The organism is Streptomyces platensis (assembly GCF_008704855.1).
Classification (GTDB): Bacteria; Actinomycetota; Actinomycetes; order Streptomycetales; family Streptomycetaceae; genus Streptomyces; species Streptomyces platensis.
In genome coordinates this window covers 5,602,195-6,061,178 of sequence record NZ_CP023691.1, presented here as the reverse complement: position 1 = coordinate 6,061,178, position 458,984 = coordinate 5,602,195, and the positions used below count along the sequence as shown (strand labels likewise).

The following is a 458,984-nucleotide window of genomic DNA, read 5'->3' as shown; positions in this document are numbered from 1 at the left end:
GGCCCTGGTGCTGCTGAGCAGCGTCTACCACCTGGTCAGCCCGTCCTGGACGGTGCTGGAGCGAAAGCGCTACACGGCGCTCCGTCTCGGCGCCGACCGCTCCCGGGTGGAGTCCGAGCTGCCGTTCTTCGCCCTGGACGCCCCGCCGGACGGCACCCCGCCACCCCCGCACGACTGGACCTGCCTCTACTACAGCGTCCACCCCCGCTCCGACTCCGCCTACCAGCTCTGCTTCACCGACGACGAGCGGCTGGTCAAGAAGAGCGTGGTGCACCGGCGGGACCGCTAGGCCCTGTCGTCAAACTCCCGTCGTCTGCCCGAAGGGCAGGTCCCGCGGCGTCTGGTGCGTGCGCTCGCAAGGCGGAGGGTCGTCCTCGTAGTGGGTCTACGTGGACGATCCGACAACGCAGCGAGCGTGCGTGCCAGGCGTCGCGGGGCAGGCGGGAGTTTGACGACAGGGCCTAGGGCGGGTCGCGACCGGCGCCATGCCGTACGCCACCGGACCGACCCCGTCAACTCACCTCCACCACAGGCGACTTCCCCTCCCGGCTCCACCCCGGCGCCCCTCTCGCCCCCTACCGCCCCGTCCGCCGATATGGCTGATTCCACCCCCTCATGCGCTCTTGTACGGACTCCCTCCTGGAGAGAGGCTGCGGTGTGGCGCCGAGGGGCCCCGGCGCGGCACCGGACATCCGCACACCGCAACTCCGCTGTGATCAGACCGAGTTGAGGAGGCGAACGCCGACCGTGTCAGCGCAGCGCCGCAGTCGCCCGCGCGGGGGCGGGAAAGTGCCCGCCGGGTCATGGCGGGCGCGTGGTGAGCGACCGGTGCGGCCCGGCCCGCCGGACGTCCCGGTCGTCACCCGGGGCAGGGTCCCCCGGGCCCACCCGGCACCCGCTTGGCCCACCCGCACCGGATCCATCGGGGGAACCACCGGCCGGGGCCGGGAAAGCACCGATCCGCCCCGCCGTGCCATCCGCCAGCCGAGTGAAAGCGGACAGGAGCGCCCATGCCCGCACCCCGTCCGCCTGCCGTGGAGCGGATACAAAGGACAAAACCCCGCAAAGCATCACAAGCCCAGGTGAGCCCAATGATCGGTCGCATTCCTGTTCTGGACATCCGCCCGCAGATCGATTGCGGCCGCCGCCCGGCGAAGGCCGTGGTGGGTGAGACCTTCGAGGTCTCGGCCACCGTCTTCCGCGAAGGGCATGACGCCGTCGCGGCGAATGTGGTGCTGCGCAATCCGGCCGGGCGCTGCGGCCCCTGGACGCCGATGCAGGAGCGGGCACCCGGCTCCGACCGGTGGAGCGCCGAGGTCACCCCCGGCATCGAGGGCCGCTGGACGTTCACCGTCGAGGCCTGGTCCGATCCGGTCACCACCTGGCGGCGGCATGCCGCCATCAAGATCCCGGCGGGGATCGACACCGAGCTGATGCTCGCCGAGGGCGCCGAGCTCCATGAGCGGGCGGCCGCGGAGGTCCCCAAGAGCGACGGCCGTGAGGCGGTGCTCGCCGCCGTGGACGCGCTGCGCGACGCCGGGCGGCCCGCCGCGGCCCGGCTGGCCGCGGCGCTCGCCCCGCAGGTCACCGAGGCGCTGGCCCGCCATCCGCTGCGCGAACTGCTCACCGTCTCGCGTCCGATGCCGCTGGTCGTCGAGCGCCGGCGGGCCCTGTACGGCTCGTGGTACGAGCTCTTCCCGCGCTCCGAGGGCGCCGCCGTCACCCCGGACGGCACGGCCGTCAGCGGCACCCTGCGCACCGCCGCCGACCGGCTGCCGGCCGTCGCCGCCATGGGCTTCGACGTGGTCTATCTCCCGCCCGTCCACCCCATCGGCACCGCCTTCCGCAAGGGCCCCAACAACGCGCTCACCGCCGGCCCGGACGATGTCGGCTCCCCCTGGGCCATCGGCTCACCGGCCGGCGGCCATGACGCCCTCCACCCGGACCTGGGCACCTTCGACGACTTCGCACACTTCGTCCGCACCGCCCGTGACCTGCGGATGGAGGTCGCCCTGGACTTCGCGCTCCAGTGCTCCCCGGACCACCCCTGGGTCACCCTGCACCCCCAGTGGTTCCACCACCGCGCGGACGGCTCGATCGCCTACGCCGAGAACCCGCCGAAGAAGTACCAGGACATCTACCCCCTGGCCTTCGACACCGACTTCCGGGGGCTGGTCCGCGAGACCGAACGCGTACTGCGCTTCTGGATGGCCAAGGGCGTCCGGATCTTCCGGGTGGACAATCCCCACACCAAGCCGGTGGCCTTCTGGGAGAAGGTGATCGGCGACATCAACCGCACCGATCCGGACGTGCTCTTCCTCGCCGAGGCGTTCACCCGCCCGGCCATGCTGCACACCCTCGCGCAGATCGGCTTCCACCAGTCGTACACCTACTTCACCTGGCGTAACACCAAGCAGGAGCTGACCGACTACCTCACCGAACTGACCGGCGAGAGCGCCTGCTACCTGCGGCCCAATTTCTTTGTGAACACCCCCGACATCCTGCACGCCTACCTCCAGGAGGGCGGCCGCCCCGCCTTCGAGGTACGCGCCGTACTGGCCGCCACCCTGTCCCCCACCTGGGGTGTCTACGCCGGATATGAGCTCTGCGAGTCGACGCCGGTACGCCGCGGCAGCGAGGAGTACCTGGACTCGGAGAAGTACCAACTCAGGCCGCGCGACTGGGATGCGGCGGCCCGGGAGGGACGCACCATCGCCCCCCTGATCACCACGCTCAACCGCATCCGCCGCCGGCACCCTGCCCTTCAGCAGCTGCGCCAGCTGCATTTCCACCACGTCGACAACGAGGCCGTCCTCGCCTACTCCAAGCGCGAGGGGAACGGCGACCGCGCCGACACGGTGCTCACGGTGGTCAACCTCGACCCGCACCACACCCACGAGGCGACGGTGTCGTTGGACATGCCGGAACTCGGCCTCGGCCGGCACGAGTCCTTTCCGGTGCGCGACGAGCTCACCGGCGACACCTACCACTGGGGCAGGGACAACTATGTGCGCCTGGAGCCGGGCCGCTCACTCGCGCCCGCCCATGTGCTGTCGCTGCGACCGTCCTCACCGATCGGAGGGTCACCCAATTGATCGTCAATGAGCCTGTCCCCGACACATTCGAGGACACCCCGGCGAAGGACCGCGATCCCGACTGGTTCAAACGGGCCGTTTTCTACGAAGTCCTGGTGCGCTCTTTCCAGGACAGCAATGGCGACGGCATCGGCGACCTCAAGGGCATCACGGCCAAGCTCGACTATCTGCAATGGCTGGGGGTGGACTGCCTCTGGCTGCCGCCGTTCTTCAAATCCCCGCTGCGGGACGGCGGTTACGATGTCGCCGACTACACCGCGGTGCTCCCCGAATTCGGTGACCTGGCCGATTTCGTGGAATTCGTGGACGCCGCACACCACCGCGGTATGCGGGTCATCATCGACATGGTGATGAACCACACCAGCGACCAGCACCCGTGGTTCCAGGAATCGCGCACGGACCCCGAGGGGCCGTACGGCGACTATTACGTCTGGGCCGACGACGACAAGCAGTACGCCGACGCCCGCATCATCTTCGTCGACACCGAGGCCTCCAACTGGACCTTTGACCCGGTCCGCAAGCAGTACTACTGGCACCGCTTCTTCTCCCACCAGCCGGATCTCAACTACGAGAACCCGGCGGTCCAGGAAGAGATGATCTCCGCCCTGCGTTTCTGGCTCGATCTGGGGATCGACGGTTTCCGGCTGGACGCGGTGCCGTACCTCTACGCCGAGGAGGGCACCAACTGCGAGAATCTCCCCGCCTCGCACGCCTTCCTCAAGCGGGTCCGGGCGGAAATCGACGCGCATTACCCGGACACCGTGCTGCTGGCCGAGGCCAATCAGTGGCCGGAGGATGTCGTCGACTACTTCGGTGATTACGGCGTCGGCGGCGACGAATGCCATATGGCCTTCCACTTCCCGGTCATGCCGCGCATCTTCATGGCGGTACGCCGCGAATCGCGCTATCCGGTCTCGGAAATCCTCGCCAAGACCCCGGCGATTCCGTCCGGCTGCCAGTGGGGCATCTTCCTGCGCAACCACGACGAGCTGACCCTCGAAATGGTCACGGACGAAGAGCGCGACTACATGTACGCGGAGTACGCCAAGGATCCGCGGATGCGGGCCAATATCGGCATTCGCCGGCGGCTGGCCACGCTGCTCGACAACGACCGCAATCAGATCGAGCTCTTCACGGCCCTGCTGCTGTCCCTGCCGGGTTCGCCGATCCTCTATTACGGCGACGAGATCGGCATGGGTGACAACATCTGGCTCGGCGACCGGGACGCGGTGCGCACCCCGATGCAGTGGACGCCGGACCGCAACGCCGGCTTCTCCTCCTGCGACCCGGGCCGGCTCTTCCTGCCGACCATCATGGATCCCGTCTACGGCTACCAGGTCACCAATGTCGAGGCCGCGATGAGTTCGCCCTCCTCGCTGCTGCACTGGACCCGGCGGATGATCGAGATCCGTAAGCAGAATCCGGCGTTCGGGCTCGGCAGCTACACCGAGCTGTCCTCCACGAACCCGGCGGTGCTGGCCTTCCTGCGGGCGGCGCCGGGCACCGGCGGCGCGGATGACGACCTGGTGCTGTGCGTGCACAACTTCTCGCGCTTCGCCCAGCCCACGGAGCTGGACCTGCGGTCGTTCAGCGGCCGCCATCCGGTGGAACTCATCGGCGGCGTCCGCTTCCCCGCCATCGGGGAGCTGCCGTATCTGCTGACCCTCGCCGGCCACGGCTTCTATTGGTTCCGGCTGCGCAGAAATTCCGGTTAGCGCCGGTGCCCTGACCGGGCACGGGCGCCGGAAAGACGCCCGTACGCGGCCACCCGGCACGTACGGGCGTTTTTTGACCTTTCGTTCGGGCAGTCTCCCTTTTACCGCACGGGCCGGGTGAGCCACCGCCGGTCCCCCGGCTCGGGAGGGGCCCGCCGCGCAGCGGAACAGCGCACGCCGGAAGACCGCTGCCACACGGACGCTCCCGCCCGCTCGGGCGTGTCCGCAAGGTCCCGTCATCCGCGCGAGCCGGACGGGACCTTGCGGACACGGCCGAGCCCCGGGACTCCGTCTGGGGGTACCCCCACCGCGCCGCCGCACAGTCAAGGCCGCATTCCGGGACACTTCGTCCTATATGTCGTGTGCCCGGGGAAAGGACGCGACGCCATGTCGGACACCGCCTCGACCCGTGCCACCCGCAACACCCCTGATCGCCGCCCGCTCGTCTCCGCCCCCGATCTGCTGTCCTCGCTGGTCCCTCTGCTCGCCGACTGGGTGCCCCGCCAGCGCTGGTTCGCCGGCAAGGGGCGGCTGGTCACCGGCTTCACCCTGCTCTCGGCGACCGAGCTGCTGCCGTGCACCGGCGACGGCACCGCACCGGGCCTGCTGCAACTGCTCGTCCGCGCCCAGCAGAGCGCACCACCGAGCCGGACACCGGCCGGCGGCGACCGCTACCAGCTTCTGCTGGGGGTGCACCCGGCGCCGCCGCCCCAGCTGGCGCCCGCCGTGATCGGGCGCCCCGGCGGCGGACCACTGCGCGGCCGCACCGTCTATGACGCACTGCTCGACAGCCGGCTGTGCGGGCTGCTGCTGGAGCGGCTGCGGGTCCCGGGCCGGCTCGGCGCGCTGCGCTTCTGCCGGGAGCCCGATGCCGACATCCCCACCGGGCTGCCGGGCCGGCCGATCGCCGTCGAGCAGTCCAACTCCTCGATCGTCTACGGCGATTCGTTCATCCTGAAGGTCTTCCGGCGGGTCGAACCGGGCATCAACCCGGACCTGGAGCTGCCGCGCGCGCTCGCGGACGCCAAGTGCGCTCGGGTGCCCGCGCCCGCGGCTTGGTTCGAGTCGGCGGCCCCCGACGAGGGCGGCGAGCCGACCACGCTGGGTGTGCTCCAGCCCTTCCTGCCGGGTTCGGCGGACGGCTGGCAGCTGGCGCTGAACGCGCTGGCCGTACGCGCCGACTTCACCGGCTCGGCGCGGGCGCTCGGCCATGCCACCGCCGAGGTGCACACCGCGCTCGCCCAGACGCTGCCGACCACCGAGCTGCGCCGCCCGCAGCTGGAGGTGATCGCCGCCCAGATGACCGAGCGGCTGACGGCCACCGCCCGCGCCGTGCCCGTGCTCCAGCCCTACCGGGCCCGGCTGCGTACCGCCTTCGACGCGCTGGCCGCGATCGGCCACGACGGCCGCAGCTGGGCCGCCCAGCGCATCCACGGCGATCTGCACCTGGGCCAGGCGCTGCGCTCCGCCGACGAGGGCCGCTGGTCGCTGATCGACTTCGAGGGCGAACCGGCCCGCCCGCTCGCCGAGCGGCGCCGGCCGCAGCCCGCGGTGCGCGATGTCGCGGCGATGCTGCGCTCCTTCGACTACGCCGCGCGCAGCGGGCCGGCGGGCGGCGACCCCTGGTCGCTGGAGTGGGCGCGGCGCACCCGGGACGCCTACTGCCTCGGCTATGCGGAGGCCGGCGGGCTCGATCCGCGCTCCGCGCCCGAACTGATGCGCGCCTATGAGACCGACAAAGCCGTCTACGAAGTGCTCTACGAGGCCCGGCACCGGCCCGACTGGCTGGCCGTCCCGATGGCCGCCATCCGGCGCCTGGCGGCGGGCGGGGAGCGGGCCGCGGGCATGGACGGGACCGGCCCGTCCCGCGCCGCCGGACCCGACGGCCGGGGGTGAGGGGGCCGCAGCCGAACCGCCGCACCGCCGCCCGTCCGCCCCCGAGACCCGACCGCTGCCCCGCCCCGAGGAGGCCCTCTCGTGACCGCCCGCCCCACGCCCGCCCATTCCGCCGGACCCCCCGCCGGCCCTCCGTCACCCGCCACCGATGCGGCCGGAATGGCTGCCTCACCCACCTCGGGATCTCCGGCGTCCCGCCCCACCCCTCCCGGCACTCCTCCCGGCACCGCGCCCGCCCCGGGTACGGCCTACGGCAGCGCGGCGGGACGGCCCGGCCACACGGCCGCGCCCCGGACGGCGGCCGGCGGCGCCGCGACGAGCGGTGGGAACACCGCCGGTCCCACCTTCGCCGCCCGGCCGGCCGGCCTCCGGGACCCGGCCGCGGCGCCCGGCCGGACCGGCGGGCCCGCGGGCCCGCCCAGGACGGAGCAGCCGAAGGGCAGCCACGGGGTGCGGGCCGCCGCACCGCTGTCCGACGAGGACCGCGGCCGGCTGCTGGGCGGTGCCCATCACGATCCGCACGGGCTGCTCGGCGCCCATCCCGTACGCGGCGGGCTGCTCCTGCGGGTCCTGCGGCCGTATGCGAAGGGCGTCACCGTCCTGGCGAAGGGGCTGCGGGCCGATCTGCCGGCCGAGGGGGACGGGCTGTTCGCCGGGGTACTGCCGCTGCGCACCGTCCCGGACTACGAGCTGCTGGTCGACTACGGCGACCACACCGTGACCGTGCAGGACCCGTATCGCTTTCTGCCCGCCCTCGGCGAGCTGGATCTGCATCTGTTCGGTGAGGGCCGGCACGAGCAGCTGTGGCAGGCGCTCGGCGCGCGGATCATGGAGCACCAGGGCGTGACCGGCACCCGATTCACGGTCTGGGCCCCGAACGCCCAGGGCGTCCGGGTCGTCGGCGACTTCAACTACTGGGACGGCACCGGCTTCCCGATGCGCTCGCTCGGCTCGTCCGGGGTCTGGGAGCTCTTCCTCCCGGGCCTCGGCGAGGGCGAGCTGTACAAGTTCGAGATCACCCGGCCGGACGGCTCCCGGACGGTGCGTGCCGACCCGATGGCCCGGCGGACCGAGTGTCCGCCGGCCACCGCCTCGATCGTGGAGGCGTCGCACTACCACTGGAACGACGCCGACTGGATGGCCCGGCGCGGCGCGCGGCCCGTGCACGAGGCCCCGTTCTCCGTCTACGAGGTGCATCTCCCCTCCTGGCGCCCCGGCCTGACCTACCGCCGGCTGGCCGCGCAGCTCCCCGGTTACGTCAAGGACCTGGGCTTCACCCACGTCGAGTTCATGCCGGTCTCCGAGCATCCCTTCGGTGGCTCCTGGGGCTATCAGGTGACCGGGTTCTACGCGCCCACCGCGCGGATGGGCACCCCGGACGACTTCCGGTTCCTGATCGACGCGCTGCACCGGGCCGGCATCGGGGTGCTGATGGACTGGGTGCCGGCGCACTTCCCGCGCGATGACTGGGCGCTGGCGGAGTTCGACGGGCGCCCGCTCTACGAGCCGCAGGATCCGGCACGGGCCGCGCACCCGGACTGGGGGACCCTGGAGTTCGACTACGGCCGTACCGAGGTCCGTAACTTCCTGGTCGCCAACGCCGTCTACTGGTGCGAGGAGTTCCATATCGACGGTCTCCGGGTGGACGCCGTCGCCTCGATGCTCTATCTCGACTACTCCCGCGAGGACGGCGGCTGGACACCGAATGAGCACGGTGGCCGGGAGAACCTCGATGCGGTCGCCTTCCTCCAGGAGATGAACGCGACGGTCTACCGCCGCTGCCCCGGCGTCGTCACCATCGCCGAGGAGTCCACGGCCTGGGACGGCGTCACCCGCGCCACGCACCATGCCGGGCCCGGCGGCTTCGGCGGTCTGGGCTTCGGCCTGAAGTGGAACATGGGCTGGATGCACGACTCCCTCGGCTATGTCTCCAAGGATCCGGTGCACCGGAAGTACCACCACGGCGAGATGACCTTCTCCATGATCTACGCCTACTCCGAGAACTATGTGCTGCCGATCTCCCATGACGAGGTGGTGCACGGCAAGCGCGCCCTGGTGTCGAAGATGCCCGGTGACTGGTGGCAGCAGCGCGCCGGCCACCGGGCCTACCTCGGCTTCATGTGGGCCCACCCCGGTAAGCAACTCCTCTTCATGGGGCAGGAGTTCGCCCAGGGCGCGGAGTGGGCGGAGAGTCATGGACCGGACTGGTGGCTGCTCGACTCCTCGTACGAGGCGGAGCCGGACCACCGGGGCGTACGCGATCTCGTGCGCGAGCTGAACCGTCATTACGCCGCCACGCCCGCGCTGTGGGAGCGCGACACCGACCCGGCCGGTTTCTCCTGGATCGACGGCGAGGCGAGCGAGGACAATGTCTTCCCCTTCCTGCGCTTCGCCGCCGACGATTCCCCGCTGATCTCGGTCACCAACTTCTCCCCCGTCGTCCGCCGGGCCTACCGGCTCGGTGTCCCCGACCGTCTCCCCGCCTGGCGCGAGGTTCTCAACACCGATGACCCGCGCTACGGCGGCAGCGGCGTCGGCAACCCCGGCATCCTGAAGGCCGAACCCACTCCCTGGAACGGCCGCTCCGCCTCCCTCGCCCTGGTGCTTCCCCCCTTGGCCACCCTCTGGCTACGACCGTCCTGATCCCTCACGGCTGATGGTTGTCGGACCCTGCTGCCACTGCTGCGACTCCCCCGCCGTACAGATCCGTCCCCCACGTCGCTATGGCCCGTTCCTCCTTGTTCGTACCCCCGCGCGGCCGGCGCCGGCCGACCGCGTTCTCCCTGTCATCTGCATGGTGCCAGGGGGCACTGACAATCCCTCCGCGGCCAGGAAACGCGCAGGTCGGAGCGGTAGTTGAGGGCGATGGCGGCGGGGTGCGCCGAAGGGGCGGGTGCCGTGTCCGGCACCCGCCCCTTCTCCCCTCCTGAGGCCCGGGGTCAGACCTTGGCGGACTCCTTCTCCGCGCCGCCGTCCCGCGGCGTGACGACCGGCGCGGCGGCCGGCTGCGGGTGCGCGTCGACGGCCGGCGTCTTCTCGTCGAACGGCACCTGTCCGGCGAGCACTTCGGCCACCCGGCTCTTGTCGATCTCCTTGGTCCAGGTACCGATGAGCACGGTGGCCACCGCGTTGCCGGCGAAGTTGGTCAGGGCGCGCGCCTCGCTCATGAAGCGGTCGATACCGACGATCAGGCCGACACCGTCGACCAGTTCGGGGCGGTGCGACTGGAGACCGCCGGCCAGCGTCGCCAGGCCCGCGCCGGTGACGCCGGCCGCCCCCTTCGACGCGATGACCATGAACACCAGCAGCGAGATCTGCTGCCCGAGCGGGAGTGGCTTGCCCATCGCCTCGGCCACGAACAGCGAGGACATCGTCAGGTAGATGGCGGTGCCGTCGAGGTTGAAGCTGTAGCCGGTGGGGACGGTGATGCCGACCACCGGCTTGCTGACGCCCAGGTGCTCCATCTTCGCGATCAGCCGGGGCAGCGCCGACTCCGAGGAGGAGGTGGACAGGATCAGCAGGAATTCCCGGCCGAGGTACTTCAGCAGCAGGAAGATGTTGACGCCCGCGACCAGCCGGAGCAGCGCGCCGAGCACCACGATCACGAACAGCAGACAGGTGACGTAGAAGCCGACCATGATGACGGCGAGGGACTTCAGCGCGTCCAGGCCGGTCTCGCCGACCACCGCCGCGATGGCGCCGAAGGCACCCACCGGCGCCGCCCACATGATCATGGCCAGGACCCGGAAGACCAGCTTCTGGAGGTGCCCGACACCGCGCAGCACCGGCTCGCCCGCCGAGCCCAGCGCCTGGAGACCGAAGCCGACGAGCAGCGCCACCAGCAGCGTCTGGAGCACCTCGCCCTGGGTGAAGGCGGAGACCAGCGTCTTGGGGATCATGCCGAGCAGGAAATCGGGCAGCGACTCGCCGCCGCCCTCGGTCTGGGCGTGTCCGGCGTGCTTGACGGTCTCGGTCAGGTGGAGGCCGGAGCCGGGGTCCAGCAGGTTGCCGACGACCAGGCCGATGGCGAGCGCGACGGTGGACATCACCATGAAGTAGCCGAGGGCCAGTCCGCCGACCGCACCGACCTTGGCGGCCTTCCGCACCGAGCCGACCCCCAGCACGATGGTGCAGAAGATGACCGGCGAGATCATCATCTTGATCAGGTTCACGAACCCGGTGCCGAGCGGCTTGAGCTGGACGGCGACACCGGGCGCGGCGAAGCCCACGACGATGCCGAGCAGCACCGCCCCGATCACGGCGATGTAGAGGAAATGGGTCCGGTCCCGCTTCACGGGCGCGGTCTCCTCGGTGGTGCCCCCACGCGGCGGGGTCTGTGCAGCCACGGCTGCCTCCTCGGTCTACGGCTGTGCGCTGATCTGCGGCGCTGTCACACCACAAGTTCCGGTGACTATGCACGCCACTGTGGCGCCCGTCACCCTTGCGTACATTTCGTTCACGTAAAAGTGACCGTGCAGACGGTTTCCCGGTCACCGTGCAGACTGTTCTGCATGCGACTCCCCCGACCCCGCCCGTCCCGCCGGCTGCGCGGCCCCCGCAGCCTGGCCGGGCAGCTGTTCGCCATGCAGGTGGTGCTGGTGGCGGTGGTCGTCATGGGCTGCGCGCTCTTCGCGTACGTCAGCGCCGGCCGGCAGGCGGAGGAGACCGCGCGGCGGCAGGCGACCGCGGCGGCCACCGCCGTGGCCGACTCCCCGGCGGTGGTGGCGGCGGCCCGCACCAAGGACCCGACGGCCGCGCTCCAGCCGTACAGCGAACGGCTGCGGCACGACGCCGGGGTCGACTTCGTGGTGATCATGTCGCCGAAGGGCATCCGCTGGACGCACCCCGAGCCGTCCGCGATCGGCAAGAAGTACTTCGGGCACATCGGCCCGGCGCTGCGCGGCGAGATCTTCCCGGAGACGCATCTGGGGGTGCTCGGGCCGTCCGTACGGGTCGTCGCGCCGGTGCACGACCCCGGGCGCGGCGGCCGGATCACGGCGCTGGTCAGCTCCGGGATCACCATCGAGACGATCAGTGAGCAGCTGCGTGACCAGGTGCTGGCGCTGGTGGGCGTGGCCGCCGCGGCGCTGGCGCTCGGCGGCCTGGGGACGTATGTGATCAACGCCCGGCTGCGGCGGCACACCCACGGGATGAACGCCGGGGAACTCAGCCGGATGCACGACTACCACCAGGCCGCGCTGCACGCCGTACGCGAGGGGCTGCTGATGATCGACGGGCAGCGCAGGGTCGCCCTGATCAACGACGGCGGGCGGGAGCTGCTGGGGCTGTCCGACGACGCGGTGGGCCGCCGCGTCACCGAGCTGGGACTGCCGGAGCCGCTGACCGAGGCGCTGCTGGAGCCCGGCCCGCGGGTCGACGAGCTTCAGCTGACCGGTGAGCGGGTCCTGGTCGTCAACTCCTCGCCGGTCTCCGGCGGTGAGCGGCGGGGCAGTGTCGTGACCCTGCGTGATCACACCGAACTCCAGGCACTCTCCGGGGAGTTGGACTCGGTGCGCGGCTTCACCGAGGCGCTGCGTTCGCAGGCCCACGAGGCCGCCAACCGGCTGCACACCGTGGTCTCGCTGATCGAACTGGGGCGGGCCGAGGAGGCCGTGGAGTTCGCCACCGCGGAACTGGAACTGGCACAGGCGCTGACCGACCAGGTGGTCGGCGCGGTCGCCGAGCCGGTGCTGGCGGCGCTGCTGCTCGGCAAGGCGGCGCAGGCCAACGAGCGCGGTGTGGAACTGACGCTGACGCCCGACAGCCGGATCGACGACGGGCTGCTGCCGCCCGGTCTGCCGGCCCGCGATCTGGTCACCGTGCTGGGCAATCTGCTGGACAACGCCATCGACGCCGCCGCGCCCACCCAGGAGCACGGCGCCACCGAACCGCCCCGGGTGCGGGTCACCGCACGGGCGGCCGGGGGCGAGCTGCTGCTGCGGGTGGCGGACACCGGGCCGGGGGTGGCCGCGGAGGCCGCCGAGGAGATCTTCCGCCGGGGCTGGAGCACCAAGCCGGGCACGGCGACGCCCGCCCGGGGCCGCGGGCTGGGCCTGGCCCTGGTCCAGCAGGCGGTCCGCCGCAACGGCGGCACCGTCGCGCTGGACCGGGCGGCGGGGGGCGGCGCGCGGTTCACCGTACGGCTGCCGCTGCGGGCGGGGGCCGCGAGATGAGCTGCCGGCCGCCCTGCGCGGACCGCCCGGCGGCGAGAGGATGGCTGCGGTGACCCCCTCCGACATCCGGGTCCTCGTCGTCGAGGACGATCCGGTCGCGGCCGATGCCCACGCCCTGTACGTGGCGCGGGTGCCCGGCTTCACCGTCTCCGGCACCGTGCACTCCGGCGCCGACGCCCGCCGCCACCTCGATCAGCACACCGTCGATCTGCTGCTGCTCGACCTCTACCTGCCCGACGGCCACGGGCTCCAGCTGGTGCGTACGCTGCGCGCGGCCGGGCACACCGCCGACATCATCGCGGTCACCTCCGCCCGGGATCTGACGATGGTGCGCGAGGGCGTCTCGCTGGGCGTGGTGCAGTACGTCCTCAAGCCGTTCACCTTCGCCACCCTGCGCGACCGGCTCACCCGCTATGCGGAGTTCCGGGCCGCCACCGGCGAGGCCAGCGGGCAGGACGAGGTGGACCGGGCGATCGCCGCGCTGCGGGCACCGCGTCCGGCCGCGCTGCCCAAGGGGCTGACCGCCGCCACCCTCCAGGCGGTGACCACGGTGCTGCGGGCCGCCGGAAGCGGGCTGACGGCGACCGAGGCCGCCGCCGACGTGGGCATCTCCCGGATCACCGCCCGCCGTTATCTCGAATATCTCGTGGAGAGCGGCCGGGCCGCCCGCGCCCCGCAGTACGGCCAGGTGGGCCGTCCGGAATTGCGCTATCGCTGGTCGGGCCATTGACCCACTGTGACCGGTGACTTACTTTCAGCGGGCAGGACACCGTGGTTAGTTGGAGGTCGTGCCGTGCGCCCCACCGCCCCGCTGATGCTTCTCGCCGCCACCGTCGTGGCCGCCGGCACGCTCACCGCCTGCGGCAGCGGGTCCGGGAGCGACACCGGCACCGTCAAGGTCGCCTTCATCAAGGACACCAACGGCAAGGTCACCGTCCGGGACGACTATGTCCGGCTGGTGGCGCGGCAGTTCGAGAAGGAACACCCCGGCAAGAAGGTCCGGCTCATCCCGATCCAGGCGTCCGAGAACGACTACTACACCAAGATCCAGCAGATGATGCGCTCCCCGCGGACCGCGCCGGATGTGGTCTACGAGGACACCTTCCTGGTCAACTCCGATATCACCGCGGGGCTGTTGCGGCCGCTGGATCTCTATCTGCGCACCTGGGACGACTGGCGGCAGTTCCAGCCGGCCGCGAAGGCGGCGGCCAAGGGGCAGGACGGCCGGACGTACGGCGTCCCGGACGGTACGGACACCCGCGGACTGTGGTTCAACAAGAAGATCTTCAAGAAGGCCGGACTGCCCGCCGACTGGCGGCCCCGGACCTGGGACGAGGTGCTGGACGCGGCCCGCACGGTCCAGCGCAAGGTCCCCGGCGTCATCCCGCTGAACGTCTTCACCGGCAAGGGCGCCGGCGAGGCCGCCGTGATGCAGGGCTTCGAGATGCTGCTCTACGGCACCGGCGAGCACCAGCTCTACGACCCGGGTGCGAAGAAATGGGTCACCGGCACCCGGGGCTTCCGGGACAGCCTGACGTTCCTCGACACGGTCTACAAGGAGCGGCTCGGGCCCGATGTCTCCGATGCGCTCAGCCCCAACATCCAGACCAATGTGGCCGCCGAGCTGCTGCCCGAGGAGAAGCTCGCGATCGACCTCGACGGCTCCTGGCTGGGCCAGCAGTGGCAGAAGACGGGCGGCGGCAACCCCTGGCCCGAGTGGTCGGCCACGCTCGGGCAGGCCCCGTTCCCCACTCAGCACGGCGCCCCGCCCGGCAAGGTCAGCCTGGCCGGCGGCTGGACGTGGTCGGTGCCGCGGAAGGCCCAGCAGCCCGATCTGGCCTGGAAGTTGATCGAGACCTTCCAGTCGAAGCCGAACGCCCTGGAATGGTGCGTACGCGGCGCCCAGATCGCGGTGCGCAAGGACGTGGCGGCCGACCCCCGCTACCGGACGTCGGTGCCCGGCATCGGCTTCTTCACCGGTCTGGTCGGGGTCAGCCGGTACCGGCCCGCGCTGCCCGAGTACCCCCGGGTGGCCGCGGCGATCGGCGAGGCGATGGAGGCGGTCACCGCCGATGACGCCTCGCCGGACAAGGCGGCCGCTGACTATGACACGACGCTGAAGTCCCTGGTCGGCGGCCGCACGGTCGCCAAGCCGTGACCAGCGCCGTCGCCCGGGCCGCGGCCCGCGCCCGGCGGCCCGGGGCCCGGCACGCCGGCGGCCCGCGGACCCTGCTGCTGCGCTGGTCCCCGCTCGTCCCGGCCACCGTCCTGCTGCTGCTCTTCCTCGTCGGCCCGATCGGCTACTGCGTCCTCATCGCCTTCACCGACACCCAGCTGACCGGCCAGGAGTCGGCGTCCTTCGTCGGGCTGGCCAACTTCCGCCACGCCTTCGGCGATCCGGCCTTCCGCAACGCCGTGGTGCTCACCCTGGTGTTCACCGTGCTCTCCTCGCTCGTCGGGCAGAACACCCTGGGGCTGGCACTGGCCGGGCTGATGCGCCGCGCGTCACGGCCGGTACGGGCGCTGACCGGCGCGATGGTGATCACCGCCTGGGTGCTGCCGGAGATCGTGGCGGGCTTCTTGCTCTACACCTTCTTCGAGCGCCGCGGCACCCTCAACGCCCTGCTCGACCAGCTCCATCTGCCCGCCCAGAACTGGCTGTTCACACTGCCCATCGTGGCCGTGTCGTTCGCCAACGTCTGGCGCGGTACGGCCTTCTCGATGCTGATCTACTCCGCGGCGCTGGCCGGGATCCCCCAGGAGGTCACCGAGTCCGCCGAGGTCGACGGGGCGGGCGGGCTGCGGCGGCTGTGGCACATCACGCTCCCGATGATCCGCCGCTCCATCGGCACCAATCTGATGCTCAACACCCTTCAGACGCTCTCCGTCTTCGGGCTGATCTGGGTGATGACCCGGGGCGGCCCGGGCAACCGCAGCCAGACGCTGCCGGTGTTCATGTACGACCAGGCGTTCCTGAAGTCCCTGATCGGCTACGGCACCGCGGTGGCCCTGCTGTTGCTGCTGGTGGGGGCGCTGTTCTCGGTCGTTTATCTGCGCCTGCTGCGCGAGGAGGTCTGACCGTGCGGCTCCCCCGCCACCGGCACCGGCTGGCCGCCGACGCCGGGCTGCTGGTCGTCGCGGTGGCGTTCGCGGTGCCGCTGGTCTGGCTGGTGCTGGCGTCGCTGGACACGGAGGCGACACTGCGGGTGCGGCTGCCCACGTCCCCGACGCTGCACAACTTCTCGGCGGTGCTGACCGACGAGATCACCTTCACCCCGATGCTCAACAGCCTGCTGATCTGCGGCGGCGCGACCCTGCTGACGGTGGTCTGCGCGGCGCTCGCCGCCTATCCGCTCTCCCGCTTCCGCTCCCGGCTGACCCGTCCGTACCTGCTCACCGTCCTGTTCTCCACCTGTCTGCCGGTCACCGCGGTGATGGTCCCGGTCTACGGGCTCTTCGTGCAGGTCGATCTGATCGACACCCGGTACGGCACCGCGCTGTTCCTGGCCGCCGCCCAACTCCCGTTCGCCATCTGGCTGATGAAGAACTTCATGGACGGGGTGCCGAAGGTCCTGGAGGAGGCGGCGTGGACGGACGGCGCCTCCTGGCCGCAGACCCTGCTGCGGGTGATCCTGCCGCTGATGGGCCCCGGCGTCGCCGTCGTCGCGATCTACACCTTCATCATGATGTGGGGGAATTTCTTCGTCCCCTTCATGCTGCTGCTCTCCCCCGAGCAACTGCCCGCCTCGGTCAGCATTTTCACGTTCTTCGGCAATTACGGCGCCATTGCCTTCGGCGAACTGGCGGCCTTCTCGATCCTGTACTCGACACCGGTCGTCGTGCTGTACATCCTTATCTCCGGACGGCTCGGCGGCGGCTTCGCACTCGGCGGTGCCGTGAAGGGCTGAAAAGCCTGTCCACCGGAAAGCGCCGAGGCCGGAACGGGAAACCGGCCGGTTAGGAGCTTCCTACGACTTTCCGGCTTGGGTATCCGCACGATAGGTGCCGCCGGACTCCGTCACTTACCGTGTGCCGGTGAACACGCCCGCCGGGGAGCCCCGCCGTCCCCCTTTCGACGCCGCGGCCGCCCGCCGCCTCCGTGAGGCCCTCGGCATGACGCCCGCCCATGTCGCCTACGGCATAGCGGCCGCCTTCGGCCTACGGATCACTCCCGAAACGGTGGCGTCCTGGGAACGGGCGGAGAGCTCCCCCACGGAGGCCGAACTGACCGCGCTGGCCGGTGCCCTGTGGTGCGCACCGGGCGAGCTGCTCGGCGCACCGGGCACCCTGCGCGAATACCGGCTGGCGCTCGGCCTCGCCCCGGCGGACCTCGCGCTGCGTATCGGCATGGAGGCGGGCGCTTACGAGCGGCTGGAGGCCGGCGGGACCTGGCACGGCAACGACCGGCAGGCCGCGGCGCTCGCCGAGGTGCTGCGGCTGCCGCTGCCCGCACTGCTCCGCTTCACCGGCCGGGACGGGAAGCTGGCCGAGCTGCTGACCAGCGCCGCCACCACCCGCTGGCAGGCCTATGTCCGGCCGGTCGGCAAGCTCGTACCGCTGCCGAAACCGCAGCTCCAGGACGTACTACAGGCCCTGCACGCCGAATATCAGACGACCATGGCCGCTACGCTCCACTGGGGCGACGGGGGCAGCGCCGAGGAATCCGGCCGGGCGGGGCGCGCCTTTCTCGCTGACATCGTGGCGGAATTCTGGGCCCGGGCGGGCGGCCGGGAATCCTGAGCGCGGCCGGGCGACCCTGACGCTTCCCGTCGGCCGCTGGGTGGACGGGCGTCCATCCAGAGAATGACGCCGGAACCCGTGATGGCACTTTCGACCGGTCCGGTTTTCGGTCCCTCCGGGTGAGGACTGCGCTGACCTGCACTCGAAGAATAGGAACGTCGAAATCTTCCGTTCTTCTCCAGGAGTCCCCGTGTCCCACGCGGCTGCTTTTCCGGGCTTTACCGGTTCCCCCACCTCCACCCGCGCCGCCGTCGCCGCCCGCGCCACGGACCTGAGCAAGGTCTACGGCCAGGGGGATACCCGCGTGGTCGCGCTGGACTCCGTCTCGGTCGAGTTCGGCAAGGGCCAATTCACCGCGATCATGGGCCCCTCCGGCTCCGGCAAGTCGACGCTGATGCACTGCATGGCCGGTCTGGACGCGATCTCGTCGGGCTCGGCCCGGATCGGCGATGTGGAGCTGGCGTCGCTGAACGACAAGCAGCTGACACGGCTGCGCCGGGACAAGATCGGCTTCATCTTCCAGGCGTTCAACCTGCTGCCGACGCTGACCGCGCTGGAGAACATCACGCTGCCCATGGACATCGCGGGCCGTAAGCCGGACCGGGAGTGGGTCAGCCGCGTGGTCGAGACCGTCGGCCTGTCCGGACGTCTGGCGCACCGGCCGGCCCAGCTCTCCGGCGGCCAGCAGCAGCGGGTCGCGGTCGCCCGGGCGCTGGCCGCCCAGCCGGAGATCATCTTCGCCGACGAGCCGACCGGCAACCTCGACTCCCGCTCCGGCGCCGAAGTGCTGGGCTTCCTGCGGGAGTCGGTACAGGCCATGAACCAGACGGTGGTGATGGTCACCCATGACCCGGTCGCCGCCGGCTACGCGGACCGGGTGGTCTTCCTCGCGGACGGCCGGATCGTCGAGGAGCTCCACGAGCCGACCGCGGACACGGTCCTGGACCGGATGCGGCTCTTCGACGCCAAGGGCCGTACGAGCTGACGCCGGACGCCCGGCACCTCACCCTCCCTCTCCCGCACCGGACCAGGACTGACACCACCACCATGCTGCGAACCGCCCTGCGCAACGTCCTTGCGCACAAAGCCCGATTGATGATGACCGCGCTCGCGGTCCTGCTCGGCGTCGCCTTCGTCGCCGGCACCCTCATCTTCAGCGACACCGTCGGCGAGGCCGTCAAGAAGGCCTCCGCCAAGAACCTGTCGGGGGTGGCCGTCTCCGTCAAGGCCCTCGACGACGAGAACGCCCCCGTCACCGGCAGGGGCGGCAAGCGCACCACCGCCCTCGACGACAAGCTGGCGGACACCGTCCGCGCACTGCCCGGTGTGCAGTCCGTCCGCCGCAATGTCACCGGCACGGCCACCCTCGCCGGGCCGGACGGCATACCGATCGGCAACGGCTGGCAGAACATCGCCGCCAACTTCCAGCCGGACAAGGACGGCCACGACGCCCGCTACCCGCTGATGACGGGCCGCGGACCGACCTCCGCCGGCGAGATCGCGCTGGACGAGGCGACCGCGAAGGCGGCCGGCCACAAGGTGGGCGACACCGTGCGGTTCGCCACCGACGGCCCGGCGCTGACGAAGAAGCTGGTCGGCATCGTCACCACCGACGACCCGCAGGTGACCGCGGGCGGCAGCCTGGCGCTCTTCGACACCGCCACCGCGCAGAAGATGTATCTGCACCCCGGTCAGTACGACGAGCTGGTGGTGGCCGCCGCGCCCGGCGCCGATCAGCAGGCGCTGACCGCCAAGGTCCGCGAGGTGCTGCCCAAGAAGCGCGCCGAGGCGACCAGCGGCACCGAGCTGGCCGCCGAGCAGTCCCGGATGATCGCCGGCAAGAACGAGGCCCTGAGCCAGACCCTGCTGGTCTTCGCCGGTATCGCCCTGTTCGTCGGCGTCTTCATCATCGCCAACACCTTCACCATGCTGATCTCCCAGCGCAGCCGGGAAATCGCCCTGCTGCGCGCGATCGGCGCGTCCCGCCGGCAGGTGGTCCGCTCGGTCCTCGCCGAGGCGGCGCTGCTGGGCCTGGTCTCGTCGGCCATCGGCTTCGCGCTGGGCGCCGGTCTCGCGGTGGGCCTGCGGGCGGTGCTCAACGCGAACGGCGCGGGCTTCCCGAACGGACCGGTCATCATCAGCCCGACCGCGGTGCTCTCCGCGCTGGGCATCGGCGTCGTGGTGACCGTCCTGGCCGCCTGGCTGCCTTCCCGTAAGGCGGCGAAGATCGCCCCGGTGGAGGCGCTCAACACCGTCGAGGCGCCGCCGGCGATGCGCAGCCTGGTGATCCGCAACGCCCTGGGCGCGGTCATCACCGGCGCCGGTGTCGCGATCATGTTCTACGTCCGCACCCTGAAGGACGCCGACGGCCTGCCGGTCGCGATGGCGGGCGGGATGGTGACGCTGACCGGTGTCATCATCCTGGCGCCGCTGCTGTCGCGGCCCCTGGTCTCGCTGGCGGGCCTCGTCACCACCCGGCTCTTCGGCATCGGCGGCAAGCTGGCCAAGGAGAACGCGCTGCGCAACCCCCGCCGTACCGCGGCGACCGCCTCGGCGCTGATGATCGGCCTCACCCTGATCACCGGTATGACGGTCGTCGGGAACTCGGCGCAGCGGGCCATGGACGAGATGACGACCCGCGGGCTGAAGGCCGACTTCAAGGTCGGGACCTCGACGTACATCGGTCTGGACCCCGCGCTGACGCGGAAGGTGGCGGCCGTCCCGGGCGTCGAGGCGGCAGTTCCCATGAGCCGTGAGGCCTTCCAGGCCTCCGACACCCTCCTGGGCGTCAACGGCACCGACCTCGCCACGGTCGGCGAGGTCGCCCGGCTCGACTTCATCAGCGGTTCGCTGGCGCACGCCGGGGCCAACGACATCGCGGTCTCCCGGACGTCGGCCAAGGAGAACGGCTTGCACACCGGGGACACCCTGGACGGCACCTTCATCGAGGGCAAGAAGGCGAAGCTGAAGATCGTGGGGGTGTACGAGGACAACGAGGTGATCGGCAACACGATCGGCGCCGCCTCGCTGATGGAGTCGCACCTGACCTCGCCGAAGGTCGACGAGCTGCTGATCAAGACCGAGGGCGGCCGGACGGGTGACGCGCTGGAGAAGCCGATCCGGCACGCGCTCGGCGACAGCCCGCTGCTGAAGGTCCAGGACCACGCCGACCTGCGCAAGGAGAACGCCGGCGACATCGAGACCGTGATCTACATCTCCTACGGGCTGCTGGGCATGGCCGTCCTCATCGCGGTGGTGGGCGTCGTCAACACCCTGGCCATGTCGGTCTTCGAGCGGACCCGGGAGCTCGGGATGCTGCGGGCGATCGGGCTGGCCCGCGGCGGCATCAAGCAGATGGTCCGGCTGGAGTCGGTGGTCATCGCGCTGTTCGGCGCGTGCCTGGGGATCGGCGTGGGTGTCTTCCTCTCCTGGGCCGCCGGCAACCTGGTCAACGAGGGCCTGCCCACGTACGAGCTGCTGCTGCCCTGGGGCCGGCTCGCGCTCTTCGTGCTGATCGCGCTGGTCGTGGGGGTGCTGGCCGCGCTGTGGCCGGCCCGCCGGGCGGCCCGGCTGAACATGCTGGAGGCCATCGGCGCGCAGTGAGTGCGCAGACGAACGGCGGCGCGCCGTCCCTCGTCCGAGGGGAGGCGCGCCGCCGTCGTGTGTGCGTGAACCGCGGGGCTCAGAAGACCGACTCGGCCTCGTCCATCCGCCAGGCGGGCACCGTCTTGAGCTCGGTGACGGCCTCGGCCAGCGGCACCATCGTGATGTCGGTGCCGCGCAGGGCGGTCATCTTGCCGAAGTCGCCGCGGTGGGCGGCCTCGACGGCGTGCCAGCCGAAGCGGGTGGCGAGCACCCGGTCGTACGCGGTGGGGGTACCGCCGCGCTGCACATGGCCGAGAATGACCGGCCGGGCCTCCTTGCCGAGGCGCTTCTCCAGCTCGACGGCGAGGTGGTTGCCGATACCGGAGAACCGCTCGTGACCGAACTGGTCGATGGCGCCCTTCTTGTAGTCCATGGTCTCCTCGGCGGGGTGGGCCCCCTCCGCGACACAGACGACCGCGAACTTCTTGCCCCGGGCGAACCGCTCCTCGACCATCGTGACCAGGTCGTCGACGTCGAAGGGGCGCTCGGGCAGACAGATGCCGTGGGCGCCGCCGGCCATGCCGGACTCCAGCGCGATCCAGCCCGCGTGCCGTCCCATCACCTCGACGACCATGACCCGCTGGTGCGACTCCGCGGTGGTCTTGAGGCGGTCGATGGCCTCCGTCGCGACGCCGACGGCGGTGTCGAAGCCGAAGGTGCGGTCGGTGGAGGAGATGTCGTTGTCGATGGTCTTGGGGACGCCGACGACCGGCATCCCGGCGTCCGCCAGCATCCGCGCGGCCGTGAGGGTGCCCTCGCCGCCGATCGGGATCAGGACATCGATGCCGTAGTCCTTGGACATGTCCTTGGACTTCTCACAGGCCTCACGGAGCCGGTTGCGCTCCAGCCGGGACGAGCCGAGGATGGTGCCACCGCGGGCGAGGATGCCGCTGACCGCGTCGAGGTCGAGCTTGCGGAAGCGCCCCTCGAGCAGGCCCTTGAAGCCGTCCTCGAAACCTATGACCTCGTCGCCGTGCCCGGTGAGGGCACGGTGGACAACAGACCGGATCACAGCATTGAGGCCGGGACAGTCGCCGCCTGCGGTGAGGACTCCGATACGCATCGTGCTGTGTCTCCTGTGCTCGCTGTTGGTTCGTGTGAGCCGGTCCGATTGTTTCACGGGCGGCCCGGCCCTCCCCGCACACAGACCTCCCCCCTACTGTCCCCGCACCGGCTCCACAAGGGAAACTGGGAGAGCGGCTTATCCACCGCCGCAGGTATTGTCAAGAGGGGCAAGCCCACAATAACGGCTGATTTTGACCTTGCGAGCAACGGAATGGATCGGAGAGCACGCGTGACGCGCAGCGTGTACGTGACCGGTATCGACCGCGGCGACGGCCGCCAGGTCATCGAGCTGGGAGTCATGGAGCTCCTCACCCGCCATGTCGACCGGGTCGGAGTCTTCCGCCCCCTGATGCACAACGACGGACCCGACCGGCTCTTCGACCTGCTGCGGGCCCGCTACCGGCTCACCCAGGCCGCCGACACGGTATACGGCCTCAGCTACGACGAGGCCGCCACCCTCCAGGCCGAACGCGGCACCGACGAGCTGGTTTCCCGGCTCGTCGACCGCTTTCACGCCGTGGCCAGGGACTACGAGTACGTCCTGGTCCTCGGCTCGGACTACGCGGACACCAGCCTGCCGGCCGAGCTGGCCCTCAACGCCCGGCTCGCCAATGAATTCGGCGCCGCGGTGCTGGCCGTCGTCGGCGGCCAGGGCCAGGAGGCCGAGTCCGTCCGCGCCGAGGCCCGCAACGCCTATCAGGCCTACCACTCGCTGGGCTGCGACGTCGTCGCCATGGTCGTCAACCGGGTGGACCCCGCGCACCGCGAGGCCATCGTCGACCGGCTCTCCGCCCGGCTCCCGGTGCCCTGCTACGCGCTCCCGGAGGACGGCTCGCTCTCCGCGCCGACCGTCGGGCAGATCGTGCACACCCTGGGCGCCGAGGTGCTGCTCGGCGACGACTCCGGGCTCGCCCGGGACGCCCGGGACTTCGTCTTCGGCGGCGCCATGCTGCCGACCTTCCTCCAGGCGCTCACCCCCGGCTGTCTCGTGGTGACCCCCGGGGACCGGGCCGACCTGGTCATCGGCTCGCTCGCCGCGCACAGCGCCGGTGCCCCGCCGATCGCGGGGCTGCTGCTCACCCTCGACGAGCGGCCCGGCCCGGACATCATGGCGCTGGCCGGCCGGCTCGCGCCGGGCACCCCGGTCGTCTCCGTACCGGGCGGCTCCTTCCCGACCGCGGGCGAGCTGTTCGCGATCGAGGGCAAGCTCAACGCCGCCTCCCCGCGCAAGGCGGAGACCGCGCTCGGCCTCTTCGAGCGGCATGTGGACACCGTGGAGCTGACGAACCGGATCTCCGTCGCCCGCTCCGGCCGGGTCACCCCGATGATGTTCGAGCACGAGCTGATCGAGCGCTCCCGCGCCGGCCGCCGCCGGGTCGTCCTCCCCGAGGGCGGCGAGGAGCGGGTGCTGCGCGCCGCCGATGTGCTGCTGCGCCGCGATGTCTGCGATCTGACGCTGCTGGGCGAGGAGGAGGCGATCCGCAAGCGCGCCGCCGACCTGGCCATCGACCTGGCCGGCGCCCAGATCATCGACCCGCAGACCTCCGAGCTGCGCGAGCGGTTCGCCGAGCGCTACGCCCAGCTGCGCGCCCACAAGGGCGTCAGCGTCGAGCTGGCCTTCGACGTGGTCGCGGACGTCTCCTACTTCGGCACGCTGATGGTCCAGGAAGGGCTGGCCGACGGCATGGTCTCCGGCGCGGTGCACTCCACCGCGGCCACCATCCGCCCCGCCTTCGAGATCATCAAGACCCGGCCGAACGCCCAGATCGTCTCGTCGGTCTTCTTCATGTGCCTGGCCGACCGGGTACTGGTCTACGGCGACTGCGCGGTCAACCCGGACCCGAACGCCGAGCAGCTGGCGGACATCGCCATCCAGTCGGCCACCACCGCCGCCCAGTTCGGCGTCGAGCCGCGGATCGCGATGCTGTCGTACTCCACCGGCACCTCCGGCTCCGGCGCGGACGTCGACAAGGTCCGCAAGGCCACCGAGATCGTCCGCGAGCTGCGGCCCGATCTGCTGGTCGAGGGCCCGATCCAGTACGACGCGGCGGTGGACGCGGCAGTCGCGCAGACCAAGCTCCCGGAGTCCGACGTCGCGGGCAAGGCCACCGTGCTGATCTTCCCGGACCTGAACACCGGCAACAACACCTACAAGGCCGTGCAGCGCTCGGCCGGTGCGGTCGCCGTCGGCCCGGTCCTCCAGGGGCTGCGCAAGCCGGTCAACGACCTCTCGCGCGGCGCCCTGGTGCAGGACATCGTCAACACCGTGGCCATCACCGCCATCCAGGCCCAGGGCGCCCAGCCCGGTGCCGCCCACACGGGCTGACCCCGGCCCCGTCCGTCTCCCACCCCACCCCGGAAAGCACTACATGACTGCCACCGCCACCCGCGTCCTCGTCCTCAACTCCGGCTCCTCGTCGGTGAAGTACCAGCTGCTCGACATGAACCCGGACTCCGGCGGCGGCCCCGCCGCGGGCACCCGCCTCGCCGTCGGACTGGTCGAGCGGATCGGGGAAGAGACCTCGCTCCTGGCCCACACCCCGCTGGCGACCGGGGGCGCCAAGCGGGAGACCGAGGGCCCGATAGCCGACCACGAGGCCGCGCTGAAGGCCGTCGCCGCGGAGCTGTCCGCCGACGGTCTCGGCCTCGACTCCCCGCAGCTGGCCGCGATCGGGCACCGGGTGGTGCACGGCGGGCTGAAGTTCACCGCCCCGACCGTGATCGACGATGCGGTGCTCGCGGAGATCGAGCGGCTGGTGCCGGTCGCCCCGCTGCACAACCCGGCGAACATCACCGGCATCCGGACCGCGCAGGCGCTGCGCCCGGACCTGCCGCAGGTGGCGGTCTTCGACACCGCGTTCCACACCACGATGCCGGAGTACGCGGCCCGCTACGCCATCGACGTGGCGACCGCCGACGCCCACCGCATCCGCCGCTACGGCTTCCACGGCACCTCGCACGCCTATGTCTCCCGCAAGACCGCCGAGCTGCTGGGCAAGGACCCCTCCGAGGTCAATGTCATCGTGCTGCACCTGGGCAACGGCGCCTCCGCCTCGGCGGTGGCCGGCGGCCGCTGTGTGGACACCTCGATGGGCCTCACCCCGCTGGAGGGCCTGGTCATGGGCACCCGCTCCGGTGACATCGACCCCGCGGTGACCTTCCACCTCAAGCGGGTCGCGGGGATGTCGGAGGACGACGTCGATGTGCTGCTCAACAAGAAGAGCGGGCTGGTCGGGCTGTGCGGGGACAACGACATGCGGGAGATCCGGCGGCGGATCGACGAGGGTGACGAGCGCGCCGAGCTGGCCTTCGACATCTACATCCACCGGCTGAAGAAGTACATCGGGGCCTACACCGCGGTGCTCGGCCGGGTCGACGCGGTGGCGTTCACCGCGGGCGTCGGGGAGAACGCCGCCCCGGTGCGTGCTGCCGCGCTCGCCGGCCTGGAGGAGATGGGCCTGGCCGTGGACGCCGATCTCAACGCCGTACGGTCCGGCGAGCCCCGGCTGATCTCCCCCGAGTACGCCCGGGTCGCGGCCGCCGTCGTCCCGACCGACGAGGAACTGGAGATCGCCCAGCAGACATATGCCCTGGTCAGCGCCTAGGACTCGGTGTTTCCACCTACCGAAATATTCCGCCGCTAAACAAACCGATAGGATTCTGCCCATGCGCCGTTCCAAAATCGTCTGCACCCTGGGCCCCGCCGTCGACTCCTACGACCAGCTGAAGACGCTGATCGAGGCAGGCATGAATGTGGCCCGTTTCAATATGAGCCATGGGACCCAGCCGGAGCACGAGGAGCGGTACCACCGCCTTCGCAAGGCCTCCGAGGAGACCGGCCGCGCCGTGGGCGTGCTCGCCGACCTCCAGGGTCCCAAGATCCGCCTGGAAACCTTCGCCGACGGCCCCGTGGAGCTGGTGCGGGGCGACGAGTTCGTCATCACCACCGAGGACGTCCCCGGTGACAAGACCATCTGCGGGACGACGTACAAGGGCCTGCCCGGCGACGTCTCCAAGGGCGACCCGATCCTGATCAACGACGGCAATGTCGCGCTCCAGGTCGTCGAGGTCGACGGCCCGCGGGTGCGGACCATCGTCATCGAGGGCGGGGTCATCTCCGACCACAAGGGCATCAACCTGCCCGGCGCCGCGGTGAACGTCCCCGCGCTGTCCGGGAAGGACATCGAGGACCTCAAGTTCGCCCTGCGGATGGGCTGCGACATGGTCGCGCTGTCCTTCGTGCGGGACGCCAAGGACGTCCAGGACGTGCACCGCGTCATGGACGAGGTGGGCCGCCGGGTCCCGGTCATCGCCAAGGTGGAGAAGCCGCAGGCGGTCGCCAACATGCAGGAGGTCGTGATGGCCTTCGACGCCGTCATGGTCGCCCGTGGTGACCTGGCGGTGGAGTACCCGCTGGAGAAGGTCCCGATGGTGCAGAAGCGCCTGGTGGAGCTGTGCCGCAGGAACGCCAAGCCGGTGATCGTCGCGACCCAGATGATGGAGTCGATGATCACCAACTCCCGCCCGACCCGCGCCGAGGCGTCCGACGTCGCCAACGCCATCCTCGACGGCGCCGACGCGGTCATGCTCTCCGCCGAGTCCTCGGTGGGCCAGTACCCGATCGAGACCGTCAAGACGATGTCGAAGATCGTCGAGGCGGCCGAGGAGGAGCTGCTCTCCAAGGGCCTCCAGCCGCTGGTGCCCGGCAAGAAGCCGCGTACGCAGGGTGGTTCGGTGGCCCGCGCGGCCTGCGAGATGGCGGACTTCCTGGACGGCAAGGCGCTGATCGCCTTCACCAAGTCCGGTGACACCGCCCGCCGGCTCTCCCGCTACCGCGCGGCCCAGCCGATCCTGGCCTTCACCACCGAGGCGTCCACCCGCAACCAGCTCACGCTGAGCTGGGGCGTCGATGCCTTCGTCGTGCCGCACGTCGACAACACCGACGCCATGGTCGACCTGGTGGACGCCGAGCTGCTCAAGCTCAAGCGCTACAGCAAGGGCGACACCATGCTGATCACCGCCGGTTCGCCCCCCGGCGTCCCCGGCACCACCAACATGGTCCGGGTGCACCACCTCGGCGGCGAGCAGGCCTGACGCACCGGCGCACGAAAAGGCGGTGGGCCGCCCCTGTGGGGGTGGCCCACCGCCTTTTCTGCGGCTCCCGAACGGGTCGTGGTGCCCGGCTCGCTACGGGGGTGCTCAGTCCGTGATCGACTGATGCAGACCGGGGATGTGGAGATTGCCGCCGAACTGGCCCGCCTGCTCGATCTTCACCTTGGTGAAGTAGGCGAACGGGACATTGAGCGGCGGCGGGTGCTCGGGGTCGAAGACGATCGGGATCAGACCGAAGAGATTGCCCTGGAGCCGCTCGGTGTACATCGTCACCTTGCCGCCGCGGATCGTGGACGTGGAGCCGTCCGCGCCCTGGACGTGGTACTTCTTCCCGGACGCCTTGTCGTCGACGATCTGGTGCAGATCACCGATGTCGACGCTGTCCGCGGTGAACTTCAGGGCCTGCTTGGTGTGGCCGTTCTGGGTGGTGACATTGACGACGCCCTCGTAGTTCAGACCGCGCAGGGTGAGCGCGCTGGACTCCAGGCGCCAGGGGTCGTCGGGCAGGGTGACGGGCGTCTGCTCGTCCTCGCCCTTCTGCTTGTTCTCGACGACGCAGGGGAACGCCTTCTTGCCGTCGGCGTCCTTGCCGTCGACACCGCCGCCGGGCAGGGCGTTGTCCGCCGCACCCACGGCGCCGTGGACGGTGTCGTTGACCGTCTTCGACCCGTTCTTGACGGTGTCACCGGCCTTGTCGGCGCCGTCCTTGAGGCCGTCGACGGTGTCCGTGACCGGCTTGGTGACCTTGTCCGCGGCCGATCCGGCGTCCTTCGACGCGGACGGCGAGGGGCTCGGGGAGGCCTTGTCGGACGCGGAGGGGCTCGGCGAGGCGGCCGGCTCCTCGTCCTTGTCGTCCCCGCCGAGGAGACCGCCGAGCGCATCACCGATGCCGCCCAGCAGACCGCCGTCGTCCTTCTTCTCCTCCTCGGAGGCCGACGGCGACGGGGTCGCGGAGCCCGAGGGCTTGTCGGTCTTCGCGGAGCCGGACGGTTCGGGCGCGGGCGTCTTGTCCGTGTCCTTGCCGGCCGAGGGGGAGGGCGAGGCGGAGGGCTCCGCGGACGGCTTGGTGTCGTCCTTGGTGACCTTCGCGCCGTCCTTGGACGTGCCGTCCTTCTGCTCCACCTTGTCCGGAGCAGTGACGCACGGGCCGTCCTTGAAGGGGCTCTTGGGGGGAGCGGGCTTGGCTATCGCCATCTGGGGCGTCAGCCCCATCCCCATGAGCACGGCGGACGGCATGGCGGCAATGGCTATCGCCTTGCCCGCGGGCACATGGAGCCGAGTCAGCAGCGGCTTCCTCGGCGCCGCGTGCCTCGGCCCCGTTCTCGCCCCGGTAGCTGCGCTCTCCTGCGGCAGCTCGTCACCCGGCACGGTGCCTCCCGTTCTCTCCGTTGGTCGGGCTCGTTCCTGACAGGTCGTCCAGTCCCTTGCCCAACCCGGGACCGCCGGCCGGCGCCGGATGCGTGGCGACCACCGGTCCGGCGACCGTGGTGCGGCCCGGCTCCTGGGAGTCGTCCCCGCCCTGAGTGGCCTTGCCCGGAGCCCAGGAGACACCGAGCGCACCGCCGATCAGCCCCAGAAGGAAGCCGATCAGGAAGGCGCCGAAGTTCGAGACGACCAGGGAGACCAGGGACAGCAGAATCGCCGCCACACCTGCGAAGACACGCGAGGCGGGCTGGAACCACATGGTCAGACCGAGCACGACCAGCAGTACGCCGATGATCAGCGAGCCGGCGCCGGCGGTGGTCGCCATGCGGACGGTCAGGGAACCGATCGTGAGATTCGCGTAAGGGATGTACATGATCGGGATGCCGGCCAGCAGAGTCAGCATGCCGCCCCAGAACGGGCGGTGTCCGCGCCACTCCCGGAACGAAATCCGCTTCCGGCCGATGGACTCGATCAGCCGTGGTCGCGTTTCGGCGCTCATGTCGTACAGCTCCTCGGGACTGGCAAATCGGTGGTTCTGTGCTGAGTGTCCTACTGAGCGCTACCCGCGTACGGGCACGGGGAACGGCGTCTGCCGCACAGCTCGCCCCGCGCCCGCACGCTCAGTGCGTCAGTAGCACTCGCTCTTGCCCTTGGCGACGCTCATCTTGAGGCCGCTGAGCTTGAACGTGCCGGCCGTCGTGGCCCATGCCTGCTGCCTGACGTGGGTCAGCGTGGCCGAGTCGGCCTGCTGGGCGAACGAGCCCGGGTCGGCCTTGTCGCCCTTGTGCATGCCGGGGCCCTTGGTCGTCGAGCCCGCAGCAACACCGATGTCGATGTTGTTGAAGGTCGCGTCCGCGGACAGCTGATCCAGGTCGATGTAGAGGTTCTTCGCCTCGACAGGCGTGTCACCGCCACCGGCCGACAGCTTCATCGACACATCGCCGAAGACCGGGACCGGAACGACCACCGACTGGCACAGGTTCTTGATCTTGGCGTTCGAGAACCCCGAGACCGCCACCGGGACCTGCTTGCCGCCCTTCTGGGCGTCAATGGCTCCGTACTGAACAAATCCGGTGCCGTCCAGCCGGTCGGTAGCGACCTTGAACTGCTGGCCGGACACGCTGAACGACGCCGCGAGCGCACCCTGCGAAAGGGCTACACCGATCGCGGCCGTAGCCGCGACGCTCGGCACCATGACGACGGCGAACCGCTTCCATCTGGTCCCGCCACGAGCCAGGGACTCCATGACTTTCCTCCTTCTCGGACGTACATCTCCGGTACCGGCCGCCCGAGTTGGGACAGCGGTACCTGGGATGGGAGAAGTGCTACGTCCTCGGGAAGAAGAGCGCCTGTCCTCGGAGGCACATCGTGTTCCGAATACCGGCGATCACCCCCGAGCGACAACCACTGGCCACGCTCTCGCGCAACCTCCTGGACAGGCCCTGCCGGGTGGGGCAGAGACCCCCCTGTCCACGGCCGGCGCCACCTGCCGCCGACCACTCGGTGGGGACCCAAGTGCCCCGCGGCACCGGCCGGATGCCGGGCTGCGGGAATGGACCGAGCGTGGCCGATCGTGGTCCATTCACGGCCGCCGCACAAGGGGCTCGTTACTTGCGGGTAACGGCACGATAAACACGCCTGCACGGGGCGAGATCAACTGGACACACGCTGTCGCTGCTAACAGCAAGAGGACATGAGGCAATTGCGGACACACTGCCGCAAGCGGGTCGCTCAGACTTACTTGAAGTAACAGCGGCCACGTTTACCAAGTTTTGGTAAAACGTGGCCGCTGCTCCGTTTGTTCGGTCAACTCGCGGAGGCCGTACTGGTCAGAAGAGGGCGACTCCGCAGACAGCGGGTCAGAACAGCACCCGCGCCAGCGCCGTACGGGCCGCCGTCACCCGCGGATCGTCCGCGCCGATGACCTCGAAGAGCTCCAGCAACCGCACCCGCGCGGCCTCCCGGTCGGCGCCCGCGGTCCGCTTCACCGCGTCGATCAGCCGCCCGAAGGCGTCCTCGACATGCCCGCCGACCAGGTCGAGGTCCGCGGCACGGATCTGCGCCGGCACATCGGCCGGGTTCTCCGCGGCCTCCTTGCGCACCGCCTGGGGGTCCAGGTCCTGCACCCGGTGCAGAAGTTCGGCCTGCGCCAGACCGAGCTTGGCCTCCGGGTTGGCCGGGTCGTCGGAGAGCACGTTCTTGTAAGCCTGGATGGCACCGCCCAGGTCGCCGGAGTCCAGCGCCTGGTTCGCGGCCTCCAGCAGGGCGTCATAGGGACCGGCCGGCACCGGGGCCTCGGCCTCCGGCTGCTCACCCGCGGCCTGCGGGTCGACCGGCGCGCCCACGATGCCGAACTGCTGCTCGGCGGCCTGCACCAGCTGGTCGAGCACCTCACGGATCTGCGACTCGGGGGCCGCGCCCTGGAACAGCGGGATCGGCTGGCCCGCCACCACCGCGAAGACCGCCGGGATGCCCTGCACCCCGAACTGCTGGAACAGCATCTGGTTGGCATCGACGTCGATCTTGGCCAGCACGAACTTGCCGGCGTACTCCCCCGCGAGGCGCTCCAGCAGCGGACCGAGCTGCTTGCACGGCTCGCACCACTCGGCCCAGAAGTCGATGACGACCGGAACCTCGGTGGAGCGTTGCAGGACGTCCTGCTGGAACCCTGCCTCGTCGACGTCAAACACCAGACGGGCACCGCTCGTGGGCGCCCGGCCCGTACGGGCGGCCTCGGCGCGTGCCTGCTCCGCCTTCTGCTTCGCTTCCCCGGCCGCCTTCACCGCTGCGAGGTCGACGACTCCACTCATGGACATATTGCGTGGCTGCATGGGTCCATCCTCCCCCCTGGGCGGCCCGTTCCGAAAAGCGATCCGGAAAGCGGTGCGGTCGGCGATCTGGTCGGTACTGCGGTCGGTGGTGCGGAGGGCGGCTCCGGCGGTGGGGCCGGGCCGTTTCGCCGGGCACCGCGGCCCGTGCGCACACCCCGCCGGAATGCCGGTGTACGTCCGGGAGCACTGCCCGTCCGGTCCCGAGGAGGACCGTTCTGCGGTCCCGAGGAGGACCGTCGTGCGCGGCCATGGGTCCCCACCCACGGCCAGTGGCTATCGCTCTTACGCTACGACCCGTAGCGTAACTCCTCGCCACCCCTGCGCAACCACCACATCCGGCCCCGCGCCGAGTGATCTCCCTCACGGGAGCCGCGGTCCGGCCCCGGACCGGCCGGTATGGTCGCCCGCATGCACGACTCCGCCAGCCCCCGGAAGGGCCGCACGGGCCGCCCCCGCAGCGCCGAGACCGACCAGGCGATCCTCTGCGCGACCCGGGCCGCGCTCGTGGACCTGGGCTGGGGACGGCTCACCATGAGCGATGTGGCGGCCCGCGCCGGCGTGGCCAAGACGACGCTCTACCGCCGCTGGGCCAACAAGAACGAGCTCGTCGTGGACGCCGTGGCGGTCCTTTTCGACGAGCTCGAACTCCCCGACCGGGGCTCGCTGCGCTCCGACATCGAGGGCGTGGTGCTCCAGTTCGGCGCGCTGCTGGCCCGGCCGGAGACCAAGACCGCGCTGATGGCCGTGGTCGCCGAGTCCACCACCGACGAAGCGCTGCGCGAGCGGATCCGCTCGGCGATCGTCGACCGCCAGAAGCGGCTGGTCCTGCTCGGCCGCTCGCGCGCCCAGACCCGTGGCGAGCTGGCCCCGGACACCGCGGGCGAGGAGGGCGAACGGGCGGCCACCCGCAACATGGACCTGATCTTCGATGTGATCGCCGGGGCGATCGTGCACCGCACCCTGGTCAGCGGCGAGCCGGTGGACGCCGCGTGGGGGCGGGACTTCACGGCCCTCTTCCTCACCGGTCTGGCCGGGCTGGGCACACAGGACTGAGGCCGGGCGCCCGCCGCGGTGCTGCGGCGGACACCCGGCCCCGGTTTCCGGTCAGACCTGGTAGCGGTCCGCCGCGAAGAGGTGCAGGTGCTCCGCCACCCACTCCGACGTCCACTTCAGGCCCTGCTCCAGCGACACCTCCGGCCGCCACGAAGCCCACTCGCGCGCCCGGGAGTTGTCCGACAGCAGCCGCTCGACCTCGCTGCCGGCCGGCCGCAGCCGCTCGGCGTCCACCACCACCTCGGCCTCCCGGCCGGACGCCGCTATCAGCGCCTCGGCGAGCGCGCCGATGGCGATCTCCCGGCCGGTGCCGAGATTGACGACCTCGCCCAGCGCCCGGTCGCAGTCGGCCAGCGCCATGAACCCGGCCGCGGTGTCCGTGACATAGGTGAAGTCGCGGGTCGGGGTGAGCGAGCCGAGCTTGATCTGCCGGGCGCCGGCGTGGAGCTGGGCCAGGATCGTGGGGATGACGGCGCGCGCCGACTGCCGCGGCCCGTAGGTGTTGAACGGCCGCACCACGGTCACCGGCAGCTCGAAGGCGTGCCGGTGCGACAGCGCCATCATGTCCGCGCCGATCTTCGAGGCGGAGTACGGCGACTGCGGCTGGAGCGGGTGGTCCTCGCTGATCGGCGCGGTCAGCGCCGTCCCGTAGACCTCGCTGGTGGAGGTGTGCACCAGCCGGCGCACCGCATGGCGACGGCAGGCCTCCGCCACGTTCTCCGTACCCACCACATTCGTCTGCACATAGGCACCCGGCGAGTCATAGCTGTACGGGATGCCGATCAGCGCGGCCAGATGGAAGACCGTGTCGCAGCCCTCGACCGCGTCCATCACCCGGCCCGCGTCCCGGACATCACCGGAGATCATCTCGACCGGGCCGCCCGGCACGAGATAGCGCGCCAGATTTCCCTTTTCGGCGTACGGCTTGTAATGGACGAACGCGCGCACCTCGGCGCCGGCCTCCACCAGCAGGTCGACCAGGGTCGAGCCGATGAACCCCTCGGCCCCGGTGACCAGGACCCTGCGGCCCGTCCACTGCTGCGTGTTGCTGCTCATGCTGACTCCTTCATCGTGGGGTGTGCGGTGTACGGGTGTCCGGCCAGCGCCAGCACCTTGGCGGCCAGCAGTTCGGCGGCGCGGGCATGGGTACCGGGGTCGGCGGCCGCGCCCATCGCGGCGAGCCGGCCGGGATCGTCGAGCAGCGGGGTGACCAGTGCGTCCAGCCGCTCGGCGGAGGTCTCCGCGTCGGGCAGCAGAAGCCCCGCCCCGGCGTCGGAGAGCACCCGCGCGTTATGGGTCTGGTGGTCGCCCGGTGCGTACGGATACGGGACGAGGACGGCCGGCATCCCGATCGTGGCCAGCTCCGCCACGGTCGCCGAACCGGCCCGGCACACCACGAGATCGGCGGCCGCATAGGCCAGATCCATCCGGTCGAGGTACGGCACGGCCGCGGCGACCGCCGCCCCGCCGTTGGCCGCCAGTTGCGCCCGGGTCTCCTCCAGGGCCGCGGGCCCGGTCTTGATCAGCAGCCGGAGATCCGTCCGCGTCCGGTAGCGGCCGGCCAGCCCCACCGCCGCCTCGGTGAGCCGGGCCGCGCCCAGGCTGCCGCCGTTGACCAGCAGCAGCCGCGCGTCGTCCGGGATGCCGAACTCCCGGCGGGCGGCGGGCCGCAGCCGCTCGCGGTCCAGGTCGGCCAGCGGGCCGACCAGCGGCATCCCCACCGTCTCGGCCCGCTCGCCGCCGGCCAGATGCTCCCGGCTGCGGTCGAAGGCGAGGGCGAGATGCGGGGTGAGCCGGGCCGCGAACTTGTTGGCCCGGCCGGGCACCGCGTTGGACTCATGGATCACGCTCGGCAGCCCGGCCAGCCGCGCCCCGACGATCACCGGCGCGCTCGGATAGCCGCCCATACCGACCGCGACCTGGGCGTTCTGTTCCTTGAGGATGCTCCGGCACTGGCCGCCCGAGCGCAGCAGCGCGGCCGGCAGCAGATAGCGTCGGGCGCCGAGTGCGGGATCGAAGGGGATCATGTCAACGGTGTGCAGCCGGTATCCGGCCTGCGGGATCAGCCGCGTCTCCAGTCCGCGTTCGGTCCCGACGAAGGAGATCACCGCCTCGGGCACGGCCCGGCGGAGTGCGTCGGCGAGCGCGAGTCCGGGATAGATATGGCCGCCGGTGCCGCCCGCACCGATCACGACAGAGAGTGGTGTGCGCATGGCCGCCACGCTCGCGACGTGCCCTAAGAAGCTTCTAAGAGAGGTGTTTGGCAGCCTGTGTCCATGCCGCCCACGCCCGGGAACACCCCCGCCCCCAAGATCCTCGTCGTCGACGACGAACCCGAGGTGCGTGCCGCCGTCGAGGACGGCCTCGCCGTGGAGGGCTATGCGGTACGCGGCGCCCCCGACGGCCTGGCCGCCCTCTCCGAGGTCGCCGCCTGGCAGCCGGACGCCCTCGTCCTGGACGTGCTGATGCCCGTCCTGGACGGCCTGGCCGTCTGCCGCCGGCTGCGCGCGCTGGACGACCGCACCCCGATCCTGGTCCTGACCGCGCTGGACTCGGTCAGCGAACGGGTCGACGGGCTGGACGCCGGCGCCGACGACTATCTCGTCAAACCGTTCGCGCTGGACGAGCTGGTGGCCCGTATCCGGGCCCTGCTGCGCCGGGCCTCCACCACGGCGGTGGAGGACACCCAGCTCTCCTTCGGCGATCTGGTCGTCGACCCGGTGACCCGCTCCGGCCACCGGGCGGGCCGCCCCCTGGAGTTCAGCCGCACCGAATGGGCGCTGCTGGAACTGCTGCTGCTGCACCCCGGGCAGGTGCTGCCGCGCGAGATGATCCTGGAGCGCGTCTGGGGCCGCGACTTCGGCCCGGACTCCAACTCACTGGCCGTGTACATCGGTTATCTGCGCCGCAAGCTGGAGGCGGGCGGCGAGCCGCGGCTCGTCCACACCGTGCACGGCATCGGCTACCGCCTGGGCCCCGCGGAGGGCGCGTGACCGGCACCCGCGGGCTGGGGGCCCGCTGGCGGCGGCGCCGTCCGCTGCGCGCCCGGCTGGCCCTGGCGGCCTCCGCCGCAGTGGCGCTGGTGGCGATCGGTGTCTGCGCCGCGGCGTTCACCGTCATCGACTACCAGATGACCCGTCAGCTGAAGCTGACCCTGACCCAGACGGCCACCCAGATGATCCGGGACCGCCACGACTGGGGCCCGACGCCCAGTGACACCCTCTGCCAGTACCCGGCCTCGTCCTGCGTCCAGATCGTGCCGTCCGACCCCGCCAAGGACCCGCGCAAGCCGTATGTGCTGCCCGTCTCCGACGCCACCCGGCAGGTCGCCGACGGCCGGAGCCCCGCGTTCTACGAGCGGCAGAAGGTGGCCGGCCGGCCGGTCCTGATGCTCACCACCCGCCTCGGGGACAAGGACGAGGCGCTCCAGGTCGCCCAGCGCTCCGACACCGTCGACCGGGGCGTGGAACAGGCCGCCTGGGCGCTGGCCGCGGTCGGCGGCGCCGGCGTCCTGCTGGCCGCCGCGCTGGGCTACTGGGTGTCCCGTACGGGCCTGGCCCCGGTCGCCCGGCTCACCGCCACCGCGGAGCGCATCGCCGCCACCCGCGACGCCCGCCATCGCATCGAACTCCCCGCGGGACCGGCCGCCCGGGAGGACGAGATCACCCGGCTCGCCACCAGCTTCAACACCATGCTCGCCGAACTGGAGCAGTCCGTCACCGCCCAGCGCCGGCTGGTCGCCGACGCCTCCCACGAGCTGCGCACCCCGCTCACCGCGCTTCGCACCAACGCCGAACTCCTGGCCCGCGCCGACCGGCTGACCGACGCCCAGCGCGACCGCGCCTCGGCCGCCCTGGGCCGCCAGCTGCGCGAGGTCACCACACTCGTCAACGACCTGATCGAACTCGCCCGTGACGAGGAACCCCAGCCGCTGGTCGAACAGGTACGCCCGGCCGCCCTCCTGGAGCACGCCGTGGGCGCGGCCCGCGAGCACTGGCCGGAGCTCACCTTCACCGCCGCCATCGACCCGGCCGCGGCGGACACCACGGTCCCCGGAGTGCCGCCCCGCCTGGCCCGGCTGCTGTCCAACCTGCTGGACAACGCCGCGAAGTTCTCCCCGCCGGGCGGCCCGGTCGAGACCGCGCTCTGCGGCGTACCGGGCGCGCTGGAGCTGACCGTGCGCGACCACGGCCCCGGCATCGAGGCCGGCGATCTGCCCCATGTCTTCGACCGCTTCTACCGTGCGAAGGCGGCCCGCGCCCTGCCCGGCTCCGGGCTGGGCCTGGCGATGGCCCGCCAGATCGCCCGCGCCCACGGGGCCGACCTCACCGCCGAGCGGGCGCCGGGGGGCGGGGCGCTCTTCCGGCTGCGGATTCCGCGGCCGGCGGCCTAGGACACGCCCCAGGGCCACGTCAGAAATCCCCCCGTTCCCACGCACGCACCCACGACGCGATGATCGGGTGGACACCGCCTAGGGTGAGACCTCGGAAAATCCGGGTGTGGTGGATGGGGAGCTTGATGGAGCCGTTGGAAGCTGCGGACCCACGGGCCGCCGGACCGTATCAGCTGCTGGGACGTCTGGGCTCGGGCGGGATGGGCCGGGTGTTCGTCGGAGAATCCGTGACGGGACGGCGGGTCGCCGTGAAGGTCGTACGGGAGGATCTGGCGGCCACGCCCGGTTTTCGCGACAGGTTCCGGCGCGAGGCCAAGCTCGCGATGCGGGCGGGCGGCTTCTGGACCGCGCCGGTCGTCGACGCGGACCCGGACGCCACCATGCCGTGGATCGCAAGCCAGTACGTCGAAGGCCCCTCGCTCGACGAGCACGTCATCCAGCAGGGCCCGTTGGACGAGTCCGAGGTGCGCAGGCTCGGCACGGGACTGGCCGAGGCCATCGCCTCGTTCCACCGAGGCGGCCTGGTCCACCGCGACCTCAAGCCCTCCAATGTCCTGCTCGTCGACGACGGTCCGAGGGTCATCGACTTCGGCATCTCCAAGGCCCTGGAGACCAGCGACGGTACCGATCTGACCAAGGCCGGGACCGTCATGGGCACACCTGGCTTCATGTCGCCGGAGCAGGCACTGGGGCAGCCGGTGGGCCCGCCCTCGGATGTCTTCTCGCTCGGCTCCCTGCTCGCCTACGCGGTCACCGGCGCAGGGCCCTTCGGTGACGGGGCCTCCCACGCGCTGTTGTTCCGGGTGGTGTACGAGGCACCCGATCTCAGCGCCGTGCCGGACGGACTGCGGGGGCTGGTGCAGGACTGTCTGCACAAGTCTCCGGAGGGCCGTCCCACCGCCGACGCGCTCCTCGCACGCCTCGCGGGCGCAGCGCGCGCGACGGTCCCCGACCCGCGCATCGCGCCGAGGCCCGTGGCGGAGACCGTTTCCGACGCGGATGCCCTGGCGGCCACCGGACCGCAGCCTGCGAGCCCGACAGCCACAGCCGAGCCGCCCGTGGCGGCACCGCTCGGGCATCGGCCGGTTGCCCAACCACCGGCCGCCCTCCCCCCGTTCACCGTGGAGAAATGGGGCCGCGCGGCGGTCTGGCGCCGCCTGAAATGGCCGGCTGTTTCGGCGTTGACGATCGCCGGCTTCCTGGACTTGGTCGGAGAGATGGCCCAGGCGCCGGCGCCCGCGTTCGTGTTGACGCTCTTCGTCATGCTGCTGCATCTGCTCTACGGGGTGATGGTTTCGTTGCCACTCCTCGGCCCCAGGGCACTGCGGGTCGGAGCGGACGGGCTCTTTGTGCGGCACGGCCCGCACATGGTCACGGTGCCCTGGCGGGACATCTCCTCCGTCACGCTCACCGGAAAGCGGAACAGGCGCAGCATCGCCCTGACGGCGGCCCTCGCAGAGGGAACGGCCACCCGGGTCCCCTCCCCGCTCCACGCCGGGACGGGTGTGCTGAAGTGCACGCTCGTCTCCCCCGCGAAGAACGAGACGAGCGCCCGCCTGGACGGCCTCGATACCGCACTGCGGCGTTTCGCGGGCAGCCGCTACCAGTCGCTTCCCGCCGCGGGCTGACGGCGCCGTACCGCCACCGGTGAGTCGGGCGGCGCTCCGTGGCCCGGCAGCCGTACGGGGCAGCAGGCCCATGCCTGCCGCCCCGCGCCCCGGGGGGAGGGGACGTCCCTCCTGGCCTCCTGGCCTGGCCTCAGAATCCGGCCGGCTCCGTATACACGCCCCACTCGTCCCGCAGCACACCGCAGATCTCGCCGAGCGTCGCCTCGGCCCGTACGGCCTCCAGCATCGGCTCGATCATGTTGCCGCCGGTCCGGGCGGCTTCCAGCATCGCCTTCAGCGAGGCCTGGACCCGGGCGTCGTCCCGCGCCGCCTTACGGTCCGCGAGCACCCGCACCTGCTCCCGCTCGACCTCGTGGCTGACCCGCAGGATCTCCAGATCACCGGTGACCGAGCCGTGGTGGCAGTTGACGCCGACGACCTTCTTGTCGCCCTTCTCCAGCGCCTGCTGGTACTGGAAGGCGGACTCGGCGATCTCGCCGGTGAACCAGCCGTCCTCGATGCCGCGCAGGATGCCGGAGGTCATCGGGCCGATCGGGTGCTCACCGTTCGGCACCGCGCGCCGGCCGCGCTCCTTGATCTGGTCGAAGATCTTCTCGGCGTCCGCCTCGATCCGGTCGGTGAGCGACTCGATGAACCACGAACCGCCCAGCGGGTCCGCGACATTGGCGACGCCGGTCTCCTCCATCAGCACCTGCTGGGTGCGCAGCGCGATCTCCGCGGCCTGCTCACTGGGCAGCGCCAGGGTCTCGTCCAGGGCGTTGGTGTGCAGCGAGTTCGTGCCGCCGAGCACGGCCGCCAGGGCCTCGACGGCGGTACGGACGACGTTGTTGTACGGCTGCTGGGCGGTCAGCGAGACCCCGGCGGTCTGGGTGTGGAAGCGCAGCCACTGCGCCTTCTCGCTCGTGGCGCCGTATACATCGCGCATCCAGCGGGCCCAGATACGGCGCGCGGCGCGGAACTTGGCGATCTCCTCGAAGAAGTCCAGATGCGCGTCGAAGAAGAAGGACAGGCCGGGGGCGAAGGTGTTGACGTCCAGCCCGCGGGAGAGTCCCAGCTCCACATAGCCGAAGCCGTCGGCCAGCGTGTACGCCAGCTCCTGCGCGGCCGTCGCGCCCGCCTCGCGGATGTGGTAGCCGGAGACCGAGAGCGGCTTGTACGCGGGGATGCCGCGGGCGCAGTGCTCCATCAGGTCGCCGATCAGCCGCAGATGAGGCTCCGGCTGGAAGAGCCACTCCTTCTGCGCGATGTACTCCTTGAAGATGTCCGTCTGGAGCGTGCCGTTCAGGACACCCGGGTCGATGCCCTGCCGCTCGGCGGCCACCAGATACATGCAGAAGACCGGTACGGCGGGACCGCTGATCGTCATGGAGGTCGTGACATCACCGAGCGGGATGTCCTGGAACAGCACCTCCATGTCGGCGGCCGAGTCGATGGCGACACCGCAGTGCCCGACCTCGCCCAGCGAGCGCGGGTCGTCGGAGTCGCGGCCCATGAGGGTCGGCATGTCGAAGGCGACGGAGAGGCCGCCGCCGCCCGCCTTGAGGATCATCTTGTAGCGCTCGTTGGTCTGCTCGGCGTTGCCGAAGCCCGCGAACTGGCGGATCGTCCACGTCCGCCCCCGGTAGCCGGTGGGATACAGCCCTCGCGTGAAGGGGAACTCGCCCGGCCACCCGATCCGCTCGAACCCCTCGACCGAGTCCCCGGGCCGGGGCCCGTACGCCGGCTCCACAGGGTCACCCGAAAGCGTGCTGAAGTCCGCATCCCGCTTACGGGCGGAGTCGTACCGGGCCTGCCAGCGGCGGCGGCCCTCATCGATCGCGTCAGCGTCCATACCTTGAATTTACTAGGACGTCCTAGTAGTTGTCGACGGGAGAGGCCCCTGAGTCGCCCTATGCGTGGTGATAGTCACTGTCCGTAAGGGTGCGGGGAGCGCAAAAGCGCCCGCCCCTCAGAGGGACAGGCGCGTTCCGCAGGGTTTCCCGGGCGGCCCTCAGGCCTTCACCGGCTCCGGAGCGTCACCGGCGATCAGCGGCTCGACCTCCCGCACCACCTGGCGCTCCACGAAGAACGCCGCGGTCGGGATGGTGCCCGAGATCAGCACCCACAGCAGCTTGCCGAACTTCCACTTGGCCTTGGAGCCCAGGTCGAAGGCGAAGACCAGATAGATGATGTAGAGCACGCCGTGGATCTGGGAGACGACGAGGGTCAGGTCCTTGCCCATCCCGAAGCCGTACTTGAAAACCATGCAGGTACAGAGCACCAGCAGCATCACCGCGGTGATGTAGGCCATCGCCCGGTAGCGGGTCAGGACGCTTCGCTTCATGCCCCGAGGGTAACCAGCCGTTCCGGGGCGATCTTCGCCGCCCCCCTCCGGACGCCGCCCTATTCGTCCTTGAAGTCCGCCGCCGCCACCCGCAGCGGCCGCAGCAGCGCGAAGATCTCCGCGCACTCCTCGGCGTCATAGGCCCCGAGCCCGAAGTCCATCGCCATCAGGTCGCGGGTGGCCGCGTCACACACCTCGCGGCCCTTGTCCGTGATGGTGGCGAGCGTGCCCCGCCCGTCGTTCGGATTCGGCCGCTTGGCGACGAGCCCGGACCTCACCAGCCGGTCGACGGTGTTGGTCACCGAGGTGGGGTGCACCATCAGCCGCTCGCCGATCTTCGACATCGGCAGCTCGCCCGCCTTGGAGAAGGTCAGCAGCACCAGCGCCTCATAACGGGCGAAGGTCAGCCCGTACGGTTTGACCACCGCGTCCACTTCGGCCAGCAGGATCTGATGGGCGCGCATGATCGAGGTGATCGCGGCCATCGAGGGCACAGCGCCCCATCGCTGCTGCCACAGTTCATCGGCGCGCGCGATGGGATCGAAAGCAAGGCTGAGCGGCTTCGGCACGCGTCCGACCCTACCGGGCGGCCATATGGTGGTCAGCCGCGTCTCATTTTTCGGTCCGGGCCGCCGGTCCGGCCGGTCCGCGCACCGGCCCGGGGGACGTCCGGTCCGGCCCGGGGAAGGTTCGATCCGGCCCCGGCTCCGTACGCCGCACCTCGAAGATCACCGCCACTACACAGACCGCCCCCAGCACCCCCGCCGCGGGCATCACGAGCCGCAGCGGCGCGTACTCCGCGGCGACCCCGGCCAGCGCCATCGCCAGGCCCATCACCGTCATCCGCCCCGCCTGCATCACCGTCATCGCCCGGCCCAGCAGGGCGTCGGGGACCGCGGCGACGAACCAGCGGTCGACGCCGAAGTTGTACGAGATCCCGGTGCCGGTCAGGGCGAGCAGCAGCACCGCCCAGCCGAGCGAGGGCTGTGCGGCGAAGCCGAGCGAGGGCAGCACCGCGAAGACGCCCATGGGGAAGGTCAGCCGGGTGCGGGCCCGCGGCCCGAGGAACGTGCCCACCAGGCTCTCGGCGAGCACCGCACCGATGGGCATGCTGCACATCAGCAGCCCCATACCGGCCGGCCCGGTGCCGAGCAGGCCGGCATAGGGGACCAGCAGCGCCTCGGGGATCACGACGAACGCCGGCGGCAGCCACGTGAGCAGCAGCAGCGCCCGCACCCGGCGGTCGGCCAGCAGCAGCCGGGCCCCGCCCAGCGAGGCCGCCAGCAGCGCCCCGCGCGCCGCGCCCGGAGCAGCGTCCCGCGCCGGACGCGCAAGGGTCCCCAGCCGCAGCAGCAGCGCCGACGCGAGGAACGCACCGCCGGTGAGCGCGAGCACCGCCGCCGGGGACACCACGGTGAGCAGCAGGCCCCCCGCGGCGAACCCGGCGAGCTGCGCGCTCTGGTTCACGATGCGGATCACCGAGCGCCCCAGGACGAACAGCTCCCCCTCGCCGAGGATCTCCCCCAGGGTCGCGGCCCGGGTCCCGGCGAAGACCGGCGCGATGGCCGCGAGCACACAGCGCAGCACCAGCAGCACCACGACCGGGGTGCCCGGCGCCACCATCCCCGCCGCCGCCAGCGCGCACAGCAGATCGCAGCCGACCAGCACCCCCCGGGCCGGATACCGGTCGGCGACCGCCGACAGCAGCGTCCCGCCGACCACGTACGGCAGCAGCCCCAGCGCGAAGGTCAGGGCGCTGAGCAGCGGCGACGCGGTGAGCCCGAAGACGAGGACGGACAGCGCGATCTCGCAGACGACCACGCCGAGCGAGGACAGCAGATGCGCGGCGAAGACGTGCCGGAACTCGGGGACGGCGAAGACGGCGCGATAGCCGTCCGGGCGGGCCGCACCGGTGTACGGCCCGGCGTCGGCGGCGCCCTCATCAGGGCAGGCGGGAAGGCGGCCCGACGGCGCGGGCCCGGAGGGCGAGGGCATGTCCGCAGCCTGCCGGAGCCCGGCGCCGCCCCGTATTCTTTCGGCTCCAGCCGAATCCTGGCCTCCGGGGGGAGCGTGCGGCCGTGCCGGTGAACCTGCATTTCGGCGCCGATGACCTGCTCCGCATCCGCTTCGCGGTCTCCCCGCTGTGCGAGACCCATGAGGCCGTACGGACCCTGCGCCGCGCCGACCGGCACGGCTATCACGCGCCGTGGCTGCGCCGGATGCGCCAGACGCTGGCCGGGCTGGACCTGACGCCGCTGTGGCTCTTCATGCCGTCGGTCCCCCCGGGTTACACACCTGACTTCCTGGGCCGCCCGCCGGACACCCCGATGGCCGGCTTCGACGAGGAGCTGGCGCGGCTGCGCGCGACCGACCCGGCGCTGGCCCGCGCCGAGATGGCCAAGTCGCTGGCGAGCAGGCCGGAGGCGGCGGAGTCGGCGCGCGGCCGGGCGGCGCTGGCCGATCCGGCCCGGGCCGTCCAGGAGCTGGCCGATGTCACCGAACGGGCCTGGCGGGCGCTGCTCGCACCGGACTGGCCACGGCTGCGGGCCCTGCTGGAGGCCGAGATCGCCTACCGGTCGCGGCAGTTGGCGGGCGGCGGCCTCCAGCGGCTGTTCGCCGATCTGCATCCGCGGCTGTCCTGGTCGGGCGACACCCTGACGGTCCGCACCCGTACCGACTTCGCCCAGATGCAGGATCTGGACGGCCGCGGGGTGCTGCTGCTGCCCAGCGTCTTCGTGTGGCCGGACGTGGTCAGCGGGTTCGATCCGCCGTGGCAGCCCACCGTGATCTACCCGGCGCGCGGGATCGGCGGGCTGTGGACCGAGCCGGAGACCGGCCCGGCGCTGGCCCGGCTGCTGGGGGCGAACCGCGCGGCCGTACTGGCCGCGCTCGACGCCCCGTCGACCACGACGGCCCTGGCCCACCGCCTCGGCCTGGCGCCGTCCTCCGTCTCGGAGCATCTGTCCGTGCTGCGCGACGCCGGTCTGCTGGTCTCGCGCCGGCACGGGCATCAGGTGCGGTACGAGCGCACCCCGCTGGGGATCGCCCTGGCGGCGGGTGGCTGACGCCCGGCGGGCGCCCGGGGACGGTCAGCCCCGGGGCGTGCCGTCCTCGCCGAGATACCGCTCCACGGTCTCGACCTTCGAGGTCAGTCCGTCGGTGACGCCGTGCCGGATGTCGGCCTTCAGCACCAGCGAGACCCGCCCGGAGCGGGCCTCGACGGCCGCGACCGCGCGCTTGACGACGTCCATGACCTCGTCCCATTCACCTTCGATGGAGGTGAACATGGCGTCCGTACGGTTCGGCAGCCCGGACTCGCGGACGACCCGGACCGCGTCGGCGACATACTCACCGACGTCCTCGCCGACGCCCAGCGGGCTGACGGAGAAGGCGACGATCATACGTTCACGACCCCTTCCTTGCGGGCGCGGGCCGCGATCACTCCGGCCTCCTCCTCGCGCTTGAGGATCCGGTCCCCGAAGAGGCCGCCGAACGGCAGGATCGCCAGCACGAAGAAGAAGGCGACGCGCTTGACCGGCCACTTGGTGCGGTTCCACACGTCCAGCAGCAGCACCACGTAGGTGATGAAGAGCAGGCCGTGGATCAGGCCGAGCGGCATCACCAGCGAGTCGTAGTCGAAGGCCAGACGGAAGCCGGTGCCGAAGATCAGCAGCGCCGGGAAGGAGATGGCCTCGGGAATGGAGGCCAGGCGCAGTCGGTGCAGGGCGGCGGCGGTCTTGATGTCCACGGGAACCTCGTTCGGGTGGCAGATGGGCGGTCGGCGCGCAGCGCCGTCTTCTGGGGGTGGAGGTCGGGCGACGGGTGGGCTTGTGCAAGAGTTCACAAACTTCGCCCCATTGTTACAGCCGCCTCGGCGATCGCTGCGCCGGGGGGAGGCAAGGGCCGACAGACCGGCGCGCGGCACGAGATTCAGGGCGATATCAGGGACAAAGGACCTGCCCCGCGCGGCTCCGGCCGACTACGGTCTGATCCGTGGCTCAGTTTCGGCTCCAGGGGAGCAAGGTGCTCGCCGTCGACATGACCGGCGACGCCGTCAAGGCGAAAAACGGTGCGATGGTCGCGTACGACGGCCAGATGGCGTTCAAGAAGATGTCCGGCGGCGGCGAGGGCCTGCGCGGCATGGTCACCCGGCGGCTCACGGGTGAGCAGATGGCCGTGATGGAGGTGAAGGGCCACGGCACCTGCTACTTCGCCGATCGCGCGAGCGAGATCAACCTGGTGCAGTTGCAGGGCGAGAAGCTGTTCGTGGAGGCCAGCAATCTGCTGTGCACGGACGCCGCGCTCCGTACGGGCACGAGCTTCACCGGCCTGCGCGGCGCCTCCCAGGGCAACGGCCTGTTCACCACCACCGTCGAGGGCAGCGGCCAGGCGGCGATCACCTCCGACGGCCCCGCGGTGGTGCTGCGGGTGACCAAGCAGTACCCCCTTCAGGTCGACCCGGGCGCCTATGTCGCCCACACCGGCGACCTCAAGCAGCACTTTCAGTCCGGGGTGAACTTCCGCACCTTCATCGGCGAGGGCTCCGGCGAGGCCTTCCAGATCCGCTTCGAGGGCGAGGGCCTGGTGTACGTCCAGCCCAGCGAGCGCAACACCGTGGGCGGTGAGGTCTGATGCCGTTCACGACACTCAACTCCCGCATGGTGGAGGCCAGGATCGGCCCGGGCCAGCGGCTGTTCAGCCAGCGCGGCGCGATGCTCGCCTACCGCGGCGAGGTCTCCTTCACCCCGAACCTCCAGGGCGGCCAGGGCGGTATCGGCTCGATGATCGGCCGCCGGATCGCCGGTGAGGCCACGCCCCTGATGACCGTCGAGGGCACCGGGACGGTCATGTTCGGCCACGGCGGCCATCATGTGCACGTCGTCGACCTGACCGGCGAGACGCTCTACGTCGAGGCCGACCGGCTGCTGGCCTTCGACGGCGGGCTCCAGCAGGGCACGATGTTCATGGGCTCGCAGGGCGGCGTGATGGGCATGGTGCGCGGCCAGGTCACCGGCCAGGGCCTGTTCACCACGACCCTCAAGGGCGTCGGCTCGGCCGCGGTGATGGCGCACGGCGGGGTGATCGAACTCCCGATCACGCCCCAGCGCCCGGTCCATGTCGACCCGCAGGCCTATGTCGCCCACCGCGGCGACGTCCGCAACAAATTGTCCACGGCGCTCGGCTGGCGCGACATGGTCGGCCGCGGCTCGGGCGAGGCCTTCCAGCTGGAGCTGTCGGGCCAGGGCACCGTCTACGTACAGGCGTCGGAGGAAAAGCTGTGACCGGTCCCGTCGTCCACGACGTCCATTCGCTCCCCGCCGACGACAACGTCCACGCGTATGCCTTCAGCGTCGAGCTGGACGGCCAGTGGTTCCTCCAGAAGGGGAAGATGATCGCCTACTACGGGCAGATCGACTTCCATGGCATCGGGCACGGCCGCCTGGACCGCCTGATCGCCGGGAGTTTCCATTCGCCACTGCACGCCGCGGACTGGGTCGTCGCCGAGGGCCGGGGAAAGATGCTGCTCGCGGACCGTGCCTTCGATGTGAACTCCTTCGACCTGGAGGACGGCAACCTGACGATTCGCTCGGGCAACTTGCTCGCATTTCAGCCATCTCTGTCGCTGAAGCAGTCGATCATCCCGGGCTTTCTCACCCTCATCGGCACGGGCAAGTTCGTGGCCGCGTCCAACGGCCCGGTGGTGTTCATGGAGCCGCCGATCCGGGTGGACCCGCAGGCGCTCGTCGGCTGGGCGGACTGCCCCTCCCCGTGCCACCACTACGACCACCAGTACCTGCAAGGATTCCTGGGCGGGCTGCGGGCGCACACCGGTATCGGCGGGGCGTCCGGAGAGGAGCACCAATTCGAGTTCGTCGGGGCCGGCACGGTCCTGCTCCAGTCGACGGAGCAGCTGATGCCGGAGCTGGCGACCGGCGCGGTGCCCACCGAAGCGGGCGTTCCGGGCGGGGGCGGACACGTCCCGCAAAGTGGCTCACAACTGCCCCAGCTCCCCGGCAACCTCGGGAGCCTCCAGCGCCACTTCGGGCTGTGAGCGGTACTCTGCGGACGGTGACCTCGAACGTCTGACCAACAACCGGCTCCCGGCCGGGCGAGGCGCCACCCCCGGCATGATTAATTCGATATTCAACTTTTACGGGTAGAATTCACTCCATGACGACCGACAGCGACACCCCCTGGCTGACCGACCAGGAGCAGTGTGCCTGGCGCACCCACCTCGATGTCAGCAGGCTGCTGATGCACCAACTCGAGCGGGATCTGCAACCGTTCGGCCTGACGAACAACGACTACGAGATCCTGGTCAACCTCTCCGAGGCCGAGGACCGACGCCTCCGGATGAGCGACCTGGCAGCCAGCACCCTCCAGTCCAAGAGCCGTCTCTCCCACCAGATCACCCGGATGGAGAACGCCGGGCTGGTGCGCCGGGAGAGTTGCGAGTCGGACCGCCGTGGCCTCTACGCCGTCCTCACCGACGAAGGCTGGGACACCATGCGCCGGGTCGCCCCGCACCATGTCGCCTCGGTCCGCAAGCACTTCATCGACCTCTTCACGTCCGAGGACCTCCAGGCGCTGCGCAGCTCGCTCACTCCGGTGGCCGAGCACCTCCGCAAGGAGCGCGGCGGCCTCTGACCGGCCGGCCTCGGCCCCCTGACCGGGCCGGGGCCGCGCCGCCGGGGCCGCGCCGGGCATCAGGCCACCGGCAGCCGCAGCTCGAACACCGAGCCCGTGCGCACCGCCAGCGAACCCCCGTGCCGCACCGCGACATCCCGCGCGATGGCCAGCCCCAGCCCGGCCCCGCCGTCGTCCCGGGCCCGGGCGTCATCGAGCCGGACGAACCGCTCGAAGATCCGCTCCCGCTCGCTCTCCGGCACCCCGGGCCCGTCGTCCTCGACCCGCAGCACCGCCCACTCCCCCTCGCGCACCACGGCCACCCGCACGGATGCGACGGCATGCCGCTGCGCGTTGTCCAGCAGATTCCCCAGCACCCGGCCCAACTGGCCGCGGGATCCCGCCACTTCCGCGCTCGCCAGCTCCCCGGTCCGCACCGGCACCCGGTCCGCGACCCGCTGCGAACTCTCCTCGCGCACCATCGCCGCCAGATCCACCCGGGTCCCGCCCGGCCGCTCCCCCGCGTCCAGCCGGGCCAGCAGCAGCAGATCGGCCGCCAGCCGCTGGAGCCGTACGGTGTCCTCCACCGCGCCCGGCACATCCAGCAACTCCGGGTGGGCCACCCCCACTTCCAGCTGCGTCCGCAGGCTCGCGATCGGACTGCGCAGCTCGTGCGAGGCGTCCGCGACGAACCGCCGCTGGCGCTCCACGGCCGACTCCAGCGCCGCCAGCGTCTCGTTGGTCGTCCGGGCCAGCCGGCCGATCTCGTCCTTCGACGACGGCACCGGCACCCGCCGGCTCAGATCCGTACTCGCCGTGATCGCGGCCATCTCCCCGCGGATCCCCTCCACCGGCCGCAGCGCCCGCCGGGTCACCAGCCAGGTCACCCCCGCGACCACCACGAGCAGCAGCGGCAGCCCCAGCAGCATGGCGTCCCGCACCGATCCGACGGCGTCCTGTTCCGGCGCCAGCGCCGCCCCCGCGCGCACCGTCGCCTGCTCACCGCGGGTGTCCTTGGCCTCGATCACCGCGAACCGGTAGTCGGCCACCGTCCCGTCGACATCCGCGGTCCCGTCCCGGTACCGGACGTCGTCATCGACCTCACCCGGCTTCAGCGCACGGTCGTCGTCCTCGTCGTCCTCGTCCTCCGCCGCCGGCGGCGCGACGCTCCCCGCCCCCTGGGCGGCGCCCACCCGCTTCCCGTCGACGGCCCGCACGTCCTCACCGACCGCCCGCACCCGCCCGTCCTCGGCGGCGACCACCACCGGATGCTCCTCGCCGTCCGGCAGATCCAGCTTGTCGTACGGCGTTCCCGTCGCGATCTGCACGGCCACCTCACGCGCCGCGACCTCCGCCTCCAGCCCCGCCTGGTTCTGGAGATTGCCGCGCAGCACCAGCAGCACCGCCGTACCCGCCGCGATCAGTGCCAGGGCCACCACCACGGTCGCCCCGGCCGCCGCCCTGGCCCGTACCGAGCCCAGCACGCTACCCACCGGCCACCAGCCGGTATCCCGCGCCGCGCACCGTCACGATGTGGCCCGCGCCGAGCTTGCGCCGCAGGGCGCTCACGTACACCTCGATGATGTTGACATCGCCCTCATAGGCGAAGTCCCAGACGTGCTCCAGGATCTCCGCCTTGGAAACCACCTCGCCCGCCCGCACCGCCAGCTGCTCCAGCACGGCGAACTCCTTCGTCGTCAGCGTCACCTCGGCGCCGTCCCGCTCGACCCGCCGGGCCCCCTGGTCGATGGCCAGCGCCCCCACCCGCAGCACCGGGGGCGCGGTCCGGCCGCGCCTGCGCAACAGCGCCTTCACCCGCGCCACCAGCACCACATACGAGAACGGCTTGGTCAGATAGTCATCGGCGCCGGTGTCCAGCCCCTCGGCCTCGTCGTACTCGCCGTCCTTCGCGGTCAGCATCAGAATCGGCACCTCATCACCGGCCGCACGCAGCGCCCCGCAGACGCGGTAGCCGTTCATCCCCGGCAGCATGATGTCCAGCACGACCAGGTCGTAGCTCTCCGCACTCGCCTGGTGGAGCCCCGCCAGACCGTCGTGCACCACATCGACCGCATAGCCCTCGGCCATCAGCCCCTTGGCCAGTGACAGGGCCAGCCGCTTCTCGTCCTCCACGATCAGGAGCCGGTACGGACGGTGTGCGGCGGGGCCGGGCGGGCGGAACTGCGTGACGTGCGGGTGCATGCGCTCACCATGCCATCCCCTTCCTGAAGCCCCCTTCAGGAGCCTTCAGGTCCCCTTCAGCTTGGTTCCGCCAGTGTGTTGGCACAGCCGATCGCAAGGGGAGAACACACATGAAGCGCCATCTGATCATCGCCACCGCCGCCGCGGCCGCCCTCGTCGCCGGCGGCACGGTCACCGCCGTCGCGGTCAGCGCCGACGGCTCCGGCAGCGCCCGGTCCGGCGCCCCGGTCTCGGCCCGGTCTGCCGCCCACGACACGGCGGCCGCCGACTCCGGCACCGCCCACGTGCAGGACGGCCGCTCCAGCATCCGTATGCAGGACGACGACGCCAACGGCCAGGAGGACCGCCGCGAGGCCCGCGCCGCCAAGGTCAGCGCGCCGGACGCCGCGGCCGCCGCCCTGAAGGCCGTCCCCGGCACCGTCTCCGGCCTCGACCTGGACGCGGACCGGGCCGGCCTGGTCTGGGAGGCGGACGTGCTGGGCAAGGACGGCAAGTGGCACGAGGTCACCCTCGACGCCGGCAACGCGCGGGTGCTCAACCAGCACGTCGACACCGACGATGACGACGACGCCCAGGAGCGCGCCGCGCTCCAGAACGCCCGCACCGACGCCGCCTCGGCCGCCCGTACCGCCGCCTCGCACGGCACCGTCACCTCCGTCGACCTGGACGACGACGACCGCGGCAAGGCGGTCTGGGAGGTCGAGACGATCACCAAGGACGGCAAGGAGCACAAGCTGCTGGTCGACCCGCAGACCGCCAAGCTGAGCGCCGTTCCGGCGCAGTCCGACGACAACGACGGCGCGGACGACTGACCACCCACCGCACCAGGCCCCGCCCACCTTGCTGTGGGCGGGGCCTTCGGCTGTGGCGTTGCCGGTGGCTGGGGGTGGGTGCGGGTTGCCGGCGGCTTGGGCCGGTTCGCCTACGACGTGTGGGTGGTGGGGTCGGAGGGGACGCCCGGTAACCCGTCCTCGGCGCGGGCGACGCGGGTCCCAGAGGTTCTAAGCCCCGTTGTCCGCTCCGGGTCCTGCGGGCGGCTCACCGGACATCCCCTCCGACCACTGTCCTTGCGCGGCTCTCCCGCCGTACCGATGACCGTTACGGCAAGGCAGCGGCACCCCTTGACAGGAATCTGGTCCCCACAGGCCGGGCGCGGGCCATCGTGGGGTCTGTGACGGACGGTGCCACCGCCCGGCAGTCGGCAACGCCGGACGGTCGGAGGGGATGTACCGGGGCCCGCCCGCAGGACCGGAGCAAACACCGGGGCAATCAAACGCACGTAGCCGCGTCGCCCGCGCCGAGGACGGGTCCCGGTGCGTCCCCTCCGGCCCCCGCGGCAACCACAGACCCCGCAAGGCGCCAGCCCAGACACACCCGCACCGAAAGCACGTGCCGGATCGGCCGCGCCACCGAAGGGGCGCGGGGAACTGCGCGCCCAGCCACAACGAACCCGCAGACAAAGACCACGCACCCGCCGATTGGCGGATCCTCAACCCCCGTTAGTCAGCCCATCAACCAACTCATCGGCCGCCCGATAAGGATCCGTCTCCCCGGCAACGATGCGCTCGGCCAACGCATCGAGCCGCTGATCCCCCCGCAGATCACCGATCCGCTCCCGCAGCGCCGTGACCGCGATCGTCTCGACCTCATGCGCCGCCCGGGACCGCCGCCGCTGCGCCAGAACGCCGCGCTCCTCCATCCAGGCCCGGTGCTTCTCCAGCGCCTCGACGACCTCGTCGATGCCCTCGGCCCGCGCCGCGACCGTCTTGACGATGGGCGGCCGCCAGTCACCCGGCGTACGGGATTCGCCGAGCCCCAGCATGTGGTTGAGCTCGCGGGCGGTCGCATCGGCCCCGTCGCGGTCCGCCTTGTTGACGACGTAGACGTCGCCGATCTCCAGGATTCCGGCCTTGGCCGCCTGGATGCCGTCGCCCATGCCGGGTGCGAGCAGCACCACGCTCGTATCGGCCTGGGAGGCGATCTCCACCTCGGACTGGCCGACGCCGACCGTCTCGACGAGGACCACGTCGCAGCCCGCCGCGTCCAGGACGCGGATGGCCTGGGGCGCGGCCCAGGCCAGGCCGCCCAGATGGCCGCGGGTGGCCATGGAGCGGATGTAGACCCCGGGATCGGAGGCGTGTTCGCTCATCCGGACCCGGTCACCGAGCAGCGCACCGCCGGAGAACGGCGAGGACGGGTCGACGGCGAGCACGCCGACCCGTTTGCCCGTCTTGCGATAGGCCGTCACCAGCGCGGAGGTGGTGGTGGACTTGCCCACACCGGGCGAGCCGGTCAGCCCGACCACATACGCGTTGCCGGTGAGGGGGGCCAGCGCCGCCATCACCTCGCGCAGCTCCGGTGACGCCCCCTCCACGAGGGAGATCAGCCGTGCCACGGCCCTCGGCCGGCCCTGCCGCGCCTGTTCCACCAGCTGGGGGACGTCCACCATCGCCGCTCGGCTCCTTCGGCTCGCTCGTGACGCGAATCGGCGAGCCCGTACGCACCGGCGTACGGGCTCTTGCTTACTTACCCGGTACGCGGATGATCAGCGCGTCGCCCTGGCCGCCGCCACCACACAGCGCGGCGGCACCCACGCCACCGCCCCGCCGGCGCAGCTCCAGCGCGAGATGCAGCACGATCCGGGCGCCGGACATCCCGATCGGGTGACCCAGCGCAATGGCGCCGCCATTGACATTCACCTTTTCCGGGGACACTCCGAGGTCCTTCATGGACTGCACGGCGACGGCCGCGAACGCCTCGTTGATCTCGATCAGGTCAAGATCGTCGACGGCCAGGCCGTCCTTCTTCAGGGCGTGGTTGATGGCGTTGGAGGGCTGGGACTGGAGCGAGTTGTCCGGGCCCGCGACATTGCCGTGCGCGCCGATCTCCGCGATCCACTCCAGGCCGAGCTCCTGGGCCTTGGCCTTGCTCATGACGACGACCGCGGCGGCGCCGTCGGAGATCTGCGAGGAGGTGCCGGCGGTGATCGTGCCGTCCTTGGCGAAGGCCGGGCGGAGCTTGCCGAGCGACTCCGTGGTGGTCTCGCCGCGGATGCCCTCGTCCTGGCTGAAGAGGACCGGCTCGCCCTTGCGCTGCGGGATCTCCACGGGGGTGATCTCGGCCTCGAAGAGCCCGTTCTTCTGGGCGGCGGCGGCCCGCTGGTGGGAGCGCGCGGCGATCTCGTCCTGCTCCGGTCGGGCGATACCCAAACGGGTGTTGTGCTTCTCGGTCGACTCGCCCATGGCGATGCCTTCGTAGGCGTCCGTGAGGCCGTCGTGCGCCATCGCGTCAAGCATCTCGACCGCGCCGTACTTGAATCCCTCACGGGACTTCGGGAGCAGGTGCGGGGCGTTGGTCATGGACTCCTGGCCACCGGCGACGATCACGTCGAACTCGCCGGCGCGGATGAGCTGGTCGGCCAGCGCGATGGCGTCGAGACCGGAGAGGCAGACCTTGTTGACGGTCAGCGCGGGGACGTTCAGGGGGATTCCGGCCTTGACGGCGGCCTGGCGTGCCGGGATCTGCCCTGCCCCGGCCTGGAGCACCTGGCCCATGATCACGTACTGCACCTGGTCGCCGCCGATGCCCGCCCGGTCGAGTGCCGCCTTGATGGCGACGGCGCCCAGGTCGGCGCCGGAGAAGGTCCGCAGCGATCCCAGGAGCCGGCCCATGGGGGTGCGCGCTCCCGCCACGATCACTGAGGTGCTGCCGTTCGTGCCGTTCGTTGCAGACATGCGGTGCGGCCTTCCTTTGCACGGAAGTTAACGAGGGTTCCCGTCAATGTACTGAGCGGTACGCGCCGGGTCACCGGCAAGCGGGTGTGATCGCGCGCACGTTGCGTAACCAGCCGTGCGGGCGGTGCACTGGAGCCATGCTGACGCGAATCGACCACATCGGGATCGCCTGTTTCGACCTCGACAAGACTGTCGAGTTCTACCGTGCCACGTATGGCTTCGAGGTGTTCCACACCGAGGTCAACGAGGAGCAGGGAGTCCGGGAAGCCATGCTCAAGATCAATGAGACCTCCGACGGCGGAGCCTCGTATTTGCAGCTCCTGGAGCCCACCCGCGAGGACTCCGCGGTGGGCAAGTGGCTTGCCAAGAACGGCGAGGGGGTGCACCACATCGCCTTCGGCACCGCGGACGTCGACGGCGACTCCGAGGCCATCCGGGGCAAGGGTGTCCGGGTGCTCTACGACGAGCCCAGGACCGGCTCGATGGGCTCCCGGATCACCTTCCTGCACCCCAAGGATTGTCATGGAGTGCTCACCGAACTCGTCACCGCGGCGCCGACCACCCCGACGGACCACTGACCTTCACCTTCCCCGGCCGGTAGAGTGCTGCTTCGGCCGGGGTAAGGGAGTGGGGCTCGGTCCATACCCTGCCGATGATCTGACACCATTTCTTCGGAAGGGTCAGCTCCGATGGGCGCGAGTCCGGTACGACGTGACGTGTACGGGACGAGCACCGCAGGACCGGAGAAGGCCGCCACCATGACCAGGGGACGGATGGGACCGCGCAGTGCGGGGCAACGACCGCTACGAGGCTGACGACCACCTCTCGCAGTTCGAGGCCGAGATGGAGCGGCTGAAGACGGAGCGGGACAAGGCCGTTCAGCACGCCGACGACCTCGGCTATCAGGTCGAGGTGCTGCGCGCCAAGCTCCATGAGGCGCGCCGCAACCTCGCGACCCGCCCTGCCTACGACAACGTCAGTCATCAGGCCGAACAGCTGCTGCGCAACGCGCAGATCCAGGCGGACCAGCTGCGTACCGATGCCGAGCGTGAGCTGCGCGAGGCACGGGCACAGACCCAGCGGCTGCTCCAGGAGCAGGCCGAACGGCAGTCCCGGCTGGAGGCCGAGCTGCACGCCGAGGCGGTCACCCGCCGGCAGCGGCTCGACGAGGAGCTCAACGAGCGCCGGCAGACCGTCGAATCGCATGTCAACGAGAACGTCGCCTGGGCCGAACAACTGCGGGCCCGTACGGAGTCGCAGGCCCGCCGGCTCATGGAGGAGTCCCGCAGGGAGGCCGAGCAGGCGCTGGCCGCCGCGCGGGCCGAGGCCCAGCGGCTGGCCGAACAGGCCCGGGAGCGGCTCGGCACCGAGGCCGCGGAGGCCCGTACCGAAGCGGAAAGCATCCTGCGCCGGGCGCGTACGGACGCCGAGCGGCTGCTGAACGCCGCCTCCACCCAGGCTCAGGAGGCCACCGACCAGGCCGAGCAGCTGCGCACCAGCGTCGGCACCGAGTCGGAGGAGGCCCGCCGGCAGGCCGCGGAGCTGACCCGTACCGCCGAGGCCCGCATCCAGGAGGCGGACAAGGCGCTGCGCGAGGCGCGCGCCGAGGCGGAGAAGCTGGTCGACGAGGCGCAGCAGAGCGCCACCAAGCGGCTGACGGCGGCCGAGTCGGACAACGAGCAGCGCACCCGTACGGCCAAGGCGGAGATCGCCCGGCTGGTCGGTGAGGCCACCAAGGAGGCCGAGGCGCTCAAGGCCGAGGCCGAGCAACTGCGGTCCGACGCCCGCACGGAGGCCGAGCGGCTGCTCGCCGAGGCGCAGGAGACCGCCCGGTCCCAGGTGGCGGAGGACTCCGCGGCCCAGCTGGCGAAGGCCGCGCGCAGCGCCGAGGAGGTGCTGACCAAGGCGTCGGAGGACGCCAAGGCCACCACCAAGGCCGCCGCCGAGGAGGCCGAACGGCTGCGCAAGGAGGCCGAGTCCGAGGCGGACCGGCTGCGCGAAGAGGCCCACGACACCGTGGCGCAGCTCAAGGGCGCGGCCAAGGACGACACCAAGGAGTACCGCGCCAAGACCGTCGAACTCCAGGAGGAGGCACGGCGGCTGCGCGGCGAGGCCGAGCAGCTGCGCGCGGACGCGGTCGCCGAGGGCGAGCGGATCCGCGGCGAGGCCCGCCGGGAGGCGGTCCAGCAGATCGAGGAGGCGGCCGGGACCGCCGAGGAGCTGCTGGCGAAGGCCAAGTCCGACGCCGAGGAGACCCGTTCGGGCGCCGTCGCGGAGAGCGAGCGGGTGCGGACGGAGGCCATCGAGCGGGCCTCGGCGCTGCGCCGGCAGGCCGAGGAGGCGCTGGAGCGCGCCCGTTCGGAGGCCGAGGAGCTGCTCACCGAGGGCGCCCAGGCCGCGGAGATGGTGACCACCGAGGCGGAGGCGTCCGCCGCCCGGCTGCGCGAGGAGGCCGAACAGGCCGCCGAGGAGCGGCGCGCCGAGGCGCAGGACGAACTGGACCGGCTGCACCGCGAGGCGGAGGAGAAGGTCACCGCCGCCGAGCGGTCGCTGCGCGACGCCCGCGCCGAGGCGGAGCGACTGCGCCGGGAGACGCAGGAGGACGCGGCCCGGCTCAAGGCCGAGTCGGCGGAGCGGCGCCGGACGCTTCAGCAGCAGGCCGAGGAGGAGGCCGAGCGGCTGCGGGCCGAGGCCGCGTCGGACGCGTCGACGGCGCGGGCCGAGGCCGAGTCGGTGGCCGAGCGGCTGCGCACCGAGGCGTCGGCGGAGGCCGAGCGGCTCAAGACGGAGGCCCAGGAGACCGCGGACCGGGTCCGTGCCGAGGCGGCGACGGCCGCCGAGCGTACGGGCGCGGAGGCGGCGCAGGCGCTCGCCGCGGCCCAGGAGGAGGCCGCGCGGCGGCGCCGGGAGGCCGAGCAACTGCTGGGCGAGGCCCGCGAGGAGGCCCACCAGGAGCGCACCGCGGCGCGCGAGCAGAGCGAGGAGCTGCTGGCGTCGGCCCGTACGCGGGTGAGCGAGGCCCAGGAGGAGGCCCAGCGGCTGGTCGAGGAGGCGGACCGGCGCGCGGGCGAGCTGGTGGCGGCGGCCGAGCAGACCGCGCAGCAGGTGCGGGACTCGGTCGCGGGGCTGCACGAGCAGGCCGGTGAGGAGATCGCCGGGCTGCGTTCGGCGGCCGAGCACGCCGCGGAGCGCACCAGGACCGAGGCACAGGACGAGGCGGACCGGATCCGCAAGGACGCCTACGAGGAGCGGGAGCGCGCCTCGGAGGACGCGGCGCGGGCCCGTGCGGAGGCGCAGGAGGCGACGGAGGCCGCGAAGGCCCTCGCGGAGCGGGCGGTTTCCGAGGCCATCGAGGAGGCCGACGGGCTGCGCGCCGAGGCGGCCGGGGCGCTGGACGAGGCACGCCGGGACGCCAACACGGCGCGGACCGAGGCCGCCGAGCAGGCCGACCAGCTGGTGTCGGCGGCGACCGCCCAGGCCGAGAAGCTGGTGGCGGACGCCACGGCGAAGGCGCAGCAGCTGCGTACCGACGCCTCGGACGCACTGGCGGCCGGCGAGCAGGACGCGGCGCGGGCCCGTGCCGAGGCGCGGGACGACGCGAACCGGATGCGTTCGGACGCCGCGGAGCAGGCGGACCGGCTGATCACCGAGGCGCGCACCGAGGCCGAACGGATTGTCACCGAGGCCACCGAGCTGACGTCTTCGGCGCAGGACGACGCGGACCGTACGGTCCAGGAGGCCCAGCAGGCCGCCGATCAGCTGCGGGCCGAGGGCGAGCAGCAGGCGCACCGCCTGGTGACGGAGGCGACCGAGAAGGCGGAGCGGCTGCGGGCCGAGGCGGCCGAGGTGCTGGAGGAGGCCCGCCGGAACGCGGACCACACCGGCGACGAGGCGCGCAAGGCGGCCAACAAGACGCGTTCGGACGCCGCGGAGCAGGCCGACGAGCTGATGTCGGAGGCCGCGACCGAGGCCGAGCGGCTGCGCACGGAGGCGGCGGAGACCACCGCGGACGCCGAGCGGGACGCGGACCGTACCCGGGCCGACGCCCGGGAGCAGGCGGACCGGATGCTCGCGACGGCCACCGCGGAGGCGGACCGGCTGCGGGCGGAGGCGGCCGAGACGGTCACCGCCGCGCAGGAGCACGCCAACCGCACCCGTAACGAGTCCGCGAAGCTCAAGGAGGACGCCGAGGCGGCCGCCGAGCAGACCCGGACGGAGGCCCAGCAGGAGGCGGACCGGCTGCTCGACGAGGCGCGCAAGGACGCCGCCAAGCGCCGCGCGGACGCGGCCGAGCAGGCGGACCAGCTCGTCACCAAGGCCCAGGAGGAGGCGCTCAACGCGGCCACCGCCGCCGAGGAACAGGCCGACACCATGGTCGGGGCGGCCCGCAAGGAAGCCGAGCGGCTGGTCTCGGAGGCGACGGCCGACGGCAATGCGCGGGTGGAGAAGGCCCGTACGGACGCGAACACGCTGCTGGAAGAGGCCCGCCGCGACGCCACCGGCATCCGGGACCGCGCCGAGGAGCTGCGCCAGCGGATCGAGTCCGAGGTCGAGGAACTGCACGAGCGGGCCCGCCGGGAGTCGGCGGAGACGATGAAGAACGCCGGCGAGCGGGTCGACAAGCTCATCGCGCAGGCCACCGCCCAGCAGGTCGAGGCCGAGGAGAAGGCCGACCGGATGGTGGCGGACGCGAACAGCGAGGCGAGCAAGGTCCGGATCTCGGCGGTGAAGAAGGCCGAGAGCCTGATCAAGGAGGCCGAGAACAAGAAGGCGGCGGCGGTGCGCGACGCGGAGCGGATGCGCAGCGAGGCCGAGGCGGAGGCCGAACGGATCGTGGACGAGGGCAAGCGGGAGCTGGAGGTGCTGGTGCGCCGCCGGGAGGACATCAACGCCGAAATCTCCCGCGTCCAGGACGTTCTGGAAGCGCTGGAATCGTTCGAGGCACCCGGCGGGGGCGGGGAAGGAAAGGGCGGCGGTGTGAAGGCAGCCGCGGGAGCGGGGGCAACTCGTTCGAGTGGCAAGCAGTCTGAGGGGTAGCCACTCAAATGAGGGGTCATTCTCCAGATCAAACCGGCAATGACTCGATGACACGCCGTTGTGACCCCTAGGATTCTCCTTATCACCTCACCGGTCTCTTCGACAGGAACCCCATGAGCGACACTTCCTCCCCCTTCGGCTTCGAGCTCGTGCGGCGTGGGTACGACCGCGGTCAGGTGGATGACCGCATTACGAAGCTCGTCGCCGACCGCGACAGCGCGCTGGCCCGCATCACGTCGCTGGAAAAGCGGATCGAGGAGCTGCACCTCGAAACGCAGAACGCCCAGGCGCAGGTCAATGACGCCGAACCGTCCTACGCGGGCCTCGGCGCGCGCGTCGAGAAGATCCTCCGGCTCGCCGAAGAGGAGGCGAAGGATCTGCGCGAGGAGGCCCGCCGGGCCGCCGAGCAGCACCGTGAGCTGGCCGAGTCGGCCGCCCAGCAGGTCCGTAACGACGCCGAGTCGTTCGCCTCCGAGCGCAAGGCGAAGGCCGAGGACGAGGGCGCCCGGATCGTCGAGAAGGCCAAGGGTGAGGCGGCCACCCTGCGCGCCGAGGCGCAGAAGGACGCGCAGTCCAAGCGGGAGGAGGCTGACTCCCTCTTCGAGGAGACCCGTGCCAAGGCCGCACAGGCCGCCGCGGACTTCGAGACCAACCTCGCCAAGCGCCGTGAGCAGTCCGAGCGCGACCTGGCCTCGCGTCAGGCCAAGGCCGAGAAGCGGCTCGCGGAGATCGAGCACCGCGCCGAGCAGCTCCGCCTGGAGGCCGAGAAGCTGCGTACGGACGCCGAGCGCCGGGCCCGCCAGACGGTGGAGACCGCGCAGCGCCAGGCCGAGGACATCGTGGCGGACGCCAACGCCAAGGCCGACCGGATCCGCAGCGAATCCGAGCGCGAGCTGGCGGCGCTGACGAACCGCCGCGACTCCATCAACGCGCAGCTGACCAACGTCCGCGAGATGCTGGCGACGCTGACCGGTGCCGCCGTGGCCGCGGCCGGCGCCCCCGGCGAGGACGAGACCGTCACCCGCGGCGTCCCCGCCCAGCAGAGCCGCTGACCTCCCCCAGCTAGCGCTGGGAGGTGCCCCCACCCCCGGCCGGTTCCGCTTCCGTTCTGTCGCGCCCCCGTACCGCCTCTGTGGTGGTGCGGGGGCGCGGTGCGTACGGGGGGTCAGCCGGGCGGCCCCGCCCCGGTGGCAGCGGCCCCCGGGGACGCCTAGCGTGCGGTACATGATCGAGCTCGAGGGGCTGACCAAGCATTACGGCGACAAGGTCGCCGTGGACCACCTCACGTTCACGGTGCGGCCCGGGATGGTGACCGGCTTCCTCGGCCCGAACGGCGCCGGCAAGTCGACGACCATGCGGATGATGCTCGACCTGGACAACCCGACATCGGGGACGGTCCGGATCGACGGCAGGCACTACCGGCAGCTGAAGGACCCGCTCACCTCCATCGGGGCGCTGCTGGAGGCGAAGGCGGTGCACGGCGGCCGCAGCGCCGCCAACCATCTGCTGTGCCTGGCGCAGAGCAACGGCATCCCCCGCGGCCGGGTCGCCGAGGTGCTGGACACCGTCGGGCTGAGCACGGTCGCCAAGAAGCGCTCGAAGGGCTTCTCGCTCGGGATGAGCCAGCGGCTCGGTATCGCCGCGGCGCTGCTCGGCGACCCCCAGGTGCTGCTCTTCGACGAGCCGGTCAACGGGCTCGACCCCGAAGGCATCCACTGGATCCGCAATCTGATGAAGAACCTCGCCGCCCAGGGCCGCACCGTCTTCGTCTCCTCGCATCTGATGAGCGAAATGGCGCTGACCGCCGAGCATCTGATCGTGATCGGGCAGGGCCGGCTGATGGCGGACACCTCGATGAAGGACTTCATTCACCAGAACTCCCGGTCGTACGTCCGGATGCGGTCCCCGCAGCAGGAGAAGCTGCTGGATCTGCTGCACGACGAGGGCATCGACGCGGTGGCCGTCGGCAACGGGTCGCTGGAGATCGACGGAGTGCCCGCCGACCGGCTGGGCGAGCTGGCCGCCCGGCATCAGCTGGTGCTGCACGAGCTCAGTCCGCAGCAGGCCTCCCTGGAGGAGGCGTTCATGCGGCTGACGGCGGAGTCGGTGGAGTATCACGCGCACGACGGCGACCCGGTACCGGCGCAGGCCGGGGCCCGGCCGCCGGGAGAACCGCAGCCGGCCGGGGCCCGGCCGGGTGAGCCGCAGCCGACCGGCTGGGGTGCAGACTGGCAGAAGAAGAGGAGCTGACGGATGGCGGCGCTCGGGCAGGTCATTCGGTCGGAATGGACCAAGATCAGGTCGGTGCGGTCCACGGTGTGGACACTGGGCATCGCCGTGGTCGTCACCATCGGCCTGGGCGTGCTGCTCTGCACCCTGGCCAACAACGACTTCAGCTCGATGCCGGCCCGGGACCGGCTGACGTTCGACGCCACCAACATCAGCTTCGCCGGGATGGGGCTGGGCCAGCTGGCGATGATCGTCTTCGGGGTGCTGGTGGTCTCGAACGAGTACAGCACCGGCATGATCCGCGCCTCGCTGGCCGCCGTACCGCAGCGCGGCACCTTCCTGTTCTGCAAGCTGCTGGTGGCCACCGCGCTGGTCTTCGTCGTCGGCCTCGCCACCAGCTTCGTGACGTTCTTCGCGGGGCAGGCGGTGCTCGGTGACCTCCGGGCGCACCTCGGCGACCCGGGCGTACTGCGCGCGGTGATCGGCGGCGGCCTCTACATGACGCTGATCGCGCTGTTCTCGATGGCGGTGGCCACGATGCTGCGCAGCCCGATGCTCTCGCTGGGCATCCTGATGCCGTTCTTCTTCCTGATCTCGAACATTCTCGGAAACGTCTCGGCCACCCGGAAGGTCGGCCGCTATCTGCCGGACCAGGCCGGCTCGAAAATCATGCAGGTGGTCCCGCGGGCCAACGACCAGGTGCCGTACGGCCCGTGGGGCGGGCTCGGCATCATGATCGCCTGGACGGTGGTCGCGCTGATCTGCGGGTTCGTGTTGCTGAAGCGGCGCGATGCGTGACGCTGCGCTGGGCTTGGTCGTACGTTGCCGGGTGCGGCGCCGTTTCGCCTGCGGCGGGCCGGTGTCCGCTGCGCGGGGTTGTCGGGGTGCGGTGACGGGCCTCCGGGGCAGGGGTGTGGGACTGCTTCGCTTTACGTCCCACACCCCTACCCCTCCGGCCCGTCCCCTCCCGTTGTGGTGGGTGGGGATGGGGCCGGTGGGGGTGGTCGTAGTTCGTGGTGTGGCCGGGGGTTTGGGTCGTCGGGGGCTGTGGGTGGGCTGGGTGGCGGGGGCTTTGCCTGTGGCGATTGACGGGAACCGTCAATGGCCGGATAGCCTCCTAATCCTCACGGGGGTACGAGAGCGCCTCTGCCCCGACCATCTCGCGAGGGGCGGAGAATGATCGAGGCAGTCGGCCTGACGAAGCGCTACGGCGCCAAGACGGCCGTGTACAACCTGTCGTTCCAGGTGCGGCCGGGTACGGTGACCGGCTTCCTGGGGCCCAACGGCTCCGGCAAGTCCACGACGATGCGCATGATTCTGGGTCTGGACGCACCGACCTCGGGGCGGGCCACCATCGCCGGCCGTCCCTTCCGCAGCCTCCCCAACGCGCCCCGCCAGGTGGGCGCACTGCTCGATGCCAAGGCCGTGCACGGCGGGCGCAGTGCGCGTCAGCATCTGCTGTCGCTCGCCCAGGTGTCCGGTATCCCGGCCCGCCGGGTCGACGAGGTGCTCGGGGTGGTCGGTCTCCAGGATGTCGCCGGGCGGCGCTCCAAGGGCTTCTCGCTCGGTATGGGCCAGCGGCTGGGCATCGCCGCGGCGCTGCTCGGCGACCCCCAGGTGCTGCTCTTCGACGAGCCGGTCAACGGGCTCGACCCCGAAGGCATCCTGTGGGTGCGCAATCTGATGAAGCAGCTGGCGAGCGAGGGCCGTACGGTCTTTGTCTCCTCGCATCTGATGAGCGAAATGGCGCTGACCGCCGAGCACTTGATCGTGATCGGCCGGGGGCAGCTGATGGCGGATATGTCCGTGAAGGACTTCATCTCGGCCAACTCCGCCGATTTCGCCCGGGTCCGTACCCCGGACACCGAGCCGGAGCAGCGCGAGAAGCTGACCGCCGCGATCGGTGAGGCGGGCGGGCAGACCGCGCCCGAGCCGGACGGTGCGCTGCGGGTGACCGGGCTGCCGCTCCCCCGCATCAGCGAGCTGGCGCATCAGGCCGATGTCCGGCTGTGGGAGCTGTCGCCGCACCAGGCGTCCCTGGAAGAGGCGTATATGCAGCTGACGCAGGGCGTCGTGGACTACCGCTCGACGGCGGACGCACGGGCCGGCCTCCAGGAGGCCCCCGCCGGGTACGCCCCGCAGGGGTACGCGGGCGGCCCGGGGTTCCCGCCCGGTCAGCCGGGTGTTCCCGGCCAGGTTCCGGCCGGTGTTCCCGGTCAGGGGCAGCCGAATCCGTATGCCCAGCAGGCGCCCGCTCCCGGGCCGGGCTATCCGCCGCCCGCTCAGGGTCACCCGTACGGGGGGCCCGAGCAATACGGTGCGCCTCACCCGTACGGGCAACAGCCCGCCGCGCCGATGCCGCCCGCGGCTCCCGCCGCCCCCGCCGACCTGCCCACGCCCCACCACGAGGACGCCCGATGACCAGCCCTCAGCAGCCGCAGCCCCAGCCGCAGCCTGAGCGCGGACCCCACGACACCGGCGCACACGAGCAGCCGGTGCCGGCCGCGCCGCCGATGCCGCCCGCGGCACCGCCGGCCGCACCGCACCAGCCGCAGGGCGTGGCTCCGCTGACGCCGCCCGCCCAGCAGCAGCCCGGTCAGCAGCCGCCCGCCCAGCAGCCGGCACCGGAGCCGCCCGCCAAAGAGGCCGGCACGATGATGCTCCAGGCCCAGTCCGCACCCGAGCAGCCCGCGCCCGCCAAGGAAGCGGGCACGATGATGCTCCAGGCCCAGGGCCAGGGCCCGGCAGCGGCTCAGGGCCAGGCGCCCGCCCAGGGCCCGGCACCCACCCAGGCCCAGACGGCCCAGGCCCAGCCCCAGCACGGGCAGGCGCCCGTCCAGGGCCAGGCCCCCGCGCAGCCCGCTCCGGCCGGGGAGGCCGGGACGATGATGCTCCAGGCCCAGCAGTACCCCGTGCCGCAGCCGCTCGCGGCGCACGGACCGGGCAAGGACGCGGGCACGATGATGCTCCAGGCCCCGGTCCAGGCACCCGTGCCCGCCCAGGCTCCCGCACCGCCCCAGGCCCACGCCCAGCCCCAGGCCCCGCAGCCGCCGGTGCAGCAGCAGCCGGTCCAGCCGCACCCCCAGCAGGCCTACGCGGGCGCGGGCGGCTATGTCTCGCCCATCCCCGTGCGCCCCACCCACCTCGGCCATGCGCTGCTCTCCGAGTGGACGAAGATCCGCTCGGTGCGCTCGACGATCTGGACGCTGGGCGTGATGGTCCTGCTCAGCGTCGGCATCGGCCTGCTGGCCGCCCTCGCGGCGGGCTCGGACCGCGAGCTGGACCCGGTGCTCGGCCTCGGCTTCGTCGGCGTCCTGCTCGGCAGCCTGTGCGTGATCACCCTGGGCGTGCTGTCGATCTCGTCCGAGTACGGCACCGGCATGGTCCGTACGACGCTGACCGCCTGCCCCAGCCGGGTCCGGATGCTGACCGCGAAGGCGATCGTCTTCTTCACGCTCGCGCTGGTGATCACGACGGTCGCGACCGGTCTGGTCGCCCTGCTCGACAGCGCGATGCTCAACGGCCCCGCGCCCACCGCCGACCAGTGGCTGCGCGCCACCGTCGGCGCCGGTCTCTACGTCGCCCTGCTCGGTCTGCTGGCGCTGTCCGTCGGCACGCTGCTGCGGCACTCGGCGGGCGCCATCAGCACGATGATGGGCGTGGTGCTGCTGCCGATGCTGCTGGCGCTGTTCCTCCAGGGCGAGAGCCTCAAGGACGTCCAGCAGGCGCTGATCGAGTACTCGGTGCCCAGCGCGCTCGCGACGCTGTACGACATCCCGTTCCTCAGCACCGGCCCGACCGGCTGGACTCCCGTGTGGATCCTCGCCGGTGTGACCGCGGTGACGCTGGGCGGCGCCTACGCCGCCGTCCTTCAGCGCGACGTCTGACGCCGCCCGCCCTCAGTAGCGGGGCGCATTCCGGGACCGCTGGAGCCGCGCGCTCCGGCGGTCCCGTGCGTTCCAGCACGCCTTGTGCCAGTGCCGGCGGTCGTCGACATCGCCGTGCTGCGGCCAGGCGACGACATGCGGCACCCCGGGCGGGATCTCCTGGTCGCAGCCGGGGCAGCGGTAGTGCTTGGCCGCCCCGCCGCCCCCGACCAGCCGGACGACCCAGTCCTCGCCGCGCCATTCCTCGGTACGTTCCAGGCCGTAGCGGTCACCGCCCATGCGGTCGACGGGCTTCGCGCCGCCGTGCTGGCGGTTTCGACGCGGGGACACAGAGCACCTCGGAGAGTCACGGGGTCACGGGATGTCACCAGCGTACGCGGAGCGGTCACGGGCGAACCCCCCTCGGCAGGATTCTGCGATCATCAGGAAATTTGCCGTCAGGCCGTGCCCTTGGCACGTGTCACACGTTGTTGCCTGTAAGGGGGAGTCGCGTCGGCTGCGAGGAGGCAGAGAGCGATGCGCGTTGGGGCTTTCATCCTGGCCGCTCAATTCCCCGGTCAGGGACAGGGGGAAGCACTGCACCGCGCGGTGCGCTCCGCGGAGATCGCGGAGCAAGCCGGACTCGACGATGTCTGGCTCGCGGAACACCACTTCGTACCGTACGGCGTCTGCCCGAATGCAGTGACGCTGGCCGCGCTGCTGCTGGGGCGGACCCGCCGGATCGGTGTCGGGACGGCGGTGAGCGTGCTGCCGACCCAGCATCCGGTGGCGCTCGGTGAGCAGGCGGCGCTGCTGCATCTCACCTCCGACGGGCGGTTCACGCTCGGCGTCGGCCGGGGCGGGCCCTGGGTCGATCTGGAGGTGTTCGGCTCCGGCCTCGCCGCGTACGACCACGGCTTCCCGGAGTCACTCGATCTGCTGATGCGCTGGCTGCGGGAGCCGCGGGTGGGCGCGCAGGGCGAGCGCTATGCGTTCCGGGAGGTGGCGGTGGTGCCCCGGCCGGCCGAGGCACTGACCGATCCGGACGAGCCCGGCCCCCCGGGGCCACCAGTGGTGGTGGCCTGCACCTCCGCCTCGTCGGTCCGGACGGCCGCGGAGCGCGGGCTGCCGATGCTGCTGGGCATGCACTGCGGCGACGAGGAGAAGGCGGAGATGGTCGCGCTGTGGCGGTCGGCCGCCCTGGAGGCCGGCCGGGACGGCGACGAGGTCGCCGCGGCCGCGCATGTCTCGGCGGGCGTGGTGCAGATCGCCGATACCCGCAGGGCGGCGACGGAAACCCTCACGAAGGCGATGCCCGGCTGGCTCCAGCAGGGCCTGGGCGCGCATGTGACGGTCGACGGCCGCTATCGCGCCATGCGTGATCCGCTGGCTTATACGGAGCTGCTGTGCGAGCTGCATCCGGTCGGCCCGCCGCAGCTGTGTGCCGACCGGCTGGCGGCGACCTCGGAGCGTACGGGCATCACTCGGTTCGCGCTGCTCGTCGAGGGCTCCGGCGACCTCGCGGCGACGGAGGAGAACGTGCGCCGGCTGGGCGCGGAGGTGCTGCCCCAGCTGGGGTGACCGGCCGGGTGCGGCGGCCGGCATGCGGGTGACCGTGTCGTGCGGTGGCGCCGTACTCGGAGGCCGGCGTGCTGTGGGTGGTGCTGCCGCTGGCGCACGGCACGGTGCGTGTCACAACCGTGTGCGCAGCGGCAGCAACTCCGTTCAGCAGTCGCGGAGTTCGGGCGACTGGTTCAGCAGCTGACCGCGGATGGACGTGAAGCGGGTCAGACGGTCGTCCACCGCCGGGTCGAGCGGGAAGACCGCGACCCGGTGGCAGTTCTGAAAAGCGAGCCGCACACCGAAGTGCCGCTCCAGCGAACCACGGATGGCGTCACTCGCCAGTGCGCGCAGCAGCTGGCCGCGCGCCTGCTCGTCCGGCGGGGGCGTCTGATTGTCGGCGAACTCTCCGCCGTCCACCTTCAGCTGTGCCACCAGAGAGCTGATCATCCCCCATGCGAAGGGCAGGGAGGTCCGGACGCAGTCGACAAATGCGGCTTCGTCGACCTCGCCTCGCTCGGCCTGTTCGAGGAGGGCCGGTGAGACGTCGAGCGACATGAGGTTCTCCTCTCGCGGCCCCGCCGGGACGGACGGGGCCTAGGGACGGGACAAGGGGCTTTGCGACGGAGCGTGTTCGCCTCACAACCCCCCGCTTCAACGGTATGCCGCGCAAGGGGCCCGCACCAGGAGATTGCACATACAACCGGCCATTGGCCCGCGCCGGGGGTGCGGGGATTTCCCCCGTAAAGACACCGTGATCCAGGGCGAATCGCGTAGGTGGCCCCTGGTCGAGTAGCGTGACGCCCCATGCGTCTCGTCATCGCCCGCTGCTCCGTGGACTACGCGGGCCGGCTCACCGCCCATCTTCCTTCCGCCCCTCGCCTCATCCTGGTGAAGGCGGACGGCTCCGTCTCCATTCACGCGGACGACCGGGCCTACAAACCCCTCAACTGGATGTCGCCGCCCTGCACTCTCAAGGAGGGCGACGGTGAGGTGTGGACGGTGGAGAACAAGGGCGGCGAGAAGCTCATCATCACCCTTGAGGAGGTCATGCACGACTCCTCGCACGAGCTCGGTGTCGACCCGGGGCTGATCAAGGACGGTGTGGAGGCCCACCTCCAGGAGCTCCTCGCGGACCGGATCGAAACCCTTGGTGAGGGCTACTCCCTGATTCGGCGTGAATACCCCACTGCCATTGGCCCGGTGGATATCTTGTGCCGGGACGCCGACAACCAGACGGTCGCCGTCGAGATCAAGCGGCGTGGTGAGATCGACGGTGTCGAGCAGCTCACCCGCTATCTCGAACTCCTCAACCGCGACCCGCACTTGGCGCCGGTGAAGGGCATCTTCGCAGCTCAGGAGATCAAGCCGCAGGCGCGGGTGCTGGCCACCGACCGCGGTATCGGCTGCGTGGTGCTGGACTACGACGCCCTGCGCGGCATCGAGGACGACAAGCTCCGCCTGTTCTGACCCCGCCCGCCCTCCAGAGGGCGGCACAGCGCAACGGCCCGGCAGGTGACCGGGCCGTTGCGCTGTTCTGTGCCGATTCCTGCGGGGCGTCAGGCCGCCGGGGCGCTCGCCGTGCCGGAGGAGGTGGCCGTGCCGTCCGACGGGGTGCCGCCGGAGGGGGCGGTGCCGGAGGTGCCGCTCGCGGAGGGGCCGGACGCGGACTGCGAGGGGCTCTCGGAGGTCGGCTTGCCCGTCGGCTCGGTGGGCGTCGTGCCCGACGGCGAGGGCTCGGTCGGCTCGTCCGAAGGCGTCGGGTCGCTCGGCTCGTCCGTCGGCGGGTGCGTGGGGCGGGTCGGCCGGCCGGTGGGCGTGCTGGGCCGCTCGGTCGGCCGCGTCGGGTCGGCCGTCGGGTCCGGTGATCCGGTGGCGGGGTCGCTGGGCGAGCCGCTGGCGGAGGGGCTGGTGGCCGAGGGGGACGGGTGGTCCGGCTGGCCGGCGGTGCCGGGCCGGGACGTGCCGGGTCCGGTGGGCGGCCGGCCGGTATCCGTGGCGGGCTGCTCGGCCGGCACGTCGCTGCTCTCGCCGTCGTCCGTGGTCTGTTCCGTGCTGACCTTGTCGTTGTGCGGGTCGTCGCCGCCCGTTGCCCCGATGGTGACGACGGTGCCGAGGACGGCCGCCAGCAGGGCGCCGGCGCCCGCGGCGACGGCATTGCGCCGCGCCCCGCCGAAGACCCGCCGGACGCCCTTGGCGGCGCCGTCGCCGCTGCTGGTCACGGCCGGGCCGCCGGTGGTCCCGGCGGTCGTCGCGGCATTCCGGGCCACGAGCGTCGCCGCCGCGGCCCGCTCGGCACGCGGCTTGTGCAGCTTCGCGGCCGAACCGGTCGAGGCCGTCGAGGCGGTGTCGAACGGCGTGGCGGGGGCCTTCGAGGTCCCCCGCGGTGCGGCGGCCGTCGGCAGGGCCGTGGTGGCCGCCGCCGCGGAGTCGGCCCGCGTCCGGTCGGTGACCAGCGCCAGTGCACGCCGGCCGGCCACCGCGCCATTGCGGTCGGAGAGCACGCCGCGCAGCCCGATGGATGCCTCCAGTTCGGCGCGCGCCCGGTCGAGGCTGCCGGTGCACAGGGCCAGCACGCCCAGCTCGTGGTGGAAGTACGCCTCCTCGGCGACCTCACCGGCGAGCCGCGCGGCCTCCTGGCCGTGCCGCAGGGTGCGTTCCCACGCGCTCCAGTGCAGTGCCGCGGCGAACGCCGGTGCGGCCGTACGGGCCAGCAGCACGGCCGCGCTGGCGTGTCCGCTCTCCCGGCTGCCGGTCAGGACGCCCATCGCGGCCAGCGCCACATCGGACTCGGCGGCGGCCCGTTCGGGGCTCACCGAGGGGTGCCCGGCCCACCAGGCGTAGTGCTGGGCGACGGTGTGCGCCCGGGCGGCGGCGCCGTCCGCGTAGCCGGCCGCCGTCAGCTGGTCCTGGACGGTGGCGGCGAGCCGGTAGTGGCCGCCGGCCGGGGTGAGCAGACCGCAGGCCAGCAGCTCGCCGAGGGCGGCGTCGGCGTGGGTGTCCTGGGTGAGGGCCGGCAGATGCGCCTGGTGCGGCAGCTCGCCGCCGAGCGCGACGGCGAAGCGCAGGGTCTCCCGGGCGGCTTCGGTCAGCCGCGAGGCGAGCAGTGGGGCGGGCGCGGCGGCCTCGCCGAGCGACGGCAGTGCCGCCTCCGGGCTCTCCGCGGGCTCGCCGGCCGGCTCGTCGGTGCCGGCCCCGGGGAAGAGGCCGTAGCCGTCGTCGAGGGCGCCCGGTCCGGCCTGCGCCCGGTCGTGCTGCCGCAGCAGGGCGGCGGCCTGGACGAACCGCAGCGGCAGGCCCTCGGACTCGAACCAGAGGTCGGCGGCCCAGGCCTCCTCGTCGTCGGTGAGCGGCCGGTCCACGGCGCGCTCCAGCAGCCGGCCGCAGCCGCCGCGGCCGATGCCGCCGAGGAAGACCTCTTCGAGGTGCGAGCCGGCGCTGGGGGCCGCGACGTCGGGCGTGGCGGCGATCAGGAAGGCGCATTCGGGGGTCGCGTCGAGCAGCTCATCGAGCGCGGCGCCGCCGAATTCCAGGTCGTCCAGGACGACGATCGCGCCGATCTCGGCGACCATGCGCAGCATCTCGGGCCGGTCGGGGCGGTGCTGCGGGGCCCGGTAGACGGCGGCGAACAGCGCGTACAGCAGGTCGGCGGAGGTGCGGTGGTAGCCGGAGAGCCGGATGACGCCGTCGGGGGCGAGGTCGGCGCAGGCGGCGGCGACGGCGTCCAGCAGCCGGGTGCGGCCGGAGCCGGAGGGTCCTGTGACGCGGACGGAGCGGCCGCGGGAGAGCAGGCGGACCAGGCGTTCGGTGTCCTCGGTGCGCTCTTCGAGTGCGGTCTCGGGCCGGGCGATTCCCGGCGGCAGCGGGGGCGCGGCGGCGAGGGCGGCCGCGGCGCGTTCCTCCGGGTCGAGCCGGCCGGGGGCCGCGGGGCGCTCACCGGGCGGGCAGGGCTCTATCTCGCTGCCGTCGACGGGGTTGACGGTGACGAGGTAGGGGCCCGAGACGAGCCGGACGACGCGGGCGCGTTCCGCGGAGCCGCTCTGCGCGCCGCCGAACGCGGGGACCGGCGGCACGGCAGGGCTGCCCGGCTCGCCGTACTCCTCAGGTCCCCGGTGAGTGTTCGGGTCCATGCTGCAAGCTCCCAGATGCTTCGTTCCGCTCCGCCTCCGCCTCCGCCCGGCGTCCTCGGTCACAGGAGGCGGAGCGGTGTGCCGACTGCGCTTCCGGCCGTCCGCACTCCCCCGGCGCCGGCAGCTCGTCCTCAGGCGTCGCGGCCGGTCCGGTGCCCGCCGCGGATGATGACATACGGGCGGGAACCGAACCATAGACCTGGAGGGCGGCCCGGTGCACCGCCGGGGGCGGGTCCTGACCGGAACTTCCGGGATTGCGCGGTATCGCGCTGTTTACGACATTTCCGTCGCACAGTTCTGCATTCTTCGGACTCTTTACCTACGAGCCCGATCACTCCCCGGGCGTCCGTGAGGCCGTCGGGCGGCGCACCGCCCTTGCCTCACACCCGGGGAACCGATTCCGCTTCGATGCCGCCCTCGATCGCGAGGATGCGGTGCAGCCTGGTGGCGACCAGCAGGCGCTGCATCTGGGGCGGCACTCCGCGCAGCACCAGCCTGCGGTTGAACCGGCCGGCGCGACGGTGCGCGCCCATGATCACGCCGAGGCCGGTGGCGTCCCAGGAATCCAGTTCGGTCAGGTCCAGCACGAGATCGCCCCGACCGGAGTCGACGGCGGCGTGCAGGGCCGTACGGGCGTCCGCCGCGCTGCGGACGTCAAGGCGGCCCCCGACGACCAGCTCGGCGTGGTCGCCCCTGATGTGCATATGCGCTCCCCGATGTCATGGGTGATGAAGCCTGGACGTCTACAGATCTGACTGCCTCTCGTGCGGCGAAGTTGCCGCCTGTAAGCGAACCGATACCGAATTCACCCCACGGGGTGACGCCATCAGGCCGATGGGCCTGACGCGGCATCAGTGCTCGTAGAAGCCCTGCCCACTCTTGCGTCCGATATCGCCCGCATCGACCATCCGACGCATGATCTCCGGCGGGGCGAACTTCTCGTCCTGGGACTCGGTGTAGATGTTGTCGGTGGCGTGCAGCAGGATGTCGATGCCCGTCAGGTCGGCGGTGGCCAGCGGTCCCATCGCATGGCCGAAGCCCAACTTGCAGGCGGTGTCGATGTCCTCGGCGCTGGCCACGCCGGCTTCGTAGAGCTTGGCGGCCTCGACGACCAGCGCCGAGATCAGGCGGGTGGTGACGAAGCCGGCCACGTCGCGGTTGACGACGACACAGGTCTTGCCGACCGACTCGGCGAACTGCCGGGCGGTGGCGAGGGTTTCGTCGCTGGTCTTGTAACCGCGGACCAGCTCGCACAGCTGCATCATCGGCACCGGCGAGAAGAAGTGCGCACCGACGACCCGCTCGGGGCGGGAGGTGGCCGCGGCGATCTTGGTGATCGGGATGGCGGAGGTGTTGGAGGCCAGCACCGCCTCGTCCTTGACCAGCTTGTCCAGCGCCTGGAAGATCTCCCGCTTGATCTCGATCCGCTCGAAGACGGCCTCGACGACGATGTCCGCGTCGGCGGCGGCTTCCAGGTCGGTCGAGGTGGTGATGCGGGCCAGCGCCTGCTCGGCGTCGGACGCCGCCAGCTTGCCCTTGGCGACGAACTTCTCGTACGAGGCCTCGATGCCACCCTTGCCCCGGGCCAGCGCCTCGTCCGTCACATCGCGGAGAACCACGTCCCAGCCCGCCTGGGCGGAGACCTGCGCGATACCGGATCCCATGAGTCCGGCGCCGATGACGGCGAGCTTCTTTGCCACTGCTGTCCCCTCACACCCTGTGCATTTGACGGTCCTGGGTGACGTTAGCGGTCGTGAGCGATCCTTTGGAGGGTAAGAGATGCGCGTCACGTCTCAGATGACGGACATCACACCGTCGGGGCGCTTCCGCGGGGCACGAACCGGACAGTCCGCCGTCAGCCGGCCGTCCGTACGGCGTAGTTGAGGACCTTTTCGCCCAGAAGCTCTTCCATCTCGTCGAGCAGGACCAGGGCCTCCCGGGAGACCTCGGCGGGCTTGCGGCCGGCGAGCATCTCCTGCGCGATCCACCCCATCAGACTCTGGTGCACCCAGCCGATCTGGCCCGCCATCAGGCCGGGCAGCGGATCGCCGGCCGGGGCTCCGGTCTCCTCCCGGAGGGTTTCCGCCAGGTTGGTGTGGATCTCCTGCTGGAGGAACCAGAGCCGCGCCTTGAGGGTGGGCGCCCCGTCCACCACCCGCATGAACTGGTCGTACCCCTCGATCAGCCCGACCCGCGGCGAGACCGCCGCGACCTCTTCGCGCAGTTCGCGCAGCACGGCGGCGGCCGCGGACTCCCCCGCCGTCCGGCCCCGTACGAAGCGGCAGAGCCGGTCCACCATGCCCTTGCTCCGGTCGAGGAAGAGGTCCTCCTTGGCCGGGAAGTAGTTGTAGACGGTGTTGACGGAGACCTCGGCGGCCTCGGCGATCTCCGCGATGGTCACCGCGTCGAAGCCGCGCGCCAGGAAGAGGCCGGTGGCCACGTCCGAGATGTACTGGCGGGTCTGCCGCTTCTTCCGCTCCCTGAGCCCCTCTGCCATGCCCTCACCCTACCCTTCGCTGGATGGATTGCATTTTTGGGGGCATTGCAATTTTTCAGCCCCTCTGTTTTTCTGAGGGCATGCCAGTCCTCAGCACGTCCGGACTCGCCCGGACCTTCACCACCAAGAGCGGCCCCGTAGAGGCCGTGCGCGGTATCGACCTCACCGCCGAACGCGGCGAGATCCTCGGCTTCCTCGGCCCCAACGGCGCCGGCAAGACCACCACCCTGCGGATGCTCACGACCCTGCTCGCGCCGACCGGCGGCACCGCGACCGTGGCCGGCTGCGACCTCGTCCGCGATCCGGCGGGCGTCCGCCGCGCCGCCGGCTACGTCGCCCAGTCCGGCGGCGTCGACCCGAACGTCTCGGTACGGGAGGAGCTGGTCACCCAGGCCCGCCTCTACCGCCTCGGCAAGGCCGACGCCCTGGCCCGTGCCGCGGAGTTGGCCGCCGACCTGGGCCTGGAGGGGTTGCTCGACCGCAGGACCGCGACGCTCTCCGGCGGTCAGCGGCGCCGGCTGGACATCGCGATGGGCCTCACCCACCGTCCCCAGGTGCTGTTCCTCGACGAGCCCACCACCGGGCTCGATCCGGGCAGCCGCGCCGATCTGTGGGAGCTGGTCCGCCGGATCCGCGCCGAGCACGGCACCACCGTCTTCCTGACCACGCACTACCTCGACGAGGCCGACGCTCTCGCCGACCGGCTGGTGATCGTCGACAAGGGGGTGGTGGTCGCGGAGGGCACCCCGCAGGCCCTCAAACGCGCCCACGCCGGCTCCCCCGACGCCTCCCTCCAGGACACCTTCCTCGCCATCACCGGCGCCGCCCCCGCACCCCGGGACCAGGCCCCCGTCGCCCTCTAGGAGCTCTCCTTGTCCGCCCTGCTTTCCGACACCGCACTGATCTTCGGTCGGTACGCCCGCCAGACGCTGCGCTCCAGACTCCAGATGCTCTTCGGTGTGCTGATGCCGCTGCTGTATCTGCTCTTCTTCGGGCCGCTGCTCACCGGGCTGCCGCTGTCCTCGTCCGGCAGCTCCTGGCAGGTGCTGGTGCCCGGACTCCTGCTCCAACTCGCCCTGTTCGGCGCCTCGTTCTGTGGTTTCGGCATCATTGTCGAGAAGCAGTACGGGGTCGTGGAGCGGATGCGGGTGACCCCGGTGAGCCGGCTGGCGCTGCTGCTGGGGCGGGTGCTGCGCGATGCCCTGCTGTTCGTCTTCCAGGCGGTGCTGCTGGTGCTGGCCGCGCTGGCCATGGGGCTGCGCGCACCGCTGCCCGGCATCCTCATCGGCTTCGCGTTCGTCGCCGTGCTGACCGTGGCGCTGGCCTCGCTGTCGTACGCGCTGGCGCTGAAGGTCCAGACTCCGCAGGAGTTCGGGCCGGTCATCAACTCCGTCACCATGCCCTCGATGCTGCTGTCCGGGCTGATGCTGCCGATGGCCCTGGGGCCCACGTGGCTCGATGTGCTCTCGCACTTCATGCCGTTCCGCTATCTCGTGGACGCGGTCCGGGCGGCCTTCGTCGGCTCCTACGCCTCCCCGGCCCTGCTCTACGGCGTGCTGGTGGCGGTCGCCTTCGCCGCGCTGTCCGTGACCCATGGCACCCGGGCCTTCCGCAGGTCCGCGGCGTAGGCTCGCCCATATGGTGAATCTGACGCGCATCTACACCCGCACCGGCGACAAGGGCACCACCGCCCTCGGCGACATGAGCCGTACCGCCAAGACCGATTCGCGGATCGCGGCGTACGCGGACGCCAACGAGGCCAACGCGGCGATCGGCGTGGCCCTGGCGCTCGGCTCGCTCCCCGAGGACGTCGCCGCGGTGCTGCTGCGGGTGCAGAACGACCTGTTCGATGTCGGCGCGGACCTGTCGACGCCGGTGGTGGAGAACCCGGAATTCCCGCCGCTGCGCGTCGAGCAGAGCTATATCGACAAGCTGGAGGCCGACTGCGACCGCTTCCTGGCGGAGCTGGAGAAGCTGCGCAGCTTCATCCTCCCCGGTGGCACGGCCGGCGCCGCGCTGCTGCACCAGGCGTGCACGGTCGTCCGCCGCGCCGAACGCGCCACCTGGGCGGCTTTCGAGGAGCACGGCGAGACGATGAACCCGCTTACCGCCACCTACCTCAACCGCCTCTCCGACCTCCTGTTCATCCTGGCCCGTACGGCCAACAAGGAGGTCGGGGACGTGCTGTGGGTACCGGGCGGGGAGCGCTGACCGGGGCTCGCCCCCTAGCGCAGCGTCTTCTGCGGCGGCCGGGCCGCTTCCTCGTCGGCCGTGGGCCGGCCCGGGTCCTTCTTCTGCCAGATGAGGTAGGTCAGCGCGATCACACCGTGGACGGCGACGATCCGCAGAGTGGTGAGCTGCCATTCGTGCAGTGACCGGGTGTCGCCGCCGTCGCCGACGTACCAGGTCGCGAGCTGGAGCAGCGCCGCGGCGACCGCGGCCATCACCACCGTGCGCACCCACAGCTTTCCCTCGTGCTTGGCGCGGGCGAGTCCATAACGCTTGACCGGCCGCGGCCCGCCCGCGAAGCGGTGCGCGAAGTGTCCGTCGACCCACTTGATCGTGTAGTGGCCGTAGGCGACCGTGAAGCCGATATAGACGGCGGCCAGGCCGTGTTTCCAGTCCGCGGGCGCCCCGTTCCTCAGGTCGATCGCCGTGACGATCAGCAGGACCAGCTCCAGCAGCGGCTCCATCAGCAGCACCACCGCTCCGGTGCGCGGCATCCGTGCCAGGTAGCGCAGCGCCAGACCGAGCGCCAGCAGTACCCAGAAGCCGACCTCGCAGGCCACGATCAGCACGACGATCACGGCTGTCTCCTTTCCGAACCCTCCATCGAACGTCTCCAGCCTCCCAACGGCCCCCGGCCGCCACCTCGTCGCACACGATGATCCGGGGCTGCAACTTTCGATGTAGCGCGCTCCGTACGGGGATGACCCGGACGTGGCGGCGGCGGGCCGCGGCGCCGTGTTGGATGGTGGGTGACCGCCCCCTCGGCGACCCGGGAGAACCGCATGCAAGGTCTGGCCGAAAGAAGCCGTCCGAGCGGGCTCATGGGGGCGGCTCGGTCCGACCTGGGGGAGGAAATACGACGATGACAGGCGCCGCCACACCGCCGATCCGGGTTCTCGTCGCCGAGGACCAGTCCTCCGTACGGGCCGGACTGGTCCTCATCCTGCGTTCCGCCCCCGACATCGAGGTCGTCGGCGAGGCGGAGGACGGCGTCGAGGCGGTACGGCTCGCCCGCGAGCTGCGCCCCGCCCTCGTCCTCATGGACATCCAGATGCCCCGCCTCGACGGGGTCTCCGCCACCCGGCAGGTGGTCTCCGAGCGGCTGGCGGACGTGCTCGTACTGACCACCTTCGACCTGGACGAATATGTCTTCGGCGCGCTGCGGGCGGGGGCCGCGGGCTTTCTGCTCAAGGACAGCGACGCGGCCGCGCTGCTCACCGCGGTGCGCACCGTGGCGTCCGGCGAGGGGCTGATCGCCCCTGCGGTGACCCGGCGGCTGATCGCGGAGTTCGCGAACCCGCGGACGGCGGGGCGGCCCCCGCGCGAGGGCGCCGCGCCGGACCGGGCGGTCCTGGACGCACTGACCCCGCGTGAGCTGGAGGTGCTGGGCTGTCTGGGCCGGGGGCTGTCGAACGCCGATATCGCGCTACGGCTGGCGATGGCGGAGGCCACCGTGAAGACCCATGTCAGCCGGCTGCTGGCGAAGCTGGATCTGCGCAGCCGGGTGCAAGCGGCCGTACTGGCACAGGAGTTGGGAGTGGACGGGCCGTAGGCGTGGGGGGCGTCCCGTAGGAGCGGGCCGCACGTAAGGGCCGGTCGAACACATCCCGTAGGGGGTGCGGGCCCCCCTTGCGGGGCCACAACGCGGCAAGGGCGGACGCGATTCCCGTGGCCCCGCAGCGACGGCCGTTTCAGGCCGACATCAGGCAGCCACGTGCCGGTTTCAGGCCACGTTCACCCTCCCCCAGACTTCGTCCGGGGGGACCCCCATCCAACGAGACCGCCCAGCTCAGGCCACGTTGACTCGTTGGCCGGGCGGTGCCGCCTCCAGCCAGGCGAGGAAGCCGGTGAGCGCGTCCTCGCTCATCGCCAGTTCCAGACGGGTGCCACGGTGCCGGCAGGCCAGTACGAGGGAGTCGGAGAGCAGCGCCAGCTCCTCCTCGCCCTGGGGAGTGCGGCGCTCCAGGACCTCGATGGCGGAGCGCTCCAGGAGGTGGCGGGGCCGGGGCGCGTACGAGAAGACCCGGAACCACTCCACCCGGTCGCCGTTGTAGCGCGCCACACCGTAGATCCAGCCCTTGCCGCCGGTCTCGTGCTCCGGGACGTTCCAGCGCAGGCTGCAGTCGAAGGTGCCACCGGAGCGCTGGATGAGCCGTCGCCGCAGTCCGAAGACGAACAGCCCCAGCAGCACCAGCACCACGACGATGCCGCTCACAAGCAGAGCGAGGAACATCTCGACCGACCTCCTCGCCTCGAAGGGTGTCCCCCCGCGCCGTGAGGGCGCGAGGGAGGGAAACGCACCTGCATTGCCTCAGCCGCGGGCCGCTCCGGAGGTTTCCGGGCAGCCCGCGGCTGAGGATCGATCTCTTCGGTGGCGGGGCTCAGTGAACGCCCGTCACCGAACGCAGCCGGACATCGGCGCGACGCTCGGCGGCCGCGTCAGCGTCCGACTTCGCTCGCTCCAGGGCCCGCTCCGCGCGCTGGACATCGATCTCATCCGACAGTTCCGCGATCTCCGCGAGCAGAGACAGCTTGTTGTCGGCGAACGAAATGAAGCCGCCGTGCACCGCGGCGACGACGGTGCCGTCCCCGCTCTCGCCGGTCGTACGAATCGTCACCGGGCCCGACTGCAGCACGCCGAGCAGCGGCTGGTGTCCGGGCATGACGCCGATGTCGCCCGACGAGGTGCGCGCGACGACCAGGCTGGCCTCGCCGGACCAGACCTGACGGTCCGCGGCGACCAACTCGACGTGCAGCTCAGCCACGATGGCTCCTCGGGTCTCCACCTGCCTGGCTCGGCAGATGTTGGGTCAAATACTAGTGGTCGTACGGGCCGGGGGCGGCCAGGGCCGCCCCCGGGACCGGTGCCGGGGTCAGGAGACGCCCAGCTCCTTGGCATTGGCCTTCAGGTCCTCGATGCCACCGCACATGAAGAACGCCTGCTCGGGGAAGTGGTCGTAGTCGCCGTCCGCGATCGCGTTGAACGCGGTGATCGACTCGTCCAGCGAGACGTCCGAGCCGTCGACACCGGTGAACTGCTTCGCCACGTGGGTGTTCTGCGACAGGAACCGCTCGATACGACGGGCGCGGTGGACGGTGAGCTTGTCCTCCTCGCCGAGCTCGTCGATACCCAGAATCGCGATGATGTCCTGGAGATCCTTGTACTTCTGGAGGATCGTCTTGACCCGCGACGCGCAGTCGTAGTGCTCCTGCGTGATGTAGCGGGGGTCCAGGATCCGGGACGTCGAGTCCAGCGGGTCGACCGCCGGGTAGATGCCCTTCTCCGAGATCGGGCGCGACAGAACGGTCGTCGCGTCCAGGTGGGCGAAGGTGGTGGCCGGCGCCGGGTCGGTCAGGTCGTCCGCGGGGACGTAGATCGCCTGCATCGAGGTGATCGAGTGACCACGGGTCGAGGTGATGCGCTCCTGGAGGAGACCCATCTCGTCGGCCAGGTTCGGCTGGTAACCCACCGCGGAGGGCATCCGGCCGAGCAGGGTCGACACCTCGGAACCCGCCTGGGTGTACCGGAAGATGTTGTCGATGAAGAACAGCACGTCCTGCTTCTGCACATCGCGGAAGTACTCCGCCATGGTCAGACCGGCCAGGGCGACGCGGAGACGGGTGCCCGGGGGCTCGTCCATCTGACCGAAGACCAGCGCGGTCTTGTCGATGACGCCGGAGTCCGTCATTTCCTCGATGAGGTCGTTGCCCTCACGGGTGCGCTCGCCGACACCGGCGAACACCGACACACCGTCGTGGTTGTTGGCCACGCGGTAGATCATTTCCTGGATCAGCACGGTCTTGCCGACACCGGCACCACCGAACAGACCGATCTTTCCACCCTTGACGTACGGGGTGAGCAGGTCGATGACCTTGACGCCGGTCTCGAACATCTCGGTCTTGGACTCGAGCTGGTCGAAGGACGGAGCCTTGCGGTGGATGGGCCAGCGCTCGGTGACCTCGACCGTGGACGGGTCCACGTTCAGGATCTCGCCGAGGGTGTTGAACACCTTGCCCTTGGTGACATCGCCGACCGGGACGGTGATCCCGGCGCCGGTGTCGGTCACCGCGGCCTGGCGGACCAGACCGTCGGTGGGCTGCATCGAGATCGCACGGACCAGGCCCTCGCCCAGGTGCTGGGCAACCTCGAGGGTCAGGACCTTCTTGGCCCCGGCCTCGGCCGGGTCCGCGATCTCGACAGTCAGCGCGTTGTAGATCTCCGGCATCGCGTCGACGGGGAACTCCACGTCGACGACCGGGCCGATGACCCGCGCGACGCGGCCCGAAGCCGTGGCCGTTTCAACAGTGGTGGTCATAGTGGTCAGTCACTCCCCGCGGTCGCGTCGGCCAGAGCACTGGCGCCACCGACGATCTCGCTGATTTCCTGGGTGATTTCGGCCTGTCGGGCCGCGTTGGCAAGCCGCGAGAGCGACTTGATGAGCTCTTCTGCGTTGTCGGTCGCCGACTTCATCGCACGACGCGTGGCGGCGTGCTTGGAGGCGGCGGCCTGGAGAAGGGCGTTGTAGATCCGCGACTCGACATACCGCGGAAGCAGGGCGTCGAGGACGTCCTCGGCCGACGGCTCGAAGTCGAACAGCGGAAGGATCTCGCCGGCCTGCGCCGACTCGTCCGACTCCGCCGCCTTGTCGAGGCTCAGCGGCAGCAGACGGTCATCGAGCGCCGTCTGCGTCATCATCGAGATGAACTCGGTGAAGACGATGTGGAGTTCGTCCACGCCGCCCTCGGCCGTGTCCCGCTGAACGGCCTCGATCAGCGGCGCAGCGATCGTCTTGGCGTCCGCGTACGTCGGGCTGTCGGTGAAACCGGTCCACGACTCCACGACCTTGCGCTCGCGGAAGCTGTAGTACGACACACCCTTGCGCCCGACGATGTAGGCGTCGACCTCCTTGCCCTCGGCCTTGAGCCGCTCGGTGAGCTGCTCGCCGGCCTTGAGGACGTTGGAGGAGTAGCCGCCGGCCAGACCGCGGTCGCTCGTGATGAGCAGCAGCGCGGCCCGCGAGGGCTGCTCCGCCTCCGTCGTCAGCGGGTGCTGGGTGTTCGAGCCCGTGGCAACCGCTGTCACCGCGCGGGTCAGTTCACTCGCGTACGGCGTCGACGCCGCCACCTGGCGCTGCGCCTTGACGACGCGCGAGGCGGCGATCATCTCCATCGCCTTGGTGATCTTCTTGGTCGCGGTGACGGAGCGGATGCGACGCTTGTAGACCCGGAGCTTGGCTCCCATGGATCAGGTCCCTTCCGTCGTCACTTGCTGGTGCCGGCCGGGGCGTCCTCGCCGAGCAGCTTGCCGTCCGAGGTCTCGAACTGCCGCTTGAAGCCCTCGACGGCCTCGGCGATCGCGCCGATGGTGTCGTCGGACATCTTGGCGCCCTCGCGGATGCTGGTCAGCAGGTCCTTCTTCTCCCGGTGCAGGTGGTCCAGGAGCTCCCGCTCGAAGCGGCGGATGTCCGCCACCGGCACGTCGTCCATCTTGCCGTTGGTGCCGGCCCAGATGGAGACGACCTGGTCCTCGGTCGCGTACGGGGAGTACTGCGCCTGCTTGAGCAGCTCGGTCATCCGCTTACCGCGCTCCAGCTGCTGCTTGGAGGCCGCGTCCAGGTCGGAACCGAAGGCGGCGAACGCCTCCAGCTCGCGGTACTGGGCGAGGTCCACGCGGAGCCGGCCGGACACCTGGCGCATGGCCTTGTGCTGGGCGGAGCCACCGACTCGGGAGACGGAGATACCCACGTTCAGCGCCGGACGCTGGTTGGCGTTGAAGAGGTCCGACTCCAGGAAGCACTGGCCGTCGGTGATGGAAATGACGTTGGTCGGAATGAACGCCGACACGTCGTTCGCCTTGGTCTCGACGATCGGGAGGCCGGTCATCGAGCCGGCGCCCATCTCGTCGGAGAGCTTGGCGCAGCGCTCCAGCAGACGCGAGTGCAGGTAGAAGACGTCGCCCGGGTAGGCCTCACGGCCCGGCGGACGGCGCAGCAGCAGGGACACGGCGCGGTAGGCGTCGGCCTGCTTCGAAAGGTCATCGAAGATGATCAGGACGTGCTTGCCCTGGTACATCCAGTGCTGGCCGATGGCCGAGCCGGTGTAGGGCGCGAGGTACTTGAAGCCCGCCGGGTCGGACGCCGGGGCGGCGACGATGGTGGTGTACTCCAGGGCGCCGGCCTCCTCCAGCGCACCGCGCACGGACGCGATGGTGGAGCCCTTCTGGCCGATGGCGACGTAGATGCAGCGGACCTGCTTCTTCGGGTCGCCCGAGCGCCAGTTGTCGCGCTGGTTGATGATCGTGTCGACGGCCAGGGCGGTCTTGCCGGTCTGGCGGTCACCAATGATCAGCTGACGCTGGCCACGGCCGATCGGCACCATCGAGTCGACGGCCTTGTAGCCGGTCTCCATGGGCTCGTGGACCGACTTACGGACCATGACGCCCGGGGCCTGAAGCTCCAGGGCGCGGCGGCCCTCGGACTCGATCTCGCCGAGGCCGTCGATCGGGTTGCCCAGCGGGTCGACGACGCGGCCGAGGTAGCCCTCGCCCACGGCGACCGAGAGCACCTCACCGGTGCGCTGCACCGGCTGGCCCTCCTCGATGCCGCTGAACTCACCGAGGACCACCGCACCGATCTCGCGCTCTTCCAGGTTCAGCGCAAGACCGAGCGTGCCGTCCTCGAACTTCAGCAGCTCGTTCGCCATCGCCGAGGGAAGGCCCTCGACCTTCGCGATGCCGTCTCCGGCCTCGCTTACCGTGCCGACCTCCTCGCGCGAGGCCGCGTCCGGCTTGTACGCCTGGACGAAGTTCTCCAGCGCGTCCCGGATCTCCTCCGGCCGGATCGTGAGCTCCGCCATCTGGGTTCCCTGCTCTCCTTGTTGGGCCCGAAGTTACTTGCGGGTGTCCGGGGGTCTGTCCCCCGGGGGGTTTCCGCTTACGGCCCAACTCGGGCCGCCGTCATGCTTGTGCTGGTCCCCGGGGCTTCTTCCGGACCGCAGCCGGACCTCGTGGTCCGGCCGGCTGGTCCGGCGTCTGACCGCCGGTTGTGCAGCTCTTGAGTTGGTGGCTGGGTCAGCCGGCCATCCGCCGGCCCGCCTCGTCGAGGCGCTCCGCGATGGTCCCGTTGATGACCTCGTCGCCGATCCGGACCTGGACTCCGCCGAGGACCTCGGGGTCCACGTCGAGGTTCAGGTGGACCTGCCGTCCGTACAGCTGCGCCAGGGAAGCGCCCAGGCGCTGCCGCTGCCCTTCACTGAGGGGCACCGCGGAGGTGACCACCGCGACCATGCGGTCCCGGCGGCTCGCCGCCAGCTTGGAGAGGGCGTCGAGCCCCGCTTCCAGGCTACGGCCCCGCGGCTGTACGACAAGACGGATCACGATGCGCTCGGTGACCGGGTTGGCCCGGCCGCCCAGCAGCGCATTCAGCAGCTCCGTCTTGGCCGCGACCGTCGCGTTCCGGTCGGTCAGCGCACCGCGCAGCTCACTGTTGGAGCTGACGATCCGGCCGAACCGGAAGAGCTCGTCCTCGACGTCGTCGAGCTGGCCGGCCCGCTGCGCGGCGACCAGGTCGGCGCTGTAGGCCAGCTCCTCGAGCGCGTCGGTCAGGTCACGCGAACCCGACCAGCGGGCACGGACCATGCCGGACACCAGGTCGGCGGTCGGACCGCCCACCTTGCCGCCCAGCAGTCGTCCGGCCAGTTCGGCGCGCGCCTCGGCGGCCTGCGCCGGGTCGGTCAGGACCCGACGCAGCGACACCTCGCGGTCGAGCAGAGCGGTGACGGCAGCCAGCTCCTCGGCGAGCTTCGCGGCGTCGACGGACGTGGTGTCCGCCAGCGCGTTGAACTGCTCACGTGCGGAGGCGAGTGCCTCGCGGCTCGCTCCGTTCATCGTCCGGCCTCAGCCTTCGTCGCGTCCGACGCCGCCTTGGCCTCGACGTCGTCGAGGAAGCGGTCGATGGTCCGGCTCTGCCGGGCGTGGTCCTCGAGGGACTCCCCGACGAGCTTGCCGGCCAGGTCGACGGCGAGCTTGCCCACGTCCTGGCGCAGCGCCTGCGCGGCCTGCTTCCGGTCCGCCTCGATCTGGGCGTGACCGGCAGCGATGATCTCCTCACGCTGCCGCTGGCCCTCGGCGCGCATCTCAGCGATGAGCGTCGCGCCCTGCTCCTGCGCCTCCTGGCGCAGACGCGCGGCCTCGTGGCGGGCGTCGGCGAGCTGTGCCCGGTAGTCCGCGAGCACCTGCTGAGCCTCGGCCTGAGTCGCCTCGGCTTCCTCCATGCGGCCTTCGATAAGCGTCCGGCGCTCTTCCAGAACCTTGTTGATGTTCGGGAGGAGCTTCTTGGCCAGGAAGCCGAAGACGATGAAGAAGGCGATCAGGCCGATGACCAGCTCTGGAATCGGCGGGACCAGGGGGTTCTCGGGAACCTCCGCCGCCATGTTCACCAGGGCGTTCACATCAGTGCCTTCCGTCTAAATGGGATAGTCGAAGGGTTCGTTTACTGGTAAACGAAGCCCATGACGATGCCGATCAGGGCGAGCGCCTCACAGAAGGCGAAACCCATGATCTGGTTGGTGCGGATCAGGCCGGCCGCCTCGGGCTGACGGGCCAGGGCCTGGGTGCCGTTACCGAAGATGATGCCGACGCCGACGCCGGGGCCGATCGCGGCCAGGCCGTAACCGATGGAGGCGACGTTGCCGACGACGTTGGTCTTGGCGGAGCCGGCGGCGAGGTTGACCATTTCGAGAGCAGCGGACATGCCGTTACTTCCTTCTCATTTCACGGACCGATGGGGGTTGGCCACCGGACAGCTGTTGGGCTGGGAGCGAGGGCGCTCAGTGGTGCTCGGCGAGCGCGCCCTGGACGTAGTTGCAGGCCAGGAGGACGAAGACATACGCCTGGACGGCCTGGATGAAGAGCTCGAAGGCGGTCATCACGATGGTCATCACGAAGGATGCGCTCGCGTAGACGATGCCGATGCCGTTCAGCAGGTACCAGCTGGCAATGGTGAACAGCAGGATCAGCAGGTGACCCGCGAACATGTTCGCGAACAGTCGGACCGCGTGGGTGAAGGGGCGGATGATCAGGTGCTGAAGCAGTTCGAGCACCATGATCAGCGGCAGCACCCAGCCGAGCGACTTGTCGTAGCCGGTGATGTTCTTCAGGCCGCCGACGAAACCCTGCTTCTTGAACGTCAGGGTCAGCCAGAGGACATAGACCACCAGGGCCAGGCCCATCGGGAAGGCAATGACCGACGTCACCGGGAACGCCATGACCGGGATGATGGACCAGATGTTCATGACCCATACGAAGAAGAACAGCGAGACCATGAAGGGGACGTACTTGTCGCCCTCCTTCTTCCCCAGCGCGTCATAGACGAGCCCGCGGCGCACGAAGTCGTAGCCCGCTTCGCCGATCATCTGGAGCTTTCCGGGCACCACCTTCGCCCGGCCGAAAGCGGCCCAGAAGAACCACACCACGACCACCGTGCTGAGGAACGCCAGCAGCATCGGCTTGTTGAACTCGTAGCCACCGATGGTGAAGAGGGGTTCGAAGACGAACGAATGAAGGCCCGGGGCCTCGAAGCCACAGCCGGAAAAGATGTGGCAGTCGGTCTCGAAGGCGAGCATCGTTTCAGCACTCACCGCGAGCTCCTTCAGCGTGGCGCATGGGTACGGCAACCTCGTTGTGTCGGCGCGGCGTTGAGCCACGGAGCGGCACTGGACTGGTCTTACGGATTAGGGGGCGGCTGGCGGGCGCTGGGCCCGGCCACATCACAGGCATTGGCCGCGAGAACTGCCCGTTCCATCGAGTGGAACCCGGGAGCTCAGCCGCCTGCGCCAACTGTGCCGCAGTTGGAACCGGACGATAGCAGGCCCGCAAGAGGGCATTTATCTCGGCCCTACGTGTCACGTCGGCGACCCCGCCGTCTCCGCCTTCTTCGTCCCGGCGGAGTCGGGTTCCACGTACAGAATCTTCGCCTTCATATGACCGCGGGTCTGTGCCGCGATCCACACGAGGGTGGCGCCGAGCAAGGTGAACGCAAAAGCCTTGGTATCGAAGAACGTGGTGTCCTTGAACGCGATCAGGAAGACCGCCACGAACAGGATCTGCACGGTGTACAGCAGCAGGCCCATCATCTGGAACAGCTGCGGGTGGTTCTTCGCGGTCTTTTGCAGGACGACGAGACCGGCCCCCATCACGAGCAGCACCAGCACGGTGCCGATGACGGCGCCGAGCGCTCCCGGCACACCTGCGACCGCGCCGCTCACGGCAACGGCGACAGCGCCGATGGCGAGGGTGGGCACAACGGCGTGAAGGAGTAGTCGGGCGTCATTCGACTGCATGGCGGCGCTCCGGCAAAAGATGTGGGGTGTGTCGTCATGGACGAGCGTAGACCCGGCCTGAGGCGGAACCTGCGGCCCAAGGGCAGTCGCACTACGGCCCTTCGGCTCTATCGCCGGGTTTCGTGAACGGTATCACAAACTATTTGATGAGGTCTTTACCTGGTTCGTGTGGACCCTGTCACACCTGAGCGTGAACGTGCGCGTTGGTGCACTGACGGGCCGCCTTATGTCTGGTATGGAGTCAACCGTCCCGATTCTTGAGGCACGTTCGGGCGATCGAACCTCTGGATCAGCGGTGACTGTCCGCCTTCCGGCGACCCACGAAGCGTGAGCGGTCCCCGATCGCGGTGGCCCCGTGGAGGCCCGCCGGAACCGGCTCCCGCTCCTCCTCCGGCCCGGCGGCGCTCTCGTCGTCCAGTGCCACGCCGGTCGCGTCCGTCGTCGCGGCCGGCGCCGTCGCGGGGGCGATCCGGCGGTAGCGCGGCGGCACCATCCACTCCGCCCAGAGGGGCGCCCGCGGCGTGAAGCGCGGCAGCAGAAGCAGCACCAGACCCACCGCGCTCAGCAGCACGATGCCCAGCACGATCCACATGCTCGCGTTGTTCGCGGAGTAGGCGACCGCGCCGAAGGCGATCAGCGCCGACCAGAAGTACATGATCAGCACGGCCCGGCTGTGCGAGTGCCCGATCTCCAGCAGCCGGTGGTGCAGATGGCCGCGGTCGGCGGCGAACGGCGACTGGCCCTGCCACGTACGCCGCACGATCGCCAGGATCAGGTCGGCGACCGGCACCGCGATGATCGTCAGCGGCAGCAGCAGCGGGATGTAGACCGGCACCATCGCGTGGGTCGCCTCACGCAGACCGCCCGCCTTGACGTTGAGCAGGTCCGGGTCGACCTGGCCGGTCACCGAGACCGCGCCCGCGGCCATGACCAGGCCGATCAGCATCGATCCCGAGTCGCCCATGAAGATCCGCGCCGGGTGCATGTTGTGCGGCAGGAAGCCGAGGCACATGCCCATGAGAACGACCGAGAACAGCGTTGCGGGCGCGGCCGCCTCGATGCCGTAGCCGAACCACATCCGGTACGCGTACATGAAGAACGCCGCGGCGGCGATGCACACCATGCCGGAGGCGAGACCGTCCAGGCCGTCCACGAAGTTCACCGCGTTGATGGTGATCACGACGAGGGCGACGGTCAGCAGGGTGCCCTGCATCGGGGTGAGGGAGACCGTGCCGACACCGGGGATCGGGATCCAGAGGATCGTCAGGCCCTGGAGGACCATCACGCCCGCGGCGATCATCTGGCCGCCGAGCTTGACCAGCGCGTCCACGCCCCACTTGTCGTCCAGGACGCCGAGGATCCAGATCAGCGCGGCGCCGGAGAGCAGCGCCCGGGGCTCGTTGGAGTTCTCGAAGACGGTCTTGAGGTTGGTCAGATGCGAGGCGACCAGCAGGCCGGCGCAGAGCCCGCCGAACATCGCGATGCCGCCGAGTCGTGGCGTCGGCTCGCGGTGCACATCACGCGCGCGGATCTCCGGCATCGCCCCGGCCGCGATGGCGAATTTCCGCACCGGGCCGGTCAGCAGGTAGGTCACCGCGGCCGTGACGCACAGCGTCAGCAGGTATTCACGCACGGGCTGCCCCATTGGTATAGCTGGCCATCACAGCCCCACACCCTATGCGTGTCCGCCCCCTGGCCGTGAATACAGGAAAAGACGCCGGGCGTCAGCGGATGGTTCCCGCCGTCATCCGTGATCGGGATATGGCGGGAAACCGTGGACCAAAGCGACGGTACGGGAGCGGACCGCACCGTCCTCCTCCAGCGCCGCCACGATCAGCTCGGCGACCGCCTTCATCTCGGTCTCGCCCATGCCCTGGGTCGTCACCGCGGCGGTGCCCATCCGGATGCCGGTCCGGCCCGCCGCGAGAACGCCGGGGGGCTCGGCGCACGGCAGCGCGCAGGTGTCCAGCACGATACCGGCGGCGGCCAGCCGGCCCCGGGCGGTGCGCGCGTCCAGGCCCAGCGGAGCGGTATCTGCGGTGATCAGATGGGTGTCGGTGCCGCCGGTGTTGATGGTCAGACCGTGTCCGGCGAGCGCCTCGGCGAGCGCGCGGGCATTGGCCGTGACCTGATGGGCATACGCGCCGAAGGCGGGCGTGGCGGCCTCCGCGAAGGCCACGGCCTTGGCGGCGACGGAGTTCATCTGGGCGCCCCCTTGGGTGAAGGGGAACACCGCGCGGTCGATCCGCTCGGCCAGCTTCGTGCCGCACAGGATCAGCCCGCCGCGCGGCCCGCGCAGCACCTTGTGTGTGGTTCCGCACACCACATCGGCGTACGGGACGGGGCTGGGCGCCGCTCCCCCGGCGATCAGCCCCAGGGGGTGCGCGACATCCGCGATCAGGTAGGCGCCGGTCTCGTCGGCGATGTCACGGAAGGCGGCGTAGTCGAGGTGCCGGGGATAGGAGATCGAGCCGCAGACGATGGCCTTGGGCCGGCGGGCGCGGGCCAGCTCGCGGATCGCGTCGTAGTCGAGCAGGCCGGTCTCCTCGTCGACGCCGTAGCCGGCGAAGTCGAACCAGCGGCCGGAGAAGTTGGCCGGTGATCCATGGGTGAGGTGTCCGCCGTGCGGGAGGGACATGGCCAGAACGGTGTCTCCGGGGCGCAGCAGGGCGGCGTAGGCGGCCAGCACGGCCGAAGACCCGGAGTGGGCCTGGACGTTGGCGTGTTCGGCGCCGAAGAGGGCCTTGGCGCGCTCCACCGCGATCCGCTCGGCGAGGTCGACGATCTCGCAGCCGCCGTGGTGCCGTGCCCCCGGATAGCCCTCGGCGTATTTGTTGCCCAAGGGAGACCCGAGGGCGGCGAGGACGGCCGGCGAGGTGAAGTTCTCCGCGGCGATCAGCTGGAGTCCGTCGCTCTGCCGGGCGCTCTCCCCGAGCAGTACGCCGGCGATCTCCGGGTCCTGGCGCAGCAGGGCGGCGAAGTCCGGGGAGCCGGCCGGCCGGGTCCCGGCCTCACGGGCGGCCCGCGCCCGGTCTTCGACGGTCTCGTCCGGACCGGCGCCGGCAGCGGGCGCGGGGGCCGGGGAAAGGGTGTCCGGGGTCTCGCTACGGGGTGACGCGGTGGTGGCAGGCATCGCTTGCTCCGGGCCTCGTACGGGGACGTAGTCCCAATGTAGGCGCGGCAGGGCGATCAAGCGCGGTGTGCGGGCCGCTCGGGGGCCCGCAGGCCACCCCGGGACCCGGACCGCTCGGCACGGGCTCCGGGGGCCTGTCCGGCGGGACAGCGCGCCTGGGCCCGCGCCGGGGCGTCTAGGCGCGCGCCGGGAGTCCCGTGAGGGCGGTGACGACCGGGTCGAGCGCCTGGTTGATCTCGTCGCCGATGGAGCGGAAGAAGGTGATGGGGGCGCCGTAGGGGTCGTAGACCTCGTCGGACTGCGGGTTGGGCGCCAGCAGCCAGCCGCGCAGCGCCGCGGCGGCGCCGACCAGCGCACGGGCGCGCTCGACCAGCCCGCCGTCCGGCAGGTCCGGATCGGGCTCGGGCAGCGTGGCCGGGTCTATGGCCCGCACCAGCCGGTTGAACTCCTTCAGCGTGAAGGTGCGCAGCCCCGCCGAATGGCCCATCGAGATGACCTGGGCGCGGTGGTCGCGGGTGGCGGTGAGCACCAGGTCGGCCCGGATGACGTGCTCGTCGAGCAGCTCACGGCCGAGGAAGCCGGCCGGGTCGGCACCGTAGTCGGTGAGCACCGTGGCGGCGTGCGTCTCCATCGGGGCGCCCTCGTGGCCCCAGGTTCCGGCGCTCTCCACGAGCAGCCCGCCACTGCGCGCCGCACCGAGCCGCAGTTCCAGGGCATGGCGGTGCAGCCGCTCGGTGATCGGCGAGCGGCAGACGTTGCCGGTGCTGACGTGGAGAATCCGAAAAGGGGAGGGAGGGGGTACAGGAGTGTCGCCACCTGGTCCCGCTATGCCACGCCCCGGGGGCGCCATCAATTGGCCACCTCGAGCTCGGGTACCACCTTGCGCAGCTCTTCCGCGCTGATCGCGCCCTCGCGCAGCAGCACCGGCGTCTTGCCGGTGACATCGACGATCGAGGACGGTACGGCGGCGGGCGTGGGACCGCCGTCCAGATAGACGGAGACCGAGTCGCCCAGCATTTCCTGTGCGGCGTCGCAGTCCTGCGGGGACGGGTGGCCGGTGAGGTTGGCACTGGAGACGGCCATCGGACCGAACTCGGTGAGCAGCTCGATCGCGACGGGGTGCAGCGGCATCCGTACGGCGACCGTGCCCCGGGTCTCGCCCAGGTCCCAGGTCAGCGACGGCTGGTGCTTGGCGACGAGGGTGAGCGCACCGGGCCAGAAGGCGTCGACCAGCTCCCAGGCCTGCTCGGAGAAGTCGGTGACCAGGCCGTGCAGGGTGTTGGGGGACCCGACGAGGACCGGCGAGGGCATACCGCGGCCGCGGCCCTTGGCCTCCAGCAGGTCGCCGACGGCCTCGGCGCTGAAGGCGTCCGCGCCGATGCCGTAGACGGTGTCGGTCGGCAGCACGACCAGCTCACCGCGGCGGACGGCCGAGGCGGCCTCGCGCAGACCGGTGGTGCGGTCGGTCGCGTCGCTGCAGTCGTATCGCCGTGCCATTACGGGACCTCCTCGTGCGAAACGAATACTTCGGATGCATCGGCTGCATCAGGCGCCGAAGCGAAACGCGTCATGGCGTCGCCCGGCGCGCGGTGGCGAAACGGGGCCTGTTGTTGAGGTCCGGGTGATCGGCCGCATCGGCCCAGCCCCGCTCCTCGGTGAAGATCCACGGCACCTGCCCGCCCTGGGTGTCGGCATGCTCGATGACGACCACGCCGCCGGGGCGCAGCAGACGGTGTGCGGTCCGCTCGATGCCCCGGATGGTGTCCAGGCCGTCCTGGCCCGAGAACAGCGCGAGCTCGGGGTCGTGGTCGCGGGCCTCGGGTGCGACGTACTCCCACTCGGTCAGCGGGATGTACGGCGGGTTGGAGACGACCAGGTCGACCTGCCCGTCCAGTTCGGGAAGCGCGGTCAGCGCGTCGCCCTGATGGAGAACGACGCGGGACCCCTCGACGTTCTTGCGGGCGTAGTCCAGGGCCTCGTCGGACAGCTCCACGGCGTGCACCCGCGAGCGGGGGACCTCCTGGGCCAGGGCGAGGGCGATCGCCCCCGAGCCGGTGCACAGGTCGACGATCAGCGGTTCGACGACGTCCATGGCCCGGACGGCGTCTATCGCCCAGCCGACCACCGATTCGGTCTCCGGGCGGGGTACGAACACCCCCGGCCCGACGGCGAGTTCGAGGTAGCGGAAGAACGCCCGTCCGGTGATGTGCTGGAGCGGCTCACGGGCCTCGCGGCGGGCGACGGCCTCCCAGTAGCGGGCGTCGAAGTCCGCGTCCTTGACGTGGTGCAGCTCCCCCCGTTTGACGCCGTGCACGAACGCGGCGAGTTCCTCGGCGTCGAAGCGCGGCGAGGGCACACCGGCGTCGGCCAGCCGCTGGGTGGCCTGGGCCACCTCGGCGAGCAGAAGGTTCACGGGGCCTTCCTCCTAGTGCGCTGCGTCTTCATGGTGCGGGTTCGCCGTCGACCGGCCGGGGCGTACCGGGTCGTGCGGGCTTACTGGGCGGCGGCGAGCTTCGCTGCCGAGTCGGCGTCGACACACGCCTGGATGACCGGATCGAGCTCGCCGTCGAGCACCTGGTCCAAGTTGTACGCCTTGAAGCCGACCCGGTGGTCCGAGATGCGGTTTTCCGGGAAGTTGTACGTCCGGATGCGCTCGGAGCGGTCGACCGTGCGGACCTGGCTGCGCCGGGCGTCCGACGCCTCCCGCTCGGCCTCTTCCTGGGCGGCGGCCAGCAGCCGGGAGCGCAGGATGCGCAGCGCCTGCTCCTTGTTCTGGAGCTGGCTCTTCTCGTTCTGGCAGGAGACCACGATGCCGGTGGGCAGGTGCGTGATGCGCACCGCGGAGTCGGTGGTGTTGACCGACTGGCCGCCGGGGCCGGAGGAGCGGTAGACATCGATCCGCAGGTCGTTGGGGCCGATCTCGACCTCGACCTCCTCGGCCTCCGGCGTGACCAGCACACCGGCCGCGGAGGTGTGGATGCGGCCCTGCGACTCGGTGGCGGGCACCCGCTGGACGCGGTGCACCCCGCCCTCGTACTTCAGCCGCGCCCAGACGCCCTGTCCGGGCTCGGTGGCGCCGCCCCCGCCCTTGGTCTTCACGGCGACCTGGACGTCCTTGTAGCCGCCGAGGTCGGACTCGTTGGCCTCCAGGATCTCGGTCTTCCAGCCGGCCCGCTCGGCGTAGCGCAGATACATCCGCAGCAGGTCGCCGGCGAACAGCGCGGACTCCTCGCCGCCCTCACCGGCCTTGACCTCGAGGATGACGTCCTTGTCGTCGCTGGGGTCGCGCGGGACGAGCAGCAGCCGCAGCTTCTCGGTCAGCTCGCCGCGCCGGGCGTCGAGCTCCTTGACCTCGTCGGCGAAGTCCGGGTCGTCCGCGGCGAGTTCGCGCGCGGTCTCCATGTCCTCGCCGGTCTGCTTCCAGTCGCGGTACGTCGCGGTGATCGGGGTCAGCTCGGCATAACGCTTGTTGAGCCGCATGGCCTCGCGCTGGTCGGCGTGGACCGCGGGGTCGGCCAGCCGCTTCTCGAGATCGGCGTGCTCGCCGATCAGTTCTTCGACCGCCTCGAACATCGTGGAGTTCCTCTACTGGCTGCTGTGATGACCGGAGTACCGGGGCGCCGGCCCGTGGGGGGTGCTGCGCCGCGGGCCCCGGGACGCCCGTACGGGAGCCAAGGGCCAGGACGACAAAACGCCGGTCCGGTCACCCCTGAGCAGGGGCGACCGGAGACCGGCGCCTTGAGGGTCGCTACTTCTTGGCAGCGGCGCCCTTGCCGAAGCGGGCCTCGAAGCGGGCCACGCGGCCGCCCGTGTCCATGATCTTCTGCTTGCCGGTGTAGAACGGGTGGCACTCGGAGCAGATGTCGGCGCGGACCGTGCCGCTGGCGACCGTGCTACGGGTGGTGAAGGACGCGCCACAGGTGCAGCTGACCTGGGTCTCGACGTACTCCGGGTGAATGTCGCGCTTCAAGGGATTCTCCTAGGTTCGGGAGTGCACCGGGTCGTGTCGCGGGTTGCGTCACGTGAACCGGGGCCGACGGTCCAGTCTGCCAGGACTAGCCGCATCTCCCAAAACCGGGGTGCGGACGCAACTATTCCCCCGGCCGGTTCCGGGGCCGCCGGACCCCGGAACCGCTGGACAGCGGCTACTTCACGTAGTTGTCCGTGCCGCCCTTGTCACCGGCCGACCCCTTGATCGCGGACTTGGGGATCTCCTTGTCCTGCCGGAGCGCGTCCCAGACCTGGCGGCTCTGCTTGGTCAGCGGCAGCACCCGGTCGGGGTCCTGGGGGTCGTAGGCCACCGGCAGCGTCATCATGTCGATGTTCTCCGCACCGATGCTGCCCAGGCTCTTGGCCAGGCCGGTCAGTTCACTGACCGAGTTGAGGTCGGTGTCGGTGGTGACGGCCTTGGTGGCCGTGTCGGCGATGTCGTAGAGCTTGGCGGGGTTGGTGAGCACCCCGACGTTCTTGACCTGCTTCAGCAGGGCCTTGATGAAGGTCTGCTGGAGCTGGATGCGGCCGAGGTCGCTGCCGTCGCCGCCGGGGACACCGTGCCGGGTCCGGACGAGGCCGAGGGCGTGCTCACCGTCCAGCGTGTGGGTGCCGGGCTTCAGATGCAGATGGCTGCTGTTGTCGTCGATCGCCTTGCTGGTGGTGATCTCCACCCCGCCCAGCGCGTCGATGAGCTTCTTGAAGCCGGTGAAGTCGACCTCGACGAAGTGGTCCATCCGGATGCCGCTGATCGTTTCGACGGTCTTCACGGCGCAGGCCGGGCCGCCGACCTCGAACGCGGTGTTGAACATCGCCCGGTTCGCCCCGGGGACGTCCTTGCCGTCCTTGGAGCAGTCGGGGCGCTTGATCATGGTGTCCCGGGGGACGCTGACCACGCTGGCCTTCTTACGGCCCTTGTAGACGTGCATGATCATCGCCGTGTCGGAACGCGCGGCGCCCTCGTCCCGGCCGTACTCGTTGTTCTTGCCGGCGCGGGAGTCGGAGCCCATCACCAGGATGTCCATCGACCCGTCGTCGACATTCTTCGGCCGGTCGTGTCCGAGGGCGGCGTTGATGTCGACGCCCTTCAGATTGCCGTTGAGCTTGAAGTAGACGTAGCCGAGTCCGGCACCACCGAGCAGCACCACACTGACCAGCCCGCATACAGTGATGGTCGCTATTCGGCGGCGTCGGGTCGGCCCCTTGCGCCGGCGTCCCTTGGGACGTAGGGCGCGGCCACGGGTTTCGGCCGTCTTCGCGCTCCCGCTGCTGTCCGCCATCTGCTCCTCAGTCCTCGTTCGCTCGGCTGCCCCTCGCCGCCGCCGTGCGGAGTGCTGCCACGGCCCGTTGCTCCTTGTCAGACGGGAGGTCGACGGGAAGGGTTGCACAGCGAGTCATGAGCGATTTCTTAGAAATCCGCGGCGGCCGGGTGGACAGCCCCGGGACCTTCGCCTGCATCACCTGGGCTTTCGTCCCTTTTTCCGCCATGGCTGGAACCGTGCGGGTTCCCGCGGATCTGTGCGGAAGGTCTCAGGCGCGCCCGTGAGGGGGCCTTCGGGGCGCGGCCCAGGTCACAGATCACCGCCCGCGGCCCGTCCCGTACGGGCCGCCCAGCACAAAGCCCCCCTCACCCGTGAGGGCGAGGAGGGCTCGGTGTACGGCGCCAGGACGCGCCCGGCGGGCGTCAGTCGTTGCCGTTGCCCGCGGTCGGGGTCGTCTTCTGGATCTGGAGCAGGAACTCCGCGTTGGACTTCGTCTGCTTCATCTTGTCCAGCAGCAGCTCGATGGCCTGCTGCTGGTCCAGGGCGTGCAGCACCCGGCGCAGCTTCCACACGATGGCGAGCTCGTCGCTGCCCATGAGGATCTCTTCCTTACGGGTGCTGGACGCGTCCACGTCCACCGCCGGGAAGATGCGCTTGTCCGAGAGCTTGCGGTCGAGCTTGAGCTCCAGGTTGCCGGTGCCCTTGAACTCCTCGAAGATCACCTCGTCCATCCGCGAGCCGGTCTCGACCAGCGCGGTGGCCAGGATGGTCAGCGAACCGCCGTCCTCGATGTTGCGCGCCGCACCGAAGAAGCGCTTCGGCGGGTAGAGCGCGGTCGAGTCGACACCACCGGACAGGATGCGGCCCGAGGCCGGGGCGGCGAGGTTGTACGCACGGCCCAGACGGGTGATCGAGTCCAGCAGGACGACCACGTCGTGACCCAGCTCGACGAGGCGCTTGGCGCGCTCGATGGCCAGCTCGGCGACGGTGGTGTGGTCCTCGGCCGGGCGGTCGAAGGTCGAGGAGATGACCTCGCCCTTCACCGACCGCTGCATGTCGGTGACCTCTTCCGGACGCTCGTCGACAAGGACGACCATCAGGTGGCACTCGGGGTTGTTGCGGGTGATCGAGTTGGCGATCGCCTGCATGATCATGGTCTTGCCGGTCTTCGGCGGGGCCACGATCAGCCCTCGCTGGCCCTTGCCGATCGGCGTGACCAGGTCGATGATCCGGGTCGTCAGACCGCCCGACTCACCCTCCAGGCGCAGTCGATCCTGCGGGTAAAGGGGCGTCAGCTTCCCGAACTCCGGCCGTCCGCGGCCCTGTTCGGGCGCCACGCTGTTGACCGTGTCGAGCCGGACCAGCGCGTTGAACTTCTCGCGCCGCTCGCCGTCCTTGGGCTGGCGGACCGCGCCGGTGACGTGGTCACCCTTGCGCAGACCGTTCTTGCGGACCTGGGCGAGCGAGACGTAGACGTCGTTCGGGCCGGGCAGGTAGCCGGAGGTCCGGATGAACGCGTAGTTGTCGAGGATGTCGAGGATGCCCGCGACCGGGATCAGGACGTCGTCCTCGGACACCTGCGGCTCGTTGCCGAAGTCCTCACGGCCGCCGCGACGGCCCCGGCGGTCGCGGTAGCGGCCACGACGGCCCCGGCGGCCACCCTCGAAGTCGTCGTCGTCCTCGGTACGGCGGTCGCCGCGGTCCCGCTGGCGCTGGCCGCCCTGTCCGCCGCCGTCACCGGCGTCGCCCTTGCGGCGGTCACGCTGGCGCTGGCCGCGGTCACCGCGGTCGCCACGGTCACCCTTCTGGCCGCGGTCACCGCGGTCGCCGCGGTCCTGGCGCTCGCCGCCCTTGCCGGGCCGGCCCTCGCCGGTCTCCTGCGGGGACACCGCGGTGTCGGTCTTGGCGTCCGCCTTGACCTCGGTCTTCGCCTCGACCTTGGTGTCGGTCTTGAGGTCGCCCGAGGCGGCCTCGGGGCTGCCCGCGGCGGAGGTGGCGCGACGCCGGCGGCGCTCGCCGGCCGGCTGCTCGTCGCTCACCGGCTGGCCGGGGATGTCGATCTGCTGCTGGGCCTGGTCCGCGGCCTTGTCGCCCTTGGCGGACTTGGCGGACTTGCCGCCGGCCTGCTCCGCGCCGTCGTCGCCGGTGCGGGCCTTGGAGGTCGTCCGGCGCTTGGGCTTGGTCTCGGTGTCGGCAGGCGCGTCGGCCTTGGCGGCGGAGCCTGAGCCTCCGGCCTGCTTCTCCTTGATGACCTCGATCAGCTGGCTCTTGCGCATCCGCGCGGTGCCCTTGATACCGAGGCCTGAGGCGACCTGCTGAAGCTCCGCCAGGACCATGCCGTCAAGGCCGGTGCCGGAACGGCGGCGCCGCGTGGTAGCAGGCGCGGCGGCAGCGTCCGTGGCGGGCGCGGTGGCACTGCCATCGGTGCGCGCGCCCATCAGATCGGTGGTGTCGCTCACGAAGGGTCCTTCCCTGGAGCGGGCGTCGGCCTGTCTGGCTCGGCGACCGGTTGTGCTGTCCGGCTGGGTCCTTGGTCTTGTGGACCGGTGCCGGGGCGGTGGTCCCGCCGGAAGTGGCGGAGAGATCAGTTCATGGCGCCGGCGTGAAGAGATGCAGAGTGGCCCATGTCGTCACGCCGATTCCGGAGCGTGCTCACACCTGCTCAGGCCATTGCTCCGAGCAGTTTGGGAGGCTCCCGGAAGAAAGTGGTCCCTATGGGGGACACGAAGCACCGCGCCACTCAGGCGTCGAGTACTGACTTGAGGTTAACACTACCGGGTCCAACAAACATTCCCCCTCTCAATGACCGGCAATCGTCGATCACCCGCGTGATCACCCGGCGAGCGGCAGTACGCAGGTGCCCGCCGCATCGAGGGTCAGCCGGTTGGCCGCCCACCCCTCTCCCGCCAGTGCCGCGACCTTGTCGGCCGCCGCGTCCTCGACCAGTGCGAGGACCGTGGGGCCCGCACCGGACACAACTGCGGGGACGCCGTCCGCACGCAGTCGGTTCACCAGGGCCACGCTCTCCGGCATCGCGGGGGCGCGGTACTCCTGGTGGAGTCGGTCCTCGGTCGCGGCGAGCAACAGCTCGGGGCGCCTGGTCAGGGCCTCGACGAGCAGTGCGGCGCGGCCGGCGTTGGCCGCGGCGTCCACATGCGGGACGGTGCGCGGCAGCAGTCCACGGGCGGTCTCGGTCAGCACCGGCTTCCCGGGGACGAAGACCACCGGAACGATGGAATCGGCGGGATCCATCCGGATCGCGTGGGCGGTTCCGGTGTCCATCCAGGCGAGCGTGAATCCGCCCAGCAGACAGGCGGCGACATTGTCGGGGTGGCCCTCGATCTCGGTGGCCAGCTCCAGCAGCCCGGCGTCGTCGAGCTTCTGTTCACCGCCTATCGTCACGGCGCGGGCGGCGACGATGCCCGCGCAGATGGCGGCCGAGGAAGACCCCAGGCCACGGCCGTGCGGGATGCGGTTGGCGCAGACGATTTCCAGGCCGCGCGGCTGCCCGCCGAGCAGCTCGAAGGCGGCGCGCATCGACCGTACGAGCAGATGACTCTCGTCGCGGGGGAGCGTGCCGGCGCCCTCACCTGCGATGTCGATGTGCAGTCCGGAGTCGGCGACGCGCACCACGACATCGTCGTACAGGCCCAGGGAAAGACCCAGGGCATCGAAGCCGGGACCGAGATTGGCGCTGGTAGCGGGGGTGCGCACCCGGACGGCGGCGGCGCGGAACGCGGGACCGGCCATCGCTCGATGACTCTCCTTGATTGATGCTGCGGTACTGCCCCGGAGCGCCGCGGCACCGAAGTGCCCGGCCGACTTCCTGGGGTCTGTTCTGACCTGCCCTGAACACCACTGCGTTATGCCGTGGGGAGGGGAGTTGGCTGCCAGCCTATCGAAGGAAGGTTCTGTCGCGACATAGGGCGCACAGGAGGCGCACGATGCGTGTCGCGCGCCTTCCTGTGCCCCGACGCCGCCTTCGATGATCTTTGCAGCCTTTGCGCAATTTGCTGCGCGGGGGATGACGGGGCGCGGGCCGCCCCGTCATCGTGTGCCGTACGCGGCGAATCCGCCCGTACGGCCGCCGGGTCCTAGGCGAGGCCCAGGCGCTCGGCCGCGGCGTCCGCGTCGATCGGGACCGTGACCGGCTGCGGCGCTCCGGCCACCGCCCAGTCCGGGTCCTTGAGGCCGTTACCGGTCACCGTGCAGACGATGCGCTGGCCGGGGTCGACCTTGCCCTCTTCTGCGGCCTTGAGCAGACCGGCCACCGAGGCGGCCGAGGCGGGCTCCACGAAGACGCCCTCCCGCGCCGCCAACAGGCGGTAGGCGGCCAGGATTTGACGGTCGGTCACGTCGTCGATGAAGCCGCCCGACTCGTCCCGCGCCTGCTGGGCGTACGACCACGAGGCCGGGTTGCCGATACGGATCGCGGTGGCGATGGTGGTCGGGTCCTTGACGACCTCACCGCGCACGATCGGCGCGCTGCCGGAGGCCTGGAAGCCCCACATCCGCGGGGTGTGCGAGGCGATCCCGTCGGCCGCGTACTCGCGGTAGCCCTTCCAGTACGCCGTGATGTTGCCGGCGTTGCCGACGGGCAGCACATGGATGTCGGGGGCGTCGCCGAGCATGTCGACGATTTCGAAGGCCGCGGTCTTCTGGCCCTCGATGCGCACCGGGTTCACGGAGTTCACAAGTGCGACGGGGTAGTTGTCGGAGAGGCTCCGGGCCAGCGTCAGACAGTCGTCGAAATTTCCGTCGACCTGGAGGATCTTCGCGCCGTGGACCAGCGCCTGGCCCATCTTGCCGAGCGCGATCTTGCCCTGCGGGACGAGGACGGCGCAGACCATGCCGGCGCGGACCGCGTAGGCCGCGGCCGAGGCGGAGGTGTTGCCGGTGGAGGCGCAGATGACCGCCTTGGCGCCCTCCTCCTTGGCGCGCGTGATGGCCATCGTCATGCCGCGGTCCTTGAAGGAACCGGTGGGGTTGGCACCCTCGACCTTGAGGTGCACCTCGCAGCCGGTGCGCTCGGAGAGCAGCTGCGCCGGGACGAGGGGGGTGCCGCCCTCCCGGAGGGTGACGACCTCGGTCGTGTCGCTGACCGGCAGCCGGTCACGGTATTCCTCGATGATTCCGCGCCACTGACGGCTCGCGGTGGAATTGGCAGACATGGGTTCCTTTACTCCCCTTCGACCCGCATGATGCTGGCGACACCGCGCACGGTGTCCAGCTCGCGCAGTGCCCCGACGGTCGACGACAGGGCCGCGTCCGCCGCTCGGTGGGTGACGATGACGAGGGATGCCTCGCCGTCCTTGCCCTGCTGACGGACCGTATCGATCGATACGCCGTGATCGGCGAAGATGTTCGCGACCTGCGCGAGCACGCCGGGCTTGTCGGCCACATCAAGGCTGATGTGGTAGCGCGTGGTGACCGCGCCCATGGGGCTGACGGGCAGCCGGGTGTAGGCGGACTCGCCCGGTCCGGTGGCCCCGGCGAGCTTATTGCGGCAGACCGCGACCAGGTCGCCGAGGACCGCGGAGGCGGTCGGCGCACCGCCCGCGCCCGGCCCGTAGAACATCAGCTGGCCGGCCGCCTCGGCCTCGACGAAGACCGCGTTGTACGCCTCACGGACGGAGGCCAGCGGATGCGTCAGCGGAATCATCGCGGGGTGCACCCGCGCGGTCACCGACGCACCGTCCGCGGCCCGCTCGCAGATGGCCAGCAGCTTGACCGTGCAGCCCATCCGCTTGGCGGAGGCGATATCGGCCGCGGTGACCTCCGTGAGGCCCTCGCGGTGCACATCGTCGATGGTCACCCGGGTGTGGAAGGCGATACCGGCCAGGATCGCGGCCTTGGCGGCGGCGTCGAAGCCCTCGACATCGGCGGTCGGGTCGGCCTCGGCGTAGCCCAGCGCGGTCGCCTCGTCGAGCGCCTCGCTGTAACCGGCCCCCGTCGAGTCCATCTTGTCGAGGATGAAGTTGGTGGTGCCGTTGACGATGCCGAGCACCCGGTTGACCTTGTCGCCGGCCAGCGACTCGCGCAGCGGCCGCACCAGCGGGATCGCGCCGGCGACGGCGGCCTCGTAGTACAGGTCCGCGCCATTGGCCTCGGCCGCCGCGTGCAGCGCCGCCCCGTCCGCCGCGACCAGCGCCTTGTTGGCGGAGACCACGCTCGCACCGTGCTCGAAGGCGGTGGTGATGAGCGTGCGGGCCGGCTCGATACCGCCGATGACCTCGATCACGACATCAATGTCGCCGCGTTTGACGAGCGCGGTCGCGTCGGTGGTGACCAGCTCGGCCGGGACGCCCTCGCGCACCTTGTCGGGGCGGCGGACGGCGATCCCGGCGAGCTCCACGGGCGCACCGATACGGGCGGCGAGGTCGTCGGCGTGCGTCGTCATGATGCGCGTCACCTCTGAGCCGACCACACCACAGCCCAGGAGCGCCACTTTCAGCGGACGCGTACGCATCATTCGACCTCTGCTTCTCATCGATCAGCGAATTCCAGCTTGCTCATGCACAAGTCTCACGCACCGAACGGCAGTTTCCGCCCGTCGTCCAGATGCCGAGACATTTATTTCACCCGGGGTCGGGATCCGGCGATCCGGCCCTACCCGACATCCAACCGCAGGAGATCTTCCTCCGTCTCCCGCCGGACGATCACCCTGGCCGCACCGTCCTTCACCGCTACGACCGGCGGCCGGAGTGAGTGGTTGTAGTTGCTCGCCATGGAACGGCAGTACGCACCGGTCGCCGGCACCGCGAGGAGATCCCCCGGCGCCACATCCGCCGGCAGGAAGGCATCGCGTACGACGATGTCGCCACTCTCACAGTGCTTGCCGACCACGCGCGAGAGCATCGGCTCGGCATCGGAGGTACGCGAGACCAGCGCCACGCTGTACTCCGCGTCGTAGAGCGCCGTCCGGATGTTGTCCGACATCCCGCCGTCCACGGACACATACGTCCGCAGCCCTTCCAGCTCCTTGACCGTCCCGACCTCATACAGCGTAAAGGCGGTCGGGCCCACGATCGCGCGCCCCGGCTCGACCGACAGCCGCGGCATCCGCAGCCCCGCCGACTCGCACTCCCGGCGCACGATCTCGCCCAGCGCGGTGGCGATCTCGTGCGGCTCGCGCGGATCGTCGTCCGAGGTGTACGCGATGCCGAGGCCGCCGCCCAGGTCGATCTCGGGCAGCTCGATGCCGTGCTCGTCCCGTACCTCGGTCAGCAGCTGCACCACCCGGCGGGCCGAGACCTCGAATCCCGCCATATCGAAAATCTGCGACCCGATATGGCTGTGAATTCCGATGAGCTCCAGGCCGTCCAGCTTGAGCGCCCGGCGCACGGCCTCCGCCGCCTGCCCGCCCGCCAGCGCGATACCGAACTTCTGGTCCTCGTGCGCGGTCGCGATGAATTCATGCGTATGCGCCTCGACACCGACCGTGACCCGGATCTGCACCCGCTGCCGCTTGCCCAGCCGCTCCGCGACATGGGCGACCCGCACCATTTCCTGGAAGGAATCGAGCACGATCCGCCCGACGCCCACCTCGACGGCCCGGGTGATCTCCTCGGTGCTCTTGTTGTTCCCGTGCAGCGCGATCTGCTCGGGAGGCATTCCGGCCGCCAGCGCCGTCGCCAGCTCGCCCCCGGAACAGACGTCGAGGTTCAGGCCCTCTTCGTGCAGCCACCGCACGATGGCCCGGGACAGGAACGCCTTCCCGGCGTAGAAGACATCGGCTCCCGGCCCGAAGGCGTCCTTCCAGGCCCGGCAGCGCGCCCGGAAGTCGTCCTCGTCCAGGAAATACGCCGGAGTGCCGAATTCCGCGGCGAGCGCGGCGACATCCAGCCCGCCGACGGTGACCACACCGTCGGCGTCGCGCTGGACCGTACGGGACCAGACCCGCGGGTCGAGGGTGTTCAGATCGGCGGGCGGCCCGGCGTAGTGCCCCTCGGGCAGCACATCGGCGTGCCGGGGTCCTGCGGGGTGCGCGGAACGGCTCATGACAGTGGAGATCCCCTCAAAATCGTTCAGAGGTGTTCGGGAGCGGAGATGCCGAGCAGTCGCAGGCCGTTGGCGAGCACCGTCCGGCCGGCCTCGGCAAGGGCCAGCCGGGAGCGATGCACGGCCAAGGGTTTCTGCTCCCCGACGGGCAGCGGCGGATAGACGTCATGCCACCGGAAGAACGCGTCCGCCGTGGCCTCCAGATGCCGCACCACCCGGTCCGGCGCCCGCAGCCGCGCGGCGCTCTCGACGGCGGAGGGGTAGGTGGCGAGAAGGGTGTGAAAGCTCTTCAGGGCCTGCGCGGCGGACCCGGCCCCGTCCGACGAGCCGTCGTCCGCGGCCTGCCCCCGAACCGGAGCACCCACGTCCCCCGGCTCACTCCCGAACCCCAGCTCCCGTGCGTGACGCCCGAGCGCCCGCGCCCGCGCATACGCGTACTGCACCCGGAACCGCGGATTGCTCTCCCGCTGCACCGGCCGCTCGGGCACCCGCACCGGATCCTGCGCGGCCGGCCGCAACAACACCCAGCGCGCTTCGTCGGCGCCGAGGCGGGCGACGAGAGTGGCGAGGTCGTACGGAGTGGGCGTGAGAACGGGCTGTTCACCGGCGACACGGCGACCACCGAGCCCGGCCGCCGTGTCGATCCGCGCGAGCGCCTCGGCGACGACGACGGCGCGGGCGTCACCTGCCGGGGCAGTCGTGGGGCCGGCCGCAGGGGCAGTCGCCGGGTCGGTCGCAGTGTGGGCAGCCGAGGCGGTCGCGGAGCTGGTCGCCGGGGCAGCCGTCACCCGGCTCTGCCCCGCAGCCGGTCCCCCGTAGCTCTCCCCCCGCGCCAGTACCTCCCGTACCAACGCGACCTGCGCCCCGTCCCCCAACGTGAAGTTCAAGAACCCCGGCCCGGCGATCTCGACCCGGGCGATCCCGGCGCTTCCGCTCAGCCGCTTCCGCAGAATCTCGGCGACCTCGTGAGCCGGCCGCCCCGCCTGCTGGGCAAGCTGGAGCGCGACATTGGAGGCGTAGTCCCCACACCCGGGCCGCGGCGGCGGCTGCACCACGATCCGCGCCGGCACGGCCACGGAGAGCTCCTGCTCCTCCACCGCACCACGCACGGAGCGCAGGACGGTACGGGCGAGCTCAGCGGGGGTCACAGGACAAGCGTATGGGAGACCCGGGGTACCCATGCGACCCGGTTTCGCCCTGTGGACACTCCCCGTCACGCTCCAGGGCGCCCGGTCACCACGTCCGGCTACTCCCCGCCCGTATCCACCATGCCGACCCCACCGGACGCCGCGACCCCACCGGACGGGGCAGCACGCCCCGCCGCTCCCCCGCCCCCGTCGCTTTCCCCGTCCTCTTCCCCGGCCCCACCCTCGGGCCCACGCTCGCGTTGCCGCTGCCGCCCCTCCCGCACCAGCATCCCCACGATCCGCACCAGCTCGGCCGGCTCGAAAGGCTTCGCGAGAAACGCGTCCACGCCCACCGATTCGCCGTTGTCCACCTCACCCTGGGTGCACGCACTGACGATGGCGATCGGGATGTCCCACGTCCGCGGATCGGAGCGCAATCGCGCCGCGGTGTGCAGACCGTTGAGCCGCGGCATCACGACATCAAGGGTCACGACATCAGGTCTCACGTGGTGCACGACATCCAGACATTCGGCACCATCAGCCGCGGTCACGACCTCGAAGCCCTCCAGCTCGAGATTGACCCTGATCAACTGGCGGATCACCTTGTTGTCGTCGACAACAAGGATCCGACCGGACAAGCCAGGCACACCATGAGACTAGGACCCCACCTGCGACTGCGTCCCGGTTTTCCCCACTTCCGCCCCCGTGCGAGGGACCTTTCCCCGAGCGTCCCGCACCACGGCCCGCACATGCGCTACGGCCCGGTCAGCCGGCCGCACCCCCCGTACCCGCCACCGACGAAACCTGTTCATGAACACCCCATCAGAGCTGGTAGGGTTCTACCCGTCGCCGCAACACACAGCGACAACGCCCCCGTAGCTCAGGGGATAGAGCAACGGCCTCCGGAGCCGTGTGCGCAGGTTCGAATCCTGCCGGGGGCACCTTGAATGAGGTGCCTGAAGACCCCGCCAGCGCAGAGATGCTGGGCGGGGTCTTTTCATGTCTGCGTGCCGTCGATGGTGAAGCGCGAGTACCGGCGGTGAGGGCAGCGGATACGCACCGTGTCCGGCCCGCTCGGGGGCGAGAGGGGCGACGGCCGGTGGATCCAGCGAATCGCGCGTACCGGACCACGTTTCCGTCGCATTCGAGGCCATGCCCCGGGAGTTCCTGAGCCGGCGGCCGGAACCGCTGTGCGCTTTGCCCCAGTTGACGGTGAGCCATATGTGGGCGGAACGACGACTGGACACGGTCCGGGCACCGCAAAACCGGGCACCAGGCGCCTCGGCCGAGTGCCCGGTCAGTGCGGGGCGCAGGGGTGGGGTGGGGTCAGTTGTTGAGATGGACCGGGAGCGATTCGAGTCCGTAGACGATGGAGAGTTTGCGGAATTCGAGGTCCTCGGGGTTGGCGGCGAGGCGCATGTTCGGGAAGCGGCGTACCAGTGCCGGGTAGGCGGCGCGGAGTTCCATGCGGGCCAGTTCCGCGCCTACGCAGCGGTGAATTCCGTAGCCGAAGGCGAGATGGGAGGGAACGTTGCGGGTGGGGTCGAACTGTTCCATTTCCGGGCCCAGTTTGCCGTCCCGGTCCGCACCGCTCAGTGAGCACAGCACCACATCTCCGGAGGCGATCTGGACGCCGCCGATTTCCAGGTCCTCGCGGGCGAAGCGCGGGAAGGCGACCTGCACGACGGTCAAGTAACGGAGGAGTTCCTCGACATAGCTTTCGACGACGTCGTCGCCGTCATGGAGGGCCGCGAAATGCTTCGGGTCCTGGAGGAGGACGAGGGCGCCGAGGGCCAGCATGCTGGCGGTGGTTTCGAAGCCGCCGGTGAGGACGCCGTCGGCCAGGCCTGCGAGTTCTTCGTCGCTGACCGTGTCGCCGTGTTCCTTCACGATCATGCCGAGCAGGCCGTCACCCGGGTTTTCGCGCTGCTTCTTGACGATGTCCCGGAAATACGAAAGGGATTCAGATATGGCGCCGAAGGAGGCGTTCGCTCCGCTGAAAAGGTCGAAGCGGGCGGCGCTGAGGCGTTCGAAGTCGGCGCGGTCTTCGTAAGGGACGCCGAGGAGCTCGCAAATCACGAGGGAGGGAATGGGGAGGGCAAATGAGTGGACGATGTCGACCAGTTCGCCGTCCTTTCCTGCCTTTTCCATCGCGTCGAGGCGTTCCTCGACGATCTCATGGATACGGGGTGTGAGCCGCCCGAGGCGCCGCATGGTGAATTCAGGCGTCAGGAGCCGACGGAGACGGGTGTGCACGGGCGGGTCGGCGAATCCGAGTCCGCCGGGGTTCTGTTCGGCGCCGGCGCCGGCCTTGCCGACGAGGTTGGTGAAGTCGGAGCTGAAGGCATTGGCCTTTCCGAGCACCGCCTTGACCTCGTCGTAGCCGGTGACCAGCCAGACGTTGGCGGCTATCGGCACGGGAAGCTTGCTGACGGGCTCCCGCTCCCGGACGGCTGCCAAATCGCCCACCGGGTTGAGGCCGTCGCGCCGCAATGGCATCAGGACGGACTCGGGCAAGAAAGACATTCGAGACAGGTCGAAGCCTTTCTTCTGTGTTCTCGCCAGATACATGCGGCCGGCCCAGGCGATGATCCGGGAACGGAGAGTCGTCATGACGCTAATACTGCCTTTCGTCGAGGGGGACGGTCACCCGCGCTCGGCGGCCCAAGACGGCCGGGACAGCACGGAACCCCCACTCGGCGTCTACGGGTGTGACGTACGCCATAGCCCCTCGCTTGCGGTGGTCATGGCACAGGTCCATGCCATCGACCGGAGTCTTCGGTCGTCCGCATCAGCGTGACGAGCTCGGCCTCGGCCTTCTTCTTCTATTCGGTCTGGACGAGTTTACAAAGTGCCATTGGCGGCGTTCGCGGAACAACCCGGGATACCCCTGGGAGACCCCTGGTTCGACCCTGACTCTTCCCTGACTCCCGTATGACTCCCTCATGGCTCCTTCCTTAGACGTGCGCCCGGCGCTACGAGTTGCCCGCCGCTCTCGCGCACTTCCTGTGGGCCGCCTCGCCTTCGGCCGCCCGGCGCCGCCGCTCAGCGCCGATCACAGAGCGTGATGAGTTGCGGACTCTCCGCGCCCTCCTTAGCGTGAGAGGAGAGCGAGGCAGGCGGCACGGCGCGGTGCGGGAGGGCGGCGCGTGACGGAGGAGCCGCACTCGTAACCGGGGAAGGGTGCGACAGGCACCGCACCGGCGGGGCGTCCGCCCCGGCCCGTCCGTTGAGTGACGCCCGGCAACTCTGCTCGATTCACCCCACAGGGATTCCCCTGGGACTCTCCCTTCGCAGGAGGAAGCGCATGTTTCCGAAGTCGAAGTCCGGCACGTTCGGCACGTTCGCTCTTTGCTTTCTGTCCGGTGCGCTGGCCGGGGTCCTCGCAGCCGGTCCTGCCCTGGCGGCCAATGACCCGGAGGGTGACGAGCTCACGGAGTACGAGGGGCGGGTCGTCGCCAAGGAGGGGCTGGTGCTGCGTACCGGGCCGAGTACCGAGTTCCGTGCGATCGGCCTGAAGGAGTACGGGTCCGTCGTCGGGATCTCCTGCCGGCTCAACGGGCAGCTCATCGAGGACAACCCGGTCTGGTACAAGCTCAGCGATGCCTCGTACGTCTGGTCCTCGACGCGGCACATCGTGAACGACGGGGAGGATCCGCGGTGGTGTTGAGGGCGGCGTGGGCCGAGGCGGCACGCCCGCCCCGGGGATGCGCCCGGCCCGGCGGTGCGCCCGTCCCAGTGGTGCGCCCCGGCGCCCCCTGAGGGCACCCCTTGCCACCCCTGGAACGACCTCTACTTCCCCCTGATCCTCCCCTGCCCTACCCCTGCATTCCCCACTGCCTCACCCCTACCTTCCGGGTGGCGTGCGCGTACGCCCCGAACGTCGCATCGGACATAACGGAAATAGCGGCCGCTGCTTGCTACGTTGCCAGGCATGACGGCAATGGCGAGGGCGGCGGCCGCGCGCCCGGCGGACACCCCTCCCCCGTTGCCGCTGCTGCCCAAGCGGCGGGGCATTGAACTGGCCCTCCTTGTAGGCGCGGTCCTGATCAGCGTCTGCGGATATCTCGTCGTGGGGCTGGCCCGCGGGCATGCGCTGCCGGGCGGTGCGGTCCGGTACGGGGCGGGGCTCGCCGGGCTCGCGCTGCTCGCGCATCTCGCCGTCCGCTTCCGCGCCCCGTATGCCGATCCGCTGCTGTTGCCCACCGCCGTACTGCTCAACGGGCTCGGGCTGGTGCTGATCTTCCGGCTCGATCTGGACACCCCGGCCGACCATGCCGCGCCCACCCAGCTGATGTGGTCGACGGTCGGCGTCGGGCTCTTCATCGCGGTGGTGGTGCTGTTGCGCGACCACCGTGTGCTCCAGCGGTACGCCTATGTCTGTGCGGCGCTCGCGCTGCTGCTCATGGCTGCGCCGATTCTCTTTCCCGCGATCAACGGGGCGAAGATCTGGATCCGTATCGCCGGATTTTCCATTCAGCCGGGCGAGTTCGCCAAGGTGTTGATCACCGTCTTCTTCGCGGCCTATCTGGCCGCCAACCGCAGCGCGCTGGCCCACACGGGACGCCGGATGGGGCGGCTGCGGCTCCCCACCGGCCGGGTGCTCGGACCGATCGTCGCGATCTGGCTGATCAGCGTCGCGGTGCTGGTGCTGGAGCGGGATCTGGGCACCTCGCTCCTGTTCTTCGGGATCTTTGTCGTTCTGTTGTACGTGGCCACCGGGCGGACCGGATGGATCGCGGTCGGGCTGATCCTGGCCGGCGTCGGGGCGGCCGCCGTCGGCACGCTGGAGCCGCATGTGCACAGCCGGGTCGAGGACTGGCAGCATCCGTTCGCCGGTATCGCGGCGGGCCGGGGGCCCGGTCAGCTCGCCCAGTCGCTGTTCGCGTTCGCGGCGGGCGGGATGCTCGGCACCGGCCTCGGCCAGGGCCACTCGTATCTGATCGGCTTCGCCATGAAGTCCGACTTCATCCTGGCGACCTACGGCGAGGAACTCGGGCTGGCCGGGCTGACCGCGCTGTTCCTGCTGTACGCGCTGCTGGTGGCCCGCGGCTACCGGGCCGCGCTCGGACTGCGGGATCCGTTCGGCAGCCTGCTGGCCGTGGGGCTGGCGGCGCTGCCCGCCCTTCAGGTCTTCGTCATCGCGGGCGGGGTGACGGGGCTGATTCCGCTGACGGGGATGGCGATGCCGTTTCTGGCGCAGGGCGGGTCGTCCGTCGTCACGAACTGGATCATCATCGCGCTGCTGTTGCGGATCAGTGATCGGGCGCGGACACCACGGCCGGAGGGGGGAGGCGCCGGGAACGGTTCGGGGAGCGGATTGGGGGGTGCGACGGGGAGTCCCGCGGGGAGTGGTGCTGCGGGGAACGGGGCGGGGAGTCGTAGCGGAGTGGTTTCGGGGAGCCGTAGTGGGGCGGGGGCGGCCGCCTCGTCAGGGAGTCCGGAGAGGAGCCTTGTGGCGCAGGACGGGGGAAGTGACGTGGGGTTCGGGGCGCGGAGCTGGGTGGTGGGCTTTCTGAAGCCGATGCGGTCCCAGGCCCGGACTCAGCCCCCATCCCGGCACCACCCCCCGACCGCCCCGCCCCCCGCCTCCGCCGATGACGCCGCGTCACCGGAGGCGGGCCGTTGATCCGCTGTATTCGGCACACCGCCGCGTTCTCCTTTCTGCTCCTTGTCGCACTCCTGGTCAACGCGGCGCGGGTGCAGGTCTTCGAGACGGAGCGCTACGGCGCCAATACGGCCAACCGCCGGGGAGTGATCGCCCGTTACGAGCAGCCGCGCGGGGCCGTGCTCGTCGCGGGACGGCCGGTCACCGGCTCCCGGGACAGCGGCGGGCGGCTGCGCTACGAGCGCACCTACACCGACGGACCGTTGTACGCACCGGTCACCGGCTACTCCTCGCAGACCTACGGGACCTCGCTGCTGGAGAGCGCCGAGGACGGCGTCCTCTCCGGCTTCGACGACCGGCTCGCCACCTTCCCCTGGTGGGACCAGCTGACCCGCACCCACCGGCCGGGCGGCAGCGTGCACACCACCATCGACCCCCGGATGCAGCGCGCCGCGTTCGACGGGCTGGGCGGAAAGAAGGGAGCGGTGGCCGCGATCGAGCCGCGTACGGGGAAGGTCCTGGCGCTGGTGAGCACGCCCTCGTACGACCCCGGTGAGCTGTCCGGCAACGACGGCGCGGTCGGCGCGGCCTGGCACCGGCTGAACGCCGCCGGGCCGCGGCCGATGCTCAACCGGGCGCTTCAGGAGACCTATCCGCCCGGCTCCACCTTCAAGGTCGTCACCGCGGCGGCCGCGCTGGAGAGCGGCGAGGTCACCGATATCGACGCCCGGACGGACTCGCCCGATCCCTACCCGCTGCCCGGCACCGCCACCCTGCTCGGCAATGCCGCGGAGGGCTGCGAGGACGCCCCGCTGAAGGACGCCTTCCGGGCCTCCTGCAACACCGTCTTCGCGCGGCTCGGCGCCGAGATCGGGCTGCGGGACATGGTCGGCATGGCCCGGCGGTTCGGCTTCAACGACCCCGGGCTGCGTATCCCGTCGCCGGTCGCGCCGAGCAACTTCGATACCCGGATGGATGCCTCGCAGGTCGCGCTGTCCGCCATCGGGCAGTACGACACCGCTGCCACGCCGCTCCAGATGGCGATGGTCTCGGCAACGGTCGCCAACGGGGGCCGGCTGGCGCCGCCGACGCTCGTCGACAAGGTGACCGATGCCAGGGGGGTCATGATCGCGGCCGGTCCGCACCGGCCCACCCGCCAGGTGATCGGCCCGGTCACCGCCCAGCAGATCCAGGACATGATGATCGACGTGGTCGCGCACGGCAGCGGCAAACGGGCCGCCATCAAGGGCGTCACGGTCGGCGGAAAGACCGGTACCGCGCAGCACGGGGTGCGCAACGAGGGGACGCCGTACGCCTGGTTCATCTCCTGGGCGCGGGCGAAGGACAGCTACGAGCCGGCCGTGGCGGTGGCCGTGGTGGTCGAGGACGCGGCCGCCGACCGCGCGGACATCAGCGGCGGGGGCAGCGCGGCGCCGATCGCACGGGCGGTGATGGCGGCGGCGGTGCGCTGAGACGCCTTGGCCGCCTGGCCTTGGTCGCCGGGGCCTTCCTCGATGGCCCGTTCGCCCCGGCCGCCCACGCCTCACCTGCCCCTCCGCGTCACAATGGCCTTATGGCTGACGCGATCCCACCCATGGAACCCGCCCTGCCCCCGCTGCTGTCCCTGGCCGAAGTGGAGGCGCTGGCCCGGCGCGTGCACTCGGGGCAGACGGACAAGGCGGGCCGCCCGTATGCCGAGCATCTCGCCGCGGTCGCGACGGGCGTACGCGAACGGGGCGGCAGTGACGAGCAGATCGCCGCCGCCTGGCTGCATGACGCGGTCGAGGACGGCGCGCTGAGCGAGGAGTGGCTGGCCGGTGCGGCGCTGAGCGAGGCGGTCAAGGCGATGATCCTGGCCGTCACCAAGCGGGCGGGCGAACCGGTCGAGGAGTACACCGCACGCATTCTGGCCACGCCGGGGGCGCTGCTGGTCAAGGAGGCCGATCTGGCGCACAACGCCGATCCGGACCGGCTGGCCGTACTGGACGCGCCGACGCGCGAGCGGCTGACGGCGAAGTACGCCCGGGTGCGGGCGCTGTTGGGGCTGCCGTCCGTGCCGTAGCCACCCCGGTGCGTACCGTACGGACGCCACCTCGGCAACGGACGCTGTCGGGGCTCCCCGAGCCGTAACGGCCCGGGGCCTCGACGCCCTCCTGCTGCCGCTCTCCGCCGGGGTCCGCACCTCGGACACCCGCACAGAAAGGTGCCGTGCACAGCTAATCTGCCGCGATGAGCCCCACGCAGCCTTCGCAGCCCCGGAACCCCGCAACGGCCACGCCGCAGCCGGCCCCCGAGTCCGCCCGGGTGATCGCCGCCCTGGAGGGAGTCGGCGTCCGCCGCTACTCCAGCGGGCAGGTCATCCTCGATGCCGTCGACTGGACCGTACGGTCCGGTGAGCACTGGGCGCTGCTCGGTGCGAACGGTGCCGGGAAGACCACCCTTCTGCGGCTCGTCGGCGCGCTGATGTTCCCGACCGTCGGCACCGTCGAGGTGCTCGGCCACCGCCTCGGCTCGGTGGACGTCCGTGAACTGCGTGCCGTCATCGGTCTGGTCTCCGGCGCGCAGAAGGTTCCGCAGGACGCGACCGGCCACACGGTCGTGCTGACCGGCGCGACCGGCACCGTGCAGCCGCTGTGGCGCAAGTACGACGCGGCCACCCGGGAGCGCGCCCATGAGCTGCTCACCGAACTGGACTGCAAGGAGCTGGCGGACCGCCCGTTCGGGGTGTGTTCGGGCGGCCAGCGGGCCAGGATCCTGATCGCCCGCGCGCTGATGGCCGAGCCCCGGCTGCTGCTGCTCGACGAGCCGTTCAACGCGCTCGATCTGCCGTCCCGCGAGGATCTGATCGATGCGCTGCACCGACTGGCCGTGGGGCGCCCGGAGTTGGCGACCGTGACGGTCACCCACCACCTGGAGGAGCTGTCCCCGGCCATCGGCCACGCCCTGCTGCTGCGCGACGGCCGGGTGCAGGCCGCCGGCCCGGTGGACGAGGTGCTGACCGGTGAGCGGATGACGGCCTGCTTCGGCCGTCCGATCGAGGTGTCCCGGCACGAGGGGCGCTGGCTGGCGCGGTCGGGCAAGCGATGAGCATGCGCGGGGCGGGGCGATAGGCGCCGTCCTGCTTCTGCGGCCGCGCCGTGGCCGGTCGCGCGGTTCCCCGCGCCCCTTCAGGGGCCCTGCGCACCCTCCTCCGTCACCGCCTCCCCCACCCCGCTCAGGAACCGCCGGATCGCCGCCTGTTCACCGGCGTCGAAGGTGGCGAGCAGGGCGATGGTGCGGTCGATCAGCGGGCCGAAGAAGGACCGGCCCAGGGCGAGGGCCCGGTCGTCGACCTCCAGCAGGACGCGGCGCCGGTCGCGGGTGTCACGGACCCGGCGGAGCAGACCCAGCCGTTCCAGGCGGTCGATGAGTGCCGTGGTGCCGGCGGAGTTCAGGCCCAGCCGGTCGCCGAGCCGGCCGGGGGTGGCCTCCTCGCCGGCCCGTGCCGCGTCCAGCAGGCTGATCAGGGCCCGGAGGTCGGTGGGGTGCAGGCCGTTGCGGCCGGCGAACCGCGCTCCGGCGAGGTCGAGTCGCACGGTCACCTCCCGCAGCAGATGAACCAGGTCCATCCCCGCCGGTTCGTCCGCCGCTTGCTGCTTCGCCATGCACCGCCGCCTTTCTTTCCGGACTTCCGCATTATTACCTCGCTCAGCGAGATACTTGCCGAGCGAGGCAGTAGTGACGGCCTCGTGCGTCTCTTCTCCTCGTCCCGGAGGTGCACCATGACAGCAGACACTCCTGCACCCACCCCCACCGCGGCCTTTCGTGCGGCCTACGAGCAGGCCATGGCGCTGTGGCCGGTCCCGGTGGAACGGCTCGATCTGGCGTCGGAGTTCGGCAGTACCCGGGTCACCGTGTGCGGGCCGGCCGGCGGTCCGCCGCTGGTGCTGCTGCACGGCGGCGGCACCACCTCGGCCGTCTGGTACGCCCTCGCCGCCTCGCTCGCCCGTACGCACCGGGTGTACGCCGTGGACCAGATGGGCGGGCCGGGGCTCAGTGTGCCCACCGGGCGGGCGCTGCGGCGGCCGGCGGATCTGCTCGACTGGCTCGACGGGGTGTTCCGCGGGCTGGGGCTGACCTCGGCCGCGCTGCTCGGGCACTCGTACGGCGGGTGGCTCGCGCTGAGCTATGCCGGGCACGCGGCGCCGGGGCGGGTGAACCGGCTGGTGCTGCTCGATCCGACCCAGTGCTTCGCGGGTTTCCGGCCGTCGTATCTGCTGCGGGCGCTGCCGCTGTTCCTACGGCCCGGGGAGCGGAGCACCCGGCGGTTCCTGGAGTGGGAGACCGGGGGTGCGCCGCCGGCGCCCGAACTGGTGCGGCTGATGGGCCTGGGCGCCGTCGAGTTCCGCACCACGAAGGTCGTCACGGGGCCGCGGCCGGACGTCACCCGGGCCGTGCCGACGCTGTTGCTGCTGGCCGGGCGGAGCCGGACGCACGATCCGCGCCGGGTCGCGGCCCGGGCCGAACGAACCCTGGCGGGCGTACGGATCGCGACCCTGGCGGGGGTCACGCACCACTCCCTGCCGTACGCCGACCCCGAGGCGCTCGGCCGCCAGGTGCTCGGCTTTCTGCCCGCCGGGCTTCCTGGCGGGACCCCCTGACAGCGGCGCGGAGGTCCGGCCGCCCGGCGGTCAGTCCTCCGCGCCCTGCTCGATGGCCGCTGCGACCTCGGCCGTACGGGCCTCCTCCTCGGCCACGAAGCGCTCGGCGTCCAGCTTCTCCGCGAGTTCCTCGTCCTGGGCCATGAGGAGGTCGAGGTTGGAATCGCCCATCTCGAAGACGCCCATGTCGACATAGGCGCGCTGGAGGCGTTCGCCCCACAGGCCGATGTCCTTCACGCAGGGCACGATGCGGCTGAAGAGCAGCTTGCGGAAGAGGTGCAGGAATTCGGAGTTCTCAGTGAATTCGGCGGCTTCGTCGTGCGGAATGCCGAAGTTCTCCAGGACTTCCAGACCGCGCAGCCGGTCGCGCATCAAATAGCAGCCCTCGATGACGAATTCCTCGCGTTCGCGCAGTTCGGCATCGGTGAGCTGCTTGTAGTAGTCGCGCAGCGCCATGCGCCCGAAGGCGACATGGCGCGCCTCGTCCTGCATGACGTACGCGAGGATCTGCTGGGGCAGCGGTTTGGTGGTGGTGTCGCGGATCATGCCGAAGGCGGCCAGCGCCAGGCCCTCGATCAGCACCTGCATGCCGAGGTACGGCATGTCCCAGCGTGAATCCTTGAGGGTGTCGGAAAGCAGCGCCTGGAGGTTGTCGTTGACCGGGTAGAGCATCCCGATCTTTTCCTGGAGGAAACGGCTGTATATCTCGGCGTGCCGCGCCTCGTCCATGGTCTGGGTGGCGGAGTAGAACTTCGCGTCGAGGTCCGGAACGGATTCGACGATCCGCGCCGCGCACACCATCGCGCCCTGCTCGCCGTGCAGAAACTGGCTGAACTGCCAGGAGGTGTAGTGCCGGCGCAGATCACCTCGGTCCTTCTCGGTCATTTTGTCCCAGTACTTGGTGCCGTACAGGGACATGGACTCATCCGGGGTGCCGAGCGGGTCCTGGGGGTCCACCTCCAGCCCCCAGTCGATCCGCAGATTGGCGTCCCACTGCTTGTCCTTGCCCTTCTGGTAGAGCGCGAGCAGCCGTTCGCGTCCGTCGTCGTAGTCCCAGCTGAAGCGGGCCGCACCGGAGGCGGGCACCTTCCAGACGGGGTCGCCTGGGTCCTGCACATAGAGATCTCGGGTCGGCACGGACGCCTCCTGGGGTCGCCAAACGCCTTGTCATGGGCGGTCGTTGGCAGGCTCACACGTTCCTTACCGACGGGTCAATAAGTCGTGCACGGGGGATTGACGAGCTTACTGACACGCAGTCTCATAAGAGATGACCACGGGGAGGACAGCCCCCGACCCCCAGAGCGAGGTAGCCACAGCCATGACGAGCGCGCCCACCGCGATGACCGAGACGGACACCGAAGTGCTGCGGGACGCCCTCGGTCTGCTCAAGGACCGGGAACAGGTCGCCGAGCGACTGCTCGACTCCTCCGCCAAGCACTCCTTCGACCCCGACACCGAACTCGACTGGGACGCGCCCCTGGAGGACGGCAAGTGGTTCTGGCCGCCGGAGCTGGTCTCGCTCTACGACACCCCGCTCTGGCGGAAGATGTCCCTGGAGCAGCAGCAGGACCTGTCCCGGCACGAGGCCGCCTCGCTCGCCTCGCTGGGCATCTGGTTCGAGATCATCCTGATGCAGCTGCTCGTCCGGCACATCTACGACAAGCCGGTGACCAGCGCCCATGTCCGCTACGCGCTCACCGAGATCGCCGATGAGTGCCGGCACTCCAAGATGTTCGCGCGCATGATCCAGAAGGGCGGCGCACCGGCGTATCCGGTCTCCCGGCTCAACCACAACCTCGCCCGTGTGCTCAAGACGGTATCCACCACCCCGGGGTCGTTCGCCTGCACACTGCTCGGCGAGGAGATCCTGGACTGGATGCAGCGGCTGACCTTCCCGGACGAGCGGGTGCAGACGATCGTGCGCGGGGTGACCCGTATCCATGTCGTCGAGGAGGCCCGGCATGTGCGCTACGCCCGCGAGGAGCTGCGCCGCCAGATGGTCACCGCGCCGCGCTGGGAGCGGGAGTTGACCCGGATCAGCTCCGGCGAGGCGGCCCGGGTGTTCTCCCTCGCCTTCGTCAATCCGGACGTGTACACCCACGTCGGGCTGGACAGGCGGGAGGCCGTAGCCCAGGTCAAGGCCAGTGGCCACCGCCGCGAGGTGATGCAGTCCGGCGCCCGGCGGCTGACCGACTTCCTCGACGAGATCGGCGTACTGCGCGGTATGGGCCGCAGGTTGTGGCGCAGCTCGGGTCTGCTGGCCTGAAGCGGACGGCATGGACCCGGTACACCCCGAGCACCTGTACGAGCCGACATCCGGGCCGGTTACGCTGCTGTTCATGAACGGCCCCGGCACCGCCCCAGCTGTACCCCGACCCGCTTATCGCAGGCTGAGCGTGGAGCAGCGTCGCAGCCAATTGCTCACCGCCGCGCTGGACCTGTTCGCCCAGCGCGCGCCCGAGGACGTCTCCCTGGACGATGTCGCCCTGGCCGCCGGGGTCTCCCGGCCGCTCGTCTACCGCTACTTCCCCGGCGGCAAGCAGCAGTTGTACGAGGCCGCGCTGCGCAGCGCGGCCGACATCCTGGAGCGCTGCTTCGCCGAGCCGGACACCGGACCGCTCACCCAGCGGCTGTCCCGTGCGCTGGACCGCTACTTGGCGTTCGTCGACGAGCACGACGCCGGGTTCAGCGCGCTCCTCCAGGGCGGCAGCGTCGTGGAGACCACCCGTACGACCGCGATCGTCGACGAGGTACGGCGGGCCGCGGCCGATCAGATCCTGCGGCACCTGGGCGAACCGGAGCCGGGCCTGCGGCTGCGGATGACCGTCCGGATGTGGATCACCGCGGTCGAGGCCGCCTCGCTGATCTGGCTCGACGAGGACAAGCAGCCGGGCCTCGACGAGCTGCGGAACTGGCTGGTCGACCACTTCATCGCGCTGCTGACCGCGACCGCGGCCGGGGACCCCCAGACCGCCCGGGTGACCCGCGCGGCACTGAAGCTGGAGACCTCCGACGGTCCGGCCGGCGATCTGGCCCGCCGCGCCCTGCCCGTCGTGAGCGACGCCGCGCATCTGCTGTGAGCCGCCACCGGGCCGGGCCGGTGTGACACTGAGGACGTGAGAAGCGAGAACACCCTCTTCGTCGGCGGCCCGCTGGACGGCCGGGTCCTGCCCGTACTGGTCGGCATGACAGGCCAGCCGCCCAAGACGTACGAGGTGCCCGAACCCCACGACGACGGCCGCCCCCCGACCGTCCACTTCTACCGGCGCGTCCCGGCCCGGGTGGGCCGCCTCGGCCTGCCCAGCGGCTGGAAGTACGAGTACGACCCGGCCGGAACACCCTCCACTGGACCCAAGTGGCCTTGGCGCAGGCACCACTGAAGCCCACGCCCACCCCCACCACGGGCAGCCGCGGCACCCACGTGAGGTGGCGGGCCGGAGGGGGTGGTGTGCGGGACGTAAAGCGAAGCAGTCCCGCACACCACCCCCGGAGGCCCGCCACCGCCACCACAACGAAACCCGCGCCGCAGCAGCCCGAAACAACACCCCTCCCCGCCGAAGGCGGGGAGAACCGGCACGGCGGTGCCACCCGACCACGTGGGGCGGACAGCACCGCCGTGGGCGGACGTCAGCCCGTCAGCGAAGCGAGATACGCATTCGTCTTCTCCGGGTCGTAGAAGAAGTTCTCGAAGTCCGACGGGTCGTTGAAGCCGTTGGCGAACCGGTCGGCTACGGGCTGAAGCTGCCCGGCCGCGCCGATGAGGTTCAGGATGTGCTCCGGCGGCGGCGCCAGCATCGCGTTCGTCCACTTGGTGACGTGCTGGGCGGTGGTCCAGTACCGCTCGAAGGCGGTCCGCATCCAGTCCCCGTCGAAGGGCTGGTCCCCGCGCTCCACGATGGAGGCGAGGTAGGAGGCGGCGCACTTGGAGGCCGAGTTGGAGCCCTGGCCGGTGATCGGGTCGTTGGCGACCACGACATCCGCGACGCCGAGCACCAGACCGCCGGAGGGCAGCCGGCCGACGGGGTTGCGCACGGTGGGAGCGTAGCGGCCGGCCAGCGTGCCGTTGGCGTCGGTCAGTTCGACCTTGGTGGCGCGGGCGTACTCCCAGGGCAGGAACTTCTCCATCAGTTCCAGCGTGACGGCGAGGTGCTCCTCGGGGTCCTTGACGCCCTGGAAGGCGTCCAGCGGGCCGCCGGGTATGCCCTCCCAGAAGAGGATGTCGGCGCGGCCGGAGGTGGTGTACGTCGGCATCACGAACAGCTCGCCGACGCCGGGCACCAGGTTGCAGCGCACCGCGTCGTAGTCGGGGTGCTCGGGGCGCGGGCCCAGACCGTGCACGTAGGCGACGGCCAGCGCGCGCTGCGGGGCGTCGTACGGGGAGCGCCCGGCGTCGCGGCCGAACATGGACACCAGCTCGCCCTTGCCGGCCGACACCATCGTCAGGTCGTAGCGGCTGGCGAAGAAGTCGAGGTCGGAGACGGCCGCGCCATGGATGACGAGCTGGCCGCCGCGCTGCGCGAAGGTCTCCATCCAGCCGGCCATCTTCACCCGCTGGTCGACGGACTGGGCGTAGCCGTCCAGCTTGCCCACCCAGTCGATGGCCCGCTGCGAGCCCTCCGGCGCCTCATGGCTGCCGGGCGCGGCGACCGAGACGCCGAGGCCCTCGATGCGCGGGGCCTGGCTCTCCCAGAAGTTGATCTGGAGGTCGCGCTCGTGCTGGAGCGCGGTGTCGAACATGCACTGCGTCGACATGACCCGCCCGGCACGGATCTCGTCGGCGGTGCGGTTGGACATGAGGGTGACCTCATAGCCCTGCGACTGGAGGCCCAGGGCAAGCTGGAGACCGGACTGGCCGGCTCCGACGATGAGTATTTTCCGCATGGCGGGGCTCTTCTCTATTACTGCTGGTGGTTCGGGGAGTGGGGGGAGGGGCGAGACCTTACCCACCGGTTACTCCGGTGTGGTCTCCAGTGCGTGGCCGACCAGCGCGAGCAGCGACTTGATCACCGTGGGCCGCTCCCGGGCGTCCATGATCACGACCGGTACCTGCGGCGGCACGGTCAGCGCGTCGCGGACATGCTCGACGGCGTACGCCTCGGTCCCTTCGAAGTGGTTGACCGCGACGACATACGGCAGTCCGCAGCTCTCGAAGTAGTCGAGCGCCGGGAAACAGTCCTCCAGACGCCGGGTGTCAGCCATCACGATCGCGCCGATCGCACCACGCACCAGGTCGTCCCACATGAACCAGAAGCGCTGCTGGCCGGGCGTGCCGAACAGGTACAGCACCAGTTCCTGGTCGAGGGTGATCCGCCCGAAGTCCATCGCGACCGTGGTCGTGGTCTTCTCCGGGGTGGCGGTCAGATCGTCCGTGTCGGCGCTGGCCTGCGTCATCACCGCTTCGGTCTGGAGCGGGGTGATCTCCGAGACCGATCCGACGAACGTGGTCTTGCCGACGCCGAAGCCGCCCGCCACCACGATCTTGGTGGCGATCGGCGCCCGCGAACGGTCCGTCTGCCAGCTCTGTAGCCCCGCGTCGGCGGCCGTGGCCGACGGGTCGGCCCGACCCACGGAACCGGTGGTCGCCGTCGGCCCGGCCGATATCGTGTCAGAGCCTGTGAAGTCCACTCAGCACCCTTTCGAGCAGCGCGCGGTCGGGCCGGCCGGAGCCGTGCCCGGTGCCGTAGACGCGAATCTTTCCCTGGTCGGCGAGGTCACTGAGCAGTACCCGGACCACGCCCAGCGGCATCTTGAGGAGCGCGGAGATCTCCGCGACCGAGCGCATCCGGCGGCACAGTTCGACGATCGCCCGCATCTCCGGCATCACCCGGTCACCCCAGCCGCCGGAGGTGAGCTCGCGGCGCTCCTCGGGCGCCTCCAGCGCCGCCACGAACGTCTCGACCAGCAGCACATGGCCGAAGCGCGTCCGGCCGCCGGTGAGCGAGTACGGCCGCACCCGCGCGGGTTTCCGGTCCCCACGTACGGGGAGTTTGGGACTAGTCACTGGACGTTCTCCATCGACTGGCGCAATTCGCTGCGGAGTTCGGGGGTGAGGACATGGCCGGCCCGGCCGACGAACAGCGCCATGTGGTAGGCGATGACGTTCATGTCGCAGTCCGGGGTGGCGTGCACGCCGAGCAGCGAACCGTCGCTGATCGACATGACGAACACGCTGCCTTCGTCCATCGTGATCATCGTCTGCTTGACCGGCCCGCCGTCCATGAGCTTCGCGGCGCCGTTGGTGAGGCTGCCGAGTCCGGACACGATGGTGGCCAGGTCCGCGCTGGACCCCCGGGGACCGTCACCCCCGTCCGGCCGTGCCGCTGCCTCGTCCGCCTGGTCCGGGTCGGACGACAGCAGCAGCAGACCGTCGGAGGAGACCACCGCGACCGAGCGGATGCCCGGCACCTCGTCCACCAGGTTGGTCAGCAGCCAGTGCAGGTTCTGTGCCTGGCTGCTCAGGCCTTGTCCATAAGCAGTGGGCGCTTGCGCTTTCAATCGCGTGCCTCCTCGACAACGTGGCTCTCTCCCGGGGCCCCCGCTCCGTCGGTGTCCGTCTGTGGGATGGTCTGCTCCGTTGTACGTTCCGCGATCTCGGCCTCGACGTCACGTCGGCCGACTCGCGCCCCCGCCTGAAATCCGCCGAGCCGGCGCCGCAGCGCCTCGGCGTTGGCCGCTCCGCTCTTGCGCGGGGCGGCGGGCGCCTGTTGCTGCGCCACGACCTTGGGCGTGCGCTTGGGCAGCCCCATGGTCGTCCGCTGCTTCCCCGCGGACGGGGCGGCAGCGGTCTGTGGGTCGGCCGGTGTACCGGCCGGGGACGCGTCGGCGGGTGCCACCGCGTCCGTGGGTGCCGCGTCCGTCCCGGCATGCGTGTGCTGGTCCGGACCGATGGCGTACGGGTCGGCCGCGGGCGCGTCGGACGCGGTGGGCCCGGCGGCCGGGGCGGCGTGCCGGCCGGTGCCCTTGGGCGCCGGGTCGGCGGCCGGGCGCGGCTCCTCCTCAGGCCGTACGTGCTCGCCGCTGCCGCTGGTGGTGGCACCGTACGGGCCGGGCGACTCGGGGCCGTACGGGCTCGCTTGGGACGCGGCGTGGGTGGTGGGGCCGGACGGCTGCTGCACGGCGGGCGCCGGGGCGGGTTCGTCCGGGGCGCCGAGTCCGGCGGCGTCGATAGCGCGTTCCGCTGCGGCGACGAACGGGTCGGCGACGGGCGCCGGGTCCGCGCCCGGGGTGCCCTGCTGGCCGGTGGCCGGTGCGGCGTCGGGCCCGTCGGTGCCCGGCGCGCCCTGGGCCGGGGGCGCGGTGGGGGCCGCAGCGCCCTCCTCCGCCGCCGGTTCGGGCCGCGCGGCCCGGGTCGGCAGCGCGTTGGAGTTCGCCTCGGCGACCGAGCCGGGCAGGCTCGGGGTGTGTGCCACGTCCCGGGACGCGGTGGCCGGGGCGGCCGACGGGGCCGGGCGGGTGGGCAGGATCGAGCCGGGCAGCACGACGACGGCGGTGACGCCGCCCTGCTTGGCGTCCCGCAGCTGGACCCGGACGCCGTGCCGGGCGGCCAGCCGCACCACGACGTACAGCCCGAGGCCCAGCGCCTCGTCGATGGTCTCCGAGGACGAGGCGGCGTCGACGTCCGCCAGCCGCTCGTTGAGCTCGGCCATCCGCTCCGAGGTCATCCCTATGCCCTCGTCCTGGACCGAGAGCATGACCTCACCGCTCTCCAGCAGCCAGCCGGACAGCTCCACATGGGCGTTCGGCGGCGAGAACCCGGTGGCGTTCTCCAGGAGTTCGGCGACCAGGTGGCTGAGGTCGTCCGCAGCGAACCCGGCGACCTGCGAGTGCGGCGGCAGCGACTGGATGCGCACCCGGTCGTAGCGCTCGATCTCGCTGATCGCGGCGCGCAGCACGTCCAGCAGCGGCACCGGGCCCTGGTGGTTGGTGCTGTGCTGTTCCGCGCCCGCGAGGACGAGGAGATTCTCGCTGTTACGGCGCATCCGCGCGGCGAAGTGGTCCAGCTTGAAGAGGGTTTCCAGCCGCTCCGGGTCCTGCTCGCTCTCCTCCAGCGACTCGATGACGCCGAGCTGGCGCTCCACGAGCCCGAGAGTGCGCAGCGAGAGGTTGACGAACCGGCCGTGCACCCCGCTGTGCAGGGCCGCCAGCCGCTCGGTGAGATCGGCGATCTCCTCCTTGAGCGTCTCGCCCTGCTCCTGGAGCACCTCGCGCTCGGCGACCAGCCGCTGCCGGCCGCCGACCAGCCGCTTGCGCTCGCCCTCCAGCTCGGAGGTGCGCCGCGCCAGCTCGCCGACCTGGGCGTGCAGCGCGTTGACGGACCGTACGGCGGCGGCGAATTCGTCGTTGCGGCCCTTGTAGGTGATGGGCTCCTCGTGCGCGGGGTCCTCGGCCACCCGCTTGGCGCCGATCCGCAGCGCCGCGAGCGGCTGGGTCAGCGAGCGGGCGGCCCACACCCCGGCACCGACGGCCAGCAGCAGGCACAGCGCTTCCAGACCGATGCGGATCTCCAGCTCCGTCACCTCGTCGTCGCGCAGCGCACCGAGCCGCTGGATGTCGGCGGTGGCCATGGCGGATTCGACGCCCCGCATCAGACCGAGGCGGGTGGTGAGGGTCTGCTGGACCCGCCGGTGGTTGAGCCGCAGATCGAGGGCGTCCAGCCGGGGCTGGTCGGTCAGCCGGGTCAGATAGCGCTCGGCGGTGTTGACGTCCGCGCCGGTGACGGTGCGGTCGTAGCGGTCCCGGGCGGCCTGGCTCGCGGTCTGCTGGAAGTCGCCCAGCGCGCCCTGTTCGCGGAGGTGGGCGACCTGGGCCAGGGCGGTCAGCCGGGGCTGGCTGCCGCCCGCGCCGAGCCCGGCGAGCAGCAGCGCGCGGGTGCCCGCGGCCTGTTCGGTGGCGCGGCCGAGGACGGGCAGCGCGCGGGTGTCGGCATCGGCGGAGTCCGCGCGGGCCGGCAGTTGGCGGGCGATGTCGTCGCTGATCGCACCGAGTGCCTGGAGTGCCTCGGTATAGGCGCCGTAGATCTGCTCGGCCGATGTGGGCCCGGACAGCGCCTTTTGACGGGTTTGCGGCAGGGCGGCCAGCGCCTTGGCGGCGGCCCGGTACACGGCGGTGTCGCCCGTGGCGTCCTGGGCCTCGGAGCGCAGCTCGTCGATCTGCCGGTCCACACGGGTGCGCTGGGCCCGGGAGGCCGCGGCCGCGTCGGCCCCGGCGGCGCCCGCCCTCGGGGCGGTCCGGCCGCCCCGCCCGGTGGCGGCATACGCGGTCATACCGTCGCGTTCATCGGCGAGGGAGTGCGCGAGCGCGATGGCTCGGGCGTTCAGTTCGGCCAGATCGACCAGCTGCTGGCCGGTGTTGGCCTCGTCGGCGGTCGCCGTCAGACCGGGGACGCCGGAGCCGATGACAGCGGCGGCCACGACGGCCACCGCCCCGACGAGCCGATTGCGCACCCGCGCGGGACGCCGTCCCGTGGGGCTCTCGCCACGGCCCGTCGCGTCCGGACCGCCCTTCGCGTCGGGACCCTTACCAGGAGCCGATCCCGGTCCCGGGATCGAACCGGCCGGTGAACCCGGCTTCCCTGCGCCGCCTCGAAGCCGCATCTTCCGCACCGCTGCTCGCATTCCTGTCTCGCCTGCTCACGCCCAAATGGCGTCGCGGACCCGGCTCGCTCTCCGCTCGCGGAGCGGACCTGCGCGAAGACCGCAGCAGCGCACACTTCCGCGAAGGGAAACAGCCCGGCTCTGCGCGTCGCGACGATGTCCCGACCTCACCCCATGATTCGGGCAACGACCATTCCACCGGCGCCGCGCAGTGGCTCGGCAACACATGCCCGGCCACCTGAACGAGTGAACATCACTCGGAGTTTGACCATCAACTTCCGTGCGCCGGTGTTTTCGGCCGCGAGCCCGCGCAACCCCCGAACGGGTTTGGAGATGCGTCCCGGTCCTGGAAAGATGCCCGCCCGCACGCCGCCGGCCCGGGGGCTCCTACCGTCGGTAAGCCCCCACCCCGCCCGGCCTCCGACGCCGCCGCGGGCGCCCGCCGGCCGGGCCGTGACCCCCGCCTCCGGCAGACTTCCGGGTATGCACATCGCACTCGCCACCGAGCCGGGCGACCCCCAACACCCAAACGAGGACTACGCATCGGTAGCCCTGCCGGCTTCCGGCCGGGGCGGAGCTCTGGTCCTGCTGGACGGCGTGACGCCACCGGAGGAGGACTACGGCTGCGTCCACGGGGTGCCGTGGTTCACCGCGCGGCTCGGCGGCGCAATGCTCGAACTGTCGGTTTCACACCGGGATATGACGCTGGCTGAGGCTCTCGCCGCGGCCATCTCCCGGACGGCCGACGACCACCGGGACTCCTGTGACCTTTCTCACGTCCGCACTCCGCAGGCAACCGTGATCGCCGCGCGATGGTCCGGGGTCACCGTCGAGCACCTCGTCCTGTCCGATTCGGTGCTGCTGCTGGAACGGGCCGACGGCTCGGTGGATCCGGTGCTCGACCCGCGGCTGGACGAACTGCCGCCCGCGGTCCGGGAGCTGCGGGCCGCCGTACGGGCGCTGCCCCGCGGCTCGGCGGAACGGGCCGCGGCGGGCCGGGAGTACGGCCGGGCGGTCGAGGCGCTGCGCAACGCGGAGGGCGGCTTCTTCACCGCGGCCGCCGATCCGGCGGTGGCCGCCCGCGCGGTGACCGGCAGTACCCCGCGCGCCGATGTCCGCTCCCTGACCGCGCTCAGCGACGGTGCGAGCCGCTGGGTGGAGGTCTTCCGGGAAGGGTCCTGGGCGGACTGTGTGGCCCTGGTGTCCGGACAGGGCCCGCAGGCGCTGATCGACCGGGTGCGGGCCGCGGAGGCGGCGGACCCGGCGTGCGCGGCGTTTCCGCGCGGCAAGGCGCGGGACGATGCGGCGGTGATTTTTGTGGCGCCGTGACAACCACGGACGGGCCGGGCATGTTTTCCCGCCAGGTGGGAACGGCCTCGCGGCGGTGCGGGTCCGGCGGCGGCCATCACGGCTGTGGCCAGGACGGATGCGGTGAGGTGCCGGTGTCCGCGCGAGCCGGACGGGACTCTGCGGACGCGCCCTACACCTCGTCGCCCTCCTGCTCCGCGTTCAGCCGGTGCAGCAGACGGGCGAGTTCGGCGACCTCGCCGCGGTCCCAGGAGGCCAGGCGGCGGGCGTACCGGGCGCGGCGGCCGGTGCGGACGCGGGTGAAGCGTTCGCGGCCCTCCCCGGTGAGGCGCACCAGGACCGCGCGGCCGTCCGCCGGGTCCGGTTCGCGGGCGACGAGGCCGAGCTTCTCCAGGGCGTGCAGCTGGCGGCTCATCGTGGCCTTGCCGACCCCGAAGTAGCCGGCGAGGTCGGTGGCGCGCTGGGCGCCGGCGTCCGCCAGCCGTACGAGGAGGCCGTACGCGGCGGGTTCCAGGTCGGGATGCACCTCTCGTGCCAGTTCGCCGGAAGAGGCCCGGGCACGGCGGAGAAATACCGCCAATTCCCGTTCCAGGGCGAGAAATACGTGGTCCACACCAGTCGGCTCACCGTCCGCCGTCGTGTCATCGGCTCCGGTGTTGTGCACGTCAGCGCCCATTCCCGCGTTTCCTCACCTGAAAGTTTCTGCCGGCGGCGGTCGAAGCCGCAGCTCGGCCAGTATTTCGCAGGATTAGACCAACGGCAGCCCACGGACCCTCTTTTGTCACCTCGGTCTACGCGCGTATCGTCATTTCTGGCATGGCCATACCAAGCGGCCCGGGTATCCCGCCGCGGCGTCATGCACCTCGCACATCCGTGTCAGCACGCCTGCGCCATGCCGTCAGCACCTCCCCCCTCAGGTCATCCACCGAGATCTTCGGAGGCACGTATGTCCGTGCTCAGATCCGGCTCCCCCCACCGCCCCGCACGCTCCCTCGCGACCGTGGCCGGGATCCTGCTCACCCTCGTCTCCCTCCTCCTCGCCCTGCCCGGCACCGCCGGCGCCGCGGCCGCGAAGCGCGCACCGGAACCCAGCCACCCCGGACAGGACTGGGCCGGTTCCCAGATCGCCCGGCACGAGGGCACGGCGGCCGGCGGCGCACCGCCGGCCGCCCCGCTCGCCTCCGTCGAAGGGGTGGACGTCAGCAGCCACAACGGCAACGTCGCCTGGTCGACCCTCTGGAACAGCGGTGTCCGCTTCGCCTATGTCAAGGCGACGGAGTCCACCAGCTACACCAACCCGTACTTCGCGCAGCAGTACAACGGCTCCTACGGCACCGGGATGATCCGCGGCGCCTACCACTTCGCCACCCCCGACACCTCCAGCGGCGCCGCCCAGGCCAAGTACTTCGCCGACCACGGCGGCGGCTGGTCCAAGGACGGCAGGACGCTGCCCGGCGCGCTCGACATGGAGTACAACCCCTACGGGGCGACCTGTTACGGGCTGAGCGCGGCCGGGCTGGTCAACTGGATGAAGGACTGGTTCGCCACGTACAAGGCGCGCACCGGCCGGGACGCCGTCCTCTACACCTCCACCAACTGGTGGAAACAGTGCACCGGCAACTCCGCCGCCTTCGGCGCCGTCAACCCCCTGTGGATTCCGCGCTACGGCTCCTCGGCCGGTGAACTCCCGGCCGGCTGGGGCTTCCACACCATCTGGCAGTACACCTCGTCCGGCCCGACGGTCGGTGACCACAACCGCTTCAACGGCGCGCTGGACCGTCTCCGCGCGCTGGCGAACGGCTGAGCGGGTTCCCGCAGCGAGCGGCCGGTGTTCCCCTACGGGAGCACCGGCCGCTGTGCGGGGTTCAGGCGCTGAGGGGGGCCACCTCCGGCACGGCCCCGTTCGACGCCGGTGTCAGTGCCAGCTCCAGCACCTGGCGGACATCGGCGACCGGGTGGACCTCCAGGGCGTCGAGGATCTCGGCCGGCACGTCGTCCAGGTCCGGTTCGTTGCGCTTCGGGATGATGACGGTGCCGATGCCGGCCCGGTGCGCCGCCAGCAGCTTCTGCTTGACGCCGCCGATCGGCAGCACCCGCCCGGTCAGCGAGACCTCACCGGTCATCGCCACATCCGGCCGGACCTGCCGGCCCGACAGCAGCGAGGCCAGCGCCGTCGTCATCGTCACGCCCGCGCTCGGCCCGTCCTTGGGAACGGCGCCCGCCGGTACGTGCAGATGCACTCCGCGCTCCTTCAGGTCGGCGACCGGGAGCTCCAGTTCCGCGCCGTGGGAGCGCAGGAACGACAGCGCGATATGCGCGGACTCCTTCATCACCTCGCCGAGCTGGCCGGTCAGCTGGAGCCCGGACGCGCCGGTCTCCGGATCGGCGAGCGAGGCCTCCACGTAGAGCACATCGCCGCCGGCGCCGGTGACCGCGAGGCCGGTGACCACGCCGGGCACCGCGGTGCGCCGCTCGGCCGGGTCCTGGGCCGACTCGGGGGTGTGGTGCGGCCGCCCGATCAGCGGGCGCAGCTGGTCCGTGCCGACCGTGAACGGCAGCTCCCGCTCCCCCAGTTCGTGCTGTGCGGCGACCTTGCGCAGCAGCCTGGCGACCGCGCGCTCCAGGTTCCGTACGCCCGCCTCGCGGGTGTATTCGCCGGCCAGCTTGCGCAGCGCCCCGTCCTCCAGGGTCACCTCGCCGGGCTCCAGACCGGCCCGCTCCAGCTGGCGGGGCAGCAGATGGTCCCGGGCGATGACGACCTTCTCGTCCTCCGTGTAGCCGTCCAGCCGGACCAGCTCCATACGGTCGAGCAGCGGCTCGGGGATGGCTTCGAGGACATTGGCGGTGGCCAGGAAGACCACATCGCTGAGGTCGAGTTCGACCTCCAGGTAGTGGTCGCGGAAGGTGTGGTTCTGCGCCGGGTCCAGGACTTCCAGGAGGGCGGCGGCCGGGTCGCCCCGGAAGTCGGAGCCCACCTTGTCGATCTCGTCGAGGAGGACGACCGGGTTCATCGACCCGGCTTCCTTGATGGCCCGGACGATCCGGCCGGGCAGCGCGCCGACATACGTACGGCGGTGGCCACGGATCTCCGCCTCGTCCCGGACGCCGCCGAGCGCGACCCGGACGAACTTCCGGCCCATGGCCCGGGCGACGGATGTGCCGAGCGACGTCTTTCCGACCCCCGGCGGCCCGACGAGCGCCAACACGGCGCCACCGCGACGGCCACCCACGAGCCCGAGTCCCCGCTCGGTCCGGCGCTTGCGGACGGCCAGGTATTCGGTGATCCGCTCCTTGACGTCCTCCAGACCGGAGTGGTCGGCGTCCAGGATCTCCTTGGCGCCGGCGATGTCGTAGGCGTCCTCGGTCCGTTCGTTCCACGGGAGTTCGAGGACGGTGTCCAGCCAGGTGCGGATCCAGGAGCCCTCGGGGCTCTGGTCGCTGGACCGCTCCAGCTTGTCGACCTCCTTGAGGGCGGCCTTGCGGACGTCCTCGGGCAGATCGGCGGCCTCGACGCGGGCGCGGTAGTCGTCGCCCTCGTCCTCCGGATCGCCGTTGAGCTCTGCCAGCTCCTTGCGGACCGCCTCCAGCTGGCGCCGCAGCAGGAACTCCCGCTGCTGCTTGTCGACGCCTTCCTGGACGTCCTTGGCGATGGACTCGGCGACGTCCTGCTCGGCGAGGTGCTCGCGCAGCGTCTCGGTCGCGTACTTCAGGCGGGCGACCGGATCGGTGGTCTCCAGCAGCCGGATCTTCTGTTCGGTGGTCAGGAACGGCGAGTAGCCGGAGTTGTCGGCGAGCGTCGGCACATCCTCGATCTGCTGGACGCGGTCGACGACCTGCCAGGCGCCGCGCTTGCGCAGCCAGCTGGTGGCCAGCGCCTTGTATTCCGTGGCGAGTTCGGCCACCGCACCGGGCAGGGGCTCGGGGACCGTCTCCTCGACGGTGGTGCCCTCCACCCAGAGGGCGGCCCCGGGGCCGGTGGTGCCGGAACCGATCCGCACCCGGCCCAGGCCGCGGATCAGCGCGCCGGGATCGCCGTCGGACAGCCGCCCGACCTGCTCGATCCGTCCGAGCGTGCCGATCGCCGCGTACTTCCCGTCGATGCGGGGCACAAGCAGCACCCGCGGTTTGTTACCCGAGGAGGCGGCGGCCTGGGCGGCCTCCACCGCTGCCCGTACGTCCGCGTCGGACAGGTCCAGCGGCACCACCATGCCGGGGAGCACGACCTCGTCATCGAGAGGCAGCACAGGCAGAGTGAGCGGTGTGGACGTCGAAGCCATGATCTCCCCTTCGGCAAGCAAGTTGAGCTTTACTCACTCAATGCGAAGGGGCCTGGAGATGTTCCCCCGGATGCGTTCGCTGTGAGCGATCAGGGGAGTTGCCGTTTCGGCGGGCCGGGCCGGGCCCGCGGCGGGTGGGCAGGGGCGGGCCCGTGGCGGGCGGGCCGGGCTCCTGTTGATCAACGGCGGGTTCGGCTGGCGTGCGGCCGGTCGGGCCGCGGGGCCGGTCGGGCCGCGCGGCCGCGCTACCAGTGGGCGGGGCGGCTCAGGCTCTGCGGCAGCTCGGTCGCGGCATCGCCCTTGGCCGCGTTCAGCTGCGACTGGGTGAGGAAGAGCGCGCCGGTGAGATCGGCTCCGGCGAGGTCGGCGGCGCGCAGATCGGCGCCGATCAGGTCCGCCGTGCGCAGGTCGGCGCCCCTGAGGTCGGCGGCGATCAGGTAGGCCCCACGGAGGTTGGCGCCCCGGAGGTTGGCGCCCTTGAGGCGGGCCCCCATGAGGTCGGCGCCCCGCCGCTCCTTCTTACGGCCCGGGACCTCGGCCCGTACGAGTTCGCTGGTACGCAGCAGCAGGGCGTTGACCTCGCCTCGGTGGGCCGGCACATCCAGCTCCATGAGCTCCTCGGCGCTGCCGCGGGTGAGGCGCTCGGTCTTCTCCAGGGCGGCGCGCAGATCGGCGTGCACCGGGCGGGCCGCCGGGCGGGTGAGCGCCTCGGCGAGGTACCAGAGGAGTTCGTGCAGCTGCCGCATGACGGGGAAGACGTCGAACATCTGCCGGGCGGTCCCCGGGGCCCGCCGCCAGTCCTGTCCGTCGAAGGTGACCTGGGAGACCTTCTGCCCGGCGCCGAAGCAGTCGAAGACGGTGCAGCCGGTGAAGCCGCGCGGGCGCAGGTCGCGGTGGATGCCGCAGCGGAAGTCCTGCTGAAGGTTCGGGCAGGGCCGGCCGGCGTCCTTGTCGATCGCGAAGTCCGCCGAGGCCGCGAACGGCAGCGCGACACAGCACAGCCCGAAGCAACTGCCGCAGTCGGACGTCAGGCCGAGGTCGGTGACGCCCGGAATCGAGGGCTCGCGTTCTGAGGACAAGGCGGGGGTACTCCTGCGTCGGCGGGCACCGCACGAGGCCGTGCCGGGAAGGGACCGCCATTCTCCCAGGCGCCGGAGGAGGCCGCCGCGCCCGGCCGGATCCGCCCGCCGCGGGCCGGGCACCGTCCCACCGCGCACCGGCCGTTGTCAGTGGTCGGCCCTAACGTCGGGTCCATGAGCATGATCGGAGAGTACGCACGTGTCACCCCTGCCGAACTCGACCGCGGCCTGAGCGATCCCGAGTGGGCGCTGAAGCTGGTCCAGGGGCGGATGGAAGCGGAGGCCGCCGGTTGCCCGGAGCCCGCTGCGGCGCGCTGCCTGGACATCGACAAGGCCTGGGCCGCCGTCGGATTCCTGCTGCGCCGCGCGGCCTTCCCGGTGGACATCGTCCACGGCGAGCAGGACATCCCGGATGCCGACGACTGGGGCTACGGCCCGCCCCGCTACCTCACCCCCGCGCAGGTGCGGACCGCCGCCGAGGCGCTCGCGGAGATACCCGCCGAGCGTCTGACGGACGGCGTCGGCCCGGCGGACCTGGCCGCGGCGCAGATCTATCCGACGATCGTCTGGGAGCGGGGCGAGCCGCTGGACTATGTCTGCGAGCACTACGAGCAGTTGCGGCCGTTCTTCCGCGCGGCGGCGGACGAGGGGGACGGCATGCTCCTCTGGCTGGGCTAGGACCAGTCGTTCGGAATCACCGGGCGGACCAGAGGAAGCCTCGTAGCTACGGGCAGTACAACCAGGACCGCTCGCCAGGCGGCGACACGCTCTGAAGCGTCATATGCGAGCGGGGCAAACAGGGGTGACCCACCCACCGGTCGCCCCCGGCGGGTGCGTTCACCGGGCCGTCCGACATACTCGTGCCGCATGAACGAGACATGGGAAACAGTCCTTATCGTCGGCCTTTTCCTTTTTATCGCCGCTTTCTTCGGATTGTTCATCTGGGTCTCGCGGTATGTGAATAAAAGGGACAACCGCAGCCCCCAACAGCTGGAAGAACTGCTCCAGTTGGTGGAGAGCCGGGGGTGGAGCCACACCGCTTGGGCCCCCGGCCAGGGAGACCGCTACTGCGGGGGAGAGCCACTCCCGGGAACGGGGACCAATATCCCCATTTCGGACCAGATCGTCGGCGAATTCCGGGGTCGCGCCATCTGCTGCTTCGAGTACAACTCGCGGGGAATGGACGTGGACGGCCCGAACACGGTGCAGCGCTCCACGGTGTTCGCCGTGACGTCGGCGACGTCCGTACCTCGTATGGTCGTCAAACGGCCGCAGGCACTGGACAAGGTGAACGCGCGCCTGAACGCCCTGTTCGGAGGCGGCAAGGTGATAGAGCTGGGCGATCCCGAATTCGACGAGGAATTTCGCGTGATCGCCAACGACGAAGAGGTCGCGCGTGCGGTTCTGACCGGCCCCTTGGCTCGGTTCCTCATGACCGACACCCGCGCCAAGGACCATCCTCTCCGGTTCCAGGGAAACGATCTGCTCACCTGGCATCGGGGGCGGCTCCGGGCGGAACAGATCGACCAGAAGCTGAACTATCTGTGCGACGTCCTGGACCACCAGCCGGCGCAGGTGTAACACACGTCCTGAAGGACAGGTGCTCACGCGTGAGTCCCCCGCGAATATGGACCACGGGGTACTCACCCATGAGCGCCGAGATGCATAAGACTTACGCGGCGTCAGGACCCGCCGGACGAATGGATCGGACGAACTCCTCGAAGTCGTCGGCGACCTGATCCAGCTGGGACTGCTTAGCGGTCAATGCCAGCTCGATCACCGCGTGTTTGGACGGATCATGCGCATCATTCATGAGCAGGTAGACCTGGCTCTGGACCAATTCCACGGGCAGCCCGCGCAAGGTGGTGGAGATACGCAGCGTTTGGGTCAGCGCAGGCACTTCCGGGGTGCCCCCCTGGGCCTGCGTGGCGACGCTCACCGTTGCCCCCTCACGCAGCCGATGGACCGACTCCTGTGCGAGTGTGAGCAGGTCGGCTTCGTCCCGGACTTTACCCGCGATCGTGATATTCGCGGTGAACTTGTCCTGCGACTCGGAGTGAAGTGCGATGAAAGCCACTCCGGGAGCGCCCACCTCATCGGGGGGCGCCGGCTGCCAGCCCTCGGGCAGCGAAAATTCAATCTTTACCGGCAGCGTGGTCGCCATCGTGGATCAACTCCCTAGTGTGCGAAATGCGAGGCCAGTGTCATCCGAAGGGATTGATGGACTCCAGCCCGTCACCCATTGCGTCGAGGCCGTCACCCACCTTGTCCCCTATGTCACTGAACGAGTCCGCGACCTTTTGCGGGTCGATCTCAGCCTGGAAACCGACCTTGCCCCCGAGTCCGAGTCCTACGCCCACATCGGCGCCGATGACGAACTTTCCATCTTTCATGCCGGCATCCGCATGGGCCGCAGCTCCGGCTCCGGCCCACCCTTCAGCAGTGGCACCGGCCCCGATGCCGGCCACGTCCGCGTGGGCACTCGCCGTCGCCTTGGCGCCCGCGAAAGCCTCGGCGCCCGCGTGCACTCCATCCTTGCCCACGGATGTATTCACTTGCGCCTCGGCACCGGCAAAGGCCGTGGCATCCGCCTTGGCAGCGGCCATGCCGTACTCGACGCCGCCCTCCGCGGATGCCTGTGCCAGGTACGCCTTACCGCCGGCTCCGACCTGTAGCTTGCCGTCGGTCACGGAAGCAGCCGCCGTACCCTCCGCCCCGAGAAGTTTGAGGCCGGCTTTCCCGGAGACCTTGCCGTCGTCTCCGAACTGCGACTCGCCTTCAGCCTCCGCCTCCCAGACACTCACCTCGGCCTTCCGCTCCCACAGCTTGACCTCGGAGGCTCGGGGTTTTTTGGCATTGGGATCCTCGGGGCCCGCCGCACCGAAGTACTTCTTCTTGCTGTTCGGCCTGTCCGTCAGTGGACTGGATTCGTGGAGCTCCCTGATGCTGACGCTGATCTTTCCCGATTCCTTTTGCTGTTCGGCGGTCTTGCCTGCTCTTTGCAGCCAGGACGGCGCGTCGGAAGCGCCACCGGCCGCGTCCTTCAACTTTCCCGCCGCCGAATCAGCATGGTCCCGCAAGTTCTGTCGGGCAGTCCTCAGAATCAGCTGGGCCTGGCTTTCATCGCCTTCGTCCCACAGCTCGATCGCTTCCCGCGCCTTCCCCTGTGCCGCGCTCAACGCCTCGGCATACCCACTGATCGCCGCAGCCGCATCGGACAGCGCATCGGAAGCGTAGAGCCAGTTCTTCTTCTCACCGGAAAGCTTTTCCCAGAACCGGTCACCGGCTGCACCGTTCCAGCCAGATATCCGTACGGCGCCCAGCCCTTTTGCGACGCTCTCGAATTTTCCGGATTGTTTCTTCAGCGTCCGAGCGACACCCTCGACATCCCCTACATTTCCGGGAATGAGCCCCTTGGGGTCTTTCGTTTCGCCCAACTCGTCCGTCACGCCCGCCCCCGCTTTTAGAGCCCCGTACCATTCTTATGCTGATCTATATACTTCATGTACTCGTCGGTATGGGCTTCGTTTTGCTCGTAGGTGTCGGCCTGGCTTTTTAGCTTGTCCGACATGTCGCTGGCGCGGTCACCGAGAACGAGATAGGCCACCTCCCACGTATCGCAGAAAGCTTCGAATTTATCGGCGAGAACCTTTTCGCCCTGATCGGAATCATCGAAGCTTTCGTTCAGCGCTCCGAAATCGACCCCCTTGGCCGGGTCAAGGCATTTCAGCACATCCGAAGCCCCACCCCTGAGTTCATCCGGATCAGCTTCAAAGCCGTCATGGCTAGTGGGCACCCTAGAACCATCCCTCGTGAACACGCGCTAATGGCAGGTAAGTTGGCACTGCCGTCCGGCGAAGCTATCACTATATGGCGACCCATCAGAAAAGCAGGGGCGGTTCGAACCATCCGTCTACAACTAGCCCAATAATGCCGCACGTTACGCGGATCGAGCTATCAGCAGAATGTCCGTTCCGCTCCCTGCCGTGAACGAATGAGGCGATCAGGCTCAAGCAGGCTAATTTGGCGGGCAGTTCGAAAATTCCCATACCCCAGATCGGGCAGGCAAGGGTTTTCATCGACCCAATGCCCCCGCCCGTCGGTCAGCCTTTGCCGAAGAATTCGTCCACCGGGCAGCGGTCGGCGGCGTTGGCCGCCCAGAATCTCCGGGCGCTCGCCGGGGCCCGGCACGCGGCTCCGAAGAAACGCACCAGGCGTGTCCGGTCCGGCGGACCTCGGCAGCACGCCCCTCGCCTCCGGCCTCACACCCCGTCAAGACTGCTACCTTCACGGCATGTTGCAGCGGATGTCCGGTGTCTTCATCGGTGCACTCTTCGGGACGATCTTCGTGGTCGCCAACGCGCACGACCCGCTGAATCCGGCGGTCGGTATCGCCCTCCGGGTGCTCGCGGTGCTCACCTTCGCCGGGCTGCTCACGCTCGCGCTGCGGGCAGGGCGCCGGGGGCTGCCCGCGGCGGACGGCCCCGAGGCCCCTCAGGCGGACTGGTTCCGGGGGAAGTTCGCGTTCGTCGTGGGGGCCGAGGCGGTGCTGCTGATCGGCGGCAATCTCGCGCTGCGGGCGGCGGGTGCCCCCGAGCAGACCGCGGTGGCGTGGATCGCGCTGATCGTCGGCCTGCACTTCATCGCGCTGATGGCGGTCTGGAAGCGGCGCAGCATCGCCGTCCCCGGTGCCGCACTGACCGCGCTCGGCGCGATCGGCCTGGGCATGGCGGCCACCTCCGCCGTGGCGTGGGTGCCGTTCGTCAGCGGTGTGCTCTCCGGTGTGGCGCTCCTGGGCGGCTGCGCCTACGCCATCACCCACACCTACCGGTCGACGGCGCGGCCGTAGGGCCTGTCCCCCGGGCCGGCCGGGCCGCGGGGAACGCTCAGTACATCCGCGCGCCCCGCAGGGCGGGATGGCCCAGGTCGCCGAGGAGCGGTGCGGGTGCGGCGCGACGGGTGCGCCAGCGGCGCAGCAGCGGCCAGCTCGCCACCCCCAGGGCGAGCGAGAGCAGATGCCCCCAGTCGGACAGCGGGTCCACGTAGGCGAACAGATCCGTCAGCGCCAGATAGCCGACGCCGGCCAGCAGCAGCCGGCCCGGCCAGGCCGGCAGCAGCCCGGCCAGGGCTCCCACGCAGGTCATCACGCCGAAGCTGATGCCGTAGTCGAGGCGGTGCAGCGAGCTCTCCGGCAGCCCGCCGGCGGCGACCGAGAAAGCGACGGGCACTTCGGTGGCGAGGGTGGCGAGCACATGGCCGCCGAAGAAGACCGCGACCGCGGCCCGCGCGCCGATCCGCCGCTCCAGCGCCGTCAGCACGAAGAGGAAGGCGAGGGCGTACCCGGAGGTCATCCCGCCGGCGATCCACAAGGCGCTGGCGATCAGCACCACCAGCGGGGCCTGGGCGAGATGGACGACATCGGTGCTGGATCCGCGCAGCAGGTCGGAGACCAGCCCCGGGTCGGCGTACTCGGCGAACAGCGAGGTGGCCACGAGGAGGATGGCGTAGCCGAAGGTGAACGGGGTGCCGACGGGGGTGGGCAGCAGCCGCCAGAGCCGCCAACGCACCGCCACGGCAGGGGCGCTCGGCCCCGCTTCGGCGGCGGCGCGGGCCCCGGTCTCCCCGCCCCCGCGCTGCCGGGGGATGCCGGGCAGCAGGCCCGGCGTACCGGCCGGGCCGGTGTCCGGCCCCGCGTCGGCGACCGTCCCGCGACCGGTCCATATCCTCTCGGCGGTTCCCAGCCAGCTCACAGTCCGAGGCCCCTTCCGTCCTGGCGCATCCGGTGAGCCACGCCCGTGTCCCTCGGCCGTGAATCCCTGCCCTGTCCTACGTCCCGGACCACCCTGCACGCTCAATCCATGAAGAACCTGTGAGAGTGAGATCCGTCACACGAGACAACCCCTGGAAGGTGCTTCACGTCCGGGCGGACAACCGGGGGAACGGGTCCCCAAAGCGTTGGACCGGCGCGCCCCGCATTGGCCACCATGGCGCCATGGCTTCCGTGACACCGACGCAGGCAAGGACCGGCGCCCCCGAGGCCCCGCGCACGCTCGACCGCCGCGAGGGCCCGTTCGGTGAGGTGGTGCTGCGGCAGCGGGGCGGGCCCCCTGCGGCACCCGGGGCCGACGGCGGCGGCACCCCCGCGGCACCGGTGATCTACGAGATCATCGCCAACGGCTGCTTCCTGATGGACACCTCCGACGGCCGGTCCGAACGGCTGCTGATCGATGCCGCGCTGGACGCGCTGCCGGCCGGCCGCGCCCACCCCTCCGTCCTGATCGGCGGCCTCGGCGTCGGCTTCTCCCTGGCCCGCGCGGCCCGGCAGCCGCGCTGGGGCCGGATCGTCGTCGTCGAGCGCGAGGAGGCGGTGATCGACTGGCACCGCACCGGCCCGCTGTCGGCCGTCTCGGCGGCCGCGCTGGCCGATCCGCGCAGCGAGATCCGGCACACCGACCTCGTCGCCCACCTGCGCACGGAAGCGGGGCAGGACACCTACGACGCGCTGTGCCTGGACATCGACAACGGCCCCGACTGGACCGTCACCGAGGACAACGACAGCCTCTACTCCCCCGACGGGCTCGCCGCCTGCCGCGACCGGCTGACCCCCGGCGGAGTGCTCGCCGTCTGGTCCGCGCAGCCCTCGCCGGCCTTCGAGGAAGCGCTGCGAAATGCCGGTTTCAGCGGGGTACATACGGAAGAGATCCCCGTTGTCCGAGGCGTCCCGGACGTGGTCCATCTCGCGCGGAAGGGCGCGTAGCCGACAGTCACACCATGCCCGTACGCTGCTGCCCAGCAAGACGCGACCACGCAGGGACATGCAGGGGCGGGCGATGGACCAGACTCAGACAACGCAGGGCGGCGCCGCCGCGGCCACGCCGGGTGCGCAGCGCCGGGTGCTGGTCGTGGAGGACGACCCCACGATCGTCGAGGCCATCGCGGCCCGGCTGCGCGCCGAGGGCTTCCAGGTGCAGACGGCCACCGACGGCCCGGCCGCCGTGGACACCGCCGAGGCCTGGCAGCCCGATCTGCTGGTCCTCGATGTGATGCTGCCGGGCTTCGACGGCCTGGAGGTGTGCCGCCGGGTCCAGGCCCAGCGTCCGGTGCCGGTGATGATGCTCACCGCCCGGGACGACGAGACCGACATGCTGGTGGGCCTCGGCGTCGGCGCCGACGACTACATGACCAAGCCGTTCTCGATGCGTGAGCTGGCGGCGCGGGTGCATGTCCTGCTGCGCCGGGTCGAGCGCGCCGCACTGGCCGCGCACACCCCGCGCAGCGGCATCCTGCGCCTGGGCGAGCTGGAGATCGACCACGCCCAGCGCCGGGTGCGGGTGCGCGGTGCGGACGTCCATCTGACGCCCACCGAGTTCGATCTGTTGGTGTGCCTGGCGAACACCCCGCGTGCGGTGCTCTCCCGTGAGCAGCTGCTGGCCGAGGTGTGGGACTGGGCCGACGCCTCCGGGACCCGGACGGTCGACAGCCACATCAAGGCACTGCGCCGGAAGATCGGCGCCGAGCGGATCCGTACCGTCCACGGCGTCGGCTACGCCCTGGAGACCCCGGCCGCATGACGCGGTCGCCACGCACTCGCCTGGCCGAGCTGTGGCAGCGGATCTGGGAGGGCCTGCGCCCGCTGGACCCGTACCGCTCCGTCAAGGCTGCCCTCGGGGCGCTGGTCAGCGTCTCGGTGATCATCACGACCCTGCTGGTGTTCGTCGCGATGCACTCGGCGACCGAGCTGCGGGTGATCACGATCTTCTCGATCATCGCCTCGCTGCTGATCACCCAGTTCGTGGCCAACAGCCTGACCGCGCCGCTCGACGAGATGACGGATGTCACCCGGTCGATGGCGCACGGTAACTACAGCCGCCGGGTCCGCTCGGAGCGCCGCGACGAGTTCGGCGACCTGGCGAACGCCTTCAACCGGATGGCGGCCGACCTGGAAGCGGTGGACACCCACCGCAAGGAGCTGGTCGCCAATGTCTCGCACGAGCTGCGCACCCCCATCGCCGCGCTCCGGGCCGTCCTGGAGAACGTCGTCGACGGCGTCTGCGAGCCGGACCCGGAGACGATGCGTACGGCGCTGAAGCAGACCGAGCGGCTGGGCCGGCTGGTCGAGCACCTGCTGGACCTGTCCCGGCTGGACAACGGGGTGGTGCCGCTGCACTCCCGCCGCTTCGAGGTCTGGCCCTATCTGTCCGGGGTGCTCAAGGAAGCCAACATGAGCCGGGGCGCCGCCACCCTCGCCGGAGTGGCCGGCTCCGGCACCCACACCCGTACGGACGTCCATCTGCACCTGGATGTCTCGCCGCCGGAGCTGACCGCGCACGCGGACGCCGAGCGGCTGCACCAGGTCGTGGCCAATCTCATCGACAACGCGATCAAGCACAGCCCCCGGCACGGCCGGGTCACGGTGCACGCCCGGCGGGGCGAGGGGCCGCAGAGCCTGGTGCTGGAGGTGCAGGACGAGGGCCCCGGCATCCCCGAGGCGGAGCGCTACCGGGTCTTCGAGCGGTTCAACCGCGGCGGCCCGGCCCCCTCCGGCCCCGGCAGCGACGGCGGTACGGGCCTGGGCCTGGCGATCGCCCGCTGGGCGGTGGATCTGCACGGCGGACGCATCGGCGTCGCGGAATCGTCCCGCGGTTGCCGGATCCGGGTCACTCTTCCGGGGCTGGAGTCAGCTCGAAGCTGACGGCCGCTGACGTAGGGTCGGTGGTGGAAGCACTCCCCCGCGGGTGTGGTGGTGATCACTCCTACCCGCACAGAGGCAAACTTCGTGTGTTTCCCGCCAAGTCATGCCCCGAAACCCGGCCGGGAATGTGACGTACACGACGAGTGCCCCTCCCGGCCTGCACCAAGGGTCACAACAGGCGTAGCCTTTATTCCCGCTGTCCACCACCTTAGGAAGCGGAAGAGGGCGGTTGCCGCCGTGTCGCTACAGTCCCCCAACAGCTCGAGCATCTCGACCGACCAGGAGGGGCAGGGTAAGAACCCTGCTGCTGCGTTCGGTCCCAATGAGTGGCTCGTCGACGAGATCTACCAGCAGTACCTCCAGGACCCGAACTCGGTAGACCGAGCCTGGTGGGACTTCTTCGCTGACTACAAGCCGGGCGGTGCCACCGCACCGAGCCAGCCGGCGGAGGGCTCTGCCCCCGCTCCGGCCGCCCCGGCGCAGTCGGCCGCGCCCGCAGCCGAGCCGCAGTCGGCCTCCGCCGCGCCGGCCACCCCGGCGAAGCCCGCCGCGAGCGCTCCGGCACCGGCGAAGGCCGCTCCGGCGAAGGCCGAGCCCGCGAAGGCGGCTCCGGCCAAGCCCGCCGCGAAGCCGGCCGCCGAGGAGGGCTCGGCTCCGGCCGGTCCCGAGTTCATCACCCTGCGCGGCCCCTCGGCCGCCGTTGCGAAGAACATGAACGCCTCCCTGGAGCTGCCGACGGCCACGTCCGTCCGCGCGGTCCCGGTGAAGCTGCTCTTCGACAACCGCATCGTGATCAACAACCACCTCAAGCGCGCCCGCGGTGGGAAGGTCTCCTTCACCCACCTCATCGGGTACGCGATGGTGCAGGCCCTCAAGGCCATGCCGTCGATGAACTACTCCTTCGCGGAGAAGGACGGCAAGCCGACGCTGGTCAAGCCCGAGCACATCAACCTCGGTCTCGCCATCGACCTGGTGAAGCCGAACGGTGACCGCCAGCTCGTCGTCGCCGCCATCAAGAAGGCCGAGACGCTGACCTTCTTCGAGTTCTGGCAGGCCTACGAGGACATCGTCCGCCGGGCCCGCGACAACAAGCTGACGATGGACGACTTCACCGGAGTCACCGCGTCGCTGACGAACCCGGGCGGCATCGGCACCGTGCACTCCGTGCCCCGCCTGATGCCCGGCCAGTCCATGATCATGGGCGTCGGCGCGATGGACTACCCCGCGGAGTTCCAGGGCACCTCCCAGGACGCCCTGAACAAGCTGGGTGTCGCCAAGGTCATGACGCTGACCAGCACCTATGACCACCGGGTGATCCAGGGCGCCGCCTCCGGCGAGTTCCTGCGCATCATGAGCCAGCTGCTGCTCGGCGACAACGAGTTCTTCGACGACATCTTCAAGTCGCTGCGGATTCCGTACGAGCCCGTCCGCTGGCTGCGGGACATCGACGCCTCCCACGACGACGACGTCACCAAGGCCGCCCGGGTCTTCGAGCTGATCCACTCCTACCGGGTCCGCGGCCACGTCATGGCCGACACCGACCCGCTGGAGTACCACCAGCGCAAGCACCCCGACCTCGACATCACCGAGCACGGGCTCACCTTGTGGGACCTGGAGCGCGAGTTCGCGGTCGGCGGCTTCTCCGGCAAGTCCATGATGAAGCTGCGCGACATCCTGGGCGTGCTGCGTGACTCGTACTGCCGCACCACCGGCATCGAGTTCATGCACATCCAGGACCCCAAGCAGCGCAAGTGGATCCAGGACCGGGTCGAGCGCTCGCACAAGTCGCCCGAGCGCGAGGAGCAGCTGCGCATCCTGCGCCGGCTGAACTCCGCCGAGGCCTTCGAGACCTTCCTCCAGACGAAGTACGTCGGCCAGAAGCGCTTCTCGCTGGAGGGCGGCGAGTCCGTCATCCCGCTGCTGGACGCGGTCATCGACTCCGCGGCCGAGTCGCGCCTCGACGAGGTCGTCATCGGCATGGCCCACCGCGGCCGCCTCAACGTCCTGGCGAACATCGTCGGCAAGTCGTACGCGCAGATCTTCCGCGAGTTCGAGGGCAACCTCGACCCGAAGTCGATGCACGGCTCCGGCGACGTGAAGTACCACCTGGGCCAGGAGGGTGTCTTCACCGGCCTGGACGGCGAGCAGATCAAGGTCTCGCTGGCCGCGAACCCCTCCCACCTGGAGGCCGTCGACCCGATCGTCGAGGGCATCGCGCGCGCCAAGCAGGACCTCATCAACAAGGGCGGCACGGACTTCACGGTCCTGCCGATCCAGCTGCACGGTGACGCGGCGTTCGCCGGCCAGGGCGTGGTCGCGGAGACGCTGAACATGTCCCAGCTGCGCGGCTACCGCACCGGCGGCACGGTGCACGTGGTCATCAACAACCAGGTCGGCTTCACCGCCGCCCCGGAGTCGTCGCGTTCGTCCATGTACGCCACCGACGTGGCCCGCATGATCGAGGCGCCGATCTTCCACGTGAACGGCGACGACCCCGAGGCCGTCGTCCGCGTTGCCCGTCTGGCCTTCGAGTTCCGCCAGGCGTTCAACAAGGACGTCGTCATCGACCTGATCTGCTACCGCCGCCGTGGCCACAACGAGTCGGACAACCCGGCCTTCACCCAGCCACTGATGTACGACCTGATCGACAAGAAGCGCTCGGTGCGCAAGCTCTACACCGAGTCCCTCATCGGTCGCGGCGACATCACGCTGGAAGAGGCCGAGCAGGCGCTCCAGGACTTCCAGGGCCAGCTGGAGAAGGTCTTCACCGAGGTCCGCGACGCCACGACGGCCCCGGCCGCCCCCGAGGTGCCGCAGCCCAAGGCCGAGTTCCCGGTCTACGTCGACACCGCGATCTCCCAGGAGGTCGTCAAGCGGATCGCCGAGTCGCAGGTCAACATCCCCGAGCGGGTCACCGTCCACCCGCGTCTGCTGCCCCAGCTGCAGCGCCGCGCGGCCCAGGTCGAGGACAACACCATCGACTGGGGCATGGGCGAGACCCTGGCCATCGGCTCGCTGCTGATGGAGGGCACCCCGGTCCGGCTCGCCGGCCAGGACTCCCGCCGTGGCACCTTCGGCCAGCGGCACGCGGTGCTCATCGACCGGGAGACCGGCGACGACTACACGCCGCTGCTCTACCTCTCCGAGGACCAGGCCCGCTTCAACGTCTACGACTCGCTGCTCAGCGAGTACGCGGCGATGGGCTTCGAGTACGGCTACTCCCTGGCCCGTCCGGAGGCGCTGGTCATGTGGGAGGCGCAGTTCGGTGACTTCGTCAACGGCGCCCAGACGGTCGTCGACGAGTTCATCTCCTCGGCGGAGCAGAAGTGGGGCCAGACGTCCGGCGTCACCCTGCTGCTGCCGCACGGCTACGAGGGCCAGGGCCCGGACCACTCCTCGGCCCGTATCGAGCGGTTCCTCCAGCTGTGCGCGCAGAACAACATGACGGTCGCCATGCCGACCCTGCCGTCGAACTACTTCCACCTGCTGCGCTGGCAGGTCCACAACCCGCACCACAAGCCGCTGGTCGTCTTCACCCCGAAGTCGATGCTGCGTCTGAAGGCGGCGGCGTCGCGGACGGATGAGTTCACGACGGGCGGCTTCCGTCCCGTCATCGGCGACTCCACGGTCAAGCCCGAGGATGTCCGCAAGGTCATCTTCTGCTCCGGCAAGGTCTACTACGACCTGGAGGCCGAGCGGGAGAAGCGCGGCGCGCACGACACCGCGATCATCCGTATCGAGCGGCTCTACCCGCTTCCCGGCAAGGAGCTCCAGGCGGAGATCTCCAAGTTCCCGAACGCCGAGAAGTACCTGTGGACCCAGGAAGAACCGGCGAACCAGGGTGCCTGGCCGTTCCTCGGCCTCAACCTGATCGACCACCTCGACCTGGCCGTCGGCGCCGATGTCCCGCACGGCGAGCGCCTGCGCCGCATCTCGCGGCCGCACTCCTCGTCGCCGGCCGTCGGCTCCGCCAAGCGTCACCAGGCTGAGCAGGCACAGCTGGTCGCGGAGGCCTTCGACGCATAAGCGTCCGGGCCGCCGGAGAACCGGCAGGCACCAGCGGAAGGGCCCGTCCCCGGTGGGGGCGGGCCCTTCCGCATGCGTGGGACGAACCCCTGGTCAGGTCTAGACGGGCTGCGGTTCGAAGTCCCAGTACGGGCGGCGGCGGCGCCGGGCGGACAGGGTGTGCGGATGCTCGGCGCCCAGGTTCTCGGAGAGCTGCTGGATCGCCTCCTGTTCGAGCTTCGCCGCCTCCTGGCCGCGGCGGAGCGCCCGCAGGTCCTCGGACAGCGCCGTCTTCGCGGAGAGGGTCAGCGGATGGGTGTCGCCCAGCCTCGCCTTGGCCCGCTCCAGGGTGTCGCGGCCCAGCTCCACCGCGCCCTCCTCGTCGTCCACCCGGTTGCGGGCCGCGGCGGCGTTCAGCGCACAGCCCAGCGTCCAGGGGTGGCCGGGGCCCATGGCCTCGGTCATCCCGCTCAGCGCACGTTCGGCGAGGTCCAGCGCGTCCGCCGGGTCCCCGAACTCCCCGCGGACCAGCCCGACGTTCCCCAGGGTGCCGACGGTGTACGGATGGCGCTCGCCGGCCAGGGCGCGGTAGCGCTCGGCGACCTCCTCCGCGAGGTCGCGGGCGTGCCCGAGATCTCCGTGCTCCCGCAGGAAGGTGGCGTGGTCCGCGCGCACCATCAGCGTCTCGGGGTGGCGGGGCCCGAGCACCCGGCGGGAGCGCTCGACGAGGTCGGCCAGCAGGGTGGCGGCCCGGGTGACCTCGCCGGAGCGGCGCAGACACAGCGCGAGATTGTGCTCGGCGCGCAAAGTCTGCGGGGTGTGCGGACCCATCACCTGGAGGTGCAGCCGGGCGTTGAGCTCCTGGCTGGAGGTGGCGTCGCGGTAGCGGCCGAGCAGGCGCAGGGTGCGGGCGTAGGCGGTGCCCGCGTTGAGCGTGAGGTGGTGGCGGGCGCGCAGCTCGCGCTCCCGGAAGGACAGCACCTCGCGATGGGTGACCAGCGCTTCCTCGTACCGGCCGAGCAGTGCGAGGACACTGCCGAGGTTGTGCCGCGAGGAGAGGGTGCGGGGTGCCTCCGGGCCGAGCAGCTCGGTGTAGGCGCGCCAGACGGCGTCGAAGAGCTCGTAGGCCTGCTCGTAGGAGCCCAGCGCGATCAGCGTGCCGGCCAGCCCGTCCTGGGCCCGCAGCAGATCGGCGTCGGAGGGGGCCCGCTCGGCGGCGAGCTGGTCGACGACGGCGCTGCCGACGGCCTCGGCCTCGCGGTAGCGGCCGAGCCGGCGCAGCATGTTGGCGTGCTGGTGGGTGAGGACGAGCATGGTGCGCTGGGTGGCCGCGAGGCGGGTGCGCCAGCGGGACATGAACTGTTCGCACAGCCGCAGGCCCATCCGGTACTCGCCGCGGACCCGCAGGTATTCCACGCAGTTCAGCAGCAGCTGCTGGACCGCGGGCTCGGGGCTGTCGAGGACCCCGGCCGGTTCCAGATGCGGGATGAGTTCGGCGTAGCGCTCCCAGTAGCGGGTGTCGGCGGGGTTCTGCGGGTCGGCGGTGACCAGCACCCGGCAGGCGCACGCCGACATCAGATCGCGCTCGTCCTCGGTCATGTCACTGCGCAGGAACCGGTGGTAGAGCCGGTGCATCAGCGCGGTCTCCACGGCCGGGTCGGCGTCCTGGGAGACCTGGTAGTCGAGGCGTACGGCGGTGGACTCGGTCAGCCGGCGCAGCGCGGTGTTCCAGCTGATCGGTTCGGCGGCCAGGTCGGCGAGGTGCTCGGGCAGGTCACCGCGGCGGGCCCGGGAGAGCATCGGCACGGGGATGGTGTCCGGGGCGAAGAACGCGAACAGCTTGAGGAGTTCGACCGCGGCCGGGCTGCGTTCGCGCAGCGTGTTGAGAGTTATGGCCCAGCTCGTCTGGAAGGCCATGGGGTAGTCGGAGGAGATCCGGATGCCGACGAGGCTGGGCTCGCCGCGGCGGATCAGCTCGATGTACTCCTTGGGGGACATCGGGTTGGCGTCGAGCCAGGCGGCGGTCTGCGCGAGCAGCAGCGGCAGGTCCTGGACCGCCTCGGAGAGCAGATCGGCCTCCATCGGCGTCAGCCGTGGGGCGCGCCGCCGTGCGTAGGCGACGCTCTCGACGCGCTCGAAGGGCGGCACCTCGATCTCCTGGGCGCTGCCGGAGCCCGACCAGTCGCGGGTGAGGGTGGTGATCAGGACATGGCCGCGGCCGTCCGGGACCAGGTCCTCGATCTGCTCCATGTCGTCGGCGCTGTCGAAGATCAGCAGCCAGCGGCGGTAGGGGCGGCCGATGCGGAGCGCTTCATGGACGGCGCGGATGCGGTCGCCCAGCTCCCGGCCCACGGGCAGGCCGAGCCGGGTGGCGAGTTCGGCGAGCTGTTCGCGGGCGGCGCCGCGGTTGGTGGCGCTGATCCACCACACCACGTCGTAGTCGTTGCCGAAGCGGTGGGCGTATTCGGCGGCGATCTGGCTCTTGCCGACGCCGGAGGTGCCATACAGCGCGATCCGGGTCTCCAGCGGCGGGCCCGCGCCCGCACCGGAGCCGGCCAGCTTGCCGTGCAGCGCTTCGAGGACATGGTCGCGGCCGGTGAAGCGGTTGTTGCGGCGCGGGATGTTCCACACCTCGGGCGGGTTGTTCGGGAAGCGGGGCGCGCCGGGCGCGTCCTCGTCCACGGCCCGGCCCGGCACCGCGATACCGAGCCGTTGCAGTACCCGGCGGTTGGCCTCGTGGGCATCCAGGTCACGCAGGTCGGCGGGGCGCAGCAGGGAGGCCGTGGCGGGCAGGCTCTGGGTGGCCACGCTCACCGCGGCGAACCGGTCAGCGTGCGCGGAGACCACCTCGCGCAGTGCGGTCGTCCACTCGTCCTGCGTCTTGGGGCCCAGCCGGAAATACCAGTCGTCCAGCACCATCAGCAGCCGGCCCTCGGCCTCCAGCAGTCCCGACAGCTCCGCCACCAGCGCGGTGTCCACCTGGGGGTCCCAGCGCAGCATGGTCGTGCCGTGGCCCTGCTGCTCCAGCTGATGGGAGATCCAGGCGGCCCAGGGCCGGGCGAAGCCCGCGTAGCTGATGGTGATGTGTTCGTTGGAGCCGGTGGGACCGGAAAAATGGGCCTGATCGACCATGCGACCGTCTCCCTGGGATGCGATGGTGCGCGCGCGGAGAGGCTGTCTCATCAGGCACGCCCTGGCTTTTTGGCACGATAGCCCAAGTGTCCCTCCATATGACGACAGTGCGTCAGGTCATCTCGGACGCAGGTCAGTTGAGCGCGACCGTGGCGTTCAGGCGGGCCGCGATGTGCCGGATCAGGCGCTCCAGGTCGGCGCAGTAGACGGACGGGTTGGTGAAGCCGCCGGTGTCCGCGCGATAGCGGTGGGCGTAGTTGCCGCCGCCGCACACCTCCACCAGGGCGCAGCCGCGGCACTGTGCGCCGAGGCCGTCCCGGCCGCTCCGGCGGGCGGCCATGCCGGGGTGTGCCAGGGCGTCGTCGAAGGTGTGGTGGAAGACGTCGAGGCCGGTGGCGGCGGCGCCCTCGTAGGTCGATTTGAGCGAGTCGACCTGTTCGATGGCGCCGTCGGTGTCGACGACCAGGGCGACGACCGGGGAGAGCCCGACCGCCTCGCTGGAGCTGGGGCGGCCCAGGAGGAGGCCGAGGATTTCGGTGAAGACCCGTACGCGGGGGCCGGGGCCGCCGTCCCACCACAGGTCGAAGGCGGTGCACAGCCAGTCGCCGTACGGGGTGCGGCCGGCCGGACCGAGGGGGGCGGGCGGCGGGCTGGTCCAGTTGGCGTGCGGGAGGAGGAAGTCGACCATCGGGGGGTCCAGGGCGCGCAGCGAGTCGTAGACCTCGCCGGGGGCGGCGGTGATGTCGATGGTGCACAGGATGCCGGCGAAGACCTCGGGCCGGTCGTGGAGCAGGCGTACGGCGCGGGAGACCGCGGGCCAGGAGGGCCGCCCGGCGTGGTCGATACGGCGGCGGTTGAGGCCGGGGGTGCCGCCGTCGAGGCTGAGGCCGAGCCGGAACCCGGCGGCGGCGAGGGTGTCGATCATGTCCCGGGTGAGCAGCGTCCCGTTGGTCTGTACCCCGAATGCGGCGGTGCAGCCGGCGGGCAGCGCGGCGCGGACCGCGGCTGCCTGGGCCAGCAGCGGTCCGGGGCCGGTGAGCAGCGGCTCGCCGCCGTGCAGATCGATCCGGACCTCGCGCAGCCGGTGGGTGCGGGCGTGTTCGGCGATCCGCAGGGCGGTCTGCCGCATGGTGGCGGCCGGGACGGTCGGCGGGCGCGCGCGCCAGCTGCGGTCCGGGCCGGCGTAGATGTAGCAGTAGGTGCAGGCGAGGTTGCAGCGGCTGTGGACCTTGAGTACGAACTGCCGGAAGGGCACGACAGCGGTCGGGCCGGTCTTCTCCCCCGCCACGGGTCGCCCCCTGCTCTCGTCTGCCTGCGTCGAGGTACGGGCTCGCCAATTCCGGCCCGCTGCCTGGTACATGGCTCCGCCCTCGGGCGAAGAACCAGATTCCCCCAGCAACTGGCCGGTTTCCTTGCACGTTTGCCCAAAAACAACCGTTCTCGACTGTCAGTGCAAGACCTTCTCCGGACCGTCCTCGTAATAGGCGACGGCGTCCTCCGCCGACGGCCAGTTGCGCAGCAGCAGCGCCGCCACCTCGCCCAGCACCGCATGGCCGGTCCGTGCCGCCAGAACGCCCACGTCAACCCCGGCAAAGTCCGGCAGCCGCTCGGCCGACGGCCCCGGCGGGGCGGCCACAGCCGGTTCGGTGCGGGGGGTAGTCGCCACGCTGCTCTCCTCAGGCCGGCTGGACGGGTGTGTTCCCGAACTGCCGTCCACAGAAACACGTTCCGGTGCGGACGGCCAGGCAGCCGGACGGGGTGCTCGGGGCGGTCAGGCGGTGGATTCGAGGGCGCGCATACGGGCGCGGGTGCGCTGGGCCTCGGCGCCGGTGTCCTCGCCGGCCCGCTGCCACTGCTCCCAGCTCTCGCGGTAGGCGTGCAGCGCGGACCGGGGTCCGGCGGTGACCTCCAGGACCTCGCCGCGGCGGTGGTGGGCGCGGGCGGCCGGCAGCGCGCTGTCGGCCCGCCGGGCGGCCGCGGCGGCCCGGCGGTAGCAGGCGGCGGCCCGGTCATGGCGCTCACGTGAGTCGAAGCGGCGGTCCAGCAGCAGCTGCACATCGCCCACTTCGAGCCAGGCCTCGGCCGCCACCGCGTCCGGTACGTCCGCGCCGCGGGCGGCCAGCTCCAGGATCCAGTCGGCCTCGTGCAGATCGGCGAGCGAGGGCTGGCGCTCGTAGCGCAGCCGCAGGGCGCGGCCGAACAGCAGCCGGTGACTGCCCAGGTCGGGGTCCTGCGGCCGGACCCGGCCCAGCGCCTCGCGCAGGACGTGCACCGCCTCGTTGGCCAGCCGCTTGCCCGGTTCCCCGGCCGGTTCCAGCCGGGCGCGCAGCAGCAGTGCCGCGCCCCGCTCGGCGAGCAGCGCGCTGTGCTCGGGCGAATCGGGGGTGGTGAGCCGGAGGGCGGCGGCGAGCGCGGCGATGGCGGCGTCCAGCGCGGTCAGGTCGCCGGTACGGGTGTGCACGGCGCGCTGGGCGGCGGCCGTACGGCGCAGACTGTCCGCTTCCAGGGCCCGGTCGTCCAGTTCATGGGCCAGCGCACGGGCGTGTTCGAGGGTGGGCAGCACGGACGGCAGGCCAGCGCCGCCGTTGAGCTGGCGGGCCGCCGCGAGGTCGAGCAGGGTCTCGCAGACCAGCCGGTCGGCCGCGCCACCACGGCGGCGCAGCAGGACCGCGGCGGTGTCGAGGTCGTCGGCGGCGCGGACGGCGAGCGCCTCGGCGGGGCGCGGCCCGTCGGTGTCGCCGCGGGCGGCCCGCCGCGCCTGGTCGAGCAGCACACCGCCGCGCGCGGCGTAGACCTCGCCCGGCACCTGCTCTCCGCTGGGCCACTGGTCGAGGAGGGTGGTGAGGGAGCGTTCCGCCTCGTCGAGCGGGTCGGGGTCGGTCGCTCCGTCGGTGCTCGGTACGGGCGGCAGGGCGGCCAGGCGGCGCAGGACCTCGGTGCGTAACACCATGCTCTCCAGGACGCGGGGGTCCAGCAGGCTCATCAGCCCGCAGGCGGCGTGCAGATGGCGGGCGGCGTCGGCGAGCGCGGTGCGCTCCTCGGCGGGGGTGCCGGCCGCGCGGCGTTCCCGGGCGCGGGCGTGGCCGACCCGGCCGAGCACGATCAGCGCCCGGGTGCGCTCGGCCTCCCGGCCCGCCGCGGCGCCTTCCGGGTCATCGGCGGGCTCGCCCGCGGTGGCCCGTTCGGCGGCGCGGGCCGCGCGCTCCGCCTCCTCCAGTGCGTCCGGCTGGCGCCAGGTCGCCCAGGCGTGCAGCAGCGCGCGGGCGAGGTCGGTGCCGGCCACCGGCAGGCGTTCGGTGGCGGCGCGCAGCAGCCGGACCGCCTCGATCAGGTCCCGGCCGGCGCGGTCCTGTTCGTAGCGCTCCAGGAGGGCCGCGCCTTCCGCGGCGGGCCCGTCGGTCGCGTACGGCCGCCGGGCGGGCGGGCGCAGCGCGGGTTCGAAGCGGCGCAGCACCCGTTCCGAGACCCGGGCGAAGGGTTCGGGGACGGCCCGCTGGCCGGTCTCGGGCTCGCGGCCGCTGCCGGAGAGCATGGCGACCGCGACGGCCGGGAAGTTGCGGGCGCTGCGGCCGAAGGTGCGCTCGACGTAGAGCGAGCAGTGTTTGAGCACCAGGGCCGCCTCCCCCGCACTGAGCCGGGCGAGGAGTTCATCGCGTACACCGGGCACGAAGTCGTACCAGGGGCCGTTCACCCCGGCCTGCTCCCCCGACGGGCGCTCGTCCGGCGGGAGTTGCGTGACCAGGCCGCTGAGCAGCACCTCCGCCAGCTCGGCCGGGCCGGTCTGCGGCAGCATCGCGCGCTGGACGAGCTGGATGACGGGCAGCGAGAGCGGCACGGCCGACAGATGCACGGCGAGCAGCCGGGCGGCCGGTGAGGCCTGCTGGTCGAACTCGCGGACCATACGGGCCGGCGCGGCGGTCCCGGACGCGGGCGGCGGTCCGGCCGGATGCTCGGTGCCGTGGTCGGCCCGGACGACGGAGGCCGCGCCGCGCAGCGAGAGACCGGCGTCGGCGGCGGCCAGCCGGGCCCAGGAGCCGAGGGCGGAGGGGGTGGCGGACAGCACCGGAATGGCGCGCTCGCGGGGCGCTTCGGCGGCGCCCGGAGGCCCGGCGGGACGGCGGCGGCGCCGGGCCGGGCGGAAGTCGAGGGCCTGGTAGGGGCCCTGGCGGCGGACGAGGGTGCCGGCGACGGCGGGCAGCAGCGTGCGCGCCCACATCCGCTGCGGCAGCGGCTGGACGACGGCGAGCGGGGCCTCGGCCGCCCAGCGGTAGAGCAGCCGCTGCATCCGGCCGTCCCGCCAGAGGGGGCCCGCGCAGTCGCTGACGACGAGGGTGAGGTGATGGCCCGTCGGGTCGTGCAGCTGGTCGGCGGGGCGCAGCGGGCGGCCGGGGCCGGGGGCCGCCGCGACGCCCACGTCCGGGCCGTGCGGATGGAGGTAGTGCACCGTGACATCGCGGAAGGCGCCCACCCGCTCACAGACCTGGCGCAGGTCGTGCAGCATCTGTTCCCAGACGGCCATCGAGGACGAGCCGTCCATCAGGAGCCGCAGACCGGCCGCCCGGCGGTGCACCCCGCGCAGCACCGGGATGATCATTTCGGCGTGGGCGGAGAGCTCGGCGGTGGCGGGCTCGTCCAGCCTCCGGGGGACCGGGGCGACCGGCGGGCGGTAGCGCTGGATGGGCCGCAGCGCGCGCTGGAGCGGCAGCAGTCCGGGGAACGCGGAGGCGATCGGGACCGCGACCTCGCCCAGGCGCTGCCGGTCCGGGTCGGGGAAGCGCGCGGGCGTCTCCCCCGGGTCACGGGTGGGCAGCAGCTCCGCGACCCGGCGCCGGGCGCCCTCCTGGAGCACGGACGGCGCGGGGTCACCGTCCGCCGTTTCGGTCCCGCTGCCGGTCAGTGCCGCCCCATCCGTCCCCTCGGCCTCAGCGGATGCGGACGGTCCCACCCGGAATGTGGCTGAATCCGTACGGTCCGGAGGCTCCCCGTGGGTGGGGCCGGCGTCCGCGGCGCCCTCGGCCCGCGAGGGGCCCGGGGTGATCCACTGGGCGAGCCAGAGGGCATCGGCCATCCCGCGGGCGTCGGCCGGCAGCCCCGCCGCGGTCAGCCGGGCGACGAGTTCGTCGAGGGGGCCCGGGCCGGGCTCCCCAGGGGGCACCGGGCTCACCTCGTCCGGTCAAGAGGCCGCATCAGCTCCGCCGTCAGACGCCGCCGCGTCTCCTCCTCGTCCTCGTCCGTCCAGCCCGCTCTCTGGGTCAGGTGGATGGCGTTGAAGAGCTGGTCGACGGCGCGGACATCGCCGGGCTCGCGGTCCAGGAAGCGGTCGATCACCGCTTCGTAGCGCTCCGCCGCCCCCTCGCCGAAGTGCGCCCGCACCATGGCGGCGAGCCGCTCCTTGTCGGGCACCGGGATGTGGAGGTGGATGCAGCGGCGCAACAGCGGCGCCGGGAAGTCCCGTTCACCGTTGCTGGTGAGGACGATGAAGGGGAAGGCGCGGCAGCGCACCCGGCCGTCGCGCACCGTCACCCGGGTGCCGTCGTCGCTGAGCACCTCCACCTCGGGGGCGGATCCGGCCAGCCGCTCCAGCTCCGGAATCCTGAACTCCCCCTCCTCCAGCACATTGAGGAGGTCATTGGGCAGATCGATATCGCTCTTGTCGAGCTCGTCGACGAGCAGCACCCGGGGCCGGGCGGCCGGCAGCAGGGCCGTGCCCAGCGGGCCGAGGCGGATATAGCGGCCGATACCGCCGCCGGGTTCGTCGGTGGGGTCCGGGCCGGGCGCCGCCGCGTCGTCCGCGGTAGCCGGGGCGGCGCGGGCGATCTGGAGGTCCTGGAGGCGGCCGATGGCGTCGTAGTCGTACAGACCGTCACGGAGCGTGCTGCGGCTGACGACCGGCCAGCCGAGCACCCGGCCGAGGCCGAGCTCGTAGGCCACCGAATGGGCCAGGGTGCTCTTGCCGCTGCCCGGTGCGCCGGTCACCAGCAGCGGGCGGCGCAGATAGAGGGCGGCGTTGACCAGCTCGCGCTCGGTCTCGCCGGGGCGGTGGTGGCTGGCCTCGCGGTGCTGCACGCCGAGCCTGCGCTCGGAGGAGGGGTCGAGGGCGGCCGGCGGCGCCACGAGGGGACCGCCGTCGAAATCGCGCCAGGGGGGCGGCGGCGGAAGATGCTCAATTCCGTCGTGCGGTGCCCCCGCGCCACGGTAGATGAGCCAGTCGCTCACGTCGGAACTCCTCGTCGCCGGCCAGGCCTCGGTCAGGAGTGAGGGTCATGGCGGACCGCCGGAGATCTCGGCATCCGCTCGGCCTCCCCCCGCGTCCGCCACCCACCATCACGCAGTCGCGTCCTCACGAACAAGTCTTCCACGACGCTATGACAGTACCCACCCGGACGGAAGCACACGGGGCGGTTTCCGGTCTCCCGCGCGGGCATCGCGGGCGCTCAAGTGCCAGGTACGGGGCGTGACTTGCCGCAGGAGGGGCGGATGCCGCCCGGCCGGCCACCGGGCGCGTGCGAGGCGTACGGGGCGTACACGGCGCCCGGAGCGCCAGGGGGCGGCGCCCCGTACTCCTCATCGCGGCGACATCTGGGGGCGGTCCGTGAAGAGCGGCGGAATCGGGTCCTCCGGGTCGTCGTAGAGGAGCACCAGATCGCGCGCCCAGTGCGTGCCCTCCTCCGCGGCCTCCGCGGCCTTGGCCCGTAGCTGCCGGACCAGTTCGGGGAGCCGGGCCACCCCGCCCGACCCCTGGAGCAGCTCCCGCACCCCGCGGTGGAACTCCTCGCAGCCGGCGTCGCAGTCCCGCTCCTCGCCGTGCCCGTGGGCGGGCCACAGCCCGGCCGGGAAGCCGGTGTCCAGGGCGACGCCGACCGCGTCCCGGCCGAACCCGTCGGCGACGGTGTGGCACAGCGCCGGCAGCGCGCCCTCACCCGCCGTCTCCAGCAGCTGCCAGATCGCCTCGGCGGAACCGGACCGGGCGTCGGCGCCCGGCCGCGGCGGGATGCGCAGGGCCTGGAGCTCCCGGGCGGCGGCCAGGCCCTGCCAGCGGCGCAGCCAGGCCGGGTCGACCTGCTCGCGCCGCCCCTGGTCCCGCAGGATCACCGCGCGGCCGGGGCCCACCGGCCGCAGCCGGGCGGTGCGCCGGGTCGAGGCCGCCACCTCCCACTGGCCGGCGGCGGTGTCCCAGCGCCCTTCGGGGACGGCGACCTCCAGGCGTACCCGGGCATTCGGCCCGGCGTCGCCGTCGGCCCGCAGCAGCCGCCCGCCGAGCCGCCGCAGCACCTGCTCCCGCGCCTGCTCGAACGGCACCCCGCCGGCCGACTCCTGGACGTCCACCCGCAGCCACTGGCCCTGGCCGTAGCCCTCGCTGACCGACCAGTTGAACAGCTCCTGCCCGCCCTCGTCGTAGAAGAGCGGCTCGAACTCGACGAGCACGGAGCGCGGCCGGCGGCGTACGGGTCCTATCCTCCGGCGGTCCTGCGGCTGGAGCACCACCGCTTTGGCCTGCACGAACTCCGCGAGCCTGGCGGCCTGTTCGCGGACCGCGGCGGCCTCGTCGCCCGGGGCGTCGCGCACCTCGTCGGCGGTCAGCTGCGCCACGATCCGCAGATAGTGCACAAAGGCGCGCAGCTCGGTATACGGGTCGCTGCCCTGGTAGAGGGCGCCGTGCCCGTCCCGCCAGGTACGCAGCAGCCAGGCCCCGGGCCGGTCGCCGCGCTCCAGCACCTCGCCGACCGCGGCCTCCACGACCAGCGGATCGCGCGGTGCGGGCAGCCGGGCGAGCAGATCCAGGGCCTGGAGCCGCTCCTGGACGCCCCACAGGCGGCCGCGACCCGCCATGATCATGTGCTGGGCGTCGAACCAGGTGAGCCCGTCGGTCCGGCCGAGGTCCTGACCGGCCCAGTGCCAGCGGTCGTGCAGGCTCATCAGCGCGTGGTACGGGTCGGGCCCCAGGCCCTCGGCGCCCGCGACCAGGTGTTCAGGGCCCAGCCCGCGCAGCGCCGTGACCGGCACCGCCAGTCCCACATGGTCCTGCTGGTGGCGGCCCTTGACGATGCCGACCACCTCACCGCGGTCGCAGTCGAGCAGCGGTCCGCCGGAGGCCCCCGGTGAGACCCGGACATCGCTGCCGAACTGGAGGCCCCGGGCATCGCGGGCGCCGAAGCGGACCGCGATGAAGTGGTCGACGGGGGGTGCGGGGGCACGCGGACCGGCGGGCGCCGTGTGCTCGGCGCGCCCCCGGGCGCCGCGTCCGCCGCCCGGCTCGGGCTCGCAGCCCCCCTCCTGCGGGTCGCCCACGGCACCGGCCTCAGGTACGACGCGTTCCCCCCGGCGGCCCGTGTCCGCGCCGTCGTCCCCTTCGGTCACCGCGCCCGACGCGTCGTGCCCGCGGAAGATGTACGCGTCCTCCAGGAGCGTGGCCGGCTGATCGCTGAGCCAGGCGCAGGGATGGTCGGTCTCCGGGTCGAGCAGCTGGACCAGGGCGAGGTCGGCGCGGGCGGCGGCGGGCCCGGCGGCCGGATCGGGCCGGCTCAGGTCGTAGGCGAGCCGGGCGGGCACCACCCGGCCGTCGAAGGTGACACCGAAGACCCCGTCCGGGCCCGTGTCGCGGCGCCGCCCGTCGCTCGCCGCGAGTACATGGGCGCAGGTCAGCACCCATCCCGGGGCGATCAGCACACCGCTGCCCCACGGGCGGGCGGCGGCCCCGCCCGGTGCGGCGCGCAGGGCGACGGTGGTGCGTCCGGCGTGGTCGAGGAGCTGTGTGTAGCGGGTGCGGTCACCGCGGCCGGCGGCCCGGCCCTCGGAGGTCGACATCAGCGGCTCGAATCGTCCGGCTCCCGGCGGTCGGCGGGATGCGGCCCGTGTGGCGCGTCCCCGGCCGGCGCCCGGTCCTCGCGCCGCCAGGTGAGGGTGACGGAGAGGTTGCTCTTCGCCTCGCCGTCCGCGAGCAGGGCGACGGCCTTGCCCGGCTTGGCCGACAGCTCCACGCCGAAGGTCACACTGGTCTCGTGCGGCGCGACCCGTGCGGTGGCCTGCCGGACGCTGGCGGCGACCCCGCCGATCACCTCGCGGAGCCCCTCGACCCGGGCCCCGAGCGCGTCCCAGGCGCCGACGTCCTCGAATTCCCCGTCCGTGTCGTCCGTCCCGTCCGGTGCCGGGGTGTCCAGCCGGGAGACCCGGGCCCAGACTTCCGTACCGTCGGGTAGTTCGATGCGCTGTGCGCGATCTTGCATCACGGCCTCCTGCGCCCCGTGGGCGGCAATTTCCCAATTGCCGCAGGACCGTTGACAGGTGATCAGGCTAGCCGCCGGACGTCTGTGGCGCGAGAGGTCCGTGAGCCTGCCTATCCTGGCCGGGAATGACCCATGACCCCTGGTGGAGAGCGCGTGTATTTCACTGACCGTGGCATCGAGGAGCTGGAGAACCGGCGCGGCGAGGAGGAGGTCACCCTGGCGTGGGTGGCTGACCAGCTGCGTACCTTCGTCGATCTCAATCCGGATTTCGAGGTACCGGTGGAGCGGCTGGCCACCTGGCTGGCCCGCCTGGACGACGAGGACGAGGACGAGTAGGCCGGCGGGGCGCGGGCCCGGCGCATGCTGCCCGGCCCCCTCCGGCGGAGGTGTCCGCACGCAGGCGGTCCGCCCCTCGGGAGAGCGGCGGACCGTGGCGAAGAATGCGGAGGTCAGGAGCGCTTGATCGCGTCGTGCAGCTTGCGCTGAGCGTCGTACTCGTTGTACAGGGCCCTCTTGCCTGCCCCCCGGTCGTGCTCGACGTACGCCTTCCTGTTGAGGTGCTCGGCGTCCTCGATGAGCGTGGCGGCGTCGCGGACGATCCGCCGGAGCACCCTCGCGTCGTGCGCAGACTTGCACTCGTTGAGGGCGTTGACGAGCTTCCCCCGGGCCGAGTGGTTGTACTTCTCGGCCTTCTTGTAGCTGCGGGCCTCGCTGGCCGAAATGGCCTTGTTGTTCCGCGAGTTGCCCTTCACGATCAGCCCGTGGCAGGCCGAGGCCGTTGAGACGGAAGCGGCGGCAGGCGCGGCCTGGGCAGCGGTGGCCGGCACGCTCAGGGCGGCGCCGAGCACCAGCACCGAGATCAGCCCCGTGGATTTACGCACAGTCAACTCCTCCATGACATAAGCCATCACATCGGTGGTCACCGGCTAGGACTCCCGGCCCGCGGCGCGCGGTTGCATCCGGTGGCGGCGATCACCCCTCGGTACCGGCGCTTGACTTCGCCGATCCGCGATATATCGTGTCCCCAAGAGACGCGATATGTTGCGTTGTGTGGCTATCCAGGGGAGGCCAGGAATGTCAGCCCGGAGCGAGTGGTCGCGACCGATACAGGTGGCCGAGCCACGCACGCTGGAGATCTCCGACCCCCTCGACGCCCTGAACGTGCGCGTGGTCGGCGGCACCGTCAACGTCGTCGGCACCTCGGGCGGCAGTCCGGCCCGCGTGGAGATCAGCGAGCTGCACGGCCCGCCGCTGACCGTCTCGTGCGACCAGGGCACCCTCTCGGTCGCCTACGACGACCTCCCCTGGCAGGGCTTCCTGAAGTTCCTGGAACGCAAGGGCTGGAACCGCAGCGCGGTGATCTCGGTGACGGTGCCGGCCGGCACCCGCGTCGAGGTCGGCGTGGTCGGGGCCGCTGCGGTGGTCTCGGGCATCTCGGGGCGTACGGACGTCCGCGGGGTCTCGGGGGACGCCACGCTCGTCGGGCTCACCGGCAGGGTGCAGGCCGACACCGTCTCCGGCAATGTCGAGGTGCAGTCGGTCACCGGCGATCTGCGGTTCCACTCCGTCTCGGGGGATCTGACGGTCATCGACGGGGCGGGCGGGACGGTGCGGGCGGACTCCGTCAGCGGCGACATGGTCATGGACCTGGACCCCGCCCAGGGCGCGGACATCGCCCTGACCACGGTCTCCGGGGAGGTCGCCATCCGGCTGCCCGACCCGGCCGACGCCACGGTGGAGGCCAACACCGCGAGCGGCACGGTCTCCAACGCCTTCGACGCGCTGCGGGTCAGCGGCCGGTGGGGCGCCAAGAAGATCACCGGCGCGCTCGGCGCGGGCACCGGCACCCTCAAGGTCACCACCGTCTCCGGCGGTCTGGCCCTGCTCCGCCGCCCCGCCTTCGAGGACGAGGACCGGCCGGACGGCCCCGGCGGCGGCCCGGCCGGCAACGGCCCGGCCCCCGGCCCGCAGGGGAACTCCCCCACCGACCCGCCCGCCGAGAAGAAGGTGCTCTGAGCATGCCCCCCGTCTTCGCCCATGGCCGCCTCCGCCTCTACCTCCTCAAGCTGCTGGACGAGGCCCCGCGGCACGGCTACGAGATCATCCGCCTCCTGGAGGAGCGCTTCCAGGGCCTCTACGCCCCTTCCGCCGGCACGGTCTACCCCCGGCTGGCCAAGATGGCGGCCGAGGGCCTGGTGACCCACACGACCGAGGGCGGCCGCAAGGTCTACTCGCTCACCGACGCCGGACGGGCCGAACTCGCCGACCGCGGCGGCGAGTTGGCCGACCTCGAACTGGAGATCCGGGAGTCGGTCGCCGCGCTCGCCTCCGACATCCGGGAGGACGTCAGCGGTTCGGCGCGGGATCTGCGCCGCGAGATCCGGGAAGCCGCCCAGCAGGCCCGCAGGGACGCCCGGGACTCCGGAAAGGCCGGGCGGACCGGTGAGGGCACCGCGGACGCCGGGGACGGCGCCGGCGGGCGGCCGTTCCCGGACGCCGCCGACTACCTCGACGGCGCGTTCGGCGACAAGGAGTCCTGGCAGCAGGCGAAGGAGGAGTTCCGCCGCGCCAAGGAGGAATGGAAGGAGCAGGCCCGGCGGGCCAAGGAGGAGAGCCGGCGCGCCAAGCAGGACGCCCAGCGGGCCCGTAAGCAGGCGAGGGACGCCCAGGTGTTCGCGCGCGAGGAGGTCCAGCGGGTCCTCAAGCGCGTCCAGGAGCAGGCCCAGGGGGCGGTGCGGTCGGGTGACTGGTCGGGCGCGGTGCGCGAGGCGCTGTCCGAGGTGTCCCGCGAGGTCGGCCGCTTCACCGGGGGTCCGTCCGACGCCCGGCGGAGCGACGGCGAGCCGGGCGCGGCCGGGCGGACCGGCCGGGACAACGGGACGAAGGTGACGGTCGAGCGCGTCGATCAGGCCGGGGAAGGCCCCGGTCAGGACGCGGCGGCCGAGGCCCCGCCGGCCCCGGAGTGGGCGAAGGAACCGGCCGGCGACGACCCCGCCCGCGACTTCGACCGCCTGCTGGACCGCTTCCGTGACGATCTGCGGGACGCGGCCCGCGATCACGGGGTCACGGCCGCACAGCTCAGGGAGTCCCGCCGCCGGCTGTCGACGGCCGCCGCCCATATCGGCGCCCTGCTGCGCCACCCGGAGCAGTACGCGTCCCGCACCGACCCGGACGACTGAGCCGCCGGGCCCGCCGGGCCGGGACGACGGCTCGTTACACCCCGCGGCGGGGCGGGCGCCTCAGGGTGCGCCCGCCCCGCCGCGGCCGTCCGGTCAGCTCCCGGCCACGGGCTCCGGCGCCCCGACGCAGGTCCGCACCGCGCCGATGAGCCGGTCGACGCGCGGGTCGGCACCGGCGCCCATCAGGTTGGCGGTATAGGCGAAGCCGACGCCGAACTCGTCGTCACCGAAGGCGAATTGGCCGCCCGCCCCGCTGTTGCCGAAGGAGCGCGTGCCGAGCAGCCGGCGGAACGGCGAGTCGACGAGGAAGCCGCTGCCCCAGCGGGCACCGAGGTCCGGGAACCCCGACCAGGACGCACCGCCCGACACCTGCCGGACCGCGTCGGTCACGGTGTCGGCGCCGAGCAGCCGCGGCGCGCCGTCCACACCGGTCGCGACCGCCGCGTACAGGGCCGCCAGCCCGCGCGCGGACGAGACCGCGCCCGCGGCGGGGAATTCGGCGGTCAGCAGGGCGGGCGAGTTGTAGCCGTGCGGATCGTCGAGACCGGGGAAGGGCAGCACGCCGTTCATCGTCAGGGCCCGCATCGGCAGCAGGTCGGCGCTCGGCAACGGCGCCCGCCCCGCGGCCTCGGCGAGCCGGGCCAGCCGCGGCACCTCCGTCTGCGGCATCCCGATCCAGGTCCGCAGCGCCAGCGCGTCGCCGATGGCCTCGCGGAAGTACCTGCCGGGCGTACGGCCGGTCAGCCGCCGGATCAGCTCGCCGATGAGGAAGCCGAAGGCGTGCGCGTGGTACTCGAACGCGGTGCCGGGCTCATACAGCGTCGGCTGCTCCTCCAGGGCACGGATCACCGGCGTCCACCGGGTCAGCTCCTCGAAGGTCAACTGCTTCTCGACGAGCGGGATTCCGGCGGTATTGGCGAGCACCATCCGGGTGGTGATCGCCTCCTTGCCCCGCTGGGCGAACTCCGGCCAGTGGTCGGCCACCGGGGCGTCCAGGTCCAACGCCCCCTGCTGGGCGAGCAGATGGGCACAGACACTGATCAGGCCCTTGGCGACGGACATGACGGGCAGGACGGTGTCCTCGTCCCAGGCCCGCCCGGTCCGGTCGTCGGCGGTCCCGCCCCACAGGTCGACGACCTTGCGCCCGCCGGCGAACACGGCCACGGCGGAGCCGAGTTCCCGGCCCTCGGCGAAATTCCGGGCGAAGGCGTCCGCGACCGCCCCGAATCCCTCGTCGGCCCATCCGTGCTGTGACATCTGCCGCTCACTTCCTCGCGTCGTACGGCCCGGCCCCCGTGGACCGCGACCGGGTCACCGTACGGGCGCGGCCGTCCGGGTTCGACCGAATTTCCGTTGTACGAGGGGGTGGTGAGCCACCGGACCCGCGGCGGCCGGAACCGGAATTCCCCAACCGGGCTTCTGTTACCCACAGTTGCCATCTGCGGTCTGGATTCACGCGGCGTAATCGGGGAAGTCACTACTTCGCACGGCTTTTCGTCCGGCACCGGGTTCCAGGGAGCCCCAGCTGCCCGGTTCCGCGGGGCCGACGGCCGTGTTCCGGACCACGGTCCACGTCTCCCGTCTGCGCACGCATCGTGAAGGCCATGAGGGAAAGCGATGTCGGAATACCTTGCGGTCGCCCGCCGGATGTGGCACCTGCTGGAGCCACTGCACGCCACCCTGTACTTCGCCCCCGAGGCACGCCAGGTCGCCGCCGGCCTCGGCCATGAGGTCGCCTCCCGCTGGCCCAGCTACTTCGCCTGGCGGACGGCTCCGCTCGGGGCCGCCGGGCCCGAGCTGGTCGCCGCGACGTACTACACCTTTAGTCCGCGGATGATCACCCGGTATCTCCCCCGGATCTGGACCGTCGCGGAACCGGCCAAGGTGCTGGACGCCCGGCTGGTGGCGATGGACCGGGCGCTGACCGCCCTCGTCGACGGCCGGCTGACCACCGCCCAGCTCACCGAGGCGGCCGGACTCGCCCGCCAGGCCGCCGAGAACGCCGGTACCGCCGCCCGCCCGCTGGCCGCCGCCAACCGCGATCTGCCCTGGCCGGACGCGCCCCATCTGGTGCTCTGGCAGGCCGCGACCGTGCTGCGCGAGCACCGCGGCGACGGCCATCTGGCGGCCCTGCTGACCTGCGAACTCGATCCGTGCGAGGCCCTGGTGTCGTTCGCCGCGATCGGTGCCGCGCCGGCCGCCGACTTCGTGGGGCGCGGCTGGAGCGCACAGGAGTGGAGCGATGCCCGGCACCGCCTCGCCGCCCGCGGCTGGATCGCCCCCGACGGCACCGCCACCGACCGCGCCCACAAGGAGCGCGAGGCGATCGAGCGGACCACCGACCGGCTGGCGGCCGGACCGTGGCGGGCGCTGGGCCACTCCCGCGCCGAACGGCTGGCGCAGCTGCTCACCCCGCTCCTCTGCGCGGTCTTCGAGGCGGGCTATCTCCCCCGGCACAGCACCCTGGGCATCGGGAGGGTGAAGGTCGGCCACCTGTAGGGGCGGGCCCGCAGGGGTGCCGTAGCGGCCTGCCGGACGATGTGCGAGGCGGCCCCTTCCACCACAGGGCCGCCCGCCCGGCTCAACTCGCGCGCCGGCCCCGCGTCTCGTCCAGCAGCCGCACCACCGCGTCATGCGTCACCCCGTGGTCGGCGAGCACCGCCCCGGCCGGTCCGGGCCCGGCGGTCAGCGCGAGCAGCAGATGCTCATCGCCGAGCGACCGCTCGCCCCGGCCGACCGCGATCCGCAGGGCGCGCTCCAGTACGGCCCTGGCCTCCGCGGTGAACGGCCGGCGCACCCGCTTCCGGCGCCCGGCCGTCCCGTCGGCGGCCAGCGCGCCCACCCCGTGGGCCTCCTCCACCCGCGTCACGATCGCGTCGATATCGATCCCCATCCCGGCCAGCGCCGCCGCGTCGGCCGTCGACACCCCGCCGCGCCGGCGCACCTGCGCGAGGGCGTCCGCCACCGACTCCCGCCGCTCGTGGACACCGAGCGCGGCGAGCACCCCGGCGGCCGGGGAATCCGCCCGCTCCAGCAGTGCGAGCAGCAGCTCCGGTTCGCCGATCGCGCCGCTCCCCGTACGGTCCGCCTGCTCCACCGCGCCACGCACCACCGCACGCGCCCCGGCCGTGAACTTCTCGAACATCAGCGCCTCCCGTGCTTCTTGTGCACTGCCTGCCTGCTGACACCCAGCTCCGCCGCGATCTCCTGCCACGACCAGCCCTTCGCGCGGGCGATGCGCACCTGCACGGCTTCGAGCTGCTCCAGGAGTCGGCGGAGCGCGGCCACGGCGCGGAGCCCCACCCGGGGGTCCCGGTCACCGGCCCGCTCGGCGAGATCCGTTGCTTCGGTCATGGATGTCAATGTACGTTGACACCTCGGGGGCGTCAACCATCATTGACGCACCGGGCGCAACTCGGCCCGGAGCAAGCACACTTGAGGGATATCGGGCGGAAGGCGCAGCCTCGGTACCGGCGGGCTCAGCCCTCGGGACGGGCCGGGTCGGCGGCGGACAGGGCGATCAGCGCCGCGGTGCCGTCCGTCCGCATCTCGACGGGCGCCGCGTCCGGTCCCGTCAGCAGCGCCGCGTCGAACCGCGCCAGCCGCACCTCGGGTTCGCCGGCCGTCCGGAGCCGGGTGTCCCCCTCGACGGCCACGATCAGTACGGCCTCCGGGCCCTCGGCGGCGCCCTCGGCGGGCCGCCGGACCGGCGCCACCACGCGGCGCCCCCGCACCCGCTCCACCGTCGCGGCCGCCCGCCCCTCCCGCAGCATCACATTGAGGTTGACGACGGGGCCGTCCAGCAGCCGGGAGCCGGTCTCCGCGCCGCCGGGGAAGGCGAACGGGTGGCAGCGGTCCGTCAGGCGCCGGGTGGTGCCGTCCACCGTCAGCTCCAGCCCGGCCCCGTCGGCGACGGTGAGGATCCGGCGGACGCCGGGCAGCGGTGAGTACGGACCGTCCCGGGTGACGTCCGCCAGGCTGACCCGCCAGGCGAAGGCGTCCCAGCCGGCGCCCGGCGGGTGGACGGCGACCTCCCGGGTCACCCCGCCGCCGTTGCTCCACGGCATGGCGGGGCGCCCCGCCGCCCGCAGGATCCGCACGTCGCGCAGCCTTCCGGTGAAGTGGTGGTGGGCCCGTCAGGCCGTCAGACGGTCAGCACGATCTTGCCGAACAGCTCACCCTCGGCCATCTTGGTGAACCCCTCGCGCGCCCGGTCCAGCGGCAGCGTCGAGTCGATCACCGGCCGGATGCCCTTGGCCGCGCAGAAGCTGAGCAGCGAGGCCAGCTCCTCCTTGCTGCCCATCGTGGAGCCGACGATCTTCAGCTCCAGGAAGAAGATCCGGTTGAGCTCGCCGCTCTTCGGGGTGAAGCCGCTGGTGGCGCCCGAGATGACCAGGGTGCCGCCGGGGCGCAGCGACTTGACGGAGTGCGACCAGGTGGCGGCGCCGACCGTCTCGATCACCGCGTCCACCCGCTGCGGCAGCCGCTCACCGCTCGCGAACACCGCCTCGGCGCCCAGCTCCAGCGCGCGCTTGCGCTTGGCCTCGTCCCGGCTGGTGGCGAAGACCCGCAGCCCGGCCGCGGCACCCAGCACGATGGCGGCGGTCGCCACCCCGCCGCCCGCGCCCTGCACCAGGACGCTGTCCCCGGGCCGTACGCCCCCGTTGGTGAACAGCATCCGGTACGCGGTCAGCCAGGCGGTCGGCAGACAGGCGGCCTCCGCGAAGGACAGCTCCTTCGGCTTGGGCAGCACGTTCCAGGAGGGGACGGTGACCTGCTCCGCGAACGTGCCCTGGTAGCGCTCGGTGAGGATGGAGGGCTTCTCCCTGGGGCCGACGCCGTGGCCGGTCTGCCCGATGACGGAGTGCAGGACGACCTCGTTGCCGTCCTCGTCGATACCGGCGGCGTCGCAGCCGAGGATCATCGGCAGCGCCTCGTCGGTGATGCCCACCCCGCGCAGCGACCACAGGTCGTGGTGGTTGAGGGAGGCGGCCTTGACGTTGACGGTCGTCCAGCCGGGGCGTACGTCGGGGGCCGGGCGCTCCCCCAATTCGAGGCCGTTCAGCGGCTGGTCACGGTCGATGCGGGCGGCATAGGCAGCAAACATGATCCCAACGTAGGCCGCGGCCGGGCGCTGCGGTACCGCGTACGGGTGTGACACGCACCGCGTCGGCCCGGCCGCACACCGCCACCACGACGGAGCCGGGCCCGCACCCCTGAGAGGTGCGGGCCCGGCCCGTCGTCGTGCGCCCCGCGCGGGGGGGGCGGTCAGCGGCGTGCCACGCCCTCGGCGCGGGCGGCGGCCGCGACGGCGGCGGTGACGGCCGGGGCGACCCGCTCGTCGAACGGCGAGGGGATGACCCGGTCGGCGCTGAGCTCATCGGCGACCACGGCGGCCAGCGCCTCGGCGGCGGCGAGCTTCATGCCCTCGGTGATCCGCGACGCCCGCACCTGCATGGCTCCGGCGAAGATGCCCGGGAAGGCCAGCACGTTGTTGATCTGGTTCGGGTAGTCGCTGCGCCCGGTGGCGACCACGGCCGCGTACTTGTGCGCGATGTCCGGGTGGATCTCCGGGGTCGGGTTGGCCATCGCGAAGATCAGCGAGTCCTTCGCCATCTTCGCCACCGCCTCCTCCGGCACCGTGCCGCCGGAGACCCCGATGAAGACATCGGCGCCGTCCAGCGCGTCCTCCAGCGAACCGGTCAGCCCGCCCTTGTTCGTGAAGCCGGCCACCTCGCGCTTGACGTCCGTGAGGTCGGCGCGGTCGGTGGAGACGATGCCCTTGCGGTCGCACACCGCGACGTCTCCGATGCCCGCCTCGATGAGGATCTTGGCGATGGCGACACCGGCCGCACCGGCGCCCGAGATGACCGCCCGCAGCGCACCGAGCGAACGGTCCGTGAGCTTCGCGGCGTTGCGCAGGGCGGCCAGGGTGACCACGGCGGTGCCGTGCTGGTCGTCGTGGAAGACCGGGATGTCCAGCGCCTCCTGGAGGCGGCGCTCGATCTCGAAGCACCGGGGCGCCGAGATGTCCTCCAGGTTGACACCGCCGAAGGACGGCGCCATCCGGACGACGGTCTCGATGATCTCGTCGGTGTCGGTGGTGCCGAGCGCGATCGGCACCGCGTCGACGCCGCCGAACTGCTTGAAGAGGATGGCCTTGCCCTCCATCACGGGGAGGGAGGCCTCCGGGCCGATGTCGCCCAGGCCCAGCACCGCGGTGCCGTCCGTGACGACGGCGACGACCTGGGACTTCCAGGTGTAGTCGTGCACCAGCTCGGGCTGCTCGGCGATGGCGCTGCACACCTTGGCGACGCCCGGTGTGTAGGCGAGGGACAGGTCGTCCTTGTCCCGGACCGGCACGGTCGCCTGAATGGCCATCTTGCCGCCGCGATGCAGCGCGAACGCCGGATCGAAGGCGTCGTCGGGCGCACCGTCCGCGTCCGTACCGCTCTTGCTGTCGCTGCGAGGATTGACGATCTCCGCTGCCACTTGTCTTACCCCTTTTATTCGTAAATCTGCTGAGGGTGGCCACTCCCTGGTTGAGGGGTGGGCGGGCACCGCGTCCGCGCCCTGCTCGGCAGATACCTGCCGCGCGGGGGGAGGTACGGACGCCGGGCGCGCCGCACACGCGCCCTGAGCCCCGGATGAGGGGTGTAACGCACCTTTCTACCTGACGGGCGCGGGCCCCGACGAGTCAGATTCATTACCCTCGGGTTCAGAGCTCCGACAATAACGGCGAAATACGCAAAAAACTCAGAAGAGTGCGCTCTCCACCGTCCCGGATTCCGAGATGCCCGGAGCGGACCCGCCCGTCCCGGGCCGTTCACCGCTGGGAAAGCTCCCGTGTGGCATCCGGCCGCCACCTCGGCGTCCCCGTCCGTTATCCGATTTTGACCTGAACGACAGTCCGAATACCGGAGTCCGGATGGCAGGATTCCGTCACCAACCGAGGTCGCGACGCCCGAAGGTGTGCCCCGGCCCTTTTGTCACGTCGGCTTCTCCATCCGCAGGAGGCTCAGCATGACCGCAAGCACCACACGTCGCACGGCCGCCGGCAGGTCTCGCACAGCCGTGGCCGCAGCGACCGCGGTCGCCGCCTCGCTGCTGTTGCTCAGCGCCTGCGGCGACCAGACGAATGAGGCCATCGCCAAGCGTGAGGCGAAGAAGAGCCGCAACGTCAATGCCCCGCTGTTCAAGACGCTGCCCAAGGACGTCCAGGAAAAGGGCTTCCTCCAGGTCGGCTCGGACATCACCTACAAGCCGGTGGAGTTCCGCTCCAACGGCAGGATCGAGGGCATCGACCCGGATCTCGCGGCGGCGATGAGCAAGGAGCTGGGCATCAAGCTCAACTTCAACAACGCCACCTTCGACACCCTCATGGGCGGTCTGAAGTCCAAGCGCTACGACATCGCGATGTCGGCGATGACGGACACCAAGGAGCGCCAGGAGGGCATCGACAGCAACACCGGCAAGAAGATCGGCAAGGGCGTCGACTTCATCGACTACCTCAACGTCGGTGTCTCGCTCTACACCCGCAAGGGCAAGACCAACGGCGTCGACGGCTGGGAAACGCTGTGCGGCAAGAAGATCGCGGTGCAGCGCGGCACGGTCTCGCACGACCTGGCCAAGGACAAGTCGAAGGCCTGTGAGTCCAACGACTCGGAGCCGATCGCCATCGAGGCGTTCGACAACGACTCCGAGGCCCAGACCCGGCTGCGTACCGGCGGCGTGGACGCCGTCTCCAGCGACTACCCGGTCGCGGCGTACGCGGTGAAGGTCTCCGGCCACGGCAAGGACTTCCAGATGGTCGGCGGCGCGCCGCTGAAGGCGGCCCCGTACGGCATCGCGATCCCCAAGGGCCAGGAAAAGCTGCGGGACGCGCTGAAGGCCGCCGTGGAAGGCGCGATCAAGAACGGCTCGTACGCCAAGGTCCTGGACAAGTGGGACGTCAAGGACGCCGCGGTCAAGAAGGTGCAGCTCAATGGCGGCTGAGCCGCCGAACGCCGCCCCATCCGCTCCGCGCACCTCCCGCCGAATGCTGAAAGGCAACACCCGTGTCAGTTGACGTCGACAAGTCGGCCCAGCCGCCGGCAGATGCTCCGCCGCCCCAGTCCCTCAAAGCCATCCCCGTACGCCATTACGGACGCTGGGTGGCGGCGATCGTCGTCATCGGGCTGATCGCTCTGCTCGGCAGGGCCTTCGCCACCGCGGACGTCAACTGGGACGCCATTCCCCAGTACATGTTCAACGCGGACATCCTCAAGGGTCTGCGGAACACCCTGCTGATCACCGTGCTCTCGATGATCATCGGCATCGTGGGCGGCGTCATCCTGGCCGTGATGCGCCAGTCCAAGAACCCGGTCACCTCGACCGTCGCCTGGTTCTACGTCTGGTTCTTCCGCGGCACCCCGGTCTACGTCCAGCTGTTCCTCTGGTTCAACCTGGGCCTCGTCTTCCAGTACATCGACATCATGCCGATCTACAAGGACGAGTGGTCGGACTTCATGACCCCGTTCCTGTGCGCGCTGCTGGGCCTCGGCCTCAACGAGGCGGCGTACATGGCGGAGATCTGCCGGGCCGGCCTCAACGCCGTCGACGAGGGCCAGACCGAGGCGGCGCACGCGCTGGGCATGAGCCACGCCAAGACGCTGCGCCGGATCATCGTGCCGCAGGCGATGCGGGTGATCGTGCCGCCGACCGGCAACGAGGTCATCAACATGCTGAAGACCTCCTCGCTGGTCATCGCGGTCCAGTACTACGACCTGCTCCAGGCCGCCCAGAACGTCGGCCGGGACTCCGGCGTCGTGGTGGAGATGCTGATCCTCGCCGCCGCCTGGTACCTGATCGCGACGACGGTGCTGAGCATCGGCCAGTACTACCTGGAGCGCTACTACGCCCGCGGCTCCAGCCGGCAGCTCCCGCTCACTCCGCTCCAGCGCGCCAAGGCGAAGCTGTCCGGCGGCTTCAACCGCTCCGCCGGAGGTGCGGCATGACCAGCAAGATGACGACGACCAAGGCCGCGGGCACCAGCGGCGGCCCGATGGTCAAGGCCGAGGGCGTCCACAAGTCCTTCGGCGCGGCCCACATCCTCAAGGGCATCGATCTGGAGGTGGCGCCGCGGGAGGTCTTCTGCCTGATCGGCCCGTCCGGCTCCGGCAAGTCGACGTTCCTGCGCTGCATCAACCACCTGGAGAAGGTCAACGCCGGGCGACTGTCCGTCGACGGTGAACTGGTCGGCTACCGCGAGCACAACGGCAAGCTCTACGAGCTGCGCGACAAGGAGGTCGCCGCCCGCCGCCGGGACATCGGCATGGTCTTCCAGCGCTTCAACCTCTTCCCGCACATGACCGCGGTGGAGAACATCATGGAGGCGCCGATCCAGGTCAAGGGCGAGTCGAAGTCCGCCGCCCGGGAACGGGCGGTCAAGCTCCTGGACCGCGTCGGCCTGTCCGACAAGGCGGGGAACTACCCCTCGCAGCTCTCCGGCGGCCAGCAGCAGCGCGTCGCCATCGCCCGTGCGCTGGCGATGGAGCCGAAGCTGATGCTCTTCGACGAGCCGACCTCGGCCCTCGACCCGGAGCTGGTCGGTGACGTCCTGGACGTCATGAAGGACCTGGCCGCGGACGGTATGACGATGATCGTCGTGACCCATGAGATGGGCTTCGCCCGGGAGGTCGGCGACTCGCTGGTCTTCATGGACGACGGTGTGGTGGTCGAATCCGGCCACCCGCGCGAGGTCCTCGGCAACCCGCAGCACGAGCGGACGAAGTCGTTCCTGTCGAAGGTGCTGTAGCAACAACGGAGCGCGCCGTCGCGGTGGAGAGGTTCCACCGCGGCGGCGCGCTCCGTTGTTGCCGGGGCGGTCTACTTCAGGCCCAGCACCAGGGCGTCGGTGGGCGAGGCCCATACCGGCCGGGCCTCCGCGAAGCCCGCGTCGCGCAGCACGGCGGCGTGCCACGCGGCCGACGGGGTGTCGCCGTCCGCGTGCTCGCCGTAGATCTCGAAGCGCTCGGCGGTCGGCGCGGCCAGCCGCGGATCGGCGGCCGCCAGCTGCCACCACTCGGCCCAGCCGACGGCGCCGGCCGCCTGCGCCGCGTCCATCCGCGCATGCCGGAAGACCCGCTCGGCGGCGTTGATCCGCGGGGTGCCCTCGTCGGGCATGTGGTCGGCGTTCATGAAAACGCCGCCGTCCCGCACCAGCGTGCCGAGCTGCCCGTAGAGCGCGCGCAGATCCTCGGTGTGCAGCCAGTGCAGCGCGGTGGCGGTGAGCACCGCGTCGTAGGTGTCGTGCGGCAGCTTCTCGGTCCACCGGGGGTCCTTGAGATCGGCCCGCACGAAGCGGACCCGGGGCTCGCCTTCGAAGTACCCTTCCGCGATGGCCAGCAGCGCGGGATCCAGATCGACGCCCACACTCCGGGCCTCGGGGAAACGCTTCAGCAGCCGGTCGGAGATACTGCCCGTGCCGCATGCCAGATCCAGTACCCGGGGCGCGGGGCCCACCAGGGCCTCGACCATGTCCAGCATCACCCGGAACCGCTCCTCGCGGTCGGGGAGGTACCACTCCTGCTGGCGGTCCCAACTGTTCTGCCAGGCTTGCCAATCGGCGCCGACGACGGTCTCGGTCATCGCTTCCCCTCCAGGCCGTAATACCCTCGTAGTGAGGACGCCCCTTACTACGAGCATGCATCCGTACCTTAGCCTTCGCCCGTAAGGACTACAAGTGGAACTGGCCTATTACTCGGACTATGCCGTGCGACTGGTCAACACCGAACAGCCCGAGCGCGGCACCGACACCCTCACCTCGGTCGAGGTCGTCCGGGAGCTCTTCGGCCCGGCCCAGCAGGCCGCCCGGCGCGCGACCGAAAGCGACGTCACCAGGCTGCGCACGGTCCGCGCCCGGCTGCGCGCCGTCTTCGAGGCCGCCGACGCCGGTGACGAGGTGCTGGCCGTGGACCTCCTCAACGCCCTGATGATGGAGTTCCCCGTCAGCCCGCAGATCTCCGGCCATGAGTTCCGGAACGACAACGGCCGCCCCGACTGGCACATGCACATCGCCGACCACGCCGCCAACGCGACCGCCGGCTTCACCGCGACCGCCTGTATGGGGCTGGCCTTCCACCTCACCGAGCTCGGTGTGGACCGGCTGGGCATCTGTGAGGCGCGGCCGTGCCGCAACGTCTACCTGGACACCTCGACCAACCGCTCCCGGCGCTACTGCTCCGACCGCTGCGCCACCCGCGCCAATGTCGCCGCCTACCGCGCCCGCAAGCGCCTGGAGAGCGAGCGCGCGGCCCGTACCGGCCGGACCGCCGAGACGACCCAGGACAGCACCCCGGCCACCGACCGCTGAATGCCCCGCGGCGGCCGCACCCGGACCCAGGCGCGGGCGATGACCAGTTCGTCCGGGACCACCCCGAATTCGCGGCTGTCGTTCTCGACGAACGGATTGTCCCCCTGGACCCACCAGCCGCCGTCGCGCCGCTGCACGGCCCGCTTGACGATCAGCAGATCCTGCCGGAACGGATGCCGCAGCACGACCACGTCACCGGTCCGCACCGCCGCCCCGTACCGGACCACCAGCTGGTCCCCGGGCCGGAGCGTCGGCACCATCGACGGGTTGTACACCTCGGCCAGCCCGAAGGCACGAAGGAGGCCGCCCCGCTCCTGCCCCGCGTCCGCGTCCCGCTCGGGCTCGCGCTCGTGTACCCGCTCCGCCATCCCGTACCTCCCGGTCCGACCCTCCCCCGGACTCCGTCCGGGGGCACCCCCATCTCGCTTCGCTCACCGGCCCATCCTCCAACAGTCCCGGCGTGACACCGGACTTTTGCCCTAAGACCCCCGGCCCGCCCGAGAAAAGCCTTCCCGCACCGAGTAATCTCGCACCTGAGAAGACGATCACGAGGAAGGACTGAACATGCTTTCGCGCCTGTTCGCCCCCAAGGTGAAGGTCAGCGCCCACTGCGACCTGCCCTGCGGCGTCTACGACCCGGCCCAGGCCCGCATCGAGGCCGAGTCGGTCAAGGCCGTCCAGGAGAAGTACCAGGCCAACGAGGACGCGGACTTCCGCACCCGCGCCGTCCTGATCAAGGAACAGCGCGCCGAGCTGGCCAAGCACCACGTCTCGGTGCTGTGGAGCGACTACTTCAAGCCCCCGCACTTCGAGAAGTACCCGGAGCTGCACCAGCTGGTCAACGACACCCTGAAGGCGCTCAGCGCCGCCAAGGGTTCCAACGACCCGGCGACCGGCCAGAAGGCTCTGGACTACATCGCCCAGATCGACAAGATCTTCTGGGAGACCAAGAAGGCCTGACCCGGCACAGGCGGACCCGCGGCTTCGCGGGTCCGGCCCAGCCGATCTGTCCGCACCCGGTCCGCATACCGCCGAGCACGGCGGCCGTGACGGAGCGGGTGCGGTCTTCTTCTACGGCAGCAGAAGTGTTCCCTCGGGGAACGCCCGGCTCGTTCCCTGAGGAAACGATGCCTTCCGTTCAGTTTCTGAATGGCGAACGTGATGCCCTCGCTGCCCGTGGCAGCGAGGGCATCAATCGTCAGACGCACGGGCCGCGGGTGACTGCGAGACCCACGTCGTGACCTCTGTCAGGTGCTCGGCCTGCAGCCCGAGGTGTGGGTCGGGCTGAACGAGGAGAGTCGCCGTTCCTTTGACGGTGCGCTCCGCCGCCCAGGTGTGGTCGAGGCTGGTGAAGTCGTCGTCGATCCAGACAGCGGGGGCGTTGCCCAGCCATGCGTCGACGTGGTCGCGTTTCCACAGGTAGCCCTTGGGGTGGCTGGTGGTGATCTGCGGACGCGGCAGGTCGATGTGCGGCAGAGGCGGGAGGCCCAGTAGGGGCCCGATGAGGGTGGCGGCGTCCTGCCGCCAGCTGGTGCACCAGACCGGGGTGACCAGGCCGGTACGGATCACGTCCATGAGCATGGGGCTGTGGGCGGGGTCGAGCCAGACGGTGACCGGGTTGTCGGCACTCCGGCCAGTAGGAACGACCTCGTGGCGGGAGTGGGTGGACGGGATCGAGCCGTCTGCGCCGGGGAAGGGAATGAGAACGCCGTCGATGTCGAGGAGCAGGTAGGGCGGACGCATCAGTTTCCTCCAGGGGACGCCGGGGCGAACGGCTGTCAGAGCTTGCGGGCGCGGATCAGCAAGGTGGTGGGCCAGTGGCCCATGCGGGGGTCGTGGAACTCCTGGGACGCGGTGAGCCAGAAGCCCGCGCGGCTGAGGTGCTTCTCCCAGCAGTCGGTGGCGAACTCCCAGCGAGCGATGGGGAGCCGGGTCCGGTCGGGGAGGGTGACGTGGTCGCGGCGCGGTCGGTCGTCGGCAGCGGGGCGTCGGCCGCCGCGCTGCGGGTGGGGGACGGAGAAAGCGAGCACCCGGCCGGGCGTGAGGCGCTGGGCGATGGCCGGGAGAAGGAGTTCGGGGGCGACGAGCCCGACGGCGCCGAAGACGGAGTAGATCGCGTCGAACTCCTCGTCGGAGGCGTGCAAGTAGTACAGGGCGTGTCCGGCGACGAAGGTGAGGTTGTTCAGCCGTCCGTAGTGGGAGCGGGCGCGGCGGACCTGGAGGCCGACCAGATCGACGCCGGTGACGTGGGCGCCGATTAGGGTCCCCCCTGCTCGAGCGGAGCCGAGAGCTCGGGGAAGGGTGGCGAGGTGGGCAGCGTTGTGACCGGGGCCGCAGCCGAGTTCCAGGAGACGCTTGCCGCGCAGGTCGGGGCCGAGGATCTCGGCGCCGGGCCCTTGCCCGGGTCTCGTGGTCCACTCCATCCGGGCGGGTACGGCCAGAGGTTCGGCAAGTCCGGCGGCGGTGCGCTGAAGGGCGTGGGCGTGCCATGGGGAAGGTCACCGGTCCCGGCCTGCTCGACCTCGCCAGCTGGCACGGCACCATCGAGCCCCCGCACCCCGTGCGCCTGCGCGTGTTCCTGGAGCAGTACGTCAGCGCCGGCGGCACCCCCGACGCCCTCGCCCCGCGCGGCGGGCTCACCGCCGAGAACTGGGCCCTGGGCTGGCACCGCATGTGGGCCATGTGGGACCTCCCCGTCGGCAAGAGCGAACCGGGCGAGCCCATCACCGAAACAGCGGTCCGCGAGCTCTACGAGGAGACCGGCCTCACGGTGAAACCCGAGTCCCTCAAGGTCGCCCACATCATCCACGGCGCCTGGGGCGTCGAAGCCCCCAACGGCTTCCTCACCGTCGTCTTCGTCACGCACGAGTGGGCAGGGGAGCCGGAGAACCGCGAACCTCGCAAGCACAGCCAGGTCCGTTGGATCGACGCCAACGCCGTCCCCGGGAACTTCGTAGACACCACCTCCAGCGCACTCCACCAGTACCTGGCCGGAGGCCCCGAAGTCTCCCTCGACGGCTGGAAGTAGAGAGGTTTCGAGTCCTCCGGGGGCTGAAGCTACGGATGTTGACGTTCCTAGTTAGTTTCTTGCGCCTGTGTCAGCCCCAGCAACTGTGGCGCCCCTAGGCGTTTCTGACCGGATTTCGCCCTGCCATCGCCAGCTAACCACCGCGCTCCGCGGCCCGAGCCGGATACGGGCATTCGTTCGAGCGCCCTGGCCTGCCCCCCGTACGCCCCTTGAACGCGCTGGCGCCGCCCCGTTATGTCCGACAACCTCCCTTCCTGTGCGCTCTGACGCCGTGAGGCTTCGGCGCGGGGCCTCACCCATCAGCTTCGCGCGAAAGGGAATTCGTGCCTCATTTATCGCGAACCGGCAGACGCTCTCTGGCCCTCGCGGCCGCCACCCTCCTGTCCCTCGGCCTGGGCACGGCAACGGCCACCGAGGTGAGTGCGGCTCCGGCGGCCGACGTCGAAATCATCGACGGCTACACCCGGACGGTGCGGGAATCGGCCGGCATCGCCGTCGAGTGCCCTGCGTATCAGGTCCTGATCGGCCGGAGTCACTCCGGCGACGAGAACGGCAGCACGACGTACTACTGCGGCTTCATCCTCATCTACGGCGAGCTCGTCCACGTCAGCCCGCCCACCTGGAGCAGTGCCCAGCGGGAGAGCAACTCGTTCTTCGCGGCCGCACCCCACAAGGCGCTGGTCGGCCGGGTCCACTCCGGCGATGAGAACGGCTCCACGAGGTACGCGACCGCCTCGATGACCTGGCAGGGGCGACCGGTGACCCTGACCTCGTACCGCTGGACCCCGGGCCAGCGGGAGAGCTCCAGCCATTCGCGAGCCGGCGCGGGAGAGGTCATGACCGGGCGTCAGCACAACGGGGACGAGAACGGCCAGACGTTCTACCAGTACGCCAGGGTCTCCCTGGGCTGAGCCGGGTACTGAGGCCGCTGCCTGCGGCCACCGCAGGCAGCGGCCTCGGCGTGCGAGCCGGACACCGTACCGGCACTCCCTCCGGGCCGCGCGCCGACCGCCGGTCCGGCCGCCGCTTCAGCAATGCCGCGCCACCGCTCGAAAGCAACAGAAATGACGATCCGCCCAGAAATACTTCCGGACGAGGAGAAGTCATGCGCGCCACGAGCTCCGGCCACTCCCGGCATTCCGGCCCCGGATTCCGCATCCGCCGCCGGACGATGACGGCGGCTTCGGTCACCGCAATCCTGTCAACCGTCCTGGCGGTATCGCCGACCCATTCTTCGGCAGCACCGAAAGGGCCGGGTGGCCGCACGGCAAAGCCCACGGCAGTCATTTCACTCGGCGACAGCTTCATATCGGGCGAGGGCGGCAGATGGCAAGGGAACGTCGACTTACCGTACAGCGCGACGGACAGCATGTTCGGCACGGACCGGGCCACGGTGTGCGGACCCTCCGGATGCCACAAAGATCCGAACCGGGTCTATGTGAATTCTTCCTATCTCGATCCGACCACGGGGAAAGAAAACGGCTGCCACACATCGGACGTCGCGGAAATCATCGAGTCACACATCCCGGTGGATCGAAAATTCAACCTCGCCTGCTCGGGTGCGGTCACGGACAACCTGCTGCCCGCGGCGGCGGGCGGCAGGCCCTTCAAGGGGAAGCCACCGCAGGCGGATCAGCTGAGGACCCTCGCGAACACCCATGACATCAAGCTGATCCAGGTCTCCATCAGCGGCAATGACCTGGGGTTCGGAAGAATCATCGAGAGCTGCATCCGGGGATTCATCTACGGTCCCGTCGGGCAATACTGCTGGAAGCAATTCGACTGGGAGGTCAAGGAGAAGCTGCGACGAGAAGTTCCGGACAAGGTGAAAAATGTGATCGACCAGATCCGCAGGGTCATGCGGGAAACGGGTCACCCGGACTCCTCCTACGTACTGGCACTCCAGTCGTATCCGTCGCCGGTTCCGCTGTCGGCCGCATATCGCTACTCACAGGGCGTCAGTGTTTCTTCCCAGCGCTACAGTCCGGGCGGCTGCCCCTTCTACGACCAGGACACCAACTGGGCGCGGCTGGATCTGGTGACGGGAATCGCCGACATGCTGGAAGGAGTCGCGGCGGAGAAGAACATTCACTACCTGGACCTCCAGTGGAGTTTCGACGGCCACGAGGTCTGCGCCAAAGGGGTCCGCCAGGCCAGGAGCGGTGACACCCTGAGCTCTCCCGTTCCCGCCCGCGACGCGGAGTGGATGCGCTACCTGTCCCACGGAGCGGCCCACTCGCAAGGGCAGGTCGAGGAGTCCTTCCACCCCAACTCCTACGGCCAGAAGGTGCTGGGAAAGTGCCTGCGGGATTTCTACGACCTGACGAGGTCCTCAGGGCGACGCGAATACACCTGCCTGACGCGCTCGGGCCGGGGCGCCGAAGGGGTGCGGCTGAAGCCGCTCAGCCGGTGATGGTCATGTGCACCCTCATGACGCGGACGGACCGCCCGCGCGGCGCCCGTGGTGGAGACCGCCCGCCGCCATGCCCCTGACGGGCAGGTCCTGGGCCGGGAGATCCTCGGCCCTGGCGCCGTAGCGGTTCGCCAGTGGGGCGGAGGTGAGGCCGTGGGCGAGGACGCTGAGGAGGACGGTGCAGGCGATCACCGGGAGGACCGGCCGAGCCCCTTCGGGGGTGAGCTCCTCGACCGCGAGCAGGCCGAAGATGATCGAGGCCAGTCCGCGGGGGCCGAACCAGCCGATGAACCCCACCGTCCGGGCGTCCAGTCCGCTGCCGGCCAGACACAGCGCCACCGGCACCATACGGATCACCGTCAGGCTCAGGACGGCGTAGACCACGGCCTGCCAGGTCATGTGGGCGAACACGTCGGGAAGCAGCACGGCGCCGAAGACCAGCCAGACCAGCACGGACAGCAGCGCCCCGGACTGCTCGACGTACAGCAGCACCCGCGGCGGCGCACCGTGCGTCGTACCGAACGCCAGGCCCGCGACGAAGGCGGCGACGAAGCCGTTGCCGCCGATCGCGAGGGCGGACGTGTAGCCGAGGAGGGAGAGGGCCAGCACGCCGGCGCCGGCGAAGTCCTCGGCGGCCCAGCCGCTGCGGAGCGTGGTGCGCAGCAGCCATCCGGCGGCCAGCCCGAGCACCGCGCCGTACGCCGCGCCGACCGCCAGTTCCACCACCGCATGGCCGGCGGCGTCCGGCCCGGCGTGGTGTTCGGCCGCGGCCACCCCGGCCAGGGCGAGCACCACCAGCGGGGTGGCGATGCCGTCGTTGAGGCCGCTCTCCACGTTGATGATCCGGCGGATCTTCGCGGGCACCACGGGGTTGACCATCATCGTGGCGCCGAGCGCGGCATCCGTGGGGGCGAGCGCGGCACCGATGTAGAGGGCGGACCAGCCGGAGACGCCGGGCAGCAGAACGGCCGCCACCAGCGCGCCGAGGCCCACGCACAGCGGCAGCCCGATGCCCAACAGCCGTACGTAGAGCCCTAGTTCCGGTCGCAGGGCGCGGAAGGAGAGCCGTGCGGCATCGGTGAACAGCACCCAGACCAGCGTGATCTCCGCGAGCGTCTTGACCGTCTCGTGCGGGAGGGCGAGGTCGAGGACCCCGGCGCCCTCGCCCAGCAGCAGGCCCAGCAGGACGAAGGCGGCCGGCGCGGTGAGTTCGAAGCGTTCCATCCGCCGCGAGCACAGGCACCACAGGAACAGCAGAAGCAGAACCAGGGAAAGGGTGCCGTCCACAGAGTCTCCAGGCTTGGCCGCGCCGCCGCTCGGACCTCCCACTCTCGGCCATCCCCGCGCCGCCCGGCCGTTCCGGGAAGGCCGGGCCCGCGCCTTTCACACGGTTGGCGGCAGGGCGCCGGGGGCCCGGGGTGTGCGGCCCGCCCTACGACCCCACCGGCAGCGGCCCGTCGTGCCGTACCAGCCACGCCCGGTAGGCGTCGCTCGCCCAGGCGATCTCCATGTACGCGGCGGTCAGGTCGGCGAACAGGTCATCCGCCGAGGCCGCGGGGGTGTCGTCCTGGCGACAGGCCATGAACAGGCGGACGGCCAGCGGATCGCCGTACAGCGGGCGGATCGCCATGCCGTGGCGGGAGCGGGCGGTCGGCTGGCAGGGGGTGACCACCTCGCCGGCCGTGACGAGATCCACCGTGGTGAGGTAGTCGCCGTGCACGACCCGGGGGTTGATTCCGGCCGCGGCCCAGATGCGGCGCAGTCCGGCCCATTCGCCGTCCACGGTCGGGTCGACCATCCACTGGTCGCCGGCGAGATCCGCCACCCGGATGACCTCCTGGGCGGCCGCCGGGTGGGTGTCCGCCAGGGCGATGAACTGCGGTTCCCGGGCGATGAGTTCATGTTCGGCCAGACCGTCGGGGACCCGCAGGGGCGCGCCCTCGACCTCGTGGACGAAGGCGGCGTCGAGCTGTCCGGTCGCGACCATGTGCAGCAGGGCGTTGGCGGACACATCGGTTCTTATCGTGGTGTCCGTCTGCGGCAGCCGTACCCGCAGCCGGCGCAGCCAGCCGGCGACGGCGGGGCTGTTGGTGCTGCCGATGTGCAGCCGGGTGCCCTGTTCGCGCTGCGAGGTGGAGGCAACCTCGTCAATAAGTGCCCGCATTTCGGCCACTATCGGCCGGGCCCGGCACAGCACCGAATGCCCCAGCGGCGTGGGCCGGCTGCCGCTCGGCTCCCGGAAGAAGAGCTGGCCACCGAGGGCTTTCTCGATGCGGTGGAGCTGGGTGGTCAGGGAAGGCTGGGTCATGCCGAGCTGCCGGGCAGCCTTGCGTACGCTGCCGGTGTCGGCGATGGCGCACAATGCGCGAAGATGCCTTACCTCAAGCTCCACGTCCGGAGCATAACGACGTCGGCATACGTCACACCAGACTCTCAAACCTGTCCGAACTCCGTTTTTTGCGCAGGGTATTGGCTGGTGCTATCGCCACCTAACATCTCCGCCTTGCGGGTGAACTCCGTCCAGACTCAACGGCACCAAGAAATCCGCAGGGCCCCGGTCGCCGCCCCACACGGCGACCGTACGGCCCTCGGAAATTAAGGAGCCCCCACATGAGATCTCCCAAGACGGCGCTGTCGGCGGCGCTCGGACTGGGCCTTGTCGCCGCGCTCGCAGCCGCGGCGCCGGTTTCGGCAGCTTCCCCCTCCCCCACCAACTCCCCCCGCAGCAGCGCCGCTTCGATCGCGGCGTACAACGGCTCGGCCGCCGAGAAGGCGGACACCAAGGCGTTCTTCGAGGCCGTGATCAAGTCGGCCAAGGCGAAGATGAAGGCGCACCCGCACGCCGCCTCGGTCACCGTCACCTACGACGCCGGCAAGGCCCCGAAGTTCAAGGACCAGATAGCGCAGAGCGCGTCGATCTGGAACGGCGCGGTGCAGAACGTGAAGCTCCAGGAAGGCAGCGGCGGCGACTTCGAGTACCGCGAGGGCAACGACCCGCGCGGCTCGTACGCCAGCACCGACGGGCACGGGAAGGGCTTCGTCTTCCTGGACTACCAGCAGAACCAGGAGTACAACTCCACCCGCGTGACCGCGCACGAGACCGGCCATGTGCTGGGCCTGCCGGACCACTACGAGGGCCCGTGCAGCGAGCTGATGTCCGGCGGCGGCCCCGGCACGTCGTGCCAGAACGCCAACCCGGACGCGAACGAGCGCGCCAAGGTGGACCAGCTCTGGGCCAACGGCCTGACGGGCATCCGCTTCGGCAAGGTCTCCTGACGTCCCCACGGAGCCGCTGACGTAACGAAGTCCGGCGGCGGCCCGCGGGCCCGACCGAGCTGACGTGGCCGGGTCCGCGAACGCTTGGGGGCTGTCGAGTGCCGGAACCTGGCGGCCGGCCCTCGTACCCCACCAGCCCCCGCAGCGTGCGCCGCCCCCGCGGTGGGGCTCCCCCCGGAGCCCCACCGCTTTCGTCTGCCGCCAGACCGCCGGGTCAGCCCCACAGCGCCCGGGCGGCGGCCACCCCGGCGAACGCGGCCGCGAGCCCGGCCGCCACACTCGCCACGGCATTGGCGGCGGCGTAGCCCCGCGCCCCGTCGGCCGCCAGCCGGAGCGTCTCGTACGAGAAGGTCGAGTAGGTCGTCAGCCCGCCGCACAGGCCGGTGCCGAGCAGCAGCTGGGCGTGCGAGGAAGCGGCACCGGCGGTGACCGCGCCGGTCAGCAGGCCGAGGATCAGCGAGCCGGCGACATTGACGGTGAACGTCCCCCAGGGGAAGACCGTGTCGTGCCGGGACTGCACATAGCGGTCGGTGAGGTAGCGCAGCGGCGCCCCGACCGCCGCACCGGCCACCACCAGCAGCCAGTTCACCCGCGACCGCCCTCCGCCGGAGCAGGATCGTCCGTGCGCGGGTAGCTGATCCGCTCGCACGGGTCGAGGGTGACCAGGCCGCCGCCCGCGAGCAGTTCGTCCAGCTGCGGCAGGAACGCGCGGATCCGCTCCTCTGCGTCGACGACCACGACCGCGACCGGCAGCTCCTCGCTCAGCGACAACAGCCGCTGGGTGTGGATGAGCGAGGTGGCACCGAAGCCCTCGATACCGCGGAAGACGCTGGCCCCCGCCAGACCGGCTTCGCGGGCGCGGTGCACGATCTCCGCGTACAGCGGCTTGTGGTGCCAGCAGTCCTGCTCGCCGACGAGGACGGTGAGCCGGAGCGCCGGGGTGCCGCCGGGGAGTGCCGTGCCGTGTGTCATACCGTCCGCCGCCTCAGTTGGAGAAGTGCACGGGTACCGGTCACCGCGCCCCATACGGCCGCGAGCGCGGCGAGCAGGGTGCCCGCAAGATAGGCCATGGCCTGGGCGGGGTGCCGGGCGTCGATCAGCCGCTGGATGTCCACGGCGTAGGTGGAGAAGGTGGTGAAGCCGCCAAGGACGCCGGTACCGAAAAAGGGACGCAGCAGCCGGTGCGCCGGCCAGACCTCGGTGACCATCACCATCAGCACACCCATCAGCGCACACCCGACGACATTGACCGCCAGGATCGTCCAGGGGAACGAGCCCTCGCCGGTGGGCCAGACAAGAGCGGCCCCGTAGCGCGCCGCGGCACCGATCCCGCCGCCCACGGCCACCACACCGATCACCGGCCACTGCCCCCGCCAGGGGGCCGCCCGGCGGCGTCGCTCACTCATGTGTCTCCCGAGATCATCGGCGCCCTCAGGCTACCGCCGCTCGGGCGCGGGTGGCGTGGCGGGCGGTGGGGGTGTGGGGGGCGGGGCGGTGGGTGTGACGCGCCGCCGCCCCGCCGCCCCGCTCACGCCGGGACCACCTGGCGTACGGGGTGATGCCGGCTGATGTTGCGGGCCAGCAGTTCGGTGGCTTCCTTGACCCCGACCTCGCCGCCGGTCTCTCCGGTGGCCGGCAGCCGCCCGTCCGCGTACTTCAGCTCGGCCATCGCGGTCTCCATCGCCCGGTGCGCGGCGAACAGGCACGGGGTGCTGTAGATGGCCACATCGACACCCAGCTCGGTCAGCTCGGTCAGCGAGAGCCGCGGGGACTTCCCGCCCGCGATCTGGTTGAACAGCAGTGGCTTGTCGCCGACGACCTGCCGGATCCGGCGGATCCGGTCGACGCTGCGCACCCCGTCGACCAGCACCACGTCCGCGTCCGTCTCGGCCAGCGCGGCCGCCCGCCGCAGGATGTCGTCCTCCTCGGTGGCGTCCGTACGGGCCACGACGAGCAGATCGGTACGGCTGGCGAGCACCAGGTCGAGCTTCGCCAGGTACTCCTCCAGCGGCAGCACCAGCTTGCCGTCCGCGTGCCCGCAGCGGCGCGGCCGCTTCTGGTCCTCCAGGATCACCCCGGATGCCCCGGCCCGCTCCAGGCGCTGCACCACATGGCAGGCCACCTCGGGGTCGACATAGCCGTCGTCGATGTCCACCAGCAGATGGTGGCGGGGGAAGGCGCCGCGCAGCCGCTCCACGAAGGCGGCCATGTCGGGCCAGGCGATGAAGCCGATGTCGGGCAGTCCGTAGTACGACGCGGCGAAGCCGAAGCCGGAGACGAAGAGGCCGTTGTAGTGGCCGGCGGCGATCGAGGCCGCATACATGTCGTGGACGCCGATCAGTGGCGTCGTCCCCTCGGCCGCGATCTCGTCACGCAGTGCCTGTCCGTACCGCAATGTGCTGCTCCTGTCAGAACCGGCGGGGATCGCGGTCCGGCCTCCGGGGCGTGCTCGGGAGCGCGCCGGGAGTCCCGGCGCCGCGACAACCCGTCCACCGGGGAAACGGTCAGGGGCATCGTTATCCGGCATCCCGCCGAAATCCCCTCAACACGCCATGATGTGCCGCGACTTTCTCGACAGGGTCAGGGGTGGCGGCACCGGCCGACACCCCCTAGAGCCAGCCGTTCCGCTTGAAGCCTCGGTGGATCACCCAGCAGAGGGCCACGGTCACGGTCATCACCAGCGGATAGCCGAAGGTCCAGTGCTTTTCCGGCATATGGTCGAAATTCATGCCGTACACACCGCAGACCATGGTCGGTACGGCGAGGATCGCGACCCAGGCACTGATCCGGCGCATGTCCTCGTTCTGCGCGACGGTGACCTGGGCGAGGTGGGCCTGGAGTATGGAGTTGAGCAGTTCGTCGAAGGACGTGATCTGCTCGGTGACCCGGTCGAGGTGGTCGGCGACGTCCCGGAAGTACGTCTTGATCCGGGGGTCGACCTCGGACATCGACTGGGTCGCCAGCTCCTGCATCGGCCGGTCCAGGGGGGCCACCGCCCGCTTGAGTTCCAGCAGCTCGCGCTTGAGCTGGTAGATCCGGCCGGCGCCGCCGCTGCCACGGATGGAGAAGACCTCGCTCTCGACTTCGTCGATGTCGTCCTGGACTGCGGAGGCCACATCGAGGTAGTCGTCCACGACGAGGTCGGCGACGGCATGCAGCACAGCCGACGGGCCGAGCGCCAACTGCTCGGGTACACACTCCAGTTGCTCGCGCAGCGGACCCAGCGAACCGTGTCCGCCGTGCCGCACCGTGATCACGAAGTCGGTGCCGGTGAAGACCATGATCTCGCCGGTCTCCACGACCTCGCTGGTGTCGGTGAGCCGGTCGTGCTCGACATAGCGGACGGTCTTGAAGACCGTGAACAGCGAGTCGTCGTAGTGCTCCAGCTTGGGCCGCTGATGGGCGTAGACCGCGTCCTCGACGGCGAGCGGGTGGAGCCCGAACAGCTCGACAATTCCGGCGAATTCCTTCTCGGACGGCTCATGCAGCCCGATCCAGACAAATCCCCGGCCGGTCTTCCGGACCCGGTGGATGGCCACATCGGCCGGGTGGTCGCCCTCCTGCCGCACGCCGTCCACGTACACCGCGCAGTTCACCACGGCGGTACCGAGCGGCGACCGCGCAGGGTGGCTGAGGTCGACTCCCCGGCGTCGCGGCTGCGGCAGCCGGACGGCCTTGCGGAGGTTGCTGATCATCGACACCCGGCCAGTATGGCAAGCCGGAGGCCGCGAGCGGTACGGCAAAGCGGCCGTTTTTACGCAGCGGGGCGGGGCGGGGCCCCTGGGTCACACGGCGCACTCCGGGGTCCCCGGCGGCGTGCGCCCTAAGCGTGCGGCCCCACGCTCACCGTCCCGATCGTCAACTCCGCGGTGCCCTGGAGGATTTCGCCGACGCGCTGCACCCGGTCGTCCAGGGCGCGCCGCTGCCGGGCGGTCAGCGGGGTCAGCGGCTCGACCGTGAGCTGAATCATCCGGCGGCCGGAGCGGCGCTGGTGCCAGACACCGGCGACCGTTCCGTCGATCAGCAGCACGGGGAAGTTCCCGGCCTGCCGCCCGGCCAGCGCCCGCTGCGCCGCCCGGCCGGGGAAGAGCAGATCGCGGGGCCGGCAGGCGATGCCATAGGCGTCGAAATAGGGCAGCAGCCGGACACCGGAGGGTTCCGCGGCGGGCGCCTCCGTGTCGCCGGCCAGGATCCAGGCGGGCGAGCCCGCGAAATCGACCTGCTCCAGTTCGCCGGCCAGGGAGGCGAAGAGCCGGGCCGTCCAGCCGGACGGGGCGCCGATCCAGGTTGCGAAGTCCTGCGGGGTGGCCGGGCCGTACGCGTACAGATAGCGCCGTACGAGGGCGGTGAGGGCGGCCGGGCCGTCCGCCGGGCGGAAACCGGGCAGCGCGCGCCGCGGACTGGTGTAGGTGACCTTGCGGCCCCGGTTGGGGCCGAAGCAGAGGGCGCCGTACTGGCCGGCCCGGTGCATCACCTGCCGCCAGCGCGGCCACTTCCCCTGGAAGGCGGGCATCACCAGGTCACCGGCCCAGGACCCGGTGGCGGCCACCACGGCCTCGCTCAGTTCGTCGACGGTCAGCTCGGCGTCGGCCAGCGCGTCCTCGATCGCCGCCAGCACCTGCTCGGTCTGTCCGGGCGTGAGCTGGACGTCCGGGGCGAACGGGCTGCTGCCCACCGGTACGGCCGCCAGCGCACCGGTCCACATCGGCAGCTCGGCGGCGGGCAGCAGATGCACCGTGCCGCGCGGACCGTACGTCTTGACCAGGCTGCGGTCGGTCCACAGGGCATCCTGCACGGCGGTACGGGTGCCGTGGTCCGTCCGCAGCATGAGCGAGAGCTCCGCCGCGGACAGCACCTGGGCATGGGCCCCGCACAGTGCGGCGGCGATCTCCGCGGGGTCCTGCGCCAGGGGCTTCCCGGCGAGCCCGGAGCGCTCCAGGCGGCGGGCGCTGACCTCGTTCCAGGTGAAGGTTCTGCTCGGCACGGCTGGGTCTCCTCGGCTCGATGGTGCGTCGGGTCCGGGCGGGGTGCGGGGCGGCCGGCAGACGTGTGGGGCCGTTCCACTGTGGGGCCACCGGCCCCGGTGCGGGGGCGGTTCGGTCAGGACACCAGGGCGGGCCGGTGCTCCTCCGCCTGCGCGGCCTCCCGGTCCGTCCGCTCCGGTGCGTCCTGGTCACCGGGCACCGCAGGCACCGCGGCCGCCGCGGGCGCCCGGCGCGGCAGCAGGAACAGCAGGCCGAAGATGAGGACCAGGCCGCCGGAGATCCACCACAGGGCGTGGGTCGTCGCGTCGACGAAGGAGGGGGCGAGGGCCGCTGCCGCCGCGCCGTGCGCCTCCCCCGTACCGCCGACGACGCCGAAGAAGGCCACCGACGACAGGCCGAGACCGAGCGCCATGCCCAACTGGCCGGTGGTGTTGAAGATGCCGGAGGCGGAGCCGGAGTGCTCGGCCGGGACCTCGGAGATCGCCGCGTCGGTGATCGGGGCGACGATCAGGCCCATCCCGGCCCCCATCAGCAGCATCGCCGGTGCCATCTGCCAGGACTCCAGGGCGGTGCCGTAGTGCCCGGCCTCCCAGAGGTAGAGCAGCGCACCGCAGAGCATGGTCAGCGCGCCGGCCTGGAGCACCGCGCGGCCGAACCGCGGCACCAGCTTCTGTACGGACATCCCGGCCGCCGCGGAGCAGGCGAGCGAGAACGGCACCCCGGTCAGCCCGGCGTGCAACGGGCCCCAGCCCAGCCCCAGTTGCATATGGAGCGTCCATACCAGGAAGAACAGACCGCTGACGACGCCGAAGGTCAGCTGGACGCCCGCGCCCGCCGCGAAGGTCCGCACCCGGAAGAGCGAGAGCTCGACGAGCGGTGAGCCGTCCCTGCGGGCCTTGATCCGCTCGTAGCGGACGAAGAACGCCAGGACGAGCGGGCTCGCGGCCATCGACACAAAGCCCCACCACGGCCAGCCGGACTCGCGTCCCTGGGTGAGCGGATAGAGCAGCATCAGCAGGCCCACGGTGGCCAGCGCGGTGCCGACGAGGTCGACGCGCAGGGCGCGCGGGGCCCGGGACTCGGTCAGGAAGCGGCGGCCGAGGAGGATGCCGGCGATCCCGACCGGCAGATTGATCAGGAAGATCGGGCGCCACTCCAGTCCAAGCAGATCACCCTCGGTGAGCAGGGCGCCGATCAGCGGGCCGCAGACCGCGCCGAGTCCGACCACCGCGCCGAACATCCCGAAGACCTTGCCGCGTTCGCCCGCCGGGAAGCTGACGTGGATGATCGCCAGCACCTGCGGCACCATCAGCGCGGCCATCGCGCCCTGGAGCACCCGGGCGCCGATCAGCATCCCGGGGCCCGCCGCGACGCCGCACAGCGCGGAGGCGAGGGTGAAGCCGCCCATACCGAGCAGGAACAGCTTCTTGCGGCCGTAGATGTCGCCGAGCCGGCCGCCGGTGATCAGGCCGAGGGCGAAGGCGAGGGCGTACCCGGCGGTGACCCACTGGACGGCGCTGAAGCCCGCGCCGAGGTCCCGCTGGATGCTCGGGACGGCGATATTGACGATGGTCGCGTCGACCAGGTCCATGAAGCTCGCGGTCAGCAGGACGGCGAGCGCTATCCAGCGTCTGCGGGCGGCCGGCGCGGGGGCCGGGACGGCCGCATCGGGGGCCGCGGGCACGGTCGTGGGCATGGGCGTTCTCCAGGGGGAGCGGTGCGGAAGGAAGAGAAGGCGACGCACGTGCCGCCGGGCGGTGGCCGGCCGGGGCGTCGAGGTCCGTCTTTGACACTAGGCGCGATATAGGACAGTCCCGGTCCTACTGGGAGCGCCATCATCGGTCGCATGAGTGAGACATCGGCGCGACTGCTGAATCTGCTGTCCCTGTTGCAGACCCCGCGCGAATGGCCCGGCAGTGAGCTGGCCGGGCGGCTGCGGGTCACCACCCGGACGATCCGCCGCGATATCGACCGGCTGCGCGAGCTGGGCTATCCCGTACACGCCACGATGGGCGCGGAGGGCGGCTACCGACTCGCGGCGGGCGCCGCGATGCCGCCGCTGCTGCTGGACGACGACGAGGCGGTGGCCATCGCGGTCGGACTGCGCTCGGCCGCCGGGCACACCATCGAGGGCATCGAGGAGGCGTCCGTACGGGCGCTCGCCAAACTGGAGCAGGTGCTGCCGGCCCGGCTGCGGCGGCGGGTGGGCACGCTCGGCACGGCCACCGTGGCGCTGCCGTCCGGTGACCACCCGACCGTCGACCCGGAGCATCTGACGGTGCTCGCCGCGGCGATCACCAACCATGAGCGGCTGCGCTTCCGCTACCGGGCCGGGGCCGGCACCCGCAGCAAGCGCCTGGTGGAGCCGCACCGCCTGGTCGCGGCGGGGCGCCGCTGGTACCTCGTGGCGTACGACAACGACCGCGAGGACTGGCGGATCTTCCGGGTGGACCGGCTGAGCGAGCCGTTCCCCACCGGCGTCCGGACCCCGCCGCGCACCCTGCCGGCCGCCGACGCGGCCACCTATGTACGGGAGCGGATGCAGGGGGCGGCCACGACCTACCGGGCGGTGGCGACCGTGTACGCACCGGCCGCGGAGGTGGCCGCCCGGCTGGGCGGCCCGGCGCTGGGCGCGCTCGAACCGGTCGACGAGGCGTCCTGCCGCTGGCACAGCAACCCCGAGGCGCTGGAGTGGCTGGCGGTCCGGCTGGCCCTGCTGGGACACGAGTTCACCGTGCACGAACCGCCGGAGCTGGTCGCGTATCTGCGGGCGATGGGCGGCCGGGCGCAGCGGGCGGCGGGCGAGGACGAGGGCGCGACGCCGTGACGCCGTCGCGCCGTGACAACGTAACCCCGCTCGGGAATACCCTAGGGGGGTATATGGTTGACCTCGGAGACAGGCACTGGCAGCAGACCGAGGAGCAGGTATGACCACCGCGATCGGAGCCCACGGCGTCGAGTTGGAGATCGGCGGGATGACCTGCGCCTCGTGCGCCGCCCGCATCGAGAAGAAGCTCAACCGCATGGAAGGGGTCACCGCCACCGTCAACTACGCCACCGAGAAGGCGCAGGTGACGGTCGCGGAGGGCAGCACCGTCGCGGCCGCCGACCTGATCGCCACCGTGGAGCGGACCGGCTACACCGCAACGGTCCCGGAGCCGCCGGCCGCCGAACCCTCCGGCAGCGACGCCGGGGACGCGGCCGACGACCGGGACGGCGCGGCGCTCGCCGCGCTGCGCCGGCGGCTGCTGATCTCCCTCGTCCTGACCGTCCCGGTGGTGCTGATGGCGATGGTGCCGCCCCTTCAGTTCACCAACTGGCAGTGGCTCTCGCTGACCCTGGCCGCCCCGGTGGTCGCGTACGGCGCCTGGCCGTTCCACCGAGCCGCCTGGACGAACCTGCGGCACGGCGCCGCCACGATGGACACCCTCATCTCGATGGGCACCCTCGCGGCCCTGGGCTGGTCGCTGTGGGCGCTGTTCTTCGGCACGGCGGGCATGCCGGGTATGACGCACCCCTTCGAGCTGACCCTCGCCCGTACCGACGGCAGCGGCGCGATCTATCTGGAGGCCGCGGCCGGAGTCACCACCTTCATCCTGGCCGGCCGCTCCTTCGAGGCGCGCGCGAAGCGCAAGGCGGGCGCTGCGCTGCGGGCGCTGCTGGAGCTGGGCGCCAAGGACGTCGCCGTGCTGCGCGACGGCCGGGAAGTCCGCGTCCCCGTCGGCGCGTTGCACGTCGGCGACCGCTTCGTCGTACGGCCCGGCGAGAAGATCGCCACCGACGGGACGGTCGTGGAGGGCGCCTCCGCCGTCGACGCCTCGATGCTCACCGGCGAGTCCGTCCCCGTCGAGGTCTCCCCCGGCGACGGCGTCACCGGCGCCACCGTCAACGCGGGCGGCCGGCTGGTCGTCGAGGCCACCCGGGTCGGCGCCGACACCCAGCTCGCCCGTATGGCACGGCTGGTCGAGGACGCCCAGAACGGGAAGGCCGCGGCGCAGCGGCTGGCCGACCGGATCTCCGCGGTCTTCGTCCCGCTCGTGATCGCGCTCGCCCTGGGCACCCTCGGCTACTGGCTCGCCACCGGCCACGGCGCGGTGGCCGCCTTCACCGCGGCCGTCGCCGTCCTGATCATCGCCTGCCCGTGCGCCCTGGGGCTGGCCACGCCGACCGCGCTGATGGTCGGCACCGGACGCGGCGCCCAGCTCGGCATCCTGCTCAAGGGCCCGGAGGTGCTGGAGTCGACCCGTCGGGTGGACACCGTCGTCCTGGACAAGACCGGCACGGTCACCACCGGAGTGATGACGCTGACCGGGGTCCATCTCGCCGAGGGCGAGACGGAGCCGGAGGTGCTGCGGCTGGCCGGCGCACTGGAACACGCCTCCGAGCACCCCATCGCCCGCGCCGTCGCCACCGGGGCCGAGGCCCGGGGCGCCACCCTGCCCGCCCCGGAGGACTTCGTGAACGTCCCGGGCCTGGGCGTCCAGGGCGTGGTCGACGGCCATGCCGTCCTGGTGGGCCGCGAGCAGCTGCTGCACCGGTGGAGCCAGTTCCTCCCGCCGGAGCTGACGGCCGCCAAGGCCGCGGCCGAGGCGGCGGGCCGGACCGCGGTCACCGTCGGCTGGGACGGCGCGGCGCGCGCGGTGCTGGTCGTGTCCGACGCGGTCAAGCCCACCAGCGCCGAAGCGGTGCGCCGGCTGCGCGCCCTGGGACTGACCCCGGTCCTGCTCACCGGCGACCACGAGGCCGTCGCCAAATCGGTGGCCGCCGAGGTCGGGATCGACGAAGTGATCGCCGAGGTGCTCCCCGAGGACAAGGTCGCGGTCGTCGCCCGGCTCCAGTCCGAGGGCCGCTCGGTCGCCATGGTCGGCGACGGCGTCAACGACGCGGCCGCACTGGCCCGCGCCGACCTGGGACTGGCGATGGGCACCGGCACGGACGCCGCGATCGAGGCCGGTGACCTCACCCTCGTACGGGGCGATCTGCGCGCCGCCGCGGACGCCATCCGGCTGGCCCGGGCGACACTCGGCACCATCCGCACCAACCTCTTCTGGGCCTTCGGCTACAACGTCGCGGCGCTGCCGCTGGCCGCGGCCGGCCTGCTCAACCCGATGATCGCCGGCGCCGCCATGGCCTTCTCCTCGGTCTTCGTCGTCGGCAACAGCCTGCGACTGCGGCGCTTCCGGGCGCTGTCGTGAGGGGGGCCGGGTGAAGCCGTGACGGGGCCGGGGCCGGGCGGCGTCGTGGCGGGGGCTCCGCCCCGGTTCTGACAACTGTCTCCAGTTCTGGCTACGGAACATTGGCAGTTCACGCAGCCGCCGGGCGGCACCGAGGGGTGAGACTGGTGGGCGAACCGACCACCCACGTACAGGGGAACTCATGACCGGGTCACGCGTCCTGGCCCTCGGCCATTACCAGCCCTCCGGCGTGCTCACCAACGACGACCTCGCCAAGATCGTCGACACCGACGACGCCTGGATCCGCAGCCGGGTCGGTATCCGTACCCGCCATGTCGCCGCCCCGGACGAGACCGTGGACTCGATGGCGGCCGCCGCCGCGGCCAAGGCCCTGGCCGCCAGTGGCCTGGCTCCGCAGGACATCGACCTGGTGCTGGTCGCCACCTGCACGGCCCACGACCGCAGCCCGAACGCCGCGGCCCGGGTCGCCGCCCGGCTCGGCCTGACCGCCCCCGCCACCATGGACCTGAACGTCGTCTGCTCCGGCTTCACCCATGCGCTGGCCACCGCCGACCACGCCATCCGGGCCGGTTCGGCGACCCATGCCCTGGTCATCGGGGCCGAGAAGTTCACCGACGTGGTCGACTGGACGGACCGCTCGACCTGCGTCCTGGTCGGCGACGGCGCGGGCGCCGCGGTCGTCAGCGCCTCGCCGGAGCCGGGGATCGGCCCGGTGCTGTGGGGCTCGGTGCCGGAGATGGGCGCCGCGGTCCGTATCGAGGGCGAGCCGGCCCGGTTCGCCCAGGAGGGCCAGACCGTCTACCGCTGGGCCACGACCCAGCTGCCGGCCATCGCCCGCAAGGTCTGCGAACGCTCCGGGATCACCCCCGCCGATCTCGCCGGTGTGGTGCTGCACCAGGCCAACCTGCGGATCATCGAGCCGGTCGCGGCGCGGATCGGCGCGGTCAACGCGGTGGTCGCCAAGGACGTCGTCGACTCCGGCAACACCTCCGCGGCCTCCGTCCCGCTCGCCCTGTCCAAGCTGGTCGAACGGCGCGAGATCCCCTCCGGCGCCCCGGTCCTGCTGTTCGCCTTCGGCGGCAACCTCTCGTACGCGGGCCAGGTCATCCACTGCCCGTGAGCCGGAACGGCCCCGCGCCTGTCCATGAGGGGCCGGCTCCGCGTCCATCCGTGTGGCGGGCCGCCCCCGCGTCCGATTCGTTCAAGACGCGCCCCGGCGGCCTGCCTACGCTCGCCGTATGACCACTTCACCTTCCGCATCCCCGTCCCCCGCCACCCCCTCCGCCCCGCGGTTCGCGGCCATCGGCATGGTCGTCGCCGACATGCCCGCCGCCCTGGCCTTCTACCGCCGCCTCGGCCTGGACATCCCCGCCGACGCGGACACCGCCCCGCACGCCGAAGCGCCGCTCCCCGGAGGGCTGCGGCTGATGTGGGACTCCCACGAGACCGCACGCGCCATCAACCCGGACTGGACCCCGCCCCAGGGCGGCACCCCCACCGGGCTGGCCTTCGAGTGCACCGGCCCCGCCGAGGTGGACAAGCTCTACGCGGAACTCACCGACGCCGGCTACACAGGCGAGATGCCGCCATGGGACGCCTTCTGGGGGCACCGCTACGCCGTCGTACAGGACCCGGACGGCCACGGGGTCGATCTGTTCGCCCCGCTGCCCTAAGGGGCAGGTGCGCCTAGCCGATGTCCCCGGGGTGCTCGCGCAGGTACATCGCGCCGCAGCTGTGGCAGAACGGCTCCCCCTGGGGCGTACCCCAGACCTCGGCCGTCTGGGTGGCGGCTGCCGGGGCCAGTTCCCGTCCGCACATCGCCGTGGTGCCGTCCAGCCGCACCATGTGCCAGATCTTCACCGGCGTGTCCGCATGCGGCAGAACGCCTTCCTCGTACTCAGCGCGCATCTCGTGCTCCATGGCGGTGCACCTCCTACGCCCACGATGCGCCAGCGGTTCGGAGGCCACAACGGCAGCCGGGCCGCGGGGGCGGGCCCTCGCGATCCGGGTCAGCACGCGAACCCGCAGGTCAGAAAACGGACCACCCGGTCAGCGTCGTGAAGTGATCCAGCGCCGCCGCGCCCGCCACGGAGTTGCCGCGGGCGTCGAGTCCCGGGCTCCAGACGCAGAGCGTGCAGCGGCCGGGGATGACCGCGATGATGCCGCCGCCGACCCCGCTCTTCGCGGGCAGCCCGACGCGGTAGGCGAACTCCCCGGCCGCGTCATACGTCCCGCAGGTCAGCATCACCGCGTTGATCCGCTTGGCCTCGCGGGCCTCCAGCAGCCGGCTGCCGTCGGCGCGCAGCCCGTGCCGGGCGAGGAAGCCGCCCGCCACGGCCAGATCCCGGCAGCTCATCTCGATCGAGCACTGCCAGAAGTAGTGCTCGATGACGCTGGGGACGGGGTTCTCCAGGTTGCCGAAGGACGCCATGAAGTGCGCCAGGGCGGCATTGCGGTCACCGTGTTCGGCCTCGGAGTCGGCCACCGACTGGTCGAAGGCGAGGTCCGGGTTGCCGCTCTCCTCCCGCAGGAAGTGCAGCATCGAGGTGCTGGCGTCGCCGGTGAGGGTCTGGAGCCGGTCGGTGACCACCAGGGCGCCCGCGTTGATGAACGGATTGCGCGGAATGCCGTTCTCCGCCTCCAGCTGGACCAGCGAATTGAACGGCGTGCCGGACGGCTCACGGCCCACCCGCCGCCAGATGCCGTCATCGTGCCCGCCGTGGCTCTGCGCCATCACCAGCGCCAGCGAAAAGGCCTTGGAGATGGACTGGACGGAGAACGGGACCTCCCAGTCGCCCACCCCGTACACCTCGCCGTGGATGTCGGCCACCGCGATCCCGAAACGGTCCGCGGACACCCGCTCGAGCGCCGGTATGTAGTCGGCGACCCGCCCCTGTCGCACGTACGGCCGGGCATGGGCCGCTACCTCCTCGAGAACGGCCTGGTAGTCCATGACGGACACGCTAACCCGGGGCGAGCAGCACCCCCATCGGGGCCCCCGCCAGCGACTTCACCTCACGCGCGAGGTGCGCCTGGTCCGCGTATCCGGCGCGCGCGGCAACCTGTGCGTAGGGCATCCCGGAGCGCGCCAGGTCGAGCGCGCGCACGAGCCGGAGCACCCGGGTGAGGGTCTTGGGGCCGTAGCCGAACGCGTCCAGGCTGAGCCGGTGCAGCTGGCGTTCGCTGAGCGCGACGGCGCGGGCGACCTCGGCGACGGGGCGGCCGCGGGCGAGCTCCGCGGCGACGGCGGCGGTCCGGCCGTCGTCCCCGGCGCCTTCCCGGAGGCGGGCCGCGGCGGCCTTCTCCAACAGGCGGCCGATACCGGCCGTACCGCCCGGCTCCCCCGCGGCCGCCAGCCGCTCGGTCAGCTCCCGTACCTTCCCGGCGGGCCACAGGTCCGCCAACGGCACCCGCCGGTCGCGCAGTTCCCGGGCCGGTACACCGAAGACGGCGGGCCCCTGGCCGGGCGCGAAGCGCAGCCCGACGAAGCGCGTACCGGGCGACACCCCGCCCACGGACTGCGGCCCGGTGTCCGGACCCGCCACCAGCAGCCGGCCCGCGCTCCAGATCAGATCCGTACACCCGTCGGGCAGCACCGGCCGGGCGGACGGCTGCACGGCGCGGCTCCACAGCACCGCACCGGCCACCCGGGAGGCGCGCTCCTGGTAGCCGCCGGATACACCGGATGGCCCCTTCATGTCGCGCGTTTCGCCCACATGCCCCAGCCTGGCACGGGAACCCCACGGCCGTCCGCGCCGTTGATCCCTTACGACACGGACTGCACGGAGGTGGCACATGTCAGGGTTTCTCGACCGCGCCAAGGAGCAGGCCCAAAAGGGGCTTGCACAGGGCAAGCAGAAGGTCGACGAGGTACAGCAGAACCGCGCCGGCACCGAACTCCTGAGAAAGCTGGGCGCCGCGTACTTCGCCGAACGGCGGGGCAGCGGTTCCCCCGAGGCGACCCAGGACGCCCTCAACACCCTGGAGGCCCACGTCAACGCCCACGGCGACGCCTTCCTGCACGACTAGGGGCGCCTGCCGGGGCGGACCGGTTCGCGGCGCACTCCGAGGAGCTGTGGGGCCGCGCCCTACCCGGGGGCCGGCCCCCGGCACCGGGGACAATGGACCGCGTGACCAGCACCGACCCCGGCCCGATGCCGGACCCGCGCGCCCTGCGCCCGCGCCTGCCCTCCCCCGTCCAGGAGATCGAGGACGCACCGTTCGCCCGCCGCGGGGTGCGGCTGCTGCTCAAGCGGGACGATCTGATCCACCCGGAACTTCCCAGGAGTAAGCCGACTGGTGTTAGCGGGCCTGGCCTGGTCACTTAACCCGTGGACAGCCCGTGACACCTTCAAGGAAGGTGAACTCATGGGCAAGGCAATGGACCCTGCCAAGCTGTGCGATCTGTTCCTCCGGCGCAGCACCTTGCAGGACGACAAGACGACCCTCAAGGCCCACGAAAGTGACCTTCGGCAGCGCGCCGAGCGCGAGGGGCTGACCGTTCGCAAGGTCTGGAAAGAGGAACTGTCAGCATTCAAAGCGGGGGTAATCCGAGAGGAATTCGACGCGGCGATTTCCGCCGTGCTCGCTGGAGAAGTACGTCACCTACTCGTCTGGAAACTCGATCGCCTGAGCCGAAAAGGCATGGGTCAGGTCGGGCAGGTACTCGACCAGTTCGAGGTGAAGGGCGCCCGGCTGCTCGCCCATATGGATGGGCTCGACAGCAGCATTCCGCAGCATCGGGGGCTTTTCGCCTGGCTGGCCGAGCAAGCACGCTCCGAGTCTTACAACACCTCAATGCGCACGCGTCGTACGAAGGCAGCGAAGAAGATCACGGGCGAGTGGCCGGGCGGGCAACCGCCCTTCGGCTTGCGGGTGCGGAAAGGAAAGAAGGCAACGGAAGAGCATCCGAAGGAGTACGGGACAGCGCGTCGAATCGCTGATGCACTCCTCGGAAATCAGGCAGCGGGTGTCATCGCTGGAACCCTCAATGCGGACGGCGTGAGGACTCGACGGGGTAGCAAATGGCGGTCGTCCACGATCACGCAACTCGCACACTCTCCGGCGTGGGCCGGGCTGATGCCTGTACATGAGCGCTACACGGACGCTGCCGGTCGCGAGCGCTGGCGGGCGACGGATGAGCCCATGATCGGGGCGAATGGTGAGCCCGTCTGCGTGGGCAAGGGCGTCATCACTGTGGGCGAGCGGGTGCGCATTCTGGCCGCCCTGCGGTCGCGCACGTCCGAATCGCTGGCAGCGGGACGACGCGGCAAGCCTGCGGCGCAGTCACTCCTCTCCGGTCTGCTGAAATGCGGCCGGTGCGGCGGCAACATGACGAAAGGCGGTCCGCAATACCGGTGCTATCGGCGCGTGAACATGGGAAAGGCGGCATGCCAAGGAATGAGCGTGCTCGTCAAGGATGCCGACGCCGTGTTGAGTGCGGCATTCATTTCGCGCGTCTCGCATCTCCCGGATGACCACGAAGCCTTCCGATCCCTCGCTCCCCGGTGGCTGGAGTACGACAAGCCCGAGGAAAGCGCACGACGCGCTGAATTGGCGCTGACGGTCGAGGAGGCCCAAGCGCGGCTGGACTCTCTGGATGATGCCTACTACGTGCAAGGTCGGTTCAAGGGGGTCAAGGGGAAGAACCGGTATGAGCAGCTTCGAGCCGCCATTGAGGACCAGCTAGAGCCAATGAGCGCTGAGCTAGCGGAAATCGCCGCATCGTTGGACCCTGAAGTTCTTCGCGATCCTGACGTACTGCATAAGGCATGGATTGCGGCTGACCTGGTGCGCGCCAGGATGCTTCTCCGCGTTGTGCTCCACTCCGTGACGCTGCTTCCCCCGCCGGGCCAAGGAAGGCGCAGCAGCATCTGGGCGCTTTACGCGCGCTGCTGCTTCCACTGGGTCGGCTCGAAGCCAGAGCCTCTGAAGGTGGACAACGGGCGGCTCCACAACACCGTCTGGTTTGATCCACAGCCTGCCGCGTGGCAGTCGGCGGCTTGACGCGCGGTGCCCGGTGGCGCGCTGTGAGCACGCGGCCGGCGCTGCGAGGCTTTGGGCGGTAGCTGCCATGGGGCGAGAGAACAGGGGGCCATACGCTCGTGCGGCGAATCGGGCAGGCACCTGCCCTGCCCGCGTTGGTGCCCGATTGGCCCCCTGTTCTTGGAGGCTCGCCCCATGGGAGCTGCCTAAAGCCTCGCAGTGCCGTCCGCCCCAGCCACGGGGCCTCGGCCACGAAGGCGCGCTAGCTGGAAGAGCGAAGACGACTCGGCCGATTCGAGCGGTGCTCTTCGCACGCGTGGCCGCCCAGCGCGTAGGGCGGCTGCCGCCCGGACGGGACCGGCCGAAGGCCGCACGCCCGGCCGGTGCGGCAGCGTGCCGCCCGGCGCGCCGCAGGCGCGCCCTTGAACAAGTGAAGAAGAGTTACACCGATCGGCCTCGGGCCGTCTCACCTTCGCCTCGACCCACGGGCGCGCCCCGCCCCGGCCAATCGCTCTGTGGCCTGGGCACGAGGTGCACGCGAGGCGTCGAAGGCGACCGGCCGGGCGAGGCGTCAGAGTCAACCGTGCACGGTCATTGGTGGCGGCCTGCCGCGCAGATCGCGTTCGCTGCCTGCTCGACCTGGTCAGCACGGAGCATGCCCAGATCGACGTACGCCTTTCCGGAGTGGGTGACCACAGGCCGAACACCTCTGCCGAAGGCTTCTGAAAGGCCGAGTGCGGAGAAAGCCTCCCGGATCGCTGCGACGGCGTCATCGGCGCTCTTGCGGCCCTCTCGCCAGGTCTTCATGTCCATCACTCCCGCCTCCTGGGCTTTCGCTGCTTGGTGTGGGCAGCCAGCTCAACGTTGCAGTCGGATACGGCGGAGCGGTCTCCTCTCGCCTGAGCTTCCCTGCGTTGCCTGACCAGGGCGTCGCAGACATCACACCCTTCGGCGGGTTCGGGAGGGCTCTCAGGCACCATCACGTATACGGGCCCTTGCATCGCTGTCTGGCGTTTCATGTGCCCGATGGTGGATCGCCCTTGCGGACGTATCCGCCCCGTATCAGAGACAGTTGGGCGGTTCCGTGCGTACCGTCGAAACGGCCCAAACGTCTTAGGGGGAAGTCTTGAACGCAGCCTTACGATCAGCTATGGCGGATGCTGGCCTCTCGCCCCGGAAGCTAGCGGCCCGGGTAGGGGTGACCAGCAAGACCGTAGAGCGGTGGTTGGCTGACGCCGGACTGGTGCCGCACGCAACCAATCGTGAGGACGCCTGCCGAGCGTTGGGAGTTGATGAAGAGATGTTGTGGCCCCGAGCAGTGAAGGACCGCATCAAGACCGGCAACGACCGTGAGCTGGTCCACTCGTATCCGTACCGGTCCGCCTGCCCCTCCACCGTGTGGTCTGAGCTTGTCGAGAACAGCAACGAGGAACTGTTCCTCGCCGGATACACGAACTACTTCTTCTGGAGCCAGGTGCCTCGGTTCGCCGAGACCATACGCCGGAAGGCTGAGTCCGGCTGTCGGGTCAGGATTCTTCTCGGTGATCCTGCCGGAGAGGTCACCACGCAGCGAGAAGCGATCGAAGATGTCGCCCTCAGCGTGTCCACCCGGATTCGGATCACTCTCGAACACTTGGGCCGACTGGGCGACCTTCCCGGGCTGGAGACGCGATACAGCAGCGCTGAGGACGCGGTGAACCACGTCTCACTGTCGGTGTTCCGGTTCGACAGCGACGCGCTGGTGACCCCGCACCTGGCACGGCTCGTGGGCCACGATTCACCACTACTGCATCTGCGCCGCCAGGGGGGCGGGGGCATGTTCGACCGGTTCGCGGAGCACTCCGAGGAGCTGTGGAGCCGTGCGGTACCGGTGGGCTGAGCCAGGGAGCTTCGCGGGAACAGCGGCCACAATGGACGGGTGAAGCACCCCGTAGACCTCGCCACTGCCCTCCGGCCCCGTCCTCCCTCCCCCCTCCAGGAGATCGAGGATGAGCGGTTCGCCCGCCGGGGCGTGCGCCTGCTGCTGAAGCGGGATGACCTCATTCACACCACGTTGCCTTGGGATACGGCTGCGCTTGGACCAGTGGAGCTGTACCCTCCGGGCAACAAGTGGCGCAAGCTGGCGCCGAATCTGCGGGCCGCGGCCGCGGCGGGTGAGCGGGCGCTGCTGACCTTCGGCGGTGCGTACTCCAACCATCTGCGGGCCACCGCAGCGGCCGGCCGGCTGCTCGGGTTCGCCACCATCGGCGTGGTCCGCGGCGACGAGCTGGCCGACGCACCGCGCAATCCGTCGCTGGCCCGCTGCGCCGCCGACGGGATGCGGCTGCACTTCATCGACCGGGCCCGCTACCGCCGGAGAGCCGATCCGGAGGTGCTCGCCGAGCTGCACGAACGCTTCGGCGCGTTCCGGCTCATACCGGAGGGCGGCAGCAACGCCCTTGCCGCACAGGGCTGTACGGAGCTCGGCCGCGAACTGCGCGGGACCGCGGACACGGTCGCGGTGGCCTGCGGCACGGGCGGCACCCTCGCCGGACTCGCCGCGGGCCTGGGGCCGGGGCAGCGCGCCCTGGGCTTCCCCGTGTTGAAGGGCGGCCGGCCGCACTTCCTCCAGGAGACGGTCGAGGAACTCCAGCGCGCGGCGTTCGGCGGACCGCGCGGCGACTGGCGGCTGGAGGAGCGCTTCCACTGCGGCGGATACGCCCGCCGCACCCCGGAACTCGACGCCTTCGCGACGGCCTTCGAGGACCGGCACGGCCTGCCGGTGGAGCGGATCTACGTCGCCAAGCTGCTCTACGGGCTGACGACCCTGGCCGAGGAGGGCGCCTTCGCCCCCGGCAGCACCGTGGCCGCCGTGATCACCGGCACCCCCTGAACCGGCCCCGGCCCGATCCCTCGACGACCCACCCTAGGAAGCCCCCTCCCGGTACGCCGTGGCCTCCTCCAGGTCCAGTCTGCGCAGCAGCGTCCGCAGCATCTCGTCGTCGATCCGTCCGTCGTCCCGCAGCCGGACGAACACCCGGCGTTCGGCCTCGATCATGTCCCGGGCCAGCCGCCGGTAGGTCTCGTCGGCGGACTCCCCGGTGACCTCGTTGGCCGCGCCGAGCCGCTCCCACACGGAGTTGCGGCGGCGCTCCAGGACATTGCGCAGCCGGTCGGCGAGGGGCCCCGGCAGGGCGTTGCGCGGGTCCTGAAGGCGCTCCTCCAGGCACTCCTCGGCGGCCCGCGAGGCCTCGTTCTGGGCCTGTGCCTCGGCGAGCGTCTCGGCCTGGGCGTCCGGGCCGGGCAGTTTCAGCGCACGGATCAGCGGCGGCAGCGTCAGCCCCTGGATGACGAGGGTGGCGATGACGGTGGTGAAGGTCAGGAAGAGCACGAGGTTGCGCGCCGGGAAGGCCGCCCCGCCGGGCACGGCGGCCGGGATGGAGAACGCGATGGCCAGCGACACCACCCCGCGCATCCCGGCCCAGCCGACGATGACCGGCGCGGTCCAGTTCGTGTCCGGCTCGCGGGCACGGATCCGGGCGGACAGGAGGCGCGGCAGATACGTCCCGGGAAAGACCCACACGAACCGCGACAGGACCACGACGGCGAACAGCACGGCCGCGTAGCCGAGGGCCTGCGCCCCGCTGAACTCCCCCAGTCCGCGCACCACGACCGGCAGCTGGAGCCCGATCAGCGCGAAGACCGCGGACTCCAGGATGAAGGAGACCATCTTCCAGACGGCGTCCTCCTGGAGCCGGGTCTCGAAGTCGACCTGCCAGGAGCGGTGCCCCAGATAGAGGCCGACCACGACGACGGCGAGCACCCCGGAGGCATGCAGCTGCTCGGCGGCCGCGTAGGCGACGAACGGGATGAGCAGCGAGAGGGTGTTCTCCAGCAGCGCCGACTCCCGCAGCCGGACGCGCAGCCAGTGCAGCGGCACCATCAGGAGGAGGCCGACGCCGATGCCGCCCACGGAGGCGATGGCGAACTGTTTGATTCCGTCGCCCCAGGAGGCGCCCGCCCCGAGGGCCACGGCCACCAGGACCTTGTACGCGGTGATCGCCGTGGCGTCGTTGAACAGCGATTCGCCCTGAAGGATCGTGGTGATCCGGTGCGGCAGCCCGAGCTTGCGGGCGATGGCGGTGGCCGCGACGGCGTCCGGCGGGGCGACGACGGCCCCCAGGACGAGCGCCGCGGTCAGCGGCAGCCCCGGGATGACGAGATAGGCCGCATAGCCGACCACGAACGTCGCGAACAGCACATAGCCCACCGACAGCAGCGCCACCGGCCGCAGATTGGCCCGCAACCCCAGATACGAGCTGTCCAGCGCCGCGGTGTGCAGCAGCGGGGGCAGCAGCAGCGGCAGCACGATGTGCGGATCGAGGGTGTAGTCGGGGATGCCGGGGATGTAGGAGGCCGCGAGCCCCGCGGCGACCAGGAGCAGCGGCGCGGGGACCGGCGTACGGCGCGCCAGCCCGGCCACCGCCGCGCTCCCCGCGACCAGCAAAAACAGCGGCATGACAGCCATCGGCCCGTCCCGTCCCCGTACGCTTCACCGAGCATCCCGGCGATCTAACCTGGCCATCATGAGCGAGTGCACCCACGTTGCCGAATTGCCGCGCCCCGAACCGGCACCGCAGAGCGCCACCTGCCTGGAGTGCCTGGCCGTCGGCAGCCACCCCGTACAACTGCGGCTGTGCCTGGCCTGCGGCCATGTCGGCTGCTGCGACTCCTCGCCGTTCCGGCACGCGACCAGGCACTTCGAGGAGACCGGCCATCCGGTGATGCGGACGTTCGAACCGGGTGACTCCTGGCGCTGGTGCTTCACCGACCAGAAACTGGTGTGAAGCGATCACCGGCGTCCGTTTAACCTTCACACATGATCCGCGAAGCGACACCCGGCGATGTCCCCGTCATCCTGGCCATGATCGGCGAGCTGGCCGCGTATGAGCGCGCCCCCGAGGCCGCGCAGGCCACCGAGGCACAGCTGAAGGAGGCCCTCTTCGGCCCGCAGCCGGCCGCCTTCGCACTGATCGCGGAGGACGGCGACGCCCCGGTGGGCTTTGCCCTGTGGTTCCGGAACTTCTCGACGTGGACGGGCACGCACGGTGTCTATCTGGAGGACCTGTACGTCCGCCCCGAAGCGCGCGGCGGCGGACACGGCAAGGCCCTCCTTGCGGCCCTCGCGGAGATCTGTGTGGCCCGCGGCTATGAGCGTTTCGAGTGGTCAGTCCTGGATTGGAATGAACCGTCCATCGGTTTTTACCGGTCGATCGGTGCACAGCCCATGGACGAATGGACGGTCTTCCGGCTCACTGGAAAGGCACTGCACCACCTTGCGGACGCTTCACGCGCCAACGGAGCGTAATCGGTATCGATTTGACGGTGCACACCTCTAGCCACTGTCCGTACCCGTGGCTTTACAATCAGTGACAGTAGGAGTGCCGGGCGACCCGGGGCCGGATCACCGGACGGCAGTGGTGCTCCTTCCGGGCGACACCGGCCCACAGATCGCGATAGCGTCACAGCCGAACCATGTGTCGCGCCGAATCGTTCTCCTTTCGTCCGAGGGGAGAAAAGTCCGGCGCGAATATCCCGAACAACGCGAATATCGCGCATTCCAGCTCAACCAGCTTGTGCCACCTTGGAGGTGAGGGTGTCCCAGATCGCAGGCGAGCCCGGGACTCAGGACTTCGTGGAAGTCCGTCTGCCCGCTGCGGGTGCCTACCTGTCCGTGCTGCGTACGGCCACGGCCGGCCTCGCAGCCCGCTTGGACTTCACCCTCGACGAGATCGAGGATCTGCGTATCGCGGTCGACGAGGCCTGCGCGATCCTCCTGCAACAGGCCGTCCCCGGCAGTGTGCTGAGCTGCGTCTTCCGCCTCATCGATGACGCACTTCAGGTCACCGTGTCGGCCCCGACGACCGACGGCCGCGCCCCGGAGCGCGACACCTTCGCCTGGACGGTGCTCTCCGCACTCGCCGGCAAGGTCGATTCCACCGTCTCCGAGGACCAAACGGTCACCATCAGTCTGTACAAGGAGCGCGGCGCCGGTCCCGGACCGTCATGACCGAACAGGGGGCCCCGTGAAAGATCTCGAACGCGGCGGGAGGATGGCGACCGGTGCGACCATCCCCGAGCAGCAGGCCCGGCCGCATCCGGTGGGCGTAGACGACCACGGCGGCCGGTTGGACGCGGCGGAGCAGGCAGAGCGGGCGGACCACATGGAGCAGAGCGAGCAGCCGGGGCAGCAGGCGCAGCAGCACGATGCGCCGGCCCCCGACGACAAGCAGCAGGAGCAGCAGCATTCCCAGGAGCCGCAGGACCGCAGCGGCGCCCGGGCGATGTTCTATGAGCTGCGCAAGCTGCCCGACGGCTCCCCGGAGCGTGCGGAGCTGCGCAACACCCTCGTTCGTATGCACCTCCCGCTCGTCGAGCATCTGGCCCGGCGGTTCCGTAACCGCGGCGAGCCGCTGGACGATCTGACCCAGGTCGCCACCATCGGTCTGATCAAGTCCGTCGACCGCTTCGACCCGGAGCGCGGCGTGGAGTTCTCCACGTACGCCACCCCCACCGTCGTCGGCGAGATCAAGCGGCACTTCCGCGACAAGGGCTGGGCGGTCCGCGTCCCGCGTCGCCTCCAGGAGCTGCGGCTGTCGCTGACCACCGCGACCGCCGAGCTGTCCCAGCGGCACGGCCGGGCGCCCACGGTCCATGAGCTGGCCGAGCATCTGGCGATCTCCGAGGAGGAGGTCCTGGAGGGCCTGGAGTCCGCCAACGCCTACAGCACTCTCTCCCTGGACGTCCCGGACACGGACGACGAGTCCCCGGCGGTCGCCGACACCCTCGGTGCCGAGGACGAGGCGCTGGAGGGCGTGGAGTATCGCGAGTCCCTCAAACCGCTGCTGGAAGATCTCCCGCCGCGGGAGAAGAAGATCCTGCTGCTGCGCTTCTTCGGCAACATGACCCAGTCGCAGATCGCCCAGGAGGTCGGCATCTCCCAGATGCACGTCTCCCGCCTCCTGGCCCGCACCCTGGCCCAGCTCCGCGACAAGCTCCTCGTCGAGGAGTGAACGGCGCACACATGCGGTGGGCGGGGCCTTCGAAGGCCCCGCCCACCGTGCGTTCCAGGGGTCTGCCGGGCCTGAGCCCGGAGCGAGCGCCCCGCACTCCCCTCAGGGCGTCTCGCGCGGCCCGATACCCAGCGCCTCGGTGGCCGTCGGGTTGACCAGCAGCACGAGCACGACCAGCGCGGCCACGGCCAGTCCGATGCCGGCCGCGATGAGCGCACCGCCGCCGTTGACCAGCGTCCAGGCCACCGGCAGCGCCACGATCTGGGTGATCAGCGAGGGGCCCCGGCTCCAGCGGCGGCGCAGCCACAGCCCCCGGGCGGCCACCAGCGGCAGCACGGCGAGCGCCAGGACGGTGAGCCCGCCCATCTCCGCCTGCTGCGCACTGTCCGGCGAACCGGCGAGCCCCATGATCAGCATGTAACCGCCGAGCGCGGCCAGGGCGAGCCCCTCGACCGCGGTGAGCGCCGCCGCGGCGCTCAGCCGGGCAGGTCGCGGGCCGGTCGGCGCGGTGGACGCGGCCGCGGCGGGGGCGGAGGCGGCTCGGGACGCGGACTGCTTCTGCTGACTGCTCACCCCAGCAGGGTAGCGCCGGCCGTCGTGGCCTCCGGGGATGCCCCGGAGCCGGACGGGGGCGTGAGGCGGTACCCGCAGGTAGGTACGCTGCTGCATATGCGCGCACTTCTCGTGGTCAATCCCGCAGCAACCACCACCAGTGCCCGCACCCGTGAGGTGTTGACCCACGCACTCGCCAGCGACCTCAAGCTGGAGGTCGCACAGACGCAGTACCGCGGGCACGCCCGTGACCTCGCCCAGCAGGCCACCGAGGGCGGCGAGACCGACCTGGTCGTGGCACTCGGCGGCGACGGCACGGTCAACGAGGTCGTCAACGGTCTGCTGGCCAACGGCCCCGACCCCGACTCGCACCCCCGTCTCGCGGTCGTCCCCGGCGGCTCCACCAATGTCTTCGCCCGCGCGCTCGGGCTCCCCAATGACGTCGTGGAGGCCACCGGCGCCCTGCTGGACGCGCTGCGCGACGGCAGCGAGCGGACGATCGGCCTCGGACTGGCCGCGGGCACCCCGGGCAGCGAGGACGAGGGCGTACCGGAGCGCTGGTTCACCTTCTGCGCGGGCTTCGGTTTCGACGCCGGCGTCGTGGGCCGGGTCGAGCAGCAGCGTGAACGCGGCAAGCGTTCGACCCACGCCCTGTACGTGCGACAGGTCGTACGGCAGTTCCTGGGCGAGGCGAACCGCCGGCGGGGGGTCCTCACCCTCGAACGCCCGGGCGGGAAGGAGGGCGCCACGGAGACCGTCGAGAACCTGGCGCTGGCCATAATCTGCAACACCGCCCCGTGGTCCTACCTGGGCAACCGGCCGATCTATCCGTCCCCGGACGCCTCGTTCGACACGGCCCTGGATCTGTTCGCACTGAGCAAGCTCTCACCGTCCGCGGTGGCCCGTTATGCGACCCAGCTGCTGACGTCAACACCGCAGCGCGGGCCCCACGGCAAACACGCCCTCTCACTTCACGACCTCACGAACTTCACCTTGCATTCGCAGGTCCCCCTGCCCTTCCAGATGGACGGTGACCACCTGGGACTGCGTACGAGTGTGACGTTCACAGGCGTACGCCGTGCACTGCGTGTGATTGTGTGAGCAGTAGGGCCCAAAGTCCTTTCACTCGAACGTTTAGACTGGTTTCCACCCCCTGGAATGACGGCTGTGAGCTAGGCGACACCAAGGATTCAAAAAAAAGTTTCCGGAAGGGGTTGTATCCGTCGCCGAGGTTTGCGAGTCTCTTCATGGCGATCGGGACGGCCGCTTTACCGGCCCCCTTGAGAGCCCGAATCCTCCTCCTCATTCCACAGGACCGCGCCAGTTCACGACTGGATTTCGGCCCTTCCCTTGTGGAGGGATTCGTGAAAGCGTTCACATTCACAAGCAACGATCCCGTCATACGAGGAGATGGAGCAGCCATGGACTGGCGTCACCGCGCCGTTTGCCGCGAGGAAGACCCCGAGCTCTTCTTCCCCATCGGCAACACCGGTCCTGCGCTGCTGCAGATCGAGGAAGCCAAGGCCGTCTGCCGCCGCTGCCCCGTCATGGAGCAGTGCCTGCAGTGGGCGCTCGAGTCCGGCCAGGACTCCGGCGTCTGGGGTGGTCTGAGCGAGGACGAGCGCCGCGCGATGAAGCGCCGTGCAGCTCGCAACCGGGCGCGCAACGCCAGCGCCTGACCCAGCAGCCCCGTGGCCCCCGAGCCGCAGCGCGCAGTACACCCGATGCATTCCCGGCGCTGACACGCCCGGTCGTTATCGCATCGACACAGCTTTGAGCCCCGGACCGCATGGTCCGGGGCTTCCTGCTGTTCAGGGCCGGGGCGGGCGCGGCCGCCCGTCGCCGGCCCCGGCTCTCAGTGCTGCTTCTCGGCGCGCACCGGGACGTCGAGGATGACCTGCGTACCACGCTCGGGCGCCCGCACCATGTCGAACTTTCCGCCCAACTCCCCCTCCACCAGGGTCCGTACGATCTGGAGCCCCAGGTTTCCGGCGCGATGCGGATCGAAACCCTCGGGCAGCCCGCGGCCGTTGTCCTGGACGGTGACCAGCAGCCGCGGCTCGGTACGGCTGCCGCCGCGCACCGCGCCGACCTCGACCACGCCCCGCTCCACCTGGTCGAAGGCGTGCTCCAGGGCGTTCTGCAGCACCTCGGTGAGCACCATCGACAGCGGGGTGGCCACCTCGGCGTCCAGGATGCCGAAGCGTCCGGTGCGGCGGGTGGTCACCTTGCCCGGGGAGATCTCCGCGACCATGGCCAGCACCCGGTCCGCGATCTCGTCGAACTCGACCCGTTCGTCGAGGGTCTGGGACAGCGTCTCGTGCACGATCGCGATCGAACCGACCCTGCGTACAGCCTCGTTGAGTGCCTCGCGGCCCTGTTCGGAATCCATCCGGCGGGACTGTAGGCGCAGCAGCGCGGCGACCGTCTGGAGATTGTTCTTCACCCGGTGGTGGATTTCCCGGATGGTGGCGTCCTTGGTGATCAGCTCCCGCTCGCGACGTCTCAGTTCGGTCACATCGCGCAGCAGGACCAGTGAACCGATGTGCGTCCCCTTGGGCTTGAGGGGAATGGCGCGCAATTGAATGACGCCTTCGTCACCTTCGACCTCGAATTCCCTGGGGGCCCAGCCGCTGGCGAGCTTGACCAGTGCCTCGTCCACCGGGCCCCGGGCGGGCGCCAGTTCTGCGGTGGTCTGGCCCAGGTGATGGCCCACGAGGTCGGCGGCGAGACCGAGCCGGTGGTAGGCGGAGAGGGCATTGGGGCTGGCGTACTGGACGATGCCTTCCGCGTCGAGCCGGATCAGTCCGTCGCCGGCACGCGGCGAGGCATCCATGTCGACCTGCTGGCCGGGGAAGGGAAACGTTCCGGCAGCGATCATCTGGGCGAGGTCGGAGGCGCTCTGGAGGTAGGTGAGCTCCAGCCGGCTGGGGGTGCGAACGGTCAGCAGATTGGTGTTGCGGGCGATCACCCCGAGCACCCGGCCCTCGCGGCGCACCGGGATGGACTCGACCCGTACCGGGACCTCCTCCCGCCACTCCGGGTCGCCCTCGCGCACGATGCGGCCCTCGTCCAGGGCCGAGTCCAGCATCGGGCGGCGGCCCCGGGGAACGAGATGGCCGACCATGTCGTCCTGGTAGGAGGTGGGACCCGTATTGGGCCGCATCTGGGCCACCGATACATAGCGCGTGCCGTCCAGGGTGGGCACCCACAGCACGAGATCGGCGAAGGAGAGGTCGGAGAGCAGCTGCCACTCCGAGACCAGCAGATGGAGCCACTCGAGGTCGGTGTCGCTCAGAGCGGTGTGCTGGCGTACGAGATCGTTCATGGAGGGCACGTCTTGGAGCCTACCGGCGTACGGTGTATGTGTTGTATCTGCACGGGCATGGACAAGTAAGAATGGTCTAGTCCAGAATTCAGCAAAGGCCTCCGCCCTCCCCGCACAGGAGAGCGGAACGAGGCCGAAGGCGCTCTCTGCCCTGACTGCGCCGAGGCCTCCGATCGACCGGTCCCAGGACGGGATGCACCCCTACCGCACACAGGGGCGCCGCTCGCCCACCAAGCGGGGTCGGCCGATGTCAGCTCCGGGCTGCGGTGCCGGACAGGTTGAGGGTCCTGTCCCGGCGCCGCGGCCCGCGGGTGCTTCCGGGGGTCTTCAGCGGACCTCGCCGCCCGCCTTCCGCGGCCACGCCTTGAGCGCCAGCTCGGCGATCGCCTCCAGCTCCGTCCGCTCCGCGCCGTCGCGCGCCTGCTGGGACATGCCCTGGATGACGGCGCCGGTGTAGGCGGCCAGCGCGGCGGCGTCCGTATCAGGGGGCAGCTCGCCGGAGGCGATGTCCGCACGGATGGCGCCGGCGATCTCCCGGACGTTCGAGAGCCTCATCTCCCGCAGGGAGTCGGCGACTTCGGCCGAGGCGGGCGAGATGTTCAGGGCGGCGCTGATGACCAGGCAGCCGCGGGGGCGGCCGGGCAGGGTGTATTCGGCCGCGGCCTCGCGCAGGGCCCGTTCGACGCCCCGGCGCGCGGTCGGTTCCTCGGCCACGGCTCGGGAGAGGAAGCCTCCGTAGAGCCGCCCGTACTCGGCCACGACCTCGCCGAACAGGGCACGCTTGTCGCCGAAGGCGGCGTAGAGGCTGGGGGCGCTGATGCCCATGGCGCGGGTGAGGTCGGAGATCGAGGTGGCCTCGTAGCCCCGCTCCCAGAAGGACCGGACCGCCTGCTCCAGGGCCGTCTCGCGGTCGAAGGACCGGGGCCGCCCGCGCTGCTTCGTCTCCTTGGTCGCCATGGAAAGAATTTTATAGCGGTCGGTACGGAACGCGTGCTACGGTTTTTCTGTAACGAGCGATATAGAAAGCGCTCGATGCGGGGGCGCGTGCGTCGGTGCACGTCGGCGCGCATCCGCATACGTCCGGGGACATCCGCACAGGGATCGGGGAGGGGCACTGCATGAGTGCACTCAGCGGCAAGACGGCACTGGTGACCGGCGGCAGCAGGGGGATCGGCCGGGCCGTCTCGGAACGGCTCGCCAGGGAGGGTGCGCGGGTCGGCGTGCATTACGGCCGGGACGCGACCGCGGCCAAGGAGACGGTCTCGGCGATCGAGGCCACCGGGGGTCAGGCCTTCGCGCTCCAGGCCGAGCTGGGGGTGCCGGGGGATGCCGAAGCGCTGTGGGCCGCGTTCGACGCGCAGGCCGAGGGGCTGGACATCCTGGTCAACAACGCCGGGATCAACAAGGCCGTCGACGGCACCCTGAAGCGGATCGACGCGGTGACGGCGGAGGACTTCGATGCCCTCTTCGCGGTCAACACCAAGGCGCCGTTCTTCATCACCCAGCAGGCACTGCCCCGGCTGCGGGACGGCGGGCGGATCATCAACATCTCGACCGGTCTGACGCGGGGCGCGGCCAAGCCCGAGCTGATCGCGTACGCCATGACCAAGGGCGCGATCGACGTCTTCACCTCGACGCTCGCCAAGGACCTGGGCCCGCGCGGGATCACGGTCAACGCGGTGGCGCCCGGCCCGGTGAACACCGACATGAATGCCGGATGGCTGCGCGGCGAGGCCAATGCCGCGGCGCGGCAGCAGGTCAGCGGGATATCCCCGCTGGGCCGGGTCGCGGACGCCACCGACATCGGCGACATCGTGGCCTTCCTCGCCTCGGACGACAGCCGCTGGGTGACGGGGCAGTGGATCGACGCGACGGGCGGGGCGCTGCTCTGACGGAGTGCCGTACGGCGGGACGGGCTGCCGGTGCGGGCCGCCGGCAGCCCGCACCACAGGCGTGCCGGACGCCCGGAAACTTGACCGGCCGTTCGGATGTGGCGACGGGTTCCGGGGGTCACCCTCTGCTAGATTGGTCTATACCACATGGATCATTCTCCAGAACGGCAGGCCAAGCGTGGAAGTTGTCATCGTTCCGGATGCCGTGGCGGGCGGCGAGCTGATCGCGGAGGCCATCGCCACCCTGGTGCGCCGTAAGCCCGACGCACTGCTCGGTGTGGCCACCGGCTCCACCCCCTTGCCCATCTACGAGGCGCTGGCGGCGAAGGTCCGGGCCGGCGACGTGGACGCCTCGCGGGCGCGCATCTGCCAGCTCGACGAGTACGTCGGACTGCCGGCCGGGCACCCCGAGTCCTACCGTTCGGTGGTCCTGCGCGAGGTGATCGAACCGCTCGGTCTCGCCGAGGAGTCCTTCATGGGCCCCGATGGTGCGGCCGAGGATGTGCAGGGCGCCTGCGAGGCGTACGACCATGCGCTGCGCGAGGCGGGCGGGGTGGACCTCCAGCTGCTCGGTATCGGCACGGACGGGCACATCGGCTTCAACGAGCCCTGCTCATCGCTTGCTTCGCGTACCCGCATCAAGACGCTGACCCGGCAGACCCGGGAGGACAACGCCCGGTTCTTCGACAGCCTCGACGAGGTGCCGCACCACGTCATCACCCAAGGCATCGGCACCATCCTGGAGGCCCGCCATCTGGTGCTGCTCGCCACCGGCGAGGGCAAGGCCGACGCGGTGGCCCATGCCGTGGAGGGCCCGGTCGCCGCGCTGGTCCCGGCCTCGGCGCTTCAGCTCCACCCGCATGTGACGGTCGTCGTGGACGAGGCCGCGGCCGCCAAGCTGAAGCTCGCGGACTACTTCCGCGCCACGTATGCGGCGAAGCCGGAGTGGCAGGGCCTGTAGGCGCTGCCGGGGGGCCAGGGGCAGGGGACCGCAACCGTGCCCCCGGGGGCTCGACGGTCTCCGCGGCGCCCTCGGTCCGCCCGGACGGGAGCCGGTGCGCCTGATCAGTCGTCGGGCGACGGCCTCCGGCCCGTGAGGGCCTCGGCCGCGGCCTGGGCGCAGACTCGGGCCGCGCCGTGGGTGGCGAGGTGGAGGGCGCCTTGGGGTGGGGCCTGGGGGACGCCCATTTCGACGACGGCGGTGTCGGGGCGGGCGGCGAGGAGGGCGTCGAGCGCGTCGGCCATCCAGGGGTGGCGGTGCACATCGCGGACCACGGCGACGAGGCGGCGGCCGGCGGCCGCCGTGAGCAGGCCGTCGACCAAGGCGGCGGTACCGGCCGCGGCGGCGGCTTCGGCGGTGCAGGTGGCGGTCTGGGTGCCGGGGAGCAGGCTGGCCAGTTCGACGGCGACGCCCCAGGGGGTCTCGTCACCCACGGCGATGTTGGCGAGGGGGGTGAAGGCGGCGACGTGGACGGGCTCGGCCAGGGGCCGGTACGGGCCGGTGGCGGTGACGCGCAGGGCGCGCCGGGCAGCGGTGAGGCCGATACCGGGGGCGGGCGCGGCCCCCTCCCCCGTGCCCGTGCGCCGGGCCCGGCCGGCCAGGGCGCGCACCCGTGCCGCGGCCTCGGCGAGCCGCTGTTCCGGCAGTTCGCCCTCGCGCACCGCCCGCACCAGGGCGTCCCGCAGCCGCAGCACGATGCCCTCGTCCGCCAGCCCGCCGCCCACACAGATGGCGTCGGCACCGGCCGCCAGGGCGAGCACGCTGCCGCGCTCGATGCCGTAGGTGGCGGAGATGGCCTGCATCTCCATCCCGTCGGTGACGATCAGCCCGTCGAAGCCGAGACCGCCCTCGGCTTCGGGAGCCCGCAGCAGACCGTGCAGCGCGGCCGGGCTGAGGGTGGCCGGGTGCTCGGCGTCCAGCGCGGGCAGCAGGATGTGGGCGCTCATCACGGCCCGGGTGCCGGCGGCGACGGCGGCGCGGAACGGCACCAGTTCGCGTTCCTGGAGGGTGGGCAGACCGGCGGCGATACGCGGCAGATCGTGGTGCGAGTCGACGGCGGTGTCGCCGTGGCCGGGGAAGTGCTTGGTGCACGCGGCGACGCCGGCGGACTGGAGGCCCTCGACGTAGGCGGCGGTGTGCCGGGCGACCAGCTGCGGATCGGCGCCGAAGGAGCGGACGCCGATGACCGGGTTGGCGGGGTTGGAGTTGACGTCGGCGGAAGGGGCCCAGTTGAGGTTGATACCGCAGTCGGCCAGCCGGCGGCCGAGTTCGCGGGCGACCGCGCGGGTCAGCTCGGTGTCGTCGACGGCGCCGAGCGCATGGTTGCCGGGGAAGGAGGAGCCGCCGCGCACTTCGAGGCGGGTGACATCGCCGCCCTCCTCGTCGATGGCGACGATCAGTTCCTCTCGTTCGGCGCGCAGCCGGCCGGTGAGGGCGGCGAGTTGGGCCGGGTCGGCGACATTGCGGCCGAAGAGGCCGACCGAGACCAGCCCCTCGCCGAGCCGCCGCAGCAGCCAGTCGGGCGCGGTGGTGCCGGTGAAGCCGGGCTGGAGGACGGCGAGGGCATCGCGGGTGAGGGTGTCGGCGGAGCGTACGGAGCGTACGAGAGGCGTCATGAGCTGCGTTATCCCTTCACTGCGCCGGAGGTGAGACCGCCGACCGCCTTGCGTTGCAGGAACAGGAAGAGGACCAGGATCGGGACGGCGAAGATCGAGGCGGCGGCCATGGTGGCACCCCAGTCGTCCCCGAACTGGGTCTGGAACTGCGAGAGCCACAACGGCAGGGTGCCCATGGCCGGTTCCTTGTTGAGAACCAGCACCAGCGGGAATTCGTTCCAGGCGGTGATGAATCCGAAGAGCGAGGTGGCCATCAGGCCGGGCGCCAGCAGCGGGAAGACCACCTTGAGGAACGCCTGGCGGCGCGAGCAGCCGTCCACCATCGCGGACTCCTCCAGCTCCTTGGGCACCGCGGCGACATAGCCCCGGAGCGTCAGCAGGGTGAAGGGCAGCACCATCAGCAGGTAGAAGCAGGTGAGCGGCAGCAGGTTGTTGAGCAGGTCGGCGTCCCGGACGATCAGGTAGATGGAGATCACCATGACCTCCCAGGGAGCCATCTGGGCGACCATGAACGTCAACAGGATGCCCTTGCGGCCCCGGAAGCGCATCCGGGTCAGGGCGAACGCCCCGCAGAGGGCGATCACCAGCGACAGGCCGACGGCCAGGACGGTCACCAGGACCGAATTGCCCGCCAGGATCCAGAAGTCCGGGGCGTGCACGGCCGTCGCGAAGTGTTCGAGGGTGCCGTGGAGGGGGAACCACACGGGGTCCTCGGTGATGATGTCCCGGGTCGGCTTGAAGGCCGTGTTGAACATCCAGTAGACCGGGAAGAGGAAGCCGAGGGCGAGCACGGCCGCCGTGGCGTTCGGCCAGACCCGGCCGGCGAGAGAGTGCTTCACTGCTCGTTCTCCTCCTGCTGTTCCTGGGTGACCGTCAGCCGCAGGTAGTGCGCGGTCACGGCCAGCAGCACCACGATCGTCAGCAGGGAGATCGCGGCGCCCATGCCGAAGTGGAGGTTGCCGACGCCCTCGGTGAAGGCGTAGATCGGCAGTGTCTCGGTGAGCCGGTCGGGGCCGCCCTCGTTGATGGCGAAGATCTGCGGGAACGCCTTGAAGACCCAGATGACCTCCAGAAACGTCGTCGCGAGGAAGAACGGCTTGAGGAAGGGGAAGGTGACGGAGGTGAAGACCTTCCAGGTGCCGGCGCCGTCCATCCGGGCCGCTTCGTACAGCTCCCTGGGGATCGTCGTGGTGGCCGCGTAGAGGTTGAGGGCCACGAAGGGCAGCGACTGCCAGACGATCAGTACGGTGATGACGAAGAACGTCGACAGCTGGCTGCCGACCCAGTCGTAGTGGGCCATGCCGTGTTGGCCGAGCTTGTCGAGCAGCCAGTTGACGACGCCGTAGCGGGAGTCGAAGAGCCACTGGAAGACGGTGGTGGCGGCGATCACCGGCATCGCCCAGGCCAGCACCAGCGCGCCGGAGAGCACGAGGCGCATCGTGGTGCCGAGCCGCGCCAGCAGCAGGCCGATCAGCACCCCGAGGGCCATGATCAGGACGACATTGACCGCGGTGAAGACGAGGGTGCGGAGGGTGACCCGCCAGAACTGCTCGCTGCCCAGGATCTCCTGGTAGTTGCCGATTCCGCGCCAGTCGGTGAGGTGCTGGATCAGCTCCTTCATATTGAGGTTCTGGAAGGAGAGCAGCAGGTTGCGGACCATCGGCCAGCCCAGGAAGACCGCGGTCGCGAGCAGGGCCGGCAGCAGCAGGAGGTAGGGGGCGCCGCGCGCGGGCCGCCGGCTGCCTCCGCCGCGCCGGGTGGGCGGTGCGCCGCCCTTGCCGGTCCGCGGCGCGGTCCGGTCCACCGCGCCGTCGAGCTGCACTGCCATGGGCCCTGCTCCCCCTCGTATCCCGCGTATCCCGTCAGAACTCGGTGCGTTCGCGGCGCCCGGGTGCCGGCCGGGGGCGGCCGGCCGGCACCCGCCGCCCTGGTGGGCGCGCCCCCGGGCGTCCGTTACTGCTTGGCGAGCCGTGCGTTGATCTCGGGCTCGATGTCCTTGGCGGCATCGGCCGGGGACTTACCGCCCAGAACGGCCGTCATATAGCTCTTGATCGGGTTGGGAATGTTCTCCACCGCGGCCCACTGGGGAATCAGCGGTGTGGTGCCCCCGGACTTCTCCGCCGCGGGCGCGGCGGCCGCCACGGCCGGATTCTCCTGTGCGGCATCGGCCAGGTCAGGGGACTTCGGGGCCCAGCCGGATTCCTTCACCATCTGCCGGTCGTTCTGCTTCGAGAGGGCGACCTTCAGGAATTCCTTGGCGAGTTCCTGGTTCTTGCCCATTCCGGCGACGGCGAAGTTGGAGCCGCCGAGGAAAACGCCCTCCGGCTTGTCCTCGGTCTCGCCGGGGATGGTGAAGAAGCCGATGTCCTTCTTCATCTTCGGATTGGCCTTGAGGGCGGTGGCGGCCTCGTAGCCCATGGCGATGAGGGCGCCGGTACGCCCCTTGGCGAAGACCTCGGCCTGCTGCGGGGTCGCCTCGTCCTTGTTCTTGGGGGCGGTGCTGAAGGCCTGGTACTGCTTGTAGATGTCCATGGCCTTGGCGACCTTGGGGTCGCCGAGATTGGAGACCCACTTGCCGCCCTGCCGCTTCACCAGGTCGGCGCCGGTGCCGAGGGTCAGACCATCGAAGAAGTACCAGTTCTGGCCGGGGAGATACAGCGGCTCGGCGTCGGTCTTCTTCTTGATGGTGGCAAAGGCCTTGAAGAGCTCGCTGCGGGTCCGGGGAGTTCCCTTGAGCCCGGCCTCGGCCCAGATCTTCTTGTTGTACATCACCACCCGGTTTCCGGCGAACCACGGGAGCGCGTACTGCTTTCCGTCCACGAGCGACGCCTTGTTGAAGGCGTCATTCCAGTCGGCGCCGATCTCCTTCTTCAGATCGCCGACTTCGGCCAGGGCACCGGCCTTGGCATAGGCGGCGGTCTGGGTGTTGCCGATTTCGACGACGTCCGGCGGGGTGTCCTCGGAAAGGGCAGTGCTCAGCTTCTGCTGAATGCCGTTCCACTGCTGGACCTTGAACTCGACGGTGGCGCCGGTCTTCTTCTTGAACTGCGCGGATACCTGCTCGGTCCACTGCGCCGGATTCGAACCATTCATCACCCAGACGGTCAGCTTCTGGCCCTTGAAGCCGTCCGCACCCGTCTTCGTGCCGCCGCCGGACCCACAGGCAGTGACACCCACCAGCATTCCCGCGACCGCCGTCGCCGCCATGAGTCCACGCTTCATTGCGCTCTCCCCCCAAAGGCCGGGTGTGTGGTCTTTAATGGTTTAGACCAGTGCCCGCAGCTTGGCCTAGACCTTTAGGGGTGTCAAGGGTGTATAAGAGTCGCTGTCAGGTCCGTTACCGGACCGACATCCGGCGGGCCGGGGCCTGTAAGGGAGCGCGGGAAACCCACCCGTGCCACGATGTGAGCCGCTACGTACGGAGGCGCCGGTGACGGCAGCACGACAGGAGTCGGAGAGGCGGGTCATGGACACGGACGGGGGCAGCAGTACCGAGAGCGGCGGCACGCGGACCGCACGGGTGCCCAAGTACTACCGGCTCAAGCGGCACTTGCTGGAAATCACCGAGACCCTGCCGCCCGGCACCCCGGTCCCGCCCGAACGGACCCTCGCCGCGGAGTTCGACACCTCGCGCACGACGGTGCGTCAGGCCCTCCAGGAGCTGGTCGTCGAGGGCCGGCTGGAGCGCATCCAGGGCAAGGGCACCTTTGTCGCCAAGCCCAAGGTTTCCCAGGCCCTGCAACTGACCTCCTATACGGAGGACATGCGGGCCCAGGGCCTGGAGCCGACCTCCCAGCTGCTGGACATCGGCTATGTCACGGCGGACGACCGGCTCGCCGGACTGCTGGACATCGCCACCGGCGGCCGGGTGCTGCGCATCGAACGGCTGCGGCTGGCCAGCGGTGAGCCGATGGCCATCGAGACCACCCATCTGTCGGCGAAGCGCTTCCCCGCGCTGCGCCGGAACCTCGTCAAGTACACCTCCCTCTACACCGCGCTGGCCGAGGTGTACGACGTCCGGCTGGCGGAGGCCGAGGAGACCATCGAGACCTCCCTCGCCACCCCGCGCGAGGCCGGTCTGCTGGGCACGGATGTCGGACTGCCGATGCTGATGCTCTCCCGGCACTCGCTCGATGCGCAGGGGCAGCCGGTGGAGTGGGTGCGCTCGGTCTACCGCGGCGACCGCTACAAGTTCGTCGCCCGGCTGCGGCGCCCCACGGACTGACCCACGACCCGCGCCGGGCGGAGCGCGTTCCGCCCGGCCTTCCCGCTGCCCTGCCACGCCCGGAAGGGCAGCGGCGCAGGTCGCGGCCGGGTGGATTCTTGATACCGATATGCGGACAGCTAGTGACGCGTACCACTGCCCTGCCATAGATTTCCAGCCGATCGCACAGGAGACAGCCAGGGGACGGAGCCACGGTCATGACCCAGTCAGCCGCATCACCGGTTCGCAGACAGGTCGTCACGCCCACGCGTGTGGTGGCCGGGCTCTGCCTGATCGCTCCGTTCGTGGCGATGCTGTGGGTGAGCTCGTACGCCAAAATCGAGCCGACCCTCATCGGGATCCCGTTCTTCTACTGGTACCAGATGCTGTGGGTGCTGATCTCGACCGCGCTCACCATGCTCGCCTACAAGCTCGTGCAGCGTGAGCAGCGCGCCCGCAAGGGCGGTGCGGACCAGTGACTCCCACGAGCGCGCTCGCCGCTTCCCAGACCCAGGGCGTCAACGGCGTCGCCCTGGCCGTCTTCATCTTCTTCTTCCTGGCCGTGACGGTCATGGGCTTCCTGGCCGCCCGCTGGCGCAAGGCCGAGCAGTCCGCCAACCTCGACGAATGGGGGCTGGGCGGCCGCAGTTTCGGCACCTGGGTGACGTGGTTCCTGCTGGGCGGGGACCTCTACACCGCCTACACGTTCGTGGCCGTCCCGGCGGCGATCTACGCGGCGGGCGCGGCCGGATTCTTCGCCGTGCCGTACACGATCCTGGTCTACCCCCTCATCTTCACGTTCCTCCCCCGCCTGTGGTCGGTCTCGCACAAGCACGGCTACGTCACCACCTCCGACTTCGTCCGCGGCCGCTTCGGCTCCAAGGCCCTGTCGCTGGCCGTGGCGCTCACCGGCATCCTGGCCACGATGCCGTACATCGCCCTCCAACTGGTCGGCATCCAGGCCGTCCTGGACGTGATGGGCATCGGCGGCGGGGAGAACACCAACTGGTTCGTCAAGGACCTGCCGCTGCTGATCGCGTTCGCCGTGCTGGCCGCGTACACCTACTCCTCGGGGCTGCGGGCGCCGGCGCTGATCGCGTTCGTCAAGGACGGGCTGATCTACCTCGTCATCGTGGTGGCGATCATCTACATCCCGATCAAGCTGGGCGGCTTCGACTCGATCTTCGACTCGGCCGGCAAGGCGCTGGCCCAGCCCGGTGCCGTCCCCGGCAAGCCGCGCGGTGAGCTGGTCAGCGGCCCCAACGCCCAGTGGGCGTACGCCACCCTGGCGCTCGGCTCGGCGCTGGCGCTCTTCATGTATCCGCACTCGATCACCGCGACGCTGTCCTCGCGCAGCCGCAATGTGATCCGCCGCAACACCACCATCCTGCCGCTGTACTCCCTCATGCTGGGTCTGCTGGCGCTGCTCGGCTTCATGGCGATCAAGGCCGGCACGGACATCCAGGGCAACCCGCAGCTGGCCATCCCGCAGCTCTTCGAGGACATGTTCCCGAGCTGGTTCTCCGGCGTGGCGTTCGCCGCGATCGGTATCGGCGCGCTGGTGCCCGCGGCCATCATGTCGATCGCCGCGGCCAACCTCTTCACCCGCAACGTCTACAAGGACTTCCTCAAGCCGGACGCCACGCCCGAGCAGGAACACAAGGTCGCCAAGCTGGTCTCGCTGCTGGTGAAGGTCGGCGCGCTGGTCTTCGTCCTCACCATGGACAAGACCGTCGCGATCAACTTCCAGCTGCTGGGCGGCATCTGGATCCTCCAGACCATGCCGTCCCTGGTCGGCGGCCTCTTCACCCGCTGGTTCCACCGCTGGGCGCTGCTGGCCGGCTGGGCGGTCGGCATGCTCTACGGCACGCTCGCGGCCTACGGCGTCGCCAGCCCGACCCAGAAGCACTTCGGCGGCTCCAGCAAGGAGATCCCCGGTATCGGTGAGATCGGCTACATCGGTCTGACCGCCTTCGTCCTGAACGTCGTGGTCACCGTCGTCCTGACCTTCGCCCTCAAGGCCGCCAAGGCCCCCGAGGGCATCGACGAGACCAGCCCCGCCGACTACACGGCGGACGCCGGTGACACGGGCGTCGCCGCCGAACTGCCCCCCGCCACGGCGGAGGCACCGGCCGGGCACTGAGCCAAGCCCGCCACCGGGCCGTCGCATCCCTCCCGGGGACGCGGCGGCCCGTTGCTGTGCGGGCGGGTCAGTTCACCCAGTCCTTCAGCTGCTCGGTTTCGAGCGTGATGCCGACGGGGTCGGGGAGGTGCAGCGTTTTGCCGAACGGCACGGTGTGGACGGTCTCGTAGCGGCCGTCATCGGGTTCGCTGTGGACGACCATCCGGCACTCCTGGCGGTCGATCAACAGATAGAGCGGGATACCGGTCTTCGCGTACGCGAGGGGCTTCTCCACGCGGTCGCGCTGGTCGGTGTCCGAGTCGTGCGAGGTGACTTCGACGACCATGAGCACCGGGTCGGGGTCTGCCCATTCCCCCTGGCCCACAAAGGCGTCGCACGGCACGAGGGAGGCGTCCGGACGGAGGCGGCCCTTTCGGTAAGTCTCCGCCTTCAGGCCCTGGTTCGGATCGAGGAAGAGCTCCGGCCTGTGCTGCATGCAGATGCGAAGCAGCCACTGGATGATGCGTCCGTGATCCCCGTCCGGCGTCGCCTTGCTCTTGACCTTCCCGTCGATGAGTTCCAACCGCGCGCCTTCTTCCAGGCGGGCGAGTATCCGGGCGGCCTCTTCGAAATGCTCGGTCTCCATGATGTGCGGACGGTCGGCGAGCGCGGTCATGAGGCCTTCTCCTTCTTCCACGGGACGGAACAGGAACGCGCCTCCGACGATAGCCGAGGCCACTGACAGACACTGTGTGATCACTCACGACACACTAGATGTGGGGGTGCACTTGAGGGGCCACCCCCACATGTATGCTCGTCCTCGCTGTCGCCGCAGGGGAATCCGGTGGGAATCCGGAACTGTCCCGCAACGGTGTAGGAGCGCGCTCGGCCGGGCGGATACCGGCCCTGGGCGCGTGCCCGTGTAGTCCGAGGACCTGCCGACGGTACGTCCGCACCGCAAGGGGTGCGGTCGTCGATACGTCCGGGCCCCGAGGGTTGGGCCGGTGGACGCCGCGTGGTGTGCCCGCGCACCCCTGCCGTCACGGGGTGCCGCATGCTCGCGTGCGCCCGTCGCGCCCGCCCCTCCCGGCCCCGCCGAGTGAGGGAGAGCATCGCGTGACCATCGCGCCAACGGAGCCCGCGTCAGACGCCGAGGCCGTGCCGCCCGTGGTGGCCACGCCTCCCGGTACCGCCGACGGCGGTCCGGGCGAGGACGGGCCGGGTGTCGCCCTGCTGCGCACCCTGACCCAGCTGACCGAGGACCTGACCGCGACCGACCCCGGCAAGGTGGCCGCCGCCGCCCTGCGCGGCCGGCACGCCGGCTCCGACGAGGCCGAACTGCGGTCGCTGGCCACCGATGCCGCGGCCGGTCTGATCGGTGACGAGCCGCAGTACTCCAAGCTCGCGGCGCGGCTGCTCACCCTCGCGATCTCGGAGGAGGCGGCCGGACAGGGGGCGGTCGCCTTCTCCGCCTCCGTCGAGGTCGGCCACCGCGAGGGGCTGATCGCCGACGAGACCGCGGAGTTCGTCCGGGCGCACGCCGCCCGGCTGGACGCGCTGGTCGACCGGGCGCTGGCCGACGGCGCCGACGACCGCTTCGGGTACTTCGGTCTGCGCACCCTGCACTCGCGCTACCTGCTGCGGCACCCCACCACCCGTCAGGTCATCGAGACCCCGCAGCACTTCCTGCTGCGGGTGGCCTGCGGCCTCGCCGAGGACCACAGCGAGCGTGCGCTGGACGACGTGGCGGAGCTCTACCGCCTCACCAGCTCGCTGTCCTACCTGCCCTCCTCCCCCACCCTGTTCAACTCCGGCACCCGCCACCCGCAGATGTCGTCCTGCTATCTGCTGGACTCCCCGCTGGACGAGCTGGACTCGATCTACGACCGCTACCACCAGGTCGCCCGGCTCTCCAAGCACGCCGGCGGCATCGGCCTCTCGTACTCCCGCATCCGCGCCCGCGGTTCGCTGATCCGCGGCACCAACGGGCACTCCAACGGCATCGTGCCGTTCCTGCGCACCCTGGACGCCTCGGTCGCGGCCGTGAACCAGGGCGGCCGGCGCAAGGGCGCGGCCTGCGTCTATCTGGAGACCTGGCACGCGGACATCGAGGAGTTCCTGGAGCTGCGCGACAACACCGGTGAGGAGGCGCGCCGTACGCACAACCTGAACATCGCGCACTGGATCCCGGACGAGTTCATGCGCCGGGTGGAGGCGGACGCCGACTGGTCGCTGTTCTCGCCGTCGGACGCCCCGGAGCTGGTGGACCTGTGGGGCGACGAGTTCGACGCCGCCTACCGGAAGCTGGAGGCCGACGGCCGGGCGCTCAAGCAGATCCCGGCCCGGGTGCTGTACTCCCGCATGATGCGCACCCTGGCGCAGACCGGCAACGGCTGGATGACGTTCAAGGACGCCGCCAACCGCACCGCCAACCAGACCGCCGAGCCGGGCCAGGTCGTGCACTCGTCCAACCTGTGCACGGAGATCCTGGAGGTGACGAACGACGGGGAGACCGCGGTCTGCAACCTGGGGTCGGTCAACCTCGCCGCGCACCTGGGTGACCACGGTGAGATGGACTGGGAGCGGCTGGACGCGACCGTCCGCACGGCCGTCACCTTCCTCGACCGCGTGGTGGACATCAACTTCTACCCGACCGAGCAGGCCGGGACGTCCAACTCCCGCTGGCGCCCGGTGGGTCTGGGCCTGATGGGCCTCCAGGACGTCTTCTTCCGGTTGCGGCTGCCCTTCGACTCGCCCGAGGCGCAGGAGCTGTCGACCCGTATCTCCGAGCGGATCATGCTCGCCGCCTACGAGGCGTCCGCCGACCTCGCCGAGCGGCACGGGCCGCACCCGGCGTGGTCCGCGACCCGCACCGCCCGCGGCGTGTTGCACCCGGACCACTACCCGAACGCCGAGCCCCGCTGGGCGGACCGCTGGGCGGCGCTGCGCACCCGTATCGCCGCCACCGGGATGCGCAACTCGCTGCTGCTGGCCATCGCGCCGACCGCCACCATCGCCTCCATCGCGGGCGTGTACGAGTGCATCGAGCCGCAGGTCTCCAACCTCTTCAAGCGCGAGACGCTGTCCGGTGAGTTCCTCCAGGTCAACGCGTATCTGATCGAGGAGCTCAAGGCGCTGGGGCTGTGGGACGCGCGGACCCGGGACGCGCTGCGCGAGGCCAACGGCTCGGTGCAGGACGTCGAGTGGATCCCCGCGGAGATCCGGGCGCTGTACCGCACCGCCTGGGAGATCCCGCAGCGCGCGCTGATCGACATGGCCGCGGCCCGTACGCCGTACCTGGACCAGAGCCAGTCGCTGAACCTGTTCATGGCGTCCCCGACCATCGGCAAGCTCAGCTCGATGTACGCCTACGCCTGGAAGCGCGGCATCAAGACGACGTACTACCTGCGTTCGCGGCCGGCGACCCGGATCGCCCAGTCCGCCCGCGGTGGCGCCGCCGCGACCGCGCCCGTACCGCAGCAGGCCACCGACCCCGAGGCGGTCGCCTGCTCCCTGGAAAACCCCGAGTCCTGCGAGGCCTGCCAGTAATGACCACCGCACCGGAAACGAACGCCGCCGCGGCCCACACCGCCACCACCGGCACCAAGAACCTCCTGGACCCGGGCTTCGAGCTGACGCTGCGCCCCATGCGGTACCCGGAGTTCTACGACCGCTACCGCGACGCGATCAAGAACACCTGGACCGTGGAGGAGGTCGACCTCCACTCCGACGTCGCCGACCTCGCCAAGCTCTCGCCGGGCGAGCAGCACATGATCGGCCGGCTGGTGGCGTTCTTCGCGACCGGTGACTCGATCGTCTCCAACAACCTGGTGCTGACGCTCTACAAGCACATCAACTCCCCCGAGGCGCGGCTGTACCTGAGCCGTCAACTCTTCGAGGAGGCCGTGCACGTCCAGTTCTACTTGACGCTGCTGGACACCTACCTCCCCGACCCGGACGACCGCGCCGCCGCCTTCGCGGCCGTGGAGAACATCCCGTCCATCCGGGAGAAGGCCCAGTTCTGCTTCAAGTGGATGGACTCGGTCGAGAAGATCGACCGGCTGGAGTCCAAGGCCGACCGGCGCCGCTTCCTGCTCAACCTCATCTGCTTCGCGGCCTGCATCGAGGGGCTGTTCTTCTACGGCGCCTTCGCGTACGTGTACTGGTTCCGCTCGCGGGGCCTGCTGCACGGGCTGGCCACCGGCACCAACTGGGTCTTCCGCGACGAGTCCATGCACATGGAGTTCGCGTTCTCGGTGGTGGACACCGTCCGCGAGGAGGAGCCCGACCTCTTCGACGACAAGCTGGAGCAGCAGGTCACCGACATGCTCAAGGAGGCCGTCGAGGCGGAGCTCCAGTTCGGCCGCGATCTGTGCGGTGAGGGCCTGCCGGGCATGAACACCGCGTCGATGCGCGAGTATCTCCAGTGCGTCGCGGACCAGCGGCTCCAGCGGCTCGGCTTCGCGCCCGTCTACGGCTCGGAGAACCCGTTCTCCTTCATGGAGCTTCAGAACGTCCAGGAACTGACCAACTTCTTCGAGCGCCGGGCCTCCGCCTACCAGGTCGCCGTCGAGGGGTCGGTCTCCTTCGACGACGACTTCTAGTCCGGTAGTCCGGCAATCCAGGCGAAGGGGCCTGCCCGCGGCGCGATGCCGTGGGCGGGCCCCTTTGCCTGCCTCCACTCACGTCCTTCCGGGAGGCGTTCACCCTTGGGCCCTAGGCTGGATCCGTCCCCTTCGAGAACAGGGCCGCGCGCACGACCGACGGGTAGGGCGCGTTCATCGCCTGATGGCCGAGAGCCAGCCCGGCGACGGCGCCGGTGATGCCGATCACCCAGCGCCAGATGCCCGTGAGGTCGAAGGTCAGCAGCGCGGCGCAGCCGATGAGCACCGCGGCGAGAAGCGGCACGGCCGGTGGCACGTAAAGCAGCCAGACGGAGTGCGGGTCCCACAGCCTCAGAGCGCGCGGCTCGCCGTTGCGCTCTGCGGCCTTTTCGACGGCGACACCTTCGGCGGCCATCATCTGCGCATCGTCGGCCTTGAGCATCCCGTGCATCACCCAGCCGTCGTCGGACACCAGCGCCGCCGGTGTGGCACCCCCGGAGAACCGCCCGCCGTCGGCGCCCTGGCGCGCGTCCCAGCACAGCCACAGATACTGCCCCGTCACGGAAGCGGGGACATGGTCCGCCAGGACAGTGGCCAGGAAATGCGCGGTGCGGGCTGACCCGGTGACAATTTTCAAGCAGGGCTGCTCGCTGTCACCCCGCCGCCAGAAATCAGGCCCCAGATATTTCCCGCGTACCGCCATATCGGCGCGGCCCAGCCGGGAAAAGGAACGGAACCCATGGCAGTGGGCCAGGCAGACCACGGAGAGGACAATGCCGGCGGCCCAGGCGATGCCGACGATCCAGGCGGGACCGGTCCCCATCGTGGCGCCGTCCAGTTCGTCACCGAGGCTGCGCTCGTCGCCTGCTAGGGCGCCCAGTCCGGGGCGCGTCGGGGCATAAAGTACCGAGACCTTGCCCCCGGTACGCGGACGGTCGGGCGTGACCGGATGGACGGTTGCCGTCACCGGCCGCCCGCCCGCCTTCGGGGCAAGCCGGACCACCGCCGTCGAGGTGTAGTAGTCGTGGCCCTTGCTCGGATCGTGCAGCTCGACGTCGCCGACCTTCGCGATCGGTACGGCCGCGAACTCCGCCCCGGCGTCGGCGATCCGCTGCATCTGTTCCGGCCGCTGGGGCGCCCCTGTCACCAGGGCGAAAAGGGTCACCAGCACCGTGCAGACGCCCAGGTACCACGCGAGGCAACGCGCCTGCGCACCCCGGCGCGAGGGCAGCACCCGGGGCGGCCCGTCCGGTTCCGCGGCGTCAGGTCCGTCCGTTGCCCCCGAGAACTCGGCGACGGAGATCTCGGCGTACGGCCGCCGTCCCCCTGCGGCGCGCTGGAACACGGCGATGCCGCCGGCACAAACCAGTGCGCACCCCAGCGCGACAAGTATCGCCGTCCGCCGCGGCTGTGGATCCGGCCAGAAGAGCCACAGCGGCAGGACGGCAGTGAGGGCCGCCAACCCCAGTGCGCCGAAGCCCGCCCCGGCTCGGCGCGGGGCGACGCCCACCCGTTGAAGGGCGGGCGCGGCCCTGATCGTGGCCTGGTCAGCCGAAGACATCTCGTACCTCGTCGGTGGTGGTCTCGTTCCGGCCCTCGGCGCCTTGTTCGGCCGCCGTCCGGCCCTTCTTGATGCTCTTGTCCACGTCTTCGAATTCGTCCTTGCCCTCGTTGCCGAGACACTCCGGCGATGCGTCCACGGGAGCCCGATTCTCTCTCTGATCTCCCGCGACAAGCCGGTCAAGCACGCAGATCACGCTCCACATCAGGCGTTTCCGGGCAGCACTCCGAGGGCCGCTCTCCCTGGTGACACGCCGTTTGTGAGCGTTCTGTTACCTCGGCAACCGGAGCAGGGGCCGCCGTCTCTATCCGGGCATGAAGGGAACGAAGGGGCGTCGCCGGTTCCTCGACTATCCGCGGCAGGGGCGGGAGGGCCCGCGCCGCTGGCTGCCGTCATGGCGTCAGTGGCTCGGGCTCCTCTCGCTCGGCATGCTCGGTCTGGCCGGGCTGTTCGCTGTGGTCTACGCGAAGATCGACGTGCCTGACGAGAATGAACTGGCGGGCAAGCAAGCCACCGTCTATCACTGGTCCGACGGCAGCGAAATGGTGAGCGTGGGCGCCGTCAACCGGCAGAACGTCACCCTCGACAAGGTGCCGGACTCGGTGGAGAACTCCGTGATCGCGGCGGAGAACGAAACGTTCTACAGCGATGCCGGGGTCTCCCTCAAGGGCATCGGCCGCGCCCTGGTCAGCATGGTCTCCGGCGGGGAGACCCAGGGCGGCTCCACCATCACCCAGCAGTATGTGAAGAACACCTATCTCTCACAGGACCAGACGGTCACCCGCAAGGTGCGGGAATTCATCATCTCGCTGAAGGTGAGCAACCAGAAGTCCAAGCACGACATTCTGCGCGGATATCTCAACACCAGCTGGTTCGGCCGCGATTCCTATGGCATCGAGGCCGCCGCCCATGCGTATTACGGCATTGACGCCAACCGGCTGAATCCCAGCCAGGGCGCCGTGCTGGCCGCCGTGCTGAAGGGTTCGGAGCAGTACGACCCGGGGCTGAGCAAGGCCAATCACGCACGGGCCGTGGCGCGTTGGGAGTGGATACTCGACCGGCAGGTCACCACCGGGAAGATGAGCAAGGAAGAGCGGGCGGAGTACCGCACTTTCCCGGAGCCCCGGAAACTGTCGAAGCCCACCAGCCAGGCCGGCCAGACCGGCTATCTGATGGATGTCGCCAACAAGTTCATCAGGGCCCGCACCGGGCTGACCGACAAGGATCTGGCGCGCGGCGGCTATCACATACACACCACCTTCGACAAAGAGCGCACCCGCCGCCTGGAAAAGGCCGTCAACGATGTCCGCCGGAAGGAAATCGATCCGAAGCACCGCGAGGCCGATGAATTCGTGCAGTTCGGCGCGGCCTCCGTACGCCCCGGTGACGGGGCGATTGTCGCGTTGTACGGCGGTCCGGACGCCACCAAGCACTTCAGCAACAACGCGGACACCTCGGCGGTCCCGGCCGGGTCCGCCTTCAAGCCGTTCGTGCTGGCGGCCGCGCTCCAGGAGGAGGCCGAGGACAGCGAGGACAGCGAGGACAGCGAGGACGGCGAGGACGGCGAGGACCGTAAGGCCGCGCCGGCGGACGGCGAGCAGACCCCGGCCGACAAACTGGGCGGGGCCCTGCTGATGGGCCAGAGCCCGCCCTTCGTCCAGGCCGGGAAGCGGATCGGGCTGGAGCGGATCCGGGATCTCGCGGTGCAGGCGGGGCTGCGCAAGGAGAGCATGGCGCAGCTGGAACAGACCTTCCCGCTGGGCACCTCCGCACCCAGCGCGATCCGGATGGCGAGCGCCTACACGACCTTCGCCAACGGCGGGCTGCACCAGGAGCCTTACGCGGTGTCCGGGATGACCTACGACGGCAAGAAGGTGCCGGGGCTGAGCCGCCCCGAGGCCGAGCAGGTGCTCGATGCCAAGGTCGCCGAGCAGGTGTCGAACTCCCTGCGGATCATGGGCTGGCTCACCCTGGGCCGGGACGGCGGGCTGGGCCCCGAGCAGCCGGTGGCGGCCGGGCGCACGGAGCCGGGCGACCGGATGAAGTCGGCGTGGTTCATCGGCAGTCCGTCCGCCGCGGAACCGGGCTTCGGTCCCGGCACCGGCGCGAAGACCGGGAAGGTCGTCCGTCCGGACCGCGCGCCCGGCGCCGGGGACAGCAACGAGCCGACCACCGCCGTCACCATGTTCCGCAACAAGCCGGGCACCCCCGCCCTGCTGCCGATGCAGGGTGTCGGCGGGGCGAAGAGCGAGCTGGGCACGACCCTCCCGCCGAAGGTCTGGCAGGCCTACCAGCAGGGGTCGTGACGCGGACGGGCGCCCGGCCGGCAGCCGGGCGCCCGTTCGTCTCAGTCGTTGGCGACGACGGGGTAGCGGGGCTCCCGCTCGGCCATCTGCTTCAGCGCGTCCTTGCGGTCCCGCTTGCTGAGCCGGTCGATGTAGAGGTAGCCGTAGAGGTGATCGGTCTCGTGCTGGAGGCAGCGCGCGAAGTAGCCGGTGCCCCGGATCGCGATCGGCTCACCCTTGGCGTCCTGCCCCCGGACCACGGCGTAGTCGGGGCGGGCCAGCTCGGCATAGGCGCCGGGCACGGACAGGCAGCCCTCGTTGGAGTCGTCCAGGATCCGGCGCTCGGCGGGCAGCTCGTCCAGCACCGGGTTGCAGACCGCCCCGACGTGCCGGACGCCCTCGTCGTCCAGGCAGTCGTAGACGAAGACCTTCAGGTCCACGCCGATCTGGTTGGCGGCCAGGCCCACGCCCTCGGCGGTGCGCTGGCTGGCGAACATGTCGTCGATCAGCTGCGCCAGCTCGTCGCCGAACTCCGTGACGTCCTTGCACTCCTTGTGGAGCACCGGGTTGCCGACGACCGTGATCGGCCGCGAGGTGCCGCGCTCACGGTGGGCGGCCTCCCGCTCCCCGGCGTCCGTGACGTCGTCGCTGAACTCCTCGTCCACGCGCTGGTCACCGTCTTGATCAAACACAGGCTGCTGGGCCATCTCCGCCGTACGCCTTCCTGAAAACCCTGAATAGTCGCCCCACAGCCTACGGGGGCGCAGCCGGACCCTCAGCAGACCTCTTCAAGATCGCGCCACTCCCGGGTGTCCGGGCTGTCCGCGACCCAGCCGTCCAGCAGGCCGCGGACCAGGGCGGACGGCGCCGCGATACCGCATTCGCGCTCCGGCACCCACAGTGAGCCGGAGCCCGCGGTGCGGTGGCCGAGCGGGCCGGGGTGGCCGGGCTCACTGTGGTCGTGCGGGTCGAGGTGCTCGCCCTCACCCTCGTCGCTGGGCATCCGGCTCTCCGAGCACGTACGGCACAGCAGGCGCACCGACGACGACCAGTCCTCGGCCGCGAAGCCCGCATCGGCCGCCAGCCGCTCCAGGGCGTCCCGGTCGGCCTCCGTGGCGGCCTCCAGGAGCACCACCCAGGTGGGGACCGGGGAAGGCGCCCACAGCTCGATCTCGTCGAAGACCGGGTACGAGGGGCCCGCGGCGGTGGTCCGCTCGCCGTGCGGGACGCCGTCGTGCAGCACCACCTCGCCCCAGCGCCGCCCGGAGGACGGCAGCGGGATGGACAGCACCTCGATACGGGCCGGGTCCAGCCGGCGGCCCCAGACGACCTCGGCCTCGCCTTCCGGGGAGAGCCGGACCGCGGCGCTGCCCAGGGCCATGCCGAGCGGTTCGCCGGACGGGGAGCCCCCGCCGGGGACCTTGAGGCCGTACGCCTGCCAGGCGCGGCGGGCCAGCGGCCAGTCCTGGAGGGCGGTGGCGGCGATACCGACGTTCCACCAGTCGGGCGCCCCGGTCTCGCGGTCCAGCAGCGCGACGGCGCGCAGTCCGGCGGCCCGGGCCTGCTCCCAGTCGTGCCGGAACTTGTGCAGCAGGGCCAGGTTGAACCAGGACTCGGAGAGCCACGGCTCCATGTCCGCGGCGCGGGTCAGCAGTGCTCCCGCGTCCTCGTAACGGCCGTCGCCGATCAGCGTGAAAGCCCGGTCGGTCGCCTGCCGCCACGAGGCGGAGGGCCGGTGCCGTACCTTGCCGAAGATCCTCACGATTCCCGCCTGCTGGTTGCTCTTGATGCCGCTGAGGTGGGGTCCCGAGCGGCGTCCGGGGCCTTCTGGGGGCCCACTCGACAACCTGCCACAGATTGCCGCCGGGCTCAGCCCGGTTTGCCGGTCCCCCTGCGGCTCCTTGCCCTTCGCCGACCCCCTGAACCCCCTGAAAGGGGCTCCCTTCGCATCCAACCATGCCCATCTCGGAGGGCGCTCATTACCCATGGGTTCCACGACCTGCGGGCCCGGCTACGGCGCAAAGGCGGGGGTGTGGTGGCTGGGGCGGATGGGGCGTCGGCAGCGGCCCATCGAGCGCCAGCCGGGGTGTCATTTCAGGCATTGTCGGGACATACATGGCCGGAGGAGCCTTCCGTAGTGGCCGGGAGGGCCATCCGCAGGGGGACGATTCCGCACCGGACCCCTCGGCCGTCTCACGCCGCCCGGCCGCCGCAGGCCAGGACCCTGGCCAGCGCCTCGACGACCCGGGGCTCGTGGTCCCGGGCGGTGGACAGCCGCAGCCGCTCCAGGGCGCGCAGCGGGCCGCCCGGCCCCGCGGATCCCCCCGCCAGGTCGTCGTAGGCGTTGACGGTGCGGACGATACGTGCCGTGACCGGCTGCTCGCGGTACGGGTCGGCCTGCCGCTCGACGATCACCGCGACCTCGGCGGGGACGCCGGTCTGCCGGACCACGGCGCCGCCCAGCAGCGCGATCCGGCGCTGTTCGGCGGGCGGCAGCGGCGCGGTCGCCCCGTCCGGCACCGGGTCCAGCAGCGAGAGCTGGCCGATGTCATGCATCAGCGCGGCGTGTTCGAGCACATCCAGATCCGGTTCGTTCAGGCCGAGTTCACGGCCCACGGCACGGCTGAGCGCGGCCACCCGGCGGGCATGGCCGTGCGGGGTGTAGCCGGCGATCTCGGTGGAACGGGCCAGCGAGGCGATGGTCTGGCGGTAGGTGGCGCGGACGGCCGCGAACCGGCGGAAGGCGAACTGGGTCAGCAGCAGCGGCAGACAGAACACCGGCAGCGCCCACAGCCCGGCGACCGCGGTGGCCAGCGAGATCACCACCCCGGTCGCGCAGACCGCCGAGCCGATGCCGAGCAGCGCCCGCAACTCGTCGCGCAGCAGCGGCCCGTACGGCCAGCCGGTGCGGGCCCGGGCGAGCGCGGCCACCAGGACCGCGTCACACAGCGCGGTCAGCGCCAGCAGCGCGATCAGGAAGACCGGGTAGACCGGCCCGGAGGCCACCCAGGAGCCCAGCGTCCCGGTGTTGTAGAGGGGCTGGAAGCAGGTGGCGGCGAAGCCGGTGGTCAGCACCCGGCGCGCCAGGGGGTCGAGCGCCGGTCCCTCGCCGCGCGCGAGCCGCGGGACGAGGCCGACCAGACCGGCCGCCAGGACCACGGCCACGATCTGGTGGACGCCATGGGTCGTCGGCCGGCCGCCGGCCTCGCCGAGCAGGGCGTAGGCGAGGGCGCCGGCCGCGCCGAGCGGTGCGCCCTCACGCACCCCCGGCACCCGTGCGCCCCCGGCCGCCGGGGCGGGCCCCTGCCCCACCAGCTCACCCACCGTGATCAGCACCCCGAAGGCCAGCGCGATCCCCGGCTCGGCCAGGCCGTCCCACAGCGTCCGGCCCAGCGACCAGCAGGCCAGGGCGGTGGCCGGCACGTAGACCGCGGCGATCACGGCACCGCCGCCGCACGTGCCCGGCACCGCGGTGCGCGGGGCGCCGGGTGCGGGGGCCGGTGCCGCCCGGCGCCCGGCCGCCCGGTCGCGCGGGGACTCCTCCGCGACGCCGCTCACCGCACACCGTCCCGTCCGGCCCGTTCGGGCAGCGGCACGGGCGGCACCGGTACGGGCGCCCCGCCCCCGGCGTCCCGCGGCAGGGCGTCATCCTGCCCGGACCACCCCGTGCCGGGCTCCGGGTCCGCCGCCGTCACCAGGTCCGGATGCCAGCCGTCGCGGTCGAGCGAGGCCACCAGCGCGCGGACCATCCGCGGATCGAACTGCGCACCGGCGCACTTGCGCAGTTCCGCGACGGCCGCCGGCACCGGCCGGGCCCGGCGGTAGGAACGGGTCGAGGTCATCGCGTCGAAGGCGTCGGCGACCGCCACCACCCGTGCCACCTCCGGGATCTGATGACCCCTCAGTCCGTAGGGGTAGCCGCTGCCGTCCAGCCGCTCGTGGTGGTGCAGGATCGCCGCCCGCGCCTCCTCCAGGAAGCCGATGCCGCGCACGATCTCGTGCCCGTACTCGGGGTGCAGCTCGATGACCCGGCGCTCCTGGGGCGTCAGCGGCCCGTCCTTGCGCAACAGCCGGGTGGGGACGCCGAGTTTGCCGACGTCGTGCAGGATGCCGGCGAACCGCAGCGCCTCCATCCGGTCCTCCGCCAGGCCCAGCTCCCGGGCGATCATCACCGAGGCCCGGCCGACCCGCTCGCTGTGCCCGCGGGTGTAGCGGTCCTTGATGTCCACGGCCTGGACGAGGGCGCGGATGGTGGCCTGGTGGGCGGCGCGTTCCCGGTGGTACCGGTCGAAGGCCCAGCAGGAGAGGTACATCGGCAGCAGCACCAGCAGCGCCGCCGGCGGCCCGTACGAGCTGCACCACAGGACCGCCATCATCAGCCCGGCCAGACCGTGCACCAGATGCGGCCCCAGGGAGCGGGTCAGCAGTCCGCGCCAGGCGGTGCGGACGGGGTGCCGCTCGGCGGCGGCCAGCACCCCGCCGTCGAGCGCGGCGAGCACCACGCAGAAGGTGGCCGCGGCCGCCGCGGCCGGCAGCAGCACCACGGGGAACTGCGGTGCGGACAGCGGCTGGTGGCCGAGGACCCGGAACACCTGAGCGGCCGCCCAGCAGGCCAGCGCCAGCTCGGCGGCGTGCCAGAGGCGGCGGGCGGCGGCGAAGCGCGGCCCGGCCGGTGCGAGCAACGCGCCGGGGACGGCGGCCAGCGCGGCCAGCGGCGGCGGCAGCAGAAAGACACCGGCGAGCAGGACGGGCCCGGCCCATCCGGTGGGAAAGCCGCCCGGGGCCCCGGAGTCGGGGGCGTACGGCGCCCGGCCGACCGGTGGCCGGCAGCGGCGCAGCTGTTCGCAGAGCCCGTACAGGAGGGCCAAGGCGAGGGCGCTGCTCCAGGGAGCGTCGGGGCCGAGGCCCATCGCGGGGGCGGCACACAGCGCCGCGGCCGGCGCGGCGCAGCCGATATACCCTCGTGCGGCCGCCGGAAGTCCTCGCATCGCGCCTCCTCGCCCTGCCCACCGCTCCCCCGGGCTCGTGCGGAGCCGGGGCACTGGCGCGCCGCATCCGCAGTGCGCTCGGGTCGGTGAGAATAGAGGGGCAAAGGCGCCGGGGAAGGCGGTTCAGCGGATCGGGCGGGACGAGGGCCCCGCCCCTCACCCCTTGGGGTGATGTGCCGCGTTATTCGGCCCGTGCGGCCCCGGTACGTGCATCGGTGGAGCCGGTCGCGTCGGCCGGACCGGTCCCCTCCGCTGCCGCGGACTCCGCGGCGTCCTCCCGCGCGCGCTGCGCCTGTTCCTTCTTGGCCTGTTCGAGCACGCTCACGTCGGGGACGGTCTCCCCGGCCCGGATGAGCTCGATCCGGCCCATGACCTTGGAGCGCAGATCGCTGGGGACGTCGTCATGGCCGCAGCAGCGCTTGACGAGCTTCTTCACGGCCTGCTCCAGGCCGTACTTCTCCAGGCACGGCGAGCACTCGTCGAGATGCACCTGGAAATCTGCGCACTCCCCGGCGGGCATCTCCCGGTCGAGATACTCGTAGAGGTGATCAAGGACCTCTGAGCAGTCCTTCTCGTGCGGCTCTCCGCAGCTCATGATCCCGAGCCTTTCCGGTCGTGCGTGTCCGACGTCTGCGCGGCCTGCGGGTCACCGGCCGCCGCCCCCGCCGGGACCAGCCCGCGCTCACGGGCGTAATCCTCCAGCATGCCGCGCAGTTGGCGCCGGCCGCGGTGCAGACGGGACATCACCGTGCCGATGGGTGTCCCCATGATGTCCGCGATCTCCTTGTACGCAAAGCCCTCCACGTCCGCCAGGTAGACCGCGATACGGAATTCCTCGGGGATCGCCTGGAGTGCGGCCTTCACGTCCGAGTCGGGGAGGTGGTCGAGCGCCTGCGACTCGGCGGAACGCAGCCCGGTCGACATATGCGACTCGGCGCGCGCCAGCTGCCAGTCCTCGATCTCCTCGGCGGCACTGCGCTGCGGCTCACGCTGCTTCTTGCGGTAGGAGTTGATGAAGGTGTTGGTGAGAATGCGGTAGAGCCACGCCTTGAGGTTGGTGCCCTCCCGGAACTGGTGGAAGGACGCATACGCCTTCGCGTACATCTCCTGCACCAGGTCCTCCGCGTCGGCCGGGTTGCGCGTCATGCGCAGCGCGGCGGAGTACATCTGGTCCAGGAAGGTGAGCGCGTCCCGCTCGAAGCGCGCATTGCGCTCGGCGGCGCTCTCCTGGACCTGCTCCTGCGCCGTGCCGTCGGTCCCTGCGTCGGTACCGGTGACCGGACCCACCTCCTCCAACACCGTCCTGGATCCGGATGCGGACCCACCCGATTCGGAGAATAGACGACGATCCGGTGCCGCCGCCGCTCCAGCCAGGGCGGGCTGCGTGACCTGCATCTGCGACCACGGCAGATCGGCGGCCGGGCGGGCCGGGCAAGCGATTCCCATGCGGCGGACTCCCATTCCTCGTCGTTCACCGGACGTACTCGAGCACTACGCATGGCACAACAGCCGTGATCGCCGCGGCATTCCCGGTCCGCGGTCAAGGATTCGGACGGCCGACGGGTTGACAAATGCGCTTGCCGCTTCGGCAATAGAAGGGTGAACGATCAGGCATACGAGCGGGTCCTCGCCGAGGTGGGCCCGCGGCTGCGGCGGATGCGCCAGGAGCGCGGGGTGACGCTGACCGCGCTCTCCGAGGCGACCGGCATCTCGGTGAGCACCCTGTCGCGCCTGGAGTCCGGCGGCCGCAAGGCCACCCTCGAACTGCTGCTGCCGCTGGCGCAGGCCCATCAGGTGCCGCTGGACGAGCTGGTGGGGGCGCCGGAGGTGGGCGATCCCCGGGTGCGGGCGGCCCCGATGCGGCTGGGGGACAGGACCGCGATCCCGCTGACCCGCCAGCCGGGCGCGCTGCAGGCGTTCAAGCTGATCCTGGACCCGGTCGGCGGACCGCGTGAGCAGCGCACACACGAGGGCTACGAGTGGTTCTACGTGCTGTCCGGGCGGCTGCTGCTCCTGCTGGCCGACCGCGAGGTGGAGTTGCGGGCCGGGGAGGCGGCGGAGTTCGACACCCGGCTGCCGCACTGGTTCGGCCCGGCGGGCGACGAGTCGGTGGAGCTGCTGAGCCTCTTCGGCAGACAGGGCGAGCGGATGCACGTCCGGGCCCGGCCGCGCGGACAGGAGGGGTGAGCCGTCAGCCCAGCAACCCGTCCAGCCAGCCCGTCACCGCGTCCGTGATCACGGCCATCGACTCCGCCTCCCCGACGCCCGCCTTCTTCGGTACCGCGAAGCCGTGGTCACCGTGCGCCACCTCGGTGAGCTCCGTGCCCGGCGGGAACTCCTCCGGGCGGCCGAACGGGTCCCGGCCGCCCTGCACGACCAGCGTCGGCACCCCGGCGCCGGTCAGCTCGTCCGCCCGGGACTTCTCCGGCCGCCCCGGCGGATGCAGCGGGAAGCTCAGCGCCACTACGGCCCGCGCTCCCAGCTCCCGCGCCGTACGGCAGGCCACCCGGGCCCCGGCGCTCCGGCCGCCGGCGACCACCGGGAGCCCCGGTTTCGCCAGCGCCGGCCACAGCGCGGTCCAGCCGGTGTCCAGGGTCTTCGGCGCGGGCGCCACCTTCTTGCCCGCCACCCGCCACGGCTGCTCGACCAGCGCCACGGAGTAGCCGCGGGCCGGCAGCGCGGCCGCCAGCGCCTGTAGGTCACGCGCCTCGATGCCGCCGCCGGCGCCATGGCTCAGCGCCACCACGGCCCGCGCCGGCTCCGCCGTGCGGTACCAGGTGATCCGGGCATCGCCCGCCGGTGTCGCGACCGTCTCGGTCTCCCTCGCCACAGTGCTCATACGCCCATCCTGCCCGCGCCACGGCGGGAAGGGCAGCGCGGCGGGCCGGTGCGGCGGCTCAGAACAGCGTGCCGACCTCGGGCCCGTCGAGCTCGGTGACCAGCTCGGGCCCGTTGTTGCGGACATTGCTGACCCCGGTCGGTACGGGATAGGCGCGCATCAGCCCGGCCGGCGGCGGCGTCAGCAGTTCGCGTACCTCGTCCGGGTCGGTACGGGCCGGGTCGAGCCAGGCGTCCCAGCGGTCCGGGGTCAGCACCAGCGGCATCCGGGGGTGGATCTCGGCCAGCGACTGCGGCCCGCTGCCGCCGGCCCCTGCCAGCGGTGTGGTCTCGGCCTCGGTGGTGACCACGGTGCAGGTCACCCACCAGGCCAGCGGGTGATCGCCGGGCAGCGTCCGGTCCCGCCAGAACTCGTACAGCCCGGCCATCGCCATCACGGAGCCGTCCGCGGGCGTCACGAAATACGGCTGCTTACGGGGCCGCTTCTTCTTGCCCTGCTCCTCCAGCTGCCGTTCCGCGGGATCGGTGACCCACTCGAAATACCCGTCTCCGGGCAGCAGGCACCGACGGGTCGCGAAGGCCTGCCGGAAGGACGGCTTCTCGTGCACCGTCTCGGCCCGGGCATTGATCATCTTCGCGGCGGCCTCGGGTGATTTCGACCACGAGGGGACCAGGCCCCACTTCAGCGCCCGCAGCTGGCGCGCCGGACCGCCCGGCGGGAGGTCCCCGGCCGCCGCGCCCTTGAGAGGACGTTCGAGCACCGCGTGCACCGGGGCCGTCGGGGCCACGTTCCAACTGGGCGCGAGGGTCTCCGTCGGCTCCCACTGCTGAACGCCGAAGAGTCCCACCAGGTCCTCGGGGCGACGACTCGCTGCATACCTACCGCACATGCGTGCCACACTGCCATGCCACACGAAGGGGAGACATGGACACCGACCACCTCACGGACATATGGAGCCGCGTGTTCGGGACCCAGCCCGATCCCTCGCTCTGGCTGGTGATCGCCTCGGCGGTGCTCGCGCTGGGCGCCGTCGTCCCGCGCACCGCCTGGCGGCTGGCGCGGAACGCCGTCACCATCGCGCACGAGGGCGGGCACGGGCTGATCGCGCTGCTCACCGGCCGCCGCCTGGACGGCATCCGGCTGCACTCCGACACCTCGGGCCTGACCGTCTCGCGGGGCAAGCCGACCGGTCTGGGCATGGTGCTGACCGCGGCAGCCGGTTACATCGCACCGTCGCTGCTCGGTCTGGCGGGCGCCGCGCTCCTCGCCGCAGGGCACATCACGGCGCTGTTGTGGGGCGCCACCGCGCTGCTCCTGGCGATGCTGATCATGATCCGGAACGCCTATGGCGTGCTCACGGTCGTGCTCACCGGCGCCGCGTTCGTGCTGGTCTCCTGGCTGACGACGCCGGATGTGCAGGCGGCGTTCGCATATGTGGTGGTGTGGTTCCTGCTGCTGGGCGGGGTGCGGCCGCCGTTCGAGCTCCAGGGGAAGCGGCGCCGGGGCGGCGCCGTGGACTCCGATCCGGACCAGCTGGCACGGCTGACCCATGTCCCGGCAGCCGTCTGGCTCGGCCTCTTCCACGTGGTGACGCTGTGCTCGCTGATCGGCGGCGGGCGCTGGCTGCTTGGCCTCTGACGTCAACCGGCCCGCGCCGGGGGCCGGTTCCGCCGCCACCCCGGCCGGGGGCTGTGCCGCGGACGCGGTTCCGGCACGTGAGTGCACCCCCCGTGCCGCGTTTCGCAGGGGTTGCGGCGCTTTTGATCAAGATCGGCACCCTTGCCCAGCCATTAAAGTAAGGGCATGACCGAGAGCCCCACACATCCCGCCCTGTGGCCCGCCCCCCTCGCCTCCGGGGCCGTCGATGCCACCGTCACCGTGCCCGGCTCCAAATCGGTCACCAACCGCGGCCTGGTCCTGGCCGCCCTCTCCGCCGAGCCCGGCTGGCTGCGCCGGCCGCTGCGCTCCCGTGACACGCTCCTGATGGCCGAGGCCCTGCGCACCCTGGGCGTCGGCATCGAGGAGACCGCTTCCTCCAGCTCGGACACCGCCGGGCAGCCCGGTGGCGGGGAGGCCTGGCGGGTGATCCCGGCGGGCCTGCACGGCCCGGCCACCATCGACGTCGGCAACGCCGGAACGGTCATGCGCTTCCTGCCGCCGGTCGCCGCGCTCGCCGACGGCCCGATCCGCTTCGACGGCGACCCGCGCTCCTACGAGCGTCCGCTCGGCGGCGTGATCGGCGCGCTGCGCGCCCTGGGGGCCCGGATCGACGACGACAACCGCGGGGCGCTGCCCATGACGGTCTTCGGCAGCGGCGGCCTGGACGGCGGCCGGGTCGAGATCGACGCGTCCTCGTCCTCCCAGTTCGTCAGCGCGCTGCTGCTGTCCGCGCCGCGCTTCAACCAGGGCGTCGAGGTCCGGCACGTGGGCGCGGCGCTGCCCTCCATGCCGCACATCCGGATGACCGTCGACATGCTGCGCAGCGTCGGCGCGCAGGTGGACACCCCGGAGGCGGGCGGCGAGCCCAACGTCTGGCGGGTCACCCCGGGCGCGCTGCTCGGCCGCGATCTGGTCGTCGAGCCGGATCTGTCGAACGCCCAGCCGTTCCTCGCCGCGGCGCTGGTCACCGGCGGCCGGGTCACCATCCCGGACTGGCCCGAGCACACCACACAGCCCGGTGACGCGCTGCGCGAGATCTTCACCACCATGGGCGGCTCCTGCGAGCTGACCGACCGGGGGCTGACCTTCACCGGCACCGGCCGGATCCACGGCATCGACGTCGACCTGAGCGAGGTCGGCGAGCTGACCCCCGGCATCGCCGCGGTCGCCGCGCTGGCCGACTCCCCCTCCACGCTGCGCGGGGTGGCGCACCTCCGGCTGCACGAGACCGACCGGCTGGCCGCCCTCACCAAGGAGCTCAACGAGCTCGGCGGCGATGTCACCGAGACCGCGGACGGTCTGCACATCCGCCCGCGCCCGCTGCACGGCGGGGTCTTCCACACCTACGAGGACCACCGGCTGGCCACCGCCGCGGCGGTCATCGGCCTGGCCGTCGACGGCGTGCAGGTGGAGAACGTCGCCACCACCGCCAAGACGCTGCCGGACTTCCCGGCGATGTGGACGGACATGCTCGACCCGGCGGCCGTGTCCGCCCGGAGAGGCTGAGGCTGACGCCGCCATGCGCCGTTACGGAAAGAACCCCGACGAGGACGACATCCGCGTCCGCCCCAACCCCAAGGGCAACCGCCCCCGCACCAACATCCGCCCCAAGCACGAGGACGCCGGCGAGGGCCTGGTGCTGACCGTCGACCGCGGGCGGCTGACCTGCCTCATCGAGGGCCGTACGGTCACCGCGATGAAGGCCCGCGAACTGGGCCGCAAGAGCGCGGTGGTCGGCGACCGGGTCGCCGTCGTCGGCGATCTGACCGGCGCCAAGGACACCCTCGCCCGGATCGTGCGGGTCGAGCCGCGCTCCTCGACGCTGCGCCGTACGGCCGACGATGACGACCCGTTCGAGCGGGTCGTGGTCGCCAACGCCGACCAGCTCGCGATCGTCACCGCGCTCGCCGACCCCGAGCCGCGCCCCCGGCTCATCGACCGCTGTCTGGTCGCCGCCTACGACGCGGGCCTCGACCCGCTGCTGGTGCTGACCAAGTCCGATCTGGCGTCCGCGGACACCCTGCTGGAGTCCTACGGCGCGCTCGGCGTCCCCTACCTCGTCACCAACCGCGACGAACTCGCCGACGGCAGCGCCGCCGAGCGGGTCAGGGCCGCGCTGACGGGCCGTATGACGGCGTTCGTCGGGCACTCCGGGGTGGGCAAGACCACCCTGGTCAACTCCCTGGTCCCGGAGCGCCGCCGGGCCATCGGCCATGTCAACGCGGTCACCGGCCGCGGGCGGCACACCACCACCTCCGCGCTGGCGCTGCCGCTGCCCGACGACTCGGGCTGGGTCATCGACACCCCCGGCGTCCGCTCCTTCGGGCTGCATCACGTCGACCCGTCCCGGGTCATCCACGCCTTCCCGGACCTGGAGCCGGGCACCGCGGAGTGCCCGCGGGCCTGTAGCCACGACGAACCGGACTGCGCGCTGGACCAGTGGGTCAGCGACGGCCACGCCGATCCGGCCCGCCTCTACTCCCTGCGCCGCCTCCTGGCCACCCGGGAACGACGCGAGGGCGACTGATCGCCGAAGTTTGCCCCCGCCCGTCCGAGGTAAAGGCATAATCACACCAAGGTCGGCGCAGTGGTCCATCACGCCCTGACCGCCCGAACGGGGCCGTAAGGAGTCATTCTGACGCCCCGTCGCCGTTCACCTGAGACAGGCCCTGGGTCGGTCCGCCGGACAGGCCCTGGCTGACGGAGGCAATGGGACATGGCGTGGCTGCTGGTCGTGGTGGCGGGGATCCTGGAGACCGGCTTCGCGGTCTGCCTCAAGCTTTCGCACGGCTTCACCCGCCTGTTCCCGACCATCGCGTTCGCCGCCTTCGCCCTCGGCAGCTTCGGTCTGCTGACGCTGGCGCTGCGCCGGCTCGACGTCGGCCCGGCGTATGCGGTGTGGACCGGTATCGGTGCGGCCGGTACGGCGATCTACGGCATGGTCTTCCTCGGCGATGTGGTCTCCACCCTGAAGATCGTCTCCATCACGATGGTCATCGCCGGGGTGGTCGGACTCCAGCTGTCGGGCTCCGCACACTGAACCGGCACCCCGCCCGCCGTCCAGCGTCCCGGGCCCTCGCCCGCCCACCGTCCTGCCCCTCACCCGCCCGCCGTTCGCCGCCCCCGGTCCTCGCCCACGCGCACGCCGGGCTGACGCCTCGTCAGCAGCGCTCCCCCGGCTGCGCGTCGGCCGGCATCCGGGCGAAGGCGCCCCGTACGAGCCGGGACACCGCCTCCGTCTCCAGATCCCGGCGCGCCCGCCGGGCCGGTACGCGCCCCGCGGGCGGTGCCGCCCTGGGCGTCACGGGCGCGACCACACAGGCCAGGGTCAGCCGCGCCGCGGTCTCGCAGGCGGTGCACAGGGCGGGCAGCTCTTCCTCGGGCCAGTCGGGTCGCAGCGCCGCGACCGCCTGGTCGCAGAAGCGGCCGACGAGCTCGGCCGGGCCGGGCAGCGGCCCTTCGCCCGACGGCGCGGTCCGCTGGGCGGGTATGCCCGGCCGGTGGGCTGGTGGCGGCGCGGCGCCGGCAACCGCGGGGGCCGGCAGCCGGTCGCTCCAGCACCCGGTCAGTACGGCCCTGACCAGGGGGTTGGCGCGCGCGGTCCGCAGCGTCCAGGCGGCCGCGGCCGCCACCCGGCCCGCCGCGTCGCGTCTGGCGCCGGCGGCCGGGGAGCCCTGGGACAGCGCCCGCGCGACCCCGGCGAGGTAGTTGTCGGTCTCCCGGCGGACGAGGGCCCGGGCCAGCCCCTCCTTGCTGCCGAACTCGTTGTAGAGCGTCTGCCGGGACACCCCGGCCGCGGCCGCGACATCGACCATCCGCACGGCCGTCCAGGCCCGCTCCGTCAGCGCCGTGTAGGCGGCGTCCAGCAAGGATTCACGCGCTGCGGGCATCCGTCGCCTCCCCGGCCGCCGGCCCCGGGTAGCCGGTGTGCGGCACAGAATTGACGCACCGCCAGATGCTGTCAAGGGTGGCCGCAGCGGGGGCGCAACGGCGGCGCGTGGGCCGCCACACGCCGGGTGGCGCACGGCCGTGTGGCTCCGGCGTATACCAATGGATACTGTTCGCACATGCCCGACTATCACGATGATCTTCGCCTCGGCCATGTACTCGCGGACGCCGCGGACGCCGCCACCATGGAGCGCTTCAAGGCCCTCGACCTCAAGGTCGAGACCAAACCGGACATGACACCGGTGAGTGAGGCGGACAAGGCCGCCGAAGAGCTGATCCGCGGCCAGCTCCAGCGGGCCCGGCCACGGGACGCGGTGCTCGGCGAGGAGTTCGGCAGCGAGGGCGCGGGGCCGCGCCGCTGGGTCATCGACCCGATCGACGGCACGAAGAACTATGTCCGCGGGGTCCCGGTCTGGGCGACGCTGATCGCGCTGATGGAGCGCGGAGAAGGCGGTGACCGCCCGGTGGTCGGCATCGTCTCGGCACCGGCGCTCAACCGCCGCTGGTGGGCCGCCGACGGCCTGGGCGCCTTCACCGGCCGCAGCCTGACCTCCGCGACCCGGCTCCAGGTCTCCCAGGTCGGCCGCATCCAGGACGCCTCGTTCGCGTACTCGTCGCTGACCGGCTGGGAGGAGCGCGGCAAGCTGCCCAGCTTCCTCGATCTGAGCCGGGACTGCTGGCGCACCCGGGGCTATGGGGACTTCTGGCCGTACATGATGATCGCCGAGGGTTCGGTGGACATCTGCGCGGAGCCGGAGCTGTCGCTGTGGGACATGGCGGCCTGCGCGGTGGTCGTGAAGGAGGCCGGCGGACAGTTCACCGGCCTGGACGGCAAGCCGGGCCCGCACAGCGGTAACGCGGCGGCCTCGAACGGTCTGCTGCACGAGGATCTGCTGGGTTATCTCGGCGACTCCCCGCACTGACCTGCGGCGGGGCGCACATTCGAACAACCGTCCAACAGTTGCCCCTTGTTGCCTCGGCGGAGGCATGTGAACATGAGAATCCCCCACTTTGTGAACTTGTGAATCCCTTCGCAAGCACATTCACCAAGGAGGTGGCTCCACTCCATGCCCATGTTCGTCAAAGACGCCATGAGCACGGTGGTCCTCACCATCGGGCCCGCTCACACCCTCCGCCAGGCGGCGCAGCTGATGGCGGCCCGCCGCCTCGGCGCGGCCGTGGTCCTCGACAACGACAACAGCGGCATCGGCATCCTCACCGAGCGCGACATCCTCAACTCCCTCGGCGCGGGCGAGAACCCCGACCGCGAGACCGCCCAGACCCATACGACCTCGGACGTGGTCTTCGCCGCTCCGGACTGGACCCTCGACAATGCCGCGGACGCCATGGTGCGCGGCGGCTTCCGCCATCTGATCGTGCTCAACGACCAGGAACCGGTCGGCGTGGTCTCCGTACGCGACATCATCCGCTGCTGGTCGACCGCCACGGAACGAGCCCGCCCCGTACCCGCCTGACGCACACACGGCTCCGGACGCCATCCCCCCGGAGCCGCAACACGAAGAGGCCGAAGCCCACTGGCATCCGGCCTCTTCGCTTATATACGGCAGCGACAGTTGAGCAACCCCCACGGCGGGTCACCACCTCCGCGAAAGCGGCGGCGGCTCAGCCGCACAGGGGTGTTCAGCCGCGCAGGGCCTGGACCGCGGTTTCCAGTCGCTTGCCGTAGTCCGCGTCCGCCTTGCGGAAGTTCTCGATCGCCCGCTGGGCGATGTCGTCGCGGGAGACCTGGGCGATGAAGCCCGCCAGGTTGTCGATCAGGCGCTCCTTCTCGTCCTCCGCCATCAGGCGGTAGAGGGTGCCGGCCTGGACGAAGTCGTCGTCCTCCGCGTGCGAGGGCGCGACATGCTCGCCGGTGGGGCCGGTCACGGCGGCCGGCTGCCACAGCGGACGGCCGGTCTCGACCGGGCCGCCGAAGCTGTTGGGCTCGTAGTTCTTCTGTCCGGCGTGCCGGCCGTCGTAGAGCGCGCCGTCCCGGCCGTGGCTGCGCGCCTCGGTGGCGTGCGGGCGGTTCACCGGCAGGTGGTCGGCGTTGATGCCGACGCGGTAGCGGTGGGCGTCGCCGTACGCGAAGAGACGGCCCTGGAGCATCTTGTCGGGGGACGGGCCGATGCCCGGCACGAAGTGGTGCGGGGAGAAGATCGACTGCTCGACCTCGGCGAAGATGTTCTGCGGGTTGCGGTTGAGCTCCAGCTTGCCGATCTCGATCGGCGGGTAGTCCTCGTGCGGCCAGACCTTGGTCAGGTCGAAGGGGTTGAAGCGGTAGGTGGCCGCCTCGGCCGCGGGCATGATCTGCACCTGGACGGTCCAGCTCGGGAAGTCACCGCGCTCGATGGACTCGCGCAGATCGCGCTGGTGGCTGTCCGGGTCGAGGCCGGAGGTCTCGGCCGCCTCGGAGGTGGTGAGGTTCTTGATGCCCTGGTCGGTCTTGAAGTGGTACTTGACCCAGAAGACCTCGCCGGCCTCGTTGTTCCACTGGAAGGTGTGCGAGCCGTAGCCGTTCATGTGGCGGTAGGACGCGGGGATGCCGCGGTCGCCGAACAGCCAGGTGACCTGGTGGGTGGCCTCGGGCGACAGGCCCCAGAAGTCCCAGACGTTGTCCGCCTCCTGTGAGCCGGTGTACGGGTCGCGCTTCTGGGTGTGGATGAAGTCCGGGAACTTGATGGCGTCCTTGATGAAGAACACCGGGGTGTTGTTGCCGACGAGGTCGTAGTTGCCCTCTTCGGTGTAGAACTTCAGCGCGAAGCCGCGCGGGTCACGCACCGCGTCGGCGGAGCCGAGGTTGCCCGCGACGGTGGAGAAGCGCAGGAACGTCTCGGTCTGCTTGCCGACCTCGGAGAGGAACGCGGCGCGGGTGTACCGGGTCACGTCCGCGGTGACCGTGAAGGTGCCGTACGCACCGGCGCCGCGGGCGTGCACGATGCGCTCCGGGATGCGCTCCCGGTTGAAGTGCGCGAGCTTCTCGATCAGGAGCTGGTCCTGGATGAGGCCGGGTCCGCCGATGCCCGCCGTCTCGCTGTTCTGATTGTCCCCGACCGGAGCTCCGGACTCCGTGGTCAGCGGTCCAGTGGTGCTCTCTACCGACACGTGCGCCTCCTGAAAAGTCTTCTCCACCTGCCCTTGGCTTGCGCCGATCACGATCCTACATTGGACAATGTCTAAGTCAAGAAGGATATGAAACTCGTACACGGTCCGGTGATGGATCCCCACTGCTACCCTGGGTCTATCTGACTGATAGGTGAATGGCATGAGTGACCTGCTTGAACGGCTCCGGGGACGCGGCTGGCGGCTGACCGCGCAGCGACGCGTCGTCGCCGAGGTCCTCGACGGGGACCACGTCCACTACACCGCCGACGAAGTGCACGCGCGGGCAACCGCCCGGCTGCCCGAGATCTCCCGCGCGACGGTCTACAACACCCTGGGCGAGCTGGTGTCGCTCGGCGAGGTGCTCGAAGTGAGCACCGACGGCCGGGCCAAGCGCTACGACCCCAATGCCCACCACGAGCACCAGCACCTGGTCTGCTCGCAGTGCGGCACGATCCGGGACGTCCACGTCCAGGGCGACCCGCTGTCCGCCCTGCCCGAGCCGGAGCGCTACGGCTTCCAGGTATCCGAGGTCACCGTGACCTACCGGGGCATCTGCCCCACGTGCAGCGCCTCGTCCTGACGCCCCGGGGGGCCGGTCTCCGTCCGGGCCGATCCCGCGCCTGATCGCCTCATACGCACCACCGAGCCCGCGCCCACCCGGTCGCGGGCTCCTTCGCATGCCCGGCCGGCCCGCCGCCCGCACGCTCGCCCTTCCCCCTCCGCGCCTCCCCACACCGCACAACCATGCCCGCACGCCCCTTGCCCGAATCTGACGCACCGTCATATCGTCGGCGGGCCGCGCTTTCCGGCCACCGGGCCCCACAGGCCCCGGGCCGCGCACCACGGCGGCACCCTGTCCGCACTCCGCAAGGAGCCCCCCGTGGGAGAGCCGCCCCCGTCATCCGCGCCCCACCACCCGGCCGCCGCCCCCGCCACTCCACCCGCCCTGCGCGCCCGCGCCCTGGCCCGCTCCTTCGGCCGCGGCCGCAAGGCGCTGGCCGCCCTCGGCCCCGTCGATACCGAGATCGCGCCGGGCGAATGCGTCTGCGTCGTCGGCCCCTCCGGCTGCGGGAAGTCGACCCTGCTGCGCATCGCCGCCGGGCTGCTGCGCCCCAGTGCGGGCGAACTGGAACTCCGGGTGAGCGCCGGCCGCCCGGCCGCGATGATCTTCCAGGACTACGGCATCTACGACTGGAAGACGGTGCTGGGCAATGTCCGCTTCGGCCTCGATCTCCAGCGCGTTCCCCGTAGGGAGGCCGATGAACGGGCCCGCTCGTGGCTCGCCCGTATGGGACTCGCCGACTTCGCCGGTGCCTACCCGGCCACGCTCTCCGGCGGTATGCGCCAGCGCGTCGCCCTGGCCCGCGCCCTCGCCGTGGACCCCGGGATCCTGCTGATGGACGAGCCGTTCGCGGCCCTCGACGCCCAGCTGCGCACGGTCCTCCAGGACGAACTGCTCGACCTCACCCAGACCACCCGCACCACCACCCTCTTCATCACCCACAGCCTCGAAGAGGCCCTGGTCCTGGGTGACCGGGTCCTGGTGATGTCCGCCCGCCCCGGCCGGATCATCGCCGAACGCCGCCCGCCGTTCGGCCGCCCGCGCACCGGCGAGGTCCGCGCCACCCCCGAATTCACCGCCCTCAAGGCGGAGTTGTGGCAGCTGCTGCGTGAGGAGGTCGACCGGGGCGGCCCCGCGCACCGCACCACCGAGGGGGCCGTCCCCGCATGACCGCCGCCCTGCCCCGGCCCGGCCACGAGGACGACCGGCCGGCCGCGGCCGACCGCCTCCTCGTCCGCCGCCCCGGCCCCCGGGAACTGCGCCCCGGACGCACCCACCGCCGCCGGCGCACCCTGGAGATCTCGCTGGCCGCCGCCGTACCGCTGCTGCTCGTGCTGCTGTGGCAGCTGGCCGCCGACCGGTCCTGGCTCGACGCCCGCATCTACCCCGCCCCGTCGACGATCCTGGCCGACGGCTGGGACCGCGCCCTGGCCGGCGAGCTGTGGCCGGATGTCGGGGCCACGCTCCGGCGCGTCCTGGCCGGCTATGCCGCCGGGACCGTCGCCGGCTATCTCCTGGGCCTGCTGATGGGCTCACTGTCACTCGTACGGGCCGCCCTCGAACCCCTCCTGGACGCCCTGTACGTGGTCCCCAAGCTGGCCCTGCTGCCGGTCTTCCTCAACATGTTCGGGCTCGGCGAGGGCCCGCAGGTCGCCCTGGTCGCCACCACCGTCTTCTTCTTCGTCTGGATCTCGACCATGGCGGCAGTACTGGCCATCCCCTCCGGCCACCGCGACGCCGGCCAGGTCTTCGGCGCGGGCCCCTGGCAGATGTTCCGGCACGTCCTGCTGCCCGCCTCGCTGCCCGCCGTCCTCGTGGGCGCCCGGATCGCCGCGGGCGTGGCCGTCCTGGTCATCGTCGCCTCGGAACAGATCGCCGCCACCGACGGCCTCGGGCATCTGATCTTCGACTCCCGCGCCCTGTTCCAGAACGACGTGATGTTCGTCGGCATCGTCTGTGTGGCCGTCCTCGGTGTGCTCTTCTCCGAGCTCGTACGGCTGGCCGGGCGCTTCCTCACCCCCTGGGCACCCCGCGACCGAGGCCGCCCCCGGAGCTGATCCCGCACCGCCCTGTCCGCCCGGACGCCGCCCCCGTACGGAGGTCCCATGCGCATCCGCACCACCACTGCCGCGCTGATCGCCGCACTCGCCCTCGGCGCCGGCTGCGCCGCCCCCGACGACCACCCGACCGCCGCCCGGCCCCGCACCATCAAGCCCGTCGCGGGCTGCGGCCCGGCCGCCTGGACCGACCCCGCCGACCTCGCCCCGGACCGCGCACCGGCCCGCTGCGCCAAGGGCGCCCCCGCGCCGCGCCCGCTCGCGAAGCGCCGCACGCTCACGGTCGCCACCGGCACCCTCAGCGCCGAATACGTGGCCCCGCTGCGCCTGGCCCTCGCCAGGGGCGAGTTCAAGAAGGAGGGCCTGGACGTCCGGCTGAAGGTGCTGCCCACCCCGGAGGCGCTGCCGCTGCTGGCCAAGGGCGAACTGGACGCCCTGTGGGCGGCCCCCGAGGCCGCCGTCGTCAACGGCGTCCACGGCGGCTTCGACCTCCGCTGGGTGGCCGGCAACTTCTCCCCCGCCCCGAAGTCCCGGAGCGGCCTGTGGGTGCGCCTCAAGAACGGGGAGCACGCCTCTTCGGTCTCCCTGGAGGGGACGAAGCTGGGCACCATGATCGGAAAAGGCTCCGTGATCATGTATCCGATGGCCCGGATCTTCGCCGGACACGGCGCCCGCCTGGACTCCATCGCCTTCCAGCAGCTCGGCTCCGCCGACGTCCTGACCGCCCTGACCGGCGGCGGGGTGGACTCCGCCTGGCTGCTCGACCCGGTCTGGCGGCGGGTCGACGGCGAGGGGAAATACGCCTTCCTCGGCGGCCAGCCCCGCGGCGAACCGCTCGGCGGCGCCCTCTACGGCCCGACACTGCTCCAGCGGGACCCGGACGCCGGTGTCGCCTTCCTGCGCGCCTACCTCCGCACGGTCAACACCTACTTCACCGGCGACTACAAGGCCGACCGGGCCTTCGTCGCCGAGCTGGCGACGCTGCTGGACGTCGACGCGAAGATCCTGACCTCGGTGCCCTCGCTCCGGATGGACTGGGAGATCCGAAAGGGCACCACGGACCGGCTCCAGAAGGCCTACCGCGACGCCGGCGTCATCAAAGGCGCACCGCTGCCGGAGAACCGGCTCGTCGACCGCAGCCTGTACGCGGAGGCGGTCGGCCACCGGCTCCGGAGATGAGCACGACGAAGGCCCGGATTCTCAGAGAATCCGGGCCTTCGTCTTTGAGTAGCGGGGACAGGATTTGAACCTGCGACCTCTGGGTTATGAGCCCAGCGAGCTACCGAGCTGCTCCACCCCGCGCCGTTGTGTTCCACACTCTAACCCCGGCCCGACGACCAGCGCAAATTCCTTCCGGCGGGCCCGGGACCGGCCACTGTGGGCCGGGTCCCGGGCTTCCGGACACCTCTTGCCGCCCGCTATGCGCTGAGCTCCTCCTGGAGCGCCGTACGCAGCCGCGCCGCACGCTCCGCCACCTCCGGCGGGCCCAGCTCCACGGCGTGCGCACACCAGCTCTGCGCCTCCGCGAGCGCACCGCGCCGGGCGGCGAGCAGCGCCAGCCGGAGCGCCGCCCGGCCGTGCCCGGCCTCGGCGGCGCGCTGCCACCACAGGGCGGCCTCCGGGAGGCTGCCCTCACGGGCCAGCAGCAGCCCGAGGTTGAAGGCGCCGTTACGGCTCCCGGCCTCGGCCGCCGCGCGGTACCACTCGGCGGCCTCGACGGCCTCCCCGCGAGCCGCCGCGAACATGCCAACTCGGACCTGGGCGCGACGGTGCCCCTGGCGGGCGGCCCGCTCGTACCACTGCACGCTCTCGTCGTCCGCCGCGCGCTCCCCGTCCGCCAGACCCTCGCCCGCGGCCGCCGCCTGGCGGTCGAGGAGGTCGGCGAGCCGGAAGGCCGCCTCGGCGCTGCCGCCGCCGGCCGCACAGCGCAGATTCCGCTCCGCGTCCTGGAGCTCACCGTCCCGCAGCTGCACGATGGCGACCTGAAGCGCCGCCTCGGTGTGCCCGGCCGCGGCCGCCCGCTCGTACCAGGTGTGCGCCGTACGCTCCGCACCCCGCCCGGCGAAGAGGATGCCGAGGTTGAACGCGGCGTCCACACTGCCCGCCTCGGCCGCTTTGGAGAACCACGGCTCGGCCCCGGCGGCGTCGCCGCGCTGGAGCAGCAGGATGGCCAGCGCGTTGGCGGCCTCGCGGTGCCCGGCGTAGGCGGCCCGGCGGTACCACTGCTCGCCGCGCCCCTCCCGGCCCTGCTCGGCGCACAGCAGCCCGATGTTGTAGGCGCCGTTGACGTCCCCGGCATCCAGGGCGACGCGGTACCAGCGCTCGGCGGTCTGCAGCTCACCGCGGTCGGCGTGCAGCGCCCCGAGGGCATTGGCAGCGTTGCCATCGCCGTCCTGGGCGGCGCGCCGCCACCATTCCGCGGCGCTCTCCTCGTCCCCCGCGTCGCGCAGCAGGAAGCCCAGCGCACAGGCGGCGCGCGCCTCCCCGTCCTTGGCAGCGGACAGATACCAGCGCCCCGCCTCCTGGACGTCACCACGCTCCTCCAGCAGCGCGCCCAGCTGGAGCGCGGCCCGCCGGTGGCCGCGCGCGGCGGCCTGGCGGTACCACTGCTCGGCCTCCTCCTGCTGCTTCAGCTCCCCGTACGCGGGGACGGTGCGGTGGTCCGCGTCGCGCCCGTCCTCGATGAGCCGGGCCAGGCGGTACGCGGCCTCACGGTGGCCCCGCTCGGCGGCCGTACGGAACCAGCGCTCGGCGCCGATGTCACCGCGGTGCTCCAGGAGATCGGCGAGGGCGTAGGCACCCAGGCAGTGGCCGGACTCGGCGGACTGGCGCAGCCAGTACTCGGCGGCCGGCTCGTCACCGCGCTCGCGGTAGTAACGCCCGAGGGCGTGCGCCGCGGCGGCGGAACCGGCCACGGCGGCGATCCGCCACCAGCCGGCCGCCTCGTCCCCGTAGCCCCGCTGGTGGAGCAGCACGCCCAGGTTGTTGGCCGCGGCGCGGTCCCCGGCGGCGGCCGCGGACCGCAGATGCGGCTCGGCGCCGTCGAGGTCACCGCGGCGCAGCAGCATCGCGCCGAGCGCGCTCATCGCGGCGGTGTCGCCCGCCTCGGCGGCCCGGCGGTGGCCGGACTCGGTCACGGCATCGGACGCCTCGGCGGCCTCGGCGGCCTCCATCGCGTCCATTTGCAGGTCGGATTCGCGCCCGTCGTCGGGCGCATGCACAAACCGGTCCGTCTCCAACAACCTTGCCTTGTCCCCCATAAGACCCATCGTCGCATCACCTGTAACCCGCGTACACCTGGTATACCGCAGCCAGTGAGGTCACTTCAGCGGTTTGTCGACTTCCCGACACGACGACTTGGCAAACTCAAGCACACAGCTTCCCCACATGGGTTGTACGACCCGGCCTTTGCCCGGGATCCACCGGAACACATGACGATCGCCCGTACACATGACGAAGGCCCGGATCCTTGAGGATCCGGGCCTTCGTCTTTCAGTAGCGGGGACAGGATTTGAACCTGCGACCTCTGGGTTATGAGCCCAGCGAGCTACCGAGCTGCTCCACCCCGCGTCGTTGTGATCTCAAGGTATCACGGTGGCGGACGGCCCCCGCACCGACGCGGCCCTGTGACCACCGGTTCGCACCGGCGGCCACAGGGCCCTAAGAGACGGGCGGCCGGCTCAGCTGCCCGGCTTGCCGCCCTTCTCGGACGCCTTCGCCGCCCGGTCCAGCGCCGCCTTCAGCTTCTTCTGGGCCTCGCCGTAGCCGGCCCAGTCGCCTCCGGCGCGCGCCTTCTCGCCCTCCTCGTAGGCCTTCTGCGCGTCGGCGAGGGCCTGCTGCACCGTCTGGTCGGACGGTGGCTGCCCGGTGTCGCCGCCGCCGGGCGGCTGCTCCGTGCCCGTACTGGGCGCCTTCTTGCCGAAGACCACGTCCAGCGCGTCCTTGAGGGAGTCCTCCAGGACGGGCTTGTTGTCGCCGTAGCTGACCAACACCTTCTTCAGAAGCGGGTAGTTGGTGTTGGCACCGCGCAGATACACCGGTTCGACATAGAGCAGTCCGCCGTCCAGTGGCACGGTCAGCAGATTGCCGTACTCGATCTCCGAGTCGCCGAACTTCTTGAGGATGTTCAGCTCATTGGCGATGACCGGATCGGAGTTGAACTTCGACTGCACCAGCTGCGGACCGGGCACCGGCGTCTCCGACGGCAGCTTCAGCAATCTGATCTTGCCGTATTCGCCGCTGGTCGCATTGGCGTCGACGGCCATGAACGCACCGAGGTTGTCGCGCTTGTTGGGCGTGAAGGTCGTCGTCAGCGAGAACGCGCGGTTCTTCTGGTCCGGCATCTTCATGCTCAGGTAGTACGGCGGAACCGCGTTGCCCGACTTGGTCGTCGGGTCGTTCGGGATCTGCCAGCGCTCGGAGCCCGTGTAGAAGGTGCCCGGGTCCGTGACGTGGTACGTGGTCAGCAGCTGGCGCTGCACCTTGAAGAGGTCCTGCGGGTAGCGCAGATGCTCCTTGAGCGCCGGGCTTATGGCGCTCTTCTTCTCGACCGTGCCGGGGAAGGACTTCATCCAGGTCTTGAGGACCGGGTCCTTGTCGTCCCACTGGTAGAGCTTCACCGAACCGTCGTAGGCATCCACCGTCGCCTTGACGGAGTTGCGGATGTAGTTGACCTGGTTCTGCTGGGCCACCACCGCCCGCTGGCCGTCGGTGAGCGAATCGGCCGTGCTGTCGCCGAGCGTGGTGCGCGAGGCGTACGGATAGCCGTTGCTGGTGGTGTAGGCGTCCACGATCCACTTGATCCGGCCGTCGATGACCGCCGGGTAGGCGTCGCCGTCGATGGTCAGCCAGGGGGCGACGGATTCGACGCGCTCCTTGGGCGTGCGGTTGTACAGGATCCGCGAGCCGTCGCCGATCGCGCCGGAGTAGAGGATCTGCGGCTCCCCGAACGCCACCGCGTACGCGGCACGGTTGACCGGGTTCCCGAGGTTGACACCGCTCTTGCCCTGGTAGCTGTAGCTCTTCTCGCCGCTGTCGTCGGAGTAGTCCAGTTCCTTCTGCGGACCGCCGACGATGGAGTACTGCGAGGTCTTCTCGCCGTAGTACACCCGCTGCTGGTACTTGCCGAGCTGCCCCTTGGCCGGCAGATCCGACTCCGTGTACTTCGGACCGCCGCCGTCGGAGGCCTCCGTCCCCTTGGCCGCGACCGCGCCGTAGCCGTGGGTGTACTTGAAGTGGTCGTTGATCCAGTTGCGCTCGGGGATACCGGCGATGTTCAGCTCACGCAGACCGATGACGGTGTCCTGCTCGGCGCCGTCCTCGTCCTTGTAGCGGTCGACGTCCAGGGTGGAGGGGAACTGGTAGTACCCCCGCACCTGCTGCTGTTGCTGGAAGGCCGGCGAGACCACGTTCGGGTCGAGCAGCCGCATGCTGGCCGTGGTGTCGGCGTTGTCGCGCAGCCGCTGGCTGTCCGCCTTGCCGGTGGGCCGGTAGTCGCCCTTGTACGGCGTGACCTCGGAATCCTGGATGTCGTACGCGTCCCGGGTCGCCTTGATGTTCTGCTTGATGTACGGCGCTTCCTTGGCCTGCTCGTTCGGCTGGACCTGGAACTTCTGCACGATCGCCGGATACAGCCCGCCGATGAGGACCGCCGAGAGCACCATCAGGCCGAAGCCGATCACCGGCAGCTGCCAGGTCCGCCGCCAGAGGGTGGCGAAGAACAGCACCGCGCAGATCGCCGCGATGAAGAACAGGATGGTCTTCGCCGGGAGATAGGCGTTGGCGTCGACATACCGCAGGCCCGTCCAGTTGTCGGCCGACTTCAGGCCGCTGGACTTCACCGCGAGGCCGTACCGGTCGAGCCAGTAGGCGATCGCCTTGAGCGAGACGAAGATGCCCAGCAGCACCGACAGATGGCCGGTCGCCGCCGCCGTCGCCCGCGAACCGGGGCTGGTCAGCCGCAGCCCGCCGTAGAGGTAGTGCGTCAGCGCCGCGGCGACCAGACACAGCACCGCGCAGGCGAAGCCGAAGCTCAACAGGAAGCGGTACCAGGGCAGATCGAAGGCGTAGAACGCGACGTCCATCCCGAACTGCGGGTCCTTCTTGCCGAAGGGGACGCCGTTGACCCACTGGAGCCAGGTGCGCCACTCGCCGGAGGCGGAGGCGCCGGCGATCAGCCCGATCACCGCCGTGATCGCGATCAGCGCCCACTTCTTGAACGGCGCGATGCTCATCCGGTAGCGGTCCAGGCTCTGCTGCTCCATGGACATCGCGCTCAGCGGCGGCCGCAGCCGGTGCGCCAGCCAGATGTTGACGCCGACGGCCGCGGCCATCACCACGCCGAAGGAGAAGAACAGACCGATCTTGGTCAACAGGGTGGTCGTGAAGACCGAGGAGTACTTGACCGATCGATACCAGAGCCAATCCGTCCAAAACCCCGCAAACATTACGAAGAGCATGGCCAGTACGGCCAGCACACCCAATGTCATGAGCAGGGTCCGGATCCGCCGCGATGGTCGGCCGACTCTGATCCGTGGCCCTGTCGGGCCTCCGCCGCGGTCCGGCATCTGGAAAGCCAAGGTGCGCACCTCGAAGTTCGCTGTCGTGTGGAGCAGGCCCGGCGATAGTAGGACCCACCGATGCAACTTACGAAGGCTTTACTCAGTTCCCGCTTTCCGGGGTACACAAGGCACGATGTTGAGCATGACCAACCTCCCCGTTGACGGCACCCCCCTCGCCGCCGACCCCCTGACCCGCGCGGTGCTCGAGATCGACGAGTACAGCGCCGGGCTCGGCTGGGATCAGCCGGCCCGACTGTTCGCCCTCGTCGACACCGCCAAGCTGCGTGCGCAGGAGCCCTCGCTCGCCGCCCAGCTCGGTATCGACGACTCCACCACCACGTCCCTGACCCCCGTGGAGCAGGACGAGATCCCGGCGGGCGTCCCGCTGGACGAGTTCCTGGCCACCATCGCCTGGCCGGATGCCGTCACCGGCTGTGCGCTGACCGTCGAGCGGCTGATGCTGCCGCCGTCCGCCGAGGACTCCGAGCCCGCGGGCATGGACGAGGCGCAGCTCGCCAAGTGGGTCGCCAAGCACCCGGACCGCCAGGAGGTCCGGATGACCGTGGCCGTGCTGCGGGACGGCCGCCGCGAGTCGGCACTGCGGCTGCGCGAGAAGGACTCCACGTCCGAGGTGCTCACCGGCTCGGCGCTGGTGCCGGGCCTGGCGGAAGCGCTGGCCGCGACCTTCGAGGCCTGACCGCGGCGTCCCGGGCCCCTCCCCGGGCCGGACGGCTGGCGTCCGGCTCCGGGGGCCCGGGCGGGCCGGCGCCCCCCTAGGCCCGGCCGGCCGGGCCGCAGCTCGGCAGGCCGGCGGTGTCGCCCTTGCGGATCTTCTCCAGCGCCTTGACGGCGTCGCCTATGGTGCCGACCTTGACCAGGGTCAACCCCTTCGGGGTGTCCTTGGCCGCCGCGGCGCAGTTCTCCTTGGGCGTCAGGAAGAACTCCGCGCCCTTGTCTCGCGCACCGACCGTCTTCATCGCGATGCCACCGATCGGGCCGACCTTGCCCTTGTCGTCGATGGTGCCCGTACCGGCCACGAATTTGCCGCCGGTCATGTCCCCGGGCGTGAGCTTGTCGACGATGCCGAGCGCGAACATCAGCCCGGCGCTCGGGCCGCCGACATCGGCCAGCTTGACGTCGATGGGGAACGGGAAGGTGTGATCCACACCGGCCTGGATGCCCACGATGGCACGGCCGTCGTCCGCCTTCTGCGTGCTGATCGTGATCTGCTTCGCGCCGGTCACGGCCTTCTTGCCCTGCTTCTCCGCCGCCGCGGCCGCCTTGGCGGGGATGATCGTGAAGACGACCTTCTCGCCCGGCTTGTGCCGGGTGACGAACTTGGCGACATCGCCGGTCTGCTTGACCGCCGTGCCGTCCACGGCCTTGATCACATCGCCCGCGTGCAGCCGGCCGTCGGCGGGCTTGTCCTTGACGACGGAGCCGACGACGGTCTGGGCGGCGACCGGGAGGTGCAGCTGCTTGAGGGCAGCGGCCTTGGCGCTCTCCTGGGACTGGCTGAACTCCTCGGCGTTCTCCTGGTCGGCCTGCTCGGCCGTCTGCCCCTCGGGGTAGAGCGTCTTGTGCGGCACCACGGCGTTGTCGTGGCCGAGCCAGCCGTACACCGCCTCGAAGAGGTTCATGCGGTAGTCGGGGCCGGTGACCCGGACGGTGGTCATGTTGAGATGACCCGTCGTCGGATAGGTCTTGTGCCGGGAGATCTGCAGCACCGGCTCGCCGTCGTGATCACCAAGGGTGTTGACCGTCGGCCCCGGAGACATCTCGGCGTACGGCACGGGGATCAGCACCCCTGCGCAGAGCAGCGCGATCAACATCAGGATCGAGGCGAGCAGCGTCGCGGTGCGGCGTGGCATGGAACGACAGTACGGGACGGGTATGACAACCGGCCCGCGGGGCCGTCCGTACGGGGCCGGGCACCCGCCCGCAGAAAAGCGCCACCCCGGAGAGTGGCGCCTTCTTCCGCTGCTTCCGCGGAGAAACGGCGAAGGTTCAGACCGGATCCGAGGCGGGCTCGGAAACGGAATGCTCCTTTTCCATGGCGTCCCGGAACCGGGCATAGCCCGCGAGTTCTGCCACGTCCCCGGTCTTGCGGTTCCGCATGGTCCAGCTGCTCCACACCGCGGCAATCAGCCCGGCGCCGACCGGAATCAGCAACCAGAGGAGCGCACCCATCAGCGACCTCCCAACCCCTTGTAGGACCGCGATCGACGAATAAGCAGATTAACCATCTGCTGGGTCAACGCTTATGCCAGGGGGCGGGTTACGCAACCGGAACACATGGCACCGGTTCGGCCTCACGTTCGGAGTTCACCGTCCCGTGACTCCGGGCCAATGCCCCCGCCCCGTCTGCTCTGTCGACTGCCCGGAGAACGCGCGATTACGCACCTGAAATCGGGCCACGCGCCGACCCTCCCGCCCGTCGCCCGACCTCCACCCCCAGAAGACGGCGCTATGCGCCGACCCATTCTTCGGTTCCATCGGAAAACATTTGGTGCTTCCAGATCGGCACCTCGTGCTTGAGGTCGTCGATCAGTTTGCGGCAGGCCTCGAACGCCTCGCCCCGGTGCGGGCAGGACACCGCGACGACCACGGCCAGATCACCGATGCGCAGATCGCCCACCCGGTGGACGGCGGCCAGCGCACGGACAGGAAAGTCCGCGGTCACCTTTTCGGCGATCCGGCGCATCTCCGCCTCGGCCGTCGGGTGCGCGGAGTAGCCCAGGCCGTCGACGTCGGCGCCGTTGTCGTGCGAGCGGACCGTGCCGACGAACAGGGCCGTGCCGCCGGCGGCCGCGTCGCCCACGGCCGCGAACACCTCGTCCACGGAGAGCGGGGTGTCGCGGATCTCCAGGAGCCGGATCGGGTCCGCCGCGGCCCGCTCACCGGGGTGGTCGCGGCCGGGGGACGAAGGGGAGGGCATGCCAGACATGCCCCCATCGTGCCGCAACCGGGGACGCCACGGGAATGGCCGTTTCCGCCGGTCGTCCGGCCCGCCGTATGGAGACTCCTCCAGCCGGCGGGCCCGGTACGGCTCAGATGCGGCGGCGGGCCTTACGGGCACGCCGCACCAGCGCGGCGGTGCCCAGGAGGGCGACGGTGGCGCCGGCGGCACCCGCGGCCGTGGCGTCCTTGCGGCCGAGCCGGCGGCCGGCGACGGTGTGCCGTCCGGCGACCTCTTCCAGGAGCTCGGCCAGCACCTCCTCGTTCGTCCAGTGGGGCCGCCAGCCCGCATCGTGCAGCCGGCTGCCGCTGACCACCCACGGGTGCATCGTGTACGCGAGGTCCCCGGCGGGCGACGGCGTCAGGCCGATCCGGTGCAGCCGGGCCGCGGCGCCCAGGGCCACCGAGGACGGCAGCTCCATGCGGCGGATGCCGGACAGCTCCTCGACCTCCTCCTGCTCCAGCCAGCCGTCGCAGCCCACCGCCAGCTCGCCGTCGACCTTCTCCAGCGCGGCGTACTCCAGGGCGCTGACCAGGTCCTCGACATGGCAGAACTGCCAGGCGGGGCGGGATCCGGCGACCACCAGGAGGCGGGGCGATTCGAAGTAGCGGGTGAGCGCGGTGTCGGTGCCGCCCACCAGGACGGCGGGGCGCAGCACGGTCACGTTCAGGCCGGGGTGGGCGCGGGGCGCGCGGTGCGCCAGGTGCTCGATCTCCAGCAGGTCGCCGACGCCGGTGGCGTCCGCGGTGGCGCGCAGCTCGGCGTCCTCGGCCAGGGGCACATCGTTGTCGGGCAGCGCCCCGTAGACCATCGCGGAGGTGCACAGCACCACCCGGTGGACGCCGGCGGCCGCGGCGGCGGTGAGCACGGTCTGGGTGCCGCGCACGTTGTAGGCGGTGCGCGCCGCGTCGTCGGTCTCCAGGTCGAGGTCGAGCGCCAGGTGGACGACGACGTCCGCACCACGCAGCTTGTCGGCGATGGCGGGGTCCCGGACGTCGAGGACGTGCCAGTGCGCCTCGGCGACGTCGCCGCGCCGCTCGTCGATGGCCACCACCTCCTTGACCTCGTCGGATGCGACCAGGGCGCGGGTAAGCAGCGCCCCGACCCCGGACGCGGCTCCGGTGACGGCGACGACGGGCCGTCGTAGCGGCCGGTCCGTGGTGCCGTCTGCGCCATTGCCTGCCTTCTCGGTCTGGGCCGCAGCGTTTCGCGCTGCGCGAACGGTCGGATCTGGGGAACTCACCGGGCGTCTCCAGCGGTTGTCTTCAGTGCGAACGTGTGGTCATGCGTACGCACCAGGTGGCGTCCATCCTGCCGCAGCCACCGGGACAGCGAAGCACCGAGCCCCGAAGCGGTCCGGGTGTCTACGCTGGAGGTGATGTCGGGCAGCCGCCGTCGGCCACCTGGTCGGCGGCCCTACGAGCCGAGGAAACCCGTGAGTGACACCCCATTTGGATTCGGCCTTCCGCCGGAGGAGCCGGAGGACGGCGACAACGGCAAGAAGAAGGGCGGCCAGGGAGGTAGCCAGGGCCCCGCGGACCCCTTCGGGTTCGGCGGCGGGAGCGGCGGCGCGGACAATCCGTTCGCGGCGCTCTTCGGCGGCATGGGCGGCCCCGGTGGCGAGATGAACCCTGGAGACCTGGGAGCCGCCTTCCAGAAGCTCGGGCAGATGCTCTCCTACGAGGGCGGCCCGGTGAACTGGGACATGGCCAAGGACATCGCGCGGCAGACCGTCGCGCAGGGCGCCGAGGACGGCAGCAAGGACGCGAGCCTGTCGCCGGGTGAGCGCAGCGCGGTCGAGGAGGCGGTGCGGCTGGCGGATCTGTGGCTGGACGGTGTGACGTCGCTGCCGTCGGGTTCCGGCTCCGTGGTGGCCTGGAGCCGCGCCGAGTGGGTCGAGGAGACCCTCCCGGTGTGGAAGGACCTGGTCAACCCGCTCGCCGAGCGCGTCGGGGCGGCCATGGGCGATGTGCTGCCCGGGGAGATGCAGGCCATGGCGGGCCCGCTGCTCGGGATGATGCGTTCCATGGGCGGCGCGATGTTCGGCACCCAGATCGGCCAGGCGCTGGGCGTACTGGCGGGCGAGGTCGTCGGTTCGACGGACATCGGGCTGCCGCTCGGCCCGGCCGGCAAGGCCGCGCTGCTGCCGGGGAACATCGCCACGTTCGGCGCGGGCCTGGGCGTCCCGGAGGAGGAGGTGCGGCTGTACCTGGCCCTGCGCGAGGCCGCCCACCAGCGGCTCTTCGCACATGTGCCGTGGCTGCGCTCGCATCTGTTCGGTGCCGTCGAGGGCTATGCGCGCGGGATCAAGGTCGACACGACCAAGCTGGAGGACGTGGTCGGCCAGATCGATCCGCAGCATCCCGAGGAGCTCCAGAACGCCCTTCAGCAGGGCATGTTCCAGCCCGAGGACACCCCGGAGCAGAAGGCGGCGCTGGCCCGTCTGGAGACCGCGCTGGCGCTCGTCGAGGGCTGGGTGGACGCGGTGGTGCACGCCGCCGCCAAGCCGCATCTGCCGTCGGCGGACAAGCTCCGTGAGACGCTGCGGCGGCGCCGGGCGAGCGGTGGCCCCGCCGAGCAGACGTTCTCGACGCTGATCGGTCTCCAGCTGCGTCCGCGGCGGCTGCGGGACGCCTCGCGGCTGTGGGCGTCGCTGACCGACGCGCGGGGCCTGGAGGGCCGCGACGGCCTGTGGGAGCACCCGGACATGCTGCCGACGGCGGCCGATCTGGACGACCCGGACGGGTTCGTGCACCACGAGCAGCCGGACTTCTCCGAGCTCGACAAGATGCTCGGCGAGGCCGCGAGCGGCGGCAAGCCCGATCTGGGCAAGCCCGCCCGGGAGAGCGACGGCCCGGACGAGACCCCCGGCGAGAGCAAGGGCGACGGCGGCAAGTGAGTCTGCACGAGGACGCGGCGCGGGTGCTCAAGGAGTGGCCCGCGCCGTCCCCCGACCAGGAACAGCTGCGGCTGACGTATCTGGACCACCTGGCCGCCCATCAGGACGGCATGTGGAAGCCCTGCAAGGACGGGCATCTCACGGCCAGTGCGCTGGTGATCGATCCGGCCGGCGGGCGGGTGCTGCTCACCCTGCACCGCAAGCTGAAGATGTGGCTCCAGATGGGCGGCCACTGCGAGCCCGAGGATGCCTCGCTGGCCGATGCGGCGCTGCGGGAGGCGCGTGAGGAGTCCGGCATCACGCAGGGGCTGACGCTGCTGCCCGGCGGCCCGGTGCGGCTGGACCGTCATCACACGCCCTGCGCCTGGCATTTGGATGTGCAGTATGCGGCGCTGGCGCCCGCGGGCGCGGTGGCGGAGATCAGCGACGAGTCGCTGGACCTGCGGTGGTTCGCGTACGACGAGGTGCCCGGTGTCGCCGATGCGTCGGTGGCACGCCTGGTGGAGCGCACCCGCGCGCTGCTCTAGACGGCAGCGGCCATACCTCCGGCGCCCGTCCCCTCCCGGGGCGGGCGCCGGAGGTGTGTCAGCGGTCGACCGGCAGACTCAGTTGGTGAAGATGTTGCCCTGGTTCTGTCCCCGGGCGCCCTGCTGGCCCATGCCGAACTGGGCGGCCGCACCGGAGCCGATGACGGCGTTCTGCGGTGGCAGCAGCTCGCTGGGCTGGACCAGTGCGTAGCCCTGGCCGAGGAAGCTCAGCTCCCAGCCCTCGCCGGTGTTGCCGCGCCGGCGGAACACTCCCGAGGAGTGCGTCTGCGCCTGCATCTGGACGCGCAGCGAAGCGGACCAGGCGACCACCGCATCGGCGTCGGCGTTGACGTACTTGTCGGGCGTGACCTGCAACATCAGCGGCTGGCCGGAGGTCATCAGGGCGACCTTGCCCCGTCCGGAGATGTTGAGCTGGTACTTGCCGGTGCCGGAGATGCCGTACTGGCTGTCCACGGAGACGACCTCCCAGTGGAGGCCGGAGTCCAGCGCGAGCACATAGCTGCTGTCGACGGTCAGGCCGTCGTGGTCGACGTCGACGACATGGACGTACTGGGCGAGGTTGGCCAGATAGACCGTGCCCTGCCCGGAGACGCGCATCAGATCGAGGCCCTCACCGGAGCGCGCACGGGTCCGGTGCTGGCCCGGCGTCTGGTAGTTGCCGTCGAATTCGAGCAGCCCCTGATAGGCGACCATCGTGCCCTTACGGGCGAGGACGTCCTCGTGGCCCTGGAGGGCGACGCGCAGCAGCTGGCTGTTCTGAAGGGCGTAGCGGTCCTGGGTCTGTGCCTCGGTGAAGGCGAAAAGCGGACTCTGCATGGCGTGTTCGGTCCTCCCCCTCAGCCCCGGGCCCGGAGCCGGTCGGTGCTGTCCTCGCTGGGCTGGACGACGACGAATCCCTGGCCGGAGAAGCCCAGTTGGTACGCCTCGCCGCTGCCGCGCCCGATCATCGAGGACGCCTTGAAGCTGCGCTTGCCCTTCATCTTCAGATGGGTCGACCAGGCGACGAGGGCGTCCGGGTCCACATAGGTCTCGTCCTCGCCGCGGCCGCAGTCGACGACGACGGGCGTGCCCCGGGAGGTCAGAGCGACCCAGCCGGTGCCCGAGATCTGGACGTTGAAGAGTCCCTGGCCGGCGAACTTCGCCATGCCCTTGACGCGCTGCACGCCCCACTGGAGGTGGGCGTCGAGAGCGAGGAGGTTGGTGCCGTTGACCGAGAGCGCGTCGTCGTTGAGGTTGATGCAGACGACGTCGGCACCGTAGTCGGCGAGGTAGAGCAGGCCGTCGCCGGAGCACTTCATCAGGGGCGCGCCCTCGCCGGTGAGCCACTGGGAGGCCATCTGGCGGACGGCGGGCGGGTTCGGCTCGTATTGGACGAAGCCTTCGTAGGCGACCATCGAGCCGGTGCGTGCGAAGACGTCCTGGCCGCTCTGCATGGCGATCTTCACCATGGCGCTGCCGTGGTTCTCCATACGGGCGGCGGGCGGGGTCGGGACATAGCCCGACAGCTGCTGCTGGTTCATGACGTGCGGGCTCCCTCAGACCTCGTAGGGCTGGACGACGATGAAGTTGCCGGGCGCACCGCGGAACTGGAGGTTCACGGTCTCGCCGGAGTGGCCCGGGTAGGCGTGCCGGCGCACGCTCACCTGGCTGGAAATAATCACCTGCGAGGCGGCGGACCAGGCCACGATGGCGTTGGCGTCGGCGAAGGTGGTCGGGGTGACCGGCAGGACGACCGGGGTGCCCTGGGTCTTGACGATGACGGTGCCGGTCCCCTGGAACTGCATGGTGAACAGGGCGCCACCGGGGATGCCGTGGCCCTCGATACGGCGGACCTCGTGCTGAAGCGACTCGTCGAAGGCGAGGACCGCCTCGGCGGACACACAGATGGCGTCGCCCTGGAGCTCGATGGGGTGCACATGGGCGCTGTTCTCCGCGAAGAAGACCTGGCCCTGGCCGGTGCAGCGCATCAGCTGCATTTCCTGGCCGGTGGCGTTGCCGACGATCCGGCCGCGGAAACCGGCGCCCTTGTAGCCGAAGTCGACCTTGCCCTGGTAGAGCACCATGCTGCCCTGACGGGCGAGCACCGGCTGGCCGTCGACGCCGAGGTCGACGCGGATCAGCTTCTCGTTCTGCGGGGTCCAGCGCTGCCCGGTGGGGGCTTCCTTGTACTTGTCCAGTACGACGCCGAGGCCGGGGCCGCCGCCCTGGGGCACGGCCGGTGCCTGGCCGCCCCCGTACGGGGCGCCCGGGGGCTGCTGTCCCGGCTGGCCGTACGGGGCGGGCCGGCCCTGCGGGGCGCCGTATCCGCCGGGCGGCGGCGCGGGCTGCCCATAGGGAGGTGCCTGCGGGGCCGGCTGGCCGGGGTAGCCGCCGGGTGCGGGCTGCGGCGGGCCGTACGGGTCCTGACCGGGCGCCGGCTGGCCGTACGGGGCCGGCGGCTGCTGTGCGGGCACTCCGGGCGGCGGGACCGGGCCGGGCGGGGCCAGTGGCGCGGCGAGGGTGGGCGCGCTGTGGACCTGCGGAGCGGTGGGCTGCGGTGGCTGTGGCGCGGCCGGGGGTGCTTCCTGCGGCGCACCCTGGGGCGGGCCGAACTCGGGCGCGGGCTGCGGGGTGGGCGGCGCGGCGGGCACCCCGAAGGACGGTGCGGGGGCGGCCGGCCCGGACGGCGGGGCGAAGCCCGGCACGTCCTGTGCCGTGGCGGTCGGCTCGGGCTGCGCGTCGGCCTCTTCGGCGACCTCGCCACCGAAGTTCTTCAGCAGCGCCTCGAGGCCGCCGTCGAAGCCCTGGCCGACGGCGGCGAACCGCCACACGTCCTTGAGATAGAAGTCGCCGAGCATGACGGCGCGTTCGGTGCTGAACTCGCTGCCGTTGAAGGAGTAGCGGGCGACCTCTTCGCCGCCGGCCACGATCCGGAGGTAGCCGGGGCCGATCTGCGAGACCTGGCCGGCGCCGTCGAGCGCGGCGGTGAAGGAGAGCTTCTGGATGTGCGGCGGGATCTTGTCGAGGGTGACCCGGAAGGACTCGCTGTCACCGGCCTGCGCGCCGAGCAGCTGGATCGACTCCTCGGGCGACTTCGGCTGGTTGAAGAAGATGAAGTACCGGTCGTCGGAGAGCCGCTCGTCGGCGTCCAGGCCGAAGCAGCTGATGTCGAAGGACAGGCCGGGTCCGGCGATCTGCACACCGACGTACAGATCCGTTCCCGCCGTCAGATCACTGATTTTGGCCTTGTGGCCCCGCTGGAATTCCCTGGCCATACGTAACGCCCGTCCCCCGCTCCCGCTGTGAGTTCCTCTGCGCGGCCAGGCTAACCGCTGGCGCCGACAGCGGGCGATGCCGGGGCGCGACGGATCTCGTCGGGCTGTGCGCCCTCATTCCTCGCGGGCGACGGGCAGATGGGGCAGCCGGTCGGCCGCGACCACCCCTTCGAGGTAGCCACGGGCCCGTTCCGTACGGGCGTAGGACTCCAGCAGGCTCCAGAACCGGGGGCCGTGGCCGGGGACGAGCAGATGGGCGAGTTCGTGCAGGAGGACGTAGTCGATGACGTACTCCGGCATGCCCTGGAGACGGTGCGAAAGGCGGATGCTGCCCTCGGCCGGGGTGCACGATCCCCAGCGGGTGTTCTGGTTGGTCACCCAGCGCACCGAGGCGGGGCGGGCCCGGCCGTCCAGATACTGACCGGACAGCCGCTCGGCGCGCTCGGCCAGCTCCCCGTCGCCCAGCATCCGCTTGCTCTCCTGGGCGGCGAGCTTGTCCAGCATGACGGTGACCCAGCGCCGCTCCTCCGCCTCGGACATACGGGCCGGAATCAGGACAACCGTGCGGTCACCCTCGCGGTACGCGGAGACCGTTCTGCGCCGTCGTGAACTGCGGCGTACCTCGACGGCACTGGTGGCCGATCCGCGGGCCACGGGGCCGGGGGCGGCACCGCGCGAGGTGTCGGCGGCGCGGCGCAGAGGGGTTTCCCCTGAGCCGTGGGCGGAAGGGTCGGCGGGCACGCGCCCGACGTTACCCGCTGGCGCGGCGGGAAGTCCCGCCCCGCGGACGGTTCGCCATCGAACCACTCCATGGCGTGCACCGCTTGTACGACCATTGCCCACCGCCTGTGGATAACTTCCGCACCGATCCGCCGCGGGGCGCATGCTGAGGGCCGGACGACGAAAGAGATGGACGGGGGCGGAGATGAGGCATCCGATGCTCAAGCCCGCGCTGCGGCGCGGATGGCGGGACCGGGAGACGGTGCGGTTCGGGGTGGCGCCGGCGCACGCGATGGTGGTCGGCCCGGTCGATACGGCGACCGGCAGTTTCCTCTCGCTGATCGACGGCACCCGCACCATGCAGCAACTGGTCGAGGAGGCCGCGTTACTGGACCTCCCGCCCGAGCATGTGCGGGGTGTGGTGGACCGGCTCGGCGCCGCCGGGCTGCTGGAATCTTCCACCGAGGGCGGCCCGGCGGCCGAGGCGGTCCGGGCGGACCACACCGCCTTCGAGCAGTTGCGGCCCGATCTGGCGTCCCTCTCGGTGCGGCATCCGGAACCGGCGGGCGCGCTGGGCCGGATGGGAGCGCGCCGGGCGGTCCGGGCGCGAGTCAAGGGGTCGGGGCGGGTCGGCGCCGCGATCGCGGCGCTGCTCTCGGCCTCGGGCATCGGCCGGGTGGAGGTGTTCGACGGCGGCACGGTCCAGCCGTGGGACGTCCTGCCCGGCGGGCTGCCGGCCGAGCGGATCGGCGAGCGGCGGCGCTCTGCCGCGCAACGGCTGGTCCACCAGTCCTCCCCCTGGAGCCGTACCCCACGGCCGAGGGTCCCGGTCAGCGAATCGGGCGAACCCGGACTGTCGCTGGTGGTGCTGGCCCCGCGGGACGGGCTCGGCGCGTACGCCCCCGACCCCGTGCTGTCCGAGCCGTTGCTCGTCGCCGGAATCCCACATCTTTACGCGGGGGTGATCGAGGGCACGGGTGTGGTGGGTCCGTTGGTGCTGCCCGGCGGTTCGGCCTGTGCCCGCTGCGACGAGCTGCGTCGTACGGACGCGGAGCCGGCCTGGCCGCGGTTGCTGGCGCAGTGGCGGTCGGGGCGTGCCGCACCCGCGGTTCCGGCCTGCGATGCCGCGTTGGCAACAACGGTCGCGGGGATCGCCGCCGTCCAGGCGCTGGCGTTCCTCGATGGCGAGCTGCCGCCGTGCACCGGTGCGCGGATGGAGCTCGCGGCGCCGTGCGCGAGCGTGCGCACGGTGCGGATCGAGCCGCATCCGGACTGCGGCTGTGGCGCTGCCGCTTCACCGGCTGCGGCAGGCCCCTCGGATCCGCAGCCCGAACACGCCACAATGACGGAGTAACCCCGGTAGGGGGACAGTGTGAGTTGGAGGGGCGCATGTCTGATCTTCCCCGCAAGGCGGTCACCCGCACCGCCAAGCTGGCCGCGCTGCCACTGGGGTTCGCCGGCCGCGCCACTTGGGGCCTGGGCAAGCGGATCGGCGGCAGATCCGCCGAGATCGTCGGCCGTGAGCTGCAACAGCGCACCGCGGAACAGCTCTTCAAGGTGCTCGGCGAACTGAAGGGCGGGGCGATGAAGTTCGGGCAGGCGCTGTCCGTCTTCGAGTCGGCGCTGCCCGAGGAGATCGCCGGCCCGTACCGCGCCGCTCTGACGAAACTTCAGGAAGCGGCGCCGCCGATGCCGACGAGCACGGTGCACGCGGTGCTGGCGGAGCAGCTCGGCGAGGACTGGCAGGAGCTGTTCGAGGAGTTCGAGGACAAGCCGGCCGCGGCGGCCTCGATCGGGCAGGTGCACCGGGGGGTGTGGCACGACGGCCGCGAGGTGGCGGTCAAGGTGCAGTATCCGGGGGCCGGTCAGGCGCTGCTGTCGGATCTGTCGCAGCTGAGCCGGTTCGCCCGGCTGCTGGGTCCGCTGATCCCGGGCATGGACATCAAGCCGCTGATCACCGAGCTGCGTGACCGGGTGTCGGAGGAGCTGGACTACTCCCTGGAGGCGGAGGCCCAGCGGGCCCATGCAGAGGAGTTCGCCGACGACCCGGATGTGGTGGTGCCGGCCGTGGTCCACCAGTGCGACCAGGTGCTGGTGACGGAGTGGATGGCGGGACTGCCGCTGTCCGAGGTGATCGCGAACGGCACCGACGCACAGCGGGACCGGGCCGGCCAGCTCCTGGCGCGCTTCCTCTTCTCCGGCCCCGCCCGTACGGGCCTGCTGCACGCCGACCCGCATCCGGGCAACTTCCGGCTGCTGGCCGGGGACCACCCGGACGGCCCGGTCGAGGAGTGGCGGCTGGGGGTGCTGGACTTCGGCACCGTCGACCGGCTCCCCGACGGACTGCCGCCGACGATCGGTACGTCACTGCGGATGACGCTGGACGGCGAGGCGGACGCCGTCTACCAGCAGCTGTGCGAGGAGGGCTTCGTCAAGGAGTCCATCGAGCTGGACCCGGACGCGGTGCTGGAGTATCTGCTGCCGATCATCGAACCCGCGCAGGTGGACGAGTTCACCTTCACCCGCGGCTGGATGCGCCGGCAGGCGGCCCGGGTCGGGGACCCGCGCTCGCCCGCCCACCAGTTGGGCAAACAGCTGAATCTGCCGCCCGCGTACCTTCTGATCCACCGGGTGACCCTGAGCACGATCGGGGTGCTGTGCCAGTTGGGGGCGACGGTACGGCTGCGTGACGAACTCGAGGCATGGATGCCCGGCTTTGTGCCCGAGGAGGAGCCGGCCGGCTCGGAGCTCACCGGCTTCGACACGGTCATCAGCGCCGACATCAGCGAGGAGGCCGTCGAAGGGTCCACTGCCTGAGCCCGCCCCGGCCGCCCGCTCCGCCGGCGGAGCGGGCACGGCGGCCCCGGGTCTCCGGGGCTCCGCGCCAAGGGGCCTCACCACCAGGTCGAATCCAGGCGTCCCTCGATGGCCCGGAGGTTCTCCCGCGCGCACTCGTCGCAGAAGTAGCGGCGTTCACCGTTCTCGACGGAGCAGGTCCAGGTCGGCGGGGTGCCCTCGGCCACCGCACCGCAGCCGGCGCACACCGTGTTCCCGTCGGCCAACTCCGCCTGTTCCTGCGTCTTCTGGTCCACCGTCCGACGATATCCCCGCCAACCGCTGGAAGCGGGATATAACGCACCACGGGGCCCGCCCTGTCGGACGGACCCCGTAGGTGGCGGTATCAGCGCACCGCCGTTACTGCATCACGGCCATGGCCAGCGCACGACGGGCACGCAGCGACGCGCGCTCGGCGCGCCGCTGCATACGCCGCGCGGCCGCGAGCCGATGCGCCCTGCGTTCCGATTCGGCCTCCCGCAGCCGTTCGTGCATATGGGCACGAGCCAGGGCTTCTGGGATGAGTTGCATGGCATGGTTCCTGTTCTGACGCGACTCGATCACGTCGGTGTTCACGGGGACGGGTGTGTCGGTGAAGGTGGGGTTCATCGTGAGGTCCTGCTTCTGGGGATCCCGTGTGAGGGGACGATCGATCGTTCCTGTGCCGATGGTGTTCATGCCGCGACCGGGTTCTTGCGCGGACGGCCACGCGGCCGCTTCCGCGGCACGACAACGCCCTGGACGAAGAGCTCGCCGCCCCAGACGCCCCACGGCTCACGGCGGTCCTTGGCACCGGCAAGGCAGGCCTCGCGGACGGGGCAGGTCTGGCACAGCGCCTTGGCGTACTCGACGTCGGCCGGGGACTCGGCGAAGAAGACCTCCGGGTCGTAGGTCCGGCACGGAACGGCAGCGCCGAGGCGGTCGATCTCGTCGTCGAGCTCGGTGAGGGGCAGCAAGGAGTTCTCCTGGGGGTCGGGCGGAGGGATCAGGTCGGTTGCTACGGACGGGGTGTGCGTCTGGAGTTGCACGGTGGTGTGTTCCTCGTCTGTTCGGCCCGGCTGGTGGCGGGCGCTTGGGCAAACAAAAGGGCCGCGGATCCCGGTGTGGGTTCCGCGGCCCTGGAAGGTGCCGACCTGATCGTGCCGATCAGGCTGGATCTCTCCAGGGTTCGAGGCCGCGGTAGGCCCACATTTCATGCTTCGTCTGGTACTGCTGCCGGGATTCGGCACCGTTGGCTGCCGCGAAGGCAAAGGCATTCGCCGATGCCGCCACTACTGCGGCCGCAGGTGCCTCGGTCGGTCGCGCGGTGCGCTCACTGCGCGGCAGCACAATGAGGGACTCGGGGCGCGCGACCTCGGTACCGGACAGGCGGCCGAAGCCGGACAGACCGGTGCCAGGGAGCGAGGAGTCGAGCGTGCAGGGGGCGACGACCGAGAGATCGGTCATTTTGTTGGTCTCGATGATGCTGATCACTGGTCTCGCCTCCTCTCGGCGTCTCGGTGGACCGGGAATCCCGTTCCAGGGTGTTCAAGTACAGCACGGATCCATCGGATCTCGGAAAGAAACCGTTGTCTCCGTTGCTTCTGAAGGCTATGGGGCGGTGCTCCGCGGGCGCAAACTATTTTTTCGACGAGTTTTCCGCGGCGCCTTCGGGCCCCTCCTCAGAGACCCCCACGAGCTCCTCGCCGGCACAGATCGCCAGCACCTCACTGCCGTAGCGGTCGAACTTCCGCCGCCCCACTCCTGAGATGACCGCAAGCTCCGCTTCGGTTCCCGGAACGGCCTCCGCGATCGCCATCAGTGTCTTGTCGGTGAAGATGCAGTACGCGGGCTGCCGGGAGCGCGCGGCCTGCTCGGCCCGCCAGTCGGTCAGCCGCTCGTAGAGTGCCTCGTCCAGCTCCGAAGGGCAGTCCTCACACCGCATCAGCTTCATCTCACCCGGGTCCGTGAGTGTCCTGTTGCAGACCCGGCAGCGTGCCGGGCTGCGGTGCTTGGTGCGCCGAGCCACCGGCGCCGTCCCGTCGCCGCGCTCGACGCCCCCTGAGACCGCGCCCGGTGTGCGGCGGCCCGCCACCGCCCCGGAGCCCGGCCGCAGGCCGCTCAGGAACCGGCTGGGACGGCGGGAGGCCCGCCCGCCCGGCGAGCGCGCCAGCGACCAGGACAGCCCCAGATGGAGGCGGGCGCGGGTCACGCCGACATACAGGAGCCGGCGCTCCTCCTCTATCTGCTCGTCGGTCTTGGCGTAGGTGATCGGCATCATGCCTTCGGTGAGACCGACCAGGAAGACGGCTTCCCACTCCAGGCCCTTGGCGGCGTGCAGGGACGCGAGGGTCACGCCTTCGACCGTCGGGGCGTGCTGCGCGTTGGCCCGCTCGTCCAGTTCGGCGACGAGGTCGGCGAGGGTGGCTGTGGGCCGGGCCCGGGCGAAGTCCTCGGCGAGCCGCACCAGAGCGGCCAGGGACTCCCAGCGGTCCCGCACCGCCCCGGAACCGGCCGGGGGCCGGCTGGTCCAGCCCATGTCACTGAGCACCGCCCGCACCTCGGACGGCAGGTCCAGCGCGTCGTCGAGCAGCGCGTCGTTGCCCCCGAAGCGGGCGGCGCCCCGCAGTTTGACGCCCGCCTCGCGCACCTCCGGCCGTTCGAAGAACCGCTCGGCGCCCCGCAGCTGATACGGCACCCCGGCATCGGCCAGCGCCTGCTCATAGACCTCGGACTGGGCGTTGATGCGGAAGAGGACGGCGATCTCCCCCGCCGACACCCCGGAAGCGATCAGGTCGCGGATCCGGCGGGCGGTGCCCTCGGCCTCGGCGGGCTCGTCGGCGTACTCCGTGTAGACGGGCTCGGGGCCCGCGTCCCGCTGCGAGATCAGCTCCAGGCGGTGCTCGGCGGCCCGCCCCCGGGCCTGGGAGAGCAGGCCGTTGGCGAGGTGCACGACCTGGGGGCTGGAGCGGTAGTCGCGGACGAGCTTGACGACCGTCGCGTTCGGATGGCGGGTGCGGAAGTTGAGGAGGTGGTCGGGGGTGGCGCCGGTGAAGCTGTAGATCGTCTGGCTGGCGTCGCCGACCACGCAGAGGTTGTCACGGTCCCCCAGCCACAGATCCAGCAGCCGCTGCTGGAGCGGGCTGACGTCCTGGTACTCGTCGACGACGAAGTGCTGATACTGCGTACGGACTTGCTCCGCGATGTCGTGCCGGTCCTGTAGGACACCGACCGTGAGCAGCAGCACGTCCTCGAAGTCGATGGTGCCCCGGTCGCGCTTGAGCTGCTCGTACGTGCCGTAGATCTGCCCGACCTCGGCCGGGTCGCGCGGGGCCTCCCGGCCGGCCTTGGCGACCGCCGCCGGATAGTCGGCCGGAACGGTCTGGGTGACCTTGGACCACTCGATCTCCGCCGTGACATCGCGCAGCTCATTGCGGTCGAGCCGGATGCGGCAGCGGGCGGCGGCCTCGGCGACGAGCTGGATCTTGCGCTCCAGCAGCCGCGGGACCTCCCCACCGACGGCTTTCGGCCAGAAGAACTGGAGCTGCCGCAGCGCCGCGGAGTGGAACGTCCTGGCCTGGACCCCGCCCGCACCGAGCTGACGCAGCCGGCCGCGCATCTCGCCGGCCGCGCGGGCCGTGAACGTGACGGCGAGCACACTCGCGGGCTGGAGAATCCCGGCCCGCACCCCGTACGCGATCCGGTGGGTGATCGCGCGGGTCTTGCCCGTGCCGGCACCGGCCAGCACACACACCGGACCGTTCAGCGCCGTCGCGACCTCGCGCTGCTCGGGGTCGAGCCCGTCGAGCACCCCGTCGGCCGAGTCAGGCACCTGCGGGAAAAGAGAGGAGTCCGTTGCTGCTGTCACCCCGCCATGCTGCCAGGTCCGCCGGGACGCCCGGGACAGCTGTCCACAGCCCGCGGGAACCGGTCGTACGGGGCCGGGCCACTGTGGACAGCGGAGGGTGCGGGGCGCCGGCGGGTGCTTTGCTGGTCTCAGCGGTCGGAGGCGGCGGGCGGAGGTACCGGGCGAGGGCGGGCGAGCGGGGCTCGTGGATGTGGTGCGGGGCAGGGCTGGGCTGGGCTGGGCTGGGCTGGGCTGCGGGCAGCTTTGCGGGGCGGCTTTGGTCGGTGGGGGTTGGGGTGGGGAGGGGTGGGGGCGTGCCCCCCGGGGGGGGCGACGCGGGTAGGGCGAGGCGGGGGCAAGGCCGTTCCGGAGCCCCTCCCCAAGACCGTTCCCAAGGCCCTTCCCGACGCCGTTCCGGTGGCCGGGAATGGCTGAGGGGGGATGTGCGTTGAGTTGCTTGGCCGCGTCAGGTACGGATGCGGGTGGTATTGGATCAAGACTTAGTGAAGGAGCGCAGGACGCATGGCGGGCACTGTGACGATGTACAGCACGACCTGGTGTGGCTACTGCCGTCGGCTGAAGGGCCAGATGGACCGCGAGGGCATCGCCTACACCGAGATCAACATCGAGCACGACCCGGAGTCCGCGGCGTTCGTGGAGAAGGCGAACGGCGGCAACCAGACGGTGCCCACGGTTCGGGTGGTCCCCACCCAGGGAGACGCCGAGGTCGTCATGACCAACCCGAGCCTTGCCCAGGTGAAGCAGGCGCTCGGCGTCTGATCCGCAGAGGACGCAGCCCTCGTCCGACGTTCTTCGGCGAGGGCCTAGCCTTGCTCTCGGCCGATCAGCAATACGGCCGCTGGTCGGTGAGCGACGCTGCCACCCTCATGAAGAGGCCGAAGAGCCGGAAGAGCTGCGGTACGGCCTCCGTCACCTCGGCGGTGCGTGAGTCTCTCAGCGTGACCCCGGGGATCACTTCGAGCTGAGCGGCCACGGTGGCCGATTGCCAGCGGACCGCCAGGGTTGAGGGGGCTTCCGTGAAGGGCGGCCGGAGCCGGGAAGCACGGCGCGCACCCTCGGCGGCAGCCTCCTCGATCGCCTTACGGGCTTCCGTCGCGGGCCGCAGTCGGGCGCTGAACCGGTCCCGGGCGTATTTCACCGGGGCCGTGACGACCCGGGCATCCCAGGCGTTCATCTCGTCACACGCCGCGTCGTCGCCGGAAAGCGTGACCACGGGCACTCCCATCGCGGCGGCGGTGGCCTGCGCGAACCCGATCTCGCCCATGGGGCGGTCGTCCAGCCACATGTCTTCGATCTCGTGGCCCATGTAGCTGTGGCTGAGCACGCCGAGAGCGCCGGCACGCGCGTGGTACCCGATGCACATCACCGCGTCGAAGGCGCCGTCCAGCCCTTCGAGCATCCCCATCCGCTTGGGCTTGCCTCTGACCAGCTCGGCCTCGGGGTGCAGCTGATCCGCGAGCAGGTTCCGCATGGCACTGTGTGCGTCGTTGACCAGCACCCTGGTCGCACCGGCCGAGAGCGCTCCGCGTATGGCCGCGTTCACGTCCTCGGTCATCATGACGCGACCGTGCTCGTAGTCGTGCCCACCCAGCTGTACGTCATGGGCGTCCACCAGCCCGGTGACGCCTTCCATGTCCGCGCTGATGTAAACCTGCACGTCCACGCCTCCGCTCCGGCCCTCGGGCCCCGCTCCCGGCCAACCAATGATCACGACGTGGTCATCATGGTCGGGAGCGATCACACGGGTCGAGCGGTTCTCGGACGAAATCGAGCCGCAGGCAGACATGGCCGCACCGGCTCACCCACGCGCCCCGGACGCGGCGCGGCTCGGACGCGGCTCGGCTGCCCGCTGTCAGGTCGCCAGGACCCCGCCGCATCCGGACACCAGGGCATCCCCTCATCACGGCATCCCCGCATCAGGCGCGGCCGGCCCCGTGGACCGGCCGCGGGCCCGCTCACGGCTTCGGCAGGGGCTTGCCGTACCAGAGCTCGATCAGGCGGGCGGCGATCGAGATGCCGTAGGGCGGGAGGACCTCGCCGGATTCGAAGGCGGTGCGGAGGTCCTCGCGGGAGAACCAGCGGGCCTCTTCGATTTCCTCGCCGTCGACCTGGATCTCGGCGGAGGTGGCGCGGGCCATGAAGCCCAGCATCAGGCTGGAGGGGAAGGGCCAGGGCTGGCTGGCGATGTATTCGACCTCGCCGACGACGACGCCGGCCTCCTCGAAGACCTCGCGGGCCACCGACTGCTCGATGGACTCGCCCGGCTCGACGAAGCCCGCAAGGGTGGAGAAGCGGCCCTCGGGCCAGTGGACCTGGCGGCCCAGGAGTGCGCGGTCCTCCTCGTCGGTGACGAGCATGATCACGGCCGGGTCGGTGCGCGGGTAGTGCTCGGCGCCGCAGGCCGGGCAGCGGCGGATGTGGCCGGCGGCGGCGATGACGGTGCGTTCGCCGCAGCGGGAGCAGAAGCGGTGCAGCCGCTGCCAGTTTTCGAGGGCGACGGCGTGCACGAGGAGGCCGGCGTCGCGGGGCGACAGCAGCAGGCCGGCCTCGCGCAGGCCCGCCGGGCGCGCGGACTGGTCCATGCGGCCGGGCAGTGAGTCCTTCTGGAGGGCGAAGTAGCTGACGCCGTCGTCGTCGGTGCCGAGGTAGTAGCGGTGGGCCTCGGTCAGCGGCGCCTCGAAGGACGGCGTCATGATCAGCTCGGTACGGCCGTCGGGGGTGTCGTCGATCAGCGCCTGGCCGCCGGACACCACGAAGACGCGCGTCGTCGGGTGGCTCCAGGCCGCCGCCAGCCAGGCCTCGTCGAGGCGGTGATGGGCGGAGCGGTCGATTCCGCTCGGTGCGCTGAAGGTGATCGGACGGTCGGCGCTGTGGTCGGTCCAGGTGGTCACTGGTGTTCCAACTCCCCCTATGGCGTGGGTGATTGCTGCGTACGGGCGCGGGTCGGTACGGCGGTGCGCGCGGTCAGGCCGTTGGCCAGGTCTCCGCCAGGTCGCCCCAGAGGTGGGCGGCGGTCTCGACGCCCTTCATCAGCAGGTCGAGCTCGACCTTTTCGTTCGGTGCGTGCCAGCCGTCGGACGGGATGGAGATGCCGAGGAAGAGCACCGGGACGCCGAGGACGTCCTGGAGGTCGGCGGCCGGTCCGGAGCCGCCCTCGCGGGTGAAGCGGATCTTCTGGCCGAAGGCCCGGCCCATGGCGCGGACGACGGACTGGAGCGCGGGGTGGTCGAGCGGGGTGAGGCAGGGGCGGGTGGCGCCCCAGAAGGAGATCTCGTGGCGGATGCCGGCCGGGAGGCGTGCGGCGACCCAGTCGCGTACGGACTGCTGCACGGCGGCGGCGTTCTGGCCCGCGACCAGCCGGAAGGACAGCTTGAGCTGGGCGCTGGCGGGCACGATGGTCTTGCCGCCGGGGCCTTGGTAGCCGCCGCCGATGCCGTTGACCTCGGCGGTGGGGCGGGCCCAGATGCGTTCCAGGGTCGTGCTGCCGGCCTCGCCGAGGGTGGCGTGGGAGTGCGCGGTGCGCAGCCATTCCGCCTCGTCGAAGGGGAGCTCGGCGAAGAGTTCCCGTTCCTGGTCGGTGAGTTCGATCATGCCGTCGTAGAAGCCGGGGACGGCGACCCGGCGGTCGGCGTCGTGCAGGGCGGCGGCCAGCCGGGCGGCCTCGGTGGCGGGGTTGGGGACGGCGCCGCCGAACGATCCGGAGTGGATGTCCTGGTCGGGGCCGTAGAGGTCGATCTGACAGTCCGTCAGGCCGCGCATGCCGGTGCACACCGTGGGGGTGTCCTTGGACCACATGCCGGTGTCGGAGACGATCACCGCGTCGCAGGCGAGGCGGTCGGCGTGCTTTTCGATCAGGGCCGGGAAGTTCGGTGAGCCGGACTCCTCCTCGCCCTCGATCAGCAGCTTGAGGTTGACGGCGGGGGCGGTGCGGCCGGTCGCGGCGAGGTGCGCGCGGACGCCCAGGGTGTGGAAGAACACCTGGCCCTTGTCGTCGGCGGCGCCCCGGGCGTAGAGCTTGCCGTCGATGGTCTGCGGCGCGAAGGGGTCGGTGTGCCAGCCGTCCTCGCGGGCGGCGGGCTGGACGTCGTGGTGGCCGTAGACGAGCACGGTCGGCGCGGACGGGTCACCGGAGGGCCATTCGGCGAAGACCGCGGGCAGGCCGCCGGTCTCCCAGATCTCGGTGGTCGGGAAGCCGGTGTCGGTGAGCTTCGCGGCGAGCCATTCGGCACTGCGGCGGACATCGCCGGCGCGCTCCGGGTCGGCGGACACGGAGGGGATGCGCAGCCATTCGGCGAGGTCTTCGAGGAAGGCCTCGCGGTGGAGGGTGAGGTACGCGCGGACGGCGCTGTCCGGGGTTGTGCTCATACGACCGAGCCTATCGGCCTTCCGGGGGAGGCAGGTCGGCGGTCTCGCCGAGGAGGATGCGTTCGAGTCCGGCCCGGCCGGGGAGCCGGGTGGGTCTGACGACCTCGCCGGTGCGGACATAGAGGAAGGCGGCGTCGACGGCGGACGGCGCCAGGCCGTGGCGCTCGGCCCAGGCGAGGCGGTAGATCGCCAGCTGGAGGGGGTCGGCGGTGTGGGCGCGGCCGGTTTTCCAGTCGACGATCTCGAAGCGGTCGCCGTCGGGTCCGGGCTCCTTGTAGACGGCGTCGATCCGGCCGCGGATCATCCGGCCCGCGAGGGTCAGCTGGAAGGGGGCCTCGACCCGGTAGGGGGTGCGGTGGGCGTACGGGGTACGGGCGAAGGCTTCCTTGAGGGCTTCGAGGTCGTGCTCGTCGACGATCTCGGTCTCCTCGCCCGGTTCGGCGCCCGGCAGTTCGTCGGGGCCGAGCAGCGGCAGCGTGAGTTCTTCGAAGCGGGATTCCACCCAGGCGTGGAAGCGGGTGCCGCGGCGGGCGCCGGGCTGGGGCGGGCGCGGCATGGGGCGGGCCAGTTCGCGGGCGAAGCCGTCCGGGTCGGCGGCGAGGCGCAGGAGCTGGGTGGCGCTGAGCGCGGACGGCAGCGGGACGTCGCGGACGGTCGCGCGGGCGCGGCGCAGCTCGGCGGCGAGGGCGTCCAGATCGCGGTCCCAGGAGCCGATGGTGCGGCGCTCTTCGGGGAGGAGGGGGTGGGGTGTGGTGTCGGCCTCGTGGGCCGGGTGGGCCGGGTCGGGCAGGCCGGTGAGGTCGGGTTCGGTGGAGCGCTGGGCGACGATGTGGGGGCGGGGGGCGGCCGGGTCCGCCGTGGGGGCGGGGGCGGTCTCGCTCTCGGCCTGGGCCTCGGCCTCCGCCTCGGGGGTGGCATACGTCGGGCCCGCGTGCGCCGTGGCGTCCCCCAACGAGCCGGTGTCCTCGAACGGTCCGGCTTCAAGGTCATCCCCGTCGAAGGGATCGGCCTCGGCCGCCTCATACGGCGCGGCCTCGTCGAAGCCATACGGCGCGGCCTCGTCGAACGGCCCGGCCTCCGGAAGGTCGAACGGGTCCGCCTCGGGGACCTCGTACGGGTCGCCGTCCCAGGTGTCCTCCGGCGGGGCCGGCGGCCAGTCGGGGTCGTGGGCGAACCGTGCGGGTGCGGCGGGTACGGAGGCGGCCGACCCCGGGCCCGCCGTCCTGCGCTCCAGATGGGCGCGGACCGTGGCCGCGGCGCGGCGACGGCGGGCGGTGGCGGCGGGGTCGAGGGGCAGGGGCCAGGCCTGTTCCGTGGCGGCCTCGGAGAGGGCCGGGTTCTCGTCGCCGTCCTCGGGGGCCTCGGCCCAGTGCTCGATCTCGCCATGGCCGGCTTCGCAGTGCTCGCGCAGGGCCTCCAGGAAGACGGACGGGCCGCGCGGCCGCTTCTGCTGGGGGCCCCACCAGTGGCCGGAGCCGAGGAGCAGGGAGCGGGGGCGGGTGAAGGTGACGTAGCCGAGGCGGAGTTCCTCGGTTTCCTGGTGGTGCTTCATCGCCTCCTTGAAGGATTTCAGGCCGCGGGCGGTCCATTCCTCGACGTCGGGGAGGGTCGCCGCGTCGCCGCGCAGGGCGTGCGGGAGGACCTTGGGGCGGCTGGTCCAGGACTCGCGGGCCTGTTCGCTGGGGAATTGCTTGCCGACCAGGCCGGGGACGGCGACGACGTCCCATTCCAGGCCCTTGGACTTGTGGGCGGTGAGCACCTTGACGGTGTTGTCGCCTCCGGGGAGGGAGCTGTCGAGGCCCTTCTCGTACTGGACGGCGGTGCGCAGGAAGCCGAGGAAGGCGAGGAGGGTGGCATCGCCGTCGAGGGATTCACCGCCCTGTTTGGCGGCGAATCCGGCCGCGATGTCGAGGAAGGTGCCGAGGGTTTCGCGGCGGCGGGCGGCGAGGGCGTGCGGGGAGGCGGACAGTTCGACTTCCAGGCCGGTGGCGGCGAGCACCCGGTGGAGCACGTCCATGAGGGGGTCGCCCAGGGAGCGGCGCAGGTCGCGGAGTTCGGTGGCGAGGTAGGCGAAGCGCACCCGGGCCTCGGCGGAGAACGGGAGGCCGTCGTCGGGTCCGTCGGCTTCCAGGAAGGTGTCGAGGGCGTCGGCGAGCGAGATGGTTTCGGCGGGGTCGACGCCTTCGACGGCCTCCGCGAGCCGCTGTGCGGGGTCATCGGAGGGGCCGCCGTGGTGGACGAGGGTGCGGGCGCGGCGGCCCAGGAGCGCCAGGTCGCGGGGGCCGATCCGCCAGCGCGGGCCGATCAGCAGGCGGACCAGGGCGGCGTTGGCCGTGGGGTCCTGGAGCACTTCGCAGACGGCGACGAGGTCGGCGATCTCGGGCAGATGCAGCAGCCCGGAGAGGCCGACGACCTCCACGGGGACGTCCCGGGCGACCAGTTCGCCCTGGATGCGGGCGAAGTCGCCGGCGGTGCGGCAGAGCACGGCGATCTCCCCGGGCGGGGTGCCCGTGTGGACGAGGTGGGCGAGGGAGTCGGCGAGCCAGCTGAGCTCTTCGGCGTGAGTGGGCAGCAGGGCGCAGCGGACGAGGCCGTCGCGCTCGGCGCCGGGGGCGGGGCGCAGCGCTTCGACGCCTTCGTGCATCCGGCGGAGGGGGGCGGCGAGGCCGTTGGCGAGGTCGAGGAGGCGGCCGCCGCTGCGGCGGTTCTCGCTGAGGGCATACCGGCGGGCGGGGGCGCCGTCCTCGAAGGGGAAGTGGTCGGGGAAGTCGTCCAAGTTGGCCACGGAGGCACCGCGCCAGCCGTAGATGGCCTGGCAGGGGTCGCCGACGGCGGTGACGGCGTGGCCGGTGCCGGCGCCGAAGAGGCCGGAGAGCAGCAGGCGTTGGGCGACGGAGGTGTCCTGGTACTCGTCGAGCAGGACGACGCGGAATTCGTCGCGCAGGATACGGCCGACTTCCGGGCGGGTGGTGGCGAGGGTCGCGGAGTGGGCGATCTGGTCGCCGAAGTCGAGGAGGTCGCGGCGGCGCTTTTCGCTGCGGTAGGCCGTGACGAGGTCGAGGAGTTCCCGGCGGCCGCGGGCGGTTTCGGGGGCTTTGCGCAGGTCGGCGTTGGTGAGCTTGACGCCGTCGAGGGTGGCGAGGAGGTCGCTGTCGTAGGCGCGGAGTGCGGCGGGGTCCACCAGGTGCTCGGCGAGCTCGGCGTCCAGGGCGAGGAGGTCCTCCACGAGGGAGGGCAGGGAGGTGGTGAGCGCCGGGTAGGGGCCGGGGGCGGCGCGCAGGGTGCGGGCGGCGAGCTGGAAGCGGGTGGCGTCGGCGAGCAGCCGGGCGCCGGGCTCCAGGCCGATGCGCAGGCCGTGGTCCTTGAGGAGCTGGCCGGCGAAGGCGTGGTAGGTGGAGATCCGCGGCTCGCCGGGGGGCTGGTCGGGGGCGCCGCCGGCGGGCGGGAGGGCGTCGGGGTCGGTGACGCCGGCGGCGAGCAGCGCGGCACGGACGCGTTCGGCGAGTTCGCCGGCGGCCTTGTTCGTGAAGGTCAGCCCGAGGACCTGTTCGGGGGCGACCTGGCCGGTGCCGACCAGCCACACCACCCGGGCGGCCATGACCGTGGTCTTGCCGGAACCGGCTCCGGCCACGATGACCTGCGGGGCGGGCGGGGCGGTGATGCACTCCGTCTGCTCCGGGGTGAACGGGATGCCGAGCAGCTCCTTGAGCTGATCGGGGTCGGTGAGGCGAGCTGACACGACAAAAACCGTAGCGGTCGCCACTGACAATCCGCTGCGCTGGGCCCGCTCTCCCACGTTTTCGGCTTTCCCGCCGTGGGGGACCTCGCCGTTTGCGGCCCGCTTGCGCGGTGCCCTCGCCGTTGCGCCTGCGGCGGGCGGGTGGTTGTCGGGTGCGGTGACGGACCTCCGGGGCCTGGTGTGTGGACTGCTTCGCTTTACGTCCACACACCAGGCCCCTCCGGCCCGTCCCCTCCCGTTGGGGGAGTGAGTGACGGTGGGTGGGGGCTGGCCGCCGCGAGCCGTTCCGGTGCGACCGAGCCGTCCACTGCGATCTACGAGGTGCACCGGACCACCCACGTGCACCCCCACCGACCGTCTTTCCCACCCCTCAACGGGAGGGGACGGGTTTGCGCGGGTGGGGGTTTCCGGACGTAAAGCGAAGCAGTCCGGAAACCCCCACCCGCGCAGACCCGTCACCGCACCCCAACAGCCCCGCGCAGCGGACCCCGCCCGCCGCAGGCGCAACGGCGAGCAACAACCACGGCGGGAAAGCCGAAAACGTGGGAAGGCAGCCAAGCGCAGCGGAACTCACTCCACGATGTGCCGGCCCTCCGGCTGGGCGCTGCACGAGGCCCGGAAGGTGCAGTGGGTGCAGTGGGTGCCGGTGGTGGGCGTGAACCGCTCCTCCAGCACGCGGCCCGCGGCGGTGGCCAGGAGCTCCCCGATCCATTCGCCGTCCGGCGGCGGCTGCGCCTGGACGGCGGGCAGCGCGTCGCCGCCTTCCTTCTGGGGGGCGCCCAGCCGCAGATGGACCAGTTCCGCGCCGCCCGGTTCGGGGGTGCGGCCGTCGAAGGCCTCGTCGAGGGCGCCTTCGCGCACCGCGAGCTGGTAGACGGCGAGCTGGGGGTGGCGGGCGACCTCGGGGCCGGTCGGTTTCTGTTTGCCGGTCTTGAAGTCGACGACATAGGCGCGGCCCTGCGCGTCCTGGGAGACGTGGTCCATGCTGCCGCGGATACGGACCTCGTGGGCACCGGCCCGGAGGGTGAGGTCGAAGCCGTGCTCGGTGGCGACGGTGTCCCGGCCGCGGGTCTCGCGTTCCATGACGTGCCAGCGCAGGAACCGCTCCAGGGCGGCGCGCGCCTGGTCCTTCTCCTGGCGTGACTTCCAGGGGGCGTCGAAGGCGAGGGCGTCCCATACGGAGTCCAGGCGCGCCATGAGGACGGACAGATCGGCGGGGGTGCGGCCGGAGGCGACCTCGTCGGCGAGCACATGGACGACGTTGCCGAAGCCCTGGGCGGCGGTGGCGGGGGTGTCCGCCTTGACCTCGCGGCCCAGGAACCACTGGAGGGAGCAGGTGTTGGCGAGCTGGTCGAGGGCGCTGCCGGAGAGGACCACGGGGCGGTCGCGGTCGCGCAGCGGGACGCTGCTGTGGGTGGGCTCGTGCAGGCCCCACCAGTTGTCCGGGTGGGCGGCCGGTACCAGGGGGTAGTGGTCGTCGTCGTGCAGTGCCGCCAGTTTGGCGAGCCGCTGGGCGGCGGCCTCACGCAGCGCGGGGGTGGCGGCGGGGTCGACGGTGGTGGCGCGCAGTTCGGCGACCAGCGCGGCCACCGCGAGGGGGCGGCGGGGGCGGCCGGTGATGTCCTGGGGGGTGACGCCCAGCTCGGTCAGGAAACGGGACGGCTGGTCGCCGTCGTCGGCCGCGGCCTTCACGGCGGTGACGACCAGGCGGTCACGGGCGCGGGTGGCGGCCACATAGAACAGCCGGCGTTCCTCGGCGAGCAGGGCGCCCGGGGTGAGCGGTTCGGCCAGGCCGTCGCGGCCGATCCGGTCGGCCTCCAGGAGTGAGCCGCGCCGGCGCAGGTCGGGCCAGAGGCCTTCCTGGACACCGGCGACGACGACGAGCCGCCATTCCAGGCCCTTGGCACGGTGGGCGGTCATCAGCCGTACGGCGTCGGGCCGGACGGCGCGCCGGGTGAGGGTGTCGGCGGCGATGTCCTGGGCGTCGAGTTCCTCCAGGAAGTTGAGGGCGCCGCGGCCGCCGGTGCGTTCCTCGGCGCGGGCCGCGGTCTCGAAGAGGGCGACGACGGCGTCCAGGTCCCGGTCGGCGTTGCGGCCGGCCGCGCCGCCGCGGTGGGCGGCCCGCTCCAGGCGCTGCGGCCAGGACGTGCCGTCCCACAGCTCCCACAGCGCCTGCTCGGCCGTGCCGCCCCCGGCGAGCAGTTCGCGGGCCTTGCGCAGCAGCAGACCGAGCCGCTGGGCACCGCGTGCGTAGGCGGGGTCGTGGGCCACCAGGCGCTGGGGCTCGGCGAGCGCCCGGGCGATCAGTTCGTCGGAGGGCCGTGGCAGTAGTTGTCCGGCGGCCCGTTCCTCCTCCCGCAGGGCACGGCCCAGGCGGCGCAGGTCGGCGGAGTCCATCCCGCCCAGGGGTGAGGCCAGCAGATCGAGCGCGGTTTCGGCGTCGAGCCAGCGGGGGGCGGCGGCCGGGGCGGCCCCCGGGGAGGCGACCGCGGCGGGTTCCGTTTCGTCCGCGGGCTCCGTTTCGTCCGCGACGGTCTCGTCCCCACCGGAGGCGCCCCCGCCCAGCTCGTCCCCGCCAGGCCAGGCGTCACCAGGGGCTCCGTCGCCGGCCGCCTCCTGCCCCAGCGCCGCCCGTGCCGCTGCCCGGAGGGCCGTCAGCAGGGGGGCGACCGCGGGTTCGTGGCGCAGCGGCAGATCGTCGCCGTCGATGTCGAGCGGTACCCCGGCGGAGGTGAGCGCACGGCGCACGGCGGGGAGCGAGCGCCCGCCGGCGCGGACGAGGACGGCCATCTCGCGCCAGGGCACCCCGTCCTCCAGGTGGGCGCGCCGCAGGATGTCGGCGATGTTGTCGAGTTCGGCGCCGGGTGTCGGGTACGTGTACACCTCGACGCGGCCGCCGTCCCGTACGGGCGCGGGCTCGCGGTGGGCGCGGACCTTCTGGGCGGGCAGGCGGGTGAGCGGCATCCGGCGGGTGAGCAGCCGGGTGGCCGCGAGCAGGGTGGCGCCGGAGCGCCGGGAGGTGCCGAGTACGGCCACCGGGGCGGGGGTGCCGTCGCCGCGCCGGAAGGTCTCGGGGAAGTCGAGGATGCCGTTCACGTCGGCGCCCCGGAAGGCGTAGATCGACTGGTCGGGGTCGCCGAAGGCGACGAGGGTACGGCCCGGGGAGCCCGGGGTGCCGGTGGCTCCGTGGTTGCCGGCGAGCGCGCGCAGCAGCCGTACCTGGGCGACGTCGGTGTCCTGGTACTCGTCGACGTACACCGCGTCATAGGCGGCGGCCAGCTGCGCCGCGACGTCGGATTGTCCGGCGAGCAGCACGGCGCGGTGCACCAGCTCGGCGTAGTCCAGGACGCCCTGGCCGTCCAGGACGTCGAGGTATTCGGCGAGGAAGGCGGCCGCGGCGCTCCAGTCGGGGCGGCCGGTGCGCCGGGCGAAGGCGCCGAGGGCCTCCGGGCCCAGGCCCAGTTCGCGGCTGCGGGCGAGCACCGCGCGGACCTCGTCGGCGAAGCCGCGGGTGGTCAGGCAGGCCCGCAGTTCGTCCGGCCAGCTCACCTGCGCGCGGCCGGCGCCGGCCAGCTCCGCCTGCCCTTCGAGGAGCTCCCGGACGACGAGGTCCTGCTCGGGTCCGGACAGCAGCCGCACGGGGTCGGCGAAGAGGTCGGCGTCCTGGTGGGCGCGGACCAGGGCGTAGCAGAAGGAGTGGAAGGTCGTCGCCTGCGGGATGCCCGCCCGCCGGGCGCCGCCCGCCGTACCGGGCGCCCCGTCGGACTGCCCCTCCAAAGCGGCCAGCCGGGCCGCGAGCCGGTCGCGGAGTTCGACGGCGGCCTTGCGGCTGAAGGTGAGGACGAGGATCCGCTCGGGGTCGGCGCCGGCCCGTACCCGGCGGGCCACCGACTCCACCAGGGTGGTGGTCTTGCCGGTGCCCGGACCGGCCAGCACCAGCAGCGGCCCGTGCCGGTGGTCAACCACGGCCCGCTGGGCTGCGTCCAGGACAGGAGGAGCCACCCGCCCCGGCGGGGTGCGCACCAGGCGGTACGCGCCGGCGGCAGCCCGCCGCGCCGCCCGGTGGGGCTGCGTCGGCGGGGCGGCCGAGAAGGAGGAACTCACGTGGATCGCCGGTCCTGAGGAGGTGCTTGTCGTGGTGCATGGGTGGTGCGAGGGGCCCCCGGACGGTCTCCGGAGGAGCGCCGCGCCGCGGGCCGTCGTCCTGGGGGACGGTTCGGCTGCGTGGTGCGCGGCGGGGCCGTCGTCGTGACGGCAGTGCCCGACGCTACGCCAGTCGGCACCCGGGCCGCAGCGCGTCCCACGAGCCGTCGCGCACCGCCGTCGGTGCCAGGGCGTCTCCGCAGGATCCCGTCGTCCGCCCGGAGAGCGAGCAAGGCGGGACTGTGCGGACCCGCCCTAGCCGCTCCGCTGCCCGTCCCAGCGGGCCCGGCGCATGTCGAGCCGCGGTATGTGGTCGTCGGCCTCCCGCCCGGCGGTGCGCAGGGGGGTGCCTTCCTCCCGGTAGTGGGCCAGTGCGCGCAGTTCGCTGCCGGGCAGCAGCCGGCCGTCCGCGCGCACGACCCGCCACCAGGGCACCGCACCGCCGTAGAGCGCCATCACCCGCCCCACTTGGCGGGGCCCGCCGGCGCCCGTCTCCGGGAACCCGGCGGGCGGTTCCTCGTCCCGGAGCCACTCCGCGACGTCCCCGTACGTCATCACCCGGCCCGCCGGGATCAGCTCGGCGACGGCGAGGACCCGCTCCGCGTAGGGCGGCAGCTCACCCGCCCCTGTCTCTCCGGTCCCACTCATTCGGTCCATCCTGCCGCACGGCACCGACAATGGGAGCGGACACACGGTCCCGTACCCCGCGGAGGTCGGCGGCAAGGCGTCGTCAGCCGTGGTGCGGGGGAGGATGTTCCGCTTCCCGCACCCCCGAAATGCACCCTGATGCCCTCCTCCACCGGTCGGTCGTGCCACCATCTTCCGGACGGTGACTGGTGATACGAGATCAAGAAGAGACGGCCGAGCAGCAGGGTGCGGCGCCTCCACGGGAGGCGGGCGCCCCTGAGGCGCTGGCCGTCGACGCCGCCCGCACCGCGCCCGGACCGGCCGCTGTGACCGAGCGGCCCGAGCGGCAGCAGGTGGCAGCACAGGGGAAGCACCAACGGGAGCCGGCCACGGCTTCCGCTACCGAAAAGGCGAGCACGATCGAGAAGGCCGAACGACCCGGGGCGTCCCAGAGGCCGGAAGGACCCAGGGAGCCCGAGCCAACCGAGGAGCAGGAGGAGGAGCGGGAGCACACGCAGCCCGAGGAGGAGCAGGTCCGGCACGACCAGGGCGAGGAGCAGCCGTCCGGCGCGGCCCGGAGCAAGCCCCGTACGGGCTCGCACCGTGCCGATCTGAGCGCCGACGAGTACGGCGAGTTCCATGTCGACCGGGTCTCCGGCGACGAGCCGCTGCTGCCCGCGCGGGTGCACCGGCCCTCCGACCTGCTGCGGCTGTTGCTCGGCATCGCCGGGATCGCGCTCGTCCTCGGGCTCGCCACGTTCGCCCACGGCACCACCCAGGGCCTGGAGAACGACATCGGCAGCGGCGCGAAGGCGGCGCCCCCGCTGCTGATCAATCTGGCCGGGCTGACCTCCAGCGTCGCGGTGCTGATCGTGCCGGTGGCGTTCGCCGTCGAGCGGCTGATCAAGCGGGACGGGCTGCGGATCGCGGACGGGGTGCTCGCCGCCGTCCTCGCCCACGGGGTGTCGCTGGCCACCGACCTGTGGGTGGCCGAGGCCGCCCCGCCCTCCATCCGGGACGCGCTGACCCAGACCCTGGACAACGGTGCCCTCTCCGCTCCGGTGCACAGCTATCTGGCGCCCGTGATCGCCTATATGACGGCGGTGGGGATGTCCCGGCGGCCCCGCTGGCGGGTCGCGATGTGGTGCGTGCTGCTGCTGGACTCGTTCGCGGTGCTGGTCGGGCGGTACACCACCCCGTTCGCGATCGTCACGACCGTGCTGATCGGCTGGACCGTCGCCTACGGCACCCTCTACGCCGTCGGCTCCCCCAACGTCCGTCCCACCGGCCAGAACCTCCTCGCGGGGCTGCGCCGGGTCGGCTTCCACCCGGTCTCCGCGCTGCGCGCGGAGGACGCGGCGGGCGCGGAGCAGTCCGAGCACGCCGACCGCGGGCGCCGCTACCTCGTCACCCTGGAGGACGGCCCGCCGATCGATGTCACCGTCGTCGACCGCGAGCAGCAGGCGCAGGGCTTCTTCTACCGCGTGTGGCGGCGGCTGTCGCTGCGCGGCATCAATCAGCGCCGCAGTCTCCAGTCGCTGCGCCAGGCGCTGGAGCAGGAAGCGCTGCTGGCGTACGCGGCCATCGCGGCCGGCGCGCACGCCCCCAAGCTGATCGCCACCTCCGAGCTCGGCCCGGACGCGGTGATGCTGGTCTACGAGCACATCGGCGGCCGCAGCTTCGACTCGCTCGCCGACGAGGAGATCACCGACGCGCTGATGCACAGCGCCTGGCAGCAGGTCGAGTCGCTCCAGTCCCGGCGGATCGCGCACCGGCGGCTGGTCGGGGACGCGCTGCTGGTGGACCGCTCCGGCGACATCGTGCTGACCGAGCTGCGCGGCGGGGAGATCGCGGCCGGTGATCTGGTGCTGCGGATGGACATCGCGCAGCTGCTGGCCACCTGCGGCCTGCGGGTCGGTGCCGAGCGTGCGGTGACCGCGGCCGTCGAGGTGCTGGGCCCGGACGCGGTCGCGGACAGTCTGCCGCTGCTCCAGCCGATCGCGCTGAGCCGCACCACCCGCGCGACGCTCCGCCAGCTGGCCCGGGAGCGGGCCAAGCGGGAGCGGGAGGCGGTGCTGGAGGCGTCGCAGGCCGCCAAGGAGGCGCGGGAGGCCCGGGACGCGGCGGGTACGAAGGACCGCAAGACGCTCCGGGCCGAGCGGCACGCGGAGAAGAACGCCGAGAAGCGGGCCCTGGACGAGGCGTCCGAGGAGGCCCGTGAGGAGGATCTGCTGGCGCAGATCCGCCGGCAGGTGCTGCTGATCCGTCCGGCGGCGGTGATCGAGCCGGCGAAGCTGGAGCGGCTCAGCCCGCGCATCCTGATCAGCTGGATCGCCGGTGCGTTCGCGGTCTATCTGCTGCTGTCCCAGCTCACCCACTTCAACTTCAGCGATCTGATCAGCAAGGCCCAGTGGATGTGGGTGCTGGTCGCGGTGGGCTTCTCGGGGCTGACGTACATCGCGGCGGCGATGAGCCTGCTGGGGTTCGTCACGGAGAAGGTGTCGTTCGTCAGGACGGTCATCGCGCAGATCGCGGGCAACTTCGTGAAGCTGGTGGCGCCCGCGGCGATCGGCGGGGTGGCGCTCAACACCCGCTTCCTTCAGCGCGCGGGGGTCCGTCCGGGCCTGGCGGTGGCGAGCGTCGGGGCGTCCCAGCTGTTCGGGCTGGGCAGCCACATCCTGCTGCTGCTCACCTTCGGCTATCTGACGGGCACCGAACGGACCCCGACGATCTCCCCGTCCCGTACGGTCATCGCCGGGCTGCTGACGGTGGCGGTGCTGGTGCTGGTCGTCACGGCGGTGCCGACGCTGCGGAAGTTCGTCTCGACGCGGGTGCGGTCGCTGTTCGCGGGGGTGGTCCCGCGGATGCTGGACATTCTCCAGCGGCCCGGGAAGCTGGTCACCGGTATCGGCGGGATGCTGCTGCTGACGGCGGCGAACGTGATGTGTCTGGACGCCTCCATCCGGGCGTTCGGCGGCGGCGACACGATTAGCTACGCGAGTATCGCGGTGGCCTTCCTGGCCGGTAACGCGCTGGGATCGGCCGCGCCGACACCGGGTGGTGTGGGTGCCGTCGAGGGCGCGCTGTTCGGTGCGCTGACCGTTGCCGGGCTCGCCGGTGATGTGGCGTTCCCGGCGGTGCTGCTGTTCCGGCTGATGGTGTTCTGGCTGCCGGTGCTGCCGGGCTGGGTGGCCTTCACATATCTGACGCGCAAGGGCGAGATCTGAGCGCGGGCGCCGGGCGCGGGCCGGCCTTACCTCCCGTACACCGCGCGAAGGCGCCGGTCCGCAGAACACGGACCGGCGCCTTTCGCATGGTGCGGGAAGCTCAGTAGACCGGCTTCTCCGGCTCGACGGTGTTGACCCAGCCGATGACGCCGCCGCCGACGTGCACGGCGTCGGCGAAGCCCGCGGACTTCAGGACGGCCAGGACCTCCGCGGAGCGGACGCCCGTCTTGCAGTGCAGGACGATCTTCTTGTCCTGGGGGAGGTCCTGGAGGGCGGTGCCCATCAGGAACTCGTTCTTCGGGATCAGCCGGGCGCCGGGGATCGAGACGATCTCGAACTCGTTCGGCTCGCGGACGTCGATGATCTCGATCTTCTCGTCGCCGTCGATCCACTCCTTGAGCTGCCGAGGAGTGATCGTCGAGCCGGCCGCGGCCTCCTGGGCCTCCTCGGACACGACGCCGCAGAAGGCCTCGTAGTCGATGAGCTCGGTGACGGTCGGGTTCTCGCCGCAGATCGCGCAGTCCGGGTCCTTGCGGACCTTGACCTGACGGTAGGTCATCTCCAGCGCGTCGTAGATCATCAGCCGGCCGACGAGCGGGTCGCCGATTCCGGCGAGCAGCTTGATGGCCTCGTTGACCTGGATGGAGCCGATGGAGGCGCACAGCACACCCAGGACGCCGCCCTCGGCGCAGGAGGGCACCATGCCGGGCGGCGGGGGCTCGGGGTAGAGGCAGCGGTAGCAGGGGCCGTGCTCGCTCCAGAACACCGACGCCTGGCCGTCGAAGCGGTAGATCGAACCCCAGACGTACGGCTTGTTCAGCAGCACACAGGCATCGTTGACCAGGTAGCGGGTGGCGAAGTTGTCGGTGCCGTCCACGATCAGGTCGTACTGCGCGAAGAGCTCCATGACGTTCGTGGAGTCCAGGCGCTCTTCGTGCAGGTTCACTGTGACGTACGGGTTGATGCCCAGCACCGTGTCCTTGGCGGACGCGGCCTTGGAGCGGCCGATGTCCGCCTGGCTGTGGATGATCTGGCGCTGGAGGTTCGACTCGTCGACCTCGTCGAACTCCACGATGCCGAGCGTGCCGACACCGGCCGCGGCCAGGTACATCAGCGCGGGCGAGCCCAGGCCACCGGCGCCGACGCACAGCACCTTGGCGTTCTTCAGCCGCTTCTGCCCGTCCATCCCGACATCGGGGATGATCAGGTGGCGGGAGTACCTGCGGACCTCATCGACGGTGAGCTCGGAAGCGGGCTCGACCAGGGGTGGCAGCGACACGGGGACTCCGTTGGTCGGTCTTGATGGGGTTCCCCCGCCCGAGCCGAGCCGGGAGTGGGGGAGCTTGCACTCCCGTAACACTGCCACGCCCTTCTTCATTCCGAGACACCTGTTCCGATGTGCGAGACGAATGCGTCCCAGTAGCCGGGCAGTGACGCCCGGGCCGCTCCGGGGGCGCCGGCCGCGGGCGGCAGCGTCCGGTCCGCGGGGCAGCGCGCCCGGCCGGAAGCCGTCGGCCGTCCCAGCAGGCGGACACCGGTCTCACGCACCTGCCGGCGCCGGCTGGGGGCAGACGCGCGACCGGGCCCGCCGGTGCCGCGCGGCGGCGCCCCCGCCGGGGCGCGGGTGGCGCCGGCCGGGGTGGTCAGATGCGACATGCGGCCTCCATCCAGATGTCGGCCAGGGACTCCTCCAGCCCGATCCGGGGGCGCCAGCCGAGCCGGTCGCGGGCGGTGCGCACATCCGCCTGCTGCCAGGTGCCGCAGCCGTCCGGGTACGGGTAGGTAGCGGGCGGCGAGCCGCCGCCCGGGTGCTCCGGGGACGGGCCGGGGATGACCAGCCGGGCGGGCGGGGAGTCGAGTTCGTGCAGGGCGCCGCCGAAGCCCGCGACCCGGGCGAGCACCGACGCGGCCTCCCGCAGCCGGACGGCGCGGCCGGTGCCGATGTTGACGACGCCCTGTGCGGCGGACAGCGAGGCGGCGTGCACCGCCCGGGCCACATCGCGCACATCGACGAAGTCCCGCTGCACCCCGAGCCCGCCGAGCTTGAGTTCGCTGTCGCCGGACTGCATGGCGCGGCGCATCGCCTCGGCGAGCCGGCCGAGCGGCGACCCCGCCGGGGTGCCGGGGCCGACCGGCGAGAAGATCCGCAGCACCACGGCGTCGAGACCGGAGCCCAGGACCAGTTCGGTGGCGGCGAGTTTGCTGACGCCGTACGGGCCGCCGGGGCGCGGCACCGCGTCCTCGGCGGTGGAGGAGCCGGGCTGGGAGGGCCCGTACTCGGAGGCGCAGCCCAGGTGGACGAGCCGGGCGCCGCAGCTGCTGCGCCGCAGCGATTCACAGATGGTGGCGACCGCGACGGTGTTGTGCCGGGTCAGCTCGCGGGCGCCGCCCCGGGTGGCACCGGCGCAGTTGACGACGACGCCGGGGTGCACCGCGTCGAGGAAGCGGGTGAGCGCCCCGGGGCTGCCGGTGGCCAGGTCGAAGCGGACGTCGGCGTCGTCGCCCCGCCCGAGGGCGGTGAGCTGGACGGCGGGGTCGGCGAGCAGGCGGTCGGCGACATAGCGGCCCAGGTAGCCGTTGGCGCCGATGAGCAGCACCCTCATCGTGCGACCCCCCGGTCCGCGTGGCGTGTGGTCGGCTGGACGTTCATATGTCGTGCTCCTAAGGCGGATTGAGGGAAGCAGGTCGGCTTCGGCCGCGGGGTCGGCGTCCGCCCTGGGGGCGGGGGCCACGTGGGGGGTGCGGTCCGCGGTGCGGCGTCCGGAGCGGCCGTTTCGGGGTGCCGCTCCGGGGGTGGTGCGGGGTGGGGGTGCCCGTGTGGGGGTGCCGGGGATCGGGGGCCGGTGGTTGTCCGGAGGGTCACGGCCGGTGCGCCTCCGCCGGTCCGGGGGGCGCGGGCCAGTGGGCACAGGCGCCGGTGAGCGCCCGCAGGCCGTGGACGAAGAGGCCGAGGGCGGCGGCGGTGCAGGCCACGGCGGGCACCGCGGCCGGTCCGACCGTGGTGGCCAGCGCCGCGACCGGGGCGTCGACCGGGGGCACGCCGGGGAGCCGGGCGATCAGCACCAGGGCCGGGGCGACGGCTTCCAGGGCGGCGGCCGAGGCCAGGCCGGTCGCGGCCGCTTCGGGGAAGCCGTGGACGGCGAGCAGCCGGGCGAGGAAGAGCAGCACCCCCAGCGCGGCCGCCGCCCCCAGGACGAGCGGGTCACCGCCGCCGAGGACCGCTGCCGCGCCGAGGAGCAGCGCCACCAGCACGCCCAGGAAGAGCAGGGTGACGGCGAGCAGCAACGGCCGTACCCGGGCGGCGAGTTCTGCGAGTCCGCGGCTGGCGGCCAGGACCCGCCGTCCGCGCACGGTGAACCAGTGGGCGCAGCCCGCCGCGGGGGCCAGGGCGAAGGCGAGTGCCATGGCGGGGGCGACGGCGGCCCGGGGCGCGGCGGGGGGCAGATCGGGGCCGCCGGCCAGCAGCTGCCCGAGCAGCCAGTCGCCGTACACCGCGTACCCGGCCGTCCAGGCGACCCACAGGCCGGCGGTGCGCGGCCCGGTGCCGTGCCGCAGCCGCAGCGGTCCGGACCGTACGCCCAGCCGGACGGCGAGGGCGAGCAGCACGAGGCCCGAGGCGCCGACGGCGGTGCGTACGGCGGGCGGTGCCGTGGTCACCGAGGCGAGGGCGGCGGCGGCCGCGACACAGACGGCGCCGGGGAGCAGATGCAGGGCGCCGCACACGGTGCGGGAGCGCCGGGCGGGGGCGGCCGCGGGCGGGGGCCCCGCCCCGGGGGCGGCGGCCGGGTCGGCGCGCGGGACCCGGGCGTAGAGCTCCTCGGCCAGCGAGAAGACGTCGCGGTGCCGGAAGCGTGCGGCCGTACGGTCGGTGACGCCGTGCGCCTCCAGACCGGCGGCGATCTCCAGCGCGTCGACGGCGTGCGCGCACAGCTCCTGGTGGCGGTGCATCAGCATCCGTACGGGGTCGGCGGGGCCGCGGCGCGGGGGCCGGGCGGCATCCTTGCGCGCAGGCGCGGCACGGTCGGCGCGGGCCTCCCCCGGAGTCTCCACGGCACCGGTGGCGCCGCCCTCGGGTGTGGTCATCCCCGGTTCCCCCTCCCCCACGTCCGCGCACAGCCGTCCGGGCCGGGGCGGAGATGCGCGGTACGGCGCCGGGGCGGACGGCCGGGGTGGCCCGGGGCGCTGCGGCGGACGCGGACGGGGACGGCAGAGCGGCCGCCGTGTGCCACATCCGCCATGCCCGTCACCAGTGCCACACCCACGACACCCATCGCACAGATCACGTCCAGTACACCGGTCACCATTGCTCTCTCCCTCGCACCGGCCACGCCTGATGGCTCGCCGAGTCCTCACGTCTCACGGCCTGTCCCGCGTCCCGGACAGCGCCCCCTCCCCCGGCCTCGCCCGGTACCGCGGCGGACTGCCCGGCCCCGGACGCCGCCCAGCTCGGCGTCCGGCCGGCCGGCGCGATGACCGCCCTGGTAGCCGTGCCGGTCGCGGCCCAGCGGCCGGGGACATGGGACTCCGCGGGGCGGGCGAACGGGCGCGGGACCCCGTGCACGTCCTGTGTGCGGCAGGCGGACGGGCGGGCCGGGGCGTGCGAGATCAGCTCCAGGTAGATGCCACGAAATGCCGCGATGTTCTGCTCGACGGTGAACAGTTCCAGCGCCCGGGCGCGGGCCGCCGCGCCCAGCCGGGCCCTGCGGTCGGGGTCGGCGAGCAGCGCCGTGCAGGCCGCGGCCAGCGCGCGGGGGTTGCGCGGCGGGACGACCAGACCGGTGCCGCCGATGACTTCGCAGACCGCGCCGGTGTCGGTCGACACCGTGGCGCGGCCGCAGAACATCGCCTCCACCAGGGAGCGCGGAAAGCCCTCGATGACGCTGGAGAGCACCACCACCGCACCGGAGGCGTAGGCGTCCGCCAGGACCGGCAGGTCGGGGCTGCCGATCTCCTCGAAGCTGACCGGGCTCTCCCCGACGGTGCGGGCGTCGGCCGCCTCGTCGGGGAAGAGCTGGGCGGCCAGCGCCCGGCAGTGCGCGAGATACCCGGGCGCCCGGGGGTCGCGGCCGGTCCCGCCGATGATCCGCAGGGTGGCCGCCGGCTCCGCCCTGCGGACCTCGGCGAAGGCGTGCAGCAGCGCGATGAGGTCCTTGGCGGGCTCCACCGTGCCGACCCACACCAGCGTCGTGGAGTCGTCCGGGGCGGCGTCCGCGACCGCGGCGAACGGGGCGGCGTCCATGCCCGGGTAGACCGTGCGCAGCCGGGCGCGGTCGGCGCCGCAGCGCTCCTGCCAGCGCCGCGCGTGGGTGTTGCCGGGGGTGATCAGGGCGGCCTGGGCGTATGTCTCGGCGGCCAGCGCGCCCTGGAAGGCGGCGAGCAGCGCGCGCACCGGCACGCTCAGCGGCGCGGCGGCGCGGGCCAGGTAGTGCTCGCGCAGCCGGACGCCGTACTCGGTGACCAGGAGCGGGGTGCCGAAGAAGCGCTTGGCCAGCAGCCCGGGGAGGGCGGCCGCGCCCCCGGAGGTGGCATGGCAGAGGTCCACTCCCCCCAGGCCGGGGGCGTGCCGGTCGCCGTACCAGTCCAGGGACAGCGGCCGGAGCGCGAGTTCGAGCCGGTCGGTGACCGCCAGCAGATCGTTGACCTGCGCGCCCTGGGCGGCGGGCAGCGCGCGGGGGCCGTGGCAGACGGCTTCCAGGATGCGTACGGCGGCCTCGGAGTGCAGCAGCGCGGGCAGTCCGCCCTGTTCGCGGGCGAGTTCGGCGAGTCCGTAGAGACCGGTGGCGAAACGGTCCGCCTTCCAGCTCACGGACGCATCGGGGGCACTTGGCGGACCGCCGGCCGGCCCGCCCCCGTCGGGCACCGTGGCGAAGGCCGTCACGAGATCGCCGAACCGCTCGGCGAAGCGGCGCCGTTCGCGGCGGCCGGGGCTACGGCCCTTGCGCTCCGCGGCGGCCCGTCGGCGCCCGGCGGGGAAGTCGCCCCACAGGGGGGCGCGGCGCACCAGGCGTACGTGTTCCGGCAGTGCGGTCCGGGGCCGTGCTTCCTGGCGGGGGTCCGTGCTCAGGGCGTAGACCTCGAAGTCATGGCCGGTGAGCCCGCGCACGAGCCGGTCGCACCACGCGTGCGACTCACCGACCGCATCCGGATAGCCACCCTCGGTGAGTAGTCCAATGCGCATGAGTGCACCCCCGTCCTCCCCTGTCGACGTCCTGGTGTGCCGGGCGGCACGGCCGCCACCGGCAGGAAGAAGCTATGCAAAGGGGCCGGTGGCGCGATGGACGGTTGTCCATCGCGCCACCGGAAGGGGTGAAAGCACGTGACTTTCCGCCCCTAAGGGCGTTTCTTCGCGCTATGCGAGTGCGGGAACCCTCCCCGGCGCACGGGGGCGCCGGGGTCCGGTCACCGCTGGGTGGGGAACGGCCAGGCGTTGGGCCGGCAGGTCGCCCCGTCCGTCGTCAGGAACTTGGTCTGCTGCATCATCACCGGGGCGAGCGCGCCCTGCCGGGAGCAGAACTCGTGGTTGTGCCCGAGGCGGTGGCCGACCTCGTGGTTGATCAGCATCTGCCGGTAGGCGTACATCTTGTCGTGGCCGTAGGTCCGGGCGCCCTGGGCCCACCGGTAGGCATTGATCATGACCCGCTCGGTCGCCGCGGAGTCACAGGAGACATTGCCCTCGCTGGTGTCGAGGTTCGACTTGGCGCACCACTTCGCGGTGGTCCCCGGGCTCGCCAGCGTGATCACGAAGTCGGCGTCGCCGGACGCCACCCGCTGGAAGGCCATCTTCCCGCCGTGGGCCCAACTACGGCTGTCGTTGAGGGTCTTGTGCACCGCCTCGGCGAACAGCTCGCCGTCCAGGGACAGCCCCTCCTCGACATCGACGCGATAGCGCAGCACCTTGCCCTGGCCGGGCGCCTTGGCCGCACTGCCGACCGGCTTGAACCGGCCGGTGGCCGTCAGCCTCGCGTCCAGCGGGAAGACCTGGTTCATCTTCTCGTCGTAACTGGCGGGCTTGGCGTCCTGGGTGGGCCTGGCGTGCGACCGGGAGGCCTCGTCGCCGACCCCGTCGGTACGGTCGTTGCCGCTGCGCGCCTGCGGGTCGGCGCCCTCCTTGTGCTGCTCGGCGACCTGGCCCGCGATGACCACGGCGAGCACGGTGGTCACCGCCGCGGCCGCCGCGCCGGTGAACGTCCGGCCCTTGCCGCCCTTCGTGGCGCCGTGCCGCGACTCCGCAGCGTCGGATTCGTCGTCCAGGTCCTGGTCCCCGGGGCCGCCCGGCGCCGCGCCGTCCGCGCCGGGGCCCGTCTGCCGGTCCGGCTCGTCGCTCGCGTCGCGCTCGAAGACGACCGAACGGCCGGTGTACCGGCCGGCGGGAGCCATCCCGTCCGCGCCGGGCCCGTACGCCCCGGCCTGCGGCGCCGTCTTCCGGGGCGCGCCGGCCCGGAACACATCGTCGTCCGGGTCGCTCGCGGCTCCCGGCCCGCCCGGGTACGTCCGGGCGTCGAAGGCCTCCACATACTCACGCTTCGGCCCGGGCCCGCTGCCCGGTGCGGCGACCGCCGGTCCGCCGGGCATCTCCGCTCGCGGCCGGGGGATCCGGGGCCCGCCCTGGCCGGGGACGGCCGAGGAGGCCGGCGCCCCGGGGAACTCGCCCCAGCCGCCGCCCGGTTCGCGCTGCTCGGGATGCCCGCCGCGCACCGCATCGCCCTCGAACGGCTCGCGTCTGCGGCGCCCCCGGCCCGGTCCGGGCGAGGTGCCCCCCGAGGGGCCGTTACCGGGCGGACCGGCCGTCTCCGGAGTGTCCGTTGCGGTTTCCGGCCGGCCTCGGCGGCTATGGCGTCCCACGGGGTGCGTCAGCTCCTGCTCGCGTCGGCGGTCACATCGGTCATGTCACTGTCGAGCAGTTCGCGGACGGCCCGCGCCACTGTCTCCGGGTACTCCATCATCGCCACATGACCCGCCTCCGGCAGCGTCAGCAGTCGCGAACCGCGGAACGCCGCGGCCGCCCGCCGCGCCATCCGGAAGGAGACCAGGCGGTCGCGCCCACCGTAGACGAGAAGGGTGGGGGCGAGCACTCTCTCTGCCTGACGCCACAAATTATGTTGTCCGCCCAGCGTGTACGCGTTCACCAGACCGCGCGCCGAGCGCTCCATGACCTCCCAGAAGTACGGGAGTTCCAGCCGTCGCGCGTATTCGTCGACCGCGGCGTTGAACCCTTCCGGACTGACCCGGCCGGGGTCGCCGTAGCAGAGCGCCAGCACCTCGCGGGTGCGGCGCTCGGGCGTCCAGTCATGGGTGAGCCGGCCGAAGAGCCCGGTGATGCCGGGCACCGCGAGCAGCGCCGTGGGGACCGCCGTCAGCTGCGGGCGCAGCTCGGGCAGCGCCGGGGAGATCAGCGTCAGGGTGCGGACGAGATCGGGGCGCACGGCCGCGACGCGGGTGGCGGCGGCACCGCCCATGGAGTTGCCGATGAGGTGGACGGGGCCGCGCCCGGCCGCGTCGAGGTAGCGGATGACCGCGCGGGCCTGCGCGGAGACCGAGTAATTGCCGTCGTCCGGCGGCGGGGAGTGCCCGAAGCCGGGCAGGTCGATCGCCTCGCCGTCCACCCGGTCGGCGAGCAGCGGCATCAGGTCCGACCAGTTCTGTGAGGAGCCGCCGAGGCCGTGGACGTAGAGCGCGGGCTCGCGGTCCCGTCCGGTGCCGGTCTCCGCGCCGCCGCCCTGGGGCGCGGGCGATCCGACGGGTGCCCGTACGGTCAGCGTCAGACCCGGCAGGGCCACGGTGTGCACCGTCTCCGCCGCGCCGTGCCGGCCGGGGCCGGCCGGGGGCACCGGGAGGGCGGCGGTCGCGGTGTCCGGCGACTCGGTCGAAGACATGGGTCGATGTTACGAGACGATCACACCCCCGATCGTGTGTCCGCGGTCACACACCGCATCGCGCTGCCGCGGCCACTCTCCTACGCTCGTAGTCGAGGGCAGCCGCCCCGGCCCCTGCTGTCATGCCAGGCACAGCCGTCGAAGCGAGCACGTGAGAAAGGGAGCCACCATGCGCGTCGACCCGACAGACCCGGATACCTTCGAGGACGAGAGCGACGCCACGGAGTTCGATGTCGAGGCGCCGGAAGCGGACGCGGCGGAGCAGTACACCGACGTCACTCCGCACCGCGACGAGCCGCCGGCCACCGTCGACCCGGACTCCGCGAACGAGGCGGATCGCGCCGAACAGGCCCGCATCGTGGAGCTCAACGAAGACGAATACCGATGACCTGGGGCGTTATGTCGGCTTCCGGCACCGGGGTCGGGCATAAATTCTGGGCCCGGACCGCGCACAGCCGGGTTACCCAAAAGTACGATGGCGGGCGCGGTGCACCACCTTGTACAGGCCGCATACGGAACGATTTCTGGGAGGCAGCGTGAGCGCCATCGAGCAGACCGAGGCGACGCGCCCGCGGGGCACACGCCTGCCACGTAGAGCCCGGCGCAACCAGCTTCTGGGCGCCGCCCAGGAAGTGTTTGTCGCGCAGGGCTACCACGCGGCCGCGATGGACGACATCGCCGAGCGGGCAGGCGTCAGCAAGCCGGTGCTCTACCAGCACTTCCCGGGCAAGCTGGAGCTCTACCTCGCCCTGCTCGACCAGCACTGCGAGTCCCTGCTCCAGTCGGTACGCGCGGCGCTGGCGTCGACGACCGACAACAAGCAGCGGGTCGCGGCGACGATGGACGCCTACTTCGCGTACGTGGAGGACCCGGGCGGCGCCTTCCGGCTGGTGTTCGAGTCGGACCTCACCAATGACCCGGCGGTCCGTGAGCGGGTGGACAAGGTGTCGCTGGAGTGCGCCGAGGCCATAAGCGCGGTGATCGCCGAGGACACCGGGCTGTCGCAGGACGAGTCGATGCTGCTGGCCGTGGGCCTGGGCGGGGTTTCCCAGGTGGTGGCGCGCTACTGGCTGTCGTCGGAGAGCAAGGTCCCGCGGGACACCGCGGTGCAGCTGCTGACATCGCTCGCCTGGAAGGGCATCGCCGGCTTCCCGCTCCAGGGCACCGAGCCGCACTGACCCTGTTCCCGCACCGCCCCTGTTCGCTGCGGGCGTGGCCCATGGCGTCCTGTGCGTCCCCGTACCGGGCTAATGTGTGCTGCGTACGGCGCGGATCACCGCGCTTCCCCCCCCAGCTGAGGCTGGGGACCCCCAGACCGTCGGAGGGACAAAAGCCGTGGAGGTCAAGATCGGCGTGCAGCACGCGCCCCGCGAGATCATTCTGGAGAGCGGGCAGTCTGCCGAAGAGGTCGAGAGCGCCGTGTCCGACGCGCTGGGCGGCAAGTCACAGCTGCTGAGCCTGGTGGACGACCACGGTCGCAAGGTCCTGGTCCCGGCGGACCGGCTGGCCTACGTGGAGATCGGCGAGCCGACCGCCCGCAAGGTCGGTTTCGGCGCGCTCTGAGCACGGGGCGCCGACCACGGTGCCCGCAAGGTGACAAAGGCGGCGGCCCGGAGATTCCCTCTCCGGGCCGCCGCCTTTTTCCTGTCGCTTCCGGGCCCGGCCGCGCATCGCTCCGAGTCCCCAGGCGCCGTATTTGCGCAGATCAGACCGTTCGAGTCGGTTCGGCTGGGCTGATCAGGCAGCGGACCGGCGCGGGGAGGGTTGCTGCCGGTGCCCCCTGGGTACGACCGCCTACGACCGATTTGTTCGTCCGGTCGGCGTTGTCACGCGGGAGGGAACAGCATGATCTGGGAAGCGCTCGGTGCCCTGCTCATCGGCTTTGTCATCGCCCTGTCCGCGACGCGATGGCTGCCCGACCGCTTCCCGTCGCGCACCCTCACGCTCGCGACGGGCCCGGTCGCCGCGCTCCTCGGCGCCGTGCTGACCCGCGCGATCCTCGGCCCGGGGTATCCCGTCCAGGTGATGTTCGCGTCGGTCGCCGTGGGGGCGGCGCTGCTGTCGGTCCTGGTGCGCCCGCCGCACCGGCGTCTTCGGCGGCCGGCCCCGGCGCTGAAGGGGCACCGGACGGCCTGAACCGCCCGGCACCCCGGCCCGGCGTCAGGCCGCGAGCCCCAGCGCCGCCATCCGCTTGGTGTGTGCCTCGGTGATCCGCGAGAACATCCGGCCCACCTCGGCCAGGTCGAAGCCGTCGGCGACACCGCCCACCAGCATCGTGGAGAGCGCGTCGCGGTCCGCGACCACCCGCTGCGCCTGCGAGAGCGCCTCACCCATCAGCCGGCGCGCCCACAGGGCCAGCCGTCCGCCGACCCGCGGCTCGGCCTCGATGGCCGCGCGCACCTTCTCCACGGCGAACGTGGCATGTCCGGTGTCGTCCAGCACGGCCAGCACCAGGCCACGGGTGTCGGAGTCCAGGCGGGCCGCGACCTCGCGGTAGAAGTCACTGGCGATCGAGTCGCCCACATAGGCCTTGACCAGGCCCTCCAGCCAGTCCGACGGGGCGGTCTGGCGGTGGAACTCGTCCAGGGCGGCGGCGAACGGCTCCATCGCCTCGTTCGGCTCCGCCTCGATCTGTGCGAGCCGCTCCCGCAGCCGCTCGAAGTGGTGGAACTCTGCCGAGGCCATCTTGGCCAGTTCGGCCTTGTCGTCCATCGTCGGCGCGAGCTTGGCGTCCTCCGCCAGGCGCTCGAAGGCGGACAGCTCGCCGTAGGCGAGCGCGCCGAGCAGGTCGATCACGGCGGCCCGGTACTGCGGGTCGGCGGATGCCTGCGCCCAGTCCTGGGCGGCGATCCCGGTGTGTTCTTGCGCGTCAGCCGCGGCGTTGTCAGGCGTTCCCATGACCGGCACAATAGCCCGCTCGGCGGCTGGGGGAAGGCCCTGGTCAGCCACTGCCGTTCCCCCGTACGAACGACGGTCGTAGCGGGCGCTCGGGCGCCGGACCGGGCCGTGATGTATTCCTCACTCATACAAGCCTTCGGATGGGTGCGCCATATCCGGGGTACAGTGGTATTTGGACCTGCCGAGTATCGGTGGGTCGTTCCACGAAGCGGATGCCCGGTCGGTGGCCCGATCGGCTCCAAACCGACCGCCCTCTTTTGCGGCGCGTAGCAGACATACGCACAGCAGGAGGGACACCGCTCGCGGCAGGAGTGCCTGAGCGTTGGCAGTGGTCCCGCCCCACCGGCCGCCTCAGGCCGGCCCGTACGAACCCGTACGAAGGTGCGGTACGACCCCCTTCGCCGCCTCACGCCGCGTCTCACAGAAGAGGCAAGATTCTGTCTACATTTCGAGACCTCGGGATTTTCCCCGAGACGGCCGAGGCGCTGGAAGCCGTCGGCATCATCTCCCCCTTTCCCATCCAGGAGCTGACGCTCCCCGTCGCCCTCTCCGGGAACGACGTCATCGGCCAGGCCAAGACCGGCACGGGTAAGACCCTGGGCTTCGGCCTGCCGCTCCTTGAGCGCGTCACGGTCCCCGCGGACGTCGAGGCGGGCCGCGCCAAGCCCGAGCAGCTCACCGAGGCCCCGCAGGCCCTGGTGGTCGTGCCCACCCGCGAGCTGTGCCAGCAGGTCACCAACGATCTGCTCACCGCCGGCAAGGTGCGCAATGTCCGGGTGCTGGCCATCTACGGCGGCCGTGCCTACGAGCCGCAGGTCGAGGCGCTGAAGAAGGGCGTCGACGTGGTCGTCGGCACGCCCGGCCGGCTGCTCGACCTCGCCGGTCAGCGCAAGCTCAACCTCTCCGAGGTCAAGAGCCTGGTGCTGGACGAGGCCGACGAGATGCTCGACCTGGGCTTCCTGCCCGACGTCGAGAAGATCATCCAGCTGCTGCCGGCCAAGCGGCAGACGATGCTGTTCTCCGCGACCATGCCCGGCCAGGTCATCTCGCTGGCCCGCCGCTACATGTCGCAGCCCACGCACATCCGCGCCACCGCGCCGGACGACGAGGGCCAGACCGTCCGCAACACCACCCAGCACGTCTTCCGCGCGCACTCCATGGACAAGCCGGAGATGGTCGCCCGCATCCTCCAGGCCGAGGGCCGGGGCCTGGCGATGGTGTTCTGCCGTACGAAGCGGACCGCCGCCGATATCGCCGACCAGCTCGCGCGCCGCGGCTTCGCCTCCGGCGCGGTGCACGGCGACCTCGGCCAGGGCGCCCGTGAGCAGGCGCTGCGCGCCTTCCGCAACGGCAAGGTCGATGTCCTGGTCTGCACCGACGTCGCCGCCCGCGGTATCGACGTCGAGGGTGTGACCCATGTCATCAACTACCAGTCGCCCGAGGAGGAGAAGACCTACCTGCACCGCATCGGCCGTACCGGCCGGGCGGGCGCCAAGGGCACCGCGGTCACCCTCGTCGACTGGGACGACATCCCGCGCTGGAAGCTGATCAACAAGGCGCTGGACCTGGCGTTCGACGAGCCGGAGGAGACCTACTCCACCTCGCCGCACCTCTACGAGCAGCTGAACATCCCCGCGGGCACCAAGGGCGTGCTGCCGCGCAACGAGCGCACCCGGGCCGGGCTGGCCGCCGAAGAGGTCGAGGACCTGGGCGAGACCGGCGGCCGCGGCCGTGGTCCCCGTAAGGGCGCCGTCGTCGAGGAGGAGCGCCCCCCGCGCACCCGTACCCCGCGGCAGCGCCGCCGCACCCGTGGCGGCACCGCACAGGACGGCCCGGCCGACGCCACGACGCAGACGACCGGGTCGCCCGCCGCCGAGGGCACCGAGCGCGCCGAGGGCACGGACGCCGCCGGACCGCGGCAGCCGCGCCGGCGTCGCCGTACCCGCTCGGCTCAGTCCGGTGCCGTGACGGCGCCGGTCACCGAGGCCGCGACCCCCGCCGCCGAGGTGACCGAGCCCGCCGCAGTGGTGACCGAGGCGCCCGCCGAGGTGGCCAAGGCCGCCGGCAAGGTGACCAAGGACGCCGCCGTGGCGACCAAGGCCGCCCCCAAGGCGACCAAGGCTCCCGCCGTCGTGACCGAGGCCCCGGCCGAGGCCGCCCCGCCGCGCCGCCGCCGCAGCCGCGTCGTCCGCCCGGTGGAGACCGAGAGCTTCCAGACCGTCGAGACCGCCGCCCGGGCGCTCGCGGCGGAGCGCTCGGCGGCCGCCGCGGCCGTGACGGAGCCCGTCGAGGCGCCGGCCAAGCCGCGCCGCCGTACCCGCAGCGCCGCCAAGGCCGCCGTGGAGACGGCGCCGGCAGTGGTGACGGAGACCGTCGCCGCGGAGACCGTGGTGGACGCGCCGGCCAAGCCGAAGCGCACCCGGAAGACCGCCGCCACCAAGGCCGCCGAGGCCACGGTGGACGCGGCCGAGGGCGCCGTGGAGGCTCCCGCCAAGCCGAAGCGGACGCGGAAGACCGCTGCCGCCAAGGCCGCCGAGGCCACGGTGGACACCGCCGAGGGCACCGAGGCCGCACCGGCCAAGCCCAAGCGCACCCGGAAGTCCGCGGCCGCCGCGAAGGCCACTGCGGACGCTCCGGCCGCCGAGGACGCCCCGGCCAAGCCGAAGCGGACGCGCAAGAGCGCCGCCGCCAAGCCGGCCGCGGACGCGGCGGAGGCCGCCGAGGCCAAGCCGGTGCGCCGCCGCACCCGCGCCAAGGCCACCGCGACCGAGGCGACGCCCGAGGGCTGACCCACCCGCTCCACGCCGACGACCCGGACCCGCCCCGCGCGGGTGCCGGGTCGTCGGCGTCCCGGCCCCGTTTTGCCGCCCGGCCCGGATAGCCTCACCCCATGAGCAGGCCGCCCTCCCTCACACTGCCCCCGTGCGCCCGTGCGTACCGACTCGACACCGACCGCGGCTCCTTCGCCGTGCAGGACGCCCGGCCCGAGGCCGCGCCGATCGGCACCGCCCTGCTGGTACCCGGATTCACCGGCAGCAAGGAAGACTTCCTCGCCCTGCTCGCTCCGCTGGCCGCGGCCGGGTTCCGGGCGGTCGCGGTGGACGGCCGCGGCCAGCACGAGTCCCCCGGGCCGCGCGAGGAACAGGCGTACACGCAACGGGAGTTGGCGCTCGATGTGCTGGCGCAGGCGCGGGCCGTGCGGGAGCCGGACAGCGGGCCGGTCCATCTGCTGGGGCACTCGCTGGGCGGACTGATCACCCGGGCCGCGGTGCTGCTGGACGCGGCCCCGTTCCGTTCGCTGACCGTGCTCAGCTCCGGGCCCGCGGCCATCGAGGCGTCCCAGCAGGTCCGGGTGCGGATGCTGATCGACGCGCTCGGCCGGCTCGACATGGAGAGCGTCTGGCGGACGATGCGCGAACTGGATCCCCCGGAGGCGGCGGACGCGGCGACCCCGCCGGAGATCGGCGCGTTCCTGCACCGCCGTTGGCTGAACACCGTGCCCGAGCAGCTGATCGCGACCGGCCGGCAGATGCTGGAGGAGCCGGACCGGGTGGCGGAGCTGGCCCGTACGGGGCTGGCGACCCATGTCGTCTCCGGCGCCGTCGACTACGCCTGGCCGGTGGCGTGGATGGATGCGATGGCCGACCGGCTGTCCGCCCGGCGCACCGTCATCGAGGGCGCCGAGCACTCCCCCAACGCCGAGCGCCCGGAGAAGACGGCCGAGGCGCTTGCGGGGTTCTGGAGCGGGGTGGGCTGACGGCCGGGGCGCCGCCGGGCCGGGTGGGCCGAGCGGGCGGTGTCGCCAGGACAGCGCCCGGCGGTTCGGCGAGCATCGAGGAAGGCGGGCGGGCACCGGCGCCCGGCCCGCACCGGCTTCGTACGAAGGGCTCCCCCATGACCGAGAATCCGGCGTCATCGGCCGATGCCGAAGACGGCCCGCACGGCATCGCGCTCACCCGGACCTTCGATGCCCGCCGTGAGCTGGTCTTCGAGGCGTGGACCAGGCCGGAGCACTTCGGGTACTGGTTCGGCGGGGAGCTGGCGGTGCCGGCCGACCGGATGACGATGGATCCCCGGCCCGGCGGCATCTGGAGTCTGGTGATGCAGACCCCGGACGGCGGTGAGCTGCCGTTCTCCGGTGTCTACCGTGAGGTCACGCCCCCGGAGCGGCTGGAGTTCACGCTCAAGGACGCGACCGCGCCGGACGGCATCGAGGGCGAGATCGTCCGGGTCACCCTGACCGACCTCGGGGACCGTACGGAGATGGCCTTCCGGCAGCTCGGCGGCAATCTCACCTCCGAGCAGTACCGCCAGGCGGAGGCGGGCTGGTCGGGCTTCTTCGACCGCCTCACGGAGCTGCTCGCGCAGGCCTGATCACGGCCCTCTCCGGCCGGACGCCGTAGCGGACGCGCCTCCGGAACGTCCGCTAATACTGCCCCTGCACGTGATCCCAGAAGCCGTCGCGCAGGACCCGGCGCAGATCGGCGTGGCCGCGCAGGGAGTGCCGCAGCAGCGCCTCCGAGGCGGTCAGGAGTTCCTGGTCGACGGCGCCGGGCAGATACGGGTGACCGGGGAGCAGTCCGGCCACCCACTCACGGCCGCGCTCCGACAGCCACTGGGCGGCGACCTGCGCACCGACGAAGCGGACGTCCTCACGGCTGGGCGCCGGCCCCTCGCCCACCGTCTGGTCGCATTCGACGCCGGCCCGCCGGGTGACGTACGGCTTGCAGAACTCCAGGTCGAAGGTGCGGGTGCTGTCGACCTCCCACAGCAGCGGCTCGGCCTGATTGCGGCCGCCGGAGGCCTCGATGCCCCACAGGTGCACCCGTGCGCCGTAGCCCTGGGCCGCCTCGACCGCGGAGACCAGGTCCTCGTCGCCGCCGATCAGCACCGCGTCGCTGATCGCCCGGTGCCGGGCCAGCGACTCCAGGTCCGAGCGGATCAGGGAGTCGACGCCCTTCTGCTGGTTGTTGGCGTTGAGGTTGCCGAGCCGGACCTTCACATCGGGCAGCTCGGCGATCCGCTGCTGCTCCTGGGTGTGGATCCGGCGGCGGGCGCCGTCGTACCAGTAGACGCGGAGCAGCCGGCTGTCCGGGAAGATCATCCGGGCGCGGTCGATGAAGGCCTCGATGAGCCCTTCCGCGTCCAGATCGAAGGCCTTGCGGTCCTCCGTGCCGGCGACCAGCCGTCCCGCGGCGGCGTAGACATAGCCCGCGTCCACGAAGGCCGCGTGGGTGGACGGGGTGGTGGCGACCTCGGCGAGTACCCGGGTGAGCAGCTCGTTGGTGCGCTCGATCCCGGCGGCGAGCGCGGTGAGGTCGGTGGGGCCCGTGGGCTGGACGTCATTCATACCGGACCCATTGTCCGGGCGGTCACTCTGCGGGCACAACCGTTCTCGGGCAGGCGTACTTAGACCGTCGAAAATTTTCTTTAGCGTAGGGAATGATTGCACTGGGCAGGGCGTTCTCCCTGTATGGAGCGCCCGGCAGCGACGCCGGGCAGCGCCGACCCAAGGAGTTCTCCGCAGGAGGATCAGACGAAGGGAGAAGCCGTATGCGCTTCGAGATCATGCGCCTGGACGATGTCGACGGCACCGCCGTGGACAGCACCGTCGTGGACGCCGCCTCCGTCAACCGGATCGTGCAGCAGGCCGCCTCAACCGGCCAGCGCATCTATATCCGCCCGGCCGACACCGCCGTCCGTTAACACCCGTTCCGCCGCCCGGTAACGCGCCGGGCCGGCAGCCGGCCGCCGATCGGCCGCACCCGCACGAACGCCCCCGTACGCACAGGCCGTACGGGGGCGCCGCGCGTTCTGCGGCAGTGCGGGGGCGTCAGGCCGCCGCCTGGATCACCTGGAGAACGCCGTTGATGATCTGCTGCACGGCGAGCGCGGAGAGCATCATGCCCGCCAGTCGCGTGACCAGGACCACTCCGCCGTCCTTGATCACGCGGATGATCACCAGCGAGAACCGCATCACCACATACAGCACCACATGGATCGCCGCGATGGCCGCCCAGACGGAGATCTGCGCGGCGACCCCGTGGGCGTGCTGCACCGCGAGGATCACCGACACGATCGCCCCGGGCCCGGCCAGCAGTGGCATCCCCAGCGGCACCAGCGCCACATTGACGTCCTTGGTCTGGGTCGGCTCCTCCGACTTTCCGGTCAGCAGATCCAGCGCGACCAGCAGGAGCAGCAGCCCGCCCGCGATCATCAGCGCGGGCGTGGAGATGTGCAGCCGCCCCAGGATCTGCCGCCCGAAGAGGCCGAAGAGGGCGATGACGCAGAAGGCGACGGCGGCGGCCTGCCAGGCCATCCGGCGCTGCACCTTGGCCGGCCGGCCGGAGGTCAGGGCCAGGAAGATCGGGGTGATGCCCGGCGGATCCATGATCACGAACAGGGTGACGAACAGAGTACTGAAGACGGCGACGTCGAACACGGTGATGGCCTTGCGAGAGGTGGTACGGGAGCAACCACAGGCCGGCGCGGTGGGCGCGGGCCCGTAAGGAGGGGGTGGTGGGGCGGCGGGCAGGCAGGGGCCTGCGCCTCGCCCGGACGGAGAACGGCCCGGTGTGGGGACGGTCCGGCGGACCGGGGCACATGGTGCGGCAGCGGCCGCGGCGGGGTCAGCCCCCGGTGCCGGGAACGGGGAAGGCGCCGGTCGCGCGGCGCACGATCTCGCCGTAGATCTCGGGGTCGGTGGTGTATTCGCCGAGGCGACAGGTCTTACGGCTCCCGTGGTAGTCACTGGAGCCGGTGGTCAGCAGGCCGAGGTCGGCGGCCATCCCGCGCAGCCGCGCGCGGGTCGGGGCGTCATGGTCCATGTGGTCGACCTCGATGCCGTCGAGACCGGCCGCGGCCAGTTCGGCGATCGCGCTCTCCGGTACACAGCTGCCGCGCTTGACGGCCAGTGGATGCGCGAAGACGGTGACTCCACCCGCCGCCTTGACCAGCCGGATCGCGTCGAACGGATCGAGTTCGTGCTTCTCCACGTACGCCCGGCCGTCGTTGGCGAGCCAGTCGGCGCAGAACGCGTCGGAGACGGAGGGCACCACGCCCAGGTCGACGAGGGCGGTGGCGATATGCGGCCGTCCCACGGCGCCGTCCCCGGCGATCCGGGCGACCTGCTCCCAGGTGATGGGCACTCCGAGGTCCCGCAGCTTGGCGACCATGCCCTGGGCCCGCGGCACCCGGTCGTCCCGCACCAGCTCCCGCTCGCGGGCGAGCTCGGGCTCCTCGGGGTCGAAGAGGTAGGCGAGCATGTGGAGGCTCACCCCGTCGAGCCGGCAGGAGAGTTCGGCGCCGGTGATCAGCGTCAGCCCCGCGGGCAGCGCCGCCCGCGCCTCGGCGTGGCCGCCGACGGTGTCGTGGTCGGTCAGCGCGACGACGTCGAGCCCGCCCGCCGCGGCGTTGCGCACCAGCTCGGCGGGGGTGTCCGTACCGTCGGAGGCCGTGGAGTGGGTGTGCAGATCGATACGCACGACGCGGACTCCAGACTGCTGCGGGACGGACGGGGGACGGGGCCCGGGGAACACCGGGGACAGGTACACCGTAGGGGGACCTCAGAAGGATACCGGGCGGCCGGACGGCCCCCGGCCCCGGCGATGGCGCCCGGCCCCCGCCGGACGACGCAGCGGCCCCGCCCGGGCGCCCTGCGGTCAGCCGTCACTCTTCGACCGTCAGCCGTCAGCCGTCAGCCGTCAGCCGTCAGCCCAGGATCCGCGGTGAGAGCGCCCCGCACGGCAGCAGATCCACCTCGGCGCCGGCCTCACGCAGATCGGTCAGCACCAGCTCGTCGTACATCATCAGCCCCGACTCCTCGGGCCAGGCGATCGCCCACAGCCACAGCCCGCGCGCCTCGCCCGCGAAGACCGCACGGTCCGGGGGTGCGTCGTCGAGGTGCCACAGCGGGGTCGGGCGGCCGGCGGCGAGCACCTTGCCGTGCGGGTGCTTGTCGACGCAGAGGTGCGGGCCGGGGTCGGGGCCCTCGATACCGGCGTAGCGCGCGCCGAGTCCGACGCCCAGTTCCTCGGCGATCAGCAGCAGTTCGCCGGGGCCGCCGAGCGGGCCGGGGCCCGTGCAGGCCACCGCGGTCGCCCGGCCGCCGCTGCGGTCGTCACCGGCGCAGGCCACCCCGGTGAACAGCCAGCCCACCGGCAGCGGCCAGGGCATCCATACGGGCACCTGGGCGCGGCGCACGACAACGCCGAGCGCCTCGACGCTCGGCGGGACGACCGGCTGGAGCGGATGCACGGTGCCGTGCAGGGCGCACTGCCAGGTGTCGGAGAAGAGACCGGGCGCCCTTACCCGGCCTCCGCACTTCGGGCAACTGGGTTCGCCCCTCATAGGGACCCACGGTCCTCCAGCCCCGCCGCCGCGTCAAGGACGATCACCCGACCGGTGTGCCCCGAATCACTTACGCCGGCGCGCATTTGACCGCGCCCCGAGGTCCGTTCACCCCTGCCGAACAACTAGTTGCAGCTTGCATTCTTTAGATCGTCTAACTTATTGTATGTAAACGTCAACGATCTCGGCGGCCGCACCGGCCGCCACGGACCAGGGATACGCAACCGGCAACAGGAAGGGGAACCGCAGCATGAGCGGCACGGAGAACGGCGGCCACGGCGGCTCGGACGATCCGTTCGAGGAGGGCGGCACCTCCCTGCTCCGCCAGCCGAAGGCCGTCTGGGCCACGGCGGGCGCCTCGGTCGTTGCCTTCATGGGCATCGGCCTCGTCGACCCGATCCTCCCCTCGATCGCCCGGGGCCTGCACGCCACCAACAGCCAGGTCTCCCTCCTCTTCACCTCCTACTTCCTGATCACCGCGGTCGCGATGCTGGTCACCGGCTTCGTCTCCAGCCGTATCGGCGGCCGCAAGACGCTGCTGGCCGGGCTGGCGCTGGTGGTGGTCTTCGCGGCGCTCTCCGGAATGTCGGGGTCGGTCGGCGAACTGGTCGGCTTCCGGGCGGGCTGGGGCCTGGGCAACGCCCTGTTCGTCTCGACGGCGCTGGCGGTCATCGTCGGCGCGGCGGCCGGCGGAAGCAGCGCGGCGATCCTGCTGTACGAGTCCGCGCTGGGGCTCGGGATGGCCTGCGGCCCGCTGCTGGGCGCGGTCCTCGGCGACATGAAGTGGCGCTACCCGTTCTTCGGGACCGCCGTTCTGATGGCCGTCGGCTTCCTCGCCATCACGGTCTTCCTCAAGGAGCAGCCGAGGCCCGCCGCCAAGACCTCGCTCCTCGCCCCGGTCAAGGCGCTCGGCCACGGCGGGCTGGCCGCCACCGCCACCGCCGCCTTCTTCTACAACTACGCGTTCTTCACGGTGCTGGCCTTCACCCCGTTCGTGCTGAACATGTCCCCCTACGCGTCGGGCGGCGTCTTCTTCGCCTGGGGTGTGCTGCTCGCGGTGTTCTCGGTGATCGTGGCGCCCCGGCTCCAGCACCGCTTCGGCTCACTGAAGGTGCTGTGCGCCTCGCTGCTGCTGCTCGCCGCCGATCTGGTCGTGCTGGGCTACGGCGACCACACCACCGCGGTCGTCTGCACCGTCCTGGCCGGCGCCTTCATCGGCCTGAACAACACCGTCTTCACGGAACTGGCGCTGGGCGTCTCGGACGCTCCGCGCCCGGTGGCGAGCGCCGGCTACAACTTCGTGCGCTGGTTCGCGGCGGCGGCCGCGCCGTTCCTCGCGCCCAAGATCGAGGAGTGGACCGATATCCATCTCCCCTTCGTGGTCGCGGCCGTCGCCGCGGTGCTCGGCGCCGGCATCGTCGCCGTCCGGCGCCGCGCGCTGACCCTCGGGGCCGACGAGCAGGCACCGCGGCACGCGGCGGAGGACGGGGTCACCGCCTTCGCCCGCTGAGGCACACCGCGACCCCCCGCCCCACCCTGCGCCTCCCTGCCCCGCAAGCAAACTGACGCCCCGTCGGCTCTCCCTCCCGGAGAGCCGACGGGGCGTACCGCTACCGGCGGCGCGCGGATCAGTCGAGCGGAACGCCCGTGCGCAGCGGATCGCGCAGATCCGTGCCGTGCTCCAGCCAGCGCTTCTCCAGGGCCTCGGCGCCGTGCACCCGCTTCCAGGCCGCCTCGTTGGGCGTCATCGGCAGCAGCGGCAGAAAACGGACCGGCTCCCGCGGCTCATCCAGTTCGAGGTCCTCGACGAGACCACCGGGCGCCGCGACCAGCACCGAGGTGAACGTCGCACCCGGCCACAGCGGTTCACCCACGTCCAGCGAGGCGCCGGGCGCCACGACCACCCCCTCGACCTGCGGGGACGCGGCCAGCACGGCGAGCGGCCGGAGCGCCTTGTCGGTGTCGGCGAGGCCGCCCCGTACGGACAGCACGAGTTCGGCGCGCGGACCACGGAGCGGATCGGCCACTACGGCCGTGGGGTCGGCCATGGGCTGCGCGGACATCCCGAGCGTGGCGTAACGGACCACCCCGCTGTCCACGAAGCGGAGGACCTCGATACGGTCGGTCCCGAGGAAAGTGACGGCGGCGCGCGCGTCCGGCTCGCCCAGGGTGGTCCGCAACCGGGCCTCGACCAGCTCAAGAACGTCAGACATGGCGCGAGCATACGGCCGGTCACCCGTTCGGCCGTCACCCCTCCATGTGCTGCTGTGCGGCGCGCCCGTTCTTCGTATGGAACCGGCAAAGCGGCACCGCAACGCTTCAGGCGGCTGATAGCCTTGCCGTCTGGTCAGGGAATGACGTCGTCCCCCAACGGGGACCGGCCGGAGGAGGTGGGGCTGCGGTGGATCCGAGTCGACCGTGCAGTACCGATAGTTCTCCCGTCATTTCCCTCGCGCAGCGAATCTCCTGATCCGAGAGCTTCCGTACCCCGCCGCTCAGCGGTGAAACCAGGGAAGCACCTTTGCGCCGGAAGTAGATGCCGGAAGAGCGCCTTCGACTCTTTGTTCCGTGTTTTCTGCGAACTGCCGTCAGTGTCCCCGCACGGAGCGCCGCCCGCTTTGCGGACGTACAGCCGATGACGCCTCGTACGTCCACGTTCCGGGCAGCGTTGCCCCCCGCGCCCGCGCTGACGGCCGGCCCGTGAAGGAGCCTGCCATGTCGATGATCCGCGACCTGCGCGCCGCCGTCCGTCCGTCCCGGCGTCGCGATGACCGTCCGTACCCCTACGAGTCCGCCCCGGCCTGTGTGAACAGCGCCATCGTCGACTGCGGTGTCTACCGCGAGGGCCGCCGGGTGAGCGAGCACGTCACCCCGGCCGAGGCGATGGCCGGTGTGCGCACCGAGGGCGGCTTCGCCTGGATCGGCCTGCATGAGCCGACCGAGGCCGAATTCGCCGGTATCGCCCAGGAGTTCGGGCTGCACCCGCTCGCCGTCGAGGACGCCGTGCACGCCCACCAGCGGCCCAAGCTGGAGCGTTACGACGAGACCCTGTTCACCGTCTTCAAGACGGTCCACTACGTCGAGCACACCGAGCTGACCGCGACCAGTGAGGTCGTGGAGACCGGTGAGGTGATGTGCTTCACCGGCCGGGACTTCATCGTGACGGTGCGGCACGGTGGCCAGGGCTCGCTGCGCGCGCTGCGGCACCGGCTCCAGGACGACCCGGAGTTGCTGGCCAAGGGGCCCTCCGCGGTGCTGCACGCCATCGCCGACCAGGTCGTCGACGGCTATATGGCGGTGGCCGGTGCGGTGCAGGACGACATCGACGAGGTGGAGATCGATGTCTTCAGCTCCGGCACCAACGGCAAGGGCTCCCCGAAGGGCGGCGACGCCGGGCGGATCTACCAACTCAAGCGTGAGGTGCTGGAGTTCAAGCGGGCGGTGTCGCCGCTGCTGCGGCCGATGCAGCTGCTGAGTGAGCGTCCGATGCGGCTGGTGGACTCCGACATCCAGAAGTACTTCCGGGATGTCGCCGACCACTTGGCGCGGGTCAACGAGCAGGTGCTGTCCTTCGACGATCTGCTCAACTCCATCCTTCAGGCCAATCTCGCGCAGGCCGCCGTCGCGCAGAACGAGGACATGCGCAAGATCACGGCATGGGCGGCGATCTTCGCCGTACCGACGATGATCGCCGGGATCTACGGCATGAACTTCGACTACATGCCGGAGACGCACTGGGAGTACGGCTACCCGGCGGTGCTGCTGGTGACGGCCGCGATCTGTGTCGGCATCCACCGCGGGTTCAAGCGCAACGGGTGGCTGTGATCCCGGTGCCGGGCGCCCGCCCGGCGCCGCCCGCACGTCCGCGCATCTCAGCGCCTGGGCGGCCCCGGTCGCCCAGGGCAGGGGCGATTAGGCTGAGCCGTATGACGGAGACCGTGTCGCAGGCCCTGCACGATCGGGCGCTCATCGAAGAGGCCACGAAGAAGTCCGGCCTCATCTGGGTACGGGGGACGGCCGGCCCGTCCCGTGCGCTGTGGCATCTGTGGCTCGACGGAGCCGCCTGCCTCATCGGGGACGGCGCCGGCGAGCAGCCGCTGGCCGACCTCGGACTGGCCGACGGCGGGACGGCGACGGTCACCGTCCGCAGCAAGGACAAGGGCGGCCGGCTGGTCGCCTGGCAGGCCCGGGTCGTCGAGCTGTCCCCGGAGAGCGAGGCCTGGCAGGCCGCGGTCGACGAGCTCAAGGGCAAGCGGCTGAACGCGCCGGACGCGGACACCCTCACGGAGCGCTGGGCGCGCGAGTGCCGGGTGCTGCGGCTGGAGCCGACCGGGGAGACCACCCAGCGCCCCGGGCAGATGCCGGACGAGTCGCATGCCGCGCCGGCACCGGCCAGCCCCGCGATCACCCGGCGCCCCGTCCCGGCCGCGCTGCCGAAGCTGCTGCGGCGGGGTCGCAAGGGCTGAGCCCCGGGCGGCCGTCAGGAGCTCGGCCCCGTCCGCGGGACGAGAGGACCTAGTGACCCCCGCCGGAGATCCGGGTGCCGTAGTCCACGACCTGGTCCTTGTCCGGGGCCTTGAGGTCCACGCTCTTGCCCCAGTCACTCATCCGCACCACGCCCGCGCCGCCGGCCCGGTGCAGCCGCAGCGGGTAGGGCGTGCCCTCCAGCGAGACATCGAGGGTGCCGCCGGAGCCCGCGCCGGCGGTGAGCCGGATGGTGCGGACCCCGTCGAGGTCACCGCGGTCACCGGAGGTCAGCTTGCCGTGCAGGCCGAGCAGTCCGGCGAGCAGGGTGTCCTTGTCGGTGAAGCCGCTGAAGCGCTGGTAGACCGGGTCCTTGGCGGGCACCTTGACGTACTTGCCGCCGAGCTTCTGCGCCGCCGCCTGGTCGGGCGTGCCCGAGCTGCCGCTCTTCTCACCGGCCCAGAAGGCCGCGTCCGCCTTCAGATAGAGGGACTCGCCGACCCGCAGCAGCTGGAAGGCGGCCGCCTTGGTGGTCAGCTCGCCCTTGGCGCCGTCCTTCGCCAGGCTCATGTCGAGCTTGTAGGTGCGGCCCTGGCTGACGACATTGCCGGAGAGGTGCACCGTCTCGGCGCGCTGGGCCGCGGCCTTGGCCTTGGCCTCGACCTTCGCGGCGGGCAGCTTTCCCATGCCGTTGGTGCCGGCGTCCGGATCGGTCTCCCCGCCGCAGCCGGTCAGCGCCACGGCCAGTGCCGCGCAGACCGCCCCCGCGAGCGCAGCCCGTCCCGTACGACGGGTTCCGGGCAGGGGTCGGGGGCCGGACCCCGGGGGGATTGCGCTCACGTCGGCTCGGCCTCCTGATGCGGGTGATCTCGGCAGCAGTACGGCAGCGTACCTGGGCCGCGCCGGGTCGTCGGCGGGTGCGTGGCGGTCACCCTACGGCCTCTCTCACCGGGGCGGCGCAGAGCCGGGCGCGTTAGCCTGAACCCGGATTGATGCCTTATTTCGGGCCGAACGGGAGAAGGGCGGCGCTCCGTATGGCAGTCGTGACGCCCCGGGTCTTCGTCTCCCACCTCGCCGGCAGCGCCGTCTTCGACCCCAACGGCGACCAGGTCGGCCGGCTGCGGGACCTCGTCGCGCTGCTCCGGGTCGGCGACCGTCCGCCGCGGCTGCTCGGCGTGGTCGTCGAGGTGATCAGCCGGCGCCGGATCTTCGTCCCCATGACGCGGGTGACCGGGGTGGACTCCGGCCAGATCGTCATCACCGGCGTGGTCAACATGCGGCGCTTCGAACAGCGGGCGTCCGAGACGCTGGTGCTGGGCGAGCTGCTCGACCGGCGGGTGCGGCTGGTGGAGACCGGGGAGGAGGTCACCGTCCTCGACATCGGCATCACCCAGCTGCCGGCCCGCCGCGACTGGGAGATCGACAAGGTCTTCGTACGGAAGGGGAAGGGCGGGGCGCTGCGCCGCAAGGGAGAGGCGCTGACCGTGGAGTGGTCGGCGGTGACCGGCTTCTCGCTGGAGGAGCACGGGCAGGGCGCGGAGAGCCTGCTCGCCACCTTCGAACAGCTGCGGCCCGCCGACCTGGCCGGGGTGCTGCACCATCTCTCCGCCAAGCGGCGGGCCGAGGTCGCCGCGGCGCTCGACGACGACCGGCTCGCCGACGTCCTGGAGGAGCTGCCGGAGGACGACCAGGTAGAGATCATCGGCAAGCTGAAGGACGAGCGGGCCGCCGACGTCCTGGAGGCGATGGACCCGGACGACGCCGCCGATCTGCTCTCCGAGCTGCCGGAGGAGGAGAAGGAGCGGCTGCTGGCGCTGATGCGGCCGGAGGAGGCCGCCGATGTGCGGCGGCTGATGTCGTACGAGGAGCGGACCGCCGGCGGGCTGATGACCACCGAGCCGATCGTGCTGCGGCCGGACGCCACCGTCGCGGACGCGCTTGCCCGGGTCCGCGACCCGGACCTGTCCCCCGCCCTGGCCGCGCAGGTCTATGTCTGCCGGCCCCCGGACGAGACCCCCACCGGCAAGTACCTGGGCCTGGTGCACTTCCAACGGCTGCTGCGCGACCCGCCGTTCACCCTGGTCAGCTCGATCGCCGACACCGATCTGCCGGCCCTGCCGCCGGACACCCCGCTGCCGGAGGTGACCAGCTATCTGGCCGCGTACAACATGGTCGCCGCGCCGGTCGTGGACGAGAGCGGGGCGCTGCTGGGCGCGGTCACGGTCGACGACGTGCTGGACCATCTGCTGCCGGACGACTGGCGGGAAGACGGGCTGCACGGCTCGGCGACGGCCGGGCTGACCGGCAACGGCCGCCTCGGGAAGGCCGCGCATGGGCGCTGACGAGCGGGACGGCGGCAGGGAACGGTCGCGGGCGAACGGCGCCTCCGCGCTGCGCCGGGGTGCCGTGGACCGGCCACGGGTGCGCCTCGACCTGCCGCGCGCCCCGCGCCGTACGTTCCTGCCCGAGTACGACCCGGAGGCCTTCGGGCGGCTCTCGGAGAAGATCGCCCGCTTCCTGGGGACCGGCCGCTTCATCGTCTGGATGACCGTCACCATCATCCTGTGGGTCATCTGGAACACCACCGCGCCCAGCGGGCTGCGCTTCGACACGTACCCGTTCATCTTTCTCACGCTGGCGCTGTCGCTCCAGGCCTCGTACGCCGCGCCGCTGATCCTGCTGGCGCAGAACCGCCAGGACGACCGCGACCGGGTCACCCACGAACAGGACCGCAAGCAGAACGAGCGCTCCATCGCCGACACCGAGTATCTGACCCGGGAGATCGCGGCGCTGCGGCTCGGGCTCGGCGAGGTCGCCACCCGCGACTGGATCCGCTCCGAGCTCCAGGACATGCTCAGGGACCTGGAGCTGCGGCAGCCCGCTGACGCGGAGAGTGACGAACGCGACCGCTGACGGCCTTTCCGGAGGCCGCCTCATGAGCCGTACCATCGGGACATGGCTACCGACACGCCCCATGGCGCCACCCCGAGCGAGGACGCGGTCCGCGAAGCGCTCGCGACGGTGAACGACCCCGAGATCCACCGCCCCATCACCGAGCTGGGGATGGTCAAATCGGTGGACATCGCGGCGGACGGCGCGGTGGCGGTGGTGGTCTATCTGACCGTCTCCGGCTGCCCGATGCGCGAGACGATCACCAGCAATGTGCGCGAGGCCGTCGAGCGGGTCGAGGGCGTCACCTCCGTCGCCGTCGAGCTGGACGTGATGAGCGACGAGCAGCGCAAGGAACTGGCGGCGTCGCTGCGCGGCGGCACCGCCGAGCGTGAGGTGCCGTTCGCCCAGCCCGGTTCGCTGACCCGGGTCTACGCGGTCGCCTCCGGCAAGGGCGGCGTGGGCAAGTCGTCGGTGACGGTGAACCTCGCCGCGGCGATGGCGGCCGACGGTCTGAAGGTCGGTGTCGTGGACGCCGACATCTACGGCCACTCCGTGCCCCGCATGCTGGGCGCCTACGGCAAGCCCACCCAGGTCGAGAACATGATCATGCCGCCGTCGGCGAACGGCGTGAAGGTCATCTCGATCGGCATGTTCACCCCCGGCAACGCCCCCGTCGTCTGGCGCGGCCCGATGCTGCACCGCGCGCTCCAGCAGTTCCTCGCCGACGTCTACTGGGGCGACCTGGACGTCCTCCTCCTGGACCTGCCGCCGGGCACCGGCGATATCGCCATCTCGGTGGCCCAGCTCGTCCCGAACGCCGAGATCCTCGTCGTCACCACCCCGCAGCAGGCCGCCGCCGAGGTCGCCGAGCGGGCCGGTTCGATCGCCGTGCAGACCCACCAGAAGATCGTCGGCGTGGTCGAGAACATGTCCGGGCTGCCCTGCCCGCACTGCGACGAGATGGTCGATGTCTTCGGTACCGGCGGCGGCGAGCGGGTCGCCGAGGGCCTGACGAAGACGACCGGCACCCAGGTACCGGTGCTCGGTGCCATCCCGATCGATGTCCGGCTGCGCGAGGGCGGCGACGAGGGCAAGCCGGTCGTGCTGACCGACCCCGACTCCCCCGCCGGCTCGGCGATCCGCACCATCGCGGGCAAGCTGGGCGGCCGTCAGCGGGGCCTGTCCGGGATGTCGCTGGGGATCACCCCGCGCAACAAGTTCTGAGACGGCGGGAGGCGCGACGGCCGTAGGGGACGCCGCCTCCCGGCTCCCGGAGGATGTGCGAAGGGGCGGGCCCTTACGGGTCCGCCCCTTTTGCTGCCTTGCTGCCGCGCGCGGCCGTCCGGTCCCCCGGCGCGACCCGGCGTGCGCCCCGGCTCAGCCCTCGTACGCGGACAGGTCCTTGATCACCGAGAATCCCAGCCCGTACGCGCTCATCCCCCGCCCGTAGGCGCCGATGTGCACGTCCTCAGAGCCTTCGCCCGCCGAGCCGGCCAGCACCCAGCCGTACTCGGACTCGCGGTAGGCGAACGACGTGGGCACCCCGTCCACCGGCAGCATCAGCTCGCTCCAGCTGCCGCCGCCGAGATCGTCGGCCAGCTCCCAGGCGAGCATCGTCTGCTGGTCCAGCCAGTCCTGGCGCAGTGTCCGGTCCATCTGGGTCGGCCAGGTCTGCGCGAGCAGCCCCGACCCGGCGAGCCAGGCGGCCGTCGAGACCGAGGTCGCCTCCAGGACGCCGGTGCCGTCACCGCTGCGCCGCACGGGGCGGCTGGCGACCGTCACCACGACCGCGAACCGCTCGTCCTGCGGCGGCTCCACCTTGATGGTGGGCTCCTCGCCGTGGCCGGTGGCGCCGTGCTCGACGGTGCCGTCCGCGGCCGCGCCGACCTGCATCAGCCAGCGCGGACCGGTGAATGCCTCATCGAGGCCGTACCACGGGAACGCGGCCAGCAGATAGCCGTCGACCTTCCGGCCGGCGCCGGCGGCCGCCTCATGTGTCGCTGACGGACTGGTCGTCTCCATCTGCGCGGAGCCTCCTTGTTGCCCTGCGTCGTGGGCGGCCCGCCCCCCTCAGGCGACCGAACCCCGGACACCCGGAGCATAGCCATAGGCTTCCACACAGACAGTCATACCGGTGTGTGTCAGGTGGCGTCGGCGTCGAACGGCGGACGCTCGTCCGGCTGAGCGGTCCTCTTGACCATGTCGGGGCGCCCGGCGGAGGCGGCCGGGGACTCCTTGGACAGGCTCGGGCCGGAGCCGTTCGAGGGCGTGGCGGAGGAGGCGCTGTCGTCGCCGTGGACGGCGTCGGTGACCTCGGCCATCTCCTTCTTCAGGTCGAAGCCGTTACGGATCTCCTGAAGGTCCTTGAGGCCGTACTCGTCCTTCTCCAGGACGTGCTTGCGCACGAAGTTCTTGGGCTTGAGGTCCTCGAACTCGAAGTCCTTGAACTCCGGCCCCAGCTCGCTGCGGATGTCTTCCTTGGCGCTGTCCGAGAACGCCCGGACCTTGCGGACGAAGGACATCACGTCCTGGATGACCTTGGGGAGCTTGTCCGGACCGAAGATGAGCACGGCAAGGATCACGAGCGCCACCAGCTCGAGGGGTCCTATGTCGAAGAACACCTTGCAGCTCCTTGGGTTATCCGCGGCCTTCGGTGGCCTAGGGGCCAGGCCGCCTATCACGGTACCTGGCCCCGTACGTCGGGCGGGAGTCGCCCGCCCCAACACCATGCAAACGATCAGCCCGTGCTGGAGGATCCCAGGCTGAGCCGGACGGACCGCTCCTTACCGCCCCTTCGGACGGTCAGCACCAGCGTGTCGCCGGGCCGGTGGCTGCGGATCTTGACGATCAGCTCCTCACCGCTGTGCACGGGGGCGCCGTCGACCTTGGTGATCACGTCGCCGGCCTTGATCCCGGCCTTGGCTCCGGGTCCGCCCGGGAGGACCGGCTGCCGGCCGTCCTTGCTGCGCTCACTGACCCGCGCGCCGTCGCCCGCGTACTCCATCTCCAGCGTGACGCCGATCACCGGGTGTGTCGCCCGGCCGGAGTTGATCAGCTCCTCGGCCACCCGCTTGGCCTGATTGATGGGTATGGCGAAACCCAGCCCTATGCTGCCGCCCTGGGCCTGGCTGTCGCCGTCCGGGCCGCCGCCGCTGTCGGCCGCGCGGATGGCGCTGTTGATGCCGATCACCCGCGCCTTGGCGTCCACCAGCGGACCGCCGGAGTTGCCCGGGTTGATGGGGGCATCGGTCTGCAGGGCGTCCACATAGGACACATCGCTGCCGTCGCCCTTCTTGCCGCCCGCGGTGATCGGGCGCTGCTTGGCGCTGATGATCCCGGACGTGACGGTGTTGGCGAGGTCGAACGGTGCGCCGATCGCCACCACCGGGTCGCCGACCCGCACCGAGTCGGAGTTGCCGAGGGTGAGCGGCCGCAGCCCCGCCACGCCCTCCACCTGGACGACGGCGAGGTCATAGCCACCGTCCCGGCCGACGACCTTCGCCTTGGCCGTCTGACCGCCGCTGAAGGTCACCGAGATCTCGCCGCCGCTGCCGGCCGGTTCGACCACGTGGTTGTTGGTGAGGATGTGCCCCTGGTGGTCGAGGACGAAGCCGGTGCCGGTCCCCTGCTCGGCGCTGCCCCGCACGTGGAGGGTGACCACCCCCGGCAACGCGGTCTGCGCGATCCCGGCGACGCTGTCGGGCTTACGTCCCCCCTCATCGGCCCCGGACTGCGACAGCTCGATGTCGCTGAGCCCGCCGTACCGCTCGACGTACGCGCCGATGCCACCCCCGACACCCCCCGCGAGCAGGGCGAGCGCCACCGCCCCGGCGACCAGCGGTCCCCGACGACTACGGCGGCCGGCCGGCGGCACGACGGGCCCGCCCTGCAACGGCGCGCTCCAGGGGTCGTACTGATGCCAGGCGCCTTGGGGGGTGGGGGTGTGGTGGGGGCCGGTGGGGCCGCCGGGGCCGGTGGGGCCGGGCTGCGGGCCCGATGCGTGGGGCGCGGTTGCCGAGGCCGGGCGGGGGCCGCCGTCGCCGGGGTGGGGGATGAAGGCGCCGTCCGTGCCCTCCTGCGGCGCGTCGGGTCCGGCGACGGGCGCGGCCGGGGCATCCGTGGGGGCGCTCTGTGAGCCGGTGGCCCCGGGGGCGGCTGTCTGCCCGTGGGTCGTGGCTTGCCCGGGGGCCGTGGCCTGCGCGGGGGCGGGCTGCGGGGCGCCGGTCTTCTGGAGACCCGGCCGGTGGGGTACGGCCGGGTCGGCGTCCGGCTGGGGGCGTGCGGCGTCGGCCGCCCCGGCCGGGTACGGCTGCTCGGCACCCGGTGCGAGCGGCGCGCGCTCCTCACCGGTCGTGCCGGACGGCACGGCGGGCGCGGGTGACTGTGGCGGGCCCGGGTAGGCCGCGGCGGGCATCGCGGCCTGCGGGGTGGCCGGGGCGCCGTACGGGGGCAGCGGCCCGGCCTGCGGCGGAAGCGCCGTGCCCGGTGCGGGCGTCGCCATCGGCCGCTGCACGGGCGGCGCGGGCGCCCAGGGCCCGGGACCACCGTAGGGAGGGGTGCCGTACGGGTCCTCGGCATGCAGCGGCTGCTGGGGCGCGGCGGCCGGGGACTCGGTCGGGGCGGGGGCTGCGGGCGGCGGCGGAGTGGGGGCCGGCGGGGTGGCCGTGGCGGCGGGTGCGGGGGCGGCCGTGGCAGCCGCGGCGCCGCGGATCTCGGCGTGTGCGGGCGTCGCGGGCGACACCGGAGCGGCTTCGGGGGCGGCCGCGGTAGGCATCGTGGCCGTGGTGTCCGCCCCGTCCGGGTTCCGGGTGGGCAGACCGGCCCCGTCCCGCGCGTCCTCGCGCACCCGCCCCAGCGTCACCGTTGCCGGGGCGGTCCGGGCAGCCGGAGCGGCCTCGTCCGGTGCGTCCGCACGCACCCGCCCGAGCGTCACGGTCCCCGGCTCCGGCCGCGCACCGCCGGTCCGGCCGTCCACGGCCGCGGCGGCCTTCTGGTCCGATCCGGCCCCGGCTGTCGTGGCCGCGGCGACCGTCAACTCATCGTCGGGTCCGGCCACTTCGGCCGTCTCGGCAGCTCCGGGCGTCCCGGGCGCCACCACGCCGTTCCGCGGCTCCGGCGGACGCACGGTCCAGTCCTCTTCCTGCTGCCCGGCGGACGCACCGGGCACGTGAGGCAGCCGGGCGGTCAGCGCCTCGGCGGTATCGGACACCGCGGCACCGACCCGCCCGGACCCGTCCTGGCCGACCGGCCCGGACCCGTCCTGCGAGCCCGGCGCCGCGCCCGATGCATCCCCCCGCTCCGGAGGACGCACGATCCAGTCCTCGCCGCTGTGGCGCACGCCGGACATGCCGGAGCCCTCGGTCCGCGTTCCGTCCGACGGACTACCGGCGGGCGGCGGCGTCTGCGGGCCGGCCTCGGCGGACGGTTCCGTGCCCGTGCTGCTCCCCGGACGGCTCCACCACTTCAGCTTCGACCCGGCGGCCTTACCGTCGTCCATGCTCTCCCCAGAGTTCGCCCGCGTCGTGCGCGGGCCACCACCACCTCGCGGACGCGCCCGGTCAGGGGTGCGCCGCCCCACAGCGATTCAACCAGTTCCGTGTGGGGCCGCGCAGGGGACGGTCAGCGCCGGGCGGAGGCTCCGCCCTCGGCGAAGGGGCCCGCCGCGGCCGCGGAGCCGATCAGCGGACGCTTGGGCTCCAGCGGTGGGAGCGCCGGCGGGTTCTTCCGCACCGGGGAGTTGCCGGTGGCGGTGGTCAGGGGCGCGAGGTGATACGGCGACGCCGGACCGCTCCCGGCTATCAGCGGGGAGAGGCCGAAGCGGCCGGCCGGCGCGGAGGGCAGTGCCGCCGCCGTCGCATAGGGGGCGGGGGGTGCCGCACCGGGGCCGTACAGGGCCATGGCGCTGGGGGCCGGGGCCAGGGTCGGGCCGCCGGACGGCGGCCGGCCGGCGGAGTTCTTGGCGGCGAACTCCGCGCCGCGGAGCAGGGAACCGCTGTCGGCGGCCGGGCTGACGCTGAGCGGGGTGACGGTCGTGCCGCCGCTGTCGACGCGTCCGCCGGGCAGGTCGACGGCCGCTTCCAGCGGCAGGGCGCCGCCCAGCGCGAAGGCCGCGAGGGAGACCGCGCCGGCCGCCGCGAAGGCGAACCGCCGCCGCTGCGCGGGACGGTCGACCTCGTGCACCCGGAAGCCGCGGCCGCGCGACTGGGTGGGAAGCGCCGCCATGGCATGGCCGGAGTGACCACCGGAGGGGACGTAGCGGAACGCGCTGCCGCCTCTGGCGAAGTCGCCGCGTCCGAGCGCGCCGTTGCCGAGCCGGCTGCCGGGGCCCTCGGGGTCGCCGCCGGGCAATTGCTGAAGCCGTGCCAGCAGGCCCTCGGACGGCCCGGGGAGTGCCGCCTGGGCGAAGACATTTTTCAGCCGACGCTGGGCGTCGGCCTCCGCCTTGCATTTGCCGCAGGTCGCGAGATGCGCGAGCACCCGCTCGCGCGCGTCATGCCCCAACTCGCCGTCGACCAGGGCCGCAAGGCGGTCGCCGAGATGCTGCTCGGCGGGGGACGGACCGCCGTTGCCGCTCACGCGATTCCGACCTCCTGCGAGGGCACCACGGCCAGCGAGCGCCGCTGCTCGCGCTCTTCGGCGCGGGTGGCCGGGGCCCGGTGCTTGAGGGACTTGCGCAGATGGGAGCGGCCGCGGTGGATCCGGCTGCGGACCGTGCCCAGCTTGACGCCGAGAGTCGCGGCGATCTCCTCGTAGGAGAGGCCCTCGATGTCGCACAGCACGACCGCGGCGCGGAACTCCGGCGCCAGGGTGTCCAGCGCCTGCTGCACATCGGCGTCGAAGTGGGTGTCGTTGAAGTGCTGCTGCGGGGAGGGCTCGCGGCTGGGGAGCCGCTCGGCCGCGTCGTCACCGAGCGCGTCGAAGCGAATACGCTGCCGGCGCCGGACCATGTCCAGGAAGAGGTTGGTCGTGATGCGGTGCAGCCAGCCCTCGAAGGTGCCGGGGGTGTACGTCGACAGCGAACGGAAGACGCGGACGAACACCTCCTGGGTGAGGTCTTCGGCGTCGTGTTGATTGCCGGTGAGGCGATAGGCGAGGCGGTAGACCCGTGCACTGTGAGTGCTGACGATCTCCTCCCAGCTGGGCGGAGTCCACGCCTGCGCATCCGCGTCTGCGGCAAAGGTCGCGGTGGTCGCGGAGTCGGAGGTGGAGGCCCCTCCCCTGCCCTTCGGGCCATGGGGGCGGAAACGGTCAGCAGTGTTTGTCACGGATTTCGGCTCGGCGAACGACCTTTTCAAGCGCCTCAGCACCCCTCGGTCACCCGCCGCAGCCGCACCTCCCCTGGTGGCTCTGGTGGTGTCCAGTAGAGCCCCTACCATATCCACCTCGCCCGTTAGCTCCGGATAAGCAGTTTTGACCTGCATTTGGTCCTGCTTCTCGCCCTGGTTCGCGTCTCGCGCGGTCGTCACCGTGCATCCCCCCGTCATCCCGCTACCCCTCCTTAACGTCCAGTCCCATCTGCGGGTTCCCGCACGCAGCGGATACAGTCACGGTTGCGTCAACTACGGGGACAGGAGAGGGCCATTACCGGCAACCGGCAGACGAGCTTGGCATTCGCCGAGGCGTACGGCGCCGGGACCATCGACGACAGCGCCGAGGCCGCCCTGCACTGGTCCCGTGACCGCGCGCGGGAAGCCGGTATCCGCACGGTGACCACCGGCACCGGCTCGGCCCTCCGTCTGCTCGCCGCCGCCGTGGACGCCAAGGCGGTCGCCGAGATCGGCACCGGCACGGGCGTGTCGGGCATCTACCTCCTGCACGGCATGCGCCCCGACGGGGTGCTGACCACCGTGGACCTCGAACCCGAGCGGCAGGCGTTCGCCAAGCAGGCGTTTCGTGCGGCGGGCTTCGCCGGGAACCGCGCCCGCTTCATCCCCGGACGGGCCCTGGACGTACTGCCCCGGCTCGCGGACGGCGGATACGACCTCGTGTACTGCGACGGCGACCTGATGGAGTGCTTGGAGTACCTCGCTGAATCGTTGCGGCTGCTGCGCCCCGGCGGCCTGGTCTGCTTCGAAGGCGTCTTCGCTGACGGCCGTACGGTCGATTCGGCGGTGCAGCCCGCGGAGGTGCTGCGGCTGCGGGAACTACTGCGGGCCGTAAGAGAGAGCACGACTCTCGTACCGTCCCTGTTGCCGGTCGGTGACGGACTGCTCTGCGCCGTCAAACGCGGTTGACCCACGCAGCACCGGATATACGAAACGGCCCCGGCACGCGGCGCGCCTTCACTGCGCGCCCCATGCCGGGGCCGTCATACGGCTGGGGATACCGGGGCCAGCCCCGGGAAACCGCCGGTTGCGCCGCCCTTGTCAGACGGTGACCTTGTCCAGGGCCTCACCCAGCGCCTTGGCTTCGTCGGGGGTCAGCTCGACGACGAGCCGCCCGCCGCCTTCGAGCGGAACACGCATGACGATGCCCCGCCCCTCCTTGGTCACCTCGAGCGGGCCGTCGCCCGTCCGCGGCTTCATGGCCGCCATGCTCGTTCCCCTTCCTGAAACCAGCTCATCTCAGCCGACGGCCCGAATAGGCACGTGTCACCGGCATCGAACACATTGCTTCCAGGCCATTATCCCGCATCGAACGACCCGATGACCAACATCGGGCTGCATCCCTTCGGCAACGCGCTCCCGCAAACCCCCGCAATTCGGAGAGGTGGCTGCAATACTTCTCCACCCGCCGACCCCCGGCGCGCCCGCAATCTTTGATGTACGTCACATGCCGAGGCCCGATGATCTCCGGCATCCTGAGCGCTGACTGCCGCTGCCGAGCAGTCCGAGCCGCGACGGAGGGGACTCCCACTATGGCCGACACCGTGCTCTATGACGTGACCGACGGACTCGCGACGATCACGCTCAACCGCCCCGACGCGATGAACGCGCTGAACATCGAGGCGAAGGTCCTGCTGCGGGACACGCTCCAGGAGGCCGCCGCCGATTCCGCCGTGCGCGCCGTACTGCTGACCGCCACCGGGCGCGCCTTCTGCGTGGGGCAGGACCTCAAGGAGCACATCGGCCTGCTGGCCGAGGACCGGGCCACCGGCTCCGGGAAGACCATGAACACCGTGCGTGAGCACTACAACCCGATCGTGACGGCGCTGACGGAGATGCCCAAGCCCGTAGTGGCGGGCGTCAACGGCGTCGCCGCGGGCGCCGGCGCGGGCTTCGCGATGGCCGCCGACTACCGCGTGGTCGCCGACTCCGCCTCCTTCAACACCTCCTTCGCGGGAGTCGCGCTGACCGCGGACTCCGGGATGTCCTGGACCCTGCCGCGGCTGATCGGCCAGGGCCGGGCCGCCGACCTGCTGCTCTTCCCGCGCAACGTCAGTGCCCAGGAGGCGTACGAGCTGGGGATCGCCAACAAGGTCGTGCCGGCCGAGGAGCTGGCAGCGGAGGCCGCGGCCGTCGCCCGGCGGCTGGCCCAGGGCCCGACCGCCGCGTATGCCGCGCTCAAGGAGTCGCTGGCCTACGGGGCGGGGCACTCGCTCGTCGAGACCCTCGGCAAGGAGGACGAACTCCAGGGCCGGGCCGGGGCGTCGGAGGACCACCGGATCGCGGTCGAGGCGTTCGTGAAGAAGGAGAAGCCGGTCTTCCTGGGCCGCTGACCCGCCCCGGTCCCGGCCCCGCCGGGCGGCCGGGTCAGCCGGCCGCCGCCTCCACGGCCGCCCGGACGTGGCACTCCGCCAGATGGTCGTTGACCAGGCCACACGCCTGCATCATCGCGTAGGCGGTGGTCGGGCCGACGAAGCGGAAGCCGCGCTTCTTGAGGTCCTTGGCGAGCGCCGTGGACTCCGGGGTCGTCGGCTGGAGATCGTCGACGGTACGCGGCACCGGCCGGCCCGCCCGGGCGGGCGCGAAGGACCAGATCAGGTCGTCGAGCTCGCCGGGGGCCAGCCCGGCGGCGACCTTGGCGTTGTTGATCGTCGCGGCGATCTTGGCGCGGTTGCGGATGATCCCGGGGTCGGTGAGCAGCCGCTCGGCGTCCGCGTCCGTGAACCGCGCCACCTTCGCGATGTGGAAGCCGGCGAACGCGGCGCGGAAGCCGGGGCGGCGGCGCAGGATCGTGATCCAGGAGAGCCCGGACTGGAACGCCTCCAGGCTCATCCGCTCGAAGAGGGCGTCGTCGCCATGGACCGGCAGGCCCCATTCGGTGTCGTGGTAGGCGCGGTAGTCGGCCATCTGCGCCGACTCCAGTCCCCACGGGCAGCGCGGGATGCCGTCCGGTTCCCTCACCACGCCGCTCATGCCTGCTCCTCGTCGTCCGGCCGCGGTCCGGGCGCTTCGGGGGCGTCCGCGGTTTTCCGGTCGCCGGGCCTCGGGGCGGGCCCCGTCTCCGGCACCGGCCCGAGCACCGGCGGGCCGTCCTGTATCAGCCCCGGGCCGCCCATGGCGGAGGCATGCGCCCCGGCCAGCGCGGCCTCCAGCTCGGCGATCCGGGCGTCCCGCTCGGCGAGTTCGGCGCCCAGGCGGTCCAGGACGTCGTCGACGTCGTTCATGCGATAGCCACGGACGGTGACCGGGAGACGCACGGCGTCCACATCGGCGCGGGCCACCGGGCGGTCCTCCGGCAGCGGGTCGTGCAGCCGGTCCGGCTCGGAATCCCGCAGCCCACCGCCGTCACCACCACCGACGACCACGAGCGTGACCGCGGCCACCACCACGACCATCGCGATCAGCAAGAACCAGAACACGACCAACTCCCCGGACTATGTGCCTGCACTGATCGTGCCATGCGGGTGTGACAGTTAGGGTCGCTCCCGGACCACGGAGAGGGAGTCAGGGAATGCTGCGGCTGGGGAATCGCGAGTTCGGCGCGCACGAGCCGGTGATCATGGCGATCGTCAACAGGACGCCGGACTCGTTCTACGACCAGGGCGCCACGTTCCGTGACGAGCCCGCCCTCGCCCGGGTGGAACAGGCGGTGGCCGACGGTGCCGCGATCATCGACATCGGCGGCGTCAAGGCCGGTCCCGGCGAGGAGGTGAGCGCCGAGGAGGAGGCCCGCCGCACGGTCGGGTTCGTCGCCGAGGTCCGCAAGCGCTTCCCCGATGTGGTGATCAGCGTCGACACCTGGCGGCACGAGGTCGGCGAGGCGGTGTGCGAGGCCGGGGCGGATCTGCTCAACGACGCCTGGGGCGGCGTCGATCCACGGCTCGCCGAGGTTGCCGCGCGCTATGACGTCGGCCTGGTGTGCACCCACGCGGGCGGCGCCGAGCCGCGGACCCGGCCGCACCGGGTGACCTACGACGACGTGATGGCGGACATCTTGCGGGTGACGCTCGGACTGGCCGAGCGGGCCGTGGAGTTGGGCGTCCGGCGGGACGCGATCATGATCGATCCGGGGCACGACTTCGGGAAGAACACCCGGCACAGCCTGGAGGCGACCCGCCGGCTCGGCGAGATGGCGGATACCGGCTGGCCGGTGCTGGTGTCGCTGTCCAACAAGGACTTCGTCGGCGAGACGCTCGACCGACCGGTCAAGGAGCGGGTGCTGGGCACCCTGGCGACCACCGCCGTCTCGGCCTGGCTGGGCGCCCAGGTCTACCGCGTCCACGAGGTCGCCGAGACCCGGCAGGTGCTGGACATGGTGGCCTCGATCGCCGGCCACCGGCCCCCGGCGGTCGCCCGCCGGGGACTGGCCTGAGGGCGGCGGCCCTTAGGGCTCGTACGAACAGATGCCGTAGGGGGTGGCTGGGCCCCCTCGGGGCCGCAACGGGATGGGAGGCGATGGCATTCCCGGGCCTCGCCGGCCGGCGGGAGCCCGGGTGGTGCCGGACGGCAGGAGCCCGGCCGGCGCCAGTCAGCGGCCCCTCGGACCCCCGGGCCGCCCCCGTCCCCGTCCCTAGATCCCGACCTCCTTGGTCACCAGGGCGATTGCCTCGTCGACGTCGTCGCTGAGGTGGAAGAGTTCCAGGTCGTGCATGGACGCCTTGCCCTGGGCGATGAGGGTGTCGCGCAGCCAGTCGACCAGGCCGCTCCAGTAGGCCGTGCCGAACAGCACGATCGGGAAGCGGGTGACCTTGCGGGTCTGGACGAGGGTGAGCGCCTCGAAGAGCTCGTCGAGGGTGCCGAGGCCGCCGGGGAGCACCACGAATCCCCGGGCGTACTTCACAAAGCACGTCTTGCGGACGAAGAAGTAGCGGAAGTCCACGCCGAGGTTCACGTACTCGTTCATGCCCTGCTCGAAGGGCAGCTCGATGCCCAGCCCGACGGAGGTGCCACCGGCCTCGTTGGCGCCCTTGTTGACGGCCTCCATGGCGCCGGGGCCACCGCCGGTGATCACCGCGAAGCCGGCGTCGACCAGGGCCCGGCCGATCCGTACGCCGGCGTCGTACTCCTTGGAGTCACGCGGCGTACGGGCCGAGCCGAAGACGCTGACGGCCGGACCCAGCTCGGCCAGCGCGCCGAAGCCCTCCACGAACTCCGACTGGATGCGCATCACGCGCCAGGGATCGGTGTGCACCCACTCGGAGGGGCCTTCGGAGTCCAGCAGCCGCTGGTCGGTGGTGCCGGCCTGCACCTGCTCCTGGCGGCGCAGTACGGGACCCAGCCGCTGCTCCTCAGGGACCGGTGCTCCCTCGGGACTGGCCATGTCGTGCTCCCTCCGCTGGCAGATCGTTTGCCTGTTCAGCGTAGATCCGACGACATGAAGTGCAGGGGAATTCGGCGGGGAGGCGAGCGGTCGGCGGCGGGCCCGGGGGGCGTCAGGCCGTCAGCCAGGCGCGCAGTCGTTCCTCGCAGTGCAGGATGCGGTCGATTTCCACCCGTTCATCCTTCTTGTGCGCCAGCAGGGAGTAGCCGGGGCCGTAGTTGACGGCCGGGACGCCCAGGGAGCTGAAGCGCGAGACATCGGTCCAGCCGAACTTGGGCATCGCGGTGCCGCCGACGGACTCCATGAACGCCTTGGCCGCCGGGTGGGACAGTCCGGGCAGTGCGCCCGGGGAGTGGTCGTCGATGACGAACTCGTCCACCGGGCAGTCCGCGAAGACCTCGCGGACGTGGGCCACCGCCTCGTCGGGGGTGCGGTCCGGGGCGTAGCGGAAGTTCACGGTGACCGTGCAGGCGTCCGGGATGACGTTGTTGGCGACGCCGCCCTCGATGCGTACGGCGTTGAGGCCCTCGCGGTATTCGAGGCCGTCGATCACCGGGCGGCGCGGCTCGTACGCGGCGAGCTTCGCCAGGATCGGGGCGGCGGCGTGCAGCGCGTTGGCGCCCATCCAGCTGCGGGCGGAGTGGGCGCGCTCGCCGGTGGTGCGCAGCAGGACCCGCAGGGTGCCCTGGCAGCCGCCCTCCACCTGGCCGTCGGAGGGCTCCAGGAGGACGGCGAAGTCACCGGTGAGCCAGTCGGGATGGGCGTCGGCGACATGGCCGAGGCCGTTGAGGTGCGCGGCGACCTCTTCGTTGTCGTAGAAGACGAAGGTCAGGTCGCGGTTGGGGGCCGGGACGGTGGCGGCCATCCGCAGCTGGACGGCGACGCCGGACTTCATGTCGCAGGTGCCGCAGCCCCACAGGACGCCGTTCTCGTCCAGCCGGGAGGGGACGTTGTCGGCGATCGGCACGGTGTCGAGGTGTCCGGCGAGCACCACCCGCTCGGCGCGGCCCAGGTTCGTGCGGGCCACGACGTTGTTGCCGTAGCGGTCGACGGTGAGGTGCGGGAGCGCGCGCAGCGCGTGCTCGACGGCGTCGGCGAGGTCCTTCTCGTTGCCGCTCTCGGAGGGGAAGTCGACGAGCTGCGCGGTGAGCGCGGCGGCGTCGAGCGAGAGGTCGAGGGCGGGGTGATCTGTGGAGCGCTCCATGGATCCGACCCTATCGGCAGCACTCCAGTACGGTGGGCCCGTGTCCGCACAGCCCTCCTCTCCCCGCCGCCGCGCCCGCCTGTGGCGTGCCGCCGCAGCCGTCGCCGTACTGATCGGACTGGCCGGCTATCTCGTGGTCCAGTACGTGACCGGTGGCCCCGGAGCACCGCAGTGCACGGTGCGCGCCGAAGGGGACGCGAAGGAGTACGAGCTGTCCCCGGAGCAGGCCGCGAACGCCGCGACGATCTCGGCGGTGGCGTCCTCGCGGGGGCTGTCGGAGCGGGCGGTGACCATCGCGCTGGCGACCGCGATGCAGGAGTCGGGGCTGCGCAACATCGACTTCGGTGACCGGGATTCGGTCGGGCTCTTCCAGCAGCGGCCGTCGCAGGACTGGGGCACCGTGCAGCAGATCATGGACCCGGTCTATTCGGCCGGGGAGTTCTACCGGCATCTGGCGAAGGTGCCCGGCTACTCCCGGCTGCCGCTGACCGTCGCCGCGCAGAAGGTGCAGCGCAGCGGCTATCCGCAGGCCTACGCGAAGCACGAGGCGAACGCCGCACGGCTGACCGGCGCGCTCTCGGGCCGCGACCGGGACGCGATGACCTGCACGGAGAGCCGCCCGGTGGACGGGCAGGCGAGTGGCGCCGCGGCGGTGCGGAAGCGGCTGGTGCGGGAGTTCGGCGCCGGGGTGCTGCCGCGGACGGGCGACGGCAAGGGCCGTGCCACCGGCGGCGGGAGCGGCGTGACGATACCGGTGCGGCAGTCCGGTGCGGTGGGCGCGGGCGACGCCGAGCGGCGCGGCTGGGAGCTGGCCATGTGGGCGATGGCGCACTCCGCCGAGCTGCGCATCGAACAGATCTCTTATGCCGGCCGGATGTGGCAGGCGGACGATGCGGGGAAGGGCTGGCAACGGAAGCCGGCCGATTCCGCGGTGGCCGCGCAGCATGTGCGGATCGTCACCGCGCAATAGTTTGCCGGGTCCCCCGGAAGGGGCACCGCCATCAATTCCCTTTTACGGAAGGCGAGTTGGCCGTTTTTTGCTCGACCCCGCGGTCAATTCCCTTGTACGCAAAGGGCTGTGACGTTTCCGCGGCGCCTCGGCGTGTGCACATATTGCCCGTCTTTATCCAGGGCCGATTATGTGACGCGTTACCAACTCTTTACCGGAGTTCACCGCAACCTTCGGGGTTCTGACGCGGTAGTCAGTGCGTCCGCCAGGCGGACATGGCACATCTGTCAGAAGAACGAGTCCTTCTCCGTAAAAGGAGCACCATGTCCCTCCCCGTTACGCGTCGGATCGCCCGAGCCGCCCTGCTCGTTGCAGCGGGTGCCGCTCCCGTGGTCGCTGCGGCCGGCTCCGCGAGCGCTGCGGAGCTGCCCACCAAGGCACTCGGCGGACTGACGGCGCCCCTGGACTCCCAGAACACCAGCGAGACCCTCGACCACACCGCGCGCGACGGCGTCGGCCTGGTGAACGCGGCCGGCAGCAAGGCCGCCACGAAGCTCGCCCCGGCGCTCGTCGAGACCGCCGGCCCGGTCGTGAAGAAGGCCATGCCGTTCACCCAGGCCGCCGTTGACAAGGCGGAGAGCGTGGCCCGCCCGATCGCCAAGAAGGGCGTCTCGACCAGCTCGCTGCCCCTCGACGCCGCCAAGGGGCTCGTCGGCTCGCCCAAGGGCCTGCTCGCGCCCGCCACCGGCCTGCTCGGCGGTCTGCCGCTCGGCGGCCGCTGACCGGCGGTCCGCCCGTACGACGCGCAGGGGCCCGGGGAGTTCGCTCTCCCCGGGCCCCTGCGCGTGTCAGCCGCTGCTCACTGCGCCAGCCGGCGCACCGCCGCGTCCACCCGCTCGTCGGTGGCGGTGAAGGCGATCCGTACGAACCGCTCCCCCGCCGGGCCGTAGAACTCGCCGGGGGCGACGAGGATGCCGCGCTTGGCGAGGTCGCCGACGGTGTCCCAGCAGGGCTCGTCGCGGGTCGCCCAGAGGTAGAGCGCGGCCTCGCTGTGCTCGATGCGGAAGCCGGCGGCCTCGAAGGCACCGCGCAGCGCGGCGCGGCGGCGGGCGTAGCGGGCACGCTGCTCGGCGACATGGGCGGTGTCGCCCAGCGCCGCGACGGTGGCGGCCTGCACGGGTGCGGCGATCATCATGCCGCCGTGCTTGCGGATCTGCAGCAGGTCGCCGAGGACCGCGGCGTCACCGACGAGGAACGCGGAGCGGTAGCCGGCCAGGTTGGAGCGCTTGGAGAGCGAGTGGACGGCGACCAGGCCGTCGTGGGAGCCGCCGCAGATGTCCGGGTGCAGTACGGAGACCGGGTCGGCCTCCCAGCCCAGTTCCAGGTAGCACTCGTCGCTGAAGACCAGCACGCCGTGCTCACGCGCCCAGGCGACCGTGCGGCGCAGTTCGTCGGCGCTCAGCACCCGGCCGGTGGGGTTGGACGGCGAGTTCAGCCAGAGCAGCTTCAGACCGCTGGGGTCGAGTTCGGTGGGGTCGTCGTAGACGACCGGCTCGGCGCCGGCCAGCCGGGCGCCGACCTCGTAGGTCGGGTAGGCCAGCCGGGGGTAGCCGACCTTGTCGCCGGGGCCGAGGCCCAATTGGGTGGGCAGCCAGGCCACCAGCTCCTTGGAGCCGACGACCGGCAGCACATTGGTGTGCTCCAGGCCCCGGGCGCCGAGCCGCTCGGCGGCCCAGCCGGTGAGCGCGTCCCGCAGTGCGGCCGTGCCCCACACCGTCGGGTAGCCGGGGCTGTCGGCCGCGTCGGTCAGCGCCTGCCGCACCAGCGCGGGGACCGGGTCCACCGGGGTGCCGACGGACAGGTCCACGATGCCGTCGGCGTGCGCGGCGGCCGTGGCCTTGTAGGGCTCCAGGCGGTCCCACGGGAAGACCGGAAGGCGGTCGCGGAGCGATGCGCGGGGGGATTCGGGCCGGGGTGACGGTGCTGCGCCCACGGTGCTCTCTTTCTCGGGTGGTGCGGGGCCCTCGGCGGAAATGCTGCGGTCCCGTACGGCGGCAGGCCGTACGGGACCGGGGCGGCGCCGTCGACCTCCCGTGGCTGACACTGGAGGTGCCCCCAACGACACGGGAGCAAGAGGGAGCGGGCAGGCTCCCCCTTGATCCTCGGTCGTTACTGGTTCTGCGGCGGCAGGGCCGCGATGAAGGGGTGGTCCCGCTCGATCAGACCGAGCTTGCTGGCGCCGCCGGGCGAGCCGAGCTCGTCGAAGAACTCCACATTCGCCTTGTAGTAGTCCTTCCACTCCTCCGGGGTGTCGTCCTCGTAGAAGATCGCCTCGACCGGGCAGACCGGTTCACAGGCACCACAGTCGACGCATTCGTCCGGGTGGATGTACAAGGACCGGGAGCCCTCGTAGATGCAGTCGACCGGGCACTCCTCGATGCACGCCTTGTCCTTGACGTCGACACAAGGCTGCGCGATGACGTAGGTCACGCTGTCGTTCCTCCTCGGTAGGGCCGGCGGACCGATTGGCAGTACCGCCGCTGGGCGCGCGGGAGCGCGGCGTCGTCGATGCCCGCCATCTAGTATCTCCGTTCCCGGGCGCGAGACGAACAAGAGGGGCGGTTTGAGCGATGGAATTCCTGGCCGGCGGACGCGCGGAGGTCCGGATCACCCGTGCTGACGTGGGCAAAAGGGTATCCGTCCGGCGTCTGACCGGGGGTGGTGCGGGGGTTCCCCCGTTCACCGACGCGGTCGGCGTTCTCACATCCTGGGATCAAGGTGTGCTGAGCATCACACGGCGCAGTGGCGAGACCGTACGGATCGAGGAGTCCTCGCTGGTGGCCGCGAAGGTGGTGCCGGACCGTCCCGCGACCGCCCGGCACGGGGCCGCGCGGCCGTCCTCGGGAGAGCCGGCCCGGCGGCGGGGGCCCGCCGCAACCGCCCGCGAGCTCCAGACCGTCGCGGCCCGCGGCTGGCCCGCCGTGGAGACGGCACATCTCGGGGAGTGGACGCTGCGGGCCTCCGGAGGTTTCACCCGCCGCGCCAATTCCGTGCTGCCGCTCGGCGACCCCGGGGTCCCGCTGGAGGTGGCACTGGAGCGGATCGGCCAGTGGTATGACGAGCGTGGTCTGCCGCCGTTGATCATGGTCGCCACCGGGCAGGCCGATACCGATGAACGGCTGGCCGCGGAGCTGGCGGAGCGCGGCTGGACCGGCGAGCGGCACACCACCGTCCGGATCGCGGCGCTGGCGCCGCTCGCCGACACCGACGCCGACACCGGTGGCGTCACGCTGTCCCGCGAGCCCGGCGCGGAGTGGCTGGCGCTGTACAACCGGACGGGCGAGGCCGCCGCGTCGGAGGAGGCCACCCGGATCGCCCGGCAGGTGCTGACCGGCGGGCCGTCGGTGTGGTTCGCGACGGTGGCCGGCGCGGACGGCGGGACGGCGGCGATCGGCCGGCTGGTCGTCGACGGGCGCTGGGCGGGCTTCGCGGCGCTGGAGGTGGCCCCGGCCGCACGGCGCCAGGGGCTGGCCACGCTGGTGATGACGGCGCTCGCCGAGCGGGCCCTGGAAGAGGGCGCCTCGGCCGCGTATCTCCAGGTCGAGGCCGACAACGCGGACGCGCTCGCGTTCTACGGCCGGCTGGGCTTCACCGAGCACCACGGCTATCACTACCGGCGTGCCCGGCCCGGCGGCCGGCGCTGAAGGGTCTCCCACCGACATGCCCCAGGAACCCGAGCCGGAGCGGGACGACGCCCGCGCCGCACGGCGGCAGCAGTTCGCCGAGGCCGCGCGGGCCGAGCGGCCCGATCTGGCGCTGCTGTGTCTGCTGATCGGTGCCGAGGCCGATCCCGCGCTGGACGAGGCGGGCCGTGACGCGGCGCAGATCGAACTGGACCGGCTGGCCGGGCTGCTGCCGTACGCTCCGGCCGGGGGCCCCGGGGCCTGGGCCCGCAACCTCGCCGAGCTGCTCGGCACCCGGTGCGGCTTCGGCGGCTCGCCCGCCGACTACCGGCGGCTGGAGTCCTCGCTGCTGCACGAGGTGCTGCGGCGGCGCCGGGGTCTGCCGATCCTGCTGTCGGTGGTGTGGATGGAGGTCGCCCGGCGGGCCGGTGCCCCGGTGTACGGGGTGGCGCTGCCGGGCCATTTCGTCGTCGGCTTCGGCGATCCGGCCGGCAGCCATGTGCTGGCCGATCCGTTCGCCGGCGGCCGGCCGCTCACCGGCGAGGACGCGGAGCTGCTGGTCGCGGGGGCGACCGGGGAGCAGCTGAGCGCGCAGATGATGACGCCCGCCGATCCGCTGGAGATCGTGCTGCGGATGCTCAACAACATCCGGGCCTGGGCGCAGGCCCGCCCGGAGCACAGCGCGGTGCAGCTGTGGGCGCTGGAGCTGTCGCTGCTGCTGCCGAGCCATCCGGCGCGGCTGCGCCATGAGCGTGCCCAACTGCTGGTCCAGCGCGGTGAGTTCCTGGCCGGGGCGGCCGAGCTGGAGGAGTACGCCCGGGTGGTGGAGGCCGTCGACCCGGCCGGGGCGCTCGCGATACGGCGTCAGGCCGCGGCGGCCCGGGCCATGCTCAACTGAGTGGCGGCCGGGGTACGGCGGATGACCAGTGCGGTCGCGTCGTCCTTCAGGTCGCCGCCGGTGAAGCTCTCCAAATCGGCGCGGAGGGTACGGGCCAGCTCCGGGGGCTCCAGGTCCGTCCACCCGGCCAGCCGCTCGGCCAGCGGGTAGAACTCACCGTCCTTGCCGCGCGCCTCGGTCACCCCGTCCGTGCACAGCACGATCCAGTCGTCGGGATCGGGGTGGATGCGGACGCTGTGCCGGGGCCCGCCGCCGAGCATGCCCAGGCCGAGCGGCAGACCGCCCTCGCCGTCCCGGCGCTCGGTGACCTCGCCGTGGCGCACCAGGTAATACGGGATGTGGCCGCAGGACAGCACCCGCCCCTGCGGCGCACCGGCCGCGCTGCGGATCTCCAGCAGCAGTGCCGTGACGAAGCGCTCGTCGGCGCCCTGCTCGACGGAGCGGGCGTTGTGCCGGATCAGCGCCTGCTCCATGCGCTCGGCCACCGACTCCAGCGATTCCTGGTACTGCGCGGCCTCCCGGAACGACGCCAGCACCTCGACGCCCGCCCCGATCGCCGGCATGCCCTTGCCCTGTACGTCGCCGATCATCAGCCGGAGGCCGTGCGGGGTGTCGATGGCCTCGTAGATGTCGCCGCCGACCCGGGCCCCCTCCTGGGCGGAGACATAGAAGCCGTACGCCTCGACCGCGCCGGCGCTGAGCGGCAGCTCGCGCAGCATCGCCCGCTGCACGGTGTCGGCGACCAGCCGCGTCCGGGCGTGCAGGGCCTCCCGCTCCAGACGGGTGCGGCACAGCACCAGGGAGAAGACGGCCGCCAGGCAGGCGCCGAAGATCCCGACGACCCGGCTGGCCGGGCCCCAGTCGGGCACCGTGAAGAGGTCGATGTAGATCAGGCACACGAGGAAGACGGCCGCCACCAGGAGCGTCCGCCGGAACGAGCAGCGCAGCGCGGCGTACAGCGGGGCGATGCCCAGGAAGGCCGAGATGTGCAGTTCCGGGCCGGTCGTCGCGTCGAGCAGGGCGACGAGGAGGATCGCCAGGATGAGCAGCACGGGAGTCCAGGCGCCGCGCTCGGTGGATCGGTCGGCAGGCATAACACTTCAAGCCTGCAAGACTCCGCCGCAGACCGCACCGGGACGAAAGTCCCGACGCGCGCGGGACCGGCGCCGGCCCGTCGGGCTACAGCCAGCCCTTGTCGCGGGCCGTGCGGACCGCCTCGGTGCGGTTGCGGGCGCCCGTTTTCTGGATGGCGGTGGAGAGGTAGTTGCGGACCGTGCCCGGGGACAGCTGGAGCGTGGCGGCGATGTCGGCGTTGGTGGCGCCGTCGGCGGCCGTCAGCAGCACCTCGCGCTCGCGCTCGGTCAGCGGGCTGGCGCCGTCGGCGAGCGCGGCCGCCGCCAGCGCCGGGTCGATGACCCGCTCGCCGCGCAGCACGCGCCGTATCGCGTCGGCGAGCCGGGCCGCCGGAGCGTCCTTGACCAGGAAGGCGTCGGCGCCGGCTTCCATGGCGCGGCGCAGATAGCCGGGGCGGCCGAAGGTGGTGAGGATGACGGTCTTGACCGCGGGCAGTGCGTCGCGCAGTGCGGCCGCGGCGTCCAGTCCGTTCAGTCCGGGCATCTCGATGTCCAGGAGGGCGACGTCCACCGCGTGCTCCCGTGCGGCGGGGAGGACTTCGTCGCCGCGCGCCGCCTGGGCGACGACCTCCAGATCGTCCTCCAGCGACAGCAGCGCGGCCAGCGCCTCGCGGACCATCGACTGGTCCTCCGCCAGCAGCACTCTGATCATGCGGGTCACCCTATGGGGTTCGGAGGGACGGTGCGGGCTCCGTGGTGGAGCCGCTGAGGGGGACGCGGGCGCGCAGCGCGAAGCCGCGGCCGCGTGGGGCGGGGCCGGTCTCCAGCCGGCCGTCCGCCAGGGCGAGGCGCTCGCGCAGACCGCTGAGGCCGTTGCCGTCCTGCTGGGCGCGGGGCGGGCCGGTGCCGTCGTCGAGCACCGTCAGGCACAGGCAGCGGCGCCCGTCGGCCGCCCACTCCTCGGTGAGCAGCAGCTCGCAGCGGCGGGCACCGCTGTGGCGTATGACGTTGGTGACGGCCTCGCGCAGAGCCCAGGCCAGGGCGCCCTCCCCGTCGGCGGCGAGCCCGCGGTACTCGTCCTCCAGGGCCGGGTCGACGACGGCCGTGACGCCCGCGGTGCGCAGCGCGGCCCGCGCCCCGGCCAGTTCGACGGCGAGCCGGGGCCGGCGATAGCCGGAGACCGCCTCCCGCACATCGAGCAGCGCCTGCCGGCTGACCTGTTCGATGTCGGCGACCTGCCGGGCGGCGTCGGCCGGCCGGTCGGGCAGCATCCGGCCGGCCAGCTCGCTCTTGAGCGTGATCAGGGAGAGGGAGTGGCCGAGGAGGTCGTGCAGATCGCGGGAGAGCCGCAGCCGTTCGTCGTTGGCGGCGAGGCGGGCGACCTCCTCGCGGGCGGCGCGCAGTTCCCTGGACGTGTGGATCAGGTACTGCACGCCGACCATCATGAAACCGCAGCCCAGCGCGGGCAGTGCGTAGGCGAAGAGGTAGTAGCCGCGGATGTCCGGATCGCGGGCGCCGACGACGAGCAGCACCACGGCGACCAGCGGGATGGACCAGCGCGACAGCTTCCAGGGCAGCACCACTCCGCAGCCCACGCTGGTGAAGATGAACAGCACCAGCCAGGAGGAGTCCAGCGTCCAGGACAGCACCGTGGACAGCACCAGCAGCAGCGCCAGGCAGCCGTAGATCACCGAGCGGGTCCGCTCGCCCCAGATGTGGCGGAAGACCAGGACGAAGTAGCAGAGCACGAAGAGCGTGAGCCCGAGGCAGCCCCAGATCCGCTCGGCGGTGGGGACGCCGGGCCGCAGCAGCGCACTCACCGGGCCGGCCAGATACAGCAGCCAGAGGGAGATCCACACCGTCTTGCCGAGCGCCTGGCGGCGGGTGCGGGGCGGCTGCCCGATCAGCACGGGACTGCGGTCCGCCGGCTCACGTTTCCTCGTCGTGCGTCTCACGCCTTGTGGGTGTCCTTGCGCTACAGGCCGGCCGCGCCGGCGGTGAAGACCAGCAGATAGCCGGCCGGGATGGCCATGTCCTCTCCAGGTCGAGGTCGCAGACCGCGCGCACCGCGCCGTAACTCGTGCTGACCTGCCGGAAGCTGACCACGGGTGTTCGCTCCGCCGGCGCGGCGGTGGTGGGGTCGGCGGTGGCCGCTGTGCTCGTCATGTCGTTCAGCTTGCGGCCTCCGCACGCTGCGCGACAGTGCCGGCTGTCAGCACTCCCCCATGACATCCGTCATGAGGGAGGCCCCCCAGGGGTCTTCCCGGGGTGACCGGGCAGACGCCCTGCGGGGGCCTCTCACCTGCGATATCGCGTGGTACGGCGGTCAGTTGCCGTGGGTGTCGATGGTCTGGACCCGCTCGGCCGGGCTGGTGCCCTGGAGGGCCTTGCCGACCGCGCTCGCCACCTCCTCGACGCTGACCGGGTGCTTGGAGCCGTCGCCCTTGGTGACCATGACGCCGTTGAAGGTGTCGCCGTAGAGCTGCTTGAGAGCCGGCCGGTCGTAGTAGGGCACCAGAGCGCCGTTGATGATCTTGAACGACAGGAACTTCGGGATGGACTTCTGCGGGCTGAAGGAGACCGTGTGCGCCGCGTCCGTACGGACCGTCACCAGGCCGGACATCGCGGGCTCGGCGAACTGCTTCAGCGCCTTGTCCACCGCGGCCTTGCTGACCTGCGGCTGCTGGGTTCCGGCGGCCAGCACCACGGGGGCGTCGGTGCCGGTCGCGGCGCGCTTGCGGTAGGCGTCGGTGACCTTCTTCTTGGACGCGTCCACATCGATCGCCTTGTGGGGCGCGCCGTAGTGCGGCACCGCCTTGCCGTTCTCGAAGGTGATCCCGCCGTCCTCGGCGGCACCCCCGGGCCCGGTGGCGTTCTCCAGGGCGATCTGCAGCTTCTCGTCGTCGACGACCACCGCGGGCTCGGCGGTGCGGTGCACGCCGACCAGCGAGCCGATGACGGAGACCGGGTTGTAGTCCCGGCCGGCCGCCCTGCGCACGGTCGCCTGCGGGTCGATGTCCAGACCCGCCGTGGTGGGCCGGAGGGTCGCGGGCTTCCCGTCGACGGTGAGCTTGAGCGGCGCGGTACGGCTGTCCTTGAGCGCCGTCTCCAGCTTCTTGACGGCCTCTTCCTTGGTGGTGCCGCCGATGTCCACCCCGAGCACGGTGGTGCCGTTGGGTACATCGGCGTGGTCGAGCAGCAGCCCGGCGCCGTAGGCGACACCGGCCAGCACCACGACGCCGACACCCACGAGAACGAGCTTGTTGCGGCCCTTCTTGGGCGGGTTGATCGGCTCGGGGATCTTGGGCCGCGGCTTGGGGGCGGCGCTGTCGCCCTCACCGACCGGGGCCTGTGCGAACGGCGACGGGGACGACGGCTTCTCGTCGCCGGGGATCTTCGGGATGCCGCTGACCAGCGTGTCGCCGGACACCCGGCCGCGGCCGCCGGGAGCGCCGCCCGGCCCGCCGCCCTGGGGGGCCTTCGGGCCGCGCTTGCCCTTGGGGGCGGTGGGCAGTCCGCCGGTGACGCCGCCGCCGAGACCGCTGCCCGGCCCGGCGAGCGGCGCCGGCGGCTGCGGGGTGAGCTCCGCGGTGTCGTCGATCCGGGGCGTGCCGCCGGTGCCGGGGTCGCTGAAGCCGGGCGGGAGGTTGAGCGCCGCATTGCCGCGCGCGGGCCCGGTCGTCGGGCCGCTCGGGCCGCCCGCCGGGGCGTCGAACGGGGAGTGGTCGCGGGCGGGAGCGGCGGGGTCGTCGAACGGCGTACCGCCGCCGGGCGCCGCCCCGTCGAAGGGCGAGGCGGCGGCACCCGGGCCGCCGTCGAACGGCGAGCCGCCGCCCGGCCGGGCACCGCCGTCGAACGGCGAGGCGCCTTCCTGCGGTGCCTGGCTGTCGGAGAAGTACGGCAGGTCCGGGCGCTGCGGCGGCTTGGCACCCGACGGGGCGCGCGGCGGTGTGGCACCGCCCGGGGTGGGCGGCACCGCGTGGGAGCCGGTGGACGAGGACGCACCGGCGCCGCCCTGCGGCTTGCGCGGGGCGAACCAGTCGCTGGTCTTCTCGGGCGGGCCGCCCGCGGGGGCCTCGTCCGCCGGACCGCCGGGCCGGGGCGTGTTCGCCGTACGCTCCGCGTTCCGCTCGGCGGGGCGGGACGTGCCGCGGGATCCGGCGGAACCGCCGGAACCAGCCGATCCGTTCATGCCGGCCTCCTCACCGACGGGCTTGCGCACCACGACCGGCGGGATGGGGCGCGACCCCGGAATGTTGATCTTGATCCGCGTCGTCAGCGTGGTCTCGGTCTTGGGCTCCTCCGGCTGCGCCGCGGCACCGGACGCCGGTGTGTCGCCGGCCTCTCCCCTGGGCGAGCCGTACGGCGGCGTCCCGGACGGGTACGCGGCTCCGCCACGGCCCTGGGGGCCGGAGGACGAACTGTCAGATTCACGACTCAAAGCAGGTTCTCCCGGTTGGCTCCGCCGCTCGTCAGAGATGATCCCCGGCCACAGGCCGGGAGGTGCCCCCAGGGCGGCGCGACGGCGCGCACCACCATACTGTCCGCCGCGGGCGGCCACCCGGGGAGCGTACGAACACCCCCGCCCCGGGCGAACCCCCGGGACCCCGTTCGTTCACCCGGACCGGCACGGCATCCGTCCCGGTTTGGACCACGTCATCCGCCAACTCGGCCGGGCCGGACGCCCGTCGGACGCATCTGCTGGGCGGTGGCGCAGATCACAGCGACCACGATGCCGCCCAGCAGGAAGATGTACGAGCCGAGCCCCGCGCCGAAGAGAAAGTCACCTTCCGGCCGGACGTTGCTGAGCAGCAGGAACACGGTCACCAGCCAGGCCGCGCCGGGCACCAGCACGCCCGCGGAGGTGCCGGTCGCCCGGCCGCCCCCGTAGAACAGGCCGCCGACACCGGCCAGGGCCAGCGCCAAACCGCCGGGGAACCAGGCCGCTTGCACCAGCGTTCCGGCACCGGCCACCAGCACGCCCGCGACCAGAAGCAGCACATATATGCCGACCCGTCCCACCGTCAGCGGCGCGGCCGGCACGGAACCGGCCGGCGGCGCCACGGGGGCACCGGACGGCATACCGGACGTTCCGCCCGCGCGCGACCGCTTTCCCTTGCCGGAAGCCGCGCCGCCGTTTCCCTCACCGGCGTTCCCGCCGCCCTTCGCCGTGCTCATTCCGCCGCCTCCTCAATCCGGGCACTCTCCTCCATACCCACCATTTCGCCGATACCCGCGAAGAGATCGTCCTCCCGGACCCCCGCCGCGGCGCCCGGGACGCCGTGCACCAGCTGATAGTGCTCCGTGCGGAACAGCGGCTGCCCCAAGTCGTTGGAGAGCGCGAAGAACGGCCCGTCCACCGCGATCTGGGTGTAGTGCGCCCGCATCGCCGCGGACTTCGCGACCGCGTACTCGGGGTCGCCGGCCAGGGACGCCGTGACCTCGGAGTCCGGTACCACGCCCGGCACATCGTCGACGGTGGCCACCCCGGGGAAGCTGTGGCCGGCCGCGCGCAGCCGCGCGAAACCCTCCTCGACCACCGACCGGGGGTTGCAGTTCCAGTAGATCTTGGCGATCTCATGGGCCCGGCCCAGCTCCGGCCGGAAGTCCGCCCGTGCGGCCAGCTCGGCACCGCGCATGGCGACGCGGTGCGCCTGGATGTGATCGGGGTGGCCGTACCCGCCGTTCGGGTCATAGGTGACCAGGACCTGCGGCCGGACCTCCCGGATCACGGCCACCAGTTCACCGGCCGCCTCGTCGAGCGGGGCCTGCCAGAAGGCGTCCGGCCGGTCGTTCTGGGGAGCGCCCATCATCCCGGAGTCCCGGTAGCGGCCCGGCCCGCCGAGGAAGCGGTGGTCCGTGACACCCAGGGCCGCCATCGCGGCGGCCAGCTCACCGGCGCGGTACGGGCCGAGGGTGTCGTCGCGGTCCGGTGCGAGCGCGGCGAGCTCGGGCGGGATGACCTCGCCCTCCTCGCCGAGAGTGCAGGTCACCAGGGTGACCAGCGCGCCCTCGGCGGCGTACTTGGCCATGGTCAGGCCATTGTTGATCGACTCGTCGTCGGGGTGCGCATGCACCAGCAGCAGCCGCCGGGAAAAGGCGGCGGGCGAGGCGCTCCCCTCGGCGGGTGGCTGCGGGGGACGGGCGGGCTGATCGGTCATGCCGACAGCCTACGAGCCACCCCGTCCGCCGCCCGCAGGCGATCCCGTCCGCCACCCGGGTGCCCGGCCGGCGGACGGGCCCACCACGGGCGGGCCCGGTCGGGGGCGGCTCAGAACTTGATGTTCCCGAGCATGCCGGCGACGTTCGTCGTCAGCTGCTTGATCGTCGGGGCGATGGACGAGCTGGCCAGATAGAAGCCCAGCAGCATGCAGACCAACGCATGCGGGGCCTTCAGTCCAGACTTCTTGACAAGCAAGAAGACGATGATCGCCAGCAGCACCACCGCCGAAATCGAGAGTGCCACGGCGGCTCACCTCCAAGTACATACGGTCCGGACAGAGTTGAGGGTGCCCGGACCGACTTCACGACCCGCGCACCCGGGTATGCCAAGGGCTCTTTACCCCGTACCCACTACGCGCAAGGGATCATAACTTTCCGCGCTAGCGCATAAGTCGGAGCACGGAAGCAGAGCGGGGGCGCACATGATCTTCACGAGCGCGACCGGGGTGAGCCGGTCCGCCGTCGTGGCCGGACCCGGTGGCTCCGTCCCTGCCCTGACCGGTGCGAAACCCCCTAGGCTCGGCACCATGACCGGACAGCCTTCGTTCCCGCGGCAGTACGCCCGTACGCAGCGCTTCACCCTGGGCGCCCCGCGCAGTTACGCCCTCTCCCCCGACGGCGCGCGCGTCGCCTTCCTCCGCTCCGGTGCGGGCACCGACCGCAGCCAGCAGTTGTGGGTACTCGACCTGGAAGAGGGACGGGAGTTCCCGGCCGCCGACCCGCAGGCCCTGCTGGCCGGTGCGGACGAGGACCTGCCCCCGCAGGAGCGGGCCCGCCGCGAGCGCAGCCGGGAGAGCTCGGCGGGCATCGTCGGCTATGCGACGGACTCCGCCGTGGAGTTGGCGGCGTTCACCCTCTCGGGGCGGCTGTTCGTCTCCGAGCTGCGCGCCGGCACCACCCGTGAACTCCCGGTCCAGGGGCCGGTGGTGGACCCCCGGCCGTCACCGGACGGCCGGCAGGTGGCCTTCGTGGCGGACGGGCGGCTGCGGGTGGTGCCGGTGGACGGCGCCGCGACGTCGGACGAGGGCGACGGCGGCGCGGCGGCCGGCGGGCGGGCGGACCGGGTGCTGGCCGAGCCCGACGGGCCCGAGGTGACCTGGGGGCTCGCGGAGTTCATCGCGGCCGAGGAGATGGGGCGTTACCGGGGTTTCTGGTGGTCGCCGGAGAGCGACGCGGTGCTGGCCGCGCGGGTCGACGAGGCGCCGGTGCGGCGCTGGTGGATCTCCGACCCGGCCCATCCGGACCGGGAGCCCACCCGGGTCGCCTACCCGGCGGCCGGCACCCGCAACGCCGAGGTCACCCTCACCCTGCTCGGCCTGGACGGCACCCGCACCGACATCGTCTGGGACACCGAGCGCTACCCCTATCTGGCGCGCGTCCACTGGTCCGCGGCCGGGCCGCCGCTGCTGCTCGTACAGGCCCGCGACCAGCGCGACCAGCGCTATCTGACCGTCGACACCACGACCGGCGCGACCCGGACGGTGCACGAGGACGAGGACGAGGCGTGGGTCGAGCCGTTCCCCGGGGTGCCGGCCTGGACGCCGGACGGCCGGCTGGTGCGGATCGCGGACGAGGGCGGTGCGCGCAAGCTGTTCGTCGGCGACCGGCCGCTGACCGGGGCGCCGCTGCATGTCCGGGCCGTCCTGGACATCGGCGAGGACGATGTCCTGTTCTCCGCGAGCGGCACCGATATGCACGACATCGGCGTCTACCGCGCCTGGTTCCGCGGCAGCGGTGACCAGGGCGGCTGGGAGCGGGTGGGCGAGCGCCCGTATGCGACGGTGTCCTCCGCGGTGCGCGGCGGGGCGCTGACCGTGCTGTCCCAGGCGTCGCTGGAGCGGCCCGGCACCCAGGTGGAGGTGGTGCGGCTGGATGCCGACGGCGGGGAGAAGGTGCTCGCCACGATCGGTTCGCACGCCGAGCAGCCGTCCCTGACCGCCCGCCCCCGTCTCGTCCTGGCCGGGGAACGGGAGATCCCGTGTGCCGTGCTGCTGCCGGACGGCTATCAGGAGGGCGACGGTCCGCTGCCGGTGCTGCTGGACCCGTACGGCGGTCCGCACGGCCAGCGGGTGGTGGCCGCGCACAACGCCCATCTGACCTCGCAGTGGTTCGCCGACCAGGGCTTCGCGGTGATCGTCGCGGATGGCCGGGGCACCCCGGGCCGCTCCCCCGCATGGGAGAAGTCGGTCTCCCGGCGGCTCGCGGAGTACGCCCTGGACGACCAGGTCCATGCCCTCCAGGCGCTGGCCGGATCCTTTCCCCTGGATATGGAGCGGGTGGCCATCCGCGGCTGGTCCTTCGGCGGCTATCTCGCCGGGCTCGCCGCGCTGCGCCGGCCCGATGTCTTCCACGCGGCGGTGGTGGGCGCGCCGGTCACCGATCTCCGGCTGTACGACACCCACTACCAGGAGCGCTACCTCGGCCACCCGGACGAGGAACCGGCGGTCTATGCGGAGAACTCGCTGATCACGGACGCGGGGCTGTCCGGAGCCGTGCAGCCGCACCGTCCGATGCTGATCGTGCACGGCCTCGCGGACGACAACGTGGTGGTGGCCCATTCGCTGCGGCTGTCCTCGGCGCTGCTGGCGGCGGGCCGTCCGCACGAGGTGCTGCCGCTGTCCGGGGTGACGCATATGGCGGCCCAGGAGCAGGTGGCCGAAAACCTGCTGCTGCTCCAGGTCGACTTCCTCAAGCGGTCGTTGGGGATGCGGGACTGACCAGGGGACCGACCACGGGAATACCCTTCCCCCTTGCCCCGTTGTGGCTCCGCAGGGGGCACCCGCACCCCCTACGGGATCTGTTCGCCCGCCCCCTAAGCCCTCCGCCCCTCAAGCCCTCCGCCCCCGGCCCGTCTCACCAGCCGGGCGGGAGCGTGGACGGCGGGGGCGGGGCGTGCGGCGGCCGCGCCTCGCCCGGGGCGGCGCCGTACGCCAGCGCCGCGTCCGTGTCCGGGACCGCCGCCGGGACGCCGGGCCGGGCCGCCGCGATCAGCGCGGCCAGTCCGGCGGCCACCACGAAGCCCGCGGTGCCCAGCTCCAGCTGGGCCCGGACGGGCAGCACGGCGAAGCGGCCCAGCTTCCCGGTGTGCCCGGCGAAGGCGAGTGCCACGGCTCCGTGCACGCACAGCAGGGCAGCGGCGGTCAGTGCCGCAGGCCGGGACCAGACCGTCCGGCGCAGTGCGGCGGCCCCCGCACCCAGGGCCAGCAGCGCGAGCGCCACCGCCTGCCAGTGCACCGGCGGCTGGAGCAGCGCGCGGAAGACGGAGGCGTCGCCGAACAGCCCCTTGGCGTAGATCTCCCCGCCGAGCTGCGCCCACCAGTGGATCTCCCAGCCGGTGACGGCGATTCCGGCGGCGCCCAGGAGGACGGCGACGGTGACGGCCGGCCCCTTGAACGGGCTGCCGGGCGCCCCGGGGCCCGCCGCCAAGGGCACCGCACGGACCACTCCGTAGGGCGCGGACTCCGGTGCCGGCAGGCCGTGCGCCCCGCGACCGCCGGTCCCGTCCCGCCGCCGCCCCGCCGCGCACACCATGATCAGCGCGATCGCCAGGGCGAGTTGGACCAGGGCGGTCAGCCGCGCCCGCGCCATGAGACCGCTGTCCAGCCCTTGGAGCCAGCCCGCGCCCAGCATCCACACCAGCGGGATCCGCAGCAGTGCGGTGGCGGCCGCCAGGGAGAGCAGAGCGCCGGTGACCAGGGTCGAGGCGACGGCGGTGCGCAGGGCGGCGACCGCGACGACGAGCGCGCCGAGCACCAGCAGCGGGTCGAGCGCCGAGGTGGCCCAGGCGGTGAACTCCCCTGGTCGGGGCGCCTCCCCGAGCCACAATCGCCCTACGTCCGCACTGTGCTGAGCGATGGCCAGGTCGCGGATGATCCAGCCCACGCCGATCAGCGCGAGCAGCAGGCAGACCAGTGCGCCGAGGCCGCGCGCGCCGCGGGTGAGAACGCTGTCCCGCACTGTGGACACGGCTCGCCCCCCCGTCCGTGTCGAAGTACCCGAGTCGTCCATGGCACCCCGCAGGGGAGGTGTCCCCGCAGGTCTACTCGAGTCCCGGCCCGGCGACAACAGAGCCGGCCGGGCCACGGGTGAAACCCGGACAAAGCAGCAACCGGCCGGGGCGCCCTCGGGCGTCCCGGCCGGTCTACGGCACCCGCACGGCCGTACGTTGTTCATCATGGCGCGTCCGTATATCGGTGTTGCGACAGTGAAGTTGCCTTCATGTTAAAGAAGTTGATGGCGATATGTCCCCCATGCCGCATATCGCGGACCCTTGTCAAGCACGCCCGGGCGTCGATCTGCGCAATCTTCGCTCAAGAAGTAGACGACCTGTTCACGAGCACACCCGATCCCCTTGACTCCGCCATAAATCACTTGCGAAAGTCCGCTCATCCAGCGGTGCGACCAGGTGCCGCTTCACGTTCCAAGAGAACTCGGCGCGGGGGCACTTCGCGATGACTAGTCCATCCCAGACCGCGGCAACCAAGTCCGATCCACCCGGACTTGATTCCAAGGGTCTGAAGAAGACGAAGGACGGCAAGGACGGTGAGCTCGTTGGCCGTTCCCCCGGCCAACTGATGTGGCGGCGCTTCAAGCGCGACCGCACGGGCGTCATCTGCGCGGTCATTGTGCTGGCCTTCTTCGTCGTGGCCGCGCTGGCTCCGGTGATCGCCTCGCTGTACGGCAAGAACCCGTACACCTTCTACGGCAACGAGGACCCGAGCCTCTTCGACGAGTTCGGCTATCCGATGGGTGCCAACGGCGGTATCTCCGGGGACTTCTGGTTCGGCATCGAACCGGCCCTCGGCCGCGATCTGTTCACGTCCCTGATCTACGGCATGCGGACGTCCCTGGGCATCTCGGTGGCCGTGACCATCCTGGTGGTCATCACCGGCACCCTCCTGGGCGTCACGGCCGGCTATGTGGGCGGCCGGACCGACTACTGGCTGGGCCGGATCATCGACTTCCTGCTCGCCTTCCCCAGCCAGCTGACCTTCGTGGCCTTCATGCCCGTGGTCGTGGCGTTCTTCATCCCGCCGGGCGACGAGACCCCGACCTATGTGCGGGTGGTCGCGCTCATCCTGGTGCAGTGGGCACTGGGGTGGATGGGTCTGGCCCGTCTGCTGCGCGGCCAGGTGCTGTCCCTGCGTGAGCGGGAGTTCGTCGAGGCCGCGAAGATCACCGGCGCCTCTCCCTGGCGCATCATCCGCAAGGAACTGCTGCCCAACGTGGTCACGCCGATCCTGGTGCAGGCCACCTACATGCTCCCGCTGTTCGTCACGGCGGAGGCCGGCCTGTCCTTCCTGGGCGTCGGCATCATGGAACCGACCCCGGACTGGGGGCGGCTGTTCCACACGGCCGGCATGGTCTACGAGAACGACCCGACCTTCCTTCTCTTCCCCGGCGCCGCGATGGTGATCTTCGTGCTGTGCTTCAACCTGCTCGGGGACTCGGTCCGGGACGCCTTCGATCCCAAGTCCGGGCGCTGATCGTCCACATGAGGGGGGCGCTGTCACCCCCGGGCCGGGCTCGTACCGGTTGCGTCAGGCAGCACATCTGGACAACAACCGACAGGCAGGTGCTTGGAACCTCATGAACGCACTATCTACGCGCAGAGCACGCGCCGTGATCGTGGCCCTGGCGGCCGGTTCACTCGCGCTCACCGGATGCAGCAGCGGCGGCAGCAGCGGCAAGGACAAGTCCCAGACGGACAAGGACGCCGCCGCGCAGTCCAAGACCGTGGCGCTCGGCACGGCCGCCGACTCCACCGGCCCGGCCGCCGAGGTCAAGGGGTCCCGCAAGGGCGGCACCATGCGTGTCTTCCAGCGTGACAGCTTCAACCACCTGGACCCGGCGCAGATGTACGTCAGCGACCTGGGCGACCTGTCCAAGCTGATCTTCCGTGGTCTGACCACGTACAAGCAGGACGACGCGGGCAAGAAGACGGTCGTCGGTGACCTCGCCACCGACGCCGGCCAGATGTCCGACGGCGGCAAGACGTGGAAGTACACGCTCAAGGACGGCATAAAGTTCGAGGACGGCAAGCCGATCACCTCGAAGGACATCCGCCACACCTTCGAGCGGATGTACGCGAAGTTCATCACCGACGGCCCGACCTACATGCAGACCTGGCTGTCGGGCGAGGGCACCACGTACCGCAAGGCGCTGCCGGACGGTCCGTACAAGGGTGACCACCTGCCCAAGACGGTGCTGGACACCCCGGACGAGAAGACCGTCGTCTTCCACTTCAAGAAGCCGCAGTCGCAGGTGCCCTACGCACTCGCCATGGCGGGCTACAGCGTGGTCCCCGAGGGCGCGAAGGACACCAAGGAGAACTACGACGTCAAGCCGGTCTGCGCCGGCCCGTACAAGTTCGCCTCCTTCAAGGAGGGCAAGTCCGCGAAGCTGGTGCGCAACACCAACTGGGACCCGAAGACGGACCCGACCCGGCACCAGTACGTCGACGGCTTCGACATCACCTTCAACCACCAGTTCTCGGACTCCACCAAGCGGCTGATGGCCGACCAGGGTGAGTCCAAGAACGCGATCAGCTTCACCAACGCGGTGGAGCCGACGCAGACCAAGCAGGTGCTGGACAACGCCAGCGCCAGCAAGCGCCTGGTGCAGGGCTACCAGCCCTACGTCTGGCAGATGAACATGAACATGGACCGCATCAAGGACAAGAAGATCCGCGATGCGATCACCTACGCCATGCCGAACGCCCAGATCGTCCGCATCAACGGCGGCAGCTACGGCGGTGAGATCGCCGGCGGTCTGCTCGCCCCGACCGTGGCGGGCTACCAGAAGGGCTACGACCCCTACGGCAAGCTCACGCACCCCAACGGTGAGCCGGAGAAGGCCAAGAAGCTCCTCAAGGAGGCCGGCAAGACGGGCATGAAGCTCGTCTACGCCTACTCCAACACCGAGATCCGCCAGAAGGAAGCCGCGGTCATCGAGGACGCCCTGAACAAGGCCGGCTTCGACGTCCAGAAGAAGGAGGTCGACGCGGCCTCCTGGTACCAGCAGATGGGCAAGGTCGACAACGGCTTCGACATCTACATGACCGGCTGGGGCCAGGACTGGGCGGACGCCTCGACCGTCATCCCGCCGTCGTACGACCCCCGTCAGATCCAGGACGGCGCGGCCAACTACTCGCACGTCCGTGACAAGCACATCAGCGAAGAGATCGACCGCATCCAGAAGATCACGGACATCAAGCAGCAGACCGCGGAGTGGCAGAAGCTGCACAAGTACATCGTGGAGAAGGTCAACCCGGCCGCCCCGGTCTTCTACACCAAGACCCTCCAGCTGCACGGTTCCAACGTGGGTGGTGCCCGCTACAACAGCGACACCAACTACATGGACGTGAACACGCTGTTCCTCAAGAAGTAAGACGCACACAGAAGCAAGCACCGGAAGGTGTTCCGGAGAGCGCGCGGCACGGCGGAGCGTGCGCTCTCCGGGGCCTTCCCGCCACTCCGTCACTCCCCACAGCCGCCGTCCTGAGAGCAGCGAACTGCCATGCTTCCCTTTCTATTCCGCCGGATCTTCGGCGCGGTCGTCATCCTTCTCCTGCTGAGCGCCTTCACCTTCTTCGTGTTCTTCGCCACGGGTGACCCGGCCATGATGGCGTGCGGCAAGAACTGCACCGCCGACAACGTGGCCCTGATCCATCAGAACCTCGGTCTCGACAAGCCCCTGCCGACGCAGTACTGGGACTTCCTCGTCGGCATCTTCGCGGGCCGCGACTACTCCGTCGGGCACTGCAACGCCCCCTGCTTCGGCTACTCCTTCGCCACCAAGCAGGACGTCTGGACGACGATGATGGACCGGCTGCCCACCACGGCGTCGCTGGCCGTCGGCGGCGCGATCGCGTTCCTGGTGATCGGCCTCGGTGCCGGTCTGCTCGCCGCCTGGAAGAAGGGCTCGGTGCTGGACAAGACGGTCACCGGCGCTTCCATGGTGCTCAGCTCGGTGCAGATCTACATCCTGGGCCCGATCGTCCTCGGCATCTTCGTCTACAGCGGCATCATGGCCTCGCCCAAGTACGTGGAGCTCACCAGCGACCCGGGCGGCTGGTTCATGGGCCTGCTGCTGCCGTGGCTGGTGATGTCGACGATCTTCACCGCCCAGTACACCCGTATGTCGCGCTCGACGATGATCGAGCAGCTCCAGGAGGAGCACGTCCGCACCGCCAAGGCCAAGGGCATGCCGGCGCGTTACGTCTTCCTCCGCTACGCCTGGCGCGGTTCGCTGATCCCGATCGTCACGATCCTCGGCATCGACCTGAGCTCGCTGTTCGGCGGCGCCATGATCACCGAGTACACCTTCTCGCTGGCGGGCCTCGGCCGGCTGGCCATCAACTCCGTCACCACCCTCGATCTGCCCATGGTCCTCGGCGTGCTGATCTTCAGCGCCGCCCTGATCCTGGTGTTCAACATCATCGTGGATGCGACGTACGCCCTCATCGACCCGCGCGTGCGCCTGTCCTAGGAGAGCCCAAGTGACCACACTCACCAAGACCGAGGACGCGCCGGTCCCGGCCGGATCGGACCCCTTCCTCTCCGTCCGCGACCTGCATGTCCGGTTCTCCACCGAGGACGGCATCGTCAAGGCGGTCGACGGCCTCTCCTTCGACCTCGAACGCGGGCAGACGCTCGGCATCGTCGGCGAATCGGGATCCGGCAAGTCCGTCACCAACCTCGCCGTGCTGGGACTGCACAACCCCAAGAGCACCGAGATCACCGGCGAGATCACGCTGGACGGCCAGGAGTTGACCGGCGCCAGGGAGAAGACCCTGGAGAAGCTCCGCGGCAACAAGATGGCCATGATCTTCCAGGACGCGCTGACCGCCCTGTCGCCGTACTACACGGTCGGCCGGCAGATCGCGGAGCCGTTCATCAAGCACACCGGCGCCAGCAAGCGCGAGGGCCGGCAGCGCGCCATCGAGATGCTGACCAAGGTCGGTATCCCGCAGCCCAATCTGCGGGTGGACGACTATCCGCACCAGTTCTCCGGCGGTATGCGCCAGCGCGCGATGATCGCCATGTCGCTGGTCTGCAACCCCCAGCTGCTGATCGCCGACGAGCCGACCACCGCCCTGGACGTCACCGTCCAGGCGCAGATCCTGGACCTCCTCAAGGACCTCCAGCAGGAGTTCGGCTCCGCGATCATCCTGATCACCCACGACCTCGGCGTGGTCGCCAACGTCGCGGACGACCTGCTGGTGATGTACGCGGGCCGCGCCGTGGAGCGGGGCTCGGTCAAGGAGATCCTCGGCCGGCCGCAGCACCCGTACACCTGGGGCCTGCTGAGCTCGATGCCCCGGCTCAGCTCGGACGTCCACGAGGAGCTGCACCCGATCCCCGGGACGCCGCCGAGCCTGCTCACCCCGCCCTCCGGCTGCGGGTTCCACCCGCGCTGCGGCTTCACCGGCGAGGTCGGCGGCGCCCGCTGCGCCGACGAGCGGCCGCTGCTGGAGCTGGGGCGCGCCGCCGCGTGCCACCTGAGTGCCGAGCAGAAGCAGACCCTCTTCACCGAGCAGATCAAGCCCCGGCTGGGCTAGGGAGCTATCACCATGGCAGAGAACGTCACCCTCCCGGCGCCCCGTGACGCCGCGCCCACCCCGGGCGAGCCGCTGCTCACCGCCGAGGGCCTCACCAAGCACTTCCCGATCCACGGGGGCTTCCCGTTCAAGCGGAAGGTCGGCGCGGTCCAGGCGGTCGACGGCGTCGACCTGACCGTGCACGCCGGTGAGAGCTTCGGTCTGGTCGGTGAGTCGGGCTGCGGCAAGTCCACCACCGGACGGCTGCTCACCCGGCTCATGGAGCCGACCTCCGGCAAGATCACCTACGCGGGCCGGGACATCACCCACGCGGGCCGCAAGGAGCTGGCGCCGATCCGCTCCGAGATCCAGATGATCTTCCAGGACCCGTATGCCTCGCTGAACCCGCGGCAGACCGTCGGCACCATCATCGGCGGCCCGATGGAGATCAACGGGATCAACCCGCCCGGCGGCCGGGAGAAGCGGGTCCAGGAACTCCTGGAGACCGTCGGTCTCAACCCGGAGCACTACAACCGCTTCCCGCACGAGTTCTCCGGCGGTCAGCGCCAGCGGATCGGGGTGGCCCGGGCGCTCGCCCTGGAGCCGAAGCTGATCGTCGCCGACGAGCCGGTCTCCGCGCTCGATGTCTCGATCCAGGCGCAGGTCGTCAACCTGCTCCAGAAGCTCCAGCGGGAACTGGGCATCGCGTTCCTGTTCATCGCCCACGACCTGGCGATCGTGCGGCACTTCAGCGAGCGGGTCGCGGTGATGTACCTCGGCAAGATCGTGGAGGTGGGGAGCCGCGACGAGATCTACAACCGGCCGCGCCACCCCTACACCCACGCGCTGCTCTCGGCGGTGCCCGAGGCCAAGCTGGTGGAGAACGAGGAGGAGGACCGCGAGCGCATCCGCCTCGCCGGTGACGTCCCCTCCCCGGTCAACCCGCCCTCCGGCTGCCGGTTCCGTACGCGGTGCTGGAAGGCGCAGGACAAGTGCGCCACAGAGGAGCCGCCGCTCGTGCAGATCGGCGGGAACGGGGCCGGGCACCTCACCGCCTGTCACTTCCCCGAGGAGCCGACGACCGCGGCCCGCGGCGAGGACATCATCCTCGACCCGGCGCTGGCCGCGATCGAGGAGTCCGCGGCGGCCAAGGACACCGACACGGCCGAGTGACCCTCCGTCCGGAGCCGGAGCCCGCTTCCCCTACGGGAGGCGGGCTCCTGGCGTTTCCGGGTGCCGTGCACGGCCTCCGGCCCGTACGGCTACTCGCTCGGCACCACGTGCCGCTCCTCCGCGAAGTGGCAGGCCGAGGCGTGCCCGGCCGGGCTCGCCGTCCCGCGGAACTCCTCGGGCACGTCCAGCGGCGGGACGACGTCGGTGCACAGCTGCCGGGCCTTCCAGCAGCGGGTGCGAAAGCGGCAGCCGGAGGGCGGGTTCGCGGGTGACGGGACATCGCCGGCCAGCAGGATGCGGTCCCGGTGGGTGCGGGCGTCCGGGTCGGGTACGGGCACGGCGGACAGCAGGGCCTGGGTGTACGGGTGCGTGGGGTGGTCGTAGATCTGCTCCTGGGTGCCGGTCTCGGCCAGCCGGCCCAGGTACATCACCGCGACCCGGTCGGAGATATGCCGTACGACCGACAGATCGTGGGCGATGAAGACGTACGACAGCGCGAACTCCCGCTGCAACTCCTCCAGCAGATTGACCACTTGCGCCTGGACCGAGACATCCAGCGCGGAGACCGGCTCATCGGCGACGATGATCTCCGGGCGCAGCGCCAGGCCGCGGGCGATCCCGATGCGCTGGCGCTGGCCGCCGGAGAACTGGTGCGGATAGCGGTGGATGAACTCGGGGTTGAGCCCCACCACTTCCAGGAGTTCCTGGACCTTTCTGCGGCGGTCCCGCTTAGGGGCCGCCTCGGGGTGGATCTCGTAGGGCTCACCGATGATGTCGCCGACGGTCATCCGGGGATTCAGGGAGGTGTAGGGGTCCTGGAACACCATCTGGATGTTGCGGCGTACGGCCCGCAGGGCGCGGGCCGAGAGGGTGCTGATGTCCTCGCCCCGGTAACGGATCTGACCGGACGTCGGACGTTCGAGGCCGACCAGCAGCCTGGCGACGGTGGACTTGCCGCAGCCCGATTCGCCGACGATGCCGAGCGTCTCGCCCTGGTGGAGGTCGAAGGAGACCCCGTCGACGGCCTTGACCGCGCCGACCTGTTTCCGGAAGAGCACCCCCCGGGTGAGCGGGAAGTGTTTGACCAGGTCGCGGATCTCCAGGATCGGGGTCCCCGGGCCGGCTGCCGGGCCGCCGCCGTCATCGTGCGCCATGGAGGGTCTCCTTCCAGAAGTGGCAGGCGCTGGCCCGGCCGGGTCCGGCCTCGTACAGCGGCGGCGGGTCGGTCCGGCAGATGTCCTGGGCCAGCGGACAGCGCGGGTGGAAGGGGCAACCGGGCGGAATGGCCGTGAGGCTGGGCGGCATGCCCTTGATCGCGTACAGCCGCCGGCCCTTCTGGTCCAGCCGCGGGACGGAGTCCAGCAGGCCGCGGGTGTACGGGTGGGCGGGCGCCCGGTAGAGCTGGTGGACGGGGGCGGTCTCGACGATCCGGCCGGCGTACATCACCGCGATGGTGTCGGCGACATCGGCGACCACCCCCAGGTCGTGGGTGATCAGGATCAGCCCCATGGTCAGCTCGCGCTGGAGCTCGGCCAGCAGGTCCATCACCTGCGCCTGCACGGTGACGTCCAGTGCAGTGGTCGGCTCGTCCGCAATGATCAGGTCCGGGCCGAGGGCCAGCGCCATCGCGATCATGATGCGCTGGCGCATCCCGCCGGAGAACTGGTGCGGATAGTCGCCCACCCGCTCCCTGGCCGCCGGGATGCCGACCCGCTCCATCAGTTCCACGGCTCTGCCGCGGGCGTCCTTACGGGACATCCCCTCGTGGACCTGGAACATCTCCCCGAGCTGGGCGCCGACGCTGAGCACCGGGTTCAGCGCGGACAGTGCGTCCTGGAAGATCATCGCCATCTTCGCGCCGCGGACCCTGCGCCGTTCGTCCTTGCGCAGGGTGAGCAGATCGCGCCCCTGGAAGACGACTTCGCCGCCGGTGACGCGTCCTGGGGGCGAGTCCAGGATGCCCATCACGGCCTGGGCGGTGACGGACTTGCCGGAGCCGGATTCGCCGAGCACCGCCAGCGTCTGGCCGGGCGCCACGCGGTAGCTGACGCCGTTGACGGCCTTGGCCACGCCGTCCCGGGTACGGAACTCGACCCGTAGGTCCCGCACGTCGAGCAGGGCCGTACCGGCGCCGGCGGACCGCGCGTCCTCGTTCGTCATCTTCCGGCTCCTCAGCGCAACTTGGGGTCGAGGGCGTCGCGCACCGCGTCGCCGAGCAGGATGAACGCCAGCACCGTGATGCTCAGCGCTCCCGCGGGCCACAGCAGCATGTGCGGCGCGCTGCGGATGTAGGGGGAGGCCGTGGAGATGTCGATGCCCCAGGAGACGGTGGGCGGCTTCAGGCCCGCGCCGAGGTACGAGAGCGTCGCCTCCAGCGCGATGAAGGTGCCGAGGGCGATGGTGGCGACGACGATGACCGGCGCGACGGCGTTCGGCGCGATATGCCGCAGCAGCAGCCGCCGGTTGCCCGCGCCCAGCGCCCGCGCGGCCTGGACGTAGTCGTTCTGTTTGGCGGTCACGACGGAGCCGCGGGCGATACGGGAGATCTGCGGCCAGCCGAGCAGCACGATGAAGCCGACCACCGGCCAGACCGTGGTGCTGGTGACCATGGAGAGGAAGACCAGACCGCCGAGGATCACCGGGATGCCGAAGAAGATGTCGGCGAGCCGGGAGAGCAGGGTGTCGCCCCAGCCGCCGAAGAACCCGGCCAGTCCGCCCAGCAGGCTGCCGAGCAGCGCCGCACCGGTCGTGGCGCAGACGCCGACGGTGATGGAGGCGCGGGCGCCGTAGACGACCCGGGTGTAGACGTCCCGGCCCTGGGTGTCGAAGCCGAAGGGGTGGCCGGGCTGGGAGCCCTGCTGCGCCTTGGCGAGGTCGGCGCGGTAGGGGTTGCCGGTGGCGATCAGCTGCGGCCAGATCGCGATGACCACCAGGAAGAGGATGACCAGCGCGGAGAGCACGAAGACCGGGTTGCGGCACAGGTCGTGCCAGGCGTCGCTCCACAGGCTGCGCGGTTTGCCGACGGGGGCCCCGGCGCCGGGCGGGGCCGCACCGGGCCGCCGTTCCAGCGACTCCGCCTCGCCGATGGCCAGTGCGGCGGACCCGCCGTCGCCGTGGCCCATGGCTTCCTTGGGGACGTAGGACTCAGGCATAGCGGATCCTCGGGTCGAGGACGGCGTACAGCAGGTCGACGAGGAGGTTCGCGAGCAGGAAGACCAGCACCAGGATCGTCACGAAGCCCACGACGGTCGGTGAGTTCTGCCGCAGAATGCCCTGGTAGAGCTGGTATCCGACGCCGTGGATGTTGAAGATGCGCTCGGTGACGATCGCGCCGCCCATCAGGGCACCGATGTCCGTGCCGATGAAGGTGACGACCGGGATCAGCGAATTGCGCAGCAGATGGCGGGTGATGACGCGGTGCCGGGGCAGGCCCTTGGCGAGGGCGGTGCGGACGTAGTCGGCGCGGGCGTTCTCCGCGATCGAGGTCCGGGTCAGCCGGGTGACGTAGGCGAGCGAGACCAGCGCCAGCACCAGCCCCGGCAGCAGGAGTTCGTTCAGCGGCGCCTCGGGGGCGACGGACGGCGCGGCCCAGGCCCACTGCACCCCGAACAGGAACTGGAGCAGATAGCCGCTGACGAAGGTCGGGATGGACACCACGACGAGGGTGAGGACCAGCACCGTGGTGTCGATGTCCCGGCCGCGCCGCAGCCCGCTGAACACCCCCAGCACGATGCCCACCAGCATCTCGATGACGACGGCGACCAGGGCCAGCCGCAGCGTGACGGGAAAGGCGGAGGCCATCAGCTCGGTGACCGGCTGGCCGTTGAAGGCGGTGCCGAAATTCCCCTGGAAGATCTGGCCCATGTAGTGCAGATACTGCTTCCACAGCGGTGCATCGAGGTAGAGCTCGCGGCGGATCTGCGCGGCGGTGGCGGGGTCGGGCGCCCGGTCGCCGAACATCGCGGCCACGGGGTCGCCCAGGGCGTACACCATGAAGAAGATGAGGAAGGTGCTGCCGATGAACACCGGGATCATCTGGAGCAGCCGGCGGATCACATAGCGGCCCATGACGCACCGGCCTCCCTCGCCACACGGCCCGTGGGCACGGTCAGTTGACCTTGATGTCGTCGTAGACCGGCACGCTGAACGGATTCAGTGCGACATTGCTGATCCGGTCCGAATAGCCGCCGCTGCCGTTCTGGTACCAGAGCGGAATGGCCGGCATCTGGGTGGCGAGGATCTTCTCCGCGTCCTGGAATGTCGCGACGGCCTTCTTCTGGTCCGTTTCCGCGTTCGCCTGGTTCACCAGCTTGTCGAAGGAGGCATTGCTGAACTTGCCGTCGTTGGCGGAGGCGTTGGTGTAGTACAGCGGCTGGAGAAAGTTCTGGATCAGCGGATAGTCCATCTGCCAGCCGGCCCGGAACGGCCCGCTCATCCGCCGGGCGGTGAGCTTGTTGCGGAAGTCGGCGAAGGTTCCGACGGGGGCCCCGACACATGCCTGGTCCTCTCCCAGCGACTTGTTGATGCTGTTGCAGAGGGCATCGATCCAGTCCTTGTGGGAGCCCGTATCGGCGTTGTACGCGAGGGTGACCCTGCCGCCGGGGAGTCCGCCGCCCTCTTTGATCAGCTGTTTCGCCTTGGCCGCGTGGAACTCACAGGCCTCACCGCACAGCCCGGGTTTGTAGCCGCCCTTCGGCCCGAGCACCGGTGAGGTCCAGTCCGTGGCGGGCGTCCGGGTCTTCTGGAAGATCTCCCGGGTGATCTGGTCCCGGTCGATCGCCATCGACAGGCCCCGGCGCACCTTCTCCGCGCCCGGCCGCCCCCACCGCTTGTCGTACATGGGAAAGGCGAGGGTCTGGATGATCCCGGCCGGCTGATTGATATAGCGGCCGCCCAGATCCGCCCGTACGTTCTTCAGCTGTGCGGCCGGCACATCGTCGACCAGATCGAGGTTGCCCGCCTGGAGATCGGTATAGGCCGTGTTGTTGTCCGTGTAGACCCGCAGATCGATTCCGCCGTTGCGCGCCGGATCGTCCCCCGGATATTTGTCCCACTTCCGCATCCGCAGCACCGACCCCTTTTCGTAGGAGTCCACGGTGTACGGCCCGTTTCCGACCGGCTTCCCGATCCAGGCGTCGTGGTCCCGGAAGAACGCCTGCGGCAGCGGCATGAAGGCCGCATAGCCCAGGGTGTCCGGCCAGGTGGAGAACTTCTGGTTGAGCTTGACGGTGAAGGTCTTGTCGTCCTTCACCGCCAGCCCCGACAGGGTCTTGGCCCGCGGACTCCCGGTGTCCGGATGTACTTGCGCGAAGCCGTCGATGTACTGGAAGAACGGTGCGTTCTTCTGCTTGTTGCTCAGCAGCGCGCCATAATTCCAGGCGTCCACGAAGGACTTGGCGGTGACTTTCTCCCCATTGCTGAAGGTCCAGCCGTCCTTCAGTGTCACCGTGAAATTCTGCGAATCCTTGGTCTCGATCCGGTCCGCGATCACATTCTCCGCGGCGCCCGTCTTCGGGTTGTAGCGCTTGAGTCCGCGGAACAGCATTTCCAGGACCTTGCCGCCCTGGACCTCATTGGTGTTCGCCGGCTCCAGCGGATTCTGCGGATCCCCCCAGGAGGCGCTGACCACACCGGAACGGCTCGCACCGCTCCCGCCCCCGCACCCCGTGGCCACGAGGGCGACGGCGACGGCGGATGCGCCCCACTTCGCGCACGTGGCTCTCCGCATGACGCCTCCTCAGTCCGGAGCATGCCTAGGGCCACATAAGACCGCAAAGCCGGACCTACCGCACTCCGGCGGCGTCCGCCACTGCTCCGGAAACCTGAGAAACCCCTCGGATGCCCGATCGGGGAGGGAGAGGGGGCGCCGCCCGGGGACGCCCCCTGGAGCCATACCGCCCGCCTGCCGCCGACCACTGACGCCGCCGGCCCGCGACAACGCCACCGGCCTGCGACGACACAGCCGGCCACCCACGACGAAGGGCGCCCCTCGCACAGAGGGGCGCCCCATCGTTTCAGGCCGGGATACCGGCGGCAGCCGTTACCGCTTCGCGCGGGAAGCCGTGCGGCCGCGCTCCTTCTGGTCCAGGACGACCTTGCGGATACGCACGGCCTCCGGGGTCACCTCGACGCACTCGTCGTCGCGGCAGAACTCCAGGGACTGCTCCAGCGACAGCTTGCGCGGCGGCACGATCGCCTCGAACGAGTCGGCCGAGGAGGAGCGCATGTTGGTGAGCTTCTTCTCCTTGGTGATGTTCACGTCCATGTCGTCGGCGCGGGAGTTCTCGCCGACGATCATGCCCTCGTACACCTCGGTGCCGGGCTCGGTGAACAGCACACCGCGCTCCTGGAGGTTCGTCATCGCGAAGGCGGTGACGGCACCGGCGCGGTCGGCGACCAGGGAGCCGTTGTTACGGGTGGTCAGCGTGCCGAACCACGGCTCGTGGCCCTCGTGGATCGAGTGCGCGATACCGGTGCCGCGGGTGTTGGTCAGGAACTCCGTACGGAAGCCGATCAGGCCACGGGACGGGACGACGAACTCCATGCGGACCCAGCCGGAGCCGTGGTTGGACATGTTGTCCATCCGGCCCTTGCGGACACCCATCAGCTGGGTGACGGCGCCCATGTGCTCCTCGGGCACGTCGATGGTCATGCGCTCGACGGGCTCGTACGTCTTGCCGTCGACCTGCTTGGTGACCACCTGCGGCTTGCCGATGGTCATCTCGAAGCCCTCCCGGCGCATCTGCTCGACCAGGATGGCCAGCGCCAGCTCACCGCGGCCCTGCACCTCCCAGGCGTCGGGGCGCTCGGTCTCCAGGACGCGCAGCGAGACGTTACCGATCAGCTCGCGCTCCAGGCGGTCCTTGACCTGGCGGGCGGTGACCTTGCGGTCCTTGACCGCGGCCTTGGCGTCCGCGCCCTTACCGGTGCCGCCCCGGCCGACCAGCGGCGAGGTGTTGGTACCGATGGTCATGGAGATCGCCGGCTCGTCGACCGTGATCAGCGGCAGCGCGATCGGGTTCTCCGGGTCGGCGAGGGTCTCGCCGATCATGATGTCGGGGATACCGGCGACCGCGCAGATGTCGCCCGGGCCGGCCTTCTCGGCGGGCTTGCGGGTGAGCGCCTCGGTCATCATCAGCTCGGTGATGCGGACGTTGGCGATGGTGCCGTCCCGCTTGATCCACGCGACGCTCTGGCCCTTGGCCAGCTCACCCTGCTCGACGCGGAGCAGCGCGATACGGCCGAGGAAGTTGTCCGCGTCCAGGTTGGTGACGTGCGCCTGGAGGGGGGCGTCCGCGTCGTACTGCGGGGCCGGGACGGAGTCCAGGAGCGTGGTGAAGAACGGCTCCAGGTTGGTGCTGTCGGCCGGGACGGTGCCGTCCTCCGGCTTGGTCAGCGAGGCCACGCCGTCACGGGCGCAGGCGTAGACGATCGGGAATTCGATCTGGTCCTCGTCCGCGTCCAGGTCCAGGAACAGGTCGTAGGTCTCGTTGACGACCTCGTCGATCCGGGAGTCGGGGCGGTCGGTCTTGTTGATGCACAGGATGACCGGCATCCGGGCCGCGAGGGCCTTGCGGAGCACGAAGCGGGTCTGCGGCAGCGGACCCTCGGAGGCGTCGACCAGCAGGACGACCGCGTCGACCATCGACAGACCGCGCTCGACCTCGCCACCGAAGTCGGCGTGGCCGGGGGTGTCGATGATGTTGATCGTGATCGGGTCCCCGCCGTCCTTGGGGTGATACTTCACCGCCGTGTTCTTGGCGAGGATCGTGATGCCCTTCTCACGCTCCAGGTCGTTGGAGTCCATCATCCGGTCGTCGAGCTTCTCGGCGGCGTGTTCGGCGAACGAACCGGCCTGCTTGAGCATGGCGTCGACGAGGGTGGTCTTCCCGTGGTCGACGTGGGCGACGATGGCGACGTTACGAATGTCGTGGCGGGTGGGCATACTGGCGGCGCTTCTCCCGGAATCGTGGGTGGCGACGCGTCCATTCGGTACGCGCGCCCGCCGGGCATAACGAAGCCACGGCCTCACCCCATCGTACGGGGCCGCGGCAGCATTGGCCGCCGCGGCCCGTACATATGCGCTATGACCTGCGGATTCTTACCATTTATTCGCCCCGACTCCACCCCTACTTCCGGTAACCGATGTCCTGGAAGCGGGGTGTGGCGAAGCCGAAGGCACCGACATTGGCAAGCGACTTCTTCGTCGCCACCAGCTCGGGCCGCTGGTAGAGCGGAATCGACCCGGCGGCCGCCCAGATCCGGGCGTCGGCCTGCGCCATCAGCGTGTGCGAGGCGCCCTCGTCCAGCTCGGAGGCGGCCTGGTCGAAGAGCTGGTCGATGTGGTCGGTGCCGACCCGGGTGTAGTTCTGCTCGACGGTCAGCGAGCCGTCGGGCGCGGGCTGCGGCTTGGCGTAGATCGGGCGGGCGTCGGTCGCCGGGTAGGCGGTGCCGGGCCAGGAGTACAGCGCCAGGTCGTAGTCGCCGGAGGCGATGTGGTCCTGGAAGTAGCTGGCGTCGGAGACCCGCTGGAGGGACGTCTGGACGCCGATCTTGCCGAGCATCGAGGCGATCCGCCGTCCGACGGTGCGCAGCTGCTCGGAACCGGCGCCGTCGGGGAGCACGAAGCGCAGGGTGAGCGGCTTGCCGTTCTTCTTGACGGCGGCGATCCGGGATGTCTTGCCGTCGGCGGGCTGCGGTGCGGCCGCCGCGTCGGCGGCACGCTCGACGGCGGCGTGCCGGGCACCCGGGTGCCCGCCGGACCCCGGCAGTGGCCCGGACTGTCCGGTCTCGACCCGCTCGGCGGCACCGAGCGCCTCCGCCGCCCGCTTCTTGTACCGCTTGTACTTGGCGTACGCCGAGGACTCGGTGTCACCGTCCGCGTCGGCCTTCTCACTGGCGGCCGCCTGCTTGTAGAACGAGGCGCTCTGCCGCAGCAGCGCGGACTGCTGGACCTCGGAGCCGACCGCGCCGGTGAAGGACAGCGGGGCCTCGGCGGCCGCGGGCCGGTCGCCCCGGCCGGGCGCACCGGCGCGGCCGTGGTCGGCGCGGGCCGGGTTGCGGTCGTCGGAGCCGTCCGGCCCGTCCTCCGCGGAGTCGTCCCGGTACCCGTCCTCGGCGTACCCGTCGTCCGGCCGCCCGTCGCCGTCCTCGTAGGCGCGGCCGTCGGGCGCCGGTGCGCCGGGGTTCTCGCCGGCCTGCTGGTGGCCGGCGCCGTCGCTCTTCCAGCCGGCGTCCGCGAGCAGCGCCTTGGCCGCCCCGGAGTCCTGGTCGCCGAGCGCGGCGCTGTGGTCCGCGTAGCCGTACTGCCCGGCCATCAGCAGATGGCTGCCGAGCGGCTTGGACGGCAGGTCGAGCGGCTTGAGGACGGTGTCCGCGAGCGCCTGCCGGTCCAGGGCACGGGCCACCGCCCGGCGCACCCGGTCGTCGGCCAGCGGCCCGCTGCTGCCGTTGAGGGCGAGCTGGGTGTAGGCGGGCTCCAGCGCCTTGCGGATGGTGTAGCCGCGCAGGGCGGTGTTCTCCGCCGCGGCGGCCTCGGCGCCGGTACGGGCACCGGACCGGGCTCCGTCGCCCTGCGGGCCCGCGTGGCCGTCGGCGGGCGAGCCGGAGCCGGCCGGACGCCGGGCGGAGGCGACCCGCTTCGCGGCGATCTGGTCGACCGCGGCGACATCGACGCTTCCCTCGGCCAGCGCCGCCGCCCGCTTGTCGCCGGGCAGGGACTGCAACACGATCCGCTTGAGCTTGGCGGGCTCGCCCCACCACCTCGGGTTGCGGGCGAGGATGACGCGCCCCTCCTTGGTGTCCCGCGTCTGGACGAGGAACGGGCCGGCGCCGACCTTGAGCTGCTCCCGGGCGCCGTCGTTGAAGGCGTTGGCGCTGCCCATCACGCTCTTGGGGTAGAGCGGCGTGAACAGGGACCGCCAGTCGGCGTAGGGGCGGGCGAAGGTGACCTTGACCTCATGGGCGTTCGCGCCCTGCTGGACCTTGCCGATCCGGTCGTAGCCGGCGTTCCGGGCGGTCCAGTAGGCGTTGTTCTTGCCGCGCAGCGCGGTCCACTGGGCGACGAAGTCGGCGGCGGTGATCGCCGTACCGTCGCTCCACCGCGCCTTGGGGTTGATCTTGTAGGTGACGACCTGCTTGGGGTCGCGGGTGCTGATGTCCGCGGCGTCGAGGAAGTCGGCGTTGCGCTGCGGTCTGCCGCTCGCGTCGATGGTGAACATGCTGGGCAGCACCGCACCGGCGATCCGCGCGGTGGTCGCGTCGGCGTCGGACTGGAAGGCGTTGAGGGTGCCGGGCATCGCGTCGACGGCCCAGCGCAGGGTGCCGCCGTTCTTCAGGTCGCCGCGGGGTGCCGGGGCGATGTCCTGGGACGCCGCGACGGACGCCTCCCGGTCGTCTTCGCTGCATCCGGTCAGGACCGGCAGCGGGAGCAGCACCCCCGCCGCGATGAGCGCGGCACAGCGGCGTCTGCGGCACACCGCGCGGCGGCCTGCAAGGTGATCGTGGTCAGTCATGACGGTTACCTCCGGGCTCGCCCGCGCCGCGCCGAGCACCGCCTGGGGCTGACCGGCGCACCACGTTCGGCCGATTTTGCGGCTCATCACATCTATGGCACCCCTACTGAAAGCGAACGCGCCCGGACCGGCAGTCCGACACGGCGGCCGCCGCACCAAGGCCACCCGCCCGGCCCAACACAGGGCCCTTGGAGCGGGTCACGGCGGGGTTCGCGGGGATGCGGGCCGCCGTCCGCCGCCGCCCGTTCCCGTATCGGCGTTCGACCTACGCCGGGGCGCATGGTTGCCGGAACGCACCGGTTCGAGTCGTAATCGCGCTGGACCCCTTCCCAACGCCTACTGTGACGCGCGACACTCTCGGGCGCATGAGATCGCCCACCACACCTTCAAAAGTGAGGGCACGTTATATGTCCCTACAGGACGCAATGACGGCGGTTGAGCGCAGCCTGGACGACCTGATCCGGTCGGTGGGAAAACTGGAGACGCAGCTCGGCGCCGGTCTGGACATCCGCCGGGTCCGTACGGACACCGACCATCTGCGCGAGAGTCTCACCCTGCTGAAGCAGAGCGTGGCGGCCGCTCCCCCCGCCCACCGGCGCGCGCCCGACGTCGAGATGGTGCCGATCTCCGACGCCCCCTACAACTCCGCGCTGTGGACCGACGCCCAGGACGAGGGCCTCGGCTCCAGGAACGGCCACGCGCCCTAGGGGAAATCCCCTGGTGGAGGCCCCTTAGGGGGTGGCTTCGCCCCACTCAGCCCCTACCCCGTTGCCGCCCCGGTGGAAGCATTCCGGCCGGAGCGCCTTTCACGGAGACCGACGTTGGCCACTGGCACCGAACCCTCATCGCAAGCGGGCGCGACCGGCGTGCACACCGCCTCGCGCGCCGCCATCCCCGCCCGTCATCTGCGCACCGACCGCTGGTGGCTGGCGCCGGCGTGCACCGCCGCCGGGCTGCTCGCGTTCATCGTCTACTCGACCTGGCGGGCCTTCGCGAACGCCGACTACTACGCCGCGCCCTATGTCTCGCCGTTCTACTCGCCCTGTCTGGCGGAGAACTGCCACACCATGCGCGGCGGCCCCAACTGGGAGATCTTCGGCAGCTGGTGGGGCCTGTCCCCCGCCCTGCTGATCCTGATCTTCCCGCTGGGTTTCCGGCTGACCTGCTACTACTACCGCAAGGCCTACTACCGCGGCTTCTGGGCCTCGCCGCCGGCCTGCGCGGTCGCCGAACCGCACAAGAAGTACACCGGTGAGACCCGCTTCCCGCTGATCCTCCAGAACATCCACCGCTACTTCTTCTACTTCGCGGTGCTGGTGGCCGGCGTGCTGACCTACGACACCGCGCTGACCTTCCGTGACGAGCACTACGCCTGGGGCCACATGGGCCTGGGCACCCTGATCTTCCTCGTCAACATCGCGCTGATCTGGACGTACACCCTCTCGTGCCATTCCTGCCGGCACATCATCGGCGGCCGGCTGCGGCACTTCTCCAAGCACCCGGTGCGCTACCGGATGTGGGGCTGGGTCGGCAAGCTCAACGAGCGGCACATGCTGCTCGCCTGGTCCTCACTGATCAGCGTGGCCGCCGCGGACTTCTATGTCTTCCTGCTGGCCAGCGGGGCGTTCGCGGACCCGCGCTTCTTCTGACGACAACATCTCCTAAGGAAAGGTGTGCCCCCTGATGGCGCATGTGGACCGGCAGGCATGGGACGTGGTCGTGGTGGGCGCCGGCGGCGCCGGACTGCGGGCCGCGATCGAGGCCCGCGAAGCCGGTATGCGGACGGCCGTGATCTGCAAGTCCCTGTTCGGCAAGGCCCATACGGTGATGGCCGAGGGCGGTATCGCGGCCAGCATGGGCAACGCCAACGAGCATGACAACTGGCAGGTCCACTTCCGGGACACCATGCGCGGCGGCAAGTTCCTCAACCAGTGGCGGATGGCCGAGCTGCACGCCCGGGAGGCGCCCGACCGGGTGTGGGAGCTGGAGACCTGGGGCGCGCTCTTCGACCGCACCGCCGACGGCCGGATCTCCCAGCGCAACTTCGGCGGCCACGAGTACCCGCGCCTGGCGCATGTCGGCGACCGTACGGGCCTGGAGCTGATCCGCACCCTCCAGCAGAAGATCGTCTCGCTCCAGCAGGAGGACGAGAAGGAATTCGGCGCGCACGACGCCCGGTTGAAGGTCTTCCAGGAGTGCACGGTCACCCGCGTCCTCACAGAGTCGAACAGCGGCTCCGCCGCGGGGTCCGGCCGGGTGTCCGGCGCCTTCTGCTACGAGCGGGAGTCCGGCCGCTTCTTCGTGCTGGAGGCCCCGGCGGTGGTGCTGGCCACCGGCGGTATCGGCAAGTCCTTCAAGGTGACCTCGAACTCCTGGGAGTACACCGGCGACGGCCACGCACTGGCGCTGCTGGCCGGGGCGCCGCTGATCAACATGGAGTTCGTGCAGTTCCACCCCACCGGCATGGTCTGGCCGCCGTCGGTGAAGGGCATCCTCGTCACCGAGTCCGTCCGCGGCGACGGCGGGGTGCTGCGCAACAGCGAGGGCAAGCGCTTCATGTTCGACTACATCCCGGACGTCTTCAAGGAGAAGTACGCGGAGACCGAGGACGAGGGCGACCGCTGGTACGAGGACCCCGAGCACAACCGCCGCCCGCCCGAGCTGCTGCCCCGCGACGAGGTGGCGCGGGCCATCAACGCCGAGGTCAAGGCGGGCCGCGGCTCCCCGCACGGCGGCGTCTATCTGGATGTCTCCACCCGGATGCCGGCCGAGGTGATCAAACGCCGGCTGCCCTCGATGCACCACCAGTTCAAGGAGCTGGCGGATGTGGACATCACCGCCGAACCGATGGAGGTCGGCCCGACCTGTCACTACGTGATGGGCGGTGTGGACGTCGATCCGGACACCGCGGCGGCGACCGGGGTGCCGGGACTGTTCGCGGCCGGTGAGGTGGCCGGCGGGATGCACGGATCCAACCGGCTGGGCGGCAATTCGCTGTCCGATCTGCTGGTCTTCGGCCGCCGGGCCGGGCTGCACGCGGCCGAGTACGCGGCGTCGCTGGCCGACCGGCCGGTGCCCGATCCGCTCCAGATCGACACGGCGGAGGCGGAGGCGCTGCGCCCGTTCAGCGCCGAGGACACCGGGGACGGCACGGACGCCGGCCGGGTCCCGGCGGAGAACCCGTACACCCTGCACCAGGAGCTCCAGCAGGCGATGAACGACCTGGTCGGCATCATCCGCAAGGAGAGCGAGATGTTCGAGGCGCTCAAGCGGCTGGCCGATCTGCGGGTACGGGCCCGGCGGGCCGGCGTCGAGGGGCACCGGCAGTACAACCCGGGCTGGCATCTGTCGCTCGATCTGCGGAACATGCTGCTGGTCAGCGAGTGTGTGGCCCGGGCGGCGCTGGAGCGCGAGGAGAGCCGGGGCGGGCACACCCGCGATGACCATCCGGCGATGGACCGGCTCTGGCGCCAGATCAACCTGGTCTGTGAACTCGCCGATCCGCAGGGCGATTCCCGGGCCGCCGACCCGGCGCTGGGCCAGATCCGGCTGTCCCGCCGGGAGAACCCGCCGATCCGCCGCGATCTGCTGGAACTGTTCGAGAAGGACGAGCTGGCGAAGTATCTGACCGACGAGGAGCTGAGCCGGTGAGCCAGGCGCAGACAGAGCAGCAGTCCGGGACCTACCAGGCGCACTTCCGGGTGTGGCGGGGCGACGCGGACGCCGGGGAGCTGGCGGATTTCACCGTCGAGGTGCACGAGGGCGAGGTGGTGCTGGACATCGTGCACCGTCTCCAGGCGACCCAGGCGCCCGATCTCGCGGTGCGCTGGAACTGCAAGGCGGGCAAGTGCGGTTCGTGCAGCGCGGAGATCAACGGGCGGCCGCGGCTGATGTGTATGACCCGGATGTCGGTCTTCGAGCGTACGGAGACCCTCACGATCACCCCGCTGCGGGCCTTCCCGGTCGTCCGTGACCTGGTCACCGATGTGTCCTTCAACTACGCCAAGGCCCGGGAGATCCCGTCGTTCGTGCCGCCTCCGGAGCTGGCGCCCGGCGAGTACCGCATGCAGCAGGAGGACGTCGGCCGCTCGCAGGAGTTCCGTAAGTGCATCGAGTGCTTCCTGTGCCAGGACACCTGCCATGTGGTGCGGGACCACGAGGAGAACAAGGCGGCGTTCGCCGGTCCGCGCTTCCTGATGCGCATCGCCGAGCTCGATATGCATCCGCTGGACGCGGCGCCGGAGTCGGGGCTCGACCGCAAGGCCACCGCGCAGGACGAGCACGGGCTGGGCTACTGCAACATCACCAAGTGCTGTACCGAGGTCTGCCCCGAGAACATCAAGATCACCGACAATGCGCTGATCCCGCTGAAGGAGCGCGCCGCGGACCGCAAGTACGACCCGCTGGTGTGGCTCGGGAACAAGATCCGGCGCCGTACCGAATGATCCGGTGACGGACGTGGCGCGGGGGCCGGTGTCACACCCGGCCCCCGCGCCGTGTCCGTCCGCCCGTTTCTCAGAACAGGCTCAGCAGGGCCTCCGCCGGGTCCACCGGCGCCGACTCCCCGTCGGGCAGGGCGAGTTCGAACCACACGGTCTTGCCGCGCGGGGTACGGCGGCTGCCCCAGCCCTCGCTCAGCAGACCGACCAGCTGGAGTCCGCGGCCGCCCTCGTCGGTGTCGCGGGCGCGGCGGCGGCGCGGCTGGGCGAGATCGGCGTCCCAGACCTCGCAGACCAGCGAGCGGTCCAGCAGCAGCCGCAGCCGGATCTCACCGTGGCCGTGCCGCAGTGCGTTGGTCACCAGTTCGCTGACCAGCAGCTCCGTGGTGTCGACCAGGTCCTGAAGGCCCCAGTCCATGAGCTGGTCGCGGGCCAGTTCCCGGGCGCGGGCCACCGAACGCGCCTCCGGCGCCAGATTCCAGTCGCCCACCGCGTCCTTGGGCAGCCCCTGCACCCGCGCCATCAGCAGCGCGATGTCGTCTTCGCCGTGCGAGGTGTCCAGGGCGTTCAGGACGTGGTCGCAGGCGTCCTCCAGCGGGCGGTCGGCGCCCGAGAGGGCCGTACGGAACGCCCGCAGCCCCTCGTCCAGCGGATGGTGGCGGGACTCCACCAGACCGTCGGTGTAGAGCGCCAGCAGCGCGCCGTCCGGCAGCTCGACCTCGATCTCCTCGAACGGTTCCCCGCCGACGCCCAGCGGCATCCCCGGCGGGACGTCGAGCAGCAGCGCGTCCTCCCCGTCCTCGACCAGCACCGGCGGCAGATGCCCGGCGTTGGCGAACGTACAGCGCCGGGTGACCGGGTCGTAGACGGCGTAGACGCAGGTGGCGAGGTAGACCTCGGAGAGGTCGGCGGTACGGGCCGAGCGCCCCGTCTCCGGCGCGGCGTCGGCGGTTCCGGACCGGCCGCGGGCGGACCGGGACTGCGACCGGCCGTCGCCGTCGCCGCCGAGTCCGCGGGCGATCTCGTCCAGTGCCGAGAGCACCTCGGCAGGTTCCAGGTCCAGCAGGGCCAGCGTGCGGACGGCGGTGCGCAGTTCGCCCATGGCCACGGCGGCGCGCAGTCCGCGCCCCATGACGTCGCCGACGACCAGGGCCGTGCGGTGGCCGGGGAGTTCGATGACATCGAACCAGTCGCCGCCGACCTCGGTGGCGGTGGTGCCGGGCAGATAGCGGCAGGCGATGTCCAGCCCGGCCGCCTCCGGGTCGCCGGGCGGCAGCAGACTGCGCTGCAATATCAGCGCGCGTTCGTGCTCCCGGCGGTAGAGGCGGGCGTTGTCGATACAGACCGCGGCGCGCGCGGCCAGCTCGACGGCGAGCGCGGTGTCGCGCTCACCGAACGGCTCACTGCCCTTCGTACGGGAGAACTGCACCAGCCCGACGACGGTGTCCCTGGCGACCATCGGCACGGCGAGGGTGGAGTGCACCACCGCGCCCAGCTCGGGGCCTTCGTCGCTCTCCCGGGCCGGGATGATCTGCGCCTGGGCGGTACGCAGGGCGCCCGCGCAGGGCGAGTTGAAGGGATAGCGGTGGACGGCGCCGACCGCGACCGGGCCGGGTGCGTCGCCGAGGACACCGGGGGCGGTGGCGAGCGGGGCGTCCGAGACGGCGCTGGCGAAGTGCCGGGCGGGGCCTCGTCACCGGACAGCAGGCCCTGATAGAGGTCCACCGAGGCCAGATCGCAGAACTGCGGGACGGCGACGTCCAGCAGCGTGCGGGCGGTGGTCTCCAGGTCGAGGGAGTTGCCTATCCGGGCGCCGGCCTCGTTGAGCAGGGCGAGGTTGCGGCGGGCGTTGGCGGCCTCCCGCTCGGCCCGGCGCCGGCCGGTGACATCGGCGGCGAGCGCCGCGACACCGATGGGGCGGCCGCTGGCGCCGTGCAGCCGGTAGAGCGACACCGACCAGCGGCGGTTCTCCTCGTCGCCGGACGGCAGGCCGACCAGCTGCATCTCGGCGACCGGCTCGCCGGTGTCCAGGACGCGGCGCAGCGCGGCGGTCATCCGCTCGGCCTCGGACCGCGGCAGGAAGTCATGCGGCCCGCAGCCGCGGTACCTGCTCGCCGGGCCGCCGAAGACCGAGGCGAACCGCTCGTTGACCCGCAGCAGCTTCAGGTCCGTGCCGAACAGGGTGAAGCCCATGGGAGATTGACCGAAAACGGCCTGCGAGGCGGCAAGGTCGGTTTCGATGCCGCGCAGCGCCCGGACATCGACGACCAGACAGACCGCGGCGCGTTCACCGTCCTCGTTGCGGGACGGCATCACATAGATCTCGGCGAGGCCGTCGGCCGTGCCGTTCGCTTCCCTGCGGTAGGGCACCAGGCCGGTCCACTCCCGGCCGTCGAGTATCTCGGACACCTTGCGGTGCCCGGTCTCCCGCAACTCCCGCGGGACGAACGCCTCGACGGGGTCCTTGCCGAGCGCGTAACGGGCGGGGATGCCGAGCATCTGCTCCGCGCGCTCGCTCCACTGCTCGATCCGCCCGTCGGGGCCGAGCGAGAAGGAGGCCACCCGGATGTAGTCGTAGATCGATCCGGGCCGGCTGCTCTGCCATACGGGCGGACCTTGCAGTTCGCGCAGGGGCGGACAGCCACCTGGGTCGCCGGGGCTGTCCGCACCGCCCTGACCTTCGGCCTGCGCGGGTTCTGCCCCGCCAGATGACATCTTGCTCACGAGCCCCGTCCCCTCCAGCTCATCGTGCCCGGACCGGACCAGCTCGAGTATCCAATACCCCGGCTATCCGGAACACGGTCTTCACGATCACAGCACAGTCTCGATCGCAGCCCGTCGACAAAATGTCGATGGAATGGCAACGATCAGGACTTTCATCTGTCTCCTAACCAGCCACCGACAGCTCGAACCACACTGTCTTACCGCTCTTTCCGCGCCGGGTCCCCCACCGTCGCGAACTGCATGCGACCAGCTGCAATCCACGGCCTCCCTCGTCGTCGGGAGCGGCGTCGCGCTCCAGCGGCGGGTCGGGCAGCGGATCGGAGACCTCGACGAGCAGCCCGTCGGAGCTGAGCAGCACCATACGGACCCCGATCGGCCCGCTGGCATGGCGCAGGGAGTTGGTGACGAGCTCGCTGACGAGTAGTACGGCCATATCGGCGGCGCCGTTCAGGCCCCAGTCGTCCATGACCCGCCGGACGGCCGTGCGGGCGGTGCGCACCGCACCGGGGTCGGCCGGAAAGCTCCATTCAGCGGTGGCGGAACCGGCGGCCTTGCTGCGCCTGCGAGCGCTGCCGGAGCCGGGCTCAGGGACCCCTGCCGCTGCGCTGTCGCTCACGCCGATCACATCCCAGCACGATGGCTCCCCGTCGTCTTGTCTGCGTCGATGGGGTCAATCTGGACATACCCGGTATCCCGCCCCGCATATCGCCTACGGCGGTGCACTGTGGCACAAATGAAACATATTGCGGCGGGGGCTGATGGTTCCGGGAGCAGGCGGGGCGGGATGCGGGCGGGGCCGGGTGCGCGTGGGCTGGACGCAGGCAGGGGCTGACGGGGCGCGGGGAGGGCACAGGCAGGCGTGGGCGGGACGCGGACGCGTGGGGGCAGGGCGCGGCCGGCTGCGGCGCGTTACCGCCGTACGCCGGTCGCCCCGGCCGGGGCCGCCAGTCGGCGCATCGCCTCGGCGACCGCCGGGCGGTCCTGGTCCAGCCAGTCGACCTGGTTCTCCTCGCCGGGCAGCAGCCAGCGCAGCTCGTCATGGTCCTGGAGCGGCCGCGGCTCCCCGGACAGCAGCCGGGCCGTCCACACCTGAAGGACATAGCCGGGGCGCAGTATCCACTCGCCCGGAATCCGCTCCAGGGCCGCGGCCTCGACACCCAGCTCCTCGCGCAGCTCACGCTCCAGCGCCTGCTGAGGTGTCTCGCCGTCCTCCACCTTGCCGCCGGGCAGCTCCCAGCGGCCGGCCAGCGCGGGCGGTGCACTGCGCCGTGCGGCCAGCAGCCGCCCGCGCTCGCACACCGCTCCACCCACCACTACGCGCACGGTCGTCATGCGCGGCAGCCTACGTCGCCCGCCCTGGTCCCGCTTCCCGCACGTCGCCCCTCAGGTCGCCGCGCGGTCGGCCTTCTCGACCACGTAGAGCTGCTGGCGGCCGCGCGTCTCGAGCCGGTCGGCCACCCGCTCCGCCTCCGCCCGGGTGGCATACCGCCCCACGCGATAGCGGTTGCCCCCTTCGTCCTGGCGGATGACGAGCCAGGGGAGCACGGCTCCACCCTCAGTCATTGCGCCCCTCCGTCCGCCGGACAGCGCGCCGTCACGCGCTCCTGGTCTGCTGATGCCGAAATCGCAATCCGCATATGCCCGAGCCTACGCCCGACCTTCACTCAGCGGATATGGATTTACACAAAGAGGTACTGAACCGGCCACCCGCGGGCCCCGGCGAACCGGAAGCGGCCTGCGAGTGGCCGGTGGGGCCCGAGTGACTCGGGCATACGTATCGGCGCCGACGGCGCGGGAGCGGGGCTCAGGCCCTGACGGAGGCCTTGACCCCTTCGGTCTCCTCGGCCGCTTCGGCCTCTTCCGCCGCCTGGATCTCGGCCTCGGCCTGGATCAGCGTCGGGTTGCGCCAGGAGCTGCGCACACCCCAGTAGTAGAAGGCCAGTCCGATCAGGGCGACCAGGACGATGTCCCAGCCCTCGGGCAGATAGCCCTTACCGCCGAACTCCTTGCCGCCCATGTACGAGACGGAGGCCATGACCAGCAGATACGCCACCATCCAGGCACCGGCCTTGAGGTGCGGGCGCAGCGCGGCCCACGGCTTGCGGCCCTGGGTCAGCGGCTTGCCGATCTCGTACCAGGCCCAGACCGGGAGTCCGACGGCCATGATCAGGATGACCTTGCCGGTGAGCGGCCAGCGGCCCCAGTAGAGGACCAGCGAGCCGAAGATCATCGCGATCGGCGCGATGACCGGCATCGCCTTCAGCTTCACCGGACGCTTGAGGTCCGGCGAGACGCGGCGCAGCGACATCACCGCGACCGGGCCGGTGATGTACGAGATGACCGTGGCCACCGAGACGATCTCGGCGAGCGATCCCCAGCCGCGGAAGACGGCGAGGAACAGGAAGGCGATCACGAGGTTGAGCAGCAGCGCGGGGCGCGGCACACCGGTCTTCTTGTCCACCTTGCCGAAGATGCCCGGCAGATGACCGTTCTCCTGCACACCGTGGATCATGCGCGAGGTGGTGGCCGCGTAGATCATGCCGGTGCCGGACGGGGAGACAAAGGCGTCCGCGTACAGCAGCAGCGCCAGCCAGTTCAGGCCCCAGGCAATGGCGAGGTCGGCGAGCGGCGAGTTGAAGCCGAGACCGGCCCAGCCGCCGCCGGCGGTCAGCTTGTCGCCGGGCACCGCCATCAGGAACGCGACCTGGAGCGCGACATAGATGACCAGCGCGATCACGATCGACCAGATGACGGCCTTGGGCAGCGACTTGCCGGGGTTACGGGCCTCGGCGGCGAGGTTCAGCGGGGACTGGAAGCCGTTGTAGGCCCAGACGATGCCGGAGACGGCGACGGCGGTGAAGACCGAGCTCCAGCCGTTGGGCGTGAAGCCGCCGTGGTGAACGATGTTGCTGGTGTCGAAGTGCGCCAGCATCAGCGCGCTCGCGGTCAGCGCCGGGACGACGACCTTGAAGACCGTGATCGCGGTGTTGGTCTTCGCGAACAGCGAGATCGCGAACCAGTTGAGGAAGAAGTAGAAGATCAGCAGCACGCTGGCGAGCCCGACACCGGTGCCGGTCAGCTCCTTGCCGTCGTACAGCGCCTGTGCCCAGCCGAAGTCCCAGGAACTCATGTACTGGACGGAGGCGGTGGCCTCACCCGGGATGACCGAGACGATCGCGATCCAGTTGGCCCAGGCCGCGAGGTAGCCGGCGAGCGAGCCGTGGGAGTACTGGCCGTAGCGGACCATGCCGCCGGCCTTGGGGAACATCGAGCCGAGCTCGGTGTAGGTGAGGGCGATCGTCAGAGCGACCACCGCTCCGATGATCCAGGCGAGGATCGCGGCAGGGCCGGCGATGGCGGCGGCCCGCTCGGCTCCGAAGAGCCAGCCGGAACCGATGATGGACCCGAGACCAGTGGCGGTCAGGGCGATGGTCCCGAGGGACCGACGGTAGTTCGAGTGCGCGCCCTGCTCCGCACTCGGGGTCTTCGTCGTGCTCACGTGCTGGTCTCCTGGTCTTCCCCCGTGCCGTGCACAAACTTCGCCATCGTAAGAGCGAATCGCACGGTCGGCTTCCCCCACCCAGGCAAAAATCCCGCCCAGTTGAGCGTCTGTGGGGTATCCCACACCGGTTTGCGGGCGGCATTTAACAACAAAGTGGTCAAAATGGGGCACCAACCTGAGAACCAAAGGCGCTCTGTGGGCGTCTAGGCGACACATACAGGGCACCGAACCAACACACCATCTACTTCACAGGCAAGTGATAGGCGACCCGATAGCGGTCCGCGAGGGTGACCACATCGGCCGTCTCGACCGGCCGGCCGCCTGCGAAATACGTCCGCGAGACGACCAGCACCGCATGCCCCGGCACCCCGCCCAGCGTCATCGCCTCCTCCGCCAGCGACGGCCGCGCACCGACCTCCTCGACGACGTTGTCCACCACCACGTCGATGGCCGCCATCCGTTCGACCACCCCACGGCCCGCCAGCGGCCCCTCCTCCGGCAGCATCACCGGCGTCCGCCCGGTCACCTCCAGGGGTTCCCACGAGGTCGAGAGCATCGACGGCTCCCCCTCCGCCCGGAAGACATAGCGCGTGCGCATCACCTTGGCCCCGTGCGGGATGCGCAGCCGGGCCGCGACCACCGGACCGGCCGTCTCCTGCTCGCTGCTGGACTCCCAGGTGCCGCGCACCCGCTCGTCCGTCTGCTCCTGCCGGAAGGGCGTACAGCCACCTACCGAATGGAAGCCGACGCGGGCGATACGGCGCGGGACGGGCTGTTCGCGCACATAGGTCCCCGATCCCGAGCGGCCCTCGACCAGCCCCTCGGCCATCAGGACCTTGCGCGCCTCCAGGGCGACGGTGTCCGAGACGCCGTACTCCTCGCGGATGCGCGCCTGGGAGGGAAGACGGGTGTGCGGCGGCAGCACCCCATCGACGATCTTCTGGCGCAGGTCGCCGGCGACGCGGAGGTACGCGGGCTGCTCACCGAAAGGCACATGCCCCTCCCAACAGCTTGACAGTCAGCAACAGCGTGGCAACCGCGTGTTGCCGACCGCAAGCTTGGGCCAGATGTTCACCTGATGTGATGAATCCCAGCTCAGCACGTGTATGAGGCGAGATCAGGCTCCACCGGGCCCCGCATCCCCACCCCGCGCCACCCCACGGGTTCTTTCCACCCGGGTGGGCGTCACCCATACATGTCACGATCGAAACGGGACCACGTTCGAAGGGCACGTCCGAAACGGCATACCGAACACGGCACGGCCCGGCACGAAGACGCCGCACCAGGAGCGCGGAACGCGGCCTCAGGACGGGAAGGAAGGGACCCCATGCCCGCCGAACCCCGCCTCTCCCCCATGCCCCGGGACTGGCAGCGGGCGCTCGCCGTCGTCGCCCACCCGGACGACCTCGAATACGGCGCCGCGGCCGCCATCGCCGAATGGACCACCGCCGGGCGGCAGGTCAGCTATCTCCTGGTCACCCGCGGCGAGGCCGGTATCGACGGGCTCGCACCCGCCGAGTGCGCCGCGGTCCGCGAGACCGAGCAGCGGGCCGGTGCCGCGCTCGTCGGCGTCCACACCGTCGAATTCCTCGACCGCCACCACGACGGGGTCATCGAGGCCGGCCCGGCGCTGCGCCGCGATCTGGCCGCGGCCATCCGCCGCCACCGCCCAGAACTCCTGGTCACCCTCAACCACCACGACACCTGGGGCGGCGTCCAATGGAACAGCGCGGACCACCGGGTGGTGGGGCGCGCCGTCCTGGACGCGGCGGGCGACGCCGGCAACCGCTGGATCTTCCCCGAGCTCGCCGGCGACCGGGGCCTGGCGCCCTGGAACGGCGTGCGGTGGGTGGCCGTGGCAGGCTCCCCGCACCCCACGCACGCCGCCGAGGTCGGCCCCGGCATCGACCGCGCGGTCGACTCGCTGGCGGCCCACAGCACGTACATCAAGGGCCTGGGCGGCTCCCACCAGGACCCCCGCGCATACGCCCGCAGCTTCATCGAACAGACGCTGCGCAACGGCGGCGAACGCTACCGGGGCCGCCCCGCCACCCTCTTCCAGCTCTTCCCCCGCTGAGGTTCACGGCCTCCCGGCAAGCCCGCGTACGAACCACCCACCGGCCCGTTGCCCGCCGTCCGCTCACCGCCCCTTCCGGGCCACGTAGTAGACGTTCAGGATGTCGCCCGGCACCTCCCGCGTCCCGACCTCGTCGAAGCCCGCCTCCCGCAGCATTCGCAGCGCGGTCTGCCGGCCCCAGACGGTCCCGAGCCCGGCGCCGCCCTCAGCGAGGGACACGGTCATGCAGTAGAAGACCGACAGGGCGTAGAGGGTGGGGCCCAGTGGATGGCCGACGTTCTCGGACAGGTCGCTGGAGGCCGCGATATCGCCCATCAGGAAGACCCCGTCGGCCCGCAGCCCGTTCGCGACGGCCGTGAGGGTGCGCGCCGGACGGGCCAGGTCATGGATCACGTCGAAGGCGGTGATCAGGTCGTAGGAGCCGGTCAGTTCGGCCGTATCGGCCACCTCGAAGCGGGCGTTGTCCAGCTCCCAGCGCGCCGCCTCCGCGCACGCTTCGCCGATGCCCGCCTCGGAGATGTCCATCCCCACGAACCGGCTGCGGGGGAAGGCGCGGGCCAGCAGATTGACGGCGTGGCCCTGGCCGGTGCCGATGTCCAGGGCGTCGATGCCGTCGCGCAGCCGCTCGGTGAGGCCCGGTACCAGCGGCACGATGGTGTCGACCAGCGAGGAGTCGTACACCCGCGCCGTCTCCTCGGCCTGGAGGTCCTGGAAGTGCGGATATGACGAGTACGGCACCCCGCCGCCGGCCCGGAACGCCGCCAGGACCTCGTCCTCGACCTCTCCCATCATCGCCAAGTACTGCGTGAAAGCGGCCATGTTGTCCGGGCCCGCGTCCCTGGTCAGCACGGCCGCATGCGCGGGCGGGAGCCGGTAGCCGCCGTCCTCGGGGGCGTACTCGACGATGCCGCCGACCGTCATCCCGCCCAGCCACTCCCGGACATAGCGTTCGTCGAGCCCGGCAGCCTCGGCGATCCGCGCACTGGTCGCCGGCGGCAGACCGGCCATCACATCGAACAGCCCCGCCCGGTGGCCGAGGCTGCACAGATGCCCCAGACAGGCGTCGTTGAGCAGCCGGAGCATGCGTCCCGCGAACTCCTCCTGCCGCGCCGGGCCCTGAGCCCGTTCCGTCATCGCGCCCGCTCCTCCCGGCCCCCGGAAAACGGCCCGACGCGGCCCCTCGCACCACCACCGGCCACCCGCCGGGTTCGTTCGCTTTATCTCCCCTTTGCCTGTTTTTCGATGCTACGCCGGGAGGCCGGTGGCCACCTCGGGAGACCGGCCGGGCCGCCGCCGACCGGGCCCGTTCTGTGGGCCGTCGGTGGCACAGCGGGCCACACCCGCTTGCGCCTCCTGCCGAGCGCCCCCACCGCCCTGAACAATCGCCCCTGACCAGGACGTATGCATGCGTCTCAGCGGACTGAGGGGAACGACCGATGGACGGAGCGAGACAGTCGGACCGCAGAGCCCTGCTGGCCGGCGGACTGTTCGCCGCCACGGCGGCACTCACGGGGTGCTCCTCGAAGAGCACCGCCCCGGCAGCAGCCGGCGCCTCGCCACAGGCGCGGCCCACCATGCAGCCGACCGCCCGGCCCGCCACCCCGGAAGCGGCCTTCACCCGCCTGATGGAAGGCAACCAGCGCTGGGTGAGCGGCGACCTCCAGCACCCCGACCGGGACCCGGACCGGCGGGAATTCGTGGCCCAGGAACAGAAGCCTTTCGGGTCGGTCCTCGCCTGCATCGACTCCCGGGTGCCGCCGGAGCTCCTCTTCGACACCGGGCTGGGCGACCTCTACGTGATGCGCACGGGCGGCGAGGCGGTCGGCCCGGTGGTCACGGGTTCCGTCGAGTACGGGCCCATGACCAGCGGAACCCCCCTCATCGTGGTCCTCGGCCACCAGCGCTGCGGCGCCGTCGAGGCCTCGTACACCTCGCTCAAAGAGGGCAAGCCGCTGCCCGGCAACCTGGAGGCGATCGCCCGCGCGCTGCGCCCGGCCTACGAACAGGCGGTCCGGGAAGGCGGCAGCGACCCGGTCGACACCATGGCCCGCGCCCAGGTCACCCTGACCGCCGCCAACCTGCGCTCCAACCAGGACCTGGCCCCCCTCGTACAGAAGGGCACCCTCGCCGTGGTCGGCGCCTACTACTCCCTCGACAGCGGCAAGGTGGAGGTGCTGTCGGGGGCGCCGTCCTGACCTGCCGCACGAGACTGCCGGGGCCTGCCCGTTCAGGCCGCGAGGAGCTCCGCCCACCAGGTGATGCCGCCCGGGTGGACCCGTGTGCCGCACTCGGCCGCCAGCGCGGTGATGAGGTCGAGCCCGCGGCCGTGCTCGCCCGGGCAGGGGTCGGCGACCGGCCGCCCGTCCGCCGCCGCGGGCCCCGCGTCGGTCACCTCGACGCGCAGGGCACTGCGCCCGCCGGTCCCGGCCCGTGACAGCCGCAGCACCGCCGGCGGCAGGGCGTGGACGACCGCGTTGGTGATCAGCTCCGAGATCACGAGGAGCGCGTCCTCGGCGAGGTCCGGGGCCAGGTTCCAGTCGGCCAGGACCGTACGCACCCTTCGGCGTACGACCGCGACGGCCTCGGGGATGTGCGGCAGCGGGCAGACATGTTCGTCCGCCTCCGGAACCACCACGTCAAGCTGTGCCGTCATGCCTCCACCTCCGAGGCCTCTGCCGGCTGGCCGCCGGGCTTGAGAAGGACGCTATGGCGGACGGTGGAGGCGGTCAATGAACGGTGGTCGGCATTACCGAACGCCAGATGCCGAGGGGCCATCCCTCCCGGCAGATGCCGACCGCGGGACTACGATTGCCTCATGGCCGGCCCGGTCCAGTCGATCGAACGGGCGGCGGCGATCCTGCGTCTGCTCGCCAGTGGGCCCCGTCGGCTCGGACTGGGTGAAGTAGCCGCGTCGCTCGGGCTGGCGAAGGGCACCACACACGGCATTCTGCGCACCCTCCAGAACGTCGACTTCGTCGAGCAGGACGCGGCGACCGGGAAGTACCACCTCGGGGCCGCACTGCTGCACCTGGGCACCAGCTACCTCGACGTCAACGAGCTGCGGTCGCGCTCCATCAACTGGGCCGACGCCCTGGCCGCCCGCAGCGGGGAGGCGGTCCGGCTGGGCGCGCCCCTGGAGGGCAGGGTGCTCATCGTCCACCACGTCTTCCGCCCCGACGACACCCTCCAGACCCTGGATGTGGGCGCGCTGCTGCCCCTGCACGCCTCCTCGCTCGGCAAGGTGCTGCTGGCCTTCGGCAGCATGCCGCTGGAGCCGGCCGTGAAGGCCGGGCTGGAGGCGTACACCCGGCACACCCTGGTCGCCCCGGAGGGCCTCACCCGGGCGCTCACCGAGGTCCGGGAGCTCGGGTGGGCCGCCGAAGTACAGGAGATGACCATGGGCGAGGCCGGTATCGCCGCGCCGATCCGGGGCCACGGTGGCCTCGTGGTCGGTGCCATCGGCGCCTCCGGCACGGTCGAGCGGATCTGCGACGCCAAAGGGGTCCCGCAGCCGGCCCTGGTCAGCCAGGTCCGCCACGCCGCCCAGGCGATCTCCCGAGACCTGGGGGCCGCCCGCTGGTAGACCCCGACGCCCGCATGCCCCGCAACGGAAGGCTGACCATGGTTGAGCGGTATGTGATGTCCATCGACCAGGGCACCACCTCCACCCGATGCATCCTGTTCGACCACCAGGGGCGGCTGGTGTCGGTCGCCCAGCGGGAACACCAGCAGCACTTCCCGCGCCCCGGGTGGGTCGAGCACGACGCCGTCGAGATCTGGCACACGCTGCGGCGCGTGGTGCCGCAGGCGCTCTCCGACGCCGAGGTCGGCCCCGATGAGGTCGCCGCCATCGGGATCGCCAACCAGCGCGAGACGACCGTGCTGTGGGACCGGCGTACGGGCACCCCGCTGGGCCGGGCGATCGTCTGGCAGGACACCCGTACGGCCCCGCTGGTCGAGGACCTCAGAAGCCGGCCCGGGGACGACTTCTTCCTCCGGCGCTGCGGCCTGTCCCCTTCCACGTACTTCTCCGCCCCCCGGATCCGCTGGCTGTTCGACCACGCCGACGGGCTGCGGCAGCGTGCCGAGGACGGCGAGGTGCTGTTCGGCACGATGGAGAGCTGGCTGATCTGGAACCTCACCGGCGGGCCGGACGGCGGTCTGCACCTCACCGACGTCACCAACGCCAGCCGCACCATGCTCATGAACATCAGCACGCTCGACTGGGACGAGGAGCTGCTGGAGTTCTTCGGGGTCCCCCGCCCGATGCTCCCGGAGATCCGCTCCTCGGCCGAGACCTACGGAGTCGCCCGTTCCGTCCTCCCGGGTGTCCGCATCACGGCGGCACTCGGTGACCAGCAGGCGGCGCTGTTCGGACAGACCTGTTTCGCCCCCGGCGAGGCGAAGTGCACCTACGGAACCGGCAGCTTCCTGCTGCTCAACACCGGCACCGACCTCGTACGGTCCCGGCACGGACTGCTCACCACCGTCGCCTACAAGATCGAGGACCAGCCCGCGGTCTACGCACTCGAAGGCCCGATCGCCGTCACCGGTGCGCTGGTCCAGTGGTTCCGCGACCGGCTGGGGCTGATCAGCACCGCCCCCGAGATCGAGACGCTCGCACGCGCCGTCGAGGACAACGGCGGCTGCTACATCGTCCCGGCGTTCTCCGGGCTGTACGCGCCGCACTGGCGCAGTGACGCCCGCGGGGTCATCGTCGGCCTCACCTCGTACATCACCAAGGAGCATCTGGCCCGGGCCGTACTGGAGGCCACCGGCTGGCAGACCCGGGAGGTGGTCGACGCCATGAACGCCGACTCCTCACTCGCCCTGAAGGTGCTCAAGGTGGACGGCGGCATGACGTCCGACAACCTCCTCATGCAGTTCCTGGCCGACGTGCTCGACGTGCCCGTGGTGCGGCCCATGGCCGTCGAGACGGTCTCCCTGGGCGCCGCGTACGCCGCGGGACTCGCCGCCGGCTACTGGCCCGACCTGGAGGTCCTGCGCCGCAACTGGCACCGGGCCGCCCAGTGGCTGCCGGACATGGACCCCCGGCGGCGGGAGTCGGAGTACGAGAACTGGAAGCGGGCGGTCGAGCGGGCGCTCGGCTGGATCCGGTCACCGAACCCGTCGTGACGGCTCGTCACCAGGAAGGCTCGCCACGCTGAGTGGCCGCCCCGGCACAGCAAGCCGACGTCCCTGTTCCGTAAGGAGGCGATCCGTTCCCCGGCGCCCTTACGGCGGCTGTGATGGGAGACATGAAATCGCGTCTCTCTCCGCCGGTGTTCAAGGGCAGACTCCATGACGCCCGCACCGCGACCTCGATCGGCCGGTGGCTGGGGTCGGCGTTCGCCGTGTGCTTCCTCACCGGACTGATCAGCCACTTCATGCAGCATCCGCCGGACTGGCTGGCCCACCACATCCCGAGCCGCCCGTCGTGGGGATACCGGCTCACCCAGGGCCTGCACGTCGCCTCCGGCATCGCGGCAATCCCCTTGCTGCTGGCCAAGCTGTGGGCCGTATATCCGCGGCTGTTCGCATGGCCGCCACTGCGGTCGGTCAAGCACGCCCTGGAGCGGCTGTCGATCGCCGTGCTGGTGGCAGGGGCCGTCTTCGAGCTGGCGACGGGACTGCTGAACACGGCCCAGTGGTACCCGTGGCCGTTCTCGTTCGTGCCGGTGCACTACGCCGTGGCGTGGCTGGTGGTCGGGGCGCTGGTGCTGCACCTCGCGGTCAAGGCCCCGGAGATCCGGGCGCATTGGAGCCGGCGGTCACCCGGGACGCTCGCCCTGCCCGAACAGGACGGACCCGACCGGCGGTCCCTGCTGGCCGCGGTGGGCGCCGCTGTCGGGACCGTCACGCTGACCACCGTGGGCCAGTCCTTCACCCCGCTGAAGGACTTCATCCTGTTCGCACCGCGCCACCCGGACCAGGGCCCGCAGGCCCTGCCCGTCAACCGGACGGCCGCCGCGGCCGGCGTCGGCCGGATCGCCGACGAGGAGTACCGCCTGGTGGTGGACGGTCCGCAGCGGTACACCCTGACGCTGGAAGAACTGCGCGCCCTGCCGCAGCACGAGGTGGAGCTGCCGATCGCCTGTGTGGAGGGCTGGAGCAAGTCGGCGCACTGGACGGGCGTACGGGTCGTGGACCTGCTGGAGCGGGCGGGCGCGCCGCCGCACGCGCGGGTGCGGGTGACGTCGTTGCAGCTGCGCGGCGGCTACCGGGTGTCCGAGATGGGCCATGAGCACGCCCGCGACCCGCTGACCTTGCTCGCCCTGCGCCTGAACGGCACGGAACTCGACCCCGACCACGGCTACCCGGCGCGGCTCATCGCCCCGAACCGCCCCGGCGTACTCCAGACCAAGTGGGTCGGCCGACTGGAGGTCCTGGCATGAAGGCGATGCGTGCCCTCGCGGGCGTGGCCGGCGTGGTGCTCATGGGCGTCGGGGCGTCCTTGCTGCTGGACGTCCGTGACCTGACCGGCGTGCTGGTCTGGCTGGGCGGAGCGGTGGTGCTGCACGACGGGTTGATCGCGCCGCTGGTGCTGTTGGTTGGACTGGTGCTGGTACGCGGTGGTGTGCGTGGTGGTGTGCACGGGCCGGTTCGTGGCGCGCTCACGGTCGCGGGAGCGTTGACCGTGGTGGCCCTGCCGGTACTGCTGCGCCCGGGGCCGAGAGCCAACTCCTCGGTGCTGCCGCTGGATTACTGGGGCAACTGGCTGGTCGCGGTGGGGGGTGTGGTCATGGTGACGGCAGTCGTCCTGGCTGCTCGGTGGTTCAGGCGCGGGCGACGGGGGGCGGCGTAGGGCGGCCGGACACCATCGGGCACAACAACGGGGCCGGCCCCGAATGGAGCCGACCCCGATTGACCTGCATGCTTACCAGGCCCCTATGCCGATGCCACGGTGGCCGTCAGACGTTGAACCGGAATGTCTGCGGGCTGATCCTGACCTGCGGCGGAGCCCAGCCCAGGCCCTGACCTGGGATTCCTTGTTGGCATGCGTTGGCTCCTGACGGCTGTTTACGGGTGTCCTGCGGACTGACTGCGGACTGGCCGGGTCCCCGGGGCAGAGGATTTATTGCACACCGACGGGACCTGCAACGAAACTGCGCAGATGAGCGACCGCTACCCCTGCCCCTGATGCGGGCACCGCGTGCTCGACGCCATGCCCGGCTCCTACGAGATCTGCCCGTCTGCTTCTGGGAGGACGACGGGGTCCGGTTCCGCTGACCGGCCATGGGCGGCGGAGCGAACAAGGTCTCCCTGATCGAGACCCGTGCAGCTACCAGGACTTCGGCGCCTGTGACCAGCACGGCGGGCGGTAGGTCCGCGCGCCGGGCCGAGGACGAGCCGCTCGACCCTACCTGGCGCCCCATCGACCTGACACGACTCCTTCGAGGACTGGGACTCGGACGAACGCGCCCCGTGACCCAACGACCGCTCAATGCTCTGCTGGTGGCTGCCGCGATCACCCGGCGACACCTCGAAGGAACGGGCGGGGACAACGGAGAACGAAAGAGGCAACAGGCAACACCGCCGAACCCCGATTCTCCAGGCGCGCGTCGTGCCAGACTCACTTTCGGATGCGAAGCGAAACGATGCCGTCACAGCGGGTGTTTGTCATCGGGTTTCGTGTCGCCCGGTGATCGTCGGATGACGGTTCCCGTGAGGGCGGACGACCCTCGCGGTCACTGTTCAAGGGGAGGTTGATGATGAGCACGAATTTACGTTTCGGCCCGGAACTTCGCCGTTTGCGAGTGGAAGCGGGGCTGACTTTGACTGAGTTCGCCGTGGCGCTCAACTACGACAAGGGGCACCTCAGCAAGGTCGAGCGCGGGGAGCGTTCCGCGTCCCCGGAACTAGCCCGGCGGTGCGACGCCTTCCTCGGAGCGGATGGCGAGCTGCAGCGCCTGATCACCCGTCCCGAGACGGACTCGGACTCTGGCACCACCGAATCCCCCGCCGGTCCGAGCCGCTGGCTCGTCGGGCGCCGGGCGGTCCTCTCGGCGGGGACGGGTGCGCTGATCGACCTCGGCCTGAAACTCGGCGGTCAGGCGCTGTCCTCCACCGACGACCCCCTCCTGCCCTCCTTCCGCATGCAGTTCGACCACCTGCGGAAGCTCGGTCAGTCCACCGCGCCCAAGGTCCTGCTGCCCCTGCTGGAGACGCAAACCCGCATGATCGCCGGGCTGGCCGCCGACGCCCGGTCCGTTTCCCGGGCCCCTGCGCTCCTGCTTGCCTCGCGGTTCGCGGAGTTCACCGGATGGATGGCCCAGGAGGCCGGGGACAGCGACGCGGCACTCGGCTGGACTGGCGAGGCCGCCGAACTGGCGCGCGCCGGGGGTGACCCGTACCTCGGTTCCTACGCACTGGTGCGACGTGCCCTGGTCACAATGTACGGCGGGGACGCCGCTGGCACCGTCGCCCTGGCCCGCCGCGCGCAGAGCAGCGAACTCCCGCCGCGCATCCGAGGACTCGCGGCTCAACGGGAGGCCCAGGGGCACGCGCTCGTCGGCAACGAAGCCGAGTGCCTCCACAGCCTCGACAGGGCACGGGAACTGCTCGCGAGCGACGACGCCCGCAATGGCGCCGAGCTCGTGATCGGCACCTCTCATGTGAGCGATCCGGCGGCGATGTCGACCGGCTGGTGCCTGCACGACTTGGGCCGCCCCAAGGCCGCCGCCGAGGTACTCGACCGGGAGTACCGCCGCCTCCCGCCGCATGCGCTGCGTACCCGCGCCCGGTACGGCTTCCGCCGGTCCTTGGCCCATGCCGCCTCTGGGGAGGTCGAGCACGCGTGCGCGATCGCCGGAGATCTCCTGGGAGTGATGCCGGCCGTGCCCTCGGCGACGGTGAACAGCGACGTCCGGCGTCTCGCACGGGAACTCTCCCGGTTCCGGAGCAGCCGCGCCGTACGTGATCTGCAGCCCGCGCTGGCACGCGTACTCGCCCCAGCGCACGGCTGACAGCCGCTCCACGACCGACACAGACTCGAGCCGCCCGGCTCGCCGGACTACCTGGTCCCTCCGGCCCTCCGGATCCCACGATCCCGGCGGGACCCTTTGATTACCGCTCGACGCGTCGCATCGCGACCCCGGCTTCTTCGGGCTGCCCGCGACCAGTGACGCACTAGGCGCCGCCCCTCCATCCTCACGTCCCCGTGGATGCGCCATGCCGTCACACAGGGGACCTCATGGCCCGGGCGGACCGGAGCCCCGGTCCACCGCGGCCGGGCCCGTTCACCTCGTCTTCCTCACGAAGGGAACCTTCATGCCCGACGTCTTCGTCAACTACCGCACAGGCGACGAGGAGTCCGCAGCGACCATGATCGCTCGGGAACTCGCCCGTCGGTTCGGCGACGAGCGGATCTTCTTGGCCAGCAACTCGATCGAGCCCGGACGCCGTTTCCCGGTGGAACTGGTCAGGGCGGTGGAGGAGTGCGAGGCTCTCCTCGCCGTGATCGGCCCGCGCTGGGCAGAAGTGCGGGGGGCCAACGGTCGCCCCGCCCTCGAAGCCGAGCAGGACTGGACCCGTCGCGAGATCCAGACCGCGCTCGGCCGCGGGGTCTTGGTGATCCCCGTGCTCGTCGGAAAGGCCACGAGGATCGACCGCGCCATCCTTCCGGACGATCTGCTGGAGCTGGCGGACTGCCAGTACAGGCGGTTCGACCACCGCAACGCCGAATCGGACCTGACGGCGCTCGGCGACACCCTCGCCCGGCTCCTGCCCGAGCTGGGTGCGGTGGACCGGGACGCGCGTGCGGTGCGGGAGCGGGCGGAGGCGAAGCCCCGCGAGAAGTCGGCCCGGGACACCGGCCACACCAGGATACGGACGCGCGACTTCGAGCAGCGCGTGCGCGGCGGCATCGGAAACCTCAACGGAGACCTGTCCGGCACCTTCGTCAACGAGCCGCAGGGACCTGTGAACACCGGTCGGGGCCATCAGTACAACGCACCTCACTTCGAGGGCGACAACACCGGGCTCCAGTTCACGGCGGGCGACAACAGCGGTACGGTCCACCAGCGCTTCGAGCGCGAGCGCCGGCACTCGGACGACGGACGATGACCGAGCAGGACCGCGTCACCGTCAACGATCCGCGTGGCCCGGTGAACAACGGCGTGGGACCCCAGAACGTCTTTTACGGCGCCGGCGCGGATTGGATGATCCGCAAAGGAGTCGAGTCCCTCCGGATCGTCCGCGAGGACCGGGTGCGCCTGGCCGACCGGTTCGTTCCGCCGGTGGGCTACCGCATCGCCGCCGACCGCCTGGAGAAGCCCGGATCGGTGGCGCTGCTGGAGGCTCCACCCGGCAGCGGCCGCCGCGCCGCAGCGATCATGCTGCTGCACGGGCTCGGTGAGGACGAGGGCGACGACGAGGGGGACCGGTTCGAGGAGCTTCCCGCCACGGGCACGGACGAGGTCCCTCTCGCCCCCGGGGAGGGGGACCGCTTCCTCCTCGACCTCTCCGGGATCACCGACGAGGCGGAGTACGCCAAGGCCCAGCACCACGTGGCCGTGCTCCGGTCACAGGTCCAGGAGGCGGGGGCCTACATGGCCGTCGTCCTGCCGTCCGGCATGGAGCACGCCCACGCGCCGGAACTCGAACCGCACACGGTGACGCTGGGACGTCCCAGGGGCGTCGCCGTCGTCACCCGGTGTCTCCGCATGGACCGGATGGCCTTCCGCCCCGCGGATCTGGGGAGTCCCGACCTCCAGCGCCTGTGCGCCGGCTCCCCCATGCGGGAACTGGCGCGGCTCGCGGGGCTGGTGAGGGCCGCTCGCGACAGCGGCCGGTTCGGCACCTGCTTCGCGGGATGGCTCGACCAGGCGATGCACGCGGTGACCGACCGGGCCGGTGAGGTGGGCCGGCAGGTGGCCACGGTCCGCACCACACCCGAGCGTGCCCTGCTGCTCGCGACGGCGATGTTCGAGGAGGTCCTCGCCGACACCGTCTACGAGGCGTGGCGCGGCCTGATGAAGACGGTGAGGCACGAGGAAGAGGCGACGACCGAGCTTGCGCGGACGGATTTCAGGGAGCGGTTGGCGGCCCTCGAGATCGAGCGGGCCCCGGACGGACGGCTCCGCTTCGAGCGACTGGCCTACGCCGACGCGGTACGGAGGTACTTCTGGGCGAACTTCCCCGGGGTGCGCGACGACCTCAGGGACTGGATCGGCCGTGCCGCCGGACTCCCCGGTCTGACCACCGACGACCGGGTGAACGTCGCCATCCGCTTCGGCGAGCGGTCCTTGGCCGTCGGGCGGCCCGACCACCTCTTCGACCTTGTGGTCCGCTGGGCGGGCAGCGCGACCGGCTCGCTCTGCGACTCGCGAGCCGTGGCGGCCCTCGAACTCGGTCTCAGCCACGAGAGATTCGGGGGATGGTTCCGCAAGCGGGTGTACGAGTGTGTGAGGCCCGGCCCATTGTCGGACGGCCTCATCCGCGTCCTGACCGTTGCGTGCCGGCAGAGCCTCGGCGCGACACACCCGCATCAGGCGATGGTGCGGCTCCACTACCTCGCCGTACGGACGGGGGAGGCGGCGCGCGAAGCCCGGGAGGCCCTTCTCGACCTCGGCGGTCGCGACCGTCGGCTCTACCGGCTGCTGATCGACCGTCTGAGGTACAGGGTGCATCAGGAGCCTCGCGGGGCGGAGCCCCATCTCGGGCTGCTCACTGAGCTGTTGAAGAGCGAGCGGGCACCGGACCCGCCCACGTGGCCGGACCTGTTCCTGGGCTGGGAGACGGTTTTCTCCCAGCCGCCGACGGAGCTCTGGAAACCGCTGGTGAGCAGTTGGCTGACCGCCGCGGCGGCCGACAGCACGCGGGAGATGGCGCTGGGCGTGATGGTCGGCGCGACGCGCGGCCGCGCGGCCGCTCTCCACCGCCTCTACGCCATCGCCTGCGACTGGGCGGGAACCACGAGCCGCCCCTCCCGGGCGACGTCCGTCGCCGCCCTCTTCTGGCAGCACATCGACCACGCGCAGTACGCCCGCACGGAGACCGCGGAGCGTGCGGACGCCGGACCACGGACCACGGAAGAGGCACGATGAAACACCGCCTTCCCAGCCTGCTGTTCGTCGCTCTCTGCGGCCTCGCACCGGCTGTGCTCGGAAACCTCTTGAGCTGGTCGGCGTGGCTATGGGGCTTCATGTCCATGGTCACGGTCTCCGGCTCCCTGCTGCTCGTGATGACAGTCCTCAGCGGTGGCCGCGCGTCAGCCGACACGTACGAGCCCGAGGAATCCGAGCCGCCCGCCACGCCGGCGGAGCCGCCGTACCAGGAGACGCGGGTGGTCGACGCGGCACTGCCGAGCGCGACAGACGGCTACGACTTCCTCTTCTCCGCCACCGTGTGGTGGAGGCCGACCCTCGACCATGCCGAACCGTCCAGCGGCGCCGCCCCGGCCCTCGCCGTGTCCTCGGTCGTCAGCCGGGCCCTGGAGGTCGTCCGCCACGAGGAGCCCGGCCGGGCGAGCTTCGCTCGGTATCTCCTGGAGGGGGAGCTCAGCGTCCCGCTCCCGGACCGGAGCGGACGGGTGAAGGCCCTGGCGGCCGATGTGACGCTGGCCCTCGCCCCCGCCGACCGCGAGCGCCTGCGGAAGTTCAAGGACCTTCGCAAGGACGAGGAGCTTTGGGAGTACGAGCGTCAGCATGAGCGCAACAAGCGGCGCTACCTCGGTGACGACGTGCTCAAGAGCGCGGGCAGCGCGGTGGTGTGGTGGCTGGCCCGTCACGAGAACGAGATCGAGAAGGCGGTCGACATGATCGGCCCGCTCGCCCAGATCGCGGCGGCGGCCAACGACGAGGAGGTGCCCGAACTCTTCCGCCACCTGCTCGTTCCGCCCGTGGGCGCGCGGAGCGAGGCGACCGTCGGGCATCCGCCGTGGGACGAGGATGGCCTTGGAGGGGAGACGTTCGACCGCGAGGAGGAAGTGGGGGTCTCGGATCGGCTGCGCCTGTTGCTGACGGCTGCGGGCCTCAAGCCGGACATGGACGGGTACACGGTGTTCGTACACCGTGTGATGCGGTTCCTGAGGGCGACGGGGCTGGGCGAGGCCGCCGACGAGATCAGGCAGGCCTTTGGCCTGGCCCCCGACGAGGAGCCAGAGGGCGAGCCTTCGGACGAGGAGGACACCACGGGACCTTGGCCGCCCCGCTCTCCAGACCCCGAAAGCCCGCCGTTCACCGACACGGCCGCGGACCCGAATGCTGACGCGGGCGCGGACACGTTCACGCCCTGGACGGCGGAGAGCAGCGCAAACGAAAGGAAGAGGGACCAGTGGGAGACGGGCGAGGGCCACATGACGTCTCCACACCTCTGGGACCCCTCGCACAGCCCGCACCGGCCCGCCGAACCCCGCACACGGGACGAGGACGGGAACTGATCCGGTAGACGGTCGGCTCTCCGAGGCTCCCCCTCGCCGCACCCCGCGGCAGGGGAGCCCTTTCCCGTCTCGAAACAGTGCAGGTCGGAAGGGGCCTGACCTCGAAAGATCAGGCCCCTTCTGATCGCAGGTGAGCGACCGCTATCCCTGTCCCTGCTGCGGGCACCGCGTGCTCGACGACATGCCCGGCTCCTACGAGATCTGCCCGTCTGCTTCTGGGAGGACGACGGGGTCCAGTTCCGCTGGCCGACCATGGACGGCGGCGCGAACAAGCTCTCTCAGATAGAGGCCCAGCGCAACTACCAGGACTTCGGCGCCTGCGACCAGCACGGCCGAGAGTACGTCCGCCCTCCGGCCGAGGACCGCGCCCCATGGCCCGATGACCGCTCGGTGCTCTGTTGGTGGCCCTCCACCTTCTGGCTCAGCGCCCCCGGCGGCATCATGACGTTCCCCATCGAGGCCCTCATCCAACGGCTCGACGGTGACGACGACCCCTACGGTGCCCGCACGCGGCTGGTCGCCATCCGCGGCGACGCGACCCTTGCCCCTGGAGAGCGCCGGCGCGGTCGAACCCCTGCGCCGCGCTTACCTGGGACGGGCGACGCCACCGGACTGTGGGACCAATGCGTCAGTACCTCGTCCAGCTCCGTGCCCCCGGCTACACATGACGAACTGAAGGCACAGGCGAGCCCAACGTCAGCAACCGCGGCAGACTCCCCACTCACCATGCCGCGGCAGTCCAATGACCTGCACCATGCCGTGCCTTGGCGGCGCACGGGAGTTACCAGCCGGACCGACGTGACAGCCAAGGCCGAGGGACGGTCGCGGCCGCCCCTCGTGGGACGAGTCCTCAGAGCCAGCTAGTCATCGATGACACATCCAGGTGTGATGCACATCACGTGATGGATGGAGGGATTAATTGCCGCTTCCCGAGGCTCCGGGGGCCGAAGGGAGACAGGCTCGACCTTTATTCCTGGAGGCACCACCCATGACACTCGAAGCGCCTGGACCTGTGCCACCCGAAGCCCCTGAAGGAACCGACGCGGCCGAGACACCCGATTCGGACGACTCGACCGCGGCATCGGAAACTGCCGTATCCCCCGATGAGGACCTTGACGCCTACTACGCCAAGTTCGGACTGATCAGACGATGGAGCAACCTTCCCGAACCGGTGCTCGTCCCGCCCGCCTCCGAGTCCGTCACCGGGCACCCCAAGCTGGAGGAGGACGATCTGATCGCCTACACCGGCCCCGGGAACGGCATCCGGGACAGCTCGTACTTTTACTTCGGCACCGAGCAGGTCGGCGGCCGCCTGCTGGCCGGGCGACTGTTCATCGATACAACGATTTCCAGGCTTTCCCCAGGTGACATCGTCCGGACCTGGGGGCATGGGGATGACGGCCAATGGCCTCGCACCCCCTATCGGGGCGAAGCCTTGCAGGCTGCACGGGCAGTGGAGGCTCGAAATGAGGCCGCGCTGGGCAACATGGACCTCGTCGAAAGGTTCATGGCCTCCGACCTGGGCTTATGGCGGGGAGCCCGCTGGCAGGAGCCGGTGGCCACCGCCCTAATGGGCGGATGGGCGAGCACTCTCTACACCCACGGCACCATCCGCCGCGGTGCCCTGGACCAACTGATGCGTGACGTACGTGAGATCCACCGCCAGCTCACCCCGCTATGGCGACGGCGCTGTGCCGGAGAGCGGCTGCTCAGCCTTGACGTCCCCGTCCTCGATAGCGGCCTAACTCTGGGCGATCTCATAGCGAGCGGTCCTGACCCCGCCGATGCCCTCGGAGGCACACTGCCCGACGACCCGCGCGTACTCAGTGTTCTGAATCAGTTGTCCCCTCTGGAACGGGCGGTCGCACTGACCTGGTCTCAGCCGGGCACCACCAGTTGGGCAGAAGCCGCCGCAGGCGTCTTGGCCCTTGACGCCCTTATCAGTCCCGGCCACCGCAAGTACGCCGGCCTCGACGCACAAGCCTTGGGTGAGCGGGTGCGCCGTAAGCTCAAGCGACTTGGTGACCGACACACCGCCCGCCACGCTTCCGCCAGGGCCCAAATCCAGCGGCCCGACGGAGTCACGCCAGGACAGGTGGAGCTCTCGGATAGGAATGCACTCCCCCAAGCCGGCCCAATCGGCGGCACCTCAGCCGGTCATAGCGGCCAAGACGAACGGCCGGAGGCGTGAATGCCAGACGCACTCACGGTCGTTCTGATAGCTGCCGTGGTCGTCATCTCTGTACGCGAGGCGTACAGAGATGAGCGACTCGGCGCCGCCCTCCTGGTCGGCGTGGCAGTAGCCACCCTGTTGTTGACGCTCGCCAGCGGCACAGGCAGCACCAGCAGCAGCCCAGGCGGGGCTGGCACCGATTCGCCCTCATCCCCCTCTCCCCGCTCCCAGGGGAACGGAGAGTTGCTGCGCATTGATCTACCGCCTCAGAGTGCCCAGTGACGGGGCCTGCCAAGCCGCAGCCCGCCTCTCGACCGGCCGTGCCGAACTCATCTAGCGCGCTCCGGCTCTGCCCAACCACGCAATTACTCTGTCAGGTACTGCCACAAGCGACTGATGACAGTTTCTTCGCTGTAGCTAGCGAGAGACAATGCGACAGCAGAGACGAGGAGCGATACTGCCGCAACGAACAGGGCAATCCGCCCCATTCTGAATGTGTCGATTGAAGCACCCATCGATGCGACTGCAGCCAGGATTTCTCGGTACCCCTTGTCAGCCTCAAGTAGCTCGGCGAGCAGATTTTCCTGGTTGCGTCTAATCAGGGCATTAAGACCTTGCGGCTCCCTCGCATCGCGCCCAGCCAGTCGGAGGCGCTCCTCCAGGGCGGGGGAGTCCCTTACTACGACCTCAGCCTCCTCCTCAAAAGAGGAATGCGACGCATTTCGCAAGCGTACGTCTCGCTCGACGCTTGCCAAGTCAAGACTCGCAGTCAGAAAATCATCGCGCAGCAATGCGAGCCTCTTGCCCGAGAATCTTCCGTGTCGATTTCGGGCACGATCTCGCAGAGAGGCACGTTCCTGCGACATGGCGTCGATCATATGCGAGACACCCAACAGGACGGCGAGGCCGTTTATACGCATTGCCACATACCCCGCGAGCCCAGAAGGATTTGCCCCTCCGTGAAATTGGAGGTCCCCAATTTCAGACGTGATTTGAGGCACGCCACCCCAGAGCGTCGAGCAATTCCTCAGAGCAGGGCACAAGCCCTCATCAACCGACTCCAAGAGCATTCGAGGAAAATCATCTGACACCCAGTGCCTGAATTCGCTTTTTGTTACCCCTAGCGCCCTCAAGGGGTCTCTCATTTGAGATGCGTCAGCCTGCGGGTCGGTCGGATCAAACTCCCTCAGCAACATAAGGTCAATGGTCGGCTGAGGCACACTCTTGGCTTCGAACCAACCCGGACAGTGCTCCGCAAGCCATGCGCGAGCCGCATCGTGCAGCGACGCCCTTTCCTGTTGAGTGACGCCGAGGCCAGCCCAAAGGCGGTTCTCAGCCCGAGGACGTCCCGGCCTCATCACCATCCGCGGCTCATGAGGTCCGTGCCAAACCGAGTTAACACATGAAGACCCAGCGGATGACATCCGAAACCAGGCAACAACTGCTGTCAGCCCACCTCCGATCTGGATCGCCGTCAGCTCGATGGATGAAAACCGCCATGGCAGTCTTCGCGTCACGCCATCCGGGTGATACCACGATGCAGTGGCAGAGTGCACTTCGCCCAGACGCCACCAGGAGCTGCCGGAGTTTCCCCGAGACCTCTCCAGATACTCCTGATTCCCCTGCCCGATCCCACTCCAGACCCGGCGGCGATCCCACGAATTCCGCCGCAGAGACCTCTTCAGCCTCTCAAATTCACTTGGCGGGAAGAATTCCACCAGCCAAATCGCTGGATTTTCGACAACTTCCGCATCCGGTACTGTCAGATTTCTCGACGAGTCATCCCGGCTCCATGCGATATTCCGCCTGTGCTCATCAAACGGAATTAGATAATTGACGCCGAAATTTAGCGCTTGGCGCCAAGAAAGAGGGAATCGCTGCCCCAGCCACGACCTCGAAAGAGCCGAGAGCCCCCTATAGGGGAGATCGTACCAACGCCGGCCGTGCCCAATCGCCGGCACTGCATCATATGCGTCACGAATGAATCGTGATCTCTCTTCGCCATCGCTATCCATCTGCCGAGATCCATTCCTTCCCACCGCCTTCGAAGACCTTCAAGAAATTCGCTCCCACCCCTGCAAGGAAATCTCCTGGCCGCTTGACAAGTAGTTCCCCAGCGCGCTGGCCGTGGTGTCAACGAAGGCTTCGGGGACGGCACCGGCGTCGACCCAGCGAACCTGAGAGTGCTTGCAAGGTTCGCGGTTTTCCGGTTCGCCGGTCCATTCGTGGGCAGCGAAGACGACGGTGAGAAAGCCGTTGGGGGCCTCGACGCCCCAGGCGCCGTGGATGATGTGGGCAACCTTTAGGGACTCGGGCTTCACGGTGAGGCCGGTCTCCTCATACAGCTCGCGCACCGCAGTCTCGGTGATGGGCTCGCCCTGTTCGCTCTTGCCGACAGGGAGGTCCCACATGCCTTGGGCGAACTTGGCGTTCTCGCTGCGCTGGAGGAGGACGACGCGGTTGGTGGCCCTGTCGTGGACGATGACGGCCGCGACCAGCAGGGTCATCGAGTCGAGCGCCGGCTTGAGGGCTTGGGAGCGGTCGTCGGTCTGCTGGGCCACGGTGTTCCCTTCGTCGGGCGGGTTGTTGGGCATGTTAGGCGAGGGCCTCGCGGGCGCGGCGGGCGAGATCGGCGGCACCGGGGACGCGACGGCGCTGGTAGACCGCGAGGGTGGAGCGGATCGAGGAGATCGCCTTGCGGGTGCGGTCGGAGGTCATCCCTTCCATGAGGACAAGGGCCTGGGTCCAAGCGGCCACCGCTTCATCAGCTCGGGCCTGGGCGGCGAGGCTGTCGCCGAGGTCAGCGTGGGTGAGGGCGTGGACGCGCTTGTATTTGTCCGGGTCCCAGCGGGTGAGAGCCTCGCGGTGCTGCTGTTCGGTGCCGATGTGGTCGGCGAGGTCAGTGAGGGTGCGGGCGGTGTGGCTGGCCACGGTGCCGGCGGCGGGGCCGCTGACGCGGGAATAGCTGGGCTGGGGGCCGTCATCGCGGAGGAGGGCGTCTTCGGCAGCGAGCAGGGCGCGCGCGGCCAGGGGGTTCTCGTCAGTGGCGGCGTAGGCGCGGGCGTGGGTGATGTGGAGGAGGGCCTCAGTCTGGCCGTCGACGTGGCCAAGGCCGCGTCGCAGGGCACCTTCGACGAGGTCGATGCAGTGGTGAGGCAGCTTGAGGCTCAGGGCCTGGTGGGCGAGGGCGCGCATCATCCAGGCCGCGTGACCGTTGGGGTCGGCTTCGCAGGCGAGCTGGTAACCGACTTGGTAGTAGCGCTGGGCCGCGCCCTCGTGGCCCAGGTCGTGGTGCTTCCACCCGGCGAGATAGGCGAGTTCGGCTACGGCGCCGAAGGCGGCGCGGCGTAACGGCTCCGAGGGGAAACGTCCGCGGAGCATCGGGGCAGCGGTGTCGGCGAGGTACGCAGTGACGGTGGTCTGACCGTGCCCGCCTCCGAGGCACTCGTCAGCGGCGCTGAAGGCCGCGGTGATCTGGCGTACGACGTCCACGTCCTCCGCGCCTACCACGGACGTGCCGGTGCGGGCACGGAGCATGCGGGCGGTGGCCTCGTGGTCGTAGCCGAGCGGCATGGCTACGCCAGCGGTGGTGAAGGCCGCGATGGCGAGGAAACGTCGGCGCTCGACGTCGGCGCGGCCCAGGTCGGTGACGGCGAGGACGGGGTCGGTTTCCGCCGGCTCCTCGGCCTCGCCAGCGCGTAGGCCGATCTCGGTCTGAGTGATCGCTCGTCCCGCTCGGCGGGACAGCGCTTCGGCGAGGTACTGGCCTACCCGGCCCGAGGGGCTGCGGGTGCCGTTCACCCAGTGCGAGATGGCCGACTTGTTGGTCTGGAGGATCTCGCCGTTCTCGGCGGCAATGCGCCGCACGTCACGGGCGAGGGCCTCGTAGGTGCAGCCGACCGCGTCGATGACGTCGCGCAGACGGGAGTTGGGGCCTCTCTGCGCCTCCACGATCGCCTCCACTCCGGAGCTGTAAACCGCGTATACCGCTTCAACTGCCTTCCACCGTACCCACTGAGCGTGACCACCGGTTCACTTATCAGCAGCCGCCCGGAACGGCGCAACCGTGATCCAGGCTCCCCCTTGGTCCAGGCGGCTCCCCGAAGTTCCGTACGCCCACACCAGGTTCGGGCATTCCTGTGCCCGGCCCGGACGATCTGAGACGGAGACACGGTGACCACCATCGACACCACGGCCATCACGGTCGAGCTGCCCGAATCGTTCGACCCGCGCTGGAGCCGCCTGCCCGGCATCCAGGTCGACGGCCGGCGCATCACCATCGACCCGGCCGAGTATTTCTTCCGCTTCGAGTCGAACACCTGGCTCGTGGCCAACTGGGAGCTGGTCAAAGCCCAGCTCCTCGGCGTGGACGAGACGACCGAGAGCGCGGTCGAGCAGCTCGCGCTCGACTTCATCAAGAACCACGGCGAGTCCACCTCTGACGCCGCTCGCGTCCTGGCCACCGCGTACGAGGTGTACGCCTACCTCTTCCGCGACGAGCACTTGGCCGGTCTCGGACTCCCGCAGATCACCGCTGACCACCTGCGGATGCTCCGCGAGGCCGCCACGCTCATGGCGCTCAACAAGGTCGAACTGGACGGGCACATCTCCAACGTCGGTCCGTGCTGGTTCTTCCCCGCCGCCACCTCCGTCGTCTTCGACCTGAGCGACGAGATGGGAGGGATGCTCGACGAGGTCTACCACGGCGGCTGGTTCAACGAGCACCGCCGGATCGAGTCCATCAAGGCCCACGCCGCGCTCGGTGGACGCCTGGTGCACGGCTGCCAGTCCGTACCGGACCAGACCGGTGGTGTCGTCGCGCCCTACGGCGCCTCGATGGCCGACTTCCGCGACGACCTCGCAGACTTCAAGGCGGGCTGGATCGAGCAGGTCTACGCCCACCGCGTGAACCCCGCCGCGTAACCCACCCCCCCGATCAGGCTCCGGGGCGGGCCGGCCCCCTTACCCGCCCCGGACGCCTCCAACCGACCGGAGCCCCCAATGAGCCCGAACCCCAGCGCCGAACTCCTCGACAACCTGCTCACCGTGACCGGTCAGGCCGCCGCTGTACGGGAGGAGGTGCGCGTGTGGTCCATGTCCGGAGTCGAGCGCGTGACCTTCCCCGACAGCTCCATGGCCATCTTCAAGTACGCCAAGAAGCCGTTCGACAGCGAGGATCAGGCCCTCCGCCTGGCCCACTCCCTCGACGTTCCCGTCCCCCAGGTCCACGCCTCCGCCGTCCTGGGCGGCTGGCTCGGCATGCTCATGGAGGACCTCGGACCGTCCGTGCGCGAGGCCGACGACCTGGACGGCGTCGCCGCAGCCGTGGTCCTGCACGGCACCCGCACGGCTCCTCCCTTGCCCGTCCTGGGCCAGGAGCGGCTGCGCAATCTGCCGGCCCGGGCACTGGAGCACCTCGGACGGCTGCGCAAGGCCGACCGGTGGCAGGACGCCGACGACGTCGAGGACACGCTCGGCAGGATCGCCCAAGCAGCCGAAGCCCGCTCGGCCGGAGCGACGCTGGCGCCGTTCGGCTGGGTGCACTCCGAGTTCCACCCCACCAGCCTCCACATCGGCAAACGCGGGTGGCGACTGCTCGACTTCGCCCGCGCCTTCAGCGGCCCCGGCCTGCTCGACCTCGCCAGCTGGCACGGCACCATCGAGCCCCCGCACCCTGTACGCCTACGCGTGTTCCTGGAGCAGTACGTCACCGCCGGCGGCACCCCCGACGCCCTCGCCCCGCGCGGCGGGCTCACCGCCGAGAACTGGGCCCTGGGCTGGCACCGCACGTGGGCCGTCGAGTGGTTCATGGAGCAGGCCATCCGCTGGATCGACGACCCGGCCACCGATCCCACCTGCATCAAGGTCGTCCGACGCCACCTCAGCGACGTCCTCCACCTCCTGGAGATCTGACGTGCTCGCCCAGGCATCCCCGTGGCACGCCCACGCCCTTCAGCGCACCGCCGCCGGACTCGCCGAACCCCTCGCCATACCCGCCCGGATGGAGTGGACCACGAGACCCGGGCAAGGGCCCGGCGCCGAGATCCTCGGCCCCGACCTGCACGGCAAGCGACTCCTCGAACTCGGCTGCGGCCCCGGTCACAACGCTGCCCACCTCACCATCCGCAACGGCGCACACGTCACCGGCGTCGACTTGGTCGGCCTCCAGGTCCGCCGCGCCCGCTCCCACTACGGACGGCTGAACAACCTCGCCTTCGTCGCCGGCCATGCCCTGCACTACCTGCACGCCTCGGACGAGCAGTTCGACGCGATCTACTCCGTCTTCGGCGCCGTCGGGCTAATCGCCCCCGAACTCCTTCTCCCGGCCATCGCCCAGCGCCTCAAGCCCGGCCGGGTGCTCGCCTTCTCCGTCCCCCACCCACAACGCGGCGGCCGAAGCCCCGCCGCCGACGACAGGCCCCGCCGCGACCACGTCACCCTCCCTGACCGAACCCGGCTCCCCATCGCCCGCTGGGAGTTCGCCACCGACTACTGGGATAAGCACCTCAGCCGGGCGGGCTTCTGGCTCACCGCGTCCCAGGAGTTCCACGACCCCCGCATGGGCCACTGGCCCACCACCTTGCTGATCCGCGCTCGCAGGCTCTGACAGCCATTCGCCCCGGCTTCCCCTGGAGGAACCGATGCGCCCGCCCTACCTGCTCCTCGACATCGACGGCGTCCTCATCCCCTTCCCCGACGCAGACGGCTCGATCCCGACCACCCACTCCCGCCACGACGTCGTTCCTACTGGCCGCAACGCCGACAACCTGGTCACCGTCTGGCTCGACCCCGCCCATGGCCCCATGCTCATGGACGTGATCCGTACGGGGCTCGTCACCCCGGTCTGGTGCACGAGCTGGCGGCAGGACGCCACCACCCTGATCGGACCGCTTCTCGACCTCCCGCCTCTGCCGCACGTCGACCTGCCGCATCCGCAGATCACCACCAGCCACCCCAACGGCTACCTGTGGAAACGCGACCATGTCGACGCCTGGCTAGACGATGCCCCCGCGGTCTGGATCGACGACGACTTCACCGCCCTCGACCACTCCTGGGCCGCAGAGCGCACCGCCCGCGGCGCGGCGACCCGCCTGATCCAACCTGACCCCCGTACCGGGCTCCAAGCAGAGCACCTGATCGAGGCCCGGACGTGGGTAGGGCGGCTGCTCACTGCGCGGACTACTGCACCCGCTGCTCCGAACGAAACCGAAGCAGCCTGACGCGAACCCGGGGGCAAAGGGCCGATGCCCCCGCCGCGACGTGGCGAGGGCATCTGGCCGGGTCAGCGGTGCCGACCGCGTTCTTCGGGCCTCATGGCCATTGGTGACGTGGCCGGAGGATGCAATGTGGCAGCTGCGGATGAGGCGCCGCTGGTGGTGCGTCGTCCGCGAGCGGCTTGCGCCCGCTTGTTCGGTTGAGCGGTGATGCGCCAGTTGAGGACCTCGGCGGGGTGCTCGACGCTGTCGAGCTCTCGCTCGGAGCCCACCTCCGCCAGAAGGCGTCGGGGAGTGTGGCCGGCGGTCTCGGCGCGAGCGAGGGTTGTGGTGAGGGCGGTCCAAGCGGGGTCGGCGAGGATCCGGTGGGCGTGGTCGGGGAGGGCCACGCGAACGTCCTGCTCGAAGCGGCGGGCGGTCGCGGCTCGCGGTGCGCGGTCGGCCAAGTCCGCCAAGACGGGTGCCACGGCCTGCTGGTAGCCCACCTGAAGGTGGCGGAAGGCTTCTTCGGCCGCAGCGGCCTGCTGCTCGTGGCCGCGCTGCTCGTGCCACTTGGCGGCGGCGCGGGCCAGATGCACGGTGGCGAAGAGCAGGGCGATGGCGAGCCCGCCCGGCTCGCTGGAGGCGTAGGCGAGTTCCTTGGCTGCCTTGCGCAAGGCGATGGCGCCTTGGTGGTCGGCGCGGATGGCGGAGCGGCGGGCGCGGTTGAACGCTGCAGCCGCCGCCCGCAGTTCTGCCCAGTGTGGGCCGGTCGTGGCGCTGGCGATGTTGTACAGGGCATCGCCGAAGGCGGCCAGGTAGCCCTGGGCGGCGGCATCGTCACCGGAGTCGAGGACGGTGCGTGCCGTGTGTATGGCGGTGGTGGTGTGCCTCCATGGCTCGGCAGGGTCCGCCACATACTGCGGGCGGTCGGCCACTTCCTGGTTGGGGAGGCGTTCCCGTAGCCGGTTGATGGAGAGGTCGGGGGCGAGTTTTGAGCCTCCGTACCAGACGGGTTCGCCCACCGCGTTGGTGTCGCCGGGTGCGGCGAGGCTGTAGCCGATCACGTCACCGGTCTCGGGTCCGAGGCGGGTCTTGACCTTGATGCCGAGGGACTGGAGCACGGTGAAGTAGTCGGCTTCCTTGTGTACGGCGGCAGCGACCGCGTACGCCTGCTCGCGCAGCCACTGCCGTGCCGTGACCGCCTGGCTGGCGCTCGGCCTTGGCGCGTTCGGCGCTGGTGGGGGTGCGAGGAGCGGTGAGGTCACCGGACTTCAGACGGCGCAGGCCGAATTCGGCTTCGATCTTGCGGCATTCGACTTGGGCTCGCTGTCCGTCGCGGTGGGTGCGCGGGCGCCGCCCGTCGGCGCGGACGGTGGTGGCCATGATGTGGATGTGGTCGTCGGCGTGGCGCACCGCGATCCACCGGCATGCCTTCTCGTCGCCTTCGGGGGCGATGCCGACGGTGTGAACGATGCGGCGCGCGACCTCGGCCCACTCGGCGTCGGTGAGGTAGCGGTCGCCGGGCGCGGTACGGACCGGACAGTGCCAGACATGCTGAGGTGGTTTCTTGCCACCCAGCTCGCGGGTGCGTAGGTCGACGTGGTGGTCGAGGCGCTTGGCGAGCTGGGAGTAGGTGGCCGCCGGGTCGCGGCCGGGGTCAGGGGCGCCGGCCATGTCCCAGGCGGCGACGATATGAGAGTCCGTGTGTTCGTCGCGTCGGCCGGGGCCGAAGAGGTAGACGATCAGTCCGCGGGAGTCGGAACCGGTGGAGACGTCAGGCACCATGAGCGGTGCCCTCTGCCAGAAGCTGGTCGATCAGTCGGTAGCTCTTCTCGGCTGATTGCTCGACGCGGTCCAGCACGGCCTCGGCACGCTCGGGCACCGTTCCTCGGTGGATGGCTGCGGTGATCTGGTTGAGGTTGCCGCCGATGCGGTTCAGCGCGACCGTGTGTGCCTCGACGGCCTCGATCAGCGGGCGGAGTGGATCGTCCTCCGGGCTGCCAACCAGCCCCGCCTTGCCAAGGGCGACGGCGAGGGCGGCGTCCCCGACGAATCCGGCGAACTTCTGCCCGCGCTGGTGAGCGGCGGCGCTGATCACGCGGACCGCGGTCCGCGTGAAGCGGATGGTCTTCTCCTGGTCGCGCTTTTCAACCGTGCGCTTGCGGTTCATCAGCGCGGGCAGGACGGGGGCGTCGAGATCCCGCCAGGAGGGCTGCTCGACGGGCGGTTGGACTTCGGCGGGCGGCTGAGTGATCGGGGCGACGGAATCTGCTGCGGGCAGGCAGCCGATCTCGGCTATGCCCTCCTCCGGCTCGTGCGCCCCCTGGCGCTCGGCCTTCTCCTCCGCCACCCCTGGGGCGGGGGCAAGCGCGGACGAAGCCTCGTTAGAGGCTCGTTCGCTCCAGCTTGCTGCTGATCGACGGGTCAGGCCGAAGAATCCCTTGCGGCGGCGGGTGGGGGCGTTGTCGGTGCTCGTTTCGGACATGGTGGCGCTCCGGTGGTCGTGTGCGGTTGGGCTTCGTCACGTCCGTTGCATCCGTCCCGTAGCTGGTCAGGACAGGTACGGAGGCGCTCGCAGGTACGGAGTGATCCGTATCGGCAAGGAACTCCGTCCCCGCGCTGACCTGCGCGGGGACGGATGCGACGGATTGATACGGAGCTGTGTCAGCGAGTGGGCCTGGGGCCGGCAGGCCCACTGGGCGGGCCGATGGGCAGCGTCCCGGACGGAGGGACAGGCGGCTTGCCGTGGGTTGGCCGTGCGAGCGCGGCCTCGTCGGCTGTGGGGGCCGGCTGGGCAGGGGCAGGGCAGTAGCGAGCCCAGGCGTCGAAGAACTGGTTACGGGCGTACGCCTTGGCCTGCCTGCCGTTCTCGAAACGGTGGTTGGCCGGGCTGATGCCGAAGTCGCGCAGCAGGTTGGCCAGGTGGTAGGCGTTCAGACCCTTGGTCCCGTACTCGGCCCACGGCCCCTCGGCGTCCTGGACGAGGGCGGCGAGCAGGTCCTGGCTGCGCAGAGCCTCCTTGTTGCCCTCTTGCTCGAACACGCGGCGGACGTCGCGCAGCAGCCGCGTCTTCAGCGTCGTCTGCTCGTCCTGGACCACCTCGTTGCGCGTCATCGCCAGGCAGGCGGCACGGGCCCGCGAGGGCCAGTGACCGCCGGCCAGGTCGGCAACGATCACCAGCGGCTCCCAGGTGTCGGCGGCGCGATCCTCGACCGGCATCTTCGGAACCAAGCCCGCGGCGGTGCTCCGCAGCGGGGCCAGCCAGGCGGCCAGCCGGTCGCTCAGAGCGTGCAGTTCGGGCAGCGAGTACCGCGAGCGGAACGGGGTGATCCGCTCGCCCGGCTTGCGTTTCTGCATGCGGATGACGACCGCCCGGTCCGTGATCGTGTCCGGTAGGTTGCCGATCCCGGCGAGCGCGGCCATGGCGAAGGTGGGAAAGGCCGTCGGCTTGTGCTCTGGCCCAGAGATCCGCCAGGCGGGTCGGTTGCGCTGGTGCCCGGCGTTCAGCAGACCGCGCAGGTCCTCCTTGTCGCCGGCCTTGGGGCCGAAGATGGTGTCGGCCTCGTCCACCAGCAGCGTCGGTGGGTTCTTGCCGATGACACGGAAGACCACCGCGGGCGACGTGTTCACCGTCATCATCGGCTGATGCACGGTCTCGTGGAGCACGTCCAGAACACGGGACTTGCCGCACCCCTTGGTCGGCCCCATCACCGCCAGACGAGGCGCGTGCTGGAGGGCCGGCTGGATGTGGGAGGCCGCCACCCACAGCGTGACCGCCGTCAGGGCCTCGTCACTCGGCAGCACCACGTACCGACCAATAGCCGCATGTAGGTCATCCAGCAGCGCGGCTCCGTCGTCGGTCGTCTCATCGCTCGTGCCAGCGCGGTCCCCGGTCCCCGATCCGCCGTCGGGGACAACGGTCCCCGCAGATGCGTGGGGACCGTTGCCCTCGCCACCGGCTCGAAGCACGGCGTGCTCGCCCGGGATTCGGGGACCGGGTTCGGGGACCCGCGGACCGACAGTCTCCGCCCGGTCCCCGGCTTCCGCTCCTGCGGGACCGGCCTCCAAGGCACTGACCTGCATATGTTCCGCGCTGGGGGAGTTTCGGTCCCCGGCCGGAACACCCGTCGAAGCAGGGGACCGTGACTCCGTTCGGTCCCCGCTTCGGTCCCCCTTGCGCCAGGGGATGCCCTGGCCGGGGACCGCGATGGCGGGCCAGACAACCTCGGAGGGTGCTTTCGAGGTGGCGGGGGACGTAGGGTCCTCCATAGACGTTCCTCTCAGGTGAGGGGCGAGACGGGCAAAGTCCCGCCCCTCACCGGTTCGTTCGTTCAGGGATGGGCGACGTGCAGGGGAATCTCCGGCCCTCGGCGTTGGCGCGCCGGGGGCCGTTGCTGTGTCCGGGGCTGTCGGCGGCTCACGCAGCCAGACCCCACTCGTTCTGGCCGTCGATCAGCATGCGCTCGTAGCGCAGCAGCTCGACCTCGGGGTACAGCACCCGCTTGCCGACCTTGACGCCGCGCGGCCCCTTCTTGATGTGGCGCCAGTAGCGGACAGTGCTCTCGGCTGTGCGGTAGCGCTCGGCGACCTCGGCGGTGGTCAGATATCGCATGCATTCCCATTCGGCTAGGCAGTGATTCGATCTGCATAGAGTTGTACCCCAGGATCGGCGGTTACCCAAATCGGGAAGCTCATGTTTCAATTGGGATAGCGACGGTGACGATGGAGGTTCGATGGCAGGCGACAGGCCCGACGGCAGCGAGGTGCCGCTTCTCTACAGCGAAGGGAACGTGGCCGCGCGCGTGGCCCTAGAGCGCGAGGTCAGAGGGTGGAGCACGACCGAGCTGGCCGAGCGGGTGACCAGGGCTGGCGTCAAGCTGAACCAGACAGCGGTCTGGCGCATCGAGAACGGCACGCCTCGCCGGCGCATCAACCTCGACGAGGCCCTCGCCTTTACGCGGGTCTTCGAACTCCCCCTCGAAGAACTCATGTCACCGCCCCTGGAGGGCCTCGACATCGACAGTCGACGGCTCGTCCAAGAAGCCGTCGAGGCGTTCTACGAGGCCCGAGACGCGCGCGACCGTCTACACCACGCAGTGGTCGCCATCGCAGACCACATCAAAGCTCGCCCCGACAGCTCGCGGGCGATCCACGAGCAGTGTCTCCGCCTCATGGGCGACGAGCGGGACGCTCGCACCCTCACCAGTGACATCGAGGACGGCGGCTACTACTGACAACCGACACGAAGGAGAAGCCACTTGGCCAACATCCAGAAGCGCCCCAACGGCAAATGGCGGGCCCGCTACCGCGACCTCGACGGCAAGGAGCACGCGCGCCATTTCGATCGCAAGATCGACGCTCAGCGGTGGCTCGACGAGGTCACGGCCAGCGTGGTCACGGGGCAGTACGTCGACCCGCGGTCGGCGAAGAAGCCCTTCAAGGAGTACGCGGAGGAATGGCGGGCCATCCAGCCGCACCGGCCTTCTACAGCCAAGGCGGTGGCCCAGCACCTGCGCTGCTATGTCTACCCGACCTGGGAGAAGCGGGCGCTCGGCGCCATCAAGCCCGGCGACGTACAGAGCTGGGTCACCAGCCTGACCGCCACGCACGGGCTGGCCGCCAGCACCTCACGCACGGTCTTCAACACGGTCAACGCCGTCTTCCGGGCGGCCGTCCGTGACCGGATGATCCCTCACAACCCGTGCGCCGAGGCGAAGCTGCCGTCGGTACCACGGAAGAAGGTCGTGCCGCTGGCCGTCGAGCAGGTGCGGTCGCTGTCCGAGGAGATACCCGCCCGATACAAGGGCCTCGTGCTGCTCGGCGCGGCCACCGGGCTCCGCCCCGGCGAGCTCTTCGGCCTCCAACTCCGGCACGTGGACCTGCTGCACGCGACCGTCTCGGTCGAGCAGCAGATCCAGCAGGCCGCCAAGCATGGGGTGTACGTCGGACCGCCGAAGACCGCGCGCTCACACCGCACGGTTCCGCTCCCCCGCATGGCAGTGGATGCGATGAAGGCCCACCTGCGGGACTTCCCCGCCGATGGGCCCGAGAGCTGGATCTTCACGGCGCCGCAAGGCGGGCCTGTGGTCTACACGCACTTCATGGACGGGTCCTGGCGGCCCGCCTGCGCGAAGGCCGGCATACCGAAGGGCACCGGACCCCACGCCCTCCGGCACCACTACGCCAGCCTGCTGATCAAGCACGGCGAGTCCGTGAAGACGGTCTCCGAGCGTCTCGGCCACACCAACGCGGCCATGACGCTGAACATCTACACCCACCTGTGGCCCGACTCCGAGGAGCGGACCCGGGCCGCCGTCGACAAGGCGTACGCGGACCAGTCCGCCCATGCCCAGCCACAGGTCGACGAAGCGGCGTAACCGCTCCCCCGCGTGCCGGACTTATCCAGCACGCTGCGGACTCTGTGCGGACCGCAAAGGCCGCCCAACCCGCTCCGCCGCAGGTCAGACGGCCATTCGCCGGACGTCTTAGACGTTGAACCGGAACTCCACCACATCCCCGTCCTGCATCACATAGTCCTTGCCCTCCATGCGCGCCTTGCCGGCGGCGCGGGCTTCGGCTACGGAGCCGGTTTCTACGAGGTCGGCGAAGGAGATGACCTCGGCCTTGATGAAGCCCTTTTGGAAGTCGGTGTGGATAACGCCCGCCGCCTCGGGGGCCGAGGCGCCCTTCTTGATGGTCCAGGCGCGGGTTTCCTTGGGGCCGGCCGTCAGGTAGGTCTGGAGGCCGAGGGTGTTGAAGCCGACGTGGGCGAGGGTGGCGAGGCCGGGCTCTTCCTGGCCGACGGACTGGAGGAGTTCGAGGGCCTCGTCCTCGTCCAGCTCGGCGAGGTCGGCCTCCAGCTTGGCGTTCAGGAAGATCGCCTCGGCGGGGGCGACCAGGGCGCGCTGCTCGTTCTTGAAGTCCTCGTCGGTCAGCTCGTCCTCGTCGACGTTGAAGACGTAGAGGAAGGGCTTGGTGGTGAGGAGGTGGAGGTCGTGGAGGAGCTCCTCCTTGCCCGAGCCCTGGACGATGCCCTGGGAGAAGAGGGTGTCGCCCTTCTCCAGGATCTCCTTGGCCGCCTCGACCGCCGCGACCTTCGGGGCCACGTCCTTCTTGATCCGCGACTCCTTCTGAAGGCGCGGCAGCACCTTCTCGATGGTCTGGAGGTCGGCGAGGATCAGCTCGGTGTTGATGGTCTCGATGTCGTCCTTGGGCGAGACCTTGCCGTCGACGTGGACGACGTTCTCGTCCTTGAAGGCGCGGATGACCTGGCAGATCGCATCGGACTCGCGGATGTTCGCGAGGAACTTGTTGCCCAGGCCCTCGCCCTCGGAGGCGCCGCGGACGATGCCCGCGATGTCGACGAAGTCGACGGTGGCCGGGAGGATCTTCTGGGAGGCGAAGATCTCGGCGAGCTTGGCCAGGCGCGGGTCGGGGACGCCGACGACGCCGACGTTCGGCTCGATGGTGGCGAACGGGTAGTTGGCCGCCAGCACGTCGTTCTTGGTCAGGGCATTGAACATGGTCGACTTGCCGACATTCGGCAGACCGACGATTCCGATCGTGAGCGACACGTGGCGACTCGACTTCCGAGCGAGGTGGTGGGGTGGGCACGGCCCCGGGAGGGCCGATCCACCAGTCTACGGGGCGGCGGCGGCCGAGCGGCCGCCACCGGGAGCGCCCGGCCGCCGGCCCGTAACGAACTCGGCCGCAAGCTCGGCGAAAGCGCGTGTCCCGCGACCGGTTAATACCACTTAGCGGCCTACCGTGGCCGGGTGGAGCAACACGAAGCGCGCACGCCCCAGCACATCCCGCCGCGGTCCGGACGGCCGCCCGCGGGCCAGGACGCCCGGCTCCCGCGCCCCGCGGAGGCCGTGACCCCCGATCCCGACGACGCCTTTCTCTCCGCGATGCGGGCCTCCGGGTTCGCGTCCGTACCGGTCTCCGCGACGGCCGCCGTGCACGCCCCGCCGCGCGGCCCCGCGCCCGCCGGGGCCCTCCGGGCGCCCGCCCGTCCGGCGGCCTCCGCGGCCCCCGGGCACTCCGCGACCCCGCCGGCGGGCCCGGAATCCTCCGCCGTCTACCGTGCCGGGTCCCGGCCCCCGGCCGCCGCCCCGGCGGACGGCCCGCGGCGCCGGATGCCGGCCGCCAAGCTGACCGGTCTCGGCTGCTGGCTGCTGGCGACGCTGGCGCTGCTGGCGTTCGCCCTCGTGGACCGGCTGCTGTTCGGCGGCGCACCGACCGCGTACGGCGTCTGCTACCTGCTGGTGGGCATCGGTGCGGCGCTGTGGATCAGGCCGTACGACCTGATCTGTGCGCCGGTCACCCTGCCGATCGCCTTCGCGCTCGGTGCGCTGCCGATCCAGCACGGCGGGGACGGGTTCGAGGGGCTGCTGATGGGCCTCTTCACCGTCCTCGCGCTGAACGCGGGCTGGCTCTACGCGGGCACGCTGGTCTGCGCGCTGCTCGCGATCCTCCGGCGGGCGCTGCTCATCGCCCGGCGTCGGGCCAGCCGACCGGTGAGTCGACCGCAGAGCGGACCGCGCGGGCAGCGGAACCGGCCGCCGTCGCGGGCTGCCGACCGGCCCCGGCCGCGGCCCGGGAACCGGCCGCGGCAGGTGGCTCGCCAGCCCGAGCGGCGTGCGCAGCCATCGCGGCCCCCACAATCCCCGCATTGTTCTGAAGCTGAGCCGGCACGATCTCGGCCCTGATGCCCTCGATCAGCGGCAGGAACTTCTCCGCCTTACGGCTCACCCCGCCGCCGATCACGAACAGCTCGGGCGAGAAGAGCATCTCCACATGGGCGAGGTACTTCTGGACCCGGTGCGCCCAGTGCTGCCAGCTCAGCCCCTCGTCCTCCTTGGCCTTGGTGGAGGCGCGCTTCTCGGCGTCATGGCCGTGCAGCTCCAGATGGCCGAGCTCGGTGTTGGGCACGAGGCGGCCGTCGGTGAAGACCGCGCTGCCGATGCCGGTGCCGAGGGTGAGCACGATGACCGTGCCGGGCCGGTCGCGGCCCGCGCCGTAGCGCATCTCGGCCAGGCCGGCCGCGTCCGCGTCGTTGAGCAGGGTGACCGGGCGGGCGGCGGACTCGCCGCCCAGCCGGCCGGTGAGCAGGGCGTCGGCATCGAGACCGATCCAGCCCTGGTCGACATTGGCGGCGGTACGGGTCGTACCGTCGGTGACCACTCCGGGGAAGGTCGCACCGACCGGCCCCGTCCACCCGAAGTGGTCCACGACCTCCTTGACGCAGTCCGCGACCCCTTCCGGGGTGGCCGGGTGCGGGGTCAGTACCTTGTAGCGCTCCTCGGCGAGATCGCCGCGCGCCAGATCCACCGGGGCACCCTTGATGCCCGATCCGCCGATGTCCACACCGAAGACCTTCATGGGAAAAGGCTAGGCGCCGACGGGGCGGCTCGCCCCCGGGATGAGGCGACTCATGGCCCGGATGGCGAACCGGTCAGCGGCGGGGTCAGTCCTCGGTGGCCGCCTTGGCCTCGGCGCGCAGGTCGCGGCGGAGCTCCTTGGGCAGCGAGAAGTGGATGGACTCCTCGGCGGCCGTGAGGGTCTCGACGTCCTCGTAGCCGCGCGCGGCGAGCCAGTCCAGGACACCGTGGACGAGGATGTCGGGGACGGAGGCGCCGGAGGTGACGCCGACCGTGCCGACCCCCTCCAGCCAGGCCTCGTCGATCTCGTCGGCGTAGTCGACCAGATGGGCGTCGCGGGCGCCGGCGCCCAGCGCCACCTCGACGAGGCGCACGGAGTTCGAGGAGTTCTTGGAGCCGACGACGATGACCAGATCGGCCTCGGCGCCCATCTGCTTCACCGCGATCTGACGGTTCTGGGTGGCGTAGCAGATGTCGTCGCTGGGCGGCGAGAGGAGGTTGGGGTAGCGGCCCTTGAGGGCGTCCACCGTCTCCATGGTCTCGTCGACCGAGAGGGTGGTCTGGGAGAGCCAGACGACCTTGTCCGGGTCGCGGACCTCGACGTTCTCGACGTCCTTCGGGCCGTCGACGAGGGTGATGTGCTCGGGCGCCTCCCCGCTGGTGCCGATGACCTCTTCGTGGCCCTCGTGGCCGATCAGGAGGATGTCGTAGTCCTCGTTGGCGTAGCGGACCGCTTCCTTGTGGACCTTGGTGACCAGCGGGCAGGTCGCGTCGATGGTGGCGAGCTTGCCGCGCTTGGCCTCTTCGTGGACGGCCGGGGCGACGCCGTGCGCCGAGAAGATGACGATGTTGCCCTCGGGCACCTCTTCCGTCTCCTCGACGAAGATGGCGCCCTTCTTCTCAAGGGTCTTCACGACGTACTTGTTGTGCACGATCTCGTGGCGTACGTAGACGGGCGCGCCGTACTGCTCGATGGCCTTCTCGACGGCGATGACGGCGCGGTCCACGCCCGCGCAGTAGCCACGCGGGGCGGCGAGCAGGACCCTGCGGCGCGAAGCGGCTTCGCCCGGGGTGGTGGCGGGAGTCGGGCTGGGCGAGGAAGTCATGCGTCCCATCGTAAGGGCGCGCCCCCGGCCCCGAAGATCGGCCGCTGGCCCAGACTGAGGGCGGCAGGCAGCGAGGAGGCACGGATGCCGGGCACGAGCGGCAGCGGAGCGGGCGGCGCGGCGGACGGCGCCGCCGGTGGGGGCGCGGACGCCGGGGCTCCCGGTGGGCTGCGGCGGACGCTGACCTTCCGGGATCTGCTCGTCTACGGCCTGCTGTTCATCGCCCCGATGGCGCCGGTCGGGATTTTCGGCACGCTCCAGGCCAGGTCGCACGGTGCGGTGACGGTCGTCTACCTGGTCGCGACCGTCGCGATGGCGTGCACCGCCTCCTCGTACGCCCAGATGGTGCGGGTGGCCCCGCGGGCCGGGTCGGTCTACGCGTACGCCCGGGCGGGGCTGGGCGAGGGTGCGGGGTTCGTCGCCGGATGGATGGCGATGCTGGACTATCTGCTGATTCCGGCGGTGGCGTATCTGTTCTCCGGGATCGCGCTGCACGCACTGGTGCCGGCCGTGCACCCGTGGGTGTGGACGGCGCTGGCGGTGGTGGTGACGACGCTGCTGAATCTGGCGGGTGTACGGACCGCGGCCCGGGTCGGGTTCGCGGTGCTGGCGATGGAGATCGTGGTGCTCGCGGTGTTCGTGGTGTCGGCGGTCGTGGTGCTGATCGTGCACGGGGCGCAGCGTGGGTGGGCCGCGCCGCTGACCGGGGAGGGCGGCTTCTCGGCGGGGGCGGTGCTGTCGGCGGTGTCGGTGGCGGTGCTGTCCTATCTGGGCTTCGATGCGATCGCCTCGTTCGCGGAGGAGGCCGGGGGCGGGGCGGACCGGGTGGCGCGGGCGCTGCTCACCTGCCTGGTGGTGGCGGGGGTGCTGTTCGCGGTGCAGACGTATCTGGCGGCGCTGCTGATGCCGATGAGCGCCGCGGATCTCGCGGCCCGGCCTGCCGAGCAGGGCACGGCGTTCTACACGACGGTCGACTCGGCGGTGGGCGGGTGGCTGCACGCTCTGGTGGCGGTGAGCAAGGCGGTCGGCGCGGCGTTCGCGGCGCTGGCGGGGCAGGCCGCGGCCGGACGCCTGCTGTTCGCGATGGCCCGGGACCGGCGGCTGCCGGGGGCGATGTCGAAGGTGGACGCGGCCAGCGGGGCGCCGCGCCGGGCGCTGCTGGGGGCGGCCCTGGTGACGCTGGTGGCGGCGGTGGGCGCGGCCCGCCGGGACGACGGGCTCGACCAGCTGTCGTCGATCGTGAACGTGGGCGCGTTGACGGCGTTCGGACTGCTGCACGCCTCGGTGCTCGGCTGGTTCTGGATCCGGGGGCGGCGGGGGGATCGCGGGAGGGGGCGGAGCCGGGCGCCCGGAGCCGGGGCGCCGAGTGTGCTGTGGCATGCGGTGGTGCCGTTGCTGGGGCTGGCGGTGGTGATCGCGGTGGTCGTCGAGGCGTCCGCCACGGCGCAGCTCGTGGGCGGGGTCTGGCTGGTGGCGGGGCTCGTGGTGCTGGCGGTGCAGTACGGGGGGCGGGCGCGGGCGGGTGGGGCGCGGGGGTGACGGGGGCCGAGCGCCGAGGTGGGAGTGGCGGGCGGTGAGCTGCGGCAGGCGGCCGGGCGCGGGCAGGCGGCGGGCCGGGCGCCGCCGAACGCCCGCCGGACGCCGGCCGGACGCCGGGCCGCATGCAAGCCCGGCCCCGGGCCCTGCTCCCACGCTCCCCGGCAGCTCCCCGGCAGCTCCCGCCCGGCCACCGACCGCGCGGCCGCCGCCACTGTCAGTGCCCGCCGCTACTCTCGCTCGTATGGCTGTTTCTACGTCCCCGGAAACGCCGATCCCGGTCGGCGAGGTGTCCCGGCTCATCGGCGGCTGGATCGAGCGGCTCGGCGCGGTGTGGGTCGAGGGGCAGATCACCCAGCTCTCGCGGCGGCCCGGCGCGGGGGTGGTGTTTCTGACGCTGCGTGACCCGTCGTACGACATCTCGGTGAGCGTGACGTGCTACCGCCAGGTCTTCGACAAGGTCGCCGAGGTGGTCAGCGAGGGCGCCCGGGTGGTGGTGCACGCGAAACCGGAGTGGTACGCCCCGCGCGGTCAGCTGTCGCTGCGGGCCGCCGAGATCAAGCCGGTCGGCGTCGGTGAACTCCTCGCCCGGCTGGAGCAGTTGAAGAAGTCGCTGGCGGCGGAGGGCCTGTTCGCGGCCGACCGCAAGAAGCCGCTGCCGTTCCTGCCGCAGCTGATCGGCCTGGTCTGCGGCCGGGCCAGCGCCGCGGAGCGGGACGTATTGGAGAACGCCCGGCATCGCTGGCCGGCCGTCCGCTTCGCGGTGCGCAATGTGCCGGTGCAGGGGGTGCATGCGGTCCCGCAGGTGGTCGCGGCGGTCCAGGAGCTCGATGCGCTGCCCGAGGTGGACGTGATCATCGTGGCCCGGGGCGGCGGCAGTGTGGAGGATCTGCTGCCGTTCTCCGATGAACAGCTCGTACGGGCCGTGGGCGCGGCCGTGACCCCTGTCGTCTCGGCGATCGGCCATGAGCCGGACAGCCCGCTGCTGGATCTGGTCGCCGACCTGCGCGCCTCGACGCCGACGGACGCCGCGAAGAAGGTGGTGCCCGACGTCGGCGAGGAGCTGGCCCGGGTCCAGCAGCTGCGGGAGCGGGCGCGGCGGGCGGTCGACGGCTTTGTGCAGCGGGAGGAGCGGGGGCTGGCGGCGGCGCTGCACCGGCCGTGCATACAGCGCCCGCAGCGGATGGTCGAGGACCGCGAGGAGCAGGTCACGGCCATGCTGGAGCGCGGCCGGCGGACCCTGGGGCATCTGCTGGACCGCGCCGACTCGGAGCTGACGCACACCCTGGCGCGGGTGGTCGCGCTCTCCCCGAAGGCGACGCTGGAGCGCGGCTACGCGGTCCTCCAGAGGCCGGACGGGACGGCGGTGCGCTCGCCGCAGGAGGTCGAGCCGGACGACGCCTTGCGGGCCCGGGTGGCCGAGGGCGAGTTCCGGGTGCGGGTGGACGGCGCCCCGGGCGCTGCCACGGCCGCCGAATAGTGCACGGACGGACTCTTAGGGTGGGAGACATGGCGAAGGCGAAGACGGACGACGCGGCGGACGCGGAGCAGGGTGCGGCGGCCGGGGTGGCGCAGGTGCCCCCGGTGGACTCCACACTCGGCTATGAGCAGGCGCGGGACGAGCTGATCGAGGTCGTCCGCAGCCTGGAGGCGGGCGGCACGACGCTGGAGGAGTCGCTCGCGCTGTGGGAGCGCGGCGAGGCGCTGGCGAAGGTCTGCCGCCGCTGGCTGGACGGCGCCCGGGCGCGGCTGGACGCGGCGCTGGCGGAGGACGAGGGCGGAGCCGAGCGCGCCTAGGCCCTGTCGTCAAACTCCCGCCTGCCCCGCGACGCCTGGCACGCACGCTCGCTGCGTTGTCGGATCGTCCACGTAGACCCACTACGAGGACGACCCTCCGCCTTGCGAGCGCACGCACCAGACGCCGCGGGACCTGCCCTTCGGGCAGACGACGGGAGTTTGACGACAGGGCCTAGAGCCGGAGCCACCAAACGGGACCTGAGGGCCGGCCGCAGCGGACGGCCGGAACCCCGGAACGACGCCGGTCCGCCCCTGTGAACCCACTCACAGCGATCCCGCCCACAGTGACCCCACTCACAGAGATCCATTTTTAGTTGAAACTTAACATATCTCGTTTACAGTGGTAGCCGTAGCTCCCTGCCACGGAACCGCACCACCGCGGCGCCCGCAGGGCCGCCGAACCGAACCCCCCACCCGACTCACCGAGGTGCCCTTTATGTCTCTCGCCCTTGACGCCGCCGCTCAGGACCTCCTGTTCCGTGGGGCCCAGACCGCCAACACGTTCACGGACGAGCCGGTGACGGACGAGCAGATCCAGGCCGTCTACGACCTGGTGAAGTACGGACCGACCGCCTTCAACCAGACGCCGCTGCGGATCACCCTGGTCCGTTCCCAGGAGGCCCGTCAGCGCCTGGTCCAGCACGCCATGGGTTCCAATGGCCCGAAGACCCTGAGCGCACCGCTGACCGCCATCCTCTCCGTGGACCTGGACTTCCACGAGAAGCTGCCGACGCTCTTCCCCGCCGCCCCGGGCATCAAGGACGCGTTCTTCTCCGAGGCCGCGTCCCGCGAGGTGGCCGGCACCCAGAACGCCACCCTCCAGGCCGGCTACTTCATCGTCGGCATCCGCGCCGCCGGTCTGGCCGCCGGCCCGATGACCGGCTACGACTTCTCCGGCATCGACAAGGAGTTCTTCGGCGACGGCAAGCAGAAGTCCTTCCTCGTCATCAACATCGGCAAGCCGGGCGCCGACGCCTTCCACCCGCGCTCGCCGCGGCTGGCCTTCGACGAGGCCGTCACCGCCGTCTGAGTCCGCCTGGCGAGCACGCCGGCCCGGACTTCCCGCGCGGGAGTCACTCCATGCAAGAGGCCGCCGCACCCCTCCCGGGTGCGGCGGCCTCAGCGGTATCGCGGCTGCTCAGCCCTTCTTCGCCACCAGCGCGGCGGCCAGATCGGCGAGCCGCCCGTACGGCGCGGTGCCGGTGACGACCGTGGTCACCCCGGACTCCTCACGGACCAGCGCCCGGTACTTGTCGCCCTGGTAGCGGTCCCACTTCTTGCTGCCGACGGCCTGCTTGCCTGCGGCCTTGGCCGCGCCGAGGGTGACGTCCTTGATGAACTTCCGCGGCAGGCCATCGCTCTGCTCGACGGCCGCGTACTCCTGCTCCGGGTCGAGCATGCCCAGATGCCAGGCGCCGCCCTTGCCGTCGTCGCTCGCCTTGTACGAGACGGAGGTGGCGCGCCAGGTCTTGGGCAGCCCCTCGGGCGCGGCGACCGCGTACGGCGCCGTCCGCCGGGCCGTGATCAGTTCCACGCGGTAGTCGACCCGCTTGACCGCGCTCCGCGCCGCGTCCGCGCTCTCGTCGTGCGGGATGAAGATGTAGATCGCCCCGACGAGGATGCCGATCACCGCCAGCGACAGGACCATGTCCCGCACCGTTTGCCTGCCTCGCATACCTGCCACGCCCCTATGGTCCCCTATGGCCGCCGCGGACCCGACAGGCCCCCCGGTCAGGGCTGCGACCTGCGCAAATGCATCGACGCCCGACTCCTCCCGGGGTGCTCATGCGTGGGGCCCTCTGCTCATTTTGGCGAGGTACGGATAAGGTCGGTATCACCCTCATCCTTCACGGCCGTCGCCGTACAGAAAGGTGCGCTCGATGACCGAGCATCATCTCCCGTCCCCACTCGAGGTCAGCCCCGAGGCCCCGGACCGCAACCTCGCCCTGGAGCTCGTCCGGGTGACCGAGGCCGGTGCCATGGCGTCGGGCCGCTGGGTGGGACGGGGTGACAAGAACGGCGCGGACGGCGCGGCGGTCAAGGCCATGCGCGCCCTGATCCACACCGTGTCGATGAACGGCGTCGTGGTCATCGGGGAGGGCGAGAAGGACAACGCCCCGATGCTCTACAACGGCGAGCGCGTCGGCGACGGGACCGGCCCGGAGTGCGACGTGGCCGTGGACCCGGTGGACGGGACGACGCTGACCGCCAAGGGCATGGCGAACGCCGTGTCCGTGATGGCGGTGGCCGAGCGCGGCTCGATGTTCGACCCGTCCGCGGTCTTCTACATGGACAAGCTCGCCACGGGCCCGGAGGCCGCCGACTTCGTCGACATCACGGCCCCGGTGGCCGTGAACATCAAGCGGATCGCCAAGGCGAAGAAGTCCGCGGTCGAGGACGTCACGGTGGTCATCCTGGACCGTCCCCGCCACGACGGACTGGTCAAGGAGGTCCGGGAAGCCGGGGCCCGGATCAAGTTCATCGCCGACGGCGATGTCGCCGGCGCGATCATGGCGGCCCGTGAGGGCACCGGCGTCGACCTGCTGCTGGGCATCGGCGGGACGCCCGAGGGCATCATCGCGGCCTGTGCGCTGAAGTGTCTGGGCGGCGCCTTCCAGGGCGAGCTGTGGCCCAAGGACGACGAGGAGCGCCAGCGCGCGCTGGACGCCGGGCACGACCTGGACAAGGTGCTGGAGATCGACGACCTGGTCCGCGGCGACAACGTCTTCTTCGTCGCCACCGGCATCACCGACGGCGAGCTGCTGCGCGGGGTCCGCTACCGCGCCGAGAACGCCTACACCCAGTCCCTGGTGATGCGTTCCAAGTCCGGCACCATCCGCCAGATCGACTCCCAGCACCGGCTGTCGAAGCTGCGCGCCTACAGCTCGGTGGACTTCGAGCGCCCCAGCTAGCGGCGCCCGGCGGGCCCTGTCCGGCCCGCGCGCGTACACACACTTCGCCCCCGCCGGAGAGTCTCCGGCGGGGGCGAAGTGACCCCTGCGTGCGGGGTGCGCCGTACGGGCCGAAGCCGGTGCCGCGGCGGTCAGCCCGCCGCGGGCATATGGGCCGTGCGCTGGAGTTCGCTCTCCCGGCGCCGGCGGCGGGTCAGCACGACCCGGCGCTCGGCCGCGGTCAGACCTCCCCAGACGCCGTACGGCTCGGGCTGGAGCAACGCATGCTCCCGGCACTCGACCATCACGGGGCAGCGGGCGCAGACCCGCTTCGCGGCCTCTTCTCTGGCCAGCCGGGCGGCGGTGGGCTCCTTGGACGGGGCGAAGAACAGCCCGGCTTCGTCCCGGCGGCACACCGCCTCCGAATGCCAGGGGCCGGCCTCGTCGCGAGCAGGCAGTTGCTGGGACGGAACGACAGCGGCATCCTGCAGGGGCTGTTGCGGTAGCAGCACGGTCTACTCCTGACGACGGCTTCGGCGCGAGAATCACCCTTGCCCGTCTCGCTGCGCACGGCCTTTTTCCGCACCCCGCAGCCGTACGAGAGACGATGCACCAGCCCTACCCGCTGTACGCACGCTTATGCACACCGTGGCGATCGTGCGACAACGAGAAAAGCGTCAGCGGACGAACCCTCCGGGAACACCGGCCGCCGCCCTCCGGGAACACCGGCTCCCGCCCTCCCGGAACGCCGGCCGGCCCGCCCCAACTCCCTGGCCCCCGCGGCCCGTCCGCCGCCGCCGTCAGCCGTCAGCCGTCAGCCGTCAAAACCCTTGCGGAACCGGTCCCGGCGCTCGCGCCGTTCGGCGCGGTGCCGCTCGTGCCACTCCCGCTGCTCCTGCCGCAGCTGCTGGTGGTCCTCCCACACCTGCCGGCGCAGCTCCCGGTGCCCCTCGCGCAGCCGGTCGCGCAGATCGCGTATCCAGGCGCCGCGCTTGGGCTTGGCCTCCACACTGCCCAGCACGGCATAGCCGTTGACGTGGACCTGCGGGGCGTCGGCGTCGCCCGCCTCATGGGTCTCGACCTCGAAGCTGCCGAGGATGCCGGAGCCGCTGCTGCGCAGCGTGATGTTCTCCGGGACCCGGATCTCCACGCTGCCGAAGAGGGCCGTGACATTGATCTGGATCTGCTGCTGCGGGAAGACCGCCTCGGTCAGATCGATCTCGACGCTGCCGAAGAACGCCACGGCGTTGATCCGCGCCGGGGCCTGCCAGCGGCCCTTGCGGACGGCGGCGCTGAAGATCGCGACGAGGTTCTGGTCCGGCGCCGGGGCGGCGGGCCCGTGCGCGTACCCGCCCTGGTCCGGCTGTGGGCGGCTGCCGCCCGCCGCGGGCAGATCCCGTACGACGGGCTCCAGTTCGCCCATGGTCTTGGCGCGGTAGACCGCGTCGATCCGCTCCGCGTGCTCCTCCGGGTCCAGCCGGCCCTCCGCCAGCGCCTCGCGGAGGATCTCGGCGATCCGGTCGCGGTCCGCGTCGGACGCCCGGATATCGCGTTCGGCCACCGCGGGCGGGGCCGGCGCCCGGGCCGCCGGCTTGGTCATGTTCAGCGGTTTCCGCTCCTGGAGCCGGTCCTGCTCCTGAAGCGGTCCGGGCGGGGTCTCAGGGCCCGGACGTCCCCCGTTGTCTGCATCCACCGGCCCAGCGTACCGAAACGCGATAGATCGCGACTAGAGTCCGCAGGACCGGCCCCTGGAAGCGAACAGATCCGGCCGCGCGCCGACTGAGCCTTACCTCACAGCGGCGTCCGCGCGCCAGGGTTCTACGCTGTGGAGGCGCTGCCGTAGATGCCAGCCGGACCTCTCCGAGTAAGGAATGACCTTCGATGCCGGAATTCGCCTACACCGACCTGCTCCCCGTAGGTGAGGACAACACCCCGTACCGCCTCGTCACTTCGGAGGGCGTGAGCACCTTCGAGGCCGACGGCCGGACGTTCCTCAAGGTCGAGCCGGAGGCGCTGCGCAAGCTGGCCGCCGAGGCGATGCACGACATTTCGCACTATCTGCGCCCGGCCCACCTCGCCCAGCTCCGCAAGATCCTGGACGACCCCGAGGCCAGCGCCAACGACCGCTTCGTCGCGCTCGACCTGCTCAAGAACGCCAACATCGCCGCCGCGGGCGTCCTCCCCATGTGCCAGGACACCGGCACCGCGATCGTCATGGGCAAGCGCGGCCAGCAGGTCCTGACCGAGGGCGGCGACGAGGAAGCGCTCTCCCGCGGCATCTACGACGCCTACACCCAGCTGAACCTGCGCTACTCGCAGATGGCTCCGCTCACGATGTGGGACGAGAAGAACACCGGCTCCAACCTGCCGGCGCAGATCGAGCTGTACGCGACCGACGGCGGCGCCTACAAGTTCCTCTTCATGGCCAAGGGCGGCGGCAGCGCCAACAAGTCCTTCCTCTTCCAGGAGACCAAGGCGGTCCTCAACGAGGCCTCCATGATGAAGTTCCTGGAGCAGAAGATCCGCTCGCTCGGCACGGCCGCCTGCCCGCCGTACCACCTCGCGATCGTCGTCGGCGGCACCAGCGCCGAGTACGCGATGAAGACCGCCAAGTACGCCTCCGCGCACTACCTGGACGAGCTGCCCGCCGAGGGCTCCCCCACCGGCCACGGCTTCCGCGACAAGGAGCTGGAGGAGAAGGTCTTCGAGCTGACGCAGAAGATCGGCATCGGCGCCCAGTTCGGCGGAAAGTACTTCTGCCACGACGTCCGCGTCGTCCGCCTGCCCCGCCACGGCGCGTCCTGCCCGGTCGCCATCGCCGTCTCCTGCTCCGCCGACCGCCAGGCCGTCGCGAAGATCACCGCCGAGGGCGTCTTCCTGGAGCAGTTGGAGACCGACCCGGCCCGTTTCCTCCCGGAGACGACGGACGAGGAGCTGACCGAGGGCGCGGGCCCGGACCTCGACGCGGTCGCCATCGACCTCAACCGCCCCATGGACGAGGTCCTGGCCGAGCTGACCAAGCACCCCGTCAAGACCCGGCTCTCCCTCACCGGCACCCTGGTCGTCGCCCGCGACATCGCGCACGCGAAGATCAAGGAGCGGCTGGACGCCGGCGAGGAGATGCCGGAGTACCTGAAGAACCACCCCGTCTACTACGCGGGCCCGGCCAAGACCCCCGAGGGCTACGCCTCCGGCTCCTTCGGCCCGACGACGGCGGGCCGGATGGACGCCTACGTCGAGCAGTTCCAGGCGGCCGGCGGCTCCAAGATCATGCTCGCCAAGGGCAACCGCTCCCAGCAGGTCACCGACGCCTGCGGCACCCACGGCGGCTTCTACCTCGGCTCCATCGGCGGCCCGGCCGCCCGCCTCGCCCAGGACTGCATCAAGAAGGTCGAGGTCCTCGAATACGAGGAGCTCGGCATGGAAGCCGTCTGGAAGATCGAGGTCGAGGACTTCCCCGCCTTCATCGTCGTCGACGACAAGGGCAACGACTTCTTCCAGGACCCGGCCCCGGCCCCGACGTTCACCAGCATTCCGGTGCGCTCGGGGAGCTGACGAACCGGCACCGTCCCTGAGCAACCAGCAGAGCCCCTGACGTTTTGTCAGGGGCTCTGCTGCGAGGCCGGCCGGTCACGCACCCGCGCGCGGACCGCCCTGCCCCCGCCGCCCCGCGCTCCGCCGCAGTCGGGCGCGTACGGCCCGCTGGGCTACCGGGCCCAGGTCCTCCAGGACGCCGAGGAGGCCGGAGAGTTGTTCCAGTGCGTCCAGGGCCGCCAGGGCGCCCTCCTGGTCGACGCCCTCGTAGAGTTCCAGGCCGACGAAGGACGCGGCGAGGGCCCGGGAGAGGCCGGGGACGTCGACGAAGGCGGTGATGGGGGTGTCGGCGAGGACGCGTGCCAGGACCTTTTCGATCTCGTCGATCCACAGGGTGAGTCCGGCGGCGGTCGCGGGGGCGAGGCGGGGCTGGGTCTGGGCGCCGGCCAGGAGCTGGGCGAGGACGGCGACATGGCCGCCGGCCCGCTGTTCGGTGTGCAGGTGCCGTCCCAGTTCCAGGAGTTCGGCGAGGGTGTCGACCCGGGCGAGGCCTTCGCGGTAGCCCGCGAGGCGCTGCTCCGCGCCGTAGCGGCAGGCAGCGGCGAGGAGTTCGTCGACGCTGCCGAAGTGATAGAAGACCAGGGCCTGGTTGACGCCCGCGGCGGCGGCGATGGTGCGGGCCGAGGTCTTGGCGATGCCCTGCTCGGCGACCGTGCGCAGCGCTCCTTCGAGCAGTTTCGTACGGGTGTCGGCGCTCACGTGCGCGCCTCCTCGCGCACCGGCCGCAGCCCGGCGCGCACTCCGCGCTCGGCCACGTTCACGAACTCGGCGTCGAAGGACCCCTCGTAGCCGAAGAGCGGCCCGAATCGCCGGTTGCCGACCCGCACCTGGATACGGAAGCGCCCGGCCGCCTCGTCGTACGACTCGCGCACCACGGCGTCGCCCCCGATCAGGTCCGGCACCCGTACGTCGACCGGCCCCTCCCGGAAGCGGTGCTCGCCGGAGCGGATGACCAGGGCGCCGGTGTCGTCGACCGTGAAGTGGAGGTCGGTGGCGAGGTGCTGGTGGGTGCCCAGGTAGTCGACGATGCAGCCGCGCTCGGGGCTGTAGATCATGGTCGCGTCGAAGCGGCGGGGGCGGCGCGGGCCGTGCGGGCTGTGCGAGCGGCGCGGGAAGGCGAAGGTCCGGACGAAGGTGACGGTCTCGCGGCCGAAGGAGTCCCGGTACGGGACGTTCTCGATGACGAAGGGGATGTCCCGGCCGGTCTGCGGGACGAGGATGTTGCGGCTGCCGCCGAGGGCCAGGAACGGCCGGACGAAGCTGCGGCCGTGCCAGATCCGGTCCATCGTGCCGCGCCCGACGCAGGCCTCACCGCTGTCCAGCCCGACGGAGAAGCGCCGCCGGATCTGCGGGTGGAGCCGGTCGAAGTCGGCGCCCAGGACGCGCTGGAATATCGAGGTCATGACTGCTCCAGAGTGGCGAGGAGGGCGGTGGGGGCGGCGGCGCTCCCGCCACGTCCGGCGGCCCGCTCCAGCGGGCGGCGCAGACAGCGGCGGGCCGCGGGGGTGGTGGGCAGGGGCGGCAGCAGCAGCGCGGCGGCCGCCACGGCGGGTACGGTCGCGGCGAGCAGAGCGGCCGGGGCGACGGGGGCCACGGGTGCCAGGGCCGCGGTGGCGACGACGGCGGCGATACGGACGAACAGCTCCGCGAGAGCCTGGCGCAGCGACCGTTCGGGGGTGATCCCGCGCTCGCACCACAGCCGCAGCCGGTCGAAGGACCAGGCGGTGGCCCAGCCCATCAGCGGCCGGAAGACGAGCCGGTCGGCGAACCTGCCGAAGCGCCCCCAGCGCGGCCGGTAGTCATATCCGGTGAGGAACCGCAGCTCCGCGCCGTCCGGGACATACCGCCAGTACCCGCGACCCTCCTCGATGAGGGAGAGCGGATGGGCGGAGGCGAAGCGGAGGGCGGAAGTCCGGGTGCCGTCGGGCCGGTTGCGCTCACCGGCCGAGACGCCGGTGCCGTCGACCGTGAGCAGCGGCAGGACGCGGGTGGCGTAGCGGAAGCGCTGCGGCTCCCCCGGCTCACACGGCAGGTAGTCGATCTCGCTGAACCTCAGGTCCCAGCGTTGATGCCGGTCCGGCAACTGGCTCCGGTCCCACACCTCGTCGATCCCGGCGCGGATGCGCGCCTCCACGTACAACCCCATGCGACTTCCTCCGCCCCAGACGTTTGAGCGACTGCTCAAAACGCAGCGTAGAGCGTTTTGAGCAGTCGCTCAAGGCCGTGCCTCTGGGCGGAGGTTGAGCTGACCGGGGAGGCGAGTCCCGCGGCCCTGCCCTCCTCATCCCCGACCGGGCCCGGACGGCCTCCGTAGCGGGGCCGAAGGGCGGGCGCCCCGCAAGCAGGTGAGATCCGGCGGTGCCCGGGAACAGATCGCCTTTCCCGGGCACTGACATAGGTATGAGCGACAACAGCGCATTCGGCGACTCCGACGGCTTCCGGACCGAGCACGACTCCATGGGCGAGGTGCGGGTCCCGGCGCATGCCAAATGGCGGGCGCAGACGCAGCGGGCGGTGGAGAACTTCCCGATTTCCGGGCAGCGGCTGGAGCGGGCGCACATCGCGGCGCTGGCCCGGATCAAGGGGGCGGCCGCCCTGGTCAACGGCGAGCTGGGGGTGCTGGACAAGGAGATCGCGGCGGCCGTCCAGGAGGCCGCCGCCGCAGTCGCCGAGGGGCTCTGGGACGAGCACTTCCCCATCGATGTGTTCCAGACGGGGTCCGGCACGTCGTCGAACATGAACACCAATGAGGTCATCGCGACGCTGGCGGGTGAGCGGCTGGGGCGGGAGGTGCATCCGAACGACCATGTCAATGCGAGCCAGTCGTCCAATGATGTCTTTCCGTCGTCGATCCACATCGCGGCGACGTCGGCGGTCCTCCATGACCTGATTCCGGCGCTGGAGCATCTGGCGGAGGCGCTGGAGCGGAAGGCGGAGGAGTTCGCGGAGGTCGTGAAGTCGGGGCGGACGCATCTGATGGATGCGACGCCGGTGACGCTGGGTCAGGAGTTCGGCGGCTATGCCGCCCAGGTGCGGTACGGCGTCGAGCGGCTGCGGGCCTCGTTGCCGCGGCTGGCGGAACTCCCGCTGGGCGGTACGGCGGTGGGGACGGGGATCAACACCCCGCCCGGGTTCTCGGCCGCGGTGATCGCCGAGGTGGCGCGGGTGACCGGGCTGCCGCTGACCGAGGCGCGCAACCACTTCGAGGCGCAGGGGGCGCGGGACGCGATCGTCGAGACCAGCGGGCAGCTGCGGACGATCGGGGTCGGGCTGACGAAGATCGCCAACGATCTGCGGTGGATGGCCTCGGGGCCGCGGACCGGGCTCGCCGAGATCGCGCTGCCGGATCTCCAGCCGGGTTCGTCGATCATGCCGGGCAAGGTCAACCCGGTGATCCCGGAGGCGGTGCTGATGGTGGCGGCGCAGGTCACCGGCAATGACGCGACGGTGGCGGCGGCCGGGGCGGCCGGCAACTTCGAGCTGAATGTGATGCTGCCGGTGATCGCGAAGAATGTGCTGGAGTCGGTGCGGCTGCTCGCCAATGTCTCGCGGCTGCTGGCGGACCGTACGGTCGACGGGATCACCGCGAACGTGGAACGGGCCCGGGAGTACGCCGAGTCCTCGCCCTCGGTCGTCACCCCGCTCAACAAGTACCTCGGCTACGAGGAGGCGGCGAAGGTCGCCAAGAAGTCGCTCGCCGAACGGAAGACCATTCGTGAGGTGGTCCTGGACGGCGGCTACGTCGAGCGGGGGCTGCTGACCGAGGAGCAGCTGGACGAGGCGCTGGATGTGCTGCGGATGACGCACCCGTAACGCGGCGCGGCGCAGGACAGCACGTTCGTTACGCCCGGTGCGGCTCACGTCACGGCGCGCTGCGGGCCGCGCCTCTAAGATCTGCGCATGACAGCGGACATGGTGGACACGACGGAAGGCGAGGCGGCCGGCGGTCGCGGGGCGGCCGGGGCGAAGCGGGCGGCGGACGGGGCGCGCTGGGCGCCGGGGGACCACGTCCTGTGGCGATATCGCGACAACGCCGACGCCGGGCGGTTCCACATCTGCCGGCCGATGACCGTCGTCCAGGACACCGACGATCTGCTGGCGGTGTGGATGGCGCCCGGCACCGCCTGCATCAAGCCGGTGCTCGCCGACGGCACACCGGTGCACCGCGAGCCGCTGTCCACCCGCTACACCAAACCGCGCCGCACCGCCCGGGACCACTGGTTCGGCACGGGTGTGCTGAAGCTGGCCCGACCCGGCGACCCGTGGTCGGTGTGGCTGTTCTGGGAGCGCGGCTGGCAGTTCAAGAACTGGTACGTCAATCTGGAGGAGCCGCGCCGCCGTTGGGCGGGCGGCATTGACTCCGAGGACCACTTTCTCGACATCTGCGTCTTTCCGGACCGGCACTGGGAGTGGCGGGACGAGGACGAGTTCGCCCAGGCGCAGCGGGACGGGCTGATGACGGCCGCTCAGGCCGCCGAGGTCCGGTCGGCGGGCCGGGCCGCGATCGCACAGATCTCGGCCTGGCGCGCACCGTACGCCGACGGCTGGGAGGACTGGCGGCCCGACCCGGCCTGGGGCGTTCCCCGGCTCCCGGCGGACTGGGACCGCGCGCCGGAGCGTTTGCGGTCGTGAGGGAGTGAAGTGAAACGACGTGAGTGAAGGGGGCGAACCGTGGAAAGGTGCGCCTATGGGCAAAGCCGCTTCCCGCGGGGCGGGAGGCGGGGCCGAGCCCCCTTGCTGCGCCCCCGGCCTTCAAACGTAGGATCGTCCTCCGCAAGACTGCACAGGCGCAACTCCAGAACTGGAAAACGAACTTGACCGCGGTCGCAGGAGGGGCGAGGTCGTGAGCGCGACTAGCTACGACGGATATGAGGGGCTGAACCGGTTAGCACTTGACCGGGCCGGCCAGGCCGAGGCGTTCGACGCGATCGGTGACCGGTATGACGACGCCTTTCCGCACAAGGAGGGCCAGCTCGCTTCGGGCGCCTGGCTGGCCGACAACCTGCCGGCCGGCTCGCGCATCCTGGACCTCGGATGCGGTACCGGCCTGCCGAGCGCCCACCAGCTCTCGGACGCCGGGCATCGTGTGGTGGGTATCGATCTCTCCCCCTCGATGATCAAACTGGCCCGGCAGCAGGTCCCCGCTGCCGACTTCCACCGGCTGGACATCGCCGATCTGCGCGGCGGCCGGCTCGGCGGGCCCGGCTCCTTCGACGGTATTGCCGCTTTTTTCTCCCTTCTGATGCTGCCCCGTGCCGAAATCCCTTACGCATTGGGCATGCTCCATGATCTGCTACGTCCTGAGGGGCTGCTCGCCCTGTCGATGGTCGAGGCGGATGTGGACGACTTCACGATTCCGTTCCTGGGCAACTCGATCCGGGTATCGGGTTACCTGCGGGACGACCTGCGCCGGGTCGTGCACGACGCGGGTTTCGACGTCGTCGGGGAAGATGCCTACGCATACGCCCCGTCAAGTACGGACGTACCACCCGAGATCCAGCTCTTTCTGCACCTGCGACGCGCTTGAGACGCAGCGCGTCGGGCGCGGCCGCACGGACGGCGCGCTCGGAACGCGGCGCGTCGGGCGCGCAGCCCCGGACGGATGGAATCCCACGCGTGACGGAGCACCCCACCTCCCACGAATCGCGGCAGTCGGTACCGACCGCCGCGTCCTCGCTGTCCCCTGCCCGGGGGCCGGCCGGGACGGCGCCGCTGGGCGCGGTCCCCGACCCGCGCAGCGCCCTCCAGCAGCCCGGCACGGCCGGCTGTGTGCCGGTGCCCGGCACCGGCTTCGCGGTGCGCGGCGGTGACGACATAGGTTTCGCCGGTGTCACCGTCACGGCCTCGGCGGGCTCGCCGGCCGGCCGTGACGACGGCGAGCCGGCCGCGGACCACGGCGCGGCGCGGCGGGACCCGTCGGCGGACGCGGACAGCTCCGCCGCCGGGCACTCCGGCGGGCGTGCCACCGAGCACTCCGCCACGCACCGCGGCGGCCATCCCGCCGCACGCGACGCCTCGGTCCCGTATGGGGAGGCGTACGGCGACTCGTACGGGGAGGTGTCCATGCCTGCGAGCGGACGGCCGGAGGGGGCGGACCGGGAGACGGCCCGTGCCGGACGGCGGGTGGCGCAGGGCGCGGTGGGCCGCGCCGAGGCGCCCGAGCCGGGTGAGGAGCCGCGCCACGGGCAGCGCCCGCACCGCGGCGGTGACGGAGTGGGGCGGCCGCGGGAGGGCGGCGGTCCGTCCGGCGCCGGGCGGTCGCGGCCGCGCGGCGGTGAGCCGGGCGGGTCGGTGCCGGAGCAGGCGCCGCACGGCGGACGGTCGGCGGCCTCGGGTGCCCCGCACGGTGAGGTGTCACGGCCGGCGGCCGGGGAGGCCGCCGGGGAGCAGGTGCCCGCGCCGGCCGGCCCGCCGACGGGCCCGCTGCCCACTCCCCCGGCCCGCTCGGCACATCCGGGCGAGAGCGGTGAGGTGGCCGCGGCCCGGCAGGCGGGCGGCGACCGGCTGCGCTTCATCGGGGCCGCGACCCGGCGGATCGCCCGGGGCATCGACCTCGACGAGATCGTGCTCGGGCTGTGCCGGGCGACGGTGCCGACGTTCGCCGACGCCATCCTGGTCTATCTGCGGGATCCGCTGCCGGTGGGCGATGAGCGGCCGACCGGTCCGGTGGTACTGCGGCTGCGCCGTACCGACCGGATTCCGGAGGAGCCGGACACCAACGGCGGCCGGCTGCCGATGCTGCCCGCGCAGCCCGATCTGGGCCCGGCGATGGGCGGCAGCGCGGCGGAGCTGGCCGAGGTGGAGCCCGGCGGTCCGCTGGCCGAGGTGCTGCGGGGCGTACGGCCGCTGTTCGGTGAGGCGCAGGCGGCGCGGACGGCGCTGCCCGAGCTGCTGGGGCCGGATCCGCGGCTGCCCAGTGGCCACCGGGTGATCCTGGCGCCGCTGCGCGGCCGCCGCCGGGTGATCGGCGCTGCGGTGTTCCTGCGCCGCCCGGACCGGCCGGCGTTCGAGCCGGACGATCTGCTGGTGGCGGCGCAGCTGGCGACGCACACCGCGCTGGGTGTGGACAAGGCGGTGCTCTACGGCCGCGAGGCGTATATCGCCGATGCGCTCCAGCGCACGATGCTGCCGGACTCGCTGCCGCAGCCGACCGGCGTCCGGCTGGCCAGCCGCTATCTGCCCGCTGCCGAGACGGCCCGGGTGGGCGGCGACTGGTACGACGCGATCCCGCTGCCCGGCAGCCGCGTGGCGCTGGTCGTCGGCGATGTCATGGGGCACTCGATGACCTCGGCCGCGATCATGGGCCAGCTGCGGACCACGGCCCAGACGCTGGCCGGGCTGGATCTGCCGCCGCAGGAGGTGCTGCACCACCTCGACGAGCAGGCCCAGCGGCTGGGCTCGGACCGCATGGCGACCTGCATGTACGCGGTCTACGACCCGGTCGCGCACCGGATCACCATCGCCAACGCGGGCCATCCGCCGCCGGTGATGCTGCACCGCGGCGGGCGCGCCGAGGTCCTGCGGGTGCCGTCGGGTGCGCCGATCGGCGTCGGCGGGGTGGACTTCGAGGCGGTGGAGCTGGACGCCCCGGCGGGCGCCACGCTCGTCCTCTATACGGACGGTCTGGTGGAGTCGCGGATCCGGGACGTGTGGACCGGGATCGAGCAGCTGCGGGAGCGGCTGGCGGAGACGGCCCGGCTGACGGGTCCCAATCCGCCGCCGCTGGAGCCGATGTGCGACGAGGTACTGGACATGCTGGGCCCCGGCGACCGCGATGACGACATCGCGCTGCTGGCGGCCCGGTTCGACGGGATCGCGCCCAGCGATGTCGCGTACTGGTATCTGGACCCGAAGGCGCAGACGGCCGGTCAGGCCCGGCGGCTGGCCCGGCGGGCGCTGGCGCGCTGGGGCCTGGAGGAGCTGACCGACCAGTTGGAGCTGCTGGTCAGCGAGGTGGTGACGAATGCGGTGCGGTATGCGGAGCGGCCGATCACGCTGCGGCTGCTGCGCACGGACGTCCTGCGCTGCGAGGTCGGTGACGATGTTCCGCAGCTGCCGCGGCTGCGGCAGGCCCGGCCGTCGGACGAGGGCGGGCGCGGTCTCTACCTCGTGAACCGGATGGCGCGGCGCTGGGGCGCGACCCGTCTGAGCATGGGCAAGGTCGTCTGGTTCGAGCTGTCGATGCCGCCGGGGACGCCGCGCCGCTGAGGTCTGCCGGGCGCCCGGCACCCGTCCCGCATATTGGACCCCGTCTGAGACCGGACGGGGTCCAACTCTTGCCGACAGGCCGTCGGGGGAGTTGACTGCTTGGGTGGACGTAAGGGACTGACGGCCCCAATTCGGGCCGTGCCGCCCCGGCTCCCCGCCGTCGAGACAGGAGGCATTCCTCCATGACCAGCACGCACCACGACCCGCGCACCACGAACAACGCCGGCATCCCGGTGGAGAGCGACGAGCACTCACTCACCGTGAGTCCCGACGGCCCCATCCTGCTCCAGGATCACTACCTCATCGAGAAGATGGCCCAGTTCAACCGCGAACGGGTCCCCGAGCGGGTGGTGCACGCCAAGGGCGCCGGTGCGTACGGCTTCTTCCAGGTCACCAACGACGTCAGCCAGTTCACGAAGGCGGATCTCTTCCAGCCGGGCAAGACCACCGAGATGCTGGCCCGCTTCTCGACCGTCGCGGGTGAGCAGGGGTCCCCCGACACCTGGCGCGACCCCCGTGGTTTCGCGCTGAAGTTCTACACCCAGGACGGCAACTACGACCTGGTCGGGAACAACACCCCGGTCTTCTTCGTCCGCGACACGATCAAGTTCCAGGACTTCATCCGCTCGCAGAAGCGCCGCCCGGACAACGGGATGCGCGACAACGACATGCAGTGGGACTTCTGGACGCTCTCGCCGGAGTCGGCGCACCAGGTGACCTGGCTGATGGGCGACCGCGGTATCCCCAAGACCTACCGCCACATGAACGGCTACGGCTCGCACACCTATATGTGGGTCAACGCCGGTGGCGAGAAGTTCTGGATCAAGTACCACTTCAAGACCGACCAGGGCATCGACTTCCTCACCCAGGAGGACGCGGACCGGATCGCCGGTGAGGACGGCGACTACCACCGGCGTGATCTCTTCGAGGCCATCGACGGCGGGAACGTCCCGTCGTGGACGCTGTATGTGCAGGTCATGCCGTTCGCGGACGCCCCGGACTACCGGTTCAACCCGTTCGATCTGACGAAGGTGTGGCCGCATGGCGACTACCCGCTGATCGAGGTCGGGCGGATGACGCTCAACAAGAACCCCGAGGACTACTTCGTCCACATCGAGCAGGCCTCGTTCGAGCCGTCCAACATGGTGCCGGGGGTCGGCCCCTCGCCCGACAAGATGCTGCTGGGCCGGCTGTTCTCCTACGCGGACACCCACCGGTACCGCATCGGCCCGAACTACGCCCAGCTGCCGCCCAACCGGCCGCGGGTGCCCGTCCATTCGTACGCGAAGGACGGCCCGATGCGGTACGAGCCGTCCCGCGCGGCCCGGCCGTACGCCCCCAACAGCTACGGCGGCCCGACGGCGGACACCCTGCGCTACGGGGAGCCCGCGGGCTGGGAGACCGGCGGTGAGATGGTCCGCGCGGCGTACACGCTGCGCCGGGACGACGACGACTTCGGCCAGCCGGGCACGATGGTCCGCCAGGTCCTGGACGACGCCGCCCGCGACCGGCTGGTCAGCAATGTCTCCGGCCATCTCCGCAACGGCGTCAGCCGTCCGGTGCTGGACCGTGCGGTCCAGTACTGGCGCAACATCGACAAGAACGTGGGCGACCGGATCGCCCACAAGGTGAACGGGGGCTGAGGCGGCGCCTTCCCACACAAAAGACCGCGGCCCCCACCGGTGAGGTGGGGGCCGCGGTGCGATGTGCCAGGGACCGGCGTCAGTTGAAGCCGGGCAGGCTGTCGGTGCTCTTGCCGCCGTCGGCGTTCCCGCCGGTCGGCCTGCCGCCGGTGTCCCCGCCGTCCTCGCCGCCGGGCGGCGGGGAGGAGCCGGGGTCGGTCGGGGTGGCCGGGTCCGACGGCTTGCCGCTCCCGGACTGCGACGGCGAGGTGCTCGGGCTCGACGGGGTCGGCGACGCGCTCTTGCTCGGCGTCCCGGACGGGGTGGGGCTCTCCGACGGGGTCTTGCTCGGCGTCGGGGTGGGGGTCGGCGGGACACCGGCACCGAGGTCGGTTTCGAGGTCGAACTCCGCGCCGGTGTTGCCGCCCAGCGCCGACGCGGTGTAATCGGCCCAGACCTGGGCCGGGTAGCCGCCGCCGTTGACCCGGCCGCCGCCGCCGGTGCCCTTCAGGGTGACCTGGGTGCCGCCCTTGGGGGACTCGCCGAACATGCCGACCGCGGTGACCAGCTTGGGCGTGTAACCCACGAACCACGCCGACTTGTTGTCGTCGGAGGTACCGGTCTTGCCGGCGGCCTCGTACGCGGTGTTCTTCACGGACTGCGTCGCGGTGCCGTCATTGACCACACCGGTCAGCACCGAGGTGAGGGTGTCGGCGGTCCGGCGGCTGAGGACCTGCTCGCCGATCGGGTCCTTGAGCGGGACCGCGGTCTCGACGCCGTCGACGGGGTGCACCGCCTTCTTGACCAGGGTCGGGGTGACCTTCTTGCCGTGGTTGTCGAGCGTGGCGTAGGCCCCGGCCATCTGGAGCGGGCTGGCGCCCATGGTGCCCAGGGTCATCGCGGGCTTGGCATCGATCTTGGAGCCGTCCATGCCCAGGCTGACCGCGGTCTTCTTGATCTTCTCCAGGCCGACGTCCGCGCCCATCTGCGCGAAGACCGCATTGACGGAGTTGTTGGTCGCCGTCTGGACGCTGATCTTGCCGTACTGGTGCTCGTCCTCGTTGGGCGGCGCGAAGGCGATGTCCCCGCCGACGACCGGGCGGCGGTTACGGCCGTCGTAGATCGTGTTCGGGGTGATCGGGACACCGTCCTGGGTGATCGCGTTGTTCTCCATCGCCGACGCCAGGATCAGCGGCTTGAAGGTGGAGGCGGGCTGGTAGTCGGAGCGCGTGGCGTTGTTCGTGTAGTGCTTGGGGTAGCCCGCGCCGCCGTACATCGCCACGATGTGGCCGGTCTTGGGGTCCACCGAGGTGGCACCGAGCTGGGCGTCAGCGTCGACCTTGCGCTTCTTGGGGTCGAGGTCGTCGGTGAGCTTGCGCTTGACGGACCGCTCCAGCGCCTTCTGCTTGTTCTTGTCGATGCCGAGGGTGACGGTCCAGCCGCCGGCCTCGAACTCGCTCTCGTCGACGCCCTGCGCGAAGAGCTCCTGCTTGGCCTGCTTGACCAGGTAGCTGGTCTGCGGGCTCACACCGCGCAGCGGCTTGGGCGCCTGGGGCTTGTCGAAGGTCTGCTTGGCCCGTTCGGACGCCGGGAGCCACTTCATGTCGACCATGTTGTCGAGGGTGTACGCCCAGCGCTCCTTGACCCGCTTCTGGCCGGCCGGCGTCGCCGAGGTCCAGTCGTACTGGCTCGGCGCCTGGAGCAGCGAGGCGAGGTAGGCGCCCTGCGAGACGGTGAGCTTCTCGACGTCCACGCCGTAGTAGGCCTGGGCCGCGGCCTGGATGCCGTAGGCGCCGCGGCCGTAGTAGCTGGTGTTGAGGTAGCCCGCGAGGATCTCGTCCTTCTTGAACTTGTTGTCCACCTTGAGCGAGATGACGATCTCCTGGAGCTTGCGGGAAACCGTCTGCTCCTGGCTCAGGTAGTAGTTCTTGACGTACTGCTGGGTGATCGTCGAGCCGCCCTGCTTGCCCTGGCCCCGCAGGGTGTTCAGGACGCCGCGCAGGGTGCCCTTCAGGTCGACGCCGGAGTCGTCGTAGAAGGTCTTGTTCTCCGCGGCGACGAAGGCGTGCTGGACGTCCTTGGGTATTCGGGTGATCGGGACGCTCTCGCGGTTGAGCTCGCCGACCCGCGCCATGACCTTGCCGTCGGAGTACTTGAAGACATTGCTCTGCAACTTGGCAGCGCTGTTGCCCTTGGGGATGTCCACGTACAGATACAGGCCGATGAAACCGAGGATGCCCAGCAGGCACACCCCGAGGAAGGCTCCGAGGAGCTTCTTCCAGGTGAAGAAGCGGCGTATGCCGGACTTCTTGTCGTTTCGCTTGGCCCGGCGAGCGCTTCCTTCTCGCGCTCGTCTCGCGTCCGCTCGGCCCATCGCTTCAGCAACTCCAGTCGTTCCGCCCCCAGCTAACTCAGCTGTTGAAGCTAACACCGCATCTGTAAACAAATACTCATCGATCAAGGCTTTTCCTGACGTGACAAACAGCACCCGTCGCGACGGAACCACGGGGTGGGTATTGCGCGTCACCCCGCCCTCACCTGGGGATTTGTCGCCAAAGAGTCCCCGCACGGCACTGGACGCCGCGGCTCGCTCAGCGTTAAAGTGATAACACTTTGCTAGACCAGCGACATCACCAAATGCGGCGGACATCACCCGCCACACCTGGAGAAACGGGGACCCCATGACCGAGCAGACACCGGCCGACCGCACCGGCGGCACCGGCGGCGACCTCACCGCCGACGCACCCGAGATGCCCAGACCACAGGTCCGCGAGGTCCCGGCGCACAGCATCGGGGGCGGACTGGCCCTGCTGCTGACCGTGCTCGGGGTCGCGCTGGGCATCGCCCTGCTGATCGTCGGCGGCATACTCGGCGACGGCGGCAACGGCGCCGTCGGCGTACCGATGATCATCGTCGGCATCCCGATGCTGCTCGCCTCTTTCTTCTGCATGACCGGCGTGAAGATGGTCGCGCCCGGCGAGGCCCGCGTCATCCAGCTCTTCGGGCGCTACGTCGGCACCATCCGCACCGACGGACTGCGCTGGGTCAACCCGCTCACCAGCGCACGGAAGATCTCCACCCGGGTGCGCAACCACGAGACCGCGGTACTGAAGGTCAACGACGCCTACGGCAACCCCATCGAGCTGGCCTCGATCGTGGTCTGGCAGGTCGAGGACACCGCCCAGGCGCTCTTCGAGGTCGACGACTTCCTGGAGTTCGTCGCCACCCAGACCGAGGCGGCCGTCCGGCACATCGCGATCGAGTACCCCTATGACGCGCACGACGAGAACGCCCTGTCGCTGCGCGGCAACGCCGAGGAGATCACCGAGAAGCTGGCCCAGGAGCTGACCGCCCGGGTCCAGGCCGCCGGCGTACGGATCATCGAGTCCCGCTTCAGCCACCTCGCCTACGCCCCCGAGATCGCCTCCGCGATGCTCCAGCGCCAGCAGGCCGGCGCGGTGGTCGCGGCCCGCCAGCAGATCGTCGAGGGCGCCGTCGGCATGGTCGAGCAGGCACTGGCACGGATCAACGAACAGGGCATCGTCGAGCTGGACGAGGAGCGCAAGGCCGCCATGGTGAGCAATCTGATGGTCGTCCTGTGCGGCGACCGGGCCGCCCAACCGGTCCTGAACACGGGCTCGCTCTACCAGTGAGTGCCGACAGCCCCGGGGGGACCGGCGCCGAGAGCGAGCGGCCCCCCGCGCGACGGCCGCAGCAGCGCAAGCAGGTGCTGCTGCGGCTGGACCCGCTGATCCATGACGCGCTGGCCCGCTGGGCCGGCGACGAACTCCGCAGCGCCAACGCCCAGATCGAGTTCCTGCTCCGCAAGGCCCTGTTGGAGGCGGGCCGCCTGCCGAAGGGAGCAGGGGCGATACCGCGACGGGGGCGGCCGCCCAAGGAGCCGGACGGGGGCTGAAGCGCGCTACGGAGCTGCTGTCGGTCCTGGTGGCCTTCGAAGGCCTCCGCACGGAGTGACCGCCCCGCCGCCGCGCGCCCGCACCCTGCCCCTATACGCCGCGCGTATACACCGCCGACACACCCCCGAGTAAGGTGTTCGCCATGTCAATCGGTCATACGCTGCTGGGCCTTCTGGAGTCCGGTCCGCGCCATGGGTACGACCTCAAGCGGACCTTCGACGAACACTTCGGGCAGGACCGTCCGCTGCACTACGGGCAGGTCTACTCCACGATGTCCCGGCTGCTGAAGAACGGGCTGGTCGAGGTGGACGCCGTGGAGGCGGGGGCCGGGCCGGAGCGGAAGCGGTATGCGATCACCGACGCCGGGGTCACCGATGTCGCGCAGTGGCTGGCCCGGCCGGAGAAGCCCGAGCCGTATCTCCAGTCGACGCTCTACACGAAGATCGTCCTGGCGCTGATGACCGGCCGGAACGCCGCCGAGCTGCTGGACAGCCAGCGCGCCGAGCATCTGCGGCTGATGCGCGGGCTGACCGAGCGCAAGCGCACCGGCGACCTCGCCGACCAGCTGATCTGTGACCATGCGCTCTTCCACCTCGAAGCCGATCTGCGCTGGCTGGAGCTGACCGCCGCACGCCTGGACAAGCTGGCGGAAGCGGTCCGCCCATGACGCCGGAGGGGTCCCTGCTCGCGGCGGAGGGGCTGCACAAGTCCTACGGGGCCACGCCGGCGCTGGACGGCGTGGAGTTCTCCATCCACCCCGGCGAGGTCGTCGCCGTCATGGGGCCGTCCGGCTCCGGCAAATCGACCCTGCTGCACTGTCTGGCCGGGATCATCAGCCCGGACGCCGGTACGGTCCGCTACGGGCCGCACACCCTGACCGGCCTCAGCGACGCACAGCGCAGCGCCCTGCGCCGTACCGACTTCGGCTTCGTCTTCCAATTCGGTCAGCTGGTACCGGAGTTGACCGCGCTGGAGAATGTGGCGCTGCCGCTGCGGCTGAACGGCGCCAAGCGCAAGGAGGCCGAGCGGCAGGCCCGCGAGTGGCTGGAGCGGCTGGAGGTCGAGTCCGTGCACGACCGGCGCCCCGGGGAGATATCCGGCGGCCAGGGCCAGCGGATCGCGGTCGCCCGCGCCCTCGTCACCCGGCCGCGGGTCGTCTTCGCGGACGAGCCCACCGGCGCGCTGGACTCGCTCAACGGCGAACGTGTGCTGAACCTGCTGACCGACGCCGCCCGGGAGAGCAACGCCGCGGTGGTCCTGGTCACCCATGAGGCCCGGGTCGCCGCGTACTCCGACCGGGAGATCGTCGTCCGCGACGGCAAAGTGAAGGACATGCCGGCGGGCTTGATATGAGCCTGCCGCGCTCGCGAGCCGGGCGCGACGGCGGGCCCGGCGACGGCGGGCCCGGCGACGACCGCGCGCCCGGCACGTCCGCGTCCCCGGCTACCGGCCCCGGCGCCTGGGCCCGGGACCTCGCGATGGGGATGCGGCTCGCGGCCGGCGGCGGCCGCGAAGGCTGGATCCGTACGGCGCTGACGGCCGCCGGTGTCGCCCTGGGCGTGGCCGTCCTGCTGCTCGGCTCGTCCGTGCCGACCCTGATGGACGCCTGGCACGGCCGGGAGAAGGCCCGCGAGAACCTGGGCCAGGCGCACGAGCCGCCGCCCGCCGACGACACCGTGCGCTACACCTCGACCGACACCCGCTTCCACGGGGTGTCGATCCGTGGCCGCCTGGTACGCCCGGACGGCGCGCATCCGCCGGTGCCGCCCGGCGTCCGCCGGCTCCCCGGCCCCGGCCGGATGCTGGTCTCCCCCGCCCTCAAGGAACTGCTGGACTCCCCCGAAGGCGCACTGCTGCGCGAGCGGCTGGACTACCGGGTGGCCGGGATCATCGGCGACGAGGGGCTGCTCGGCCCGCGGGAACTCACCTACGTCGCCCAGAGCGGCACCCTCGCCGCGCCGGACGGCTATCGCATCGACCACTTCGGCAAGGACTGGCACCCGCCGCCGATGCGGGCGCCCGCCGTGGTCCTGCTGATCATGACGTGTGTGGCGCTGATGACGCCGGTGCTGGTCTTCATCGGCACCTCCGTACGGTTCGGCAACGAGCGCCGGGAGCGCCGGCTGGCCGCGCTCCGGCTGGTGGGCGCCGATGTCCCGACGACCCGCCGGATCGCCTCGGGGGAGGCGCTGTTCGGCTCGCTGCTGGGGCTGGTGGCGGGCGGGGCGCTGTTCCTGGGCGGCCGGCAGTGCGCTTCGGTGATCACGCTGTGGGACATCAATGTCTTTCCCTCGGACGTGGCCCCGGGCCCGCTCGCCGTGGCGCTGATCGCCGTGCTGGTGCCGACCGCGGCGGTGGCGGTGACGCTGTTCGCACAGCGCGGGGTCACCGTCGAGCCGCTGGGCATCGTCCGCCGCCGCCCGCCGGTCCGCCGCCGGCTGTGGTGGCGTCTGGCACTGCCCGCCGTGGGCGCCCTGCTGCTGGTGCCGCTGGTCCGGGAATCCCCGTGGCGGGACACCCTGTTCAACACCGTCCGGCTCGCGGCCGGTGCGATGCTGCTGCTGCTCGGGGTCGCCGCGCTGTTGCCCTGGCTGGTCGACGCGGTGGTCGGCCGGCTGCACGGCGGGCCCGTCTCCTGGCAACTGGCCGTCCGCAGACTCCAGTTGAACAGCGGCTCGGCCACCCGCGCGGTCAGCGGCATCACCGTCGCGGTGGCCGGTGCCATCGCGATCCATATGCTGCTGACCGGTATGCAGGCCGGTTTCGCCCAGGCGTACGCCGAGTCCGGCAAGCTGCCGCGGATCGGCCTGTGGGGCAACGCCCGTGACTGGCCACAGGTCCAGCGGGCGCTCACCGCGCTGCGCGCCACCCCCGGGGTGACGGCGGCCCGCGGCACGATCGACGCCGGCCTGTCGCACACCACCGGGCAGCCCGGGTCCACCGACCGTTTCGCGACGATCGCCATCGGCAGCTGCGCCGAGCTGCGCACCCTGGCCCGGCTGGACTCCTGCCGGGACGGCGACCTCTACCTCACCGGTGCCCGCGGCCACGCCCTCACGCCCGGCGCGACCGTCGACCTCAACCCCCGGTACTCCGAGGACGATCCGGTGCGGCCGCACCCCTGGAAGATCCCCACGACGGCCCGCGACGCCCCGCTGCGCCACCCCGGACCCGCCCCCGGCCGCGTCCACTACGACCTGCTGGCCACCCCCGCGGCGGTCGACATCGGCCGCTTCCAGAACCCCAGTGCGGAGTACCAGGTCGACTTCGACCGTGACACCCCGGACGCGGTGGAGCAGATCCGCAACACCGCGGCCCATATCGACCCGGCGATGAACGAGTTCTCCGCGGTCGACAATCCGCATGACGCGCAGTACTCCAGCGTCCGCAACGGCCTGTTCGCCGGTGCCGTCATCACCCTGCTGCTGATCGGCTCGGGCCTGATCATCTCCACCGTCGAACAGCTCCACGAGCGCCGCCGCCTGCTGTCCACGCTCGACGCCTACGGCACCCGCCGCAGCACCCTGGGCTGGTCGGTGCTCTGGCAGACCGCCCTCCCGGTCGTCCTCGGCCTGGGCCTGGCACTGGGCTGCGGCCTGGCGCTGGGCACCCTGCTGCTGACGATGCTCGACACCGCGGTGACGGTGGACCTCCCGGTGGTGGCGGGGATGACCGGCATCGGCGGCGGCGTCATCCTCTTCGTGACGGCACTGAGCCTGCCGCCGCTGTGGCGGATGATGCGGCCCGACGGGCTGCGGACGGAGTGAGCGCGGCGATGCACCACCCCTCCCACCCGGACCGCACCCGGGCGCGGACGGCCCGCCGCTGGTGCGCCGACCTCGCCATGGGCGCCCGGTTCGCCGTCACCGGCGGCCGCGAGGGCTGGATCCGTACGGCTCTGTCGGCGTTCGGCGTCGGCCTGGGCGTCGTGGTCCTGCTGCTGGCGTCCGCCGTCCCGAACGCGCTGAACGCCGCCATGAGCCGGCAGTCGGCCCGCACCGTCGTGCCCGTGGCGGACGGCACCGGCCCCTCGGACCGCTCGCTGCTGACCGTCTCCTCCTACAGCGACTACCGCGAACTGCCGCTGTACGGCCGGGTCCTGGCGGCCGAGGGGCCGCACCCGCCCGTTCCGCCGGGCCTGTCCCGGCTGCCGGGCCCCGGCGAGATGGCCGTCTCCCCCGCTCTCTCGGACCTGCTGTCCTCGCCCGAGGGCGCGCTGCTCAAGGGCCGCTTCGCGCAGCTGCGGATCACCGCCACCATCGGCGCCGAGGGCCTCACCCACCCCGGCGAACTCTTCTTCTACCAAGGCAGCGACACCTTGCCGCGGCCCGGGCCCGCGCCCGGCAACGCGGTCGAGCGGATCAGCGCGTTCGGGGAGCGCGGCACCCCGTTCCGGGCCGGTCCCCTCGCGGTGCTGAGCATCCTCGTGTGCTGTGTCGCGCTGCTCGCCCCGGTCACCGTCTTCATCGCGACCGCGGTGCGGTTCGGCGGGGAGCGCCGCGACCGGCGGCTCGCCGCGCTCCGGCTGGTGGGCGCGGACCGGGCCACCATCCGGCGGATCGCCGCGGGCGAGGCGCTGGCCGGTGCGCTGTTCGGTCTGCTCACCGGCGCCGCGCTGTTCCTGGCCGTCCGGGTCCCGCTCGCCGGCCTCTCGCTCTTCGACCTCGGCGTCTTCCCCGCCGACGTGGTGCCCGACCCCGCACTCGTCTGCTGCGTCGCCTCGGCCGTCCCATTCTGTTCCGTCGGCGTCACCCTGTTCGCCCTGCGGCGGGTCGCCATGGAGCCGCTGGGCGTCACCCGTACGGCACCGCCGCTGCGCCGCCGGCTGTGGTGGCGGGTGCTGCTGCCGGCCGCCGGAGTGGCGCTGCTGCTGCCGCAAGTGATCGGCGGGCGGGGTTCCGGCGACGCCGCCAACGCCCAGGTGATCGTCGGGATGTCGCTGCTTCTGCTGGGGGTGGCGGCGCTGCTGCCCTGGCTGCTGGACGCGGTGGTGGCCCGTCTGGGCCGTGCGGGCTTCAGCAGCCCGTCCTGGCACCTTGCCGTACGGCGGCTCCAGTTGAGCGGCGCCACGACCAGCCGCTCGGTCAGCGGGATCACCGTGGCGGTGGCCGGCGCGGTCGCCGTGCAGGTGCTGCTGAACGGCACCTGGAGCCTCAACGAGCAGGCCCCCCGGCCCGGCTGGACCGAGGTCGACGCGTACGCCGGTGCGGTGCCGGCCGCCCGCGCCCCCCAGATGGCCGCCCGGCTGCGTGCCACCCCCGGTGTCCGCGAGGCGCACCTCCTGATCTCCGGCTACGCGGACTCCGTCCGCCACCACCGGGCCCTGGCACACACCGCACCCGAGGACCGCGGGGACCCCGAGCCGTATCCGGTGACCGTCGCCGACTGCGGCATGCTGCGCCAACTCGCCCACCTCGGCACCTGTTCCGCCGGCGATGTCTTCCTCGTCACGGGCCCCGAGAGCTCCGCCCCGCTCCCGGCCCCCGGCACCCGGCTGGCCCTCGACCCGGTCGGCAGCCGGGACGCCCACCGGGCGCCCGCCCGCTGGACCATCCCGCGAAGCGCCCGCCACACCACCTCCGTGCGCCGTGACCGCCTCCCCGCCTTCGCCGGCCCCGGGGTGTACGCCACCCCCGAGGCGCTGGACGCGACCCTGCTGCGCCGCCCCGGGGTCGCCGTCCTGCTGCGGCTCGACCCGCACACCCCCGACGCGATCGAGTACGTCCGCAACACGGCCGCCCGGATCTCCGTGCGGACCGACGTGGTGTCCTCCCGCGACGGCACCGAGGAAGCCGGCACGGTCTTCCGCCTCGGTCTGACCGCAAGCGCCGCCGCCGTACTGCTGCTGATCGGCTGCGGTCTGCTGATCAGCACCCTGGAGCAACTCCGCGACCGCGCCCGGATGTTGTCGGCCCTGGCGGCGCTCGGCACACCGCGCGCCGTGCTGGGCCGCTCGGTCCTGTGGCAGACGGCCGTCCCGGTGGCCCTCGGGCTGACCCTGGCCGTCGGCTGCGGGCTGTCCCTCGGCGCCCTGCTCCTCCACATGGCCGACCGCCCGCTGCGGCTCGACTGGTGGGGCATCCTCACCCTCACCGGCACCGCGACGGCCGTCGTCCTGGGCATCACCGCGCTCTCCCTGCCGCGGCTGTGGCGCCTGATGCGCCCGGACGGCCTGCGGACGGAGTGAATCTGCGAGATCATTCCGGCGCAGCAGTGCATATCAACTGCCCAAGGGGGGCCCTCCATGCGTCGACTCGTCTACTGCATCGCTTCCACTCTCGACGGCTTCATCGCGGGCCCTGACGGCGCGGACCCCACCGGTCCGGACGGCTTCTGGCCGATCGCCGACGACTACCTCAAGCATCTGGCCGCCGAACTCCCCGAGGTGCTGCCCGTCCAGGCCCGGTCGGCGTTCGGCCTCACCGGTGAGGGCACCCGTTTCGACACCGTCCTGGAGGGCCGCCGTAGCTACGAACTCGGCCTCCGGGCCGGGATCACCGACGCCTACCCCCATCTGCGGCATCTGGTCTTCTCCCGGACTCTGACGCAGAGCCCGGACCCGGCGGTGGAGCTGATCGCCACCGACCCGGTGGCGAAGGTGCGCGAGCTGAAGGACTCGGACGGCAAGGACATCTGGCTGCTGGGCGGCAGCACACTCGCCGGCGCCCTCTACCCGGAGATCGACCAGCTGATCGTCAAACTCAGCCCCCTCACCCTCGGCACCGGCCTCCCCCTCTTCTCCCCGGACACCCCCTTCGACCCCCGCACCTGGGAACTGACCGAACACACCGTCCTCCAGAGCGGCGCGGCCTTCCTGACGTATACGCGGGCGGGCGCGGCCTGAGCCTCGCGGGGCCCTACCCCGTGGCCGCCGCCCTGACCCTCACTCCTTCACGATCCGCACCGGCAGCCCCCGCAGTGCCCCGCGCAGCGCCGCCGCGAACTCCTGGAATTCCTGGTGGCGGGCGGTGCCGGTGCGCATGGCCAGGGCGATTCTGCGGGAGGGGGCCGGGTCCGCGAAGTAGCCGGTGGTGAGCTGGTCGTTGCGGCCGGTCTCGACGCGGAGGGCGGTGCGGGGCAAGAGGGTGACGCCGAGTCCGCCGGCGACCAGCTGGACGAGGGTGGACAGGCCCGCTGCGCTGGTCGTCACGGGGGTGTTCTCGTCGCGGCCGGCCTCGCGGCAGATGTCCAGGGCCTGGTCCCGCAGGCAGTGGCCCTCGTCGAGCAGCAGCAGGTCCAGTTCCTGGAGGGCCTGGCGCGGGATGTCGCCGCGGCCGCCGAGCCAGTGCTCCTTGGGGGCGACCAGGACGAAGTCCTCGTCGAAGAGCGGGAGTTCGGCGACCTGGGGGACGCCGAGGGGGACCGCGAGCAGCAGCAGGTCGAGGCGGCCATGGGCCAGGCCGTCCAGGAGGGAGGCGGTCTGTTCCTCGTGTACCTGGAGGTCCAGGTCGGGGTAGGTCTCATGGACCAGCCGCAGCACGGCCGGCAGGAGGTAGGGCGCGACGGTGGGGATGACGCCGAGGCGCAGCACCCCGGTGAAGGGCGCGCGGGCCGCCTCCGCCTCCTCCATCAGATCGCCGACGGCCTCCAGGACCGCACGGGCCCGTGCGGCCACCCGCTCCCCCGCGGGCGACAGCAGCACCTTGCGCGTCGTACGCTCCAGCAGCTGCACTCCGAGGGTCTCCTCCAGCGCGGAGACCGCCCCGGACAGCGCGGGCTGGCTCATCCCGATCTCGGCCGCCGCCTCGCGGAAATGCAGATGCTCGGCGACCGCCGCGAACGCGCGCAGCTGCGCCAGGCTGGGCTGGCGGGGCCGGCCGCCCAGGTTTGCCGGTGACGCCACTGATAACCACCTCCGATCAACAGCAACCAGTCTAGCTATTTCCCTGATCAATGCCTGCTGTGCCACTGTGTAAGCCGTCCAAGCCTCAAGGAAAGTCCCCAAAAGGGACTTTCTGCGCAACAAGGAGAGTACGTGCTCACTGTCGGTGACAAGTTCCCCGAGTTCGACCTGACCGCCTGCGTTTCGCTGGAAAAGGGCCAGGAGTTCGAGCAGATCAACCACAAGACCTACGAGGGCAAGTGGAAGATCGTCTTTGCGTGGCCCAAGGACTTCACCTTCGTGTGCCCGACCGAGATCGCCGCCTTCGGCAAGCTGAACGACGAGTTCGCCGACCGTGACGCCCAGATCCTCGGCTTCTCCGGCGACTCCGAGTTCGTGCACCACGCCTGGCGCAAGGACCACCCGGACCTGACCGACCTGCCCTTCCCGATGCTCGCCGACTCGAAGCACGAGCTCATGCGCGACCTGGGCATCGAGGGCGAGGACGGCTTCGCGCAGCGCGCCGTCTTCATCGTCGACCAGAACAACGAGATCCAGTTCACCATGGTGACCGCCGGCTCCGTCGGCCGTAACCCCAAGGAGGTCCTGCGGGTCCTCGACGCCCTCCAGACCGACGAGCTGTGCCCGTGCAACTGGTCCAAGGGCGAGGACACCCTCGACCCGGTCGCGCTGCTCTCGGGCGAGTGACACTCCGCTAGCGAACTGGAGGCAGATCTGACATGGCTCTCGACGAACTGAAGTCCGCGGTACCGGACTACGCCAAGGACCTCAAGCTGAACCTCGGTTCGGTCATCGGCAACAGTGACCTGCCGCAGCAGCAGCTGTGGGGCACCGTGCTGGCCTGCGCGATCGCCTCGCGCTCGCCGAAGGTGCTGCGCGAGCTGGAGCCGGAGGCCAAGGCCAACCTCTCCGCCGAGGCGTACGGCGCCGCCAAGTCGGCCGCGGCCATCATGGCGATGAACAACGTCTTCTACCGGACCCGGCACCTGCTGTCGGACCCGGAGTACGGCAACCTGCGCGCCGGTCTGCGGATGAACGTCATCGGCAACCCGGGCGTGGACAAGGTCGACTTCGAGCTGTGGTCGCTGGCCGTCTCGGCCATCAACGGCTGCGGTATGTGCCTGGACTCGCACGAGCAGGTGCTCCGCAAGGCCGGTGTGGACCGCGAGACGATCCAGGAGGCCGTCAAGATCGCGTCCGTCCTCCAGGCCGTCGGCGCCACGCTGGACGCCGAGGCCGCGCTCGCCGAGTAATTCCGGCGCGCGGACACCCGCACAAGAACCCCCGCAGACCTGGTGTCTGCGGGGGTTCTGTGCGTCCGGCGGGCAGGGGCCTACTCCCGGGGCTCCTCGGACGGGCGCGGCGCCGGCGGCGGCGTCGGTGCCACCCCGAGCGCGGTGGCACCGCGCGGGGCCACCGACATCCGCAGCGCCTGTTCCCTGGAGTACGAACGGAGGTAGCCGACCACCGTGTTGGTGACCGCCACCAGCGGGACCGCGACGACCGCGCCGCCGATGCCCGCGATCAGCCCGCCCGCGGCCACCGAGAGGATCACCGCGAGCGGATGGACCCGGACGGCCCGGCCCAGGATGAACGGCTGGAGGACATGGCCCTCGATCTGCTGGACGGCCAGCACCACCGCCAGCACCATCAGCGCGGTGAACACCCCGTTGGCGACCAGCGCGATGACACAGGCCAGTGCGCCCGAGACCACCGCGCCGACCAGCGGGATGAACGCGAACAGGAAGATGAAGACGGCTAGCGGGACGGCCAGCGGCACATTGAGGAAGTAGAGCCCGATGCCGATGAAGATGGCGTCGATCAGGGCGACGACGACCGTGCCGCGCACATAGGCGGTCAGGGTGCGCCAGGCCCGCGGCCCCGCCCCGGCCACGCCTTCACGGGCCGCGCTCGGGACCAGCTTGAGCAGCCAGTTCCAGATCCGCCGGCCGTCGTAGAGCAGGAAGAGCGTGGTGAACATCGCGAGCAGGATGCCGGTGAACACCTCCAGGATGACGGTGACACCCTCCAGACCGGCCGAGGTGATCGCCTCGGTGTTGGCGCCGACCGCATCCTGGAGATTCTTCGCGATGTGGTTGATCTGACTCTCGGTCACATGGAACGGGCTCTTCAGCAGCCAGCCCTTGAGCTCGGTGATGCCCTCCTGGATACGGCTGGAGACCGAGTCGATGTTGTCCTGCACCTGCCACACGACGAACCAGCCGACCAGGCCCATGATCACGAACCCGCTGATGAAGGTCAGCGCGGTGGCCGGCCCGCGCGGCAGCCCGCGCGCACGCAGCCAGCCCACGGTGGGCTGGAGCAGCGCGGTGATCAGCGTGGCCGCGATGAAGGCCAGTACGACCAGTTCGATGGTGGTGATGACGCGCGCCAGCACCCACAGGGTGGCGGCCAGCACCAGCAGCCGCCAGCTCGCCTCGGCGGCCACCCGTACGCCCCACGGCACCGCGTCGACCGGATCGGGGCGGGCCGCGACGGCCGGGGCGTAGGAGGGCGGGGCGGGCACCGACTCCGGCGGGCGGCCCGCGGCCGGCTCGGGCTCCTGCTCCGACCCGGGCCCCGGCACGCCGTCCACCGCCGTGGGCAGCTGCGTACGGGGAACGGTGAGCGTGCCCACCGAACGGCCGCCCGCTGAACGGTCACCCGCGGGGCCGTCACCCGCCGGGCCGTCGACCGCCGAGCTCTCGGCCGCGGAGGCGTCCGCGTGCTCGGCACGCCTCAGCTCCGGGTCGTCGGCCGCCGCCGCGGCTTCCGCGCGGCGGCGCTGTTCCTCCAGCCGCTGCGAGAGCCGCGTCAGACCGGCGCCGAGGCCACCGACCCACTGAGGCAATCTGGACATGTCCTTCCTCTTCCCCTCCCACGCGCCACAAGCTGACGGCACGACGTTACCTGTGCGGCACGCGCGAAACCCCCGACGCGGGCGCGTTCGGGGGTTTCGGAAGTGCGATGGTGCGGCTTACGGCCTAGTACCAGCTGTTCGCCTGCCAGAACGACCAGGCACCACAGGGGCTGCCGTAACGGTCGTTCATGTAGTTCAGGCCCCACTTGATCTGGGTGGCCGGGTTCGTCTGCCAGTCGGCACCGGCCGAGGCCATCTTGGAGCCGGGCAGCGCCTGGACGAGCCCGTAGGCACCCGACCCGGCGTTGGTGGCCTTGTAGTTCCAGCCGGACTCGTGGTCCACGATGTTGCTGAAGCACTGGAACTGGTCGCTCGCCATCATCTGGCGGGCCATGGACTGCGTCTCGGAGATCGAGTACGAGCCCTTGGAGACGAAGTCGCTCGCGTCGCGCGTGGCGGACCGGGAAGCGGCCAGCGTCTTCTCGCGCTTCTCGGCGGCCTTCTTCGCCTTCGCTTCTTCCGCGGCGTCCTTCTTGCTCTTCGCGGTCTCAGCTGCGGCCTTGCGCGCCGACTCCTGGGCGGACTTCAGGGCTGCCGTGTCCGCCTGGGTGGACTGGTCGTCCGCCTGCTGCGTCAGGGAAGCCGTCTGCACCTGGGCCTGTGCGCCCGCGGGAATGTCGGCGATCGTCGCATCGGCAGCGGCGGCCTCGGTGTTATCGACCGAGGGGAGCGCATTGCCCGAAGCGACACCGGCGACGGCGCCGACAGCGGTGACCGCGGTGGCGGATGCCACGGCGAGTCCCCGGACCGAGATCCGGCTCACACGTTTTCCTTCCAGCATCGTCCGCATAGGTGACCTCGCGGACGCAATCGTGCCCCTGGCGCTGGTCTCCCCTTGTTCCGGGCCCGGTTGAACGATGGGTCCGGCTGGTCACGGGAGGCACTGGCCCGGTACGTCCCCCTCGGGGTCCGCGTGGTGCTCGGGCGGCATACGGCGTTTCGCTATGAAGTTCGTGTTCGTTCCACACCGCTGGGGGTGTTGATGCTGCCGTATGCGGGGCCTGACAGGACCCAGACTCTGCCCGACCGGGATGCCGGGAGGCAATTCCCCACTGGGTGTGAAAGCTCACACCTCGTTTACGGCAAACGATTTTCGGATATCCACTCGCAGCACAACGCCGCCCGGCTAAGCTCCTTCGCTTCGCCGGGCGGCGCCGTCTCCACTACCGGTCAGATCCGGCCTTCCTCCAGCATTTCGGTCACCAGCGCCGCGATCGGCGAGCGCTCCGAGCGGTTCAGCGTGACGTGCGCGAACAGCGGGTGCCCCTTCAGCTTCTCGACGACCGCGACCACGCCGTCGTACCGCCCGACCCGGAGGTTGTCGCGCTGCGCGACATCATGGGTCAGCACGACACGGGAGTTGGCGCCGATACGGGACAGAACCGTCAAAAGGACGTTCCGTTCCAGTGACTGGGCCTCGTCCACGATGACGAACGCGTCATGCAGCGACCGCCCGCGGATATGGGTCAGCGGCAGGACCTCCAACATGCCGCGCCCCACCACCTCTTCGATGACCTCCTTGCTGGTCACCGCGGACAGCGTGTCGAAGACGGCCTGCGCCCAGGGGCTCATCTTCTCCGCCTCGCTGCCCGGCAGATAGCCCAGCTCCTGCCCGCCGACGGCGTACAGCGGCCGGAACACCATCACCTTGCGGTGCTGGCGGCGCTCCAACACGGCCTCCAGGCCCGCGCACAGCGCCAGTGCCGACTTGCCCGTGCCGGCCCGCCCGCCCATCGAGACGATGCCGACATCCGGGTCCAGCAGCAGATCCAGCGCGATCCGCTGCTCGGCGCTGCGGCCGTGGATCCCGAAGGCCTCCCGGTCGCCCCGCACCAGCCGGACCGCGCCGTCCGAGGTGACCCGGCCGAGCGCCTTGCCGCGCTCGGACTGCAGCACAAGTCCGGTATGCACCGGAAGTTCGGCCACCTCCGGGACATGGGTGGTCTCGGCGGCGAACAGATCGTCGACCTGTTCGGCGGAGATGGTCAGCTCGGCCATCCCCGTCCAGCCGGAGTCGGTGATCGCCAACTCGGCGCGGTACTCCTCGGCCAGCAGCCCGACCGAGGACGCCTTGATGCGCAGCGGCAGGTCCTTGGAGACGACCGTGACGTCATACCCCTCGGCCTGGAGATTGCGCGCCACCGCGAGGATCCGCGAGTCGTTGTCGCCGAGCCGGAAGCCCGCGGGCAGTATCCCGGGGTCGGAGTGGTTCAGCTCGACCCGGAGTGACCCGCCGAGCTCCCCGATGGGGATGGGCGAGTCCAGCCGCCCGAACTGCACCCGGTACTCGTCCAGCAGGCGCAGCGCCTGCCGCGCGAAGTAGCCGAGCTCGGGGTGGTGCCTCTTGGCCTCCAGCTCGGTGACCACGACGACCGGCAGCACGACCTCGTGCTCGTCGAAGCGGGCCATGGCGCCTGGGTCTGCCAGCAGGACACTGGTGTCGAGGACATAAGTGCGCCGGTCGTTATCACGGCGCTGCTTGATGTTCACCACGGATGGACGAACCCCCTCGGATGAGGTTGGGGTGCGACGGCGTCGCGGGGCGGTGTTCTCCCGGGGCCACCGCTTCGGGGCGGCGTCCCCGGGACCCCCGGCCATCTAGTGACCGGACCGGGCTCGGGCCACGATGCGCGGGCCGAGCGCCGGCCCTCCGCGTCGACCGTGCTGTGCGCACGGACCTCCGTGATGTGCAAAGGGCCTCCCGGGCGGACGGCCCCATGCCGCCCGCTGAGATGCGGCGTCTGATGGCTTGTTCCTGACGCCGACCTGGAAGGGATATTCCCTCGAACCCTCGTCGCCATGCCACGGCATATGACGCACAGCCGATGAACCTTGGGTGACACGTGATCACCGAGCGGCGGAGCCATTCGGGTGAGCCCCGAGGGGATGGTGCGTCAGAAGAGGCCCCGCCGGCGGTGCATGGGGCCGGCGGGGCCTGGTGACGTACCGTGACAATCAAGGGCGTCCGGGACGTAAGGGTTGTATGGGGCGTAACGCGCCTGGCGGAAAGGGAGCGGCCCCGGGAGGACTCGCGCTAGAAGCCGTAGCGCCGGTGCCGGGCGGCGTAGTCGCGCAGGGCGCGCAGGAAGTCGACCTTCCGGAACGCCGGCCAGAAGACCTCGCAGAAGTAGTACTCCGAATGGGCGCTCTGCCACAGCATGAAGCCCGACAGCCGCTGCTCGCCGCTCGTCCGGATCACCAGGTCCGGGTCGGGCTGGCCGCGGGTGTAGAGGTGCTCGGAGATCAGGTCGATGTCGACGATCTCGGCGAGCTCCTCGAAGGAGGTGCCGCGCTCGGCGTGTTCCAGCAGCAGCGAGCGCACCGCGTCGGCGATCTCCTGCCGGCCGCCGTAGCCGATCGCCACGTTCACCAGCACGCCGGTGTTGTCTTGGGTGGCCTGCTCGGAGTCCTTGAGCACCTTCTGGGTGGCGGTGGGCAGCAGATCGCGGTTGCCCACGTGGTGCACCCGCCAGCGGCCGTCGGCGGCCAGGTCCCGGACGGTGTTCTCGATGATGCCGAGCAGCGGCTTCAGCTCGTCCTCTGGCCGGTCGAGGTTGTCGGTCGACAGCAGCCACAGCGTGACCACCTCGACATCGGTCTCCTCGCACCAGCCGAGCAGCTCACTGATCTTGAGCGCACCGGCCTGGTGGCCCTGCTCGGTGGTCCGCCCGTCGGCCCGCGCCCAGCGCCGGTTGCCGTCCAGGATGACGCCGATGTGCTTGGGCACCTGGGTGTGATCCAGGCGACCCTCCACCCTGCGCGCGTACAGCCGATAGACCAGATTGCGCAGTGCAGGCGGATACGGGATGCGCACCCCGGAAGATCGCAGCATGTGTGGTCCAGCCCCTCCGTGCCAATGGCGGTCGCCCCGTCGCCTCAAGTGGGCAACTTTACTTCTCGGCTGTCTCGACAGCCCAATCAGGTAGGTCACAAGTACGTGATAGGGAGATGAGCATGACTGGCACCGACTACCGCGCGGCGGAATCCCGCTACGACTCGATGAAGTACCGGCGAACGGGTCGCAGTGGACTCAAACTCCCCGCTATCTCCCTTGGACTCTGGCACAACTTCGGGGACGACCGCACCCTGAGCTCCCAGCGCGCCATCCTGCGCCGCGCCTTCGACCTGGGCGTCACCCACTTCGATCTGGCCAACAACTACGGTCCGCCACCCGGGTCCGCCGAGCTCAACTTCGGAAAGATCTTTGCACAGGACTTCCGCGGCTACCGCGACGAGATGATTCTGTCCACGAAGGCCGGATATCTGATGCACCCCGGCCCGTACGGCGAATGGGGTTCACGGAAATATCTCCTCTCCTCGCTGGATGCGTCACTGAAGCGGATGGGCGTCGATTACGTCGATATCTTCTACTCGCACCGCTTCGACCCCGACACCCCGCTGGAGGAGACGATGGGCGCGCTGGCGTCCGCCGTCCAGCAGGGCAAGGCCCTGTATGTCGGGATTTCCTCGTACAACGCGGAGCAGACGCGGGACGCGGCCGGCATCCTGCGCGCGATGGGCGTACCGGCCCTGATCCACCAGCCCTCGTACTCGATGATCAACCGCTGGACCGAGGACGATCTGCTGCTGGACACCCTCGAAGCGGAGGGCATGGGCTGCATCTCTTTTGCGCCACTCGCGCAGGGCATGCTGACGGACAAATATCTGCACGGCGTCCCCGAGGGCTCGCGCGCCGCCCAGGGCAAGTCGCTGGACCCGAATCTGCTGTCCGACGACGTCGTGCGCCGGCTCCGGGGCCTCAACGAGATCGCCGCCCGCCGTGGCCAGTCGCTGGCGCAGCTCGCCCTGGGCTGGGTGCTGCGCGACGAGCGGATGACCTCCGCCCTGATCGGCGCCAGCAGCGTCGCCCAGCTGGAGGCCAATATCGCGGCCCTCGACGCCCCCGCGATCACCGAGGCCGAGCTGGCCGAGATCGATGAGTTCGCCAGGACCACGGACGGCGTGAACATCTGGGCCCGCCGCTGAGCGCTTCGCGCGCTGGCGACGCGGGGAGCCGTCGTGCGGCCGCGGCTGCGTCGTGACTGGTCACGGGGTTCCCGCGCCCCGGACAAAAAGCGGGCCGGTCCGTGGGGGGGATACGGACCGGCCCGAGGGGGGGTTTCCACCATAACCCCGCGGGAGGGGTGCTGCGTGCACCGGCGTGGCCGCGGCGGGTCGGGCGCTCCCGGAGGCTCCGGCCCGGAGTGGGTCAGGCCGCCGCCGCGGCGCCCGGGAGCAGCCCGCAGAACGCCCCGATGATCATGAAGGGCCCCAGGGGCATGACCGCTTTCCGCGCCTCGCGCCGTACGAGCAGCAGCCCCGCGCCGTAGAGCGCACCGAGCAGCACCCCCGCGGCGCCGCCCGTGACGAGGGTGCGCCAGCCGTACCACCCAAGGGCGATCCCCAGCCCGACCGCGAGCTTGACGTCGCCCAGCCCGATGCCCCGTGGGTTCACGAGATAGAGGACGAGGTACCAGGCGCCGAGGAGCAGGCCGCCCAGCAGGGCCCGCCGCCACGCCGCGGTCTCGCCCGTGAGCCAGCCGACGGACCCCAGCAGTGCCGCGCCGGCCGCGGCGAGCGGCAGCGTCAGCACGTCCGGGAGCCGCCGGGCCCGCCAGTCGACGGCGGCCAGCAGCACCGCGACCGGCGCCATCACCAGCCAGGCGACGAGTTCCGGCCGGGGCCCGGTGGCCGCCGCCAGGGCCGCGCAGACCAGCGCGGTGGCCGCCGCCGTGGGCAGCGGGCCCGGCCCGTACGCCCCGCAGTCCGGACAGCACCCGCGCCCCAGCCAGCCCCGGGCCGGCCCGGTGATCGGATGCCCCCCGGGACAGACCGCGCGCCACTCCTCCTCGGGATCGACGGCCAACCGGTGGACGGGCCGCGGTATCAGCAGCCCGGCCGCGGCCCCGTAGACGGCGGCGAGGAACATCAGCATCACGGACACGCGTCGACCCTAGAGGCGCCCGGTGGCGGTCCGCCGGGAAAGTGCGGGAGTGCCGGACTGCGGGATTGCGTGCGTGCGGGAGCTGATAGAACGCTGCCCATGGCGCGTTGGGAGAACGGTCCGGGAGTTCTGTACGGGGCGGGGAGCGGTGTTCCGGTGGAGATCGCGGCGTCCTACCGGGCCCGGGCCCGCGGGCTGTTGGGGCGTGACGGTATCGAGGGGGCGCTACTGCTCACCCCGGCGAGCGGGGTGCACACCTTCCGGATGCGGTTCGCGATCGATGTCGCCTATCTGAGCCGGGACTTCACCGTGCTCGCCGTCCGCACCATGCGCCCCGGGCGGCTGGGGCGCCCCCGCCTCCGCGCCCGGCACGTCCTGGAGGCGGAGGCCGGCGCGATGGCGCGCTGGGGGCTGCGGCCCGGACTGCGCCTGGGGGTGGAACCCGGCCGGTGAGGGCGGCCGGGGTGCTCTTTCTCTACTCGCCGCTACCGGCGGCCGCCGCCGCGGCCCCGCTTACGAGGCGCGCGGGAAGCTGACCTCGACCCGGCGGTTCTTCTTGCGGCCTTCCTCGGTGCCGTTGTCGGCGATCGGGTACTGCTCGCCGTAGCCGCGGATCTGGAAACCGACGGACGAGCCGAGGTCCTTGGCCAGTTCCTGCTGGACGGCGGTGGCGCGCTTCTTGGACAGCACCAGGCCGTGGCCCGCCGAGCCGAGGTTGTCGGTGAAGCCGAAGACCCGCAGGCTGGTGGCGTTCTGCTTCTTGATCTCGGCCGCGATGGTGCCGATCCGGGACAGCGCGTCCGACGACAGTTCGGCGCTGTCCTTGCCGAAGAGGACCTCGGCCTGGAGCGCGAAGGTCACATTGTCGTTGGTGTCCTGGCGGCGCTCGGAGCCGTCGTCCGCCTCGACGATCGACTTGATGTTGAGGACCTTGGACGGCGCGAGCTTGGCACCCTGGACCATCCGCAGATCGGGGTCGCCGGTGTCGATGTGCACCGGCGGGCTGGAGTCCTCGGTCACGCCCGGCGGATCGGCATGGGCGACGGGGGCGGTCAGCGCCGCGGAGAGCAGCAGCGCGACGGCGGCGGTGGCGGCGCTCCGGGGCGCTCGGCGCACCCGGTGTCCTCGGGTCATCTGGGTCGCGGTCATCGGTGCCCGCTCAGTCCGTGATCCGCACGCTGGCCGGCGGCAGGGTCGGCAGCTGGAAATCGACCTCGGTGACCTTGGCCGGCGGCGCCGGGAACTGCGCGAAGATCGGGCGGCTGGCCCCCGGCATCAGCCCGCTGAGGCCCGTCGTGCACAGGCATTCGCCGTTGGTGTCGCGCAGCACCAGATAGCGCTTCTTGCCCGCCTTGTCGACGAGGGTCGCCCCGGAGATCGAGGAACGGGACCGCAGCTCGGTCTCGTTGGAGCGCCAGTCGATGGCGTTGAAGGCGCGGGTGCCGCGGTTGGTGACCGTGCCGTTGACGGTGACGAAGCCGCCGGAGTCCCGGACCACGGAGTGCAGGGTGACCACCACGCCGTCCGGCCCCTTCATCTCGCCGATCACCTTGTCGGAGTCGGCCGCCGGGGCGCCGGGGCCGCTGTCCTTGGGAGCGGTGCTGCGGGCCGGTGGCTTGTCGCCGTCCGACGCCTTCGCACCGCCGCTGTCACCACCGCAGCCGGCCACGACGAGCGCAAGGCCGACAGCGCTCGCCATGGCGACCGCTCCCCTGGCGGCCTTCGTGGTGCGCCGAATGCTCATGGGATGCGATTCCTTTGATCGTCGTCTGGTCGTCTCGAGGGGGGTGGTCGGGTGCGGGCGGTCAATGGGCGAGGCGTACGGAGAACAGGTCGGCGGCGTCGGGCAGTTCCGTCAGGCGGCGGGGGTCGAGCGTCCAGCGTTTTCCGTCGCAGGTGATCTCGACGGGGGCCGGGGCGTCGTCGTCCTTGCCGCCCTTGCCGCCCTTGCCGCCCTCGTCGTCCGTGCCGTCCTCGCCGTCCGTGTCGCCGGTGTCGTCCTGGGCGGGGTCGAGGGTGCAGCGGGGACCGACGACGGACTTCGCCGCGGCGGACGCATGTTCGTTGCTGGTCGCCGGGATGACGGAATCCCCCACGGGTTTGCGGGTGGTGACCTCGACGGCGAACGAGGTGGGCCAGGAGTCCGGGGTGCAGCGGGGGCCGGAGAGATAGGCGCCGTTGCGTCCGGCGAACCAGGCCGCGCTCTCGCAGGCCGCCGGGGACAGGACACCGCGCCCGTTCAGCAGCTCTTCCCAGGCCGTCGGGTCGGTCCGGTAGCTGCCGTCGCGGAGGCCGTCGAGCACGCTCTCACGCAGCAGTTCGCGGTACTTCTGGCCGGCGGCGAGCGCGGCCGCGTCGGCGGCGGTCTGCGCACCGTTGCGGCTGGCCGCCGCCTGCCCGACGGCGAAGAAGGCGAGCGCGAGGAAGAGCAGGCCACCGACCGCGACGATGTAGAGCGGGAAGGCCTGCCCTTCGTCGCGCCGGCGGCGGGGTGGGGTGGTGGCCGGCACGGCGGTGGCGGTGCGGGCTAAATGCCGACGACGTCGGAGATCTTGTTGGCGATGGCGTTCGCGATCTGGCTGCCGAAGTCCGTGGTCGACAGGACCAGGACGATCGCCACGACCACCGCGATGATGCCGAGGTACTCGATCGAGGTCTGTCCCCGGTCGTTCCCCAAAATCCGCTTCGCCATCGTCTTCCCCTCCATGGGCGGCCGTACCGCTCTGGTCCGGCTGGTCTGTCCCCGTGGTGCCGGCGCGGTCGGCCGCGCTCACGACACCAGAAAAGTACGCCGGAACCGCATGCCCGGAACAGGGAATCCGTATCCCATCCTCTTTCGGGAACCCGGATGACAGGCACAACGTCGTCTTTCGGCCACTCAGTCGCACCCTACCCACCCCCGTTCCCCCTCCGGGACCGTGCCCCGTTCCGTTACCCATGCAGACCGGACGGTCCTTCCGCACCATAGTGCGAGCGCAACCGTCCGCCCACCCACTGTGACACAACTCGTTGCTCTTGCGAAGGAGTTGACGGGAAGCCGGGCCCGTAACGCACTCATCCGGCCGAGTACGGGCCGCCGTCGCCCGGACGGGCCCGGATGTGCAACCGCAAGGACGGCCCGGAGCGGCGGCCGTCATGGCGGGTGGCGGCGCAGCAGGTCACAGGGAGTCGGACGGGCGGCGCGCCGGGGGCCGTCGGGGCGGATCCGCGGGGCCCGGTCCCGTGGCGCCGGACGGCCGCGGGCGGGTCCGGTGCCGGGCCGCGTGAGACGGGTCACCTGCCCATCAGCGAGCCGAAGTTGGTGCCCGAGCCCAGGAAGAAACCGGCGATGAGCAGGATCATCGTGGCCGGAACCATAAAGGTGGTGACGACCATGGTGGCCTTGGGGACCGCGCGGGCGGCCCGGCGCCGGGCGTTCTGGGCGTCGGTCCGGCGCATGTCGTCGGCGATCTGGATCAGCGTCTCGACGATCGGCGAGCCCAGTTCCTCGCCCTGCTGGAGGGCGGTGACGAACTGCGCGACCTGTTCGGAGTCATTGCGTTTGCGCAGTTCCTCGAAGGCCGCCCGGCGGCTGACGCCCATGTCCATCTGCCGCAGCGTGATCCGGAGTTCATCCGCCCATGGCCCCTCATACTTCTCGGCGACCCGGTCCAGGGCCTGACGGAAGCCCAGGCCGGCGCTGACCACGACGGCCAGCACATCCAGAAAGTCCGGAAGAGTGCGCTCGATGGTGTCCTTGCGCTGACGGATGGCGGCCCAGATGCCGACCTCGGTCCAGAAGAGGCCGAAGAGCACCATCAGCACGCCGAGCAGCGGCTGACCGCGCAGAAACATCACCAGCGCGCCGAAGAGGCCGAGGGCCCCGTAGACGGCGCGGCGGGCGGCGTAGCGGTCGACGGTCAGCCCGCCCGGATTGCCCGCCAGGTCGATCCGCCGGCGGATCCGGGCGGTGCGCTTGCCGCCCATCAGCCGCAGCACCAGCGGCGCGTACCGCATCCCGGCGCGGTCCACCGCCGACCCGACGGCCGTGGTGCGGGTCGCGCCGACCTCCAGGGACAGCGCCAGGTCGGGCGGCAGCCGGGCCTCGCGCCGGTAGAGCGCGATACCGCAGCAGATACCGGCGACCGAGAGGGCGAAGGCGAGGGCCAGCAGGATTCCGAGTGCCATGGCGATACCGATACCTAGACGTCGATCTTGGAGAGGCGGCGGATGAGGAAGAACCCGAGCCCGTAGAGGGCGAAGGCCACCACGACCGCGAGCTGGCCGAGGAAGGAGGAGGTCATCCGGTCGATGGCGCCCGGGGCGATCCGGTTCATCAGCAGCAGGGTGCCGATACCGAGCAGCGGGACGACATAGGCGGTGACCACCACCTGGGAGAGCTGGGTGCGGACCTCCCGGCGGGTCTCCTTGCGCTCCTCCAGGGTCTTGGTGAGGTTGCGCAGCGAGCCGACGACGGTGCCGCCGGCGCGGTTGGCCAGCACCAGCGTGGTGACGAGCACGACGAGTTCCCGGGACGGCAGGCGTTCGGCGAGCTCGCCGAGCGCCTCATCGATGGAGTGGCCGACGGAGAGCTTGTCGGAGACCTTGGCCAGTTCCTCACCGGCCGGGGCCTCCAGTTCCTCGGCCGCCATGCCCAACGCCGTCCGCAGCGCGAGCCCCGCCTGGGTGGCGTTGGCGAGGATCCGGGAGAGTTCGGGCAGCTGGTTGATGAACTTCTCGATGCGCTTCTGCCGCTGCCAGTTGAGGAAGGCGAACGCCGCCCAGATGGCGACCAGCGCGGCGATCGGGCCGAAGAAGGGGGCGAGGGTGGCCTGGGCGACCAGCCACAGCGCGAGGACCGTGCCGAGCATGTAGACGACGAACTCGCCGGGGGTGACGTCCAGGCCGGTGGCGGTCAGCCGCAGTTCGAGGCGGCGGCCGAAGCGGGTGCCGCGCAGCGCCCGGTCGACGGACGGGAAGCGGCGCCGCCCGGTCACCGGCAGTCCGCGCTCGTCGGCCAGCCGGTCGACGATGGCCTGCCGCTGGGCGCGCCCGGCCGCGTACGTCCGGGCGCCGGCGATCGCGAGCAGCCCGCACAGCAGTGTGGCGCCGATGGCGAGCAGGGCGAGGTCGTTCCCGCCGGTCATGAGTGGGCCTTCCGGGTGGCGAGTTGGGCGTCGTGGGTGGCGACGCCGAAGGCGGGCGGGGTGGGCTCGCTGGCCATGAAGAGGCGTTCGGCGACCCGGCGCGGCAGCGGGAAGTAGCGGAATTGGCCGTGCACGATGCGGTCGGCGCCCATCGGTTCGGCGTCGAAGCGGCAGACCGTGGCGATCCGGTAGTCCTCGTGGCCGCGTGAGTCGAGGATGGCGATCTCGCTGATCCGGCGGGAGCCGTCGGCGTGCCGGGTGAGCTGGACGAGGCAGTCGACGGCGCTGTTGATCTGGTCCCGCAGCGCCTCGAAGGGGATCTTGACGTCGGACATGGACGCCAGGGTCTGGAGCCGCATCAGGGCGTCCTCGGCGCTGTTGGCGTGCACGGTGGCCAGCGAGCCGTCGTGGCCGGTCGACATCGCCTGGAGCATGTCGAGGGTCTCGCCGCCGCGCACCTCGCCGACGATGATGCGGTCGGGGCGCATCCGCAGGGAGTTGCGGACCAGGTCGCGGATGGTGATCCGGCCCTTGCCCTCGACGTTGGGCGGCCGGGACTCCAGCCGGATGACATGGCTCTGCTGGAGCTGGAGTTCGGCGGCGTCCTCGACGGTGATGATCCGCTCGCCGTCCGGGATCAGCCCGGACAGCGCGTTGAGGAGGGTGGTCTTGCCCGCACCCGTGGCGCCGGAGACCACCACATTGAACTTGGCCCGCACCAGCCCCGCCAGCAGCATCAGCATCTGCTCGTCGAGGGTGCCCATGCCGATGAGTTCGGCGAGGGTGTAGGCGCGGGGGAAGCGGCGGATGGTGAGGGTGGCGCCGTTCAGCGCGAGCGGCGGGATGATGACATTGACGCGTTCGCCGGACGGCAGCCGGGCGTCGACCATCGGATTGGACTCGTCGACCCGGCGGTTGACGGTGGAGACGATCCGTTCGATGGTCTGCATCAGCTGCTCGTGCGAGGCGAAGCGGACGGGCAGCAGCTCGACCCGGCCGGCCCGCTCGACGTACACCTGGTCCGGGCCGTTGACCATGATCTCGGTGATCGAGGCGTCCTCCAGCAGCGGCTCCAGCACCCCGAGGCCCAGCGCCTCGTCCACCACCCGGCGGATGAGCTGGGCGCGTTCGGCGGTGGAGAGCACCGGGCCCTCACGGCTGATGATGTGGCCGAGCACCCGCTCCAGCCGTGAGCGGCGCTCGACCGCGGCCAGCGAGGACATCTCGGCGAGGTCGATCTCTTCGAGCAGCTTGGCGCGGTAGACGGCGACCAGATGGCTGTCCTCGCGCGCCTCACCGGCCGGTTCGGGTGCGACGATCCGGGCTTTCAGACTCATCGCGGGGGCGCTCCTTCGTACGTGTCCGCGGCGCGCGGGCCCAGCGCGCCGGGTTCCTGCGGGCGGGGCATGGTGGCGGTGCGGCTGGCCGTACCGAGGCTGTCGACGCCGGGGATGACCGAGGGGATCGGTACCCGCACCGTCGCGCTGACCTCGGCGCCCCCGCCGCCCACCGAGATCGTCGCGTCGTCGGCGACCCAGCCGCTCATCGCGGCCCGTCCGGCGGCCTGCGGGCCGGTCTCCCGGTCGGCCTCGTCCATCGAGGCGGTGCGGGCCGCGGCGCGCGCTCCGGTCCCGGCCTGCTGGACGGTGTAGGCGGCCAGGCCGAGCTGGACCACGGCGAGCCCGACGACCAGCAGGATCGGCAGAAAGCCGAGGAATTCGATGGAGGCCTGGCCCCGGTCGCGGCCGTGACCGCGGAACCGGGCGGGAAGGCGTACGGCGCTCATCCGGTGGCCTCCTTCGCGGCGCCGGCCGAGCCGGTGACCTTCCACGGATAGCTGCCGGCGCCGGGGAAGAGCACCGGGACCTCGATCCGTACGGTGGCCTTCCACAGGCCCGACTCCGTTCCGCAGGAGGTCGAGGCGCCCGCGCGCCAGGAACTGGGGAGTTCGCCCTCGGCGGCGGCGCGGCAGGCGCCCTCGCCGCCGCCCTCGGTGGCGGTGGCGGCCCGTGCGCCGCGGTCGGCGGAGTGCGCGGCGAGCGAGTAGGTGTACCCGACCAGCACCAACTGCCAGAGCAGGGCGAGGACCAGCAGGATCAGCGGGAGCAGCCCCATGAATTCCACGGCCACCTGCCCCCGGTCGTCGCCGCCCAGCGGGCGCCGCACCGCTCAGCCCTCCTCGTACGGGCCGGACGGATCGAACGGCCCCGGGCCGGCCGCCGCCGCGGGTCCCCGCCGCACACCGAACCGGGGGCCGGGACCGGGGCCCGCCCCGGAGGCCGACCCCGACGACTGCCCCGGAACTCCCCCGGAAGCGGGAGCCGCCCCCGGCGTTATGGCCTTGCGCTTGCGCCCGGTCAGTGTGGGGCGGGCCCGGTGGCTGCCGCGGCCCTGCCGTACGGACGGCGAGTCGACCAGGCCGAGTTCACCGGCCAGCGCACCCAGCGCCTGCTTGACCGTGGACCGGCTGTCCAGATCCTGCATCCGGCCCGCGTCGACACAGGGCTGGAGTTCCTTGAAGGCGGCCGGCACATGGGTCCGGGCGACCTGGGTGCCGGTGGCCTTGGCGACCAGCGGCGGCTGGATCTCGGTGTTCCGGGTGAGGCGGTTGACCACCGTCGTGGTGTCCTCCGCCTTACGGATCTGGAGCCGGTCCCACAGCCGGACCTGCCGCTTGGCGGCCCGTACGGCCACCACGTCCGGGGTGGTCACCAGCAGCGCCAGATCGGCGAGTTCGACGGCCGCGGCGTTGGCGGACTGCATCTGGGAGCCGCAGTCGACCAGCACGACTTCATAGCGGGAGCGCAGCGCGCCGATGATCTGCCGGGCCGCCCGGTCGTCGACCTCCTCACCGCGTTCGCCCTCCTCGGGCGCCAGCAGCAGGCCGAGGCCGGTGTGATGGTCGTGCACGGCGTCCTGGAGAACCCGTACGGAGATGTCCTGAATGCCCGCCAGATCGACGACCGAGCGGCGGAACTGGACGTCCAGATAGGAGGCCACGTCACCGGACTGGAGATCCAGGTCCACCAGCGCGACGCTGCGGCCCGCGGTCCGCGCCGCCAGCGCCAGCTGCACCGCGGTGACGGTGGTGCCTACCCCGCCCTTGGCGCCCGTCACGGTCACCAGCGTCCCGGCCGGGCCGGAAACCGCCTCCGGGCTGCCCCCTAGGTGGACCCGGACGCCCGCCGACCACTGCGCGGCGGCCTGCACCCGGGCGGCCAGCTCGTCGTAGCCGAGCGGCATCCCGACGATGCCCCGGGCCCCGGCGTCCATCGCCGCGGAGAACAGCGCGGGCCCGGCGTCCGTGGTGATCAGTACGACGCCGACGGCGGGGAAGCGCAGCGCCACCTCACGGATCAGCTCCAGCGCCGGCGTCGGCCCGATCCGCTCGTGGACGAGCACGACCTCGGGGAGCGCCTCCACGGCGGACGGCTGGCCCGCGGCGGACGGGACACCCGCGGCCGCTGCGCCGGCCCCCTGCGCGGCGGCTCCGGCCAGCGCGTGAAGCAGCGCGGCGGAGTCCCCGACCGTGGGCGCGGGTTCGGCGTCCGGCAGCTGGTGGAGCAGCGAGGACACGGCACGTGCGGCGTCGGGGTCACCGATGGCCGGGAGGATGCGGATGGTCACCTGAGGCTCCGGGTCACTTGTCGCCGTCGAGGGTGTAGCTGCGCTGGCCGGGCGGTATGGCGTTCTCGTTGCCGGGGGCGAGCAGGGCGAGCCGTACATGGGAGGCGAAGGACTCGGCGTACGCGACCCGTTGGGCGTCCGGCGTGTTCAGCGCGAAGGTGATCGGGACGGCCTCACCGGCCTGCCGGCTGTTGGCGGTGGTGGTGTCGCCCGGGTCCTTGGCCTCCAGAGGCGTCAGCTTGCCGACGTCGATGACCTGGGCGCCCGCGACGATGACCTTGGAGACCGGCTTGTCCTCGGGGCGCTTGCCCTCGAACGTGGCGTAGATGTTCACCCGGGCACCGGGGTTGATCTTGCCGGCCACACCGGTGGCGGCGTCGATCATGATGGCGATCTCCTGCTGCCCGGCCTTCAGCGCGGGCCGCTCGACGATCATGTCGTCCTGGAGCAGCGACCCCTTCTTCAGCGGGGTCACCGCGATCTTGCCGCTGACCTGGTCCAGGTCGGTCACGGCGGTGGGCGGCAGCCACCGCTGCGGCATCTGCACCTTTTCGAACTGCCCCGGATTCAGCTCTTTATAGGCCGCGACATCGCTCTTCAGCCGGTACGCCGTCTTCTCGGGACCGACCTTGGACTCGACGTTCTTGATCACCGACAGCACGCCGACGAACGCGCCGACCGCACAGAGAACCGACAGGAGCAGCAGGATCACTCCGCGGCGCTGGCGTGAGTTCATGGGGGAAGGACCTCGATCGGGACGGGGAGAAGGGGCGGGCGGGGGACGGGGGTGGGCAGTCACCGGGCAGGAACCCGGCGGGCGGCCGAGGGGACCGGCCGGAGGGGCGGGGCCACGGCGGCCCGGTCGGACTCAGCGCACGCGGGCCACCGTCCGCGGGGTGCCGGGGGCGTCCGGGCGGCCGGAGAGATCCGGCTGACCGACGGAATCGGGGTGACCGGCGAAGTCTGAGCGACCGGCGAAGTCGGGGTGGCCGGGCAGATCCCACTGGCCGGGCGCGCGGGGGGTGTCGGACGCGTAGGGGTTGCCCGGCACCGGACGGCCGGACCCGTACGGGTTCCCCGGTACGGCCTGGCCACCCGCCGTGAGATCCGGCCCGCGTACGTCCAGTTGCCCGGGTTCGGCACGACCGCCGGGGCGGCCGCCCCATACGCCCACCACACCCGGTGCGGCGGGTGCGGCAGGTGCACCGGGCCCGCCCGACGGGGCCGGCGGCGAAAGCGCGTGGTCCTCCCGCGCCGGGGCCTGGGCCGGGGCGGGCATCGGGCCGGGCATCGGGGCGGCAGCCTGATCCCGGGGCTGGGGCCGGTCCTGGGCGGGAGCCGGTGCGGGCGGGCCGGGAGCCGGTGCGGCAGGGCCGGGAGCCGGTGCGGGCGCGGCCGCTGCCCCAGCGCCCGGTGACGACGCGGCGCCCGAACCCGGAGGAACGGGCGCGGCCGGAGGAAGGGGCGAGACCGGAGCAACGGGCGAAGCCGAAGGGACAGCCGAGGCCGGAGCAACGGCCGGAGCCGGAGCGCCGCCAGACGCCGGAGCGACAGCAGAAGAGGCCCCAGGAGCCACCGCCGGAGCCGGAGCCACAGCCCCGCCCCCCACCCGCCCGGATGCCGTCCCGCCTATGGCCGCCGGCCCCTGGCCCGAGCCGCCACCCCCCGTCGCCCGTTCCCTCGCCAGCGGAGCCGCGCAGAACGCACAGCGGTCACCGAGGAGTTCCAGGCCGCACCAGCGGCACTCCTCGCGGCGTACGGAGGCCACCAGCTGATGGAGGACCGACACATCCGGTATGGCCGCCGCGAATTCGATCAGCTTCGGCGTGCCCCACCACCGGGCGGACTCGGCGGGCAGCCGGGTCTCGTACACCCCCTGCACCTGCCAGGCCGGGGCGAGCGCGCCGGTGACCCACTCCGAGGCGAGCTGGCCGCGGGCGACCGCGAGCTGGGTGGCGAACTGGGGACCCGGCAGTCCGGCCTCGGTGCTGTGCCGGTCCAGGTGCAGCAACTGCGGCTGGGGGTGAGCCAGTACCGCGAAGTGCGCGCCGGGCAGCCAGGACTTCATATGGGCCCGCAGATCGACCTCGACCCGGTCCAGGCCGCTGACGCTGCCCAGCAGGGCGCCGGCGTGAATGTAGTGGGCCAGCAGCCGGGCCGCGCTGGCCAGCACCCCGGGGCTGACGTCGCACAACGACAACTGCCGCAGCTGTCGGGCCAGTAAGGCGACCCCCAGCGGCGGCAGGGACAGCGGCACGATGGCGATCCGGTCGCTCTCCAGGACGGCACGCAGGGTGTGCAGCCGGCGGATGTGTTCCGGCGGACAGACCGAGGAGTAGAGCGCGACGAGGTGGCCGTGGTGTTCCAGCACCGCGCTGGTCTCCGTCAGGGCGTCGTCCAGCGGCTGGAGATGCGGGGCCTGGAGGACGACGGCGGCGGGGGTCTGCCGGTCGGTCGCCGGCAGCGCGAGGTCAGGGCTGGTGACTGCAATCGCGGTCGGCACGTCGCTCCCCCACTCCCTCCGGCCGCCGGGGGTCCCGGGACCGCGGATCGGCACAGCTCTGCGCCATCGGCGCCATTCGCTCAGCACTTTATCCACAGAGATACGTCCCAGAGAACACGTTCTGGGCTACTCGTCATGACCATCACCCCGCAGGGAAATGGCGGATACCGGCCAAGCGTCCCGCACGGGAACATCCGTCTCCGCGCGGACTCTTGACAGAGTGATTGGTCTGGACCACGTTGTACGGCACACCCAGGGGCCCCTGAACACGCATCCGCACTCTCCCCAACTTCCCCCCACACGGAGGCAGTCGTGGTTCGCGCACGCTCAGGAAGACCGAAGACCCGGCCGGGGAACGGGCCGAACACCGGGCCGAATGCCGGGCCGGAGAACGGACCGTCGACCGGACTGCCCGCGAGGCTGCTCGCCGGACTCACCGCCGCGGTGCTGACCACGGCCGCCCTCGTCGGGGCGAGCACCGCCCAGGCGGCCGGGACACACCGCCCGGCTCGCTCCGCCGCGGCCGCCACCACCGCCGCAGCCGTCCCCCGGCACGCGGTCACCGGCTACTGGCAGAACTTTGACAACGGCGCCACGGTGCAGAAGCTCAAGGACGTCGACGGCGCCTACGACATCATCGCGGTCTCGTTCGCCGAGGCGGCCGGGCAGCCCGGCGCGGTCACCTTCCGCCTCGACCCGGCCGTCGGGTATGGCTCCACCGACGAATTCAAGGCAGATATCAAGGCGAAGCAGGCGGCCGGCACGTCGGTGATCCTCTCCGTCGGCGGCGAGCGGGGCGCGGTGTCCGTCAGCGACGCCGCCTCCGCGCGGAACTTCACCGACTCCGTCAGCGGCCTGATGGACACCTACGGCTTCGACGGCGTCGACATCGACCTGGAGAACGGCCTCCACGCGACCTATATGACACAGGCGCTCAAGGCCCTGCACGACCGGCACGGCGATGTCGTGGTCACCATGGCCCCGCAGACCATCGATATGCAGTCACCGCAGAACGAGTACTTCAAGACGGCGCTCGGGATCAAGGGCTTCCTGACGGCGGTCAATATGCAGTACTACAACAGCGGTTCGATGAACGGCTGCGACGGCAAGGTCTACGCCCAGGGCACGGTCGACTTCCTGACCGCGCTCGCCTGTATCCAGCTGGAGGGCGGGCTCGACCCGTCCCAGGTCGGCATCGGGGTTCCGGCCTCGGCCCGGGCGGCCGGCGGCGGCTACGTGGCCCCGTCCGTCGTCAACGCCGCGCTGGACTGCCTCACCCGGGGCAGCAACTGCGGCTCCTTCAAGCCCTCCAGGACCTACCCGGGCCTCCGTGGCGCGATGACCTGGTCCACCAACTGGGACGCGGCCAACGGCAACGCCTTCGCGACCCAGGTGGGCGCGCACGTCCACGGCCTCCCGTAACACCGCCCGCCCGCACCACGTGGCCCCGCCCCGGGTCCCGCGCACCTCGCGCACGGGACCCGGGGTGCGGCTCCTGCTTCAGCTCACCGGCGCGCGGCCTTCGGCTTCGGCAGCACACAGCCCTCGGCGTTCAGGTCCAGCTTGTTGCCGTCGCCGAAGCACTTCGGTATCTGGTACGTCTCCTGGGCGTAGCCGATGCCCTTGTGCACCGTCTTCTTGCCGTTCTCGTCCACCTCACAGGGGTTGTTGAGGGTGCACTCCTCGCCGCTCTCGTTGCTGGTGTTGTTGATGGCCGTGACCTTGCCGGTCGCGGTGTCGACCACCGGCGAGCCGGACGTGCCGCCGATGATCTGGCACTCCGGGGTGTAGCGGACCGAGTCCTTCCAGGTCCACTCGCCCTCCTTGAGGGTGGCGGCGAACCCGTCGATGCCGCAGGAGTAGATCTTCTTCCAGTAGCCGGAGACGATGCTGATCTTCGCGTCCTTGGCCGGGTGCTCGGTGGCCAGCTCCAGCGGCTTGACCTTGTACTTCTTCTCGATCTCGGCGTAGGTCGACCCGGTCTCGTAGAACGAGACATCGGTGTCGGTCATCGTGGCGTAGGCGACCTTGGTGGCCTTGATGGTGCCCAGCTTGCCGGCCGACTTGTCCAGCAGGGTGAAGCTGCGGCTGGACGGCTTGTCGACGACGACCTCACCGGCGCCGGGCATATCGCCTTCCAGGCAGTGGCCGTTGGACATCACCAGCGCCGGGTCCTCCGGCTTCGAACCGGGCATCCGGACGACCGAGCCGGAGCAGTTGCTCAGCGCGACACTGCCGGCGAAGTCCACCGCCTTGGTCTTCTTGTGCTGCGTGGGGTACCGGCCACCGTCCTGCGGCGCGGCGTGCGCCGTTCCGACGGTGCCCAGCAGGGTTGCGGCGCCCAGTGCGGCCGTGGCCAGGGTGCCGACGAGAGGTCGATTCATGTGGGGGTCCTCTCAGCGTCTGTCACCGAAGCCCTTGCGGGGAACTTCGGTTTTGTCGTGCGCATTGTTGGCGACTCGGCACCGCCTGGCAATCAATTTCCGCCCGTCAGCAGCAAGTTGAGGGATTCGCCACTTTCCGGTGGCCGATTCCCGCGGGCCCGGAATTGACCGTCAGACGCCTTGTCACGGCCATGACATCGCCCAAAGCTGACACCGTCGCTTCGCCTCACACCCCACAGGAGACCGCATGCGACCACGTATCCGCGGCGGACGTACGACCGTCCTCGCCGCACTCCTCTCCCTCGCGCTCGCCGCCCCCATCGCCGCCGCCCAGGCGCAGAACGCCCCATCGGCCGGGCCCACCGCCGGCCCCGCCCAACAGGCCGAACTCCCCCACCAATACGAGGTCACCGGCCTCGCCACCCGTACGGAACGCACCGCCCTGGCCGCGACCGGCGTCAGCATCGACGAGGTCCACGCCCGCGCGGTCGTCATCACCGCGACCCGCGCCCAGGCCACCGCGGTCCGACAACTCGGGCACACACTGCGCAAGTTGCCCGACCCGCCGGGCTTCGCCACGTCCCCGCA

Annotated in this window: 404 protein-coding genes, 3 tRNA genes, 5 pseudogenes and 1 riboswitch (2 of these 413 only partly in view); of the genes and pseudogenes, 186 read left to right on the top strand and 226 right to left on the bottom strand. The window is 71.3% G+C overall.

Annotated elements, in window-relative coordinates:
* The 5 genes from CP981_RS26995 to glgB all read left to right on the top strand — a co-directional run.
* On the top strand, window positions 1–289 hold the end of the coding sequence (locus tag CP981_RS26995; RefSeq protein ID WP_244329799.1) for a sensor histidine kinase. It extends 1,280 nt beyond the left edge of the window; only the last 289 of its 1,569 coding nucleotides appear in the window; its start codon lies beyond the left edge, outside the window; it ends in the stop codon at window positions 287–289.
* 802 nt (window positions 290–1,091) lie between these two features.
* On the top strand, window positions 1,092–3,095 hold the full coding sequence (locus CP981_RS26990) for an alpha-1,4-glucan--maltose-1-phosphate maltosyltransferase (protein WP_085922984.1): 2,004 nt from the start codon (window positions 1,092–1,094) through the stop codon (window positions 3,093–3,095).
* Entirely contained in the window at window positions 3,092–4,810 is a 1,719-nt protein-coding gene (treS, locus tag CP981_RS26985) for a maltose alpha-D-glucosyltransferase (protein WP_085922983.1), read from the top strand. Before CP981_RS26990 ends, treS begins: the two co-directional genes overlap by 4 nt.
* A gap of 387 nt (window positions 4,811–5,197) precedes the next feature.
* Entirely contained in the window at window positions 5,198–6,706 is a 1,509-nt protein-coding gene (locus CP981_RS26980) for a maltokinase N-terminal cap-like domain-containing protein (RefSeq protein WP_085922982.1), read from the top strand.
* 159 nt (window positions 6,707–6,865) lie between these two features.
* Window positions 6,866–9,349 carry a 1,4-alpha-glucan branching enzyme gene (glgB, locus tag CP981_RS26975; RefSeq protein ID WP_244329798.1) on the top strand — a complete coding sequence of 828 codons (2,484 nt, stop codon included), beginning with the start codon at window positions 6,866–6,868 and terminating at the stop codon, window positions 9,347–9,349.
* A gap of 296 nt (window positions 9,350–9,645) precedes the next feature.
* On the opposite strand, the gene CP981_RS26970 is transcribed toward glgB, so the two are convergent.
* Window positions 9,646–11,052 (bottom strand): cation:dicarboxylate symporter family transporter, encoded by a 1,407-nt coding sequence (locus CP981_RS26970; protein ID WP_085922981.1) that lies wholly within the window; start codon window positions 11,050–11,052, stop codon window positions 9,646–9,648.
* Between the two features lie 165 nt (window positions 11,053–11,217).
* On the opposite strand from CP981_RS26970, the gene CP981_RS26965 reads away from it, so the two are divergent.
* The 8 genes from CP981_RS26965 to CP981_RS26930 all read left to right on the top strand — a co-directional run bounded on the left by CP981_RS26965 (window position 11,218) and on the right by CP981_RS26930 (window position 21,222).
* Window positions 11,218–12,879: a sensor histidine kinase gene (locus CP981_RS26965; RefSeq protein ID WP_085922980.1), complete on the top strand. Its 1,662-nt coding sequence runs from the start codon at window positions 11,218–11,220 to the stop codon at window positions 12,877–12,879.
* A 49-nt stretch (window positions 12,880–12,928) separates the two neighbouring features.
* Window positions 12,929–13,609: a response regulator gene (locus CP981_RS26960; RefSeq protein WP_085922979.1), complete on the top strand. Its 681-nt coding sequence runs from the start codon at window positions 12,929–12,931 to the stop codon at window positions 13,607–13,609.
* 63 nt (window positions 13,610–13,672) lie between these two features.
* Entirely contained in the window at window positions 13,673–15,037 is a 1,365-nt protein-coding gene (locus CP981_RS26955; protein WP_085922978.1) for an extracellular solute-binding protein, read from the top strand.
* Window positions 15,034–15,957 carry a carbohydrate ABC transporter permease gene (locus CP981_RS26950; RefSeq protein WP_425282167.1) on the top strand — a complete coding sequence of 308 codons (924 nt, stop codon included), beginning with the start codon at window positions 15,034–15,036 and terminating at the stop codon, window positions 15,955–15,957. Before CP981_RS26955 ends, CP981_RS26950 begins: the two co-directional genes overlap by 4 nt.
* A gap of 2 nt (window positions 15,958–15,959) precedes the next feature.
* Window positions 15,960–16,787: a carbohydrate ABC transporter permease gene (locus tag CP981_RS26945; protein ID WP_244329797.1), complete on the top strand. Its 828-nt coding sequence runs from the start codon at window positions 15,960–15,962 to the stop codon at window positions 16,785–16,787.
* Window positions 16,788–16,908: 121 nt separating this feature from the next.
* On the top strand, window positions 16,909–17,619 hold the full coding sequence (locus CP981_RS26940) for a helix-turn-helix domain-containing protein (protein WP_085923028.1): 711 nt from the start codon (window positions 16,909–16,911) through the stop codon (window positions 17,617–17,619).
* 190 nt (window positions 17,620–17,809) lie between these two features.
* Window positions 17,810–18,604 carry an ABC transporter ATP-binding protein gene (locus CP981_RS26935; protein WP_085922977.1) on the top strand — a complete coding sequence of 265 codons (795 nt, stop codon included), beginning with the start codon at window positions 17,810–17,812 and terminating at the stop codon, window positions 18,602–18,604.
* 62 nt (window positions 18,605–18,666) lie between these two features.
* Window positions 18,667–21,222 carry an ABC transporter permease gene (locus CP981_RS26930; protein ID WP_085922976.1) on the top strand — a complete coding sequence of 852 codons (2,556 nt, stop codon included), beginning with the start codon at window positions 18,667–18,669 and terminating at the stop codon, window positions 21,220–21,222.
* 79 nt (window positions 21,223–21,301) lie between these two features.
* Here the strand turns inward: CP981_RS26930 and CP981_RS26925 are convergent, their stop codons facing one another.
* A complete protein-coding gene (locus CP981_RS26925; protein WP_085922975.1) occupies window positions 21,302–22,327 on the bottom strand; it encodes an ATP-dependent 6-phosphofructokinase in 1,026 nt (341 codons plus the stop codon).
* Between the two features lie 231 nt (window positions 22,328–22,558).
* Between CP981_RS26925 and pta the strand changes: the two genes are divergently transcribed.
* The 3 genes from pta to pyk all read left to right on the top strand — a co-directional run bounded on the left by pta (window position 22,559) and on the right by pyk (window position 27,423).
* The gene (gene pta, locus CP981_RS26920; protein WP_085922974.1) at window positions 22,559–24,655 is read left to right on the top strand and encodes a phosphate acetyltransferase; all 2,097 of its coding nucleotides are present in this window, start codon (window positions 22,559–22,561) and stop codon (window positions 24,653–24,655) included.
* 43 nt (window positions 24,656–24,698) lie between these two features.
* Window positions 24,699–25,934: an acetate kinase gene (locus CP981_RS26915; protein WP_085922973.1), complete on the top strand. Its 1,236-nt coding sequence runs from the start codon at window positions 24,699–24,701 to the stop codon at window positions 25,932–25,934.
* Between the two features lie 61 nt (window positions 25,935–25,995).
* A complete protein-coding gene (pyk, locus tag CP981_RS26910) occupies window positions 25,996–27,423 on the top strand; it encodes a pyruvate kinase (protein WP_085922972.1) in 1,428 nt (475 codons plus the stop codon).
* Between the two features lie 105 nt (window positions 27,424–27,528).
* On the opposite strand, the gene CP981_RS26905 is transcribed toward pyk, so the two are convergent.
* From CP981_RS26905 to CP981_RS26885, 4 genes are all read right to left on the bottom strand, one after another.
* Window positions 27,529–28,677 carry a hypothetical protein gene (locus tag CP981_RS26905; protein ID WP_425282166.1) on the bottom strand — a complete coding sequence of 383 codons (1,149 nt, stop codon included), beginning with the start codon at window positions 28,675–28,677 and terminating at the stop codon, window positions 27,529–27,531.
* A gap of 121 nt (window positions 28,678–28,798) precedes the next feature.
* Window positions 28,799–29,365: a DUF6114 domain-containing protein gene (locus CP981_RS26900; protein ID WP_085922970.1), complete on the bottom strand. Its 567-nt coding sequence runs from the start codon at window positions 29,363–29,365 to the stop codon at window positions 28,799–28,801.
* Between the two features lie 129 nt (window positions 29,366–29,494).
* Window positions 29,495–30,112, bottom strand: a complete 618-nt coding sequence (locus tag CP981_RS26895; protein WP_085922969.1) for a DUF6230 family protein — start codon at window positions 30,110–30,112, stop codon at window positions 29,495–29,497.
* A gap of 613 nt (window positions 30,113–30,725) precedes the next feature.
* Window positions 30,726–31,697, bottom strand: coding sequence for a tetratricopeptide repeat protein (locus CP981_RS26885; protein WP_085922968.1), 972 nt, complete (start codon window positions 31,695–31,697; stop codon window positions 30,726–30,728).
* A gap of 408 nt (window positions 31,698–32,105) precedes the next feature.
* Between CP981_RS26885 and CP981_RS26880 the strand changes: the two genes are divergently transcribed.
* On the top strand, window positions 32,106–32,750 hold the full coding sequence (locus CP981_RS26880) for a TetR/AcrR family transcriptional regulator (protein WP_085923027.1): 645 nt from the start codon (window positions 32,106–32,108) through the stop codon (window positions 32,748–32,750).
* Window positions 32,751–32,801: 51 nt separating this feature from the next.
* On the opposite strand, the gene CP981_RS26875 is transcribed toward CP981_RS26880, so the two are convergent.
* Together CP981_RS26875 and CP981_RS26870 are read right to left on the bottom strand one after the other, a co-directional pair.
* Window positions 32,802–33,806 carry a GDP-mannose 4,6-dehydratase gene (locus CP981_RS26875; protein ID WP_085922967.1) on the bottom strand — a complete coding sequence of 335 codons (1,005 nt, stop codon included), beginning with the start codon at window positions 33,804–33,806 and terminating at the stop codon, window positions 32,802–32,804.
* The gene (locus tag CP981_RS26870; protein ID WP_085922966.1) at window positions 33,803–34,963 is read right to left on the bottom strand and encodes a UDP-N-acetylglucosamine--N-acetylmuramyl-(pentapeptide) pyrophosphoryl-undecaprenol N-acetylglucosamine transferase; all 1,161 of its coding nucleotides are present in this window, start codon (window positions 34,961–34,963) and stop codon (window positions 33,803–33,805) included. Before CP981_RS26870 ends, CP981_RS26875 begins: the two co-directional genes overlap by 4 nt.
* 63 nt (window positions 34,964–35,026) lie before the next feature.
* Between CP981_RS26870 and CP981_RS26865 the strand changes: the two genes are divergently transcribed.
* From CP981_RS26865 to CP981_RS26855, 3 genes are all read left to right on the top strand, one after another.
* Window positions 35,027–35,743, top strand: coding sequence for a response regulator transcription factor (locus tag CP981_RS26865; RefSeq protein WP_085922965.1), 717 nt, complete (start codon window positions 35,027–35,029; stop codon window positions 35,741–35,743).
* Window positions 35,740–37,143 (top strand): HAMP domain-containing sensor histidine kinase, encoded by a 1,404-nt coding sequence (locus tag CP981_RS26860; RefSeq protein ID WP_150522371.1) that lies wholly within the window; start codon window positions 35,740–35,742, stop codon window positions 37,141–37,143. The genes CP981_RS26865 and CP981_RS26860 overlap by 4 nt, the downstream gene beginning before the upstream one ends.
* A 125-nt stretch (window positions 37,144–37,268) precedes the next feature.
* The gene (locus tag CP981_RS26855) at window positions 37,269–38,771 is read left to right on the top strand and encodes a serine/threonine-protein kinase (RefSeq protein ID WP_158092615.1); all 1,503 of its coding nucleotides are present in this window, start codon (window positions 37,269–37,271) and stop codon (window positions 38,769–38,771) included.
* Between the two features lie 130 nt (window positions 38,772–38,901).
* Here the strand turns inward: CP981_RS26855 and icmA are convergent, their stop codons facing one another.
* The 4 genes from icmA to CP981_RS26835 all read right to left on the bottom strand — a co-directional run bounded on the left by icmA (window position 38,902) and on the right by CP981_RS26835 (window position 43,089).
* On the bottom strand, window positions 38,902–40,602 hold the full coding sequence (gene icmA, locus CP981_RS26850; protein ID WP_085922962.1) for a coenzyme B12-dependent isobutyryl-CoA mutase large subunit: 1,701 nt from the start codon (window positions 40,600–40,602) through the stop codon (window positions 38,902–38,904).
* 159 nt (window positions 40,603–40,761) lie between these two features.
* Complete coding sequence (locus tag CP981_RS26845) at window positions 40,762–41,094, bottom strand: DUF3817 domain-containing protein (RefSeq protein ID WP_085922961.1); 333 nt, start codon at window positions 41,092–41,094, stop codon at window positions 40,762–40,764.
* A 59-nt stretch (window positions 41,095–41,153) separates the two neighbouring features.
* On the bottom strand, window positions 41,154–41,663 hold the full coding sequence (locus tag CP981_RS26840) for a MarR family winged helix-turn-helix transcriptional regulator (RefSeq protein ID WP_085922960.1): 510 nt from the start codon (window positions 41,661–41,663) through the stop codon (window positions 41,154–41,156).
* A 43-nt stretch (window positions 41,664–41,706) separates the two neighbouring features.
* Window positions 41,707–43,089, bottom strand: a complete 1,383-nt coding sequence (locus CP981_RS26835) for an MFS transporter (RefSeq protein ID WP_085922959.1) — start codon at window positions 43,087–43,089, stop codon at window positions 41,707–41,709.
* An 83-nt stretch (window positions 43,090–43,172) separates the two neighbouring features.
* Between CP981_RS26835 and CP981_RS26830 the strand changes: the two genes are divergently transcribed.
* Complete coding sequence (locus CP981_RS26830) at window positions 43,173–44,159, top strand: ArsR/SmtB family transcription factor (RefSeq protein ID WP_085922958.1); 987 nt, start codon at window positions 43,173–43,175, stop codon at window positions 44,157–44,159.
* A gap of 24 nt (window positions 44,160–44,183) precedes the next feature.
* Here CP981_RS26830 and CP981_RS26825 read toward each other — a convergent pair whose 3' ends face one another.
* On the bottom strand, window positions 44,184–44,495 hold the full coding sequence (locus CP981_RS26825; protein ID WP_085922957.1) for an MTH1187 family thiamine-binding protein: 312 nt from the start codon (window positions 44,493–44,495) through the stop codon (window positions 44,184–44,186).
* On the bottom strand, window positions 44,492–44,842 hold the full coding sequence (locus tag CP981_RS26820) for a DUF3817 domain-containing protein (protein ID WP_085922956.1): 351 nt from the start codon (window positions 44,840–44,842) through the stop codon (window positions 44,492–44,494). The genes CP981_RS26825 and CP981_RS26820 overlap by 4 nt, the downstream gene beginning before the upstream one ends.
* Window positions 44,843–45,087: 245 nt before the next feature.
* Between CP981_RS26820 and CP981_RS26815 the strand changes: the two genes are divergently transcribed.
* The 4 genes from CP981_RS26815 (at window position 45,088) to CP981_RS26800 (ending at window position 47,742) form a co-directional block, all read left to right on the top strand.
* Window positions 45,088–45,726: an AIM24 family protein gene (locus CP981_RS26815; protein ID WP_085922955.1), complete on the top strand. Its 639-nt coding sequence runs from the start codon at window positions 45,088–45,090 to the stop codon at window positions 45,724–45,726.
* Window positions 45,726–46,376: an AIM24 family protein gene (locus CP981_RS26810; RefSeq protein ID WP_085922954.1), complete on the top strand. Its 651-nt coding sequence runs from the start codon at window positions 45,726–45,728 to the stop codon at window positions 46,374–46,376. Before CP981_RS26815 ends, CP981_RS26810 begins: the two co-directional genes overlap by 1 nt.
* Window positions 46,373–47,146: an AIM24 family protein gene (locus CP981_RS26805; RefSeq protein WP_085922953.1), complete on the top strand. Its 774-nt coding sequence runs from the start codon at window positions 46,373–46,375 to the stop codon at window positions 47,144–47,146. Before CP981_RS26810 ends, CP981_RS26805 begins: the two co-directional genes overlap by 4 nt.
* A gap of 119 nt (window positions 47,147–47,265) precedes the next feature.
* Window positions 47,266–47,742, top strand: a complete 477-nt coding sequence (locus CP981_RS26800) for a MarR family winged helix-turn-helix transcriptional regulator (protein ID WP_042148837.1) — start codon at window positions 47,266–47,268, stop codon at window positions 47,740–47,742.
* A gap of 59 nt (window positions 47,743–47,801) precedes the next feature.
* On the opposite strand, the gene CP981_RS26795 is transcribed toward CP981_RS26800, so the two are convergent.
* Together CP981_RS26795 and CP981_RS26790 are read right to left on the bottom strand one after the other, a co-directional pair.
* Window positions 47,802–49,202, bottom strand: coding sequence for a sensor histidine kinase (locus CP981_RS26795; RefSeq protein WP_085923026.1), 1,401 nt, complete (start codon window positions 49,200–49,202; stop codon window positions 47,802–47,804).
* Between the two features lie 4 nt (window positions 49,203–49,206).
* On the bottom strand, window positions 49,207–49,923 hold the full coding sequence (locus CP981_RS26790; protein ID WP_085922952.1) for a response regulator transcription factor: 717 nt from the start codon (window positions 49,921–49,923) through the stop codon (window positions 49,207–49,209).
* 110 nt (window positions 49,924–50,033) lie between these two features.
* Between CP981_RS26790 and CP981_RS26785 the strand changes: the two genes are divergently transcribed.
* Window positions 50,034–50,735, top strand: a complete 702-nt coding sequence (locus tag CP981_RS26785) for a PepSY domain-containing protein (protein WP_085922951.1) — start codon at window positions 50,034–50,036, stop codon at window positions 50,733–50,735.
* Between the two features lie 677 nt (window positions 50,736–51,412).
* Here the strand turns inward: CP981_RS26785 and meaB are convergent.
* Both meaB and CP981_RS26775 read right to left on the bottom strand, forming a co-directional pair.
* Complete coding sequence (gene meaB / locus CP981_RS26780) at window positions 51,413–52,372, bottom strand: methylmalonyl Co-A mutase-associated GTPase MeaB (RefSeq protein WP_085922950.1); 960 nt, start codon at window positions 52,370–52,372, stop codon at window positions 51,413–51,415.
* A gap of 73 nt (window positions 52,373–52,445) precedes the next feature.
* Window positions 52,446–53,621: an acetyl-CoA C-acetyltransferase gene (locus CP981_RS26775; protein ID WP_085923025.1), complete on the bottom strand. Its 1,176-nt coding sequence runs from the start codon at window positions 53,619–53,621 to the stop codon at window positions 52,446–52,448.
* Window positions 53,622–53,794: 173 nt separating this feature from the next.
* On the opposite strand from CP981_RS26775, the gene mce reads away from it, so the two are divergent.
* From mce to CP981_RS26740, 7 genes are all read left to right on the top strand, one after another.
* Window positions 53,795–54,235: a methylmalonyl-CoA epimerase gene (gene mce / locus CP981_RS26770; RefSeq protein ID WP_042148823.1), complete on the top strand. Its 441-nt coding sequence runs from the start codon at window positions 53,795–53,797 to the stop codon at window positions 54,233–54,235.
* Window positions 54,236–54,443: 208 nt separating this feature from the next.
* Window positions 54,444–58,694, top strand: a complete 4,251-nt coding sequence (scy, locus tag CP981_RS26765; protein WP_085922949.1) for a polarized growth protein Scy — start codon at window positions 54,444–54,446, stop codon at window positions 58,692–58,694.
* Window positions 58,695–58,807: 113 nt separating this feature from the next.
* Window positions 58,808–59,746 (top strand): coiled-coil domain-containing protein, encoded by a 939-nt coding sequence (locus CP981_RS26760; RefSeq protein ID WP_042148816.1) that lies wholly within the window; start codon window positions 58,808–58,810, stop codon window positions 59,744–59,746.
* A gap of 172 nt (window positions 59,747–59,918) precedes the next feature.
* Window positions 59,919–60,944 carry an ABC transporter ATP-binding protein gene (locus CP981_RS26755; RefSeq protein ID WP_085923024.1) on the top strand — a complete coding sequence of 342 codons (1,026 nt, stop codon included), beginning with the start codon at window positions 59,919–59,921 and terminating at the stop codon, window positions 60,942–60,944.
* Window positions 60,945–60,947: 3 nt separating this feature from the next.
* Window positions 60,948–61,721: an ABC transporter permease gene (locus tag CP981_RS26750; protein ID WP_085922948.1), complete on the top strand. Its 774-nt coding sequence runs from the start codon at window positions 60,948–60,950 to the stop codon at window positions 61,719–61,721.
* Between the two features lie 378 nt (window positions 61,722–62,099).
* Window positions 62,100–63,344: an ABC transporter ATP-binding protein gene (locus CP981_RS26745; RefSeq protein WP_085922947.1), complete on the top strand. Its 1,245-nt coding sequence runs from the start codon at window positions 62,100–62,102 to the stop codon at window positions 63,342–63,344.
* A 539-nt stretch (window positions 63,345–63,883) separates the two neighbouring features.
* The gene (locus CP981_RS26740) at window positions 63,884–64,810 is read left to right on the top strand and encodes an ABC transporter permease (protein WP_425282222.1); all 927 of its coding nucleotides are present in this window, start codon (window positions 63,884–63,886) and stop codon (window positions 64,808–64,810) included.
* Window positions 64,811–64,822: 12 nt separating this feature from the next.
* Here CP981_RS26740 and CP981_RS26735 read toward each other — a convergent pair whose 3' ends face one another.
* Window positions 64,823–65,140 (bottom strand): ATP/GTP-binding protein, encoded by a 318-nt coding sequence (locus CP981_RS26735; protein ID WP_085922946.1) that lies wholly within the window; start codon window positions 65,138–65,140, stop codon window positions 64,823–64,825.
* A gap of 186 nt (window positions 65,141–65,326) precedes the next feature.
* On the opposite strand from CP981_RS26735, the gene CP981_RS26730 reads away from it, so the two are divergent.
* Window positions 65,327–66,370, top strand: coding sequence for an LLM class flavin-dependent oxidoreductase (locus CP981_RS26730; protein WP_085922945.1), 1,044 nt, complete (start codon window positions 65,327–65,329; stop codon window positions 66,368–66,370).
* Between the two features lie 144 nt (window positions 66,371–66,514).
* On the opposite strand, the gene CP981_RS26725 is transcribed toward CP981_RS26730, so the two are convergent.
* Complete coding sequence (locus CP981_RS26725; RefSeq protein WP_085922944.1) at window positions 66,515–66,907, bottom strand: SCO5389 family protein; 393 nt, start codon at window positions 66,905–66,907, stop codon at window positions 66,515–66,517.
* A gap of 249 nt (window positions 66,908–67,156) precedes the next feature.
* On the opposite strand from CP981_RS26725, the gene nucS reads away from it, so the two are divergent.
* Window positions 67,157–67,819: an endonuclease NucS gene (nucS, locus tag CP981_RS26720; RefSeq protein ID WP_042148800.1), complete on the top strand. Its 663-nt coding sequence runs from the start codon at window positions 67,157–67,159 to the stop codon at window positions 67,817–67,819.
* Window positions 67,820–67,908: 89 nt separating this feature from the next.
* Here nucS and CP981_RS26715 read toward each other — a convergent pair whose 3' ends face one another.
* From CP981_RS26715 to CP981_RS26700, 4 genes are all read right to left on the bottom strand, one after another.
* Window positions 67,909–70,479, bottom strand: coding sequence for an AAA family ATPase (locus CP981_RS26715; protein ID WP_085922943.1), 2,571 nt, complete (start codon window positions 70,477–70,479; stop codon window positions 67,909–67,911).
* A 380-nt stretch (window positions 70,480–70,859) separates the two neighbouring features.
* Window positions 70,860–71,183 carry an STAS domain-containing protein gene (locus CP981_RS26710; RefSeq protein ID WP_085922942.1) on the bottom strand — a complete coding sequence of 108 codons (324 nt, stop codon included), beginning with the start codon at window positions 71,181–71,183 and terminating at the stop codon, window positions 70,860–70,862.
* A gap of 147 nt (window positions 71,184–71,330) precedes the next feature.
* Window positions 71,331–72,179, bottom strand: a complete 849-nt coding sequence (locus tag CP981_RS26705) for a 3-hydroxyacyl-CoA dehydrogenase family protein (RefSeq protein WP_085922941.1) — start codon at window positions 72,177–72,179, stop codon at window positions 71,331–71,333.
* A gap of 155 nt (window positions 72,180–72,334) precedes the next feature.
* Window positions 72,335–72,976 carry a TetR/AcrR family transcriptional regulator gene (locus tag CP981_RS26700; RefSeq protein ID WP_085922940.1) on the bottom strand — a complete coding sequence of 214 codons (642 nt, stop codon included), beginning with the start codon at window positions 72,974–72,976 and terminating at the stop codon, window positions 72,335–72,337.
* A gap of 80 nt (window positions 72,977–73,056) precedes the next feature.
* Between CP981_RS26700 and CP981_RS26695 the strand changes: the two genes are divergently transcribed.
* The 3 genes from CP981_RS26695 to CP981_RS26685 are packed head-to-tail and all read left to right on the top strand — an operon-like array spanning window position 73,057 to window position 75,187.
* Window positions 73,057–73,839: an ABC transporter ATP-binding protein gene (locus CP981_RS26695; protein WP_085922939.1), complete on the top strand. Its 783-nt coding sequence runs from the start codon at window positions 73,057–73,059 to the stop codon at window positions 73,837–73,839.
* Window positions 73,840–73,848: 9 nt separating this feature from the next.
* Window positions 73,849–74,604, top strand: a complete 756-nt coding sequence (locus tag CP981_RS26690; protein ID WP_208852985.1) for an ABC transporter permease — start codon at window positions 73,849–73,851, stop codon at window positions 74,602–74,604.
* 10 nt (window positions 74,605–74,614) lie between these two features.
* The gene (locus CP981_RS26685) at window positions 74,615–75,187 is read left to right on the top strand and encodes a cob(I)yrinic acid a,c-diamide adenosyltransferase (RefSeq protein ID WP_042148781.1); all 573 of its coding nucleotides are present in this window, start codon (window positions 74,615–74,617) and stop codon (window positions 75,185–75,187) included.
* A 14-nt stretch (window positions 75,188–75,201) separates the two neighbouring features.
* Here the strand turns inward: CP981_RS26685 and CP981_RS26680 are convergent, their stop codons facing one another.
* Window positions 75,202–75,783, bottom strand: a complete 582-nt coding sequence (locus tag CP981_RS26680) for a hypothetical protein (RefSeq protein WP_085922938.1) — start codon at window positions 75,781–75,783, stop codon at window positions 75,202–75,204.
* 284 nt (window positions 75,784–76,067) lie between these two features.
* On the opposite strand from CP981_RS26680, the gene CP981_RS26675 reads away from it, so the two are divergent.
* Window positions 76,068–76,757: a response regulator gene (locus tag CP981_RS26675; RefSeq protein ID WP_085922937.1), complete on the top strand. Its 690-nt coding sequence runs from the start codon at window positions 76,068–76,070 to the stop codon at window positions 76,755–76,757.
* Between the two features lie 237 nt (window positions 76,758–76,994).
* Here CP981_RS26675 and CP981_RS26670 read toward each other — a convergent pair whose 3' ends face one another.
* The 25 genes from CP981_RS26670 to CP981_RS26550 form a co-directional block, all read right to left on the bottom strand.
* Entirely contained in the window at window positions 76,995–77,438 is a 444-nt protein-coding gene (locus CP981_RS26670; RefSeq protein ID WP_085922936.1) for a DUF2550 domain-containing protein, read from the bottom strand.
* Between the two features lie 148 nt (window positions 77,439–77,586).
* Window positions 77,587–77,970 (bottom strand): F0F1 ATP synthase subunit epsilon, encoded by a 384-nt coding sequence (locus tag CP981_RS26665; protein WP_085922935.1) that lies wholly within the window; start codon window positions 77,968–77,970, stop codon window positions 77,587–77,589.
* A 108-nt stretch (window positions 77,971–78,078) separates the two neighbouring features.
* Window positions 78,079–79,521: a F0F1 ATP synthase subunit beta gene (gene atpD, locus CP981_RS26660; RefSeq protein ID WP_085922934.1), complete on the bottom strand. Its 1,443-nt coding sequence runs from the start codon at window positions 79,519–79,521 to the stop codon at window positions 78,079–78,081.
* 5 nt (window positions 79,522–79,526) lie between these two features.
* Entirely contained in the window at window positions 79,527–80,447 is a 921-nt protein-coding gene (locus tag CP981_RS26655) for a F0F1 ATP synthase subunit gamma (protein WP_085922933.1), read from the bottom strand.
* 20 nt (window positions 80,448–80,467) lie between these two features.
* Window positions 80,468–82,060, bottom strand: a complete 1,593-nt coding sequence (gene atpA, locus CP981_RS26650) for a F0F1 ATP synthase subunit alpha (protein ID WP_085922932.1) — start codon at window positions 82,058–82,060, stop codon at window positions 80,468–80,470.
* A gap of 214 nt (window positions 82,061–82,274) precedes the next feature.
* Window positions 82,275–83,090, bottom strand: a complete 816-nt coding sequence (locus CP981_RS26645; protein WP_085922931.1) for a F0F1 ATP synthase subunit delta — start codon at window positions 83,088–83,090, stop codon at window positions 82,275–82,277.
* A complete protein-coding gene (locus CP981_RS26640) occupies window positions 83,087–83,653 on the bottom strand; it encodes a F0F1 ATP synthase subunit B (RefSeq protein ID WP_085922930.1) in 567 nt (188 codons plus the stop codon). The genes CP981_RS26645 and CP981_RS26640 overlap by 4 nt, the downstream gene beginning before the upstream one ends.
* 41 nt (window positions 83,654–83,694) lie before the next feature.
* Window positions 83,695–83,955 carry an ATP synthase F0 subunit C gene (atpE, locus tag CP981_RS26635; protein ID WP_085922929.1) on the bottom strand — a complete coding sequence of 87 codons (261 nt, stop codon included), beginning with the start codon at window positions 83,953–83,955 and terminating at the stop codon, window positions 83,695–83,697.
* Between the two features lie 76 nt (window positions 83,956–84,031).
* Window positions 84,032–84,826: a F0F1 ATP synthase subunit A gene (gene atpB / locus CP981_RS26630; RefSeq protein WP_085922928.1), complete on the bottom strand. Its 795-nt coding sequence runs from the start codon at window positions 84,824–84,826 to the stop codon at window positions 84,032–84,034.
* A gap of 279 nt (window positions 84,827–85,105) precedes the next feature.
* Window positions 85,106–85,543: a Cg1360 family ATP-synthase-associated protein gene (locus CP981_RS26625; protein WP_085922927.1), complete on the bottom strand. Its 438-nt coding sequence runs from the start codon at window positions 85,541–85,543 to the stop codon at window positions 85,106–85,108.
* 289 nt (window positions 85,544–85,832) lie between these two features.
* On the bottom strand, window positions 85,833–87,188 hold the full coding sequence (locus CP981_RS26620) for an MraY family glycosyltransferase (RefSeq protein WP_208852984.1): 1,356 nt from the start codon (window positions 87,186–87,188) through the stop codon (window positions 85,833–85,835).
* A 99-nt stretch (window positions 87,189–87,287) separates the two neighbouring features.
* Window positions 87,288–88,676, bottom strand: a complete 1,389-nt coding sequence (locus tag CP981_RS26615) for a serine hydroxymethyltransferase (protein ID WP_208852983.1) — start codon at window positions 88,674–88,676, stop codon at window positions 87,288–87,290.
* A 175-nt stretch (window positions 88,677–88,851) separates the two neighbouring features.
* Window positions 88,852–89,529 carry an arsenate reductase/protein-tyrosine-phosphatase family protein gene (locus CP981_RS26610; RefSeq protein ID WP_425282165.1) on the bottom strand — a complete coding sequence of 226 codons (678 nt, stop codon included), beginning with the start codon at window positions 89,527–89,529 and terminating at the stop codon, window positions 88,852–88,854.
* Complete coding sequence (locus CP981_RS26605) at window positions 89,526–90,173, bottom strand: L-threonylcarbamoyladenylate synthase (protein ID WP_085922926.1); 648 nt, start codon at window positions 90,171–90,173, stop codon at window positions 89,526–89,528. The genes CP981_RS26610 and CP981_RS26605 overlap by 4 nt, the downstream gene beginning before the upstream one ends.
* A gap of 70 nt (window positions 90,174–90,243) precedes the next feature.
* Window positions 90,244–91,089: a peptide chain release factor N(5)-glutamine methyltransferase gene (gene prmC / locus CP981_RS26600; protein ID WP_085922925.1), complete on the bottom strand. Its 846-nt coding sequence runs from the start codon at window positions 91,087–91,089 to the stop codon at window positions 90,244–90,246.
* An 80-nt stretch (window positions 91,090–91,169) separates the two neighbouring features.
* Window positions 91,170–92,249 (bottom strand): peptide chain release factor 1, encoded by a 1,080-nt coding sequence (gene prfA / locus CP981_RS26595; RefSeq protein WP_085922924.1) that lies wholly within the window; start codon window positions 92,247–92,249, stop codon window positions 91,170–91,172.
* A 175-nt stretch (window positions 92,250–92,424) separates the two neighbouring features.
* Window positions 92,425–92,646, bottom strand: coding sequence for a 50S ribosomal protein L31 (gene rpmE, locus CP981_RS26590; protein WP_085922923.1), 222 nt, complete (start codon window positions 92,644–92,646; stop codon window positions 92,425–92,427).
* Window positions 92,647–92,821: 175 nt separating this feature from the next.
* The gene (locus tag CP981_RS26585; RefSeq protein ID WP_085922922.1) at window positions 92,822–93,946 is read right to left on the bottom strand and encodes an LCP family protein; all 1,125 of its coding nucleotides are present in this window, start codon (window positions 93,944–93,946) and stop codon (window positions 92,822–92,824) included.
* A 404-nt stretch (window positions 93,947–94,350) separates the two neighbouring features.
* Entirely contained in the window at window positions 94,351–96,387 is a 2,037-nt protein-coding gene (gene rho / locus CP981_RS26580; RefSeq protein ID WP_085922921.1) for a transcription termination factor Rho, read from the bottom strand.
* A 373-nt stretch (window positions 96,388–96,760) separates the two neighbouring features.
* Entirely contained in the window at window positions 96,761–97,678 is a 918-nt protein-coding gene (thrB, locus tag CP981_RS26575; protein WP_085922920.1) for a homoserine kinase, read from the bottom strand.
* A 344-nt stretch (window positions 97,679–98,022) separates the two neighbouring features.
* Window positions 98,023–99,099 (bottom strand): threonine synthase, encoded by a 1,077-nt coding sequence (gene thrC, locus CP981_RS26570; protein ID WP_085922919.1) that lies wholly within the window; start codon window positions 99,097–99,099, stop codon window positions 98,023–98,025.
* An 8-nt stretch (window positions 99,100–99,107) separates the two neighbouring features.
* Window positions 99,108–100,400: a homoserine dehydrogenase gene (locus CP981_RS26565; RefSeq protein ID WP_085922918.1), complete on the bottom strand. Its 1,293-nt coding sequence runs from the start codon at window positions 100,398–100,400 to the stop codon at window positions 99,108–99,110.
* Between the two features lie 137 nt (window positions 100,401–100,537).
* Window positions 100,538–101,929 (bottom strand): diaminopimelate decarboxylase, encoded by a 1,392-nt coding sequence (gene lysA / locus CP981_RS26560; protein ID WP_085922917.1) that lies wholly within the window; start codon window positions 101,927–101,929, stop codon window positions 100,538–100,540.
* 26 nt (window positions 101,930–101,955) lie between these two features.
* Entirely contained in the window at window positions 101,956–103,077 is a 1,122-nt protein-coding gene (nrtL, locus tag CP981_RS26555; RefSeq protein ID WP_085922916.1) for an ArgS-related anticodon-binding protein NrtL, read from the bottom strand.
* Between the two features lie 98 nt (window positions 103,078–103,175).
* Window positions 103,176–103,703 (bottom strand): response regulator, encoded by a 528-nt coding sequence (locus CP981_RS26550; protein WP_345677087.1) that lies wholly within the window; start codon window positions 103,701–103,703, stop codon window positions 103,176–103,178.
* A gap of 222 nt (window positions 103,704–103,925) precedes the next feature.
* On the opposite strand from CP981_RS26550, the gene CP981_RS26545 reads away from it, so the two are divergent.
* A tRNA-Arg gene (locus CP981_RS26545) sits at window positions 103,926–103,997 on the top strand.
* A 385-nt stretch (window positions 103,998–104,382) separates the two neighbouring features.
* Here CP981_RS26545 and CP981_RS26540 read toward each other — a convergent pair.
* Window positions 104,383–105,669, bottom strand: coding sequence for a cytochrome P450 (locus tag CP981_RS26540; RefSeq protein ID WP_085922915.1), 1,287 nt, complete (start codon window positions 105,667–105,669; stop codon window positions 104,383–104,385).
* Window positions 105,670–106,363: 694 nt separating this feature from the next.
* Here CP981_RS26540 and CP981_RS26535 point away from each other — a divergent pair.
* The 5 genes from CP981_RS26535 (at window position 106,364) to CP981_RS26515 (ending at window position 111,751) form a co-directional block, all read left to right on the top strand.
* The gene (locus tag CP981_RS26535) at window positions 106,364–106,726 is read left to right on the top strand and encodes an SH3 domain-containing protein (protein WP_085922914.1); all 363 of its coding nucleotides are present in this window, start codon (window positions 106,364–106,366) and stop codon (window positions 106,724–106,726) included.
* A 273-nt stretch (window positions 106,727–106,999) separates the two neighbouring features.
* Window positions 107,000–108,685 carry an FtsW/RodA/SpoVE family cell cycle protein gene (locus CP981_RS26530; RefSeq protein WP_425282221.1) on the top strand — a complete coding sequence of 562 codons (1,686 nt, stop codon included), beginning with the start codon at window positions 107,000–107,002 and terminating at the stop codon, window positions 108,683–108,685.
* Window positions 108,682–110,136 (top strand): penicillin-binding transpeptidase domain-containing protein, encoded by a 1,455-nt coding sequence (locus CP981_RS26525; RefSeq protein WP_085922913.1) that lies wholly within the window; start codon window positions 108,682–108,684, stop codon window positions 110,134–110,136. Before CP981_RS26530 ends, CP981_RS26525 begins: the two co-directional genes overlap by 4 nt.
* A 101-nt stretch (window positions 110,137–110,237) precedes the next feature.
* Entirely contained in the window at window positions 110,238–110,726 is a 489-nt protein-coding gene (locus CP981_RS26520; RefSeq protein WP_244329796.1) for an HD domain-containing protein, read from the top strand.
* Window positions 110,727–110,968: 242 nt separating this feature from the next.
* Window positions 110,969–111,751 carry an ABC transporter ATP-binding protein gene (locus CP981_RS26515; RefSeq protein ID WP_085922911.1) on the top strand — a complete coding sequence of 261 codons (783 nt, stop codon included), beginning with the start codon at window positions 110,969–110,971 and terminating at the stop codon, window positions 111,749–111,751.
* Between the two features lie 80 nt (window positions 111,752–111,831).
* Here CP981_RS26515 and CP981_RS26510 read toward each other — a convergent pair whose 3' ends face one another.
* Entirely contained in the window at window positions 111,832–112,308 is a 477-nt protein-coding gene (locus CP981_RS26510; RefSeq protein WP_085922910.1) for a MarR family transcriptional regulator, read from the bottom strand.
* A gap of 117 nt (window positions 112,309–112,425) precedes the next feature.
* Between CP981_RS26510 and CP981_RS26505 the strand changes: the two genes are divergently transcribed.
* The gene (locus CP981_RS26505; protein ID WP_085922909.1) at window positions 112,426–113,304 is read left to right on the top strand and encodes an alpha/beta fold hydrolase; all 879 of its coding nucleotides are present in this window, start codon (window positions 112,426–112,428) and stop codon (window positions 113,302–113,304) included.
* A gap of 30 nt (window positions 113,305–113,334) precedes the next feature.
* Here the strand turns inward: CP981_RS26505 and CP981_RS26500 are convergent, their stop codons facing one another.
* Entirely contained in the window at window positions 113,335–114,441 is a 1,107-nt protein-coding gene (locus tag CP981_RS26500) for a ferritin-like domain-containing protein (protein WP_085922908.1), read from the bottom strand.
* A gap of 181 nt (window positions 114,442–114,622) precedes the next feature.
* Between CP981_RS26500 and CP981_RS26495 the strand changes: the two genes are divergently transcribed.
* The 3 genes from CP981_RS26495 (at window position 114,623) to CP981_RS26485 (ending at window position 116,684) form a co-directional block, all read left to right on the top strand.
* A complete protein-coding gene (locus CP981_RS26495) occupies window positions 114,623–115,570 on the top strand; it encodes an AurF N-oxygenase family protein (RefSeq protein ID WP_085922907.1) in 948 nt (315 codons plus the stop codon).
* 73 nt (window positions 115,571–115,643) lie between these two features.
* A complete protein-coding gene (locus CP981_RS26490) occupies window positions 115,644–116,384 on the top strand; it encodes a TetR/AcrR family transcriptional regulator (protein ID WP_085923016.1) in 741 nt (246 codons plus the stop codon).
* Window positions 116,385–116,420: 36 nt separating this feature from the next.
* Complete coding sequence (locus tag CP981_RS26485; protein ID WP_085922906.1) at window positions 116,421–116,684, top strand: hypothetical protein; 264 nt, start codon at window positions 116,421–116,423, stop codon at window positions 116,682–116,684.
* A 247-nt stretch (window positions 116,685–116,931) separates the two neighbouring features.
* Here the strand turns inward: CP981_RS26485 and CP981_RS26480 are convergent, their stop codons facing one another.
* From CP981_RS26480 to CP981_RS26460, 5 genes are all read right to left on the bottom strand, one after another.
* Entirely contained in the window at window positions 116,932–118,185 is a 1,254-nt protein-coding gene (locus CP981_RS26480; RefSeq protein WP_085922905.1) for a styrene monooxygenase/indole monooxygenase family protein, read from the bottom strand.
* A 69-nt stretch (window positions 118,186–118,254) separates the two neighbouring features.
* A complete protein-coding gene (locus CP981_RS26475) occupies window positions 118,255–118,872 on the bottom strand; it encodes a GTP-binding protein (RefSeq protein ID WP_085922904.1) in 618 nt (205 codons plus the stop codon).
* Between the two features lie 37 nt (window positions 118,873–118,909).
* Window positions 118,910–119,305 (bottom strand): DUF742 domain-containing protein, encoded by a 396-nt coding sequence (locus CP981_RS26470; RefSeq protein ID WP_085922903.1) that lies wholly within the window; start codon window positions 119,303–119,305, stop codon window positions 118,910–118,912.
* Entirely contained in the window at window positions 119,302–119,799 is a 498-nt protein-coding gene (locus CP981_RS26465) for a roadblock/LC7 domain-containing protein (RefSeq protein ID WP_085922902.1), read from the bottom strand. Before CP981_RS26465 ends, CP981_RS26470 begins: the two co-directional genes overlap by 4 nt.
* Window positions 119,796–122,747, bottom strand: a complete 2,952-nt coding sequence (locus CP981_RS26460) for a nitrate- and nitrite sensing domain-containing protein (RefSeq protein WP_085922901.1) — start codon at window positions 122,745–122,747, stop codon at window positions 119,796–119,798. Before CP981_RS26460 ends, CP981_RS26465 begins: the two co-directional genes overlap by 4 nt.
* Window positions 122,748–123,380: 633 nt before the next feature.
* Here CP981_RS26460 and CP981_RS26455 point away from each other — a divergent pair.
* Complete coding sequence (locus CP981_RS26455; RefSeq protein ID WP_085922900.1) at window positions 123,381–124,226, top strand: protein phosphatase 2C domain-containing protein; 846 nt, start codon at window positions 123,381–123,383, stop codon at window positions 124,224–124,226.
* 151 nt (window positions 124,227–124,377) lie between these two features.
* On the opposite strand, the gene CP981_RS26450 is transcribed toward CP981_RS26455, so the two are convergent.
* Complete coding sequence (locus tag CP981_RS26450) at window positions 124,378–124,881, bottom strand: MarR family winged helix-turn-helix transcriptional regulator (RefSeq protein ID WP_085922899.1); 504 nt, start codon at window positions 124,879–124,881, stop codon at window positions 124,378–124,380.
* 270 nt (window positions 124,882–125,151) lie between these two features.
* On the opposite strand from CP981_RS26450, the gene CP981_RS26445 reads away from it, so the two are divergent.
* Complete coding sequence (locus tag CP981_RS26445) at window positions 125,152–126,009, top strand: lysozyme (RefSeq protein ID WP_085922898.1); 858 nt, start codon at window positions 125,152–125,154, stop codon at window positions 126,007–126,009.
* Window positions 126,010–126,070: 61 nt separating this feature from the next.
* Here the strand turns inward: CP981_RS26445 and lon are convergent, their stop codons facing one another.
* Both lon and CP981_RS26435 read right to left on the bottom strand, forming a co-directional pair.
* The gene (gene lon / locus CP981_RS26440; RefSeq protein WP_085922897.1) at window positions 126,071–128,482 is read right to left on the bottom strand and encodes an endopeptidase La; all 2,412 of its coding nucleotides are present in this window, start codon (window positions 128,480–128,482) and stop codon (window positions 126,071–126,073) included.
* 245 nt (window positions 128,483–128,727) lie between these two features.
* Window positions 128,728–129,561, bottom strand: coding sequence for a pentapeptide repeat-containing protein (locus CP981_RS26435; RefSeq protein ID WP_085922896.1), 834 nt, complete (start codon window positions 129,559–129,561; stop codon window positions 128,728–128,730).
* A 174-nt stretch (window positions 129,562–129,735) separates the two neighbouring features.
* Here CP981_RS26435 and CP981_RS26430 point away from each other — a divergent pair, with 174 nt between their 5' ends.
* Both CP981_RS26430 and CP981_RS26425 read left to right on the top strand, forming a co-directional pair.
* Window positions 129,736–130,239, top strand: coding sequence for a YfbM family protein (locus CP981_RS26430; protein WP_244329794.1), 504 nt, complete (start codon window positions 129,736–129,738; stop codon window positions 130,237–130,239).
* Between the two features lie 189 nt (window positions 130,240–130,428).
* Complete coding sequence (locus CP981_RS26425) at window positions 130,429–131,142, top strand: DUF3137 domain-containing protein (protein ID WP_143658821.1); 714 nt, start codon at window positions 130,429–130,431, stop codon at window positions 131,140–131,142.
* A 91-nt stretch (window positions 131,143–131,233) separates the two neighbouring features.
* On the opposite strand, the gene CP981_RS26420 is transcribed toward CP981_RS26425, so the two are convergent.
* The 3 genes from CP981_RS26420 to CP981_RS26410 are packed head-to-tail and all read right to left on the bottom strand — an operon-like array spanning window position 131,234 to window position 133,357.
* Entirely contained in the window at window positions 131,234–131,725 is a 492-nt protein-coding gene (locus CP981_RS26420) for a hypothetical protein (RefSeq protein WP_085922893.1), read from the bottom strand.
* Window positions 131,726–131,765: 40 nt separating this feature from the next.
* Window positions 131,766–133,010, bottom strand: coding sequence for a putative T7SS-secreted protein (locus CP981_RS26415; RefSeq protein WP_143658820.1), 1,245 nt, complete (start codon window positions 133,008–133,010; stop codon window positions 131,766–131,768).
* Window positions 133,011–133,024: 14 nt separating this feature from the next.
* Entirely contained in the window at window positions 133,025–133,357 is a 333-nt protein-coding gene (locus CP981_RS26410; protein ID WP_143658819.1) for a hypothetical protein, read from the bottom strand.
* Window positions 133,358–133,855: 498 nt separating this feature from the next.
* Here CP981_RS26410 and CP981_RS26405 point away from each other — a divergent pair, with 498 nt between their 5' ends.
* A complete protein-coding gene (locus CP981_RS26405) occupies window positions 133,856–134,410 on the top strand; it encodes a hypothetical protein (protein WP_085923015.1) in 555 nt (184 codons plus the stop codon).
* Between the two features lie 37 nt (window positions 134,411–134,447).
* On the opposite strand, the gene CP981_RS26400 is transcribed toward CP981_RS26405, so the two are convergent.
* On the bottom strand, window positions 134,448–135,311 hold the full coding sequence (locus CP981_RS26400) for a rhomboid-like protein (protein WP_244329793.1): 864 nt from the start codon (window positions 135,309–135,311) through the stop codon (window positions 134,448–134,450).
* A gap of 242 nt (window positions 135,312–135,553) precedes the next feature.
* On the opposite strand from CP981_RS26400, the gene CP981_RS26395 reads away from it, so the two are divergent.
* From CP981_RS26395 to CP981_RS26380, 4 genes are all read left to right on the top strand, one after another.
* Window positions 135,554–136,318 carry a spermidine synthase family protein gene (locus tag CP981_RS26395; RefSeq protein WP_085922890.1) on the top strand — a complete coding sequence of 255 codons (765 nt, stop codon included), beginning with the start codon at window positions 135,554–135,556 and terminating at the stop codon, window positions 136,316–136,318.
* A 73-nt stretch (window positions 136,319–136,391) separates the two neighbouring features.
* Window positions 136,392–137,132: a response regulator transcription factor gene (locus CP981_RS26390; RefSeq protein ID WP_042148648.1), complete on the top strand. Its 741-nt coding sequence runs from the start codon at window positions 136,392–136,394 to the stop codon at window positions 137,130–137,132.
* Window positions 137,129–138,253 carry a sensor histidine kinase gene (locus tag CP981_RS26385; RefSeq protein ID WP_085922889.1) on the top strand — a complete coding sequence of 375 codons (1,125 nt, stop codon included), beginning with the start codon at window positions 137,129–137,131 and terminating at the stop codon, window positions 138,251–138,253. The genes CP981_RS26390 and CP981_RS26385 overlap by 4 nt, the downstream gene beginning before the upstream one ends.
* A gap of 237 nt (window positions 138,254–138,490) precedes the next feature.
* Window positions 138,491–142,279: a multifunctional oxoglutarate decarboxylase/oxoglutarate dehydrogenase thiamine pyrophosphate-binding subunit/dihydrolipoyllysine-residue succinyltransferase subunit gene (locus CP981_RS26380; protein ID WP_085922888.1), complete on the top strand. Its 3,789-nt coding sequence runs from the start codon at window positions 138,491–138,493 to the stop codon at window positions 142,277–142,279.
* Between the two features lie 99 nt (window positions 142,280–142,378).
* Here the strand turns inward: CP981_RS26380 and fxsT are convergent, their stop codons facing one another.
* The 7 genes from fxsT to CP981_RS26345 form a co-directional block, all read right to left on the bottom strand.
* The gene (gene fxsT, locus CP981_RS26375; protein WP_085922887.1) at window positions 142,379–145,390 is read right to left on the bottom strand and encodes an FxSxx-COOH system tetratricopeptide repeat protein; all 3,012 of its coding nucleotides are present in this window, start codon (window positions 145,388–145,390) and stop codon (window positions 142,379–142,381) included.
* Between the two features lie 133 nt (window positions 145,391–145,523).
* Window positions 145,524–146,678 (bottom strand): FxsB family cyclophane-forming radical SAM/SPASM peptide maturase, encoded by a 1,155-nt coding sequence (locus CP981_RS26370; protein ID WP_085922886.1) that lies wholly within the window; start codon window positions 146,676–146,678, stop codon window positions 145,524–145,526.
* A 159-nt stretch (window positions 146,679–146,837) separates the two neighbouring features.
* Window positions 146,838–147,056, bottom strand: a complete 219-nt coding sequence (locus CP981_RS26365; RefSeq protein WP_085922885.1) for a YxD-tail cyclophane-containing RiPP peptide — start codon at window positions 147,054–147,056, stop codon at window positions 146,838–146,840.
* Window positions 147,057–147,161: 105 nt separating this feature from the next.
* Window positions 147,162–150,545, bottom strand: a complete 3,384-nt coding sequence (locus tag CP981_RS39240; protein WP_280117017.1) for an SAV_2336 N-terminal domain-related protein — start codon at window positions 150,543–150,545, stop codon at window positions 147,162–147,164.
* A 5-nt stretch (window positions 150,546–150,550) separates the two neighbouring features.
* Window positions 150,551–151,606: an AAA family ATPase gene (locus CP981_RS26355; protein ID WP_085922883.1), complete on the bottom strand. Its 1,056-nt coding sequence runs from the start codon at window positions 151,604–151,606 to the stop codon at window positions 150,551–150,553.
* 348 nt (window positions 151,607–151,954) lie between these two features.
* On the bottom strand, window positions 151,955–154,195 hold the full coding sequence (locus CP981_RS26350; protein WP_085922882.1) for a VMAP-C domain-containing protein: 2,241 nt from the start codon (window positions 154,193–154,195) through the stop codon (window positions 151,955–151,957).
* Window positions 154,195–154,614 (bottom strand): CU044_2847 family protein, encoded by a 420-nt coding sequence (locus tag CP981_RS26345; protein WP_085922881.1) that lies wholly within the window; start codon window positions 154,612–154,614, stop codon window positions 154,195–154,197. Before CP981_RS26345 ends, CP981_RS26350 begins: the two co-directional genes overlap by 1 nt.
* 153 nt (window positions 154,615–154,767) lie before the next feature.
* On the opposite strand from CP981_RS26345, the gene CP981_RS26340 reads away from it, so the two are divergent.
* Window positions 154,768–154,950, top strand: coding sequence for a DUF6104 family protein (locus CP981_RS26340; protein ID WP_018087464.1), 183 nt, complete (start codon window positions 154,768–154,770; stop codon window positions 154,948–154,950).
* A 113-nt stretch (window positions 154,951–155,063) separates the two neighbouring features.
* Here the strand turns inward: CP981_RS26340 and CP981_RS26335 are convergent, their stop codons facing one another.
* The gene (locus CP981_RS26335; RefSeq protein WP_085922880.1) at window positions 155,064–155,537 is read right to left on the bottom strand and encodes a hypothetical protein; all 474 of its coding nucleotides are present in this window, start codon (window positions 155,535–155,537) and stop codon (window positions 155,064–155,066) included.
* Window positions 155,538–155,688: 151 nt separating this feature from the next.
* Between CP981_RS26335 and CP981_RS26330 the strand changes: the two genes are divergently transcribed.
* Together CP981_RS26330 and CP981_RS26325 are read left to right on the top strand one after the other, a co-directional pair.
* Window positions 155,689–156,630 (top strand): DUF4097 family beta strand repeat-containing protein, encoded by a 942-nt coding sequence (locus tag CP981_RS26330; protein ID WP_085922879.1) that lies wholly within the window; start codon window positions 155,689–155,691, stop codon window positions 156,628–156,630.
* A gap of 2 nt (window positions 156,631–156,632) precedes the next feature.
* Window positions 156,633–157,793 (top strand): PadR family transcriptional regulator, encoded by a 1,161-nt coding sequence (locus tag CP981_RS26325; protein WP_085922878.1) that lies wholly within the window; start codon window positions 156,633–156,635, stop codon window positions 157,791–157,793.
* Between the two features lie 93 nt (window positions 157,794–157,886).
* Here the strand turns inward: CP981_RS26325 and CP981_RS26320 are convergent, their stop codons facing one another.
* Window positions 157,887–159,050 (bottom strand): serine hydrolase domain-containing protein, encoded by a 1,164-nt coding sequence (locus tag CP981_RS26320; protein WP_085922877.1) that lies wholly within the window; start codon window positions 159,048–159,050, stop codon window positions 157,887–157,889.
* Between the two features lie 360 nt (window positions 159,051–159,410).
* On the opposite strand from CP981_RS26320, the gene CP981_RS26315 reads away from it, so the two are divergent.
* Window positions 159,411–160,292, top strand: a complete 882-nt coding sequence (locus CP981_RS26315; protein ID WP_085922876.1) for an SCO6745 family protein — start codon at window positions 159,411–159,413, stop codon at window positions 160,290–160,292.
* A gap of 82 nt (window positions 160,293–160,374) precedes the next feature.
* Here CP981_RS26315 and CP981_RS26310 read toward each other — a convergent pair whose 3' ends face one another.
* The 5 genes from CP981_RS26310 to CP981_RS26290 all read right to left on the bottom strand — a co-directional run bounded on the left by CP981_RS26310 (window position 160,375) and on the right by CP981_RS26290 (window position 164,285).
* Window positions 160,375–160,938: a Clp protease N-terminal domain-containing protein gene (locus tag CP981_RS26310; RefSeq protein ID WP_085922875.1), complete on the bottom strand. Its 564-nt coding sequence runs from the start codon at window positions 160,936–160,938 to the stop codon at window positions 160,375–160,377.
* Window positions 160,938–161,147, bottom strand: coding sequence for a helix-turn-helix domain-containing protein (locus tag CP981_RS26305; protein ID WP_085922874.1), 210 nt, complete (start codon window positions 161,145–161,147; stop codon window positions 160,938–160,940). The genes CP981_RS26310 and CP981_RS26305 overlap by 1 nt, the downstream gene beginning before the upstream one ends.
* Window positions 161,148–161,272: 125 nt before the next feature.
* Window positions 161,273–161,893, bottom strand: coding sequence for a HutD/Ves family protein (locus CP981_RS26300; protein ID WP_208852981.1), 621 nt, complete (start codon window positions 161,891–161,893; stop codon window positions 161,273–161,275).
* A gap of 44 nt (window positions 161,894–161,937) precedes the next feature.
* The gene (locus CP981_RS26295) at window positions 161,938–162,900 is read right to left on the bottom strand and encodes a zinc-binding dehydrogenase (RefSeq protein WP_085922873.1); all 963 of its coding nucleotides are present in this window, start codon (window positions 162,898–162,900) and stop codon (window positions 161,938–161,940) included.
* A 161-nt stretch (window positions 162,901–163,061) separates the two neighbouring features.
* Window positions 163,062–164,285 (bottom strand): NAD(P)-dependent malic enzyme, encoded by a 1,224-nt coding sequence (locus CP981_RS26290; protein ID WP_085922872.1) that lies wholly within the window; start codon window positions 164,283–164,285, stop codon window positions 163,062–163,064.
* Window positions 164,286–164,816: 531 nt separating this feature from the next.
* Here CP981_RS26290 and CP981_RS26285 point away from each other — a divergent pair.
* The 3 genes from CP981_RS26285 to CP981_RS26275 all read left to right on the top strand — a co-directional run bounded on the left by CP981_RS26285 (window position 164,817) and on the right by CP981_RS26275 (window position 167,589).
* The gene (locus CP981_RS26285; protein ID WP_085922871.1) at window positions 164,817–165,788 is read left to right on the top strand and encodes an ABC transporter substrate-binding protein; all 972 of its coding nucleotides are present in this window, start codon (window positions 164,817–164,819) and stop codon (window positions 165,786–165,788) included.
* A 62-nt stretch (window positions 165,789–165,850) separates the two neighbouring features.
* A complete protein-coding gene (locus tag CP981_RS26280) occupies window positions 165,851–166,789 on the top strand; it encodes an amino acid ABC transporter permease (RefSeq protein ID WP_085922870.1) in 939 nt (312 codons plus the stop codon).
* A 47-nt stretch (window positions 166,790–166,836) separates the two neighbouring features.
* Window positions 166,837–167,589, top strand: a complete 753-nt coding sequence (locus CP981_RS26275) for an amino acid ABC transporter ATP-binding protein (protein ID WP_085923012.1) — start codon at window positions 166,837–166,839, stop codon at window positions 167,587–167,589.
* Between the two features lie 71 nt (window positions 167,590–167,660).
* Here the strand turns inward: CP981_RS26275 and CP981_RS26270 are convergent, their stop codons facing one another.
* Window positions 167,661–168,422, bottom strand: a complete 762-nt coding sequence (locus CP981_RS26270; protein WP_085922869.1) for a class I SAM-dependent methyltransferase — start codon at window positions 168,420–168,422, stop codon at window positions 167,661–167,663.
* 94 nt (window positions 168,423–168,516) lie between these two features.
* On the opposite strand from CP981_RS26270, the gene CP981_RS26265 reads away from it, so the two are divergent.
* Entirely contained in the window at window positions 168,517–169,146 is a 630-nt protein-coding gene (locus CP981_RS26265) for a CGNR zinc finger domain-containing protein (protein ID WP_085922868.1), read from the top strand.
* On the opposite strand, the gene sodX is transcribed toward CP981_RS26265, so the two are convergent.
* Window positions 169,050–169,514: a nickel-type superoxide dismutase maturation protease gene (gene sodX / locus CP981_RS26260; protein ID WP_085922867.1), complete on the bottom strand. Its 465-nt coding sequence runs from the start codon at window positions 169,512–169,514 to the stop codon at window positions 169,050–169,052. The genes CP981_RS26265 and sodX overlap by 97 nt on opposite strands.
* A 196-nt stretch (window positions 169,515–169,710) precedes the next feature.
* Between sodX and sodN the strand changes: the two genes are divergently transcribed.
* Window positions 169,711–170,106 carry a superoxide dismutase, Ni gene (sodN, locus tag CP981_RS26255; RefSeq protein ID WP_030085982.1) on the top strand — a complete coding sequence of 132 codons (396 nt, stop codon included), beginning with the start codon at window positions 169,711–169,713 and terminating at the stop codon, window positions 170,104–170,106.
* Window positions 170,107–170,337: 231 nt separating this feature from the next.
* On the opposite strand, the gene CP981_RS26250 is transcribed toward sodN, so the two are convergent.
* Window positions 170,338–170,889, bottom strand: coding sequence for an HAD domain-containing protein (locus CP981_RS26250; protein WP_085922866.1), 552 nt, complete (start codon window positions 170,887–170,889; stop codon window positions 170,338–170,340).
* 35 nt (window positions 170,890–170,924) lie between these two features.
* On the bottom strand, window positions 170,925–171,569 hold the full coding sequence (locus CP981_RS26245; protein ID WP_085922865.1) for a class I SAM-dependent methyltransferase: 645 nt from the start codon (window positions 171,567–171,569) through the stop codon (window positions 170,925–170,927).
* Window positions 171,570–171,634: 65 nt separating this feature from the next.
* On the opposite strand from CP981_RS26245, the gene CP981_RS38810 reads away from it, so the two are divergent.
* The 3 genes from CP981_RS38810 (at window position 171,635) to CP981_RS26225 (ending at window position 174,587) form a co-directional block, all read left to right on the top strand.
* Window positions 171,635–172,174: an NUDIX domain-containing protein gene (locus CP981_RS38810; protein ID WP_244329792.1), complete on the top strand. Its 540-nt coding sequence runs from the start codon at window positions 171,635–171,637 to the stop codon at window positions 172,172–172,174.
* A gap of 323 nt (window positions 172,175–172,497) precedes the next feature.
* Complete coding sequence (locus CP981_RS26235; protein WP_244329791.1) at window positions 172,498–173,085, top strand: hypothetical protein; 588 nt, start codon at window positions 172,498–172,500, stop codon at window positions 173,083–173,085.
* 194 nt (window positions 173,086–173,279) lie between these two features.
* Complete coding sequence (locus tag CP981_RS26225) at window positions 173,280–174,587, top strand: SGNH/GDSL hydrolase family protein (RefSeq protein ID WP_085922864.1); 1,308 nt, start codon at window positions 173,280–173,282, stop codon at window positions 174,585–174,587.
* 15 nt (window positions 174,588–174,602) lie between these two features.
* Here the strand turns inward: CP981_RS26225 and CP981_RS26220 are convergent, their stop codons facing one another.
* Entirely contained in the window at window positions 174,603–175,874 is a 1,272-nt protein-coding gene (locus tag CP981_RS26220) for a cation:proton antiporter (protein ID WP_085922863.1), read from the bottom strand.
* Window positions 175,875–176,019: 145 nt separating this feature from the next.
* The gene (locus tag CP981_RS26215; RefSeq protein ID WP_167536157.1) at window positions 176,020–176,979 is read right to left on the bottom strand and encodes a LysR family transcriptional regulator; all 960 of its coding nucleotides are present in this window, start codon (window positions 176,977–176,979) and stop codon (window positions 176,020–176,022) included.
* 218 nt (window positions 176,980–177,197) lie between these two features.
* Here CP981_RS26215 and snpA point away from each other — a divergent pair, with 218 nt between their 5' ends.
* Window positions 177,198–177,863, top strand: coding sequence for a snapalysin (gene snpA, locus CP981_RS26210; protein WP_085922861.1), 666 nt, complete (start codon window positions 177,198–177,200; stop codon window positions 177,861–177,863).
* A 214-nt stretch (window positions 177,864–178,077) separates the two neighbouring features.
* Here snpA and crcB (CP981_RS26205) read toward each other — a convergent pair whose 3' ends face one another.
* The 7 genes from crcB (CP981_RS26205) to CP981_RS26175 form a co-directional block, all read right to left on the bottom strand.
* A complete protein-coding gene (gene crcB, locus CP981_RS26205) occupies window positions 178,078–178,452 on the bottom strand; it encodes a fluoride efflux transporter CrcB (protein ID WP_085922860.1) in 375 nt (124 codons plus the stop codon).
* Window positions 178,449–178,835 carry a DUF190 domain-containing protein gene (locus tag CP981_RS26200; RefSeq protein WP_085922859.1) on the bottom strand — a complete coding sequence of 129 codons (387 nt, stop codon included), beginning with the start codon at window positions 178,833–178,835 and terminating at the stop codon, window positions 178,449–178,451. The genes crcB (CP981_RS26205) and CP981_RS26200 overlap by 4 nt, the downstream gene beginning before the upstream one ends.
* Window positions 178,832–179,269 carry a fluoride efflux transporter CrcB gene (gene crcB, locus CP981_RS26195; protein ID WP_085922858.1) on the bottom strand — a complete coding sequence of 146 codons (438 nt, stop codon included), beginning with the start codon at window positions 179,267–179,269 and terminating at the stop codon, window positions 178,832–178,834. The genes CP981_RS26200 and crcB (CP981_RS26195) overlap by 4 nt, the downstream gene beginning before the upstream one ends.
* A 122-nt stretch (window positions 179,270–179,391) precedes the next feature.
* The gene (locus CP981_RS26190; protein ID WP_085922857.1) at window positions 179,392–180,258 is read right to left on the bottom strand and encodes an isocitrate lyase/PEP mutase family protein; all 867 of its coding nucleotides are present in this window, start codon (window positions 180,256–180,258) and stop codon (window positions 179,392–179,394) included.
* Window positions 180,259–180,472: 214 nt separating this feature from the next.
* Complete coding sequence (locus tag CP981_RS26185) at window positions 180,473–181,558, bottom strand: magnesium and cobalt transport protein CorA (RefSeq protein WP_085922856.1); 1,086 nt, start codon at window positions 181,556–181,558, stop codon at window positions 180,473–180,475.
* A 128-nt stretch (window positions 181,559–181,686) separates the two neighbouring features.
* Complete coding sequence (locus tag CP981_RS26180) at window positions 181,687–182,847, bottom strand: winged helix DNA-binding domain-containing protein (protein ID WP_085922855.1); 1,161 nt, start codon at window positions 182,845–182,847, stop codon at window positions 181,687–181,689.
* 116 nt (window positions 182,848–182,963) lie between these two features.
* A complete protein-coding gene (locus CP981_RS26175; protein WP_085922854.1) occupies window positions 182,964–184,544 on the bottom strand; it encodes an MFS transporter in 1,581 nt (526 codons plus the stop codon).
* 150 nt (window positions 184,545–184,694) lie between these two features.
* Between CP981_RS26175 and CP981_RS26170 the strand changes: the two genes are divergently transcribed.
* From CP981_RS26170 to CP981_RS26155, 4 genes are all read left to right on the top strand, one after another.
* On the top strand, window positions 184,695–185,675 hold the full coding sequence (locus CP981_RS26170) for a helix-turn-helix transcriptional regulator (RefSeq protein ID WP_085922853.1): 981 nt from the start codon (window positions 184,695–184,697) through the stop codon (window positions 185,673–185,675).
* A 100-nt stretch (window positions 185,676–185,775) separates the two neighbouring features.
* Entirely contained in the window at window positions 185,776–188,043 is a 2,268-nt protein-coding gene (locus tag CP981_RS26165; protein WP_085922852.1) for a heavy metal translocating P-type ATPase, read from the top strand.
* 181 nt (window positions 188,044–188,224) lie between these two features.
* Window positions 188,225–189,163, top strand: coding sequence for a beta-ketoacyl-ACP synthase III (locus CP981_RS26160; protein WP_085922851.1), 939 nt, complete (start codon window positions 188,225–188,227; stop codon window positions 189,161–189,163).
* Between the two features lie 118 nt (window positions 189,164–189,281).
* A complete protein-coding gene (locus CP981_RS26155; RefSeq protein ID WP_085922850.1) occupies window positions 189,282–189,716 on the top strand; it encodes a VOC family protein in 435 nt (144 codons plus the stop codon).
* Between the two features lie 13 nt (window positions 189,717–189,729).
* Here the strand turns inward: CP981_RS26155 and CP981_RS26150 are convergent, their stop codons facing one another.
* The 3 genes from CP981_RS26150 to CP981_RS26140 form a co-directional block, all read right to left on the bottom strand.
* The gene (locus tag CP981_RS26150; RefSeq protein ID WP_042148548.1) at window positions 189,730–189,963 is read right to left on the bottom strand and encodes a hypothetical protein; all 234 of its coding nucleotides are present in this window, start codon (window positions 189,961–189,963) and stop codon (window positions 189,730–189,732) included.
* A gap of 109 nt (window positions 189,964–190,072) precedes the next feature.
* Window positions 190,073–190,996, bottom strand: a complete 924-nt coding sequence (locus tag CP981_RS26145) for a glutaminase (protein WP_085923010.1) — start codon at window positions 190,994–190,996, stop codon at window positions 190,073–190,075.
* A 10-nt stretch (window positions 190,997–191,006) separates the two neighbouring features.
* Window positions 191,007–191,759, bottom strand: coding sequence for a helix-turn-helix transcriptional regulator (locus tag CP981_RS26140; protein ID WP_425282164.1), 753 nt, complete (start codon window positions 191,757–191,759; stop codon window positions 191,007–191,009).
* Window positions 191,760–191,838: 79 nt separating this feature from the next.
* Here CP981_RS26140 and CP981_RS26135 point away from each other — a divergent pair, with 79 nt between their 5' ends.
* The 3 genes and pseudogenes from CP981_RS26135 to CP981_RS26125 all read left to right on the top strand — a co-directional run bounded on the left by CP981_RS26135 (window position 191,839) and on the right by CP981_RS26125 (window position 194,049).
* Window positions 191,839–192,072, top strand: coding sequence for a hypothetical protein (locus CP981_RS26135; RefSeq protein WP_085922848.1), 234 nt, complete (start codon window positions 191,839–191,841; stop codon window positions 192,070–192,072).
* A gap of 44 nt (window positions 192,073–192,116) precedes the next feature.
* Window positions 192,117–192,335: pseudogene (locus CP981_RS26130) on the top strand (hypothetical protein); the annotation flags it as partial.
* A 76-nt stretch (window positions 192,336–192,411) separates the two neighbouring features.
* Window positions 192,412–194,049 (top strand): recombinase family protein, encoded by a 1,638-nt coding sequence (locus CP981_RS26125; protein WP_085922847.1) that lies wholly within the window; start codon window positions 192,412–192,414, stop codon window positions 194,047–194,049.
* Window positions 194,050–194,619: 570 nt separating this feature from the next.
* Here the strand turns inward: CP981_RS26125 and CP981_RS26120 are convergent.
* Window positions 194,620–194,841, bottom strand: coding sequence for a hypothetical protein (locus CP981_RS26120; RefSeq protein ID WP_085923009.1), 222 nt, complete (start codon window positions 194,839–194,841; stop codon window positions 194,620–194,622).
* 313 nt (window positions 194,842–195,154) lie between these two features.
* Between CP981_RS26120 and CP981_RS26110 the strand changes: the two genes are divergently transcribed.
* Both CP981_RS26110 and CP981_RS26105 read left to right on the top strand, forming a co-directional pair.
* Entirely contained in the window at window positions 195,155–195,907 is a 753-nt protein-coding gene (locus CP981_RS26110) for a helix-turn-helix domain-containing protein (RefSeq protein WP_280116995.1), read from the top strand.
* A 39-nt stretch (window positions 195,908–195,946) separates the two neighbouring features.
* The gene (locus tag CP981_RS26105; protein WP_085922844.1) at window positions 195,947–196,900 is read left to right on the top strand and encodes a 1-aminocyclopropane-1-carboxylate deaminase/D-cysteine desulfhydrase; all 954 of its coding nucleotides are present in this window, start codon (window positions 195,947–195,949) and stop codon (window positions 196,898–196,900) included.
* 33 nt (window positions 196,901–196,933) lie between these two features.
* On the opposite strand, the gene CP981_RS26100 is transcribed toward CP981_RS26105, so the two are convergent.
* The gene (locus CP981_RS26100; RefSeq protein ID WP_085922843.1) at window positions 196,934–198,535 is read right to left on the bottom strand and encodes a Na+/H+ antiporter; all 1,602 of its coding nucleotides are present in this window, start codon (window positions 198,533–198,535) and stop codon (window positions 196,934–196,936) included.
* A gap of 58 nt (window positions 198,536–198,593) precedes the next feature.
* Here CP981_RS26100 and CP981_RS26095 point away from each other — a divergent pair, with 58 nt between their 5' ends.
* The 4 genes from CP981_RS26095 to CP981_RS26080 all read left to right on the top strand — a co-directional run bounded on the left by CP981_RS26095 (window position 198,594) and on the right by CP981_RS26080 (window position 201,080).
* Window positions 198,594–198,854 carry a UBP-type zinc finger domain-containing protein gene (locus tag CP981_RS26095; protein WP_085922842.1) on the top strand — a complete coding sequence of 87 codons (261 nt, stop codon included), beginning with the start codon at window positions 198,594–198,596 and terminating at the stop codon, window positions 198,852–198,854.
* A 32-nt stretch (window positions 198,855–198,886) separates the two neighbouring features.
* On the top strand, window positions 198,887–199,375 hold the full coding sequence (locus CP981_RS26090) for a GNAT family N-acetyltransferase (RefSeq protein WP_085922841.1): 489 nt from the start codon (window positions 198,887–198,889) through the stop codon (window positions 199,373–199,375).
* A gap of 288 nt (window positions 199,376–199,663) precedes the next feature.
* Window positions 199,664–200,077, top strand: a complete 414-nt coding sequence (locus CP981_RS26085; RefSeq protein ID WP_042148531.1) for an ATP-binding protein — start codon at window positions 199,664–199,666, stop codon at window positions 200,075–200,077.
* 43 nt (window positions 200,078–200,120) lie between these two features.
* Window positions 200,121–201,080 (top strand): RNA polymerase sigma factor SigF, encoded by a 960-nt coding sequence (locus tag CP981_RS26080; RefSeq protein WP_085922840.1) that lies wholly within the window; start codon window positions 200,121–200,123, stop codon window positions 201,078–201,080.
* A 102-nt stretch (window positions 201,081–201,182) separates the two neighbouring features.
* On the opposite strand, the gene CP981_RS26075 is transcribed toward CP981_RS26080, so the two are convergent.
* Entirely contained in the window at window positions 201,183–201,653 is a 471-nt protein-coding gene (locus CP981_RS26075) for a hypothetical protein (RefSeq protein WP_085923008.1), read from the bottom strand.
* 96 nt (window positions 201,654–201,749) lie between these two features.
* Between CP981_RS26075 and CP981_RS26070 the strand changes: the two genes are divergently transcribed.
* Together CP981_RS26070 and CP981_RS26065 are read left to right on the top strand one after the other, a co-directional pair.
* Window positions 201,750–202,733 (top strand): diacylglycerol/lipid kinase family protein, encoded by a 984-nt coding sequence (locus CP981_RS26070; protein WP_085922839.1) that lies wholly within the window; start codon window positions 201,750–201,752, stop codon window positions 202,731–202,733.
* Between the two features lie 320 nt (window positions 202,734–203,053).
* Entirely contained in the window at window positions 203,054–203,311 is a 258-nt protein-coding gene (locus CP981_RS26065) for a WhiB family transcriptional regulator (protein ID WP_003983230.1), read from the top strand.
* Window positions 203,312–203,487: 176 nt separating this feature from the next.
* On the opposite strand, the gene CP981_RS26060 is transcribed toward CP981_RS26065, so the two are convergent.
* Window positions 203,488–204,960 carry a sensor histidine kinase gene (locus tag CP981_RS26060; RefSeq protein ID WP_085922838.1) on the bottom strand — a complete coding sequence of 491 codons (1,473 nt, stop codon included), beginning with the start codon at window positions 204,958–204,960 and terminating at the stop codon, window positions 203,488–203,490.
* Between the two features lie 327 nt (window positions 204,961–205,287).
* Window positions 205,288–205,917, bottom strand: a complete 630-nt coding sequence (locus tag CP981_RS26055; protein WP_085922837.1) for a TetR/AcrR family transcriptional regulator — start codon at window positions 205,915–205,917, stop codon at window positions 205,288–205,290.
* Between the two features lie 161 nt (window positions 205,918–206,078).
* Between CP981_RS26055 and CP981_RS26050 the strand changes: the two genes are divergently transcribed.
* Both CP981_RS26050 and nagB read left to right on the top strand, forming a co-directional pair.
* A complete protein-coding gene (locus tag CP981_RS26050) occupies window positions 206,079–206,852 on the top strand; it encodes an SDR family oxidoreductase (protein WP_085922836.1) in 774 nt (257 codons plus the stop codon).
* 178 nt (window positions 206,853–207,030) lie between these two features.
* Window positions 207,031–207,813 (top strand): glucosamine-6-phosphate deaminase, encoded by a 783-nt coding sequence (gene nagB / locus CP981_RS26045; protein WP_085922835.1) that lies wholly within the window; start codon window positions 207,031–207,033, stop codon window positions 207,811–207,813.
* A gap of 104 nt (window positions 207,814–207,917) precedes the next feature.
* Here the strand turns inward: nagB and CP981_RS26040 are convergent, their stop codons facing one another.
* The 4 genes from CP981_RS26040 to CP981_RS26025 all read right to left on the bottom strand — a co-directional run bounded on the left by CP981_RS26040 (window position 207,918) and on the right by CP981_RS26025 (window position 212,690).
* Window positions 207,918–209,468: a glycoside hydrolase family 3 protein gene (locus CP981_RS26040; RefSeq protein WP_085922834.1), complete on the bottom strand. Its 1,551-nt coding sequence runs from the start codon at window positions 209,466–209,468 to the stop codon at window positions 207,918–207,920.
* Window positions 209,469–209,476: 8 nt separating this feature from the next.
* Window positions 209,477–210,307, bottom strand: a complete 831-nt coding sequence (locus CP981_RS26035; protein ID WP_085922833.1) for a carbohydrate ABC transporter permease — start codon at window positions 210,305–210,307, stop codon at window positions 209,477–209,479.
* Window positions 210,304–211,296, bottom strand: a complete 993-nt coding sequence (locus tag CP981_RS26030; RefSeq protein WP_085922832.1) for a carbohydrate ABC transporter permease — start codon at window positions 211,294–211,296, stop codon at window positions 210,304–210,306. The genes CP981_RS26035 and CP981_RS26030 overlap by 4 nt, the downstream gene beginning before the upstream one ends.
* Window positions 211,297–211,421: 125 nt before the next feature.
* Window positions 211,422–212,690: an extracellular solute-binding protein gene (locus CP981_RS26025; protein WP_085922831.1), complete on the bottom strand. Its 1,269-nt coding sequence runs from the start codon at window positions 212,688–212,690 to the stop codon at window positions 211,422–211,424.
* 244 nt (window positions 212,691–212,934) lie between these two features.
* On the opposite strand from CP981_RS26025, the gene CP981_RS26020 reads away from it, so the two are divergent.
* From CP981_RS26020 to mctP, 3 genes are all read left to right on the top strand, one after another.
* Window positions 212,935–213,693: a GntR family transcriptional regulator gene (locus CP981_RS26020; RefSeq protein WP_085922830.1), complete on the top strand. Its 759-nt coding sequence runs from the start codon at window positions 212,935–212,937 to the stop codon at window positions 213,691–213,693.
* 197 nt (window positions 213,694–213,890) lie between these two features.
* Window positions 213,891–214,151 (top strand): DUF3311 domain-containing protein, encoded by a 261-nt coding sequence (locus tag CP981_RS26015; RefSeq protein WP_085922829.1) that lies wholly within the window; start codon window positions 213,891–213,893, stop codon window positions 214,149–214,151.
* Window positions 214,148–215,815, top strand: a complete 1,668-nt coding sequence (gene mctP, locus CP981_RS26010) for a monocarboxylate uptake permease MctP (RefSeq protein WP_208852980.1) — start codon at window positions 214,148–214,150, stop codon at window positions 215,813–215,815. The genes CP981_RS26015 and mctP overlap by 4 nt, the downstream gene beginning before the upstream one ends.
* Before the next feature lie 67 nt (window positions 215,816–215,882).
* Here the strand turns inward: mctP and CP981_RS26005 are convergent, their stop codons facing one another.
* Window positions 215,883–216,470 (bottom strand): Uma2 family endonuclease, encoded by a 588-nt coding sequence (locus CP981_RS26005; RefSeq protein WP_085922828.1) that lies wholly within the window; start codon window positions 216,468–216,470, stop codon window positions 215,883–215,885.
* Between the two features lie 128 nt (window positions 216,471–216,598).
* A riboswitch (cobalamin riboswitch) is annotated at window positions 216,599–216,751 on the top strand.
* 159 nt (window positions 216,752–216,910) lie between these two features.
* Here CP981_RS26005 and CP981_RS26000 point away from each other — a divergent pair.
* Together CP981_RS26000 and CP981_RS25995 are read left to right on the top strand one after the other, a co-directional pair.
* On the top strand, window positions 216,911–219,343 hold the full coding sequence (locus tag CP981_RS26000; protein ID WP_085922827.1) for a ribonucleoside-diphosphate reductase subunit alpha: 2,433 nt from the start codon (window positions 216,911–216,913) through the stop codon (window positions 219,341–219,343).
* Window positions 219,343–220,398, top strand: coding sequence for a ribonucleotide-diphosphate reductase subunit beta (locus tag CP981_RS25995; protein WP_085922826.1), 1,056 nt, complete (start codon window positions 219,343–219,345; stop codon window positions 220,396–220,398). The genes CP981_RS26000 and CP981_RS25995 overlap by 1 nt, the downstream gene beginning before the upstream one ends.
* A gap of 112 nt (window positions 220,399–220,510) precedes the next feature.
* Here the strand turns inward: CP981_RS25995 and CP981_RS25990 are convergent, their stop codons facing one another.
* Together CP981_RS25990 and CP981_RS37890 are read right to left on the bottom strand one after the other, a co-directional pair.
* Window positions 220,511–221,959, bottom strand: a complete 1,449-nt coding sequence (locus CP981_RS25990; protein WP_143658817.1) for a hypothetical protein — start codon at window positions 221,957–221,959, stop codon at window positions 220,511–220,513.
* Complete coding sequence (locus CP981_RS37890) at window positions 221,946–222,098, bottom strand: hypothetical protein (protein WP_158092614.1); 153 nt, start codon at window positions 222,096–222,098, stop codon at window positions 221,946–221,948. The genes CP981_RS25990 and CP981_RS37890 overlap by 14 nt, the downstream gene beginning before the upstream one ends.
* A 175-nt stretch (window positions 222,099–222,273) precedes the next feature.
* Between CP981_RS37890 and CP981_RS25985 the strand changes: the two genes are divergently transcribed.
* Entirely contained in the window at window positions 222,274–224,265 is a 1,992-nt protein-coding gene (locus tag CP981_RS25985; RefSeq protein WP_085922824.1) for a transglycosylase domain-containing protein, read from the top strand.
* 41 nt (window positions 224,266–224,306) lie between these two features.
* Here the strand turns inward: CP981_RS25985 and def are convergent, their stop codons facing one another.
* The 6 genes from def to CP981_RS25955 all read right to left on the bottom strand — a co-directional run bounded on the left by def (window position 224,307) and on the right by CP981_RS25955 (window position 230,519).
* Window positions 224,307–224,951, bottom strand: coding sequence for a peptide deformylase (def, locus tag CP981_RS25980; protein ID WP_085922823.1), 645 nt, complete (start codon window positions 224,949–224,951; stop codon window positions 224,307–224,309).
* 68 nt (window positions 224,952–225,019) lie between these two features.
* Window positions 225,020–226,006, bottom strand: coding sequence for a tetratricopeptide repeat protein (locus CP981_RS25975; RefSeq protein ID WP_018089486.1), 987 nt, complete (start codon window positions 226,004–226,006; stop codon window positions 225,020–225,022).
* A 431-nt stretch (window positions 226,007–226,437) separates the two neighbouring features.
* Window positions 226,438–227,685: an HD-GYP domain-containing protein gene (locus tag CP981_RS25970; RefSeq protein WP_085923006.1), complete on the bottom strand. Its 1,248-nt coding sequence runs from the start codon at window positions 227,683–227,685 to the stop codon at window positions 226,438–226,440.
* 113 nt (window positions 227,686–227,798) lie between these two features.
* Window positions 227,799–229,232 (bottom strand): HD-GYP domain-containing protein, encoded by a 1,434-nt coding sequence (locus tag CP981_RS25965; protein ID WP_085922822.1) that lies wholly within the window; start codon window positions 229,230–229,232, stop codon window positions 227,799–227,801.
* A 181-nt stretch (window positions 229,233–229,413) separates the two neighbouring features.
* A complete protein-coding gene (gene rsrA, locus CP981_RS25960) occupies window positions 229,414–229,827 on the bottom strand; it encodes a mycothiol system anti-sigma-R factor (RefSeq protein ID WP_085922821.1) in 414 nt (137 codons plus the stop codon).
* The gene (locus tag CP981_RS25955) at window positions 229,824–230,519 is read right to left on the bottom strand and encodes a sigma-70 family RNA polymerase sigma factor (RefSeq protein ID WP_208853081.1); all 696 of its coding nucleotides are present in this window, start codon (window positions 230,517–230,519) and stop codon (window positions 229,824–229,826) included. The genes rsrA and CP981_RS25955 overlap by 4 nt, the downstream gene beginning before the upstream one ends.
* Before the next feature lie 312 nt (window positions 230,520–230,831).
* On the opposite strand from CP981_RS25955, the gene CP981_RS25950 reads away from it, so the two are divergent.
* Window positions 230,832–231,419 (top strand): helix-turn-helix domain-containing protein, encoded by a 588-nt coding sequence (locus CP981_RS25950; protein WP_085922819.1) that lies wholly within the window; start codon window positions 230,832–230,834, stop codon window positions 231,417–231,419.
* A gap of 4 nt (window positions 231,420–231,423) precedes the next feature.
* On the opposite strand, the gene CP981_RS25945 is transcribed toward CP981_RS25950, so the two are convergent.
* Window positions 231,424–232,071, bottom strand: a complete 648-nt coding sequence (locus CP981_RS25945; RefSeq protein ID WP_085922818.1) for an alpha/beta hydrolase family protein — start codon at window positions 232,069–232,071, stop codon at window positions 231,424–231,426.
* A gap of 58 nt (window positions 232,072–232,129) precedes the next feature.
* Complete coding sequence (locus tag CP981_RS25940; protein WP_085922817.1) at window positions 232,130–232,960, bottom strand: SOS response-associated peptidase; 831 nt, start codon at window positions 232,958–232,960, stop codon at window positions 232,130–232,132.
* Between the two features lie 35 nt (window positions 232,961–232,995).
* Between CP981_RS25940 and CP981_RS25935 the strand changes: the two genes are divergently transcribed.
* The 4 genes from CP981_RS25935 (at window position 232,996) to CP981_RS25920 (ending at window position 236,770) form a co-directional block, all read left to right on the top strand.
* Window positions 232,996–233,709: a M50 family metallopeptidase gene (locus CP981_RS25935; protein WP_085922816.1), complete on the top strand. Its 714-nt coding sequence runs from the start codon at window positions 232,996–232,998 to the stop codon at window positions 233,707–233,709.
* A gap of 165 nt (window positions 233,710–233,874) precedes the next feature.
* A complete protein-coding gene (gene aroA / locus CP981_RS25930) occupies window positions 233,875–235,236 on the top strand; it encodes a 3-phosphoshikimate 1-carboxyvinyltransferase (protein WP_085922815.1) in 1,362 nt (453 codons plus the stop codon).
* Between the two features lie 13 nt (window positions 235,237–235,249).
* On the top strand, window positions 235,250–236,257 hold the full coding sequence (gene rsgA, locus CP981_RS25925; RefSeq protein ID WP_085922814.1) for a ribosome small subunit-dependent GTPase A: 1,008 nt from the start codon (window positions 235,250–235,252) through the stop codon (window positions 236,255–236,257).
* Between the two features lie 189 nt (window positions 236,258–236,446).
* Complete coding sequence (locus CP981_RS25920) at window positions 236,447–236,770, top strand: DMT family transporter (RefSeq protein ID WP_085922813.1); 324 nt, start codon at window positions 236,447–236,449, stop codon at window positions 236,768–236,770.
* A 121-nt stretch (window positions 236,771–236,891) separates the two neighbouring features.
* On the opposite strand, the gene CP981_RS25915 is transcribed toward CP981_RS25920, so the two are convergent.
* Complete coding sequence (locus CP981_RS25915; protein WP_085922812.1) at window positions 236,892–237,620, bottom strand: TetR/AcrR family transcriptional regulator; 729 nt, start codon at window positions 237,618–237,620, stop codon at window positions 236,892–236,894.
* Between the two features lie 177 nt (window positions 237,621–237,797).
* Between CP981_RS25915 and hisN the strand changes: the two genes are divergently transcribed.
* Both hisN and CP981_RS25905 read left to right on the top strand, forming a co-directional pair.
* Window positions 237,798–238,601 (top strand): histidinol-phosphatase, encoded by an 804-nt coding sequence (gene hisN, locus CP981_RS25910; protein ID WP_085922811.1) that lies wholly within the window; start codon window positions 237,798–237,800, stop codon window positions 238,599–238,601.
* A 150-nt stretch (window positions 238,602–238,751) separates the two neighbouring features.
* Window positions 238,752–239,153, top strand: coding sequence for a CBS domain-containing protein (locus CP981_RS25905; RefSeq protein ID WP_085923005.1), 402 nt, complete (start codon window positions 238,752–238,754; stop codon window positions 239,151–239,153).
* A gap of 166 nt (window positions 239,154–239,319) precedes the next feature.
* Here CP981_RS25905 and CP981_RS25900 read toward each other — a convergent pair whose 3' ends face one another.
* Window positions 239,320–240,783: a catalase gene (locus CP981_RS25900; RefSeq protein WP_085922810.1), complete on the bottom strand. Its 1,464-nt coding sequence runs from the start codon at window positions 240,781–240,783 to the stop codon at window positions 239,320–239,322.
* Window positions 240,784–240,943: 160 nt separating this feature from the next.
* Between CP981_RS25900 and CP981_RS25895 the strand changes: the two genes are divergently transcribed.
* The 4 genes from CP981_RS25895 (at window position 240,944) to CP981_RS25880 (ending at window position 244,581) form a co-directional block, all read left to right on the top strand.
* Window positions 240,944–241,363 carry a Fur family transcriptional regulator gene (locus CP981_RS25895; RefSeq protein ID WP_085922809.1) on the top strand — a complete coding sequence of 140 codons (420 nt, stop codon included), beginning with the start codon at window positions 240,944–240,946 and terminating at the stop codon, window positions 241,361–241,363.
* A gap of 300 nt (window positions 241,364–241,663) precedes the next feature.
* The gene (locus CP981_RS25890; protein ID WP_425282163.1) at window positions 241,664–242,515 is read left to right on the top strand and encodes an ABC transporter ATP-binding protein; all 852 of its coding nucleotides are present in this window, start codon (window positions 241,664–241,666) and stop codon (window positions 242,513–242,515) included.
* Complete coding sequence (locus CP981_RS25885) at window positions 242,512–243,402, top strand: ABC transporter permease (protein WP_085922808.1); 891 nt, start codon at window positions 242,512–242,514, stop codon at window positions 243,400–243,402. Before CP981_RS25890 ends, CP981_RS25885 begins: the two co-directional genes overlap by 4 nt.
* A 48-nt stretch (window positions 243,403–243,450) precedes the next feature.
* Complete coding sequence (locus CP981_RS25880) at window positions 243,451–244,581, top strand: ABC transporter substrate-binding protein (RefSeq protein ID WP_085922807.1); 1,131 nt, start codon at window positions 243,451–243,453, stop codon at window positions 244,579–244,581.
* A 49-nt stretch (window positions 244,582–244,630) separates the two neighbouring features.
* Here the strand turns inward: CP981_RS25880 and CP981_RS25875 are convergent.
* From CP981_RS25875 to CP981_RS25860, 4 genes are all read right to left on the bottom strand, one after another.
* A tRNA-Met gene (locus tag CP981_RS25875) sits at window positions 244,631–244,704 on the bottom strand.
* A 116-nt stretch (window positions 244,705–244,820) separates the two neighbouring features.
* Window positions 244,821–246,662 carry a tetratricopeptide repeat protein gene (locus CP981_RS25870; RefSeq protein ID WP_425282162.1) on the bottom strand — a complete coding sequence of 614 codons (1,842 nt, stop codon included), beginning with the start codon at window positions 246,660–246,662 and terminating at the stop codon, window positions 244,821–244,823.
* 236 nt (window positions 246,663–246,898) lie between these two features.
* A tRNA-Met gene (locus tag CP981_RS25865) sits at window positions 246,899–246,972 on the bottom strand.
* Between the two features lie 110 nt (window positions 246,973–247,082).
* Window positions 247,083–249,890, bottom strand: a complete 2,808-nt coding sequence (locus tag CP981_RS25860) for a UPF0182 family membrane protein (protein WP_085922805.1) — start codon at window positions 249,888–249,890, stop codon at window positions 247,083–247,085.
* Between the two features lie 214 nt (window positions 249,891–250,104).
* On the opposite strand from CP981_RS25860, the gene CP981_RS25855 reads away from it, so the two are divergent.
* Complete coding sequence (locus CP981_RS25855; RefSeq protein ID WP_085922804.1) at window positions 250,105–250,659, top strand: PPA1309 family protein; 555 nt, start codon at window positions 250,105–250,107, stop codon at window positions 250,657–250,659.
* Between the two features lie 76 nt (window positions 250,660–250,735).
* On the opposite strand, the gene CP981_RS25850 is transcribed toward CP981_RS25855, so the two are convergent.
* The 4 genes from CP981_RS25850 to CP981_RS25835 all read right to left on the bottom strand — a co-directional run bounded on the left by CP981_RS25850 (window position 250,736) and on the right by CP981_RS25835 (window position 254,164).
* Window positions 250,736–251,833 carry a YlbL family protein gene (locus CP981_RS25850; protein ID WP_085922803.1) on the bottom strand — a complete coding sequence of 366 codons (1,098 nt, stop codon included), beginning with the start codon at window positions 251,831–251,833 and terminating at the stop codon, window positions 250,736–250,738.
* A 136-nt stretch (window positions 251,834–251,969) separates the two neighbouring features.
* On the bottom strand, window positions 251,970–252,152 hold the full coding sequence (locus CP981_RS25845; RefSeq protein ID WP_042148404.1) for a hypothetical protein: 183 nt from the start codon (window positions 252,150–252,152) through the stop codon (window positions 251,970–251,972).
* 277 nt (window positions 252,153–252,429) lie between these two features.
* A complete protein-coding gene (locus CP981_RS25840; RefSeq protein WP_190839442.1) occupies window positions 252,430–252,909 on the bottom strand; it encodes a molybdenum cofactor biosynthesis protein MoaE in 480 nt (159 codons plus the stop codon).
* A gap of 103 nt (window positions 252,910–253,012) precedes the next feature.
* Window positions 253,013–254,164 (bottom strand): SDR family oxidoreductase, encoded by a 1,152-nt coding sequence (locus tag CP981_RS25835; protein ID WP_085922801.1) that lies wholly within the window; start codon window positions 254,162–254,164, stop codon window positions 253,013–253,015.
* A 192-nt stretch (window positions 254,165–254,356) separates the two neighbouring features.
* Here CP981_RS25835 and CP981_RS25830 point away from each other — a divergent pair, with 192 nt between their 5' ends.
* Window positions 254,357–255,820, top strand: coding sequence for a zinc-dependent metalloprotease (locus tag CP981_RS25830; protein WP_085922800.1), 1,464 nt, complete (start codon window positions 254,357–254,359; stop codon window positions 255,818–255,820).
* A complete protein-coding gene (locus CP981_RS25825; protein WP_085922799.1) occupies window positions 255,817–256,347 on the top strand; it encodes an NUDIX hydrolase in 531 nt (176 codons plus the stop codon). The genes CP981_RS25830 and CP981_RS25825 overlap by 4 nt, the downstream gene beginning before the upstream one ends.
* A gap of 78 nt (window positions 256,348–256,425) precedes the next feature.
* Here CP981_RS25825 and CP981_RS25820 read toward each other — a convergent pair whose 3' ends face one another.
* From CP981_RS25820 to CP981_RS25805, 4 genes are all read right to left on the bottom strand, one after another.
* Entirely contained in the window at window positions 256,426–257,184 is a 759-nt protein-coding gene (locus CP981_RS25820) for an AIM24 family protein (protein ID WP_085922798.1), read from the bottom strand.
* A gap of 20 nt (window positions 257,185–257,204) precedes the next feature.
* The gene (locus CP981_RS25815) at window positions 257,205–257,888 is read right to left on the bottom strand and encodes an AIM24 family protein (protein ID WP_042148391.1); all 684 of its coding nucleotides are present in this window, start codon (window positions 257,886–257,888) and stop codon (window positions 257,205–257,207) included.
* 15 nt (window positions 257,889–257,903) lie between these two features.
* Window positions 257,904–259,622: a TerD family protein gene (locus tag CP981_RS25810; protein ID WP_085922797.1), complete on the bottom strand. Its 1,719-nt coding sequence runs from the start codon at window positions 259,620–259,622 to the stop codon at window positions 257,904–257,906.
* Between the two features lie 114 nt (window positions 259,623–259,736).
* Complete coding sequence (locus tag CP981_RS25805) at window positions 259,737–260,363, bottom strand: M48 metallopeptidase family protein (RefSeq protein ID WP_107429497.1); 627 nt, start codon at window positions 260,361–260,363, stop codon at window positions 259,737–259,739.
* 184 nt (window positions 260,364–260,547) lie between these two features.
* On the opposite strand from CP981_RS25805, the gene CP981_RS25800 reads away from it, so the two are divergent.
* Both CP981_RS25800 and CP981_RS25795 read left to right on the top strand, forming a co-directional pair.
* On the top strand, window positions 260,548–261,696 hold the full coding sequence (locus tag CP981_RS25800) for a ThiF family adenylyltransferase (protein WP_244329790.1): 1,149 nt from the start codon (window positions 260,548–260,550) through the stop codon (window positions 261,694–261,696).
* Window positions 261,697–261,731: 35 nt separating this feature from the next.
* The gene (locus tag CP981_RS25795) at window positions 261,732–263,159 is read left to right on the top strand and encodes an ABC1 kinase family protein (RefSeq protein WP_085922795.1); all 1,428 of its coding nucleotides are present in this window, start codon (window positions 261,732–261,734) and stop codon (window positions 263,157–263,159) included.
* Window positions 263,160–263,236: 77 nt separating this feature from the next.
* On the opposite strand, the gene CP981_RS25790 is transcribed toward CP981_RS25795, so the two are convergent.
* The 5 genes from CP981_RS25790 to CP981_RS25770 all read right to left on the bottom strand — a co-directional run bounded on the left by CP981_RS25790 (window position 263,237) and on the right by CP981_RS25770 (window position 267,024).
* A complete protein-coding gene (locus tag CP981_RS25790) occupies window positions 263,237–263,434 on the bottom strand; it encodes a hypothetical protein (protein WP_085922794.1) in 198 nt (65 codons plus the stop codon).
* Between the two features lie 103 nt (window positions 263,435–263,537).
* On the bottom strand, window positions 263,538–263,855 hold the full coding sequence (locus tag CP981_RS25785; protein ID WP_042148370.1) for a hypothetical protein: 318 nt from the start codon (window positions 263,853–263,855) through the stop codon (window positions 263,538–263,540).
* The gene (locus tag CP981_RS25780) at window positions 263,852–264,205 is read right to left on the bottom strand and encodes a WhiB family transcriptional regulator (RefSeq protein WP_085922793.1); all 354 of its coding nucleotides are present in this window, start codon (window positions 264,203–264,205) and stop codon (window positions 263,852–263,854) included. The genes CP981_RS25785 and CP981_RS25780 overlap by 4 nt, the downstream gene beginning before the upstream one ends.
* Before the next feature lie 118 nt (window positions 264,206–264,323).
* Window positions 264,324–264,650 carry a hypothetical protein gene (locus CP981_RS25775; protein WP_085922792.1) on the bottom strand — a complete coding sequence of 109 codons (327 nt, stop codon included), beginning with the start codon at window positions 264,648–264,650 and terminating at the stop codon, window positions 264,324–264,326.
* Between the two features lie 145 nt (window positions 264,651–264,795).
* Window positions 264,796–267,024, bottom strand: coding sequence for a UvrD-helicase domain-containing protein (locus tag CP981_RS25770; RefSeq protein WP_167536155.1), 2,229 nt, complete (start codon window positions 267,022–267,024; stop codon window positions 264,796–264,798).
* A 501-nt stretch (window positions 267,025–267,525) separates the two neighbouring features.
* On the opposite strand from CP981_RS25770, the gene CP981_RS25765 reads away from it, so the two are divergent.
* Window positions 267,526–267,783 (top strand): mycoredoxin, encoded by a 258-nt coding sequence (locus tag CP981_RS25765; RefSeq protein WP_085923001.1) that lies wholly within the window; start codon window positions 267,526–267,528, stop codon window positions 267,781–267,783.
* A 64-nt stretch (window positions 267,784–267,847) separates the two neighbouring features.
* On the opposite strand, the gene CP981_RS25760 is transcribed toward CP981_RS25765, so the two are convergent.
* The 6 genes from CP981_RS25760 to CP981_RS25735 all read right to left on the bottom strand — a co-directional run bounded on the left by CP981_RS25760 (window position 267,848) and on the right by CP981_RS25735 (window position 279,919).
* Window positions 267,848–268,681, bottom strand: coding sequence for a M55 family metallopeptidase (locus CP981_RS25760; protein WP_085923000.1), 834 nt, complete (start codon window positions 268,679–268,681; stop codon window positions 267,848–267,850).
* A 298-nt stretch (window positions 268,682–268,979) separates the two neighbouring features.
* Window positions 268,980–269,915 carry an NAD(+) diphosphatase gene (gene nudC, locus CP981_RS25755; RefSeq protein ID WP_085922791.1) on the bottom strand — a complete coding sequence of 312 codons (936 nt, stop codon included), beginning with the start codon at window positions 269,913–269,915 and terminating at the stop codon, window positions 268,980–268,982.
* A 73-nt stretch (window positions 269,916–269,988) separates the two neighbouring features.
* Window positions 269,989–271,389: a dipeptidase gene (locus tag CP981_RS25750; protein WP_085922790.1), complete on the bottom strand. Its 1,401-nt coding sequence runs from the start codon at window positions 271,387–271,389 to the stop codon at window positions 269,989–269,991.
* A 10-nt stretch (window positions 271,390–271,399) separates the two neighbouring features.
* Window positions 271,400–275,128, bottom strand: a complete 3,729-nt coding sequence (locus CP981_RS25745) for an ATP-dependent helicase (RefSeq protein ID WP_150522370.1) — start codon at window positions 275,126–275,128, stop codon at window positions 271,400–271,402.
* Between the two features lie 570 nt (window positions 275,129–275,698).
* Window positions 275,699–279,232 carry an ATP-dependent helicase gene (locus CP981_RS25740; protein ID WP_085925113.1) on the bottom strand — a complete coding sequence of 1,178 codons (3,534 nt, stop codon included), beginning with the start codon at window positions 279,230–279,232 and terminating at the stop codon, window positions 275,699–275,701.
* Between the two features lie 294 nt (window positions 279,233–279,526).
* Window positions 279,527–279,919 carry an MGMT family protein gene (locus tag CP981_RS25735; protein WP_085925112.1) on the bottom strand — a complete coding sequence of 131 codons (393 nt, stop codon included), beginning with the start codon at window positions 279,917–279,919 and terminating at the stop codon, window positions 279,527–279,529.
* Between the two features lie 188 nt (window positions 279,920–280,107).
* On the opposite strand from CP981_RS25735, the gene CP981_RS25730 reads away from it, so the two are divergent.
* Entirely contained in the window at window positions 280,108–283,125 is a 3,018-nt protein-coding gene (locus CP981_RS25730; RefSeq protein WP_085925111.1) for a lysylphosphatidylglycerol synthase transmembrane domain-containing protein, read from the top strand.
* Between the two features lie 100 nt (window positions 283,126–283,225).
* Here CP981_RS25730 and moeZ read toward each other — a convergent pair whose 3' ends face one another.
* The 8 genes from moeZ to CP981_RS25690 all read right to left on the bottom strand — a co-directional run bounded on the left by moeZ (window position 283,226) and on the right by CP981_RS25690 (window position 291,998).
* A complete protein-coding gene (gene moeZ / locus CP981_RS25725; RefSeq protein WP_085925110.1) occupies window positions 283,226–284,404 on the bottom strand; it encodes an adenylyltransferase/sulfurtransferase MoeZ in 1,179 nt (392 codons plus the stop codon).
* Between the two features lie 95 nt (window positions 284,405–284,499).
* On the bottom strand, window positions 284,500–284,781 hold the full coding sequence (locus CP981_RS38210; RefSeq protein ID WP_085925109.1) for a hypothetical protein: 282 nt from the start codon (window positions 284,779–284,781) through the stop codon (window positions 284,500–284,502).
* A complete protein-coding gene (locus CP981_RS25715) occupies window positions 284,769–285,728 on the bottom strand; it encodes an NAD-dependent epimerase/dehydratase family protein (RefSeq protein WP_085925108.1) in 960 nt (319 codons plus the stop codon). Before CP981_RS25715 ends, CP981_RS38210 begins: the two co-directional genes overlap by 13 nt.
* A 256-nt stretch (window positions 285,729–285,984) precedes the next feature.
* Entirely contained in the window at window positions 285,985–287,208 is a 1,224-nt protein-coding gene (locus tag CP981_RS25710) for a hypothetical protein (RefSeq protein WP_085925107.1), read from the bottom strand.
* Entirely contained in the window at window positions 287,205–287,429 is a 225-nt protein-coding gene (locus CP981_RS25705) for a hypothetical protein (RefSeq protein ID WP_085925106.1), read from the bottom strand. The genes CP981_RS25710 and CP981_RS25705 overlap by 4 nt, the downstream gene beginning before the upstream one ends.
* Window positions 287,423–289,303 carry a DUF3492 domain-containing protein gene (locus CP981_RS25700; protein ID WP_085925105.1) on the bottom strand — a complete coding sequence of 627 codons (1,881 nt, stop codon included), beginning with the start codon at window positions 289,301–289,303 and terminating at the stop codon, window positions 287,423–287,425. Before CP981_RS25700 ends, CP981_RS25705 begins: the two co-directional genes overlap by 7 nt.
* Before the next feature lie 221 nt (window positions 289,304–289,524).
* The gene (locus CP981_RS25695; RefSeq protein WP_244329788.1) at window positions 289,525–290,820 is read right to left on the bottom strand and encodes a DUF3152 domain-containing protein; all 1,296 of its coding nucleotides are present in this window, start codon (window positions 290,818–290,820) and stop codon (window positions 289,525–289,527) included.
* A 155-nt stretch (window positions 290,821–290,975) separates the two neighbouring features.
* Window positions 290,976–291,998, bottom strand: a complete 1,023-nt coding sequence (locus CP981_RS25690; RefSeq protein WP_107429533.1) for an alpha/beta fold hydrolase — start codon at window positions 291,996–291,998, stop codon at window positions 290,976–290,978.
* Window positions 291,999–292,167: 169 nt separating this feature from the next.
* On the opposite strand from CP981_RS25690, the gene CP981_RS25685 reads away from it, so the two are divergent.
* From CP981_RS25685 to CP981_RS25670, 4 genes are all read left to right on the top strand, one after another.
* Window positions 292,168–292,386 (top strand): hypothetical protein, encoded by a 219-nt coding sequence (locus CP981_RS25685; protein ID WP_085925103.1) that lies wholly within the window; start codon window positions 292,168–292,170, stop codon window positions 292,384–292,386.
* Window positions 292,387–292,534: 148 nt separating this feature from the next.
* A complete protein-coding gene (locus CP981_RS25680) occupies window positions 292,535–293,176 on the top strand; it encodes a TetR/AcrR family transcriptional regulator (protein WP_085925102.1) in 642 nt (213 codons plus the stop codon).
* A 157-nt stretch (window positions 293,177–293,333) separates the two neighbouring features.
* Entirely contained in the window at window positions 293,334–293,561 is a 228-nt protein-coding gene (locus CP981_RS25675; protein ID WP_018089430.1) for a DUF3107 domain-containing protein, read from the top strand.
* A gap of 282 nt (window positions 293,562–293,843) precedes the next feature.
* On the top strand, window positions 293,844–294,134 hold the full coding sequence (locus CP981_RS25670) for a hypothetical protein (RefSeq protein WP_042148318.1): 291 nt from the start codon (window positions 293,844–293,846) through the stop codon (window positions 294,132–294,134).
* 24 nt (window positions 294,135–294,158) lie between these two features.
* On the opposite strand, the gene CP981_RS25665 is transcribed toward CP981_RS25670, so the two are convergent.
* Window positions 294,159–294,896 (bottom strand): ferritin-like fold-containing protein, encoded by a 738-nt coding sequence (locus tag CP981_RS25665; RefSeq protein WP_042148315.1) that lies wholly within the window; start codon window positions 294,894–294,896, stop codon window positions 294,159–294,161.
* Between the two features lie 311 nt (window positions 294,897–295,207).
* On the opposite strand from CP981_RS25665, the gene CP981_RS25660 reads away from it, so the two are divergent.
* The 3 genes from CP981_RS25660 (at window position 295,208) to CP981_RS25650 (ending at window position 299,270) form a co-directional block, all read left to right on the top strand.
* The gene (locus CP981_RS25660; protein WP_085925101.1) at window positions 295,208–297,685 is read left to right on the top strand and encodes a DEAD/DEAH box helicase; all 2,478 of its coding nucleotides are present in this window, start codon (window positions 295,208–295,210) and stop codon (window positions 297,683–297,685) included.
* Between the two features lie 101 nt (window positions 297,686–297,786).
* The gene (locus tag CP981_RS25655; RefSeq protein ID WP_085925100.1) at window positions 297,787–298,653 is read left to right on the top strand and encodes an alpha/beta fold hydrolase; all 867 of its coding nucleotides are present in this window, start codon (window positions 297,787–297,789) and stop codon (window positions 298,651–298,653) included.
* A gap of 137 nt (window positions 298,654–298,790) precedes the next feature.
* A complete protein-coding gene (locus CP981_RS25650) occupies window positions 298,791–299,270 on the top strand; it encodes an SRPBCC family protein (RefSeq protein WP_085925099.1) in 480 nt (159 codons plus the stop codon).
* 52 nt (window positions 299,271–299,322) lie between these two features.
* Here the strand turns inward: CP981_RS25650 and CP981_RS25645 are convergent, their stop codons facing one another.
* A complete protein-coding gene (locus tag CP981_RS25645) occupies window positions 299,323–300,246 on the bottom strand; it encodes an NYN domain-containing protein (RefSeq protein WP_085925098.1) in 924 nt (307 codons plus the stop codon).
* Window positions 300,247–300,449: 203 nt separating this feature from the next.
* On the opposite strand from CP981_RS25645, the gene CP981_RS37880 reads away from it, so the two are divergent.
* Window positions 300,450–300,602: a hypothetical protein gene (locus CP981_RS37880; protein WP_085925097.1), complete on the top strand. Its 153-nt coding sequence runs from the start codon at window positions 300,450–300,452 to the stop codon at window positions 300,600–300,602.
* Between the two features lie 127 nt (window positions 300,603–300,729).
* Here CP981_RS37880 and CP981_RS25640 read toward each other — a convergent pair whose 3' ends face one another.
* From CP981_RS25640 to CP981_RS25630, 3 genes are all read right to left on the bottom strand, one after another.
* Window positions 300,730–301,338, bottom strand: a complete 609-nt coding sequence (locus CP981_RS25640) for a MarC family protein (protein ID WP_085925096.1) — start codon at window positions 301,336–301,338, stop codon at window positions 300,730–300,732.
* Window positions 301,339–301,525: 187 nt separating this feature from the next.
* The gene (locus CP981_RS25635; protein WP_085925095.1) at window positions 301,526–302,380 is read right to left on the bottom strand and encodes a PHP domain-containing protein; all 855 of its coding nucleotides are present in this window, start codon (window positions 302,378–302,380) and stop codon (window positions 301,526–301,528) included.
* 226 nt (window positions 302,381–302,606) lie between these two features.
* The gene (locus CP981_RS25630; protein ID WP_085925094.1) at window positions 302,607–303,245 is read right to left on the bottom strand and encodes a DUF6758 family protein; all 639 of its coding nucleotides are present in this window, start codon (window positions 303,243–303,245) and stop codon (window positions 302,607–302,609) included.
* 250 nt (window positions 303,246–303,495) lie between these two features.
* On the opposite strand from CP981_RS25630, the gene CP981_RS25625 reads away from it, so the two are divergent.
* The gene (locus tag CP981_RS25625) at window positions 303,496–304,755 is read left to right on the top strand and encodes an MFS transporter (protein ID WP_085925093.1); all 1,260 of its coding nucleotides are present in this window, start codon (window positions 303,496–303,498) and stop codon (window positions 304,753–304,755) included.
* 118 nt (window positions 304,756–304,873) lie between these two features.
* Here CP981_RS25625 and CP981_RS25620 read toward each other — a convergent pair whose 3' ends face one another.
* The gene (locus CP981_RS25620) at window positions 304,874–305,458 is read right to left on the bottom strand and encodes a suppressor of fused domain protein (RefSeq protein ID WP_085925092.1); all 585 of its coding nucleotides are present in this window, start codon (window positions 305,456–305,458) and stop codon (window positions 304,874–304,876) included.
* A 502-nt stretch (window positions 305,459–305,960) separates the two neighbouring features.
* Here CP981_RS25620 and CP981_RS25615 point away from each other — a divergent pair.
* Window positions 305,961–307,070: a magnesium and cobalt transport protein CorA gene (locus CP981_RS25615; protein WP_085925091.1), complete on the top strand. Its 1,110-nt coding sequence runs from the start codon at window positions 305,961–305,963 to the stop codon at window positions 307,068–307,070.
* 101 nt (window positions 307,071–307,171) lie between these two features.
* On the top strand, window positions 307,172–307,711 hold the full coding sequence (locus CP981_RS25610; protein ID WP_085925090.1) for a ferredoxin reductase domain-containing protein: 540 nt from the start codon (window positions 307,172–307,174) through the stop codon (window positions 307,709–307,711).
* A 49-nt stretch (window positions 307,712–307,760) separates the two neighbouring features.
* Here CP981_RS25610 and CP981_RS25605 read toward each other — a convergent pair whose 3' ends face one another.
* Entirely contained in the window at window positions 307,761–308,549 is a 789-nt protein-coding gene (locus tag CP981_RS25605) for a hypothetical protein (protein WP_244329787.1), read from the bottom strand.
* Window positions 308,550–308,743: 194 nt separating this feature from the next.
* On the opposite strand from CP981_RS25605, the gene CP981_RS25600 reads away from it, so the two are divergent.
* The 3 genes from CP981_RS25600 to CP981_RS25590 are packed head-to-tail and all read left to right on the top strand — an operon-like array spanning window position 308,744 to window position 311,825.
* Window positions 308,744–310,051, top strand: coding sequence for a magnesium transporter MgtE N-terminal domain-containing protein (locus CP981_RS25600; protein ID WP_085925089.1), 1,308 nt, complete (start codon window positions 308,744–308,746; stop codon window positions 310,049–310,051).
* Complete coding sequence (locus CP981_RS25595) at window positions 310,041–310,622, top strand: DUF1003 domain-containing protein (protein WP_085925088.1); 582 nt, start codon at window positions 310,041–310,043, stop codon at window positions 310,620–310,622. The genes CP981_RS25600 and CP981_RS25595 overlap by 11 nt, the downstream gene beginning before the upstream one ends.
* A 42-nt stretch (window positions 310,623–310,664) precedes the next feature.
* Window positions 310,665–311,825: an Mrp/NBP35 family ATP-binding protein gene (locus tag CP981_RS25590; RefSeq protein WP_085925087.1), complete on the top strand. Its 1,161-nt coding sequence runs from the start codon at window positions 310,665–310,667 to the stop codon at window positions 311,823–311,825.
* A gap of 153 nt (window positions 311,826–311,978) precedes the next feature.
* On the opposite strand, the gene CP981_RS25585 is transcribed toward CP981_RS25590, so the two are convergent.
* From CP981_RS25585 to sigE, 5 genes are all read right to left on the bottom strand, one after another.
* Window positions 311,979–312,623 carry a hypothetical protein gene (locus CP981_RS25585; protein ID WP_085925086.1) on the bottom strand — a complete coding sequence of 215 codons (645 nt, stop codon included), beginning with the start codon at window positions 312,621–312,623 and terminating at the stop codon, window positions 311,979–311,981.
* 119 nt (window positions 312,624–312,742) lie between these two features.
* Complete coding sequence (locus CP981_RS25580; protein WP_085925085.1) at window positions 312,743–313,222, bottom strand: sec-independent translocase; 480 nt, start codon at window positions 313,220–313,222, stop codon at window positions 312,743–312,745.
* A 116-nt stretch (window positions 313,223–313,338) separates the two neighbouring features.
* Window positions 313,339–316,098 (bottom strand): trypsin-like peptidase domain-containing protein, encoded by a 2,760-nt coding sequence (locus CP981_RS38205; protein ID WP_425282161.1) that lies wholly within the window; start codon window positions 316,096–316,098, stop codon window positions 313,339–313,341.
* A 122-nt stretch (window positions 316,099–316,220) separates the two neighbouring features.
* Window positions 316,221–317,177, bottom strand: a complete 957-nt coding sequence (locus CP981_RS25570) for an anti-sigma factor family protein (RefSeq protein WP_085925084.1) — start codon at window positions 317,175–317,177, stop codon at window positions 316,221–316,223.
* Window positions 317,174–317,866 carry an RNA polymerase sigma factor SigE gene (gene sigE / locus CP981_RS25565; RefSeq protein ID WP_085925083.1) on the bottom strand — a complete coding sequence of 231 codons (693 nt, stop codon included), beginning with the start codon at window positions 317,864–317,866 and terminating at the stop codon, window positions 317,174–317,176. The genes CP981_RS25570 and sigE overlap by 4 nt, the downstream gene beginning before the upstream one ends.
* Before the next feature lie 285 nt (window positions 317,867–318,151).
* Between sigE and CP981_RS25560 the strand changes: the two genes are divergently transcribed.
* Window positions 318,152–318,835, top strand: a complete 684-nt coding sequence (locus tag CP981_RS25560) for an O-methyltransferase (RefSeq protein ID WP_042148253.1) — start codon at window positions 318,152–318,154, stop codon at window positions 318,833–318,835.
* A 132-nt stretch (window positions 318,836–318,967) separates the two neighbouring features.
* On the opposite strand, the gene CP981_RS25555 is transcribed toward CP981_RS25560, so the two are convergent.
* Entirely contained in the window at window positions 318,968–319,135 is a 168-nt protein-coding gene (locus tag CP981_RS25555) for a DUF3117 domain-containing protein (protein WP_006603288.1), read from the bottom strand.
* Window positions 319,136–319,458: 323 nt separating this feature from the next.
* Between CP981_RS25555 and chcB the strand changes: the two genes are divergently transcribed.
* Window positions 319,459–320,259 carry a 2-cyclohexenylcarbonyl CoA isomerase gene (chcB, locus tag CP981_RS25550; RefSeq protein ID WP_085925082.1) on the top strand — a complete coding sequence of 267 codons (801 nt, stop codon included), beginning with the start codon at window positions 319,459–319,461 and terminating at the stop codon, window positions 320,257–320,259.
* Between the two features lie 34 nt (window positions 320,260–320,293).
* Here the strand turns inward: chcB and CP981_RS25545 are convergent, their stop codons facing one another.
* Window positions 320,294–320,899, bottom strand: a complete 606-nt coding sequence (locus CP981_RS25545) for a DNA-3-methyladenine glycosylase I (protein ID WP_085925081.1) — start codon at window positions 320,897–320,899, stop codon at window positions 320,294–320,296.
* Window positions 320,896–321,345 carry a DivIVA domain-containing protein gene (locus tag CP981_RS25540; RefSeq protein WP_085925080.1) on the bottom strand — a complete coding sequence of 150 codons (450 nt, stop codon included), beginning with the start codon at window positions 321,343–321,345 and terminating at the stop codon, window positions 320,896–320,898. The genes CP981_RS25545 and CP981_RS25540 overlap by 4 nt, the downstream gene beginning before the upstream one ends.
* Before the next feature lie 92 nt (window positions 321,346–321,437).
* On the opposite strand from CP981_RS25540, the gene folP reads away from it, so the two are divergent.
* Complete coding sequence (gene folP, locus CP981_RS25535) at window positions 321,438–322,298, top strand: dihydropteroate synthase (protein WP_085925079.1); 861 nt, start codon at window positions 321,438–321,440, stop codon at window positions 322,296–322,298.
* A 198-nt stretch (window positions 322,299–322,496) separates the two neighbouring features.
* Here folP and CP981_RS25530 read toward each other — a convergent pair whose 3' ends face one another.
* Complete coding sequence (locus tag CP981_RS25530) at window positions 322,497–323,246, bottom strand: LOG family protein (RefSeq protein WP_085925078.1); 750 nt, start codon at window positions 323,244–323,246, stop codon at window positions 322,497–322,499.
* Window positions 323,247–323,358: 112 nt separating this feature from the next.
* Window positions 323,359–324,450: a succinyl-diaminopimelate desuccinylase gene (gene dapE / locus CP981_RS25525; protein ID WP_085925077.1), complete on the bottom strand. Its 1,092-nt coding sequence runs from the start codon at window positions 324,448–324,450 to the stop codon at window positions 323,359–323,361.
* A gap of 40 nt (window positions 324,451–324,490) precedes the next feature.
* Between dapE and CP981_RS25520 the strand changes: the two genes are divergently transcribed.
* Together CP981_RS25520 and CP981_RS25515 are read left to right on the top strand one after the other, a co-directional pair.
* A complete protein-coding gene (locus tag CP981_RS25520) occupies window positions 324,491–325,420 on the top strand; it encodes a VldE C-terminal domain-containing protein (protein ID WP_085925076.1) in 930 nt (309 codons plus the stop codon).
* A 302-nt stretch (window positions 325,421–325,722) separates the two neighbouring features.
* Complete coding sequence (locus CP981_RS25515; RefSeq protein ID WP_085925075.1) at window positions 325,723–326,181, top strand: ATP-binding protein; 459 nt, start codon at window positions 325,723–325,725, stop codon at window positions 326,179–326,181.
* Between the two features lie 77 nt (window positions 326,182–326,258).
* Here the strand turns inward: CP981_RS25515 and dapC are convergent, their stop codons facing one another.
* Window positions 326,259–327,392: a succinyldiaminopimelate transaminase gene (dapC, locus tag CP981_RS25510; RefSeq protein WP_085925074.1), complete on the bottom strand. Its 1,134-nt coding sequence runs from the start codon at window positions 327,390–327,392 to the stop codon at window positions 326,259–326,261.
* Window positions 327,393–327,568: 176 nt separating this feature from the next.
* Window positions 327,569–327,889, bottom strand: coding sequence for a ferredoxin (fdxA, locus tag CP981_RS25505; protein ID WP_018089397.1), 321 nt, complete (start codon window positions 327,887–327,889; stop codon window positions 327,569–327,571).
* 140 nt (window positions 327,890–328,029) lie between these two features.
* Here fdxA and CP981_RS25500 point away from each other — a divergent pair, with 140 nt between their 5' ends.
* Window positions 328,030–329,103, top strand: coding sequence for a GNAT family N-acetyltransferase (locus CP981_RS25500; RefSeq protein ID WP_085925073.1), 1,074 nt, complete (start codon window positions 328,030–328,032; stop codon window positions 329,101–329,103).
* Between the two features lie 16 nt (window positions 329,104–329,119).
* Window positions 329,120–329,980 carry a transglutaminase family protein gene (locus tag CP981_RS25495; RefSeq protein ID WP_085925123.1) on the top strand — a complete coding sequence of 287 codons (861 nt, stop codon included), beginning with the start codon at window positions 329,120–329,122 and terminating at the stop codon, window positions 329,978–329,980.
* On the opposite strand, the gene CP981_RS25490 is transcribed toward CP981_RS25495, so the two are convergent.
* The 7 genes from CP981_RS25490 to CP981_RS25455 form a co-directional block, all read right to left on the bottom strand.
* Window positions 329,947–331,074: a PP2C family protein-serine/threonine phosphatase gene (locus CP981_RS25490; RefSeq protein WP_085925072.1), complete on the bottom strand. Its 1,128-nt coding sequence runs from the start codon at window positions 331,072–331,074 to the stop codon at window positions 329,947–329,949. The genes CP981_RS25495 and CP981_RS25490 overlap by 34 nt on opposite strands.
* 85 nt (window positions 331,075–331,159) lie before the next feature.
* Window positions 331,160–331,765 (bottom strand): response regulator transcription factor, encoded by a 606-nt coding sequence (locus CP981_RS25485; RefSeq protein ID WP_085925122.1) that lies wholly within the window; start codon window positions 331,763–331,765, stop codon window positions 331,160–331,162.
* 10 nt (window positions 331,766–331,775) lie between these two features.
* Window positions 331,776–333,008, bottom strand: a complete 1,233-nt coding sequence (locus CP981_RS25480; protein ID WP_244329786.1) for a sensor histidine kinase — start codon at window positions 333,006–333,008, stop codon at window positions 331,776–331,778.
* A 371-nt stretch (window positions 333,009–333,379) separates the two neighbouring features.
* Window positions 333,380–335,494 carry a hypothetical protein gene (locus CP981_RS25470; RefSeq protein WP_085925069.1) on the bottom strand — a complete coding sequence of 705 codons (2,115 nt, stop codon included), beginning with the start codon at window positions 335,492–335,494 and terminating at the stop codon, window positions 333,380–333,382.
* Window positions 335,495–335,709: 215 nt separating this feature from the next.
* Window positions 335,710–336,231: a DUF6113 family protein gene (locus CP981_RS25465; RefSeq protein WP_085925068.1), complete on the bottom strand. Its 522-nt coding sequence runs from the start codon at window positions 336,229–336,231 to the stop codon at window positions 335,710–335,712.
* Window positions 336,228–337,214 carry an N-acetyl-1-D-myo-inositol-2-amino-2-deoxy-alpha-D-glucopyranoside deacetylase gene (gene mshB, locus CP981_RS25460; RefSeq protein WP_244329785.1) on the bottom strand — a complete coding sequence of 329 codons (987 nt, stop codon included), beginning with the start codon at window positions 337,212–337,214 and terminating at the stop codon, window positions 336,228–336,230. Before mshB ends, CP981_RS25465 begins: the two co-directional genes overlap by 4 nt.
* A 110-nt stretch (window positions 337,215–337,324) precedes the next feature.
* Complete coding sequence (locus CP981_RS25455) at window positions 337,325–337,519, bottom strand: hypothetical protein (RefSeq protein ID WP_006603310.1); 195 nt, start codon at window positions 337,517–337,519, stop codon at window positions 337,325–337,327.
* 283 nt (window positions 337,520–337,802) lie between these two features.
* On the opposite strand from CP981_RS25455, the gene CP981_RS25450 reads away from it, so the two are divergent.
* Window positions 337,803–339,992 (top strand): S9 family peptidase, encoded by a 2,190-nt coding sequence (locus CP981_RS25450; protein ID WP_085925120.1) that lies wholly within the window; start codon window positions 337,803–337,805, stop codon window positions 339,990–339,992.
* Between the two features lie 136 nt (window positions 339,993–340,128).
* Here the strand turns inward: CP981_RS25450 and CP981_RS25445 are convergent, their stop codons facing one another.
* Window positions 340,129–341,241, bottom strand: coding sequence for a hypothetical protein (locus tag CP981_RS25445; protein ID WP_244329784.1), 1,113 nt, complete (start codon window positions 341,239–341,241; stop codon window positions 340,129–340,131).
* A gap of 485 nt (window positions 341,242–341,726) precedes the next feature.
* Here CP981_RS25445 and CP981_RS25440 point away from each other — a divergent pair, with 485 nt between their 5' ends.
* The 5 genes from CP981_RS25440 (at window position 341,727) to CP981_RS25420 (ending at window position 347,989) form a co-directional block, all read left to right on the top strand.
* Window positions 341,727–342,761: an ABC transporter permease gene (locus CP981_RS25440; protein ID WP_085925066.1), complete on the top strand. Its 1,035-nt coding sequence runs from the start codon at window positions 341,727–341,729 to the stop codon at window positions 342,759–342,761.
* A gap of 103 nt (window positions 342,762–342,864) precedes the next feature.
* Window positions 342,865–344,664 (top strand): ABC transporter substrate-binding protein, encoded by a 1,800-nt coding sequence (locus tag CP981_RS25435; RefSeq protein WP_167536153.1) that lies wholly within the window; start codon window positions 342,865–342,867, stop codon window positions 344,662–344,664.
* A 129-nt stretch (window positions 344,665–344,793) separates the two neighbouring features.
* Window positions 344,794–345,765, top strand: coding sequence for an ABC transporter permease (locus CP981_RS25430; protein WP_085925064.1), 972 nt, complete (start codon window positions 344,794–344,796; stop codon window positions 345,763–345,765).
* A 10-nt stretch (window positions 345,766–345,775) separates the two neighbouring features.
* Entirely contained in the window at window positions 345,776–346,837 is a 1,062-nt protein-coding gene (locus CP981_RS25425) for an ABC transporter ATP-binding protein (RefSeq protein ID WP_085925063.1), read from the top strand.
* A 12-nt stretch (window positions 346,838–346,849) separates the two neighbouring features.
* The gene (locus CP981_RS25420; protein WP_085925062.1) at window positions 346,850–347,989 is read left to right on the top strand and encodes an ABC transporter ATP-binding protein; all 1,140 of its coding nucleotides are present in this window, start codon (window positions 346,850–346,852) and stop codon (window positions 347,987–347,989) included.
* Between the two features lie 89 nt (window positions 347,990–348,078).
* Here CP981_RS25420 and CP981_RS25415 read toward each other — a convergent pair whose 3' ends face one another.
* The 7 genes from CP981_RS25415 to CP981_RS25385 all read right to left on the bottom strand — a co-directional run bounded on the left by CP981_RS25415 (window position 348,079) and on the right by CP981_RS25385 (window position 358,503).
* Window positions 348,079–349,143 (bottom strand): ABC transporter ATP-binding protein, encoded by a 1,065-nt coding sequence (locus CP981_RS25415; RefSeq protein WP_085925061.1) that lies wholly within the window; start codon window positions 349,141–349,143, stop codon window positions 348,079–348,081.
* Window positions 349,130–350,149, bottom strand: a complete 1,020-nt coding sequence (locus CP981_RS25410; RefSeq protein WP_085925060.1) for an ABC transporter ATP-binding protein — start codon at window positions 350,147–350,149, stop codon at window positions 349,130–349,132. The genes CP981_RS25415 and CP981_RS25410 overlap by 14 nt, the downstream gene beginning before the upstream one ends.
* A gap of 11 nt (window positions 350,150–350,160) precedes the next feature.
* Window positions 350,161–351,141, bottom strand: a complete 981-nt coding sequence (locus CP981_RS25405) for an ABC transporter permease (protein ID WP_085925059.1) — start codon at window positions 351,139–351,141, stop codon at window positions 350,161–350,163.
* Window positions 351,134–352,057: an ABC transporter permease gene (locus CP981_RS25400; protein ID WP_085925058.1), complete on the bottom strand. Its 924-nt coding sequence runs from the start codon at window positions 352,055–352,057 to the stop codon at window positions 351,134–351,136. Before CP981_RS25400 ends, CP981_RS25405 begins: the two co-directional genes overlap by 8 nt.
* Before the next feature lie 40 nt (window positions 352,058–352,097).
* Window positions 352,098–353,717: a peptide ABC transporter substrate-binding protein gene (locus CP981_RS25395; protein WP_085925057.1), complete on the bottom strand. Its 1,620-nt coding sequence runs from the start codon at window positions 353,715–353,717 to the stop codon at window positions 352,098–352,100.
* 312 nt (window positions 353,718–354,029) lie between these two features.
* A complete protein-coding gene (typA, locus tag CP981_RS25390) occupies window positions 354,030–355,934 on the bottom strand; it encodes a translational GTPase TypA (protein WP_085925056.1) in 1,905 nt (634 codons plus the stop codon).
* Between the two features lie 184 nt (window positions 355,935–356,118).
* Window positions 356,119–358,503 (bottom strand): ABC transporter substrate-binding protein, encoded by a 2,385-nt coding sequence (locus tag CP981_RS25385; RefSeq protein ID WP_085925055.1) that lies wholly within the window; start codon window positions 358,501–358,503, stop codon window positions 356,119–356,121.
* A 407-nt stretch (window positions 358,504–358,910) separates the two neighbouring features.
* On the opposite strand from CP981_RS25385, the gene CP981_RS25380 reads away from it, so the two are divergent.
* The 4 genes from CP981_RS25380 to CP981_RS25365 all read left to right on the top strand — a co-directional run bounded on the left by CP981_RS25380 (window position 358,911) and on the right by CP981_RS25365 (window position 362,948).
* Window positions 358,911–359,210: a hypothetical protein gene (locus CP981_RS25380; protein ID WP_085925054.1), complete on the top strand. Its 300-nt coding sequence runs from the start codon at window positions 358,911–358,913 to the stop codon at window positions 359,208–359,210.
* Between the two features lie 114 nt (window positions 359,211–359,324).
* On the top strand, window positions 359,325–360,152 hold the full coding sequence (locus CP981_RS25375; RefSeq protein ID WP_085925053.1) for a hypothetical protein: 828 nt from the start codon (window positions 359,325–359,327) through the stop codon (window positions 360,150–360,152).
* A gap of 34 nt (window positions 360,153–360,186) precedes the next feature.
* Window positions 360,187–362,154, top strand: coding sequence for a fumarate reductase/succinate dehydrogenase flavoprotein subunit (locus tag CP981_RS25370; RefSeq protein WP_085925052.1), 1,968 nt, complete (start codon window positions 360,187–360,189; stop codon window positions 362,152–362,154).
* Window positions 362,151–362,948, top strand: coding sequence for a succinate dehydrogenase/fumarate reductase iron-sulfur subunit (locus CP981_RS25365; protein ID WP_085925051.1), 798 nt, complete (start codon window positions 362,151–362,153; stop codon window positions 362,946–362,948). Before CP981_RS25370 ends, CP981_RS25365 begins: the two co-directional genes overlap by 4 nt.
* Window positions 362,949–363,018: 70 nt before the next feature.
* Here the strand turns inward: CP981_RS25365 and CP981_RS25360 are convergent.
* The 6 genes and pseudogenes from CP981_RS25360 to CP981_RS25335 form a co-directional block, all read right to left on the bottom strand.
* Window positions 363,019–365,657: pseudogene (locus CP981_RS25360) on the bottom strand (SpoIIE family protein phosphatase).
* 172 nt (window positions 365,658–365,829) lie between these two features.
* Window positions 365,830–366,291, bottom strand: a complete 462-nt coding sequence (locus tag CP981_RS25355) for an ATP-binding protein (protein ID WP_085925050.1) — start codon at window positions 366,289–366,291, stop codon at window positions 365,830–365,832.
* A 284-nt stretch (window positions 366,292–366,575) separates the two neighbouring features.
* Entirely contained in the window at window positions 366,576–366,998 is a 423-nt protein-coding gene (locus CP981_RS25350; protein WP_190146435.1) for a (deoxy)nucleoside triphosphate pyrophosphohydrolase, read from the bottom strand.
* A 51-nt stretch (window positions 366,999–367,049) separates the two neighbouring features.
* The gene (locus CP981_RS25345; RefSeq protein WP_018089368.1) at window positions 367,050–367,229 is read right to left on the bottom strand and encodes an SPOR domain-containing protein; all 180 of its coding nucleotides are present in this window, start codon (window positions 367,227–367,229) and stop codon (window positions 367,050–367,052) included.
* Window positions 367,230–367,470: 241 nt separating this feature from the next.
* On the bottom strand, window positions 367,471–369,165 hold the full coding sequence (locus CP981_RS25340; protein ID WP_085925049.1) for an APC family permease: 1,695 nt from the start codon (window positions 369,163–369,165) through the stop codon (window positions 367,471–367,473).
* A 244-nt stretch (window positions 369,166–369,409) separates the two neighbouring features.
* On the bottom strand, window positions 369,410–370,162 hold the full coding sequence (locus CP981_RS25335; RefSeq protein WP_085925048.1) for a GntR family transcriptional regulator: 753 nt from the start codon (window positions 370,160–370,162) through the stop codon (window positions 369,410–369,412).
* Between the two features lie 333 nt (window positions 370,163–370,495).
* On the opposite strand from CP981_RS25335, the gene CP981_RS25330 reads away from it, so the two are divergent.
* On the top strand, window positions 370,496–371,245 hold the full coding sequence (locus CP981_RS25330; RefSeq protein WP_085925047.1) for a PIG-L deacetylase family protein: 750 nt from the start codon (window positions 370,496–370,498) through the stop codon (window positions 371,243–371,245).
* Window positions 371,246–371,308: 63 nt separating this feature from the next.
* Here CP981_RS25330 and CP981_RS25325 read toward each other — a convergent pair whose 3' ends face one another.
* Window positions 371,309–372,379 carry a class I SAM-dependent methyltransferase gene (locus CP981_RS25325; RefSeq protein ID WP_085925046.1) on the bottom strand — a complete coding sequence of 357 codons (1,071 nt, stop codon included), beginning with the start codon at window positions 372,377–372,379 and terminating at the stop codon, window positions 371,309–371,311.
* Between the two features lie 302 nt (window positions 372,380–372,681).
* On the opposite strand from CP981_RS25325, the gene CP981_RS25320 reads away from it, so the two are divergent.
* Window positions 372,682–373,440, top strand: coding sequence for a carbonic anhydrase (locus tag CP981_RS25320; RefSeq protein WP_244329783.1), 759 nt, complete (start codon window positions 372,682–372,684; stop codon window positions 373,438–373,440).
* 32 nt (window positions 373,441–373,472) lie between these two features.
* Here the strand turns inward: CP981_RS25320 and CP981_RS25315 are convergent, their stop codons facing one another.
* Complete coding sequence (locus CP981_RS25315) at window positions 373,473–373,898, bottom strand: ATP-binding protein (protein ID WP_085925045.1); 426 nt, start codon at window positions 373,896–373,898, stop codon at window positions 373,473–373,475.
* A 162-nt stretch (window positions 373,899–374,060) separates the two neighbouring features.
* On the opposite strand from CP981_RS25315, the gene CP981_RS25310 reads away from it, so the two are divergent.
* The 10 genes and pseudogenes from CP981_RS25310 to CP981_RS25260 all read left to right on the top strand — a co-directional run bounded on the left by CP981_RS25310 (window position 374,061) and on the right by CP981_RS25260 (window position 386,817).
* The gene (locus tag CP981_RS25310; protein WP_085925044.1) at window positions 374,061–374,828 is read left to right on the top strand and encodes an IclR family transcriptional regulator; all 768 of its coding nucleotides are present in this window, start codon (window positions 374,061–374,063) and stop codon (window positions 374,826–374,828) included.
* Window positions 374,829–374,866: 38 nt separating this feature from the next.
* Complete coding sequence (gene glpK / locus CP981_RS25305) at window positions 374,867–376,381, top strand: glycerol kinase GlpK (protein WP_085925043.1); 1,515 nt, start codon at window positions 374,867–374,869, stop codon at window positions 376,379–376,381.
* Between the two features lie 122 nt (window positions 376,382–376,503).
* A complete protein-coding gene (locus CP981_RS25300; protein ID WP_244329782.1) occupies window positions 376,504–377,640 on the top strand; it encodes a molybdopterin-dependent oxidoreductase in 1,137 nt (378 codons plus the stop codon).
* The gene (locus CP981_RS25295; protein WP_085925042.1) at window positions 377,637–378,050 is read left to right on the top strand and encodes a hypothetical protein; all 414 of its coding nucleotides are present in this window, start codon (window positions 377,637–377,639) and stop codon (window positions 378,048–378,050) included. The genes CP981_RS25300 and CP981_RS25295 overlap by 4 nt, the downstream gene beginning before the upstream one ends.
* Before the next feature lie 907 nt (window positions 378,051–378,957).
* Window positions 378,958–380,211, top strand: a complete 1,254-nt coding sequence (locus CP981_RS25285) for a helix-turn-helix domain-containing protein (protein ID WP_085925041.1) — start codon at window positions 378,958–378,960, stop codon at window positions 380,209–380,211.
* Between the two features lie 304 nt (window positions 380,212–380,515).
* A complete protein-coding gene (locus tag CP981_RS25280) occupies window positions 380,516–381,310 on the top strand; it encodes a toll/interleukin-1 receptor domain-containing protein (RefSeq protein ID WP_085925040.1) in 795 nt (264 codons plus the stop codon).
* Window positions 381,307–383,292 (top strand): hypothetical protein, encoded by a 1,986-nt coding sequence (locus tag CP981_RS25275; protein WP_085925039.1) that lies wholly within the window; start codon window positions 381,307–381,309, stop codon window positions 383,290–383,292. The genes CP981_RS25280 and CP981_RS25275 overlap by 4 nt, the downstream gene beginning before the upstream one ends.
* The gene (locus tag CP981_RS25270; RefSeq protein ID WP_085925038.1) at window positions 383,289–384,626 is read left to right on the top strand and encodes a hypothetical protein; all 1,338 of its coding nucleotides are present in this window, start codon (window positions 383,289–383,291) and stop codon (window positions 384,624–384,626) included. The genes CP981_RS25275 and CP981_RS25270 overlap by 4 nt, the downstream gene beginning before the upstream one ends.
* A 130-nt stretch (window positions 384,627–384,756) precedes the next feature.
* Window positions 384,757–385,490, top strand: a pseudogene (locus CP981_RS39570) (CPCC family cysteine-rich protein).
* 124 nt (window positions 385,491–385,614) lie between these two features.
* A complete protein-coding gene (locus CP981_RS25260; protein WP_143658878.1) occupies window positions 385,615–386,817 on the top strand; it encodes a hypothetical protein in 1,203 nt (400 codons plus the stop codon).
* A gap of 347 nt (window positions 386,818–387,164) precedes the next feature.
* Here the strand turns inward: CP981_RS25260 and CP981_RS25255 are convergent, their stop codons facing one another.
* The 3 genes from CP981_RS25255 to CP981_RS25245 form a co-directional block, all read right to left on the bottom strand.
* Complete coding sequence (locus CP981_RS25255; RefSeq protein WP_143658877.1) at window positions 387,165–387,995, bottom strand: hypothetical protein; 831 nt, start codon at window positions 387,993–387,995, stop codon at window positions 387,165–387,167.
* Window positions 387,996–388,853: 858 nt separating this feature from the next.
* A complete protein-coding gene (locus CP981_RS25250; RefSeq protein ID WP_085925036.1) occupies window positions 388,854–389,393 on the bottom strand; it encodes an NUDIX domain-containing protein in 540 nt (179 codons plus the stop codon).
* Between the two features lies 1 nt (window position 389,394).
* A complete protein-coding gene (locus tag CP981_RS25245) occupies window positions 389,395–390,750 on the bottom strand; it encodes an NsdA family TPR-like regulatory protein (protein WP_085925115.1) in 1,356 nt (451 codons plus the stop codon).
* A 222-nt stretch (window positions 390,751–390,972) separates the two neighbouring features.
* Between CP981_RS25245 and CP981_RS25240 the strand changes: the two genes are divergently transcribed.
* The 4 genes from CP981_RS25240 to CP981_RS25225 all read left to right on the top strand — a co-directional run bounded on the left by CP981_RS25240 (window position 390,973) and on the right by CP981_RS25225 (window position 394,019).
* Window positions 390,973–391,722 (top strand): hypothetical protein, encoded by a 750-nt coding sequence (locus CP981_RS25240; protein ID WP_085925035.1) that lies wholly within the window; start codon window positions 390,973–390,975, stop codon window positions 391,720–391,722.
* Between the two features lie 78 nt (window positions 391,723–391,800).
* Window positions 391,801–392,712, top strand: a complete 912-nt coding sequence (locus CP981_RS25235; RefSeq protein WP_085925034.1) for a phosphotransferase family protein — start codon at window positions 391,801–391,803, stop codon at window positions 392,710–392,712.
* Window position 392,713: 1 nt separating this feature from the next.
* On the top strand, window positions 392,714–393,406 hold the full coding sequence (locus tag CP981_RS25230; RefSeq protein WP_085925033.1) for a class I SAM-dependent methyltransferase: 693 nt from the start codon (window positions 392,714–392,716) through the stop codon (window positions 393,404–393,406).
* Between the two features lie 34 nt (window positions 393,407–393,440).
* A complete protein-coding gene (locus CP981_RS25225; protein WP_085925032.1) occupies window positions 393,441–394,019 on the top strand; it encodes an HAD domain-containing protein in 579 nt (192 codons plus the stop codon).
* Window positions 394,020–394,081: 62 nt separating this feature from the next.
* Here CP981_RS25225 and CP981_RS25220 read toward each other — a convergent pair.
* From CP981_RS25220 to CP981_RS25205, 4 genes and pseudogenes are all read right to left on the bottom strand, one after another.
* Window positions 394,082–395,780: pseudogene (locus CP981_RS25220) on the bottom strand (relaxase/mobilization nuclease domain-containing protein).
* Window positions 395,770–396,345, bottom strand: a complete 576-nt coding sequence (locus tag CP981_RS25215) for a MobC domain-containing protein (RefSeq protein ID WP_085925031.1) — start codon at window positions 396,343–396,345, stop codon at window positions 395,770–395,772. The pseudogene CP981_RS25220 and the gene CP981_RS25215 overlap by 11 nt, the downstream one beginning before the upstream one ends.
* A 314-nt stretch (window positions 396,346–396,659) precedes the next feature.
* Entirely contained in the window at window positions 396,660–397,964 is a 1,305-nt protein-coding gene (locus CP981_RS25210; protein WP_085925114.1) for a DUF3631 domain-containing protein, read from the bottom strand.
* A gap of 448 nt (window positions 397,965–398,412) precedes the next feature.
* Window positions 398,413–398,607, bottom strand: coding sequence for a helix-turn-helix domain-containing protein (locus tag CP981_RS25205; protein ID WP_085925030.1), 195 nt, complete (start codon window positions 398,605–398,607; stop codon window positions 398,413–398,415).
* 121 nt (window positions 398,608–398,728) lie between these two features.
* On the opposite strand from CP981_RS25205, the gene CP981_RS25200 reads away from it, so the two are divergent.
* Together CP981_RS25200 and CP981_RS25195 are read left to right on the top strand one after the other, a co-directional pair.
* A complete protein-coding gene (locus tag CP981_RS25200; protein WP_085925029.1) occupies window positions 398,729–399,229 on the top strand; it encodes a helix-turn-helix transcriptional regulator in 501 nt (166 codons plus the stop codon).
* Window positions 399,230–399,253: 24 nt separating this feature from the next.
* Window positions 399,254–400,372 carry a tyrosine-type recombinase/integrase gene (locus CP981_RS25195; protein ID WP_085925028.1) on the top strand — a complete coding sequence of 373 codons (1,119 nt, stop codon included), beginning with the start codon at window positions 399,254–399,256 and terminating at the stop codon, window positions 400,370–400,372.
* A gap of 108 nt (window positions 400,373–400,480) precedes the next feature.
* Here the strand turns inward: CP981_RS25195 and ychF are convergent, their stop codons facing one another.
* A complete protein-coding gene (ychF, locus tag CP981_RS25190; RefSeq protein WP_085925027.1) occupies window positions 400,481–401,569 on the bottom strand; it encodes a redox-regulated ATPase YchF in 1,089 nt (362 codons plus the stop codon).
* Between the two features lie 201 nt (window positions 401,570–401,770).
* Between ychF and CP981_RS39400 the strand changes: the two genes are divergently transcribed.
* Complete coding sequence (locus tag CP981_RS39400; protein WP_244329781.1) at window positions 401,771–402,706, top strand: DUF6542 domain-containing protein; 936 nt, start codon at window positions 401,771–401,773, stop codon at window positions 402,704–402,706.
* Here the strand turns inward: CP981_RS39400 and ppgK are convergent.
* Both ppgK and CP981_RS25180 read right to left on the bottom strand, forming a co-directional pair.
* Window positions 402,639–403,379 (bottom strand): annotated as a pseudogene (gene ppgK, locus CP981_RS25185) (polyphosphate--glucose phosphotransferase); the annotation flags it as partial. The gene CP981_RS39400 and the pseudogene ppgK overlap by 68 nt on opposite strands.
* Window positions 403,380–403,464: 85 nt before the next feature.
* Window positions 403,465–404,484 (bottom strand): 4-hydroxy-3-methylbut-2-enyl diphosphate reductase, encoded by a 1,020-nt coding sequence (locus CP981_RS25180; RefSeq protein ID WP_085925025.1) that lies wholly within the window; start codon window positions 404,482–404,484, stop codon window positions 403,465–403,467.
* Window positions 404,485–404,568: 84 nt separating this feature from the next.
* On the opposite strand from CP981_RS25180, the gene CP981_RS25175 reads away from it, so the two are divergent.
* The 4 genes from CP981_RS25175 to CP981_RS25160 all read left to right on the top strand — a co-directional run bounded on the left by CP981_RS25175 (window position 404,569) and on the right by CP981_RS25160 (window position 408,847).
* Window positions 404,569–406,023 carry an APC family permease gene (locus CP981_RS25175; RefSeq protein ID WP_150522369.1) on the top strand — a complete coding sequence of 485 codons (1,455 nt, stop codon included), beginning with the start codon at window positions 404,569–404,571 and terminating at the stop codon, window positions 406,021–406,023.
* 241 nt (window positions 406,024–406,264) lie between these two features.
* A complete protein-coding gene (gene xseA / locus CP981_RS25170; RefSeq protein WP_085926723.1) occupies window positions 406,265–407,500 on the top strand; it encodes an exodeoxyribonuclease VII large subunit in 1,236 nt (411 codons plus the stop codon).
* 29 nt (window positions 407,501–407,529) lie between these two features.
* Window positions 407,530–407,817: an exodeoxyribonuclease VII small subunit gene (locus CP981_RS25165; protein WP_085926724.1), complete on the top strand. Its 288-nt coding sequence runs from the start codon at window positions 407,530–407,532 to the stop codon at window positions 407,815–407,817.
* 436 nt (window positions 407,818–408,253) lie between these two features.
* Window positions 408,254–408,847: a malonic semialdehyde reductase gene (locus tag CP981_RS25160; RefSeq protein WP_085926725.1), complete on the top strand. Its 594-nt coding sequence runs from the start codon at window positions 408,254–408,256 to the stop codon at window positions 408,845–408,847.
* A 108-nt stretch (window positions 408,848–408,955) separates the two neighbouring features.
* Here the strand turns inward: CP981_RS25160 and CP981_RS25155 are convergent, their stop codons facing one another.
* Entirely contained in the window at window positions 408,956–409,492 is a 537-nt protein-coding gene (locus CP981_RS25155; RefSeq protein ID WP_085926726.1) for a DUF4245 domain-containing protein, read from the bottom strand.
* A 205-nt stretch (window positions 409,493–409,697) separates the two neighbouring features.
* On the opposite strand from CP981_RS25155, the gene glpX reads away from it, so the two are divergent.
* On the top strand, window positions 409,698–410,729 hold the full coding sequence (gene glpX / locus CP981_RS25150) for a class II fructose-bisphosphatase (protein ID WP_085926727.1): 1,032 nt from the start codon (window positions 409,698–409,700) through the stop codon (window positions 410,727–410,729).
* Between the two features lie 131 nt (window positions 410,730–410,860).
* Here glpX and CP981_RS25145 read toward each other — a convergent pair whose 3' ends face one another.
* Together CP981_RS25145 and CP981_RS25140 are read right to left on the bottom strand one after the other, a co-directional pair.
* Window positions 410,861–411,220 (bottom strand): WhiB family transcriptional regulator, encoded by a 360-nt coding sequence (locus tag CP981_RS25145; protein ID WP_085926728.1) that lies wholly within the window; start codon window positions 411,218–411,220, stop codon window positions 410,861–410,863.
* Window positions 411,221–411,522: 302 nt separating this feature from the next.
* Window positions 411,523–412,401, bottom strand: a complete 879-nt coding sequence (locus tag CP981_RS25140; protein WP_341873689.1) for a DUF1707 SHOCT-like domain-containing protein — start codon at window positions 412,399–412,401, stop codon at window positions 411,523–411,525.
* A gap of 188 nt (window positions 412,402–412,589) precedes the next feature.
* On the opposite strand from CP981_RS25140, the gene CP981_RS25135 reads away from it, so the two are divergent.
* Entirely contained in the window at window positions 412,590–414,263 is a 1,674-nt protein-coding gene (locus tag CP981_RS25135; protein ID WP_085926730.1) for a fumarate hydratase, read from the top strand.
* Window positions 414,264–414,338: 75 nt separating this feature from the next.
* Here CP981_RS25135 and CP981_RS25130 read toward each other — a convergent pair whose 3' ends face one another.
* From CP981_RS25130 to CP981_RS25120, 3 genes are read right to left on the bottom strand one after another with little or no spacing between them, the layout of a single operon-like run.
* Entirely contained in the window at window positions 414,339–415,001 is a 663-nt protein-coding gene (locus CP981_RS25130; protein ID WP_085926731.1) for a TetR/AcrR family transcriptional regulator, read from the bottom strand.
* Entirely contained in the window at window positions 414,998–415,705 is a 708-nt protein-coding gene (locus CP981_RS25125; RefSeq protein ID WP_085926732.1) for a DUF4166 domain-containing protein, read from the bottom strand. Before CP981_RS25125 ends, CP981_RS25130 begins: the two co-directional genes overlap by 4 nt.
* Complete coding sequence (locus CP981_RS25120; RefSeq protein WP_085926733.1) at window positions 415,702–416,448, bottom strand: hypothetical protein; 747 nt, start codon at window positions 416,446–416,448, stop codon at window positions 415,702–415,704. Before CP981_RS25120 ends, CP981_RS25125 begins: the two co-directional genes overlap by 4 nt.
* Before the next feature lie 254 nt (window positions 416,449–416,702).
* Here CP981_RS25120 and CP981_RS25115 point away from each other — a divergent pair, with 254 nt between their 5' ends.
* From CP981_RS25115 to CP981_RS25095, 5 genes are all read left to right on the top strand, one after another.
* Window positions 416,703–418,115 carry a class II fumarate hydratase gene (locus CP981_RS25115; RefSeq protein WP_085926734.1) on the top strand — a complete coding sequence of 471 codons (1,413 nt, stop codon included), beginning with the start codon at window positions 416,703–416,705 and terminating at the stop codon, window positions 418,113–418,115.
* A gap of 87 nt (window positions 418,116–418,202) precedes the next feature.
* The gene (gene fomD, locus CP981_RS25110; protein WP_425282160.1) at window positions 418,203–418,934 is read left to right on the top strand and encodes a cytidylyl-2-hydroxypropylphosphonate hydrolase; all 732 of its coding nucleotides are present in this window, start codon (window positions 418,203–418,205) and stop codon (window positions 418,932–418,934) included.
* Window positions 418,935–419,145: 211 nt separating this feature from the next.
* Window positions 419,146–419,829, top strand: coding sequence for a class I SAM-dependent DNA methyltransferase (locus tag CP981_RS25105; RefSeq protein WP_085926735.1), 684 nt, complete (start codon window positions 419,146–419,148; stop codon window positions 419,827–419,829).
* 536 nt (window positions 419,830–420,365) lie between these two features.
* Complete coding sequence (locus CP981_RS25100; RefSeq protein WP_425282220.1) at window positions 420,366–422,510, top strand: SpoIIE family protein phosphatase; 2,145 nt, start codon at window positions 420,366–420,368, stop codon at window positions 422,508–422,510.
* Window positions 422,511–422,692: 182 nt separating this feature from the next.
* A complete protein-coding gene (locus CP981_RS25095; protein WP_085926737.1) occupies window positions 422,693–424,153 on the top strand; it encodes a catalase in 1,461 nt (486 codons plus the stop codon).
* Between the two features lie 79 nt (window positions 424,154–424,232).
* Here CP981_RS25095 and CP981_RS25090 read toward each other — a convergent pair whose 3' ends face one another.
* Entirely contained in the window at window positions 424,233–426,506 is a 2,274-nt protein-coding gene (locus tag CP981_RS25090) for a transglycosylase domain-containing protein (protein ID WP_085926738.1), read from the bottom strand.
* Window positions 426,507–426,813: 307 nt separating this feature from the next.
* Between CP981_RS25090 and CP981_RS25085 the strand changes: the two genes are divergently transcribed.
* The 7 genes from CP981_RS25085 to CP981_RS25055 all read left to right on the top strand — a co-directional run bounded on the left by CP981_RS25085 (window position 426,814) and on the right by CP981_RS25055 (window position 434,893).
* On the top strand, window positions 426,814–427,785 hold the full coding sequence (locus CP981_RS25085) for an SPFH domain-containing protein (protein WP_085926739.1): 972 nt from the start codon (window positions 426,814–426,816) through the stop codon (window positions 427,783–427,785).
* On the top strand, window positions 427,782–428,048 hold the full coding sequence (locus tag CP981_RS25080) for a type II toxin-antitoxin system antitoxin (RefSeq protein WP_085926740.1): 267 nt from the start codon (window positions 427,782–427,784) through the stop codon (window positions 428,046–428,048). The genes CP981_RS25085 and CP981_RS25080 overlap by 4 nt, the downstream gene beginning before the upstream one ends.
* Window positions 428,049–428,191: 143 nt before the next feature.
* Window positions 428,192–428,716: a PadR family transcriptional regulator gene (locus CP981_RS25075; protein WP_085926741.1), complete on the top strand. Its 525-nt coding sequence runs from the start codon at window positions 428,192–428,194 to the stop codon at window positions 428,714–428,716.
* Window positions 428,713–429,402 carry an ABC transporter ATP-binding protein gene (locus CP981_RS25070; protein WP_085926742.1) on the top strand — a complete coding sequence of 230 codons (690 nt, stop codon included), beginning with the start codon at window positions 428,713–428,715 and terminating at the stop codon, window positions 429,400–429,402. Before CP981_RS25075 ends, CP981_RS25070 begins: the two co-directional genes overlap by 4 nt.
* Window positions 429,399–431,816, top strand: a complete 2,418-nt coding sequence (locus CP981_RS25065) for an FtsX-like permease family protein (RefSeq protein WP_085926743.1) — start codon at window positions 429,399–429,401, stop codon at window positions 431,814–431,816. The genes CP981_RS25070 and CP981_RS25065 overlap by 4 nt, the downstream gene beginning before the upstream one ends.
* 8 nt (window positions 431,817–431,824) lie before the next feature.
* Complete coding sequence (locus CP981_RS25060) at window positions 431,825–434,236, top strand: FtsX-like permease family protein (RefSeq protein ID WP_085926744.1); 2,412 nt, start codon at window positions 431,825–431,827, stop codon at window positions 434,234–434,236.
* A 57-nt stretch (window positions 434,237–434,293) separates the two neighbouring features.
* Complete coding sequence (locus tag CP981_RS25055) at window positions 434,294–434,893, top strand: dihydrofolate reductase family protein (RefSeq protein WP_085926745.1); 600 nt, start codon at window positions 434,294–434,296, stop codon at window positions 434,891–434,893.
* Window positions 434,894–434,932: 39 nt separating this feature from the next.
* Here CP981_RS25055 and CP981_RS25050 read toward each other — a convergent pair whose 3' ends face one another.
* Window positions 434,933–435,892, bottom strand: a complete 960-nt coding sequence (locus CP981_RS25050) for a hydrogen peroxide-inducible genes activator (RefSeq protein ID WP_085926746.1) — start codon at window positions 435,890–435,892, stop codon at window positions 434,933–434,935.
* Between the two features lie 132 nt (window positions 435,893–436,024).
* Between CP981_RS25050 and CP981_RS25045 the strand changes: the two genes are divergently transcribed.
* Together CP981_RS25045 and CP981_RS25040 are read left to right on the top strand one after the other, a co-directional pair.
* On the top strand, window positions 436,025–436,579 hold the full coding sequence (locus CP981_RS25045) for a peroxiredoxin (protein WP_085926747.1): 555 nt from the start codon (window positions 436,025–436,027) through the stop codon (window positions 436,577–436,579).
* A gap of 32 nt (window positions 436,580–436,611) precedes the next feature.
* Window positions 436,612–437,145, top strand: coding sequence for an alkyl hydroperoxide reductase (locus CP981_RS25040; RefSeq protein WP_085926748.1), 534 nt, complete (start codon window positions 436,612–436,614; stop codon window positions 437,143–437,145).
* An 80-nt stretch (window positions 437,146–437,225) separates the two neighbouring features.
* On the opposite strand, the gene CP981_RS25035 is transcribed toward CP981_RS25040, so the two are convergent.
* The 4 genes from CP981_RS25035 to CP981_RS25020 all read right to left on the bottom strand — a co-directional run bounded on the left by CP981_RS25035 (window position 437,226) and on the right by CP981_RS25020 (window position 442,644).
* On the bottom strand, window positions 437,226–438,752 hold the full coding sequence (locus CP981_RS25035; RefSeq protein ID WP_167536152.1) for an AI-2E family transporter: 1,527 nt from the start codon (window positions 438,750–438,752) through the stop codon (window positions 437,226–437,228).
* Window positions 438,753–438,876: 124 nt separating this feature from the next.
* Entirely contained in the window at window positions 438,877–439,575 is a 699-nt protein-coding gene (locus CP981_RS25030; RefSeq protein WP_085926750.1) for an aggregation-promoting factor C-terminal-like domain-containing protein, read from the bottom strand.
* Window positions 439,576–439,982: 407 nt separating this feature from the next.
* Window positions 439,983–441,305, bottom strand: a complete 1,323-nt coding sequence (gene phoH2 / locus CP981_RS25025; RefSeq protein ID WP_085926751.1) for an RNA 5'-3' helicase PhoH2 — start codon at window positions 441,303–441,305, stop codon at window positions 439,983–439,985.
* A gap of 541 nt (window positions 441,306–441,846) precedes the next feature.
* Window positions 441,847–442,644, bottom strand: a complete 798-nt coding sequence (locus tag CP981_RS25020; RefSeq protein ID WP_085926752.1) for an isoprenyl transferase — start codon at window positions 442,642–442,644, stop codon at window positions 441,847–441,849.
* Window positions 442,645–442,766: 122 nt separating this feature from the next.
* Between CP981_RS25020 and mgrA the strand changes: the two genes are divergently transcribed.
* Window positions 442,767–443,798 carry an L-glyceraldehyde 3-phosphate reductase gene (mgrA, locus tag CP981_RS25015; protein ID WP_085926753.1) on the top strand — a complete coding sequence of 344 codons (1,032 nt, stop codon included), beginning with the start codon at window positions 442,767–442,769 and terminating at the stop codon, window positions 443,796–443,798.
* Between the two features lie 223 nt (window positions 443,799–444,021).
* Here the strand turns inward: mgrA and CP981_RS25010 are convergent, their stop codons facing one another.
* The gene (locus CP981_RS25010; RefSeq protein ID WP_085926779.1) at window positions 444,022–444,747 is read right to left on the bottom strand and encodes a prepilin peptidase; all 726 of its coding nucleotides are present in this window, start codon (window positions 444,745–444,747) and stop codon (window positions 444,022–444,024) included.
* Window positions 444,748–444,855: 108 nt separating this feature from the next.
* On the opposite strand from CP981_RS25010, the gene CP981_RS25005 reads away from it, so the two are divergent.
* A complete protein-coding gene (locus tag CP981_RS25005) occupies window positions 444,856–445,209 on the top strand; it encodes a DUF192 domain-containing protein (RefSeq protein WP_085926754.1) in 354 nt (117 codons plus the stop codon).
* Window positions 445,210–445,269: 60 nt separating this feature from the next.
* Here the strand turns inward: CP981_RS25005 and CP981_RS25000 are convergent, their stop codons facing one another.
* From CP981_RS25000 to CP981_RS24950, 12 genes are all read right to left on the bottom strand, one after another.
* Window positions 445,270–445,905, bottom strand: coding sequence for an OmpA family protein (locus CP981_RS25000; protein WP_085926755.1), 636 nt, complete (start codon window positions 445,903–445,905; stop codon window positions 445,270–445,272).
* Between the two features lie 10 nt (window positions 445,906–445,915).
* Window positions 445,916–446,500 carry a hypothetical protein gene (locus CP981_RS24995; protein WP_085926756.1) on the bottom strand — a complete coding sequence of 195 codons (585 nt, stop codon included), beginning with the start codon at window positions 446,498–446,500 and terminating at the stop codon, window positions 445,916–445,918.
* A gap of 61 nt (window positions 446,501–446,561) precedes the next feature.
* Entirely contained in the window at window positions 446,562–447,266 is a 705-nt protein-coding gene (locus tag CP981_RS24990; protein ID WP_085926757.1) for a pilus assembly protein TadG-related protein, read from the bottom strand.
* A 17-nt stretch (window positions 447,267–447,283) separates the two neighbouring features.
* The gene (locus CP981_RS37870) at window positions 447,284–447,448 is read right to left on the bottom strand and encodes a membrane protein (protein ID WP_018089307.1); all 165 of its coding nucleotides are present in this window, start codon (window positions 447,446–447,448) and stop codon (window positions 447,284–447,286) included.
* 581 nt (window positions 447,449–448,029) lie between these two features.
* The gene (locus CP981_RS24985) at window positions 448,030–448,923 is read right to left on the bottom strand and encodes a DUF5936 domain-containing protein (protein ID WP_085926758.1); all 894 of its coding nucleotides are present in this window, start codon (window positions 448,921–448,923) and stop codon (window positions 448,030–448,032) included.
* 14 nt (window positions 448,924–448,937) lie between these two features.
* Complete coding sequence (locus CP981_RS24980) at window positions 448,938–449,882, bottom strand: type II secretion system F family protein (RefSeq protein WP_085926759.1); 945 nt, start codon at window positions 449,880–449,882, stop codon at window positions 448,938–448,940.
* Window positions 449,879–451,219: a TadA family conjugal transfer-associated ATPase gene (locus CP981_RS24975; RefSeq protein WP_085926760.1), complete on the bottom strand. Its 1,341-nt coding sequence runs from the start codon at window positions 451,217–451,219 to the stop codon at window positions 449,879–449,881. The genes CP981_RS24980 and CP981_RS24975 overlap by 4 nt, the downstream gene beginning before the upstream one ends.
* On the bottom strand, window positions 451,216–451,668 hold the full coding sequence (locus CP981_RS24970; RefSeq protein ID WP_085926761.1) for a TadE/TadG family type IV pilus assembly protein: 453 nt from the start codon (window positions 451,666–451,668) through the stop codon (window positions 451,216–451,218). Before CP981_RS24970 ends, CP981_RS24975 begins: the two co-directional genes overlap by 4 nt.
* Window positions 451,665–452,048, bottom strand: coding sequence for a TadE/TadG family type IV pilus assembly protein (locus tag CP981_RS24965; protein ID WP_150522368.1), 384 nt, complete (start codon window positions 452,046–452,048; stop codon window positions 451,665–451,667). Before CP981_RS24965 ends, CP981_RS24970 begins: the two co-directional genes overlap by 4 nt.
* A gap of 3 nt (window positions 452,049–452,051) precedes the next feature.
* On the bottom strand, window positions 452,052–453,509 hold the full coding sequence (locus CP981_RS24960) for a CpaE/TadZ family protein (RefSeq protein ID WP_150522367.1): 1,458 nt from the start codon (window positions 453,507–453,509) through the stop codon (window positions 452,052–452,054).
* Between the two features lie 13 nt (window positions 453,510–453,522).
* Complete coding sequence (cpaB, locus tag CP981_RS24955) at window positions 453,523–454,245, bottom strand: Flp pilus assembly protein CpaB (protein ID WP_208852978.1); 723 nt, start codon at window positions 454,243–454,245, stop codon at window positions 453,523–453,525.
* Between the two features lie 132 nt (window positions 454,246–454,377).
* Entirely contained in the window at window positions 454,378–456,012 is a 1,635-nt protein-coding gene (locus tag CP981_RS24950; RefSeq protein ID WP_085926763.1) for a hypothetical protein, read from the bottom strand.
* Between the two features lie 408 nt (window positions 456,013–456,420).
* On the opposite strand from CP981_RS24950, the gene CP981_RS24945 reads away from it, so the two are divergent.
* Window positions 456,421–457,434 carry a chitinase gene (locus CP981_RS24945; RefSeq protein ID WP_085926780.1) on the top strand — a complete coding sequence of 338 codons (1,014 nt, stop codon included), beginning with the start codon at window positions 456,421–456,423 and terminating at the stop codon, window positions 457,432–457,434.
* Window positions 457,435–457,517: 83 nt separating this feature from the next.
* Here the strand turns inward: CP981_RS24945 and CP981_RS24940 are convergent, their stop codons facing one another.
* Window positions 457,518–458,396: a trypsin-like peptidase domain-containing protein gene (locus tag CP981_RS24940; protein WP_085926764.1), complete on the bottom strand. Its 879-nt coding sequence runs from the start codon at window positions 458,394–458,396 to the stop codon at window positions 457,518–457,520.
* Between the two features lie 247 nt (window positions 458,397–458,643).
* On the opposite strand from CP981_RS24940, the gene CP981_RS24935 reads away from it, so the two are divergent.
* A protein-coding gene (locus CP981_RS24935; RefSeq protein WP_085926765.1) for a M14 family metallopeptidase crosses the window boundary here: on the top strand, window positions 458,644–458,984 show its beginning. It continues 1,009 nt past the right edge of the window; 341 of the gene's 1,350 nt are visible here — the first part of the coding sequence; it begins with the start codon at window positions 458,644–458,646; its stop codon lies beyond the right edge, outside the window.

Excerpts from the sequence above, each read along its gene's own strand:
- CP981_RS25035 (WP_167536152.1), bottom strand. The coding sequence starts at position 438,752 with ATGTCCAGATTGCCTCAGTGGGTCGGTGGCCTCGGCGCCGGTCTGACG.
- CP981_RS26295 (WP_085922873.1), bottom strand. The coding sequence starts at position 162,900 with ATGTTTGCTGCCTATGCCGCCCGCATCGACCGTGACCAGCCGCTGAAC.
- nucS (WP_042148800.1), top strand. The coding sequence starts at position 67,157 with ATGCGTCTCGTCATCGCCCGCTGCTCCGTGGACTACGCGGGCCGGCTC.
- CP981_RS26585 (WP_085922922.1), bottom strand. The coding sequence starts at position 93,946 with ATGGCGGACAGCAGCGGGAGCGCGAAGACGGCCGAAACCCGTGGCCGC.
- meaB (WP_085922950.1), bottom strand. The coding sequence starts at position 52,372 with ATGGTGGACGTCCCCCAGCTGGTGGAACAGGCGCGGCAGGGCCGGCCG.
- mce (WP_042148823.1), top strand. The coding sequence starts at position 53,795 with ATGCTGACGCGAATCGACCACATCGGGATCGCCTGTTTCGACCTCGAC.
- atpB (WP_085922928.1), bottom strand. The coding sequence starts at position 84,826 with ATGCTCGCCTTCGAGACCGACTGCCACATCTTTTCCGGCTGTGGCTTC.
- CP981_RS26070 (WP_085922839.1), top strand. The coding sequence starts at position 201,750 with ATGCGCGCACTTCTCGTGGTCAATCCCGCAGCAACCACCACCAGTGCC.
- CP981_RS25395 (WP_085925057.1), bottom strand. The coding sequence starts at position 353,717 with ATGCGGAGAGCCACGTGCGCGAAGTGGGGCGCATCCGCCGTCGCCGTC.
- CP981_RS24940 (WP_085926764.1), bottom strand. The coding sequence starts at position 458,396 with ATGAATCGACCTCTCGTCGGCACCCTGGCCACGGCCGCACTGGGCGCC.
- CP981_RS26810 (WP_085922954.1), top strand. The coding sequence starts at position 45,726 with ATGCCGTTCACGACACTCAACTCCCGCATGGTGGAGGCCAGGATCGGC.
- xseA (WP_085926723.1), top strand. The coding sequence starts at position 406,265 with ATGGCTGTTTCTACGTCCCCGGAAACGCCGATCCCGGTCGGCGAGGTG.
- CP981_RS26740 (WP_425282222.1), top strand. The coding sequence starts at position 63,884 with ATGATGCTCCAGGCCCCGGTCCAGGCACCCGTGCCCGCCCAGGCTCCC.
- CP981_RS26565 (WP_085922918.1), bottom strand. The coding sequence starts at position 100,400 with ATGATGCGTACGCGTCCGCTGAAAGTGGCGCTCCTGGGCTGTGGTGTG.
- CP981_RS25935 (WP_085922816.1), top strand. The coding sequence starts at position 232,996 with ATGGACACCGACCACCTCACGGACATATGGAGCCGCGTGTTCGGGACC.
- aroA (WP_085922815.1), top strand. The coding sequence starts at position 233,875 with ATGACCGAGAGCCCCACACATCCCGCCCTGTGGCCCGCCCCCCTCGCC.
- CP981_RS26050 (WP_085922836.1), top strand. The coding sequence starts at position 206,079 with ATGAGTGCACTCAGCGGCAAGACGGCACTGGTGACCGGCGGCAGCAGG.
- CP981_RS25585 (WP_085925086.1), bottom strand. The coding sequence starts at position 312,623 with ATGGAGACGACCAGTCCGTCAGCGACACATGAGGCGGCCGCCGGCGCC.
- CP981_RS25665 (WP_042148315.1), bottom strand. The coding sequence starts at position 294,896 with ATGGGAACGCCTGACAACGCCGCGGCTGACGCGCAAGAACACACCGGG.
- CP981_RS25840 (WP_190839442.1), bottom strand. The coding sequence starts at position 252,909 with ATGTCTGGCATGCCCTCCCCTTCGTCCCCCGGCCGCGACCACCCCGGT.
- CP981_RS26675 (WP_085922937.1), top strand. The coding sequence starts at position 76,068 with ATGACAGGCGCCGCCACACCGCCGATCCGGGTTCTCGTCGCCGAGGAC.
- CP981_RS26405 (WP_085923015.1), top strand. The coding sequence starts at position 133,856 with ATGTTGCAGCGGATGTCCGGTGTCTTCATCGGTGCACTCTTCGGGACG.
- CP981_RS26790 (WP_085922952.1), bottom strand. The coding sequence starts at position 49,923 with ATGCACCCGCACGTCACGCAGTTCCGCCCGCCCGGCCCCGCCGCACAC.
- CP981_RS25985 (WP_085922824.1), top strand. The coding sequence starts at position 222,274 with ATGAAGGGAACGAAGGGGCGTCGCCGGTTCCTCGACTATCCGCGGCAG.
- CP981_RS26100 (WP_085922843.1), bottom strand. The coding sequence starts at position 198,535 with ATGGCTGTCATGCCGCTGTTTTTGCTGGTCGCGGGGAGCGCGGCGGTG.
- CP981_RS26750 (WP_085922948.1), top strand. The coding sequence starts at position 60,948 with ATGGCGGCGCTCGGGCAGGTCATTCGGTCGGAATGGACCAAGATCAGG.
- CP981_RS26095 (WP_085922842.1), top strand. The coding sequence starts at position 198,594 with ATGAGCGAGTGCACCCACGTTGCCGAATTGCCGCGCCCCGAACCGGCA.
- atpD (WP_085922934.1), bottom strand. The coding sequence starts at position 79,521 with ATGACCACCACTGTTGAAACGGCCACGGCTTCGGGCCGCGTCGCGCGG.
- CP981_RS26145 (WP_085923010.1), bottom strand. The coding sequence starts at position 190,996 with ATGGACTACCAGGCCGTTCTCGAGGAGGTAGCGGCCCATGCCCGGCCG.
- CP981_RS26510 (WP_085922910.1), bottom strand. The coding sequence starts at position 112,308 with ATGGCGAAGCAGCAAGCGGCGGACGAACCGGCGGGGATGGACCTGGTT.
- hisN (WP_085922811.1), top strand. The coding sequence starts at position 237,798 with ATGCCCGACTATCACGATGATCTTCGCCTCGGCCATGTACTCGCGGAC.
- CP981_RS26445 (WP_085922898.1), top strand. The coding sequence starts at position 125,152 with ATGTCCGTGCTCAGATCCGGCTCCCCCCACCGCCCCGCACGCTCCCTC.
- CP981_RS26685 (WP_042148781.1), top strand. The coding sequence starts at position 74,615 with ATGGTGAATCTGACGCGCATCTACACCCGCACCGGCGACAAGGGCACC.
- CP981_RS25845 (WP_042148404.1), bottom strand. The coding sequence starts at position 252,152 with ATGGGTGCGCTCCTCTGGTTGCTGATTCCGGTCGGCGCCGGGCTGATT.
- CP981_RS25785 (WP_042148370.1), bottom strand. The coding sequence starts at position 263,855 with ATGAACACCATCGGCACAGGAACGATCGATCGTCCCCTCACACGGGAT.
- CP981_RS26755 (WP_085923024.1), top strand. The coding sequence starts at position 59,919 with ATGATCGAGCTCGAGGGGCTGACCAAGCATTACGGCGACAAGGTCGCC.
- CP981_RS25700 (WP_085925105.1), bottom strand. The coding sequence starts at position 289,303 with ATGCGCATTGGACTACTCACCGAGGGTGGCTATCCGGATGCGGTCGGT.
- CP981_RS25300 (WP_244329782.1), top strand. The coding sequence starts at position 376,504 with ATGAAATCGCGTCTCTCTCCGCCGGTGTTCAAGGGCAGACTCCATGAC.
- CP981_RS25040 (WP_085926748.1), top strand. The coding sequence starts at position 436,612 with ATGGCTCTCGACGAACTGAAGTCCGCGGTACCGGACTACGCCAAGGAC.
- CP981_RS25685 (WP_085925103.1), top strand. The coding sequence starts at position 292,168 with ATGCGCGTCGACCCGACAGACCCGGATACCTTCGAGGACGAGAGCGAC.
- CP981_RS25315 (WP_085925045.1), bottom strand. The coding sequence starts at position 373,898 with ATGACGGCACAGCTTGACGTGGTGGTTCCGGAGGCGGACGAACATGTC.
- CP981_RS26305 (WP_085922874.1), bottom strand. The coding sequence starts at position 161,147 with ATGACCGAAGCAACGGATCTCGCCGAGCGGGCCGGTGACCGGGACCCC.
- atpA (WP_085922932.1), bottom strand. The coding sequence starts at position 82,060 with ATGGCGGAGCTCACGATCCGGCCGGAGGAGATCCGGGACGCGCTGGAG.
- CP981_RS26155 (WP_085922850.1), top strand. The coding sequence starts at position 189,282 with ATGACCACTTCACCTTCCGCATCCCCGTCCCCCGCCACCCCCTCCGCC.
- CP981_RS26030 (WP_085922832.1), bottom strand. The coding sequence starts at position 211,296 with ATGGCAGTGCAGCTCGACGGCGCGGTGGACCGGACCGCGCCGCGGACC.
- CP981_RS26905 (WP_425282166.1), bottom strand. The coding sequence starts at position 28,677 with ATGCCGTCCGCCGTGCTCATGGGGATGGGGCTGACGCCCCAGATGGCG.
- CP981_RS25275 (WP_085925039.1), top strand. The coding sequence starts at position 381,307 with ATGACCGAGCAGGACCGCGTCACCGTCAACGATCCGCGTGGCCCGGTG.
- CP981_RS25750 (WP_085922790.1), bottom strand. The coding sequence starts at position 271,389 with ATGAGCACAACCCCGGACAGCGCCGTCCGCGCGTACCTCACCCTCCAC.
- CP981_RS25515 (WP_085925075.1), top strand. The coding sequence starts at position 325,723 with ATGTCCCTCCCCGTTACGCGTCGGATCGCCCGAGCCGCCCTGCTCGTT.
- CP981_RS25940 (WP_085922817.1), bottom strand. The coding sequence starts at position 232,960 with ATGTGCGGTAGGTATGCAGCGAGTCGTCGCCCCGAGGACCTGGTGGGA.
- CP981_RS25120 (WP_085926733.1), bottom strand. The coding sequence starts at position 416,448 with ATGGGGTTGTACGTGGAGGCGCGCATCCGCGCCGGGATCGACGAGGTG.
- CP981_RS26175 (WP_085922854.1), bottom strand. The coding sequence starts at position 184,544 with ATGCCCACGACCGTGCCCGCGGCCCCCGATGCGGCCGTCCCGGCCCCC.
- CP981_RS25655 (WP_085925100.1), top strand. The coding sequence starts at position 297,787 with ATGAGCAGGCCGCCCTCCCTCACACTGCCCCCGTGCGCCCGTGCGTAC.
- CP981_RS26715 (WP_085922943.1), bottom strand. The coding sequence starts at position 70,479 with ATGGACCCGAACACTCACCGGGGACCTGAGGAGTACGGCGAGCCGGGC.
- CP981_RS26725 (WP_085922944.1), bottom strand. The coding sequence starts at position 66,907 with ATGTCGCTCGACGTCTCACCGGCCCTCCTCGAACAGGCCGAGCGAGGC.
- CP981_RS26020 (WP_085922830.1), top strand. The coding sequence starts at position 212,935 with ATGGACACGGACGGGGGCAGCAGTACCGAGAGCGGCGGCACGCGGACC.
- pyk (WP_085922972.1), top strand. The coding sequence starts at position 25,996 with ATGCGCCGTTCCAAAATCGTCTGCACCCTGGGCCCCGCCGTCGACTCC.
- CP981_RS25815 (WP_042148391.1), bottom strand. The coding sequence starts at position 257,888 with ATGAACCAGCAGCAGCTGTCGGGCTATGTCCCGACCCCGCCCGCCGCC.
- CP981_RS25880 (WP_085922807.1), top strand. The coding sequence starts at position 243,451 with ATGCGCATCCGCACCACCACTGCCGCGCTGATCGCCGCACTCGCCCTC.
- CP981_RS26225 (WP_085922864.1), top strand. The coding sequence starts at position 173,280 with ATGCGCGCCACGAGCTCCGGCCACTCCCGGCATTCCGGCCCCGGATTC.
- CP981_RS25180 (WP_085925025.1), bottom strand. The coding sequence starts at position 404,484 with ATGACTTCCTCGCCCAGCCCGACTCCCGCCACCACCCCGGGCGAAGCC.
- CP981_RS25205 (WP_085925030.1), bottom strand. The coding sequence starts at position 398,607 with ATGCGATATCTGACCACCGCCGAGGTCGCCGAGCGCTACCGCACAGCC.
- CP981_RS26730 (WP_085922945.1), top strand. The coding sequence starts at position 65,327 with ATGCGCGTTGGGGCTTTCATCCTGGCCGCTCAATTCCCCGGTCAGGGA.
- CP981_RS24970 (WP_085926761.1), bottom strand. The coding sequence starts at position 451,668 with ATGAGCGCCGTACGCCTTCCCGCCCGGTTCCGCGGTCACGGCCGCGAC.
- CP981_RS26505 (WP_085922909.1), top strand. The coding sequence starts at position 112,426 with ATGACAGCAGACACTCCTGCACCCACCCCCACCGCGGCCTTTCGTGCG.
- CP981_RS25320 (WP_244329783.1), top strand. The coding sequence starts at position 372,682 with ATGGACGGAGCGAGACAGTCGGACCGCAGAGCCCTGCTGGCCGGCGGA.
- glgB (WP_244329798.1), top strand. The coding sequence starts at position 6,866 with ATGGCTGCCTCACCCACCTCGGGATCTCCGGCGTCCCGCCCCACCCCT.
- CP981_RS26605 (WP_085922926.1), bottom strand. The coding sequence starts at position 90,173 with ATGGCACGGCGATACGACTGCAGCGACGCGACCGACCGCACCACCGGT.
- CP981_RS25430 (WP_085925064.1), top strand. The coding sequence starts at position 344,794 with ATGCTTCCCTTTCTATTCCGCCGGATCTTCGGCGCGGTCGTCATCCTT.
- CP981_RS25420 (WP_085925062.1), top strand. The coding sequence starts at position 346,850 with ATGGCAGAGAACGTCACCCTCCCGGCGCCCCGTGACGCCGCGCCCACC.
- sodX (WP_085922867.1), bottom strand. The coding sequence starts at position 169,514 with ATGGCGGAGCGGGTACACGAGCGCGAGCCCGAGCGGGACGCGGACGCG.
- CP981_RS26520 (WP_244329796.1), top strand. The coding sequence starts at position 110,238 with ATGGCTGACGCGATCCCACCCATGGAACCCGCCCTGCCCCCGCTGCTG.
- CP981_RS26055 (WP_085922837.1), bottom strand. The coding sequence starts at position 205,917 with ATGGCGACCAAGGAGACGAAGCAGCGCGGGCGGCCCCGGTCCTTCGAC.
- CP981_RS26170 (WP_085922853.1), top strand. The coding sequence starts at position 184,695 with ATGAGTGAGACATCGGCGCGACTGCTGAATCTGCTGTCCCTGTTGCAG.
- CP981_RS25895 (WP_085922809.1), top strand. The coding sequence starts at position 240,944 with ATGAGTGACCTGCTTGAACGGCTCCGGGGACGCGGCTGGCGGCTGACC.
- CP981_RS25200 (WP_085925029.1), top strand. The coding sequence starts at position 398,729 with ATGGCAGGCGACAGGCCCGACGGCAGCGAGGTGCCGCTTCTCTACAGC.
- CP981_RS26900 (WP_085922970.1), bottom strand. The coding sequence starts at position 29,365 with ATGAGCGCCGAAACGCGACCACGGCTGATCGAGTCCATCGGCCGGAAG.
- CP981_RS26455 (WP_085922900.1), top strand. The coding sequence starts at position 123,381 with ATGCACATCGCACTCGCCACCGAGCCGGGCGACCCCCAACACCCAAAC.
- CP981_RS26150 (WP_042148548.1), bottom strand. The coding sequence starts at position 189,963 with ATGGAGCACGAGATGCGCGCTGAGTACGAGGAAGGCGTTCTGCCGCAT.
- CP981_RS25995 (WP_085922826.1), top strand. The coding sequence starts at position 219,343 with ATGACCACCGCACCGGAAACGAACGCCGCCGCGGCCCACACCGCCACC.
- CP981_RS25545 (WP_085925081.1), bottom strand. The coding sequence starts at position 320,899 with ATGAGCGGCGTGGTGAGGGAACCGGACGGCATCCCGCGCTGCCCGTGG.
- CP981_RS25495 (WP_085925123.1), top strand. The coding sequence starts at position 329,120 with ATGCCCCAGGAACCCGAGCCGGAGCGGGACGACGCCCGCGCCGCACGG.
- CP981_RS26855 (WP_158092615.1), top strand. The coding sequence starts at position 37,269 with ATGGAGCCGTTGGAAGCTGCGGACCCACGGGCCGCCGGACCGTATCAG.
- CP981_RS25670 (WP_042148318.1), top strand. The coding sequence starts at position 293,844 with ATGATCTGGGAAGCGCTCGGTGCCCTGCTCATCGGCTTTGTCATCGCC.
- CP981_RS26060 (WP_085922838.1), bottom strand. The coding sequence starts at position 204,960 with ATGAACGATCTCGTACGCCAGCACACCGCTCTGAGCGACACCGACCTC.
- CP981_RS26700 (WP_085922940.1), bottom strand. The coding sequence starts at position 72,976 with ATGGCAGAGGGGCTCAGGGAGCGGAAGAAGCGGCAGACCCGCCAGTAC.
- CP981_RS26450 (WP_085922899.1), bottom strand. The coding sequence starts at position 124,881 with ATGGGCGCTGACGTGCACAACACCGGAGCCGATGACACGACGGCGGAC.
- CP981_RS26065 (WP_003983230.1), top strand. The coding sequence starts at position 203,054 with ATGGACTGGCGTCACCGCGCCGTTTGCCGCGAGGAAGACCCCGAGCTC.
- CP981_RS25705 (WP_085925106.1), bottom strand. The coding sequence starts at position 287,429 with ATGGTGACCGGTGTACTGGACGTGATCTGTGCGATGGGTGTCGTGGGT.
- CP981_RS25235 (WP_085925034.1), top strand. The coding sequence starts at position 391,801 with ATGAGCCCGAACCCCAGCGCCGAACTCCTCGACAACCTGCTCACCGTG.
- CP981_RS25650 (WP_085925099.1), top strand. The coding sequence starts at position 298,791 with ATGACCGAGAATCCGGCGTCATCGGCCGATGCCGAAGACGGCCCGCAC.
- CP981_RS25850 (WP_085922803.1), bottom strand. The coding sequence starts at position 251,833 with ATGCCACGCCGCACCGCGACGCTGCTCGCCTCGATCCTGATGTTGATC.
- CP981_RS26285 (WP_085922871.1), top strand. The coding sequence starts at position 164,817 with ATGACCGCAAGCACCACACGTCGCACGGCCGCCGGCAGGTCTCGCACA.
- CP981_RS26710 (WP_085922942.1), bottom strand. The coding sequence starts at position 71,183 with ATGCACATCAGGGGCGACCACGCCGAGCTGGTCGTCGGGGGCCGCCTT.
- CP981_RS25175 (WP_150522369.1), top strand. The coding sequence starts at position 404,569 with ATGCCGGGCACGAGCGGCAGCGGAGCGGGCGGCGCGGCGGACGGCGCC.
- dapE (WP_085925077.1), bottom strand. The coding sequence starts at position 324,450 with ATGGAGCGCTCCACAGATCACCCCGCCCTCGACCTCTCGCTCGACGCC.
- CP981_RS26965 (WP_085922980.1), top strand. The coding sequence starts at position 11,218 with ATGCGACTCCCCCGACCCCGCCCGTCCCGCCGGCTGCGCGGCCCCCGC.
- CP981_RS25630 (WP_085925094.1), bottom strand. The coding sequence starts at position 303,245 with ATGAGGGGCGAACCCAGTTGCCCGAAGTGCGGAGGCCGGGTAAGGGCG.
- CP981_RS26425 (WP_143658821.1), top strand. The coding sequence starts at position 130,429 with ATGAACGAGACATGGGAAACAGTCCTTATCGTCGGCCTTTTCCTTTTT.
- CP981_RS25490 (WP_085925072.1), bottom strand. The coding sequence starts at position 331,074 with ATGCCTGCCGACCGATCCACCGAGCGCGGCGCCTGGACTCCCGTGCTG.
- CP981_RS25715 (WP_085925108.1), bottom strand. The coding sequence starts at position 285,728 with ATGAGGGTGCTGCTCATCGGCGCCAACGGCTACCTGGGCCGCTATGTC.
- CP981_RS26165 (WP_085922852.1), top strand. The coding sequence starts at position 185,776 with ATGACCACCGCGATCGGAGCCCACGGCGTCGAGTTGGAGATCGGCGGG.
- CP981_RS26315 (WP_085922876.1), top strand. The coding sequence starts at position 159,411 with ATGTCGGAATACCTTGCGGTCGCCCGCCGGATGTGGCACCTGCTGGAG.
- CP981_RS26135 (WP_085922848.1), top strand. The coding sequence starts at position 191,839 with ATGTCAGGGTTTCTCGACCGCGCCAAGGAGCAGGCCCAAAAGGGGCTT.
- CP981_RS25870 (WP_425282162.1), bottom strand. The coding sequence starts at position 246,662 with ATGGGGGACAAGGCAAGGTTGTTGGAGACGGACCGGTTTGTGCATGCG.
- CP981_RS25020 (WP_085926752.1), bottom strand. The coding sequence starts at position 442,644 with ATGCTGCGATCTTCCGGGGTGCGCATCCCGTATCCGCCTGCACTGCGC.
- CP981_RS26620 (WP_208852984.1), bottom strand. The coding sequence starts at position 87,188 with ATGGGGCAGCCCGTGCGTGAATACCTGCTGACGCTGTGCGTCACGGCC.
- CP981_RS26670 (WP_085922936.1), bottom strand. The coding sequence starts at position 77,438 with ATGTTCCTCGCTCTGCTTGTGAGCGGCATCGTCGTGGTGCTGGTGCTG.
- CP981_RS26930 (WP_085922976.1), top strand. The coding sequence starts at position 18,667 with ATGCTGCGAACCGCCCTGCGCAACGTCCTTGCGCACAAAGCCCGATTG.
- CP981_RS26925 (WP_085922975.1), bottom strand. The coding sequence starts at position 22,327 with ATGCGTATCGGAGTCCTCACCGCAGGCGGCGACTGTCCCGGCCTCAAT.
- CP981_RS25800 (WP_244329790.1), top strand. The coding sequence starts at position 260,548 with ATGAGGCATCCGATGCTCAAGCCCGCGCTGCGGCGCGGATGGCGGGAC.
- CP981_RS26540 (WP_085922915.1), bottom strand. The coding sequence starts at position 105,669 with ATGACGACTCTCCGTTCCCGGATCATCGCCTGGGCCGGCCGCATGTAT.
- CP981_RS25065 (WP_085926743.1), top strand. The coding sequence starts at position 429,399 with ATGAGCCTGCCGCGCTCGCGAGCCGGGCGCGACGGCGGGCCCGGCGAC.
- mshB (WP_244329785.1), bottom strand. The coding sequence starts at position 337,214 with ATGACCGATCAGCCCGCCCGTCCCCCGCAGCCACCCGCCGAGGGGAGC.
- CP981_RS25250 (WP_085925036.1), bottom strand. The coding sequence starts at position 389,393 with ATGCCCAACAACCCGCCCGACGAAGGGAACACCGTGGCCCAGCAGACC.
- CP981_RS25330 (WP_085925047.1), top strand. The coding sequence starts at position 370,496 with ATGCCCGCCGAACCCCGCCTCTCCCCCATGCCCCGGGACTGGCAGCGG.
- CP981_RS26835 (WP_085922959.1), bottom strand. The coding sequence starts at position 43,089 with ATGCCCTCGCCCTCCGGGCCCGCGCCGTCGGGCCGCCTTCCCGCCTGC.
- CP981_RS26885 (WP_085922968.1), bottom strand. The coding sequence starts at position 31,697 with ATGCAGCCACGCAATATGTCCATGAGTGGAGTCGTCGACCTCGCAGCG.
- CP981_RS25855 (WP_085922804.1), top strand. The coding sequence starts at position 250,105 with ATGACCAACCTCCCCGTTGACGGCACCCCCCTCGCCGCCGACCCCCTG.
- CP981_RS26320 (WP_085922877.1), bottom strand. The coding sequence starts at position 159,050 with ATGTCACAGCACGGATGGGCCGACGAGGGATTCGGGGCGGTCGCGGAC.
- CP981_RS25765 (WP_085923001.1), top strand. The coding sequence starts at position 267,526 with ATGGCGGGCACTGTGACGATGTACAGCACGACCTGGTGTGGCTACTGC.
- CP981_RS25255 (WP_143658877.1), bottom strand. The coding sequence starts at position 387,995 with ATGTTGCTGAGGGAGTTTGATCCGACCGACCCGCAGGCTGACGCATCT.
- CP981_RS25295 (WP_085925042.1), top strand. The coding sequence starts at position 377,637 with ATGAAGGCGATGCGTGCCCTCGCGGGCGTGGCCGGCGTGGTGCTCATG.
- sodN (WP_030085982.1), top strand. The coding sequence starts at position 169,711 with ATGCTTTCGCGCCTGTTCGCCCCCAAGGTGAAGGTCAGCGCCCACTGC.
- CP981_RS25590 (WP_085925087.1), top strand. The coding sequence starts at position 310,665 with ATGGCTACCGACACGCCCCATGGCGCCACCCCGAGCGAGGACGCGGTC.
- CP981_RS26270 (WP_085922869.1), bottom strand. The coding sequence starts at position 168,422 with ATGACCGAGACCGTCGTCGGCGCCGATTGGCAAGCCTGGCAGAACAGT.
- CP981_RS26495 (WP_085922907.1), top strand. The coding sequence starts at position 114,623 with ATGACGAGCGCGCCCACCGCGATGACCGAGACGGACACCGAAGTGCTG.
- CP981_RS25965 (WP_085922822.1), bottom strand. The coding sequence starts at position 229,232 with ATGCGAGGACTTCCGGCGGCCGCACGAGGGTATATCGGCTGCGCCGCG.
- CP981_RS26040 (WP_085922834.1), bottom strand. The coding sequence starts at position 209,468 with ATGACGCCTCTCGTACGCTCCGTACGCTCCGCCGACACCCTCACCCGC.
- CP981_RS25010 (WP_085926779.1), bottom strand. The coding sequence starts at position 444,747 with ATGCTGATGTTCCTCGCCGCCGTCTACGGGGCCGCGGCCGGGCTGCTG.
- CP981_RS25920 (WP_085922813.1), top strand. The coding sequence starts at position 236,447 with ATGGCGTGGCTGCTGGTCGTGGTGGCGGGGATCCTGGAGACCGGCTTC.
- CP981_RS37880 (WP_085925097.1), top strand. The coding sequence starts at position 300,450 with ATGCGCTTCGAGATCATGCGCCTGGACGATGTCGACGGCACCGCCGTG.
- CP981_RS25915 (WP_085922812.1), bottom strand. The coding sequence starts at position 237,620 with ATGCCCGCAGCGCGTGAATCCTTGCTGGACGCCGCCTACACGGCGCTG.
- CP981_RS25350 (WP_190146435.1), bottom strand. The coding sequence starts at position 366,998 with ATGACGACCGTGCGCGTAGTGGTGGGTGGAGCGGTGTGCGAGCGCGGG.
- CP981_RS26390 (WP_042148648.1), top strand. The coding sequence starts at position 136,392 with ATGGACCAGACTCAGACAACGCAGGGCGGCGCCGCCGCGGCCACGCCG.
- CP981_RS26090 (WP_085922841.1), top strand. The coding sequence starts at position 198,887 with ATGATCCGCGAAGCGACACCCGGCGATGTCCCCGTCATCCTGGCCATG.
- CP981_RS26025 (WP_085922831.1), bottom strand. The coding sequence starts at position 212,690 with ATGAAGCGTGGACTCATGGCGGCGACGGCGGTCGCGGGAATGCTGGTG.
- CP981_RS25450 (WP_085925120.1), top strand. The coding sequence starts at position 337,803 with ATGACCGGACAGCCTTCGTTCCCGCGGCAGTACGCCCGTACGCAGCGC.
- CP981_RS25555 (WP_006603288.1), bottom strand. The coding sequence starts at position 319,135 with ATGGCGGCCATGAAGCCGCGGACGGGCGACGGCCCGCTCGAGGTGACC.
- CP981_RS26080 (WP_085922840.1), top strand. The coding sequence starts at position 200,121 with ATGGCGACCGGTGCGACCATCCCCGAGCAGCAGGCCCGGCCGCATCCG.
- CP981_RS26120 (WP_085923009.1), bottom strand. The coding sequence starts at position 194,841 with ATGGACATGAAGACCTGGCGAGAGGGCCGCAAGAGCGCCGATGACGCC.
- CP981_RS26325 (WP_085922878.1), top strand. The coding sequence starts at position 156,633 with ATGCCCCCCGTCTTCGCCCATGGCCGCCTCCGCCTCTACCTCCTCAAG.
- CP981_RS25310 (WP_085925044.1), top strand. The coding sequence starts at position 374,061 with ATGGCCGGCCCGGTCCAGTCGATCGAACGGGCGGCGGCGATCCTGCGT.
- CP981_RS26655 (WP_085922933.1), bottom strand. The coding sequence starts at position 80,447 with ATGGGAGCCAAGCTCCGGGTCTACAAGCGTCGCATCCGCTCCGTCACC.
- CP981_RS25945 (WP_085922818.1), bottom strand. The coding sequence starts at position 232,071 with ATGAGCACTGTGGCGAGGGAGACCGAGACGGTCGCGACACCGGCGGGC.
- CP981_RS25135 (WP_085926730.1), top strand. The coding sequence starts at position 412,590 with ATGCCGGAATTCGCCTACACCGACCTGCTCCCCGTAGGTGAGGACAAC.
- CP981_RS26645 (WP_085922931.1), bottom strand. The coding sequence starts at position 83,090 with ATGAACGGAGCGAGCCGCGAGGCACTCGCCTCCGCACGTGAGCAGTTC.
- CP981_RS25125 (WP_085926732.1), bottom strand. The coding sequence starts at position 415,705 with ATGACCTCGATATTCCAGCGCGTCCTGGGCGCCGACTTCGACCGGCTC.
- CP981_RS25410 (WP_085925060.1), bottom strand. The coding sequence starts at position 350,149 with ATGACGAACGAGGACGCGCGGTCCGCCGGCGCCGGTACGGCCCTGCTC.
- typA (WP_085925056.1), bottom strand. The coding sequence starts at position 355,934 with ATGCCCACCCGCCACGACATTCGTAACGTCGCCATCGTCGCCCACGTC.
- CP981_RS25165 (WP_085926724.1), top strand. The coding sequence starts at position 407,530 with ATGGCGAAGGCGAAGACGGACGACGCGGCGGACGCGGAGCAGGGTGCG.
- mgrA (WP_085926753.1), top strand. The coding sequence starts at position 442,767 with ATGACTGGCACCGACTACCGCGCGGCGGAATCCCGCTACGACTCGATG.
- CP981_RS25085 (WP_085926739.1), top strand. The coding sequence starts at position 426,814 with ATGACCGAGCAGACACCGGCCGACCGCACCGGCGGCACCGGCGGCGAC.
- CP981_RS25620 (WP_085925092.1), bottom strand. The coding sequence starts at position 305,458 with ATGTCTGACGTTCTTGAGCTGGTCGAGGCCCGGTTGCGGACCACCCTG.
- CP981_RS25435 (WP_167536153.1), top strand. The coding sequence starts at position 342,865 with ATGAACGCACTATCTACGCGCAGAGCACGCGCCGTGATCGTGGCCCTG.
- CP981_RS25530 (WP_085925078.1), bottom strand. The coding sequence starts at position 323,246 with ATGGCCAGTCCCGAGGGAGCACCGGTCCCTGAGGAGCAGCGGCTGGGT.
- CP981_RS25090 (WP_085926738.1), bottom strand. The coding sequence starts at position 426,506 with ATGGGCCGAGCGGACGCGAGACGAGCGCGAGAAGGAAGCGCTCGCCGG.
- CP981_RS25710 (WP_085925107.1), bottom strand. The coding sequence starts at position 287,208 with ATGACCACACCCGAGGGCGGCGCCACCGGTGCCGTGGAGACTCCGGGG.
- CP981_RS26015 (WP_085922829.1), top strand. The coding sequence starts at position 213,891 with ATGACCCAGTCAGCCGCATCACCGGTTCGCAGACAGGTCGTCACGCCC.
- crcB (WP_085922858.1), bottom strand. The coding sequence starts at position 179,269 with ATGAGTGAGCGACGCCGCCGGGCGGCCCCCTGGCGGGGGCAGTGGCCG.
- CP981_RS26345 (WP_085922881.1), bottom strand. The coding sequence starts at position 154,614 with ATGCAAGATCGCGCACAGCGCATCGAACTACCCGACGGTACGGAAGTC.
- CP981_RS26990 (WP_085922984.1), top strand. The coding sequence starts at position 1,092 with ATGATCGGTCGCATTCCTGTTCTGGACATCCGCCCGCAGATCGATTGC.
- CP981_RS26785 (WP_085922951.1), top strand. The coding sequence starts at position 50,034 with ATGAAGCGCCATCTGATCATCGCCACCGCCGCCGCGGCCGCCCTCGTC.
- CP981_RS25005 (WP_085926754.1), top strand. The coding sequence starts at position 444,856 with ATGGCGCGTTGGGAGAACGGTCCGGGAGTTCTGTACGGGGCGGGGAGC.
- CP981_RS26870 (WP_085922966.1), bottom strand. The coding sequence starts at position 34,963 with ATGCGCACACCACTCTCTGTCGTGATCGGTGCGGGCGGCACCGGCGGC.
- CP981_RS24975 (WP_085926760.1), bottom strand. The coding sequence starts at position 451,219 with ATGAGTCTGAAAGCCCGGATCGTCGCACCCGAACCGGCCGGTGAGGCG.
- CP981_RS26980 (WP_085922982.1), top strand. The coding sequence starts at position 5,198 with ATGTCGGACACCGCCTCGACCCGTGCCACCCGCAACACCCCTGATCGC.
- CP981_RS25060 (WP_085926744.1), top strand. The coding sequence starts at position 431,825 with ATGCACCACCCCTCCCACCCGGACCGCACCCGGGCGCGGACGGCCCGC.
- glpX (WP_085926727.1), top strand. The coding sequence starts at position 409,698 with ATGACCGAGCATCATCTCCCGTCCCCACTCGAGGTCAGCCCCGAGGCC.
- CP981_RS25990 (WP_143658817.1), bottom strand. The coding sequence starts at position 221,959 with ATGTCTTCGGCTGACCAGGCCACGATCAGGGCCGCGCCCGCCCTTCAA.
- CP981_RS26625 (WP_085922927.1), bottom strand. The coding sequence starts at position 85,543 with ATGCAGTCGAATGACGCCCGACTACTCCTTCACGCCGTTGTGCCCACC.
- CP981_RS26695 (WP_085922939.1), top strand. The coding sequence starts at position 73,057 with ATGCCAGTCCTCAGCACGTCCGGACTCGCCCGGACCTTCACCACCAAG.
- CP981_RS25645 (WP_085925098.1), bottom strand. The coding sequence starts at position 300,246 with ATGAATGACGTCCAGCCCACGGGCCCCACCGACCTCACCGCGCTCGCC.
- CP981_RS26200 (WP_085922859.1), bottom strand. The coding sequence starts at position 178,835 with ATGACACACGGCACGGCACTCCCCGGCGGCACCCCGGCGCTCCGGCTC.
- CP981_RS38810 (WP_244329792.1), top strand. The coding sequence starts at position 171,635 with ATGGGGAAGGTCACCGGTCCCGGCCTGCTCGACCTCGCCAGCTGGCAC.
- CP981_RS25155 (WP_085926726.1), bottom strand. The coding sequence starts at position 409,492 with ATGCGAGGCAGGCAAACGGTGCGGGACATGGTCCTGTCGCTGGCGGTG.
- fomD (WP_425282160.1), top strand. The coding sequence starts at position 418,203 with ATGACAGCGGACATGGTGGACACGACGGAAGGCGAGGCGGCCGGCGGT.
- rsrA (WP_085922821.1), bottom strand. The coding sequence starts at position 229,827 with ATGAGCTGCGGAGAGCCGCACGAGAAGGACTGCTCAGAGGTCCTTGAT.
- CP981_RS25610 (WP_085925090.1), top strand. The coding sequence starts at position 307,172 with ATGACGGAGACCGTGTCGCAGGCCCTGCACGATCGGGCGCTCATCGAA.
- CP981_RS26480 (WP_085922905.1), bottom strand. The coding sequence starts at position 118,185 with ATGCGGAAAATACTCATCGTCGGAGCCGGCCAGTCCGGTCTCCAGCTT.
- folP (WP_085925079.1), top strand. The coding sequence starts at position 321,438 with ATGCTGCGGCTGGGGAATCGCGAGTTCGGCGCGCACGAGCCGGTGATC.
- CP981_RS25500 (WP_085925073.1), top strand. The coding sequence starts at position 328,030 with ATGGAATTCCTGGCCGGCGGACGCGCGGAGGTCCGGATCACCCGTGCT.
- glpK (WP_085925043.1), top strand. The coding sequence starts at position 374,867 with ATGGTTGAGCGGTATGTGATGTCCATCGACCAGGGCACCACCTCCACC.
- CP981_RS25260 (WP_143658878.1), top strand. The coding sequence starts at position 385,615 with ATGACACTCGAAGCGCCTGGACCTGTGCCACCCGAAGCCCCTGAAGGA.
- CP981_RS26420 (WP_085922893.1), bottom strand. The coding sequence starts at position 131,725 with ATGGCGACCACGCTGCCGGTAAAGATTGAATTTTCGCTGCCCGAGGGC.
- CP981_RS25885 (WP_085922808.1), top strand. The coding sequence starts at position 242,512 with ATGACCGCCGCCCTGCCCCGGCCCGGCCACGAGGACGACCGGCCGGCC.
- lysA (WP_085922917.1), bottom strand. The coding sequence starts at position 101,929 with ATGAGCCGTTCCGCGCACCCCGCAGGACCCCGGCACGCCGATGTGCTG.
- rsgA (WP_085922814.1), top strand. The coding sequence starts at position 235,250 with ATGCGCCGTTACGGAAAGAACCCCGACGAGGACGACATCCGCGTCCGC.
- CP981_RS25380 (WP_085925054.1), top strand. The coding sequence starts at position 358,911 with ATGTCCCTACAGGACGCAATGACGGCGGTTGAGCGCAGCCTGGACGAC.
- CP981_RS26800 (WP_042148837.1), top strand. The coding sequence starts at position 47,266 with ATGACGACCGACAGCGACACCCCCTGGCTGACCGACCAGGAGCAGTGT.
- thrB (WP_085922920.1), bottom strand. The coding sequence starts at position 97,678 with ATGGCCGGTCCCGCGTTCCGCGCCGCCGCCGTCCGGGTGCGCACCCCC.
- CP981_RS25345 (WP_018089368.1), bottom strand. The coding sequence starts at position 367,229 with ATGACTGAGGGTGGAGCCGTGCTCCCCTGGCTCGTCATCCGCCAGGAC.
- CP981_RS24985 (WP_085926758.1), bottom strand. The coding sequence starts at position 448,923 with ATGGCACTCGGAATCCTGCTGGCCCTCGCCTTCGCCCTCTCGGTCGCC.
- CP981_RS25280 (WP_085925040.1), top strand. The coding sequence starts at position 380,516 with ATGCCCGACGTCTTCGTCAACTACCGCACAGGCGACGAGGAGTCCGCA.
- CP981_RS25400 (WP_085925058.1), bottom strand. The coding sequence starts at position 352,057 with ATGGGCCGCTATGTGATCCGCCGGCTGCTCCAGATGATCCCGGTGTTC.
- CP981_RS25325 (WP_085925046.1), bottom strand. The coding sequence starts at position 372,379 with ATGACGGAACGGGCTCAGGGCCCGGCGCGGCAGGAGGAGTTCGCGGGA.
- CP981_RS25225 (WP_085925032.1), top strand. The coding sequence starts at position 393,441 with ATGCGCCCGCCCTACCTGCTCCTCGACATCGACGGCGTCCTCATCCCC.
- CP981_RS25055 (WP_085926745.1), top strand. The coding sequence starts at position 434,294 with ATGCGTCGACTCGTCTACTGCATCGCTTCCACTCTCGACGGCTTCATC.
- CP981_RS25625 (WP_085925093.1), top strand. The coding sequence starts at position 303,496 with ATGAGCGGCACGGAGAACGGCGGCCACGGCGGCTCGGACGATCCGTTC.
- CP981_RS38210 (WP_085925109.1), bottom strand. The coding sequence starts at position 284,781 with ATGTCGCATCTGACCACCCCGGCCGGCGCCACCCGCGCCCCGGCGGGG.
- CP981_RS26430 (WP_244329794.1), top strand. The coding sequence starts at position 129,736 with ATGAGCATGATCGGAGAGTACGCACGTGTCACCCCTGCCGAACTCGAC.
- CP981_RS24980 (WP_085926759.1), bottom strand. The coding sequence starts at position 449,882 with ATGACCGGCGGGAACGACCTCGCCCTGCTCGCCATCGGCGCCACACTG.
- CP981_RS26880 (WP_085923027.1), top strand. The coding sequence starts at position 32,106 with ATGCACGACTCCGCCAGCCCCCGGAAGGGCCGCACGGGCCGCCCCCGC.
- CP981_RS26185 (WP_085922856.1), bottom strand. The coding sequence starts at position 181,558 with ATGATCAGCAACCTCCGCAAGGCCGTCCGGCTGCCGCAGCCGCGACGC.
- CP981_RS26875 (WP_085922967.1), bottom strand. The coding sequence starts at position 33,806 with ATGAGCAGCAACACGCAGCAGTGGACGGGCCGCAGGGTCCTGGTCACC.
- CP981_RS24995 (WP_085926756.1), bottom strand. The coding sequence starts at position 446,500 with ATGAGCATTCGGCGCACCACGAAGGCCGCCAGGGGAGCGGTCGCCATG.
- CP981_RS26005 (WP_085922828.1), bottom strand. The coding sequence starts at position 216,470 with ATGACCGCGCTCGCCGACCGTCCGCACATCATGGAGACCGAGCATTTC.
- CP981_RS26825 (WP_085922957.1), bottom strand. The coding sequence starts at position 44,495 with ATGATCGTCGCCTTCTCCGTCAGCCCGCTGGGCGTCGGCGAGGACGTC.
- CP981_RS25405 (WP_085925059.1), bottom strand. The coding sequence starts at position 351,141 with ATGCCTGAGTCCTACGTCCCCAAGGAAGCCATGGGCCACGGCGACGGC.
- def (WP_085922823.1), bottom strand. The coding sequence starts at position 224,951 with ATGGCCCAGCAGCCTGTGTTTGATCAAGACGGTGACCAGCGCGTGGAC.
- CP981_RS26160 (WP_085922851.1), top strand. The coding sequence starts at position 188,225 with ATGACCGGGTCACGCGTCCTGGCCCTCGGCCATTACCAGCCCTCCGGC.
- CP981_RS25095 (WP_085926737.1), top strand. The coding sequence starts at position 422,693 with ATGACCAGCACGCACCACGACCCGCGCACCACGAACAACGCCGGCATC.
- CP981_RS26535 (WP_085922914.1), top strand. The coding sequence starts at position 106,364 with ATGTTTCCGAAGTCGAAGTCCGGCACGTTCGGCACGTTCGCTCTTTGC.
- CP981_RS25440 (WP_085925066.1), top strand. The coding sequence starts at position 341,727 with ATGACTAGTCCATCCCAGACCGCGGCAACCAAGTCCGATCCACCCGGA.
- CP981_RS25690 (WP_107429533.1), bottom strand. The coding sequence starts at position 291,998 with ATGTCTTCGACCGAGTCGCCGGACACCGCGACCGCCGCCCTCCCGGTG.
- CP981_RS26745 (WP_085922947.1), top strand. The coding sequence starts at position 62,100 with ATGATCGAGGCAGTCGGCCTGACGAAGCGCTACGGCGCCAAGACGGCC.
- CP981_RS26845 (WP_085922961.1), bottom strand. The coding sequence starts at position 41,094 with ATGAAGCGAAGCGTCCTGACCCGCTACCGGGCGATGGCCTACATCACC.
- CP981_RS26395 (WP_085922890.1), top strand. The coding sequence starts at position 135,554 with ATGGCTTCCGTGACACCGACGCAGGCAAGGACCGGCGCCCCCGAGGCC.
- CP981_RS26125 (WP_085922847.1), top strand. The coding sequence starts at position 192,412 with ATGGGCAAGGCAATGGACCCTGCCAAGCTGTGCGATCTGTTCCTCCGG.
- CP981_RS25270 (WP_085925038.1), top strand. The coding sequence starts at position 383,289 with ATGAAACACCGCCTTCCCAGCCTGCTGTTCGTCGCTCTCTGCGGCCTC.
- fxsT (WP_085922887.1), bottom strand. The coding sequence starts at position 145,390 with ATGGTCGATCAGGCCCATTTTTCCGGTCCCACCGGCTCCAACGAACAC.
- CP981_RS26330 (WP_085922879.1), top strand. The coding sequence starts at position 155,689 with ATGTCAGCCCGGAGCGAGTGGTCGCGACCGATACAGGTGGCCGAGCCA.
- CP981_RS26895 (WP_085922969.1), bottom strand. The coding sequence starts at position 30,112 with ATGGAGTCCCTGGCTCGTGGCGGGACCAGATGGAAGCGGTTCGCCGTC.
- CP981_RS25810 (WP_085922797.1), bottom strand. The coding sequence starts at position 259,622 with ATGGCCAGGGAATTCCAGCGGGGCCACAAGGCCAAAATCAGTGATCTG.
- CP981_RS25905 (WP_085923005.1), top strand. The coding sequence starts at position 238,752 with ATGTTCGTCAAAGACGCCATGAGCACGGTGGTCCTCACCATCGGGCCC.
- CP981_RS25070 (WP_085926742.1), top strand. The coding sequence starts at position 428,713 with ATGACGCCGGAGGGGTCCCTGCTCGCGGCGGAGGGGCTGCACAAGTCC.
- CP981_RS25160 (WP_085926725.1), top strand. The coding sequence starts at position 408,254 with ATGTCTCTCGCCCTTGACGCCGCCGCTCAGGACCTCCTGTTCCGTGGG.
- CP981_RS25465 (WP_085925068.1), bottom strand. The coding sequence starts at position 336,231 with ATGAGCACGGCGAAGGGCGGCGGGAACGCCGGTGAGGGAAACGGCGGC.
- CP981_RS37870 (WP_018089307.1), bottom strand. The coding sequence starts at position 447,448 with ATGGCGAAGCGGATTTTGGGGAACGACCGGGGACAGACCTCGATCGAG.
- CP981_RS25485 (WP_085925122.1), bottom strand. The coding sequence starts at position 331,765 with ATGATCAGAGTGCTGCTGGCGGAGGACCAGTCGATGGTCCGCGAGGCG.
- CP981_RS25115 (WP_085926734.1), top strand. The coding sequence starts at position 416,703 with ATGAGCGACAACAGCGCATTCGGCGACTCCGACGGCTTCCGGACCGAG.
- CP981_RS25860 (WP_085922805.1), bottom strand. The coding sequence starts at position 249,890 with ATGACATTGGGTGTGCTGGCCGTACTGGCCATGCTCTTCGTAATGTTT.
- CP981_RS26865 (WP_085922965.1), top strand. The coding sequence starts at position 35,027 with ATGCCGCCCACGCCCGGGAACACCCCCGCCCCCAAGATCCTCGTCGTC.
- thrC (WP_085922919.1), bottom strand. The coding sequence starts at position 99,099 with ATGTCTGCCAATTCCACCGCGAGCCGTCAGTGGCGCGGAATCATCGAG.
- CP981_RS25820 (WP_085922798.1), bottom strand. The coding sequence starts at position 257,184 with ATGCAGAGTCCGCTTTTCGCCTTCACCGAGGCACAGACCCAGGACCGC.
- CP981_RS26385 (WP_085922889.1), top strand. The coding sequence starts at position 137,129 with ATGACGCGGTCGCCACGCACTCGCCTGGCCGAGCTGTGGCAGCGGATC.
- CP981_RS25385 (WP_085925055.1), bottom strand. The coding sequence starts at position 358,503 with ATGACTGACCACGATCACCTTGCAGGCCGCCGCGCGGTGTGCCGCAGA.
- CP981_RS38205 (WP_425282161.1), bottom strand. The coding sequence starts at position 316,098 with ATGGACGACGGTAAGGCCGCCGGGTCGAAGCTGAAGTGGTGGAGCCGT.
- CP981_RS26615 (WP_208852983.1), bottom strand. The coding sequence starts at position 88,676 with ATGCCTGCCACCACCGCGTCACCCCGTAGCGAGACCCCGGACACCCTT.
- CP981_RS26530 (WP_425282221.1), top strand. The coding sequence starts at position 107,000 with ATGGCGAGGGCGGCGGCCGCGCGCCCGGCGGACACCCCTCCCCCGTTG.
- CP981_RS26760 (WP_042148816.1), top strand. The coding sequence starts at position 58,808 with ATGAGCGACACTTCCTCCCCCTTCGGCTTCGAGCTCGTGCGGCGTGGG.
- chcB (WP_085925082.1), top strand. The coding sequence starts at position 319,459 with ATGGCCGACACCGTGCTCTATGACGTGACCGACGGACTCGCGACGATC.
- lon (WP_085922897.1), bottom strand. The coding sequence starts at position 128,482 with ATGGCTTCGACGTCCACACCGCTCACTCTGCCTGTGCTGCCTCTCGAT.
- cpaB (WP_208852978.1), bottom strand. The coding sequence starts at position 454,245 with ATGAACTCACGCCAGCGCCGCGGAGTGATCCTGCTGCTCCTGTCGGTT.
- CP981_RS25075 (WP_085926741.1), top strand. The coding sequence starts at position 428,192 with ATGTCAATCGGTCATACGCTGCTGGGCCTTCTGGAGTCCGGTCCGCGC.
- CP981_RS25285 (WP_085925041.1), top strand. The coding sequence starts at position 378,958 with ATGAGCACGAATTTACGTTTCGGCCCGGAACTTCGCCGTTTGCGAGTG.
- CP981_RS26350 (WP_085922882.1), bottom strand. The coding sequence starts at position 154,195 with ATGTCGACCTCCGAGGGCCGGGCCGCCGGCCGCGGTGACCGCACCCGC.
- CP981_RS25600 (WP_085925089.1), top strand. The coding sequence starts at position 308,744 with ATGGCAGTCGTGACGCCCCGGGTCTTCGTCTCCCACCTCGCCGGCAGC.
- CP981_RS25415 (WP_085925061.1), bottom strand. The coding sequence starts at position 349,143 with ATGGCGCACGATGACGGCGGCGGCCCGGCAGCCGGCCCGGGGACCCCG.
- CP981_RS25595 (WP_085925088.1), top strand. The coding sequence starts at position 310,041 with ATGGGCGCTGACGAGCGGGACGGCGGCAGGGAACGGTCGCGGGCGAAC.
- snpA (WP_085922861.1), top strand. The coding sequence starts at position 177,198 with ATGAGATCTCCCAAGACGGCGCTGTCGGCGGCGCTCGGACTGGGCCTT.
- CP981_RS25100 (WP_425282220.1), top strand. The coding sequence starts at position 420,366 with ATGCCTGCGAGCGGACGGCCGGAGGGGGCGGACCGGGAGACGGCCCGT.
- CP981_RS26310 (WP_085922875.1), bottom strand. The coding sequence starts at position 160,938 with ATGTTCGAGAAGTTCACGGCCGGGGCGCGTGCGGTGGTGCGTGGCGCG.
- CP981_RS26250 (WP_085922866.1), bottom strand. The coding sequence starts at position 170,889 with ATGCGTCCGCCCTACCTGCTCCTCGACATCGACGGCGTTCTCATTCCC.
- CP981_RS25000 (WP_085926755.1), bottom strand. The coding sequence starts at position 445,905 with ATGACCGCGACCCAGATGACCCGAGGACACCGGGTGCGCCGAGCGCCC.
- atpE (WP_085922929.1), bottom strand. The coding sequence starts at position 83,955 with ATGTCCGCTGCTCTCGAAATGGTCAACCTCGCCGCCGGCTCCGCCAAG.
- icmA (WP_085922962.1), bottom strand. The coding sequence starts at position 40,602 with ATGGACGCTGACGCGATCGATGAGGGCCGCCGCCGCTGGCAGGCCCGG.
- CP981_RS26245 (WP_085922865.1), bottom strand. The coding sequence starts at position 171,569 with ATGGAGTGGACCACGAGACCCGGGCAAGGGCCCGGCGCCGAGATCCTC.
- CP981_RS25735 (WP_085925112.1), bottom strand. The coding sequence starts at position 279,919 with ATGAGTGGGACCGGAGAGACAGGGGCGGGTGAGCTGCCGCCCTACGCG.
- CP981_RS26490 (WP_085923016.1), top strand. The coding sequence starts at position 115,644 with ATGAACGGCCCCGGCACCGCCCCAGCTGTACCCCGACCCGCTTATCGC.
- CP981_RS25795 (WP_085922795.1), top strand. The coding sequence starts at position 261,732 with ATGTCTGATCTTCCCCGCAAGGCGGTCACCCGCACCGCCAAGCTGGCC.
- CP981_RS26275 (WP_085923012.1), top strand. The coding sequence starts at position 166,837 with ATGGTCAAGGCCGAGGGCGTCCACAAGTCCTTCGGCGCGGCCCACATC.
- CP981_RS26915 (WP_085922973.1), top strand. The coding sequence starts at position 24,699 with ATGACTGCCACCGCCACCCGCGTCCTCGTCCTCAACTCCGGCTCCTCG.
- CP981_RS25370 (WP_085925052.1), top strand. The coding sequence starts at position 360,187 with ATGGCGCATGTGGACCGGCAGGCATGGGACGTGGTCGTGGTGGGCGCC.
- prfA (WP_085922924.1), bottom strand. The coding sequence starts at position 92,249 with ATGTTCGAGGCGGTCGAAGAACTGATCGGCGAGCACGCCGATCTCGAG.
- CP981_RS25615 (WP_085925091.1), top strand. The coding sequence starts at position 305,961 with ATGTCGATGATCCGCGACCTGCGCGCCGCCGTCCGTCCGTCCCGGCGT.